We start from the raw sequence: 461,373 nt of genomic DNA on the forward strand, positions 1-461,373 counted from the left end.
CGTCACGCCGGCGCCGCCGCGTGCTCGCGTCCTCGTTCGTCGTCACGGTGGCTGGCGGCGCGGCGGCTTGCGCCTGGTGTCGCGCTTATCTGGAGCGCCACAGGCCGCGCATCCTCGGCGATCGGCCGGCGTGGCCGGTGCCTGGTTGAGCGCGCGTCGCTCAGCCGCCCTGTCGCGCTAACCCACCACCCGAGGCGGCCGCGGCGCGAGCATCGGATGCAGCTCGGCGATCCCCAGCCGCGCGCGCCCCGCGAACTCGTAGGCGTCGTCGGTCGCGGCGATGTGCTGCGTCGCCGCGTGGATGTCCCGGAAGCACCGCTGCAGGGGGCTCGCCGCGTAGAGCGCGCCCCCGCCGCCGGCCCGGTAGGCGAAGCCCGTGACCTCCGCGGCGACGTCGGTCACAACCGTCTGGATGAGCCGGATCGCCGCCCAGTCCTCGATCGAGAGCGCCTCTCCAGCGCGCGCCTGGTCCCACATCCGCCCGAGCACGTCGAACGCATAGGCCCGCGCCGCCGCGAGCTTCGCCTCCGCGCGCCCGAGGTCCATGTGGAAGGCCGCGTGGCTGCCCAGCGCGAGCTGCGGCCAGGCCTTCACGCGGCGCGGGGCGACCGCGGCGATCTCGTCGAGCGCGCGCCGCCCGACGCCGAGCGCGAAGCCGACGTGACCGGCCGCGAGCAGGGCAAGCAACGGCAGCGAAACCAGCGCGCCGCCGCGCCGCTGAGGCGCCGCGGGGAAGGGGCACGTCCGCGCCTCGGGCACGAGCGCGCCCTCGATCCGGTAGTGGTCGCTCCCCGTGCCGCGCAGGCCGGCGACGTCCCACGTGTCCTCGATCACCACCTGCTCGCGCGGGACCGCGAGGCTGATCATCTCGGGCGGCCCCGCCGGAGGGGCCCCGCCCTCCGGGGCCACGATGGCGCAGGTGAACACCCACGACGCGTGCCGCACGCCGCTGCCGAAGGCCCAGCGGCCCTCGAGCACGTACCCCCCGGAGACGCGCCGCGCGAGGCCGGTCGGGATCTGGAGCCCCGCGAACGTCGGGAACGGCCCTGCGAACACCTGGCGGGCCCCCTCGTCCGGCAGGGTGCCCCCGGCGAGCGCGGCGAGCAGCGCGCTGATCATCAGCGACCACCCCGCCGACGCGTCTGCGCGCGCCATCGCCTCGAAGACCTCGACCTGCGTCAGCGGGTCGCTCTCGACGCCGCCGAGCGCGCGCGGCGCGGCCACCGCGAGCAGACCGCTCGATTGCAGGGCATCGACGACCGCGGGCGCGAGCGTGCGCAGCCGCTCGGACGCCTCGGCGTGGGCGGTGGCGACGCCGCGGACGCGCTCCACGGCGGCGAGGAGGCGTTCGCGCTCGGGGGATCGACGGGGCTCGGACATGCGGGGGCTCCTTTCCTGGATCGGGTGCAGCGCGCCGGCCACCGGCCGCCCGCGCGCCCGATGATGACACTGACAACATGGGGAAAGTTTCCACTGCCTACATTTTTTTCGCGACGACCTTCGGCTCCTGAGCTCGCGGCCCTGCATCCGCGGCCCTGCGCCCCGCGGCTCGGTGGACCGCGGCCTTCGTGGTATCGTGCGCCTGCGCTGTGGCTTCCCCCGCAAGGCGCCGCCGTCCGAGCGCGCGCACCTCCCCCGCAACCTCGTCGCGCCCTTCACCCGCGCCCGGGTCGCGCCCTTCAGCCGCGCCGGCGTCGCGCCCCGTCGACCGGCCCTACCACCACGGCGGCCTCCGGCGCGCCGTGCTGGAGGAGGCGCTCTCGCTGATCGAGGAGCAAGGGAACGCGAGCTTCACGCTGCGCGAGGTCGCGCGGCGCATCGGCGTCTCGCACGCCGCGCCTTACCGCCACTTCGCGGACAAGCGCGCCTTGATGACCGAGCTCGCCGTCCAGGCGAGCGCGGCGCTCAGCGCGCGGATCTCGGCCGCCCTGGAGGGCGCCGGGGGCGACCTCCGGGCGCGCTTCCTGGCCGCCGGCTTCGCCTACGTCGCCTTCGCGCTGGAGCACCCCGCGCCCTTCCACGTGATGTACTCCGGCGAGGTGGACGTGGACGACCCGCGGGTCGCGGCGGCCACCTCGCACAACCTGGGGGTGCTGCTCGGGTTCATCGAGGAGGCGCAGCGCGCCGGCGCGTTCCCGCCCGGCGATCCGTGGGCGCTCGCGGTCCCGATCTGGGCGATGCACCACGGCCTCGCGACCCTCGCTGCGTCGGGCGCCCTCTCCAAGGCCGGGCCGGCGGCTCTCCGGAACCTGGTCGACGACGCCCACGCGCGCCTGCTCGACGGGCTGCTCCTCGCCACGCCGGGGCCGTCGCGCGCCTGACGCCCGTGACGGATTTCCGTGCCCCTCCGCTCCGGCTACGCTCGCGCCCCTCATGCGTGCTACCGCCGCGCTCGCGCTGTCCGCCTTCCTCGTCGCCGTCTCGTCCTCGCCGGCCGCTGCCGCCGACCCGTCCCCCGAGCTCACGTACCGGCCCGAGATCGATCTGCCCATCACCGTCGTCGGCGGCGCCGCATGGATCGCGTCCGAGCTCGCGAAGAAGGGCCTCGCCCCCGAATCGTGCCGCTGGTGCACGGCCAACGCCCTCGACACGTCGCTCCGCGACGCGCTGGTCTGGCGAGGCAACCCGAACACCGCTCACGATCTCAGCAACGTGACGGTCTTCGGCGTCGCGCCCGCCGCAGCGCTGGGCCTCACGGCGCTCGCCGCGTGGTACGACGGCCGCTCCGACAACATCTCCGCGGATCTCGTGATCGTCACCGAAGCGATGGTGGTGGCGATGAACATGAACCAGATCACCAAGTACATCGTCGGCCGCCAGCGGCCGTATGCCCATCACGACAACCTGGATGTGCTCCGCGCGGGCGAGGGCACCTCGGGCGCCCTCCCGCACGACGACGATCTCTCGTTCTTCTCCGGCCACTCCACGGCCGTCTTCTCGCTCGCCGCCGCGAGCGGCACCGTGGCGTCGATGCGCGGTTATCGCGCGGCGCCGTGGGTATGGGCGAACGGAATGGCGATCGCCGCGCTCTCCGGCTACCTGCGCATCGCCGGCGATCGCCATTATTTCACCGATGTGCTCACGGGCGCCGTATTCGGCGCCGCCTCCGGCGTGCTGATCCCGGCTCTGTTTCATGCCCCGCGCCCGGGCGTTGCCAGCGCTGGCGCCCGGCGTTTTCGCCTCTCGCTCGCGCCGGCGGGCGGCGGCGCGGGCGTGGGCGTCGCCGGCGCCTTCTGAGCCGAGTAGCGCGATTTCGACCATCGGCAAGCGGCAGCGCTGCTCTCGGACGACATAAGTAAGCAGTGTTGACAAACCGATAGTTCATTTTTACAATACGCCTGTCAGCTAGGAATGCTGGTGCTCGGGCCGTCGTTGCTGGAGCGCTAGCTCATTACGTCGAATACGCCGTGCCGCGCTGGCGGCCATGGCGACGGCGAGCTGTGGTCCCGCAATGGGCACGCGCGTTTTCGCGGGCCCGTCTCGGCGGGGTTCCGCCAGCTCCGCCTCATGAAGGAGTCGACGACATGCATGTCGTTCACCATTCGTCACACACCCGGTGGATCGCGGGAGGCCTCGCCGCCCCGCTCCTCGCCCTCCTCGCAGGTTGCAGCGATCAAGCGCTCGGGGCGCCCGTGCCGGCGCCCGGCGCCGAGCTGCCGCCTCGGTCCGCGCCCGGCGTGGGCCGGGAGCTGCCCCAGGGGAGCGCCGTTCAGGGCGAGCCCGCGCTTCGGCCCGCCGCGACAGTGGCCGCGCTGCTGGAGCGCAACGAGCTGCTCCGGGAGGCCGGGCGGCTCGCGGAGATCAGGGCGGTGCTCGCGCGATCGCCAGAGGCGCCGCTCGCCCTGCTCGACGAGCACCGGGCCGAGTTCCCGGAGGGGCGCCTCGCGGCCGACCGGGAGATCGTCGCGATCGACGCGCTGCTGCGCAGCGGGCGCGCCGACCAGGCGCGCGCCCGCGCCGGGGATTTCCTCTCGCATTTCCCGGCGAGCCCCCACGCGGACCGGGTTCGCCGCCTGACCGGCGCCGCGCCATGAGGCGATCTCGCCACCGCCGCGCGGCGCCCCCGTAGCGCCGGACGGGAGCGACGCGGCGGCCGCGGCTGTTCAGGCATCATTCGGGCTGCCCTCGGTGGCCCGTGCCCGCAGCGGTCACCTCGGGCAGCGACCCTGACCGCCCCGCGCGAAGCACGCGCAGGATCAGGCGAGGATCCAGGAGCGCCTCCGGCCCGTCGAGCATGTGCAACGCGCGCACGAAGCGCACGTAGACCTCGCGATCGACCTGCGCGGCCCGGTGCAGCATCCCGGTGTACCAGCGCATGATCGGCTGGAGGACCGGCCGCCGGCCCCTGGTCTCGGGGTAAGCGAGGTCTTCCCCCGTGGACATCCGCCACGGCAGGTCGACCGCCCTCGCCGCGGCCGCGTGGTAGCGGCGGGTGAGGCCCGCGATCGCGCAGCGCCCCGCGCGGCGGCGCTGCTCCTTGAGCGCGGCGTCGAGCGCCAGCGCCTGGAGGCAGGCCGACGTCATCCCCTGGCCGTAAACGGGGTTGAAGCTGGCGAGCGCGTCGCCCAGCACGGCGAGCCCCTCGGGCATCCGCGCCATCCGCTCGTAGTGCCGCCGGAGGTGCGCCGGGAACTTGGAGACGGCGACGTCCGTCACCGGCTCGGCCCCGAGCAGCGCCCGGTAGAGCGCGTCGTTGGGCAGGCCCCGGGCGAACTCCAGGAAGCCCTCGGGATCGGCGGGCGGGTGATCGCCGAACAGGCCCGCCAGCACCACGATCCAGCGCCCGCCCTCGATCGGCGCGATGCAGCCGAACCGCCGGCTGTCGGACGGCGAGCCGAGGACGTACAGCGACTTCCACGGGAGCTGCCCCGGATCCCGCGGCCGGTACTGCCGGCTGGCGTACCCCACCCGGACCTGGATGGTCGACTCGTCGGGCCGCCGGTAGCCGAGCGCCTCGAGCCACGCCGGCGCGCGCGAGCCGCGCCCGCTGGCGTCCACCACGAGCTCCGCCGGCAGCCGCTCGATCTGGCCGCCCTCGTCGCGTTGCCGGACCACGACGCCCGTGATCCGGGAGCGATCGCGAGACGCCGAGAGCTCCACCACCTCACGCTGGTCCAGGCGCCGCACCCTCGGCAGCGCGAACGCGCGGCGGCGCACGTGCGCCTCGAGCAGCGGACGGGTCATGCACACGGTCCGCACCCCCGTCTCGAAGCGCGGCTTCCAGGCGCCGTGGTGGTGCCACGCCAGGCCGAGCCCGAAGTCGTACGCGATGGCTCCGTCCTGGAGCAAATCCCCGGTGAAGCCGGGGAACAGGTCGTTCAGGATGCGCTCTCCCTGGGCGAGCAGCCCGTGGAGCTGGCGAGCCTGGGGCACGCCCTTGCGGGCCTCGCGGAGGTCATCCGGGATGGCGTCGCGCTCGATGACGGCCACCTCGCCGAAGTGGTCGGCGAGCACGCGGGCTGCGACCAGGCCCGCGATGCTCCCACCGATCACCACCGCCCTGCGGCCGGCGAACGGGCGATTGGAGCGGATGTCCTCCTGGGTGCAGGGCTTCATGAAGTCGCCAGGATTGCAATCCTCGGGCCGCCCCTGAGGACCGCAAGGCCGGCGCAATGCTCGCTTCGTGATGAGGCGCTCAACCCGCGTTGCGCGCGCCGCGCACATCGCGCGCTACGCGCCAGCGCCCGACTGAGCAGCTGCGCAACTACGCAACTCCACGCGCTCCGTCGAGATGAAAGCGACGATCACTCCCGCGCTCTTCGTCGCCATCGAAGATGGACCGCCGGCGCGACAGGCGCGGAGAGCCCGTATCGCGGCGCCGCGCCCCGCCGGCGGGTGGCCGCTCCGCGGAGGGTGTGAGAGCGCACCGCTCACGGTCCTCGCGTCTTCGTGAGAGACGCTCGACGTGGATTGCAATGCCGCGCGCCCGGAACCGCGCGACGTGACCCGTCGACCCTGCGATGGGCGCCGGGCTACTTCTTGCGGCAGCCGCAGTCGGACGTAGGCGCCTGCGGCGCCGCAGGCCGCTGGCACGTGGTGACGAGGGTGCTCAGGACAGCGAGGAGGATCGCGACGCGGAGCCGCATGCCGGTGATCCTCCCCCGCGCGCCGGGCGGCGTCAATCCGGGGCGCTCAGCCGAGCGGCATCTCGAGCGACACCTCGTCGAGCCCGACGCCCAGGAAGCGGCGCGGGCGCACCGTGACCGCGATCTGCGCGCCGCCCTCGCCGCGGCCCGCCTTGACGGCGAGCTCGACGCTGGCGGGCGGCGCGTTCTCGAACAGCGCCCAGAGGGCACCCTCGACGACCGGCTGGACCTCCGCCGGGTCGCTGTCCGGGGGCAGCTTCGAGCAGAGCGCGCGCAGGAACTGGACCACGCGCGCGACGAAGAGCTGATCGACGAGCGAGACGCGCTCGAGGCGCTCGTCCGGCTCGGCCGTCGGGCTGTCGTACGTGAGCTTCTCCGGCGGGACGTAGGCCGTCGGCGCGGCGAGGACGTACACCGCGTCGCTGTTCGGGGCCGACGCGAGCAGGAGCACGCCGCTCTTCGAGAGCTCGCGCTGGGTGTCCGTGGACACGAACGCCTCGGTCGGGATCGCGACGCCCTCGTCGCCCTCGTACGCGCCCTTGACCTCGTGCACCGGCAGGTCCCCGAGCGCGCCGCCGCCCTTCGCGCCCGTGACGCGGCAGGGCCACGCCGTCTCGCGGAAGCTCCCCGCGATCAGCGCGCCGACGACGTACGCCGGCGAGATCCAGACGCGGCCGCCCTCATCGCCGGGCTGCTCGGCGATCGTCGCCTCCCGGATCCGGGAGGTCGACCGGTCGTACGGCATCCGGCCGAGCACGCGGTTCATCGCGATCGCGACCCACCGCGCGCCATGCCGCGCTGCAGCGGAGCGCCACGGGGCGCGGTGCGGCGCACGGAACAGCGCGGCCTTGTTGTCGAGCCGCTCGACGCCGCCGAGATCGTCGACCCCGAGCAGGCGCGCGTCGCCGTTCACCACGGCGGGGAGCGCGTGCGCCTCGGCGACGCGCGCGATCTCCTCGAGCCGCGCGAGCGACGCGGCGCTGCCGTCGATCGCGACGTCCACGATGGCGACCGACGCCGGCGGCTCGGAGCTCGCCGTCTGCGCGAGCACCCGCGCGAGCGCGCCGGCCGCCTCGTCCGGGCGCGCGCTGACGACGTCGAACCGGACGCCCTCCGCCGCCTTCGCGCGCTCCACGAGCAGGCTCAGCCCGCGCCACGCCTCCTCGAGGCGCCGGACCTCGGGGTGCTGCAGGATCGCGCCGAGCTGCGCGCCGATCGCGCGCTCGATCTGCGCGATCGCCTCCGCTGGCCGAGCGGGCTGGCCCGCGCGCGGGCGGGCGCTCGCCGCCACGGTCGCGATGAGCTCCGAGAACCGCCCTGCCTCCGCCGGCTTCTGATCGAGGCCGCCCGGCGTCGCGGGTGGGGGCGCCGCCTCGGCGCCCTCGCCCCCGCCGAGGTCGACCATCGAGAGCAGCGCGTCCACGTCCGAGCCGGGCGCGGGCGCCGCGGGCCGCTCCGCGGCGGGCGCGGAGCGGCCGGGAGAGGCGTCCCGGCGCTCCGGGACGAGGCCCAGGATGTCGCGCACCAGCGGGGAGCCGCCCCAGAGCCGATCGAGCTCGGCGCGCGCCTGGTCGAGCGTGGCCGACCCGTCGCGCAGCCGATCCAGGACCCGGCGGCCGTCGAGCAGCGAGCGCAGCAGCGGCACCTCGGCGCACAGCGCGTCGGGCCGGAAGCTCTTCATCCCGGCGGGCGCGAGGTCGACGCGCACCGCCCGGCCCGCCGCGAGCACGCTCGGCACCTCGATCGCGAGCCGTGGCCGGAGCATCGTGAAGAGGTTATCGAAGCGGCTCGCGTCGACGCGGATCGCGCCCGCGGGCGGGCTCGCGCCGGCGTTGTGCGGATCGCGCGGGGTGAGATCGGCGACGACGACCACGCGCAGCGGGAGCAGCGGCCCTCGCTCCACGGCGCCCCCGTCCTCGCCCACGTGGAACCTGAACTCGTCGCCCAGAACGCCCTTTTCCGTCATGGCCAGCGCAGCATAGGCGTCACCTACCGGCGCGAGAAGCGCTAAGCTCCGCGCGCATGAAGACGGAAGGCGGTCCGCCCTTGAATTTGAACCCTGAACCTCACGCCGCCAGCGATCGCAGGCGCCTTCGCGGGGGCGCCCCGATCCAGATCGGGCTCCTCGGCTGCGGGACGGTCGGCGGCGGCGTCCTGCGCCTCCTGGCCGAGAACTCCGGTTACCTGGCGGAGCGCGCGGGCGTCCCCCTCGTCGTGAAGCGCGTGGTCGTGCGCGACCTCGAGAAGGAGCGCGTCGCCGCCCTGGATCGCGGCGTGCTCACCACGAACCCCGAGGAGGTCGTCGACGACCCCGCGATCGACGTCGTCGTCGAGGTGATGGGCGGCGAGACGCCCGCGCGCGCGCTGATCGAGCGCGCCATCGACCGCGGCAAGGGCGTGGTCACCGCGAACAAGCTGCTGCTCGCCGCCCACGGCCCCGCGCTCCTCGCGCGGGCCTCGGCGCGCCAGGTCGACCTCGCGTTCGAGGGGGCGGTCGGCGGCGGCATCCCGATCATCCGGACGCTCCGGGACGCGTTCGCGAGCGACTGGGTCGAGCGCGTCACCGCGATCCTGAACGGGACCTGCAATTACATCCTCACGCGCATGCGCGACACGGGCGCGTCGTTCGACGCCGCGCTGCGCGAGGCGCAGGCGCTCGGCTACGCCGAGGCCGACCCGTCGCTCGACGTCGACGGCCACGACGCCGCGCACAAGCTGATCGTGCTGGCGATGCTCGCCTTCGGGGCGCAGATCGACAGCGCCGACGTGCACACCTCCGGGATCCGGAGCATCGAGGAGGCCGACCACCGCTACGCCGATCGGTTCGGCTACACCATCAAGCACCTGGCGATCGGCCGAGACCTCGGCGATTCCATCGAGCTGCGCGTGCACCCGACGCTGATCCCGAAGCAGAGCGTGCTCGCCAACGTCTCCGGCGTGCTCAACGCCGTGCTGCTCGAGGGGCGCGCCGTCGGCCCGTCGCTCGTCTACGGCCGCGGCGCCGGCGACCTGCCGACCGCCGTCAGCGTCGTCTCCGACATCCTCGACGTCGCGCGCTCGATCGCGTCGGGCGTCGCGGGCATGCAGGGCCGCGGCATGTCGATCAAGCCCCGCGCGGTCCGCCCGCTCGGCGAGATCGTCTCCCGGTACTACCTGCGCTTCGCGGTCGAGGACCGGCCCGGCGTCATGGGGCGCCTCGCCGGCGCGCTCGGCGACGCGGGCGTCAGCATCGAGCAGATCGTGCAGCAGGGGCCGACGAGCTCGGGCGCCCCGCCCGCGGGCGGGGCGGCCGCTCGTCAACCCGCGGTGGACGTCGTGCTCATCACGCACGACGCGCGGGAGGGGCTCGTGCGGAGCGCGCTCGACGCGATCGCGCGCGAGCAGTTCCTCCGCGAGCCGGTGCATCTGTTCCGCATCGAGGAGCCGTGACGTCCCACGGCGACGCGCCGCTCGGCGTGTTCGACTCGGGCCTCGGCGGCCTCACGGTCGTGCGCGCGCTGCGCGGGCGCTGCCCGGCGGAGGACATCGTCTACCTGGGCGACACGGCGCGGGTCCCGTACGGCACGCGGTCGCCGGAGACGGTGGTCCGCTACGCGCTCGGCTGCGCGCGCGTGCTCATCGGCCGCGGCGTCAAGGCGATCGTGGTCGCGTGCAACACGGTGAGCGCCGTCGCGATCGACATGCTCCGGGTCGAGCTGGATCTGCCCGTCCTCGGGGTCATCCTGCCCGGCGCCCGCGCCGCCGTCGCCGCGTCGCGCGGCGCGACGATCGGCGTGCTCGGGACGGCCGGGACCATCGCGTCCGGCGCCTATCCCCGCGCCGTGGCGTCGCTCAGCACCCGCACCGAGGTCGCCGGCCAGGCGGCCCCGCTGCTCGTCTCGCTGGCGGAGGAGGGATGGATCGAGGGCGAGGTCCCGCGGCTCGTCGCGCGGCGGTACCTGGAGCCGCTCATCGGCGCGGGCGCCCGCTCGATCGTGCTCGGGTGCACGCACTTCCCGCTCCTCCGCGCCGCGATCGAGGCCGAGACGGCGTCGCTCGCCGGCGGCCCCCTCCCGATCGTGGACAGCGCGTCGGCGACCGCCGAGGAAGTGGCCTCGTTCCTCGCCGAGCGGGGGCTCGCGACCTCCCGGAGCACGCCGGGCGGCCTCTCGCTCCTCGTCACGGATCTACCGAAGAGCTTCGCCACCGTGGCAGCCAGGTTCCTCGGGGAGCCGGTCGTCGCGGACGGCGCCGTCCACGCCTCGACCCAGGCCGGCGCCGCTGTCCGCTCCCCGACCCAGGTTGGCGGAGACGCCGCTGGCCATTCTTCCCCTTTTTCCGCCCAAGGCGTCGACGTGGAGCAGATCGACCTGTAATACGCAGCAAGCTTCGCCCGGGGCTCCGGGCGCGGAGGAGGTTTTCCACACGATGACGCAGCTCAGGTGGCTTTCGGCCGGCGAGTCGCACGGGCCGGAGCTCGTGGCGACCGTCGAGGGCATTCCGGCGGGCATGCCGCTCCTCGCGGAGGACATCGACGAGGATCTGGCGCGTCGCCAGCGCGGCTACGGGCGCGGCGGGCGGATGAAGATCGAGACCGATCGCGTCCGCCTCGTCGCCGGCGTGCGCGGCGGCGAGACGCTCGGCGGCCCCATCGCCATGGTGATCGAGAACCGCGATCACGCGAGCTGGGCCGGGCGGATGGGCCCCGAGCCGTTCCCCGAGCCGCCCGAGGCGCTGACCCGCCCGCGCCCTGGCCACGCGGATCTGGCCGGCGGCCTGAAGTACGCCCGGCGGGACCTGCGCGACGTGCTCGAGCGGGCGAGCGCGCGCGAGACAGCGGCGCGGGTCGCGGTGGGCGGCGTTTGCCGCAAGCTCCTCCGGTCCGTCGGCGTCGAGGTCTTCGCCCACGTCCTGTCGATCGGCCCGGTGGCGTCGCCGACCTCCGCCGCCTCGGGCGGAGGTGAGCTCCCGCTCGCCGAGCTCCGGGAGCGCGCCCGCGCCTCGGATCTCGCGTGCGTCGACGCCGCTGCCGCGCAGGCGATGCGCGACGCCATCCGCGAGGCCGCGCACCGGGGCGACACGCTCGGCGGCGTCTTCGAGGTGATCGCCACGGGCCTGCCGCCCGGGCTCGGGAGCCACGTGCAGTGGGACCGCAAGCTCGACGGCCGCCTCGCGCAGGCGCTGATGAGCATCCAGGCGATCAAGGGCGTCGAGATCGGCATCGGCTTCGAGGCCGCGCGCATCTCGGGCTCCGAGGTGCACGACCCCATCGCCTACGATCAGGGGGCGCACGCGTTCACCCGCCCGTCGAACCGCGCCGGCGGCCTCGAGGGCGGCATCACGAACGGCATGCCGCTCATCTGCCGCGCCGCCATGAAGCCGATCGCGACGCTCAAGCGCGCGCTCCCGTCGGTCGACGTGCGCACCAAGGAGCAGTTCGACGCCGCCTTCGAGCGCAGCGACGTCTGCGCCGTCGCGGCCGCCTCGGTCGTCGGCGAGGCGATGGTGGCGATCACGCTCGCCGCCGCCCTGCTCGAGAAATTCGGCGGCGACAGCCTCACGGAGCTCTCGCGCAACGTCGACAGCTACCTCCAGCAGGTCCGCTCTTATTGAAGGCCATGCAACTCCCTCCCGACGCACCTCCGCTCCTGCTCACCGGCTTCATGGGGGCAGGCAAGTCCACCGTGGGCCGCCTCGCCGCCGCGCGCACGGGGCTCCCGTTCCTCGATCTCGACGACGCCATCGTCGAGGAGGCCGGCGAGAGCGTCCCGTCGCTCTTCGCCACGCGCGGCGAGGCTGGCTTCCGCGCGCTGGAGGCGGCGACCCTGCGCCGGCTCCTGGCGGCGCGCGGCCCCCGCATCATCGCCCTCGGCGGCGGCGCCCTCGTCGATCCCGCGCTCCGCGCCGAGGCGCTCGAGCGCGGCTGCGTCGTCGCGCTCACCGCCACCCCGCGCACGATCGCCGCGCGCACGCCGAACGGCAACCGCCCGCTCCTCGACGGCGCGCCGGATCGCGAGGCGCGCATCCGCGAGCTCCTGGCCGCGCGCGCCCCCGTCTATGCCGAGGCCCACGCGCGCGTCGTGACCGACGGCGTCTCCCCCGCCGACGTCGTGGCGCGGGTCCTCCGCGCCTACGCGGATCGCCCGCTCTTCGTGCCGCTCGGCGACAAGAGCTACGCGGTGCGCATCGCCTCCGACGGGGCGGCGTCCACGGCGGACGCCATCGGCGCGCTGGCGCCGACGTCCGTCTTCGTCGTCACGGACGAGAACGTGAGCCGCCTCTGGGGCGCGCCGCTGCTCGCCGCGCTCGCGGCGCAGGGGACGCCGGCCGCGGCCGTCACGGTGCTCACGCCCGGCGAGGAGCACAAGCGGCTCGCGGCCGTCGAGGCGGCGCTGACGGCGATGATCGACGCCGGCGCCGACCGCGGCGCGGTGGTGCTCGCGCACGGCGGGGGTGTGGTGACCGACATCGGCGGGTTCGCTGCGTCCACGCTGCTGCGGGGCGTCCGCTGGGTCGCGGCGCCGACCACGCTCCTCGCGATGGTCGACGCCTCGGTCGGCGGCAAGACCGGGGTCGACCTCGGGCCCGCGAAGAACGCCGTCGGAACGTTCCACCAGCCGTCCGCGGTCGTCGCGAGCCCGGCGGCGCTCGCCACCGAGACCGACCGCGCCTACCGGAGCGGGCTCGCGGAGGTGGTGAAGTCGGCCTGCATCGCCGATCCGGAGCTGCTCGCGCTGCTCGAGCGCGAGGCCGACCGCGTCCTCGCGCGCGACGCCGGCCTGCTCGCCGAGATCATCCGCCGCTCGATCGCCGTGAAGGCGGCCATCGTCGCCCGCGATGAGCGCGAGTCGGGCGACCGCGCCCTCCTGAACCTCGGCCACACGCTGGGGCATGCCCTCGAGGCCGAGGGGGGGTTCGTCCGGCTGGCGCACGGCGAGGCGGTGGCGCTCGGCATGGTCGCCATGTTCCGCGTCGGCTGCGCGCTCGGCGTGACCGACCGCGCGGCGGCCGACCGGGCGACCCGCCTGCTCGCGCGGCTCGGTCTGCCCACCCGGATCGAGGACGAGCCGGTCTCCGCCGCGCTGCGCTTCCTGTCGCTCGACAAGAAGCGCCGGGGCTCGTCGGTCCGGACGGTGCTGATGCGGGACATCGGCAGCACGTTCGTGGAGCCGATGCCGCTCGATCGCCTCGCCTCGCTCCTCGAGCGCGCGGCCGCCCGCGCGACCTGATCCTCGGACGCCGAGCGGTGTGCCTGAGACAGCCCTGCTCTGGGCGCAACCCCTGCGTCGGCGCCGCACGCGCTCCTCGCTGAGCGCCTCCGGCGCAGACGGCGCTTGCGCTGTCGGTGAATAAAATCGATGCGTTTCCAACGTTCTTCGGAAAAAAATCCCAGCACACCGCCCGCATCGTCCGCTCCGCGCTATCTTTCTCGGCGCCGATGGTGACCGCGACGAAGAAGAGAATCCTGGTGGTGGAGGACGAGCAGGACACCGCGGCGATGATCGCCCGGTTCCTCGGCGACGAGTTCGACACCGTGGTCGCGACGAACGGGGTCGATGGGCTCGCGCTGGCCCAGCAGGAGCCGTGGCCCGATCTGGTGATCGTGGACATCATGATGCCGAAGCTCGACGGGGTGAGCATGACGAAGCGGCTCCGCGAGCACGAGCCGATGCGCCGGGTGCCCATCATCTTCCTGACCGCCAAGTCGGACCCGATGGACGTCATCGCCGGCATCCAGGCGGGCGCACGCCATTACATCACGAAGCCCTTCGTGCTCGACGATCTCAAGAAAAAGGTCCGCAAGGCCGTCTACGGCCGCTAGAGCGGCGGTCACTCGCTTCGGATACGGGCCCACCTCGACGTTTTCGGTGCTCAGCGCACCGGAGTGCGCTTGCGCGCCGAAAACGCCGATCTGGGCCCGTCTCCTGTGCGAGAGACCGCCGCTCTGCCCCGGCGGACAGCGGGGCGGGCGGAAACCGCAGCAGGGGGCGGGCCTGGCTGGCACTTCGCGGTGGGGGCACCCGCTGGTCGATGAGTCGAACGGCGAAGGGGCCAAAAGAAGGCCGACTGGCGATCTTGGCATCTCCGAGGTTTCTCGCCTCGATCCGGTCCGTTTCTCGCGTGCCGCGTGGTGCCGCAGGGCAGGAATCCCGGCGGTTTCTACCGCCGTCACGCGCCGGCGCCGCAGGGCGCTCGCCTTGTGTTCTCTGAGGTTTCTTCGGAGATCTCGTGTCTCCGTCGGGGCTCGGCGCCGGTCGCGCGCGGCGCTGCCAGGAGGTGCCCGCGTCAGCTGCCGCGGCGGTGCGGGACGCTGCAGGCCCTGAACGCCTTCTCGAACAGCTCGAGCGAGCGGGAGATGCTCGAATGCACCCGGCGGATCTCCTCGGCGGAGGTGGTCGCGAGCTTCACGATCTCGAGCGCCTCGCGCGGGTGGGCATCATCGTAGTTCGCATGCGCGGCGAGCCACGTCAGCGACTTGCTCCCCTCGCCATAGAGCTTCGTAAAGCTCGGCAGCACCACGCGAGAACACTCGCCGATGACCCCCTCGATCGCATAGTTCACCGCGCCGACCGCCTCCGCGAGGGAGCCGCGGTAGGACACCGACCAGAGCCACTCGAAGAGCGACGCGATCTCCGGGCTCGGGCGGTGGCTCGTGATGTCCGAGGTGCTGTGCCCGTGCCACGCCGCCCAGTCGAGGTACCAGCGCACGTGCAGCGCCTCGACCCGGATGTTGCCGATGAGCCAGTCTCGCACCAGGGAGTCGCGCGGCGACTGGCCATAGGTCGTCTTGGCGAGGCTGAGCCCCATGTACTTCGGGAACGCCTCGACCACGCAGAAGAACTCCCGGAGGAGCCCCTTCCACATCTCCTGATCGACCGGCTCCGTCATCGTTTGCGCGATCGGCGGCGTGTAGACCGCGGCCTTCCACTGGTCGGCCAGAGATTCGAGCATGTCCTCGACCCAGACCGGGTGCGGCGTCGCCTGAAGGCTGTCCTTGACTTCCTTGTGCCGCTGCGAGCGAGGTGACAGCATGAAATTACCTGTAGGGTTGCTGGGTCAATCTGCCTCGCGGCTGCCCGCCGGATCTCTACCCCACCGAATCCCCGCAGGCTGACCGGTCAGCGGCCATCAGGAGACAATCCGCAGAGCAGGCACGATGCTGACCCCGAGCACGAAGGACGAGAGGGGCAGCGCGAGGACCTCACCATGGGAGGCTTCGTATACATGTGTCCCGCCTGCATCCAGTTTGGATCAAGGTGAAGGAGCAAGTCAATAGACAAACGAGGGCGCCGCCGCAACGACAAGAGGGCCGATCTCGCTCAGGTCGCTCACCATACGACCTCGGAGAGGCACTCCGTCGCGCCGCGGAACCGGCACCGCTGGTGGGTCACCTTGGGGGTGGATGCACCGCACAGGAGGAGCGCCTGCTCGACCCAGCCGCAGACGCCTTCTCCGCAGTTCATCGCGGAGGGCCCCTCGTCGTCCCCGGTCGGGCCTGTGATGGTCAGCACCCACTCCCGCGGCTTCACCATGCGCGGGAAGACCTTCCCGGAGTCGAAGTAGCGCGACCAGAACATTCCAGTCCGGGCGACGATCGTGTCGGGCATGGCGATCGAGAGCGCGAACTTCAACACCGTATTGAGGTCGCGATCCGCGACGTAGCGGGCAAACCGCTTGAGCTCAGCGGTTTGGTCGCTCGCAGTCCGCGCGTGCGTTCGCAAGGCGCGGTTCCAGACGCCGATCGGATACCAGCTGCTCGCGAGCAGCGGCTGAGAGAGTACGTCCCGGTCTGACTTGGGCAGCGACGTCACCAGGCGCTCCCATGCACCGGCGTCGCGGGTCGTCGTGACGAACGACCGGAGGTTGACCAGCAACGTTCCTTTGCATCTACCGGCGGGGATCGAGGTCTTGGTCTTCGTCTCGTGCGTCTTCATCGCGGCGAACCTACGGCGGGAAGGCCCCGGCGAAGCTGAGCCCGATCGGGGGCGCGGCGCACGTACCCTCGGGCGGGAAGGCCTGCCCGGGAGCACATCGTCGGGGCAACTCCAGGAGTCGTGGTTGTACCTTGCAGGGGAGCGTGAGTCGGGCTCGATGGCAAGAGATGATTACGTGGGAGCAGCCGTGCGACACGAGCCGACGTGGCCCTGCGCAAGATCACGCCGGTTGTCCAGCTCTCCTTTCGACCCGAGACGCCTGACCCCCGGCGACCGCCGCACGTCAGCGCGCGCAATGGTGTGATGCGCATTACGTGATTTCGCGCCGCGCTCGCCGGTCGTCGTGGCCGTCGACGGGCGCTCGTCCCGGTGACGGGGGCTCGCGGCCGCGACGAGCGCTCGCGGCGGGGGCTGCGCGTCGCCTGCGGCGGCGCTGCGCCTGGCAGTTGCCGTCCTCCCCGAACCTCGGTACCCCTACGCCCATGAGCGAACCCACCACGGGCCGGCCCGCCGCCGGCCACGCGGAGCCCGAGCTGCCGCACATCGACGTCGCCGAGCGCGGGGCGCCGCGCGACGGCCGGCCGCAGGTCATCGACGGCCGGCTGTTCATGCAGCTGCTCGTGTTCCGTTGTCCCGGCGACGCCGATCCGGCGGAGCTGACCCGCGCAGCCGGCCAGGCGCTCGCGTCGCAGCGCGTCGGCGCGGTCGTCTACGAGGACATCAACGATCCGCGCGGCATCGCCGTGCTCACGTGGGCCGAGGACCCCGCCGTCTTCGTCCAGACCGTCCGCCCGGCGCTCAACCGCAGCGAGCTCCGGGCCCTGGAGCTTCGCCCCGATTTCACGATGCTGGGGCGCACGTACTCGACCGGCTACGAGCAGGATCTCGACTTCTGGCTGCTCCGGCGCCCGGCGGAGACCGTCTTGAACCCCGCCTGGCCGTGGGCGGTGTGGTATCCGCTCCGCCGCAGCGGCACGTTCTCGAAGCTCGAGGGGCGCGAGCAAGGGAGCATCCTGCGCGAGCACGGCACCATCGGCAGGGCCTATGGCGCCCAGGACCTCGCCCACGACATCCGCCTCGCGTGCCACGGCCTCGACGCCCGCGACAACGAGTTCGTGATCGGGCTCGTCGGCAAGGAGCTCCACCCGCTCTCCCACATCGTGCAGACGATGCGGAAGACCCGCCAGACCTCGGAGTTCATCAGCCAGATGGGCCCGTTCTTCGTCGGCCGCGCCGCCTTCCGCAGCCCGGGCGGCTGACGGGGCCGCTCCCTCCCTCTCAGCCGATGCCGGCGAGGCCCGAGAACGCCAGGGCCAGGGCGTCGAGCCGCATCGCCGCGCGGGCCTCGGCGTCGCCCAGCGGCTCGTCCGCGGCGACCTCTTCGCGCACGTCGAAGTAGAACTTGATCTTCGGCTCCGTCCCGCTCGGGCGGGCGATGAGCCGGCTCCCGTCGTCGAGCTCGTACACGAGCACGTTGCTCGGAGGCAGCACGAGCGGCTCGACGAGACCGTCGCTCGTGGTGCGCGTGCGCGCCTCGAAATCGCGCCACGCCACCACGGGGACGCCGCCGATCGCGACCGGCGGCCTCTTCCTCAGCGCGTCCATGATCGCCGCGATCTTCTCGAGGCCGTCGACGCCGCGCAGGGTGTACGCGCGCTGCCCGCTCCTGTAGAGGCCGTACGTGCGGGTGATCGCCTGGAGCTCGTCGAGCAGGGTCCTGCCCTCGGCCTTGCGCACCGCCGCGAGCTCGGCGACCAGCGCCGCGGCGCTGATGCCGTCCTTGTCGCGCACGACCGGGCCGACGGTGTAGCCGAGCGCCTCCTCGAAGCCGAACACGAAGCGGGCGCCGGTCGAGCGCTCGATGTCCATCGCCCGGTTGGCGATCCACTTGAACCCGGTCAGGGTCTCCTCGTAGTGAACCCCGAGCGCCGCGGCGATGACGCCGAGCATCGGGGTCGAGACGCAGGAGGCCAGCACGAGCCGGCGCTCGTCCGCGCCCTGCGCGCGCCCCTCGGTGAGCAGGTAATGGCCGAGGAGCACGCCGACCTGGTTGCCCGTGAGCTGCACGTACTCGCCGTCAGGGCGCCTCACCGCCACGGCGAGCCGGTCGACGTCGGGATCGTTGGCGAGGACGAGGTCGGCGCCCTCCCGCTTCGCGAGGGCGAACGCCAGGTCCATGGCGCCCTTCTCCTCGGGGTTCGGGAACGCGACCGTGGGGAACGCGCCGTCCGGCTCGGCCTGCTCGGGCACGCTCGCCACGCGCGTGAAGCCGGCCTCGCCGAGCGCCTGGCGGACCAGGCGGTTGCCGACGCCGTGAAGAGGCGTGTACACGATGCAGAGGTCGCGATCCCCGTCGCTCCGCACCGCGAGGCCGCGGATCGCGTCGAGGTAGCTCCGCTCCAGCGCCTCGGGGAAGTCGCGCACCAGCCCGCGCCCCCTCGCCTCGTCGAGGGGCATGCGGGGGACCTGATCCGCCGGCGGCGAGGCGTCGATCGCCGTCGCGATGCCGGTGTCGTGGGGGGGGATGATCTGCGCGGCGTTGTCCCAGTACACCTTGAAGCCGTTGTACTCGGGCGGGTTGTGGCTCGCCGTCACCATCACGCCCGCGGCCGCGCCGAGGTGGCCGACCGCGAACGCCGCGATGGGCGTGGGGCAGGGGACGGGCGAGAGGTGGCTCGGGATGCCCGCGGCGGCGAGGGCGCAGGCGGTGTCCTCCGCGAACTCTCGGCTCATCCGGCGGCCGTCGTAGCCGATGACGACGCCGGCGCTCCGCGCCTTGTCGCCGATCGCTTCGAGGAGGTGACGGGCGAGCCCCGCGGTCGTGCGGACGACCACGGCGCGGTTCATCCGGCTCTCGCCGGCCCCGAGGACGCCGCGGATGCCCGCGGTGCCGAACTCCAGCGGGCCGGCGAAGCGCTCGGCGAGCTCGGCGCGGGCGCCGTCCTCGCCCGCCCTGGCCGCGTCGATGAGCCGGCGCAGCTCGCTCTGGGTCTCCGGATCGGGGTCGTGGGCAAACCAGCGTTCGGCGGGCTCGAGGACGAAGTCGTGGCTCACGCCTGGTATTTAGTTCATGCCGGCCGTGGTTTGCACCACGAGCGCGCGATTCAGCGCGGCGGCAGCGCGGGCGGCGACCGCCGCGCGCCGGCCCGCCCGGCCGGCGCCGACGTGGCCGGCGGCTCCCGGCCAGCTCGGCCCGCTCGGCCGAGCGTCATCCCGCCTTCTTGCCGGCGGCGAGCGCCTCGGCGAAGCGGGTGTCGTACTGCCCGCCACGGAAATCGCCGTCCCCCAGGATCTGGCGGAGGAACGCGAGGTTGGTCGCGGCGGGCCCGGCCGGACCGGTGAGCTCGAGCGTCGTCTCGGCGAGCGCCCGGTCGAGGCGAGCGATCGCCTCGTCGCGCGTCGGGCCGTGGGCGACGATCTTGGCGAGAAGCGGGTCGTAGAACGGCGTCACCTCGAGCCCCTCGGCGACGCCGGTCTCGATCCGCAGGTCGTCGCCCGCGGCCGGCCAGCGGAGCGCGGTGATGCGGCCGGGCTGGGGGGCGAAGTTCTTCGCCGGATCCTCGGCGCAGAGGCGCGCCTCGACGGAATGGCCGCGGTGGGTGTGGCCGAGGACCTCGGGCGCGAGCGGCTCGCCCGACGCGATGCGGATCTGGTGCTCGACGAGGTCGAGCCCTGTGCACATCTCGGTGACGCAGTGCTCGACCTGGAGCCGCGCGTTGACCTCGAGGAAGTAGAACTCGCCGCCCTCCGCCGCGACGAACTCGACCGTGCCGGCGCCGACGTAGCCGGCGGCGGTCACGACCCGGAGGGCGCTCTCGTGCAGCCCCGTGCGGCGGGACTCGCCCGCGTCGCCCTCGAAGAACGAGGCGGGCGATGGGCTCTCCTCGACGATCTTCTGGTGCCTGCGCTGCACGCTGCACTCGCGCTCGCCGAGCGCGACGGCGCCGCCCTGGCCGTCGCAGAGCACCTGCACCTCGATGTGGCGCGGGCGCTCGATGTAGCGCTCCATGTAGACGCGCGGGTCGCCGAACGCGGCGCGGCCGCGGTCGGAGCACGCGGTGAGGGCGCGCGCGAGCTTGAAGGGCTCGGTGACGATCTGCATGCCGATGCCGCCGCCGCCGCCCGCCGCCTTGACGAGCAGCGGGAAGCCGATGTTCGAGGCGGCGCGGTGGGCGGTCTCGAGGTCGGTGGTGTTGATCGGGTCGTTGGTGCCCGGCGGCGGGAAGGCGCCGGCCGCGCGCGCGTGCTCGCGCGCGAGGATCTTGTCGCCGAAGGCGCGGAGCACCGCGGGCGGCGGGCCGATGAACGTGATGCCGGCCGCGAGGACGGCCTCCGCGAACGCCTCGTTCTCGCTGAGCAGCCCGTAGCCGGGGTGGATGCCGTCGGCGCCCGTCGCCCGGGCGGCCTCGATGATGGCGTGGATGACGAGGTAGCTGTGCCGGACCGGCGGCGGGCCGATGCGCACGGCCTCGTCGGCCATCGCGACGTGCGGCGCGCCCGCGTCGGCGTCCGAGTAGACGGCGACGGTCGCGATCCCGAGCCGTTTGCAGGTACGGAGGACGCGGCAGGCGATCTCTCCACGGTTGGCGACGAGGATCTTTTTCAGCACGGCTGACAGCTACGCTCCCGCGCGGCAGGGCGTCAAGGTGGTCCGGTGTGGCAGTGCGCGCCCCCGCTCGCGGGCGCGCCCCGGCCGGGCGGCCTCCGGCGAGCTCCGCGCGCTCAGCTCACCGCCCGCCGCACCTTCGGCCTGGCCCCGAGCAGCACGAGCTGGCCGCACGCCGCCGAGACGTCGTCCCCGCGCCGGCGCCGCACGAAGCACGAGTACCCCGCCTGCGTGAGCACCTCCTGGAACGCGGCAACGCGCTCCTGGGCCGGCGGACCCAGCGAGGAGGCCTCGATCGGGTTCATCGGGATGAGGTTGATCTTCACCGGGAGCCCGCGCAGGAGCTTCGCCAGCCGGCGCGCCTCGGCCGGGTCGTCGTTCTGCCCGGCCACCAGCGTGTACTCGATGGTGATGCGCCGGCGCCGCGGCAGCGGGTAGGCGCGCAGCGCCGCGAGCAGCTCGTCGAGCGGGTACTTGCGGTTGATCGGCATCAGCGCCGAGCGGGTCGCGTCGTCCGCGGCGTGCAGCGAGATCGCCAGCGCGATCTGCCCGCCGAAATCCGCGCCGAGCCGCGCGATCTCGGGCACGAGGCCCGACGTGGACACCGTGACCCGCCGCGTCGAGAGGTTGATCCCTTCCGGGTGCGTGAGCAGGCGCAGCGAGCGAGCGGTCGCCTCGTAGTTGTGGAGCGGCTCGCCCATGCCCATGTACACGACGTTGCGGAGCTCCTCGCCCTCCTCGAGCATCGCCCGCCCGAGGAGCACCTGGCCCGCGATCTCCTCGGCCCCGAGGTGGCGCTTGAGCCCCGCCACGCCGCTCGCGCAGAAAGTGCACCCCATGGCGCAGCCGACCTGCGTCGAGATGCACTGGGTGACGCGGACGCGCGGCGCGGCGCCCGCCTCTGCGGCCGCATCGTCGTCCTCGTCGTCATCGAGCGCCGCCGCCGCGTCGGCGTCGAGCTGCGCCTGCGAGCCGGGGCCCGACACCGACGGGAGCAGGACCGTCTCGATGGTCGCGCCGTCGCGGAGGCGCAGGAGCAGCTTGCGCGTGCCGTCCTCGGAGCGATGAACCCGCTCGGGCGCCAGCACCTCGCCCAGCCCCTCCGCGGCGAGGTGCTCGCGCAGCCGCGCCGGGAGGTTCGTCATCGCGGCCGGATCGAGGACGCCGCGGCGATGGATCCACTGGAATACCTGCTTCGCCGTGAACGACCGCTCTCCGCGGGCAGCCAGCGAGGCCGACCACTCTTCAGGCAGCCGGGCGACGGGGTGAAGCGGCGTGGAGCGCACCTGCCTGGCCTACTGCGCGCCGCCCCCAGCGGCAAGGGGAGCACGCGGGCGGCCAGGCCAAAGCGTCAACCGCTCTGGCTCTCGACCTGTGGCGCCGTGAGCTGCCCGTCGCGCTCGCGGCGCGCGCGCGTCCGGCTGGCGGCCTCGAGCACCTCGCGGGTGTAGCGCTCGAACGCCTCGGCCCGGTGCATCGCGGTGTGCTCGGCGAAGACGCGCTGCCTCGCCCGCTGGCCCACCGTCAGGCGCTTGTCCTCCTTCATCTCCCTGAGCTTCCGGAGCACGTCCTCCGGCGAGCGCACGAGCAGGATCTCCTCGCCCGGCTGGAAGAACGTCTCGATACCCGGCCAGGTGTCGCTCAGGACAGGGGTCCCGCACGCGGCCGCCTCGAACAGGCGCGCGCTCGGCGACCACCCGGACTCCACCATCGCACGGCGGGTCAGGTTCAGCGTGAAGCGCTGGGAGTTGTAGAAGATGCGGTGCTCGTCCGGCGGGAGGTGCTCCGTCCGGGAGACGTTCTCCGGCCATGCGAGCGACGTCGGGTACTGCGCGCCCGCCACCGCGAAGCGCCCGCGGCGCATGCGCCGCGCCGGCTCGAGGAGGAGCCGCTCGACGGCCGCCTGCCGATCGTCGCTGTAGGTCCCGAGGTAGCCGAGATCCCAGCGCATCGGCGCCGGCTGGGGATGGTAGACGTCCGTGTCCGCCGAGCAGTAGAGCGCCCGCGGGCGCACCGCGCCGTGGCTGCGCTCCAGCCGCTCCAGCGTCGGCCCCCCCGTCGCCGACAGATAGAGATCATACCGCGGTATCAGCGCCGGCGTCAGGTACGCGTGATCCCCGTGCGCCAGCCGGCCCAGCGTGACGGGCGTGTCCAGATCGTAGAACGCGGCCTTCCCGCGGGCCTCTTCCGTGATCCATGCCCCGACCGTCGCCCCTTCCGGTACGAAGGAGCCGACGATCACGAGATCGGCTTCGCGCACGGCGCGTGAGAATCTATCGCGGAGCTCGGTAATGCTCGAGTACTGCTCGGTCGTGCCGTAAGGCGGGTTGGGCAGGTCACGGTGCTGATCGTAGATGGGGAGGTTCCGCTCCAGAAAGAGCACCCGGTGGCCGCGCGACGCGAGCGCCCGGAGGAGCGCTCTGTACGTCGTGGCGTGGCCGTTGCCCCACGAAGACGTGATGGAGAGCCCCAGGAAGACATAGCGGTAGGTAGTTGTCGTCATAGCGTGGTGGCGGCAAGGGTTGAGAGATCCCGGACGGCGTGCCGGCGCCGAATGCGCCGGTCCCGAGGTACACCGCGGCGGCCCCGGAGAGGCGAAAGACGCCTCGCGGGCAGATGCGTAACGTGCGTAACGTGCGTAACGTGCGTAACGTGCGTAGAACGAGCGGCACGCCGATCCAGTTGCCCTGGCGCCGCGCGAGAGGGCGCGGCGACGAGCGCACCCGGGATTAACATGCGTGCTCACCCTCTGCAATGCTGTGAGATGCAGTTTCTTGATCGAAGGTGCGTATTCCTCGTCAGACGCCAGGCGGTAAGGCCCGCCCTTTTCCCGTGACGACGAAGCGCGCGAAATCGCCGCTTGCTCCGGGATAACGCGGCTCGTTCGGGTAAAGCACCCGACGGCGACCGTCCTCGCATCGCAGAGGAACCGGCCTGTGCGGTAAACGCTGTTCGGAAGCGATGATGGTGAGAAAAAGAAGGACGTTGTCGCAATGGTCGGTGACGGCTGCTGGTCGAACGGAGCGGCGACGGGGGAGCCCTGCTCCGGAACGCCGGGGCAGCGCTGGCGAAGCGCCGCCCAGGCCGGCGCGCGCTGTCGGGCGCGTACGCCGCGGAGCGACGGGGCCTGCGGGCGCGGCCGGCGGCAGGGGATTCCGCCGTCCAGCTGCGCTCGCCGGCGAACCGGCGGCCTCGGCCGGGCAGGGGCGCCTGGCCTCGAGGAGAAATCGGCTGGGGAGGCAGGAAGGCAGGAGGCGCGCGGCGCTGTCCGGGTGCCTTCCTGTCGGCGCGGGGACGCTGCGGTGGAATCGGCAGGCCGGGTGTCCAGCCTTCAGCGGGGGTGGGGCCGCGCGAGGGCCGTCGAGACGTTCAGGTGGCGGGGCTCAGCGCCTGCCAGCCCTGGATCACCTCGGCGATGCTCGCGAAGCGGCGGTCCGGGCTGTGCGCCAGGCCCCTGTTCACGAACACCTCGATCTCCCGGTCGACCGGCGGAGGCATCAGGCTGCCCAGGCGGCGCGGCGGCGTCCTCGTCTTGAGATCGGCGAGCATCATCAGATTGCGTGCGGCGTAGGGGAGCTCGCCGGTGAGCGCGTGAAAGATCACCGTCATGGCCGCATAGAGATCGGCCCGGTGATCCACCGTCTTCCCCTTCGTGAGCTGCTCGGGCGGAGCGAACCTGAAATCGCCGAGACACCGGCTCGGTAACGTCGGCGCCGCGTCGGAGAGCCCGGGAGGGAGCTTGCACGAGCCGAGATCCAGGAGCGTCAGCCGCTCGCCGTCAGGACCCTGGTCGAGGAGCACGTTCGTGGAGCTGATGTCGCGGTGGATGATGCCAATCTCGTGCAGCTCGGCGACCGCCGACCAGAGCTGCTCGCCCAGCGGGTGAACGTCGCTGAACGGGAGCGGCCCCTGCCGGGAGATGCGCTCGCTGAGGAGCTCCCCCTCGCGCAGCTCGAACACGAGGAGAGGACCGTGCGCCGGGTCCTTGCCGCCGTCGAGCGAGGGCAGTGTGTGCGGGCCCCGCAGCCGCTCGCACGCCACCGCCTCTCGCCGGAAGCGCGCCTCGGCCTCGTGCTGGGGCATGCGCTCTGGCGTGTTGAACACGCCTCCCGGCTCCTGGCGCACCGGGGGCTCCCCGAGCACCTTGACCGCGACGCGCCTGCCGGTGCTCGCGTCCTCGGCGCTGAACACCTCACCGAGGCCTTCGCGGCGGAGATGATGTACCACGCGGTAGCGCTGGAGCAGAACGGTTCCGGGCACGATTGACAAGAGCGGCCTCCTTCGCTTGACAAAGGGGGTCCAGCGCGTTCCGGTCGCCTCCCCCCTCTCCCCAGACAAGCTCATTTATCACGCAGACGCGACAGAGGAAGCACCGCGCGCGGCGTCCCACGACGAAGGGCCCCCGCGCCTCGTTTTCCGGTTCCGGGGCGCGCCTTCCGGGGCGCGCCGCTTCACGTCGGCCGCCCGCCGCGCCCGAGGTCGCCTGGACGAAAGAGCCGCCGGGCACGGGGCGGGGAAAAATGGGGCGCGGCCCGCGGGACAACGGGGCGAAGGCGGTCCGGGGAGCCGGAGCGCTGGCCGCCCGCCGAGGCGCGTCGCGGCGGCGGGAGCGGCCAGCGCCTGGGCCACTGCGGCCGCGCCGGTGTCGACGGCTGGGCCGCGCCGGGGGCCGCCGGCGCTTCGACGCTGCAGAGTTGCCCCTGGCCGCGCTCTCTGGTGACGATGCGCACCTGAGCGCGGCAATCGGTGGTGATTGCATGACGGCGGCGGCGCCTCGCGACGCCCGCTCCCGGTGACACGCCCGTAACCCCGAACCGCTGGCCATTCAGGTGAACTTCGCGTAGCTCCCACACAGGGCGGACGATCCGGAGCGACGGCAGGCAATGCGAGCGGGAGACGTCATCGACGGCCGGTTCGAGATCATGGAGCTCGCGGGCGCCGGCGGCATGGGCCACGTCTTCCGCTCGCGCGACCTCAAGACCGGCGAGACCATCGCCCTCAAGGTCCTCCAGAACGCCGCCTCCCAGGACTCGAACCGCCTCGCGCGCGAGGCGCAGGCGCTCGCCACGCTGCGGGTGCCCGGGGTGGTCCGGTACATCTCGCACGGCCGCACGGAGCACGGCCACCCCTACCTCGCCATGGAGTGGCTCACCGGCGAGACCCTCTCGCAGCGCCTCGCCCGGCAGGCGTTCACCCTGGAGGAGAGCCTCAAGCTCGCCCGGCGCGTCGCGACCACCCTCGGCTCCGTGCACCGGCTCGGCGTCGTCCACCGCGATCTCAAGCCGAGCAACCTGCTCCTCGTCGGCGGCGCCATCGACCGCATCACGCTCATCGATTTCGGTGTCGTCCGGCTGTCCGGCATCGACCAGCAGCTCACCATGCCCGGCGCCATCCTCGGCACCCCCGGCTACATGGCGCCGGAGCAGGCCCGCGGCGAGGCGCACGTCGACGCGCGCGCCGACGTCTTCGCGCTCGGCTGCCTGCTCTACAAGTGCATCTCGGGGCGCGCCCCGTTCCGCGGCGCGCGCGGGCTCGCCGTGCTCGTCAAGGTGCTGATCGAGGAGCCGCCGTCGCTCCGGTGGCTCCGCGACGACGTGCCCGAGGCGCTCGACGCGCTGGTCCAGCGGATGCTGTCGAAGTCGCCCGAGGGGCGGCCGAGCGACGGCAACGCGGTCGCGATCGAGCTCGCCGGGCTCATGGATCCCGCGGCGATCTCCGTCCGCCCGCCCGCGATCTCCGTCCGCCCGCCGGAGCTCACGACCGGCGAGCGCAAGGTGATGTGCCTCGTCCTCGCGCGCGACGGCCTCTCCGCCGCCGAACCGTCCCTCCCCGAGGTCGACGAGCAGGCGCGCGCGCAGGCGCTCTCGACCACGGCGGCGCGCTACAAGGGCCGGCTCGAGCTCGTCGACGCGCGGCTGCCGCTCGTCGTGCTGTCCGGCGCCGGCGCGACGACCGACCTCGCGGCCCGGGCCGCCCGCTGCGCGCTCGCCGTCCAGGCGCTCCTCGGCGGCGCGCCGGTCGCGGTCGTCACGGGCAGGGCGGAGATCGCCTCGCGCATGCCGATCGGCGACCTCATCGACCGCGTGGTCCAGCTGCTCCCCGAGGGTCGAGCGACGTCCCGCGCGCCGGCGATCCGCATCGACGAGGTGACGGCGGGCCTGCTCGGCGCGCGGTTCGAGATCACGTCCGACGGGGGCGGCCCCTGGCTCCACGGCGCGCGCGAGGAGCCCGAGGCGGCGCCCCACGTGCTCGGCAAGCCGACGTCGTGCGTCGGGCGCGAGCGGGAGCTCGCGCTGATCCGGGACGAGCTCGCCCGTTGCATCGAGGAGTCGACCCCGAGCGTCGTGCTCGTCACGGGGCCGGCGGGCATCGGCAAGTCGCGGCTCCGCCACGAGCTCGTCCGCGCGATCCGGGAGGACGGCGAGCCGGTCGAGGTGTGGCTCGGCCAGGTGGATCCGATGAGCGCCGGGTCGGCCTTCGGCCTGCTCGCGCACGCGCTCCGTCGGGCGATCGGCCTCACGGACGCCGATCCCGTCGAGGAGCGGCGGCGCAAGGTGCGGGCGCGCGTCGAGCGGCACGCGGCGCTCGACGCCGCGCGGGTCGCGACGTTCCTCGGGGAGCTCGTCGGCGCGCCGTTCCCGGACGACGACGTGCAGCTCCGGGCGGCGCGGCGCAACCCGATGCTCATGGGCGATCAGCTGCGCCTCGCCTGGGAGGACTTCCTGCGCGCCGAGTGCGCGGTGCAGCCGGTCCTCCTCGTGCTCGAGGACCTGCACTGGGGCGACCTGCCCACGATCACGATGGTCGACGCCGCGCTCCGGAACCTGAAGGACCGGCCGTTCATGGTCATCGCGCTCGGCCGGCCCGAGGTGCACGAGCTCTTCCCGAAGCTGTGGGACGAGCGGCGCGGGCACAAGCTCCGCCTCGCGGGGATCTCGCGCCGGTCGAGCGAGCGGCTCGTGCGCCAGGTGCTCGGCGAGCGCGAGAGCCCGGCGCTCGTGGCGACGCTGGTCGAGCGCGCGGACGGCAACGCCTTCTACCTCGAGGAGCAGATCCGCGCGGCGGCGGCGGGCAAGGGCGTGGACCTGCCGGAGACGGTGCTGGCGATGGTGCAGGCGGAGCTCGACGCGCTCGACGTGGGCGCGCGGCGGGCGCTGCGGGCCGGGGCGATCTTCGGCGAGACCTTCTCGCGGAGCGGGGTCGCCGCGCTGGTCGGCCGGGCGGAGGTCGAGCCGCTGCTCGCCGAGCTCGAGGTGCGGGAGCTCATCGTCCGGCGTTCTGTGGAAGGCGCGCCGGAGGCGGCCGAGTACCGGTTCAGGCACGCGCTCGTGCGCGAGGCGGCGTACGGGATGCTGACCGATCACGATCGCCGCCTCGGCCACCGGCTCGCCGGCGAGTGGCTCGAGCGGACGGGCGTCGCGGATCCGATGGCCCTGGCCGAGCATTTCGAGCGCGGCGGCGAGCCGGCGCGGGCCGCGGCGGCGACCCTGCGCGCGGCCGAGCAGGCGCTGCTCGGGAGCGACCTGGGCGCGGCGATCGAGCGCGTCGAGCGCGGCATCGCGCGCGGCGCCTCGAAGGCGACGGCCGGGGCGCTGCGGCTCTGCCAGGCGGAGGCGCACCTCTGGCGGGGCGAGTTCGCGCTGGCGGAGCGGCGGGGGACCGAGGCCCTGGAGCGGCTCGCGCCCGGGTCGGCGCCGTGGTTCTCGGCGCTCACGCAGGTCATCCTCGCGGCCTCGAAGCGCGGCAACCACGACCAGGTCGAGGGCCTGCTGCGCCTGGCGCAGGGCACCGAGGCGCGGCGGTCGGCGCGCCCGGCGCGCAGCGTCTGCCTGTGCGCGGGCGCCGGGCGGCTCGTGTTCGGAGGGCGGTACCAGCTCGCGGACGAGCTGCTCGACGGGATCGAGCAGGACGCCGAGGAGACCGAGCAGGAGGTCGAGGTGCTGGCGCGGCTCCACGAGGCGCGCGCGTACAGGGCGATGGCGGTCGGCGATCCCGGCGCGTGTCTCGCGGGCTTCGAGGCGGCGCTCGCGGCGTTCGAGCACGCGGGCGATCGCCGCAACGCCTGCTGGGCGAGGAACAACCTGGGCTCCTGCTACGCGGAGCTCGGCGATTTCGAGGGCGCCGACGCGGCGCTGCGCGCGTCGCTCGCGGACGCGGAGCGGATGGGGCTGTCGGACGTCCGGCTCGGCGCGCTCCTCAACCTCGGTCCGGTGCTCGCGCAGCGGGGCCTCGTCGAGGAGGCGCGGCGGATGGCGGAGGAGGCGATCGCGACGTCCCAGCGCCTCGGCGACGCGCGCGGGGAGGGCGCCGGGCGGGCGTGCCTCGCGAGGATCGTGCTCCAGGCGGGCGATCTCGGGGGGGCCGAGCGCGAGGCGCGCGCTGCGGTCGCGATCCTGTACGGCGCGCCGCCCTTGCGGGCCTTCGCGTACGCGGTGCTCGGGCGGGCGCTGCTCGACGCGGGGCAGGCGGTGGACGCGCTCGCGGCGACGACCGAGGCGCTGTGCCTGCTGGAGTCGATGGGGGCCGAGGTGGGCGAGTCGCTGGTGCGCCTCTCGCACGCCGAGGCGCTCTCGGCCTGCGGCCACCGGCGGGAGGCGATGATGGCGATCTCCTCGGCGCGGGAGCGCCTGATCGAGCGGGCGCGGAAGATCGGCGATCCGGTGTGGCGCGGGAAGTTCCTCGGCAATGTGCCGGACAACGTGGCCACGCTCGAGCTGGAGCGGACGTGGCTGGAGGCGTAGGGGCCTAGGCCGCGCTCAGAGGAACTCGCAGAGGTAGCCGGTGGGCTGGGTGGCCCTGACGTCGAAGCCGCTCTTGCCTGCCACCTCGAACGACGTCCCTGCCGGATAGGCGCGCCACTCCGTGGAGCCGTCGACGCGGATCGCGAGCTCGCCGGCGACGACCGTCATCCGCTCCGGCGCGTCGGTCGAGAAGTGGAACTCGCCGGTGTCGATGACGCCCACCGTCTGCCGGCGCCCGTGGCGCTCGAAGCCGACGCTCTGGACGTTGCCGTTGAAGTAGCTGTTGTGCTTGAGCATGGCGCCCTCCTACCGCGTCCGGCCGAGAGAGACCAGCCTGGACTCGCCCGCTCGCCGCGGGGCGCGACAGGCCAGCTCGGCGTCTCCGTGTCTCCCGCCTTGCTCTCTTGCCGATCAGGGCAGCTCGCTCGCGCCGCCGCCCTCGCCTCCGTCCGGCTCTCCCGGCGCGGCTCCGCTCGGCTCGGTGGCGGGCACCTCCGCGCCGTCCGGCGGCGCCTGCCCGGGCTTCCCGCTCGCGTAGCGCTTGCCTGCGCGGTCCGAGGCCCGAAGCACGGGCCCGCGGATGATCTCGACGTCGCGCGCCGGCGCGCGGGACATCTCGAGGTTGGAGAGCACGAGCGACACGATCTTGAACCACTGGCTGCGCGCGGCCTGGATCGTGGTCTTGCTGGCGGGCGTGGTGGTCTCGGTCGCCTCGAGCTCCGTGCGGGCGCGCTCGAGCGCCTGGAGCTCCCGGCCCTTGGCGAGCCAGCGCTTCGTGACGTCGAGCAGCGACGCCTTGCCGCGGGCGGGGACGGACTTGAGGAAGTCGGCGATCGCGGGCTCGTCCTCGAGGAGGCGGGCGATGCGCGTGGTGTTGCCCGCCTCGGCGAGCGGCGAGGCGTTGAGGATGGAAAGGCCGCCCGGGAAGAGCTTCTTCTGGACGACATCGCACTGCGCGGCGCCGGCGGCGTCGGCCGCATCCTCGGCGAGGCAGAGCTCGCGGCGCGCGTCGATCCCGTAGGATACGGCCTTGGCGAGGCGGTCGTGGCACCGGTCGACCTCGCTGATCTCGTCGGTGAGCGCGCGCATCTTCGACGACGCGCCGCCGCTGCTCGGCTGGACCGCGACAACGCCCTCGTGGGCCTCCACGACCCGCGGGTGGAGCGGCGCGATCTCGGGGATCGACAGGAAGACCTTGCGATGCTTCGCGTCCTCGACCCACGGGGAGAGGAGCGCGACCATCTCGTCGAGATTCAGATGCTTCAGCATTGAGGAACACCTCCTGATGGGGTGATGCAAGCGATGCCTGAAGAAGCACCTCGGATGAGCAGCTAAGGGAAGTCCTGTTGTGACGTGCGTCAAGCGCGGCGCCGCGCGGGTTTCGTGCGGTGTTGGCGCATGTGTTGAACTATTGCAGGCACCTTGGAGCGTCCACGAGCGGCGGCGCGGGCATCGGGGATCTCGGCGTGGGCGCGGCGAGGTCGCGACGTGCTGGAACGGCCTCGGGAGGGGGGGCAGGTCGATCTGAAATCGAGAGAGGCGGTCCGGACGCTGGCACGGCGAGGTCGCGACGTGGCGGGGCGGCCTCGGGAGGGGGGGGTGGGTCGATCCGAGATCGAAACGGCGACTCCCGATGGCGGCGCGGAGAGGTCGCGACGTGGCGGGGCGGCCTCGGGAGGGGGGTGGGTCGATCCGAGACCGAGACGGGCGGCCTCGGAAGGCGGCGCGGAGAGGTCGCGACGTGGCGGGGCGGCCTCTGGAGGGGGGCGGGTCGATCCGAGATCGAGACGGGTGGCCTTTGGGAGGGGGCCGGGTCGATCGGAGATCGCCTTGGATGGGTGCGACCGGGATCAGGAGCGGCCAGGGATCCTGGCGCTCGTGTCGTCTCCCTCTTGCGCGGACGGCCGCGGAGCACCCAGCTCGGCGCCGGCGTCGTCCTTCAAGGCAGCGTCCGCGAAGACGGGCACCAGGCGGGCCTCAACCTCGCTCAGGAAGGCGGCGAGGCCGTTGTCTCTGCCTCGCTGCCGCAGATGACCGAGGTCCGGCTCGGTCCAGCACCGCGCCTCACGCTCGTGCTCGCCTCCGGTGAGGCGATCGAGAACACGCTTCGGGCTCTTCTTCGCCGTCTTGCTCGATGCGTCGAGCTCGTGCGATCTGGCGGTAGGGTCGAACCCGAGCTCCTTCATTCGTGCGCCCGAGGCACGGCGGCCCGCTGCGCGACCCAGTCCTCGCCGACGAAGCTCCAGAACTCGCCGGGGCGTGTCGTGTTCTTCCAGCGGTCGAAATCGGGGTGATCGGCGAGCGGGGCGCACGCGGTGGAACCATCGGGCAAGAGCGTCGTGAGGAGCACGTCCTCGGCATCGAAGTGATCCAGCAGGTACGGCGAGTGGCTTGTTGCGATCACCTGGAGCTCGGGCGACAGGTCCAGGATCCTCCGGATCTGCGCGACCAGCTCTTCCTGCGCGCGGGGGTGCAGCGCCTTGTCGATATCGTCGAGGAGCAGCAGCCTGGGTTTCGGGTCCATCCAGAGCGCGGTCAGCAGGCCGATGACGAGCAGGGTGCCCTCGCTCGCGAGCGGTGCCGGGACGTCGGGAGCACCCTTGAAGTCGAGCTGTCCTCGCACTCGACGACGATCCCGACCTTGGCGCTGACATCCTGAAAGCGGCCGGTGACCGCGAGCTTCATCGCGTCCGTGGAACCGCGGCTCTTCAGGTTGGGAGGGGCAAACGTCCCACGCATGATGGCCGCAAGCGGCGCTCGCGTTGCCTGCGCGAGGTAGTGCAGGCCGTCGAGGATGCTCGTCTTCCCTGAGCCGTTCGGCCCGACGATGACCATGAAGCGCCCGAGGCGAGCGTCGACCCGGCGCAGGGACTTGAAGTTGGTGAACGAGACCTGTTGGAGCATGGCTGTCGCCGCCTGCCGCGCGTCCGAGCCTCGGCGAGCGGACCGTCGAGCCTATATAGCCCGCCGCCGTCACCAGGGACGAGCAAGCGGCCTCCGGCCCGTCGATCCAGCCCGCCGGCCCCCCGCTCAGCCCCCCGCGCCGATCGGCAGCCGCAGCGCGACCTCGAGGCCGCCGCCGTCCGCGTTCCTCGCCTCGACCTCGCCGCCGTGGATCCGCACCGCGCGCTGCGTGATGGCCAGCCCGATCCCCGTGCCGCCCGCGCCGCGCGCCCTGTGGTCGTCGACCCGGTAGAACGGCTTCCAGAGGTCCCCGAGAGCGCCCTCCGGGACGCCCGGGCCGCGATCGCGGACGCGCACCTCGGCCGTCCCGCCGGAGCACTCGAGATCGACGCGGACCGCGGTGCCCGGCTCGGTGAAGCGCACCGCGTTGCGGACGACGTTCTCGATGGCGCGCCGGAGGAGCTCCTCGTTCCCGTCCAGCGAGCACGCGTCGCGCGCCCCGAGCTCGACCGAGCAACCCCGCTGCTCGGCCTCGAACGAGGCGTCCTCGACCAGCTGCTCCAGGAGCGCCGTCAGATCGACCCGCTCGGTGCGCTCCATGCCCCGGCCCGACTCCAGGCGGCTCAGCGTGAGCAGCTCGCCGATCATCCCGTTGAGCCGCTCCGTCTCCCGCTCGATCCGGTCGAACGCAGGCTCCACGTCCGGCGGCGAGCGCCGGCGGACGAGCTCGAGCGCGATGTTGAGCCGCGCGAGCGGCGACCGGAGCTCGTGCGAGACGTCGCGAAGGAGCCGGCGCTGCGTCTCCAGGAGCTCGTCGATGCGCTCGGCCATCCGGTCCATGTCGCGCCCGAGCGCCAGCGTCTCGCCGTCCGCGCCCGCGAGCTTCTGCGCGACGCGCACCGAGAGATCGCCCGCGGCCATCCGCTGCGTGGCGCCGCGCAGGATGCGGATCGGACGGGACAGGTACCGCGCGAGGAGCACCGCGACGAGCCCGGTGACGGCGACGATCGCGAGGAGCCGCTGCGGCAACGTCTCCGGCACGATGAAGAACATCCACGGCGACCGGACCGGACCGGCCGCGACCGCGGCGAGGGCAGGGTCGCGGCGCAGGACGACCGCGACGAGCTCCCGCGCCTCGCCGACCTCGATGGCGATGCCGTCGGCCGAGCGCCTCGCCCTGTCCTCGACGAGCGGCGCGCCCTCGATGGGCTCGCCCATCACGAGCGCGCCGGCCCGGTAGACCGCGACGCGCTGATCCCGCGGATCGAGCGGCGCGAGGCGCTGCTCGCAGCCGGGGAGCCCGTCCCGCGCGCAGGCGAGCGCGCCCTCCGCCCGGAGCTCGACGCTGCGCGTGTTCAGGCGGCGGCGCAGCCCGCTCGGCTCGGCGGAGAACGCCCAGCCGTGGATCACCGCGAGCAGGCCGGCGAGCAGCGCCATGGCGAGCCACAGCGAGACGAGGAGGCGCAAAAAGAGGCTCTTCACGGCCGCCCTCCGGGGAGGAAGCGCTTCACGCTCGCTCCCGCGCGAGGATGTAGCCCGCGTTGCGGACCGTCTTGATGCGCTCGCCGCCGCCCGGCCCAGGCCCGAGCTTGCGGCGGAGGTTCGAGACGTGCATGTCGATGCCGCGGTCGTACGCCGCGAGCCGGCGTCCGAGGACGCGCCGCGCGAGATCCTCGCGCGAGACCACCGTCCCCGCCTGCCGCGCCAGGACCTCGAGCAGGTCGAACTCGGCCGTGGTGAGCCGGACCTCCTCGCCGCGGACACGGACGCGCCGCGCGGCGGGGAGCACCTCGAGATCGTCGACCGCCAGCGCGCCCTGCGCCTCCGCGGCGGAAGCACCGGCCGCCGCGCCCGGCCCAGCCGCCGCGCCGGCGTGAGAGGCGCGCCGGTGGAGCGCCCGCACGCGGGCGACCAGCTCGCGCGGGTTGAACGGCTTGGGCAGGTAGTCGTCGGCGCCCATTTCGAGGCCGACGATGCGGTCGACGTCCTCGCCCCGCGCGGTGAGCATCAGGACGGGGACGCGCGAGCTCCGCCGCAGCCGCGTGAGGACCTCGAACCCGTTGAGCCCAGGCAGCATCACGTCGAGCACCACGAGCGTGAACGGCCTCTCCCTCTCCTCCTGCGCGCGCGCGAGGCCGGAGATCGCGTCGCGCGCGCTCTCCACGGCGTAACCCTCCTGACCGAGCAGCTCGGCCAGGAGCTCGCAGAGCTCGGCGTCGTCGTCGATGACCAGGATCTGGGGCGGATCCGCCATGTCGCGACTGTAGCGCGGCTGTCGCACCGCCGTGTAAGGCCTGGTCAAGAGGCGTCTTGACGAATCTTTACACGACCAGGACACCTCTTGAGACACTGCCCGTTAGCTTGCGGCGCATGACGTTCTCTCGCTCCGTTCCCTTGCCGTGGCTGGCGTCTCTCGCCCTCGCCGCCACGTGCTCGCTGAGCGTCGCGGCGCGCGCCGAGACGCTCACCGTCGAGGAGGCGGTCCGCCGCGCCGCCTCCCAGAACCCGTCCCTCCGCGCGGCGCTGCTCGAGGCCACCGCGGCGCGGCAGGCCGTCGCCGCCGAGGAAGGCGCCCGCAAGCCCACGCTCTCGGCCTCGGTGACCGGAGATTACAAGGAGCCGTTCCACAACGGAGCCGACCCCGTCGACGCTGACGGCGACGGAGTCCCCGACACCGATGCAAACGACAAACCACTCACCATTCCCATGCTCAAGCGCTCGAGCACCACGTCCGTCACGTCGGACGTGGCGCTCCGGTACACGACCGACGTCGGGACGAGCCTCGAGGTGGGCGCGTCGGCGCGCTCGGGGACCCCGGGCCCGAACTACGGCGCGCAGGCCTACGTCTCCGCGCGGCAGCCGCTCCTGCGGGGGGCCGGGACCGACGCGGTCCTCGCGCCGTACGCGCAGGCGCAGGCGTCGGCCGTCGCCGCGGAGCAGGAGCGCGAGCTCGCGGCGAGCCAGACCGCGCTCGACGTGCTCGGGGCGTACTGGGAGCTCTGGTACGCGGAGCAGGCGATCCTCGTGCAGGAGCAGGCGCTCGCGGCCGCGGAGCGGCTGCGCGCCGACGCGAAGGCGCGCGCCGAGACCCTCGGCACCGGCACGAAGGTGGACGTCCTGCGTTTCTCGACCTCGGCCGCGTCGATCGCGGACGCGCTGTCGCAGGCGCGGGCGACGCGGGCGGCGCGGGCCATCGCGCTCGGGCGCGCGCTCGGCATGGCCCCGGCGAGCGCGGCGTCGCTCGCCCCGACCGGCGCGCCGCCGTCGCTCGGGGCCCTGCCGTCGGCCGACGCGCTCGTGCGCGCGGCGAGCGAGCGATCCCTGGAGCTCGCGGCCCTGCGCGCCGACCTCGACGCGCAGCGCGCGCGGGTGAGCGCGGCGGAGGACGCGGACCAGATCCGCCTCGACCTGTTCGCGATGGCCTCGATGGACGGGCAGTGGGTGCGCGACGGCCTGCCGGGGCTCTCGCTGCCGGGCGGCCGGCCCGCGTTCGGGGTGCTGGGCGGGATCGAGGTCGAGCTGCCGCTCGGCGGCGGGCGGGCTTCCGCGGACGCGGCCCGCGCGCGCACGCAGCTCGCGGCCGCGGAGGCGCGGTACCAGGCGCGCGCCGAGGCGATCGCGGCCGACGTGAGCTCGCTGCGCGCGAGCCTCGAGGCCGCGGCCGAGCAGGTCGCGCTGGCCACCGAGACGGCGCGCATGGCGGGCGAGCTGGCCGAGGCCGAGCGCCAGCGGCTCTCGCTCGGGACCGCGACGTCGGCGGACGTGGTGCAGGCGGAGCAGACGCGGAGAGAGGCGGAGCTCCGCAGGCTGCGGGCGGCGGTGACGGAGCTGACGTCGCGCCTCCAGCTCGATCACGAGACGGGCGCGCTGCTCGTCCGCTTCGCGTCGGTGCTGCCCAGGAGGTCGTCATGAACAGGAACAAGAAGCGCTACCTGATGTCCGGCGTGGCCGCGGTGCTCGTGGCGAGCTTCGCGATCGGCGGGTACGCCTGGTACAAGCAGCCCGAGAAGACCCCCGCGGGCCCAACCGTCGAGATCCGCCGCGGGAGCCTGACCGAGACCGCGGCCGCGTCCGGGAAGATCGAGCCCGACGTGCAGGTCGAGGTGAAGTCGCGCGCCCCGGGTCAGGTCATCGAGGTGCTCGTGAAGGAGGGCGATACGGTCGAGGCGGGGCAGCTCCTCGTGCGCCTGGACCCGACGGACGCGGAGCGCGACCTCGCCGCGGCGCGCGTGGCGCGCGACCGCGTGAAGGCCGATCTCGCCGCGGCGAACGCGTCGGTCGCGGTCGCCGAGCTCGAGCGCAAGAACAGCCAGGCGAGCCAGGAGGTCGCCGAGAAGGGCGCGGAGATGGGCCTCGGGTCGACCGACGCGGCCCGCACGGCGGCGCACTCGACGAAGGTCGCGGGCGCCAACATCACGCTGCGGCGGGCGCAGCTGAGCTCGACGCAGGCGCAGCTCAAGACGGCCGAGCTGGCGGTGCAGGACGCCGAGACGCGGCTGAAGGAGACGCAGATCTACGCGCCGATCGCCGGGACGGTGCTCGACGTGGCCGTGGAGAAGGGGACGCTCGTGTCGTCGGCGCTCACCAACGTGAGCGGCGGCAGCGCCGTGATGACGCTCGCCGATCTGTCGAACCTGCGCATCGTCGGCGCGATCGACGAGGCGCAGATCGGGCGCGTCGCGCCGGGCCAGCGGGTCGACATCCGCGTCGACGCCTACGGGGACCGGGTGTTCCAGGGCGTTGTCGACCGCGTGAGCCCGCTCGGCAAGGAGGTGTCGAGCGTCGTGACGTTCGACGTCGAGATCGTCGTCAACGACAAGGACGCGTCGCTGCTCCGGTCGGGGATGAGCGCGGACGTGGAGATCGTGACCGCGGAGCAGAAGGACGTGCTGCTCGTGCCGCTCCTGGCCGTGCAGTCGCAGGGAAAGCGGCGGTTCGTGCGGCTCGCGAACGGCGAGGAGCGGCCGATCCAGACCGGCGCGACGGACGGCTCGCAGATGGTCGTCACCGCGGGGCTGAGCGAGGGCGACGACGTGCTCGCGAGCGCGCCCGCCGCGAGCGCGGCGGGGCCGCAGGGGCAGGGGCAGCGGCAGGGCGGCGGCCAGAACCCGATGCGCGGGATGGGCATGGGGATGGGCGCCGGCCGAGGGGGGCGCTGAGATGGACGTCCCGGTCCTCGTGAGCGGGCTCTCGAAGGTGTACCACGCCGATCGCGAGGATCTCGCGGTGCGGGCGGTCGACCGGATCGGCTTCGAGGTGCGCCGGGGCGAGTCGGTCGCGATCATCGGGCCCTCCGGCTGCGGGAAGTCGAGCCTGCTGAACATCCTCGGGTGCCTGGATCGGCCGACGGAGGGCACGTACCGGCTCGGGGGGCGCAACGTGGCGGAGCTCGACGACGACGAGCTCGCGGCGCTCAGGAACCGCCACATCGGGTTCGTGTTCCAGAGCTTCAACCTGCTGCCGCGGATGACGGCGGCGGAGAACGTCGAGCTGCCGCTGCTCTACGGCGCGGTGAAGAACAGCCGCGCGCTCGCGGAGGGCGCGCTCGATCGCGTGGGGCTCGCGGCGCGCGCGCGGCACCTGCCGTCGGAGCTCTCCGGCGGGCAGCGGCAGCGCGTGGCGATCGCGCGGGCGATCGTGACGCGGCCGTCGATCCTGCTGTGCGACGAGCCGACGGGCGCGCTCGACAGCAAGACGGGGCGCGACGTGCTGGAGCTGCTCCTGTCGCTGAACGCGGACGGGACGACGCTGATCATGGTGACCCACGACCTCGGCGTGGCGCGGTCGCTCTCGCGCGCCATCCACATGAGGGACGGGCACATCGTGGCCGACGGGCCCTCGGGCGACGTGGTGTCGGCGTTCCACGCGGGCGAGATGGAGGCGGCATGCTGATCAAGGAGACGGCGAAGAGCGCGTGGCGCTCGCTCGCCTCGAACCGCCTGCGGACGCTGCTGACGATGCTCGGCATGATCATCGGGACGGCGGCGGTCGTGGCGGTGCTCGGGATCGGGGAGGGCGCCCGCAGCAGCGTCGAGGGGCGGATCCGGTCGCTCGGCGCGAACCTGCTGATGGTGCGCCCGGGGTCCGCGTCGGCGAGCGGGGTCCGGTCGGGCACGGTGAAGACGCTGACCGAGGACGACGCCGAGGCGCTCAAGGGGCTCGACGGCGTGGCGGCGGTCGCGCCGGAGCGGAGCGGCAGCGCGCAGCTGCGGTACATGGCGAGCAACCTGAACGCGTCCGTGACGGGGATCACGCCGGCGTACCTCGAGGTCCGCTCGCTGTCGGTGGCGAGCGGCGTCTCGTTCTCCGATCTCGACCAGCAGCAGCGGGCGCGCGTTGTCGTGCTCGGGGCGAACGTGGCGCGTCAGCTCTATCCGGGGGGGTCTCCGCTCGGGACGCGGCTCCAGATCAACGGGAATGCGTTCCGGGTGGTCGGGGTGCTGACGGAGAAGGGGTCGGGCATGGGCTCGCCGGACGACGGGGTGTTCGTGCCGATGTCGACGCACCGGTCGGTGCTGTTCGGGCAGGATCACCTGTCGACGATCTCGCTCCAGCTGGCGAGCGAGGATCGGTCCGACATGGTGATCGCGCAGCTCGATCAGCTGCTGCGCCTGCGCCACCGGCTGCGCGCGGATCAGCCGAGCGATTTCGAGGTGCGGTCGCAGGCCGAGATGCTGGCGACGATGGGGCAGATCACGGGCACCTTCACGATGCTGCTCGGCAGCGTGGCGGCGGTGTCGCTCATCGTGGGGGGCATCGGCATCATGAACATCATGCTGGTCTCGGTGCGGGAGCGGACGCGCGAGATCGGCGTGCGGATGGCGGTGGGGGCGCGGCGCGGGGACATCCTGCGGCAGTTCCTTGTCGAGGCGGTCGTTGTGTCGCTCGCGGGCGGCGTGGCCGGGGTGGGCCTGGGGTACGGGGCGGCGGTGCTGCTGTCGCGGTTCGGGGAGTGGGCCACCATCGTGCCGACGTACGCGGTCGGGCTGGCGCTCGGGGTGTCGGTCCTCATCGGGATCACGTTCGGCGTAGGGCCGGCGAGGCGCGCGTCGAGGCTCGATCCGGTGGAGGCGCTGCGGTTCGAGTGAGCGGTAATGGGGGAGGCACCGGTTGAAGGTGCGTGTCTCGGGCGTGCGGGACGATCAACCAACATGACCAGGACACATGACCGCCGGTCGTCGTCCCGAGAACCGAGCTCGCTGGCCTGAAGGAGGCCCGTTCCCGCCGCCCGCGCCCATCGCGAGGGAATGCAGACATCGCTGGTTCTGGGCCGCTCATCGCTCCACGCACACCCGAACCCACGCCGCTGCGCGGCGGTCCGTTCCGGCCGATCACGCGGTGTTTGCCGGCGCAGCGCTGAGCTCGCCATTGCTTTTCAGTGCCGGCGCGCCGCCGGCTCGCTATCCTGTGGTGGGATGGATGTCCTGCTGCAGAACGACCACCTGACGGTCACCCTCGATCAGGAGATGTCGATCGTCCGCAGCACCCGCTCCGAGGTCCCCTATCCGTCTCCCGACGATTTCATCCGGGTCCACTCCGAGGCGCTCAAGGTCTACGAGTCGCTGGATCGCTGGTGCCTCGGCCACCTGCTCGACCTCCGCCGGGCTCCGATGAACAACGATCCGGCGTTCGAGGCGGCGACGATGCGGACGCGCAGCATGCTCGTCAGCGAGTTCGCGTGCGTCGCCATCGTCGTGCGGACGGCGGTCGGCGCCCTCCAGGTGAACCGGCTCCTGCGTGAGGAGAACAACGACCATGTCGTCGTGCTTCAGGACGACGACGCCGCCGTGGGAGTCCTCCTCGAGGAGCTCGGGAAACAGGTGCGCCGGTCCAGCGCGCCGCCGCACAGCCGCCCCCGGAGCTCCCATTCCCATCCCTTCATGCGCCCCGCCAGGCAGCGCTGAGCCCGAGACGCCCGGCGCTTTGAAGGTGGCGCCGGCGCCCGGAGCGAGGACGGCTGTCGCGGCGCTTCTCGTGAGCGCGCTGGGCGTCTAGACTCGCCGGGTGCACGCCGATCGCAGCACGTGCCCGCGGTGCGGCCTCCTGATCAACGCGGAGGGGCGCTGTTCCTCCGGGTGCCAGGGGCCGCTCGCCACCGTGCGCTGCGGCGGCTGCTACCAGCTGAACCTCCCCGACATGGAGCGCTGCGACGGGTGCGGGCACGAGCTCGGCCTGGAGCCCATCCCCGAGCCCGACGCGCTCCTCTGCGCAGAGTGCGGGGTGCCTTTCTCGGCGTTCCGCGCCGCGGCCGGCCTCCTGCGCGACTGCGGCCGGTGCGGCGGCCAGCTCGTCGACCACGCGCTCTTGCTGGACCTCCTGGAGCGCCGGGAGAGCTACGGGGCGAGCGCGCCGAGGCCGCCGCGGCGGCCGGAGCACGTCGACGTCCGCGTGCGCTACGTCCGGTGCCCGGCGTGCGGCCAGCGGATGAACCGCAAGAACTTCGCCGGCAAGAGCGGCATCATCGTCGACATCTGCAGGGAACACGGCACCTGGTTCGACCGGGGCGAGCTCCCGCAGCTCCTCGCCTTCGCCGCGTCGGGCGGCACCGCGAGGGCGCGGCAGCAGCAGATCGAGGAAGAGGCGCGGTCGCGCCGGGAGGCCGAGATCGCCAGGGAGGCGGCGCGTCGGGCGAGCGCCGTCGTGGCCGCCTCGTCCTGGGAATCCCGCTGGAACAATCGGCGGGCCGCCGTGCAGGAGCTGCTCGAGCTCTTATGGCAGATCACCCGCTGAGCGTCCGCGCGCGCCGGCCGCGCCGGTGAAGAGACGTTAAGGGGCGTGCAGGACGGACGGGGGCGTCGTATGACGTGCCGCCACGACATGACGTCCCTCGACCAGCGCCTGTCGGCGCTCGATCTGTCCGTCCTGCCGACCTGGGTTTACGACCATGGCCGGCACCGGTTCCCCTGGGTCAACGCGAAGGCCCTCCAGTTCTGGCACGCGACGGATCGCGCCGAGCTGCTCTCCCGCGACCTCTCGGACCTGTCGCCGGCCGTCCGCGCGCGGCTCGACGGCTACCTCCGCGTCCTCGCGGAAGGGGGCACGGTGCTGGAGGACTGGACGCTCTACCCGCGCGGGGCGCCCGCGACCGTGACGCTCCACGGGCAGCCGATCGACCTCGATGACGGGCGGCTCGCGATCCTGTTCCAGGCGCTCCCTCAGGCGGCCAGCGTCGGCGCCTCGATGGTGCGCGGCGTGGAAGCGGTCCGCCACTCGTCGGTGCTGGTCAGCCTCGTCGACCGGGAGGGGAAAGTGCTCTTCCACAACCCCGCGGCCCTGCGCGCCCTCGGCGACGCGCCGACGATCGACGCGGCGTTCCCGGACGAGGGCGTGAGCGCGGCGGTCCGCGGCGCGATCGACGCCGAGGCGGCGTGGGCAGGGGAAGTGCGGGTCGTCACGACCGACGGCGAGCGGTGGCACCAGGTGGAGGCGCGCCCCACGACCGATCCCGTGACCGGCGCGCGCGCGGTGCTCGTGCAGCAGCTCGACGTCACGGCGCAGCGGCGCGCCGAGGGGCAGGTCGAGGAGCAGGGCCGGCTCATCGACCAGCTGAACCGCTCGCTCGCCCTCGTGGAGGAGCAACGGCGGCAGATCCTGAACCTCTCCGCGCCGATCCTCGACGTCGGCCGGGGCACGCTCGCGGTGCCGCTCATCGGGCGCCTCGACGCGGAGCGCGGCGGCGAGCTCGGAGAGCGGCTCCTCCCCGCGATCGTGGCGCAGCGGGCGTCCCACGTCGTCCTCGACGTCACCGGCGCGGAGGCGCTCGATCCGGACGGCGCCGCGGCCCTGGAGCGGCTGGCGCACGCGATCCAGCTGCTCGGCTCCAGGCCGATCCTCACCGGCGTCCGCCCGGAGGTCGCGCGCGCGCTCGTCGACGTCGACCTCGGCGAGGAGCTGCTCGTCCTGCGCAGCCTCGGCCGCGGCCTGGAGGTCAGCCGGAGGCGCGCGCGTGGAGGCGCGCGGCGCCGGGCGTAGGCGCCGGCGCGCGCGGCGCCGCCCGGAGCGGCGTCCCGGCGGCGCCTGCGCCCGCCGCGGCGCTTTTCGAGCTGCCAGGCCGGACGGCCTCTGCCATAAGAGGCCGCCATGACGCTTGAAATTCGTGGAAAGTGGGCGCTGGTCACCGGCGCGAGCCGGGGTATCGGCAAGCGGATCGCGCGCGGCCTCGCGGACCTCGGCTGCAACGTCGTCCTGCACAGCCGCGACGCGGCGCACACGCGCGAGCTCGAAGGGGAGCTCGCCGGCAAGGGGATCCGGGTGAGCGCCGTCTCGGGCGAGCTGTCGGATCAGGCGGCGGTCGACCGCATGCTGGACGACGCCATCGCGGCGTCGGGCGGGATCGACCTCCTGTTCAACAACGCCGCCATCATGACGCCGTTCCGCGCCTCGCACCTGCAGACGCCGGCGGACGATTACCGGCTCAGCTTCGAGGTGAACGTCATCAGCCCGATACGGATCACGTACCGGCTGCTGCCGACGATGCTGGAGCGGCGCTTCGGGCGAATCGTGCAGGTGACCTCCGGGATCCAGGATCAGCCGGAGCTGATGGCCTACGCGGCGTCGAAGGCCGCGCTCGACAAGTTCGTGCGCGACATGGCGCCTTCGCTCCGTGGCACGGGTGTGCTGATGAACCTCCTCGACCCGGGGTGGCTGCGGACCGATCTCGGCGGGCCGAAGGCGCCGAACGACGTCGAGTCGGTGCTGCCTGGGGCGCTCGTGCCGGCGCTGGTCGACGGCGAGGTCCACGGGGTGCTCTTCCGCGCGCAGGACTACGCGCGTCCCGCCGCGCGCTGACACGCGCGTCCCGCCGCGCGCTGACACGCGCGGGGCGTGCTTCTGACGCGCGCCCCGCGTGAGTCGCGTGAGTCGCGCGAATCGCGCCGGCTCGACAAGTTGTGCCGCGCCGCCGGTGCGCGCCTTGCTAGCGTCGTGGGAGATGAACGAGAGCTCGGGACCTGGGGCGGACACGAGACCTCGCGCGGGCTGCGGCGCGGGGGAGGCTCCCACGGCGCGCGCGACGGCGGCCGTCGCGCGTGCAGCGCGATGGGGGCGCTGGGGGGCGCTCTTGCCAGTGCTGGTCTGCGCGTGCTCGCTGGAGGGGTTGTCCGCCGCGTGGGACGCCTCGTCGGCGCCCGCGGGAGGGGGGAGCAACTCGTTCAGGATCAGGATCGAGGCCGAGGACTGCGAGCTCTCCGGCCGCTTCGAGCGCGTGGACGACCCGCTCGCGAGCGGCGGGACGTACGTGGCGGTCCCCGAGGAGGCGAATTGCGAGAGCGACCGGGTCGACTGCTCGTTCGAGATCGGCGAGGCCGGCACGTACCAGATCAGGGCCAGGGTCGCCACGGGCCCCGACGAGAGCACGGACAACTCGTTCCTGGTCCGCGTGGACCATGAGCCGGAGCTCGGAACCAGGTACGACTTCAACGGGACCGAGTTCCACGAGGATTACGTTCACGACTCGAAGGACGCGACAGGGCTGCTGCTCAAGTTCGCGCTCGATCCCGGGATGCACATCGTCTCGTTCGGGTGCCGCGAGGACGCGGCGAGGCTCGACTGGGTCGAGCTCGTTCGAATCGGCCCCTGATCCCCGGGAGGAGCCGCCGAGCCGAGCACGGGACCACGTCGCGGCGCTCGACCTCGCGGGCATCGTACCGCGCCAGGGCTGATGACGCGGTGTTGCACGTGTCCACCGCGTCAACCGGTGGTTGACAGCCTCGGTCGCGGCGCCGTCCGGGGGGCCTCCAGAGGAGAGGTGCGGCGCTGCAGAGATTCCTGCGGGAAATGCGGTGGAACCGTGCGATCCAGACAGGGCTGGTTCGTCCTGAACTGATGGCATGTGCGTTGCTATGGAGCTCCAGCGAACGGCTTGTGTGCTGTCCGGCGTCTCTGCCCGCGTCGCGCGAGCTGCTTGGCCTTGGCTCATCACGGAGAGGTGACTTGCTCATGAAGTGCGAATCTCGAGTCGCTTGGGCTGCGCTGATCGCGCTCGGCATCCTCGGTGTTTCGGTGGTCGGGTGCGGCTCGGAGACGTCAGAGCCCGAAGACGACGCGGAGCAGCCGACGAGCAGCGGGAGCGCAGGCTCCACGGCGAGCGTCGGCGCCGCCGGGACCGGCGCGGGCAGCGGCGCTGGCAGCTCCAGCGGCGGGACCGGGGGCTCCGGCGGCGGCGAGGGCGGCTCCGGCAGCGGCGAGGGCGGCTCCGGCAGCGGCGAGGGCGGCTCCGGCAGCGGCGAGGGCGGCTCCGGCAGCGGGGAGGGCGGCTCGGACGAAGGCACCGGCGGCTCGAGCAGCGGTGCGGGCGGCTCTGGCAGCGGCGCCGGCGGCGGCGACCCCGGCGCGGTCGACTTCAGGCTCTACGGCTACGCCACGACCGGCGATGGCACCACCGGCGGCAAGGGCGGACAGGTCGTCTCCGTGAGCTCGCTCGACGCCCTGAGGAGGGAGGCCGCGAGGGACGGCGCCTTGATCATCCAGATCACCGGCAAGATCAGCGGTAGCGGCGACGACGTCGACGTCGGCTCCGACAAGACCCTCGTGGGGGTCGGGTCGAGCGGAGAGCTGGAGGGGATCGGGCTCAATCTGAGGAGGTCCTCCAACATCATCGTCCGCAACCTGAAGATCCACCACGTGCTGGCCAGCAGCGGCAACGGCGACGGCATCCACATGGACGAGAGCCACAACGTTTGGATCGACCACTGCGAGCTCTGGGCCGAGTCTCCCGCCGTGAACTCCGACAAGGACAAGTACGATGGCCTCATCGACGCGACCCACGAGTCCTCGAACATCACGATCTCGTGGAGCTACCTGCACGACCACTGGAAGGGCATGCTGGTCGGCTCGTCGGACAAGGACGACAGCGACCGCCGCATCACCTTCCATCACAACCGCTTCCGCAACGTGAACTCCCGCGTCCCGAGCTACCGCGGCGGCAACGGGCACGTCTTCAACAACTACTTCGAGGACGTCCCCACGTCGGGCGTGAACTCGCGGGTCGGCGCCTGCCTGAGGGTGGAGGGCAATCACTTCTACAAGGTGAAGAACCCCATCACCACCCTGGACAGCCCGGCCGGCGGTACGCACCGGATCGACAACATGTTCGAGGAGACCACCGGGACGCGCGAGTCGGGTGAGGACTGCTCCTGGACCGCGCCGTACGAGTACCCGCTCGACCGCGCGGCCGCCGTCAAGGCGCTCGTCCTGGAGCACGCAGGCGTCGGCAAGACGGACCCGCTGGCGAACCTGCCCTGAGCGCCGCCGCCGGCGCGCTCCTCGTCCCGGCGGCTCCAGGCGGGAGCGCGCCCGAGCGCGCGTCCGCCGGCTGAGCCATTCCCGGCCCGCCGGGGTACACGGTCAGCATGAACCCCGAGCCGCCCCTCGGCGCGTGGGTGCGTCGGTCGCGCATGCTCGGCGCATCGACGCGCTCCTGCGGGCTCTAGCGCGACGCAGGCAAAAGGAGCGTCGCACGGCGGAGCTGCCCGCGCGGGAGCCGGGTGTGGCGAGCGCCGACGATGTAGTCCGTCCAGCGCCGGAGGTCGTCTCGACGGTGTCTCGTGGCGTCCGGTGATCCCGTCGTCTCCTGATGTATAAGGGCCTATCGGGCTCCGCCGAACTGGGCGATGCGTCGCTCGGGGAGCTCGGCTCTCTCGAACGGCCCGGAACCTGGGGGAAGATCTCGTCATGTTGACCTTCGCGGCGCTTTGTGCTCAGAGCCGGGCGATTTCACGGATGGCGTTCGATCGGAAGTACCCGCACGCCTGGTTGCTCCGGGAGCTCGGCCCGGATGATCAACCTCCTCCGTCGTTCAAGACCCTCGTCGCCGGGACCGCGCCCGGCATGAGCGGCCAGCCGACCTCGTCCCGTTACCGGATCTCGTCGGGGATGATCGTCACGTCGCACGGCTGCGAGCTGCTGCCGGTGGCGAAGCGCCCCGAGAGCCCCTGGCAGGATCGCATCCTCATCGGGCGGGCGCTGAACAGTGACATCGTGCTCCGCGACGCGTCCGTCTCCAAGGTCCACGCCCACATCTCGGTGCTGGTCGCGGACACCCCGATGCTCCACGCGAGAAAGAGCACCAACGGGACCTTCCTGAACGACCGGCTCCTGGCGCCGTCCGGGGACGGCGTGCCTCTCCGCAGCGGCGACATGCTCCAGCTCGGCAACGTCCTCTGCGAGTTCATCGTGAACGCCGATCTCTACCGGCTCGTCGCTCGCTGAGGGCGGGGCTCCCCCGCTGCTGCGCTCGCCCGTCCGGTCGCCCGCGCCCTGACAGCTTCGCCGGCGCCGCCGCTGGGATCAGCTCCGCTCCGGGTGGGGAGCGCGGAAGAGCACCTCCACCGGGCCCGCGTGCGTCTCCACGACGTAGCTCGCGTCCACCGGGGCGCCGCCGCGGAACGCCTTCGTGACCTCCTTGCGCCGCTTCATCAGCTCGACCAGGCCGAGCGCGAGCGCCTCGGAGGCCGTGAGCTCCTTCGGCGTCGGCTTGCGGCCGATGAGGTCCTCGTCGACCATCGCGAGCGTGGGGTAGGCGTCCGGGTCGGCCAGCTCCCAGCGCTGCTCGGCGACCTCGGCGCGCAGCGCGGGGTGCAGGTCGCTCGCGCGATCGAAGCTCAGCGAGAAGAAGCTCGCCGGCAGCGACGCGGGCGGCGCGTCCGGGAGCTTGGCGGTCTCGGCCAGGTAGAGCTCGAACCCGCGCGCGCTCTCGAACAGGAGGACGCCGTGGCTCTGGCCAGCCTGGCCGACGACGCACAGCGCGAGGTCGCGCGCGCCGAGCGACGGGATCGACAGCGCCATGATGTCGGCGTCGCTGGGTACCGCCTTCCAGGGCGTCACGCGGTAGAGCGCGGCCGCCGCGCGGAAGAACGAGGCCATCGCCGGCGCCTCGATGCCGCCCCCGAGGAAGCTCGGCGTCAGGCGGCCGTCCCGCGCGCCGAGGTGCGCCTCCAGGTCCTCGGCCACGACGTCGATCTCCGGCGTGGGCGCGACGCGGACCTCGACCTCCGGGCCGAGCCGCGCCCGCAGCGCCTCCGCGAGCGCCGGCGAGGCGACGCGCACGCGCCCGGGCAGGCGCGGCTTGCCCTCCAGGGGACCTTTGGCGGCGGCCTCGAAGCTGTCGACCGCGCCCGTCACGACGTCGCCGGGGCGCAGCGCGGCGCAGCTCAGGACGAAGCCGCGCTCGGTCATCCAGACGACCGCCTCGGGGCGGTACGCGTCGTCGCCCTCGTGCACGAACGCGCGCAGGGAGAAGAAGCCGCCGATCCACTCCTCGTCCCTGCGAGGCAGCGAGCGCGCGCTCTTCTTGGACCGCTTCTTCTTGGGGGCTGGCACGGAGGACATCAGGGCACCTGTTCGCGAGGGCGCTCCAGCCGGTACGCTCGACGACCTGGGAGCGAGGGGCGAGACCGGAACCGAGAGGAACCGAGAGAAACGAGAGGAACCGCGGGGAGCCGCGGGGAGCCGCGGGGAACCACGGAGAACCGAGAGCGGAACGCTAGCGCAAAGGTCGCGTGCGTCGAAGCGCGAACACGGCGCAAGGAGCGCAAGGAGCGCAAGGAGCGCAAGGAGCGCGGCGTGGCGGCTGGCGCGGGGGTCTTTGGTCTGGCGCTCGTCGCGGTGCCCTGTTATCGGTCATCGTGGTCCAGCGCGGGGACCTGAAGCAGGTGTCGCTCGCCGGCCTTCCAGGGGACTCGATGCCTGAAGCGATCAGCAGAGGCTCCCGGCGCTCCGCAAAGGGTGTGGGGCGCGCGGGGCGAAGGGGGTTCGGTCGGCCCGCGGTCGGGCTCCTCGTGACGCTGGCCGCCTGGGCGCAGGCGGGCGTGGCCCGGGCCGAGCCCACCGCCGATCAGGTGAAGGCGCTCCCGGTGGCGCTCGACGGCGTGGCCGCGAAAGGGGCCGGCGCACCCCGCCCTGTCGAACCGGGGAAGCACAAGGTCATCGCGGCTGCGCCCGCGAGGTACGCCCTCGCGCGCGACGTCGAGGTGACGCGGCCGGGAGGGGTCGTCGAGGTCCCCCTGACGGCGCTCGCGCCCAGCGCGGCAGCGCAGGATCCCGCGCCTTCCACCGGCGACATCGAGCCGCGCAGGCCGACGCCTTACGGCGTCAGGCCGGATCCGATCCACCGGAACCTGATGTGGGTGACGGGCGGGCTCACGCTGGCGGGCATCGCGCTCGGAAGCACCTTCGGTGGCCTGGCGATCTCCACGTGGGACAAGGTCGACGACGCGGCGAAGACGGCGTGCGCGAATCCGAGGCGTTACCGGGACTGCGCGCAGCCGGTGCCCGATCTGGCCAGCAAGGCGATGTCCTATGCGACCGTGTCCGATTTCTCCTTCATCGCGTCGAGCGTGGCGCTCGCCGGCACGGCCGTCCTCTGGCTGACGCTGCCCTCGGACGGGCCGCGCGCGACCGCCCGCGTCCAGCTCGCTCCGGGCGTCGTCGGTGGCGCCGTCGTCGGGGTGTTCTGATGACGATGAGGCTCGAAAGGCGCGCTCGGCTGTGGCTGGCGAGCTCTCTCCTCGCGGCGAGCAGCGCGGGCTGCGCGGAGATCGTCGGCATTCAGCTCATCGACGAGCAGGGCGTCGGGGGCGGCTCGTTCAGCGAGCCCGGCTATACGTGCCAGTGGGTGATGTCTTTCGGCGACGCCGAGACCACGCTCGGCGGGATCGCGGCCGACGAGGACGGGACCCTGTGGGTGGCGGGCGGCTTCAAGGGGGACCTCACCGTTGCCGGCGGCGCCCCGCTCACGGCGGGAGGCGCCGGCAAGGACGTCTTCGTGGCGCACCTCGCGCGGGACGGGAACCACGTGTGGAGCGAGCGCTTCGGGAACGCGGAGAACGACACCGCGACGCACGTCCATCAGGCGACCGCGATCGCGCTGGACGGCGGCAGCGTCTATGTGGCGGGCGACTTCACGGGCAGCCTGTCGTTCGGCGCGGACTGCGGGCCGCCCGAGGGCGCCGGCGACGCGTTCGTGGCGCGGCTCGACAAGAGCGATCCCGACGGGGTCGCGGCGTGCGTGACGCACGGGTCGAGCGGCCTTGACGAGGCGAAGGCGGTCGCGGCGGAGGGCGACCGCGTCTTCGTCCTGACGTCGCTCCAGGGCGGGCTGGACATCGGGTTCTCCAGCTACGATGGACAGACCCTCCTGGACCCGTGCAGCGGCGTCTTTGCGGGCCGTGAGGGCGCGCGTTTCTGGCCTCGCGATCTCCGTGTGGCCTCCGGCGACGCCTTCGTGATCGCCGATTTCGAGGGCCGGGTGAACGTGGGCTTCCCCGGCTTCGAGAGCGCGCTGCCGCCCGGCGGCGCGGCCTCGGACGGGATCGACGCTCTCCTGGCGTCATTTCCGGCGTCGTGGATCTGCGATGGATGGAGCGCCGACGGGGCGGACGTCTGGTATCGACACCACTCCGCTCTCCCCGGCGATCAGCGCATGAGCGCCGTGGCGATGCACGAGGCGGGCGTCGTCCTGACCGGCTCGGTCGAGGGGCAGATCGATCTCGCCGGGGAGATCGTCTCCGCCGGAGAGGACGGCTTCGTCGCGCGCCTCGACCGGAGCGGCGCCGCCACGTGGGCCAAGCAGCTCGGGGGCAGCGGGGCTCAATCGGCGGAGGTCGTCGGCGTTGACGAGCTCGGAAACATCGTCGTGGCCGGGCATTTCGATCAGCAGATGAAGATCGATGACGTCGAGATCGGCGGGGAGGCCGGCGAGGGGGACGCCTTCCTCGCGCGGCTCCGGGCCACGGACGGCGAGGTCGAGTGGCTGGGCGCGCTCGGCGGCCCTGCGCTCCAGCGGATCCTCGCGCTCGCCGTCTCCGGAACGGACGTGTTCCTCGCAGGCACGTCCGGCGCCGACTTCGCGCTCCTGAACTGCCCTGTCGAGGCCGAGGGCGGTCAGCTGTTCGTCGCCAAGCTGTCGGTCTCCTCGCGCTGACGGCCGTCCGCCGGGCGCGGGCGGCTGCGCTCGATGCTGCCGCCGCCGCGCGAGAGCAGCGCCCGCGCGCAGGGCGCGATGACCTGAGCGAGCGCGCGCTCCCGGATCGTGCGCCGGTGCTGCGGGGAGAGCACGCCGAAGCCGAGCAGCGGGCCGCCATGGCTGGCCTCGCTCGGGGCGGGGAGCTCCAAGGAGGCCGCGGCGAGCTCGTCGACGACGGCGCTCGCGAGGGACGGTTCGCGGTCGAGGGCCCAGGCCGCGAACTGGAAGGCGAGCTCGGCGTGCCGCGTCTCGTCCTCGGCGATCTTCTCGAGCGCGCGCCGTACCGCGGGATCGGTCGCGTGGAGGGCGGCCTCTGCCGCCTCGATCGCGGCGATGGTCTCGCCGATGCACCCCTCGCGGAGGGTCGTCACGAGGATCTCGCGGGCGCCTTCGCCACCGAGGGCGCCGTCGATGGCGAGCGGCCCTGGGCCGACGCCGCGGCCGGCGAACGCGCTGGCCAGCTCGAAGCACGTGCGCGCGTGGTCGGCCTCGTCGCCCATGGCCGCCTGCGCGGCACCGACGAGCTCCGGCGGCGCGCCGAGCGACAGGAGCTGCAGCGCGAAGCGCGCGAACGCGGCGATCGACGCGTGCTCGAGGAGGGCGGCGCGGGTCCAGTGCTCGGCGAGGGCCGCCCGTTGCTCGATTGACAGCTCGTCCAGGCGAGGCGGCGCGTCCGGAGCGGCGGTCCGCCAGTCGCCGCGCGCGGCGGGCTGCGCGGTGCGCACGACGCCTTCCACGAGGAACGGCCGGCCGATCGCGCAGATCTGCTCCGTGCAGGCGCGCCGCAGGGCCTCGAGCGAGCATTGCTCGTCCCCTGAGCAGTCCTGATCGCTGGCGCACTCGTCGGCGGGCGTCTGGCATGCGAAGGCGGTCCCGCCGCATCCGGGGTGCAGGACGTAGCTGGAGCAGAGCAGCCTTCCACAGTCCTGGTCGCTGGTGCACCGCGAGCTCACGCACCGCCCGACCGGATCGCCGCACAGGCAGATCTGCCCCTCGCCGCAGTCGGCGTCGGTCGTGCACCCGTACTGACAGAAGCACCCTGGAGCCACCTCGCCTCCGGTCATGACGTCGCAGTAGCCGTGTGGCTGCTCGGTGCAGTCGGCGTCGGAGGTGCAGTTCCCCGTCGCGCCGCTCGGGTCCGCGCAGGCCTTGGCGCGCGGGAGTGGGCTGGGACAGGTGACGACCTCCGCGCGGTGGATCCAGCCGTCGGCGCAGCGCACGTACCCGGTGTTCTGGTCCGCGACGACGATGGGCTCCGGATCGTCGCAAGCGAACGGAAACCCTTCCGGTGGCAGGCCGCCGGTGCTGCTGGAGGTGCCTTCGCCTGTGCTGCTGGAGGCGCCTTCGCCTGTGCTGCTGGAGGCGCCTTCGCCTGTGCTGCTGGAGGCGCCTTCGCCTGTGCCGCCGCCCGAGCCTTCATCGGCCATGACGTGTCCACCGCAGCTCAGCGCAGGCGCGATCGCCAGCACCGAGAGCAGCCTCGCACCCCAAGAGTCCATCGAGACGAGCAATCGCATGATATGTCCCTCGTTCCAGGATCTTACCCGGGTTCGGCGCCGCGGTCGCGGGCGCCACGAGCGTCGTTGCCGCGTCCAGCGCGTCGTGCGAGCGTCGCGTGATGCGGGTGTTGATCGCGGGCGGGGGGATCGGCGGGCTGACGGCGGCCCTGAGCCTGCACGCGTCCGGCATCGATGCGTGTGTCGTTGAGGCCGCGCGAGAGATCAGGCCGCTCGGCGTCGGCATCAACCTCCTCCCTCACGCCGTGCGAGAGCTGACGGAGCTTGGCCTCGCCGATGCGCTGGTGGCGACAGGGATCCCGACCGCCGAGCTCGTGCACCACGATCGGTTCGGGGGTCGGATCTGGGGCCATCCGCGGGGGATCTCCGCCGGGTATCGCTGGCCGCAGGTGTCGATCCACCGTGGTGAGCTCCAGTTGACGTTGCTCGCGGCGGTGAAGCGGCGCCTGGGGGCCTCCAGCGTGCGCGTCGGGCTGGCGGTGGAGGGGTTCGAGCAGACGACGTCCGAGGTGCAGGTCACGGTGCGGGATCGGCGGACCGGTGAGCGCGACGTGGTCCCTGCGGACGTGCTTGTCGGGGCCGACGGCATCCACTCCGTGGTTCGCGCGCAGCTCCACCCGGCGGAGGGGCCGCCCAGGTGGAGCGGCATTCACATGTGGCGCGGCGTGACCGAGGGCGAGCCGTTCCTGGGGGGACGCAGCATGATCATGGCCGGCAGCAACCAGGCCGCCAAGTTCGTCGCTTATCCCGTCTCCCGCCGCGCGGAGCTCCGCGGCCGGGCCGCGATCAACTGGGTGGCGGAGGTGCGGCTGCACGAGGGGGCGGCGGTCGCGCCGGAGAGCTGGAACCGGCAAGGACGCCTGGAGGACGTGCTGCCCCACTTCGCGGCGTGGCGCTTCTCCTGGCTCGACATTCCGGCGCTCATCGCCGCGGCGCCCGTCATCTTCGAGTATCCCATGATCGATCGCGATCCGCTGCCGTGGTGGGGCGCTGGCCGGGTCACCCTGCTCGGCGACGCTGCTCATCCTATGTACCCTGTCGGTTCCAACGGGGCCTCCCAGGCGATCCTCGATGCTCGCGTGCTGGCCTGGCACCTCGCCCAGACGAGCGCCCCCGAAGAGGCGCTCGCCGCCTATGAAGCTGCGCGCCGTCCGCCGACGAGCTCCCTCGTCCTCGCGAACCGAGCGATGGGCGCCGACCGGGTCCTCTCGATGGTGGAGCAGCGAGCGCCTGCGGGATTCGCCCGGATCGAGGACGTGCTGAGCAGCGACGAGCTCGAGGAGATGGGTCGCAGCTACACGGAGATGATGGGAACCGACGTTGAGGAGCTCAACGCCCGGCCGTCGTGGGGCGTCGGCGGGGGAGGGGAGGCGCCCGGAGAGCGGAACGGCTCCAGCTGATCGGCGCGGTTCCGGCGAGCCGGTGGCCGAAGGCCGCCACGCTCCGCTCGCAGCGCTGCAAGCTACGATTCCATCGCCGCAAGGTGAACGTTTGTCGCTGTAGGAAAAGCACATCAAATCAGGCAGGGACGTCCTTGGCTCACCTCCTGCAAGAGAGGCGAGCAGAGCGCCCGTGACGGTTTCCCCCCACCGTCGAATGGGCGCTCTGTTTTTTTGTGCTTCTGCCATAGGCGCCGGCGCGGGGGCACGATGAGTGTCTGGCTCGGCGCATGGGGCCAGGTGACCGTCCATGGCGGACGCGTTCTCGCCTGCTGGCCGCTTCGGGCGCTTTCTCAAGGCAGGCGGTGGAATCTATCCGCCCTGTCGGTGACCGGCCCGACGACGGCCGGGCTTCGCTGCCATGATTGGGGCACGGCGCATCCGTCCGCGGTATCCGCTGCTGGCTGACCTCAACCCCGGTCGCCGCCGGTCGCCGCCTTCAACCCGGGTCGAGCAGAACTGGTCGAGCAGAACTTCCGAATTGAGCCGCTTTTCGTCGCCAGGGATTGGACGAACCACCATGGACGGATCTCGGCTCGGCCGCGGCGCGTCACCGACCTCTCGAGCGACAGCGACAGCGACACAACCACGGTGCGGGCGTGACCCAAGGCCAGGCGGGGGGCACCTACAGGGCCCGCACGCGAAGACAACGTAGGAGAAGCGTCCGCAATAACCGCTCGTCCACACCCACGTCCCAGTCGAAGTCATAGCAAAGCGGCTTGATTCGCGTTTCAAGATGGAATACTAAGATTTATGTATGCTGCCTCGTAAGAATCTATATTCTTTCACCTCGAAAGACCCTTCGGCGTTCGGGATCCATCTCGCCGCTGCGGCGAGGGAGCACTCCGTCTATTTCGACGAGGGACTCGGCGTGCCGGTCGTACTCCGCGGAGCCGATGTGACCGCGGTGCTGCGCGACAGCGAGACCTTCAGCACGCGGACCTACGACACCGGGATCATGAAAGGGGCGCTCGTGACGCTTGGCGGTGAGGCGCACACGCGCATGCGGCGGCTCTTCAACGCGGTCCTCTCCCCACGTGTGATCTCCCGCTACGAGGAGGCGACCGTGACCCCGGTGGCGCGCAGGGTCGTGGAACGGCTCGTGCGGAAAGAGCGGGCGGAGCTTTTCGATGATTTTGCGATCTCGATGCCCATGGGCGTGACGAGCGCCCTCTTCGGGCTCCCGGAGGAGCGGATCGCCGAGAATGACGCGCTGATTCGCAAGATGATCCGCAGCGTCGTGATGCCGCAGGATCCCGTCGTCGTGGCCGAAGGGCGGAGCGCCCACGCCGCGATGGAAGCGCAGCTCCGGGAGATCGCCGAGCGCGAGGTGGCGCACCCGAGCGATACGCTGCTCGGCGAGATCGCTCGGGCGATCGTCGCGGAGGGGCTGGGCGGTGTGGAGGCGTGTGAGGGGGTCGTGCTCACGTTGATCCTCGGCAGCTACGAGACGACCAGCTGGATGCTGGCCAACCTGCTCGTGGCGCTGCTCGCCCACCCGGACGCGATGAACCAGCTGCGTCAGCAACCTTCGCTCCTGCCGCAGGCCATCGAGGAGTCGACCCGCTGGTGCAGCAGCGCGGCGGGCATCGTGCGGTTCGTCGAGCGTGAGGCGACGATCGGCGGCGAGACGCTGGCTGCGGGGACGATCCTCTACCTGTCGCTGATCGCTCGCCATTACGACGAGGAGATCTACCCGCGACCGGAGACCTTCGACATCCATCGACGACCCGTGGGGATGCTGAACTTCGGCGGCGGTCTGCACTACTGTGTCGGGGCGCCGCTTGCGCGGATGGAGGCGAGGGTCGGCGTGTCGCTCCTGCTCGAGCGCTTTCCGGCGCTGCGGGCCGATCCGACCGTGCAACCGACGTTCTCAACGGCGCCGCGCGGCGCGGCCGCGTTCGGACCTGACCAGATTCCGGTGCTGCTCGGGTAATTTTCGCGACCCGACCCTGGTCGGCCGGCCGGCCCCGTCCCCCCCGTCCCGGCCCCGGCCCCGTCCCGACCCAGGTTGACGCCGACCCTAACCCAACCCACCCACCCGGCCAACCCTGGCCGACCCAGGTTGCGGTGCGGCGGCCCGACCCAGGTTGACGCCGACCCGGGACCCCGCCCCCGCTCCCGCCGCCGGCCGACCCAGGTTGGGTCCCGCGCAGGTTGGGTCCCGCCCCGCCGCCCCGCCCCGCCCTGCCCCCGCCCCGCCGGCCGACCCAGGTTGCGACCCGACCACCCGGCGCGGCGACCCGACCCGTTGTGGACTCTACCCGGGTAGGGCGATCCGAGTGGCATGGCGGCCGCCACCCCTGGCGTAGGAGCCGCCACCTGCGGGGCGCGGCAATTTCTTGAAATGATTGACCGCGATCTCTGGCACAGCGTTTGTTGATGTGGACGGGCCATGAGCCACCCCCGCGAGATCGCGCCCGGCGCTACCTATATGATCACCCGGCGCGTCTTGCGTCGGCACCTGCTGTTTCGCCCCGACGCAGCCATCTCCCAGCTCTTGGTCTACGCCCTCGTGGTCTCGGCCCGGCGCTTCGGGATCGAGGTTCACGCGTTCTGCGCGATGTCAACGCATCTGCACCTAGTCGTGACGGACGTGAATGGAGTCCTGCCGCGCTTCTTGCAGTTTTTTCATCGTATTGTGGCGCTCGGGACCAAGGTGCTTCGCGCGTGGGAAGGACCGGTATGGGACCACGAAGCCACGAGCGTCGTGCGACTCCTGACGCGGGCTGCCGTGGTGGAAAAAGTAGCCTACGTACTCGCAAACCCCGTAGCCGCTGGCCTCGTCCGGCATGCGTGTGAGTGGCCGGGGGCAAAAGTCGATGTGAGCGAGCTCGGCTGCGGCGTGCTGCGAGCGGCGCGTCCCGTGGCGTATCTTGACCCGGAAAATCCACAGTGGCCCGAGGAAGTGTCATTACCTCTCGCGTTGCCGCCGGCGGTAGCGCAGGACGGCGTCGATGACTTTCGCCACGAGGTTGCCGCCGAGCTCAACGTACGGGAGGCGCAGGCCCATTCTGCCCTGCAGCAGCAGGGGCGTCGTTTTCTTGGTGCTGAGCGAGTCTCCAAGATCTCCCCGTACGAGCGCGTAACGAGCTCTGAGGCGCTGGGTGAACGCAATCCGACCTTTGCAGTCGGCCGCGATCAGGGGGACGTACGACGAATCGCTGGCACCGCTGTGCGGGCGTTTCGCGCGTCGTACCGCGCGGCGCTCGAACGGTGGCGCGCCGGGGTACGCAGTGTGGTATTTCCGGCGGGGACCTGGTGGATGTGCACGTTCCACGGCGCCAGCGCGAGGGACTTCGGGCTCACCGTGTAGATATCGGGTGGCGAGCTTCACAGCGGCGCGGAATAGGAGCGGGCGGCTCCGACGGATCGTTGCCGTCTCATCGGAACACCCGTTTGGAGGAGCTGACGCGGGCAGGCGAAGTGTTCATAGGGCGCTGCGCGCACGCCTGCGAGTGCGGTGTCGATCGCGGATGGGTCGGCCCCGGGTGACGCTGACTGCGTTCCTCAGCGGACGCCGATAGTTCATCAGATCGTTGGATCTGGTGCGGTTCGCCGTGCAGAACGCATGCCTGGCATCCGTCGAGCCGGGTCGTCGTGGACAATATCGTTGCGGTCAACCCGGGTCGCGCATCCGACTTGTTCCGACTGTGAGCCCCGAGAAGGCCGCCGCGAAGCGGCGTCGGAAATCCGTGTCCACGATCAGCTTGTCGCGCAGCGTTCGGGACATTTCAACATGGTAGAACGGTGCGCTCATCTGACGCGACCAGCGTGCTTGCACGTTCGTGGCACCCCCCAACCTATTGATCTCGGTGGGGTAGGCGAGGACCTTTCCATCGTTGACGATCGCCCGTAGAGGGGCGAGCAGCCGGTCCAGCGCGGCGCCGTGCCCCACCGCGCTGGCGATAATGGCGGCATTCGGAGCCGAACGGTCTTGAAAGCCGTGCAGCTGCACGGTGGGCGTGCCGGGGAAGCTCTGGAGCAGCGCCCGGTGCACGGACAGGAAGAACGAACGCTCGGCGTGGGCTGCGTCTGCGAAGGCGAGCGACGCAATCAGCCGCTCTCGGGATGCACGGTCACCTCCACGAGCGCTGCCGCCGATGCCCTGGGCGCCGTCCTGCGTGGTGTGGCCGTCGACGGCTTCATCACCGCCGTCCTCACCACCAGCGCCTTCCGTGCTCTCGTCACTATCCGCGGTGTGACCCGGGTTGCGCCCGCCCCCGACAGCGACACCCGGGTTGGGGCGGGGGCGCCCCGCACCCAGGTTGGGTCGCCCGCCCCCCGCACCCAGGTTGGGGCGCCCGCCTTCTGCGCCGTCATCGTCCACGCTGGCGTTGCGTGGGTTGGGACCCCCGCCGTACCGGTGCGACGTATTCACGATCAGCGCGCGCGCCCGCTGCGCCTCGAAGATGGCCAGCGCGACGGGCAGCGTTCCCCGATCGAAGAACGTGTGCGGCGCCTCGACGATCAGCGGCACGGCCGCTCCTACGCGCAGCACGACCGCGGCTGCCCCGCGGCGACGTGTGCCGTCCTCGGACAACACCCACAGGTCGCGCCCGCGGACCGCCCGCAGCGCGAACCCCGGTGGCGCGGCCGGCGGCGGCTGCCGGTTCTGCGCGGCGAGCCCTGCCGCCGCGATCCATGCGGCGTACGTCACCTCCTCCGCGTCGTCCGGCGGCTCCGCGATGAGGTGGCGCCCGCCCTTGCGCAGCGGGGTGATCTCCTCGTCCAGCACCTCCTGCTCGCCGCTGTTGACCAGGACCGCCGTCACGGGCTCCTCCGCCGCTGCTCCCGGGTTCGGCGCCGCGCCCGGCGCGCTCCCGATGCTCCGACACCCCCCCTGCGAGCAGCCGGCGATCGCGAACAGCACCACACAGCCTGCGCTCTTCATGGTCGTCCTCGTCGTCGGAGCCTCGATGCCCTCCGTACTTTTCTCATGCTACGGCCTCGGAAGCCAGGATGACGCTCTGCGATAGCGCGCCCCGCATCGTCTCCTCGTCCTCTTCCTCTGCTTCCTCTGCCTTCCGGAGCGGGGGCGGTTTGCGCTAGTAGCACTGCATGCCTCGTTCCTTCGAGCCCGTGAAGGCACCGCCGCTCCCCGAGCAGGCCGGTCGTACGTTTCCGCGCATGGTCGAGCTGATGCAGCGGCTCCTCGCACCCGACGGATGTCCTTGGGATCGCGAGCAGAGCTTCGCGACGCTCAGGCGCTACGTGCTCGAGGAGGCGTGCGAGGTCATCGACGCCATCGACGGCGGCGACCGCAAGGAGCTGTGCGCCGAGCTCGGCGATCTCTTGCTCCAGGTCGTCTTCCAGGCCGAGCTCGCCCGGGCCGAGGGAGCGTTCGGGCCGGACGACGTGATCGCCGCGATCTGCGAGAAGCTCGTGCGGCGCCACCCCCACGTGTTCGCGAACGAGAGCGCCGAGAACGCCGACGAGGTGCTTCAGAACTGGGAGCGCATCAAGGCGGACGAGCGGGCGAGGCAGGGCAAGGACCGCGGCGTGCTCGGCGGCGTTCCCCGCAGCCTGCCGGCGCTGACCCGGGCGCAGCGGGTAGGCGAGAAGGTCGCGCGCGTGGGTTTCGATTGGCCGGACGCGCGGGGCTCGCGCGCGAAGGTGGACGAGGAGCTCGGGGAGCTCGATCGGGCCCTCGACGGCGGCGATTCCGCCGCGATCGAGGAGGAGCTCGGGGACGTCCTCTTCGCGCTCGGGAACCTGGCGCGCCACGCCGGCGTCGACGCAGAGGGGGCCCTGCGTCGGACGATCGACAAGTTCACCCGGCGCTTCGATCACGTCGAACGGCGGGTCATTGAGCGGCACGGCGGCTGGCCTGTGAAGGCGTCCCACGACACGCTCACCTTGGAGGAGCTCGACGGCTACTGGGACGAGGCCAAGCGCGCGGAGCGGCAGACCTGACCGCGGCGCGCGGACGGTCTTGGCGAGATGCGCGCCTGGGAGATGCCGGCAGCATCCGGCGTCACGCATGGGACCTCTCCAGGCGGCCAACCCGGGCGAGCGGCGCGCTCCGACGGCATAGCAAGCGGCCAACCCCGGGCGAGCGGCGCTCCGACGGCGTCGAGACCGACGCGACGCTGCTGGCCTTCGGAGCGGTCAAGTAGGCGCCATCGCATCAAAATACGGCCTGATCATGACGAGATTCACGTAATCATTTCGAATTTGTCGCGTCAATCTGTCGTTTTGTGCCGCCGCTCTCCGAAAGGGTCGTCGGCTCCTCCATCCCGATAGGCGCGTCCTCAAGGTTCTTGCGCCTTTCACGAGGCGGCCCACGGCTTGCTATACGCCCGGGCAGCCATGGCAAACCGCTCCTCCGCCAGGTCGCTCCACGTTGCCGTCGTCGCGGACAATCCCGAGACGATCGACGCGCTTCATGCCTACTTCAGCCAGGCCGGGGTCGCGTCGAACGGCAAAAGGACATTGAACGACGCGAACAGGATGGCGGCCGCGGCGACCGCCCTGGTTCTGTTTCCCGACGACTTCGATCCCGGCGACATCGTGACGTTCATCACGTCGCTGCGGAGCGCGCGACCGAAGCTCCTCATTCTCCTCGTGACAAGCACACCACAATCCTTTCGCTCCGCGCTGGGACCAGACGGCCACTCCTTGCCGCCCATGGTGCTGCCGAAGCCGGCGTTTGGCTGGACCATCCTCGACGCTCTTCGTGCGCGCGCTCATTCGGAGTCCATATGACTGCTTCGACGATTCGCCGGAATTCACCTCCTGATGGCGCAGCGCGACGCGCCAGCGGACGTCGCGGGAGGACAGCAAGGTGACGGGATCTCTGCTCCTCAGCGTGCCCGTGCTGCTCGTCGGGGCGGCGCTCTCGCTGGGCCTGCGCTCGAACGGCGCGCGAGGCGCGGCCGCGATCGCCTCGCAAGCGATGGCCGCCGCGCTCGTGCTCGCGACGGCCGTCCCCATCCTTCGAGGCGGCGAGGCTCTCGAGATCGTGTGGCGCTGGCCGACGCCCATCGACAGCATGGCGTTTCGCGTCGACGCGCTCGGAGCGTTCTTCCTCGCGTGGTCCCTTCCGATGACGCTGCTCGGCACGATCTACGCCGTCGGATACCTTCGCCCCTACTTCGATCGAGGGAGGAACGGCGGCCCACACTTCGCTCTCTTGAACATGGTCGCCCTGTCCTTCGTGCTGATCTACTCGGTGCAGAACGCCCTCGTGTTCTTGCTGGGATGGGAGATCGCCGCCCTCGCAGCGTGGCTGCTCGTCATCTGGGATTACCGCAACCAGAAGATCCGCTTTGCCGGCTTCAACTATCTCATTTCAACCCATGTCGGGCTCTTCGTCCTCGTCGCGGCGTTCATGCTGCTCCACAGCAAGACCGACTCCATGGACTTCGCCGTGTTCGGCGAATTCCTGTCGAGCCAGGACCCGACGCGGGGGACGCTCTTCCTGCTCCTCGGGGTGTCGTTCGCGCTGAAATCCGCGTTCTTTCCGTTTCACACGTGGCTTCCCCGAGCCCACTCCGCGGCGCCGGCGCACATCTCAGCGCTCATGTCAGGCGTGATTCACAAGGCCGGCCTCTTCGCCTTCCTCCGCTTCACGCTGCTCATGGGACGACCCGACGAGTGGATGGGATGGAGCGTGCTCGGCTTCGGCGCGCTCTCCGCGTTCTTCGGCGTCCTCTCCACGTCAGCCGAACGCGATCTGAAGCGCCTGCTCGGGTACTCGTCGACCGAGAACGTCGGCATCGCAGCGATGGGCATCGGGGTGGGATACCTGGGATGGACCTGGGGAGTCCCCGCGCTGACCCTGTGCGGCTTCGGCGGCGGCCTCCTGCACATCCTGAATCACGCGCTGTTCAAGTGCCTCCTGTTCTACGCCGCTGGAGCGATCTACCGCGCTGCGCACACCGTCGATCTCGAGCGGCTCGGCGGGCTCGCGAAGCGCCTCCCGCGGACGGCCATCCTCTTCCTCATCGGATGCCTGGCCATCTCCGCGCTCCCACCGCTCAACGGCTTCGTCAGCGAGTTCCTGATCTACGCAGGGCTCCTCGCGGGGCGCGCGCCTTCCAGTCAAGGCAGCGTGGTGACCATCGCAGCGGCGGCGGCGCTGGCCTTCGTCGGCGCGGTGAGCGCGCTGTCGATGACGCGGGCCTTCGGTCTCACGTTCCTCGGCACGCCTCGGGAGCCAGGGCTCCACGTCGGCGAGGACGCGCCGGGTTCGATGCTCTGGCCCATGGTGGTTCACGCCGCGTTCGTGGTCGCCATCGGCGTAGCTCCAGACCTGGGCATCGCGGCGATAGGCGCCGCGCTGAGGCTCTTTCCCATCGAGTCCAGCGCGAGCACGCTGCCAGCCCTGCTCACCCCGCTCGCATGGGCGAGCCGCGCGCTCGCCGGCGCCTTGATCGTCGCCGGCGTGATCGGCTGGCGTCGAGGTCTGGCGGCGCGGCGGAGCGTCACATGGGGGTGCGGAACCACCGCCACCTCCTCTCGCATGCAGTACACGGGGAGCTCATTCTCCGAGCAATTCACGCGCATCTTCGCATCATTCTTGCCGTCGCTTCGGAGGGAGCGGCTGCCCGAGGGGCCATTCCCGCAGCAGCCCGGCCATCTTTCAACACACCACGTCGACGCCGTCGAGCGACGCATGTTCGAGGTGCTCGGGCACGGAGAGAGCTTCATCGCTCAAGCTTTTGAGCGCATCCCGGAACAGCCGCGCTTCGCGTTCTCCGCAGGGTTCGTCGCGCTCGTCATCATCGGAGCGATGGTGATCGGAGGGGTCGGCCGATGATGATCACCCGCCTCGCGAACGTCGCCGCGCTCGTCGTCATGCCGTTCGTCCTCACCGGCGTGATCAACCGCGTGAAGTCGCTGTGGTCCGGACGCAAGGGACCGCCGGTCCTTCAGCTGGCCCATGACGTGAGGCGACTCTTCCGGAAATCGTCTGTCTACAGCACGACGACGACACCGCTATTCCGGATCGCGCCGTACGTGTTCCTCGCAACCGCGGTGGGCTCCGCCCTCATCGCGCCCCTTCTCGGTTCGACGCCCGTCGCGTCGTTCGAGCTCGATTTCGTGTGGTTCGCGTACGTGTGGGGGCTCGGCCGCGTCGCCGTCATGCTCGCCGCGCTCGACACGGGGAGCTCGTTCGAGGGGATGGGCGCAGCGCGGGAGGCCGTGTTCTCGTCGCTCCTCGAGCCTGCGCTGTTCCTCGTCACGGGCGCGCTCAGCTTCGTCGGGGGCCGACGAACCTTGCACGAGGCGCTGGCGCCGCACCTCCACGCCAGCGCGTCCGCGTTCGTCTGGGGCGCCGCGGTCGTGGCGATGTTCATCGTGCTTCAGGTCGAGACGGCGCGCATGCCCGTCGACGACCCGACGACCCATCTCGAGCTCACGATGGTGCATGAGGTCATGATCCTCGACCACAGCGGCCCGGATCTCGCGTGCATCCACCTCGGCTCCGCGATCAAGCTCTTCGTCGGCGCGTCGATCGTCGCGACGCTCCTCAACCCGTGGGCGGGCTCCGGCGGCGCGGCCTGCGCCGCCGCGAACCTCGCCCTGACCCTTGCGGCCGGCGTCGTGATTGGCACGATCGAATCCCTTGTCGCCCGGCTGAAGCTACGCGCTGTTCCCCAGTACATCGTCGTCGCGCTCGCCGCCGGCGTCGTCGCGCTCCTCGCGACCGTGTGGCGGGTGGGGGGGGCCGAATGAGCCCTCTCTTGAATACGCTGCTCGGCGTGCTGCTCATCCCCCTGTTCGTCGCGACCTGGCGGACGAGCCTGCTCGGCCTGTCCTGTCAAGGGTTCTTGATGGCGTGGGTGGCGTACCGCCTGAATCCAGAGCTCGACGCCGTGAGCGACTGGGTCACCCTGGGCGATTTGGTCCTCCTGCGCGGGCTCGCCGCGCCGATCGCGCTCTACCGCGTGCTTCGAGCGCAGAACGCGCCCAGGCGCAACGACGTCATCTCGCCGAACCTGCTCTCCTGGACGATCGCCCTCGGCATCGTCCTCCTCGCCTTCAACTTCTCCGAATCGCTCGTCCCCGAGCACGGGGAACGGCGAACACTCGTCGCGGTGGCTGCGGCTGGGGTGCTGCTCGGCTTCCTGGTGCTATCGACGCAATCCGGTCCGTTCAGCCAGATGGTGGGTGCTCTTCGCATCGAGAACGCGATCGCCCTGTTCGAGCTCAGCGGTGCGCATGAGCATGACATGCTCGCCATTCAGCTCGGTCAGGTCGCCGTCGTCGCGGTGACGATCGCACTCTATCGCTGGTATCTCAAGATGCTCGACGCGAGCACCGTCGCGCAGCCCGAGAGCCCCGTGGAGGGGCCCACGCTATGAGCTCGATCGCCCTCGTCCTGTTTCCTGCGCTGGCGTCCGTGGCGCTCATCGCGCGCGCCGCCCGCGAACGAGCCGCGCTGGTCCTGGTCGGCGCTTCTGCGATCACAACCGCCCTCGCGATCATGGGAGCCGCGACGCCCCCCGACGTCCCGGTCTCTCTCGGGGGGTTCTTTCGCATGGACGCGACTTCACGGCTCTTCATGGCCGTCGTGGACTCGATCTTCCTCGGCATCTCCTTTTACGTGATGCATCGGGTGTACACGACCCCGGCGCTCCGCCAGGACGTCGCGCGGTTCGCGCGGCTGGCTCTGTTGTTCCTGGCAGCAGCGAACACCGTGCTGCTCGCGAATCACCTCGTGTTGCTCTGGATCGCGCTCGAGGCGACTACCCTCGCGGCCGCGCCCCTCATCGTGCGACCCGGCATCCCCGCTTCTCATCGAGCGTCATGGCGCTATTTGCTCTTTTCGTCCGTCGGGCTCGGCGTGCTCCTCATCGGCCTCATCTGCCTCGGGCGCGGGCTCGAGTCCGGCGGCCAGGCTCCGACGTTCTTCCTCGATCGCCTCCTCGCGCCTTCCGCGATCCCGGTGAACAACTGGACGAAGCTCGGGGCCGCGCTGGCGCTCCTCGGGCTGGGCACCAAGCTCGGCCTCGCGCCGATGTACAGCTGGCTTCCGGAGGCCTACGACGAAGCCCCGCCGGCCGTCGCGGCGCTCCTCGGCGCCATCCAGTTCAACTGCGTCCTCGTCGCGCTCTTCCGCGTCGTTCAGGTGCTCCGACCGACCCACGCGGCGCTCTTGGAAGGCGAGCTCCTCACGATGGGCATCGCCTCGGTGGTCGTGTCGACGGTCGGCATCATCGCGACGCGCAACCTGAAGCGGCTCATCGCTTATGCGTCGATCAACCACGCCGGAGTGATCGCGATCGGCCTCGGCGTCGGCAAGTCGGCGTCCTACGGACTTTTGCTCTACGTCCTGAGCAACGCCTTCATCAAGGCGCTCCTCTTCCTCACGGCGGGCACGATCAAGGCTCACTATCACACCAAGGACACGCGCGCGATATCGGGCCTCATCGAGGACCTCCCGTACAGCGGCGGGTTCCTGATGGTCGGCACCTTCGCGCTGCTCGGCTTCCCCCCGTTCGGTAGCTTTCTCGGAGAGCTTCTGATCCTGTCGGCCCTTGTCGGCTCAGGGCAAATGCTCGTCTTCGCCGCTTTCTGCGTGCTGATCACGATGACGTTCGTGGCGACGGGACGAGCGGTGTTTCCGATGATCTGGGGTGAACCCACGAGGCCGCGCAGCTGGCCTCGGCAGACGCTGCCGGTCGCGCTGCCCAAGCTCGGGTTCCTCGTCGCGCTGGTCGTGCTGGGCGTCTACATCCCGCCGCCCATCAACTCGCTGCTCGCACAGGTGGCTGTGTGCTTGGAGGGGCCGTGAAGGCATCGATGACCGTCCACCAGGTCGCCGTCGGCGCGATCCCGAGCCTCGAGCCGGGACCGTGGCGCGACGAGCTCTTGAAGCAGCTCCGCGCGGACATGCGTGTGGTCACGCTGTATGGCAAGCGCGACGGCGACCGTGTCGCGGTCACGGCGGTTCTTCAGGCGTCAGACCGGTCCCTGCACGTCTCGAGGACCGAGGTGGCCGCGGAGCGCGGGTACCACGAGATGACGACGGAGCACGCCGCGCTCCACTGCTTCGAGCGCGAGCTCCACGAGCAGACCGGCGTGCGAATCGCCGGACATCCGTGGCTCAAGCCGATCCGCTACGAGGGGCAGGAGCAATCGGCGATGAACGCGCACCCGTTTTACAAGATTGAAGGGAAGGAGGTGCACGAGGTCGCCGTCGGCCCCATCCACGCCGGGGTGATTGAGCCCGGCTCCTTTCGCTTCATGTGCCTCGGGGAGCAGGTGCATCACTTGGAGATCCATCTCGGTTATCAGCACCGTGGCGTCGAACGCCGCCTTCTCGAGCGTGACCCGCGGAGCCTGACCCCGCTCATCGAGACCATCGCGGGAGATACCAGCGTCGCTCACGCATGGGCGCACTGCTCCGCCCTCGAGAGCCTCGCGGGATGCCGGCTGGACATCGAAATCGAGCTCGCCAGGGCGGTCGCCCTCGAGCTCGAGCGGGTCGCGATGCACCTGTCGACGCTCGCCGGGATGGCGGCGGACATCGGATTTCTGCAGGGAGCGACGACGTACGGCCGACTCCGAACCACGGCGATCAACACGATGATGCGGCTATGTGGCAGCCGCTTCGGCAAAGGAGCGCTCCGTCCAGGTGGAGTCCGGATGCGGCTGCCGCCGGAGACGCTGCCTGACATTCGGGCGAACCTCGACCTGCTTCAAGCAGATCTGCCGATCATCGACGATTGCTTTCTCATGGCACGAACGGTTCAGCACCGTCTGCGTTCCACGGGAACGTTGACGACCGCACAAGCGCGGGAGCTCGGGCTCGTCGGACTGGCCGCGCGCGCCTCGGGGATCGAGATCGACGCGCGCCACCTCACGGAGCAAGGGGCGTACAGCGTGGTGCCCATCCAGCCCGCCGTCTTGCCGGACGGCGACTGCTGGGCGCGTGCACGTGTCCGCATCGCGGAGATCGAAGCGTCTTTGTCGTGGATGTCGACCGTCATCGCGCTCTACGCGAGCTGGGAGCGCCCGCGGCTGTCGATCGGCGAGCTCGCGCCGGACCAGCTCGCCATTTCGCTCGTCGAGGGCTTTCGGGGGGAAGTCGTCCACTGCATCGAGACCGGCGCGCACGGTGAGGTGGTCCATTACAAAGTCCAGGATCCATCGTTCCGCAACTGGATGGGCCTCGCCCTCGCGGTGCGCGGCAACGAGATCTCGGATTTCCCGATCTGCAACAAGAGCTTCGACCTCTCCTACTGCGGGAACGATCTATGAGCATGTTCTTGTCGCTCCGTGTACGTGCCTCCCAGGGCACGCAGGCCATCGCGGATCTCCGCAAGGCAACGCCGACCGGGTTCCGCGGTCGCCCGAGGATCCGTCGCGACCCCTGCGCGGCCGGCTGCAGCGCGTGCCGTGACGCGTGCCCGACCCAGGCCATCCGGCTGGTTCCGGTGACGCTCGATCTGGGCCGCTGCGTCTTCTGCGACGCCTGCGTGGAGGGCTGCCCCGAGGCGAAGATCGAGTTCACGCCGGACCCAAGGATGGGCGGGAACGAGCCCCTTGATCTCACGGTTCGCGAGGGTGAAGAGGAGGTCGTGCGGGTCCGCGCCTCCGCGGCGTTCTCGAGGTTGTTCGGGCGGTCTCTGAAGATGCGCCAGGTCTCGGCCGGCGGCTGCAACGCCTGTGAGCTCGAGCTGAACGCCGTCACCAACGTCAACTTCGATGTGCAGCGGTTCGGGATCGAGTGGGTGGCTTCTCCGCGGCACGCCGATGCGCTCGTCCTGACAGGTCCGCTCACGCGCAACATGAAGGACGCGGTTCGACTGGCCTGGGATGCGATGCCCGAGCCGCGGTTCATCGTCGCCGTGGGGGCCTGCGCCATCTCCGGGGGGCTCTACGACGGCGCCGCGGGCGTCGACCGCGGCTTCCTGGAGAGCGTTGGCCCTTCACTCTACGTCCCTGGATGCCCGCCGCACCCGCTCACCTTCGTGAACGCGATACTCGATCTGCTCGGGATCGCGTGATGCGCAGCGGTGCGTCGCGCGCCGTCGTGGTGATCAGAGCTCGTCCGTACGTAGACCCGGACCGGCAGCCACGAGGCGCGCCTTTCGCCACATCCGCAGGACGTTCGGGAGCTCCCGATCGACGCGGACTTCGTCATAGCTGTCCGGTACCCGCCCGCCGAATCCGTTGTACGTCAGGAGATAGGTGCCGAGCGGCGCCTCGTCGAGGAGCTCTTCGGCGGCCGCAGTGTCGCGCTGGTATCGATCGACGCCCAGCTCGACGTCTTCATCGAGGTGGTCTTCTCGTCCGAAGAGATTCTCGCCGAACGGGTTGAAGAAGTAGTAGGCGTCCGCGCGAGGAACTTCCGCCCTCCCCAGGGCGGCCTCGACGAAACAAGCGCGGTCCTCGATCTCGAAGACCCGCGCGAGGCTGCGCGCCGCCACGACGAGCCGAGGCCGCTGCTCGATCCCCGTGAAGTGGCTGCGCCCCGCCAGCGCCGCCGCCACGCAGAACTTGCCGGCGCCCGACCCGACATCGACGACGGTGCGAACGTCGAGCTCGTCCAGCCACTGGGCCGCGCGGACAGCGACCTCGATCGGCGTCCAGAACTGAGCGGAGACGCGGCGTAGCTCGTCAGGAAGGAAGCGGTCGAAGTCGTGATTTCTGGGGCTGCGCCCCGCTCGCAGCGCCGCCGCGACGGCACCTGCCAGTGGTCCGGCCGCGCGGCCGTCTACGGAGGAATGGTTTCTGTCGCGGCAGACGTTCGCCGCCGATGGTTTGATATGGTCTTCCACGAGTTCTCCCAGTTCGGCTCAATGTAGCGAATCGTGCAGCCGCTTGACGAGCGATCGGTGCTCGGCCAGCAGCGCCGCGGGGAGTCGATCCGCGAACTTGCGAAGGAACTCGAGGACACCGTCGGCCTCCCTCAACCACGCGCCGCTGTCGACCGCGAGCAGCTGGAAGAGCGCGTCATTCGAGAGGTCCATCCCGGTCAGATCGATTCCCCGTTCATGCGGAAGCAGGCCAATTGCAGACTCGCGCGCGGTCGCCGTGCCCTCGACACGCTCGAGAATCCACTTGAGGACGCGGATATTGTCGCCGAACCCGGGCCACAGCATGCGCCCGTCGTCCCCCGTTCGGAACCAGTTGACATGAAAGATTTTCGGCGGACGACTGAGTCCCTTCCCAACGGCTATCCAGTGCGCAAAGTAGTCGCCCATATTGTACCCGCAGAAGGGGAGCATCGCCATGGGATCGTTTCTGAGGACGCCGACGGCGCCGGTCGCCGCGGCGGTCGTCTCGCTCGCCATGGTCGCGCCGACGTAGACGCCGTGACGAAAGCTCCGCGCTTCGTAGACGAGAGGGGCGAGCTTCGATCGGCGCCCCCCGAAGAGGATGGCCGAGATCGGCACCCCCGTGGCGAGATCGAAGGAGCCTGCCGCGCTGGGACACTGCCGCAGCGGGACGGTGAAGCGCGAATTGGGGTGCGCGGCAGGAGACGTCGCGGAGCCGTTCGTCCACTTCGCGCCGCGCCAATCTTCGATGACCTCCTGCTCGTCGAGCCGGGACATCCCCTCCCACCATACGCGACGGCCCGCGCGCAGCGCGACGTTCGTGAAGATCACATCGTGCGTGAGCGACTTCATCGCATTCGGGTTGGTCTTGAGGCTGGTCCCTGGTGCGACGCCGAACATGCCATTTTCCGGGTTGATGGCCCAGAGCCGTCCGTCGCTGCCAGGGTGCATCCAGCAGATATCGTCACCGACCGTCTCGACCTTCCACCCGGGGAGCGAGGGGACGAGCATCGCCAGGTTGGTCTTGCCGCACGCGCTCGGGAAGGCAGCCGTGACGTAGTGCGTGCGCCCCTGCGGGCTCGTCAAGCCGAGGATGAGCATGTGCTCGGCGAGCCAGCCTTCCGCGCGCGCTTGCGCGCTCGCAATGCGCAGCGCATGGCACTTCTTGCTGAGCAATGCGTTGCCGCCATACCCCGAGCCGATGCTCCAGATCTCGAGGGTCTCGGGAAAATGGACGACGAAGCGCCTGTCCGGCGAGAGGTCCCCGAGGCTGTGAATGCCACGAACGAAGCTCTCCGCAGCGCCGAGGGGACCGAGCGCCGCGCGGCCCATGCGCGTCATGATCCGGAGATTGAGAGCGACGTACGGGCTGTCGGTAAGCTCGACCCCGACGCGGCTGAAGGGCGACCCCGCGGGGCCCATCAGGTACGGCACCACGTACATGGTCCGGCCCTTCATCGCGCCTGCGAAGAGGGACCACACGCGCGTCTGCGCCTCCTCTCGGCTCATCCAGTGGTTCGTGGGCCCCGCGTCCTCCTGTCGTGGCGTGGAGATGAAGGTGAGGTGCTCCGTCCTCGCGACGTCCGTCGGATCCGAACGATGCAGGAATGAACGAGGGTGGGTTTGTGGATCCAGCTCGATGAACGAACCGGAGAGCGCCATGTCGCGCTCGAGGGTGGTCCGCTCCTCCTCGCTGCCGTCGCACCAGCGGATGCGTGCGGGTCGCGTGTGTTCGGCGATCGCCTGGACCCAGGCGCGGAGCGCGCGGTTCGTCGTGGGAGCTTCGTTCATGGTCCTGGCCACAGCAGAATCCGTGCCGGAGCGCGGGCTGGCCGTGAACCGCGCCAGGAGCGCTCGAAGCGGCGCGCCTTCTCGGCATTTCCAAGGCGAACAGCCGACGAATTTCGCCAGTCGAGCGGCGACGTGGATCGCCGGAGCCGATCTCGCGCTCGGGCTTGCAGGTTGCGACCAGATCGCGCAATATTTCTCGCGTGGGAGAGCGAAAACGACGACCTGACGTGGTGTTTGAGCCGATCATGCGCTCGCACGCCATGAAGAAGGCGGACCAGATCCTTCGCGCTGTCGCCGCGAAGGACGTCACCCTGACGCTGATCGGCGAGAGCGGCTCCGGCAAGGAGGTGCTCGCGAGGCGCGCGCACGAGCTTTCGGAGCGTCGGCGGGGGCCGTTCGTGCCCATCAATTGCGCGGCCATCCCCGACGCGCTCTTTGAAAGCGAGCTCTTCGGTCACGAGCGCGGCGCGTTCACCGGGGCAAGCGAGCGAGCGAAGGGCAAGGTCGAAGCGGCCGAGCGGGGCACGCTCTTGCTCGACGAGATCGGTGATATGCCGATGCCCATGCAGGCGAAGCTCCTGCGATTCCTCGAAAACCGCCGGTACATGCGCGTCGGCGGCGCGACGAAGATCGAGGCGGATGTGCGGTTGATGTTTGCCACGCTACGGCCCCTCGATCAGGAGGTGCGCGCGGGTCGTTTTCGCGCCGACCTGTTCTATCGAATCCAGGGCATCACGCTCAATGTCCCCGCTTTGCGTGAGCGGCGCGCTGATATCGCGCCCCTGCTGAATCAGTTCACCGCGCAGCACTCGGCGCGACACGGGGTTCGCCCGCCGAGGTTCAGCCGGCAGGCCAAGGCGCTGCTGCTCCGTTACGACTGGCCTGGCAACGTGCGCGAGCTCCGGAACGTCGTGGAGACGCTCTGCCTGCTCCGGGATGGGCGGCAGGTGCGCGTGGCCGATCTGCCCGAGAGCGTCCGTTCGCTGGTCGTGCCCGAAGAACCCGCCGCGGGCGTGTCGCGCGCCAGCACCTCGCCCGCGCTCGACCTGGACGACGGATTGGAGTCGCTCATCCAGCAGATCGTCGAGGCGGCGCTGGAGCGCGACGGGGGCGACAAGGTCAAGGCGGCGGCGCGACTTCGGATCAGCCTGAGGACGGTGCAACGCTACGTCGCAGCGGGGCGCGTGCGGGTGCCGAGCGGGCCTGTCCGCGGAGAGCAGAGGGCGGCGAAGAAATGAGCCGGCCGGCCGGGCCGACTACCTACGTTGGGGCTGCCCGCAGGTCGCGGTAACGACCGGAGCCACCCAGGTTGCGTTACCACCTCTCGCTGGGCTCACTCGCGTACAGCTATCAGAACGAAGCGCTCGCGCACGCGCGCCTCGTTCGACTCGTGACGGACGTGGATCTCATACCGGCCCGGATGGGCCACGGCCACGCCGAGCGGCGCGTCGCCGCGGTAGCGCGTCAGCCTGTGCGAGCAGCGCTCCTGCCGGCAGTGCTGCTCCAGCGACCCACCTTCGCCGTCAGGCAACCGCACGCGCACGTGCTCCGGCACCTCGATCTGGACCACCGCCGGCTCGTCCGCGTGGCCGTGGGTCAGCAGATCGAGGTGCGTCCACGCGTGCCCTTCGTCGGGCAAGGCGACGGCGCGCTCCTCGGATCGCTCGATCGCCGGAGAGCACGCGCCCCTGTCGCCCGCCACGAGGACGGCGGCCGTCAGCGCAGCGAGCGCCGGGGCCGCGATGAACGCCCTCCGCCCCCAGCGGCTGCTCGCCCGCTGCGAGCGCGCGCCGCGGGCCGCCGCCGGGCGCGCCGGTCGCTCGGGGAGCTTGCTCAGGGCGCGCTCGACGAGCGCATCGGAGGGGCTCATCGAGCGCAGCGCCCGCATGCTCGCGGCGAGATCCCGCGGGATCGGAGGCAGATCGTCGTCGCGCTCGCTCACGTCGAACCCTCCCGCTCCGCGACGACGCGCGGCGCGGCCAGACGCTCGTAGGCGTCGCGCAGCCGCGCGCGCCCGCGGGCGTGGCGGCTCTTCACCGTCCCCTTGGGGATCCCGAGGATCTCGGCCACGCTGTCATACCCGACTTCCTCGATGTCGCATAGCACCACCACGGTGCGGAATTCCTCCGGCAGCTGCTGGAGGCACGCAAGGAGCACCCCGGTGTCCTGGCTCAAGATCGCGGCCGCCTCCGGGCTCGAGAGCTCGGTGCGAGGGAGGATGCCGAGCGCGTCGGTGCACACCTCGACGAGCCGATCGAGCAGGCTGCGGCGCCGCGCCTCGGTCCGGTAAGCCTCCAAGTACTCGTGCCGAGCGATCCCGCAGAGCCAGACGCCGAGGTCGGAGCGTCCCTCGAAGGACGCCGCGTGCAGGTAGGCCTTGAGCAACGCGTTCTGGAACAGATCGTCCGCCTGATCTCGCGCGCCGCAGAGCGAGGCGCAGAATCGATAGAGCCGAGGGAGCACCGGGCGCACCGCCGACTCGAACTCCGCGCGCGATTCGCCGAGGGGGGGTTGCGATTCGGTCATGAGGGCCGCTCGAGCATCTAGAGCGTCGAAGGCCGGAACTCTAGCGTGGAATGGACGGAGGGGTAGCGCCCGCTGCTCGCGCCACGAGGGGGCGAGCGACGTCACCCCGAAGGAGGAAGAACTGTCCATCGGCCGCCCTGGGACGGAACGGATCCGCGCCGAGGTTCCTGGGGGCCGTACGAAATCGTCACCCCGAGCGGGAACCTCCGACCGACTGGTCCCGTCCTGGGCCGTGTTCTGACGAACAGCGGGCCCACATGGTGCCCCAACTCCAAGGCGAGCACCGCATGTCCAATCCGAACATTCCGAGGGCGTCGACGTCCTCGGCGTCCACATGGAGGAACGACCTGGTTTCAGGGTTCCTCGTTTTCTTGATCGCGCTGCCGCTCTGCCTGGGCATCGCCATGGCGAGCGGATTCCCCCCCATCGCGGGCGTGCTCACCGCCGTCGTCGGTGGCATGGTCGCCACCTGGCTCGGCAGCGCGCCGCTGACCATCAAGGGGCCCGCCGCGGGCCTCATCGTCATTGCGCTGGGCGCCGTTCAGGAGCTCGGCGGTGGGGACAACGCCGTGGGCTACCGCCGCGCGCTCGCCTGCATCGCCGTCGCCGCGGTGACACAGATCGTCTTCGCCCTGGCGCGCGCGGGCACGCTCGGCGACTTTTTCCCCTCCTCGGTGGTCCACGGCATGCTGGCGGCCATCGGGATCATCATCTGCTCGAAACAGGTCCACACGCTCGTCGGCGTCACGCCTGCGGCGAAAGACCCGCTCCACCTGATCCTGGAGATCCCGCGCAGCCTGCTGCGCCTGAACCCCGAGATCGCCTCGATCGGCATCCTCTCGATGATCCTCCTCTTCGGCTATCCCGTGGTCGCCAAGAGAGCTCGCTGGATGCAGAAGATCCCCGCGCCGATGCTGGTGCTGGCGCTGTCCGTGCCGCTCGCCTATCTCTTCGATCTCGAGCACGAGCACACCTACTCGCTCGCGGCGACCCACACGACGTACGCGATCGGGCCGAGCTTCCTCGTCAACCTGCCGGGCAACCTCATCCAGGCGATCGTCTTCCCGGACTTCAGCCACGTCGGCACGTCCGCGTCCATCAAATATATCGTCATGTTCTCGCTGGTGGGCAGCATCGAGTCGCTCCTGTCCGCGAAGGCCGTCGACGCGCTCGATCCCGCGAAGAGCCGCTCCGATCTCGACAAGGATCTGCTGGCCACGGGCGTGGGCAACCTCATCGCGGGCCTGCTCGGCGGGCTGCCGATGATCTCCGAGATCGTTCGCAGCTCCGCGAACATCGGCTACGGCGCGAAGAGCCGGTTGTCCAACTTCTTTCACGGGATCTTCCTCCTCCTCTTCGTGGCCTTCGCGCCGGGCCTCATCCACCGGATCCCCCTCGCCGCGCTCGCCGCCATGCTCACCTTCACGGGGGTCCGCCTCGCGTCGCCCAAGGAGTTCGCGAAGACGCTCCGCATCGGCAGGGAGCAGCTCGTCATCTTCGCCGCCACGGCCGCAATGTGCATCGTCTCCGATCTGCTCGTTGGCGTCGCGGCCGGCATCGCCGTGAAGCTGCTCATTCACCTCACGAACGGCGCGCCGCTGCGCGTCGTCTTCCGCCCCGATGTGGACGAGCGCGTCGAGGAGGGGCGGGTCGTGCTGCGCGTCAAGCACGCCGCGATCTTCAGCAATTACCTCAGCATCCAGCGGAAGATCGAGAGCCACGCGCACGCTTCGAGCATCGAGATCGACTTCGCGAATGCCCGCCTGGTCGATCACACGGTCATGTCCAACCTGCATGAGCTCCAGGGCGTGATGGAGCGAAATGGGCGGAAGTTGACCCTCGCCGGCCTCGGCGATCATTTCCAGATGTCATCCCACCCGCTCTCGGCGAGGAAGCGGCCTGTCATCAGCCCCGTCGCCGAGCGTTGAGTCGAGTCGAGACGCCATGGCGCGAAAGGGGGAAGCGCGCGTGGGGCTCTCCAGGAACAACCGTCATTCGGGAACCGCATGAACAGCGAGCCCTCTCAGGATCTTCGCGCGAGCGCCGCCCGGCAGAGGCGCCTGCGCGACGTGGTCGAGCACGCCGGACACCTCCTGCCGGCGCAGGGGCCGATCGGCGTGTTCGTCCACCACAACACGTTGCACGCGTTCCAGCACCTGCCATTTCATGACGCGCTCGCCGCGGCGAGCGCCGTCTTCGAGGCCGAGCCGTATCTCTCCGAGGCAGATTACCGCGCGCACATCGCGTCGGGTCGGATCGGCGACGAGGACCTCGAGGCCGCGCTCGCGGGGCGGTTCGCCGCGCAGCCGGACGAGCGGCGGGGCCCGCTGTCCCGGCGCGAGATCGAGCGGCTCGCGCTGCGCCATCCGATCGACGCCGAGACGGCAGCGGGCCTGCTGTGGCGCATCTCCGAGGCCGGGGAGACGCGCAAGCTCCGGGCCGACGTCCCCGACGAGCGACGCCGGCGTATCGTCCAGAGCACGGAGCGCTGGCTCGAGGCGCGCCCGGAGATCGCGGCGCGCCTCCTCGACCGGGGGGGCCGCGATCCGGAGTCGCGCGCCGCCCTCGCGCTCTGGGACGCGTGCCGCGCCGTGCCGCTGCCGCCCGCCCCGCCCCTGGAGCCGCCGCTCGTCGAGCGCGTGGGCGAAGGCCGGTCGCAGCGCGATCTGCTGGTCGAGCTGGCTGGCGAGGATCCGGCCGAGCTCATCGATCCGCTCATGATCCGGTTCCTCGGCGCTTACCTCGACGAGGGCATTGCCCACTGGACGATGCCCGATCGCGCGAACGGGCTCTGGCGCTGCTTTCGCGACATGGCGCTCGAGGGCTCCCGGCTCGCCGCCCCGGCCTTCGTCGGGCTCGACGCGGAGCTCCGCCGGTTCGACGCGGAGGCGCTGTCGCCGCCCGCGATCGCCGTCCGCGCCCTCGAGGAGCTCTCCGTCGCCGAGGATCACTGGGACGTGTACGTGACACGCGTGCTGCTCGAGCTGCCGGGCTGGGCCGGCATGATCCACCGCCTCGAGCACACGCCGAGCGACCGGCCTCCGGGATCGCCGCCCGTGTCGTTGGTCGAGTACCTCGCCGTGCGCTTGACGCTCGCCCGGTACGCGCTGCGCGACGTCGCGCGTCGGCGGCTGGGGTACCGAGGACCGCTCGCCGGCCTCGTCGAGCATGCCCGGCGCGCCGCGCGGCCGCCTGCGCCGCCGTCGAGCTCGCCCGATCACGCTCGGCCGTTCCGCCTGTTCCAACTCGCTCAGCTCGCCGGCCTCTCGGCCGCCGAGATCGAGCCGCTATCCAAGGCGGAGCGCGTCTGGGCGCTCGAGGCGCTCGAGGCGTTCGACGAGATCGCGCGGCGCCGCGTCCTGCACGAGGCCTACGAGCACCACCACCGGACCGAGGTCCTGCACGGGATCGCCGCGAACCTCGGCCGCCCGGAGGAGGAGCGCTCGGTGGAGGCGCCCCGCTTCCAGGTCGCGTTCTGCATCGACGACCGCTGCGAGGGCCTCCGGAGGCATTTCGAGGAGCTTTCGCCGCGGCACGAGACCTTCGGCGTGGCCGGGTTCTTCGGCGTGCCGATCCGCTACCGCGGGCTCGACGACGCCGGCCACGTGAGCCTCTGCCCGATCGGCGTGGAGCCGGCGCACGAGATCGTCGAGCGGCCGCACGAGGAGGAGGCGGGCTGGCGCCGAATGGCTCGCCGCAAGCGCTGGGCGCGGCTCCTGCACGCGCTGGGGCGCGGTACCCGCACCCTGGCGCGCGGCGTGCTGCTCACCCCGACCCTGGGCCTCCTGTCCACCGTCCCGCTCGTGGGACGCACCCTCTTTCCGCGGGCGGCGGCGAGGCTGCGCGGCGCCCTCGAGCGGCGCCTGCTCCCGCCGGTGCCGACGCGGCTCCACAGCCCGCGCGACGAGGGCTCCGCCGCGGGCGGCGAGGGGCAGCCGTTCACCGCCGCGGCCAAGGCGGCCCGCGTGGCCGCCACGCTGGAGAACATGGGGCTCACGCGCCGCTTCGCGCCGATCGTGGTCGTGCTCGGCCACGGGGCGACCAGCGTGAACAACCCGCACCAGTCGGCGTACGACTGCGGCGCGTGCGGCGGCCGCCACGGCGGCCCGAACGCGCGGCTGTTCGCGGCCATGGCGAACGATCCCGAGGTCCGCGTGCTGCTCGCCGCGCGCGGGATCGACATCCCGGACGGGACCGTCTTCCTCGGCGGCATGAACAACACGACGACGGACGAGATCGTCCTCTACGACCAGCACCTCGTGCCGGCGTCCCACCGCGGCGAGCTCTCGGCGCTGGTCGGTGCGCTCGACGCCGCGCGCCAGCAGCACGCGCACGAGCGCTGCCGGAGGTTCGCGTCGGCGCCGCGCGAGGGCGACGCCGCGCGGGCGCTGGCGCACGTCGAGGAGCGCGCCGCGGATCTCAGCGAGGCGCGGCCCGAGCTGGGGCACGTGACCAACGCGGTCTGCGTCGTCGGCCGCCGCTCGCTCACCCGCGGGCTGTTCCTCGACCGCAGGGCGTTCCTCGTCTCGTACGACCCGACCCAGGACGAGGGCGGAGCGATCCTCGAGCGCATCCTGCTCGCGGTCGGCCCGGTCGGGGCAGGGATCAACCTCGAGTACTACTTCTCCTGCGTCGACAACCGCCGTTACGGCGCCGGCACCAAGCTCCCTCACAACCTCGCCTCGCTGCTCGGGGTCATGGAGGGATCGCTGAGCGACCTGCGCACCGGCCTGCCGAAGCAGATGATCGAGATCCACGAGCCGGTGCGCCTGCTCGTCGTCGTCGACGCGAGCACGGACACGGCCGCCGCGCTCTGCGCGCGGCAGCCGGCCCTCCGCGAGCTCATCGGCAACGGCTGGATCCAGCTCGCCTGCGTCGATCCGGCGACGCGCCGGATCGCGTGCTTCACGGGCGACGGCTTCGCGCCGTTCTCTCCGCCGGATCAACCCCTGCCCGCGGTCCAGCGCTCCGCCGACTGGTACGCCGGGAGGTCCGGCTTCGTTCCGCCTGCGCTCATTCGAGCCGCGTCCACGCGGCCACGTGAGGTCGTCGACCATGCTGTCTGATGTGCTCCTCGGCAAGCTCGCCGCGCTCGCCGTGCTCTCTCCGGCGGCGGCGTTCGCCGCGCTCGGCGCCTACCTGCTGCTCCTTCGCACGCCGAGCGAGCGCGTCGTGTCGCGCGTCGTGCTCTCCGCGCTCGCGCTCTCGCTCGCGGCCTCGCTGGCGATATGGCTCTCGGCCGTCGCGGCGCCCCACGCGTTCGTCCCGGTGGCGCTCGGCCACTGGTTCGAGCTCGGCGAGTATGCGTTCGAGGTCGTCCTGCTCGTCGATCGGCTCTCGGCGACGATGATGCTCCTCGTCTCGCTGATCGCGCTCCTGGTCGGCAGGTTCTCGGTGGCGTACCTGCACCGCGAGCCGGGCTTCGCGCGCTTCTTCCTGCTCCTCGCGCTGTTCTCGACCGGGATGCTGGGGCTCGTGTCGGCGGGCACCGTCGACCTCCTCTTCGCCGGCTGGGAGCTCGTCGGCGCGACGAGCGTGCTGCTCGTGGCCTTCTTCCACGAGCGCGAGGCGCCGCCGCGGGCCGCGGTGCGGGTGTACATCACCTACCGGCTCTGCGACATCGGGCTGCTCGGGGGCGCGGTGCTCATGCACGACGTCGCCCGCTCCTCGCAGTGGGGCGAGGTGTTCGGCGGCTCGCCGTGGCCCGGGACCGCCGCGTCGCTCGGGCCCGGCGCGGCCACGGCGCTCGCGCTGTGCCTGTTCCTCGCCGCGATGGGCAAGAGCGCGCAGTTTCCTCTGGGCAGCTGGCTGCCGCGGGCGATGGAGGGGCCGACGCCATCGAGCGCGCTCTTCTACGGCGCCCTCTCGGTGCACGCCGGGGTGTACCTCATGCTCCGCGCGGCCCCGCTGCTCCAGCGCTCGCTCGCCGCGAGCGTGGTGATCGCGTGCGTCGGGGCGGCGACGGCCGTCTACGGCACGATGGTGGGGCGCGTGCAGGCGGACGTGAAGGGCGCGCTCGCGCACGCGACGATGACGCAGGTGGGGCTCATGTTCGTGGAGATCGGGCTCGGGCTCTACTGGCTCGCGCTCGTCCACCTGTTCGCCCACGCCTGCCTGCGCTGCCTCCAGCTGCTGCGCGCCCCCTCGGCGCTCCGCGACGCGCAGGACATCCGGGCCGCGCACGCCGGTGAACCGCTGCCGCACCTCGGGCTCGCTGGCCGGCTCCTGCCGGCGGCGCTCGTGCGGCGCGCGTACTGGCTGTCCCTCGAGCGCTTCCACCTCGAGGGGCTGCAGGAGCGGCTCGTCGCCGCGCCGCTGATGCGCCTCGGGCGCCTGCTCGACCGGAGCGAGCGCCGCTGGGTGGCGGCGCTGAGCGGCTGGCCTGAGCGCGCCCCCGCAGCGCCCGGCGACGAGGGCGAGCGCGAAGAGACAGAGATCGCGGCGGCCTTCCAGCCCCGCGCGCGCGATACGAAGAGGGCTCGCACGTGAACGCCTTTCCGCTCCTCGGGACGCTCATCGTCACGCCCGCGATCGCGGCGCTGTTCGCCGCCCGGGCGCGCAGCGACGAGCGCGCGCGCCGCGTCGCCCTCATCGGCGCGGCGCTCACCCTGCTCCTCTCGCTGCTGCCGCTCGCGCTCTCGTACGCCGGCGTCGCGCTCACCGCCGGGGGGCCCGCCCTGCCGCTCCTCGGGGCGCGCCTCCGCCTCGGCCTCGACGGCTTCACCGTCACGTTGCTCCCGCTGCTCGGCTTCGTCCTGCTCGCCCTGGTCGCCGCGAGCCCGCGCGCCGCGATCGATCCGCCCGGCGCCGCCGCGCTGCTCGCCACCGGCAGCGCCATCCTCGGCGTGTTCTGCGCCGTCGATCTCGCGGTGCTCGCGGCGGCGTGGGTCGCCGCGCTCGTGCCGGTGGATCGCCTGGTCGCAAGGGAGGGCGCCCAGGACCCGCTCCTCCGGCGCACCTGCCGCATCTTCCTGCTGGGGGGCACGGCGCCGCTCGTCGTGGCGATCGGCGCCATCGCCGTGCTCGCCGCGCGCCAGGGCGCCGCCCTGCCGTTCGACGTCGAGGAGATCGCCCGCGTCGGCGTCCCCGAAGCATGGCAGTCGCCGCTGTTCGCGCTCGTCGGCATCGCCGTGCTGATGCGCATGGCCGCCGTGCCGTTCCACGGCTGGCTGCCGGTGCTGCTGGAGCGGGGGCCGCTCGGCGTGACCCTCCTGCTCGCCCAGATGCAGGTCGGCGTCTGCGTGCTCGTTCGCGTCGGGGTGACGCTCCTGCCCGCGGGCTGCGCCGACGGCATGCCGATCCTCGCCGTGCTCGGCCTGATCAGCGCGCTGCACGGCGCGGTGCTCGCGCTGGTCCAGACCGATCTGCGCCGGCTGCTCGGCTACCTCGTGGCAAGCCAGAAGGGGCTCGTGCTCCTGGGGGTCGCCTCGCTGAGCTCGCAGAGCGTGAGCGGCGCGCTCCTGCAGAGCGTCGCCTTGTCGATCGCGATCACGGGCCTCGCGATGGTCGTCGGCGCGATCGAGGCGCGCGCCGGTACGGCGGACACGCGGGAGCTCGGCGGCCTCGTCGCCCGGACGCCCCGCATGGCCGCCTTTTTCTTCCTGCTCGCGTGCGCGATGATCGGGATGCCGGGGGCGCTCTCGTTCGTGAGCGAGGACCTGCTCCTGCACGGAATCTTGCGCGCCCACCCCGTGCTCGCGGTGCTGGCGCTGACGGCGGCGGCGCTCAACGGGATCACGCTGTTCCGGGCGTTCCAGCGGACCTTCCTGGGGCCGCTCCGGCGCCACCTGAAGGGCGCAGCGCTGGAGGCGCTCGTGCTCCGCGAGCGAGCGTTCCTGCTCGCGCTGGTCGCGCTCACCCTGGCCCTGGGGGTGGCCCCGGCGCGGCTGATCGCGATCCATGCGCCGGTGGTCGAGCGGGTCCTCCACGACGTGGCGCACGGCGCGCAGGCGCGCGTCGCGGCAGCGGCGCACCGCCGCTCCATCGCCGCGGGCGGCCGAGCGCCCGGTCGGGACGGCCGACCGCCGCCCTGAGCCGCGTCCGGCGGATGGCGCGCGCTGCGCTCGCCGCCGCCGGCCGTGGCTCAGAGCAGGTAGCGCTCTCCCGAGTCGGGCAGCACGGTCACGATCGTCCCGCGCAGCCTGCGCGCGATCTCCACGGCCGCGTGGACGTTGGCGCCGGAGCTCGGCCCGACGAGGAGCCCCTCCTCGCGGGCGAGCCGCCGCGCCATGCGCGAGGCGCCCGCTTCGGTCACCGTGAGGATCTCGTCGATGAGCGATCGCTCGAGGATCGCCGGGACGAAGCCGGGGCCGAGGCCCTGGATGCCGTGGGGGCCGGCGCCTCGTCCGGAGAGCACGGCGCTCTTCGTCGGCTCGACGGCGCAGATGCGGACCGCGCCGCCGAGCTGATCCCGGAGCACGCGCCCGCAGCCGGTCAGCGTGCCGCCGGTGCCCACGCCGGCGACGAAGGCCGCGATGTCGCCGCCGGTCTGCGCGAGGATCTCGAGGCCGGTGGCGCGCGCGTGGGCGCCGGGGTTCGCCGGGTTCTGGAACTGCTGGCTCATCCACCCGCCGGGGGTCGCCTCGCAGATCTCGTTCGCGCGGGCGACCGCGCCGGCCATGCCCTGGCCCTCGGGCGTGAGGACGATCTCGGCGCCGTACGCGCGGAGGACGTGCCGGCGCTCGACGCTCATGTCCTCGGGCATGACCACCACGCAGCGGTAGCCGCGCACGGCGGCGATCATCGCGAGGCTGATCCCCGTGTTGCCGCTCGTCGCCTCGACGATGGTCGACCCTCTCCTGAGGATCCCTTCGCGCTCGGCGCAGAGCACCATGCCGAGCGCCGCCCTGTCCTTGACGCTGCCGCCCGGGTTCATCGACTCGAGCTTGCCGTAGACGACGCCTCCGCCCTCGGGCGAGATCCGGGCAAGGCGGACGAGCGGCGTGCCGCCGATGAGCGACAGGGCGTCCGGCACGACCGGACCGACGCGGACCGCGCCAGCAGGCGGAGGAGCCGAGCTCTCACCAGGCGCGTCGGGCGGACTCGGCGGTCCGCCGCCCGGTGATCGAGGGGACGACATGCCGCCAGTGTACACGTGAACAGGGCATCCCCGGGCAACGTGCCGGAGCGCACGCCCCCGAGGGGCGCCGGCCCCCGCTTTACATCGAGATCTCCGAGAGAACCCCGTAATGATCCGAAGCGGCGACGCCGTTGCGGATCTCCTCGAAGACGACCCTCGACGAGAGCGGCTTGCCTCGCCCCTGCGCGTCCGGACCGCGGACGAAGACGTAATCGATGCGGCGCGGGTACTCGTTCGTGATGGCCGCGAACGGGTTCCGCACCGGATCGAAGGTGAATCCGGGGCCCTTGCCCGCCTGGTCGAAGGTGTCGGCGAAGTAAACGCTCTTCTGGTTCAGGGCGTGCAGCCCCTTCATGAACCGGATCTCCGTGGCCTCGGGCTGCGCGTTGAAGTCGCCGACGACGATGGGTGGCAGGCCCTCCATGGGCGCCTCGCGCATGACGATGTCGGCCACGGCCGCGACCTGCGCCTCGCGCACGGCGCCGTGGTGGAACTTCCAGTTGAGGTGGGTGACGAAGAACGGGATCGCGCCGTGGGGCGACCCGAGCTCGGCGAGCAGGATCGAGCGCTTCTCGTCGGTCTCCCCCGTGGGCAGGGGGAACGCCTGGCTCCGCGCGATCGGCCAGCGCGACAGCACGGCGTTGCCGAAGAGCACGCCGCCGCCGAGGTCGTGCGCGGCGCCGAACGCGACCTCGTAGCCGAGCCCGTCCGCGATGTCGTCGGCCAGCGAGCGGCCCTCGTGCGACAGCACCTCCTGGAGGCCGACCACGTCGGGATCGAGCTCGCGGAGACCCTCCCGGATGAGCTCGAGGCGCGCCTCCCACGGGTCGTGGCGGTTCCAGATGTTCAGGGTGAGCACCCGGAGGGAGCTGCGAACACGGATGCCGGATCCGCCGTGCGGGGAGCCGCTGATCCCGGAGCCTTCTCGAGGACGTTCCATGCCGACGGGCTACGCCAGCTGCGCGCCCGGATCCAGCCGTGATACGAAGGGCCCGGCGCAGGCCGCTGCCCCTCCGGCGCGGAAGGGCGGCCTTGACCGGGAGAACCTGAATGATCACGTGTGCTCGTCGACGCGGGCGGCCTGGATCGGCCTCCTTCCGACCTCGGACCTCGCTCCGCATGACCGCGAGCTTCCTCCTGCTGCTCGCGCTGGTCGCCGGTTGCGAGAGCAAGATGGATCCCAAGGAGTGCGACAAAGTCCGCGGCGACGCCTTCGAGATGGTGAACAAGGCGCAGCACTGCAACACGGACGCCGACTGCCGTCAGAGCGAGTGGCCGGGCTGTGCGAAGCCCATCAGCAACGCGACCTTCGACAAGATCAAGCCCCTCTCGGAGAGCTACAAGACGGGCAAGTGCGAGGAGCCCAAGGTGGACTGCAAGGCCCCGCCGGACTCCTACTGCAAGCAGGGGCTCTGCGTGCACCGCGAGATCGGCACGCCGGAGGGGGCGGGCAACACGCCCACCGACCAGATCCAGATCCAGTGATCCCCGCCACGCCGTCCGCCAGCGAGCCCCGCGGTTCGCTGCGCGGCGGCGCTGGCCGAGCGCGGCGCGCGCCGGCCAGCGCCGCGCTCGGGAGCGCGCTGCCGGGCGCAAACGGGCGCGCCGCCTCCGTACGCGCTTGACGCGCGAACCCGCAGGGGCCACGGACGCGGCCGTGAGCGAAGGCTTTTATCGCGGCAAGCGCGTCGTGGTGACCGGCGCCGGCGGGTTCATCGGCAGCCACCTCGTCGAGGCGCTGGTCCGGGAGGGCGCGCGCGTGAGGGCGCTCGTCCGTTACACCTCGGGCTCGCGGCGCGGGCACCTCGACCGGCTCCCCGAGGACGTCCTCGCGCAGGTCGAGGTCGTCCCCGGCAACGTGGAGGACGCGGGCGCGGTCCGGTCGCTCGTGCGCGGCGCCGACGTCGTGTTCCACCTCGCGGCCCTGATCGGGATCCCGTACTCGTACGTGGCCCCGCAGCAGTACGTGGCGACCAACGTTCAGGGCACGCTGAACGTCCTCGAGGCGGCGCGCGAGCACGGCGCGCGCGTGGTCCACACCTCGACGAGCGAGACCTACGGCACCGCGCGCTACACGCCGATCGACGAGGCGCACCCCCTGACCGGCCAGTCCCCGTACTCGGCCACGAAGATCGGCGCCGACAAGCTCGCCGAGAGCTATCACCTCTCGTTCGGCCTCGAGGTGGCGACCATCCGGCCGTTCAACACCTACGGCCCGCGGCAGTCGTCGCGCGCGATCATCCCGAGCGTGATGCAGCAGCTCGCCGCCGGCAGCGCCGCGCTCCGCATCGGCAGCACCGCGCCGGTGCGGGACCTCAACTTCGTGACCGACACCGTCGCCGGCTTCCTCCTCGTCGGATCGAGCGCGCGGGCCGTGGGGCAGACGCTCAACGTCGGGAGCGGGCGCGCCATCTCCATCGGCGATCTGGTCCGCCTCATCTTCGAGGTGACGGGCAAGCGCGCGGAGCTCGTGACGGACGAGGCCCGGGTGCGCCCCGACGCGAGCGAGGTCATGGTGCTGCTCGCCGACTTCCGTCGCGCCGCGGAGCTCGTCGGCTACGCGCCCCGCGTGCCGCTCGAGGAGGGGCTCGCGCGGACGTACGCCTATGTCGAGCGTCACCTCACCGATTACCGGCCGCGCGAGTACGCGATCTGACGCGCGCCGCCGCGCGGCCGGGCGCCAGCGCCTCGCGCGACCTCTCCGCGAGGCGCCGGCTGGATGGATGGAAGGCCATGTGGAAGATACCTCTCAGCGATCTCTCGTTCGGGCCTGAAGAAGCCGAGGCCGCGCGGCAGGTCGTCGCGTCGGGCTGGTTGACGATGGGGGAGCGGACGGCGCAGTTCGAGCGGGAGCTCGGCGAGGCGCTCGGCACCCCGAGGGTGCTCGCCGTGACGAACTGCACCGCCGCGCTGCACCTCGCGTACACCGCGCTCTCCGTGGGCCCCGGCGACGAGGTGATCTGCCCGAGCCTCACGTTCGTGGCGACCGCCAACGCCGCGCTCCTGTGCGGGGCCAACGTGGTGCTCGCCGACATCGTCGGCGGCGACGACCTCAGCATCGATCCCGCCGACATCGTCCGCAAGATCACCCCGAGGACGCGGGCGATCGCGGTCGTCCATTACGCCGGCTACCCTTGCGACATGGACGCGATCTGCGCGATCGCGGCCGAGCGGGGGCTCGCGGTGGTCGAGGACGCGGCGCACGCGCCGCTGGCGAGCTACCGGGGCAGGGCGCTCGGGACGCTGGGGGACGTCGGCTGCCTGAGCTTCTTCTCGAACAAGAACCTCGCGGTCGGCGAGGGGGGCGCCGTGATCGCGAGGGACGACGCGCTCCACGCGCGCATGCGGCTCCTCCGCGCGCACGGGATGACGACGCTCACCCTCGATCGGCACAAGGGGCACGCGTTCACCTACGACGTCGTGGACGCGGGCATGAACTACCGCATCGACGAGATCCGCAGCGCCATCGGCCTCGTGCAGCTCGGCCGGCTCGCGGCGGGCAACGCGCGCCGGCGCGCGCTCGCGGCGCGCTACCACGAGCGCCTCGCCGGGGCGCGGGGCCTCGGGCTGCCGTACCGCGACTTCTACGCGCGCGGGCTGGGGGAGAGCGCGCACCACCTCATGCCGGTGCTCCTGCCCGAGGGCACCTCGCGCGAGGCCGTGATGGAGGCCATGAAGGCGCGCGGGGTCCAGACGAGCGTGCACTACACGCCGATCCACCGCTTCTCGCACCACGGCGCCTCCGACCGGGTGCGCAAGGAGGGGCTCTCGCGGACGGACGCGATCGCGGGCCGCGAGCTCACGCTGCCGCTCCACCCGCGCATGGCCGACGCCGACGTCGACGCCGTGTGCGAGGCGCTCGCCGCGTCACTCCGGTAGGTACCGCTGCCGGTTCTTCTCGAACTCGTCCTGCGCCTCGGCGAAGTCGTCGCTCCTTCCGATGTCGAGCCAGTGGCCCCGGAAGGGGAAGGTGGCCACCGGCTCGCCGGCGCCGAGCAGCGCGTGCATCAGATCGTCGAACCCGAACGGCCGGCCCTCGGGGATGAAGCGCAGCACGCCGCGGCTCATCGCGTAGATGCCCATGCTGACCCAGAACGTGTACGTCGGCTTCTCGCGGAAGCTGACGACGCGCCCGTCGGCGCCGAGGTCGAGCACCCCCAGGTCGATCTTCGAGGCGCGCTCGCAGACGGCGACGGTGAGCGGCGATCCGGTCGACTCGCCCGTCCGGTGGAGCGCCGTGAAGTCGAGATCGCTGAGGATGTCGCCGTTCATCACGAGGAAGCGCTCCGGCAGGTCCCGCTCGATGACCCGGAGCGGACCCACGGTCCCGAGCGGCGTATCCTCGCGCTGGTAGGAGATGCGCAGCCCGTATCGGCTGCCCTCGCCGACGACCGCCTCGATGAGCGCGGCCTGGTGGCCGACGCACATCACGACGTCGGTGACCCCCGCCCGGGCCAGCTGCCGGAGGAGGATCTCGACGATCGTGTGATCCCCGATCGGCATGAGCGGCTTCGGGATAAGGGCGGTGTAGGGGCGGAGCCGGGAGCCTTTGCCGCCGGCAAGCACGACTGCCTTCATGCGATGACGTATACCCACGCGCTGCCCGGACGGGGGACGATTCCGCAGAATTTCACGCTCGCGCGGCCCGCGGCGTCCTCTCCGATTGACTCTCTTCGGGCTGCTCTATTACTGGTTGGAGAGCGTCCCGCGGCAGGTCAGCCCCGGCGTGGGGCGATTCACCCCTCACAGGCGACTTGGGCAGCAATCATGACGATGGTACCTCCGTCCCGTACCCCCGCCAGGAAGCGCCGGAAGCTCGGATATCGCGGCAGCGGCACCTTCGCCATGTGCAGCGCCGGCCCGCACCCGGGCGGTCCGCTCTTCCGGCAGCTGTGCACGCTCGCCGACCGCTTCAACGCGTGCGAGGGCGATCCGGCCGCGGCGCAGATCGGGAGCGTGCTCTCGCTGCTCGCCCTCTACGCGACCAAGCCGAACGATCGGGATTTCCGGTTGCCGTTCGGCTCCTTCGTCATGGATCTCGCCCTCGCCGACGAGGCGCGGGCCCGGGCGCCGGGCGCCGGGCCCGTCCCGTACGGGCGCCCGCTGCTCGCTCGCTGACCTGGGCTTCATGAGCACGCGAGAGCTACCGACGCGCCCAGCGGGGCGCAGCAAGCGGACGGCATCGGCCTCGGTGGTGCTCATCGTGAGCGCCAGCGAGCAGCTCGCGGAGCGTTGCCGGCGGCTGGTCTTCGTCGAAGGCGCCGACCTGCTCGCGTGCGATCTCGTGTCGCTGCGCGGCAGCGCGGCATGGCTGAACCCGCTGGCCATCGTGATGACGCAGGACGTGCGGGCGTTCGATCCGGAAGGGTTCATGGAGCTGTCGCGGCGCATCGGCGCCGAGCTCGTGGTGCTCCCCTCCGAGAACGTGTCGGACACACAGCTCGCCGCGATGATCACGGCGGCGCTGGACATCGCCCAGCGCCGCCGGACCGATTGACGGCGACGAGCCGCGGTCGAGGACGCGTCAGTCGCGCGGCGGGAGGACGTCGCCGGACCGGCTCGCCCGCAGGCACCCCTCGTCGAGGCCCAGCTTGCACGCCTTCGTGAACAGCTCGACCGCCTTCCGGTCGTCGCGCTTCACGCCCTCGCCCTCCGCGTGGAGATGTCCGAGCTCGACGCAGGCGGGGGCGTTCCCACGCTCGCAGACGCGCTGGAACAGCGCGGCCGCGCGCCCGGGATCGGCGCTCGCGCCCTGGCCGTGGAGGTAGGCCCTGCCTGCCGCGAGGCATCCGAGGTTCGCGCCCGCGTGGCATGCGCGCGCGTGCCAGTAGAGCGCCGCCTCGTCCGCCCCGCTCGCCCCGCCGGCGCCGTCGGCGCGCGCGAGCCGATCGTGGTAGGCGTCGCCGAGCCGCAAGCAGCCGCGCGCGCTTCCCTCCGCGCATGCCTTCTCGAACAGCGTCATCGCTCGCTCCACGTCGATCGAGACGATCGCGCCGCCCAGGTACATCGAGCCCAGCGTCACGCAGTCCTCGATCTGGTGGTCGGCGCAGCCGTTCGTACAGCCGACGAGATCGTCCGCCTCGCAGGGCAGCCGCAGCGGCGGCGGGGCCGCCTCGGCGCTCGCCGCGGCCTGCGGCGTCGCCGCGCGCCGCTCGGGGGCAGGTGGGCCCGGATCGGCAGGGCGCCGCGCCGCGGTCACGCTGCTGCAGCCGCAGAGGAAGAGCGCGCCGAGGAGCGACTGGGCGAGTTCGCGCACGTGCATGCTCGAACTCATGACACACAGGGAGCGCTCTCCCAATGCCGCCCCTCGGGCACATTCAACCCCGTCGCGTTTGCCCCGGGCGCGCACGTTTGCCCCGGGCGCGCGGGGTAAGGGGGACGCTCCAGGGCTGGTCCCGCGCCGGGCCTCGGTGTACACGGAGCCGATGCCCCAGATGAGCCCTCCTCCGCTGCAAACGCTTGATGAGCCGAACCTCGAGGCGCTCGTCGAGCTGATGTTCCTCGCGGCGTTCGCCGACGGCGAGTTCAGCCCGGAGGAGAAGATCCATTTCGCCCGGAGCGTAGAGTCGCTCACGGATCGACGGATCCCGCAGGGCACCATGGACACGCTGCTCCAGACCGTGGTGGAGCAGCTCCACAAGGAGGGCCGCGCGGCCCGGCTCGCGTCGCTCAAGGAACGGCTCGCCAGCCCGCAGGCCCGGAAGGTCGCCTTCTTCCTGGCCGCTCAGGTCGTGGTCGCCGACGGGATCGTCAGGAGCAGCGAGCGCGAGCTCTTGCTCGACGTCGCCGCGGCGCTCGAGCTCGATCAGGCCGAGGCCGCGGAGATCGTGCGGAAGCTCGCCGCTTCATGAGCGGCCGGCCGCCCTCGGCGCGCCGCGCGCGGGGGACATGGGCGCCCCCTGCGCCGCGCGCGCGGCGGGGTGAACGGGCGCCAGCGTTTTCGGTTACGATGGCCTCGCCGTGACCTGGTCTTCCACTGGTAGTTTCCTGATCCCGTTTCCGGTGCCGGGCTCAGCGCTGACCTCCACCCGGGGGACGTACGTGATCGGGGCGCTCATCGGCGACGGGCAGTATGGCTCGGTGTACGAGTGCAGCGGGCCGTTCGATCAGGTGTACGCCCTGAAGATGCTGCGGCCGGCGAACAAGCCCTACCAGGTCGTCAAGGAAGAGTGGTCGCGCGAGATGCTCCGCCTGGAGAGCTTCCGCCACCCGAACATCGTCTACATCCACGACGCGTTCGAGGTGAATTACCTGTTCTACCTGGCGCTCGAGCGGTGCGACACGAGCCTCCGGGCGCTGCTCGGCGCCCCGTTCCAGCCGCCGCTGCTCCTGGAGCTCTCGCGCCAGCTGCTGATGACGCTGCAGTACCTGCACGACAACGGCGTCGTGCACGCCGACCTGCACGCGGGCAACGTGCTCATCTCGCAGCTCGACCACAGGCCGCTCGTCAAGCTCACCGACTTCGGCGTGGCGCACCAGCTCGACGGCGTCACCCGCTGGTTCCGCCCGCAGGTCGCGAACCCGAAGATCCTCGTGCCAGAGCTCGTGACGGCGGGCTACACGACGACGCAGAGCGACCTCTACCAGCTCGGCCTGCTCATGTACCAGATGCACACCGGGCAGCCGGCCATCGACGTGAACGTCGCCTACGAGGAGATCACGCGGCAGATCGCCGAGGGCACCCCCCGGCAGAAGGCCGAGGCGCTCGGCACGCCGCTCAGCCAGGTGATCGCCAAGCTGCTGCGCCGCCGCGACGCCTACCGCTACCACTCCGCGCGCGATGTCTGGGACGATCTGCGCCAGCTCCGCTGGGCGTAGCGCAATCTCCGCTGCGTCCCGCGCGCGTTCCGGGCTAGATCTCGCGGCATGGTCGCCGCCGAAACGCCACGCGTCGTATCGCTCACGCCCGCGGTCTTCCACCTGCCGGACGCGGTGAACCAGGTCTCCCGCACCTACGGGGAGAGCCCGATCGTCCCGCGTGGCCCCCGGCTCCGGCCGCTGCTCGACCGGGCACGGCACGGCATCGTCGAGGCCCTCGGCGCGCCCAGCTACGAGGCCATCCTCCTCACGGGCTCGGGATCGACCTCCATGGCCGCCGTGCTCGGCTCCTGCTTGCGGCGCGACGAGCGGCTCCTCGTCGTCCGGAACGGCGCCTACGGCGACCGGATCTTCGAGTACGCCGCCACGCTCGGCCAGCCGGTGGTCGACATGTGCCTGCCCTACGGCGAGAGGCCGGACCTCGCGAAGATCGAGGCCATCCTGGCGGCGGACGGGGTCGACGCGGTGGCCATGGTCTACGGGGGCACGTCGACGTGCACGTTGAACCCCTTGCCCGAGGTGGGCGCGCTTGCCCGGAAGTACGGCAAGAAGCTCCTCGTCGACGGCATCAGCGCGCTCTTCGTCGAGCCGCTGGCCCTCGAGGGCTCGGGCGTCGCCGCCGTCATGGGCTCGTGCAACAAGGGCCTGCACAGCCACCCGAACCTGACGGTGGCGCTGGTCCGGAAGGACCTGCTCGCCGAGATGGAGCGGATCCCCGCCCGCATCCCGAGCCTGGAGCTCCACAAGACCTGGCGCGCCCAGCAGGGCGGCGCGCACCCCTACACGATCGATCCGATGAGCCTCTGCCAGGTGATCGCGGCGCTCGATCACCTCGCCGCCACTGGCGGCGTCGCCGGGCGTCACGCCGTGTACCAGGCGCGCTGCGCGATCCTGCGCCCCGGCTACGAGCGCCTGGGGCTGACGATCGCGCGCTGGGAGAACATGCCGCTCCAGTCGATCGGGACGGCGCTGCACATCCCGGCCGGGCGGACTTACGACGAGATGGCGAGCCGGCTCGCCAGCGAGCCGGTCGATGGGCACGTGTTCGAGATCTACGCCGCCCAGGGGAAGCTCTCGGACCGGCTGTTCCGGATCTTCCACATGGGCGAGTACCCGCTCGAGGCCTACGAGATCTTCCTCAAGGCGCTCGCGCGCGTCGTCTGAGCGCGGGGCTCCCGGCCCTCTTCGCGCGGCCGCCTGCGGCTCACTTCGCCTCCGTGGGCGCCTCCTTACTTCTCGGCCGGCGCGGCGGGCTTGTCGCCCTTGGCCGCCTTGTCGCCCGCGGGCTTGGCCGCCTTGTCGGTCTTGGTCTTCCCGGCCTTGTCGTCCCCGGCCGCGTCCGTCGCCGCGTCGCCGACGCCGAGCAGCTCGATGTCGAAGACCAGCGTCGCCTTGGCCGGGATCTTCGGCGGGCTGCCCGCGTCGCCGTAGGCGAGGCGGGAGGGGATCGTGAGCTTGCGCTTGCCGCCCACCCTCATCCCGGCCACGCCCTGGTCCCAGCCCTTGATGACCTCCGACGCGCCGAGCGTGAACTCGAACGGCTCGCGGCCGACGGAGGAGTCGAACTCGGCGTTGTTCTTCAGCAGGCGCCCCGCGTAGTGGACGCGGACTTTGTCGCCGTCCTTCGCCTCCGGGCCGGTGCCCACGACGGTGTCTTCCTTGATGAGATCGGCGGGCTCCGGCTCGGCGGGCTTCACCGCCGGCACGGCGCTGCCCGGCGGCAGATCCGGCTCGGGGACCTTCTCCTGGCAGCCCGCGACCGGGCCGAGGAGGACAGCGCAGGAGATGGCGACGACGATTTGGAGGGGCTTCATGGCGCCACGTCTTACGCACCCGGCGCTGGGCGATCAACGGTCACCCGACGCGCCCGGGGCGCCTCCCGGCCGTCCGGGTTTCCGTTGCAGCGCTCCGGCCCGCGCGGTTAGGGTGCCGCCACCTTGGCTCGCGCGTTCTCCGTCGCTGCCCTGGCGATCGCCGAGGGGGGCGCCAATGCCGTTGGCGCGGTGCGCTTCACCTGCGCCGAGGCGGAGCTCGAGGTCGAGCTGGTCCGGGTCGCCGGCTACGCCGAGGGGTTCGCCCTGGGCGCAGTGGCGTCGCCGGTCCGCTTCGGTGTGCCCTACACCGCGATCCGCGGCCTCTTCCGGCGCGGCAAGGCGCTCTGCGTGGCGCTCGATCCGTCCGCGTGCTCGCCGCACAACTGCTTCGTCCTCGCGCGCTTCGAGGGCGATCTGCCCGGCGTGCCCGGCGTGACCTCGCCGGCGGCGATGGAGGCGATGGAGAGCGCCTACCGCGCGCGCCTCCACGCCCGCATGGCGAGCTGGATCGCGCCGGCGCCGCTCGGCGTGCTCGCGGCCGCCCTGTCCCCCGACTATCTCGCGAGCGGCCCGCTCGGGACCGCGTCGCTCGCGTGCCTCGTCGCGCTCGCGACCTGGCTCGCGCTGCGCTTCGTCGCGCGGCTCGCGACCTGGGGAGGGCCGCCCTCGGACCGCCTGCGCGACGCGCTCGTGGCGGAGATGTCGAGCCGCATGGGCTTCGCGTCGGAGCGGCTCGCGGCCTCGTCCCCCGGCTCGCCGGCTGCGCCCGTGTTCGCGCCCCGGCCGACGCCGCTCGGCGAGCGGCCGGGGCGCGAACGCGGGCGCGGCGTCGAGGAGGGGATCGACGCGCTCCCGCTCCGGGCCCGCGTGCTCGTGCCCGCGGGGCTCGCGGTGATCGGCATCGTGGCGACGATGGCGTTCGTGCAGCGGTTCGCGGCCCCTCGCGATCAGCCGCCGGGCGAGCGGCAGGCGGCGCGCGGCGTCGGGCAGGCGACCCGCGGAGCCACCGCGGCGCTCCTCGCGAGCGAGGTCCGGGAGCGCGCCGAGCCGTCGTTCCCGCACTGCCTCTGCGATCGCGCCGACTCGCCGCTCTGGCGGGCGGGGGTGCCGATCCTCAGCCTGCTCGGATCGACCGGGCCCGACGACGGCGCCGGGGTGATCGCGCCGATTCTTCGGCGGGAGCGCGCGGACGACGACGCCGAGAGCGAGGCCGGCGCAGGGCAGGGCGGCGCCGCCGGGGAGCCGCGCGACGCCGGGGCGGAGCCGGGCGACGCGGGCCGGGCCGGCCGCGCGACGCGGCCGGCGCGCGGCCGTTACGATTTCGAGCTCGCGGTCGTGAACAACAGCGGCGCGCCCGTCAGCGACTTCCGCGTGCTGCTCACGTTCGCGCGGCGCGATCGCCGCGGCGAGCGCGCCGGCATCACCGAGCGCGGGCTGTTCTGGGAAGGCGCGCTTGGGCCGGGGCGCGCTGTGAAGTGGCACGTCGAAGCGCCCGGGACGGAGGTGAAGATCGAGCCGGGCGTGACGGGCATGCTCGACGGCGAGACCGGCGTGGCGTCTCCCGACGCCTTCTTCCAGCTGACGCGCGCGCGCTACCGCGTGGTGCGCATCCACGCGGCGATGATGCTCGCCTGGCTCCGCGACCCGCGCGCCCGCGACGCGCTCGTGGCGCTCCTGCCCGCCGCGCCCGCGGAGGAGGCGATGCTCGGCCGGATCCGGCGCGCGACGGCCGATGTCATCCCGTGCTCGGCCGCGGTCGTCGAGGGGCGGCTGCGCGCGTGCCTCTTCAACGGCGGCGTGAATCCGGTGCGCGGCGTGACGCTGCGCGAGGTCCCTGCGGGCGAGGGCAGCGCGCCGCGCTCCTGGCCGGTCGCGGCGACCCTGCCGGTGCACGAGGGGGTGGAGGTGACGCTGCCCCTCGAGGGGAGCGCGGCGCCCGAGGAGCTCGAGGTGGTCCCGCAGGACCGATGAGCCGATGATGGGGGGATGAAGAGAGGCTTCAGGGCCGCGGTCGCCCTGGGCACCCCGCTCGCCGCCGCGCTGGCGCTGCTCGCGGGGGCCCGCGAGGCCGTCGCGTGGGCGCCGCTCGATCTCGAGGTCGTCCCCCGCTGGCGCGCGCTGCCGGCCGGCTACCACATCAACGGGGGGACGATCCCGGGGCCGCTCTCCAGCTTCGCCGCCGCCAGCATCGAGGCTGGCTTCGCGGCCTGGTCGAGCCCCGGTTGCACGGCGTGGGAAGCCGAGCTCCTCGGCGACACGGGCGACGGCTACGACTTCGACGACGGCAAGAGCGTGTTCCTCTGGATCAGCGACGGCTGGCCTGGCGAGCTCGGGCAAGCCGACTCGGTGATCGCCGTCACGATGCCGGTCTGGGATGCCGACGGCGTCATCGGCGAGGCCGACATGATCTTCAACGACGTCGGCTTCTGCTGGAACGACACGGGCGAAGGAGACTGCATCGATGTGCGATCGATCGCCACGCACGAAGAAGGGCACTTCCTCGGCCTGGGTCACACGAACGAGCGCGGCGCGACGATGCTGGGGTTCTACCCGGGCGGCACGTCGGCGCGCACGCTCGAGGACGACGACATCGAAGGGGTCTGCGCCCTCTACCCGATCGCCGGGACGAGCGCTGCGAGCTCGGGCGGCGGCGGCTCCGGCGCGGGCGCGACGGCGGCCTCGGGCGGATCGGGCGGCGCGGCGTCGGGGAGCGAGGACAGGCCGAAGAGCGGCAATGTGGATGAGGCCGAGGGCGACGCAGGCTGCTCCTGCTCGGGCGCTGGCCAGCCGCCGATCGTTCCCGGCGCCCTGCCGATGACGGCGCTCGGCGCGCTGCTGGCCCTCTGGCGCCGGCTGCCGCGCCGGACCCTGCGCCAGCGGCAGCAATCGGGCGGGGCAGGAGCGTGCGCCCCCCGTGTTGTCGCGCGGACGGGTGCGCTTTACAACCCAGCGCAGCCGGGGCAAACGTGCCGCCATGCCCGAGCCGAGCACCGCAGCGTTCGAGGCGGAGGTCGCGCGTGCCCTCCGCTCCCTTGAGGCCGACAGCTCCGTTCCCGCCCTCGATCCGCTCGGCGATCCGGCCGGGGCGGCGCGCGCCCTCTCGGCGGAGGGCGGTGGCGCGCCGCTGATCCTCCGGGTGGCGCCCGAGCTTGGCGCGCTGCGGCGGGAGCAGGATACGGGCTTCGGCCCGGCGCCGCGGGACCCCGTGTGGCTCCGGATCGAGCGCGGCGCGAGCGTCCTCCGGCTGGCGCCGCTGAGGCTCGCGGGCGCCCGCCACGCGCGGCCCGAGGCAGGCGGCGCGGGCGGGGCCGGGGAGGGCACGGCCGAGCCTCGCGAGGCGGTGGACGTTCAGCTGATCTCGGAGCGGCGCCCATGCTGCGGCGCCCCCACGTGCGCGCGCGAGCGGACGTACGTCGCCGCCTGGCTCGCGCTCGCCACGGAGGAGCGACGCCTGCTCGTCGCCGAGGCTCAGGATCTCGAGGCCGCGCGGGCGGAGGCGCTCGTCGAGGCGGTGGCGGCGCCGCTCGCGGCCGCGCTGGGCGTCCCGCTGGAAACGGCGCGGGGTACCGAGCCGCCCGGCGCCATCGCGCCGCGGCCCTTCCCGGAGCCTGCGCCGACTCCGCCGCCAGCGCTGCCGGCCGCCGCGCTGTCGCGGTTCGCGATCCGGAGCGAGGGCGAGCTCCTCGTCTTGCGGGACCACGCGAGCCACGGCCCGCGCGGCTCGGCGGCCCGCAACGCGCTCATCGGGGCCGCGCTGCTGCTCGCCGCGCTCGCATTTTGGATCCAGGTCATGCGGAGCGTCTCCGCGGGGGACAGCGGCATCGCGATCGGCGTCGGCAGCGCCGCCGCGCTGCTCTCGCTCGCGGGCTACGCCTTCCTGGGCGTCGCCAGGTTCTCGTCCCGTTACGCGGCGCGCTCCGCCCCGGTCGTGTCGTTCGGCCCGGGCCGCTTCGTCGTCGCCCCCTGGGTGAGCCGCACCGGCGCGATCGACCTGCGCCCCGAGGGCCGGCTGGGGGCGGCCATCTCCGCCGGGGAGGTCCGCGACATCCGCGTGCTCCCGCGCGGCGACCGGTTCGCGGTCGAGATCGAGACCGACCACGGGCCCATCGACGCCCTCCTCACCGAGCGCGAGGACGTCGCGCGCTACTGGCGGGACGCGATGGATCGCGCCGTCGCCTCGGTGCGCCACGCCGGCGGCCCCTCGGCCAAGCAGCGCCTCCGGGCACGCGCCCAGGCGCAGCAGGCCCCCGCGGCGGGCTGAGCCGTACCGGACGCCCTCGGACGCCCTCAACCTGGGTCGGATGCTCCGGGCACCCTCAACCTGGGTCGGATGCCCCCCAGGCGGACGGCGGCCCTCAACCTGGGTCGGATGCCCAGGGTCGGATGCTCGGGGTCTGCCCAGGCGGGCGTCCTCGACGGGCGTCCCGACGGGCGTCCTCAACCTGGGTCGGATGTACGACGGGCGGGCGTCCTCAACCTGGGTCGGATGCCCGTCCTCAACCTGGGTCGGATGCCCGACTGGATGCCCTCAACCACGCTGCGCGCCGGCCCAATTCTCCTTGTGCGCCGCTCCTCGCCATGTAATGAACTCGTTCAGTGAACGAGTTCACTAAAAGAACCGGCCGGCGCGACGCCCAGAAGGACGCGACGCACGCCCGGATCCTCGAGGCCGCGCGCGACCACTTCGAGCGCCACGGCTTCGAGGCCGCCAACGTCCGCGCCATCGCCGCGGACGCCGGCGTGGCCGCCGGCACGGTCCTCCTCCACTTCGCCGACAAGCGCGACCTGCTCCACGCCGCGCTGTTCGACGACCTCGCTGCCACCGCGGCCGAGGCCGTCCGCGACGAGGAGCCCGGCTCCCTCGAGCAGCGGCTTCACCGGCTCGGGGCCGCCTTCTTCGCGTACTACGCCCGCCGGCCGGCCCTCTCGAAGACGCTGCTCCGCGACGCCCTGTTCGCCGACCCGCCCTGGCAGGCCCGCTTCACCGAGCAGGTCGCCGCCGTGCACGGCCGCGTCGTCGAGCTCTTCAACGCTGCCCGCGCGCAGGGGGAGGTCGCCGACGACGCCGACCCCGCGCTCTTCGGCGTCGCCTTCTTCTCCTTCTACTACTTCGCGCTGATCGCGTGGGCCCAGGGCGCGCACCCGTCCCCCATCGCCCTGCTCGATCGGCTCGTCGCTCAGCACCTCTGCGGCCTCCGCCCCGCAGCCAACGTCAGGAGGGCTCGATGACGTCATCCATCATGTTCCGCAGTCCAGAGGCGCGCGCGCGCATCGCGGCGTGGTTCGACAGGTTCCACGAGAAGCTCCCGGTCCCGGCCCGATCGCGCGAGGTCTCCACCCGCTTCGGCGCCACGCACGTCCTCATCGCCGGCCCCGAGAACGCCCCGCCGCTCGTCTGCCTCCACGGCGCGCTCGCCAGCTCCGCGCACCTCCTGCCCGAGCTCGCCCCGCTCCTCGCGCGCTACCGCGTCCACGTCGTCGACGTCATCGGCCAGTCCGTCAAGAGCGCCGACCTCCGCCTGCCGATCGACGGGCCCGCCTACGCCGAGTGGCTCACCGACGTTCTCGACGCGCTCGGCCTCGCGCGCGTCCACCTCCTCGGCGTGAGCTGGGGCGGCTTCGCGGCCCTGCGCATGGCCCAGGTCGCGCCCGCCCGCATCGACCGGCTCGTCCTGATCGTCCCGGCGGCCCTCGTGTCGGGCTCGGCGTGGCAAGGCCTCACCCGCATCGCGATCCCGATGGCCCTCTACCGCGCCTTCCCCTCGGAAGAGCGCCTCGCGCGCCTCGTCTCCGGCCTGTTCTCCACGCACGACGCCATGTGGTGCTCCTACTTCGGCGACGCCGTCCGCAGCTACCGGCTCGATTTCCGCCCGCCGCCCCTCGCCACCCCCGCGTCCCTCGCCGGCTTCACGCGGCCCGCGCTCGTGTTCGGCGCCGACGACGACGTGAGCTTCCCCGGCGCGAAGCTGCTCGCGCGCGCGAAGGAGCTCCTGCCGCACGCCGAGACCGAGCTGCTCGAGGGGTGCCGCCACTCGCCCCCCACCGACGACGCCTTCCGCGCGCGGCTCTGCGGGCGGATCTCGCGCTTCCTCGGCAGCGACGCCGCGCGCGACGCCGCCGACGTCGCGCCGCCCCCCGCGCCGCCCGGGCTCGCCGCGCCGGTCGCGTGACCCCGCGCCGCGCTCCCGCCGGCGAGCGCCCCTCAGTGCCCCGACACGTCGTCGACCTGCGCGAACGCCTCGACGAGGCGCTCGCGCGCCCGCGCCGACAGCGGCGGCGCCTCGATCGAGCGCCAGGTCGGCGAGCAGCTCCCGCAGCCGATCGGGCCGGCTCAGCGCGCGCCGGACCACGAACATGATCAGCGTCCCGATGTCCTTCGCCCGCGTCAGCGGGAACACCCGCGCTCGCGCCGACTGGTTCAGAAGGTTGAACCCGACCATCACGACGTCCCACACATCGTCGCGGAGCGCCTGCTCGAGCATCGCGTGCGTCGGCGGCGCCTCGAGGCGCGTCGTCTTCTTCGTCGAGAGCACCACGCGGTCGCGCGGCACCTCGCGGAGCGCCTTGCCGAGGAGCCCCTCGGTCCCGTACGCCTCCGCCGTGTCGATGAAGCTCACACCGCGCTCTATGGCCGCACGGACGAGCCGGAGCGACTCGGCCTCCGCGATGCGCCCGGACCCGAGCCGGCTGTCGCCGCCCGCGCCCAGGCCGAGCACGCCGACCTCGAGGCCGGTCCGGCCCAGGATGATTCGATTCACGATGGTCCTCTCCCTCGATGAACGGTGATCGTCACGGCGCCCACGCCGGGCGCGGGCTCACTCCTTCGGGGCGACCTTCCACGACGTGAACCGCCGCTCGACGCGCATGAGCAGGTGATTGAACGTCAGCCCGAGCGCCGTGATCGTCAAGATGCCGACATACATGCTCGGGATCTGGAAATTGTATTGCGCGTAGATGATCAGGTATCCGAGCCCCGCCTTGGCCCCGATCATCTCCGCCGCGACGAGGACGAGCAGCGAGTACGCGCCCGCCAGGCGGATACCCACGAAGATCGTCGGGACCGCGGCCGGCAGGATGACCTTGCGGAACAGCTGGAGCGGCGACAGCCCCATCGTGCGCGCCGACTTGATGAGCAGCGGATCGACCCCGCGCACCCCGCTGATCGTGTTGAGCAGGATCGGCCAGGTGCACGAGTAGATGACGAGCGCGATCTTCGAGGACTCCCCGATCCCGAGCAGCAGCAGGAACACGGGCAGGAGCGCGAGCGCCGCGGTGTTGCGCAGCACCTCGAGCAGCGGGTTCAGCGCGTCCGCCACGCCCTTGTACCACCCGATCGCGAGCCCGAGCGGCACGCCCACCGAGATCGCCAGCGTGAAGCCGACGAGAGAGCGCGACAGGCTCGCCTTGATGTGGCTCAGGAGCTGCCCGTTCTGGAGCAGCTGCCACCCCGTCGCCAGCACCTCGGACAGCGGCGGCAGGAACGCCCCCTCCACGAGGCCCACCCGCGGCGCCGTCTCCCACAGGGCGGCGACCGCGAGGAGGATCCCCGACCGCGCGACGGCGCGGCCGAGCCACCGCGCCGCGTCGCCCACGAGCTGCCCTTGCTGCGACTCCTCGGGCAGCAGAATCGATTGCTCCAGGCTAGCCATTGACCGCCACCACGCCCGCCACGGGGCGGCTCTCCGCCGCGCGCTTCTGCCGCTTGCTCCGCTCCTGCTCCTCGGCCTTCAGCACCTCCTCGCGCAGCAGCGTCCAGATCTCGTGCCGCAGCCTGCCGAACTCCGGCGTCGACCGCGCGTCCTCGTAGCCCCGGATCTCCTCCGGGATATCGATGACCCGCTTCACCCTTCCGGGCCGGGACGTCATGATCGCGACCCGCTGCCCGAGGAACACCGCCTCGTCGATGCTGTGCGTGATGAACAGGATCGTCTTGCGCGACTTCTCCCAGATCCGGAGCAGCTCCGCCTGCAGCGACTCGCGCGTCTGCGCGTCCAGCGCCGCGAACGGCTCGTCCATCATCAGCACCTCCGGGTCGTAGGCGAGGCTCCTCGCGATGGCCACCCGCTGCTTCATGCCGCCCGACAGCTCGTGCGGATACCGATCCTCGAAGCCGGAGAGGCTGACCAGATCCAGGTAATTCTGGGCGATCTCCTTGCGCCGGCTCTCCGGGATGCCCTTGGCCTCGAGCCCGAACTCGACGTTCTCGCGCGCCGTCCGCCACGGGAAGAGCGCATACTGCTGGAACACGATCCCTCGATCGAGGGCCGGGCCCGTGATCGGCTTGCCGTCGAGCAGGAGCCTGCCGCTGCACGGCTTCGACAGGCCGCCGAGCAGATCGACGAGCGTCGACTTGCCGCACCCGCTCGGCCCGACGAGGACCATCAGCTCGCCGGCCCTCACGTCGAGGTTGAGGTCCTCGATGGCCGTGAACCGCGCGCTCTCCTTGGCGCCCGCCGGCCCTTTGACGGCGAATGTCTTGCTCACATGGTGGAACTGGATCTTGTTGCTCATGGCTCCTCCTGCTCCCGAACCTCGACGAGGGGGCCCCTTCACGGACCGCCGTTGAGCACGCCTCGTACCAAGCGTGAGCCGGCTCCCTGGACGCAAATCCGCTATAACAGATGGCGGCGTGCTGCTGGAGCAGCAGGCGCTTGCTCACGGAGTGTTGCTACAGCAACAGTGGATTCGTCCTTACGAACCCAGGGCGGTCTGCGGGTGGTCCGACGAGGGCGAATGACAGTTATTTCGACGTGACCGAACGCCCAGGGTAAATTCCATCTATGACCGCCGCCACCACGTCATGGGGAGAAGTCGACGCCGAGAAACTCGCGGGCAAGCGCGCACGCCTCTTCGAGCGAGCGCCGGTCGCGATCGTCCAGTACGGCAAGGAGCTCATGATCGAGGACTGGAACGGCGCGGCCGAGCGCCTGCTCGGCCACACGCGGAAGGAGGCGCTCGGCCAGCGCGTGGACGAGCTCCTGCGGGCGCCCGGCAGCCCCGACGGGTGGCAGCTGCTCCTCGCGGAGGACGGGGCGGCCCCCCGGGTGTGGAGCCACGCCAGGAAGGACGGCGCCGTGCTGAGCGTCGAGTGGCGCCACGAGCGCATCCTCGACGAGCACGGAGAGGTCATCGGCGTCGGCGTGTTCGGGCAGGACGTGACGGAGCGGACCGATCAGGCTCGTCGCCACCATCAGAGAGAGGTGATCCTGCAGGCCATCACGCAGTCGCTCCCGATCATCGTCTGGGCCATCGACCGCGAGGGGATCTTCACGTGCCACGAGGGCAAGGCGCTCGAGGCCATCGGGCTCCAGCAGGGCGCGCACATCGGCAAGAACGTGTTCGACCTCTACGCGAGCAACCCGCAGGGGTGCGAGGTGCTGCGGCGGGCGCTCGCGGGCGAAGCGAGCCATTCGGAGTCCCTGACGCACGGGGTGTTCTGGGACAACTGGGAGGTCCCCATGCGCGACGAGCAGGGCGAGGTGTCCTCGGTCGTCGGCTTCACCCTCGACATCAGCAAGCCAAAGAACACCGAGCAGGAGCTCCGGGCCAGGCTGGACCTCATCGAGCGGCAACAGCGGGTCATCCGCGACCTGTCGACTCCCATCATCCAGGTGTGGGACGGCGTGCTGACCCTGCCGATGATCGGCGTGCTCGACAGCGCCCGGACAGCGGAGGTGATGGATACCCTGCTCGACGCCATCGTCCGCACGGGCTCGCGCTTCGCCATCCTCGACCTCACCGGCGTCGAGCTGGTCGACACGAAGACCGCGAGCTACCTCCTCGACCTCGTCGCCGCGATCCGGCTGCTCGGCGCCGAGGGCATCGTCGCGGGCATCCGCTCGAACGTCGCCCAGACCATCGTCAGCCTCGGGCTCGATCTGGCCAACATCACCACCCTCGGGAACCTCCGGGCGGCGCTCCAGCACTGCATCCGTCAGATGACCAAGGAGCGCGCGGCCGGCGCGGCGCACGCTTCGCTCCAGGGCGCTGCTCCGCGGCACCTGTGACAGCGCCGCGCGGACGACCGCTCCGGCGCGGCGCGCCCTCGGCTCCCCTGCGCTCCCTCACGATCGCCGCGCCGGCTCACGGCTTCCGCGCCGCCGGCTTCGCCGTCCCCGCTGCCCCCATCGCCCTGGCCAGCGCGTCGACGACGACGCGGACCGCAGCGCGCGCGGGCGCGGCGTAGACCGCGAAGCTGGCGCGCCTCGAGGCGCCGTACTCCGGCAGCACGCGCCGCAGCGCGCCGCTCTCGAGCTGATCCTGGACGACGTAATCGGGGAGGTTCGCCAGGCCGAGGCCGGCCACCGCGGCGTCGCGCAGCGTGATCGTGTCGCTGGAGCGGAATGTGCCGCTCACCGGGACGACGCGCTCGCCCTCGGGGCCCACGAGCGTCCACCGCGCGACAGGCTCGAGGTTGAGCGTGATGCAGTCGTGGGCGGCCAGGTCATCGAGGCAGCGCGGCGTCCCGTGGCGCCGCAGGTACCGCGGGCTCGCGCAGAGCACGCGCAGGTCGTCGGCGAGCCGCCGCGCGACGAGCGAAGCAGGGGAGATCTCGGCGGCCAGGCGCACCGCCACGTCGACGCGCTCGGCCACCAGATCGACGATGCGGTCGGTGAGGTCGAGATCGATGCGGAGCTCCGGGTACCTCGCGCGACAGGCCAGCACCGCGGGCGCGACGCGGATCGAGCCGAGGACCGTGGGCGCCGAGATGCGCAGCGTCCCGCGCGGCGTCCCGTCGAGATCCGCGACCGCCCGGCGCGCCTCCTCGATGTCCGAGAGGATCCGGTCTGCGCGCTCGGCGTACAGGTTCCCCGCCTCCGTGAGGCTCACGCGGCGCGTGGTGCGCCGGAGGAGCTGCGCGCCGAGGCGCTCCTCCAGCCGCGCGACCTGCTTGCTGACCGACGACGACGTGAGCCCGAGCGCCCTCGCCGCCGCCGAGAAGCTCTGCCGCCGCGCGACCTCGAGGAACGCCCTCATCTCGTCCAGGTGACCGCCCAGCGGATCCATTCGATTCGTTCCTTCCGCGACGCAATCCTCGTCGGACGACCAGGATTATCACGCGCCTGCTCCAGATCTAGCTTCCTGGAGCGCGAGGCGACCGCCTCGCCGTGGAGGAGGCATCCATGCTCACGCAAGCTCGCGGACGTACGGGCGTCGCGCTGCTGTTCTTCATCCTGGTTTCGGCCCTGACCGCGGAGCGGCTCGCGGCGTTGCCTCCGGCAGCGGGCGAGGCGACCACGCTGCGAAGGCTGTACGGCCTCGGGCAGGTCGACCGGCTCCACCGGGAGCGCACGGCGCTCGTGCTCGTCGACTTCCAGGAAGAGTTCTTCTCGGGCGGGCTCAAGCTGCCGGGCGCTCGCGCGGCGCTGGAGAACGCGGCCAGGCTCCTCCGCTGGGCCCGGGAGAGCGGGATCACGGTGGCGCACGTGCGGAACGTCGGGGCGAACGGCGCCCGGCTCTTCGCCGCGGACAGCCCGCGCGTCGACTTCGCGCCCGCGGCGCGGCCGCTCGACGGAGAGCTCGTGATCACGAAATCGATGGCCGGCGGCTTCACGAGGACCGATCTCGACGACCAGCTCCGCCGCCGCGGCGTGGACACGATCATCGTGAGCGGCCTCATGACCCACCTCGCGGTCGACTCGACGGTGCGGGACGGGCTCGTGCTCGGCTACCGCGTCCTGCTCCCGAGCGACGCGTCGGCGAGCCGCGATCTACCGGCCGTCGAGGGCGCACAGGGCGCGCGCGTGCTCGATCACCGGACCGTGCACGAGGTCTCCCTCGCCGCGCTCGCCGATCGCTTCGCCGACGTGCTGCCGACCGAGGGCGTCCTCGCGCTTCCGGTCCACGACGCCGCGAAGTGAACCCTCTCTGGCCGCATGGCGGGCGGGCTCACGCCACCCGATCGATCGCCCCCTGAACGCCCTCCTGCTTGGAACAGTGCGCACAGCAGTAGAACGCCCCGCCGGCCTCGATGCCGTGTCCCACGATGCGGCAGGCGCAGTGGGCGCACACGGGCGCGAGCTTGTGAATCGCGCACTCGAAGCAATCGAAGGTGTAGCTCGTGCCGCCCACCATGATTTGAAATGCCTTGTCGTAGCTGTTGCCGCAGCAGTCACACGTGTTCATGAGAACCTCTCGACGGTTAGGGGATGACGTTGCGCCGCGCGCCGAGGGCGGCCGGCCCTCGCGATCACCCCGGGCTCCTTGGGTGGCTGTCCCGGCGCCGGCGGGTCTTCGATCTCCGGAGAGCGCTCTCCGGGCGCTGGTGGAGGGGGCGGGGGATCCCGACGCGCCGGCTCGCCAGGATCGGGATCGCGCCGCGGCGGCTCGCGCGGCGCCGGATCCTGCGCCGGCGGACCCCGTCCTGGATCGCCGACGGGCTCGGGGTTGGGCGTTCCTCGGGAGGGGGGCGCATTCACCGGCATGGACGGTTCTTTCCTCGCGCGTCCTTGGCTGACCTCGTGTTGACGCGGTGCAAACAAGGCTGCATGAATCGCGCCACGAGCGCTTCCGAGCGGAGCGGCTCGACAGCGCGACGTGCTGCGCCCGCGCGGTCCTGGTACGCGCTCGCCGCGGCCCTCCAAGGCGCGCATTCCTGTCACAGTGAGGCGCGGCTGCATGGCTGAGGCCGGCTCGACGAGCCGCCAACGCACCTCCACATCCGCGCGCGCTCGAAGGGCGAGGCGCCGCGCCGAGCACACCCGTGCGCCGGGTCGGGCTCAGCAGGCGGCCGCGAGCGAGCCGGATGGGCCCGCCCGTCGACCGTCAGCGCTTCACTTCGGGAGGAAATGAAGGATCTGCCCGAGCGCCTTGGTGAGGCTCTCGGCCTCCAGCACGTCGGGCAGCACCAGCACGCCGAGCACGCTGAGGCCGATGCCCATCAGCGAGCCTCCGGCGATCACGCCCGCGCAGATGGCCTCGGTGTTCTCCGCGGCGAGCGCGTACCAGGGCCGCGCGGGCGGCGCGTCCGAGCGCCCGCCCGGCGCCGTCTCGCTGAGCCGCGTCTCCTGCTCGCGCTTCTTGTGCCAGAGCGCGGCGCGCCGATCGAGCAGCCAGAAGAGGAACGAGCCGAGGAACATCGACCAGATATCGGTGAAGTTGAGGATGAACGCGAGCCCCAGGGCGACCGCGGAGAGGGGGAATCGGTTCTTCGTGACCTGCCTCGTGACCTCGACGAGGATCCCGACGATCGCCCCGACCACCACCGCGGACTTGGCCGTCGGGTGGAGGAAATCGAGCCCCTTCATCAGCACCTCGGCGACGGCCTTCCACGTGAGCGCGCTCGGGACCGGCAGCTGCTCCGTCCCGTAGCGGCCGATGTCGCCCTGGATGAGCACGAGGTACCAGATGGGCACCGAGAGCACGAGCCCCGCGACCGTCCCGAGCACGTGCCCCATCGCCTGGTGGCGCGGCTTGCCGCCGAGCATGTAGCCCGGCTTGATATCCATCAGCAGGTTCGCCGTGTTGCTCGCGACCTCGGCGGTGATCCCGGCCGTCATCAGGTTCGTCGTGATGTTCTTCGGGGCGAGGGCGCCGTAGGTGAGCTGCGTCAGCTTGCCGAGCGCCCCGGTCGGGGTGATCGCCGTGATGGCCGTCGAGTTGACCGCGATGAGCGAGAAGATGAAGACGAGCGGTATCGCGAGCGCCCCGAGCCACCAGGAGATCCCGAACCAGAGCTGCCCGAGCACCACGATCACCGCGCCGACGACGGGTATGCCGATGATCGACAGCTTCACCGGGAGCTCGATGTCCGCGAGCACGTCGGTCGCTCCACCCTTCTTGGTGAGGCCCTTGAACGCGTCGAGGATCACCTTGGGCTTGGAGAAGAAGGCGTAGAGAGAGGACGTCGTCATGCACGCGACGCCGCCCCACAGCGCCCAGAGGGTGATCGCCCCGAACCCGAAATGCCCGTTCTTCGGCAGGATGATCCCGCGCTCGATCAGGATCGGCGCGAGGATCCAGTAGTTGAGGATCCCGCCGAGGAGGAGCGACACGCCGGTCCGGATGCCCATCAGGCCGCCCGTGGCGACGAAGATGATGCTCGTGTCGAACCGGATGGTGAGCTCGTTCAGGGGGGTGCCGCGGATGGCCGGCGAGAGGCCCGAGCGCTTGAGCAGATCGGCGAAGCGCCCGCCATAGAGGAGCTCGTCGTAGTAATGCGGGATGTTCTTCAGCGCGAAGAGCGCGCGCATCACCTTGTCGTCGCGGAGGAGCTCGAGCGCGGCGCTCAGGAGGCCGCCGCCGAGGAGGAGCTTCGCCTTGAAGAGGCCCTCCTTCTCGTCGCTCTCGTGCAGCGCGTCCATCACGATGCCGGCGGCCATCCCCTCGGGGAAGGGCTGCTGCTCGTCGTTGATGAAGCGCTTCTTCATCGGGAAGGCGAAGAGCACGCCCAGGATGGCGAGGACGAACATCCAGATCATCGCCTGGCCCATGGGGATGATCGTCGTCGTGACCATCGAGTAGGCCGCGAGGCTCGTGAAGAGCGGCGCGTTCATGTATCCGGCCGACGTCGCGATGGACTGCATCGCGTTGTTCTCGAGCACGGTCATGTCGCTGCCGAGGCCGAGCCTGGAGAGCACCTTGAAGAGCCCGAAGGCCAGGATCACGCTCGTGATCCCGACGCCGAGCGACCAGCCGGTGCGCGCGCCGATGTACAGGTTCGTGAGCGACAGGAACGCGCCGAGGAGCATGCCCGTGATCGCCGAGCGCCACGTGAGCTGGGGCATGTCGCCGCGGTAAACGTTCTTCAGCCACCATGCGTCCTTCTCTTCGAGCGACATGGTGTGAACCTGCTCTGGCGTGAGCTGTTTGATGGCCATTGCGCGGCGACCTCCTCGCACCTTGTACCATGGTGGACGACGCGCCGTGCATCTCTTCGGCGAGCGCCGGCGGCGCGGATCTCGCCGATTCCTCGTTCGCCGCAGCTCCCGCGCGCCCATCGCCGATCCCGGCGAAATGCATGATGCGACGGAATTGCTGGCCCCGTGTCACGAGGCTCTCCCCGCGAGCCGCGTGGCTTCCATGTTAGAGAAGGCTCATGGCGACCGCCGCGCTCGAGGCAAGTCGCAAGGCCGCCAAGGCGGCGGATCCGAGCGCGTCGCTCCCGCACAGCTTCACCTGATGCGAGGACGCCTCCCGTCCCGAAGGATGACGCTGGTTCGACAACCTATCTGGATGGATACGAAGAAGCCAGGGGATGCGGCCGACTGCCGATCGCGCCGAGCGGCGCTGTGGCTCTACTGCGGGAAGTTGCCCCGGAGCGGCAGAAAAGCCGCCAAGCCGCCAAGGGCAGAGGGGAAGGGGGCTGTCCGGGCATCCCCCCTATTCCCCGGTTCTCTTGGCGCCCTTGGCGGTTTGCTTCCCGGCCGACTTCCCGCAGCAGAGCTAGCGGCGTCGCCGCTGCTCGGCGACCGCCGCCGCGGCCTCCGCCTCCGCCTCCGCCTGGACGGCGGCGTCGTCCGGCAGCGGCAGCGCCTGAACCGCAGGGAACCGCACGCCGAACACGCCGGCGCCCGCGTCGACCGGCGCCACGCGCTCCCTCGTGGGCCGCGCGTCGAGCTCGACGATCCGGTTCACCGTGCGCTGCATGGCGATGGCGACGAACAGCCAGGTGATCGGGCCAGTCAGGAGCTGGATGTACGGGATGACGCTCGCCACACACGCCGCGATGACCAGGCCCCGCGGCACGCCGTCGGGCATGCCCCGCAGGCGGCACTGCAGGTTCACGCGATCACAGAGCCGGAGGCCGTTCCAGAAGATCCAGTAGTAGTTGAAGTACGGGGCGAAGTGCAGGCCGATGGCCTTCCCCACGGAGGGATCGTCGCGCTCTGCCTGCGGCAGCTGGGCGTGCATCGCGTTGAAGCGGATGAACGACACGATTCCGAACGTCACGACGTGCAGCAGCGCCGTGGCCCACACCGGAAACGCCTCGAGCTGATGCCGCGCGAGCGCGACCCGCTCGCCGGCACCCAGCCCTGCCACGCCGCCGCGATACGTGTTGGAGGCAACAGGCTGCCCGCCGACGCGCTGCGCCAGCAGGGCGTGACGCATGGCCTCGTTCTGTCGGCGCAGGCGCTCGTTCTCGGCCTGAACGTCGTCGAGCTTGCCCGCGAGCGCGTCTCGATCGGAACGGAACACGGGGCAAGTATAGCGCCGCGACCAGGGCCAGCAGGCCGAAGCGGCGGGCCGAGCGGGTGATCAGGCCCCCATGGCCCGCACGAGGCACGAGATGGAGAGCCGTGGCGCTCTCGGCGCAGGGCAGATGGGGTATCAGTCGCCGTCTCGGCCGGCGCCTGTGAATCCGTCTTCCCGGCGCGCGAAGAGGACGTTGAACGTCGTGAGCGTCCCGTAACAGCCCGTGATGTACGCCTGGAGCTGGACCTTCTCCGCGTCGCTCAGCCCCTCGTGCCCGTTGATCTTCTGCTCCAGCACGCGCAGCTTGTCGCGCAGCATCACGATCTTGTGGAAGAACACGTCGAGCGGGATGCGCTTCTCCGCCGTGCCCTCCTTGCCGGGCCGGAGCACGATCTCCCCGCCTTCCCAGCGGCCGCCCATCTCCGCGCGGCCGACGCCGAGCTCCTCGGACAGCACCTCGCGCAGCACACGGCGGAACTCGTCGATATCCATGTCGATGTCGATCTCCCTTGGCAGCGGCGAACGGAAGGGCTGCGGCGCCGTGCTCGGCCGGCGCTCCGGCGACGGGGCGCGCTCGGGCGCGCGCTGCCTGACGCTGGAGCCGCGCGGCTGGCCCGCCGCCCGGGGCGGCGGCGGCGGCGGCGGCGCGCCCTTGGCGCGGTAGCGGGCGCACGTCGCTGTCGCCTTGATCGGCGGCGGGTACACCTCGAGGGCGCACTCGCCGACGCGGCCGCGCGCTGGATCCTCGTGCACCCTGGTAAATGCCGCGCAGCTTCCACACCGGCCCGCGTAATCGTTCACCGCGGCGGGACTGTACCAGCTTTGCGGCTGTCGGGGAGCGCCTTGTGGACGCACGGAGGCGCCTGCCAGCGGCGCCGCGATCCGGTTCCGGTGCCGCGCTCGCCTGTCGCAGCGAGGGCGAGCCGACCGCGGTTCGGCTATCCTGTCTGGCCGTGCGTGCCCCGGCCCTGCTCCCCGCCCTCGTTTCCGCCGCCGCCCTCGCTGCCTGCGCCGCCCTCGCTGCCTGCGCCGCCGAGCCGCCGCCACGCGCGCCGGCGCCTCCGGCCGCCGCGCCGGCGCCTTTGGCCGCCCCGCCGTCGCCCGCTGCCGGGCCGGAGCCGGCGGCCGCGCGGCCGCCGCTCGAGTTCATCCACGACGACGTGCCGCGAGCGCGCGAGAAGGCCCGGACCGAGGGCAAGGCGCTGTTCGTCGATGCGTGGGCGCCGTGGTGCCACACCTGCCTGAGCATGAAGCACTACGTGCTGACCGATCCGTCGCTGCGCCCGTTCGCCGATCGGGTGGTGTTCGCGGACGTCGACACGGATCGACCGGAGAGCGCGCCGTTCCTGGAACGGCACGAGGTGACGGTGTGGCCGACGTTCTTCGTCCTCGAGCCGGCGGGCGGCGAGGTGATCGGGCTCTGGCGGGGCGCCGCCTCGGTCGAGGAGCTGCGCGAGCTGATCCGCGAGGCGCTGCTCGCGATGGATTCGCAGGCTGCGTCGGCGCTGCCCGTGGACGATCCGAACCGCCTGCTGGTCGAGGCGAAGCGGGCCCACAGCGCGGGTGACCACGCCGCGGCGGTGTCCGCCTACCGGCGCGCCCTGGCCCGGGGCGGAGAGGCCTGGCCGCGGCGCAGCGAGGCGCTGCTCGGCCTCCTTTCGGCGCTCTACCGCAAGAAGGACGCCGCGGCGTGCGCGGAGCTCGGCAGCGCGCACGTCGGCGAGGTGAAGGGCGCGGCGCTGCCCGCCGATTTCGCGAGCGTCCTGCTCTCCTGCGCGGCCGCGCTCCCCGGCGGCAAGGCCCAGCGGGCCGCGCGCGAGGCGGCGGTCGCCCGGCTTCGGTCGATCGTCGCGAGCCCGCCCGCGGACGCGAGCGCGGACGACAGGGCCGACGCGTGGGGCCTGCTCGCCGAGGGGCTCGAGGCGCTCGGCGACGCGGGCGGGGCCCGCGCTGCGAGCGAGTCGAAGCTCGCCGTGCTGGAGCGGGCCGCGAAGGAGGCGAAGACGCCCGAGGCGGCAGCCGCATACGACTACGGGCGCGCCATGGCGTATATCGCGCTCGGCCGCGGCGAGGAGGCGGTCGCGATGCTCTCCCAGCGCGAGGCGCAGATGCCCGCCTCGTACGAGCCGCCCGCGCGGCTCGCGCAGGTGCTCCACGCGATGGGCCGCGAGGCGGAGGCGCTCGCCGCGGTGGAGCGGGCCATCGGCCGCGCCTATGGCCCGCGCCGGCTGCGCTACCTGAAGCTCCGCGCGGAGATCCAGCAGCGGCTCGGGCGGGGCGCGGAGCAGATCGCCACGCTGCGCGAGGAGGTGGCCGGCTACGAGGCGCTTCCCAAGGGCCACGCCAGCCAGGCGGCCCTGGACGACGCGCGGCGGCGGCTCGCCGAGGCGGAGAAGGCCCAGCGCGGCGGCGGCGTGAAGAAGCGCTGACGGAGCCTCCCGGCGTCCGCTACGTCTCCCCGGTGCCCACGACCAGGCCCGTCACGCGGAGGCGGTCGAGACGCCAAGGTGGAATTCCAACATTGATGTCTTCCGGCGTTCTCACGGTTTCATCGACTTACCGTCCGTTTCACAGCGTCGGCAGCACGCCGCGATCCCGGCCGAGCGGGAAGGCCGTCTCGAGGCGGGCGATGTCCTCGCTGCTGAGGCGCAGATCGCCCGCGGCCGCGTTGTCGAGCGCGTGGGCGGCGTTCGCGGCCTTGGGGATCACGAAGGTCGGCTGGCGGCGGAGCAGGAAGCGCAGCGCGACCTGCCGCGGCGTCGCGCGGTGGGCGGCGGCGACGGACGCGAGCACCCTGCCCGCCGCGCTGTCCGGTGCCGGGAACCGGCCCGAGCCGAACGGGCTGTAGGCGACGACCGCGATGCCGTGCCGCTCGCAGAGCGGCAGCACCCGGTGCTCGATCGCCCGCTCGAGCAGGTGATAGAGCACCTGGTTGCAGGCGATCTCGCGCGCTCCGGCGATGGCGATCGCCTTCGACAGCTCCGCCTGGTCGAAGTTGCTGACACCGAAATACCGGATCTTGCCCTGGTCCCTCAGGTCCTTGAAGGCGCGGAACGTCTCCTCGAGCGGGTGCGACCCGGGCCAGTGGAGGAGGTAGAGGTCGAGCCTGTCGGTGCGGAGCTGCTCCAGGCTGCGCTCGCACGCCGCGATCGTGCCGGCGTAGCTCGCGTTGCTGGGCAGCACCTTGGAGGCAAGGAACACCTCGTCGCGGCGGCCGGCGATCGCCTTGCCGACGAGCGCCTCGACAGCGCCCGAGCCGTACATCTCCGCCGTGTCGATGTGCGTCATGCCCGCGTCGATCCCCCGCCGGATGGCGTCGATGCAGGCCGCCTCATCGTCCATCTCCATCTGCCAGGTGCCCTGTCCGACGACCGGGATCTTGACGCCAGTAGAACCGAGTGCGCGCTGCTCCATGATGATGAACCTCCGCTTTTGTCACCGGGGGCGGCACGCGCCGCCCCCGCCCGCCGGCAGCGCGGCGGGGCCCCACCCCCACGCGGCCCGTGCTGGCCGCCCTTCACGGAGAGCCGCATGGACACAGCGTTTTCTACCTGATCGGCGTTCCAGAGGCGCCCCTCCGCCCCGGGTGGGATCGCTGAATTCACCACGAAAAGCAAGCTCGAGCGCCTTCACCGGGCCGAGCCCGGCGGTTCGCGACGTCGGTCGCAGGCGCCTTGTCCATAGAAAATTCCTTGCTTGAGGACGTCGCAGACAGACGATGAGCCGCTGTGTAGATTGCGCTGCCCGCGGGCTCCGAGGAGGTGGATCGATGCGTTGCATGCTGATGGGAACGTTCGTACTGGCCGCCGTGATGTCGTTCGCTGGCGTGAGCCGCGCGCACATCGACCTCACGTCCCCCGCGCCGAGGCACGCGGACGACCAGCAGAAGGTGGCGCCTTGCGGTGCTCGCGGCGACGCGCGGGGCGAGACCGTCACCGTGTTCGAGCCGGGCGAGACCATCACGGTGACGTGGAACGAGACGATCGATCACCCCGGGCATTTCCGGATCATGTTCGACGACGACGGCTTCGACGATTTCCCGGAGCCGGCCAATGAGAACGATCTCTGCGAGCCGGGGGTGGACAAGGGCTGCCTGCTCGACGGCATCGCCGACAAGAAGGGAGGGTCGTATTCGGCGGAGGTCACGCTCCCGGACGTGGCGTGTGACAACTGCACGCTTCAGCTCATCCAGGTCATGACGGACAGGAGGCCGGCCACCCTGTACTACCGTTGTGCGGATCTGGTGCTCAAGTCCTCCGACCCTGGCGCCGCGACGAGCGCCGCGAGCTCCGGCGCCGGCACGGGCGGCGGCGCGGGCGGGGACGCGGCGACGAGCGCGAGCAGCAGCGCCACGGTGGGCGCAGGCGGAGACGCGACGACAGGGGCGGGCGCGGGCACGGGCGGGGGCGGCGGGGGCGCAACGACAGGGGCGGGCGCGGGCACGGGCGGGGGCGCAACGACGGGCGCTGGCGTTGACGAGGGCGCTGGCGCGGCGGAGGACGACGGCGGGTGCAGCTTCGGCGGCGCGGCGGGCGGGGCTCCGATCTCGGCGGGGCTCGGCGCGCTCGCCGCCCTCGCGCTCGCGGCGCGCGGGCGGAGGCGAGGCCGGCTGGCGCCGCGGCAGGACGCTGCCGGTCGCGGGCCGCGGCGCTCGTGATCGCGAGCCGGCGCGCCGTCAGGAGCGGCGCGTCGGCCCTTCGGAGAACCTGGCGATCTCGATGAGCTCCGCGGCGCGGTCGCTGGCCGGCGGGGCGAGCCAGGGGCCGTCGAACCGCGTGACCAGCGCGGTCACGTTGTCGCGGCCTCCGGCGGCGAGCGCGGCGTCGATCAGGGCGCTGGCGGCCGCCGCGGGGTCGGGGTGGGCGTCGAGCGCGGCGGCGATGTGCCGATCGTCGACGAGGTCGCTCAGCCCGTCGGTGCAGAGCAGCAGGGTGTCTTCGCGGCGGAGCTCGACGGCGGAGAGCGCGATCCTGAGGTGTTCGCGGAGCCCGAGCGCCTGGAGCATCACGCCCCTGTGCTCGAAGGTGGCGGCCTCTTCGGGCCGCAGCTTGCCGCTGTCGAGCAGCGACTGGAGGAGGGTCTGGTCGCGGGTGAGCTGGGTGAGGACGCCGCTGCGGAGGAGGTAGGCGCGGCTGTCGCCGACCTGCGCGAGCAGGAGGCGCTCATCGCAGAGCGCGGCCACGGTCGCCGTGGTGCCGCTGTTCCGGTGCTGTGAGCTCCGGCGGGCGTTGTCGCGGACGGCGCGCCCAGCCTCGCCGATCGCCTCGAGGAGGCTCCGCTCGAGGGCGTCGCTCGATCGGGGCGCGGCGCGGGTGAGGATGGCGTGGACCATGCGCGCCGCGAGCCGGCTCGCCGCGTCGGGGGACGACGCGCCGCCGGAGCCGTCGTAGACGCCGAGCGACAGGGCGAGCGGCGGCTCGACGGACGCCTGGGCGGCCGCGGGCCCGTGGGCGAGCCCGCGCGCGAGATCGCTGATCAGGAAGGTATCCTCGTTGTGCTCGCGGCTGAGGCCCACGTCGGTCCGGGCCGCCACGGCGACCGCCGCGGCGTGTTCGACGGCGGACGTGCGGTACACGGGCATGCGCGCATCGTACCGCGGGGGCGCTGTCCGAGGGAGGGCGCTCGACGCGCGGCGCGCCTCGTGCCTCAAATGAAGAGAGACCGCATGAGGCTGCTCCCCAACCCCGAGCGCGCGTGGGAGCGCGCCGCGCACGTCCAGACCCTCGCGCGCGCCGAGATCGAGCGGCGGATCGAGGGGTTCGAGCGCTGGGCCGCGGCGTTCGACCTGTTCAACCTGGTGGGGCTCCTCGACGGGGCGGAGCCTGGCTCGCGCCGGGCGGCCGATGTCTGTGGCCGCATCTTGGAAGTCGCCGAGCGTTGATCAGGGCTGCTCGCTCGATGCGAGAGAACATGTAGAACGGACGACTCCAGCGTGGCGCGTCCAGGCACGGGCCCACGAGGGCTGAGCCAGCAGCCCTCGTCGGCGAGCGTTGCCCACCCTCTCTGAATCACCCCCTTCTGTCGGGCAGACCGCTGCGGTAACTATGGATCGTGCAGCTTCGCCCCGGCGTCCGTGTCGACCGCTACACCTTGATGGAACCCCTCGGCCGGGGAGGGCAGGGGGCCGTGTGGAAGGTCCACGATCCGCTCGACGGGAGCGTGCGTGCCCTCAAGCTGTTCTTCTTGAGCGGCCTCGAGGGAGGAGCCGCGGAACGCGCCCGGCGCGAGGCAAGAGCCGTCGCCGGCGCCATCCATCCGGCCCTGGTCCCCTGCCGCGCCCTCTTCGAAGCGCCTGCGGACGGGGTCGTGGGGCTGGTCTTCGACTTCGTGCAAGGCCAGTCGCTCGCGGACGCGGCGACGCGTATGTCGCTAGCTCAGCGCGGCGCCGTGCTGGCTCAGATCGCGGCCGCGCTGGCCCATGTACATGGTCTTGGCCTCTTGCATCGCGATCTGAAGCCCGCCAACGTGCTCATCACAGACGCGTTCTGGGGCGCCGCGGATGCGCCCGGCAGCGTGCGGCTCATCGACTTCGGGATCGCCGCGCCCGCCGGGAACCCTAGGCCGCTGACGGCCACGGGCGCGGTCATCGGCACCGTTGCGTACATGGCGCCCGAACTGCTCGCGCCTGGGCGCTGGCTCCCGCTGCGTGAGGGGTTCACCCGCGACGTGTTCGCGTTCGGCGTTCTCGCGTGCGAGCTGCTCTGCGGAGCGCACCCGACTGGGCTCTCCGTCGATGCGTCGGTGGAGGCGTTCATCGACGCCTATGTCGCCGCGGAGGAAGGACATCGCCCCTGGCCGCCCCAGGTGCCGGACGCCTCCTGGGCCGAGACGATCTGTGCGTGCCTCGAGATCCAGCCGCGGCGGCGGTTAAGTCATGGCGCTGCGCTCTTGGAGCGGATCGAAACAGCGGCGCGGGCGAGCCCGGGGCAGCTGCGCGTCGCGTTGCCGCGCGCGAGCGCGACGGACCCGCATCTTGGCCCGACCGAGCTCCAGGTGCACGCAGGACGAACCTCCTGGCCCGGACCGCGCGCGAGCCACCCGCCCCGCACCACGCCGATGCCGTCACCGCCATCCGCGGCGCTGCGGCCCTCCCTCCCGACGCTCTCGCCGGCTGACGGGTCGCGGCGGTCTTCGGCGACGTCCGTCCCCGCGCGGAGCACGCATGCAGTGCGCGCGGAGCCGCCCTCCACGCCTGGCAAGGCGGGTCGAACGGCGCTCCTCCTAGCGGTGGGGTTGGCGCTCGGGGCCGCGGCCTCTGCGGGCGCATGGATGCTCGCGGGTCGACCGGAGCCCGACGCCGGCGAGGTGGCGTCGATGACGCTGCCCGCCGCGCCGGGCGTGGTGTCCGTGCGGCCCGATCCGCTCCAGGTTGCGCCGCCGAAGCAGCCCGAGGTGACGCCGTGCTGCAACAAGCAGGGAGAGTGCTTTTCCAAGGGCATGACCTGTCTGCAGGCCCCGTGCGAGGACGTCGCCTTGCCGGATCGTTCGTGGTTGCTGCGGCTCACGGGGGTTGCCCGGCGACCGGATGGCGAAACGAGGTTCACCGAGGACATGTCCAGGACTCACCCGGCCGCACAAGCATGTGTGCGCCGCCAGTCCACCGGCGAAGAGATCTGCATCCCGTTCACGCAGGACCCGGCAGCGCGAGGTGAGCCCGAACGACTGCAGATCACGACGGCCGAGCTGGCGCGTGGCGAGGTCGTGATCCGGGTGACGGAGGCGGGCGTGCCGCTCTCGGAGGGGCGTGTCGCGGCCAACTACGACTGGCTCAGGAGCGGCGTGCTGTGCCAGGGCTTGCTGCTCTTCGTGGGCGAGAGGGCCAGCGCCTCGGTGCGGGTCGCCGTCGCGTTGGACGCAGAATGAGGACGGGGTGCGGCAGGCTTGCGAGGGAGCCGCTCCGAGGGGGCCGATGATGAGGGCGCGATGACCACCCGACCGCCGCGCGATGCGCCCACCGACGAGCACCGGCCCCCGACCGGCACACGCCGCGATCGAGGAACGCCAGCGCTTCTCGCCGCCTTTCCTGCCAATATCGCCGTGCCTCTCCCGTCCCCCGGGGTTTACGTCGGACGGGCATGGCTTGCGGCGGCGGGCCTCAACGACACGAAGGTCTCGTCCAACCACCTTCGCCTGACGCGGGCGGGAGGGCGTCTGCAGATCGAGGATGTGGGCTCGCGCAACGGGACATGGCTCGACGGCCATCGGCTCCCAGCGGATGAGCCGGTGCCCATCGAGGATGGGTCCATCTTGCGCGTGGGCGAAACCCTGCTTGTCTATCGCGAGGCGTACGCGGGGCCAGCCGAACCGGAGCCGGCCGTTGGCGGTCTTGCGGGGCCGTGGGGGCTCCGCGCAGCCCGCGCGGAGCTAGACCGGCTGGCCACGCGGCCCGTGCGCAACGTCCTCATCACAGGGGAGAGCGGTACGGGCAAGGAGATGCTTGCCGAGGCGGTCGTGCGGGCCCTCAGGCGTTCGAACGGTCCTTTCACGCGCGTCAACGTGGCGGGCATCGCCGCGAGCGTGTTCGAGGGGCAGCTCTTCGGCTGGGAGCGCGGGGCGTTCTCGGGGAGCGGCGCGAGTAACCCTGGGCTGCTGCGAGCGAGCGCTGGAGGAGCGGTGTTCCTCGACGAGATCGGCGAGCTGCCGGTCGAGCTGCAACCCAAGCTGCTGCGCGTCCTCGAGAACCAGGAGGTGCTCGCAGTCGGCGCGAAGGAACCGGCGCACGTGGATATCGCCGTCATCGCGGCGACCAACCGTCCGCTCGAGGAGGCCGTCCAGCAGGGCAGGTTCCGCCTCGACCTGCTGGCGCGGTTTCCGGTGCGCATCTCGCTGCCGCCGCTGCGGGAGCGACCGGAGGATGTGTTCGCGATCCTGCGGGCGCTCTGGGAGCGCGCGTACGGCCCTCTGCAGCTCGGTCGCGTGAGGGTGGACGTGGAGGCCGTGGAGCTCATGATGCTCCATGACTGGCCGGCGAACGTGCGTGGCGTGAACCAGCTGGTCGCGGCGGCAGATCCGGCGGTGGGGCTCAAGCTCTCGATCGTGGAGCAGGTGCTCGCTGTACGCGCGTCGACGGCCGCGCCGCCACCGACGACGCGGGAGGCGATCCAGGAGGCGCTCGACGCCTGCGGCGGTAACCAGAGCCAGGCGGCGAAGCGTCTCGGGCTGTCCCGGGCTCAGCTGCTCCGGCGGCTCAAGGCCATTCAACACGAGGCCGGCGAGCGGCCATCGCGAAAGCGGTGAGCGGCGGGCTGGTCCCGAGAGCGGACGAACGCCGATGCATCGCCGTCACGCGCGCGGGCACCATCGAAGGCGTCGCGCGCGCCCGAGAGCTCCGGTGAGGCCCATCGGCATGCTCATGACCTCCTGCTGGGCGCCGCTCTGGAGCACCCGGCATGCCGAGGGCGCGCTGTGCGTTTCGAAGCGCGCAGCCTGCTCCTGGGACGCGAGCGCCCCAGCCCGTCGACTTCCCTCGCCCCTGATCGCGATCACCCGCGCGGCCGCGCACCCTGAACGCGATCACCTCGCGGCGCTGGAGCCTGGCTTCGGCAACACGCGCCATCGGGCGTCGCCCTGCTCCGTTCACGTGGCCGCGCGTGCGTGGGCTTTCCGCGAGACGCTGGCCGGCGACTTGCACCTTCGGCCGAAAGCACATGACGACGCCCACCTCGAACGCTTCCGCGTCCTCTTCTGTCTCGAGCCGTTGGCAGGTTGTGCTCGCGGCGATCGCGCTCGCCGTCTGGTCGCTCCTGATCGCCGCGCCGACCGCGCTGCTCTTCTTGGTCCTTTGGGCCGCTGTCCTGGTCGTCGCTGCCGCAGGCCTCCTCGACGCGACCGGGGGAATGGATCCGCAGGGCTTCGCCGCCGCTGTCGATCTGACCGGCAAAGTGATGGTCTTCGCATCCGGGGCGGCCTTTGCAGGCAAGCTCGTCGAATTCAGGCAACGCCGTTCGAACGCTGTCGCGATGTCGTCGGCTCCGCATGTTCCGTGGCTCTTCTGGCAATCCTTCGTCGGCCTGGGTTGCGCGTTGCTGATCGTTGATCTCGTCCTGTTGCCGCTCGCGTATGCGGGGGTCGTCGAGGTGCCGAGATCCATTCGCGGCGCAGGCGTCATCGGAGGGGCAGCGACGCTCCTTGTCCTCGCGTCCTGGGCGCTCTTCAACGCATGGTGGAGAGCGATGCGCGCGCTCTGGGCTGGCGCGCGTAGCTCGTCGTTCTTCGCAGGCATCCTGACGGCGTGTGGCCTCATCGCCGGTTTGAGCGCTTATGCTCTCGGGAGCGCTGTCGTGGTCCCTCTGCTCTTCCCCGCTGCGTGAAGGCGCATTGCCGGAAGTCGCCCCCTTATCAGGCTGCTGGCCAGCGGCGACGTCGTGGCGCTCTATGGGGGTCGAGCCTCTCGACGGCGACCGCAGCGCTCGAAACTCCTCGGCTCCGGGCGCGTGCTGCGCGAGGCGCTCGCCGATCTGGCGGCGATGCCGGAGGACGCCTGGGAGAGGAGCGTCGCCACGCCTCTCCTGGTACATTTCCAGCTCGGGCTCGATGAGCAGGCGACGAGCGAGGAGGACGACGTGAGCGCAGAGATCCGGGCGTGGTTCGAGGATTACCAGCAAAAGCTGCGCAACGAAGGGCTGAAGGAAGGGGGACGCAACCTCCTGCTGCGGCAGCTCCGGGCCCGCTTCGGCGAGCTGCCCGCCGCCGTCGTCGCTCGCGTCGATGCAGCCGACGTGGCCGAGCTCGAGCGGTGGGGCGAGCGGGTGCTCGGCGCGCGGACGCTCGACGAGGTGCTCGGCGCACCGAGCTGAAGGGCCGAGGAGGGGCCGCCGTGCTGCCCGGCCGCGCAGGGGCGGCAGCGTGCTCCGGCGTCCCCGGCGTCGCCGACCACCCCGTCGCTGTCTGCGCAGAAGACGGCCCGCGCAGGGCAGGCCGTCAGGCGTCAGGACGACACCTTCACCCAGGCGGGGCGCTCGCTGATCCGCTTCCACCACGCCGCGACGTTCGGCCGATCGGTGATGAGCTCCCCGAGCTTCGACACAACGAGACACTGGAGGTACGGCATCCACGAGATGTCGGCCAGCGAGTAGCTCGAGCCCGCGAGGTACTCGTGGCCGGCCAGCGCCTTCTCGACCACGTCGAGCGCCCTCACGACCTCGGCCTTGGCCGCATCGACGATCGCCTCGTCGCCCTGCTTGCCCTGCATCGGCAGGAAGACCCGCTGGAAGACGATCTTGACCGCCGGGGTGGCGAAGTACGACTGCTCCACGCTGAGCCACTGATCCATGAGCGCCCTCGCCCTGAGCTCGGTCGGCGTCAGCGGAGCTCCCGGAAGCTTGTGATCGAGGTAACGCATGATCGCCCTCGACTCGTAGAGCGTGAAGTCCTCGTCCTCGAGCACCGGGATCACGCCGAAGGGGTGGCGCGCGAGGTGCTCGGGCTGCTTGTGCGCGCCCTTCATCAGGTCGACGAGCACGAACTGCGCCTCCTGGCCCTTCTCGGCGAGCACCGTCAGGACCTTGCGCGTACACGTGCTCATGGGATGTCCGTAGATCTTCATCGCGTCTCCTTAGACCTGTATTCCGTCGCGAGGCGCCGACCGGCGGCGGCCTCCACGGCGCGCTAGCCTAAACGGATTTCTCGGACCGCGATCGCCCAGATGATGCGGGCCGATTGCGGCGCGCGATCAGCCCTCGCGCCGCCGATCCTCCTGCCACTCGGCGTCGCGGGCCGCGGCGAAGACCGGGAGGCGCGCGAGCCACCGCTCGCCGGCGTTCGGGCGCTCGAGCGCGATGCGCAGGGCTGCGATCAGCTCGAGCGGCGCGACGTCGAGGCCCTGCTCCTTCGCAGCCCAGCCCAGCCCGGCGAGGACGGCGTTGGCGACCTCGTAGCTCGGGCGGTGCATCGGCGCCGTGGGCACGGACGCTGGCGCGGCGAAGTGGCGCTCGCACGCGGCGGCGTCGAGGGAGCCCCAGGCCGCGCACACGATCGGGCGGACAGCGTGGATCGAGCAGGCGCCGCGCTCGTCGAGCAGCGGGCAGGGGACGCCGGCCTCGGCGCGCTCCAGGCGGGCGAGCCCGCGCGTCGCCGCGTCGGCGGCGCGGACGCGCTCCTCCAGCGCGGCGAGCTCCGCCTGGCTCCGCGTGGCGCGCAGGTGGGCCGCGATGCGGAGCACCTCCGGCGCCAGCACGAGCACCTTGCTGACGCAGCAGGTCGCGCAGCCGGCCCTGCAGGCGATGGGCCGATCGGGCGGCTCGGCGCCCACCGAGGCCGCCTGCAGCGCCTCGGCCCGCGCGAGCGCCGAGGCCGCGGCCGACACCGCGCCGGCCTCGGTGCACGCGGCGAGCAACGGCGCGAGCGCGGCGCGCTCCCCGTCGGCGATCCCCTCGAGGACGGCGGGGGTGTACCGCGTCCCGCGGGCGAGCGGCAGGGAGCGCTTCCGCCGGGTCATCGCGGCGCTACGCGGTCTCCGGGAGCCGCCAGTCGATCTCGTCGGCGCCGCGGGCGCGGAGGGCGCTGTTGATGGTCGAGAACGGCTTGCTGCCGAAGAAGCCGCTCCTCGCCGACAGCGGCGAGGGGTGAGCCGCCTTGATGACCGTGTGGCGTTTCTCGTTGATGAGCTTCGCCTTCTTCTGCGCGTGGCCGCCCCAGAGCACGAACACCACCCCGTCGGGCCTGTCGTTGACCTTCTTGATGACCGCGTCGGTGAACGACTCCCAGCCCTGGTTCTTGTGGGAGTTCGGCGTGTGCGCCCGGACGGTGAGCACGGTGTTCAGCAGCAGCACGCCCTGGGTGGCCCACGTGGTGAGGCAGCCGTGGCTCGGGATCGTGAAGCCCGGCAGATCCGAGACCGCCTCCTTGTACATGTTGGCCAGCGACGGCGGCGGCGTGACGCCCGGGCGCACGGAGAAGCACAGCCCGTGGGCCTGCCCGTCGTCGTGGTACGGGTCCTGGCCGAGGAGCAGCACGCGCACGCTCTCGTACGGCGTGAGCTTGAACGCGGCGAAGACGTCCTCCTCCGCCGGAAACACCTGGTGCGCCTTCCGCTCGTCCTCGACGAAGCGCGCCAGCTTCTTGAAGTACGGCTGCTCGAGCTCTCCGGCGAGCACGCGCTCCCACGAGGCAGGTAGATCGATCTTCATCTCTCGCTCAGACCCCTTCCTTCGGACAGAACTCGCTCATCCGGCACTCCCCGCACTTCGGCTTCCTGGCGACGCAGGTGTAGCGGCCGTGCAGCACCAGCGCAGGGCCGAAGAACGTCCATTGATCCTTCGGCACGATCTTCATCAGATCCTCCTCGATCTGCTCGGGCTTCTCGCGCTTCGAGAGGCCGATGCGCCCGCTGAGGCGGGCGACGTGGGTGTCGACGATGATCCCCGAGGGGATGTCGAACGCCGTGTTGAGCACGACGTTCGCCGTCTTCCTGGCCACGCCCGGCAGCGTGGTGAGCTCGGCCATGGTCGCGGGCACCTCGCCGCCGAAGCGCGCGACGAGCTCCTTGCACGCGGCCTGCACCGTCTTCGTCTTCTGCCGGTAGAAGCCGGTCGGCCTGAGCTCTTCCTCGAGCTCCGCCGTGGGCGCGTCGGCGTACGCCTGCGCCGTCGGGTACTTCGGGAAGAGCGTGGCGGTCACCCGGTTGACGCGCTCGTCCGTGCACTGCGCGGCCAGGATGGTCGCGACGAGCAGGTCGAGCGGCGTCTTCCAGTCGAGCTCGTAACGCGCGTCGGGGTACGCCTCGCGCAGCTGCTCGAGGAGGAGGGGGATGCGGTCTCGGGCGTTCATGGGGGGGTCATCGCAGCGTAACCCAGCCCCGGGCCGCCCGTCAGCGGGGCTCGGCCCCTCAGCGCCGCCGCGCGACGAGCCCCGGCCGCCTTCGGCCGAAGTAGATCTCGAGCAGCTCGCGCCCCACGAGGTTCGCCTTGGTGCGCCACGCGATGTCGTTGGCCAGCATCACGGAGACCGCGATCTCGGGGCGATCCGACGGCGCGAACGAGGCGAACCACGAGAACATCCGCGACGGCCTGCCGCCGATGAGCGTGCCGGTCTTGGCGGCGACGGGCATGGTGCCGAGGGCGCGGGTGCCGTCCGGCTTGCGGAACGCCTTGGCGCAGGTGCCCCGCCGCGTGGTGATCTCGAGCATCGACCGGAGGGTGCGCGCGACGTCGGCCCGGAGGCCGCGGCCGTCGGTGCTCCGCGGCGTGACGGCGCCCGCGTCCTCGCGGTCCTTCGCGTCGTGCGCGCCCGGCGGCGCGAGCAACGAGAGGCGGACGCGCTCGCCGTCGTTGGCGATCGTCTGCATGGCGAACAGGGCGCCGAGCGGGCTGAGCCGCCCGCTCCAGAAGCCCGCGGCGGCGCGGGCGAGGCCGAGCCCGCCGGCGGGGATGTTGGCGGTGCTCGGCGCGACGGGGATGTCGATGGGGACCTCGCCGTCGAAGCCGAGGTCACGGGCCTTGTTGCGCAGGTCGTCGGCCGTGAGGTGCCGGCCTGCGAGGCGCGCGAAGACGCCGTTGATGCTGCGGCCGAGCGCCTCGCCGAAGACGGTGCAGGTGGTGCCGCGGCCCTCCAGATCGGCCGCGGTGATCGCGCTCATGCCGCCCGTGTAGCAGACGGGCGTGGCGACGTTCACCTTGCGGCCCTCGAGCAGCGCCGCCGCGGTGACGATCTTGAAGAGGCTCGCGCTCGGGGCGAGCGGGGTGGCGACGTAGTCCCTGTCTCCGCGGCTCGCCCACACGAGGATGCGGCCGGTGCGGACGTCGGAGGCGACGATGGCGCCCTCGGGGGCGCCGGAGCGGGCGAGGAGGCGCTCGGCGGCGCGCTGGAGCTCGGGATCGAGCGTGAGGCGCACCTGCTTGCCCGACGCGCCGACCGTGGCGTGGACGGCGCCGGCCTCGACGTGGAGCTTTCGGACGCCCGGCGGCGCCGGGGATGCCGTCGCCGGCGCGATCCCGACGGCGATCGCGGCGGCGAGCGCGAGGAAGAGACGTGATCGCACCGCGCGGAGATGCCAGGAGGCGCGCGGGAGGGCCAAGTTCCGCGCGGCGTTCGCGACGGCGCCTCGTCGCCCGAGGAGGAGGGGGGAGCGGTCCATGAGGAGCACCGCCCGCTCCCCGGCTTTGCCCTGGAGGGGCTCAGCGTACTTGTTCCAGGGCGATCCGATGGCCATCGGGATCGATGACCGTCACGGGTGAGCTGCCCTCCGAGCCGGTGGCGCCGACCACCGCGCCCAGCGCTCTGAGCGACTCCAGGATCCGATCGAGGTCGGAAACGACGAGCCCCAGGCGGAGGCCGGACGTCGGCTTGTCGGAGAGCGGATAGAGCTCGAGGACCATGCCACCCACGTCGCACGCGTAGTGCTTCGGTCCGTTGCCGTGCTGTTCTGGAGACAAGCGCAGGCCAAGGCCTTCGTAGAACCGCCGCGAGCGCTCGAGGTCCGCGCACCGGAGGACCACGTAGGCAACACGTTGCACGCTCATTGGAGGGGAGCCGCGCGCGCTGACCGAGGTCAGCGCCGCCCTTCCGGCACGATGGTCTCACCGCGCGCCAGCATCTCCACCAGCGCCGCGATCTTCTTCGCGCGCCCGGCGGGCGTCTTCATGTTGTTCGTGCGAAACGCCAGCGCGAAGAGGTTCTGGCGCCCGAGGGTCTGGAACGTCTTGCGCGCCCGTGGGTTCGCCTCGATGGCCGCGCGAAGGTCCTCGGGAAGGGTGTCTTCGGTCGCGCTGCGGATGGGGGCGTAGGCGGCCTCCCAGCGACCATCCGCCTTCGCGGCGTCGACCTGCCGCTGGCCGTGCGGGGTCATGCGGCCGGCTGCCGTCAGCCGAGCGATGTGATCCCTGTTGATCTGGCTCCAGACGCTCCTCGCCCTGCGAGGGGTGTACCGCTGCAGAAACGAGACCTCGTCGAAGGATTTCCGGATGCCGTCGATCCACCCCCAGCACAGGGCCACGTCCAGCGCCTGCGCGGTGGTCACCGTCGGCACGCCCGAGTCCTTCTTGTGAACCTTCAGCCACAGCTCCGTCTCGCGGGCGTGGTTCGCGGCCATCCAGGCTTCGAAGGCCGCCTCGGTGGGAAAGCTCTTGATCTTGTCTGGATTGGGAATGATCGGCGCCATGAAAAAGGTCCCGGTTGAAGTCTATCGATCAAGGTGCCCAGGGAGCCGGCACGCCGGGTCCTCTGCACGTACCAGGGCTCTTCCTCGGGAGGGAGAACATCGAAGGTTGCCCATGGCGACCAAGTTGCGCCCGTGTCCACAACTCGCCTTTCTGTGTGTCTTTTTTTTACTGCCCAACGTGTCGTTAAGCCGCGGGCGGGCAACAAAGGCAACCGACCGACAGCTTCAACGGCATGTTGGAGCGCTGAACGATATTGAAACATCGGTGATGATGCCACGGCAGGGATTGGCAGCTCGTCCCGATTTGCCTCGGTTTAGCGATCCTGTGACCGAGTCACTCCGCCCCTGGTTTCAAGAGAACGTTGTCGGTTACCTCGCGTGCGCCTGGCAGGCGCAAAATGTCATTCATCCTATAGTTCTTGTTGAGCTGTGTGCCGGTCGTTCCGGCGAAGTGGCTCACCAGGTCGTTAAGGAGAGAATCGGCGGGCACAAGCACTGCCCGCACGATCGTGCCTCCCTCCCTCTTTGCACAAATCGCGGCAGTAACACCCACGAAGTGCCGTCTGACCTTCGACTCCGGTCGATCCACAGATTCTCGTGTGCCGAAGTGGAAGTTGAACTGGTCTGTAATGCTGACTTTGTACTCGAATTTCTCGCCGGTTGGCGCGACTCCGTCGGCACCCTTGTCCGAAACAGCGAGTAAGTGGCCCATGTGGTGTGCGAGCAGTATTTCGCCCACTCCACCCTTTGCCATCGCGTCCCGTAGACCCACGGCGACCGTCGCCGCGAAGGCGGCCCTAAGGTGCTCAACGATTTTATCGTAGGGATGGGGCACTGGCTGTTCTTCCGTTCAACGAGTAGTCGACTGGTCAACCGAAGCCGGCGGACGAGGTCCATGTATTGGGGCGCCTTTGGTGACCTCGCGCACGGAGTGTCTCATGCAGTGGCGCTGCGCCGCAAGCTCCGAGTGCGGTCCAGCGCCGTACGGTAGACCCGTCGAACACAGGCGCGGTCGCGGCCTTTCCGGGGTGCCACGAGGCGCTTGTGGGGGCGCGGTGGACCGCGCGGACGGGGACGGCGCCGCGCCTAGGCGACGCGCCGAGGTGGCCTCGTCCAAGCCAGCTCTTGCGGTCGACCTGTCAGGTCGACGTGCTCTTCTGTACTTGATGTGTGGCAGGAGGCGTCTTTCAGGTGCTGTGGCTGAGCCAGCGATGGCGAGGGAGATCCGCGCGCGGCTCGGGCTCCCGCTGGAAGCTCCGGAATGCCTAGCGCGCGAGCCCACGGAAGGGGTGGCCTGGTCCGAGGGATCCGCGTGCGGGAGGCCCGCCGCCGCGGCGGTCGTCGCCGCGCTCCGGGTCTGGTAGGGTGCGCGCAGAGGTGCATGTGCTCAAGCTGCCGAAAGATCTCGTCGCCGATCCGCGCCATGACGCGGTGTTCGAGCTCCTCACCAAGCATGCGGGTCTCTTGTGGGAGAGCGGCCGGAACCGGGTGGCGACGCTCCCGATGACCGACGCGCTGGCCGCGGAGCTCCGCGGCGCGCTCGCGGCCGAGCACGCCTGCCACGGCCTCGAGCTCATCGCCGACAAGCTCGCCAGGGAGCAGAAGGGGCTGGACGCCGCGGCCAGGAGGGCCCCGGAGAGCCCGCAGAACGCCCGCGCGTCGCGCATCCTCTTCCTCGCGAGCGACGGCAGCACCCGCTTCTATCGCGACTGCGACGCGCTCCTCTCCCGCTACCCGCAGCGCCTCCTGGCCTGTCGGCTCGAGATCGCCGGCGAGGCGCTGGGCGAGAAGCTCACGGGGAGCGCAAGGCTCATCCGGAGCGTGCTTGTCCTCGACAAGAAGGTTGCCGCCAGAGCGCTGCTCGCCCTGCTCCCGCCGGGCTGACGCCCGACGCCGCCACGGCGCGCTCCAGCACCGCGCGTCCTCCGTCTACGCTGCGCTCGCGCGCCGTCAGCACCGCCGGCGCGGCCTCCTGGAGAGGCACGCCTCTGCGCCTGGAGGTCTTGGCCTTCAGGCCACAGCCTCCACACCGGCGCCTGGAGCATTTTAACAGAGCTGTTGGCGTGCTCCCTTCCCGGCGCTCGGTCCACGAGCGCCCCCTCAAGATCACCGGAAATCCGCGCCCGCCGGACCGGCACGCTGCGTGCTCAGCGTGCTCGGGAGGAAGGACAGTCCGTCGATCAATCCATCCCCGGCCGGAGAGAACCCATCATGAAATCTACCACATTCATTCTCAGCAGCCTCGTTGTCCCCTTCGCCCTCGTCGGTTGCCTCTCGGACGCCGAACCTCACGACGAGGGGCTCATGGACGTCGAGGAGGCCGCGGCCTTCCCCGAGGCAGCCCGCGCCCCGGCGGAGGTGCAGCCGTTCGAAGGCATCGGCGCGCAGAACACAGCGCCGGCGGCGGACGCGCTCGCCCAGCAGACGCTGAGCCCCGCCGGGAAGTCCGGCGCAGAGATCGCGGTCAGCGTCGGCGGCAGCGCGCAGTCCCGCGTCCTCCTCCAGCTCCCGATCGTCAACCTGCTGTATAACCCCGGCTTCGAGAACGCGCAGGCCGGCATCCCGTCGGGCTTCATCGATCATGGCAACGCCAGCGCCTCTTGGTTCGCCGGCTGGGGCACCGCGGCGGACTCCTGGCCTGCAACGAGCAATGACCTGAACTACGGCGCCATCGCGACATGGCTCAAGACCGACGTCGTGCACACCGCCAACAAGCGCAGCCTCCTTGTGTCCGCGACGACGACCAACGGCGGCATCGCCCAGCAGTACTGGACATCCGCCAGCCCGCCGCCGAACAACCCCTACCTGCGGTTCAGCGTCTGGGTCTATACCGTGACCGGACAGGTGACGATAGGGCTCGGCAGCGGCGGGACGGGTTATAACACCAGGACCTCGACCCAGACCGGAAAGTGGGAGTACCTCCAGACCTGCGGCACGTCCTTCAACAACGAGGTCTACATCTACACGATCGGCGGGCCGGCCGTGTACTACGTGGACGACGCCAACGTGTCGGCGACGCCTTCGCCCCTCCTCGACCAGTATTGCTCGCCCGGCGCCGTCGTCTTCTGATCCACGCCGCTGCTCGGCGCGCAAGTCGGGAGAACCCGCGCCGGGCGCGCCGAACATGGGCTCCGCGCCCCATCGCTCAGTCGGTGCAGCACGGGGCCCCGCCGGGGGCGTCGCAGGTCGCCGGATCGTCGCTGCACGGCAGCCCCCAGGCCACGGTGGCGCCGAGGACGACCTCCAGCTGCGCGGTATGCTTCGTCGAGCCGTCGTCGTTGCGCGCCTCCGCCGCGAGGATCACGTGGGTCCCCTCCTTGAGCACGGCTTCCGGCTCCCACTGCCTTCCGGGGAGGAACGCGATGAGCCCGTACGCGTGCGGGAACTCCCCGGGGAGGAGCTCGATCATCCCCTCCTGCGGCACCCCCGGCGGGAACAGGTCGCCGGTCGCAGGGTCCTTGACGCTGTACCGCACGCGGACCCTCGTGCCGCAATCGCTGCAGCCGACGGCGAACCAGAGGTGATATCCCCCCTGCGGCCCGGCCATCACCGGGAGCGTGGCGCCCTCCTCGATGCTCTCGAAGCAGGTCTGGCCAGTCCCGATCTCGAACACAGCGGGGTTGTCCGGCAGGCGGCACCCGCCGCCGCCGCCCGCCCCGGTGGAGCTTCCGCCGCCGCCCGCCCCCGTGGAGCTTCCACCTTCGCCTGCGGAGCTTCCGCCGCCTTCCCCGGTGGAGCCGCCGGCGCCCGATCCATTCGAGCTTTCGCCGCCGCCCTCGCCGGTCGAGGTGCTGTCGACGCTCCCCTCGCTGGTGGAGCTACCGCCGCCGCCCTCGCCGGTGGAGCCGCCGCCGCCCATCGCGTCTGACTCGACGCTCGAGCTGCAGTGGAGGCACAGCAGCGCGAGGGTGAACACGGGAGTCGCTTGCCAGCGGGTCAATGCGCGAAGGAAAGATCTCATGGGGAGCACCTGGAACACGCGAGGGCGCTGTAAAGGGGAGAACCGGAGCGCTCCCTCCTTCAGGCGCGATGTCCCGGAGGGCCGCGGCGGGCTCGACGCGAGCCTCGGCCCTGGCCGACTTGGCAGCAACCGTTCCATCGCGCGCTCCGCCCGATCCGGGCGCTTTCCCGAGCGCGTTCGCCAGCGCGCTGCGCCACGTGTGCCAGGCGCAGGCAGCTCTGGCACAGGGACCAGGCGCCCGCGGCCCGGCCGGCGCGGCGTGCGCGCTGGAGAGGTGCATCGACGGCGCGCCCGGCCCCGGCGGGCGTCTTCGAGACCCACGCCATGCCTTGGCGCGCTATGGTGCTGTCTCCCGGCCTGGGGCCGGGGGTTCCTTGCCGCCCATGCCGACGACCCGCCTGTTGCATAGCGCCGAGATCCCCCAGGCCGACAACCTCGCGAACGTGCGGCGCGTGCTGGAGGCGCTCTCGGGCGGGGTGACCGAGAAGGAGCGGATCTCCGAGCAGACGGGCATCTCCTTGCGGCACGTCGGCTATGCGCTCGCCGCTGCCCGGGTCCTCGGCTGGCTCGTCGACGACGGCGCCTCGATCACGCCTGCGGCACGCGAGCTTCTCGCCACGTCGTCCGGCTCTGCCGACGAGCGGGCGCACCTGCGGCGCGCGATCTTCGCGTGCGAGGTCGTGAAGGAGGTCGCGCCGGATCTCTTCGAGCCCGCGGCGCCGACGCGGGAGGCGCTCGCGCGGCGCATCTTCCGCTCCACCGCGGGCATCGGGAAGGAGACGGCGCGCCGGCGCGCGCAGACCCTGCTCGCCTGGCGGAGCCAGGTGCTGGAGCGGCAGCTCCCGCTCTTTCCGAAGCGTCCGAGGAAGCGCGGCGCCGCGGCCGCAGCGAGCGCCGGCGAGGAGACAGCGCCGGGCGAGGGGACGGCCTCGGGCGAGGAGACAGCGCCGCGGCGCTGACCTCGCTGCTACTTCGCTGCCGGCGGCTTGCGCGCCGCGTGCGCCGCGCGCAGCTCGTCGGCGCTCACCTTGCCGTCGCGGTTCGCGTCCGCCGCCTTCATCCGCTCCCAGCGCTTGTCGCCCACCTCGTCCCTGGTGAGGAAGCCGTCGCCGTTCTTGTCCTTCTTGGCGAAGCGCGCCTTCTGCTTCGCCGCCCGGTCCTTCATGCGCAGCTCGGCGTGCGCCTTGAGCTCTTCTGCCGACAGGGTGCCGTCGTTGTTGGTGTCGGCCTTGCCGAGCCGCTTCTGCGCCTTCTCGGGGAGCTCAGCGACGGTCAGCTTGCCGTCGCCGTTCTTGTCGAAGCGCTTGATGAGGCTGGCCGGGTCCTTGGGGCCGTGATGGCGGCGGGCGTCCTTGCCCTGGCCTTGGTGCGGCGCCGGCTTGCCTCCCGTTCCGCCCGCGCCGTTCGCGGCGTAGGCCGCTCCGCCGCCGGCGAGGACGGCCGCGGCAAGGAAGCTGCCGAGGACGAGGCGACGGATCGCGCTGTGGGTCTTGCTGGAGAAGAGGGCGAGCTTCATCGGGGTCGTGCTCCTTGGTGCAAGGGCCAGCGTGTTCTTGCCGGCTTCTGTTCCTGGGACGCGCTCCGGGCCGCCCTCCCTACGCGCCCCTCGATCGTTTTTCAGCGGGCGCGACCCCCCGGCACCTCCGGTTCGCGGCGATGTCCTCCAGGCAGGGGAGCCCGGCGCGCGGATCCCGCTATTCCGGGTCGGGGAAGGTGCATAACCTGGGATCCTCGCCGCGCGGCGCCCAGCGAGACCGCGCTGGAACGCGCGCCGGGAAGGACGAACGCATGAACCCTTATGCACCTCCGACCGCATCCATCGAGCATCACGCCGCGGGCGTCGAGCAGATCAGCCCGGAGCGGCGCCTCGAGATCCAGAAGAAGCTGAGTCGCTACAGCACCTTCAGCTTCCTCTTCGGGTTGCCGGGGATCCTGCTGCAATCGGCGGGTCGCGCGACGGACAACGCTGCCATCACGCTCCTCGGCGTCGCCCTGTTCGTCACCGCCCTCGTGTATTACGCGAAGATGCGCGGCCGGAGCGGCGCGTGGGGGATCGTGGGGCTGGGCACCTGCATCGGCCTGGCGCTCCTCTACTTCCTGCCGAAGCACTGCCTGAACTGCGAGGCGAAGCACTCGTACCGATCGAAGGGTTGCGATCGCTGCGGCGCGCCGCTCGGCTCTTGAGCGCCGGCGCTCGACGACGTTCTGCGGAGCGCGGCGCCGCGGCAGGCGGACCGCGGGCCTCGATCTCGGGCCCCGCGCGGCGCTGCAAGGGGTAGGATGCCGCCATGAACCGCGTTTCCAGGAAGATGACGGTCACGGCGATCGCGCTCGCGGGGGTCGCAGCCGGCTACGGGCTCCTGAGCTCGCGCGTTTCCGACCCGAAGACGCTGGTGGGCCGCGTCTGGATCGAGCGGCTTCCGAGGGGCGACACGGACCTTGTCGAGCTCGTCGTGCTGCTCGCCGACGAGCCGATCGGCGTCTTCCGGCGTTCATCTCAGTACGAGGGCTCATTTGCCCTGTTTCGTTACGAGCTCCGCGGCAACGACAAGGTGCAGCTGCTCTTCCCGCAGGACAAATCGAGGCACGAGGTCGCCTTCGATGCGCGGCCGTGCGATGTGAAGGGCTTCGACTACTGCCTCGATCTGAGCGGCGCTCCACGGGGCGCGGCGAAGTACTACAGCCGGAAGGAATGGGAGATCGAGGGGAGCGACCTGCCGGCGCTGGAGAGCGCGCTGCGAGCGCTCGGTGATGAGCTGCTCCGGTCCGCGCCGGAGCCGTGAACGGAGCAGGCCGACCACGGCTCTTCGCGTCGCGCGCTCTCCTCGGAGCTACCGCGCTGCCGGCGGCTTGCGCGCGGAGCGCGCCGCGCGCAGCTCGTCGGCGCTCACCTTGCCGTCGCGGTTCGCGTCCGCCGCCTTCATCCGCTCCCAGCGCTTGTCGCCCACCTCGTCCTTGGTGAGGAAGCCGTCGCCGTTCTTGTCCTTCTTGGCGAAGCGCGCCTTGTGCTTCGCTTGCCGGTCCTTCATGCGCAGCTCGGCGTGCGCCTTGAGCTCCTCGGCCGACAGGGTGCCGTCGTTGTTGGTGTCGGCCTTTCCGAGCCGCTTCTGCGCCTTCTCGGGGAGCTCTGCGACGGTCAGCTTGCCGTCGCCGTTCTTGTCGAAGCGCTTGATGAGGCGGGCCGGGTCCTTCGGGCCGTGCTGGCGGTGGGCGTCCTTGCCCTGGCCCTGGTGCGGCGCCGGCTTGCCCCCCGTTCCGCCCGCGCCGTTCGCCGCGTAGGCCGCTCCGCCTCCGGCGAGGACGGCCGCGGCAAGGAAGCTGCCGAGGATGAAGCGACGGAGCGCGGTGTGGGTCTTGTTGGAGAAGAGGGCGAGGGTCATCGGGTCGTGCTCCTTGGTGCAAGGGCCAGCGTGTTCTTGCCGGCTTCTGTTCCTGGGACGCGCCCCGGGCCGCCCTCCCTACGCGTACCTCGATCTTTTTTCAGCGGGCGCGGCCGTGGCCCACGGCACCTCGCTCGGCCTCGGCCCGCCACCACCCGCCTGTGGGCAGGGGCCGCGCGCAGCCCGCTCGTGTGAGCCTCCGCGCAACGCATCGAGGTCGCAGCGCCGGCGCCGGCAGACGGACGCCGAGATCCACGTCCAGCGGGGGTATAATGGAAGCAGAGACGACGATGATCTTGTACCGCCCCGTGGGCCTCGCCGAGCTCCGGCTCATCGCAGAGGCCGGCTATCGAGCGTTCCCGCCGCGGCTGTCGCATCAGCCGATCTTCTATCCGGTGCTGACCGAAGAGTACGCGCGCAAGATCGCCCGCGACTGGAACACCGCCGATGAGACCTCCGGGTTCGCGGGGTGGGTGACGCGGTTCGAGGTCGAGGACGACTTTGCCCGCAGGTATCCTGTGCAGATCGCGGGCGGACGCTCCCACGAGGAGCTCTGGGTGCCCGCCGAGGAGCTGGAGGAGTTCAACCGGCATCTCGTCGGGACCATCGAGGTCACCGAGGTCTATTGCGGGCCGATGTTTCAGGGAGACATCGATCCTGCGACCCGCCTCCCCCTCGGTTGGCTCCGCAACCCGCCCACGAAGGTCGGTTGAGGCCGTGGAGCTCTCACCCCCGCAGCCAGCCCCCTCCCGGCGAGATGGACCTACTCGCCGGGGCAGGCGATGAACAGCGTGGCCCCCTGCTGGGCTTCACCCCTGCCGACGAACCGGATCTTGCGGCGCTCGTCTGCGGGGCAGTCGGCGACGATGGCCGTGTCGCCGCGGCCGTTCGCCGGGTCGACGTAGCACCACCCGTGTACCGGCTCGCCGCCCGCCTCGACACTGTCGCTCGCGTCGTGCCTGCACGCCTCGCCCTCTGCGCCTGTGAGCTGCTCGATCTCGCACACGCAATCCCAGCCGGCGGCCGCTGCGATCGGATCGGCGAGGACCTCTTCCTTCGCCGCCGCGTGCTCCTCCGTGACGTCGGCGCGCGCCGGGATGTCAGCGCAGCTGCATGCGCCCTGGGAGTTGCGCGCCTCGAGGATCAGACAGGCGACCTCCCCTCCAGCCTCGGGCGTCAGCGTGCGCTGCAGGCACCGGCTGTCGAGCCCCGTCTTCAGGCGGTCGATGATGGCGCCGATCGCCGGCCGGTAGCCGAAGTCGGCCGCGTTCGCGTCCGTGAGCTGGCGCGGGCACACCGAGCCGACGATGCCCTGGGGGCCGAGCTCCCGGATGAGCTGCAGCTCGCGGAGGCTCGGGTAGGCCTTCACCTTGATCTGCGTCGTCGACCTGGGCGCCGGATCCTCCTGGCCGTTCCCCGCTTCCGGCTCGCACAGCGGGTTGTCGATCGCCTGACCCCCCACCGCTCTGCAGTCGCAGCTCTGAGCCGCCCCGTCGCAGCGCTTCACCGCGTCGCTGGGGAGATCGAAGATGCAAGCGTACTGGAGGTCCCCCGTGCCATCCGCCGGGATCGTGTACTCGCGGCCGTTGATGGCGTTCCAGCCGGTCGCCTGCGGCGGGACGATCGTGTCGCCGGTGATCGGGTTCGCGCCGGAGCGAGGCTTCATCGACTCGACCATGAAGGGATCCTTCGGCGGCTGGTACTTCGCGGGATCGCCGAGGATGAGCTCCCAGGTGCTGCCGTAGTCGCCCACCGGAGCGCTGAGCTCGTCGGCGCTCTTGAGCCCGCCGACCGGCTCGCCTTCCTGGTTGCGGCCGTTCAGCAGGTCGGGCTGGCCTTGCGCGTTCTGGCGCGCGATGTCCTGCCATGGCACGCCGACGATGCCGGCGAAGAAGACGAGCCCGGGATCGCGGATGCCATAGTCGAGGTCGTCCGGGTTCGGATCGCTGAAGATCGGGTTCGGGACCAGCTCGCCCCTGCGGTTCGGGATCTGCGTCTCGGTGAAGGCGCGCCTGTAGCGGTCGATCGGATAGAGGAAGTTGAAGCCGAACCGGCGCTTCTGGTCCCAGCAGCGAGAGTTGATCGGGTCCTCCGCGGCGGTCAGCCTGGCCGCGTCGCCGTCCGGGCCTGTGCACGCCGGGTCCTCGGTGCAGCCCGTCTGATCCTGGCGGCACGACCTGCAGCACGTGTTGCCCGGGTCCTGGGCGCACTCGGCGCGCGGCCGCCACATCCGGAAGCCCGGCGCGGTCTCCGCGACGAGGTAGTCCATGCCCTCCTCGCGGATCGAGCAGTCGTTCTCGTCGGTGAGCATGAGGATCGCGAGGAGCGAGCTCGGCCGCAGGAAGTCGGCGCGCTGCGTCTTGACGACGGCATCCTCGCCGGTGACGACGATGTACTCGGTGGCCGGGTCGACGCTGATCGTCGCGTAGGGCTCCGGGTCGACGAGGAAGCGGTACACGCTCTCGAGCTGCGCCTCGAAGCCGCAGCCGGTCTGCCCCGTGCCCCTGACCATCGCGGTGAGCTGCCCGACCAGCGACGTGTCGTTGAGGTCGGCGCTCGAATCGGCGCTGATGTCCGCCTCGCCGTCGAGCGGATCCGGCCTCTCCGGCTCGCCATCGAGCTTCTGATCCGGATCCCAGGCCAGGAAGCCCCGGTCGAGGTAGGTCGGGAGGTCGTTTTCGGTGGAGCTCTCGTTGCTGCGCGCGAGGAGGTGCGCCATGTCCACGTTCGAGGCGCTCGTCGTCGCCTGGCAGGCGCCCGACCCGTGGCCGCCGAGGCTCGAGCTGATGATGCCGATGTGGAGGTCCTTGACCGGCGCGAACTCACGCCTGTAGTCCTGCGGACAGGGGTCGTTCGGCGAGCCGACCGTGGTCGGGGGCATCGCGCCGGTCTCGTGGATGCAGCGCGGGTTGACGAGACCGTGGACGAGGTCGGGGATCGCGATGGCGAGGACGTCCTGCTTGTCGGCCATCGAGCCCGAGTTGTCGATCGCCAGGAGGAGGTCGATCTTGTCGACCGAACCCTGCACCAGCCGCTCGGGGTGCACCGTCGCCGGTCCTGGCTCCGACATGCCCCCTGCGCCGCCCGTCCCTGGGCTCTGCCCATCGTCGCCCTGCTCCGCGCGGATATTCTGCGCGCAGCCGCCAGGCGCAACCGTGGCAACGGCCCAGAGCCAGACCGTCGCTGCTGCAGCCCTGCTCCTGCCCCTCATGGCGCAGAGCCTCTGGCGGTGTGCTTCGTGAGTCAAGCGCTCCGCGCTCCGGGCGCTCGTGCGCCGCCGCCGAGCGCGGCCCAGGAAAAAATCTTCCGGACGACCGATGAGTCGGGCACGGTCGCGCGGTCTTAGGGATCGAATCGGCCGCGCCGCGCCGCCATGACGCCGGGGCGGGAGGACCGATCTGTCCAGAGCGAGCCAGGAGGAGACGATGGAGACGAGCGCCTTGATGTCGCAGCAGGAGCCGGTGGTTGTGTCGAACAAGAAGGTCTGGGCCGGGCGGATCCTCAGCGGCCTCTCGGTGGCGTTCCTGCTCTTCGACAGCATCGGGAAGCTGATGAGGGTGCCCCAGGTGCTGGAGGGGTCGGAGCAGCTCGGCTATCCCGTGAGCTCGGTCCGCGGCATCGGGCTCGTCCTGCTGGCGAGCGTCGTCACCTACATGATCCCGCGCACCTCCGTGCTCGGCGCGATCCTGCTGACGGGCTTCCTGGGCGGCGCCGTCGCCACGCACGTGCGCGTCGACAACCCGCTGTTCAGCCACGTCCTGTTCCCTGTGTACGTCGCCGCGATGATCTGGGGCGGGCTGCTCCTGCGTGACGAGCGGCTGCGCGCGCTGCTCCCGTTCCGGAAGTAGCGGGGATCGAGAAATGCTCGCGCGACCGATGAGCTTGAGCGGGTCGCGCGGTCTGTGATGGAGGAGCGCCCGGGGTGCCGGGCGAGCACCCCGTCTTCATCTGAATTGTACAGTGTGACGGCTGTCTGAAGCCTCCGGCGAGAGTTTCATCTCTCCCGGGAGGGTGTCGACAGCCTCCGGCGAGAGTTTCAACTCTCCCGGGAGGGTGTCGACAGCCTCCGGCGAGAGTTTCAACTCTCCCGGGAGGGTGTCGACAGCCTCCGGCGAGAGTTTCATCTCTCCCGGGAGGGTGTCGACAGCCTCCGGCGAGAGTTTCATCTCTCCCGGGAAGGTGTCGACAGCCTCCGGCGAGAGTTTCATCTCTCCCGGGAGGGTGTCGACAGCCTCCGGCGAGAGTTTCATCTCTCCCGGGAGGGTGCCAGCACCCTCCAACCGGTCGCTCGAGGGGTCGAACCGCCCTTGACTCCGTGCGTGCGCTCACTTTTACGTTGGCGTCCGTCGCCGCGGCCTCTCCGTGGCGCCAAGGAGCCCCACCATGCACACCCGCAAGCTCGGAACTCTGCAGGTCTCCGCCCTCGGCCTCGGCTGCATGGGCATGAGTGATTTCTATGGTGAGCGCGACGAGACCGAGGCGATCGCCACGATCCACCGCGCCGTCGAGCTCGGCGTCACGCTGCTCGACACCGCGGACATGTATGGTCCCTTCACGAACGAGGAGCTCGTCGGCCGGGCCATCGCGGGCCGGCGCGATCGCGTCGTCCTCGCGACCAAGTGCGGCATCGTCCGCGACCCGAACGACGTCACGGTCCGCGGCATCAACGGCGCGCCGGCGTACATCCGCTCGGCGTGCGACGCGAGCCTGCGGCGCCTGCGCGTCGACGTGATCGATCTCTACCAGCTGCACCGCGTGGATCCGAAGACGCCCATCGAGGACAGCGTCGGCGCGATGGCGGACCTCGTGAAGGCCGGCAAGGTGCGCGCGATCGGCCTCTCCGAGGCGAGCTCGTCGACGCTCCGGCGCGCCCACGCGGTGCACCCGCTCGCGTCGGTGCAGACCGAGTACTCGCTCTGGTCGCGCGATCCCGAGGACGACGTGCTCGCCACGTGCCGCGAGCTAGGCATCGGCTTCCTCGCGTACAGCCCCCTCGGCCGCGGCTTCCTCACGGGGCAGATCCGGCGCTTCGAGGATCTCGCGCCGGACGACTACCGCCGCACCTCGCCGCGATTTCAGGGCGAGAACTTCCAGCGGAACCTCGATCTCGTCGCGAAGGTCGAGGGCGTCGCGCGGGAGAAGGGCGTGAAGGCGTCGCAGCTCGCGCTCGCCTGGGTGCTCGCGCAGGGGGACTTCATCGTCCCGATCCCCGGCACGAAGCGCCGCACCTACCTCGAGGAGAACGTCGCCGCGGCGGCGATCACGCTCGGCGAGGCCGAGCTGCGGCGCCTGGACGCGGTGGTGCCGAAGGGCGCGGCCGCCGGCCTCCGCTATCCGGAGCCCGGCATGCAGCTCGTGAACCGGTGAGCGAGGCGGCCTGAGGAGCACGCTTCGGCCACGGCCGCGAGCGCCGCGCGAGGGCTACTGGCACGCCGTGGGCACGCTGCCCCAGTGGCTCTTGGCGACGACGAACCCGTCCGGGCCGGACGTCGAGTGTGAGCCGCACAGCCCATCGGCGTCGGAGATCACGGAGTCGATGCCGATGCCGTACTCCCAGTATTTGACCTCGAGGCTCGAGTCGTGGGTCGTGCCGCTTCGCGCCGGGATGGAGGGGACGAGGATGCCGCTCGACTCGAAGAACTCGAAGCCCTCGATCGAGATCGAGAGCGTCACGTTGCGCACCTGGCCGACGCAGGTCGTCCTGCACGTGGGGTAGCCGGCGGTGCTCTCCACCGTGAAACCGGAAGGGCAGCCGGACGGATACGTGCAGTAGCCGGTGCATTTGACGGGCAGGGGCCCCGGCAGGTCCACGCACTCGTACTCTCCGCGGCCCTGGATCGTCTGGCGCCGGGTCTCGAACCCCCCTGACGTCACCGAGGTTCGGCTGCCGAGCTCTCGATACAACACGTAGTCGCTCTTGAACGACTCGTCATTCGTGCAGAGGCCGCCGTTGCAGTGGGCGACCGCGGCGAACAGCCCGGACTCCTGGTCTTCCAGGAGATAGCGCTCCCCCGCGATCTCGACCGCACGGTCCTCACCGCCCAGCTCGCCGATCAAGCCCGCCTTCGCCGCGGCGATCTCGTCGGGCGAGCCGATCGACACGCCGGCCACCTTGATGGGCCGGCCGCCCTCGTCTCGTTCGACCATCACCGGCCCCATCTCGAGCTCTTCGGCCCGCCTGGCGACCCACCCGAGCGCGTCGTGCTCGCTCGCGAAGCGCAGCCCGCCGTCGGCCGAGGGCTGGGCGAGAGGGGCGGCGTCGTCCGCCTCGGTCGACGCGGCGGCGCAGCCCATCATGAACGCCGCGGCGAGCAGAGGCGCGGCTCGGTACGTTCGACGAGGATTGCTGGCGAGAAGCCTGTGAGCTCTGTCGGTCATGGCGCGATCCTTTGTGGCCTTGGGTGTCTGAGGGAATTTCAGCTCGACGCTGGGCCCCCCGGGCGTGTCCCGGCGCGGGGCGACGTGGGTTGAAGCGATCTCGGGCACCCTGGAGGTCGCCGAGCGACGTCTCCCGCGGGTGTCCTCGTTCCCCACGGCTGGCCTCCTATCACGCTCCGTGCCACGCCCCGCGTCGAGGGCCCACGACCTGGCCAGGCGCTCCGGGGACGCGACGCCGCGCGGCGCTAGGGCGACAAACGGGTTGAAACTGCCTGAAAAGCGCAGAATTTCCAACCGCCAAGACGCCATAAGACGCCAAGATTTTTGTGTTTTTTTGGCGTCTTATGGCGTCTTGGCGGTTCATTCCTCGCTTGATCAACGTGATCGATGTTCTCGCGCGGGGTGGCCTGCGCTGGTTTGCGCAACTTGAGCAGGGACTCGCGCAATCGGAGCGGCGTTGCGCAGGGACGACCGCGAAGGTGGTGCGCGCCGAGCCCGCCGCGGTCAGCGACGCTCGCCAGGATGCGGGACGGACGCCCCGAGGGGCGCGCGGCCGGCGCGCTCCTTCAGGGGCGCAGCGAGCCACGCCTCTTCGGGCACCCCGGGCAGCCGGAGGACGCGCAGGGGACCCTCGGACGAGACCAGACCGGCGAGCGCCGGGTCGGTCATCACCTCGTGGAGATCGCGCTCCGCTTCGTCGACCGTGCAGCGCCGCCGCACGAGCCGGACGACCTGCGAGTAGTCCACGTGATCCGGATCGTGCGCGAGCCCGAGAGGTTGCCACAGCGTGTGCGGGCCGTACCTGTGGGCCGCGCCCGGGTCGAACCAGCCGTAGTTGGCGGCCCGGTCGGGGCGTTCCGCGAGGCGGTTCGTGAGTACCCAGTGCTTGCCCACGTTCTCGATGAGCCCGGCCCTCCCTGCGACCTGCTCCTCAAGGCGGCGGTGGTGCTCCAGCATGCGGGAGGTGTTCGCCATCGTGGCATCCGGGGCGCCGATGCACGGCGAGATCCGCACGGTGGCCTGCTCCCACACGAGGTCGCAGAGGCGCGTCGTCAGCATCGCGCACTCGAGCAGATCCGCGATTCGCTGGGTCGTCCGGGCGGAGGCGTTGACGCGGACGGAGTCCTCCGCGTCGCCGATGCGGAGCGCGTCGGCGCTCACCAGGAACGTCGCGCGGCGCTCGTCGAGCTGGCTGTACACCGGGACCCACGAGATCGGCGCCAGGTGACCGGCCTGCACCGCTTCGAGGATGGCCTCCTCGCGCGCGGCGCACGCGTTTTCCGGAAGGCCTGCGACGAAATCGGTGCCTCTCAGGACGTCTGTCATGCTCCCCCTCCCGCGAGCGCGACCGCGGCGCTCGAGGTGGAAGCGTGCGCGGAAGCGGACGCGGCAGGAAGACGTTTCGTTCTCTCGTCTGCAGCGTGTCCACGGCCGCGCGCTCCTGCGCCGCTTTGCGCTGTCCGTCCGCTCGCCCTAAGCTCCGCCCATGTCGCCCCCGGCGCGCCGTCTCTCCCTCCGTCCATCCCGCGCGTCCCGCCGTCCATCCCGCGCGTCCCGCTTCCTGCTCGCCGCGTGCGCCGCCGTCCTCGCCGCGCAGGCGGCCGGCTGCGGCTCGAGCGCCGCCCAGGGGCCCGAGGCGGGCGCTGCGATCTCGTCGATCGACGCGCGCCTGCGCGGCAGCTTCAGGCTTGTCCGGTTCGAGCCCGAGGTCCCGCTCGAGCCGATGCTCGCGTCGATGCTCGAGTTCCAGTACGCGCACCTGGTCGTTCGCTTCGATGGAAAGCGCATCCTCGCCGACTCACCCGGCCTCCACGTGGACCGCGCCTACGAGATCCGCGACCCCGCGTGGGATCGGTTCAAGATCGTCTCCTATGACGAGGCGGGGGTCGCCTACGAGGCGCTGTGCGAGTTCTCGGGCCAGGACGAGCTCGTCGTCCACGCGCAGACGCCGCCCTGGAAGGGCGTCGCCACGCTCCGGCGGGCGCAGTAACCCGACGGCGCAGATCAAGAGCCCACGGGGCAGGCGCGATCCCACGCGAAATAGCCCTGTGCTCGGTAAGTTGTCTTCAGCTGAGAAAATCGAACCGGTTCCGGCAATGCGCTGAATCCACTCACCGGATGAGAATTTGTGACCCGTTGGCGTAATGCTCCAGCGGCCGTTCCGCGCGCGCAATTCGGCGTTATTGACCTTGCGTCACCGCCCCGGCGGATCTAGTCCGTCGCGCACGGCCTGACTGTCGGCTCATGGCGAGTCGACTCCACAGGGGAGACCTCGTGTCGCAACGCGGTGAAGGCGTGTCGGGCGTTCCGCTCATCCGGCGCGCCCCAGGTGACGCCCAGGCGCTTCCGGTTCCGTCGCGCGACCGGGCACCGGTGGGCGGAGCAGCGCGAGCGCTCCCGGCAGCGAGCTCCTCCCTCGCCGAGCTCGCCCAGCTCGCGTTGCCCCAGCCTGCCTGGATGGGCCGGCGGTCGGCTCGTCCCTGGCTCGCCGAACCCTACCTCGGTGAGCCGTTCGGCGCGCCGCCTCCCGCCGTACCCGTCAACCAGGCCGGCGAGCGCCCCGCGCCGGCTCGCGGGCGAGCCCGTCGACGTCGCGCCGCAGGTGCTTGATCTGCCGCGCGAGGTGGCCGACGCGCTCCTCGACCTGGATCCCGAGCTGCGCGAACTGCTGCTCCAGGCTGCGGAGGCGGTCCTCGTGCGCGGCGAGCGTCGGCGGCGTCTCCGGGCCTCCGAGCTCGAAGACCGTGGTGCGTGACACCCGCATCGTCTCCGGCTCCTTCGCGGAGGAGCTCGGCTGCGTCACCTCGCCCCCCGACCAGAGCCTGGCGGACGCGCGGGGCGAGCGCCGGCGCCCGGGCGCGGTCACGTCGCCTTGAGGAACCTGCGGGCGCCTTCCCATACCGCACCTTCCAGCTCTGCTGCCATGTCCGGGCCCAGCGTCAGCGCGTGTCGCCCCGAGGCCACGAGGACGAGCTCCGTCGCGCGGAGGAGCGCGATGGACAGCCGCGCCACCGGTCCGCTCGGCGGATCGACGGACCACGCGACGGCCGTCTGGGTCAGCCGGTGCGAGCGCGCGATCGACGGCCTGGACTTGAGACTGAGCGCCGGGAGCGGCCTGTAGGCCCCTTCATCGATCACGAAGGTCGCCGTCACATCGACGCTCGCCGCCTCGCCCCCCGGCCAGTCCGCCGCGATGCGCTGAAGTACCTTCGGCCACCCTCCGACGACGCGGCTGGAGCTCTTGATCCGCTGCGGGATGGCCCCTTCCGGCATCATCTCCCAGCGCAGCTTGAGGTGGGCGCTCGTCTCCTCCCCGGGGACCGGGCGGAGATCTCCGTAGAGGTACAGGGGACCCCCCTCCGCGGTCGTGCCGGTCGGGAGCGCATAGAAGTAAGCGGAGTAGTCGAGCTTCGTCCCGCTCTTCCCCGCACCCGGGATCGCCGACATGGCCGTCGCCTTGACGAACCTGCCCCACTCCCGCGGCGAGGCGCTGGCGCGGAGCACCGCCTCCAGCGAGTCGAGCGTGACGCCGCGCCCGGGCTTCCTCGACTCCGGCGCCGACCCACCTCCGGCACTGCCCTTCACCCGCGCAGCACGTGCTGACACAGGCATGTGATACACGTCGCCATTGTATCCGAGGAGAAAAAATTATCACTTCACGGACGCGTTTCGTGAATTCGGTGGGTATGTGTGTGTTTTTGTGGCTGGCGCGACGGTGGGCGCTGCCCTCAGCGAGCGGCTCGCGCGCCATCGACCTTCGCTCATGCGGCGGGGCTCGCGGGGCTCTGTGGCCTTCCAGCGGGGTCCTTGCCGCGTCGCCGCGGAGTCGCCACGTCCACGTCAGCGGAGGCGCGCTGTGCGCCTATCCGATCGGGTGTTCGGTTCGCCGAGGAGCGTTACGCATCGAGTCATGACGCCCACGGCCCTGCCCGCGCGGCCCTGGGCGCCTGTCCTGCGACGAGGCGGCAGCTCGTCCGGTCCCATGGAGCGGTCGCATCCTGAAGCGTACGCTCGCACACGAGACGAACCACGAGATGCCCGCAGACAGCCGATCTGGTGCGTCACGATGCGCCGACCGGACAGGAGGACGTGCGCTGCCGGAGGCGCTGCGCGTGCGCGTGCCTTCCTCGTGCTCGAAGTTCACCCGGCGGGGTCGTCCTTTGATAAGATAGCTAGGACGGACGTAACTGTCCACACTGCGCGCCAAGGAAGCCCCAGATCATGAAAGACGGCGAAGCGGAGGTTCTCGCTACGATGCGAGCGGAATTGGAGGCGCTCCGCTTCCGCAACGCCGAGCTCGAGCGGGAGCTCACCGAGAAGCAGCGCGTCGAGAAGGACCTACGGGAGAGCGAGGCGCGCTACCGGGCCATCGTCGAGGACCAGACCGAGCTCATTTGCCGCTTCCGGATGGATGGCACGCTGACCTTCGTCAACGACATCTACTGCCGGTACTTCGAGAAGACGCAGGAGGAGCTGGTCGGCCACCGCTTCATGCCGATGGTCCCCGACGAGGACGGGCCGCTCCTCGCCCAGCAGTTCGCGAAGCTCGGCCCCGAGAACCCGATCGTCCACACCGAGCACCGCGTCATCCTCCCGAACGGCTCGATCCGCTGGTTGCACTGGACCAACCGCGCCCCGCTCGGCGAGGGGGGGCCGCTCGCCGAGTTCCAGGCGATCGGCGTCGACGTCACCGAGCGACGGCACGCGGAGGACGAGGTGAGGCGCCTCAACGCCGAGCTCGAGGCGCGCGTGGCGGACAAGACCCAGCGGCTCGAGCAGATGGTCCGCGAGCTGTCGACCCCGCTCATGCCGGTGGCGGATCAGGTCATCGCGGTGCCGCTGATCGGCTTCCTCGACAGCGACCGCGCCGCGGCGACGCTCGAGACCGTGCTCAACGGGGTCGTCACGCACAGCGCCAGGACGGTGGTCCTCGACATCACCGGCGTGGGGGTCATCGACTCGCAGGTAGCCGACTCGCTCATCCGGCTGGCCAAGGCGGTGAACCTCCTCGGCTCCCAGGTGGTGCTCACCGGCATCCAGCCGCGGATCGCGCAGACGCTGGTCGCGCAGGGCGTCGGCGTGGGCGGCGTCGTGACGCTCCGGACCCTGAAAGAGGGTATCGCGTTCGCCCTGCGCCGCGGGCTCACCGCCCCTCGACCTCCGGCCCCCCAGGGCAGCTAGCACCGCGTCTCGGCGTGCGCCGGAGAGGGCACGCCTGCCCACTATCCAGTCTCACGTGCGATCGTGTAGCCTCATCGACGATGGCGCACACGCAAACGACTGCTCAACCCGACGTGCATTCGGCTGCTCACGGCGCGAAGGCCAGCGAGGGCTTTCAGCAGACAGGAGGGGACATCGACTCGCGCTACATCAACGAAGATATCGCGCCCGTGCGCCTGGATCAGCGCAAATGGGGGATGAAGGACATCGCCGCGCTGTGGGTCTCCATGTGCGCCTGCACGCCGACGTACATGCTCGCCTCGGGCCTGATCGCCGAGGGGATGAGCTGGGGGCAGGCCGTCCTCACGATCCTCCTCGGCAACGTCATCGTGCTCATGCCGATGATCCTCAACGCGCACGCGGGCACGAAGTACGGCATCCCGTTCCCCGTCTACTGCCGGAGCGCCTTCGGCATCCGGGGGGCGAACGTGCCCGCGGTCCTGCGCGCCCTCGTGGCCTGCGGCTGGTTCGGGATCGGGACGTGGCTCGGCGGGTGGGCCATCTACAAGATCGTGGCTGTCTTCATCCCGTCGATAGAGCAGATGCCGCCGACGCCGCTGGGCATCAACGTCGCGCAGCTCGCCTGCTTCCTGTTCTTCTGGGGCATCAACATCTGGATCATTCGCATGGGCATCGAGTCGATCCGGATCCTGCTGAACATCAAGGCGCCTCTCCTGATCGGCCTCGGCCTGGCGCTGCTGCTCTGGGCCTATAGCCGCGCCGGGGGGTTCGGCCCGATGCTCGAGAAGCCCTCGTCCTTCGGGGTGGGGCAGCCCAAGGAGGGCCAGTTCTGGGTCTTCTTCTTCCCGGCGCTCACGGCGATGGTCGGCTTCTGGGCCACCCTGGCCCTCAACATCCCGGACTTCACTCGCTACGCGCATTCGCAGCGCGATCAGGTCATCGGGCAGGCGATCGGCCTGCCGCCCACGATGGCGTTCTTCTCGTTCATCGGCGTCGCCGTCACCTCCGCCACGGTCGTCATCTACGGCGAGACGCTCTGGGATCCGGTCGTCGTCATCACCCGCTTCGAGAACCCGGTCGTCCTGATCATCTCGCTCGCGGCCCTCTGCATCGCCAACCTGGCGACCAACATCGCCGCGAACGTCGTGAGCCCGGCGAACGATTTCTCGAACCTCTGGCCGTCGCGGATCTCCTTCCGCACCGGCGGCCTCATCACCGGCATCATCGGGATCCTGATGCAGCCGTGGCGGCTCGTCAGCGACCCGACGGGGTATATCTTCACCTGGCTTGTCGGCTACTCCGCGCTGCTCGGCCCCCTCGGCGCGATCCTGATCGCGGAGTACTACGTCGTCCGCAGGACCAACCTCGATGTCACCCAGCTCTACAAGCGGGAAGGGATCTACTGGTACGAGGGCGGGTGGAACCCCATCGCGATCGTCGCTCTCGCCGCCGGCATCTTGCCCAACTTGCCTGGCTTCTTCGGCACCATCAAGGTCGCGACGGTCTCCAAGGCATGGATGGATCTCTACAACTATGCCTGGTTCACGGGCTTCGCCATCTCGTTCGTCGTCTACGTCGCCCTCTCGCTGGCTCGCCGCCGGGCCAAGCTCGCCGCGGCCTGACCCTCATCGCCTCGCGCCGAGGCGCGCGACCCCACCGCCCATCCAACTCGGCATCAGCGCCGTCGGCCGCGAACGGCCGCATCTCCCCCGCGACGCGCGCCCCCGAGACGCCCTCTGCCTCGGGTGCGCCGCCGGCGCCTCGCCGGCGCGCGCCGCCCCGACGGACGGGTCGCTCTTTTTTTGTGCGCGGGCATTCATCTCGTGATCAACGGCGAGGCTCGCCGATGGCAACAACGTTGTTGTGGGTCGGGGCCCCACCGTGGGAGACCTGTGGCGTGTTGTGGAGCGCTCCCGCCGCCGAGGCGCTCCGCGCTTTAAAAGTGTCTTGCCAAACAACGTGTGTTGATTCCATTCGTCTGTCTCTTGCTCCGTGGGCGCCTTTCGATGGATCATGAAATGTCGCTCTTCTCCCGCCTTCGAGGTGCCCATGAACAAGCTCGTCCTCTGGTCGCTCCCGGCTCTCGCCCTGGCCGCATGCGCTGATAACGGCACGCCCGTCGACGAAACCCCGAACGTCGCGGGCGCCCCGATCACGGTCGCCGCCGCCCGGCCCTACTCCCTCTTCGAGAGCGGCCAGGTCCGCCCTCTCGCCCTCTCGCCCGACGGCTCGATGCTCTTCGCCGTCAACACGCCTGACAACCGGCTCGAGATCTTCAAGGTCAGGAGCGGCACGCTCGTGCACCGCGGCTCCGTCGCCGTGGGCATGGAGCCGGTCGCCGTCGCGGCCCGCAGCGACGACGAGGTCTGGGTCGTCAACCACCTCTCCGACAGTGTGAGCGTGGTCGACGTCTCGAGGCCGAGGAAGCCCCGCGTCGTGCGCACCCTGCTCGTCGGCGACGAGCCTCGCGATATCGTCTTTGCCGGCGCCGGCAAGGACCGCGCCTTCATCACCACGGCGCACCGCGGCCAGAACAGCCCTGTCGATCCGGCGCTCACCACGCCGGGCGTGGGCCGCGCCGACGTCTGGGTCTTCTCGGCGGGGAGCTCGAGCCCCGCGCCGCTCAACATCATCACCCTCTTCAGCGACACGCCGCGCGCGCTCGCCGCCACGCCCGACGGCTCACGCGTCTACGTGGCGGCCTTCCACTCCGGAAACCGCACCACGGTGATCGAGACCAACGTGGTCAACCTGGGCCTCGGCCTGCCCCCGCCGACCACCAACGCCGCCGGGGTCCCGCAGCCCTCGGCGCCCCTCATCGTCAAATTCAACGGGACGCACTGGGTGGACGAGCTGAATCGATCCTGGGACGACAAGGTGAACCTCTCGTTGCCCGACAAGGACGTCTTCGTCATCGACGCCCTGGCCAGCCCGCCCGCGCCCGTCGCGGGGGCCGGGGGCGTGTTCCGGGGAGTCGGCACGGTCCTCTACAACATGGCCGTCAACCCGGTGAGCGGGCGCGTCTACGTGGCCAACACGGAGGCGTTCAACGAGAATCGCTTCGAGGGCCCCGGCGTCTTCGCCGGCCACACCGTGCGCGGGCGGTTCAACCACAACAACATCACGGTGATCGATCCCGCGACGGGCGGCGTCGCCCCGCGGCACCTGAACAAACACATCGACTACAACACCTGCTGCGCCCCGGTCCCGAACGCCGAGAACCGGAAGAGCCTCGCGCTGCCCACGGGCATGGCCGTCTCCAGCAACGGGAAGAAGCTCTACGTCGCCGCGCTCGGCTCGGACAAGATCGGCGTCTTCAACACCGCCGCGCTCGAGGCGGACACCTTCGTGCCGAGGCGCGCGCGCCAGATCCCGGTCTCCGGCGGCGGGCCGACCGGCGTGGTGCTGGACGAGGCGCGCGGGCAGCTCTACGCCCTCACGCGCTTCGACAACTCCATCTCGATCATCGACGTCGGCGCCAAGGCCGAGATCGCGCACTTGCCCATGTACAGCCCCGAGCCGGAGAGCGTGGTCCGCGGCCGCCGCTTCCTCTACGACGCGTCGTTCACGTCGAGCCACGGCGACTCGGCGTGCGCGAGCTGCCATGTCTTCGGCGATCTCGACAGCCTGGCGTGGGACCTCGGCGACCCCGACGCGGTGAACACGCCGATGCCAGGCCCGTTCGCGCTCGATCCGGCGATCTTCGGCGCGCCCCGCGAGTTCGCCGCGCTCAAGGGGCCGATGACGACGCAGAGCCTGCGCGGGCTGGCCAACCACGGGCCGATGCACTGGCGCGGAGACCGCACAGGCGGGAACGACGCGCCGAGCGCGCAGCCGGACAGCGGCACCTTCGACGAGGACGCCGCGTTCAAGAAGTTCAGCGTCGCCTTCGTCGGCCTGCTCGGGCGGGACGCGCCCATCCCCGCGGCGGACATGCAGGCGTTCACCGACTTCACCATGCAGATGATGTATCCGCCCAACCCCATCCGTCAGCTGGACAACTCGCTCACCGCCGACCAGGCGGCGGGCAAGGCCTTCTTCACCCTGCCGGCCAGCGAGGGCGGCGCGTGCGCCTCGTGCCACGTGCTCGATCCCACGGCCAACGCCGAGCACGGGGTCGCGTTCCCCGGCTTCTTCGGGACCGACGGGCGCTACACGTTCGACTTCATCTTCCAGAGCTTCAAGGTCGCCCAGCTCCGCAACGTCTATCAGAAGGTGGGTATGTTCGGCATGGTGCAGAACCCGCGCTTCAACGACCGGAACTTCGAGTACCAGGGCGATCAGATCCGCGGGTTCGGCTTCGGCCACGACGGGACGATGGATACGATCTTCCGCTTCCACGACCAGAACGGCTTCAACGAGGCGCCGGGGATCGCCGGCTTCCCGCCTGGCGCGGCGGGCGACGTGCTGCGCCACCAGGTGACCGACTACCTGCACGCGTTCGACAGCAACCTGGCGCCCGTCGTGGGCCAGCAAGCGACGCTCGCCGGCGCGGGCGACACGGCCGCCGAGCTGCGGGTGGATCTCCTGATCGCACGCGCCGACGCGGGGGAGTGCGATCTGGTGGCGAAGGTCCGCAGGCACGGGAATGAGGAGGGCTTCCTCTATCAGCAGGGCGCTGGCACATTCCTGCGGGACAGGGCGGCGAGCGCGGCGATCAACGCGGCGGCGCTGCGCGCGATCGCGGCGCCGGGCAAGGCGCTGACCTTCACCTGCGCGCCGCCGGGCTCGGGGGTGCGGATGGCGCTCGATCGCGACGGCGATGGGGCGCTCGACGGCGACGAGGCGGACGCGGGGACCGACCCGGCCGATCCGGCGAGCGTGCCCTGAGCCCGGGGCCGCGGCGCGCTGCCTCGCGCGCGGTCATCCACGCCCGATGACCGCGCCGCTCGCCGCGGCTCGCCGCTCACCGCGCGTCGAGGAGGGCAGGGGGCTCGCCCTGCGCCCACCGGCGCTCGCCGCCCGAACGCCGGAGAGCCGGCCAGATCAGGTGACGGTGAGTCGGACGCTCCCTGCCTCATCCTCCGCTCGCTGGAGCTGATGGGCGAGCATGCGCCTCCAGGGGATCTCCCCGAGGAGGATGTCGTCGATCGCCCAGGTGAGGTGCTCCATGGCGGCTCCCAGGGCCTTCATCCCGTTCATGAAGATGAGCTCCGTGTCGGGCGTGGTGAACGGTCGTGGCTCCAGGGCCCCCGCGGCGGCGATCGCGGGCGTCATCAGGACCGGGCCCGCGGCGATCACATCGGGCAGGTGCTCGACACGGGTGCCGGCCCGCCGGACGGCGGCCACGCGCCGCTTCACCGCCTCCGCCGGGTTGCCCTCCAGGCCCTTGTCGACGCGGAGGTTCAGCGCCCAGATGGCCGCATACCAGGGGTTGCGGATCGCCGGAAAGCCCCTGTCCCGCTGGATGGCTCCGTCCTCGAGCGAGATCCTCGGCGCGATCATCTTCAGCGGTACGGGGGCGCGCGTCAGCCGCTTCACCGCCGCTACCTGGCGACACGCCTTGACGACGGACTGCCCCTGGCTCTTCGCGGGCACCTTCGCCTGCGCATACAGCGTGTGCTTGATCTCGATGTAAGCGAGGACAGCCTCGGCTGGCACGCGCTCCCGGATCGCGAGGTCGCCGCCCAGCCCGCGCAGCGTCGGGAAGCGCGCGGCGTCGTAGATGATGATGTCCTCGCCCTGCTTGTCCCCCGTGACGTCCACCACCCAGCCGCGACAGACGCCGGCGCGCTCGGGGAGGAACTTCCGGAGCGCATGGCACATCGCGATCTCCAGCTCGGGACCGAGCTCGAGGGTCGCGAGGGCGCGGAGCTTCCGGAACTCGTCTTCCAGGTGCTCGACGATCTCCTCGGACCAGCCGCCGTAGAACCCGCCGCGCGGCGGGGCCTCCGCGCGGCCGTCCGGCGCGCCCCCGCCGCCGCGCTTCGATGCGGCGATCCCTGGTCGCTTGGTCGTCTTCGCGCGCTTGCCCGCCATCTTCACGTCATCCCCGCCGAGGCTTCCTCGCGAGCCACGCCCGCTCCCCCCACGGGCACGCGAACTCCAGCGGCTTCGTCAGGACCCAGAGCACCGGCAGCGGCGGCGGCGCCGGGGGCGTGGGCCCCGCGCCGTCCGTGAAATAGATGACGCCGGAGACCTTCCGCGCCGCCAGGAACTCCGGGGCGAACACCGGCCGCAGATCGGTCCCGCCGCGGCCGCCGACCTCGTCGAGCCGCCCGTCGAACGCGTACACGCGCCCGATCTCCACGTCGCACTCGACGACGGTGATGCGCGCCGACTCGCTCATCACCTGCAGCTGCCGGGCGATCTCCGAGAGCTCCTCGCGCCGCATGCTCATCGACGTGTCGATGGCCACGAGCACCGACGGCTTCGTGATCGCGCGGGGCGCGTACGTCCTGCCGGGGACCTCGCCGACGCGGCCCGGGAAGCGCCGGTTCGGCCGCGCGTACGTGTGCACCGGCGCGCGCTCCCTCGCCACGAACATCCTGAGCGCGGTCTTCCAGTCGAGCGGGTGCGCGGGCGGGCCCAGCGCGTCCGTCAGCTCCTCGATGAGCCGCCCCGGCGTCTTGCCCGCGAGCAGCAGGCCGGGCACGGCCGCCGGATCGCCGTCGTCCGCGAGCGCGTCCGCCTCCTCGGCGGCGCGCAGCAGGAGCTGCCGCGTCTGCTCCACCGCGCCCGGCTCCCGCGAGGGGCGCCGGAGCACGCGGTGATCGTCGACGGCCTCTCCGCCGCGCTGCGGGAGCTTGCCCTCCCGCGCCGCGCTCACGAGCAGCTCGTAGCGCTCGAGCGTGCTCTGGCCGCCGCGCAGGCCGATCGGGGCGTAGGGCTGCCAGCGGATCGGATCGGGCAGCGGCTCCTCGATGTACTCGTTGGCCGACATCTCCAGGGCGAGGTCCATGAGCTCCGGCTCGTCGGCGCCCGCGAACTTGGGGTGGCACAGGTGCCCGAGCGCGACGTGGTGCACCTCGTGGAGGAGCACGCCCCGCAGGAACACGGGCTCGTTCATGAACGACTCGACGTTGACGTGGAGGAAGAAGCGGCCGTCGAACAGCGAGACGGCCATGCGCTTGACCGAGGGGTCCGCGACCGGCGCGAGCCGCGCGAGGATCGCCGCGTAGCAGGGGTACCGCTCCAGGAAGCCGGGATCGCGCACGAAGGCGTCGAGCCACGCGGCGAGCGCGTCCTCGGGCACCTCGCCGCGCCCGCCGCGCCCCGCCGCCTCGCTCATTGCGGCCGGACCGGCGTGACGCCGTGCTTCTTCAGCGCCCCCGCGAGCCGCAGGGCCCAGCGCTCCGGCAGCTGCGCGAGCAGCTGGCCCAGGCACACGCGCGCGACGTTGCTCCGCCGCACGTCGACGAGCTTCGCCTGCTGGGCGAGGTGCGCCGACAGCGCGGTCACGACGAGCCCCACGCGGTGCTGCCGCAGCGGATCGGCGCGCCACGCCAGCACCTTCTGCTCGGCGGCGCTGCCGGCGTAGTTCTGGAGCAGCTCCTCGGGGCGGACGTCGATGAGCTGCGTGGCCGTCGCGTTGCCGCCGAGCGCGTCCTGGAGGCGCTCGCGGTGGTCGCCCGGCAGGTCGGCGAGCAGCGCCTCGAACGCCCCCAGCGACAGCTTGCGCTGCGCCGCGAGCACGCCGACCTCCGGCCCCTCGAGCAGCGGCGCGAGCCGCGCCGTCACCTCGTCGAACCGGTCGGTCTCCCCGCGCTCGCGCGCCGCGCGCAGCACCTTGCCCGCCGGTGAGGTCGGCCCGTACTCGGCGAGCAGCGCGCGCAGATCGAACGGCAGCCGCGTCGACCAGGTGTCCTTCGACGCGAGCAGGAGCTCGACCCAGCTCGGGGGCAGGTACCCGCCCAGCGTGTCGCGCAGGAGCACGCCGTCCGCGAGCTCCTCGGGGCGGAGCGCGCTCAGCACGTGCGACGCATAGGTCCAGGTGCGCGGGGGGACGTCGTCGAGGACGCGCTCGTGCCCCTGCGCGAGGGCGATCACGCCCGGGTGGAGCCCGTTCACCTGCGCCCAGGCGAGCCAGGACGCCCGGTCCGCGCGGACGTTCAGGTGGAGGAACCGCGCGCGGAGCGCGCGATCGAGGGGGGTCACCTGGTAATCGGCCGACTCGGGGTTGACGGCGGCGAAGCACACCCAGCCCGCGGGCAGCTCGTACTCGTGCAGGCGCCGGGCGCTGAGCAGCTGGAGCGCCGGCTGCTGGATGTACCGCTCCGCCCGGTTGAGCTCTTCCAGCATCAGGATGCCGGCGCCGTCCTGGGGCAGCACCGACGGCGCCGCGTAGGTGGTCCGGCCGTCCCGGATGACCGGCAGGCCCACGAGGTCGGGCGGCTCGAGCAGGCTCAGATCGAGCACGACGGTGGCGATGCCGAGCCGCTCGGCGAGCTGCCGGACGAGCTCGCTCTTGCCGATCCCCGTCGGCCCCTCGAGCAGCACCGCGCGGCGCGCGCGGTAGGCGAGCTCGAGCACGGCCTCGAGGCGCGGCCCGACGGGGATGGGCGCGGAGCGTCCCTCGAGGAGGTTCGGTGAAGTCGCCGGGGCCGGCCTGCCCGGCGCGTTGCCATCGGATCTGGGCTTCGTCACGGATGAAGAGGGGGTGCCGCGCGAGGGCGAAGAAAGGACCGCCGGGGCCCGGGGCCCGGGAGGCTCGGCCCTTCCGTACCCGACGGGCTTCCGGCGCGCTTCGTCTTTCTTGCCGGGTCGCCCCGAGCTCTAGCAGCCGCTGCGCGGCCTGTCATTCACCACCGCCCACGCGACGGTGCGGGCCGCGGCGCGCTCAGGCGCCAAGGAGCAGCCCGAGGGCGGCCGCGAGCGCGGCGTCGCTCCACGAGGACAGCCCGCGGGGCAGGAGCACGGTCGCGCGATGAGGCTGGCCTTCGCAGCGCCGCGACCCCTCGTAGGTGCGCCCCGCCCGCGTGAGCTCGTAGCTGCAGCGCCCGATCGTGCCCGTGAGCTGCCGCTCGTCCAGCCGGTAGTCGGAGAGGGCGCCAGCCAGGAGGCCCTGCGCGCGGAGCCCTGCCTCCGCCCGGGTCACCGAGAGGTCCAGCGGCATGGCGCCGACGATGCCGGCCGCGCGCTGGCCCGTCGCGGTGACGTTCACGGCCCGGTTGAACGCCACGCCCCGGACTGTCTGCCCGCCGTGCCCTCTGTCGGCGGCGTACACGCCGAGGTTCACGTCCGGGCCGACGACGCGCCCCGGCTCGATGTCGGCGCTGACGAGCTCGCCCCGGGCGGTCAGCAGGATGAACTCGTTCGGCCCCGCGGCGCGGAAGATATCCTCGCGCGCAGGGGATTCCGCGCCCGGCGCCGTCCCGCACGCCGCGGTGAGCGCGAGCGCGAGTAGCCAGAGAGCGCGCCCCGGGAGAAGGTTCATCCGCATCGCAACACCTCGCCGCCCGATCGGGTGTGCCCCGATCGGCCACGCACAACGTGATGCCGGCGATGACGGACCGGTAGACGCCCGCACCGCCAGGAGCGCGCTTCGCGAATCCGTTCCTGATGCCATCGGGCCGACCCTGGCAAGTCCGTCCCAACAGCTCCTCCCCTTCCGCCCCTCAGCTACATGCCAAGCCGAGCGGCGGTCGCCCGCACAGGAGACGGGCCCAGATCGGCGTTTTCGGCGCGGAAGCGCACTCCGGTGCGCTGAGCACCGAAAACGTCGAGGTGGGCCCGTATCCGAAGCGGTCGACCGTCGCCCGCTTCAGCGAGGCAGCTCGAGGGGGGCGCAGGTCGAGACGCCGGCGCCGACGATGCGGAAGCCGATGTTCCTCATGTAGTCCGTGTCGATCGAGCCGTCCGACGGGCGATAGCGGCTCACGTTGGTGGTGCGCGACGGGGACCCGAGCTCGCTCGGGGCGGTGTAGAAATAGAAGTCGCCGCCCCAGAACGAGAACGCCCAGGCGCTGGGGGTCTCGATGCCCGGCAGGTCCGTGGCATCGATGATCTCGCCGGTCTCCTTGTCGATCTCGGCGAGCTGCACCGGGGTGGTCGTGAAGAAGCCGAAGAGGCGGCCATCCCCGGTGCCGGTGAGCTCCGCCGAGATGTCGCGCATCGAGCCGCTGAACTCGCCGACCGGCGTCACGGACACGCCGTCGAGCCTCCCCAGCCCGATGCCCGGCGTGCCCGTGGCGCCCGCCACGAACAGCTCCTCGGTGTCCGGGCGCGAGAGGTCGCTCGAGAAGCCCATGCCGAGCCGGGACCACCCGTCGGAGAGCGCGGCCCCCGAGGGCTCGCAGCTCGCGTCCTCGGTGCTGACCTTGAACAACGTCCCCTCGCTGTCGTCGGGCTCCACGTAGTTGACCCACGCCACCGCATTGCGATCGATCGCCATCGAGTTCGGATCCATGCCGGTCCGGCACCCCAGGACACCAATCTTCGTGAACTCCTTACGATCGGGCCTGAAGCTGTAGAGCTCGTTGTCCTGTGAGAGCACATACACGAGGGATGCTCGCTCGATGCACCCGCTGTCAGGGGCCCCACTCCCGTTGCCTCCATTCCCGATGTCTCCGCTGTTTCCGCCGATATCGGTGCCGGAGCCAAACGGGTCGTCCTGGCCGCCCGCGCCGCTCCCTTCACCGCTCTCTCCGGCGCCCGAGGTCGGGTCGGTCTCCGTCGCGGACGTGCCGCGGCTGGACGCGCTGCAACCGGCCGCGGCGAGCGCGAGCCAGAGGCACCATCGTGCGATTCGCATATCCGCTCTCCCTTTCGCGTGATTCGCTCTTATAGCCGCGAAGCGCGCGTACGGGTACACGAAGTCGCACCCTCGCTCGATGGGGCGTCCAGGTCGAACAGCCCTTGGCGGGCGGGGTCATCAGTAGATGGGGATGACCTCGTCTGACTGGCAGCAATAGTAGGTCGGGCTCTCCGGTGTCACCTGGCCCATGGCGACTCCTCCGGTCGGGGCGCACCGGCCTGGGTCGTCCCTGATCCATCGCGCCTCCATGCTCTCGAGCCGCAGATCCGGCCCCGCGACGCACTTCGGCCCGGCCATCGTCACCGTCTCTGCGCCGAGGAGCTCGCGACAGCCGCCGTCCTCGTAGACCGAGACGAGCGCGGCGCACGCGGCGTCCTCGAGCTGCTCGCACGCGCAAGGCGTGCAGCTGCGCGTGTCGTCGAAGCCCTGGGCGACCGCCAGCAGATCGGGATACGGCTCAGGGCACTCCGGCGTGCGCTGGCCGAGATAGCGGATGCACATCGTGAAGCCCCCGGACCGCCGCCTGGGGGCCGCGACACACATCATCGAGGGATCTCTGCACTTGTCCTTGTCGGCCGCGCCGGTGCACGCGCGCACCCGGGTGCTCGCGGGGGCGGCCAGCTCGGGCGGCGCTCCTCCGGGATCGTGCGTCGGGGCGCACGCGCTCACCGTCGGCGCCGGGATGAGCAGCGAGCCGAGCTCGCCCGAGGTCGTCACGGCCGGCGCCGTGCACGCGCCGCTCCAGCCCTCGGGGGCGGCGAACGACGTGGACGCCGTCCCGTCGCACGTGGCCGAGGCGCTCCCCAGAAGGCCTGAAGGCAGCTCGCAGGAGGGCTTCGTGCAAAGGCACGTCGGACACCTGTGCTCGCCGCCGAACCCGCTGTAACCGTCGAACAGGAGATCCGGCGCCTCCGCCGGGCACTCCGGTGGGGACGTCCCGCCGGTCGCGTCGCCCCTCCAGAGCAGGATGGGATCGTCGAACCCGAGGGACGGCGGCGGCACGCACGCGCCGTCGCACACGGGGCACGGATCATTGCACTCGTGAGCATCCAGGCTGAAGCACGGTTCGTTGCACGAATAGATCTGGACAGCGCCGCCTTCCCAGCAGCCTGCGAAGCTGCCGGCGCCGGCGAGCGCGAGCGCGACGCCGAACGGGTCCTTCCTTCTCCTCATCGTGATGGTCCTTCTCTCGCGTGTCGCGTTTCGGCTCTTCGGCAGGGGGCACCGCGACGATCGCTCGGCGCTGCCCCAGGCCTCTCTCTTCCCGCTCCTTCACGCCGGCGAGGCGACCCGACCGGGGGCGCGCGGCGCCCTTGTCACTTCGGAGCCAAGGAGAGCTCACACGCCTATTTCATACTTGGACAAGCGAGGACAAGGAAGCCGAATCTGCCGTGGAGGCGCGATGACTCGAGTGTATATCGAGTGTATTTCGATAGGCCCCGAGAAAATCTCAGCATTTGTTGGTCGTGCGCTTTTCGTGAGAATCTCACCGCGGAGGGTGGAAAGCACGGTGGCGCTGCGGCGCTGCCGGCGGGAATCGGGCCGCGCAGGGAGGTGCGGGCGGCGCGCGCGGCGGCGGGCGAGAGCAACATCACCGGCTGAACCGCCTCGTGTGCTCGCCGCTCTCGCTCCCCCTCGCGGCCGCTGTCGCGGGCGCCACGCTCGACTGACCCGCATGGCGCGCGAGCAGAAGCGGCAGCGGCTCTCCGCTGTCGTGCGCTCGCTCGACGGCCGGCTCGAGCTCGCCGTGCGGACGTGGGCGCTCCGAGCGAGCGCGCCGCGGGCTCGCTGGGGCTCGCGCTCGATCGCGCGCTCGAGCTCCTGGCCAAGGACGAGCGTGTCGCGCGTCCGCGGGGCGCGGCACGGAGGCGGCGAGCGACGTGAAGCCTGGCGGCCGCCGCGTCAGGAAAGTCGTTGCGGCAGGGAGGCCCTGGCAGGAGGCGCCGAGGCGCGGATCTCATGCCAGATGTGAAAGCAGAGATCTCAGAACCGAAATGCGTCGGGGGTGTCCTTAAGGGTAACCCCAGGAACAGAGAGGGGAGGAGCCTTGGCCCGTGTCCTGCTAGACACGGACGTCAGAGCGCCCGTGACGGCTTCCCCCCCCCGCCGTCGAATGGGCGCTCTGTTTTTTGTGCCCCCCGGATCGGGGAAGGGCACGCGCCGCCATCGTGGCCGGCGCCCTGCGAGCGCGGGGATGCACGTCCAGGGCGCGCAGGTGGCCGAGCATGGATGGACTCCCTGGCTTTCGCCGAGACGCTGGATTTGCTACTTCCGGGGCGCCACGGGGGAGGTTCTCCCGGCTGCCCGGCGGCGCATTTACGACATCCGCGTGAGATCTCCAGGCGCACTCTTCTCCCTCGCGCTCGCGGCCGCTGCCACCTTGCGTGCGGGCGAGGCGCGCCCTCAGCCAGCAGGCCGCCCGGCCGGTGAGCCGGCAGGAACCGAGGTGGCGCAGGCGCCCGGCGCGGCCCCGGCCGAGCCGTCGGCTCCCGTGGGCCCCGGCGGACAGGCCGCCGCGCCCGCCGGGATCGAGGTCACCGTCGAGGGCAGCCGGGCTCCGCCGGGCTCCGTCTCGCTCACGCGGCGCGACGTCCGCGAGCTGCCCGGCGCCCTCGGCGACCCCTACCGCGCGATCGAGATCCAGCCCGGCGTGACCGCCATCGCGAGCGGCATGCCGTACTACTACATCCGCGGCGCGCCGCCGGGGAACATCGGCTACTTCTTCAACGGCATCCAGGTCCCGCTGCTCTTTCACGTGGGCGCCGGACCCAGCGTCATCCCGGCCGCGATGGTCCAGCGCGTCGAGATGCACCTCGGCCCCTATCCCGCGGACATCGGGCGGCTCGCGGGCGCGGCGATCGAGGCCGAGAGCGCGCCGCCGTCCGACGTCTGGCGCGGGGAGGGGAGCCTCCGGTTCATCGACCTCGGGGGCGTCGTGGAGGGGCCGATGGACAGCGACACCCACGTCCTCGTGGGCGGGCGCTACGCCGCGGGCGCGGCGCTCACCTCGGCGCTCGTCCCGAGCGTCGACGTGGGCTACGCCGACTACCAGGGCCGGATGACCTACCGGCTCGGGCCGGAGGAGCGCTTCACCGTCTTCGCCTTCGGCGCGTACGACTACCTCGCCACCATCGGCGAGGAGGGCGGCGCCGAGGCGACCGACGTCCTCCTCGACAGCGACTTCCACCGCCTGGACCTGCGCTACGACCGCGACGAGGCCGCCTCCGGCGCGCGCGTCAGGGCGGCGCTCACCCTCGGGCTCGACCGGTCGCGCGGGGTGGGCGTGGAGAGCGCCGAGGCCTGGAAGCTCAACGCGCGGGTGAGCCTGTCCCGGCCCGTCCTGGCGGGGCGCGCGCTGCTGCGGGCCGGCGTCGACGCCGCGGTCGACCGTTACGACGTGACGCCGCACTCCAGCGCATCGGACAGCGAGCCCGCCGAGGGCGATTCCACCGCGGGGGACGAGCCCGCCGAGGGGACGGCCCAGCTCGACAAGCCCTTTTCGGAGCTCTTCCGCAGCCGGCTCGACCTCGCGCTGGGCGCGTGGGCCGACGCGCTGCTCGTGCTCGACGAGCGGTCGACCATCACGCCCGGCGTGCGCGTGGACCACTACACCTCGCTCGGCAAGAACGCGCTCGCCGTTGATCCGAAGATCGTCGGCCGCTTCGGCATCGGTGAGCACGTGCGGCTCATCCCGGCGATCGGCGTCGCCTCGCAGCTGCCCGGCCTCGCCCCGCTGCCGGCGCTCCAGATCGGCGGCATCCCAGGGGGGCTGCAGCGCAGCCTGCAGTCGAGCTTCGGCGTCGAGGCCGATGTGGGGCCGGTCAATTTCAGCGCCTCGGTGTTCCGACAGGTGACCTTCGGTCTGAGCGATCCGATCGGGACGGGTCGCGGCACGAACCTGAGCACCGAGCGCTTCCTCACGCGGAGCCTGGGCGACACGTACGGCCTGGAGCTCGGGGCGCGCGGGGCGCTCCGCCGCGACATGTTCTTCCTGGCGTCGTACACGCTGTCGCGCTCCACGCGTACGCGGGGCAAGGCGACGATCCCCTCGGCCTACGACCGGACGCACGTGGCGCACGTCGCGCTGCTCTACGATCTCGGCGGCGGCTGGCGCGCCGGGATCCGCCACGTCTTCTACACCGGCTTCCCCGCCGACGAGGCCGCCCCGGGCCGCCCCCCGCGCGAGCACCCGGATCGCATCGCGCCGTTCTACCGGCTCGACATGCGCCTGTCGAAGCGCTGGGCGCTGGGCGCGCGGGGCTATCTCGGGCTCGTGTTCGATGTGCAGAACGCGACGCTGGCGAAGGAGGTGTTCGACGTGAGCTGCGACGACGGCAGGTGCACGCCGCGGAAGCTCGGGCCGATCACCCTGCCGGGGCTCGCGATCGAGGGCGGGTTCTGAGGGGGAAGCGGCGGGCGCCTCGGCGGCAGGCTGGCTGAGCCGGCGGCTGCCCGCGTTACCCGTGGAGCACCTCGAAGAGCTGCTTCAACATGAGGTACGTGAGCCCCCAGACGACCCGCTCGTCCACCATCAGGCACGGGAGCTGGAGGACGTTTCCCTCGTGCGTGTAGGCATAACGCGAGGTGCGCTCGCCGCGCGCGAGCGGCCCGAGCGGCGTCCAGACTGTCTCTGCCACCTCGCCGCTCAGGGTGAGCTCCGGCGTGGCGTTCAGCGCGAAGACGAACGGGGCGACGATCATCCTGGCGCGCCGCCCGCGCGCGACCGTGGGGACCTCGGGCAGGCGCGCGAGCAAGGTCCCGTGCGCCGCGAGGTCGATCCCCACCTCCTCGCGCGTCTCGCGGATCGCCGTGGCGAGCAGGCTCTCGTCCGCCGGCTCGCGCCGCCCGCCCGGGAGCGCCATGTGCCCCGACCAGGGATCGGCCGGGTGCTCGGCCCGGCGGATCAGGAGGAGCTCGGCCTCCCCGGGCTCCCGGCCCCCCGCGAGAGGATCGAGCGCCGTGCCCAGGGGCCCCGCCGGCGCCCGCAAAATAGCGGCGACCGCGGCCTGGCGCTCCTGCGTGAGCAGGTCGAGCGCGGCCTCGCGCCCCTCGAGGCGGGCCATGATGGCGGCGAGGTCGTAGGAGGAGAGCACCGGGGTCAGGATAGCATAATATCTATCGCTATTTAGAGCGCGGCGGCGGCGCTCGGGGATCGCGCTCGCGGCGGGCCCGGACTCAAGACTCAAGCCGCGCAGGCCGCTCGCCGGGTCCCGGCCATGGCGCCATGGCGCGCCGCGCCGCGGCCCTCCGTGCGAGCACCGTCAGGGAGCCGCCGCGGCGAAGGTGTCCCACGCGTCGCAGAGCGCTCCCTTCAGGCCGGCCTGCGGCGCGATGTCGAGGCCCAGGGCGAGGCTCTCGTCCCCCTCCGCGTCATACCTCGGCCACGCGACGGCGCCCTCGCCGTTGGGGTCCCCGCTCGCCGCGTGGCGCGACCAGTACCCCATGATCTCCTGCGACATCCCGAGCTCACCCTCGGTCAGCGGGTCTGGCAACACCAGCGTCGGGTTGCCGAACACGAACTTGATCTCGGCAGCATGGAAGGAGCCGAGATCGCCGAGCAGCGAGCTCTCGGGCGCATAGGTGAAATGATAGAGATACGTCGCCGCGCCGCCGGCCGCGATCGCGCGCGCCGCCCGCCGCGTCGGGCACACGAACATCGCGTCGCCCAGCGCCGCGATCGCCGCCGCCTGCGCCGAGCCGTAGGTCTCGCTCGGGTAGAGCGCCACCACCTCCTCGCCGTGGCCTGGGGCGAGCGTCTCGGCGAACGCCTCGAACGCGGCGTCGTCGGCGACCGCCGCGGACTCGCCCCAGAGCGCGACGAAGAGCGTGCCCTCGTCCGCGTTGCTGCCGAGGATCGTCGGCACCTTCTCGAAGCTCCCGGCCTCGAGGAGCTTGCCGGGCGTGTCGGGGAGGTTCCATCCGTCGACGACAGGGAACCACGTCGGGCCGGCGCCCTCGAGGAAGGCCGGGCCCTGCGGCAGCGCGCTCATGATCTCCTCGTCCGATTTGCCGCGAAGGCACTCGAGGACGGAAGGCGCGTCGGTGCAGCCCAGCGCCTCGACGAACTCTTGCCCCTGCGCGCTGGCCGCCGCCTCGTCCGCGGCGGAGTCGCACGGTCCGCTCTCGATGATGGCGCGCTGGAACAGGCCTTTGCTCCTGGGCGACACCAGGTGCATGCAGACGCTGATGCCGCCCGCGGACTCGCCGAACAGGGTGACCCTGGAAGGATCCCCGCCGAACGCGGCGATGTTGGCCTTGACCCATTCGAGCGCGGCGCGCTGGTCCTCCAGGCCGTACGCGCCCGTCGACGGGTGATCGGGATCCTCCGACCTGAGCTCCGGGAGGGCCAGGAACCCGAGCGGGCCGAGGCGGTAGTTGAAGGTGACCACCACCGATCCGGTCGCCTCGGAGAGCGCCCGGCCGTCGTAATCCGCCTCCCCGCCGCTGCCGAGCTCGAAGCCGCCGCCGTGGATCCAGACGAGGACGGGTACGGACGAGGACGCCGGGCGCTCGGGCGTCCAGACGTTCAGGGTGAGGCAGTCCTCTCCCGAGCTCTCATTGTAGCCCGGGGTGAGCAGGTTCAGCTGCGAGCAGGGGATGCCCACCTCGACGGCGGCCCGCGGCTCGGTCCATGGCTCGTGCGGCGCGGGCGATCTCCAGCGCAGCTCCCCGACCGGCGGCGCGGCGTACGGGATGCCAAGGAAGGCGCGCGTCGCGCCGACGAGCGCGCCCTCCACCGGACCCGCCTCCGTCTCGACGAGCGGCGCAGCCACGTCGCCGCCGCCCGAGCCGCCGGCGCCGCCCGAGCCGCCCGAGCCGCCGGCGCCTTCCAGAGCCGGCTCGCTCGAGCTGCAGGCGGCAGCGAGCAAGCCAAGAAGAATGGTGTGCGACAATGAAGGTCGAATGGGCATGATCGTCTCCGTCAAGAGCAAATCGTGAATGCGGGACCGTGGGAAGCCGAGAGCGCGGCGCCGACGACGTAGGGGGCGATGAAGGCCGCCAGTCGGCGGAGCAGCGTTCGGTGCGTGCGGAATTCAACCATGAAGAGCGAGCGGTGATGCTGGAATTTGACGTTGTTGTCTGAAAAGCCCCGACTGTGTCAGCTTCGTGCCGTGAGGCCGGGCAACCTTGACATGGCGAAGGGCGCGAACTCCTCCTGTGCCCATGGCAACTCATCGAAAAGACGGGATCGCGGGCGGCGCCGGGCGTCGAGGGGATTCGGCGCGTGGGTACCGGGGCCGCGCGGCCCGCATCGGGAGATCAGGCTGGTCCGGGCTGCTGACGTGCATGGTGATGGCCGGCGCCCTGGCCGGGAGCGCGTGCAGCTCGGATCCGGACGCCGGGGGGACCGGCGGCACGGCCGCGTCCAGCGGGAGCGCGGGCGGCGAGGGCGCAACCACGGCGACCGGCGCGGGGGGAGAGGGGGGTGGAGGCGAGATCACGCCGGTCATGCCCGATATCCACCCGGAGGTGTTCGGCACGTTCGACACGTCGGAGCTGACGGTGTTCGCGTTCAGCCAGGTGGAGGTGGACGAGGCGGATCCCCAGGTGCTGGAGCTCGCCCCGGACATGGTGCCGAGAGCGTGGCAGCGCTGGCGCGACACCGGGATCCAGGCCGACGACTATGACGCCGAGTACCTGGCGAGCTGCCATGAGCGCGGCATCCGCTTCGTCGCGGGCAGCACCGCGTCCATCGTCTTCGAGGACGAGGTCGACAGCGAGGAGAAGTTTCTGGAGCAGACCACGCGCGACGCCGCGGGCGAGCTCGTCGCCCACGACCAGATCGTGCCAGGCGCCCACCGGTCGAGCATGGCGTCCCCGAGCTACCGCGCGCGGCTCGTCGAGATCGGCAAGCTCCAGATCGACCTCGGCGTCGACGGGCTGAACTTCGACGAGATCAACGGCGGCTACGGGGGCGCGGAGTACGACGGCAACGAGGGGTTCGACGACCACCATGTCGCGGACTTCGGCAACTACCTCTGTCGCAAGCACGGCGGCCGGCCGGCGGGCTGGCAGCAGGGGTTCGATCTCCTCCCGGAGGACGGGCTCGACTGCGGAGGAGCGCTCGAGACCGCCGGGAGAGGCTTCGATTTCCGCGGGTATCTCCGGCGCGTGAACGCCGTGGCGAAGCCCTTCGACAGCGGGAACGAGCTGCTCGTCGAGGAGTGGGGCCGGACGGTGGGGAACCGTCCAGACCCGCAGCTCGGGACCTTCGTCGAGGTCTATCCGGCGCTCGTCTACTGGCAGGAGGTCGTGCTCGAGCTCCGCCGCTATGCGCGCGAGCAGCACGGCCGCGAGATCTTCATCTCGTCGAACGGCATCGTGCCGTTCGTCGACCTGCAGAGCGTGGGCCTGTACGACTGGAACATCGACGGCGGCGGCCCGCGCGGCATGAACTGGGTGCCTGTCGTGGAGGGGCACCTCGACGGGACCGTGTCGTTCCAGACTGCTCTGCGGGGGCTCAAGGCGCGCTCGAAGCGCGTTCAAGAGCTCGTCGGCGGCAAGGAAGTCCCCCTGATGCTGTTCCTGGACTGGCCCAACGACATGATGAACCGCTACTACGGGCTCCCGCTGGAGGAGCGGAAGGACTATTTCCGCGTCTTCGCCGCGGAGGCCTACGCGAACGGCCTGTACTTCGCCCTGCCGCTGCACACGACGACGGACGAGAGCACGGCGACCGCGCTCGAGATGATGGAGTTCTTCGCGCGCTTCCGCGACTTCTACAAGTCCCACGAGGAGCTGTACCACGGAGCCACCGACGTCACGGGGCCCGTGACCCTCTCCTTCGAGGAGTGCGCGTCCGCCGAGCAGCCCGAGGCGTGCGCCGGCGAGAAGAAGATGAGCCACAACCTCGTGCGGCTCGCGGACGGCCGCACCGTGCTCCACGTGATCAACCACGAGTACAGCGCAGGCGTGGTGGAGCAGGTGGGAGTGACGGTGAGCTTCCCCGTGGACGCGAGCCCGACGCAGGTCACTGTCGCGTCGATCGACTTCGAGGAAGATCGCGTGGTGCCCTTCTCGTACGAGGATGGCGTGGTCACGGCGGAGATCGGGGCGCTGCCGGCCTCCGTCGCGATCGTCGTGGAGTGAGCGGGGCAGCGCCGCGAGCTCAGCTGTCCACCCGGGACGCGTCGCCGGCCTCTCCGGCTCAGGCCGGAAGCCCAGCGCGACGAGCCCGAGATGTGTCCGGCGGCGCGCCACCCCACGCAGCAGCGCTATTGCGCGAGCGGCGGCGCGTGCTCGTCTGCGCGGGTGTCGCCGGAGCGCGGCTCGACCGACATCTCGCCGGTGAGCACCGTCAGCGCGACCTTGATGGCGATCGTGAGCACCATGAACCCGACGGCCCAGATGCCCGCCGTGATCTTCCACTCGGCCATCGAGGGCACGTACTCGACGAGCTCGTGCAGGGTGCTCGGCACGAAGCCCGGGATGATGAGGCCCATGCCCTTCTCGATCCAGACGCCGGTGAAGGCGGCGACGCAGGCCGCGTTGAGGTAGGCGCGGCTCCCGCGGCTCGCCGGCAGGTGCAGGAGCGCCGCGGAGGCCACGTTCAGCGCGACGGCCGACCAGATCCACGGCACGAGCGCGCTCTTGCCGTGAAGGCCGAAGAACAGGTAGGTCACCGCGGTGCTGTGCGCGCCGCCGGTGTAGAGCGACGTGAAGAGCTCCGAGCCCAGCATGAACAGGTTGAGCAGGACGGTCACGCGGAGCACGGAGGTGAGCGTGCGGATCGGCCCGTCGCCCACGCGAAACCGGGTCAGCCGGGCGACGAGCTGGAGCAGCAGGATCACGAAGGCCGGGCCCGTGATGAAGGCAGAGGCGATGAAGCGGGGGGCGAGCAGCGCCGAGTTCCAGAAGGGGCGGCCGCCGAGGCCCGAGTAGAGGAACGCCGTCACCGTGTGGATCGACACCGCCCAGCCGATGGACAGGAACACGAACGGCAGATACCACTTCCTGTCCGGCTTCCTGCCCAGGTACCTCGTGTAGATGAGGTAGCCCGAGATGTGCAGGTTGATGAACAGGTACCCGTTCAGGACGATGACGTCCCAGGTCAGCATCGAGATAGGCCAGTTGAACCGCCCGAGCCCGGGCACGATGTGCCAGAACCTGTCCGGGCGCCCCATGTCGGCCACGATGAACAGGAGGCACACGACGATGGCGGCGATCGCGAGCAGCTCGCCGAGGATCACGACGTCGTGCATCTCGTGGTCGTCGTAGAGGTACGCCGGGATCACCATCATCACGGCGCCCGCCGCGAGCCCCACGCCGAAGGTGAAGTTCGCGATGTAAAGGCCCCACGAGACGTGGTCGCTCATGCCGGTGACCCGCATGCCCTCGGCGAGCTGGTGGGCCCAGGCGTTCGCGCCGACGAGCGCGATCGCCGTGAGCACCGTCATCCAGAGGTAGAAGCGCCACGAGCCCTCGAAGCTCTGGCCGACGACCCGGAGCAGGAAGCGCGGGTAGGTGATGGAGTGGGTGTCTTTGCCCATCGTGGCTCCGCTCGCTCAGACGTCGAAGAAGTAGAAGAAGCGCGGCCGCGTGCCGAGCTCCTCCTTGAGGATGAAGATCCGCTTGTTCTCGAGCACCCAGCGGATCTCGCTCTTCGGATCCAGGAGGTTGCCGAAGACGCGCGCGCCCGTGGGGCACGCCTCGAGGCAGGCGGGCATCCGGCCCTCGCGCGTCCGATGCAGGCAGAAGGTGCATTTCTCGACGACGCCCTGGGGCCGGATGCGGTTCGACAGGTAACCCTGGTCCGGGTTGATCTCGTCCGCGGGGATCTCGGGCTTCGTCCAGTTGAAGCGCCGCGCGTGGTAGGGGCAGGCGGCCTCGCAGTAGCGGCAGCCGATGCACCAGTTGTAATCGACGGCGACGATGCCGTCGGGCTCCTTCCAGGTCGCCTGGACGGGGCAGACCTTCACGCAAGGCGCGTTGTCGCACTGCTGGCACTGCACCGGCAGGTAGTACTTGCCCTTCGCGGGCACGGCGTGCTCGTACGTCGCGTCGCCCTTCTCCATGTCGAAGCTGCCCTGATCCATCTCGAGCACGCGAATGTAGGAGTTGTTCGTGCGCCGATCGTGGTTGTTCTCCACGTGGCACGCCTCCACGCACTTGCGGCAGCCGATGCACACGCTCAGGCTGAGCGCGTAGCCGAACTGCACCCCTTCCTGCGGGCGGACGTCGCGGATCGTGACCTCGCGGCCGTACTCCTCGCGCGTCTCTCGCTCGAGGCGGTCGATGACCTCGGCGAGCTCATCCCTCGTGAGCTCCTTGTAATGGCGCTGAAGGAACTGATCGAGCGAGAGGTCCTTGCTCCACGCGCGGAGCGGCTCCATCGCGCGGGCGAACGCGGAGGCGCCGAGCGTGGCTCCGAGCACCTTGAGCGCGACGCGCCTGGATGTCTGGGTCATCGGTGGGCTCCTTCTCCTGCGCCGCGCGCCTCCACGAAGCGGTCGCGCGGGGGCAGGACGGGCATCGACGGCTGGAACGCCGGCACGTGCGGATCGTGGCAGTCGACGCAGTGGTTGCGCACCCGCGCGCCGCCCGCGTAACTGCCGTTCATCCCGCCGTGCGCCCCGTTCGCGTAGTCGCGGAGCTGGGGGCCGTGGCACTGGGCGCAGAGCTGCATGGCGTCGCGCATCGCGAGGAGCGTGCCATCGGCCTTGCGCAGCGTGTCCTGCTCGCCGATCACATGGCACGAGGCGCAGCTCAGCCCGCCGTGCTCGAACCTCAGCCCGACGTGGAACTCGTCGAGCTCCGCCGTCGAGGTCGGCAGCGCACCGGGCCTGCGGAGCGAATGGCACGTCACGCACGCCGCGCGGATCGGCCGGCCCAGCGAGTCCCGCTTGTCCGTGGCGACACCGGAGAGCTTGTCAGGGTGGTGGATGCTCGCGGAGGCGATCGGCGTCGCCTCGAGCGCGGGGCGCAGCGCGAGCGGCTGGTCGCGATCCTGGCAGCCTGCCGCGTGCGCAACGCAAAGGAGTCCCAGGACCGCGGCGGCCCCGGGAAGACGAAGAGAGGAGTGCACGGCGCGATTCACATCGCACGCCACGTGCCATCGCGCGCGTCCGGGGCGGCGCCGCGGCCCGCGGCTCCGCGCGATGCAGGGCGCGCGTCCGGGACGCACCGTTTGCGCTGCCCCGCGGTCCGCGCGCGCCATGGATCTCCGGTGAGGCGCAGGACGCAGGCCGCGATGGACGGGCCTCCCGGCGACGATCTCGTGTGGCGTGGACCTTGCGATGTGGCGCTCGACCCGCTCGATCATATCCCCCGATCAACCCCAATCAGGCGTGCCGATGCCCATCAGTGCTCTTGTCATCACGCTCTCCGATGAGCCCAGCGCGCGAGCGCGGGCGCGTCGCTCGCTCGCCGCAGAGGCGGCGCTCTCGCTCGGTCCGCCGTGTGGTTCGAGGCTGCCCGCGATCGCCGAGACAGCGACCCTGCTCGCGGGGGAAGAGCTCGTGGAGCGGGTGCTCTGCACCGACGGGGTGGACTTCGTCGATGTGGTCTCGGTCGACTTCTCGGATCTGGAGCCATGATGGATCGCCGCGATTTTCTGAGGTGCTCCGCGATGGGCGCGGCGACCGTGGCCGCCAGTCGGCTCGCGCTGGGCAAGGACGGCATCGCCGCCGCCCAGGCGGCGCCCGGGGCGGGGACCGCCTCCGATGTGGTCTGGAACAAGGCGCCGTGCAGGTTCTGCGGCACCGGCTGCCACGTGCAGGTGGGCGTGAGAGGGGGCCGCGTGGTCGCGGTCGCGGGCGACCAGAGCGCGGACGTCAACAAGGGCCTGCTCTGCGTGAAGGGGTATCACGTCGGCCTCGCCCTCTACGGCAGAGACCGGCTCACGAAGCCGCTGCTCCGCAGGAACGGCAAGCTCGAGCCCATCGGCTGGGACGAGGCCATCGCGATCGTCGCGCGGCGCGCGATGCAGAACCCGGCGGGGTTCGCGCTCTACGGCAGCGGCCAGTGGACGATCCCCGAGGGGTACGCGGCGAACAAGCTCGTGAAGGCGGGGCTCGGGAACAACCAGATCGACCCGAACGCGCGCCTCTGCATGTCATCGGCGGTGACAGGCTTCCTCTCCACCTACGGCGTGGACGAGCCGGCCGGCTGCTACGAGGATCTCGACAGGTGCGATGTGCTCCTCATGTGGGGGAACAACCCGGCCGAGATGCACCCCGTGCTCTTCTCGCGCGTCGTCGACCGGCGATCGAGGGGCGAGCAGGTGCTCCTCATCGATCTCACGACGCGGCGCACCCGCACCTCGGCCTTCTGCCAGCACACGCTGTTTTTCAAGCCGAACACCGATCTTGCGATCGCGAACGGCATCGCGCACCTGCTCGTCGAGCGCGGGACGTTCGACCGGGCGTTCGTCGACAGGTTCTGCAACTTCCGCAAGCGGACGGAGCACCCCACCCTCGAGGGGCAGCCGATGAGCTTCGAGGAGTACAGGATGGCGCTCGCCGAGTACACGCCGGAGCGGGTGGAGGCGATCTCGGGCGTCGCCGCGAAGGACATCCGGATGCTGGCGGCTCTCTTCGGGCGCCGCGATCTGCGGATCACGAGCCTCTGGTGCATGGGGATGAACCAGCACACCCGCGGCACCGCGATCAACGATCTGGTGCACGGCGTGCACCTGCTCAGCGGCCATTTCGGCAAGCCCGGCGACGCCCCGACCAGCCTGACGGGCCAGCCGTCGGCCTGCGGCACGGTGCGCGAGGTCGGCACGCTCGCCCACGGGCTCCCCGGCGGCCTCGTCGTCACGAACGCAGAGCACCGGAAGGAGGCCGAGCACCTCTGGAACCTGCCCGAGGGGCGGATCAACCCGAAGCCCGGCTACCACACGGTCGAGCTCTGGAAGCGCTTCTCGACCCCGAAGGAGCAGGGGGGCGACATCGACACCATCTGGGTCATGGTGACCAATCCAGGCCAGTCGTTGCCGAACACGAACGAGCTCTTCGACGCGAGCCGCAAGATCCCGGGCAAGTTCCTGATCGTGTCCGACGTCTACCCGACGGCCACGGTGCGCGCCGCGGACCTCGTCCTGCCCTCGGCCATGTGGGTCGAGAAGAACGGGATGTTCGGCAACTCCGAGCGCCGCACGCAGCAGTGGTTCAAGATGGTCGAGCCGCCCGGCGAGGCGCGGGACGATGCATGGCAGATCATCGCCGTGGCGCGCAAGCTCCACGACATGGGCCTCGCCGGGATGAAGGACAAGGACGGCCGTTTCCTGTTCGACATCCGGAAGGACGGCAAGGAAGTGCCGGTCTGGGACTACAAGCACTACCACGACGTCAACGTCGACGAGCACCTCTTCGAGGAGTACCGCGAGTTCAGCCGGTTCAAGCACAAGGACCTGGCGCCGTACCGCGAGTACGTCAAGGCGCGGGGCCTGCGCTGGCCCGTCGTCGAGCAGCCCGACGGCTCGTGGCGGGAGACGCGGTTCCGCTTCGCGCGGTTCGACGACCCTTATGCCACGAAGGAGGAGATCCAGTTTTACCACTCGGTGACCAAGGACGACCGGGCGCTCATCTGGTTTCACCCCTACGAGCCGCCGCCCGAGTCGCCCGACGCGGAGTATCCCTTCTGGCTGTGCACGGGCCGCGTCCTCGAGCACTGGCACACGGGGTCGCTCACCATGAGGATACCCCAGCTACAGCGGGCGATGCCGCAATCGTACCTGGAGATGAACCGCGAGGACGCGCGGAGGCTCGGTGTCGGCGACGGCGAGGTCGTCATCCTGGAGAGCCGGCGCGGCGCGCTCGAGCTGCCTGTCTGGATCGAGGGCCGGGGCGCGCCGCCGGCTGGCACGGTGTTCGTGCCGTTCTTCGATGAGACCGTGATGGTGAACCGCGCGACGCTCGAGGCGTACGATCCGCTCTCGAAGCAGCCGGACTACAAGAAGTGCGCGGTCAGGATCCGCCGCAGGCCGCAGGGCAAGCGGGGAGAGGCGCGATGAAGGACGCCCGCGGCCTGCACGTCGGCCTCGCCGCGATCGTCGCTGTCGCGGCGGCGGGCTACTTCTCGGGAGTCCGCGGCACGGAGCAGGGGGTCGCCGAGCTGCGCGGCGATCCCGCTCCGCCCTCGGCGAGCGTCGAGGCGCGCAGCTACGCCGACATGCGCGAGCGCGCGCACGGCCCGAACGCCGGCATGTACGAGGGCGCATTCGCCCGGCTCGAGGCGGCGGACGCCGATCTCTACGCGCCTGTCGAGCAGTCGGAGGCCGATCGCGAGGCGGCGCTCGAGCGGCGCGCTTCCCGCCGCGCCTACGACGGCGCGCCGCCCACGATCCCGCATCGCATCGAGCAGCTCGGCGCCCCGGATTGCCTTGCGTGCCACGAGCGCGGGCTGCGCGTCGCGAACCTCACCGCGCCGAGGATGAGCCACCGTCGCTACGAGAGCTGCACGCAGTGCCATGTCGTCGGCGCCGACCCGAGGCCGCTCGCGGAGACGCCGCCTCCGCCCGACAACACCTTTGCTGGCATGCCGTCGCCGCGGCGAGGCGCCCGCGCCTACGAGGGCGCGCCGCCCACGATCCCGCACCCGACGCTGATGCGCTCGGAGTGCGCGAGCTGCCATGGCGTCCATGGCGCCCTGGGCATTCGCTCGACCCACCCTTACCGGCAGAGCTGCACCCAGTGCCACGCGCCTTCGGCCGAGCTGGATCAGCGCGCGCCGAGGCCCGTTTCGGCGTGGCCGCCGCCGAGCATGGGAGCGGACAGGCCATGAAGCTCCACACCGTGGATGAGACGGAGAGCGCGCCCGAGATCCGGCTGCCGCCGTTGCAGGAAGCGGTGCTCGACGAGGCGACCCTCGATCAGCTCTTCTTCGACCTCGCCGAGGCCGCGGAGCTCGTCTCGGTGTCGCTCAAGGGCGGTGCGACTGCCCGCGCCGGGGATCTGCCGCGGGCCGGAAGCGGGGGTGACGGGCTCGCCCTCGCCCGCCGCGCGCTCGGCGACGGGACGGCGCTCGGGGTGCAGATCCGTTATCGCTTCGCGGGCTCGGAGTGGTGGGATACGCTGCTCCGGACGCCGTCCGGCGTGCGCCTCGTGCGCGTCCGGCACGAGGACGCCCTGGGATAGCGCGATGCGCGCGCGTGGCGCTGTCGTTCGATGAGGAGAGAAAGAGGCCTCAGAGGCCGACGGTGGCCCGGAACAGCTGGCCGTGTCCCTCGATGGCGTAGCCTCCCGACGAGAACGGGACGAAGATCGAGCCACCCTGGCGGAGCTCGCGGGCAGCGCCGCGCGCGTCGACCAGCGAGGCCTGTCCCCGGGTGCAGAGGACGATCTCCGGGCCTCGGCGGTCATCGGTCCTCCAGGGGGCCGCGGCGTCGAGGTCGATGCGGGAGAGCCGGAACTCCGGCGCCGGGGTGTCATAGAAGGACTCCACGCCCACCTGGCGCGGCACGATGGGCTCGACACACCACGGCGCGAAATCGAGGACGCGAACGAGCTCGTCGACGTCGACGCGCTTCGGCGTGAGCCCGCCGCGCAGCACGTTGTCGGAGCTCGCCATGATCTCGATCCCGACCCCTTGCACATAGGCATGCAGACGGCGCGGCGGCAGGTACAGCGCCTCGCCCGGCTCGAGGTGCACGTCGTTGAGCAGGAGCGCGATCACGACGCCGACGTCGCCCGGGTAGAGCTCGTGCAGGCGGAGCGCCCAGCCGGCGGCCCGCGCGAGCCATCCGCCCGCCTGGGCGCGCGCGCGGCACGCCTCCACCACCGAGGACACGAGCCCGCGCCGGGCGGCCGGCTCGAGCGCGAGCAGGCCCTGGACGAGCCGCGCGACCGCGGCCGCGTCGATCACATCGGCGCCGCGCGGGACGAGCGCGTCCCCTGGGCCGCCGGCGAGGAGCTCGAAGACCTCCGGCAGGGCCGTGGCCGGCCGGAAACCGCAGAGGGCGTCGAACGGGGTGAGCGCGCAGATGAGCTCGGGCTTGTGGTGCGGGTCGCGGTAGGTGCGCTCGGGGGCGTCGACCGGGACGCCGGCGGCGTTCTCCGCGTCGAACCCGCGGCGCGCCTGCGCTTCGTCCGGGTGTGCCTGCAGCGACAGCGGCTGGTCGGCCGCGAGCACCTTGAGCAGAAAGGGGAGCCGAGCGCCGAAGCGTTCGCGCGTCGGTCCGCCGAGGAAGGCGTCTGCGTGCCTGGAGATGGCGTCGAACAGGCGCTCTCGGCTTCCGTCGAGCTCGATGCACGAGGAGGCCGCCGGGTGGGCTCCCATCCAGAGCTCGGCCTGCGGTTTGTCGGAGGGGCGCTGTCCGAGCAGCGTCGCGATGGCGTCCCGGGAGCCCCAGGCGTACTCCTGAACGCGGTTCTCGAGCGAAAACATTGGGATAGCGTGCTCCTGCAGGGCGCCACCCTACCTCATGACACCGGAGAAATCAGCTCTCGAGCGGGCTGTGAGCAGGCGCCGTTCCGGCTTTACGAGGTCGTGCGAGCGCTCTACGCTCGCCGGATGACGACGCGCCGGGACGACGCGAGGTTCACGCCCATCCTTGCGAGGCTGCGCGACGCCGCGCTGGCCTATCCCGGGGCCGTGGAGGAGTTCCCCTGGGGCGACCGTGTCGCCAAGGTGCGCGGGAAGATCTTCGTCTTCCTCAACACCCACGAAGGGAAGCTCCATGTCACGGCCAAGCTCCCGCAGTCGGGCGAGGCCGCGCTCATGCTGCCGTTCGCGGAGCCCACGGGGTACAACCTCGGCAAGAGCGGCTGGGTGACGGCGCGCTTCGGCCCGAAGGACCGCGTGCCCGAGGCGATGATGCTCGAGTGGATCGAGGAGAGCTACCGCGCGGTGGCGCCGAAGCGGGCTTTGCAGTCGCTGGATGGCGCGGCGCTGGTGCCGGAGGGGCCAGGGAAGCCGATGAAGACGAGCGCTCCAGCAGCGCGTGCGGCGGCGAGCCAGCGAGAGGCGCAGGCGACGGCCGCTGCGGCGGGGAAGGCCGCGGCGAAGAAGCGGATTCCCGCCAAGAAGGCCGCGGCGAAGAAGAGGACTCCCGTCAAGAAGGTGGCAGCGGCGAAGGAAACACCGCAGAAGAAGGCTGCGGCGAAGAAGAGGACTCCCGCCAAGAAGGCGGCGGAGAAGGAGAGCCGGCGAAGTCCATCACGCTTGTGAACGAGGCGGCGCCAGCGGACGCGGCCGGCGCGCCCGGCCGGTGAGGCTGAGTGCGTTCGTCGCCGCCCCCGCGCGTCGAGACAGACCCTACACGCCGACGGAGGAACATCGATGCGCCACCGCGAGCCATCCAGGGATGCGTCGTCCGAGCCGCAACCGCAATCCGCCAGGCGTCCTTCATCCCCACCACGCTGGCGCCGGCTCCGGTTCGTCGTGCTCGCCGTCGCCGTGCTCTACCTCCTCGCGGTCGCATCGATCTGGCTCGCCCTGCCGATCGTGGGCGACCGGTGGTGGCCAGGGACGCTCTTCCTCTTCGGCCCGCGCCAGATCGTCGCCGTCCCTCTGCTCGTGATCGTGCCCGCCGCGCTCCTCGTACAGCGCCGCGCTCTCCTCCCGGCGGCGCTGGCATCGGCGATCGTGGCCGGGCCGATCCTCGGTTTCACGCTCTCGCTCCGGGCCCTTACCGGAGGCGCCGACAGCCCCGATCTGCGCGTCGCCTCCTTCAACACGGGGAGCCGCGCCATGAACATCGATCGACTCAAGGGCTTCGTGGCCGAGACCCGGCCCGACGTGCTCGCGCTGCAGGAGTGCTCGGCGTCGGAGCCGGAGCTGAACGCAGCATTCCCAGGATGGTCCGTCCACGTCGATACCGGGATGTGCCTTGTGAGCCGGCACCCTCTCCTCAAGGTCGAGTCCAGGGATCGCCGCGACGTCTGGAATCAAGGCGGCCACGGCGCGATCCTGCGCTACGCGATCGCGCTGCCGGACGCGCTGCGGCCGAGCTCGGAAGAGCCGCGCGGGACCCGTGTCTTCAGCTTCCTCAACCTGCATCTGGAGACGCCCCGCGAGGCGATCGAGGCGCTGATCCACGGCCTGTGGAAGCAGGCAGCGGAGCACGACCGCGTCATCGCATTGCGTGTCTGGGAGTCCGAGCTCGCGCGGCAGTGGGTCGACGAGGCGCCCTATCCGGTCGTCGTCGCCGGCGACTTCAACATGCCGGTCGACAGCGCCATCTACCGGCGCTTCTGGGCAGGCTTCGAGAACGCGTTCTCGCGCGCCGGCCTGGGGTTCGGCGCGACGAAGCGCACGCGCTGGTTTGGCGTCCGGATCGACCACGTGCTCGCCGGGCCTGGCTGGACGACCGAGCGCGCGTGGCTCGGCCCGGATCTCGGCTCGGATCACCTCCCCATCGTCGCCGACCTGCGCTGGAGCGGTACCCCGCGCGAAGGGCGCGCGGAGCGCTAGCGCGGCGACGCCGCGAGGACGAGCGGGGGAAGTTCGAGCCGGCCCGTCACGCGCGCGCGGGGCGCGGGCCGCACAGCGGGCGCAGCGCCTCGCGCTCGGCCGCGGACAGCACCGTGATGGGGTACTTCGGATTGCCGCTCGCGCGATCGAAGAACGGATGCGGCCACGCCTTGCCGCGGAGCTTCCAGCCGAGCAGCTTCCGGGCCACGTGCGCGAGGAAGCGCACGCTCGGCCTCAGCGACCCGGGCGGCGGCTCGCCGATGGCGAACTTGCCCAGGATCCTGCCGCGCGGCGCGCCGAAGACCTCGTCGCACGGGCGCGCGCTCGGCGCTTGCTGGAACAGCTCGGTGACGATGCCGACGAACGGCAGCCGCGGCGTCAACGTGTTGCCGAGCGGCGTCTTGCAGCAGCTCGCGTACCAGCGATAGATGCCCTTGGGTGCCAGGCGCGCGGCGACGATGAGCTCGTCGCCGCGGTCGAACGAGACCGCCGAAGGAGCCACCTGCACGATGTCCGTGCCGCCCTGCTCATCGAGCAGGTCGGCGCGGCCGAGGTGGTGCAGGAACGCCTGACAGTCGTCGCAGTAGCAGACGGCGCGGTTCACAGCGTCCGGCGATGCACCGCGCAGCCATCCATGGACCTTTCCGCAGCGACACTGGAGCTCGACGTCTCTGGACATCCGGCTCGCATAGCACGGCTCGACGCGCGCCGCGCGCGCTAGAAGCCCGGGCGGATGTGTGGCCCGCGGCCCTCGCTCACCCCGCGGGGTGTGTCTCGGCGTCCGCGCAGCAGCGGAAGCCGACCTCGTAGCCGTAGTCGTCTTCCTTGTGAAAGGTCGTCATCGGGCGGCACTGGCTCCGGATCGGACCCCACCATCCGCCCTTGAGCCCGCTGCGGTAAGGGGCCTTCTGATCGGTGCGCACCACCCACTCGTTGACGTTGCCGTTCAGGTCGAAGACGCCCGCCCACGAGGCGCACTCCGCGCGCCCGCCGGCCGGCTCGCGGCCGTCCAGGCGCGCGAGCTCGGCGGCGCATCGCGCGTTCTGCTGGCACGCTGCGTAGTGGAGCAGCCGCTGCGAGTGGTCTGGAAAGCGGTAGTCCCGGTCCTGATTGCACGTCTCGGCATTCCGCTCGTAGCCGTAGACGTAGGGCAGCGATTCGGGGCCTTCGCAGGCGAAATTGAACTCGGCCTCGGTGCAGAGCCGCTTGCCCTGCTCCGCGCAGAGCTCGGCGGCTTGCTCCCACGAGGTCAGCGTGCGCGGCAGCGCGCCGGGGACATTCGGGTACTCGTACCGGTCCATGCAGAACGAGAGGTGCTCGGTCTTCTCGGCGACGCACCGCGACGGCTCGCGGAATCGCAAGCATCGGGCGGCGACCCCCGGCTCGCCGTGGCGCTTTGTCCATTCGGGATGGTACTCGAGGCATTCCTGCACCACGGCGCTGCAATACTCGCCCTCCACCCGCACCATCCCGTCGGGGCAGCCCTGGGTCGAGCCGGGCAGCGCGATCGGCACCTCGAGCATCGCCGGCTGCTCCAGCGGCTCGTCGTCCTCTGCGGCCGGAGGCTCGACCGGCAGCGGGTCCGAGTTCTCCGCCTCCGTCGCCGGCGTCTCGACAGGCAGCGGGTCGGACATCTCCGCCGGCTGCTCGGGAATCTCGACGTGCCGGGCGTCGCCTCCAGCTCCGCCCCCGCTCCCGCCGCTCCCGCCGCTCCCACCGCTGTCCGAGGGACCGGTGCAGCTCAAGGTCGCAACGCCGAGCAGTGTCAGTACCGTGAAACCCAGGATACGCACGTTGACCTCTTCCCACGTTTGGCTACATCAGCCTACAGACGTGGGCCAAAATTGATGCTGACCCGGGCTCGCCTCGATTTCTCGCGAGCGTCGGGAGCCATCCGGAGGCATTGCAAGATCTCGGCCTGCTCCCGTACCCCGGAAAAGCCGGGCTACAGGGCTGTTGGCCGTGGCTTTGTCCCGTGGCGTGGCCGCCCGGTGGTCCAGGATGGCCGGCCAGCGCGGCCACCCCGGCACATCGGCCAGCGCGCGAACTGCGCGCTCTGCGTCCTCTTGCGCGGCGGGTAGATCTCCCGCCGCCGTGGGCGCTCGGCGGGAGTCCGTTTGAATGCGACGTGATGGTGAATTACACGAGCTAATGAGTCGCCCATGGTGGGCGTCGAGGCCAGGGCCGCCGCTTCTACACGGGGTTCCCTTCGTCGTCCCACGTGGAGAAGCCCTGCGCGTCCGGATGATGGGTCTTCACCACGCAGAAGCGCTGGCCGGTCGGCGCCTCGAGCACCCACCACGTCGAGGCCTGCGTGACCCGCTTGGCGCCGAGCCGCTCGAGGCGGCGCACCTCGGCTTCGACGTTGTCGGTCTCGATGTCGAGGTGAACGCGGCTCCCGTGCTTCACGCTCTGCACCTCGACCGAAAGATCGCGCGCAGACGCGTCCAGGCGGACGTAGGCCTCGCCGTCCTGGCCGCGCGATCGCATTCCCAGCGCCGCGCTCCAGAAGCGGGCGGCGCCATCGAGATCGTCGGTTCGGCAGTCGATGATGAGCCCAGCCAGGCGACTCTTGTGCATGCGCTCTGTTAGCACGGCCACCACGGTGCGGCCGCGACCTGACGCGCCCTGGTGAGATTGCTGCCTACGCACCAGTTGATGTGGCGCGTCGCCGTGGTCAGAGGTCCAGCGTCGGCTCCTGGAGCATCAGGCTCACGTCCGCCACGCCGGGCAGCGCCTGCAGGCTCGTCACGAGGCCGGCCCGCATGTCGGGGTGGCGAATGCGGATCTGGTAGGCGTGCTCCATGACGGTGCCCTGCGCCGCCTCGCGCAGGGTCACGAGCGAGAAGGTGCCGCAGTGGTCGCGGAGGACGCCCGCGATCGGGCCGGCGATCTCCGCGCCGGCCTGGCCGGCCGGCGCCACGAACCGGAGCAGCCCGTCCGGCTGCCGGCGCGACCCGTAGCCGGTGACGTGGAGCAAGAGCGTCGCGACGCCGAACATCGCCGCCCCCGCGATCGCCGCGCCGTAGGCCCGCGCGCCGCTCGCCATGCCGATGGTGAGCGACGCGAAGACGAACACGACGTCGCGCGGGTCGCGCATCGTGGTGCGGAACCGGATCGCGGAGACACCCCCCGCGATCCCGATGCCGGCCGCGATGTTGTTGCCGACGGCGAGCATGAGCGTGCACGTGATGATGCTGCCGAGCGCCATGCTCTGGACGACCGTCCGGGAGTACGAGAGGCCGCGGAACGTCAGCATGTAAACGCCGGCGATCCCCTGCGTGAGCCCGAAGGCGACGAGCAGGGCGACGAGCGCGTCGCGCCACTCGACGGCCTCGCCGTGCGAGAGCGCGGCCAGCCAGTCCATCATCGCCACCCTGCGACCCGGGTCGCCCGCGCCTCCGGGAGCGTCAGCTGCGCGGTGACGCCGTAGCAGTACTTGGAGAACGAGTGCCGGACGAGGTCGAGGCGCCGCACGAGCGCCACCATCCACGCAGGCGGCCTGCGCTCGAACTTGAGCTCGAGGACGCAGACGGGCTCCGGCGTCTGCGTCTGGACGGGGTGGTCGACCGGGCGCCACCCCCCCTCGGAGGCGTCGAGATCCATCGTTTCCCTGCGCTGACAGACGATCTTCCGGTCAAACGTCAGGCGCGCGTAGCTGTCGAGGGTGCTCTCGTACGCCTCGCGCTCATAGTCGACCAGGAGCGTCGGCCTGAGGTCGTGGCGGTGGAACGCGCCGATGAACTTCTCCGCGCCCTTCCGCGCGCCCGGCGAGAGGCGATCGAGCGAGGGGGGGCGGCCGGGCGCGAGCAGATCGCACCACTCGCTCGCTGGCACCGCCGCGCGCGACTTGATGATCACATCCTGGACGCGCCGCTTCACCTCCAGGAAGGCCGGGCTGGTCTTCCCGGGATAGGTGCGCACCCGCAGCTTGAAGCGGTCGCGCTGCTCGCGGGCGTTGGCCCAGTAGAGGTCGAACCCGCGGGTGTCGAGGTAGAGCGACCGGATGCGGTACACGCCGCCCGGGCCGGCGTACCGGTCCAGCCGGCCGACCGCGCACGCGGTGGCCCGGATCGCCGGGACCAGACGCTCCGGTACCAGGTATTTGAACTCGTATCGTTCGATGACGTCCAGGACCCTCGCCTCCTCGGTCGTCAAGGGCAAGCGCAACGCGCTGCTGCGCGTCGCAAAGTTGTTACGGTAACCGCGCAATAATGACACAAATTTCGCCGGCGTCCGCAAGCGGAATCCATGGCCGCTCCGCGAGATCTTTGCGCTTTCCCTGCAACCTGCGCGCCTGCGGCAGCGCTGCTGGGGGAGCGCCCGGCGCGGCTCGGGGCCCGCGCGGGCGCCGCTCCTTGCCGTGGGCTGACAGGGGCTCGGAGCGGGGCGGGCCTTCGGCTGCCGGTGTGACGCGGGCCGGCGCGCTCCCCGCGGCGCGGGCGGAGGTCGCTGCCTGTTTGTGCCACGAGCGCCCAGCTCACGATCGCGCCGTCATGAGTCGATGCCGTGAGCGGTTCCTCGCCGGCGGCGACGCCGTCGCGACGCACCACGCTCGCGCCCATCGACGCGCGGTGTCGGCGCGTGTGCCCGGCAGCCAGCGCGTCGATGTCGCTCTCGGCTCGGCTGGCGCGATCGAGCGGTTCGGCGCGGCGGTATCGCCGTAACCGGCGCGAGCCGCGCCGCCTCCCGGCCGCGCCGCCTCTTCCCACCCCCGATTGACCCGATCGATCACGCGCGAATTTGTTGAAGGCCGCCTGGATCCAGGCGAGATCGTCGAACGATCCGCATGCGTCAGGCACCCGACCTCCTCGCCGTCCTCCAGCAGACCGTGCGGCGGGCCATGGCCGTCGTCCCGCACGCGCGGCGCGGCTGCCTGCTGCTCCGCGAGAGCGACCGCTTCGTGGCCCGAGCGCTGGTCGGGTTCGACGCGCCTCCTGGGGTTTCCTCGCGCGTTCCGGTCGGCGTGGAGGTCGAGGAGGGCGCGCTCGGCACGGCGGCGCCCTCTGACGGCGCGCACGCGAGCCGCATCGTCGACGCGCGGGCGTGGTACCGGACGTACCTGCCCTTCGCGATCGAGGCGGGCTGCGGCGTCCCCGAAGGCGCCGGGGTGCTGGTCGCGCCCATCCAGCTGTGCGGCGAGCCGGCCGGCTATCTCGCCCTCGAGCAGGCCACCATGGAGCCTCCGGGCGAGGAGCGCCGCGCCACGATCGAGGTCCTCGCGGGCACGGCCGGCGATGCGCTGGAGCGGCACAGGCTCTATGACGACAAGGCGAGCGCGGCGCAGGAGATCCGCCTGTTCGAGCGGCTGCTCCACGCGGTGGGCACGACGCTCGCGCTGCACGACCTCATCGAGACCATCGCTCACGGCATCAAGAGCGTGCAGCTCGATCCGAGCTGGAACACGGTGGAGATCTGGCTGCTTGAGGAGGACCGCGTCGGGGACGGCCCTGGGCTCGCGCGAGACGACCTCTGCGCCCGCGTCTACAGGGCTCCGGCGTCGGAGCCGACGACCTACTTCCAGAACGTCCGCGCCGGCGCCGACAGCGCCGCGCGGCCCCTCGGCGTCTCCATCGACTGGCGGACCGGCCACGGCGGCGACGGCGAGGGCTCTCAGCGCGTCCTGCTCGACGAGGCGATCGACCGGCGCATGTCCGGCATCATCGTCGCGCCCAGCAACCCCGTGAGCGCGGAGGAGGCGTTCCGGCGGGCGGCCGAGATGGACATCCCGGTCGTCGTGATCGACACGCCTCCGATCCCGGGCAGCCGGGCGCCGCTCTACATCGGGACGGACAACCTGGCGTCGGGCAGGCTGGCGGCCGAGGTGATGAAGCGGCTGCTCCCGGGCGGCGGCGTCGTCGCGTCCCTCGGCGCCGTGGGGCTCGCGCTGAACATCCGCGAGCGCGTCGATGGCTTTTGGGCGGCGGCGCTCGGGTCGACCCTCACGGTGCTGCCGACGATCCCGTGCGACTGGGATCAGGAGGCCGGGACGAGGCTCGCCATGGTGGCGCTCGAGGGGCGGTCCGACATCGCGGGCGCCTTCGGCGCCGCCGCGGACAACGGGCCTTCCTGGGGCCGCGCGGCGCGAGCCCTCGGCCGGGCCGGGGATCTCAAGGTCGTCGGCTTCGATCTCGTCGCCCGGACGGTCGCCCTGCTCCGGCAGGGGGCGATCCACGCGACGATCGTCCAGCGCGAGCACGACATGGGCTTCCGCGCCGTCGAGACGATCCACCGGATGATCACGCGCGGCGTCGGGCCGACCCTCGCCGAGCTGCCGCCTTCCCGTGTCGTCCACACCCGCGTCGATTGCGTCACCCTCGAGCAGACGCCGTGGTCGACGGCGCTGAGCGATTACCTCTCTCTCGAGGCCGCCCGCCGGGCCGCGGCCGGGAACGGCGTTCGGAGCGCGCCCGTCGCCCCTGGGATCGAGGTCATGATGATCGGGCTCTCGCCCCCCTCGAGCTCCGTCGTCGAGGACCAGGTCTCGATCCCGGCGCGCTCGCTCGTGCGCCGCGCGATCGCGTCGGGCCGCCCGGTCGTGATCGACCCCGCCGAGGGGGGCGCGGACGCCGCCCTGCCCGCCGCGCACGACGGCGCGCGCACGGCCATCGCGGTGCCGCTGCAAGGCCGCGGCAACGTCCTCGGCGCCCTCGTCCTGAGCAGCGCTCGCAGGGAGGCGTGCGACGCGTGCGACGTGGCGTTCCTGGTCCGCGTCGCCGGCACGGTGGCGATCGGCGTCGAGAACGCCCGGCTGCTCCGCCGCATCTCCGCGCGGAGCGAAGAGCTCGAGCGCGCCAACCTGCAGCAGGAGGCGATGCTCCAGACGATCCGCGAGCTCTCGAGCCCCGTGGTGCCCATCGCGGACGGCATCCTCGTGATGCCCATCGTGGGCGTCATGGATGCCCAGCGCTCCGGCGACTTCATCGCGTCGATGCTCCGCGAGATCGACGCGAAGCGCGCGCACGTCGTGCTGATCGACGTCACCGGCATGGCGTTCGTCGATGCGACGGCGGCGTCCCGGCTCGTCGAGGCGGCGCAGGCGGCCGCGCTGCTCGGCGCCGAGGCGGTGCTCGTCGGCATCCGGCCGGAGGTCGCGCAGATGATGGTCCGGCAAGGCCTGGACGTCGGCTCGATGGTGACGCACGCCAACCTGGCGAGCGGCTTCCGCCATGCCCTCTCGAGGGTGCGCCGCCGCGCGGCGAAGCGCCGCTGATCGCGCGGCGGCTGCTCCGCCCCGGCGGCCGGCGCCTCGACGGGGCGCGGCTCGGCGGATCACGTCGACGCCGGTGGCGGCCATCTTGTCCTTGGGGATGGCGGCCATGGCCGCGTCGCCCTTCGTCGCGAGCTCGTGCATCCACTTGCTCGACAGCTAGCCGAACTGGAGCGGCTGCTGCACGACGGTGCAGGCCACGGTGCCGTTCTCGATGCCGCTGAGCGTCGCGTCCTCCTCGTCGAACACGGCCGGGACGACCTTGCCCTTCTTTCCGAGCGCCTCGACGGCCGCGATGATGGCCGGCCCGTTGTACGACCAGAGGCCGGTCGCGATGTCGCGCCTCGCATGAACGACCCAAACGGAAAAATCAGGGAGGCCCTGTTGGAGATGGGCTCCCGGAGGCCGAGACGCCTCAGGGACGTCGCCGGGCGACGGCTATTGCGAGCAGCGCTGAGGATCCGATTGGCATTGGCACTGATCTCTACGCTCGGTTTCATTCCATTCGCAATAGCCGCACACTGCGTGCCTTTGGCTCTTGCAGTACTGGTCGCACGCCGCGCCCCCGAGGAAGCCGAAGTCGCAGACGTGAGGGAAATCAGACCAGGACACCGCCGTGGCGAGGTCCCCCTGCGGCGGGCGGCTGAGGGCGCCCTGGGCCGGGATAGCCTCTGACGAGGCTCCGTCCTGCGGCGTCTCTTGGTAAGATGAGCTGTCGACGACGCAACCGGTGAGCGAACGCGCGCCAAGTGCGGTGCATGTCCACAGCGCGGCATACTTGAAGATGATCTTGCTCGTCATTTTCGGTCCTGTCCTCCCGTGATGCTTCGCTGATTCCGTGTTTCCACACGAACGCCGTCATCGCCTGCACGAGGTGCTTGCGCGGGCGTTGGCCGTGTCCATGCGGCGCCGTGGTCGCGAGAGGCAAGCGGGAGCGCCCTGATCGACGGCGGCGCGTTCGTGGAGGGTGGCCGGCGTCTGGCCCGGACGAGGGGGACGGTGGTGTCTCCGGTGAACTCGTGTCGTCTGAGTCGTCGCGCTCGGCGGATGGCGCGGCGGTGGAGGCGCCCGTGGGATCCCGAGGGACTCAGGGATCAACGACGGTCAGGGAGATCGCGAGATGGAGAGCGTGAGAGCGCCGCCGTCCGAGCGGGGATCGACCCGCAGGCCGGCGCGATGAAGCAACTCGTCGACGAGCCTGGCGGCGAGGTCCTACCGGGCAGCGCGCTCTCCTGGAAGCTCACGGCCGTCGTCGGCCTCCTGCCCGCGGCGCGATCACCCGGGGCACGCCGCGGCGCAAGCCGCGCCGCCGCAGTCGACGCCGGCCTCGTCGCCGTTCTTCACGCCGTCGGTGCAGGTGGGCGCCTCGCAGGCGCCGCTCCAGCACACGCCGCTCAGGCAGTCTGCGCCGGTCTTGCAGCCCCCGCCCGGCGGGCAGCGCGGGCAATATTGCTTGCCGCAGTCGACGCCGGCCTCACGGCCGTTCTTCACGCCATCGCTGCACGTCGGGATCATGCAGCTTCCGTTCGTGCACACGCCGCTCTCACAGTCCGTGGCGGCCTCGCAGCGCTCGCTCGATGGGCAGGGACGGCATGAACCGCCGCAGTCCAATCCTGTCTCGCGGAGCCCCTCATCTCGCGCGCCGTTCACGCAGTGCTCCGGCACGCACCAGACACCATCACACGCGAGCCCGCCAGGGCACAGCGGCGTCGGGTCTGTGTCCACGCACTGCACGCACGCGCCCTCATGGCATCGTCCGGCGCCCGAGGCGGGACATGCGACACCATCCAACAGGAGATGTCGCGGTTCGTCGATGTCGCAGGCGTCGAGGGTGCACTGGTTGCCGTCGTCGTAGGGGTCGACGGCCGTCACGCTGACCACGCGGCCGTCGGCCGTGCACTCCTCGACCTTGCAGTCGCCGCGGATCTGCGAGGCGATCGGGCCCCGCTCGATCTCCACGACGCACGCGCCGTCCACGCACCTTCCCACGCCGCACCGCGGGTCCGGCGGGCCCGCGCAGTCCGCGTCGCCCTCGCAGCCCCCCGGCGGAACCGGCACCCCCGAGCACTCCTCCGTGCCCTCGGCGCACTCGTCGCAGGTCCGGCACTCCTCGAAGCAGTTCGGCTTGTCGTCGCCGCGCGCGCAGCAGATGACCTTCCCCGGCTCGCCACACTCGCAGCGCTCATCGATGCAGATCGTGCCCGGCACATTCTGCTGGTCCGACTGGCAGTGGTCCGTGGTCGCGCACCTTCCGCCCACGTAGGGCCCATCGCCACACGCAAGGAAGGTCGCCGAGATGAAGAGAAAAAGCAGCGCAGCAGCACAACGCGCGATGGGTCTACCCATGCGTCCAGTCCTCCGGCACGAGGCTGTGGCGCCGGCACCCAGGTGGCCCCAATCCGCCGGGGTGTCGTCTGCCAGGTCGTCTCGGGGCGCAGTATGCCGCGGTCAGGCGGCCGCCGTCACGCAAGTTTTCGCAAGATCGCGCAGCGTGCGGAGCGGCCTTCGATCAGAGCAAGGGCAAGGTCGAAGCGCACATCAAAACGTGCTCGTCAACGTAAGCCCCTTGGCCGACACCGTGATCTCTGCCGGCCCGCGCGGATAGAACGTGTAACCGAGCGTGGCGGCCAGGACGGCCCCTCCCGCGATGAGGCCGGCGAGGCCCACGCCCCGGTAGGCGATCGCGTCGTCGTAGGCCGACGCCGACTGCTGGCAAGCCGGCCGGGTCAGCCGGAAGCAACGGTTCGGCCCTGCGGAGAGCGCGGCGGTGTCGCCCGCGTCGTCCTTCTTCTCCGCGCCGACGAGCATCACGCCGCCGATCGCCGCCAGGGTGGCGGAGAGCCCGAAGCCGCCGGCGACGAGCTCCGGCCGCGGCCCGGGCCGGGGAGGCGGGGGGGCGAGGGGGGAGGCGCGGGGGCCGGGGGGCGGCGCCGGCGCGCCTGCGGGCGCGGCCGGGAGGCCTGGGAGCGGCGCAGGGACGCCGGCGGGCCGGGCAGCGAACGCGAGCACGACTTCCCGCGCCTCGCCGCGCGGCACGTCGATCTCGGCCGTCGCGACGTTGCCGTCCAGCACGGCGCGCACCACGTGGTGTCCGGGGGCGACGGGGATGGGCTTGTCGCCCTCGATCTCGGCGGGCGCGCCGTCGATCGTGATCTTCGAGCCCGCGGGGGCGACGACGTGGAGCTCGCCGGCGAGCTGCCGCGCGCGGGCCAGGTCGCTGAGCCGCGACGCGACGAGCGCGCGCTCCGCGGGCGTCCTGGGCGCGCGCATGATCTCCTGGCAGAGCGACAGCCAGCGCACGGCGGCCGGCGCGTCGCCGAGCCGGAGCGACAGCGCCCCGATGTTGCACGCGGCGACCTGGGCGGGCTCCAGCCGCCAGACGGCCATCCACAGGTCGCGCGAATCGGCGAGCCGATCTTCGCGAGCGGCCGCGTTCGCCTGCGCCATGAGCCGGGCGACCGCCTCCGGCGGGGCCTCGGCGCGACCCTCCGCCGCGCCGGCCAGCAGGGCGATGCACAGCGGGAGCGCGGCGACACGGCGTGTGTTCCTTAGCACGGGTGCGGATCTCCTTGGCCGAGCCTCGGTCTGAAGGGCCGCTCCGGAGCGAGGGCCCCGGGCGACGGCCCCACGTACCAGAAGGAGGCTGTCGGTGGAAGCCCTGGAGCGTGTGTCTCGTCCCTGTCGTCGTCGTACTCGGCGTGGACGTGGACCAGGAGCGTGCCGTAGGCCTCGTGCCATGCCTCCACGGCCTTGATCGCCGGGTCTGCGCTCTTCACCTCAGGGACGCCGAGCTTCTCGCCGTACAGCTCGGTCCAGCGCCGCAGGCGCCCTGCCTCGGCCGAGAGCCCGAGTCGCTCCACCGTCGCCTTCACGTAAATGCGGAGTTGGCCATCCAGCCGGGATATGAGGCGCCTCTACGAGCGACGCACAGAGGCCATTCGTGCGCTACGCGACACCATCAGACTTCGAGAAGCCAGGAAGCTCTCCCCCCGGAGAGCGCGGTTGCGATGAGTATCCCCGAAATCCGCGGCGTATCGGCGTACGACCTGCGTGCCCGGTCTCGCCCGCGCTCACCCCACCGCAGGCCCGGCCTTCCGCTGGGCGCTGTCGCAGACCCACCGGACCACCCCAGGAATGACCCCCTGCGCGATCGCGCTCACGCGCGAGCCCACGTCGGGGTAGATCTCGAACCGCCCGCGCGCCATGCCGTCGGCCATGCTGCGCGCCACGGCGTCCGGCTCGAGCGTCTTCACGTTGCCCGCGATGGCCTTCGTCTCCGCCGGCTTGTACTGGTTCTCGAACGCCAGCTGCGGAGTTTCGGTGTCGGGCGGCATGCACACGCTCACCCGCACGCCGTGAGGCCACATCTCCGCGCGCAGCGCCTGCGAGAAGCCGATCAGCGCGAACTTGCTCGCCGCGTACGGCGTGTACCCGTAGATGCCGATCACGCCCGCGAGCGACGAGACGTTGAGCACATGGCCGGCGCCGCGCGCCGCCATCGCCGGGAGCACCGCCTTGCACAGGTGCACGGCGCCAAAGAAGTTCACGTCCATCATGCCCCGGAACTGCTCCATCGGCAGCTCGAGGAAGCGCCCCGGCATCACCACGCCCGCGTTGTTCACGAGGTGATCGATCGGCCGCTCGGCGAGCCGCGACTCCATCGCCCGCGCCACGTCGTCCGCCCGGCTGATGTCGAGCTCCAGGACGTCGACCCGCGCGGAGGGGTGCTCGCGCCGGATGCCCACGGCGGCCTCGTCGAGGAGGGCGCGGCGGCGCGCCACCAGCGTGACCGCGGCGCCGTACCCCGCGACGAGCCTCGCGAACGACAGCCCGATGCCGCTCGAGCCGCCGGTGATGAGAACGCTCTTGCCCTGGAAATAAGTTCGGGTGTCCATCGGCGGCCGAACCTACCCCAGGACCGCCCGAGGCGCGAGGCGCTCGTGCGGGCCCGCGGCGGCGCGCCTCATCGGTCACGCCGCCGCTTCTTCAGCGCGTCCTTCAGGGTGAGCTCTCCCCGATACGCCACTGGCCCGCTTCAAACCGCCCAGCGCGCTCGCCCACGCCCTCACCTTCCGGCTCACGGCGGTCTTCGCGCTGCTCAGATAGTTTCTCGCCTCACCGCTGTACAGGCCGGCGGCGAACACCGCTGCGAGGCTCGCCGCCGCGGCCACCGGCCGGAGCGCTCTCCGGCCGAGCTTGTTGAGCTTCCTCTTTTGCTTCTTCGAGAGCTTCGCCTTCATGATCCCATCAGCTCAGCAGGGGTCGTGCCATGGCGAACAGGGCCGAAGCGCGGTGACGAGCGCAATGCGCCCCCGTGACGCGCGCCCCCGCAGACAGGACGTTTTGCCTCGGTAGGGTGAAAATGCCCCTTCCGGCGCCGGCGCTCACGGGGCACGCCACCCGCGCTACGACGAGTGATGTTGGGAATATCACAATCTGGGCGGGCTTGCGGCCGCCGGCGGGCGGCCTCGTCCGGCCGCTGCGGGCGGAGTCGCTGGCGATCGGGGCCGAGTTCGTTTACTCCGTTGTAAGCAGGCTCATGCGAGATCTCAGGTAAGACGGGGAGCCGGGATGCGCGTGGGAGACGTCATCGACCGTCGCTTCCTGATCGAGCGCCTCGCCAGCTCGGGCGGGATGGGGGACGTCTACCGCGCCTGCGATCTGGTCACGAACGAGCCGGTGGCGCTGAAGGTCTTGCAGCGGCGAGGGCTCCAGGACGCGATCCGGTTCGCGCGCGAGGTCGAGGCGCTCGAGGCGCTCACCGCGCTGCGGCACCCGGGCATCGTGCGCTACATCGCACACGGCGCGACCGACGCGGGACAGCCCTACCTCGCGATGGAGTGGCTCGCCGGCGAGACGCTGACCGAGCGGCTCACCCGCAGCTCGCTCACGATCGCCGAGAGCATCGCGCTCGCGTCGCGCATCGCGTCGACGCTCGGCGTCGTGCACCGCGCCGGCATCGTCCACCGCGACCTCAAGCCGAGCAACCTGCTCCTCGTGGGCGGCGCGATCGAGGGGGTCACGCTCATCGACTTCGGTGTGGTGCGCCTCGGCGCCATGGACCGGCACCTCACCATGCCCGGCACGATGCTCGGCACCCCGGGCTACATGGCGCCGGAGCAGGCCCGCAGCGAGCCGAACATCGACCCCCGCGCCGACGTCTTCTCGCTCGGCTGCGTGCTCTTCAAGTGCCTCACCGGGCGCTCGGCGTTCCAGGGCGCCGACGGGCTCTCGGTGCTCATCAAAGTCATCCTCGAGGAGCCGCCGCGGCTCCGGGAGCTGCGCGGGGACATCCCCGAGGCGCTCGACGATCTCGTCGCGCGCATGCTCGCGAAGCCGCCGAAGGACCGGCCCCGCGACGGCGACGCGGTCGCGGCGGAGCTGCTCGCGCTCGACGACGCGGGCGTCGGCGCCGCGAGCAGCCGCCCGTCGAACACCCTGCGCGGGGGCGAGATCACCACGAACGAGCGCAAGATGATGTGCCTCGTGCTCGCGCGCGACGCGAGCGGCGACGCCGAGGCGACGCGCTCCCAGGAGGAGGACCTGGAGCGCAGCAAGGCGCTCATCGCCGTCGCCGAGCGCTACCAGGGCGAGCTCGAGATCCTGGAGTCCCGCTCGCCGCTCATCGTGCTCACCGCCGGCGGCGCCCCGACCGACCTCGCGGCGCAGTCCGCCCGCTGCGCGCTCGCGCTGAATGCGCTGCTCGGCAGCGTGCCGGTCGCGCTCGTCACGGGCCGCGCGGAGATGTCCGCGCGGCTGCCGGTCGGCGAGCTCATCGACCGCGCGGTCCACCTGCTGCCGCCCGCGCACGCGCCCGCCCGCGCGGACGCCGTCTGCATGGACGAGGTGACCGCGGGGCTGCTCGGCGCCCGGTTCGACGTGACCCGCGACGCGGGCGGCCTCCGCCTGCACGGCGAGCGCGAGGAGCTCGCCTCCACGCCGCCCCTGCTCGGCAAGCCGACGCCGTGCGTCGGGCGCGACCGCGAGCTCGCGCTGCTGGAGGCGGCGTTCTCGCACTGCGTCGAGGAGTCGACGCCGGGCGCCGTGCTCGTGACCGCGCCCGCGGGCGCAGGGAAGTCCCGCCTGCGCTCCGAGCTGATCCGGCGGCTCCGCGACCGCGGCGAGGACCTGGAGGTGTGGATCGGGCGCGGCGACCCGATGAGCGCCGGCTCGGCCTTCGCGCTGCTCGCCCCGGCGCTGCGGCGCGCGATCGGCCTCTTCGAGGGCGAGCCCATCGAGGCGCGGCAGCGCAAGCTCCGCGCGCGCGTCGCGCGGTACGGCCACGCCGAATCGGCGCGCACCGCGGCGTTCCTCGGGGAGCTCGTCGGCGTGCCGTTCCCCGACGGCGACAGCGTGCAGCTGATGGCGGCGCGGCGCAGCCCCGTGCTGATGAGCGACCAGATCCGCGTCGCCTGGGAGGAGCTCCTCAGGGCCGAGTGCTCGGCGAGGCCCGTGCTGCTCGTGCTCGAGGACCTGCACTGGGGCGATCTGCCGAGCGTGCTGCTCGTCGACTCGGCGCTCCGCAACCTCGGCGATCAGCGGCTGATGGTGCTCGCGCTCGGCCGGCCGGAGGTGCGGGAGCTCTTCCCGAAGCTCTGGGCGGGGCGCGGCGTCCACGAGGTGCAGCTGTCGGGGCTGCCGCGGCGCGCGAGCGAGCGGCTGGTGCGCCAGGTGCTCGGCGAGGGCGTCGCGCCGGAGCTCCTCGCGATGATCGTCGACCGCGCCGACGGCAACGCGTTCTACCTGGAGGAGCAGCTCCGCGCGGTGGCCGACGGCAAGGGCGCCGATCTGCCCGAGACCGTGGTGGCGATGGTGCAGGCGCGCATCGAGGCGCTCGACATCGAGGCGCGGCGCGCGCTGCGGGCGGCGAGCGTCTTCGGGCAGACGTTCTGGCAGGGCGGGGTGTCGGCGCTCGTGGGCGGGGCGCAGGTCGCGCCGAAGCTGGTCGAGCTGGAGCAGCGCGAGGTGATCTCCCGGCGCGGCGAGGGCAGCCTCCCCGGCGAGGTGGAGTACGGCTTCCAGCACGCGATCGTGCGGGAGGCGGCCTACGGGATGCTGACGGACGGCGACCGGCGGCTCGGGCACCGGCTCGCCGGCGAGTGGCTGTCGCGCGCGGGCGCGGGCGCGGCGGACGCGATGGCGCTCGGCGAGCACTTCGAGCGCGGCGGCGAGCTGTCGCGGGCCGCGGCCGCGTACTGCCGCGCGGCGGAGCAGGCGCTGCGGGCGCAGGACCTCGCCGCGGCGATCGAGCGCGCCGAGCGCGGCGTCGCGTGCGGCCCGAGCGCGCAGGCGCTCGGCGCGCTGCGCCTCGTGGAGGCCGAGGCGCACGTCTGGCGCGGGGAGCTCGCGCTCGCGGAGCAGCGCGGGACCGAGGCGGTGGAGCGGCTGGCCGCCGGCTCCGCGGCGTGGTTCTCGGCGATCAAGCACGTCGCCATGGCGGCGGGCAAGCTGGGCGGCTTCGAGCGGGTGGAGCGCTGGATGAGCGCGGCGCAGGCCGCCGAGGCGGAGGCGGAGGGCGCGCTCGTGGCGAAGCACATGTGCCTCGGCGAGGGGGCGCTGCTGCTCGTGTTCGGGGGGCGCTACGCGTTCGCGGACGCGCTGATCGAGGCGATCGAGGGCGACGGGACGGACCTCGCGGAGCGGGAGGTCGAGGTCGTGGCGCGGCTGCACGCGGCGCGGTCCGCCCGGGCGCTCGTGAACGGCGATCCCAGCGCGTGCCTCGCGGGGCTGTCCGCGGCGCTCGCGGCGTACGAGCGCGCGGGCGACCGCGGCAACGCGTGCGCGTTCCGCATGAACGTCGGGTACATGCACGCGGAGCTCGGGGATTTCGCGGGCGCGGAGGAGGTGCTGCGCAGCGCGCTCTCGGGCGCGGAGCGGATGGGGCTGCACGATCTCGCGGTGGCGACGCTCAGCAACCTGGGGCACGTCCTCGGCTACCGGGGGAGGCTCGAGGAGGCGGAGCGGACCGAGCGCGAGGCGATCGCGCTGTCGCAGCGGCTCGGGGATCCGCGCACGGAGGGGAGCGCGCGGACGTACCTCGCGCGGATCGCGCTGCTTGCGCGGGACTTCGAGGGGGCGGAGCAGGAGGCGAGGGCGGCGGCGGAGATCCTGCAGAGCGCGCCGCCGCTGCGCGCGGCGGCGGTGGCGGCGAGGGCGAGGGCGCTGCTCGGGCTGGGGAGGTTCGACGAGGCGCTGTCGGCGGCGGGGGAGGCGTTCTCGATGCTGAACGCGCTCGGGGCGATCGAGGAGGGGGAGTCCGCGGTGAGGAACGTCTACGCGGAGGCGCTGGCGGCGAACGGGATGGAGGCGGACTGCGCGGCGGCGATCGCGGCGGCGAGGGAGCGGCTGATGGAGAGGGCGGGGAAGATCAGCGATCCGGTGTGGAGGGAGCGGTTCCTCACGATACCGGAGAACCAGCGGACGCTGGAGATGGCGGCGAGGTGGGGAGGGCCCTCGGCGTGAGCCAGGCTCGTTCGGTCACAAGACCTCCTCCACCCCACCATCGGTCACCAACGTAAACGTTCGGATGTAGCCGAACGCGGCGCGAAGCTTGGTTAGCTCCTCGGAGCACAAAGAGAGGTGAGACTCGATATGACGACGATCGCAAGGTCGACCCGCCCTCGCCACCTCGTGGCGAGGCTCCTCGAGCGGCCGGACCTCGTGCACCTGGTGCAGGGGCTCGCGGCCCCGGTCCTCACCCGGCTGATCCGCCACATCGGCCTCGAGGACGCGGGAGAGATCGTCGCGCTCGCGACGACCGAGCAGCTCAAGGGGATCTTCGACGAGGATCTGTGGCGCAGCGAGCGCCCGGGCAAGGACGAGACGTTCGATGCGGATCGATTCGCCCTCTGGCTCGAGGTCATGCTCGAGGCCGGCGAGGCGTTCGCTGCGCGGAAGATCGCCGAGCTCGACGAGGACTTCGTCACGATGGCCCTGTGCAAGCACGTCCTGGTGATCGACGTCGACGGGCTCAGCGTGCAGATGTCGAGCTCGGAGCACTCGGACGACGACGATCTCGTGGAGAAGGCGCTCGAGGGCTGCCAGTATCAAGAGTTCGAGGAGTTCCGCGTCATCGCGAGGGACAACCGGAGCTGGGATGCGCTCCTCCTGGTCCTGGTCGAGCTCGACAGGGAGCACCACGCGCTCCTGCGAGCGCTGCTCGAGCGCTGCTGCGCGATCTCGACCGAGTACATCGAGGACTCCGGCGGCCTCTACGACGTCCTCACCTCCGAGGAGATGCTGGACTCCGACGTGGCCGCGGAGCGGGAAGAGCGGCGCGAGCTCGAGGGGTTCGTCGCCCCGTCCGCGGCCCTGAGCTTCCTCGAGCTGTCGAAGGTCACGCCGCTCGAAGAGATCCTGAGCTCCCGGACGTACGACGCCGTCACGCGCGCGCATTTCCGGGCGGCGGCGAGGGCGCGACCCCCCGCCGCGCCGACCCGGCGGCCGACCTCCCGCGAGGACGAGGGCGCCCCGACCGCGGAGAGCCTCCAGAGCTTCCTCGAGGTGCTCCGCGAGGCGGACGTCCTGCCGCCCGCGACCGAGCCGCGGCTCCTCGAGGCCGGCGCGAAGCGCGGGGAAGAGCTGCTGTTCACGCAGGCGATCCGCGAGGTGATGGCGCGCGACGCGGAGCTCTACGGGAAGCGGCTGATGGAGCTGAGCTACCTCGTGAACGTGCTCATCTCCGGCTGCAGCCACGACGGCCGCGCGCTCCGGCCGTTCGAGGCGGTCGAGGCCGCGCTCTGCACCTGCAATCTCGGGTTCGAACGCCTCCTCGGAGAGCGCGCGGAGCGCAAGAGACCGGGGCCGGACGCGCTCGTCGCGTCGGTGGCCGAGCACGACGCGGTGAAGGCGTTCATGGTCGGGTGGAACCTCCTGCACCACGAGGTGGTGCTCTTCGCCGCCGGCGCGCTCCGGAAGGCGCTGGCCGAGCTGGCCGCGAGCCAGCCGGACGCGCAGGCGGCCCGTGAGATCGAGCGCGTGGCCGCCGGGCTCGGGGCGGACGCCGACGCGGGCAAGCCGTGGCGCTCGCGGGGCAAGCTCGATCGGATCGCGCGCGCGCTCGGGGCCGAGGCGACGTCGGCCTATCGCGCGCTCCTGGACGAGCTCCCGGCGCTGCCCCCGGGCATGGGCCGGGGGGCGCGGGGCTCGCGCTTCCTCTCGAGCGCCGCGCAGGTCCGGGCCCTCCAGGCGATGCTGGCGCGGCCGGAGGGGCGCGGGGCGAAGAGCACGGCGGCGCCGGCCGCGCCCGCTGCGCCCGCCAAGCCTCGGCGCAAGCGCTCTCCGACAGGTGCCGGCCCCCGGAAGTGACGCAGCGGTCGCGCCGCCACGCCGGCGGCGCCTCCCGGCAGGGGAGCGGGAGGCGGAGAGGGTCAGCCCTCGCGGGGCTCGGCCGGCAGGCCGGCGTTCTTGCGGAGGGCGGCGATCAGGCGGTCCATCGCCTCGCGGTAGGCCTTCTGGGCCGCGGCGATGCGCTCCTCCATCGTCTCGTCGATCTGCTTCGCCTGGGTCGCGGACGAGTCGAGCATCGCCTTGCTGCGCCCGAGCTCCTCGATGCGCTCCTCCGACGCCTTCTTCTCCTCGTCGGTGCGGCTGCCAGAGGACTGGAATGCTCGCTCCGCCTGGACCGCCTCGTCGATCGACTTCTTGATGGTCTCGATCTCCTCGAGCATCCGGCGGAGCCGGAGCTTGTGCTCGACCATGTCGATGTGGACGACGTAGCTCACGAAGCTCACGGCGTCGGCCTGCTTCTCGAGCGTCGCGGCGTTCTCCTTGCCGAGCGAGGCGCGGTAGCGCTCGATGCGGCGGTGCGCCTCGCTGCGCTCGCGGACGTACTTCTCGAGCTGGCGCTCGACGCCCTCCGCGAGCGCGTGCGCCGTGGCCCCGGTGACGTCGACGTCGCACCCCTTCTGCTTGACGACGTACTGCGCGGCGCCGCTCACCTTGCGGGTGAGGTCCTCCTTGTTGTCGTTGAAGAACGCCATCGCGCCGTCGACGGCGCGCACGCGCTCCACGTAGTCGTAGCCCCGGCCCGCCGCGTCCGCCTGCTCGATGACGTCGAGGACCTGCTTCCAGTCCGGCTTCTTGAGCTGGTCAGGATAGCCCGCGAACTGCGCTGTGGCGCGCTTCGCGAGGTCGTCGCGCTCGCCGAACGACGTGGCCGTCGCCTGCAGCTCGGCCGGGTAGCGCTCCGCATAGCCGCTCTGCGAGGCCGACGACGCGATCTCGGGCTCCGGCTTGGGGGCGCTGCAGCCGAGCGCGAAGAGCTGGCCGGCCAGGAAGAGCGCGCCGGCGACAAGGTACGGTCGGTTCATGGGCGCTGGCCTATAGCCCATCTCCGCCCTGGCCGCGCGCGCTCCGCGCCGACGCCACCTCGGTCAAGGGGGACGTGGCCCACATCCGCGCAGCCCGGCGCAACCAGGGCGACGCACGCACGACACCACGGCACAAGGCGCCATGTGGCGCGTCGTGTACGCGTCGTTTGAAATGCGCATAACTGTGGAATCGCTTCCCTTTTGTATGCGCCCTTGGCATCGTCACGGACCCGCTCTGCGCGTTCGGTTTGCGCTCCAGACGGCCGAAGACGGTTGTTCCTCGCTCGGCGTTTCGCTGGCGCCGGCGCCTGTCCTGGAGGCGCCGGCCATCCTTGAGGGATGTGACGCATGGGAGCTCTGAAAGACAAGGTCGTCATCGTCACGGGCGCGAGCTCGGGCATCGGCAGGGCGACGGCCGTCGCCCTGGCCGCCGAGGGCGCCAGGGTCGTCGCGAGCGCGCGGCGCGAGGCGCAGGGGCGCCAGCTCGTCGCGGCCGTCAAGGATCGCGGCGGGGAGATCACCTGGGTCACCGCCGACATGCGGGTCGAGGGCGACGTCGAGGCGCTCGTGAAGGCCGCGATGTCCACCTACGGGCGCCTCGACTGCAGCTTCAACAACGCCGGAGCCGGCTCGCTGGTGCCGCTCGCCGACATGTCCAACGCCGACTACGACCTGGTCATGGACACGAACCTCCGCGGCGTCTTCTGGTGCATGAAGTACCAGATCAAGGCCATGCTCGCGAGCGGCGGGGGCTCGATCGTCAACTGCGCCTCGGTGGCCGCGTCGCGCTTCTTCCCCGGGCTCGCGGTCTACGCTGCCTCCAAGGCCGGCCTCGTCGCGCTCACGCGCACCGCCGCGGTCGAGTACGCGCAGAAGGGGATCCGCATCAACGCGGTGAGCCCCGGCGTCGTCGAGTCGGAGATGGCGACGGCCGGCTGGCGCCTCGACGATCCCCAGGGCCGCGCCTTCGCCGCGTCGCTCCACGCCATGAACCGCGTCGGCGGGCCCGACGAGGTAACCGCGCTCGTCGCCTTCCTCTTCAGCGACAAGGCCTCGTTCATCACCGGCCAGGACGTCGCCGTCGATGGGGGCCTCCTCTCGGCGGCGTGGCCCGCCAACTACGCTGGCGGGGGCTGATCCGCGCGCCGCCGCAGAGCCCGGCCGGAGGCCACGCGCCTCACCCCGCCGCGCCCCGATCCTCCGAATCCCGGGTTCCCGGGCCTCCTGCGCCCCATACTGCGGCCATGGGTCAGCCTGAAGCGGAGCCGGCCCCCGCGGCGGGTCGTGGTGCGCGCCCGGCGGCCTCCGCCCCGTCGCTGTTGCGCGCGCTCCGCCACCGGAACTACCAGCTCTTCTTCGCCGGCCAGCTCGTCTCGCTGGTCGGCACCTGGATGCAGTCGGTCGCCCAGTCGTGGCTCGTCTACCGGCTGACGGGCTCGTCGCTGCTGCTCGGCAGCGTCGGGTTCGCGACGCAGATCCCCGTCTTCCTGCTCGCCCCGATCGGCGGCGCCGTGGCCGATCGGCGGAGCCGCCACCGCATCCTGCTCGTCACGCAGTCCGCCGCGATGGCGCTCGCCTTCGGGCTCGGCGCGCTCACCCTGAGCGGGCACGTCCAGGTCCCGCACATCCTCGGGTTCAGCGTGCTCCTCGGCGTGGTGAACGCGTTCGACATCCCGACGCGGCAGGCGTTCGTCGTCGAGATGGTGGGCAGGGAGGACCTCGCCAACGCCATCGCGCTCAACTCTTCGATGTTCAACGGGGCGCGGATCCTCGGCCCGGCGGTGGCGGGCATCCTCGTCGGCGCGATCGGCGAGGGGTGGTGCTTCGTCGCGAACGGGGTGAGCTTCCTTGCCGTGCTCGGGAGCCTCCTGGCGATGCGCGTCGCGCCCCGCCCGACCGCCGCCGGGCGCGGCTCCGCGTTCGCCCACACGGTCGAGGGCTTCCAGTTCGTCGCGCGCACCAGGGCCATCCGCGCGCTCCTCCTCCTGCTCGGGGTCGTGAGCGTCACCGCGATGCCGTACGCGGTGCTGATGCCGATCTTCGCCGATCGGATCCTGCGCGGGGGGGCGCAGGGGCTCGGCATCCTGATGGGCGCGTCGGGCGTCGGGGCGCTGCTCGGCGCGCTCGTCCTCGCCAGCCGGAGGCGGCTCGGGGGCCTCGGCCGCTGGGTCGCCGCGGCCTGCGCGGGGTTCGGGGTGGCGCTCGGGCTGTTCGCGCTGTCGCGGTCGTTCTGGCTCTCGGCGCTCCTGCTCGTGCCCGTCGGCTTCTCGATGATGGTGCAGATGGCGGGGTCGAATACGCTCGTGCAGGCGATGGTGCCGGACGCGCTCCGCGGGCGCGTCATGGCGGTCTACGCGATGATGTTCATGGGGATGGCTCCGCTCGGCGCGCTGCTCGCCGGCTGGCTCGCGGGCGAGATCGGCGCGCCCGCGACCGTCGCCTCGGGCGGCGCGTGCTGCGTCGCCGCGGCGGCGGTGTTCGCCGCGAGGCTCCCCGGGATGCGGCAGCAGGCGCGGGAGCTGATCATCGCCCAGCAGATGGCCGCCGGCACGCCCTCGGAGCAGCTCACCCAGCCGGTCGCGGTGGGGGCCGCCTCGGAGGAGCAGCGCGCGGCGCGGCCGGCGTGAGCGGGCGGGGCCGGCGCGGTCCGGCACCTCGCATGCACCCCGCGGGTCGAGGCGGGCGTGTGTGCGGTCGGCGCACTGCGCGCCGGGCGAGGGAGGGGATCATGGGGCAAGAGGCCAAGCAGCGGTCCGGGGCGCAGGGGCAAGAGAACGGGCGGTTCGACGAGGTCGATCAATCGAAGGGGATCTTCCGGCTCGACGGGCCGCACCCCAAGGACGCCGAGCTCCGCGCGCCGGGCTCGCTCGGCGGCGGGCCGTACGAGGAGTCGGGCCGCGGCGGCCCCGCGGGCTCGCTCGAGCTGCGGGAGACCGACCCCGAGGCCACGGCCGCGGGCGCGGCGGCCCCGCCCGAGGAGGAGCCGGCGCCGGAGAGCGGCGCGACCGAGCAGGCGCAACCGAAAGGCGCGTTGCCCCAGCACGAGGAGCCGGACGCGAAGGAGCGCAAGGCCGCCGGGCAGAAGTAGCGGGGCGCGGCGGCGCCCGCGCCGGCGCCTCGCGCGCTCACCGCGGGGCCACGGCGCTCGCGACCCCGAGGGCAACGTACCTGCCGGCAGTGCCGAGCACGCCCATCTTGTCGCGGAAGCCCTTCATGAGCCGGTCGGGCATGATCAGATCGTCGAGCAAGAAGCCGCCGAGCGCCGACAGCGTGCCCGTGAGCGCGCTGCTGCGCTGCCCTGCGGCGTGGAGCGCCGCCTCGTAGCCGATGCCCCACACGATCATGCCCGTGGCGAGCGCCGCGACTCCGGTGGGCGTGGCGACCGGATCGAACCGGTCCTTCGCGCGCCGACCCCCGAGGCCGACCGCCGCCGCCATGGCGTTCATGGCGGCCCAGGGCGATCCGCGCTTGAGGGTGGACGCTGCCATCATCGTGCACATCGTCGCTGCCGTCAGCACGGCGCCGGTCCGCAGCCCGCGCGTGACGATCTCGCTCATCCGGATCGCCTGCTGAGGGCGCTGCGCCGCTGCGCGAGGCGTCGCCCGGGGAGACCCGGGCGTCGCCTCGGGCGGCAGGGCGGTCGCCTCGGGCGACAGCGCCGTCGCCTCGGGCGGCGAGGCGATCGGCGCGGCGGCCACCGAGGCGGCTTCGGGCGGCGGGGACGCCGCCTGGGCAGGTGAAGTCACCCCCTCGGTGGGCGGGACCAGCGCCTCGGGCTGATCCGGCGCCGCGCCTTCCCGGCGGCCGACATGGAGGTAGTCCTCGCGGCCGTCATGGTACGTGTAGGGGACCGGCCTGGGACCCTGGTGCTCCGGCTCCGCCGTTCCTGCGGCGCGTTCCGGGTTCATTCGATTGTCCATCTGGCACCTTTCAGCGATTTCTGCGGATACGTGGGTTCCTCTCCCCGACATGTGCCAACTCCGTGCCAGGTCCGAGCTGGCCAGTCCATCGAGGCGGGGCGCCCTTGGTTCATGGCCGGCGAGCGCGCCGCGGTCCGGCGGCGGCGAACCGGTCGCTCCGCCGGCCCGACCGATCCGTCCTCCGCCGCCCGACGGCTGTGGTTTGCCGCTCGCATGGGGGCGCGCTCAGGAGGATTTCATGAGCACAGCCCGCCCGCTGGAGATCACCACCGCCTCGAGGACATCACGCGCCGTGAAGACGGCGGGTGTGATCTTCGGCCTGGGCGCAGGTGGCCTGATCGACGGCATCCTGTTTCATCAGCTCCTGCAGTGGCATCATCTGATCTGCTTCAGCTGCCATCCTGGCGCGACCATCGACGATGTGAGGCGGAACATCTTCGCCGACGGTCTGTTCGGCGCTGTCGCATTGAGCCTCACCGTGGCAGGGGTCATCAAGCTCTGGCGCGCCCTGCGCGCGGGCGGAGCTGAGCTCCCCGGACGGATGTTCCCGGGCGCCGCCGCCATCGGCTGGGGGCTGTTCAACCTGGTCGAGGGGGTGATCGATCATCACCTCTTGCAGATCCACCACGTCCGTCCAGGTCCGGGTCAGCTGGGCTGGGACCTGGCCTTCCTCGCGTCCGGCGTCCTGCTGATGCTGGTCGGCCGGCGCCTGACGCGCGAGGCGCCCGCGTCAGTGGCCGCGCTTGCTCGGGCCTGACTCGCCCCCGCGCCAGGCCAGCTGGACCAGGCGGTGCAGCAGCGACAGCGAGGGCGCCAGAGGGCCCGCCTCGGGCGACGGAAACGCGCTCGTCAGCTGGGCCGCGGCGTACGGCGTCCTCCTGGCGATGAGCAGCTCGCAGCGGCCGTCGAACACAGCGGGGTCCCGGGGCGAGGCGGGGGGATCCAGCGAGAGCCCTTCCGGGAGCTCTGCGACGGCACGCCTCAGGTCGTCGAGCTCGTCGAGCGCGAGGCGCCGCTCGTGCGGCGCTCCTGCGCCGTCGCCGCCCGCGCGCAGCAGCGCGTGCCCGCTGGCCTGCGAGCGGAACGGGCCGCCCGAGGAGGGGGACAGCGAGAGCTCGACCTTGACCCAGCGGCGCCCTCCGCCGGCCGGCGCGATGCCCTCGAGGACGAGCAGCCAGTCGGGGGCCGCGGGCCGGCGCGCCAGCGCGCGCCTCGCCCAGCGGCGCTGCGCTGCTGCCCCGACCCACGGCGAGAGCCCCGCGTGCCACGCGCGGAACGCGAGCTCATCGCGGTACGCCGCGCCCGGGAGCCACCCCCTGGCCACGCCGATCGACTCCCAGACCGCGAGCCCGGCCGCGAGCGCCGGACCCACGCTGATGCACTGGACCAGCCCCGGAATGCAGGCGCCGGCCGCCGCGAGCACGGCGCCACCGGCCGCCGCCGAGGCGGCCAGCTGGACCGCGCCGAGCCCGAGCTCCCACGGCTTGCAGCCCCGGCACCGCTGCCGCAGCTCGGCGGTGCTCAGCTCGCTCGGATCGCGCAGGTCGCAGGCCGCTCTGGTCATAGTCCTCGTTGCCATCCCGGGCACGGCCCGGAGCCGAACTCTGCCAGCATACCGCGATCCAGCGGCGGCGACCCGATCCAGGTTGCTCCGTCGATCTCGTACCGCGTCGCCGAAGGACGAATTGGGGGGGTGAAGCGGGGCGATCCGTCGGGTCGGGTTCGCGGTGCCCAACGTGAGCGAACCGTCGCATTCGCTTGGTCCTGGATCCGACGCGACCCGGGTACCGCCGACCCTGGCCGGGGCAGCGGGCCGACGACGCGCCGCGCTCCGGTCACGACCTGGCGACGTCGGAGAAGCCCCGCGACCGGGCGAAGGTCGCCCCAACGTCACCGTCCCGGCGAGGCATAACGTGCTCTTGATGGGTACGCTGGGCTCCGGTCCTCCGGTGTGCCGTCGCGAGCAGAGATAGCAGCGGCGCGTCGGGTGAAGGCTTCAGTTGCCGATCATGCGGTACCCCGTCGCGGCGCAAGCGGCCCAGGCGGCGAACGCCTACGTGCTCGTCGGCGGTCGGTTTCTGTTCCTCGCGAACTTGTCGGACAGAACGCGCCAGAGCCCGGACTCTGTCGGGTGGTCTGCGATGAGCTCCTCGGCGTCCTGGATGCCCGCCTGTATCGCAGCGCTGATGAACTGGGGCTCGAACAGTATGTAGCTCAGCACATCGGGGCGGCTGTATGGGCTCATAGATGTTAGCCAATACACAAGTCTGAGGTCGATGTGCTTGAGCTTTCGAGTGCCACGAAGGATATCTTCGATGGCTCTCGCTGCCACGGAACCGACGTCGTCTTGCCCTGACGGACCACCGAAGATGATCGGGATTGCACCCGCTGCCCGACTTTCCTCGCCCTGCTCGAGCAACACGCGAACCTCCTCGACCATGCGATCGGAGGTTATCATGCGCAGGACCTGCAGAATGTGATCTTGCAACGTCGGTATCCGGCGAATATTCATGGCTGCGGACGCGCCATACCACCGGGAGTCTGTCGAGATCACGACGAGGCCCTTGGCGCCGAACGCTCGCGCGGGCGCCAGCGGCGCGTTCAGGCGCAGCCCGCCGTCGACGAAGAAGGGGCCGCTATCCTGCGCGCCGATCCGAGTCGGACGGAACAGCACCGGGATCGATGCCGACGCCAGCACGTGCTCCGCCGACAGCCGGGTCTGGACGTAGTCGATGGCTCGCGCCTCGTCGGAGCCTATCGTCCTATCTTGGTGTGATTGGTAAAATACCTTGGTTCGGCCCGAGTTGCTCTCGGTCGTGGCGACCGCGAGCGTATCGACTATTCTGCTATTGATGTTGCTGTGGATGGAGTTCCAGTCGATCAGGGTGCTACTTTTGAGGCTGGCTAGCAGGGGCCGCGTGTCGAGCAGGCTCATGGGGGTGAGGTCAACTATGCCGAACAAGCCGGCGATGTATTGTGCGCCCGCGCGCAGCAAGGAGAGCGAGACGGGACCCAGGACCATCTCCTTGTGGATACGTTGCCAGCGTTCCACGAGCTCGCGGCTGGCGTCGTCCGCGGTCATGTGAGCCAGCGACGCGAGCAGGGCTGCATTGATGGCGCCAGCGCTGGTGCCAACGAGGATCGTCGGCCGACTTCGCCGGAGCCTGGGCAGCAGACTGGAAGCGAAGCCGGCCTCGTATGCGCCGCGAGCTCCCGCGCCGGTCAACACGATGGCGACCGGACCTTCAGGTACTGCGCCTACGCGCGCAGCTCGGACATCGTCGTCGTGATCTGACATGACGTTCTCCCTCCCCCTTTTGCGTCAACTGCAACCGCTCTAAACCGAGCGGCAACCAGAGGCCACGCGCGCCTTCGCGCCGTGATGCGCAATAGCGAAGCTGTACCACAACGAAGGCAGATGCGGGAGCAAAAGGGCGATTCCGTCGCGCCCGCATCTCTCGTCTGTGGCGGGCAGATTGTCTGGCGAGAGGCACGCGGGTGAGCCCGTAGGGATTTACAGTGAGCTGCGGAGGGAACGCGGTCCATCCGATGCATGGAGAAGTTGGTGAGCCTGGTCCTCGAGGGCGAGGGCGTGCCAGGCGCCTGGTGTCTCCCCGTGTCCCATGTTGATGATTATGACATCCGATGTTCGTGGCTTGTTATTGGCAATGGTGTCCGGGTAGCCATGTTCCCGAAGGCTGTAAATGATGTCTATTGTTGCACGGCATCTGCTGATTGTGTTCGGGTCAATTCGGGCCGCGGTCGATATGTCGCTTCGAGATCCTTCGTGAGTATCGCGGGTGGTGTATTTATCTATGTATCTCGGGTGGAGGTGCTGCGTGATTGGGTTCGTGGCAGGATTGTTCGATTTTCTTTGCTCAGTAATTTGTCCAGCCCTCTGCTGGTGCCGCCTCCCCTCGCATCAGAAATCAATGGACAATCTGAGATGGTCATGATCGGGCACACATTCCGTGCCTGACCATTTGTCCCGACCCCCCTCTGCTGGCGCTTCCGCCGCACGAACGCACGAGGTAGAGACGTCTGCTTGCGAAGGCAATTCGCCGGGAGACGAACGATGTGGAAGCTCTTTAGAACGCCATGGTTCAAGCTCGTGTGTGCGGCCGTCCTTGGGATCGGGTGTGATCATGGATATCTCGGAGACGATGTCCAAGCCGAGATTGCCAGCAGTGATTTTCGGCGCGGTACTGTCGATAATGTCGACATTGTCGACGGGGATCGCGGCGTCGGTAGCGGCAATAAGATGACGTTTCGAAAGGTCGCGCTGTCGCTGTCGGATGAGAAGTCCATGGCGGGCATTTACGACCTTGCCGTTGGCGGAAACGTGGTGTGGGCTTCTGCGTATACCTTCAACAGGACAACTAGAGATAAAGGCCCCATGGTCGTGTGGGAGAAGGTTGGCAGTAAAGACTTTGCCCGCGCTACCTTGCCGCCGACGCACGCCGTTCATTTCCCCGACGTCTGCGCTGTCTCGGCTGAGGAAGCCTATGTCTTGGCGCTCGACGGTCCGGACCGTAAAGCACGGCTCTTCGCGCGCAAGCCCGGTGATAAGCCGCTTTTCGAGGAGCAGCCCGCCGTAGAGCCGTCTGAAGGGAGGTACTTCAGCGTGATGCGCCTCGCTTGCTTCCCAGGAGGGAACCTCTGGGTATACGGCAGTATGCAGAAGGGAGACGACATCGGGAACAAAGTCCATGCCCTCTTCCACAGGCCGTCGACGCACGAGGCGTGGCAGGCGGTGCCGTTGCCTCACGATCTGCCGCCGCCGTCGTGGTCGAGCGGCGTTTCTCTCCTCCTGCTCCGCGCGGATGGGAGCGGATATGCGGGGTTCAGCCTTGGCGGAGAGGCCCGCATCTATGAGCGCACTCAGGACGGGATCTGGGAGAAGGTCTTCGCGATCGGGGATGAGGCCCTTCAGATCACGAGCGCGGTGGGTGATCCTTCGGGCAGAGCGGTCGCAATCGCGCAGCCGAAGGGGAATGAAGGGATTATCCTCAGCCTCGAGGATGCAGTATGGTCGACGAAGATCGTCCCGGAAGCTTCGGAGTTTCGGGCGACCGCCCAGACGCCCGAAGGGGAGCTGCTGATCGGTGGCGTCCGGTACAGCCGCAGCGGCGGTGTGGTCGACGCGGCAGAGGCTGTCCTCGTGAATAGTGATCTCCAGCGGCTCCCCGTGCCCGTTCGAGGTCGAGTCCATGCAATGGGATTCCTCTCGAAAACTGGATACGTCGCCATCAATTTTACTGAGAAGGTGGAAGATGCTGGTCTGTATGAAGTAAGATTCTAGAGAGTCAAGCAAGGCGTGTCGGCGGCGCATGCGCGGATGTCGAGCTCGCAGCGTCAGGTCACTTGTCATGCGCATCCTGGGCGAACTATGTTCCTGTCGAATAGCTGCCAAGGACCGTGGGGACACAGTGTTGACGGCGCGGTATAGCGGAGCAGTCATCGCTGTAAATGCTGGGAACACGAAGGTCTCATCCTCCTCGGGCTCTGCAGTTTGAAGGGGGGCATGATGTTACGCGTAACCGCTGATGTTTTCTCCGGACGTCCGAATCCATCTTGGATCATCAAGGGCGAGTCCACAGGGCGAGAGCTGCTGAAGACAGCGCACAACGTACTCGGCGGCCGCAGCGCAGTCGAAGGCGCAGCACCACCGAGACTCGGCTTCCGTGCGCTCATCCTCGAACCCCTGACAGGCGACTCGTCCCAGGGTCTCCATGTTCTCGCGGCGAGGCGCGGGAGGCTCGTGCTCCCGGTGGAGCTGGCCGAAGAAGCCGGGGGACGCGACCTGCTGACGCGACTGCTCCAGACCATGCCAACCACACACCATGATGCGAGGATGAGCCAACGGTTGAGCCCTGACGTGGCTTCGGCCGAGCGGATTCAGAAGTACATGCTCGACTACGTCGCCGGTCGCGCTCGCACGACAGCGCAGACGAAGCCGCGAGCCGCTGCTTCGCAGCAGCTGCGAGCCGCTGTGTGTCAGCATGAGGCAGCGCCTTACAATCCGGCCGTATGGAACAACAATTCTGATGTGGTCGAGCAAAACAACTGCTACAACTATGCTTGCAACGTGATCACTAATACGTTCGCTCAGCCAGGTCGTGGCTGCGGCCAATCACAGGACCAGTACGCCTGTAGAGAGCTCGGCGTGGCGGCGCTCTGCGACGGTCTGCACGGGCAGAATGACTGCGTGCCTGACTCCGAGGCGCCGCGTTATCTCGTCGCGCTGGTGATCTGGCCGGACGAGGACTTTCATTGGTATCGGCTGAATGAGGGGGGGACGTGGAGCCACAAGCGAGGTCATGATCCAGTAACCAACGTAGACAACGAAGGTGCCTTCATCAATGATCCGGCCGCGTGCGCGCGCGATCCATACGTCCAAATGTGTGGGTACTTCTACACAGGAAAGAACATTCGTGTCGCGTGACTTGGCGAGAGTGAAGAACAGCCGAGCGGAGATCGCGCGGCGGGCTGATCTGCGTGAGTGACATCGACGGATCTCATGCAGGGCGAGGGCTGGCCTCTCGCTGATCGTCGACCCGAGAGGGTTCCGGTTGCGTCCACATCAGGCTCTGTGCAGGTCGGAACCCTCTGTGGCGGCGACGCCCAGTGAGAAGCAGAGGTCGTCGTCGCGCGGGACGAGGCGCAGGACGACGCGCTCCAGCGCTTCGCTCCACGCGGGGCGCAGCTTGGCCGGGGTGTGGGCCAGCAGGTCGATGATATCTGGCGCGCGCGTCGCGAAGAGGCGCGGGCTCCACGCGCTCCGCCGTGGAGCGCGGAGCGTGTGCTCGCTGGAGTCTGCGTTCGGCCTCGCGTGGATATGCACCCATGGAGGTTATGCCGGCGAGGGCGCCGTGGTCACGGTGCCCGTCGAACCGCCGTCGATCCGGCGGCGCGCGCGTTCAGTCCGCGTCGCCGCCGGGCGAGCGTTCAGTCCGCGTCGCCGCCGGGCGAGCGTTCAGTCCGCGTCGCCGCCGGGCGAGCGTTCAGTCCGCGTCGCCGCCGGGCGACGCGATGGCGCCGACCTTCGCCCTGGTCGCGCGCAGATAATCGCCGGGAGCGACGAGGATCTGCGTGCCGCGTACGCCGGCCGAGATGGAGACGACCTCGAAGAGCTCGATCGTCTCGTCCGCATAGACGGGATAGGCCTTCTTCGCGCCGAGCGCCGTGACCCCGCCGCGCACGTAACCGGTGAGCGGCTGGACCTCCTTCAGCGGCACCGTGTCGACCTTCCGGTCGCCGGTGAGCCTGGCCATCGCCTTGAGATCGAGCTGGGCGTTGCCGGGTACCACCGCGAAGCAGACGCCGTGGCGATCGCCGCGCGCCACCAGCGTCTTCCACACCTGCTCCGGGGGCAGGCCGATCTTCCTGGCCACGGTGCCCGCGGTCAGGTCGCTCGGGTCGACCTCGTAGGTGCGCAGCTCGTAGGGGATGCCGAGGCTGTCGAGGATGCGCGCCGCGTTGGTCTTCATGGGGATGGGCCGGGCCATGCTATACGCGCCGGCTGCGCCGATGACGACCGAGAAGGAGCTCCCCGAGGCCGGCCGAACCGCTTCGTCCGCCTCGCGGGCCTTGCGAGGGCGCGCGGCGCCGGCTCAGCGCGGGCGCCGGTCGTGGAAGAGGAGCATCTCGATGGTGCCGGCCTCGCGGAGCCAGGGCTGGTCGTGCGGGCCCGGCAGGACGCGGAGGGTGCGGGGGATGGACCGCTTCGCGAGCTGCGAGGCGAGTGCGGTGTTCGCGTCGCGGAACGGGTCTCCCTCGCTGGTGAGCAGGTGGAGATCGCGCGGCCCGACCGCGGCGACGGCCCTGGCGAGCCGGTCGGCGTAGGACGCGGCGCGGTGGGCGCTGATGGCGGACTGCACGCCGCCGAGGGCGCCGAAGAGCTCGGGCCTGCGGAGGAACACCTCGACGCCGACGTAGCCGCCGAGGGAGCAGCCGTCGAGCGAGGTGCGGGCCGCGTCGTCGAACGCGGCCGCCTCGGCGCGGGCGCGGGGGAGGACCACCTCGGCGAGCCAGCGCGCGTAGCCGTCGAGCGCCGCGGACGGGTTCGGGGCCTTGTGGACGTTGGGCGTGAAGGGGCACGCGATGGCCAGGCCGCGGAACGGCCGCGCCGCGAGCGCAGCGTTGACCTCGGCGAGCCGCGCGTCGGTCCAGTCCATGCGGCGCGAGGTGCGCTCGAGCGGCGGGCGGCGCAGCCGCTCGTAGGCCGATCCAAGGCCGTACCGCGAGAGCCACGCGAAGGCGCCGAGGCGCTCGTCGCCGGTCTCGCCGAGGCCGTGGAGGAGCACGAGCAGCGGCACGCGCTCGCCCGGGGCGAGGTGCTTCGGGACGAGCAGCGTGAAGCGCCGGCCGAGGGCGCGCTCGCCGGGGACCTGGAGGTCGCGGACGTCGAAGGCGGGCGGGGAAGCGGCGGGGGGCGGCGAGGGCGGCGCGGCGCCGGCGCGGTCGGCGAGGGCGGCGCGCGGGGCAAGCGCAGCGGCGCAGAGGGCCAGGAAGGGGCGCCGGTGGAGGACCATGCGCGGAGTGTCGCAGATCGGCGGCCGTCAGCCAGCCCGCGCTCGCGCTCGCGCTCCGAGGCCCGCGGCGCGCGGCGTCTACGAGCGGCGTCCGGGAGCGGCGCTGCGCGGGCGGTGGCCTTTCGGGATCTGACGTCAGGTCATCGAGCCCCAGAGTTCCTGGGACGACGCTCTTCCAACGCACGTCCAAAACACCAAAGCACCGGAGTTGCCCCCTTCGCTGCTCGTGGCTTGACTCGGCTTTGTGCGGTCGTAGGCTCCCTGCGATGGTGTCGCGCCGCTGCGCGCTGTTCTGGGTGGATCGCGGCGGCGCGCGGATGGATCCGTATCGTGCTCGACAGAGCCGAACAGGGAAAACGAGCTATCGACATATTCTGACATGCGGTGTTGGCGACCGCGGGCGTCGCCGCCGGGGCTTGTCGAAGGGGGGACGGTCATGTGGATCCAGATGGGGGCGATCGCGCTCGCGGCGCTCGCGACGGTCGGCTGCGCGCACGCGAAGGGCGGCCGGGGCGCGGGCGATGTCGTATACCTCGACCAGGGATGGGGCGAAGCGGAGCGCCGGATCTTCTACCGTGCCTCCCAGGGCTCCAGGCTAGTCCCGCTCGGGTGGTTCCTTGCGCTCGAGCGGGAAGACAGCGCCGAGCGGTTCGCCGCGAGCGACTATGTGGCGCGCTATCGCTTCATCGAAGATCGGGACGCGAAGAACAACCCGGAGCGCCTCCCGGTGGGGTTCGCCAGGGACGTCGATCCCGCGACGGGCGAGGTGTACGTCGGGTTCACGTGCGGGACCTGCCACACTCGCCAGATCTCCTATCGCGGCGCGAGGATCCGGATCGACGGCGGCCCTGCGGCGATCGACGTGGTCGCCTTCACCGAGGCGCTCTTCGGCGCGCTCGACCGCACGCTGAAGACGCCGGAGAAGCTGGATCGCTTCGCCAGGGCGGTCCTCAAGGACCGTTACGGTGAGGACTCCACGCGCGCCTTGCGAGCGCAGATGGAGAAGATGCTGGAGGTTGTCCGGCTGCAAGCGTTCACCGGGGGCGCGGCGGGGCCCCACGCCGCCGTTGCAGGGTTTGGCAGGCTGGACGCGCTCGGGCGCGCCGGCAACCTGCTGTTCGGTCTTCTCGATCCGGAGAACCTCCGCGCGGCCAATGCGCCCGTCGACTATCCCCAGCTCTGGGATGCGCCGAGCTACGACTGGGTTCAATGGAACGGATCCATCACGCAGCCGATGGGGCGCAACATCGGGGAGGCCCTGGGGGTGGGCACGCACACGCGGCTCGACCCCGCGTCACAAGGGGCGGGGATGCAACTCCAGTCGAGCATCCGGGTGGACAACCTGCACCTGATCGAGCAGCAGGTCGAGAAGCTCCGCGCGCCGCGCTGGCCGGAGCACCTGCTCGGCAGCATCGACCGCGAGCGGGCGGCGCGCGGCGAGCGCCTTTACCGCGCGCACTGCGCGAGCTGCCACGACCCGGGGCTGACTCCCCCGGATGAGCACGGCAAGCGCCTCCGGCGAGCGATGATGTCCCCGCTCGAGCTGATCGGCACCGATCCGACCCACGCCGTGAATTTCAACGAGCGCACGGCGGATCTTGGGACGCTCGGGTTCGGGAAGATGGGGATGGCGCAGGCGCTGGAGCTCGGAACGTCGGCGATCCGCGAATTGAAGTACAAGGAGTACGCCCTGTCGTCGGAGCAACGGCTCGCGTGGGACGGGTATCGTCTGAACCGGTGGCGCGCGCCGCGGGCGTACAAGGCGCGCGAGCTCAACGGGATCTGGGCGACGGCGCCGTACCTGCACAATGGGTCCGTCCCGAGCCTGTACGAGCTCCTCCTGCCGGCGGAGCGACGCTCGCGGAGGTTCTATCTCGGCAGCACGGAGTTCGACCCGAAGCACGTCGGCCTCCAGGTGAAGCCCTTTCAGGGAGGGTTCGAGCTCGTGACGGAGATCCCCGGCAACTCGAACGCCGGGCACGAATACCGCGACGGGCCGCGCGGAAACGGCGTCATCGGGCCCGCGCTGACCGAGCAGGAGCGCTGGGATCTGGTCGAGTACCTGAAGACGCTCTGACGGGCGCGCGCCTGGCGAGGCGCGCCGAGCGATGGCGGCGCGGGGGGAGAGCCGCCTCTGGGCCTGCCGGAGGGGACTCTATGGTCGCCGCGGAGGAGGTCCAGAGCCGCCAGAGGCTGACAGGAAATGTCCGAGACGCGCGGGAGGGGTAGACGCGCCGGGCGCGCAGCGAGTACACCGAGGCGCCCATGGACACGACGCACGACGCGACGGACGCGACGGACGACGAGGTCGGGCAGACGCGCCCGATCCGCCCTGAAGATCAGGACCCGAAGCTGTGGAAGGGGAACGGGTGGACGGCGCGGGTCATCAAGAACGAGGACGACGATGGGTGGGCCGTCGAGATGACGTGCGACGGCCAGAGCGAGCCCTCGCTGGTGGGGCCGTGGACGATGGGGCGTGACAAGAAGAACCCGAAGCCGCTCGACGCGAGCGCCTTCGCCACCCTGGTGAAGACGGCGAACGAGATCCTTTCGCGGCACGACCAGCAACGCCGGGCGCAGCTGCACCGGAGCGTGACGACGGTGGTCGGGGGCGGCGCCCGGATGCGGGTGGACCTCGACATCGTGCCCGACGAGGACGATCCCCACGCCATCCTCACGGGGAGAGACGCGGCAGGGGAGACCGTCAGGCGGTCGAGGGTGCCCCCGGACTTCAAGCTCACCGCCGAGAGCGCGCGGGCGTGGCTCGACGAGGGCGTTCCCGAGCCGTGACGGGCGCGCGGCCGGCGATGGGTCCGGTGCTCTGGGGATGAGCGAGGCCGAGCTCCATGCCCCCGCGCTCAGCCGCGGTGGTCCGGCGGCCGGCCGGCGCGCTCGACGCTGGTGAGTGCGCCTGGGCCCGAGCTCCTCGCGCGTCAGCCCACTTCCAGCGGGAGCGCGGGATCCGCCGCCCACTCGGCCAGGGACCCGTCGTAGACGGCCACGTTCTCCGCGCCGAGCAGGCTCAGCACGAAGGCATCGCTGCACGCCGCGATCCCGCCGCCGCAATACGTGATGATGCGCTTGCGCCCCAGGGCTCCGGCTGCCTCGAAGCGGTCCCGCAGGATCGCCGGAGCCAGGTACGCGTGTGAGCTCGGATCGACCAGAGCGCCTGCGGGGACGTTGACGCTGCCCGGAATGCGCCCGGGCCGCGCGACGCGCGTCACCTCTCCGGCGTGCTCCTCGGCCGACAGCGCGTTGACGATGCACGTGTCCGTGTCGCCCATCGCGGCGAGCACCCCGCTCTTATCCACGATCCAGCCGGCGCGAGGCCGGGCCACGAACCGCGCCCGAGCATGCCTGACGGCGTCGGCCGATACGGGTCGGCCCTCCGCCGTCCACTTCCGCCACCCGCCGTCGAGCACGGCGGCGCGGTCGAAGCCGAACGCCCTCAGCATCCAGAAGACGCGCGCCGCCCACATGTTCATCGAAGCATCGTAGAGCACCACCCGGACGCCGTCGCCGACGCCGTAGCCGGACATCGCCGCCGCGAACTGCTCCGCAGGAGGCATCATCACCGGCGATGGATCTCCTCGGTCCGACAGATCCGCGAGGAGGTCGGCGAACGCGCTGCCCGGGATATGCGCCTCGGCCCACGCGGCGCGCCCGCTCTCGACGTGGACGCCGCCCGACGTCGGTGTCAGGAAGACCGTGCAGTCCAGGATGCGCAGATCGGGGTCGTCGAGGTGCTCCTGCAGCCAGCCGGTGTCGACGAGAGCCTGTGGGTTCGCGAACGTCATGGATGAAGACCTCGGTGACAGGTAGGTTGCCGAGGACGGCGGCAACACACATCGAGAGGCGCCGCGCGTCGGCCGCTGTCAGTCGTCGCGCCTGGTGCCCTTCAAGGAATCGTTGAACCGCTTGTTTTCCATTGTCAACGTGTAGACTCGCACGGCGGTCTCGATCGATGTCAAGATCCTGTTGATATCACCGTCCTTGATGACATAGGCGAACGGCCGATGCTCTCTGATGACCCTCGCGGGGTCCTTGATGTTCTGGTAGGCCGAATAGAAGATGATGGGGATATCGGGCTGCCTCTTCCGGAGCTGGTCGCACGCCCAGAAGCCGTCGTGCCCCTCCATCTTCACGTCGAGGACGACCGCGTAGACGCCGTCGCGCAAGGCGGCCAGCCCCTCCCTCGCCGACGCGCACAGCAGGACGTCGTACTTCTCGCTCAGGATGAAGTCGAGCGAGTCTCGCGCCGCGGCGTCATCGTCGATCACGAGGATCACGGGGCGTGGCGGCCCGTTCGCCGGTGGTTCGCTCTTCTTGCGCCATGAGTATCTCAGGTCGTTGAACGCCATTGCCCGCATCCTTGCAGCACGGGGCCACCCTCTCGCCGGTTCGTGCTCACCCCGGCTCTTCGCTCGCTCACGATGCCCATCACCTACGACACGCCCGCCGTCGGCAGGGTCACCGTGAACCGGGTGCCCTTGCCCCATTCGCTCTGCACCTCGATGGTCCCGCGACTGGCGTCGATGATCCGCTTGACGACGGCGAGACCCAGGCCGGTCCCGGTCGCGGGTTTCGTGGAATAGAACGACTCGAAGATGTTCGGTAGATCCGCTTCCCGGATGCCCACGCCGTCATCCGTCACCTGGAGCACGCACGCTCCGGCCTCCTCCCTCGCCGAGATCTCGATCAGGCCCGCGCCACCTCGCCCGCTCCTCTCGACGATGGCGTCGCGCGCGTTGTTCAGGAGGTTCTGCAGGACGGAGTAACACTGCGTCGGATCTGCCACGATGCTGATGGTCCCCGCGATGTCGGCCTGGACCGAGATGCTGGATCCTCCGGTCGTCTCCCTGAAATCGATGAGCGCGCTGTCGATCAGCTCGTTCAGGCTGATCCGTTCCCATGAGCGCTCGCCGCCCGTGATCCTGGAGAAATCAAGGATCGCCTTGGTGATGGTGAGCACCCGGGTGGTCGCCTTGAACACGAGGCTCAGGGCGGCGTCGAGCGCCTCCTGGTTCTCGAAGACGCGCTGGAGCCGCGCCGTGAGCGGACCCAGCGCCTCGCCCGGCAGATGCTCGGCGAGCTCCTCGTGCAGCTTGCCGAGCTCCACAGCCGAGTCGAAGGTGAGGCTGGGGCGCGAGGCCGTCTCATCCTGCCCGAGGACCCTCGCGAGCACCAGGCTCGCCCCCGCGAGCGCGTTCCGGATCTCGTGCGCGAACGCGCCCGCCATCCGCTTCTCCGTCGCCTCGCGCTCCAGGCGGATCAGCTTCGCCTGGGCCTCCTGGAGCTCGGCCGTGCGCTCTTTGACCTTCTCTTCGAGCCTGCCGTACAGGCGGCTGTTCTCGATCGAGATGGCGGCCTGCGCGGACAGGACCTGCAGGACCTTGATGCGCGCCGGCGTGAACGCGTCCTCGAGCAAGGTGTTTTCCAGATAGAGGACCCCGACCAGCTTGCCTTGCTGGACGATCGGCGCACACAGGATCGATTTCGGCTTCTTCCGCGCCATGTACGGGTCGGACAGGAATGTGCTCTCGCGCGCTGCGTTGGCGAGGACGACGCGCTCCTTCGTCTTCTGGACGTATCGCACGACCGCCCGCGAGAGGCCCTCCACCTCCTCGAGCGGCACCGACTGGAGGACGCTGCTGGGCGGCTCCTCGGCGTCCGCCGCCGCCTCGACGTACAGCTCGTCGTTGTTCGCGAGCAGCAGGTATCCCTTGTTGGCCCCCGCGTTCTCCATCGCGGTCCGCATCAGCCTCTCGAGGAGCTTGCCGAGCTCGATCTCTCCCGAGATCGCCTGGGAAGCCCGCACGACGGTCGCGAGATCCAGCATCTCGCCGGCCCCGACGATCGTCGCTATCTCCGTCGGTCCGGCAGCCCTCGCCGCCCCCGCGTCCCGCGGCAAGAGCTCCGCGTACCTCTCCTTGAGCTGCATGGCCTTGGCCGCCGCGCCCCAGCGCGTGTAGCCGTAGAGGGCGTCGGTCATGTAGACGCGCGCGATCTTCGCCCTGCCCCTCGCGAGGTGGAACCTCGCGGCGAGCTCGTTCGCCAGCGCCTCGTGGTGCGGGAACTCGTTCTCGTGCGCCGCCATGATCGCCCGCTCGTAGAGGTCCATCGCCGCCGCGTCGTCGCCGGCGATGCGCGCGCGCTCGGCGGACAGCAGGAGACGCCTGTGGTGGAAGTTCTCCGGGCAGCTGTCCGCCCACACCGCGATCTCGGCCGCGTACCGGTCGAGCTCTCTCTCGTAGCGCTCTCGCTCGGCGGGCGCCGCCGCCGGGTACAGCGCCAGCATGATCAGGCTCCCGTAGAACGGGATCTCGGTCGAGATCCACATGTGGCCCAGGTACGGGCGCAGCCGCTCCGCGAGGGCGACGAAGGACAGCGCGCGCTCGTGGTCCTCGTAGAGGAACGCGAGCTGCGCCTTGTGGACGTTGTAGTATGCCGCCATGTGCTCGAGGCCCGGGGCCGCCATCTCGGCGTCGAACGCCGCCTCGTCGAAGGCGCCATCGCTCAGGGTGTGGCGGCCGTGCGTGCGCCCTCGCAAGCTCGCGACCATCTGCTTCGCCGAGGTCACGATCAGGATGGCCACGACGTTCTTGGTGCGCTGGAGGAAAGGGGAGCCCCTCTCTATCTCCTCGGCGATCGCGGCGAGGTTGTTGCCGACGCCTATCCCGTTGACGATCCCGTGCATGACGGAGTAGCTGGCGAACTGGATGTCCCCCACATCCAGGCCGTCCTGGTACGCCTGTGAGAGATACGAGAACGACAGCCGGAGCGGCTCTCGGTAGTGGGCGATGAACACCGCGAAGCTGGACTTCACCTTGGACGCCGTGTCGGCACAGGCCATCTTCTCGTTGAGATCCATCGCGAGCTTGCCGAACTCGTAGGCTTCCGAGTACCGACCCAGGCCGATCAGGACGATCGCATAGACCAGGTAGCCGAAGGGGGAGCCCTCCGCGTGGCCGTGCTTCAGGGAGATGTTGGCCTGCTTGACGCTCGCGAGCGCGTGGAGGGAGGGATACCCGAGGAGGAGGGCCGCGCTCGCGTTCGTCAGGATCGTGAGCGCCGCGCTCTGCTCCGGGTCGGTGAGCGCCGGGGCGTCGAGCAGGTCCGTGATCCGGCGGCCCGCCAGGTTCGATGGCACCTCCGCGAGCTCCGCGGCGAAGGCCGCCTTGATCCGCTCCTCGTCCTCGGGCAGCTCGATCCCGAGCAGCGCGAGGGCTGCCCGCGCGCTGCTCACGGATTCGGCGAACTTCCCGGCGACGTTGAAGAGCGGGATGCGCAGGGCGTGAACGTGCACGCGATCGAGGCGGGTCTTGGCGCGGTCCAGGACGACGTTGAACAGCGATTCGGCCTGCGCGACATGGCCGCTCAGGAACGCGCAGCTGGCTCGCTCGGTGTGGAGCGCGAACGCGAGATCGTAGTCCTGCTCCCACCCGCGCTCGTCGAGCAGCGACGTCCCGGCACCGAGGTAGGTGGCGGCCACGTCGTAGGCCGCGGACGCCTTCGCCTTCCTGCCGGCGGTGAGGTTCAAGCGCGCGAGGCTCGTCCGCTCGCCCTGCGAGGAGATCCGCGAGGCGCCGAGGTTGAGGTGATTGACCGTGTCGAACAGGTTCTCTTCCGTGTCGCCGAGCTCCCGTTGCGCGAGCATCAGGCGCCCGATCCTGAGGTGCAGGTCCTCCTTGCGCTCGCCGTCGATCAGCGAGTAGGCCGCCTGCTGCACGCGATCGTGCAGGAACCTGTACGAGACGTTGATGTCCCAGGGGGCCGGCTCGCCATCTCCGGGCTGGTCGGGCGCGGCGTGGAGGAACCGGTACTCGGCGTCCAGGGGCAGGACGAGGTTCTCCGCGAGCGCCTCCCAGAGATCCGCGGCCGTGCTCCCGGGCGGCCGCTCGTCGATCATCGAGAGCGTCTTCAGATCGAACCGGTGGCCGATGCAGGCGGCGAGCGTGAGGATCCGCTGCGTGCTCGGCGCGAGCTGCCGGAGCTTCCTCGCCATGAACTCGGCCACGTTGTCCGTGATCGCCGCGCTCCGGATGCGATCGAGGTCCCAGGAGAACGAGCCCGATGGGACGTCGAAGGCGAGCAGCTGGTCCTTGTGCAGCGAGGTCAGGAATTGATTGATGAAGAACGGGTTCCCCTGGGTCTTTTCGAGGACGAGCGCCGCCAGCGGGGCGGAACGCCGCGGATCGCAGCCGAGCGCGTCGACGAGGAGCTGGCTGATGTCCGGCAGGCGCAGCGGATCGAGGGTGATCTCGGCCATGTCCGTCCCCGCCTTCCGGAGCTCTGCCCGGGCCGTCGAGAGCGGGTGCCCCGCGTCGATCTCGTCGTCGCGGTAGGCGCCGATCACGAGCAGGTGGCCGCGCTCCGGATCCGACAGGAGCTGCGTGAGGAGCCTGAGCGAGGCGAGATCGGCCCACTGCAGATCGTCGAGGAAGAGGACCAGCGGGTGGTCGGCCGTGGTGAAGACGCGGAGGAAGCGCTGAAAGACCAGGTTGAAACGGTTCTGGGACTCGGTCGGCCCGAGCTCGGGCACGGGCGGCTGGGGGCCGACGACGAGCTCCAGCTCCGGCATCAGGTCGACGAGGACCTGCCCGCTCTGGCGCAGGGCGGTCGCGAGCTTGCGCCGGAAGAGCGCGAGCGTCTCGGCGCGCTCGGTGAGCAGGTGCCGGATGAGATCCTGGAAGGCCTGCGCCAGCGAGGCGTACGGAACGCTCCGGTTGAGCTGGTCGAACTTGCCCGAGATGAAGTGGGCTCGCCGGCCGGCCATGACCTTGTACAGCTCGCTCACGACCGCCGATTTGCCGACGCCGGCGTGGCCGGAGATCAGCACGAGCTCGGCCGCGCCTCGGCTCGCGCGGTCCCATGCCGAGAGGAGCGCCGATATCTCCGCCTCGCGGCCGTAGAGCTTCTGCGGGATGAGCAGCCTGTGGTCGCGGTCGTACCGGCCGAGCGGGAAGGGGGCGATCTGGCCCGTCGCCTCCAGCTGCGCCAGGCACTCGCGCAGGTCGGCCTTGAGCCCGTGCGCGCTCTGGTACCGGTCCTCGGCCGCCTTGGACAGGAGCTTCATCACGATGTTCGACACCGCCTCGGGGACCGCGGGCGACCGTTCGCGCGGCGGCGTGGGCTTCTTGGCGATGTGGCTGTGCAGGAGCTCCAGGGGATCCGTCGCCTGGAAAGGCAGCGTGCCCGTCAGTAGCTCGTAGAGGGTGACGCCGAGGGAATACAGGTCCGTGCGGTGATCGAGGGTTCGATTCATCCGTCCGGTCTGCTCCGGTGACATGTAGGTCAGGGGCCCTTCCAGGGAGTCGGGGCTCTTCGCCTGCTGGATCTCCTGGGAGAGGCGCGTGGCGATGCCGAAGTCGATCAGCTTGACCTGACACGTATCCATGTGGACGAGGATGTTGTGCGGCTTGATGTCCTTGTGGATGATGTGACGCCGGTGGATCGCCTCCAGGGTGTCTGCGATGGATTCGGCGATCTGGAGGGAGGTCTTCAAGCTGAGCTCCTGCGTCCGGAGGACGTCGCCCAGCGACCGTTCCTCGAGGTTCTCCATGACGAGCGCCAGGTTCGTGCCGATCCGCTCCAGGCCGTACACCTTCACCACACCAGAGAGGTCGAGGCTCCTGGTGATCGCGACTTCGTGCCGTAGCTTCGCGATCTGACGGGAGCTAGGGTATTCGCTCTTGAAGAGCTTGATCGCGACCGGCGCCCGATCCACGTTCCGGTACCCACGATAGACGATGGTCTCGACGCCGCTGTGGATCTCGTCCGTGATGGTGTAATGGGGAAGGCTGATCATCGTGTCTCCTACACGGAATCGGTGCAATCGCTCTTGCTGGCGAGTCGATTCGCGGGTGGTCGAGGCCGAACAACGTCGATTGAGCTCTGGTCGGCGTGGGTGGAGAGAGCAGAGGGTGGAGCCCCGACGCGCCCTGGCGCAGCCGCGGGCGCGCGGGATGATGTCGCTCGGAGTCGTTTCGCTCGCTCTCCGACGGTCGTTGCGCGCATCGACGCGGGTCGAGGCGGGTCGAGGCGGGTCGACTGCCGGGTTGTTGCCTCGCTACTTCCGCCCTATCCACATTGCACGTATAGCATTCTCGCACCATGCGAGGAAACGGAATGCTACCAGAGACGTCCGGCGATCCAGGGCGACTCGACGGGGGCCCCGTCGAGTCGCGTGCGGACCGGTGATGATGGTCACATCACGGTCTCGGCTTCCGATCCAGGGGACTGTAAGAGCTTCGTGGACGGTGTGGGCGGGAAGCGCGGCGGGCTATCGCGTGACGTCGTCGATTTCTCGTCTGAATGTCATCGATGAAGGACCGGCTGCGTCACGAGGCCCGGCAGCGCCGCACCGCGCGGCCGATCATCCATCGACATCGAGCGCATCGAGCGGGCGCGCGTCGCGAACGCCGAGCGTCGGCCGCCGTCAACCATCGCGCTTGGTGCCCTGCAAGAGGTCGATGGACCTCTTGTTCTCCGTCATTGTCGTGTGGACTCGCACGGCTGTGTCGACCGTGGCCACAATCCTGTTGATGTCACCATCCTTGACGATGTAAGCGAATGGCCGGTGCTCCCGGACGACCCTGCTGGGATCCTTGATGTCCTGGTATGCCGAATAGAAGATGATGGGGATGTCGGGCTGCTTCCGGCGGAGCTCATCGCACGCCCAGAAGCCGTCCAGCGGCTCCATCTTCACGTCGAGGATGACCGCGCAGACATCGTCGCGAACGGCGGCCAATCCCTCCGTCGCCGATCCGCACAAAAGGACGTCGTACCTGTCCTGCAGGATGTAATGCACGGACTCTCTCGTCGCCGCGTCATCGTCGATCACCAGGACCACGGGGCGCGGCGCTTCGTCCTTCGGTGGCGCTCTTCTCTTGCGCCATGCGTCTTTCAGATCCTTGAACGCCATCGTAGGCACCCTTGCAGCGCGGGTCCAACCTGCCGCCGGTTCGCGCTCACCCCGGCGCTCCGGTCGAGAGTGACGATCGAGCGCCTGCTCCACCCGGCGGCGGCCTGCGCGAAATGGCCGCGCAGGACCTCGCATCCGGCGCGCTCGAGGCGGAGCGTGGACGCCAGGTCGTATGCCTGCTCCCACGCTGCATCATTCGCGCTTGACCGCAATTGGCCGCTGGATCGTTCTTCCCGCCCACACCATGTGAATAGCATTCTCGCATCTTGCAGGTAAACAGATTTTGACCGACGTGGTCGTGCGCCCCGCCGCCGACTCCGGGCGAACCGGGGCGGGTCGACGAGCAGCATCATGCAGTGCCGCTTGGATCCCTGTTGCGGTCCCAGGTCGAGGGGGGAGAGTTTTGCTGCCGGTGTAATCGACCCGTGAGGCGCGACGGGACGCCGCGTGGGGAGGGCGGAGCGAGCCAGGTGAGCGGCTCGCACGTCGCAGCTCCCCGCCTGGCGCACTGCGTTCAGCCCGGGTGGATCGGCGTCCATGCCGGCGGGTCGCTCGCGGGGAACGACTCGTCCGACGCCTCGTCCACCGGCTCCCACGCCTCGCGCTGCGAGAGCGCCCCGCCGCGATCGAGCGGTGTCTGCGGGCTCCGCTCCTCGCGCACCTTCGCCCTCGTCGCCTCGGGTCCGGCCGCGGCGCCTTCAGGCGATTCCGGCTGTCGCTCCGCTGCCTTCTTCTCGTTCATTCCCATGTGTCAACCTCCGACGCTCCCGTGCCCGACACGACTGGTGGAGCCGGCGAGGCGTGCGGCAAGGGGAGCCCGCGCTGGATCACGATCGCTCTCGCTCGCTCCTCCCCGCTCAGCGCTCCGGCTGATCCCCGACGAATCGCTCGAACACGGCCTTGCGCAGCAGCTCCGGCGGCAGGATCCCCTGGGCGAGCACGAAATCGTGAAATCGCTGCGCATCGAAGCGGGGGCCCATCATGGACTCGACCTCTGCCCGGAGCTCCATCAGCCGGGTGAACCCGTAGAAATACGATGTCGCCTGTCCCGGCGCGCGGAACGTGTAGCGCTCCACCTCGGACCGAGCGAACGGCGCCGACAGCACCACTTCCTGCTCCAGGAAGGCGCGCGCGGCCTCAGGCGTGATCTTGCCGGCCTGGAGCTCCGGGTCCAGGAAGGCGCGCGCGGCCCGCAGCAGGCGGTATTGCAGCGAGACGAGCTGACCCTCGGGCGGCATGAACGGGAACACGAGGGCCTCGGAGTACAGCCCCCACCCCTCGACGTTGGCGCTGTTCATCGCGAAGACCGCGCGGGCGATCGAGACGCCGCGCTCGACGAGCGAGGCGAACTGGAGCTCGTGTCCGGGGCGCGCCTCGTGGGCGGTGAGCGTCCACGACGCCGCTGCATGGGTGAAGTCGTCAACCTTCTGCAGCCCGTCCGCGGCGCCGGGCGGGCCCGGGAGGCTGAGCGGCAACACGAACTCCCCCACTTCCCCCTGGTTGCCGATCAGCCGCGGCGGCCGCATGTGCGGCGCTGGCGACTCGGCGCTCTCGGCGGCGGTGCCGAGCCGGATGCGCGCAGGCCGCTCGGGCAGCGTGACGAGGCGCTCTTTCCTGATGATGTCCTCTATCTGGGCCAGCCGCGCATTGTAATGCGGCAAGATGGCCTCGCCCACCAGCTGCTCTTTCTTCAGGGCGCGGATCACGTCGCGGTAATCCGCGCCTGGCAGCTTGCGCGCGCTGGCGACCGAGCTCGAGAGCTCCTGCATCTGCGCCGTCAGATCCTCGAAGGCGGCGTGGGCCAGGGGCGCGAGCTCGGCGGGCGGCAGAGCGACGCCGTACGACTCGAGCTGGAACGCATAGAGCGGCCGCGGCAACGCGAAGTCGGTCCGCGCCCGGGGGAGCACGTCGCTGCGCAGCGCCGCGTCGTACGCCTCGAGCTGGCGATTGAGCGCCGCGAGCGGCTCGTCATGGCCGCTGATGCCGTATTTCCTGAAGAGCTCGCCGATGCCCTCCCGCACGCGGGCGTTCGTGGCGAGGTGCCGCTCGATCTCCATCCTGGGCGGGGCGAGCAATCCGGGCTTCTCGAGGTCCTGGAGGAGCCTGGCCATGGCCTGCTCGGCGATGGGCACGTAGCCCGCCTCCATGCCGGCATAGCGCCGGAGGCGCGTGCGGGCCGCAGCCCGCCGCGCCGGCGGTACCCGGTCGTCCAGCAGGTTCGAGATGCCGTCGAACACGAGCCCCGTGACGTGCACGTAGGTGACGCTGTACCTCTCCTCGAGCTCCGAGCTGCGAACGGCCCGGTCCGCGGCGTCCAGCAAGATCCGCAGATCCTCGGCGACCGCCGGGTCCTTCTCGGTCTCTCGCCGTTTCTGGAGCTCCACGATGGCCGCGCGGTAGGCCGCGCGCTTCTGCGCCTCGACCCCGGGCGAGAGGTCCGAGATCTCCCGGTCCGCGCGCTCGATCCCCAGAGATCCGGCGCGCTCCGGCGAGAACCGGACGAGCACGTCGAGGAGGACCTTTGCGTGCTCGTTGCTGCGCTCGACCCAGGCCGGGAGTCGCCGGGCCGCGGCAGGCGCCGAGCGCGCGGCGGGCGCGGTGCTCGCGGCCGCCGAGGGCGCCGGCGAGGGCGGGGGAGCCGGCGCGGCGGCAGGAGGCGGGGCGCCTCGGGCGCACGCAGCGGCGACCAGGGGGACGAGGACGAAGGTGCGAAGTGCGCGCAGGGCCATGCCGCACATCTTGCGACGGCGCCGCCGCGCGCCAGCCGCAACGCGGGGCAAATGCGGCCGGCGTGAGCCCAGCTCAGCTGTGCTCGAGCGGCAGCCCCGCCTTCACCCAGCCGCTCGTGCCGCCATCCAGGTTGTAGAGCTGGTTCAGCCCGAGCCGCTCGGCGAGCTTCGCCGCCGTCAGGCTGCGGGCGCCCTTCGCGCACACGAACACCACCCGATCGCGCGGCAGGGCCCGCTGCGGATCCGCTCTCAGTTGATCGAGGGGCACCAGGCGCGCGTGCGGCACGTGTCCGACCGACCACTCGCGTGGCTCACGCACATCCACAACGTCCACCTCACCGCTCTTGATCAGCTCGTCCGCGTCCCTGGGCGATATCGTCTGGATCATTCGTCCATTATAACGGACGTGTGCGACCGTGGCAACCCGGGGGACACAAGTTCGCCGCCGAGACGAAAACCTTCGAAATACCGTGTGTTCAGCCTGTTTCGAAGACCCAACCAGGGGGTTGGACGGCGAGGGCGGCTGGCAGGGAGCCTGGCGGCGTCCGCCTCAGCGGACAGGCGCCGGGCGGCCAGTCAGCGCGCCCTTCCGATCTGGATCCGATGCAGCGCGTCAACCAGCGCGTCGATGTCCTCGCAGGTGTTGTAGGGGGCGAGCGACGCGCGCACGGTGCTCTCCAGGCCGAAGCGACGCAGGATGGGCTGCGCGCAGTGGTGGCCCGAGCGCACAGCGATGCCCTCCCGGTCGAGCGCCCCGCCCACGTCCTCGGTGCGCTGCCCATCGAGGACGAAGGAGAGCACGCCCGCCTTGTCGGCCGCGGTGCCGATGAGCCGCAGCCCGGGGACGGTCGCGAGGGCGTGGGTGGCGTAGTGCAGCAGCTCGTGCTCGTAGCGGCTGATGTTCTCGATCCCGAGCCGCGTCACGTAGTCGAGCGCGGCCCCGAGGCCGACCGCGTCCGCGATGTTGCCGGTGCCGGCCTCGAAGCGCGCGGGGGGCGGGTGGTAGATCGTCCGCTCGAAGGTGACGTCCGCGATCATGTTGCCGCCGCCCTGCCAGGGCGGCATCGCGTCGAGCACCTCGCTCTTGCCGAAGACGGCGCCGATGCCCGTGGGACCGAACACCTTGTGGCCCGAGAACACGTAGAAGTCGCAGCCGAGGAGCTGCACGTCCGCGCGCATGTGGGACACCGCTTGCGCGCCGTCCACGACGACGCGCGCGCCGTGCCGGTGCGCCATCGCCACCATCTCGCGGGCGGGCGTGATGGTGCCGAGCGCGTTCGACACCTGCGTGATCGAGACGAGGCGCGTCCGCGGGCCGAGCAGCTTCTCGTACTCCTCGAGGATCACCTGGCCCCGGTCGTCCACCGGAGCGACACGGAGCCTTGCGCCCTTCTCGGAGCAGAGCTGCTGCCACGGCACGATGTTGGCGTGGTGCTCGAGCCACGTGATGACGATCTCGTCGCCCGGGCCCACGTTCCTCCGGCCCCAGCTCTGGGCGATCAGGTTGATCCCCTCGGTGGTGCCGCGCACGAACACGATCTCGCGCGTGGACGGCGCGTTGATGAAGCGGCGCGTCGCCTCGCGCGCCGCCTCGTACGCGTCCGTCGCGCGGGCCGCGAGCGCGTGCGCCGCGCGGTGGATGTTCGAGTTCTCGTGCTCGTAGAAGTGCGAGAGACGATCGATGACGGCCCGGGGCTTCTGGGTCGTCGCCGCGTTGTCGAGCCAGACGAGCCGCTTGTCGTGGACCCGCTCCTCGAGGAGGGGGAAGTCGCGGCGGATCGCGTGGGGGTCCAGGATGCCGACCGAGCCACTCACGCCGCGGATCAGCGCCGGATCCACGGCGCGGATCTCGTGCGCTTCGACCTGGGGAGGGCCGACCGGCGACTCGATGCCCAGCGCGGGCGCGCCGGGCACGAAGTAGGGGTCGGCGTCGCGGTCCGCGAGATCGCCCAGCACCGGGATGCGGAGCACCTCGTCGGCGGCTCCCAGGCTCAGCGGATCGGAGCCCACGAGCGGCACGCGGGCGAACCCAGCGCGCACCGTCGCGTCCGGCAGCGACGCCTCGCCGGGGAAGGCGGGTACCGAGCCGGAATACGCGGGTACCGAGCCGGAATACGCGGGTACCGAGCCGGAATAGGCGGGTACCGAGCCGGGAACTACGGGGGCCGCCGCCGCGGACGGCCCCGGTACAGGTGACGGCGCCGCGCCAGCCGCCGCCAGGTGCGGGACGGGTGACTGCGACGGCGCGGCGCCAGGCAGCGGCGCCGTCTGCTCCGCCGCCCCCTGCTTCAACGGCGCGCCGAGCATCTCGTTCGCGAGCTGCGCGATCACCGCGGCCAGGGAGGCGGGGTCGAAGCCGGGGACGGCGGGCGCCGGCGCGGGCGCGCCGCCCGGCGCCGAGAGAGGCACGTTCAAGGGCGCGATCCCAGAGCTCCCTACGGCGCGGGTCACCTGCGGCAGAGCACCCTGGAGATCCGCTGTCAGGAACTCACTTGTACTCATAGTAGCTGTCCACCTGGACGCCCTCGAGCACGCCGAGCGCATCTTCGGTCAGAACCGCCGCCGAGCAGTACAGGGACGCGAGGTACGAGGCAGCCCCGAGCTGGTTGATGCCCATGAAGCGAATCGACAGGCTCGGGCTCACCTCGCCGGGGATCCCGGGCTGGAACAGGCCCACGACGCCGCGCTTCTTCTCGCCGGTGCGGACCAGGAGGATATCGGTCTTGTTGCCCGCGAGGTGCAGCTTGTCGGTAGGAATGAGCGGGAGGCCGCGCCACGTGAGGAACTGCGAGCCGAACAGGGTCACCGTCGGCGGCGGAACACCGCGCTTCGTGCATTCGCGACCGAACGCCGCGATGGCCCGCGGGTGCGCCAGGAAAAAGGCCGGCTCCTTCCACACGCGCGCGATGAGCTCGTCGAGATCGTCCGGCGTGGGGCCGGCGCCGCGCGGCTTGACCCGCATGCTCTCATGCACGCTGTTGAGCAGGCCGTAGTTGCCGTTGTTGATCAGCTCGTCCTCTTGCTTCTCCTTGAGCTTCTCGACGAGGACGGTGAGCTGCTCTTTCACCTGATCCATGGGGCTGCGGAACAGGTCGGAGATCCGGGTGTGCACCTGGATCGTCGTGGTCACCGTGTTGAGCACGAACTCGCGCGGCTGCTCTTCATAGTGGATGCGCGCCGTGGGCAGCTCGGCCGCGTCATCCGGGCTGCAATCGACCGCGAAATCGTTGCTGACGACCCGGTTGAGGCGGTACACGCCTGCTTCGACGGGCGTCCAGGGGAGCAGCTGCACGAGCCAACGCGGGGTGGCACCAGCCCACTGGGGCGGAGTCTTGCTCGTGTTGGCGTGTAGCCTCGCGGCGCGCTCGCCAAGCAAATGGCTTTCGTGGTTCGTCATGGCAGGGTTTTTCCTAGAGCTTTGACGAGTTGGGGGGATGTCTTCACCAAAGCTGAGCCAGTACTACAATTTCTTCCCAGGTTGCCGCAATGGCGCGCGTGCCGCCCTGGACGCTTTCCTCCTGTAAAGCAGATGTGTTTTCCATCATGCTGGACTCCTATATAACGGATTTTTCCTTCCGCGATGGTGGAGCGCAGCCGCGCGTGACGTGGCGGAGGGTGACACCGGCCGACGTTAGCTGAGGTGAAAGCCAAAATGGGTTGCGGCGTCGTTGCGGTGTCGTTGCGGCGTCGTTGCGGTCTCGTCCGAGATGAGGAGTCAGGTGATGGTGCGCCGGCCCCGAGCCACAGGCGCGCCACGACCACTGAGCGGCGACCGACCTCGGCGGGGCACAAAGTGGTTGGCGGATTATGTCCGTTATGTTAGACAAACATCCGTTGGTAATCAAGCGCGGCGTTCGCTGCCCGCTCGACGTCCTCCGACCTCGAGGACGCGGAGGCATGCGCGAAGGCGGAGGAGATCGTCGCGTCGAACCCGAGCCGGTACGTGCTCCTGCGGCGGCAACGTGTGGCCCACGCGCAGCGTCCCGCCGAACAGCCGTATCAGCCAGGCCCAGGTGCGGAGCGACGTCTTCGAGGACGGCGGCGGCATCCGAGAGGCCCGAGCGCGCCGTCGCGGCGCGCTCGGGGCGGGCGAGATCCCGCTAGTCCCCGGCGCCGGCGCGGTGTATGAGCGCGGGCCTTCCGCCGAGGCCGCCCCGCGATGATCCCCCGCCGCCGCCTGCACCGCGCCGTCTTCGCGCTGGCCGCCCTCTACAACGCTTGCTGGGGGCTCTACGCCGCCGTCGACCCGCAATGGCTCTTTCGCTTCGCGGGCATGGAACCCCTCAATCACCCGCCGATCTTCGCCTGTCTGGGGATGGTCGTCGGGGTGTATGCCCTCCTCTACGCGGAGGTCGCGCGCGCGCCCGAGCGCGGGTTCCTCCTTGCGGGCGTCGGTCTGCTCGGCAAGGTGCTCGGGCCGATCGGCCTCGCGGCGCTGCTCGTCACCGGGCAGTGGCCGCCTCGGTCCGCCGTGCTCTGCTTGACGAACGATCTCGTCTGGTGGATCCCCTTCGGCCTGTACCTCCACGACGCGTGGCCGTTCTTCGTGCGGCAGTGGAGGGACGCGCCGGGGAGCCCGTAGCGCTTCGGGGGGCTGACGTGCAGAGCGAGCCGGAGACGAGATCGGCCGGCGTGTGTCGTTCGCGCGGGTCAGGGCGCTACGCTACCGCGGTTCGCCGGCGCGAGGGCCGGCGGGAGGGTGTGCGTTCATGAGCTCGAACAAGGCAGCGGTCGTCGTCGGCGTCGGCCCCGGACTCGGGGCCGCGGTGTCGCGGCGCTTCGCGCGCGAGGGGTTCTCCGTCGGCCTCATGGCCCGGACGGCCGCCGCGTGCGAGGCGGTGCAGCGGGAGATCGAGGGAGCCGGAGGGCGCGCCTTGAGCGTCCCGGGGGACGCCACGGACGCGGCCTCCGTCGCGGCGGCCTTCGCGCGCGTGGAGGCGTCGCTCGGGCCGGTCGAGGTGCTGATCTACAACGCCAGCGTCTTCCGCGTGGCCGGCGCGCTGGAGCTCACGCCGCGAGAGCTCGAGGACGACTGGAAGATCAACTGCCTCGGCGGTTTCCTGAGCGCGCAGGCGGCGCTGCCCGGCATGCTCGAGCGCGGCCGGGGGACGATCCTCTTCACGGGCGCCACCGCCTCGCTCCGCGGCGGAGCCCGCTTCGCGTCCCTCGCCGTCGGCAAAGCCGGCCTGCGCGCCCTCGCGCAGTCGCTCGCGCGCGAGCTCGGTCCGCGCGGCATCCACGTGGCGCACGTCGTCATCGACGGGCTGATCGACACCCCGCGGGTGCGCGCGATGGTGCCCGGGAGGACGCCCGCCACCCTGCTATCGCCGGAGGCGCTGGCAGAGACCTACTTCCAGCTCCACGCCCAGGCGCCGAGCGCCTGGACCCTCGAGATCGACGTGCGCCCGTCGGTGGAGAAGTTCTGATCCTGCCCAGGGAGGCGCGGTCACCGATAGGCGCGGCCCGCTCGCAAGGAACGAAGGATGACAGAGAGAGATAGGCAATCGACCCCCGCGGCGATGGATCCGTGGGGAAACGGGCGCGGTTACGGCCCGATCTCGCCGCGGCACCCGCTCGGCGGGGAGATGACGGACGTGGTGCGCGGCATCTTCACGCGCCTCAGGCTCCCGTGGCTCCTCCAGCGCTACTCCAAGATACCGGTGCTCGCGGTCTTCAGCTGCGTGAACGGGTTCGTGAGCATCGGCCTGATGGCGGCCCTCGCCGTGGTGACGAAGTCGCCCTTCGTCTTTCCATCGCTCGGGCCAACGGCCTTCCTGTTCTTTTACACTCCCACGGCGGCGTCGGCCGCGCCGCGCACCACCATCCTCGGGCACAGCATCGGCATCGCGGTCGCGTACATGAGCCTGCTCATCACGGGGCTCACGCACGCAGGTCCGGCGACCGCGACCGGCGTGACCCTCCCGCGCGCCATCGCCGCGGCGCTCTCGCTGGGGCTCACGGCCGGTCTCATGGTGCTCGCCCGCGCGCCTCACCCTCCCGCGGGCGCGACGACGCTGATCGTCTCGCTGGGCATCCTGTCCCAGCCTCCGATGCTCCTCGTGCTCCTCGGCGGGGTCGTCCTGCTCACGCTCCAGGCCATCCTCATCAATCGCCTCGCCGGCGTCGACTACCCGCTGTGGGCCCCGCGGCAGGCGCGCTCCGAGCAGGATCCGCCGCCGCCTCCTTGATCCAGGGGCCTCCCGTTGCCGAGCGGTCGAGGACGGGCGACTCGCGTCGTCGCTCCATGCCATCTGGGCACCTCGTCGCGCGTTGCGCCGCGCCTGTCCGCGATGTCACGGTCGCGGCGTGACATGTCACGGTCATGGCGTGACATGTCACGGTCGCGGCGTGACATGTCACGGTCGCCCATCGGGGATGGGGTTGGGCTCCGAGCTCCACCGCGTCAGACGAATGGGCCCGATCCGGCAGGATCCGCCGCCTGCTCGGGCCGTCGAGCTCCACGTCGAGCGGCGGCGGCGGAGAGGCCGTGTTGTTCCGGGCGCTGGCGCACCGGTTGCTTGGCGACTCCGAGAGGGGCTCTGGGGCCAGGCCCGGCGGCGATCGTCGCCTTGGTCGTTGCTTCGGGGCCCCGCACGTCATGTGGGGAGTCCATCAACGGAGGTCTTGTGAAAGTTTCATGTGTGATGGTCGGAACGCTGCTGCTCGCAAGCCTGGGAACCGCGGGCTGCGTGGTGGAGAGCGTCGAGAACGGGGAAGGAGAAGACGCCCTCGGCGAGGCGGAGCAGGCGCTGGCGTCCAGCCCGGCGCTCCGGGACTTCGGGCAAGTTCCGGCGCAGACGACGGCCTGGCGTACGGTCACCGTGGACAGCCAAGGGGTGACGCTGACTGGTTGCCAGTGCAGCGTCTCGAGCCAGCACTTCGGCGTCTCGAGCTGCCCGGTCTCCTTCAAAGGCCAGCGGAACGTCAACGTGTCCTTCACCGCGCCAGGGTCGCCGGGGACCTATACCGCGACGTTCGGCATCACGTGCGCCGGGCCGTCCTCACCGTCGGCCACCAGCGATCTGAGCGCCGTCGCCCCCATCGGCGTGAACCACAACGGCACGCTCCTCCGGGCCGGCGGCGCGAAGCCGAAGGCCGGGCGCAAGGCGACGCGGCAGGCGCGGACGACCGGCGCCGCGCGCTCGACCCGGCGCGCGCGGTGACCCACGGCGCGCGGCGCCGCGGGCCAGAGCCAGCGACGCGCCGCGCTTCGATCCGCGGCGATCCCGCGGCGTGGTGGCTCGTCAGGCCTCGATCGCGCCGGCATGGCCCGCCTCTGCCAGGTTCTCCCGGCAGGCCGCGATCGTCGGGTGGCCCGGGCCGAGCGTCGCCGTGTAGATGGAGAGCGCCCGCTCCAGCAGCCGGCGCGCCGATGCCCGCTTGCCCTGCCGGAGGCGCAGCACACCGAGGTTGTTGAGCGCCATCGCCAGGTCGGGGTGAGTCGGGCCGAGGAGCCCCTCCATCGTCCCGATCGCCTTGCGGAACAGGCGCGCTGCGGCGTCGAGCTCGCCCTCGGCGTAGAGCAGGGCGGCGAGGTTGCTCGTGGTGAAGGCGACCTCGTGGTGCGCGGGGCCGTAGGCGCGCTCGAAGATCGCGAGCGCGCGCCTGTAGAGCGCCGCGGCCTCTTCGCGCTTGCCCTGCGCGTCGAGGATGGCCGCGAGCGCGGCCGCGTCCTCGGCGACGAGCGGGTGCTCGGGCCCGAGCGCCGCCTCCCGCAGCGCCACCGAGCGGCGCGCGAACGGCTCTCCACGGGCCGCGCGGCCGCGAGCGTGCTCGAGCCCGCCGAGGTTGTGGAGCAGGGGCGCGAGATCGGGGTGATCCGGTCCGTGGACCCGCTCGAGCACGCGGAGCGCCCGGCGGTAGAGCCGCGCCCCCTCGGCGAAGCGCGCGCGGTACTTGCAGCTCATCGCCAGCTCGTTGAGGCAGGCGGCGACCTCGACGTCGCGGGCGCCGAAGGCGGCCTCGGCCAGCCGGAGCGCGCGGCGGGCGCGCGCCGCCGCGTCTGCGTAGCGGCCCTGGAGCCGCGCGGTCGCGGCCAGGGCGAGCCATGCGTGGACGCGGAGCCGCTTGATCTCGCCGCCCCGCCGCGCCCGCGCGAGCACGAGGACGGCCCGGCGCGCGTGCGCCTCGGCGGCGGGAGGGTCGCCGGACGCCGTCGCGATCCGCCAGAGCACGAGCAGCGCGCCCGCTGCCTCCGGGTCGGCGGGCCCGAGCTCCCGCTCGACGAGCGCGAGCGCCTCGCCCGCATCCGAGCGAGCCTCGCCGAGCATGCCCATGGAGAGATGACGGAGGGCGCGCTCGCGGAGGGCGCGGGCGCCCGCAGCGGCCTGTCCCCGGGCCGGCCGCGCCGCGCGAGGGGCGGACGTGGAGAGGGTGGGGGCTGGCATGGCGCAGGGGAGGATCGGCGATCCGGCGGGCGCGCGCCAGGGGGCGGCGAGCGCGTGAGGGACGAGCGGATGGTCCTTGGTAACTCGGCGGTTCCCTCTAGCGCTCCGCCGGGCGGCGCGCCCGGCGCCCCGGCGTCACTCCGCGAGCGCCGCGTCACCCAGCGTGTTGACGTATCCCGACTCGATGATCCTCTTGAGGAGCATCAGGAACACGCCCGCGTCGCGCCAGCACTCCGCCGGCAAGCTCGCCACGCCGCCGCGCACGATGTCGACGAATCGCTCGACGACGCGGCCATCCCCGGCGCTGTCGTCGGCGGCGAGGTCGCGCAGCGTCGCCGCGATGACGTCCTCGTCATCGACGCCGACGAACCGCATCGTCGCCTCGACGAGCCGTCGGTTCGGATGGTTGAAGAGGTTGAGATCGAACCGGCCCCGGGGGCCCGAGCGCCGATCGACGTCCTGATCTCCCACGTCGTCGAAGATGCGCGAAGCAGCGTCGGCGAATCGCTCGCACACGCGCCTGACCGCCGGGGAGGCCAGCACCTGTCCGATCGTGGGGAGCTCGGGGCTCGCGCTCCGGTAGAGGCTGTAGACGACGGCGACCGTCCCGGCCGTCTGGATGCTCCCGATCGCATGGGCGACGAAATCGTCGGCGTGGTCGTCCCAGAACGCACCCTCTTCGCGCTCGAGAACTCGCTGGCTGAGCTGCCGCATGGCGGAGCCGTGGCTCAGAAAGCCGGCGACAGGCGACTCGATGAGCGTGCCCGCGTCCTCGGGAGAGCTCAGGCGACGCAGCAGGCGCGCCACCTCCGCCAGGGGTCGAGCGCGCGCCGCGACCAGGGCAGGATTGGGGCGCGGCGCCCTGGCCGCCTCGAGCTCGCTCCGGAGGACGGCGGACGCCAGCTGCTTCGTCTCGTTCGATGCAGCGATGTGCAGGCGCGGCGCGTGAACCTCGATGAACCGGTGCGTTGCGACGACCATCGCAAGGTCCCCGTCATCCATCAGGCCATCGAACAGGAACAGGAGTCCAAATACGATGGAGACCTCGGCGAGGCGCTCGACATCCTCGATTTCGATCGCGATCGCGGCGCAGAACGCGGTCGCCTTGGGGCCGATCTGGCGCACGACGCGCTCGATGTGCTCCGGATCGAGGTCGGGTAAGGCGCCCTGGACGATCGGGCGGAACCTCTCGAGAAAACACGCGTGGACACCTCGCATCCTCTCGGAGAGCGCGCGACGACCGACGGCGGTCGGGTAGGAATCGCCAAAGACATGGCTCTGCCACGTCCTCTCGATCAGATCGTCTAGCTTTCCCATGACGGCTGCGACACGAGGAGGGCGCCGAGGACCCACGCGCGGTCCACCCGCGCCGGGCAATACAGCTCCTTGCCGATCCAGCGGAGATCTTCCTGGCCGGCGCAGATGTCATGGTTCGCCATCAGCCAGTCGCGCCCCCGCCGCCAGGCGCTCCGCGCCATCGATTCGAGCTCGCGGTTCCTTCGGGCGGCGCGGAGCGCGAGCACGGCGTAGGCCGTCTCTGCCGCGGTGGGCGCGCCGCCGGCTCCCCAGCCGCCATCGCCGCGCTGCGCGCGCAGCAGCGCCTCCATGCCGCGCTTCACGGCGGGCACCTGCCCCGCGTGCGAGAGGGCCAGGATGACCTGGCTGGTCGTGTAGAGCCAGGAGCTGTGCCATTTGTCGCCAACCCACCGCCCGTCCGGCTGCTGGCGCTCGAGGAGGTACCGCGCCGGCTCCGACGCCTTCTCCCCGCGGGACGCCAGGGCGTGCATCGCATGTGCATTGGTCGTGAGCGAGGGTTGCAGCTCGTTCGCGTACGTGATGAACATCCCGCCGCGCTCGAAGCGCCGCAGCGTCTCGATGGCGCGGGGCGCAGCGAGCTCTCCCAAGGTGGCGATGACCGTCGAGGTGATGTCGCCGTCCTGCGTGAACGCGTCGCTCATGCCGATGCCCTCGGGGCGAAGCGCGGCGCCGAGGTCGAGCAGCTGCGGCCGCGCCACGTCGCCCAGCCGCGGATGGTCGAGGAGATCGAAGGCCCGCAGCGCGTACAGGACCCAGGTCTGCTCGAATCGGTGGATGGGCCACACCGTGGGGACGATGCCTGGAGTTCCGACCTCGGTAGCGCGGCTCGCTCGAACCAGGTACTCGCGCGCCGCCGCTCGTGCGCCCGCGAGGCCGGCCTTGTCCCGAGATGCGTGAAGCCAGGCCGCCGTGGCCGCGGGGCTGTGCCCGACGCCGCCGCTCCCGTCGAGGAGGTCGGGCGAGGGGCTGCTCCCCCAGCCCTCCCACGAGTGCGACGCCGCGCTGCCGGCCGCCGGCCGGGCCTTGCCGATCAAGGCCCGGCGCCGCTCGCCGAGCGCAATGAGCGCCCTGTACGGTCCCCAATCGACGCCGAGGCCGAGCGAGGAGGCCCGGTCGAGGAGCCTGGGCATGAGCAGCTCCAACCCGACAGGGATGTCGTCCGGCAGGGCCGTCCCCCAGTGCGCTGCCTGGTTGCGCAGGAACTCCAGGCCCCCCTCGCAGGCGCGGCGTACCTGCGGCATGAGCTCGCGGTAGGGATGGAGGGCCACGACCGACGCCAGCGTCGGGAGATCGCGCGCGCGTGGAACCGACGAGAGCCCCCAGCCCGCGTCCGGCCGCTGCTGATCCAGGAGCCACGGGATGATGCTCGCCCTGGCATCGGGAAAGACATCGAACATCAGCACGGTGGCGGTGTCGTAGACCGACGGGCTGACGAGACCCCCGCCTCGCCCGAGCTCCGCCACGAGCTCGCGAAGAACGGCCAGAGCGTGATCGGAAGGACTCGAATGCGGTGAGGTGTTCATGTGCTGTTCCACCCGGCGAGGGCCGGCTGACGCCGGCGACCGTGTTGATGGTGAGCAGCGTCGTCCCGTCGGCGACCGTGAGCGATGGCTCGATGCGCTGGGGCGCTGGAGCTCTGCCCGCTCAGCACGGGCGAAAGGCGACCCGTGTCGCGGCCGTCGGATGCCCGATCGGGAAGTACACGTGCTTCGGCGAAGCGCCCTCCAAGTGTGGAACGAGCCCGGCGCGGCGCAACGCCCCGACGAGCATGAACTGCAGCTGGAGCGCCTCCAGGCGAGCGACGTTGTATCCCAGACAGAAGTGCGGTCCGCCGCCGAACGCGGCCAGCTCCAGCGGGCCCGGCGGGCTCGAGCGATCTCTCCAGCGGCTCAGATCGAAGCGGTCGGGGTCCGGGAACAGCGATGGATCGTAGCCGAATTGCGCGGGGCTGAGGGCCAGCGGCGTATCTCGAGGGACGTGCCTGCCGCTCAGCGTGATCGTGTCGGTGACCGTCCGGAAGGTGAACCAGACCGGCGTGTACAGCCGCAATACCTCCCGGAAGACGGCGTTGGCGACGGGGAGCCGGTCCGCCTCTCTCGCGGACATGGGCACGGACGCGTCCGGCGCGGCCGCGTGCTCGTCGCAGAGCGCGCTCCACACCTCGCTCCGGCGCGTCAGGACGATGACGATCCAGGCCAGGATCGAGGCGCTTGTCTCGTGTCCGGCGAGCAATATCGCGCGAAGGTTGTCGACGATGCCTTGGTCGGACAGGGGCTCGCCTTCGTCGTCGCGAGCGTTCGAGAGCATCTCGACGAGGGAACCCGCGGCGCCGCCCCCGCGAGCGAGCGCGAGGAGCTTCCGCAGGCGGTCGTCTATCCAGGCGCGCGCGCGATCCGAGCGGTACGCGGGCATGCCTGGCAGACGACCCGGGATCGGGTAGACACCCAGGAACAGCTCGCGATAGGCCCGGCTCCAGGCGCGCACATCCCCTGTCGGGACGCCGCAGACGCGAAGGATGATCTCGAGGGTCAAATCCCGCATGGCGGGATAAACGGCGAAGCTCTCTTGCTGGAGCCAGGCATCCATCTTCGCGGCGATCGCGGAGGCGATGGTGGCGGCGGCCTCTTTCGCGAACCCCTGCGGGGAGAACGAGGGATTGATGGCCGAGCGCATGTGCCGGTGCAGCGACCCGTCCTGCCCAGCCATCGAGCTGCCCACGATCCCCCTGAGGTGCTCCGGATGGTCCATGACCACCTCGGGCGCGCGCAGGAGATCGAGGGCGTCGGCGCCGACATAGAAGAGCCGGCGTTGCGCGAACCCGAGGTTGACCCAGAAGAGCGGGCCCAGCGCGCTCCTGCTGCGGCGCAGCAGGCCGATGGCGTCCCGGTAGAGGACGGGCAGGTGACCGATCACCGGCAGCTCTCCGGCCGCGGTGGGGAAGCTGTCTTGGTCGGTTCGACCCAGGGAGAGCATGACGAACCTCGTTCTCGCGTAGGCCGCGCCTGCGGCGCCTGTCTCGTCGTCGTCACGAACTCGAACGCGCGCCGCCGGGGCTGCCGGCGGTGCTTCCCGGATTGACGATGCCGGACGCCGAGCCGCGCAAGCAGAAGGGGAGGGGCCGCGGGTCAGCGGCCCGACGGCCCCGTCGTCGCCGCCGCCGTCGTCGTCGTCGTCGCGGGCTGACGCATCTGGTTGATGCAGAACATGATTCCAGCCCTCAGGTTCGACCGCGTCACCATGCTGTTCAGATCGAGGCCCAGCTCGACGATCGTCTGCGCGACCGACGGCCTGATGCCGCAGATGATCCCGCCCGCGCCGAGGAGCCGGATGGCGTTCACGAGCTTGATCAGGTGATTCGCGACCTGCGTGTCCACCATCTCGACGCCCGTGAGATCCAGGATGGCATACCGCGCGCTGGTGCGGACGATCTCGTCGAGCAGGTTCTGCATGACGTCGGCGGTCCTCGCGCTGTCGACGACGCCGACCATCGGCAGCGCGACCACCCCGTCCCAGACCTGGATGATGGGCGTCGAGAGCTTGCCGATGACCTCCTGCTGCTTCTGGATCTGCAACAGCCGTAGCCGGAGCTCCTCTTCCGCTCTCTTCGCCTCGGAGACATCGAGCGAGAGCCCGATCACGGACTCGACGTTTCCGAGCGGACCCTGGATCGGCACCATCCAGTTCTCCCAGAACGAATTGTTGGTGGGGATGTGGCTCATGGAATGGGAGGGAGACCCGCGGAGCGCCCTCCTCACGTTCTCCGTGCCTTCGGGAGCGCTGGCAAAGACGTCGAAGAGGTTCGTCCCGACGAGCTGCCCCCGCTTGAGGCCGAGCCCCGCCAGGCCCCTCCCGTCGTGGCGGGTGATGACGCCCGCCGAATCGCACGACCAGACGATGAGAGGGAGGTTGTCGGAGAGGGCGCGGAGCATGTCCGCCTCCTCTCCCTTTCCGGGCTCGGCGGCGGGGTGATCGTCGGCGCCGGACGTCGCGTGCAGCGAGCCGTAGACCGCCTGGCCGTGCGGCGCTCTGCGCAGCACGCAGGAGAAGGACGCATACACGTTTCCCGCCGTCATCACCCGCCCGCGGAGCTCGACGGCCCCGGTCGCCTCCAGAAGCCCGGACCACTTCGCCCGGGCCGCCTCCCGATCGTCGTCGTGGAAGAGCTGGAAGAACGCCGTCCCCGGCGTGGCCGCGTGCCCGACCGTGTGGCCGAATGACTCGCTCCAGTGCGACAGCGTGCCGTCGACATTCGCTACGAACAGCGCCTCCGGGGAGTAGAGATAGGCTGCCTCCCACGTGTCGCGTGAACTCGTGTAATGCTGTGTCATGATGAATGTTGCCCTCCCCCAAGCCCGATTCAGGCCTCCTACCCGTGGTCATCTCGCTCGTAGGGGCCGTGGATCGCGCATGTATTTGACCAAGAATCGGCGTCAGCAGACTCACCCCTCTCAGGACCCGCGAGCGCGATGACGAGCGCCCGGAGATGTGCAAACGCTTCGATCGCAGCGAGGGTTCCAGCTTGCGTTGCGAGATTACAATCCGCCCATCGCCGGCTGAGGCCGGGTAGATCCGGAACTCGCGCTAAGGCCATTCCCGATGTGTGGTCGTGATCGGCGTCAGGATGCTGTTCAATCCGTTCGGCCCGGAAACGCCGCGAGGCGAGGGGGGCTCAGACGAGACGCGGAGACCGAGCTTCTCATGGGGCCGCCACGCCGCGAGGGCGCCGGCGACATCGCAGGAGCTCGGCGTGCTTGCCGGCCGCTCGCGAGCATCGCTCGCTCGGCGATGCCGTCAGGTGGCCGTCCCCGTGACGGTGCCTCATCACGGCGCCTCATGACGGTGCCTCATGACGGCGTCTCATCACGGCGCCTCATGACGGTGCCTCATGACGGCGTCTCATCACGGCGCCTCATGACGGCGCCTCATGACGGCGCCTCATAACGGCGCCTCATAACGGCGATCGAGCGGACGCCGCCCGGAGCTCCATGGAGTCACACATGTGCTGTCGTCCCGCCAGGGGAAAGGACTTGACTTCCACGAACCGCTTGGATGTGCTGTCCGGCAGCGCGGCTGCGCCGCTCTGAGCTTGACATGGAAACCGAGACCGCCCCGAGCCCCTCGCCCGAGCAGATCGACCTTTCCGCGCCTTCGGTGATAGCCGATCCTTACCCCGCGTACCACGCGCTGCGCGGGCGATCTCCGGTGCTCTATGCGCGCGTGCCCGCGGGCGGCGCCGCGGGGCTCGGCGAGCCAATCCGTGCCTACGCGCTGCTGCGCCGCGCGGAGGTGCTCGCCGTCCTGCGGGATCCCCAGACGTTCTCGTCGAACGTCACGGACAAGATCCGTGTCCTGCCGCGGATCACGCTGCTGCACGACGATCCGCCCCGGCACACCCACCTCCGCAGGCTCGTCAGCCGCTCGTTCACGCCGCGGCGCATCGCAGAGCTCGAGCCGTGGATTGGCCGCCTCGCCGCCTCGCTGCTCGAAGCGACGGGCGACGGGCCGTCAGACCTCATGGGCGCCTACGCGATGCCCCTGCCGATGATGGTGATCGCCACCCTGCTCGGTATCCCGGCGGAGCGCTATGTGCAATTTCGGAGCTGGTCCGAGTCCGTGATGTCCTACAGCAGTATCCCGGCGGAGGAGCGCGCGAGCCGCGGCAAGGCGATGGTCGACTTCTTCGCGGCGGAGCTCGAGGCGCGACGGCGCGCGCCGTCAGGCGATCTCATCTCGGCGCTCGTCGAGGCCGAGATCGACGGCACGCGCCTCGACACGCCCGAGGCGGTCGGCTTCTGCGTCGGCCTGCTCGTCGCCGGCAACGACACCACGACGAACCTCATCGGCAACATGGCGCACCTCCTGTCCGAGCGGCCCGAGCTCTACCGGCGCGCGCAGCAGGACCGGAGTCTGGTGGAGCCCATCATCGAGGAGACGCTGCGCCATTCGAGCCCGGTGCAGCGCCTCTTGCGCGTCGCCACGCGGCCGGTCGACGTGAGCGGCGTGATGATACCGGCCGGGCACCTCGTCGACGTCGTGTTCGGCGCGGCGAACCGGGATCCGGCCGTCTTCGAGGAGCCGGACGCGTTCCGGCTCGACCGGCCTCCGGTGGAGCACCTGGCGTTCGGGCAGGGGACCCATTTCTGCATCGGCGCGGCGCTGGCGCGGATGGAGGCGCGGATCGCCCTGAACGCGCTCCTCGACTGCTATGAGTCCATCACGCCCGGCGAGGCGCCTCCGCTGCGGCAGACGCGGGCGATGATGCCGCTCGGGTTCGAGTCGCTCCCGCTCGTCCTGCGCCGGAGGCGCGCCGACACGTAGCGCCGCATCGCTCGAGTTGATCCCTGGTTGGGCGGGAGGTGGTGCCGGGCTGCCCGGCCCCCTCCACGGGGGGTTACCGGAAGCGCAGAACCAGGGACGAGCTGGGCCTGTTCGCCGGCGCGGAGGAGCGGACGACGGAGAGGCCGGCAACCTCAATCGCTTCGCGGGACACGGGCGGCTGGATCCCCGTCCGGCGCGCCCCGGCGCGGGCCCGACCGGCCACCTTCGGGAGCGACATGTCGCCCAATGCATAGCGAAGCGACGAGGCGCGCCGGCCCGTCACGCGCGCGGGAGGAACGTCACCTTGCCGGTCTCGAGGGCGTACTCGGCGCCCACGATCAGCATGCCTTCCTCGGCGCACAGCCGCTCGAGAAGCCGGCTGCCGTGCCGGAGGTGATCGCACGAGTTGCGCACGTTGGCGCGCATCGCCTCGCGCAGGAGAAAGCTCCTGTCGGCGTGGCGGCCGGCGGCGCTCACCACCGTCTCGACGGGAGCTCGGCAGCGCTCGACGATATCGCGGATGTTGTCGGTGAGGTGGCCGCCGTGGTCCTCGTCGAGCAGCTCGCTCAGCGTCGCCTCGATGGCGCCGCAACGCGAGTGGCCCATCACCACGGCAAGGCGGGTCCCGAAGGCGGCGGCGGCGAACTCCACGCTGCCCACGAGCGAGGGCGCCACCACGTTGCCCGCGACCCGGATGACGAACAGGTCCCCGAGCCCCTGGTCGAAGAGGAGCTCCGCCGGCGCCCGCGAGTCCGAGCAGCTGAGGATGATGGCGAAGGGCTGCTGCCCCTCCACGAGGGCGGCCCGCGCCCGCGCTCCCATCACGACGTGCTCGCCGCGGATGTTGTCCATGAAGCGCCGGTTGCCCTCGATCAGGCGTTCCAGCGCCTGATCGGCCGGCACGACGGGAGAGGCGGGCGGCGCGTTGCTGGGTTCCATGGTGGCCGGCCACGGTGGTGGACCGGGCCGCGGGCGTCAATGGGTGAAACTTCCGCCTCACCTGTCAGCTGCCGGGCTCATCGCTCATCGCTCATGGCTCATCACTCACCCGGCGCCACCGCCGCGCCGCCGCCTCGCAAAGGCCGCGAGCGCCGCGGCGGCGCCGAGCACGGCCAGCGGCCCGCGCGGCGCGCCCCCCGGGATCGCGCACCCGCAGCCTTCAGCTGCCGGCTCCTTCTCCAGATCGACCACCACGCTGACCTGGTCGGTCGCCTCCAGGATCCCGTCGCTGACCGTCACCTCGAACGCCAGCATCGTCGTCGCGGCGACCTCGGGCGCCACGAAGGTCGCCCGCGCGCCCTCGCCGGTCAGCTCGACCGCGGGCCCCGCCGTCTGCACCCAGGAGAACGTCAGCGCGTCCTCCTCGGGGTCCGAGCTCCCCGAGGCGTCGAGCGTCACGACCTCGCCGATCGCGACCGCCTGGTCCGCCCCCGCGTCGGCCACGGGCCCGCCCTGGCAGGAGGCGGTGTCCTCGACCACCGTCGCGAACGGCCTGTTCTTCAGGCCCGCGAACCCGATGTCGTCGAGCTCCCAGCCGGCGTCGCCCGCGGCCGCGTCCGTGCCGACGCGGAACCGCACCTGCACCGTCTTCCCGGCGAACGCGGTCCCCAGGTCGATCGCCACGTGGTCGACCTCGGGCCACGAGGGGCTCTGGCCGACGAAGGCCCTCCGCCTGCCCAGCGGATTGCCCGACTCGACGGTGACCCTCCCGCTGTAGCCGGGCTGCGCGCGGCTCCCGATGTCCCGCCATGTCGCGCCGCCGTCGGCGCTGATCTCGACCACCGCGCCATCCCAGAACGTCTCGTCGCTCGCCTCGAACTGGTGCCGGTGCGCGAACGTCAGCACGAAGCGCTCGGTGTCGCTGACCTCCAGGGGCGGCGACACCAGCGCCGTGTCGGACACGCTCCCGAGGTTGACGCCGCGCCACACGCGGTTCCGCGCGGTCCCCTCGGCGCGCGACCAGACGAGCTCGCTGGAGAGCCCCTCGGCGCGCCAGGTCGTGCGCTGCGCCTCCACGTCGTCGACCGCCGAGGACGCCGGCAGCTCGTCGAAGTTCACGCGGCGCACCAGGGCCTCGACCCGCACCGGCGTGCACGCGGCCGCGCTCTTCAGCGTCAGGCTGAGCTCGAGGTCCTCGGCGGGCGCCACGGTCCGGTCGAGCTTCACCGCCACGGTCGCGGTCCCGGTCGCGAACGGCGCGACGTCGCCGAACGACGCGCGCGCGCCGTCCGGGAACGTCACCCCGGCGGAGGGCACCTCGATGGACGCCACCGCCCCGGTCAGGGGCGCCGCGCCGCGGTTGACGATCTCGATCGCGATCGTGCCGGACTCCTCCGCGTCGAGCAGCCCGTCGCGGTCGCAGGAGCCGGCGCTGTCGTCGAGCTCCGCCCGGACCAGCGAGATCTCGGGCTGGACGCCGAAGCTCTCCACGACGCCGGTGAAATCGTGCGAGTCGGCGCGCGGGGACACGGCGCACGTGCCGGCGCCGCGCCGGGCGAACGCCTCCGCCAGCGCGAGGAAGTCGCCCTGATCGCTGGCGAGCGCGGCGGCGAGGAGGGCGTCGCGCTGCTCGGTGTACGTCGGGCTCACCGGCGCGAGCTGCATGCCGGCCACCACGTAATCGCTCATCCGCCGCCGGGTCTGCTCGAACGCGCGCGGCGGGGTCAGGCCGCTGCCGTGCCGGATCAACCCGACGTAGGCCTCGAACAGCATGCTCGCCCAGACCTCTCCCGCGTTGTGCTCCTCGGAGTTGTCGGAGAACGAGGAGCTGAGCGGGTGATCGGGGAGGCGGGCGCCCTCCGAGATGTGCTTGAACGTCAGCCCGTTCCTGGTGAAGTCGACGGAGTAGGGGGCGCGGCGGATGCCGAAGTAGCTGTCGCCGAGCGCCGCGCTCCCGTAGCTCGAGAGCGGGAAGGCGCCGTCGAGGTCGTCGCCGTCGCGCAGCGCCATGTGCAGGGCGATGAAGTCGCCCCACCCCTCGCTCTGCGCGCCGCACATCTTCGTGCCGCACGCGACCAGACGGAGGTGGATGTAATGGCCCCACTCGTGCGCCACGATGCTGTTGTCGATCGTGCCGTCGCGCTCGACGCCGGGCTCGCGGGTCATGGTGACCGTGAGCGGCGCGTCCGCGGCGGCGAGCGCCGCCTTGAGCGCGCTGCCGTCCTCCTGCGAGATGCTCTGGGCGGGGGTCGTCACCTCGGGCGCCTCGCCCGACAGCCGCGGGGCCCCGTCGCTCTCGCGGTTGTTGGCGATGATCACGCCGATGGCGCCCGCCGCCTGCGCGCTCTTCGCCTTCTCGGCGAAGGTGCACCCGCCCCGGTCGACGAGGGCGATCTTGCCGGCCACGTCGCTCGTGATCGGCCCGCACGCGTCGCCGCGGGGCTCGGCGCCGTCCTGGGCGAGGGCGAGCTCGCCGGTGACCTCGTAGCGCCGGGGCCCGAACAGGGCGGTGTTCGACGCGTAGCTGGCGTTCTGCGGCGTGACGCTCAGCGAGCGCTGATCCGGCCCGGACCACAGGTACATCTGCATCCGGGGCGACGCGCCGTCGTACGTCGCGTCCATGTTCGCGTTGTCGCGGCTGCCGCCGAGCGCGTCGTCCTGCGCCTCCGCGAGGAGCGGATCGCCGTCGAGGCCGCCCCGGCCGAGGTTGTCGCGCTGGGCGTTGCCCGCGGCCTCGGTGAAGCCGGAGTCGTAGTACCAGTCATGGAGCCAGTTCGTGACGTAGAAGATCTGGGTGACGGCCGCCATGGTCTGCTCGGGCGTGGCGAGCGGCTCGGCGAGCGGGTCATAGATGTAGTCGAACGCGCCCGGCCCCGAGAGCTCCGCGCGCGTATCTCCGCTGGAGAACCCGTCGGGCGCGTTGTGGTCCGCGTAGGCGTCGACGTTGTTGCCGCGGGTCGAGGTCGCGCCGGCCGGCAGCCACGGATCGGCCCCGCCGTCGAGGTTCGTGTTGAAGCCATCGATGGAGATGAGGCTCGGCGCCACGAACCGAGGGATCTGGCCGTCGGGCCGCCCGGTCGGGTGCGGCGAGAGATCCGCGAGGGGGCCGTCGAGCGGCCTGTGATCGCCCCCTTGCTCCGCCCAGACCCGGTAATCGAACGCGGCGTGAGAGAGGTTCTCCCGGAAGAGCACCTGCCCGTCGCCGGCCCCGAACACCCAGGCGTACGCCGCGGAGCTCGTGCCGCCGGCGTCGCCCGAGACGAGCTCGACGAAGTAGCCGGCGACGAGCCGGTCGGGCAGCGGAAAGAGCACCTTCCTCACCCGCGCAGGCTGCGTGAAGCGCAGGTTCCCGGCGCGCTGGCGCGCGTGATCGGTGTCCGCGATGTCGAAGAGCCGATATCCGCCCTTCGCCTCGCCGAGCGCGCGGAGGTCGGCCGTCTTGATGTCGACGCGGTGCGCGTCGCGCAGGGCGCGGACGACCGCCTGCGCCGGCGAGCCGGAGAACGCCCGGCCGCGGAGCGAGCCGGCCGCCGGCGAGGCGGCGCCGGGCGGCAGGGGGACGGCCGACGCGTGGAGGTTGCCCGCGAGGGCGACGAGCCCGAGGTCGCGCTTCATGAGCACCTTGAGCCCGCTCCGGAAGACCGGGATCCCGCCGACGTCCTGGCCCAGCGTCACGACGATGCCGCCGCGCCCGGTGTCGTGGACGTGGCGCACCACGGCCGTATCGAGCGCCGCCTGCGGAAGACCGTAGAGGCGCGCGTACCGCTGCACGTACCACCGGGCCGCGGCCTCGGGCGTCGCGTGGGTCGCGGCCGGCGGGCGGTGGCCCGGGGACGTCGCCCATACGAAGGTCGGCACCCCGCGTTGCGGATCGGTCGACGCGACGACGGCGCGCGTCGTCGACGCGCGCTCGTCGACGTCGATGACGCGCGCGCGGCGCGCCGCGCGGACAGGCGGCGCGGGCGGGGCCTTGAAGTAGGCGTCGTAGTTCGGGCGCTCCCGCGCGTGGGCGATGGGGCCTGCGAGCAGCGCGAGCGATAGCGCGGTGTACCGAACTGAGACCTTCATGTTCCTCGATTCTCCGACTCCGAGGGGACGACGCATCACCGGCCGCGCGCGGATAGGCCGCGCGCTTCCTCCCCGGGCGCCTCGCGCCCACCCGTCGAACCCGCGGCGCGAGGCAACCTAGCCCCAGCGTGAGCGCAGGGAAAGCGCGGCGGCCCTCGCTCTGTTCGGCGTCGTAAGGCGCCTCTCATGCGATCTCGTCCGGGCGCTCCGCAGAGCGCGAGTCACGCGGCGCCGAGACCAGAATGGAATAGAGAAACAATCCTTGTGGGCGCATTGCATGAATCCATGAATTGCCGTGTCATGCGTCCTCGCGAGGCGAGCCGAGCGGTTGCCTCGGTCGCCGCGGGGTGGGCAGGAGGGCGGTTGTCGCGCCCGCGAGCTGCTCCGGGACCTGGACGGCGTCTGGTCGGCTCGCGCGGCGCGTCGCGCAGCGCCGGGCCCGCGGGGGGGCGGGCTCGCGCGGCGCGTCGTGCGGCGCCGGCTCGTGGGGGGCGAGCTCGTGTGGCGCGGGCTCATGCAGGGCTGGCGCCGCGAGCCAGCTCACGCGCGGGGTGCCGGTATGACGAAGCGCTGACATGGCGCCCGGCCCCCGGGGATTATCCTCGCAAAGCCAACGTGATCCACGCCTTGCACGTCGAGACCAAGCTCGTCTCCGAAGAGCTCTGCGTACTGCTGCGTCAGGTCGATCCCGCCGTCTTCGTCTTCCATGACGAACCCGAGGTTCGCGCCCGGGTCGAACGGGTGGCGTCGCGGCTCCGCGAGCTCGTCGTGGCGGCCGAGCGCGACGATGCCGGGGGCAGGATCGAGCGGCTCCGCGAGCGGCTCCGCGTGCTGCTCGCGGCGGTCGAGCGGGCGACCCCGACCGGCACACCCTCGCCCAAGGCGGCGTGGATTGCGTTCCAGCGAGAGGTGCAGCCTGCCTACGAGTCGCTGCTGCTGACGCTGCGCGGCGTGGTCGCCGCGCCGCCGAGCGTCAGGCCGACGAACCATGTGCGCAGCCTGTGGCACGTGGGCTCGGGGCTCTCGGTGCTCGGGCTGATCCAGCTCCTGCCGGAGCGCGGCTGGCTCGTGGCCGCGAGCGGCGCGTTCGTCGTGGCGGTGTGGTCGATGGAGATCGCCCGCCGGGTCAGCGAGCGGGTCAACGAGCGGCTGATGGGGGTCTTCCGGCTCGTGGCGCACCCGCACGAGCGCTACCGGGTGAACTCGTCGACCTGGTACGTGACAGCGCTCTTCTTGCTGGCGCTGTTCGGGACGCGGCTGAGCCAGTCGCTCGCCGTGGTGGTGCTGGCGGTGGCCGACCCGGCGGCGGCGCTCATCGGCCGCCGCTTCGGCCGCACGCGGCTGCGCGACGGCCGCTCGCTGGAGGGCACGCTCGCCTTCTTCGCGGCGGGCGCGCTGAGCGCCCTCGTCGTGATGTGGGCGCTCGGCCCGGCGTCGCTCTCCTCGCGGCTCCTCCTGGCCGCCGTCGCGGGCCTGGCCGGGGCGGCGACCGAGCTGTTCTCCACGCGGATGGACGACAACTTCACGATCCCGGTCGCCGTGGCGGCCGCGGTGACGGTCGCCGGCGCGGGCTGACGTTATCTGACGTTATCTGACGTTATCTGACGTCAGTTGACGTCAGTTGACATCAGTTGACATCAGATAACGTCAGATGCCATCTCGCCGCCGATCTCCAGCGCGAGGCGAGCGAGGTACTGTCTCATGAACTCCGCGCGTCGCGCGCCCTCGCGGCGCCCTGCGGCCGTCGTGAGGCTCTCGGCGGTCTTGAACAGCTTCACGTGGAAGTGGTCGATCGCGTTCACCCGGTCGTCCCACGGCCTCCGCTCGGCGAACGGATCCCCGGGATCGTAGAACCGCACGCCGAGCAGGCCGCCCACGGCGAAGCAGCGGGCGATCCCGATCGCGCCCAGGCCGTCGAGGCGGTCGGCGTCCTGGACCACCCTGGCCTCGAGGGTCGTCGGCTCGATCCCCGCGCTGTAGCTGTGGCTCTCGATGGCGTGGGCGATGTCGGGGAGGAACGCCTCGGGGTACTCCACGCTCCGCAGGAAGCAGAGCGCCTCCTCCGCGGAGAGCCGCGACGCCTGGGAGCGCCTGGGGTCGTTCTTGGGGACGTTGACGAGATCGTGCAGCCACGCCGCGGGGACGACGATCTCGAGCCTTGCCCCTTCGTCCGCCGCGAGCGCCTTGGCCGTGGCGACCACCCTCGCGAAGTGCGCCAGATCATGGGCCGGATCCTTGCCGAGGTCGGTCTCCTCGAGCTTCTTTGCGAAGAGCGCTTCCCAGTCCTTCATCTCCCGCCTCATAGACGCGGACCTCGACCCGCGCAACGGCGCTGCGCGGCGCCCGCACCCTCATGGGCACCTGCCCCTTCGCCCTCGACGGGTCACGTCACCGATAGGGATCGAGCTCCAGCTCCCTTTGCAGGGTGCGCGACACGACCCCCCAGTCGGCCTCGTCGCTCCCGGCGAGGCCGACGGAGAGATAGAACTCCGGCGCTTGCTTGGCGACAAGGATCAACGAGCCTCGCTTCGCCGCGAAGGTGTGGGCATTGGAGAACCAGTACGGCTCGAACCCGAACAGGCCGGCCAGCCAGCGGCAGCGTGCCAGCGTGTCCGGGCGCAGCTCCCGCTCGGTGTACATCGCCTGCAAAGGGAGCCGGGTGGCGAGGCGCGCGTTGAGGACGGGCAGGCAGATCAGCTCCGACAGCGAGCCCGCGACGGGCTCGGCCCGCGAGAGATCGAGCCGCCCCTCGTCGTCGAGGGGCGCGCCGTCGTGGCGCACGACCTCGGGATCGTCGCCGCCGAGCAGGAAGATGTCCTCCTCGTCGTCGCCGACGGGCACGGCGAACGGCTCCACGCCCTCCGGGATGTCCTCGAGCAGGTCCGGGCGCCGCTCGATCATCTCGCGCGGGGAGGTGGCGTAGAGGCCGAGCTTCAGTGCACCGGTGTCTTCCCCCATGCGCTCGAGGAAGGCGAGGTGCACCGCGCTCGGCGGCCGGCCCATCACCCGGGTGAGCTCGGCGATCTGATCCGGGGTCGAGCCGCGGAGGGCGCGGCTGAAATCGGGATCGAGCGAGGTGCAGAACTCGATGCAACGGTCGACGAGGTTCATGAACGTTCTCCGTGCCTGCGGGTCAGGCGCCCACCTCGCAGAGCAGCCGCCCCAGGCAGCGGCGGCACTGCTCGCAGGATCCGATCTCGTGCTGGTGCTGGAAGCCCGATGTGCCCAGATCCTTTTTGACGTCGAGCCACACCTCGGCGAGCTCGATGTCCTTGAGGCCGCGGCCGATGGCGTTCCTCAGAAGGACCTGCGCGGCGCACCGGCCGAGCTTTCCCCAGCCATCCGTCATCGCCTCGGTGTTGAACGGCACCTTGGTCTTCACGTAGGTCGTGGTGGTGCCGTCGAAGTTGCTGACGGTCCGCTGTTTCTTGATGTTGCCGCCGAGGCCGATGGGGCCGGACCAGCCGCCGTCGGCCGTCCAATCCCCGGAGAGCGCGTAGAGCCAGACGTCGCCACCCGTCCCGTCCTTGCCGACAAGGACCCCGAGCATCTTGCCCTTGTTGATCCGCTTCGTCGTACTACCCCTCTTCAGGGGCCGGACGTAGTCGAGCAGCGCGTCCGTGAGGAACCCAACGTAATCCGCGTCCTTGTCGTCCGTGTCGCGGGCGAAGCGGCGCACGGCGTCCGCGAGCGCGCGGGCCTTGGCGAGCGCGCGCGCGCTGCCGGGGACGTGGTGCCAGACATGGCGTGGCGAGGTGCTGGCGCTCTCGCTGGCGGCGCCGGAGCAGACGGGGCAGCGGCCTCCGTGCTGATGTCCTCCGGACGAGAGAATACCGATGCCCTCACCGCCGGGCGGCGCCACCCACCGATCCTCCCCGTCCCACTGGGGTGTGGCCCGGTGCTCGCAAATGGCGATCCGGTCGCTCTCATCGACGTTGTCCTTCCCCTTGCGGTGCCACTTGATCGCCGAGCACCCATGACGGTGGACCTCCACCACGAGCTTGTCCTTCGCGCCCTTGTCAGCGAGCGTGTATTTCGCGACGACCTCGTCGTCCTCGCGACCCGGGTCGGCCGGAGGGCCCGCGTTGCCGCCCTTGGGACGGGCCTTGACGAGCACCTTGCTCTTCTTCTCGCCGTGATCCCCGTCAGGCTGCACGTCGGCGATCTTCATGTAGCCGCCGCCCTTCGGCTTCCATGCGTGCTCGCCCTCGCCCGCGGGCAGGCCGGCGACGTCGAGCCGCGCGGGCGCGCCCTCGGCCTCGGCGACCACCCAGCCGACCTTCCACACGTCCGGATCGCTGTCCAGGCCGAGCAGCACCTTGGCCTTCTTCTCGTCCGCGCCGGCGTCCTCTGCCACAGCCGTCTCGGCGTCGATCTCGGCCGTGAAGCTCTTGATGCGCTCGCGCACGAACACCGCCACGCCCTTGGCCGTCAGGGCGTCGACGGCGAGCGCGTGGGTGTACGTGAGGCCGAGCTCGACCACGCCCGGCTTCTTGGCCTTGACCTTGATCTTCTTCTTCGTGCTCCCCCCATCGAAGCTGGCCTCGATGGGGTTGGAGCAGAAGTCCCACGCGTGACCGGGCTCGCCGGGCGTGTCCACGGCCTCGATCTCGGCGGTCCCACCGTCCTCTGGGTCCAGCGCGACGACGACCGGCGGCGCCGAGATGTCGGTGAACGCGATCCCCACCTGCCGCGTCATGGTCTGGCCATCGAGCGTGTACGCGACGGACAGAAGAGCCGTCTCGCCCTCTCCGGTCTTCTGCGTGCCGGCGATCTCCACGATGTCGGTCTGCTGGCCGCCGACGAGGGAGATCCCATCGACCCCGGTCCAGACGAAGGTGCCTTGGGCCGTCGCCGATCGGGGGACGGCCTTGTACTGCTGCTTGAAGTGTTTGAGCGCCGAGGCCCTGGGCTGCGCTAGCCCGTCGGCGTCCTTGATGTCGAGAGCGACCACGTTGAAGGTGTGCGTGGCAGGGATCTCCTGACCATCGACGCTGTATTTCACGCTGATCGTGGCGCGCCCGTCGCGCTGCGCGGCGGCCCTGACGATCGCGTCCGCGCGATCGGCGTCGAACTCGTAAAGGGACGGGCCTCCCGATTTCGCCCAGGCGTACTCCCCATCTTCCAGCGGCGGGGTGAGCACGGCCCGGAATGCGCGCTGCTGCCCGGTGAGGACATGGACGTTGGCCGGGCTCTCTCCGTCGCCGTCCTTGATGACGAGGTTGACGACGGTGACGTCGTGCCTGGCTCGCGCGGTTCTGCCGCCGAGCTTGAAGGCGACCTCGATCGTCTCGACATCGGCAGCCTCTCGCCCCGCGGTGATTGTTGCCGTCTCTTTGCTCGAGTGGAGGGTGAGCTTGCTCTCCGGGGTCACGCAATTCCACTCGAACGCCCCCCCTTTGACGTCGAGCGTCGGCACCGCCTTGTACTTCCGCTTCGCGCCGGCGAGCACGAAGTCCTTCGCCGCCGCCGCTCCGTCCTCGTGCTTGATGGCGACGCCGACGAAGACGATCTTCCCCGTGGCCGTGAGCGGCTGGATGGCGTTCTCGTGCGCGCAGGTGATCTCGACGTCGACCTCGCCGTGCTGGGTCGCCCGGATCGTGACCTTCTTCTGGTTGTCCGGGTGGACGATGGTGGCGCCGTTGCTCTCGGTCTCCCACGTGAACCGGCTCCCGTTCGGCGCGCCCTGCACCGTGAAAGAGGCCGTCGTGCCTCGCTCCGTGTCGACGGCGGCATGCGTCATCTCGGGTTCCACCCAGATGTCGGTCACAGCCATCTGGATCTGCCTGATCGTGGTCTGCTCGTCGAGCGTGGCGGCGAGCGTGAGCGACGCCGGCGCCTCCTTGGTGGTCTTCGCCGTCCCCGCGAGCTCGACGCTGGCCTCGCCGCCCGCTCCCACGACGACGAGCGGGCCGCCCGCAGTCCAGGCGTATCCCTCCAGCGCGACCGCCGACGTCGGGACGGCCTTGCATGTGTGCCTCATGTACCGCAGCACCGAGGCCGGCGGCGCGGCGCGACCGTCGCCGCGCTTGATGGCCACGTCCACGATCGTGAAATCGTGGTGGACGGTGGCCATCTGATCCCGGGGCTCGAGATCGAGCATGGCTGTCACCTGGATCTTCGCGACGCCCGCGTCGCCCGGATCGATCGTCGCCACGTCCGTGCGCACCGTGTGGTGGTCGAGCCCGTACCTCTTCGCCCCTGCCGATTTCCAGTGGAACTTCGTCCCCGTCCCGGCCGGCTCGAAGACGGCAGCGAACCGCCGCGGCGCGTCCACCTCGCCGAGGAGGGCGTGCTTCTTCGCGTCACCCTGCTTGTCGCCGTCCTTGATGCGGAGCTGGACGATGGTCACGTTGAGCTTCGTGTCGACGCTGCGGCCGCCGTCCGTGAAGCGCACGCGGAGCTTCACGACGCCGGCGCCGTCCCCCGCGGCCTTGACGGTGGCGGTGTCTCCGGCGCTGCGGATGTCGGCGAGCGCCGCCGGATCGTCTGCAGTCCAAACAAACTGGCCGCCGCCGATCGCCGGCGTCAGCACGGCCTTGTAGGTGCGCTTGTTCTGCGCGAGCACCCAGGGAACCGGATCCGAGCCGTCCTGGGCCTTGATCTCGATCTTTAACGGGACCACGTCCACGTCGCCGCTGACGGTGCCGGGCGCGTTGACGTAGTAGGTGCCGGTCGCCGCGAGCGAGAACGTCAGCGTGACCTTCCCGACGCCGAGCGGCTCCACGTAGAGGGGCACGTTGCCGTTCCAGTGCCTGGGGTGCACGGCCGCGCCGGACACGAGCTGGTTGCCGCCGGCCGGTGCGTCGTACACCTGCGCGAGGGCTGTGTTCCACGTGAGCGTCGCTTGCCCGTCGAAGCCCGCCGGATCGACCGAGAGGTCGACCTGCGCGCGCGCCGGCGTCGAGCCCCCGTCCCAGTAGACGAGCTGGGGGTGCTGGACCTGAATTTGCGGCGTCGCGTGCTGGGTGCAGCGGCGGTACGCCACCTGCGCGAGCCACCAGCCGTTCTCGACCGCCTGCCAGAGTTGATCGCGCGCGCCGCCGATCAGCTGGCTCACGGAGCGCCTCCGTCGAAGCGCCGGGACGCCTCGTTGCAGAGGGCGCTGATCCGCGTGCCCGGGTGCGCGAGCGCGGGATCACGCAGGATCGCCCCCGCCCACGGGTGGAGCGGATCGACGTCGAAGTCGCGGCCGAGCACGAGCATCAAGGTCACGAACTGGCCTGCGTGCGCCGGCTGCGAGAACCCGATCCGCCGGGCCTTGGCGAGGCCCTCGCGGACGAACCCGAGCAGGCCGCTGTCGCCGAGGGCGGCGCAGCGATCGGGGAAGAACCGGCGGAGGTGCTCGGCGACGCTGCGCTCGAACGTGGCCTCCGTCAGGACGTCGACTTGCGCGGCGCGGATCCGGAGCATCGAATAGACGATGGAAGCCGAGCGATGCGAGCCGGTCAAGCGCGCGCGGCCGTCCCCTGCGCGTCCAGCGCAGGATGAGGCCCGTCGATCGTCGGGGAGGGCGCGTCAGGACGCCGTCACCGGCGTACCTCGAATTGCCCCAGCGGGTGCGCCACGCCGTTGACCATCACATCGATGCTGTGGCGACCGGGATAGTGACGGCGGGTCGTCATCTCCTCGAAGGAGACCTTGCCGGCTATCTCGGCTCGACCCGACGGCGGCAGGACGAGCTTCCGCAGCTTGAAGACCTTTGGCCGCGTCGAGCCGTTCGCCTTCACGAAGTGCACGGCGCAGTCGACGATCAGCTCCTGGTCGCGCGGGGCCGTCGACGCGAGCTCGAACGAGAACCGGAGCTCTCCGCCGAGCTCCACCGATCGCGGGGACAGCGACGCCGAAGCGATCGCGACGCTCGGCGCCGCGCCGAAGCCGAGCGCGTCGAGCGCGCCGCGATCACCCTTCTTGACGAGCGAGCGCAGCGCGTGGCGCACGATCCATTGCCGCCCGGGCGGCGCGCCCTCGAGCCAGCGCCGGCAGAGGCTCGCCGCGATGTCCGGGTGGTCCTTGCCGATGTCATTGATGTTGTTCGCGACGGAGCGCTGCACGTAGCGCTCCGGATCGTCCTTCAGGAGCTCGAGCAGCTCGATGACCGGCCCTGGATCCTGCTGGAAAGCGCGGAGCCGCGGGGCCCACGGCAGCCGTGGGCGCGTCCCCTCGGAGACGAGCCGCCGGACATGGACGTTCGGGTCGGCGGCCCACGAGCGGAGCCGGCGGAGCGTCGCGTCGGGGTACCTCGTCAGGAACGCGCGGATGCTGAACTCGGCGGAGAACCGCTTCGTCAGCTCGACTTGCGCGGTCATCGCGTCCTCGAAGTGATCGAGACCGCGCTTCGCCACATAGAACACGTGAGGCATGTACTGCAGCGGCGCGAGGCCGAACGCGTCGCTCCGAGCGAGCTCGGGCCCGAGGGAGGCGACGATCACCCGAGCTGCCTCCGGAAAGGGCTGCGGCAGGTGGTGGTGCATGACGTCCGCGATCAGGGAGGCGCGGCCGGTGAGCTCCAGATCGGAGAGGCCCGCCAGGCAGTCGCGGGCGAAGCCGCGCTCGTCGAGACCAGGGTGCGCCGAGCGGAGGTTGCGGGCGATCGAGCGGACGCACCGCTCGTCGAAGAGGTCCTTCAGCCGGTCGGCCATGGGTACCTGCCGGTGAGGACGCCGAGGCCGATTGGCCAGGTGTTCGCCACGTTGGACATGGGCGTTGACTAGCGCGAGACCCTGACAGATTCTGTCACCATATGTCGCGCGCCGTCCGGGTCATGGAGCTCTCCGACCTGCTTCGCGCGCGGGGAGCGACGACCGTCGGCGAGCTGGCCGCGACGCTCGGGGTCAGCGCCCGCACCGTGCGCAGGGACCTCGCGACGCTGAGGGAGCGCGGCCTCCACATCGAGGGCGAGGCCGGCCCCGGCGGGGGGATCCGGCTCGATGCCGGCCGGGGCGTCACCGCCGTGCACCTCTCGGTCGCGGAGATCGTGACGCTCTGGCTCTCCGCGCGCCTCTCCCAGGCCGCGAGCGACCTTCCGTGGAGCGACGCCGCCAGCTCCGCGCTGGCCAAGCTGCTCGGCAGCCTTCCTCCTGAACGAGCGCGAGAGCTGCGCGCCCTCTGCCGCAGGGTCATCGTCGGCGAGCCTGCGAGCGGGCCAGTGCGCGCCGGCGCCGGGGCGCCCCCCGCAGAGCTGGTGAGGCTCTTCGAGGAGTCGTTCTCCTCCGGCGTCGGCCTCGGGTTCGACTACCAAGACCGTGAGGGGAGGGCGTCGAGGCGACGCGTGGAGCCGCACGGCCTCCTGATCCAGAGCCCTGTCTGGTACGTGCTCGCCCTGGACACGGGAAAGAACGAGCCGCGAATGTTCAGGATGGATCGCATCTCGACACCCCGCGTCCTGCGGGAGGTCACGTTTCGCCCGAACGCCCACGTCATCTGGGCGCTCTTGCCGGAGGAGTGCGCGTGGCGACCGCTCCTCGGCGAGCGACCGTGAATGTTGGCCAAGAACGGACGGACATCCGTCAGGCTCCGGTGCTGTGCCCACCACGGTTCGACCCGGCGGAGCCTGGGACGCACGGTGTCGTAGGGTTGCGCGCATCGGCTCTGCCTGATAGCTTAGGTTTGATACAACACACGACATCCTGGCGAGTGACCAGAACGAAGAGCGACGTCCGGTGTACGGGGTGAGTGCTCGATTCCGCTCGATTCCGGGCGATTGCAGAGAGAGTGCTCCTGCCGAGCACTGACCAGCGATCGATGGCGCACGGCCGACCTGCCCCCTGAGGCCGTGCTCGCCTGTGTGCGGTGGCCGGTGTCTCACGGGTAGATTCGGGCTCCGAGCTCGCCGAGGTTGTTGATGCATGCCTCTCGTCCATGGGTGGCCAACCATCCATTCGACGATCGAGGGGCCATTGTATGTGGTGGCCATTCTTGAGTGCTCGAACAAAGGAGCGTGAATGAACTGTTCAGCCGCGAGATGGGCGTCCATCTCCTTCGCTGCCCTGACTGCCTCTCTGCTGGGAGGCCCAGCGTCCGCGCACGTGCCTGAAACGCCGGGAGATCCGCCGGACAGGGACGCTGTCCTCGACTGGAACGCCGTCGCTCTGGACGCGGTCGCAGAGGACACCGCCCGCGCACGCGGGCGGGACCAGCGCGGGCCGACGCGCGTCTCACGGGCACTCGCGATCGTTCATGCGGCGATCTTCGACGCCGTGAACTCGATCGTCCCGAGGTACGAGCCGTACTCCAGCCTCCTCGACATGCCGGAGGCGTCCATCGATGCGGCGGTGGCCACGGCAGCTCACCGCACGCTGACGGCGTTGTTCCCGAGGCAGAGGGCGCTGCTCGACGGGAGGCTCGACGAGTACCTGGCCGAGATCCCCGAGGGCGACGCCAGGGAGGACGGTCGTGCGCTGGGCGGCGCTGTCGCCGACGAGATCCTCGCGGAGCGCGAGAACGACAGGTCAGACGCCCCGATGCCTTACACCCCGGACATCGCCCCCGGCCGGCATCGCGTCGATCCGCTCTATCCCGAACAGGGGTACTTGACCCCGAGATGGGGGAGGGTACGGCCGTTCGCCATCGAGAGCGGCGCCGAGTTCCGGTCGCCGCCGCCGCCGTCGCTGTGGAGCCTGGAGTATGCGTTGAGCTTCTATGAGGTCTTCCTGCTGGGTGGCGACGGCGTGCGCACCCCGACCGTGCGCACTCCGGAACAGACAGTCATCGGGATCTTCTGGTCGTACGACTCCGCCCCGCGCCTCGGGGAGCCGCCCCGGCTCTACAACCAGATCGCGCGGGTCCTCGCGGTCAAGGAGTGCAACTCGGAGATCGAGAACGCTCGTTACTTTGCGCTCGTCAACGTCGCGCTGGCCGACGCCGCCATCGCCACGTGGGAGACGAAATACCACTACGAATTCTGGCGGCCCATCGTCGCGATCCGTCGGGCCGACAGGGATCGCAACTCGCTCACGATAGCTGACAGGAGGTGGACGCCCCTCGGATCCCCCGGCAGCAACCAGGGCCCGCCGCGCATGACACCAGCGTTCCCGGCGTACACCTCCGGGCACGCGAGCTTCGGGGCTGCCATGTTCCAGGTGTTGACCCGTTATTATGGGACGGATCGTATCCCCTTCTGCTTCATGTCCGACGAGTACAACGGAGTAACGACGGACGAGCGGGGCAATGTCCGCCCCGAGATCACGCGCTGCTATTCCAGCTTCGAGGAGGCGTCCCGGGAGAACACGGTCAGCCGCATCTACCTGGGCGTCCACTGGAGGTTCGATGGAGTGCAGGGGATCCGTCAGGGCAAGCGCGTCGGAGACGCCGTCTTCGACAGGATCCTCCGGCCGCTTCCTTGACGAGTTCGTCAACGAGCCGCTCGATCCATCGAGCGGAGATCCGTCGCCTCATGGCGGGTCTCCCCGGCCTCGGCCAGCCCCTCAGTTCATGAGCCGGGAGCGAGCGGGCGCCCACCGCTCGGGGCGCGGCGCGGAGAGCGGACCCGCGTGGTGGTGGACCATCTTCCATTGCCCGTCTTCGAGGACGAACACGTTGGTTGCGCACAGGTGCGCGGGCTCGTCGCCGTTCGCCTCGTAGCAGGTGACGAAGGCGAAGTCCCCGAAGAGGTGCGCCGAGGCGCCCTGGCAGCGCATGCGCAGGGGCGAGGTCTGGCGCAAGAGCTGGCTCCAGCTCTCGAGCACGCTGGCGCGCCCCGAGAGCGCCTCCATGCCGGGATGGGCGCAGGCCACGGGCGCCCGCTCGGCCCACACCCGGCACATCGCCTGGTGATCCCCGGCGCGGAACGCCTCGTAAAAGGCCTCGTTCGCGGCCAGGACAAGCCGTTCCGCTGCGACGCGCTCCTCGACGCTCATGCAGCGACCATGCTCCCCGGCCAGCGCGGGCGCAAGGGCCTCGACGGCGTCGTCTCGGCGCCTCGCCCGCTCGGCCCCGCGCCTGGGCTCACTGGGACGGGCCCTTGCTCCGCTGGTGGAGGACGAGCTGTGCCCGGTTCATCCGCTTGATGCGGAGCATCCCGGCCGCGCGCGGGGGCAGGGAGCGCGCGGCCGGCAGGCGGAGCGTCTCAGGCCGTCGGGTGAATCTCCGCGCCCGTGGCGCGCTGGGGAGGCGCCGCCGCGAGCTGGTTGATGTGCACGTGCTGGCTCGGGACGGGGAGCCCCAGCTTGCCGAGCTCCTCGCGGATGATCTTGGTCGTGGCGAAGTAGACGTCCCAGTAGTGATCGGTATGGCAGAAGGGCCGCACCGCCAGCACGGGCCCGGCGAGCGTGAAGTCCAGGATCTCGACGGTGGGCGCAGGGGTCTTCGCGACGTTGGGGATGAGCGCGAGGTGCGCCTTGAGCCGCGTGATCGCCGCCTCGTGATCCGCGCCGTGGGCGAGCTGCGCGGTGCAGTCGACGCGGCGGACCGGGTTCGTGCTGAAGTTCTGGATCGTGTCGCTGAAGATCTTGTTGTTGCCCATGATGGTGCGGACGTTGTCGGGCGTGTCGAGGGTGGTCGCGAACAGGCCGATCGAGTGGACGGTGCCCGTCACGCCGCCGACCGTCACGAAATCCCCGGTCTTGAAGGGGCGCAGGAGGATCATGAAGATGCCGGCCGCGAGGTTCGACAGGAGGCCGGACCATGCCATGCCGACGGCGATGCCGATCGCGGCGAGCAGGCTGGCGAAGGTGGTGGTCTCGACGCCGAAGACGCTGAGTACGGCAATGACGAGCAGGATGTTCAGCAGCACGGACGCCGCCGACTCCAGGTAATGAGCCAGCGTCGAGTCGAGCTTCTTCAGCGCGGAGCTGCGCTGCATCATCGACAGGATCCCCCGGATGATCACGCGGCCGATGACCCAGACCAGGATCGCGCCCACGATCTTCCCGCCGACGCTCACCCCGAGCGCTACCCCCATGTCCATGTACCGCTGAACCCTCTCGTCCATCTCAATCCTCCTGGCGACGTGTGCGCCGCTCGCGGGGGCCCCCGTGCAAGGTGCATGCGCGACGCGCCTTGCTGGATTTGCCCCTTGGCGGCCAGCCTTATCACACCGGCGGGCCGCTCCGCGAGGGGCGTGACCGAGATTTTCGAGCCTCAGCGCTGCGGCCTGCGGACATCAGGTGGCCGCGGAGCGGATATCTCGTTGTAGCGAAGGAGCAACGGGCGGCGGGGCCGCGCGCGGCGTGCGGCCGCGATCGAGCGGCCGACGTGCAAGGGCACAGGAGCGAGCGAGCGCGCCAGGCAGGCGTGTCCAGCCAAGGCGATGGCCGAGGCGATCTCCGTCGCCGCCGAGGTGATGCTCGACGGCGGAAAGCGGACGCGGGCCAGCCGCGTGGGCGGCGTACGGGGCTGTGAACCGGCTCAATGAAGACTATGTCCGAAGGCTCTCGGGTTGATCGGGAATTTCAAGCCGATGACCAGCCCGTACTCCGTGCCGTAGGAAGGCCTGGTCGCGCCAACTCCCCCGTCGAACGGAAGGGCGAGTCGAAAGCCCGCGTAGGCGACGGGGATCGCGATGAAGGGGACGATCTGCGCCCCATACGTTCGGGCGTTCGACCGGCCCGCGCCCTCGGTGTACATCGAGAGCTCGGCGCCGACCGGGCCGAACCCACCCTGGAAACCGAGCGCCAACCTCTCGTGGACCGGTCGGTCGGCGACGAGCTGCGCCTGCGCAACGGCGCCTATCCAGGCGAACGAGCGTTGTCCGTACCACGCGAGGCTGCCCTCGACGCCGGCGCCCACGGCGTCATCGGCGTTCTCGCGGCCAGTATAGCTGAAGAGGCCGCCCACGCTCACGACCGGGTCGCCAGGGCGCCCCACATTGGGCCAGCCTTCCCGGGGAACCGCCGCGGGGGGAGGGCTCCCCGCGGGGGACACGCCGTCCGCCTGCGCCGATGCGGCGCCGACGAGAAGGCAAGCGCCGACGAGAACCGCTGTGACCGCCGAATGGCTCATGCGCCTGGGATCTAGCCCATGTGACTCGGCCAGTCACGATGCAGGCGCAGGCGAGCGGAAGACGCGCTCCGGGAGCGCTGCGCCAGGCTCCCCTGCGATGGTGCAGCTCTCGCGCGCGGAGCAGGTCGCGGCGCTCGCGCGCGTGATCGCCGCGCTCGACGCCCGGCCGGCGCCGCATTTCGACGCCTTCGCGGCCCTGTTTCACGGGCATGGCCGCCTCCGCGAGGACGACGGGCGCATGTTCAGTATCGACGCGCCACGCGCGCCGGGTTGCAATCGCGGCGAATTCACAGAGGGGTGACGAAGATGCTCATCGACGAGCGACCGAGCCATTATCAGGGCGACCTTTCGTGGAACAGCCTCAAGCAGCTCATTGAAGGTTACGACGACAACGAGTTCCAGGGGCTCGTGCAGGGGCCGGAGGGCTACGCTATCAAGGTCGTACGCGGAGCGCACAGCGGGAGTTTCTATCCGTATTACGGATCGAACTACTATTTCGATTTCACGGCCACCCACGCGCTTGGCGAGAGCGACACACATCACGCGATCCTGGACGAGAGCGGAACAAGGGTCCTGGGAATCGAGCCGCCGCTGTGACGGAACGATCTCTGCCGCACACCGAGGGTGCCCGTCCAGCCCGAGCCATCACGCGTCAACTGGGGTGACCTCAGCGTAGCAACCCCAGCTCTTTTCCAGACACCATGATGGGGGTGCGCAGGAGGGGAGCGGAGGCCGCGCAGCAGGGCTCCGAGGGCCGGGCAGCTCGGCAAGACCCCCGCGCAGCCGGGGACGTTCTCGGTCGACTCCAGCGCTACGTCGCGAGCGACAGCTCGCGCACGTACTCGGCGAGCGCCCGCTCCGCGCTGGCCACCGCCTCCCGCGCGCCCGGGAGCTTCGCCGACACCGCCGCGATCCGGTCTTCCTGCTCGCCCAGCGTCTTGAGGTAGCGCTCGTGGAGCCCGCTCCCCGGGGGCACGACCTTGAGGTTGTCGCGCACGCGGGCCTGCTCGGCGCGCAGCGTCTCGATCTCGGACTTGAGGGCCGAGAGCGCGCGCTGCCGCTCGGCGACCGCGGCCTTGAGCTCCGCGAGCCGCGCGAGCGCCGCGCGCAGCGCCTCGGGGATCTCGCGCGACGACAGGACCACCTCGATCTGCTCGCCGGAGAGGCCCGTGAGCGCCACCGTGTGGGAGATGGGCTGCTCCAGCGCCACGGTCACGCGCGCCGTCTCGCCCGCGGCGACCTCGCGCCGGACGCGGTAGCGATCGCGCGTCGCCTCGACGCCTTCCCTGGGCTCGGCGAGCTCCCAGCCGGCGATGCGCGGGTGCTCGATGAGCAGGACGCGCGGCTCGCGCGCCGCGCCCACGATCGTGTAGACCGTCACCTTGCGGGCGGTCCTGACGATCTCGAGCATGCCGCCCTGGATCTTGGCGCGCGAGAACACCTCCTCGCCCCGCTCCTCGCGGTCGATTCGCACCTTCCGGTCCACGGCGAAGCTCACGATCCGCGATTCTCCCGGCGGCAGCGGCGAGAGGCGCGCGTCGCCGACGTAGGTGACGACCCCCCGGCTCGATCGCTCGTAGACCGTGATCGCGCCGGCCGGGAGGGTCGTGTCGCCGTCGTTCCTCAGGCGGATCGAGGCGAGCGGGCTGCGCGCGCTCGCCTCCGGCTGATAGAGCCACAGCCGCTCTGCCGGGATCTCGCGCTGGACGATCGGCAGGAGCGCCGTCTGCCCGCTCGCGATCGTGAGCGGCGCCGGGAAGTGGAACACGACCTGCGTCGCCGCCTCCGCGGGCTCCGGCTCGACCTTCTCCGACGGCACGGTGACCGCCGCGGCGGGCGCGCGGGCCTCGTCGGCGCCCCCGCCGGCGCGGTAGCCCATGCGCCGCGCCGCCCTGGCCGCGAGCCCCGCGGCGCCCTCGTCGAGCCGCGGCAGCACGCGCTCGGCGACGTCGACGGGCACCTCCGGCCGGGCCACATAATAGATCTCGTAGAGCGCCTGGCGGAACGTCACCGGGTCTCCCGACACCAGGGTGAAATCCACGCTCTGCCAGTCGCTGCCGCTCTGGTTCTCGACGACGGCCCACCCGGCGAGCGCCCCGGTCTTCGTCTGCGCGTCCTCCGGCACCGTGAGCCGGTACGTCGTCTTCCAGAGCGGCACCTCGATGACGTAGGCCACGCGGACCACCCGCTCGCCCTCGCCGGCCGTGCGCACGACGAGCTCGCGGCGGTTGCGCTCCCGCCGGCTCGCGAGCCCGACCAGCGCCGCGCCGACCTGCTGCCGCAGCCGCTCCTCGACGAGCTCCACGCTCTCGAGCTCCTCCAGGACGACCTGCTTCAGCGCGCCCTCCGACATCAGCGCGAGCCGGTGCCGGTCCTCCGAGCCGCCGTGCGGCAGCGCCGCCTGCGCCGTGGTGACCGCGACGATCCGCCCGGCGATGGCCCCCTGCACCCCTCGCGTCCGCACCTCGGCGCCGCGGAGCGCGTTCAGCAGGGCGGCCTCGGACTCGAGCGCGCCCTCGTCGAACGGGAGCTCGCGGAACAGGTCGCGCAGCGGCTCCCTCCCGGGAAGCGTGATATTCCCCGTCACGCCGCGATCGTCATAGACCACGATGCTCTTCAATACATCGTCGACCTGATCGAGCCGCACCTCGAGCCGGAGCTCGGCGTCGCCGCGCACGCGCGCCTCGTGCTCGAAATATCCGACTCCGCCCGTCGAGAGCACCACCCGCCTTAGCAGCAGCGCGTCCGACGCGGCCCCCGATCGGGCCGGATCCATCGCGGCGGCCCGCAGCGTCGCCGTGGTCCTCAATCCATGGTTCATCGTCGCCTCCCCCGGCGGAGGCGTGCGATGGCCCCGCCCTGGGGGTGTCCATAACGCCCCTCCGGGGGGCGTCAACGACGGTGGCTGGCCGGGAGATCGGGCGCGGCGCCGCGCGTCAGCCGCGCCGCGAGGCCTCGAGCTGCTTCACGACCGCGAGCGCCTCGTCGACGTGGCGGGTCGCGCGGAGCTGGGAGGAGAATGCATGTCGAACGATGCCGTCGCGATCGATGACGAACGTCACGCGGCCCGGGAGGAGGCCGAAGAGCGACTTGACGCCGTAGCGCGCGGCGGTCTGCCCGCCAGGGTCGCTGAGCAGCGTCATGGGCAGGCGGTATTTGTCGGCGAATTGCTGGTGGGACCCGGCCGAGTCGGCGCTCACGCCGAGGACCTCGGCGCCCGCCTCCGCGAACGCATCGTAATGGTCGCGGAACGCGCACGACTCCGCCGTGCACCCAGGGGTGTCGTCCTTGGGATAGAAGAACAGGACAACGGTCTTCTTGCCCCGGAAGTCGGAGAGCTTGACCGTCTCCTGCTGCTGCGATTGCAGGCCGAAATCAGGGGCTGTCTCACCGACGGACAGGGTGGATTTGCCGAGCATGGTGCGTCTTCTACCCGATGCGCCGCGCCGCGTCCAAGGCCCCCAGCGGAGCGCGGCGGCTCGCCGGCAGGCGGGGGCGCGGCGAGCCGGGCTCTCCGCAGGTTCCTTCGCGATTTCCCGCCGTGGCGACGCCCGCGCGCCGGACCGAGGAGAACTTGAGTAAGCGGTTATGAAGGCGCGCTGCGCGCGTCGGACGCCGGCCGCGGGCCGGCGATCGGGTTACGATGAGCGCCCCATGGCCACCACGTTCGCCGCATTGATCTTTCGACCCGCCGAGATCCCGGACCGCGCGCTGTCCCAGGGCTTTGCCGTGGCGCTCGGTGGCTGGGACGTCGCCTCGCCGCGCCTGTTCATCGCGCCGCTCCCCGGCGTGCCCGGGTACTCGGCGGCGTTCTACGCGAGCGGCGAGCCGGCCGGCGGCGGCGACGAGCTCGACCACCTCTCCGAGCTCTTCGAGGACGAGCTCTCTCCGCCCGTCGCCGTGCTCGACGCTGCCGCCGAGCTCGGCCACCCGGGCGCGACGGTCTTCGCGCTCGTGTTCTCGGAGGACGTCGTCCACGACGACGGCTGGCGCTTCGAGGCGAGCGGGTTCGTCCGCCATTTCGTGAGGGAAGGGGAGGAGGGCGTCGAGGCCGGCGTGGAGGCGCCCGACCGCAGCGAACTCGTCGAGCTCGACGTCGATCTGCCGGAGGGCGCGACCGCGCAGGAGGACCGCGACGCCACGGATCGAGCGATCCGGCCGCACCGCGGCTCGACGTTCCTCGCCGCCGAGCTGGGCGCCCCGGTGCTGGGCGCGCTCATGGGTGCCCTCTTCGCGCCCGAGCGCCGCGTCGCCGTGCGCCTCGTCGAGCCGGGGCCGGGGTCGATCGCCGACGAGGTGGCGCGGCTCAACCGGGTGCTCCGGCGCGACAATGGCCGCGGCGCGCCCGCGTCGTCGCCGCCCGTCCGCGGCGTCGCCCCGCCGGCGACGTACGCGGCGTTCGCGCGCGCGTACGACTGGGCCGATCCGGCGGATCCGGAGGACCTCTACCGCGAGCTCGCGATCGGCGCCGTCGAGGGCACGCTGCGCTTCCTGCGCGAGGGCGAGCTCCTCGGCCACGACCGCGAGCCGGGCTGGGAGGCGGCGGCGGCGCGGCAGCTCTACCCGATCGCGCGGCTCTCGGGCTCCGCGCTCGGCGGCGGCGCGGCGGCTCGACCCGATCGCGCCATCGTCGCGCTCGGGGCCGACGGCGAGCAGCTCTGGGTCGTCCGCGGCGGCACGAGCGCGGCGCCGGCCGGGCCGACGTTCGGCGAGCTCCTGCGCTACCTCTCGCTGGGATGGTCGCGCCGGAGCGACGCGGAGGAAGACCTCATCGGGGCGCTGATGCTGCGCGCGCGGCTCAGGTCGCTCGGGGGTTGAGCCCGCGCCCCGGCGTGGGATCCGCCTGTCGGGGCGAGGCGCTTTGCCACGCGACGCGCGCGCCTCGGCTCAAAACGACGTGTCGTACGCGTGGTGCCGGTGGGCTTCCGTGTGGAACGACGTCATGTGCGGGTCGTCCAGGACCAGATGGAGCAGGCCGACGTCGCGCTCGCTGCGGGCGAACACGCTCACGAGGATCCCGCCCTGCCGGACGCCGGCCTCGTAGCGTTCCGCCCAGCGCCTCGGGACGCCCGCGGTGAGGAGGATCTCGCGCAGGCCGCCCGTGATCCCGGCGCCGACCGCGCTGGCCACGACCGCGGCCAGCGGCCCGGCGACCACGAACCCGAGGTCGGGGACCACGACGCTCATCGCGACCGCAGCGCCGAACGTGTTCGACGGCGGCGGTACGTCCGGGCTCGGAAAGCACCTGTCGCGCGTCGCCTCGGTCATCAGCAGGCTGACCTCCTGTCGTGTGTAGCCGCAGTCGATGATGCGTTCCGCCGCGGCTTCCGCCTCGTCGTGCGTCTGCACCAGGCCAATTACGAGCTTCTCCATGGAAGAGACCTCCTTCGCGTTGAGCGCGCCCTCGCTCTGGGCCCCGGCGACGGATACCGCACGCTCTGTGCCAATCCGAAATTCTCACGCCTCGATGCGTTCGCGCCGATTTCTGTGCCCCTTCCGCTGGAGGAGCGAGGCGGGATGTCGCAGTGCGCCCCGTGGGCCTCACCTTCCGATGTCGACATCGCCCGTGCCAGCGCGGTTGATTCCATATTTTGCCGTCGAGCGGCGCGAGCACCCCGTTTCAACGGGCTCCGTCTGACCAGGTCGCCCGAGGCCGTGGCCATGGGCGACCGAGGCGGCTGGAGCGCGACGAGGCCGGAGGCCGCGTCAGAAGCCGATGGTGTCCTCGACCGGCGCGGGCGGCTTCGTCCCGGTCGAGCGGCCGGTCGACGCCTCCCGCGGCGTGGCGCGGCCGCGCCCCTCCGAGGTGCCGCGCGGCGCCGCCGCCGCGCCCGGCCTCCCTGCCGCGCGCGGGCTCACCGTCGCCGCCGGCTGCGCGGTCGCCGCCGGCTGCGCGGTCGCCGCCGTGGCCGCCGGCTGCGCGGTATCGGCTGCGGGCGTCGCGCTCGCCGGCTCTGCCGACGCCGGCGCGGCGGCGCTCGATGGCGCCGGCACCACCGGCTCCGCCGGGACGGGCGCGGCCTGCCGGGCCGGCGCCTCCGACGAGGGGGTCACCTCGGCCGTGGGCGATGGCTTCGTTGCCAGGAAGACGACCGCCGCCACGAGCGCTCCGAACGCGAGCGCGGCCGCCAGGATGGCCGGCGCCCACCGCCGGGCCCCGTCCGTCCCCGAGGTCGCCATGCCGGCGAGCGTCCGCCCCGGCGCGCCGTCCGTCGAGAGCCGCGCGCCCGGCGCCGACGACGGCGGCGTGCCGGTCGTCGAGAGCCGCGCGCCCGGCGCCGGCGGCAGCGGCGTCGGCTCCCCGAACAGCACCGGCTGCGACGCGCTCCCGTGGAGGGCTCGCTCCCCCGCGGACGAGGGCTCGGTCGTGAACGCCGTGCGCGCGATCCCGAGGACCGCGCGCTCCAGCGCCTCCGCCATCTGCCGCGCCGACGCGAAGCGCGCCGCGGGATCGTGCGCCAGCGCCTTCTTCATCCAGGCGTCGATCGCCGGAGAGAGCTCCGGCTTCACCTCGCTCGGCGGCGTGAAGATCCCGGTGTGCAGCACCACCGACAGCGCGCCCAGCGTCTCGCCCCGGAACGGGACCTGCTCGGTGAGCGCGTGGTAGGCGACCACCGCGAGCCCCCAGAGATCCGCGCGGAAGTCGACGTGCTTCGCGCTGAGCAGCTGCTCGGGGCTCATGTAGAGCGGCGTGCCCAGCACGCTCCCGGTCGACGTCATGCCGAGCTCGCCCTGGACCCGCTTGGCCACCCCGAAATCGAGCACCTTCACGAACAGCTCGCCCTCGACGTCGAGCAGGAAGATGTTGTCCGGCTTGATGTCGCGGTGGACGATCCCGACCTGGTGCGCCCGGCCGAGCGCCTTGGCCGTCTGCGATACGATCGCCGCGACCTCGACGGGCGGCAGTGCGCCCAGCCGCTGCATGCGGCTCTTGAGGTCCTCGCCCTCGAGCAGCTCCATCACGATGAACGGCACCCCGTCCGGCGTGACGCCGTGGTCGAAGACCTGCGCGACGTGCGGGCTCTTGATCTGCGCGGCCGCCATCGCCTCCCGCCGGAAGCGCTCCACGAAGCCGCTCTGGTCCGCGTAGGCCGGCGCCATGAACTTCACCGCCACCTGCGTCCCGAGCGCGAGGTGATCGGCCACCCACACGCTCCCCATCGCCCCCTTCCCGAGCTCGCGCGCCAGCCTGAGCGTGCTCGTCACCTGCTGTCCGGGGTTCATCGGGGGTCCCTCTTCGCTCGGGCGAGCCGACGGTCCTGAGGGGGCGTCCTGTGCGGGCGGCGCGGCCCTCTGGGTGTTGGCGCGTGTTGGCGCGTGTTGGCGCGTGTCGGCGCGTGTCGGCGCGCACAGCGTACAACAAACACCCTGGACCGTCACCACCGAGCGCTCGCGCCGCGCACCTGACGGGAGGTCTCGGATAAGCTGGCACCATGCGCGAGGGCACGCTGGTCGCAGGCCGGTTCGAGGTGCGCCGCCTTGCCGGCGCCGGCGGGATGGGCACGGTCTACCGGGCGATCGACCAGCTGACCGGGCGCCCCGTCGCGCTCAAGGTCGCGCCCCCGGAGCTCGCCGCCCGCTTCCGGCGCGAGGCGCGCATGCTCGAGGCCGTGCAGCACCCGCTCATCGTGCAGCACATCGCGCACGGCACGGGCGACGACGGCGCCCTGTGGCTCGCGATGGAGTGGCTCGAGGGCGCCACGCTCGACGCGCGCCTCCAGGAGGGGGCGCTCCCCGTGGCCGACGCGCTGCTCGTCGCGCACCAGATCGCGGAGGCGCTCGCCGCCGTCCACGCGATCGGGATCACGCACCGCGATCTCAAGCCGAGCAACGTGCTCCTGCGCGACGGCAGGGTCGACGGCGTGGTCCTGCTCGACTTCGGCGTCGCCCGGGCGGCGGCGTCGACCTCGCTCGTCACGGAGGCCAGCTCGCTCGTCGGCTCGCTCGGCTACGTCGCGCCCGAGCAGGCGCGCGGCGACGTCGAGGTCGACGCGCGCGCCGACGTCTTCGGCCTCGGCGTCCTGCTCTTCGAGTGCCTCGCCGGGCAGCGCCCCTTCGCGGCCGACGACCCGCTCGCCGAGGTGTGCCGCATCCTCCTCGAGGAGGCGCCGCGCCTCGTCGAGCGGCGCCCGGACGTGCCGCCCTTCCTCGACGAGCTCGTCGCGCGCCTCCTGGCGAAGGACCCGGCGGCGCGCCCCGCGGACGGCCGCGCCGCGGCGGCCGCGCTCGCGGAGGCCCGCGCCCTGCTCGCGCGCGCGTCCAGCGCGGGCGCGGACGGCGCGCCGGCGTCGGTCACGGACGACGAGCGGCGGCTCGTCAGCGTCGTCCTCGTCGATCTGGGCGCCGCCGACCCGGAGCCGGCGAGCGATCGCGGCGCCGAGCGGATCGTCGCGGACCTCGCCGAGGCGTTCGGCGGCGAGCGCGTGCGGCTCCCGGGCGGCACGCGCATGGTGCTCCTCTCCTCGCAGACCGACGAGGTGTTCTCCGGCCGCGGCGGCGCCGGCACGATGGCCGCCTTCGACCTCGCGGCGCGCGCCGCGCAGTGCGCGCTCGCGCTGAAGGCGCGCCTGCCCGGGCGCCCTGTCGCGCTCGCCACGGGCCGCGCGCAGGTCGGCGAGCGCCTGCCCGCGGGCGACGTGATCGACCGCGCGGTCGCCCGCCTGCGCGAGGCCGAGGGCGACGTGCGCATCGACGAGGTCACCGCGGGGCTCGCGGCGCCGCGCTTCGAGGTGACCGGCGACGGCCCCTCGTTCCTGCTGATGGGCGAGCGCGACGGCACCGAGCCCGAGCGCACGCTCTTCGGCCGCGTCACCTCGTTCGTCGGGCGCGACCGCGAGCTCGCGACGCTGCGCGGCCTCTTCGAGCAGAGCGCCGACGAGCCCGTGGCGCGCGCCGCGCTGGTCCTCGGCGAGGCCGGCATCGGCAAGACGCGCCTCCGCTGCGAGCTCGTCCGCGCCGTGCGCGAGCGCGACGCGCGCGCGTCGGTCTACGTGGCGCGGGGCGATCCCCTCGGCGCGGGCGCGCCGTTCGGCATGCTGGGCGAGATCGTCCTCGCGGCCGCCGGCTGCCTGCCCGGCGAGGCGCTCGAGGCGCGCCGCGCCAAGATCCGCGAGCACGTCGCGCGGGCCCTGCCCGCGCCGGCCGACGACGCCCCGCGCGTCGCCTGGTACCTCGGCGAGATCGCGGGCACGCCGTTCGACGACCCCGACGCCGAGCTGCGCGCCGCCCGCGGGGACGCGGTCGCCGTGAGCGAGCAGGCCCGCCGCGCCGTGCTCGAGTGGCTCGCGGCGCGCTGCGGCGAGGGGCCGGTCGTGGTGGTGCTCGAGGACATGCACTGGAGCGATCACGCCTCGGTCTCGGTGCTCGACGAGGCGCTCCAGGCGCTCTCGGATCGCCCGCTCCTCGTGCTCGGCTTCGCGCGCCACAGCGTGATGGAGACGTTCCCCGGCCTCTGGGGCTCGCGCGGCGTGCAGCACGTCAAGCTCGGCGCGCTCAGCCAGCGCGCGGCCGAGCGGCTCGTCCGCAGCGTGTTCGGCGAGGAGCTCGCGCTGCCCGAGGTGGCGCGGCTCGTCGAGCACGCGGACGGCCACCCCTTCTTCCTCGAGGAGCTCATGCGCGCGCGCGCGGAGGGCCGGAGCGACATGCCGCCCACGGTCGTGGCCCTGATGCACGCGCGCATCGAGGCGCTGCCGGCCGAGGCGCGGCGCACGCTGCGGGCGGCGAGCCTGTTCGGCGGCAGCTTCTGGCCCGAGGGCGTGCGGCAGCTGCTCGGCGCCGGCACCTCGGCCGAGTCGCTCGACCGCTGGCTCAAGAGCCTGCTCTCGGAGGAGCTCGTCGCCCGGCGCGGCGTGTCGCGCTACCCCGGGCACGACGAGCTCACGTTCCGTCACGCCGTGGTGCGCGACGCCGCCTACGGGATGCTCACGGACGGCGATCGCACCGCCGGCCACCGGGCCGCGGCGCGCTGGCTGCGCTCGGTGGGCGAGACCGACGAGCGGGTGCTGGCCGAGCACGCCGAGCGCGGCGGCGACGCCCCCACGGACGGCGAGGGCCTCGTCGCCCGCGGCCCTGCGCAGGATCGCGGCGGCGGAGGGGCGGGAGGACCGGGGGCGCCCCCCGGAGCCCGAATCAGCGCGTGAACGGAACGAAGCGCGAGGGGGCCAAGGTTGATGAACAACCATTGACGTGATACCCCGCCGCCCGGAGCAGTGAGCATGGATTCTTCTGACCTGGGCGCCGTCGGTCCTTACGAGCTGCTGTTGCAGCTGGCCAGGGGCGGCTCGGCCGAGGTCTTCATCGCGCGTCGCGCCTGCGCGGCAGGCGGAGGGGACATGGGCGGCGCGGGTCCGGAGCGCGGGTCGCTCGTGGCGGTGAAGCGGATCCGGGCCGATCTGCGGTGCGAGTCGAGCTATGCGTGCATGCTCTTCGACGAGGCGGGCATCGCGTCGCGCGTCGCGAGCCCCCATTTCGTTCCCGTCCTCGATTACGGCCTCGACGAGGGCGCGCCGTACATCGTCATGGAGCTCGTCGTGGGGGTCACCCTCAAGCACCTCACCCGGGCTCCCGAGGCGCTCGGGGTCGGCGACGCGATCGAGCTCATCGCGCAGGCCGCCGAGGGGCTGCACGCGGCGCATGAGGCGCGCGACAGCTCGGGGGAGCTGCTCCAGGTGATCCACCGGGACATCTCGCCGTCCAACATCCTTGTCGGCGTCGACGGTCGGGCGTCCATCTGCGATCTCGGGCTCGCGTATGCCCTGCGCCGCACGACGCGGACGAAGACCGGGATGGTGAAGGGGAAGCTGAGCTATTTCTCGCCGGAGCAGGCGAACGCGAGGCCGCTGGATCGGCGCTCGGACGTGTTCTCGCTCGGGGTCGTGGCGTGGGAGGTGCTGGCGGGCAGGCGGCTGTTCGCCGGCAGCAGCATGGTCTCGACCCTCCACGCCGTCCTGGAGCGCGAGGTGCCGCCGCTCTCGAGCGAGCGCGAGGGCGTGAGCCAGGCCGTCACGGCCGCCGTCGCGCGGGCGATCGAGCGCGATCGCGACGCGCGCTGGCCCACGGCGGCCGATTTCGCGCAGGCGCTCCGGGCCGCGGCCGGGGAGGAGGGGCACGCGGCGTCGCGCGACGCCATCGGCGCGCGGGTCGCCGAGGTGCTGCCGCCGCCGCTGAGGCCGCTGGCGCCGTTTTACGCCTCGGGCGGGCCGTGCGTCACGGAGGAGATCATCGCTGCTTTGCAGTCGATGCGCGCGGCGGGGCCGGCGGGCGAGGGGGAATCGGGCGAGCTCCTGGAACAGGGGCGGCCCTCGCGCGGCTGAGCGCGCTGCTGCGGTGTCGGCCTCCGCGGGGGAGCCCGGAACCTGAGTATGTGCTCAACACCATAATCTCGTTCAGCTGCACGACCGCGCTACGGCGTCCGCTCCTCTTGACGCGGCGCTCCGGAGGCGCTCCGCCAGCCGCGTCGTCCCTCCGGCCGGCGGACGCGCGCGGGGCGGTCGATAGGCGTTGACATCCGAGATGTGAGCGTTCACATTGCGGAGGTATCCTTTCGCTTTGCTCCGGGTGGGTCGCTATGCGCATTGCGAGCCTCGTGGTCGGGCATCGGGTCGAGCCTGGTGCCGGTCACGTCCGGTCGTCGCGCAGACGATTGTCGAACGATGGTGATCGGCGCTTCGCCAGGAGTGAGCCACCGGAGACCGCGACAGACCTCGGTTGTTCCACGATTGTCGTGAAAAATCATGAATGCTGCTCATCGGTAGAGCCGGTGCGCAGGGTGTGGTCCGCGCGCGTAGCTACCTGGATGGTCGTGTCATCGCAGGCCACAGAGATCTCGTCATCGTCGTCGATGGTGCCTGCATTGTGAGTCGTTTCCTTACCATCCCGACAGGAGACCACATGGCTTTGATGACGAGGGACAGAGGCGGGTTGGGTGAGGGAATCGGGCCTCATCAAAAATGGCCAGCCACGCCCGGTCATGGAGTGGTTGATGGATTTTCTCGGCAGGTAGTCGAATATATTCAGGCCGAACCGGCCACGAGCTGTCACGACACGGGCGAGGGTGAAACACCAGATCCCGCCTGCGCTCCACTTTAGCGTGCCCACAGCGGGCGAGGAGAGAGAACCACATGGTTAGGCCCTCAGATCATGAGAAGGCGCGTCCTCTCCTGGGCTCTCGGTCAGCTGTCTCGATCGCGTTGATCGTGGCCAGCGGCTGCACGGGAGACCTGGGCGGGTTTCGCTCCGAGGATTCCACACCCACAGACCCGCCGCCCACCTCGACGGGCACGTCGACGGGCACGGGCCCGACGGACCCGGCCGCTTGCGAGGACGGCGCGGTGTACCCCGGGCGAGCGCCGCTGCGGCGGCTGACGCGCTTCGAGTACAACAAGACCGTCCGCGACCTCCTGGGCGACACGACAGAGCCAGCCATTTCACTGCCGAGCGAGGATGTCGGGAACGGCTTCGGCAACGACGCGGACACGCTGTCGGTCTCGAGCCTGCTCGCCGAGCAGCTGGGCACCGTCGCGGAGGGCGTCGCTCGGCGCGCGACCGCCACCCCGGAGGCGCTCGCCAAGCTCGACCCTTGCGCGAGCAGCGTGACGAGGGAGAGCGAGGAGGCGTGCGCGCGCACGATCATCGAGCGAATCGCGCCGCTCGCTTACCGAAGGCCGCTCGCCGCCGGTGAGGCGGACGAGCTCCTCGCGCTGTACAGCGCCGGCCGGACGGATGCGACGTTCGACGCCGGCATCGCGACGGTGATCGAGGGGCTGCTCCAATCGCCGGATTTTCTCTACCGCATCGAGTTCGGCGCACCCGACCCGGAGCGCCCCGAGCTCCGCCGGCCCACGGGCGACGAGATGGCGACGCGCCTATCGTACCTGCTCTGGGGCACGATGCCTGACGAGAAGCTGCGCACGGCGGCGCAAGCAGGTGAGCTCGCGACCAAGGAAGGCGTGCGCGTTCATGCCGAGCGCATGCTCGAGGATCCCCGGTCCCGGGCCACCGTCCGGTACTTCTTCGACAACCTGCTCCCCATCAGCAGCCTCGCGGATCTCGAGCGAAACCCGGCGTCGTTCCCGACCTTCTCGCGGACGATCGGCGCGCTCATGCACGAGGAGACGCAGCGGTTGATCGAGCACGAGATCTACGAGGAGAACGGCACCTGGGCGTCCATCTTGACGGCCCCGTACACGTTCATGAATGGACCTCTCGCGGCGTTCTACGGCGTCTCCGGCGTGACGGGCGACGAGTTCCAGCGGGTGCAGCTCGACACGACCCAGCGCCTCGGGCTCCTCACCCAGGCCGGTATGATGGCCGGGACGACGCACTCGAACAACACGAACCCCGTGGTCCGGGGCGCGTTCGTGCTCGACAAGCTGATGTGCCAGAAGATCCCGCTGCCCACCGGCGACATCCTGGAGAGGGTGAAGCCGCCGGATCCGTACACCGGCAAGACGGCGCGGGAGCGCTTCAGCCAGCACAGCAAGGATCCGGTCTGCGCGGGCTGCCACCAGTTCATGGATCCGGTCGGGTTCGCGCTCGAGAACTACGACGCGGTCGGGCTGTTCCGCACGACGGAGAACGACGTCCCGATCGACGCGAGCGGCGGGGTCCCGGGCACGGACATCAAGGTGAGCGGGCCGATCGAGCTGGTGCAGGGGCTCGCCCAGACCGAGGCGGTCCAGAGCTGCTTCGCGAGGCGCTGGGCCGAGTACGGCTATGGTCTCACGCTTCGCGCCGGGGACGCGTGCACCAAGAAGGCTGTCACGGACGCCTTCAAGGCGTCCGGATACAATGTGAAGCAGCTCCTGATCGAGCTCACGCAGACGGATGCTTTCCACTACATGGCTGCTCAGGAGGAGTGATGGTTATGTCGAACTTTCGTTTGAGCCGACGTGCCGTGCTGCGCGGCGCTGGCGCCATCGCCATCGCGCTCCCCTGGCTGGAGATCATGGGCACCGAACGCACGGCGAGCGCGCAATCCGCCCCCGCCAAGCGTTTCCTCGGCGTCTACACGCCGGGCGGGACCGTGCTCAACCGCTGGCGGCCGACCGGCAACGAGACGAACTTCACCCTGGGGCCCATCCTGTCGCCGCTCGCGCCGGTGCAGGACAAGCTGATCGTCGTCGACGGCCTCGACATGAAGAGCGCGGTCGGTGAGCAGCACCAGGCCGGGATCATCGCCTGGCTCTCGGGCACGACTCAAGCCCCGAACGGCGGCTACGGGGGCGGACCGTCCGTCGATCAGGTGATCGCCTCCCGGATCTCCGCCGGTCAGAAGGCGAAGGCGAGCATCGAGATCGCGGTGCGCTGGGCGACGGGCAAGTCCCACGGCCTGCTGTCACCGATGAACGCCGCGAATTTCGAGAGCGCCGCGCCGTTCAGGCCGATCTCGCCGCGCCTCGATCCGACGGAGATCTTCACCGACCTCTTCGGCACGCTGGACCCCAGCGCCGGCAACGACGCCGCCCGTCGACTCGCGCGAAAGAAATCGATCCTCGACTTCCTCGACGGGCGGTACTCCGCCCTGTCCGCGCGGCTCGGCGCCGCCGACGCGCAGAAGATCGACCAGCACCTGACGAAGATCCGCGAGATCGAGAAGAGCCTCGACAGCGCGCCGGCGGTCGAGACGAGCGCGTGCAAGGCGCCGGCGAAGGTCGACACGTCCGACTACAACCCGCGCACGGGGCTCAGCGCGGACAACGACGGCAAGGTCAAGGACACCTCGACCGACGCGGCGATCCCGAAGGTCGGCAAGCTGATGATGGACATGCTGGTGATGTCGCTCGCCTGCGACATCACCGCGGTCGGCACGCTGCAGTGGAGCGACACCGAGGCGAAGCACACCTTCCCCTGGCTCAACCTGAGCGAGCACCACCATTTCTACCAGCACGACGGCGGCTTCAGGGCAAACGAGTGCGAGCTCATTTGCAACTGGTATTCGAAGCAGCACCTCTATCTGCTGCAGGAGATGGCGAAGGTCGACATGGGTGGACACTCGCTGCTCGACGAGAGCGTCGTCTTCTTCGGGTCCGAGCTCCAGGATCCGCCGAGCCACAACAAGACGAACATGCCGTTCTTGCTGGCCGGCGGCGGCGGAGGCCTGCGCACTGGACGCTGGGTCCGGTACCCCAACCTCCCGCACAACAACCTGCTCGTCTCGATCTTGAACCTCTTCGGCGACAACCGGAACACGTTCGGCGACCCGAAATTCTGCACCGGGCCGCTCACGAACCTGACGTAGCCTTCGCGAATGCAACGACGCCGGCCGGCGCTCCTCGCGCTACAGGCCGGCGCCGTCACGCGACGCGGCGCGAGCAGGATGGTCGTGCGGGGGAGGCGCGACCGCGACGGCGCCTCACCGCAAGAGGTCGCCGATCGCCCCGTACCAGACGTTCGCCATGCGCACGTAGCCGGCCTCGTTCGGGTGTATCCTGTCCGGGAGCTCCGCTGTCGGAAACCCGGTGTGCATGTCCACCAGCACCACGTGCTTCCCTGCGGCTGCCCGGGTTCCCACGGTGTCCACCGGCGCGTTGTTGTAGGTGACCACCGTGGGATCGGCGAAGGTGATACAGCTCGATCCGGTAACCGCCGCCGCCCTGCACCCCGACCCCGTCCGTGATGGCGTCGCCGAGCGGCAGGATCTTGCAAGGCTCCCCGTTCGTCGGGCACGGCGTGAACCCGCCCGCGCCGCCATCGCCGTGGCCGCCCGCGCCGCCCGCGCCGCCATCGCCGTGGCCACCCGCGCCGCCGCCGCCCTGGCCACTGGTGCTGGAGGCGCCGCCGCCGTCGCCGCCGCTGCCCGAGCCTGTCGAGCCGCTCGTGCCGGCATCCTCTCCACCGGCCCCGCTGGTCACGCCGCCGCTCGTCGCTCCCCCGCTCATCGTGCTCGACGCAGCGCCCGTGCCGGTCCCGGCGCTGGTCGACATCGCTCCTTCCGGCTCATCGGAGCACGCGCTGAACATCGCCACCAGCGCGGCAGCCCCCGCCAGCATGGCTCACGTCGGGCGGCGCGGTCTCCGGGGCTCCGCGTCGTTCCGCTCGCGCGCCCCACACAGCAAACCCTTCTCTTGAACCACACTCATCACATTCCTCCGTACCACGCACATCGAAGCGGAGCGCCGCGGGGATGCGAGCTCCGCTGCGCCGGCGAGGTGATCGACCGAGAGCCTCCGACGAGACACGAGACCTCGCCCAGGCGCGCTGCAGCGCGAGCGAAGCCCTCGCGACCTCGTCGCCGCTCACGTCCGCGACGATCAGGCGAATGGAATCGGCGCAGAGAGCGAGTCCGATCCAAGGGACGAAGGGCCGGCGCGCGTGGCGGCCTGCTCAGGGGGAAAGCAAAAGGAGACCCCGAGGGGGACTCGGGAGCGTTCACATGATGGGTGTCAAAGAAAATGGACCGGCGCGCGCTCCGGCCTGGCTCGGGACTGGGGTCGTCAGGAGCACCGGGGGCGTCGCCATCGGGATCGACGTCGCCACCCCCGTCGTTCGCTCGGCCATCGAGGACGCGGGGAACGACCAGATCAAGGACCCTGCGGTCGCGCCTTCGCGCGTCGGGCCAGGGCCTCCGCGATCGTTCTCACTTCGGGGGCCAACTCCAGGGAAGGCACGCCGCCGGCGATGCCGCTCAGGCGAGCATGCCGTCGATGGGCCCGGAGCCCTTGCCCTCGCCGAAGTTCTCCGTCCACTGGGTCTTGTCCCGAACGGCGGCGGCGATGAGGCCGTTGAAGAGCCGGTTGTTCGTGACGCCTCCGGCGTCGATGTAAGCACCCTGCTTCAGGTAGCCGCCGCCGTCCCCGGCGATGATCGTCGGAACGTTCTGGAAGCTGTGCGACGGGCCGTCCGACACGTGGTTCGTCCACAGGATGATGGACTTGTCGAACAGGCCGCGCGCCTTGAACTGATCGAGGCCGTGGAGCAGCGTCTGCATGCGGAGCACGTCGATCTCGGCGTGCGCTTGCTCGGCCGTCGGGTTGCTGCCCGAAGAGGCGTCCGATTGCACACGATGGCTGATGTGGTGGAAGGGCCACCCGAGCTTCTCGTTCGACGGCACCGCATACTTCGTCTGATCCGTGCCGTCGCCGTGCTGCAGCGTCGCCACGCGGTTGAAGTTGCAGGCGAACGCCAGCGCCACGAGCTCGAGATGGAGCTTCGCGACGTCTTCTATCATGCCGTTCGTCTTGAACGCGAAGCCGCTCTTGAGCGCGTCGAGCTCCGACGTCGAGAGGCCCGCCTGGCTGCAGGCCCCGGCGGCCATCTCGCCCATCGTGACCTCGGCGTCGCGGATGGCGTCGAAATGCTGCTGGAGGCGGTGCTTGTCGGCCGAGCTCAGCGCCGACATGCGCATCAGGCTGTTCAGCTCCTCGCGCACGAAGTCGTTCGCGCTCTTGCGGCTGCGGATGAGCTCCTCGGCGACCTGCCCGCCGCTGCCGCCGCTGCTGCCACCGCCGCTGCTCGTCAGGCCGACGAGCTTGGAGTAGAGCGTGTACGGGTTGTCGTCCGCAGAACGCACCTGTCCGGAGCCGCCGCCCTTGAACGAGATGCGCTCGGCGATGTACCCGTTCCTGAGGTTGCCGGCGTAGAGCGTGAGCGGCTCGGCTCCGCCCTCGTTCACCAGCTTGGCGACGACGACGTCCGCGGACACGCCGCCCGAGGATGCGGTCTTGCCGCCGCCCTGCGCCGGGCGCGCGGTGAGCGACTGACACAGGCCCTGCGCGTGGCCGCAGTTGGTGGGCCCGTTCATCGGGAAGTTGATACCGCGGATGAACAGCAGGTTCGAGGCGTGAGGCGCGAGCACGTGCGTCGCCTTGTCCGTCATGGCGGCGAGCCCGTCGGTCGTGAGCTGGCCAGTCTGGTCCGGGAAGAACTTCTTACCCACCACGCCGCACGCCGCCACGATGTAGAGGCTGAACACGGGCGCGCTGTCCGCGGCCCAGGCGGAGCGCAACGGCAGACCCTCGAGGAACGGAAGGGCGATGGCGACGCCGCCCGCGCGCAGGAACGCGCGCCGATTCATGCCGCGCCGGTGCGCTGCGCTCGGAGGAGCGAGGTTCATTGCGATCTTGGGGTTCACAGCGTACCTCCCATGCGAGTCCGGAATGCTTCCTTCTTCACGAGCTCGAGCATCATCGCTTTCACCGAGCCGCTGGCGCCGCGGCTCACCTCGGCGAGCGTCTCGACGAGCGGCAAGTCCGACGGGACGACGTCGCGCTGGAGCGCGAAGCTCGCGAGCTTCTTCGCGTAGCAGAGGTGAGCCTGCTCGCCCTCCGCCATGTAGTGCATCAGCTCGCCGGCGTCGGCGAACGACTTGTCCCCTTCGGAGAACGTGTAGACACCGCTGCTGTCGACCGGCAAGCCTCCGTTCTCCTCGTCCCGATATTGCCCCATGCCGTCGAAGTGCTCGAAGGCGAAGCCGACGGGGTTGATGAGCTGGTTGTGGCACGCGCCGCCGCAGGCGGAGGTGAGCCGCGTGATGCGTTGACGGTTCGTCTGCCCGGGCTCGAGAGGCGGGACCGGCGGAATGTTGGGGGCCGGCGCGCCGAGCGGCGTGCACAGCACGTCGAGGTTGATGCTGACGCCGCGGTGGATCGAGTCCGACTCCTCGTTCAGAGCGTTCAGCGTCAGGTAAGGGAGCTGCGAGAAGAAGCCGACGCGATCGGGACCGAGGTCTCGCTCCACGACGCGGCTCCCGCTCGACGAAAGGCCGTAGAGGCTCGCCATCCCCGGCCCCACGAAGCCCTTGGTGGACGTGAGGATCTCCTTGACGCCGAGACCCTCGGTGAAGATCTTGTCGAAGAACAGGTACGCGCTCTCCTCGTACTCCGCGTTCAACGATTCGTTGTAGGTCGGCACGCCGAGCTTGCTGATCGTGGTGTAGCGATCGAAGTGGAGCAGCTCGCGATGGAAGTGCCGCATGCCCTCGGCCGCGGTGGGCTCCTCCAGCATGGTCTCCGCGACCGCGGCGATCGCCTCCGGCGTCGTGAGCGTGGGCGCCTTGTCGAGCAGCTCGTCGCTCGGCGCGGCGTCGCGCAGCCAGAGCGAGAGCTTCGCCGCGATCTCGTAGCCGTCGAGCGGCTTGCGAGCCTCGCCGAGCTCCGTGCGGTAGAGGAAGTGCGGCGACTGGAGCATCGTCCGGATCACGAGCTGCGCGCCCTTGGCGAACGCGCTCTTCGCGCCGGACATCGCCGTTCCGGTCTCGAAGAGATCCGTGTACCCGGCGATCTCATCGTCCGTCAGCGGACGGCGATACGCGCGGCGCCCCACGGTCTCGATGAAGCCGGCCTCGTCCGTGCCCGGGTAAACATCGGCGAGCGCCTCCGCCGAAGCCGTCACCTCCTCGGCGAGCGCCTCCGCCGCCGATTGGTAGTCGCTCCACGAGCGCTGGTTCACGCTCAGCAGGTGCTCGTTGTTCGTGAAGTCCGTCGTGCCGGCGACGGGCTTCTCGAACCCGTCGGACAGCGACGGAGGATCGGCGAGGTTCAGGACCACCTGAACGCTGCGCGCCCACTGCGAGTTCGTGAGCCGCACGAACCGGTGGTACTGCGGCCCACCCGGCATGTCGATGCCGCGCGCCACCCCGCCGGTGACTGGGCCGTTCACGTCCGGCGCCGGGCCGTCGCTTTCCTCCGACGGATCGCCCAAGGCGCCCGTGCATCCAGCGAGCAGCAGCGCTGTGACGCAGAGCCCCGCGCGCAGCGCCCGCCTGCCGCGTGGCAAGCCGGTCATTAAAAAAGACGGTGGGGTCATGATTGCCTCCTGACCAAGCACGGGTGACGAATCAGCTATTCCAGCGCAGTTGCAATGCAACCATCATTCAGCAACTGTCTTGTTCATCTGAGAATCGAGAATCCATGCATCGAAGAGATCACGTTCAGTCCACGGCCTGCGGGAGGCCGCGTTCACTCACGGCCTGCGCGGCTCACTTGAGCGACTGGAAGAAGCGCCAGGCTCGCCCGCCCGCGCCGGACGGTACGCTGTGACCGCCGGGGTGCGTGCAGTACACGACCGGCTGGCCCTCCTTGCAGCCCTGGTACTCGACGCACGAGTCGCCGAAGCTCGACCGCATCGTGGTCGCCTGGCAGCCGTTCCGGCCGCGCCAGAAGTCTCGGGTCGCCTGTCCCAGCTGGGGGGTCACGGTCCCGTCGGTGTCGCCTTGCGTTTGAATCAGCGCGTGCGCGGCGCTGGCGTCGCTGCACGTGGGCTGGGATCCGTTGGGGCCCCAGCCAGCGACCGGGGCGAGGCCGCGGAACACGGAAGAGCGCTGGCAGCCGAGCGTGTTCGTCATGAAACCACCTTGGCTGAACCCGACCGCGAAGACGCGCTTCGTATCCACGCAGTAGTTCGTCTTGGCATGCTCCAACATGGCATCGAAGAACGCCAGGTCGGCCGTCAGGCGCGCCTGATTGGCGTTGGGCGGCGGACCGCCCCAGTTGGAGTCTGCGGTGCCCCACTGCGATTCGGTGCTCGGAGGCGTGGATTGCCCGTTCGCCGGCAAGCCCTGCGGGTAGATGAGCAGCGCCTGGTTGTTGGTCTCCTGGATGAGCTGAAATCCGCTGCTGTCGTGCGCGGCCCACACGTTGTTCATGTTCAGGCCGTGGATACCGAACACCAGCGGCAGCGGCTTGCTCGGGTCGTAGTTCTCCGGCACGTGAATCAGGTAGTAGCGCGTCACCCCGCCGACCATCAGCGTCTGCTGCGTGCGAGGGTTGGGGCGCGTCACGGCCTTGCCGCAGCCCACCGAGCCGCCGTTGCCAGGGTCCATCGTTCCGCCGTCGCCGGCGCCCGTCGAGCCGCCGTCGCCGGCGCCCGTCGAGCCGCCGTCGCCGGCGCCCGTCGAGCCGCCGTCGCCGGCGCCCGTCGAGCCGCCGTCGCCGGCGCCCGTCGAGCCGCCGTCGCCGGCGCCCGTCGAGCCGCCGACACCGGTGCCGGCCGAGCCGCCGCCCGTACCGGCAGAGCTGCTCGTGCTCCCGACCGTGCTCGAGGCCGTGCCCGTGCCGCTGCTGGACGTTCCGCCCGACGTCGCTCCCGAGGTGGTCCCGCCGCTCGTGGATGCGCCAGAGGAGCCGGCAGCGCCGGGGTCGACGGGATCCGCCTCCGACCCGCATGCGGCCAGCGCCGCCGCCACGCCTACGGAGAAGAGAACGTTCCGTCCAAACACAGATCGACTCATAAGGACACCACCTCGATAGCTTCTGCTCGCCGGGGGCTCGGGCGATCGCGGGTCGTTCGCCACGCCCCCCTTCGGCCGGTTGACGCCGGCGTCATGCACCGGGCGCCGCCGGGCCAATCATGTCTCTCAATAGGTCGAGAACAGGCTCCAGAGGAACTTGGGCGCGAACGCGGGCCAGCCATGATTGGTGTTGCTGTAGTTCGGGTCTCCGTGCTGGCACCAGTAGACCGGATAGTCCTCGTCGCAGCCCTGAGCCAGGACGCAGTTCGAGAGATCGTCCGTGTACCCCTCGACCGGCGTCGTGCTCGCCTCGCAGTGGTTCAGCGCGGTATAGAAGTCGCGCGTCTTCGGGCCGTTGTCCGTCCCGACCACGGAGTCGCGCTTTCCGTGGATGACGACCGCCGTGACCTGCCCGGTACACTTCCGGGTGCCGGCGTTGAGCGGATAGTTGGGGACGTTCTTGGTGGCGCACGGGCCGATCGCGCGCAGCTTGTCCGCGTGCTCGCAGCCGAGGATGCTCGAGAAGTCGCCGCCCGAGCTCTCGCCCGCCGCGAACACGCGAGCCTTGTCGATGCAGAGGTTGCCCGTGATCTGATCGTAGAACGGCTGAAAGAAGGAGACGTCGTTCGCCCCCCAGCCCGAGCTGGAGTTGGCCGGGTGAGGGTAGACGCGGATCCAGGCTTCCTTGGGGCCGGTCGCCTCGAAGCCCGCGTTCTGCTCTGCCCAGCTGATCGGGTTGCCCGTCGGGTTGAACATGATCATCACCGGGTACGGCTTGCTGGCGTCGTAGTTGGTCGGCAGCTTCACGTAGTACTGGTGACCCGATACGGTGAGCGGGCTCTGCGCGCTGCCCGTCTGCGGATTGGCCTTGCCGCAACCCGTGCTCGGCTCCGGGGGGACCTTGCCTCCCATCGATCCGCCCGCTCCGCCCGCCCCCGGCGAACCGCCGCTTCCGCTCGTGCCCCCCTCACCGCCCGCTCCGCCTGCGGACGCGCTGCTGTCGCCGGTCGTGGCGCCGCCGCTGGTCGTGGCGCTGCTGGTCGTGGTGCTGGCGCTGCTGCCTGACACGGCGGCCCCGCCCGCCCCGGCGTGAGGATCGTCACCGGACGAGGTCGCGCCGTCATCGACGCCACCTCCGCAAGCCGAGAGAGCGAAAGAGCCGGCCAGCGCCGCGAACAATGTGGCTCGAACGAGTGTAGGTTGGTTCGTCATTCGAATACCCAGGCGCGATTTTTCCCTCACCGGCGGCGTTCCACGAGGCGCGCCCGCAGCGTGAGGTCGTTTCCAGTTGATTGAAGGATCCGAGTGCGACGGCTGAGCTGGGATTCAGCGGGCTTGTGCGACTTTGATGTAAACAGGCCGCCTCGCTGGATTTTCACTCGCCGCGCTCGCGGCAAGGTATTCATTGTGATCGTTCACATCGTCGATGTCAACTCCTGTCGACAAAACCGCGGAGTTCCTCGGGCCCGAGGAAGGACGGGGCTGGCGTGGCGCCTCCAACGAAGCAGCGCGTCAAGCGGGGCACCGGGCCGCGGGCCAGTGGAGCGCCTCATACAACGAGGGCGCCAATGGCATCGTAACAGTCGCCCCGCAGCGCAACAGAAGCGTCGGCGGCGGACGTCCTCCGCCAGGTCATCTCCGACCAACCGGTGGGCGCCGTGTCGAGAGGGGGCCGGTCGATTCGAACGCGGTGGTCGCCGTCGACCAGCACGGCGGTGAGGCGGTCGTGAGCCGCCATGTCCCCGATCCAGGGCATCGGACGGTGGGGCATCTCACCGGGGCTCGCGACTGGCTCGAAGCCGGCCAGAACACTCGGGATCGAGGAGAGCCGGGGCTGGTCAATTTTGTTTGACGCCCTGAATGTGATCGTTCACCGTGCGCCCTCGGGGGGCCTGCTGTTGACATCGTATTTGCGCAGGCCCACGAGCCGCGATGCGCGAATCGGTGGTCCAGTGGAACGGCTCAACGCACCGCGCTGGGGGCCGCCGGACGCTGCGGGCGCCAGCTGCTGGCTCGTGACGTGAACCTGGTTGGTGTCAGTGCATTTTTCTGCGAGCCGTGAACGAGCCATCGAGTCGCGCGCCAGGAGGCCTCGGAGAACCACGATCGCTCTGCAGCGCGCCCCGAACGGGCTGATCTCGTCCCTGGAGTGAGCATGACGACACGTCGATTCCTTTCGTCACTGGCCTGCATCGGCTGCGCGCTGTCGCTCGCCGCTTGCGGGAGCGATGATGCCGGCAGCGGCGCCGGCTCCAGCAGCCAAGGTGGGGGCGGCGCCGGCGCGCCGGGCGCCGCTTCCAGCGGCCCCGGCGGGGGCTCTCCTGGAGGCGCCTCGGCCAGCGCGGGAGGTCAAGCGGGCGCCGGCACGGGCGGCGAAGCGCCCAGCGGCGGGACGACGGCGGGCGGCGGCGAAGGCGGCGCCGCAGGGGCGGACGGGGCGGGTGGGGCGGGCGGTTCAGGCGAATTCGAGCCGGTGACCATCTCGTTCGGGACCACGCTCGATCCGCGCACCCAGGTGCTCGAGGCGCGGGCGCTCGCCGAGTCCGTCGCCGATCCCAGCTCTCCGCAGTGGCGCGCCAAAGGCGACCAGCGCAGGACGTATCGCTTTCCAGAAGCGGGCGCCGACGTCCCTTACCGCGTCTGCGTCCCGAATGGCTGGGACGGCACGTCGAAGCTGCCCCTCGTCATGTTCTTGCACGGCGCCTCGAACGACGAGAGCTCGTACCTGGATCAGAACAACAGGCAGATGGTGAATCTGGCCGACCAGCATGGCGTGCTCCTGGTCTCGCCGCTCGGCTATCAAGGCGCCTACGGCAACTTCCTGCGGCTGCCGGCCGTGTTCGGGCAACCCGGGGAGGCGGAGAAGCTCCTGGCCATGCGTACGCCCGAGCGAGAACGCGACCAGGAGCTCAGCGAGAAGGACGTCATCAACGTCCTGGAGCTGGTGCTGCACGAGTACCCGATCGATCGCAGCGCGATGTTCCTCACCGGACACTCGATGGGGAGCGGCGGCACCTGGTACATCGGCGGCAAATACGCCGACTACTGGGCGGCTCTGGCGCCCATGTCCGGCCCCTTCGTCCAGGAGTCGGGCTACCCATGGGGCCGGCTGCTCGGCATGCCCATCTTCGTGACGGAAGGGACCCGCGGCACGCCTTCCCTGACGGGCAGCCGGGCGCTGCGCGACTGGATGATGGCTGGCGGCTACACGATCACATACAAGGAAGTCGATGCGGACCATGCGGGCATGGTTCCGCTCGTCCTGCCCGACGTCTTCGGCTTCTTCGACCGCTGACGGCCTCCGCGCTCGTCGCGCGCCTTCACACTCGCTCGGCGCACGCAACGGCGCTCTCAGCATGCGTGTCGCTGGCGGAAAGTTCCAGTCCTCACGGTCCCACGGCCATGCCAGCGTCCTCGCTCGGGCCGGAGGAACCATGCGGGCGGGTCGATTGGGTTTGACATCGATCTTGTGATCGTTCACATTGCCCCGGAGCGATATCCTTCTTCTTCCTCTTGGGTGGGTCGTCATGCGGACCGAGACCTTCGTCCTTCGATGGATGCCGGCACCGGCACCGTTCGCTCGGTGGTGCGCGCCGCGGGCGGCGGAGCGGCGCCCTGCTGGCCGTCGGGGCCCCCTCGAGACCGTGCGATCCCTCGTGATCGCGCTCGTGCGCGAGCTCACGGATTCTGGTCGTGGTTGAATCGTCCAGTGTTGAACGGCTGCGGGGCCCATGCAACCGGCAAGATCGACGCCGCGCTCGATGACGGAGTGAACACCACGGCTTCTGTTGGATGGTCGTCGCGTTGAGAGCCACGCTGAACGGGTCGCTCGGTCGCCAGCGCTTCACCAGGAGAGAGAGACGATGACCCCACCGTCTATTTCGATGATCCTCCTGCCACGCTGGGAGCGGGCGCTGGGCGCGCCGCGCTGCGCTGCGGCGCTCTTGCTCGCGGGGTGCGCGGGCTCTCTGGGCGCCCACGATGACAGCGCCGACAAGCACCATGGGTTCCGGAAGGTCCCCTACGTCCTCGCCGGCGGCGCCGCGGGCTACCTGAAGACCGGCCAGCTCGTCGACGTCAAGATCACCGACAACAAGCTGCTCCACACGATCGACGCGGCGGTCGGATGCACCAACAGCCAGGGAGGGCCGCTCGACGACCTCGGCGACGAGAGCCTCGAAGGCGGGCTCGTCGACACGATCATCGCCTGAAGAAGCAAAGAATCCAGACGTTTCGGAGGTCGAGCCGCCGCCTGTCGGCTCGCCGCTCAAAGCATCGCGATCTTCAATCGCTCAACTTGCGGAAATCCAACATGAACAAGAACCGTTCTTCTCGATGGCTGCGCCGTACGACGTGGATCGCGCTCGGGGTCGCGACTCTCGCCGCATGCGGCGATGGGGGCGACAGCGATGGCACCGGTGGCTCGGGGGGAGCCGGCAGCGCCACGACGGGCGCCGGCACGACGAGCGCCGGCACGACGGGCGCTGGCACGACGGGCGCTGGCACGACGAGCGCCGGCACGACGAGCGCCGGCACGACCAGCGCCGGCACGACCAGCGCCAGCAGCGGCGGATCGAACGAGGGCGGCGGCGGGTCGGACGCCACGAGCAGCACGTCCGCGAGCAGCACGTCCACGAGCACCACGTCCGCCGGAGCCGGCGGCTCCGAGCCCACGGGGAAGTTTGTCGGCAACATCACGACGCGCGGCGCCGTGCGCGACGGCTTCGCGAAGTACTGGAACCAGATCACGCCCGAGAACGAGGGCAAGTGGGGCGAGGTCGAGAAGAGCCGCGGGAACAAGGACTGGAGCAAGCTCGACAGGATCTACAAGTACGCGCAGGACAACAACATCATCTTCAAGCACCACGTCTTCGTGTGGGGCTCCCAGCAGCCCAGCTGGGTCGGGAGCCTCTCCGGGCCGGACCAGCAGGCGGCCGTGCGGGATTGGATGAAGTCGTTCTGCGAGCGCTACCCCAATACGAAGTACATCGACGTGGTCAACGAGCCGCCGCCCCACACCACGCCCTCTTACAAGAACGGCATCGGCGGCGACGGCGCCAGCGGCTGGGACTGGATCGTCAACTCCTTCAAGTGGGCCCGCGAGTTCTGCCCGAACGCGAAGCTGATCCTCAACGACTACAACAACATCGAGTACCAGAACGACCACAACAACTTCATGAAGATCGCGCGGGCGGTGATCGCAGCGGGCGCCCCGGTCGACGCCATCGGCGCGCAGGCCCACGACGCGTACAAGATCAACACCAACACGGTCAAGGGCTTCGTTGACCAGCTCGCCTCGCTGGGCAAGCCTGTTTACATCACCGAGTACGACATCGGCGAGGCGAACGACAACAGGCAGAAGCAGATCATGGAGGAGCAGTTCACGATGTACTGGAACCACCCCTCGGTCCAGGGCATCACCTTGTGGGGCTACATCGTCGGCACCACCTGGCGGGACAACACCGGCATCCAGTATGACGACGGCAGGATGCGGCCGGCCATGCAGTGGCTGATGGACTTCCTGGATCGCCAGTGATCGATGTCGCGCTGAAGAACAACGGCCGGGCGGCGCACACCCCCTCGCCGAAGGACAACGGCCAGCCGTCGACCTAGCGCGCCGATCACGTTGAAACCCGGAGAATTTTCACAGGGAGGCGGGGAGGCGGGGAGGAAGAAGAAAATGAATTTCTCCCTCTCGCCGTCTCTCGCTCCCCGCCTCCCCGCCTCCCTGTGAAATTCCTGCTCTTTCTCGTGGTTTCAACCCGTCTGTCGCTCTAGGATCCTCGCGAGGTCCGGGGTTACTTCACGCAGCTCTGAGCTGAGGGTTGAGCGGCGGCGCTCGGCGCGCTCCGTCGGAGAGCCGCCGGGCCCGGGAGCTCGAACGTCGTCCGCCGCCGATGCCCACCTTCCGCACAAGGCGATGTCCGCGAGCTCGCCCGGCGGGCTGTCTTCACGGCGAACCACCCCGGCGAGAGGCGCCGGAGCGCCATGAGCCGAGCGACCCGCGACATGAACGATGCCTGACCGAGCTTCAGGAGAGCAGCAAGGATCCTAGAATGTCGACGAGCACGAACTCCCTCCAACGTGAGCTCCTCGGGGCGGCGCTGTTGCTCTGCGGCGTGACCGCGTTTCCGTCGGTCTCCCTGGCAGACAACCCCGTCGTACAGACCATTTATACACCCGATCCTGCGCCCATGGTCCACGATGACACGGTATACCTCTATACCGGGCATGACGAGGACAGCGCCACGGACTGGTTCACGATGAACGAATGGAGGGTGTATTCCTCCAAGGATATGGTGAACTGGACGGATCACGGGTCACCGCTGAAATTCAGCGATTTCAGCTGGGCAAAGGGCGACGCGTGGGCAGGCCAGGCCATCCCCAGGAACGGGAAATTCTACTATTACGTTCCTGTCACGAGCCGCTCGCTGAACAGGATGACCATCGGCGTCGCCGTGTCGGACAGCCCCACCGGTCCCTTCAAAGACGCCCTGGGAAAGCCGTTGATCACGGCCGATTGCGGAGACATCGATCCGACGCCGTTCATCGACGACGACGGCCAGGCTTATCTGTACTGGGGAAACCCGAGCGTGTGCTACGTGAAGCTGAACCAGGACATGATCTCCTACCAGGGAGACGTCGTGCGCGTGCCCATGACGGCGGAGAGCTTCGGACAGCGCACCGGGAATGACGATGGTCGCCACAAGACCAAGTACGAAGAAGGCCCGTGGCTCTACAAGCGCGATGGGCTGTACTACCTGGTGTACGCGGGTGGCCCTATCTCCGAATACATCGCCTACTCGACGAGCAGCAAGCCCACCGGCCCGTGGACGTACCGGGGGGTCATCATGCCCACGGAGGGCAGCAGCTTCACCAATCACGCGGGCGTCATCGACTTCAAGGGGAGCTCCTACTTCTTCTATCATAACGGCGCCTTGCCGGGCGGCGGCGGTTATCATCGCTCAACGGCCGTCGAGCGGTTCACGTTCAACGCCGACGGTACATTCCCGACGATCAAGATGACCAAGGAGGGCCCGCCTGGCGTCGGCAACCTGAATCCGTATGTCATGACGGAGGCCGAGACCATCGCCTGGGGATCCGGGGTCGAGACCGAGGTATGCGGGGAGGGGGGAATGAACGTCGGGTCGATCGAGAACGGGGACTACATCAAGGTGAAGGGCGTCGATTTTGGCACCGGCGCGGTGTCCTTCGACGCGAGAGTGGCCTCGGCGACCAGCGGCGGCAGCATCGAGCTGCGCCTCGACGGCGCGACGGGGACGCTGGTGGGAACCTGCATGGTTCAGGGGACCGGAGGCTGGCAGACCTGGGCCACCACGTCCTGCGCGGTCGACGGCGCGACAGGGATACACGATCTGTACCTGAAGTTCACCGGTGGGAGCGGTTTCCTGTTCAATGTCAACTGGTGGAAGTTCACTCCGCTCGACGCCCCGGATCCGACCGGCGCGGGGGGCGCTGGCGCGGGGGGCGCTCCGGACGTGGGTGAAGGGGGAGCGGCGGGCAGCGGCGGGTCGGGCGAGGGGGCGAGCAGCAGCAGCGCAGCGACGACCGGCAGCGGCGCGACGGCGGGCAGCGGAGCGACGGCGGGCAGCGGAGCGACGGCGGGGAGCGGCACGGGCAGCGCTGGCGGTACCCCCGCTGGCGGCGCCAGCGGCGACGAGGGCGGGTGCGCCTTCCGGGTCCGATCGGGGCCCAGCTCCCCCGCGGGCGCGCTCGCCGCCTTGATCGCGCTCGGCGCGGTCGCCGCGCGGCGGCGTCGTGCCCGAGGAGCCAGGCGGAGCGGATCCGCCACGAATTGACGGTCTGGTGCAATCATTGGAGGTTTGATCATGTTCACGAGAGTCCGCGCAGGTCTGATGCTCGCCACTGCCTCGCTGGCGCTGGCGGTCAGCTCGACCGTGGCAGCGAAGCCGTACAAGGGCGCAGAGCTTTACTCGGCCCAGAGCTATCTTCACGGTCGCATGGAGATGCGCATGCGCATGGCGCGCGGGAGCGGCATCCTGTCGACCTTCTTCACCTACAAGGACGGCTCCGAGATGTCCGGCGCGTTCTGGGAGGAGATCGACATCGAGGTCTTCGGGAAGGACAACGCCCGGATCTGGCAGTCCAACATCATCACCGGGACGGGCACGAGGACGACGTCGGAGGGGAAGCACGACGCGGGCGTCTCCCTCGCGGACGGCTATCACACCTACGCGCTGGAGTGGACGCCGGACTACGTGGCCTGGAGCATCGACGGGCGAGAGATCAAGAGGACGACGGGGGCGCAGGTGACCGCCCTGAAGAATCCCCAGTCTTTCCGCTTCAACACGTGGTCCTCGGATGCCACCGATTGGGTCGGACCGTTCGACGATTCCGTCCTCCCGCAGCACCAGTACGTCAACTGGATCAAGTACTATCGCTACAACAACGGGGCCTTCGAGCTCGCGTGGCAGGACGACTTCAACTCCCTGGACAGCGCGCGATGGGGCAAAGCGGACTGGACGTTCGACGGGAACCGCGTGGACTTCGACCCGCAGAACGTGACGGTGAAGGACGGCACGCTGGTGCTGTCGCTGACACGGGAGGGGCAGACCGGGTTCAACGGAAATGTGCCCCGCGATGAGGACACCGGGTCGGGCGCCGGCGCGGTCGGGGCGACGACGGCGGCCAGCACCTCCGCCAGCGGCGCGGGCGGGGCGGAGACGGCGGCCAGCTCCTCCGGCAGCGGCGAGGGCGGGGCGGCGACGGTGGCCAGCTCCTCCGGCAGCGGCGAGGGCGGGGCGGCGACGGCGGCCAGCTCCTCCGGCAACGGCGTGGCCGCGGCAGGGACGGCTGCCAGCTCCTCCGGCAGCGGCGACGCGTCGGGCGAGGGAGGTGGGGTCGGCGGAACCCCGCCGGACGAGGAATCCTCCGACGGAGGGTGCGGGTGCGTCGTCGCCGGAGCCAGCACCACGGGGAGCTCGTGGGCCGCGGCGCTCGCCATGGGGCTTTCCGCCCTGGCGATGCGGCGGCGCCGGCCCCGCGGCTGACCTCGTCAGGATACTCGAAGGCGCCACGGGGCGGGGGAGGGCGCCCTCGCCACCGCGGCCGCGACGGCACCGGGCGCCGGACCTCTGGCGCGCGGAACTAGAGCGGCGGTCACCCGCTTCGGATACGGGCCCATCTCGACGCTTTCGGTGCTCAGCGCACCGGAGTGCGCTTCCGCGCCGAAAACGCCGATCTGGACCCGTCTCCTGTGCGGGTGACCGCCGCTCTGCGACGCTCGTACCAGGGGCGGGTGGGAACCGCTCTAGATCTTCTCCCAGCGCCTGCTCTCGGCGGAACGGAACAGCGCGTCGATGACCCGCATGTTGCCGACCGCGACGTCGATCGAATTCTCGACCGGGCCGCCCGTGCGAATGGCGCGCGAGAACGCCTCGCTCTGCAGGTGGTACTGGTCGACGACCGGGAACGAGGTGACCTTGGCCGAGCTGCAGTTCAGCGTCGAGCCGTCATCGAGGAAGATCTTGCACGGCTGGTCGGCGGGGGCGTTGAACGGGATCTCGATCTCGATGCGTCCCTTGGTGCCGAGCGCGTTCACGCGCTGGTAGGCCACCGCCTGCGTGCTGCACGTGAACGTCAGGTGCGCGCCGCCGTAATCGAGCAGGCCCGAGGTCAATCGATCGGTGCCGAACTCGGGATCGCGCTCGACGAGCACCATCGCCCGCACGGGCTCGCGTCCGAACAGCAGGCGCGACGTGTTCACCGCGTAACAGCCGATGTCGTAGAGCGCGCCGCCCCCGACCTGTTCCCTGTTGCGGATGTTGGTCGCGTCGCGGTTGAAATACGAGAACGCCGCCTGGACGCTGACCAGCTCGCCGATCCGGCCGCTGCGCACCCAGTCCCTGGCCTGCTGCCACTGCGGGTGATAGCGGACCATGAACGCTTCGGCGATCCGCTTGCCCGTCTCGTGCTGGACGTCGACCAGCGCCGCGGCGTCCTTGGCGTTGAGCGCGATCGGCTTCTCGCACAGGACGTGCTTGCCGGCGCGGGCCGCGCGCGCCGACCACTTCACGTGCAGGTGGTTGGGCAGCGGGATGTAGACGGCCTCGATCTCCGGGTCGTCGAGCAGCTCATCGTAGCTTCCGTACGCCTTCGGGATCCCGAGCGCCCCCGCGGCGGCGCGCGCCTTGTCGATCTCGCGCGATGCCAGCGCGGCGATCTGGGTCAGGGGCCCCCGCCTCATGCTGGGCAGGCTGACCTTCAACGCGAAGTTGCTCGCCCCGAGGACACCCCAGCGCACGGGGGTGATGGATTCGCTCGACTTCGGATCTTGCGCGGATGTGGACATGGGCACCTTGCAGCGCGCGACGCTGGTGGCCGACGGCGCGTCTGAGAACGCTCGACGTGAATCGACCCGACGGGTCAGGCCAGGGGCTGGAGGGAGAGCGCCCGCCCTCCGCGAGGAGCGGAGAGGGCGAGAGCAGGGCGCGGCGCCTCAGAAGGCGTCGTCACGGCGCCTCGCCTCGCACTCCACCTTGTACAGAGCCGCCTTGTACAGAGCCGCCTCGACTCAGACCCTGTCTCGGACAGGCTCTCTGTCCTTTGTCGCCGCAGCTGAAATCCTTCACTGCGGCGACCGGTGCGGGGACGTCCGCCGTCCCGCCCGCGGCCCATGCTGCGCCCGCAAAGCCGCCGACAAACCCGAAGGCAAAGCCAGTGCCGATGCTCATCATCACGGCACCCATCAGCTTCACGCTCATCCACATCCGATGTCTCCTGATCAGGGAAGGGGCAAGCTCAGCCGCATGATCGCAGCTCGAAGCCGGATTGTGATCGTTCACATGGTGAGGGTCAATCAAAATTGACCGGTGCGCAGCCATCCTCGGCCGCAATCGACGCGTGGCGGAGGCCGGCGACGCATGGCGGCGGCCGTCCGTGGCGCCCGCGTGGGCTGTCACACGAGCTTGGCTTGTGCGAGATCGTAGGTCCCGGGGAGCCCGGAGGGTGCTCTTGCGCTGTACCGGCTTGCCCTCGACCAGGACGCGCGCGGCGCAGGAGGACCCCGCCAGCGTCCTCCTCGGGCTCGGGATCGAGGGGGCCCGCGCGCCGGTCGATTGGCGTTGACTCCCGCAATGTGATCGTTCACATTGCGGTCAGGGGCGTCCTTTTACTTTGCCCTCGGTGGGGCATCCTGCGCGCCGAGATCTTCGTCTTCTTGATCGGTCCCGGTGCCGATTCCGTTCGCTCGGCCGTCGCTGAAGCGATTGCCGATCGAGGGTGCTTGGTGTCTCGCCAGAGGTGATTCACCAGAGGCCATGACAAGCCTTGCTGATTCGACGGCTGTCGTGAACCCTGGGCGCTGTTCACTGGAATTTTCTTGGGAGTCCGGCGAAGCGGCCGGATGGCAGCTTCGGGGGCGGCGTGACCTATGTTGCGGCGGGCTATGCTCACCCCCTCTCGGACGCAGCAGTGTCATCACACCGGCCCGGTCCGGTCTCTGGTGCTCCAGGTTCCATCACGCCGGGCGAGATGGGCTCCGTGATGCGAGCGCCTGCTCTGAGGCATGGTCGCGAGTTGTGGGATCCCGCGCGTCGTCACCCCCTTGCATTATCGGAGAGCAAGATGAAGAAGCCGTCGTGGCACGAGCTCCGTTTCTCGAGAGAAGTCGCCGCCGTTTGCGCGCTCGCGTTCGTGGCCGCGTGCACGGGCGCGCTGGGTGACACGACGGAGGGCCCTGGGGCATCCTCTGCCGGGGGGGATGAACCGCCGGTCGGCTCGGACCCGCCGGCGTTCCAACCCGCGGCCGGGATGCTGCGCCGCCTGACGAGGACGCAGTTCCGCAACGCCGTGCGCGACATGTTGGGCGTCGAGGTCGATATCCATCAGCTCGACGCCGACAGCTGGAACGGGAACTTTGCGGTCATCGGCGCCGCGACCGTCGTGACCTCGGAGCGAGGCGTCGAGCAGTACCACGCGGCGATCGAGGGGGCCGTCGACGCGGTGTTCGCGGATCCCGCGAGGCGAGACCGGTTCATCGGCTGCGCGCCCAGCGGCGCGGAGGACGACGCTTGCGTGCGCGGCTTCATCGAGGCGCAGGGGCGCCGTGCGTGGCGGCGCCCGCTCGAGGCCGCCGAGGTCGACCGGCTGGCGGCCGTCGCCGCGAAGGCCGCGGCCGAGCTCGAGAGCGCCGTCGAGGGGGCCCGCTGGGCGACGGTGGCCCTCTTCACGTCTCCGAACTTCCTGTATCGCCCGGAGCTCGGCGCTCCGAGCGCCGACGGCTCGCTCCGCTTGACGGGCTACGAGACGGCGTCCCGGCTCGCGTTCCTTTTGTGGAACAGCCTGCCGGACCAGGAGCTGCTCGACGAGGCCGCGAGCGGGGCGCTCGGAACGGTGGAGGGGATCCGCGCGGCGGCGACACGGCTGCTCGAGGCGCCTGCCGGGCGCGAGGCGGTCGGCGCCTTCGCCGAGGAGTACATGCGGCTCGATCGGATCAGCACGCAGGCAAAAGACGCGGCGCTCTTTCCGGAGTACAGCCCCGCGCTGCAAGCGGCGATGGTCCGCGACATGCGAGGCACCTGGGAGGTCCTCGCGTTCGACGATCGCGCGAGCGCGCTCGACCTGTTCTCGACCACGAAGGTCGTCGTCAATAGCGAGCTCGCCCAGGTCTACGGTCTCGACACGGCCGGCCTCGGCTCGAGCGCCTTCGAGGTCCGCTCGCTGCCCGCGGACGGCCCGCGCGTCGGGATCCTCAGCAAAGCGGGCTTCCTCTCGCAGTTCGCGAACCAGAAGGAGGGCTCTCCCACCTTGCGCGGCAAGTTCATGCGCGACGCCCTCATGTGCACGCCCATCCCGCCGCCCCCCGGCAACGTCGCCCTCGAGCTGCCGGAGCCGCCCGCGGACAAGCCCCTGACGAAGCGTCAGCGCCTCGAGATCCACCGGACCGAGCCCGCCTGCGCCGGCTGCCACTCGTTCATGGACCCGCTGGGCCTGCCGCTCGAGAGCTTCGACGCGATTGGCCGCTTCCGCACGACCGACCACGGCCTGCCGATCGACCCGAGCGGCGAGTTCGACGGGGTGCCGGTCGCCGACGCGCGCGCGCTCGGTATGACCCTCAGCTCGGACGCCTCGGTCGCGGAGTGCCTCGTCCGCAAATACTACATGTACGCAGCGGGTCACGAGGAGAGAAAGGTGGACAAGCGCGTGCTGAACGCGCTGACCGCCTCGTTCGAAGGGTCGGGGTACCAGCTGCGCGAGCTGGTCCTCGACGTCGTGACCAACGACGCGTTCTCGTCCGTCGCCCCCCAACCCTGATCGCAGGTCCCCCCAATGACGAACAAAGCTTTGAGCCGACGAACTGTTCTCCGGGGCATTCTGGCGACAGGCGCCGCCGTCACCATCCCGCTCCCGCTGCTCGAGATCATGCTGAACGAGAGCGGCACGGCGCACGCTCAGACGAAGACCCCGGTGTCGCCGCTCTACGTCACGTGGTTCTTCGGGAACGGCACGCTGCCCGGTCGCTGGAAGCCGACGCGCACGGGCTCCGGTCAGGCCTGGGACCTCAGCCCCGAGCTCCAGCCGCTCGCGGACCTCAAGTCGTATCTCACGGTGATCAGCGGCCTCGAGAACAAGCTCGTGGTCTCCGGCTTCGAGCACCCCACGGGGTCGGCGGGGGCCACGACGGGCGCGCCGCTCAGCGGGAACGCCGTGCGGGCCGCGTCCATCGATCAGGTCGTCGCGAACGCCATCTCGGAGGGGGCGCCGTACCGCTCTCTCGAGGTGGGATTGACGCCGGCGACGCCGGGCGGCCCTCAGGACTCGCTGCACACGGTCTCGCACAGGGGGCCGAACGCGCGCAACAACCCGGAGTTCGATCCGAAGGCCGTGTTCAATCGATTGTTCATGGGCGGCTTGCCCGAGCCCAGCGATGACGGCGCGGCTCAGGCCACGAAGATCGCGAACGTCCGGAAGAGCGTGCTCGACTCCGTCCTGCAGGACGGCGCGAGCCTGAAGCAGCGGCTCGGGGCGGCCGACAGGCATCGTATCGAGCAGCACCTCGAGTCGATCCGCGCCATCGAGCAGCGCCTCGAGACCACGCCGTCCGGCGGCGGTCCGGCGGCGGCGTGCAAGAGCCCGACGGCCCCCACCGCCGGCAAGGACTCGCAGAGCGAGGCGCCCCCTGCGGTGAACGCCGCCATGGTCGAGCTCTCGGCGCTCGCGCTCGCCTGCGAGAGGACCCGCGTGCTCTCGTTCATGTTCTCGCTGCCCGCCGCGCACGTCTACTACCGGCACCTCGCGCAGGACATGAACGACGACTTCCACGACACCATCTGCCACGGAGATGCCGGAGATCAATCGAGTCAGCCTCGCGTCGACAAGGGCGTGATCTACACGATGCGCTGCCTGAACGAGTTCTTGACGAAGCTCAAGGACACGCCGCACGGCAGCTCGAACCTGCTCGACAGCTCGCTCGTGTACGTCACGTCCGACACCGCGTGGGGCAAGGTGCACACGAGGACGGAATGGCCGGTGCTCTTCGCCGGGAAGGCCGGAGGCCGGCTGCGCGGCGACGAGCACCGCAACTTCCCCGGCGACAACCTGAGCAAGGCGCTCCTGACGGTCGCTCAGGTCATGGGCGTCAACGTGACGGAGTTCGGCATCGACGCGGGGCGGGTCACGTCGCCGCTCGCGGGCATCCAGGTCTGAGCGCGGCGCCGCCGCGTCTGGAGGAGGCGCTCGGCAGGCGCTCGCCGGCCTGCCCGCGCTACCGCATCGTCCCCAACCTAGGATACTGGTTCTATGAACTCGATTTCATCGTTCGCTACAGCGCGGCTCGTCTGCGCGAACCGCACCGCCATCGATGACCCCGGTCCGAGCCCCGATACCGTGGGGATGCGGGGTATCTGCGCAACGCCGGCGATGGCTCTGCTTGCGCTGCTGCTTACGGTCGCCGGATGCAGCAGCACCGAGACGGGCGGCGCGGGGGGAGCCGGGGGAACCGGGGGAGCAGCGCCGGGCGATTCCGGTACGCATGACGCCGCGTCGGGCTCGGGCGGCGGCGGTGGCTCGGGTGGCGACGGCGGCTCGGGTGGCGGCGGCGGCTCGGGCGGCGGCGGCGGCTCGGGCGGCGGCGGTGGCTCGGGCGGCGGCGACGCCGCTCCAGATCTCGCAAGCTATGCGAGCGGGTTGGACAAGCTGTTCGTCGATGCCCCGTGCGCCCCGTCGACGCCCTTGCCGCTGGCCTCCATGGCGACGTGCAATCATCCGCCCAACACCCAGCGCATCGAGAAGCAGGTGATCTTCGGCGGCGATCCGGGCACGACGTACTCGGTCAAGCTGCGGGTGCGCGGGATCTGGGAGCCGACGGACATCGAGGGGGGCGAAATGCCCATGAAGCCGTTCATGATCGGCGGCAGCGTTGGCCCCAGCGACTCCATCAACTACCAGCAATATTCGATTGAGGTGAGCGAGCCGCGCCAGACGTACTGGCTGAACAATTATCAGTACCGCGCTCACGACATTCACAAGGAGGACTACGAGGCGACGATCCAGGTCAACGGCGGCGCCATGGTCAAGGTGGTGATGAACGACGGCAACGAGCGCCAGATCGCCAATTGGACCAAGGACTATTTCGAGGGGCTGCCGCCGTACGACACGGCGCCGACCACCGGCCAGATGCTGCGCCTGGACGTGGTGTCGGTGAGCAAGTAGGGCGCGCCGGGGCCCGACGGCCTCGCTCGGCCCATGATCTCGTCCGCGTCCGGAGGTGCAGTGCGGCCCGGGACGCGCCGTGCTCCGGCTGCGGACAGCTGTTGAGCACGCGCTCGCCCACACCGCGTCGCGGAGAGGGCACCGCGCGCACCATGGGCGCCAGGAGAGACCTGTTCGACGCCCGGCGCGCAGCGGCGAGCCAGAGCCTCGAGGCGGCCCAGCAAGCTGATCGAGGAGGCGGAGCAACCTGTTGGAGCTCGATGAACTCCAACAGGTTCGGCCCGCTAGCGAACTGCCTTCAACAGGCCGAGGCGGTACGGGAGCTGCGAGTATTCGCCGCCCGAGCTCGGGTTGCGTCCTTGATACAGGAACTGCAGATTGCAGGTGTCGAGCGTCGCGGTTTCGTCGTTGCCATCGCGCACCAGCTCGCCATGGCTGACGTCGTCGCTCCAGTCAGCCACGCCTGACGCGTAGGTCACGTTGTTTTGACCTGCGAACGGCGCATTCCAGGTATGCGCGAGCGGGGTCCACGCGCCGTCGAGGCGATCCGCGGTGAACGAGCGATAGAACCTGGCGCCCGTCGGGCCGATGGCCTCGATCACGGTCAAGTACTTGTTCATGCCCTTGATCTTGTACGTGGAGCTCCCCTCGAACAGATTGTTACGATTCGAGTCCTGAAGGGCGACGGAGACGGGGCCGAACCCGTTCGGGAAATTCTGCAGGGTGGTCTGGCTGCGGTACATCCGACCGTCGTCGCCGGTGAAGAAGAGGTAACAATTGGCGCTGTCGCAGATCGCCCAGTAATCGATGGGCAGGCTGGGCATGCCAGCGGGCGTGGACGCGAAGAAGTTCTGGGGTCTGGTCCAGGTGTCCGGGCGGCTCGGGTCGCTGGTCGTGGAGAACTGCGGCGGCTGCGATTGATAGATGAGGTACCACTTGTTCTGAGGCCTGAAGAAGAACATCTGCGGCGCGCACCGATAGCCGCTGAAGCCGGGCGTGCGATCCATGTAGTATTGCGGCGCGGACGCGGCCTGAGACCAATCGGTGAAGTTCAGGTAAGTCATCTGCCAGTTCCCGGCGGTGTTCGCCGTGGTGGCGTAGATGTGCCATCGGTCGTTGAAGAAGGAGACCGTCGGATCTTTGATGGACACGATATTGTGAGTCGAGTCGGACTTCGGGCTTACCAGCATGCCGCTCGACTGCCAGCGGAAGGTGGTGGGCAAGCCGCAACCTTCGCCGCCGCCGCCGCTGCCGCCGCTACCGCCGGTTCCGCCGCTGCCGCCGGCTCCGCCGGTGCCGGTGCTGCTGCTGCTGCTGCTGCCCGAGCTCACGGGTGTGATCCGGAACTGCTGGTTGGTCCCGCCGTTCGACGCCCATTGAACTAAGGCGGTGCCGTCGGCGGTGCCGCGTCCGTAGACGTCCAGGGACTTGCCGCTGTTGCGTGCGGTGAGGCGCACGACGCCGCTGGAGACGTCGGTGAACGACCACTGCTGGTTTTCGCCGGTCCAGCAGGAGTATTGCTGGATGCGGGCGCCATCGCTGGTGGAGGCGCCGGCGACGTCCATGCAACGGTTGCTGTTGACGTTGCGGATGCGATAGTAGCCGCCGCCTGCCGACTCCATGCGGAACTGCTGGCGCGTCGAGCCGTTGCAGCTGGCGATCTGCAGGGCCGCTGCGTCAGCGGTGCTGCCTCCAGCCACTTCGACGCATTTCCCGCTCTGGACGCCGACGATCGTGTAGGTCGCCGCGGTATCGATGGTGACGCCTTCGGCCAGCGCATCGAACTCGTGACCGTCTTCATCGAGCTGCTCGGCGGAGACGCACGCAGCCGTGGCGGCGAACGTCGCGAGCAGCGGCCATCGCCTGAATCGGATTCTCATCATCATCCCCTCTGTTCAAAGGTATACGAAGCGGGAGGTAAGGCACATTGGAAGGCGCCCGGGATCGGCTGCGCAAGCTCGGCCCTACGGGGAGACTCCGTGGAGCCGCGACCGAGCGGACGAGCCTGCGCAGCGATCAACTGACGCGCGGATCTCCGTGGACCGCGCGTCAGCGCGTTCAGCGTCCCAGGTAGTTCATCAGCCAGGACATGGCGGGCCGCATCTGGCCGCTGCTGCTCATGAGCCCTGAGTTGGTCACCCACGTCTGGCCGCTGATGTACCCCCACAGCGTGATGCCTTTCACGCTCGGATGGTCGTAGAACATGGGGAACTGGCTCTGCATCACGTTGAGCTGCTGCGTGTCGTTCGCCAGGTTGATGTCGTACTCGGTGATGTAGACCGGTAGACCGGTGCCGGCGAGCCGGTCGAGGAAGCCCTTGACGGTGCTGGTGTTGAGCTTGTACGCGTCGTGAGCTTGCGCTCCGATGCCATCGATGGGAGCCCCTGCCGACCGGATCCGATTGACGATGTTGATCGTGTTCTGATTGTCGCCGCTGTACTCGATGTTGTTGTAGTCGTTGAGCAGCAGCTTGGCGTTCGGGCAGTACTGCCGCGCCCACTTGAACGCTTGCACGATCCAGTCGTAGCCGCTCGAGCCCGCGCCGCCGAGGGCGTTCATGTACGCCGGGGTGGTGTGCGGGGGCGGCTCGTTCACGACGTCGATGATGGCGACGTCCGGGTAGCGCTGGCAGAACGCCTGGATCCACTCTTCCACCTCGGCGCGCTGCTCGCTCTGCGACAGACCGGCAATCCAGCCCGGCTGCTGGGCACCCCAGATCAGGGTGTGGCCCTTGTAGGGAATGCCCTTCTGGCGAGCGTAATCCCGGACTCGGTCCATGCCGGCCCAGTTCATGACGTCCCGCGTGGGCTCGACGGAGCCCCACTTGCCCTCGTTCTCCGGGCTGATCTGGTTCCAGTACCGGGACAGATCCGCTCGCACCTGCCCGCCGGTGGTGATGTTACCGACGAACTTGCCGCCGGTGCCGCCGCCCCCGCTGCCGCCGGTGCCGCCGGTGCCGCCGCTGCCACCGGTGCCACCGGTGCCGGTGCCGGTGCCCGAGCTCACGGGCGTGATCCGGAATTGCTGGTTGGTCCCGCCGTTCGATGCCCATTGAATCACGGCGGTGCCGTCCGCGGTGCCGCGGCCGTAGACGTCCAGGGACTTGCCGCTGTTGCGTGCGGTGAGGCGCACGACGCCGCTGGCGACGTCCGTGAAGGACCACTGCTGGTTCTCGCCGCTCCAGCAGGAGTATTGCTGGATGCGGGCGCCGTCGCTCGTGGAGGCGCCCGCGACGTCCATGCAGCGGTTGCTGTTGACGTTGCGGATGCGATAGTAGCCGCCGCCTGCGGATTCCATGCGGAACTGCTGCCGGGTCGAGCCGTTGCAGCTGGCGATCTGCAAGGCCGCTGCGTCCGCGGTGCTGCCCCCGGCCACCTCGACGCATTTTCCACTCTGGACGCCGACGATCGTGTAGGTCGCCGCGGTGTCGATGGTGACGCTCTCGGCCAGCTCTTCGAACTCGTGGCCGTCTTCATCGAGCGGCTCGGCGGAGATGCACGCGCTGAGCGCGATCGTCGTCAGCAGGGGCCATCGTTCAAATCGCATTTTCATGAAGGTCTCCTGTACCCAAGCGGGCATGTCGTAAGCTGCGGCGTGAAGCAGCCCCTTGGGCGCATAGATAAGTTGTTGATATGGCGTCGCTTCTTCATGGGGCGGGCGTGCGGTTCGCCGTGGAGACGAGCGGTCGCGCCCAGCGCTGCTGAGGCGCGACCGCAACGTTCGCGGGCTCACCGTTGCTCGCGTCCGTGACGACCGAGCGAAGGAACCGATGCCGAGATCGTTGGTGGTCTCGGTGCGCATGACCGCCCTTCCGAAGCGAAGCAAAAGAATACCGACGAGGCGCAATGTGAGCGCTCACATTGCGGATGTCAATCGCCGAAGGCGAATGAGTGAAGGCGGGCCCTTCGATTCATAGGTAAGTTGTCGATACGGTGTCGCTTTTTCAGAGAGGCCGGATCGCTTGGCAGCTTGGCAAAATGTTCTGTCAACCCAGGGCAGCTCTCGCAGTTGGGACTTGACATCTCCGAAGGGTTTGGACCCTCCTCTTCCCGCCCACACTGGGCTTCTTTGTCCCACGCCGGACTTCTCTCTTCCTCCCTACATTGAACTCCTTTCTCCCCCAACCAGCGCGAGCTGCACCGCGCGCTCGGGTGGGGGACGGCCGCGCTGCCGGCGGCTGTGCTCGCCGCCACGCCTGGGCGCGCCCGCGGCGGGGAGGGTAGGATCACGGAGGATGGAGCCCATCTTGATCATGTTGATCATCTCGGGAATCACGACGCTCGTGGGGGGCATCGCGGAGACGCGGCATCAGGCGAGGCGAGCCGCCGAGGCCCGCTGGCGGCTCGCCGGGCCGATCTGGCAGCGCGCCGCGGACCTGGTCGGCGGCAAGTTCAAGTCAGGGCCGGATCCGTGGGGAGACCGCCGAATGCAGATCTCTGTGGTGTGCGAGAACGTCTCGCTGCTCGTCGACCACGACATCGATCACGACGACGTGTCCGTCGCGCGTTACCACACCCGCATCACCGGTACGGCGCGGAACCCGTCGGGCCTCAGGCTCCGGGTCCACGAGCAGCGGCTGCGCCGGGCGCGCGGCGGGGCATTCCGGGCGCGGCAGGTGGACGTCGGCGATCCGGCGCTGGACGGCGCCTTCGTCGTCAAGGCCAGCATTCCGGCGCTCGCGCGCTGGTGGCTCACGCCGCCGCTGCGCGAGGCGCTCCGCGCGGCCGCCGACTACCAGCTCACGCTCGAGTCGCACCGGCTCACCGCCATCCGCGTCGGGCTGGAGGACGACGCCGAGAAGCTCGCGAGCGCCATCCGCGCCGCCGCGCTCGTCGCGGACCGCGGCCGCGCGTTCGCCAAGGAGCTGCGGGCGCTCTCGCAGGGGCTCGGCGGGCGCCTCCTGTCCGGCGCGGGCGCCGCCTCGTCCGAGGGCGGGATGACCATCGAGCTCGAGCACCGGAGCAGGCTCTTCACCGTGGAGGTCGGCCGGGAAGGGGGGAAGGGCGCGTTCGGCACCCGCGTCCGCGCGGCCCGCGCCGCGTCGCCCTCGGAACGATTCACCCTGAGGCGCCGGCCCAGGCGCGGCCCGCCCCGGGGCGCGCCCGATCCGTCCGGCGACGACGCCCTGCCCCGGGCCTACGAGCTCTCGGCGGAAGCGCCCGACCGGGTGGCTCCGCGCCTCGGCGAGGAGCTGGGGCGCGAGATCGCCGCGCTCCGGCCGGCGGCGATCGTGGGCGACGAGGCCGCGGTCACGCTCGTGTTCGGCCACCTCGAGACGGGGCGCGAGCGGATCGAGCGCGCGATCGCGATCGTCTCCGCGCTCGCGGCCCCCGAGCGGCGCGGGCCCTATCGCTGATCGCCGCGCGACGCGCTGCAGGTCGGGGCGGGGCTGCGCCGTATCACCCCTGTCACACCTGACACGTGCCACACCGGTCAGTGTGGCAGGCACCCGGCCGCCGCGCGTGTGCGCGCCGGCGCTCCAGGGAGAGGGGGTGTCCTCTGGGCGGGAGGGGACAGAGCGCGAGATTCATCGGACATGGCCGCGTGTCGCGCTAGTTCGCGGCCTGTCATCGCTGCTGGCCCCGCTCTTGCCATGTCCTGCGGTGAAGGCCGCCGCGACGCGCTGACGAGCCGACGAGCCCGCGGGGGGGCCCGCGGGCGCGCCGCATTCGTTGTGATCGAGGGTGTGTCGCGCGCCGGCCGCCGCGCGGGCGCGAGCCCGCGCTCAACCCACGTAGGACCGAGGAGAATGACCATGACCTTGAATTCGATGCTCCGTGATGTCTCGATGGCTCGCACCGCCCGCCGCGCCGCGGCCCTCGCGCTGGGGCTCTGCGCCCTCGGCGGCTGCGCCGCGGGGCAGGAGCCGGCGGACGCGGCGGTCGAGGAGGGGCTCGCCCCGATCACGAGCCTGCAGCTCTCGAGCGGCGCCGAGGTTCATTTCTACGAGCCGGAGGAGGGCCGCGTCCTGGCCTTCACCACCGGCGAGCTCGCCGAGTCCATGGAGCGGCTGCCCCCCGTCGCGCTCTACGAGGCGCTCTCGCGGCAGGTCGCGCCGCCGGCGCTGATCGCGGCGCAGGCGCGCATGGACGCGGCCCGGCTCGCGCGCGGCCCGCGCCGCGCCGCGATCGCGACCGACGTGGACGTGATCGAGGAGGCGACGCCGGCGCCGCGAGCGGGAGAGGAGCTCGGGACCGCCGCGCAAGCCCTGACGGCGAGCGATTTCGTGGCGAGTTATTGCAGCGCGAGCAACGTCGATTTCGATTATTGCTGGACCGACAGCACCGTCGGCCGCACGGTCAGGGTCAAGGGCACCAAGTGGTATCACGCCCACGCGGACTCCACCTCGGGCACCATCCAGATGGCTGTGTACTACGAGAACATGTGGGGCAACGATGTCCTGGTCTTCCTCCGGACCATCACGTCGACAGGGGGGGTGTTCTCCTACGAGACAGAAGACAATGATACGTACAAGGTCGTCATCTCGCAGGTGGACCCCGGCAACACCTATCATCTCTCGGTCCACGGCGATCAGTAGGCGGCGGCCCGTCGCGCCCTTCTGCGCGGCGAACCGCCCGGGCGAGATCGGCCGCCCTACCAGCCCGGGGCGCTGCGACAGGACGACCAGCGCGCGAGCTTCGCGCGCCTGAGCTTGCTCCACTGGCTGGCGGGGCGTGATAGATCGTGGGCCTGCGGCATGCAGCCTCGGGTCGATTCGCTGGCGCCTCCTCCGTGCGCGGCCTCCCAGGGGCGGAGAGGGGCAGGATGAGCGCGGGTCGGGACGAGCCGACGACGCTGGTCCGCACCCGGCGGCGCGCCGGCTGCGCCGCCGAGCCGCGGCCGTTCCTCTTCCTCGTCTTGCAGTGCCAGCGGCCGATGGATCCGCCCGCGCGGCTGGCGCTCGACGGGATCGACGAGGTGCGCTTCGGGCGAGGCCCGGTGCGCTCGATCGACCGGCGGACCGAGGCGGACCGGGCGCTGCTCGACGTGCGCCTCGAGGACGGCTGGGTGTCGTCCCGCCACGCGCGGATCACGCGCGACGGCGGCCAGCTCTGCCTGGAGGACCTCGGCTCGACGAACGGCACCTTCGTGAACGGCGTGCCACGGCGGAGCGCGACGCTCGCCGAGGGGGACCTGATCGAGCTCGGGCACACGTTCTTTCTGTTCCGCGAGGTCGCGGTGCCCGACGAGGCGGCGAGCGACGCGGCCCGGGCGGCGGATCAGCCGTTCGGCCTCGCCACCTTCTCGCCCGAGCTGGCCGAGCGCTTCGCCTCCCTCCGGGCCGTCGCGCCCGCGCCCATCCCCGTCGTCCTCCAGGGCGAGAGCGGCACCGGCAAGGAGGTCGTCGCGCGCGCCGTCCACGCGCTCTCGGGGCGGCCCGGCCCGTTCGTCGCCATCAACTGCGGCGCGCTGCCCGAGAGCCTCATCGAGTCCGAGCTGTTCGGCCACAAGAAGGGCGCCTTCTCCGGCGCCGCCGAGGACCGGCCCGGCCTCATCCGCGCGGCCGACCGCGGCACGCTCTTCCTCGACGAGATCGGGGATCTGCCCGCGGCGTCGCAGACCGCGTTCCTGCGCGCGCTGCAGGAGTCGGAGGTCGTCGCGGTGGGCGCGACGCGCCCCGTGAAGGTCGACCTCCGCGTGGTCGTGGCCACGCACCGCGACCTCCCGGCGATGGTCGAGCGCGGCGACTTCCGGGGCGATCTCTTCGCGCGACTCTCCGGCTTCGTGCTCGAGCTGCCGCCCCTGCGCAGGCGCCGGGAGGATCTCGGGCTGCTCATCGCCGCGCTGCTCCGCCGCGCCGCCCCGGACCGGGCCGCGTCGATCTCGCTCGGCTGCGAGGCGGCGCGCGCGCTCCTCCTGCGCGAGTGGCGGCTCAACGTCCGCGAGCTGGAGAAGTGCCTGGCGACCGCGATCGTGCTCGCCGGCGGCGGCCGGGTGGAGCTCGACCACCTGCCGCCGCCCGTCGTCGTGCCGCGGAGCGGCCAGCCGCCCGAGGCCTCGAAGCCCGAGGCCCAGCCCGCCGAGCGAAAGCGGCCCGCCGAGGAGGACCAGCAGCGGCGCGAGGCGCTCATCCGCCTCTTCCGCGAGCACCGCGGGAACGTCAGCGCCGTGGCGCGGGCGATGGGGAAGGGGAGAACGCAGATCCACCGGTGGATCGCGCGTTATGGCATCGAGCCAGGCGACTACAGGGACGGGTGAGCGCGCGGTTGGGCGACCGCGCGACCGCGCGACCGCGCGGCCGCCGGTCAGGGGCAGTACTGCGCGCCGGCGGACAGCAGGCCTCCGGGCAACAACGGCGCGAACGGGGAGAACGGGAAGTCCCGGACGACATCCGACGGGTGGTTGAGAAACACGGTGATCGGATGGCGCCATGTGCGCCCGCCGCCCTTGCACTGCTGGAAGTCCCTGTCGCCCTCCACGAGCCCCCCGTCGTCGACGGAGCACTGGTGGAGCGGCGGACACTCCGCGACGAGGAGCGATTCGTCGCAGGCCCCGACCGAGGTGGCGACGCAGTCCACCTCGCCCTCGGCGCCGGCGCAGAGGCGTTCTCCCACGTACGCGGCGTGATCGGTCCAGTATTCACCCGTGCAGGCGAAGGCGTGCTGATAGATGGCCTGCCCAGAGAACTCCGAATGGGTCGGAGCAGGGTGGAACTTGCCTTTCTCGTCCACTTCATTCATCCCCACCGCGAGCCGGGGGTGGAGGGGCTCATCGCCCCACAGGTTCCCGTAGAACGCGCCCTCGCGCCAGCCGAAGACATCGACCTCCGCCGCCGGATACACCGCGGGGCGGAACGTCGCCTCGTTGATGGAGACGGTGCCGGGCGGTGGCGGGGGGCTCGGCCGCGGGTGGCTCGAGACGCTGAAGCGGCGGTTCCTCTCGAGCGCCGCGGCGACGCCTCCGCCCGGCGCCAAGGGGCCGGCGCGGCCGCTCGTCCGCGGGCCGCTCATGAGGCTGAAGTAGCCGCTTTGAGGGCAGACGAAGCGGAGCGCGGGCTCGGTGCGGCCGTCGCAGCGCACCGCGCTCGGATCGATGTGATCGGATGAGCCGGCGTCGCAGCCCCGGATACCGCTGCAGACGCGAAGCACCGTGTCGCTTGCGGGCAGCCCAGCGGCGCTCGCTGGGTCGTCGGCGCAGTCGGTCAAGGGCGCTTCGCCGGTCGCGATGAACACGGTCGAGCCCGGGGTGCAGGAGCCGACGTGCTGGGCCGTCCACCCACAGCTGCGCGACGCGCCATGGGATTCGACCTCACACCGCCTGAAGCTCGGAATGGCGTCGCCGTCCTCCGTGGTCGTCACCACGCGGACGGAGGACGCCGGCGTGAGGAGCCCCGGCCGGTGCTCCGGGAACGCCTGGCCTCGCAGCGAGACGGTGATCGAGCGGCCCAGGGCGTTCACGAGCGAGAGCATGCACGCCGAGACGAGCTGCTGGCACTTCGGCCCCGCCTTGTCCACGGCCCAGACAGGGCAGATGCCGATCTTGCCGTCGAATGTGAATTCCTCGCCTGTCGACGTGTCGGTGTACGAGACGCTCTGGCCCTGCTCGAGGGCGCAGGCGACGAGGTAGTCCATCACCTCGCGCGTGGGCTCGTGGCGGAGCTGGTAGCGGAGCTCCAGGTGCTTGCTGTCGTCGGCGTAGCTCGCGGTCGCGAGCGGGACGGACACCATGACGGGATTGGCCCGCGGGTTCGCGATCAGCGCGTTGCGGGTGAGGGCCTCGGCGGAGAGGCCGTTGCCCCAGACGCCCTGCACCGCGTCCGCGATGGCCGCCACCAGCTCGCTGGCCGACCCGCCGCTGGCCGATCCACCGCTGGCCGGCCCGACGGCCGCCCCGGTCGTCGAGCCGCTCCCCGCCGGCGCCGCGCGCGGCGGCCCGTCGAGCGGGGAGGCGTCGCCGCCCGCGACGGCGCAGCCCGCGCCCACGAGCGAGAGCCCGAAACACAGCGCAATCAACCCTCGTGTCCGGTAGATCTTCACGCGGTCAGGTTCCTTTCTTGTCTCTGGTCCGGGCGATCCGACCGGTCGGTTCACGCGGCGCCGGTCGCCCCGGGCGTGAGCAGGGCGCGCTCGATCTCGTCGAACCGCCGCTGCCAGAAGCCCGCCGACATCGCCCTCGCCTCGGCGAGGAACAGGCGCGCTTCGCCGCCCTCGCCCGCGCGGAGCGCCGAGAGGGCCGCGCTGTGGAGCGCCTCGGCGTGCTCGTGAAGGATCGCGGTCTGCCGCGCCTCGTCCGCGAGCGCGCGCCATGCCGCAGCGTCGAACCGACCGGCTGCCCGGTCGTCCAGGGCCTGCTGCACCAGGCGTGCCAGCGTCCGGGCGCAGGGGGTAAGGTTGGGCTCGTGGAGGCTCGCGCGGGTCTCGGCCAGGTGGCGGGCTGCCTCGTCGTGCTCGCCCCGGGCGACGTGGATGCGGGCGAGGAGAAGGACGTCGTCCGGCGAAGGGCGCTTGTTGAAATAACGCCGCTGGAGGTCGAGGCTGCGGCGCGCGAGCGGGAGGGCCTCGTCCGGCGCACCCAGCCAGTACCGCAGCTCCGCCAGGTTCAGCGTGGCCCAGCGCTCGAGCTGGGCGTGGCCGAGCTCGCGGGCGAGGCGGACGGCCTCCCGCTGGTCCGCGACCGCGCGCCCTTCCTCCCGCCGCTTCACCCACATGAAGACGCGGTTGATGTAGGCGGTGCACAGGTGGAAGACGTCGCCGGCGCGCAGGCAGGCCTCGACGACGGCCTCGGCGTGGCGCTCGGCCTCGTCGAGCCGGAGGGCCACCGAGAGCGACGCGACGAGCACCAGCCGGGCGACGACGTGCGCCTCGTGGTCGCCGACGGCGAGCGCGCCGCGGGCGGCCCGCTCCAGCTTGGGGATCCCCTCGTCGACGCGCTGGTCGCGGCAGTCGGAGCGGCCGCCCGCGAGCAGGCAGCGCGCGTCGAGGCGGGCGTCGCCGAGGCCGGCGCAGAGCTCGGCGGCGCGCGCCGCGAGCGCCGCCGAGGCGGGGAAGTCCTCGAGCCAGTCGAGCACGGTCGCCTCCTCGAGGAGGAGCTCGGCCGCGCGGGCCCGGTCGCCCGCGGCCTCGGCCAGCGCCCGGGCGGCGCGCAGATCGGCGAGCGACTCCTCGAAGCGCTGCAGGCGGTAGCGCGCGCGGCCTCGGCCCGCGAGCGCGCGGGCGCGGGCGCGGGTCGAGGCGTCGTCGCGCTCGAGGAGGCCGGCGAGGCGCAGGGCCGCGGTGAAGCGCTGCTCGGCCTCGACGACGTCGTGCCGGGCGAGCGCCTCGTCCGCGAGCTCGGCGTGCGCCGCCGCCGCCGCGGCCAGGTCTCCCGCGGCGGCCGCGTGGCGGGCGATCCGGGCGCGCGCCCCCGCGGCGCGCGGCGCGCCAAGGAGGCCCTGGAGGACGGCGGCGTGCAGCGCGCGGCGGCGGGCGGGCGGGATGCGCGCCTCGACGGCCTCGCGCAGGAGCGGGTGCCGGAAGGCGTAGCGCGGCGGCGACGCCGAGCGCGTGACGAGCACGCCGGCCCGGGCGAGGCGCGCGAGGCCGACGCCGGGGTCCAGCGCGCCGGCCGGCGGCGGCGCGTCGGCGGCCCGCAGGACGGCCTCGAGCTCGGCCGGGGAGAGGTCGTCGCCGAGGATCGCCGCGCGCTCGAGCAGGTCCACGAGCGGCGGCGGCAGGGCGGCGAGCGCGCGCTCGGCGAGGCGCTCGCCGAGCGGCGCGGCCGACAGGGAGAGCAGATCGTCCGGCGCGAGCGTCCAGCCCTCGCCGCCCCGGGCGCGCTGGATCGCGCCGCCGACGCGCAGCGCGCACGCCACCTCCACGAGGTCGCGCGGGACGCCGCGCGCCAGCGCGTGGAGGCGATCGAGCACGGCGCGGGGGACGAACTCGACGGGGCGGAGGCGGTCCTGGAGCAGCGCGCCCGCGGCCTCGGCGTCGAGCGGGCCGAGGTCGAGCGCCACGCGGCGGGCGGCGCGCTCCCCGAGCGCCGGGCGGAGCGACGCGATCGAGGGCCGCGCGGCGAGCACGATCGCGAGGCGCGCCGCGCTGCCCTCGGCCGTGGCGAGCTCGATCGCGTCGAGCGCGGACGCGTCGGCGCGGTCGGCGTCGTCGAGCAGCAGCGCGAGCGGCGCGGCGGCCGCGAGGGCGGCCGCGAGCGCGCGGGCCTCGGCGTGGCGGCGCGCGCCCGGCGCCCCGAGCAGCGGCGCGGCGGCCGGGTCTCCCGGGGCGAGCTGCCCAAGGGCGAGCCCGACGGCCGGCCAGGCGCGCGCGGCCTCCGCCGCGCCGAGCCGCTGGACGAGCGCCTCCTGGGCATCCGCGTCGCGCTCGCCGCCGGCCGGCAGATCCAGGGCCGCGCGCAGGAGCGCGACGAGCGTCGCGCCGTGCTCGGCCGCCTCTGGCCGGAGGGCCGCCGCGGCGTGCACGGCCGCGCCGCCGGCGTGGAGCGCCGCCGCGAGCGCCCCGAGGAACCGGCTCTTTCCGTGCCCTTCCGCGCCGAGCGCGGTGACGAGCGCCGGCCCGCCGCCGGCGAGCGCCTCCTGCGCGGCGGCGAGGGCCGCGCAGAGCGCCGCATCGCGGCCGCGCAGGGCGGTCTCGCCGGGCTCGTCGGGAGGCGCGCCGCGCGGATCGAGGGGCCGGTCGGGCGGATCGGGGGCCACACCGCGCGGAGAGGGCGAGGCATCGTGCGGGCCGTCCGCGAGCGCGCGCCGCGCTTCGGCCGTGAGGATCGCCGGCGGCATGGCGTCCGCGTCCCCCGGGCCGGCCCCCCAGGTCTCCGCGTCCTCGAGCGCTGCGCCTGCGAGCGTGACGCCGCGCGTGCCCTCGCGCACCCGGAGCGGAGCCAGGTGGACCACGAGGTGCGGCTCGGTCGCGCCGGCCTCGGCGAGGCGCCGGGCCACCCGCGCCGCCGCGCGCACGCCGTCGCCTGGCGCGTCGGCGGCGGGGAAGGCGAGCACCATGCGCTCCCCGCGAAAGCGCGCCAGGACGCCGCCCTCGGCGCGGGCGATGTCGACGAGCGCGTCCGCGCGCTCGCGCGTGCGCAGGGCGAGCAGCGCCACCGAGCGGCGCGGGTCGATGGCGGGAGCTGGCGCGCCGGAGGAGGCCGCGCGCCCCCGGGACGGGGCCGCCCGCGCTTCCAGCGACGCCGCGAGCGCGCGCGCCACGTCGCTGGCGCGGGCCGGGCGGGCCTCGGGATCCTTCGCGAGGCAGCGGAGGACCGCCTCGTCGGCGCCCTCCGGCAGCGGCGCGAGCGAGGAGGGCGGGGCGGGGCGGCGCGCCACGTGGGCCTGCCGCACCTCGGCCGCCTCGCCGACGAACGGCGGCCGGCCGGTGAGCAGCTCGAAGATCATCGCGCCGAGCGCGTAGATGTCGGCGCGCGCGTCGACGGCGCCCGCGCCGAGGCACTGCTCCGGCGCCATGTACGCCGCCGTCCCAAGGATCGCCCCGGTCTGCGTCAGGTCGGGGCCGAGCGGCGCGCGCGCATCGCCGCCGGCGCGCGCCTGCGCGGCCAGGCCGAAGTCGATCAGCGCGACCTCCCCGCCCGGCCGCAGCCACACGTTCTCGGGCTTGAGATCGCGGTGCACCAGCCCGGCCTCGTGCGCCGCGTCCAGCGCGACCGAGAGCGCGCACGCGATCGCCGACGCCTGCTCGAACGGCATCGCGCCGGTGCCCGGCAGGTCCGCGAGGCAGCGCGCGAGCGAGCTGCCCTCGAGCCGCTCCAGCACGAGGAACGGGCCGAGCTCCCCCGAGCGCCCGCGGCCGAGCAGCGCGGGGACCAGCGGCGGCGCGAGGCGGGCGAGCGCCGCGGCCTCCCGCTCGATCCGGCCGTCGTCCTGCCGGCGCGCCACCTTGAGCGCCACGGCGTGGCCGTCGCCCTCGCGCGTCGCCGCGTAGACGCGCGCAAACCCCCCTTGCCCCAGCAGCCGCTCGACACGGAACCCTTCGACGCGGAGCCCGGGGACGAGCGGCGGCGGATCCCGCTCGAGCGCCTCGTGCTCGCGCTCGTCGGCGCTCGTTCCCGGCGATGGGGCCAGAGGGTGCGCCGGGCACGCGGCGCCGGCCTGCGCTGGGAGGCGGCGATGGCACTCGGAGCAGCGCATGGGGCGCGAGTATACTGGGGTAGGTGCCATGCGGACGCCTGCCGAGCCCAACCAGGACGAGACAGCCGTCATCTCGGGCCGACCGCTGGAGCTCGAGGCGAGCGCCGCCGGCGACGCGCTCCCCGCCGGCGCGGTGGTCGGGGGTTACGTGCTCGACGACGTGCGGCTCGGGGGTGGCTTCGGCGTCGTTCACCGCGCCGTCCCGGTCGGGGGCGGCGCGCCGGTCGCCCTGAAGGTCCTCCGTCGCGGCCTGTCGCTCCTGCCGGCGATCCTCCGGCGTTTCCAGCGGGAGGCGGAGGTGCTCGCGCGGCTCAAGCACCCGGCGATCGTCGAGGTCCGCGGCGTGGGCGCCCTGGACGACGGCCGGCCCTACATCGCGATGGAGTGGGTCGAGGGCCGGAGCCTCGCGGCGGAGCTGAGCGCGCGGGGCGCCTTCTCGCCGCCCGAGGCGGTCGCCCTGCTCGAGGAGGTCGGCGGCGCGCTCGCCGCCGCGCACGCGATCGGCGTCGTGCACCGCGACGTGAAGGCCCAGAACGTCATGGTCTGCCCTGGCGCGGGCGGGCTCGGCGCGCCGGGCGTGAAGCTCGTCGACTTCGGCATCGCCAAGCTCCTCCGCCCGCGCGACGTCGATCGCGCGCGCGGCGCCAAGAGCAGCAGCCTGATCCTCGGCACGCCGCTCACGATGGCCCCGGAGCAGATCCTCGGCGGCGCGGTGGACGCGCGCACGGACATCTACGCGGTGGGCCTGCTCGCCTACCAGCTCGTGACGGGCGAGCTGCCGTTCCAGGGCGCCGATGCGGTCGAGACCGAGGAGATGCACCTGCGCGCGCCGCCGCCCTGCCCGAGCGACCGCGCGCCCGTGTCGGCGGCGTTCGGCGCGGTGGTGCGCCGCTGCCTCGCCAAGGAGCCGGCGGACCGGTACGCGGGCGTGCCCGAGCTGCTCGCCGCGCTCCGCCAGGCGGTCGCCCGGGCGGTCGGCGCGCCGGGCCGCCAGACCGTGGCGCCCGCGGCGCGCTCGCCGGTCGGCGCTCCCCTCGTGGGCGCCGGCGCGCACGGGCAATGCGCGCCGCGGGGGCCGTGCGCCGCGCTGCTCGTCGAGGCCCGGCTCTCGGCGCCGGACGAGGCCGGCGACGAGGCGCTCGCCGACGTGGAGCGCCTGGTCCAGGCGGCGCGCGCGGCGCTCGTCCGGCTCGGGGCGACGCTCGTGGTCGAGAGCGCCGACGCGCTGCTGGCGGCGCTGCCCGCGCCGTACGATCGCGCGCCGGAGCTGGCGTTAGGCTGGGCCCTCGAGCTCTGGGCGGCGCTCGGCGCGCGGGCCGGCGCGAGCCCCGAGGTCCTCCCGCGCCTGGCGCTGCACGCGGCCGAGCCCGAGGCGCTTCGCGGCTGGGCGCCCGCCGCGACCGGGGCGGGCGTGTTCGTGACCGACGCGTTCGCCGAGGGGCTCACCGGGGATGCCGGGGAGGGGGATGCCGGGGAGATCGACCGCGCGCCGCTCCGGGGCGAGGGCGGCGCGCTGCGCAGGGTGGTGTCGTGAGCGCCGCGGCCTGACGCGGGCGGCGCGCTGACACGGCCGCTGCCACAGGGTGTCACAGGGGCGGTGTGACAGGGGCAGCCTGGCTGCGGCAGGCGGGGCGCTTGCGCGGCGCGGAGCCGTCCTGCAGCCGCGACGATCGCGCTTCACCTGATCGCTGACGGCGAACGTGAACGCCAGCCCCTCTCGCGGGCGACCTCGGCAATCTTTGCCGAGCTTCGCAGTCCTTGCTCGCGGGGAAGGGAACCGCCAAGGGCGCCAAGGGCGCCAAGAAAACCGAGGAATAGGGGGGGATGCCCGGACGGCCCCTTCCTCCTCTCCCCTTGGCGTCCTTGGCGTCCTTGGCGTCCTTGGCGTCCTTGGCGGCTTGGCGGTTTTTCTGCCGCTCCGGGGCAAGTTCCCGCGGTCGTGCAAGCTCCGATCGAAGCTCTGGGCGTTCAACGGCAGCAGCGCGGAGGCCAAGAACCTCGTTCCGTGTTGCTACACGGAGAACGTGCCAGGTGACACGATCGTCGTCATGCGGCATCACAACAAGGTCCACGGCTGCACGGTCACGAACAGTCCGCCCGTCAGCACCGCGTTCAACGGGATCCTCGTGTATGGCGGCTACGGCAACGTCGAGATCACCGGCAACGCCCGCGGCGTTCCGCGAAGCTGACGGGACACACGCTGACGACGACGTGGCGCGACCATCGCAGCCCTACATCACCAAGGTATTCCACGAGGGCCCCGGGGTTCCGTCGAAGGCGGCGCAGCCGGCGGCATTCACGACCGACGCCTTGGTCGACGTGTCAGAGTAATCCACGATACCGCACTTCGACGGAAACCACCGCCATGGACCCACGCGCCGTCGCCATTGCCGTCGGCAACGTGGCGGGCGCCGTCGATCGTAGGCGGAGCCAGAAGCCCGTGACGTAGACCGTCCTGCTGCCGGTCTCGAGATGTCGAAGGGCTTTTGGAACACACGGTCGATGCCCAGCTTGTGCAGCTGTCCCCTCTCGAAATCGCGTTCTTCTGCGCTGGTCATCTCGGCGTCGCTGGGATGGCACCGACGACGCTGCCGCTTGACGCGCTCGACGTCGCGCACAAGAGCGGATCCATGTTGGGTATTCGAACGGGACAATGGCTTGGTCGAACGAGACAATGGCTGGGTCGAACGGGACAATGGGTGGGCGTCGGCCTCCTCGCCGTGCTCATCGTCCTCGGCACACAGCTCCTCAAGCGGCGCGCAGGAGCGGGAGCCCGCTCCGTGGCCACGGTGACGTATGCCTGGATGCAGCGGCGGGGGCCTGATGGGCTGAACGTCAGCGTCGATCTCTACGCGCCGCCGCGCGCGAGCAAGCGCGGCCCGCTGGTCGTCCTCTTGCAGGGGAACGAGCCCTCGCAGCCCGACGAGCGACTCGCCTTCGCCGCGAATGTCGGCGACTCCCTACAGCGAAGCGGGGTCGCCGCCGCCGCCGTCTCGTTCAACATCCACACGGGCTACACGCTGCGCGCGTGCGCGGCGGACGTCGCCCGGGTCTTGCAAGAGGTGACCGACGCGCGCAACCCGACGCGCGTGGTCCTCGTCGGACGCGGCCTCGGCGCGTGGATGGCGTCCCTCCTTGCGCTCGATCGGCGGCTCCTCGAGGGGGCCGGCATGGATCCCAGGCGCGTCGATGGCGTCATCCTGTTGCGCGGCACCTACGACCTCGGCGAGGCGGCGCTCGAGGGGCACCCCGACGCGGCGTTCTTCGCGGGCTCGGTCGAAGATCGCAGGGAGTCCTCGCCCATCACGTACGCGCGGTCCGACGCGCCGCCGTTCTTGATGCTGTTCGGCGGGGAGGACGACATCGGCTGGGCGCGCCTCGCTCGCCCCTTCGCGCGCGCGCTCCAGGACGCGGGCGCGCGCGACATCGACTACTTTGTCGTCCCCAGGCGCGATGCGCACAGCATCGCGCACTGGGGCGGAAGGGGAGACATGGTCGGCGATCTGGTGTTCCCCTTCGTCGCCTCGGGCCTCAAGGACCTCCCCATCGACAACCCCTTCGGCGTGCTCCGCCGCTGGGGTGCACGGCCGCCGTTCGACCTGTCGGAGCTCCGCAAGGATCCGCGGGCCATCACCACCTACCCGGTCGACGCCGCGCTGCGGGAGACGATAAGCGGCCTCTTGGGCAAGGGGGGGCTCGAGCGCTACCCCTTGCCCGGCAAGACGTATCAGGCCATCGATCTGCTCGCCTACCTGGCCGGGCGGCCGAAGTCCGAGGTGGGCGAAGGGGACTGGCTGGTGGTCTCGAACCTTCGGGGCGAGCAGCAGTACTTCTCGCGCGAGGCGCTGAAGAAGGCGCAGGCGGTCATCGTGGTCGGGCTCGACGACGAGGACAATCTCTACCGCATCGTCGACTTCTACCGGCTGAAGCACGCCTACTCGTGGATCAAGGGCGAGGAGCCCATGCCCATGATGATCCGGCCGCTCGGCGCGTTCCTGCACTTCCGGACGCCGCTGCCCGCGGACCTGGGGAACAAGACCTACGCGGCATTCGGGCTCGGTGCGGCGAGCTTTCGCTGGGTAGAGAGCGATCCGCTCGCGCCGTTCCGCTCGCTCTCCGGCGGGGTGCGCGAGGCGCTGATCGGCGAACAAGGGTGCGTCAAGTGCCACAGCTTCCGTGGCGTCAACGCACGGGCGCACCACGCGCTGGCGCTCGACGGCACGCCGTACGGGGCGTACGCGCTGCCGCTCGAGGAGTATCCGAGCGAGGTGCTGCGGCGCTTCTTGTTCGAGCAGGACGCTGTGGCAGCGAGCTTCGGGGTCATGCCGCTCCGGGTGGACGAGACCGTCGCGGGGCAGCTCCTCGACATGGTGAACCACGAGAAGAACGAGACGAAGTAGCGGCCCGACGCCTCAGGGCTCCACTTGTTCGTGGAGCGCCGCCGCCCACTCGGCGTGCGCGCGCGCCGAGGGGTGCAGGCCGTCGCTGGCGAGCATCTTCGCCTCCGCCTGCTTGTGCATGAGCGGATAGAGGTCCACGTAGCGCGCGCCGGCGGCTCCTGCCTCGTCGCGCAGAACGGTGTTGAAGGCGACGATGTCCGCGCCGATCTGCCGCGGATCTCCGAACGAAGCGGCGGCCGGAGAGAGCGACCAATCGGGCTGCGGGAGCGCCACGATCCGATCCGGCGCGACGCCAGCGTCGATGATCGCTCGGAGGAGCACCCGCACGCGCGAACGGTAGGCGTCCGCGCTCCACCGACGCACGTAGTCGTTGGCGCCCACCGCGAGCGTCACCAGCGTGGGGCGAAATGGCGCCACCTCCGGGATCTCCCGCTCTTGCACGTCTTCGGTGGTGTAGCCGTTGACCGCGACGTTCTTGAGGGTCACCCGGCGGCCCTGGGCGCGCCAAAGCTCGGCGAGGCGCGAGGGGAACGCGTCGGACGGCGGGTTCCCGGTCCCTGCCGTGAAGGAGTCGCCGAGCGCCAGATAGCGGATCTCCTCGAGCCCGCGCGTGGGCGCGACATCCTCGCTGGTACCGGTGAACGCGCTCCGTGGAGAGCTGCCGAGCAGAAGCAAGGCGAGGAGAATCCCGCCGAGCAGGAGCAAAAAGGGCAGGAGAAGCGGGCGGAACGAGCGCATCAAGAAGGATAGCATCACTTCATCGACGATCTAGATATCCATCGAATCGCTCCTCGCGGTCTGACCACGGGACCAGCCAAGGGGCAGGGTGGCGTGGACGATCGTCGATTCGCATCGGGCTATCCGTCCGAACCTGGCTGCGGCGCCACCCGCGAGTGTATGGACCGGGAGCCTGGGTGACACATGGGGGAAGCCGTTTCCTCGTCCGTCAGGGCGCCTTCACCTCGACGGGGATCGCGGAGCTCGCCCCGGCGCCGTCGCCGAGCTGACCCAGGGTGCCTCTGCCCCAGCACAGGACCTGGCCAGGGCCCGTGGGGCCGCACGCCCCCTCGACGATCGCGCACGTGTGGAAGAAGCCGGCGCTCACCGCGACGACCTTGGCGAGGGCCGTGCCGTCGCCGAGCACGACGGGTTCCATTCGCGTGTTATCGGCCCTCGCCGGCGTGCTGCGACCGAGCTGCCCTTGCTCGTTGCTGCCACGGCAGCGGAGCTGCCTCTGGTCGTCGATCGCGCAGACGAAGACGTAGCCTGTGGACATCGGACCCCAGACACCCGGGATCGCGGCCGCCGTCCCGGCCGGGGGAGCCTCGGCGCCGTGCTGACCTGAGCTGTTGTTCGTCCCCCAGCAGAAGAGGCCTCCCACGTCGTCGCGCGCACAGCCGAAGTTCGTGCCGTAGGAGATCTCGGAGAAGGGCAGCGTCGCTCCCGCCGCGATGAGCGGCGTGTGCGCGCTGTAGTTCGCGCCGCCCTCGGAGCCGGCGGGCGTGTTCGTGAGGATATACCCGCCGCCCATCGCGCCCCAGCAACTCAGCCCGTCTTCCGCCGCCCCGGTCGAGAAGCAGCTGCCTATCGAGCCGATGCCCCGCGCGAGGATGGCCCTCGGACCGGCCGTCGCGGTGAAGTTGAACGCTTTCACCGGGACGAGGCTCTCCTCGCCGGTCGCCTCCGGCCCGAGGCTCGAGAACAGGTTGGACCCCCAGCAGTATATGCTGCTGGTCGAGGTGAGCGCGCACGCCGAGTACCACTCTGGCGCGATCTTGCGCACGAGCAACGGGGCCGTACCGTCATTGACGATCGCCGGGGCGTCGTGGGCCATCGAGTCCTTGGAGCCATTCGCGAGGAGGCCGGTCTCGTTGTTTCCCCAGGCCCAGAGTCGGAGCTGGCTGTCGATCGCGAAGGTCGCCTGCTCGGTCAGCGCGACTTGCGTGATCGTCGCCGCGCCGAGCGACGCGGGAAAAATCACTCTCACCGGCGTGCTCGAGGAGACCGCCATCGCCTGCGGAACACCCAGCTGGCCGAACGAGTTGTCCCCCCAGCAGGTGAGAGAGCCGTCATGCCGGATCGCGCACGTATGGCTGCCGCCCGCAGCCACCATGACGGCGTCGGCGAGCGTGGGGCTGTCTGGCGGGATCTGGCATCCAGGATCACCACCGCCGCCCCCGCTCCCACCGCCGGCCGCGCCCCCGCCGGCCGCGCCGTCGCCGCCCCCGCCGGCCGCGCCGTCGCCGCCCCCGCCGGCCGCGCCGTCGCCCCCGCCGCCCTGCGCATCGATCGGACCGCCGCCCGTTCCGCCACCCGCGCCGCTGTCCGAGAAACGCCGCTCGGGAGCGGTGCATCCTGCCCCCGCAGCGAGGGTGGCGGCGACGACGACGAGCAAGGAGCAGAAGTTCGGTCGCGTCTGGGTGTTCATCTTTATCTCAAGCATCCGGTTACACTCCCAGCGTCCTTTGCACAGCCTTACCGCACGGAGGACAAGATGTCCAGTTGGGCACCGATCACCGATGTCCCCGCTTTCCCGGAGGCCTCAGGGGGCGTTTTGGCATGCACCTGCTGAGCGTGGGCGATCTCAGCAGAGCCTGCGGGCGCCGTCGAACGGCAAGGTTCCGGCTGCGAGTCGACGCGAGCGGTGGGCTCGATCGTCCTTGGATGATGCGGTAGTGGCCCGGGGTACGGCGCGAGTTCCGCGCGTCCCGGCACGCCGGAGCCGCCCCTCAGCCCCTCCACGAGCGCTACCAGGCGTGTCCACCCCGGAGATGGGAGCGACCCGTCGTTTGTTGGAGGCGCGTCCACCGGGAGACAGGGGGCGCCATCTGTTGCTGGAGGCGTGTCCACCCCGGAGATGGGAGCGACCCGTCTTCTGTTGGAGGCGTGTTGACCGGGAGACGGCGCCACCCATCTTTTGCTGGAGGCGTGTCCACCTCGGAGATGAGGGGGACCCATCTTTTGTTGGAGGCGTGTCCACCGGGAGACGGCTGCCATTCATCTCCCGCGTGGACGAGTCAGCTCACCCGGATGGGTTCACGGCGTACCGGTCGCCCCGAACGGGGGCGCCGAGACGGCTTCGGGCTTCTTGGCTGGGGCTCTCCGGCGGGATCTCGCGAGGTCGTCGACCATCTCGACGTAGGGCGCCAGCAGGAACGCGGCGAGCGCCTCGCTCCCCGGGATCTCCGGGTCGGCGTGGCTCTCGATCTTCTGGATCAGGCTCCGCAGCGCGTCCCGGGCGGCGCTCCACTGCGGCCGGCCATCGGTCGGCCCGCCCTCCTTGGCGGTGGCCACGGTCGTGAAGCCGTACGCGTCGCCGAAGCGCGCGTGGGCGGCGACGAGCTGCCGGTGGTGCCGGATCCCGCCGAACCCCTCGAGCACCGCCTGCGCGCGTTCCTCCTCGAGCGTCTTCATCCGCTGCACCATCGCGGTCCACTGGAGCCTCGGCCGGCGCGTGATGAAGCGAAGCCCATCGGGCGCCGGGAAGAGCTGCGCGTAGAGCCAGCGCGCCTCGGACGGCGCCGGCGCCTCCCCGTCGTCGGAGAGGCCGGCCGCTCCCGCGTTCCACTGCTCGAACGCGCGCCACCGGTCGTCGCTGTCGCTGTTCGCCGCGCTCCGCTCGGCCTCGCTCGCCGCCGCGTGGCGCTGGTCGGCCTGCGCGCTCGCCCGCATGCTGCGGAACCCCTGAAGCTCTGTCGTGGCTGCGTCGAAGCGCCTCCACGGCCTGTCGATGTGCGGCGGCAGCGCCGCGAGGAGCTCGACCCCCCTGGGCAGCGGCGCGTCCCCCTCCTTGCGCTTGCCGCTCTTGGGCCGGAGCACCGCCGCGATCCGCGCGCTCACCTGATCTCGGACAGCGATGACGTCGTCGGCGACGAGATCCGGGGGGAGGGCGACGGTCGAAAACATCGGTGATTCACTCACGGGGAAAACCTCCTGTGATGTCTTGTGGGATCCGGCCTGCCGCTGCGGCGGCACGCCGTGGTTTCGTTGCGGCGTGGCGGCATGGCAACACGTGTGCCGGCGCGAGGTGAGCCCGCGGCCCGGCGCTGCCGCGCAGGACGGAGAGGAGGGGGAGAGTAGGGGAGCGCAACGCCCTGCCGTGAACCGCAACGGATTGCGCCGTTGCGCAAGGGTTCGCTGCTTGAGGAGCCGAAGACTTCTCGAGGAACGATCGCCCCCGTCGAGGAGCGGACTACCGAGGTAAGCGAGAGGAGCGCGGTGGATGCTTGTGCCGACGCAGCGATGCGTGGAGGGCGATTCGTGCGGCTCGCGTGCTCGCCGCGGCGAATGAGGGGAAGCTGGGGCCGTCGCGCCGGCCCGGCGGGGGGACGCGGGCGGTGGTGACGCTGCCGCGCGGCCAGGCATGTGGTAGCGTCCGCCCCGGAGCTCCTCTGCCATGTGCGACGGCGCGGGTCCGCTGGTGGTGCTCATCGACAACATGTCGCGGCGCTGGCGACAGGGGTCGTTCGGAGCGCGGGCCATCTCGTGCCGCTTTCGTGCTGGCGAGGCCCGGGCTGGGAGGGGTGATGTATACGCGAACGAGGCGCTGCGGCGAACGCTCCCTGAAGGCGCGGGACGCGCGGCCTTCTGCCGGAGGTGAAGCATGTCGATGCGCGCAAATGGAATGGTGCTTTTCATCATCGGTCTCGCCCTCGGCCTCGGTTGCGCGAGCTGTGCCAAGAGCGACGAGGAGATTCAGGAGGAGTTCGAGGTGATCGTCGCCGAGTCGAACGCGTGCAACGACCCCTCGGAGTGCGTCTATGCGTCGCCCGGCTGCCCGCTCGGGTGTTTCGTGCCCGTGAACAGCGCCAAGAAAGCGTATGTGGAAGAGGAGGCGCGCGCGCTCATCGAGGACAAGGAGCGCTGGGGGACGTACTGCCAGTACGAGTGCGCCGTGCCGGGCCCGCTCGAGTGCGCCGAGGGCCGCTGTCGGGAGGGCGCCTCGCCCTGACGCGCGGGTCGCTCGTCGCAGCACGATGGAGCGACAACGCAGCGCTGTGGCACGGCGAGCGCAGATGGCGCCTTGAAGACGTGCCCGCTGGCCGGATGCAGCAGACCGCGCGCCTGGGTTCCTGGACGGCGTGCCTGGGTTCCTGGACGGGGCGTCTGAGTTCCTGGACGGCGTGCCTGGGTTCCTGGACGGCCCCGCCCGCGTCCTGACGAGACGGACGCGGCGCGAGATCCGCGATCAGGGCGCTGTGCCCTGGCGTTCCAGCAGGCGCGCCGTCATCGCCTGCGCGGCGTCCGCGACCCGGGCGGCGGCGCGCGCCCCGTCGCGGACCACCTCGTCCACGCGGCGCGCGCCGTCGCTCCCGGCCTGCCCCCAGAGCAGCGCCGCGGGCAGCGCGATCCCGAGCGCCAGCGCCGCCCCGGCCGCCGCGACGCGCCAGCGCCGCCCCCGCGGCGCTGCCGGCGGCGCCACCGGCACCCCCGCCGCGGCCTCGAAGGCGGCGATCATCGCCTGGACGCTGGGGAACCGCTCCGACGGGCTGATGGCGAAGGCGCGCGCGAACCACGCCTCCAGGGCGGGCGGCGCTCCCGGGCACAACGTGGCCAGCGGGGGGCGCCCGCTGACCAGGATGGCCGCGAGCACCGCGGCCAGGTTGCGGCCCGGGAAGGGCTGCCGCCCGGTCAATGCCTCGTGCGCGACGACGGCGAGCGACCACATGTCGAGCTGCGGGCCGCCCAGGCCATCACACGTGTGCTCCGGGCTCAGGTACGCCGGCGTGCCCAGCACCACGCCGTCCGCGGTGCGGCGGCGGAAATCGGCCGGCCGATCCTGGCCGACCCACTTGGCGATCCCGAAGTCGGTGATCTTGGCGCAGAGATGGCCGTCGCTCCCCTCGACGAGCAGGATGTTCGACGGCTTGATGTCCCGGTGCACGACGCCGAGGCCGTGCGCCGCCGACAGCGCCTCTCCCAGCTGCCGCAGCAGCGACGCGAGCTCGACGGCGGAGAGCGTCCCTCGCTCCTCCAAGAGCTGACGCAGCGACCTGCCGCGCACGTGCTCCATCACGATGTACGGGCCCGCCGCCAGGTCCTCGCCGGCGTCGAGCACGGCGACGACGCCGCGGGTCTTCTGTCCGAGCTGCGCGGCGACCCGCGCCTCCAGGCGGAACCGCTCGATCGCGTCGACGTTCCGCCCGCCCCGGGCCACCGTGAGGAACTTCAGCGCGACATCGGCGCGCCGGACGCCGTCGTGCGCGCGCCAGACCTCGCCCATCGCGCCGCGCCCGAGCAGCTGATCGACCTGGTAACGCCCGTCGATGAGGCGGCCTCGCAGCCGTACGGAGCGGCGCGACGAGGCGGGGCGGGAGTCCGCCGGTCGATCGGCGAGCGCGACGGCAGCGCGCGCGCCGTCTCTCCTCTGGGAGTCAGGTTGTGAATCGAACGAGGAAGGATGGAACACGATCGAACACCTCCGTGCCGCCTCTGTGTCCCAGCCACGTCGGGGGCCCTTCCGGGCGACGCGCTGGGGTCAGGGACCGGGGCATACCGAGAGCGTATCGCGAACATGCGACCCTGGGAATCCCGGACAACGCACTTCCAGCAGCGTGCCAATCGCGGATACGCGCTCACAAGGTCGTACGGCCGCGCTGGATGTCGGGCCGGGCGCGCAGCGCTGCGCAGAGCCGGCGCGTCGCCTCGCGCAGCTCGCCTCGGTCGAGCCACATGAACCCGAGCCGCGCGGCGTCGCACCCGGCAGCGCGCTCGCTCCCGGGGGGCCAGCGCGCCGGAACCCCTTGAACCGGGCGCTCGCACCGACGACGTTACGCCGCCCGTCATGCCCGGCGACCCCCAGGCCGTCCCCCCCGTAGCCCCCGCGGCGCCCTTCGAGACCCGCGCGGCCCTCCTCGCCTGGCTCGCGCAGCACGGCGTCGCGCACCTGGCCCGGCTGAGCCTCGAGGCGGTGGCGCCGCGCGTCGACCCAACGCTCTGGCCCGAGCTGCAGCTCCTCGGCGCGCGGCGGCGCCTCATCGACCTCGCGAGCGCCGAGTCGCTCGCGGGCGCGCTCGCGTGGCTCGCGCCGTCGCGCCTCCGCGACGTCCTGCCGCCCCTCGTGGCTCGCTTCCTGGAGGACGAGCGCGACGACGCCGCGCTCGCGCGCGCGGCGGCGCCGTCGCTGCTGCGGGCGCCCGACGAGCCGCGGGCCCTGTCGGCGCACGAGCGGCTCTGCGCGCTGCGCGCGCGCGTGCCGGACGCGGCGGCCCCGCGCCCCGAGCGGGCGCTCCGGGCCGCCGCGCTGCGGTTCGACGCCGCGCTCCCCGGCTTCCGCCTCGACGACCCGCGGCCCTTCGAGGCGCACCGCGCGGGCGCCGGCTTCGTCAGGCCGGAGGCGCGGTTGACCCTCGCGCCCGGGGCCCTCCGCGCCGAGTGCGACTGCGGCGCGGCCGGCTGCGTCCACGTGCTCGCGGCCGTCGACGCCGCGCTGCTCTGGCTCCGCCAGCCCCCGAGCGAGGCCTTTTTCCAGGCGCTCGACGAGCTCGGCCGCCCCGCCTGGGAGCGCGCCTTGCTGGCGTTCGACAGGGCCCTCGACGAGGGCCCGGGGGCGCGCGGCGGCGTCGAGCTCTCCTTCCGGCTGGACGTCGTCGAGGCGGCCGGCGTCGTGGTCGCGCCCTGGATCCACCGGCCGGGCAAGAAGGCGCAGCGCGGCGCCGGGGCGCGGCTCGGCAAGAAGCGCCTCCTGCTGGAGCACGGCGGAAAGCTCTCCCCCGAGGACGCCCGCGCCGCGTCCCTCCTGCCCGAAGGCAACGCCTTCGCCTCGCGGGCGCTGCTCGACGCGCTCATCGGCCACCCGCGCCTCTTCCTCGACGAGGCGCCCGACGTGGCCGTGCGCATCGAGCGCGCGCCGGTGGGCGTCGTGGCCGAGGAGCGCCACGGCGCCGTGCGGGTGAGCGCCGGCGTCGAGGGCACGGCGCTGCCCCCCGCGCTGCTCGATCGCGCGCGCCGGGCCCGGCCCGAGGAGGTGCTGTTCCTCTGGGACTGGGACAAGGGCGCGCGGCGGCTCACGCTGCTCGACGTCAAGGCCGAGATCCGGGCGCTGCTCGACGTGCTCGCGCGCGAGGGCGACGTCTTCCCGCCCGAGAGCCACGGCGCGCTGCTCGCCGCGCTCTCGCGGTGGGCGCTGCGCGTGCCCGTGGCCATGCCGCGCAGCGTGATGGGCGAGTCGGTCCCGCCGGAGCTGCTGCCGGTGCTGCGGCTCACGGCCCAGCCCCGCGGCGCGGTGGAGGTCGAGCTGCGCGTGCGGCCGCTCGCCGACGCCCCGCCGCTCGTGCCGGGCGCGGGCGCGCGCGACGTCCACGTGCGGCGCGGCGACCGCGCGCTGCACGCGGTGCGCGACCTGCGCCGGGAAGAGGACTTCGCCGCCGCGCTCGCCGCCGAGCTCCCGCTCGCCGGGGCCGAGCCGTTCGAGGATCGCCCGTTCCACTATCGCTTCGCCAGCGCGCAGGGCGCGCTCGATCTGCTCGCGGCCTGCGCGCGGCGCGAGCCGCCCCCGGAGCTCGAGTGGGTCAGCGAGCCCCTGCGCGTCGTGGGCGACGGCGGCCCCCGCGCGCTCAAGGTCGTCCTCGAGAAGCGGCGCGAGTGGTTCGGCGTCCTCGGCGGCCTGAGCGTCGCGGGAGAGCGCGTGGAGCTGGCCCGGCTGCTCGATTCGGCGCGCCGCCACGAGCGCTACGTGCAGGTCGAGGCCACCACCTACGTGGAGCTGGGCGAGGCCCTGCGCGCCCACCTCGAGCGCCTGGCCGATCACGTCCACGACGCCCGGCACGGCCTGTCGGTGGGCCCCTCGGCCGCCGCGGTGCTGTGGGAGCTCGAGCGGGCCGGCGCCGCGCTCGAGGCGGACGGCGCGTTCCGGGGGCTCGTCGAGCGGGTCGTGGCCGCCGGCGAGCTCTGCCCCGCCGCGCCGGCGGCGCTCGCGGGCGAGCTCCGCCCTTACCAGCTCGACGGGTACCGCTGGCTCGTGCGCCTCGCGGCCTGGGGCGCGGGGGGCGTGCTCGCCGACGACATGGGCCTCGGCAAGACGGTGCAGGCGCTCGCCGTCCTGCTCGAGCGCGGCGAGCGCGGGCCGGCGCTCGTCGTCGCGCCCACCTCGGTGGCCTTCAACTGGCAGGACGAGGCGCGGCGCTTCGCGCCCTCCCTCCGCCTCACGCTCTACGCGGACGAGGCCGATCGCGACGACGCGCTCGCGCGGCTCGGCCCGGGCGACGTGCTGGTGCTCAGCTACGGCCTGCTCGTGCGCGACGCCGCGCGCCTCGCGGCGCGGCGCTTCGCCACCGTCGTCTTCGACGAGGCGCAGAGCCTGAAGAACGCGACCACCCAGCGCTTCCGCGCCGCGAGGGCGCTCCAGGCGGACTTCACGTTCGCGCTCTCGGGCACGCCGATCGAGAACCACCTCGGCGAGCTCTGGAGCCTCTTCGCGCTCGTCTTCCCCGGCCTCCTGGGCGGCTGGGACGCGTTCCGCGACCGCTACGCCATGCCGATCGAGCGGCAGATCGACCCTGCCGCGGGGCCCGCGCTCGCGCGCGTGCTCGCCCCGTTCCTCCTCCGGCGGACCAAGGCGCAGGTGGAGGCCGAGCTGCCGGCGCGCACCGAGGTGCGCGTGCCGGTCGTGCTCTCGGGCGCCGAGTGGCAGCTGTACGAGGACGCGCGCCTCGCGGCGCTGTCCGACCTCGAGACGCCCCGGGCGGTCCGGCGCGAGCAGGAGCGGCGCGTCGAGGTGCTGGCGGCGCTCACGCGCCTCCGGCTGCTCGCGTCGCACCCGCGCCTCTACGACGCGCGCTCGACGCTCGACTCGTCCAAGCTCGCGCGCCTCCTCGGGCTCGTCGAGGAGCTGCGCGCGGAGGGGCAGCGCGCGCTCGTGTTCAGCCAGTTCACGTCGCACCTCGCGCTGGTGCGCGAGGCGCTCGAGGCGCGCGGCGTCGCGTACGTCTACCTCGACGGCGAGACGCCCCGGAAGGCCCGGGCCGAGCGGGTGCGCGAGTTCCAGGAGGGGTCGGCGCCGCTCTTCTTGATCTCGCTGAAGGCGGGGGGGTTCGGCATCAACCTCACGGCGGCCACCAACGTGATCCACCTCGACCCCTGGTGGAACCCCGCGGTCGAGGATCAGGCCTCGGACCGGGCGCACCGCCTGGGCCAGCGGCGGCCGGTCACCATCTATCGCCTGGTGGCGCTCGGGACGATCGAGGAGAAGATGCTGTCGCTGCACGCGGAGAAGCGCTCGCTCGTGGCGCAGGTGCTCGGCGGCAAGGACACCGCCGGCAAGCTCTCGACGCAGGAGCTCGTCGGCCTGCTGTCAGCGCAGCTCCGGGGGCCGGACGGCGGCGAGGGCGGGGACGGCGAGCTCTCGGACTCAAGCCCTCCGAGTCGCGCTCTTTGACTCGGGATCTCTGACTCGTGCCGTCCGACTTCCGCTCTCCGTGGACCGAAGGTGGGCGCTACGTCGCCCAGAGAACGGCGAGATCGAGCTCGATGGCCTGGAAGGGCGTGGCGCGGACGCTCGCGGTGTCGCGGTGGGCGGCGATCGATGCCCAGCTGCGGTCCGCGGCGAGCGTGAAGATCTCCAGGGTCCGCTGGAGGGGCGCGATCAGCCAGACGTGCCGCACGCCCTCGCGCGCGTAGACGGGCATCTTCTCCTTGCGATCTCGCCTGGGAGCGGGTGGAGAGCGGCCTCGTGGTGGGCTGTTCAATCGCGGCGTAACGTGGCGAACGCGCCGCGACCGTCCACCGTCCGCCGCGCTGGCGCGCAGCTTGCAGTCGGCCGACGCCGCTGAGCGCTCCAGGCCTGTCGACGAGCGCCAGCGAGGAGAAACGACATGCCGAAAGCGAAGTCCGCGAGCGCTTCCTGGATCCCGGGAGCGCGGCCCGCGCCGTCCGAGCCTTCCGAGGCGTCCCTGCCGCTGGCGCTCACCGCCGCCGAGCAGGATCTCCTGGGTCGCGCTCTCCGGTTCCTCGTCAACGTCCAGGCCGCGCCCTTCATCGCGCGGGCGCGTCGCGAGGGCTACGCGGCGAACGAGCACCGCGAGGGGTGGCGGTTGTTGAAGCTCGCCTCGGGCGAGCAGCGCCCGCTCGAGCACCTCTTCGCGGAGGCCGCGGTGGAGGCCGCGGGCGGCGGAGGCGTCGAGGGCGTCGAGCGGATCCAGCTGCTCCGGGAGGTCGACGTCTTCGGGAACACGTGGTTCCCGCGCACGCGCGCGATCATCCGCCGCGTGGTGCCGCGCGAGCGGCGCGACGGCTTCGAGGCCGCGTTCTTCAAGCACCTGGAGCCGCAGCCGCTCGGGTCGCCGGTGACCATGTCGGTCGGGACGTACCTCCGCCGCCTCGAGGGGCTCGCCAGGAACAGCGATGGCGACGCGAAGAAGGTCCACAAGATGCTCGCAGCGCGCGGGCTGACCGAGGCGAAGGTGCAAGAGGTGCGCGATCTGCTGGCGAGGCTCGAGGCCGGCGCCGGGGCGCAGGCGCAGCCGCCCCGGGTGCCGGCGGCCGAGCTGGCGAGGGCCTGGCGGGAGCAACGGGAGGGGATCGAGGGCCTGCGGGGCTGGTTCAACGACTGGGCGACGACCCTGCGGCAGGTCTTCCCGGTGAAGGCGCAGATCCAGCTCGGCCTCACGGCCGTGAGGCGCACGGCGGCCGCCGGAGACGCGATCGAGGAGGACGTGCCGCTCGACGAGGACGAGGCTGGTGGCGGGTGACGGGAGCCCGCGCGGCGCCAGGCCGCGGCGGCGGTTACGCAACCGCTTGCTCTCTTCCGCAATGGCTTGCGGCATCCTGCAAAAGGTCGCGCTCGGGGGGGCCCGGCGGAACGTCCCGCACGGCACGTGCCCGGCTGCGTGCAGGCGGCCGCGCTGCAAGGGCGACTTGCCCCGCCGACTGGGCGGGGCCGTCCGCGCCACGACTCGGTTCTTCGTCTGAACCACGATTCGGGGGCGTCGCCTGGGCGATCCCTGTGTCCGTCGCCTGAGCCACAGCCCGTCTCCTCGCCCGAGCCACAGCCTGTCTCCTCGCCCGAGCCACAGCCCGTCTCCTCGCCTGGGCCACAGCCTGTCTCCTCGCCCGAGCCACAGCCTGTCTCCTCGCCTGGGCCACAGCCCGTCTCCTCGCCTGAGCCTGAGCGATGAGCGGGCTCGTCACCTGAGCCACAGCCCGTCTCCCCGCGTGGGCCACGGCTCGGCGTCTGGGAATTGCCGCAAGCCCGAGTGCCCTGAAATGGCGGAAGAATAGGAGGACAACGAAGGGAGCCCTGGTGTGAAGGAGAGAGGCTGACGCATCCGAGGCGCCGACACCGGACGATGTGGGGGGGCATGCTATAGACCCTTCCAACAGGCAGCGACGGTTGGCTGCTTGAGCATCGGTCCGGGTACGCCGTCGGGTTCTCTCGCCAGAGCGGCGCGACGAGCTCGACATTCGGGAGCGTTGCGTGTCGACAGGGGGTGGGGACGTTTCGCCCGGAGCCGCCGCGCGGGCATGGCAGCGATCGGAGGGGCCAGGATGAGCCGCGAGACCCTCGCGCCAGGGACGGTGTTCCAGGGTCGCTATGAGATCCTGTCCTGCTGCCGAGCGAGCGGCCGAACGGTCGTTTACAGGGGCCGGCGCATCGGAGGCGGTGGGCCGATCGTGCTCCAGATTCTCCGTCTGCCTCGCGATGGAGACGGCGGACACCATGCCCGGCGCTCCATCTCGCGGTTCCTGCGGGAGATGCGCTCTGGCACGCGGCTCCACCACGCTCCGATCGTCCGGCCCGTCGACTGGGGGCACGCCGGCGAGGGGTGGCTCTATACCGTCTTCGAGCTCATGCCGGGACACACCCTGCGGGAGGTGATGCCCTCGGAGGACGACCTGCAGCAGCACGCGCTCGGCGCGACCCTGCCGCAGGCGACGCTCGAGCTCAAGGAGACCCCGCGCCGCGACGCCGAGGCCCAGGAGCAGAGACAGCCGGACCGGCCGGGATCGGGCGGAATGCGCGGCGAGCGTGGCGAACCGGCCGAGACCACGCTCGCGCTCGCCGGCCTGGCGCCCACGGAGGCGTCGGCCGGCGTGACGCCCGAGGAGCGAGCGCGCGAGGCCGCAGCGCCGTCGGTACACGACGCGCACGGCGCGACCACGGTGGGGGGAGCGACGCCGACGGGGGGCGCGACGCCGACGGGGCGCGGTCCGGGCTCCGGGCTGCCGGACGTCGGCGGCACGATCAAGCATTACGAGATCATCCGCAAGCTGGGCCGGGGCGGCATGGGGATCGTGTACCTGGCCCGCGACACGAAGCTCGGGCGCCTCGTCGCGATCAAGCTGCTGCTCGAGTTCAGCGGACAAGGAAACGAGCGCTTCCTGGCCGAGGCGCGGGCCACGGCGCGCTGCCGTCACGAGAACATCGTGGTGATCCACGAGGTGGACGAGATCCGCGGCCACCCGTACCTGGTGCTCGAGTACATCAAGGGCCGCACCCTGAGCGAATGGCTGACCCAGCGCGAGCACCCGAGCGCGCCAGGGCCGCTCGCCGCGATAGGGCCGTCGGGCCCGATGTCGCCCGGCCAGGTGGTGGAGCTGATGATCCCCGTGGTCCGCGCGCTGGTCTGCGCGCACGAGCTCGGGATCGTGCACCGCGATCTGAAGCCGGAGAACATCCTCATCGACGACGCAGGGAGCATCAAGGTGCTCGACTTCGGGATCGCGAAGCAGCTCGACGCCAGGGTGATGTCGACGCTCACGGGCACGCAGGCGACGCTCGCGCGAGGCCACGGCGATGGCCACCGGAGCGGGCTCATCGGCACGCCGGCCTACATGTCGCCCGAGCAATTGCTGGGCGGGGACGTCGATCCTCGCAGCGACCTCTGGGCCGTGGGCATCCTCCTGTACACGCTGCTCGTGGGGACGCATCCGCTCGACCCGTTCTCGGTCGCGCGGCTCGCGGACATCGTGAAGCTCGACCTGCCCATGCCCTGCGTGAGCGCGCGGCGCCCGGACGTGGGCGCGCTCGGCGACCTTGTCGATCGCTGCCTGAAGAAGCGCAAGCACGAGCGCATCGGCTCGGCCAAGGAGCTGCTGGCCGAGCTGGAGGCGCTGCTGCCCGGTCGAAAGGCGCTCGAGCTGGGCGACGACGAGAGCCCGTTCGCCGGGCTGTCCGCGTTCCAGGAGTCGGACGCGGCGCGCTTCTTCGGCCGCGATCGCCAGATCGCCGCCACGACGACGCGGCTGCGCTACCAGCCGCTCCTCACGGTCGTCGGGCCGTCGGGGGCGGGCAAGTCGTCGTTCGTGCGCGCGGGGGTGATCCCTGCGTTGAAGCGCACCAGCGAGCGGTGGGAGACGTTCATCGTGCGGCCGGGGCGCCGGCCGCTGTCGGCGCTCGTCGATGTGCTCGTGCAGGTGGCCGAGTCCGAGGCGGCCAGCGCGGGGTCCGGGTCGGCCGAGCTCGCCGACCACGACGGGATCGTCGCCACGCTGCGCGCGCAGCCGGGGCACCTGGGCGCTCGGCTGCGCGCGCGCTGCCGCCGCGAGGGGACGAGGCACCATGTCCTGCTCTTCGTCGATCAGTTCGAGGAGCTGTACACGCTCGGCGCCAGCCGCGAGGAGCGGGCCGCGTTCGTGGCCTGCCTGGAAGGCGTGGCGGACGACGCGTCATCTCCCCTGCGTGTGCTGCTCGCCGTCCGCTCGGATTTCCTCGATCACATGGCCGATGATCACGATTTCGTGATCGACGTGACGCGCGGTCTGTCGCTGCTGCCGCCGATGGGGCGCGACGGCCTGCGCGACGCGCTGACGAGGCCGCTGGAGGCGGCCGGCCATCGCTTCGAGACGGCCGCGATGATCGAGGACATGCTGGGCACGCTGGAGAGCACGCGGAGCCCGCTGCCGCTCTTGCAGTTCACGGCCGCGAAGCTGTGGGAGGCGCGGGATCGCGAGCACCGGCTGCTGACGCGAGACAGCTACGAGCGGCTGGGCGGCGTGGCGGGCGCCCTGTCCGCGCACGCGGACGCGGTGCTCTCGGCGCTGCCGGCGCGCGAGCAGCGGCTGGCCCGCGCGGTGCTCGTGCGCCTGGTCACGCCGGAGCGCACGCGCGCGGTGGTCAGCCTGGAGGAGCTCCATGGGGTGGCGCAGACCCGCGGGGGGCCTGCGGGCGAGGCGATCGAGCAGGTGGTCCAGCACCTGGCGGGTGCGCGGCTGCTGCTGATCGAGACCGGGGGCGAGCGCGAGGGCACGACGGTGGAGCTGGTGCACGAGTCGCTGATCGAGCGGTGGCCCAAGCTCCGGCAGTGGCTCGCCGAGGGCGAGCAAGACGCGCAGTTCCTGGCCCGGCTGCGCGCCTCGGCGCAGCAGTGGGAGGCGAGCGGCTGGGCCGAGGGGCTGCTCTGGCGCGACCGTGCGGCCCAGGACGCGAGGGCGTGGTACGAGCGCCGGCGCGCAGCGCAGGGCGCCGACGGGCGAGCGGGGCTGAGCAAGCGCGAGGAGCGCTATCTCCTGGCCGTCGTGGAGCTCGCCGAGCGCGCGCGGCGCTTGCGACGGCAGTTCGCCGTGGGCGTGATCGCGACGCTCAGCGCGTTCGCGGTCATGGTGTCGTACCTGGCGATCCGCGCGCAGGCGGACGCGCTCCTGGCGCGCAATGCCACCCGGATGGCCGCGGCGCGCGAGCTGCAATCCGACCCCACGACGGTGCTGGCGCTCTTGCGGGAGGTCGAGCCGCCCGAGGTGCCGCGCGGGTGGGCCACCCTCGCGCGCTGGGCGCTGCACAGCTGGGTCGCGCGCGTGGTGCTCACCCACCCGGATTTCGTCATCCGCGCGGCGTTCAGCCCCGACGGCAGGCGCATCGCGACGATCTGCGCGGACAGGGCCGTGCGGGTGTGGAACGCGGATGGCACGGGCGAGCCGCTGGTCCTTCGTGGCCACGACGCGCCGATCAACTCGGTGGCGTTCAGTCCCGACGGCGAGCGCATCGTGACGGCGTCGGACGACAGGACCGCGCGGGTGTGGCGCACCGAGGGTGGGGGCGAGCCGCTCGTCCTCCGCGGTCACGAGGAGGGGGTCTATTCGGCGGCGTTCAGCCCGGATGGCGGGCGCATCGTGACGGCGTCGTTCGACCGGACGGCGCGGGTGTGGAAGGCGGACGGCACGGGCGAGCTCGTCGTCCTCCGGGGGCATGCGGAGCCGGTCTATTTCGCGGCGTTCAGCCTCGACGGCGGGCGCATCGTGACATCGTCGTTCGACCGGACGGCGCGGGTGTGGAACGCTGATGGGTCGGGCGAGCCGGTGATCCTGCCCGGTCACGAGGATGCCGTCTACTCGGCGGCGTTCAGCCCGGATGGCAAGCGCGTCGTCACGGCGTCATGGGACAAGACGGCGCGGGTGTGGAACGCCGATGGGTCGGGCGAGCCCCGGATCCTGCGCGGCCACGAGGATGTCGTCTACTCTGCGGCGTTCAGCCCGGATGGCGAGCGGATCGTCACGGCGTCGTGGGACAAGACGGCGCGGGTGTGGAACGCCGATGGGTCGGGGGAGCCCCGGATCCTGCGCGGGCACCAGGATCGGGTCTACTCTGCGGTGTTCAGCGCCGACGGCAGGCGCATCGTCACGGCGTCTTATGACAAGACGGCGCGGGTGTGGAACGCCGAGAGCACGGGTGAGCCCCTCAGCCTCCGTGGTCACGAGGATTCGGTCTCCTCGGCGGCGTTCAGCCCGGATGGCAAGCGCATCGTCACCGCGTCGTGGGACAGGACGGCGCGGGTGTGGAACGCCGAGGTCGCGGGCGCGCCCGTGATCCTCCGTGGCCACGAGGGGGAGGTGTTCTCGGCGGCGTTCAGCCCTGACGGCAAGCGCATCGTCACCGCGTCCGACGACAAGACGGCGCGTGTGTGGAACGCCGACGGCTCGGGGGAACCGCTGGTGATCCGTGGTCATGCGGACCGGGTTCGCTCGGCGGCGTTCAGCCCTGACGGCGAGCGCATCGTCACGGCGTCCTTCGACAAGACGGCGCGTGTGTGGAACGCCGACGGATCTGGCGAGCCCATGACGCTCCGTGGTCACGCGGACAGGGTGCGTTCGGCGGCGTTCAGCCCCGACGGCGAGCGCATCGTCACCGCCTCGTATGACAACACGGCGCGTGTGTGGAACGCCGATGGCACGGGTGAGCCCGTGGTCCTGCGAGGGCATGATCGTTGGGTGGTATCGGCGGCGTTCAGCCCCGACGGCAAGCGCATCGTGACGGCGTCGTGGGACAAGACGGTGCGTGTGTGGAACGCCGACGGCACAGGCAAGCCCGTGGTCCTGCGTGGTCATGAGCACCTGGTCAACGCTGCGGTGTTCAGCCCTGATGGCAAGTATGTCGTGACCGCGTCCGACGACAAGACGACGCGGATATGGAATGCCGACGGCACGGGCGAGCCCCTGGTGCTGCGCGGGTCCGATGCGTCCGCCAACGCGGTGGCGTACAGCCCCGATGGCAAGCGCATCGTCACCGGGTCCGACGACAAGGTCGCGCGGGTGTGGACCGACCTCGAGCCGCTCCGCGGCGTCGATGATCCGAAGCTGTGGACGGCGACGACCTACTGCATGCCCGTCGAGCGGAGGATCGAGCTCCTTCGTGTGCCCGAGTCGGCCGCCCGGGCGAGCCAGGAGGCCTGTCTGCGGCAGGTCGCCGCGGTCCGTGAGGCCGCGCCGGGGGGGCAGGCGGATTCGGGGGGCCGGCTGCGCGGCACGGCCGGCCGGTGACGAGCCTCCGTCCATCGATCGCCTGCTCACCTCCGCGAATCAGCGCGCCCTCACCCCGCCCGCAGCCTCCACACCGCGGGCCGCAGCAGCAGCAGCGGCGCGGCAAACCCCGCGATGACGAACGCCCAGACGGTCGCCTCCACGCCGATGCGCCCCGCGAGCCAGCCGGCCGCCAGGGTGCCCGCCGGCAGGAGCGCCCCGGTGAGCACATGGAGCGTGGCATCGACCCGGCCGAGCACGTGCAACGGCAGCATGGATTGCCGGGCGCTCACCGCGTGGATCATGAACGCCATGAGGAACGCGTCCCCCACGAGCTGGTGCACCACGAGGGCAGGGACCGCGAGCCGCCCGAGCTGCGCGGCCAGCGGGATGAGCGCGCAGCCGGCCTGGCTCATGAACAGGCTGAGGATCATCGCCGGCCCGGCGCCGAGGCGTCGGCCAAGCCAGCCCGCGAGGAAACTGCCGCCCAGCGCGCCGATGCCGCCCACGCTGATGATCAGCCCGACCGTGGTCGTGTCCAGCCGCAGATGCTCCAGGAGATAGAGCATGTACAGCGCGGAGAAGACCCCGCCGACCAGGAGGGCGTGGACGCCCATCGCCAGGAACGTCGCCCCGATCACGGGGTGGCCCACGCCGTGGCGCAGCCCCACCCGGAGATCCTCGACCAGCGAGGCGCCCCCATCGCCTCCGCCGCCCGCGGGGACGGCCGGCGCCTCCGTCGCCCGGATGCGCCCGAGGAGCGCCGCCGACACGAGATACGAAAGCGCGTCCACCACCATCGTCACCGGGGCCGTCAGCGCCTGGATCAGGATGCCCGCGGCGCCGGGACCGGCGATCTCCGCGGCGGCCTCGGTCCCCTCCAGCCTGGCGTTTGCCTTGACCAGGTGGTCCTGCCCCACGAGCGCCGGCAAGTAGGCGTTGTCGGCGATCTGGAACAGCGACGTGGCCATGCCCATCAGCGCGGCCACCACGGAGAGCTGGAGCAGGGTGAGCGTGCCGGTCCAGGCCGCGATCGGGACCGAGAGGATCAGCGCCGCGCGCACGAGATCCGCGCCGACGAGGAGCGGCCGCTTGCGCGAGCGATCGACGAGCCCGCCCGCGAAGAGCCCCACGAGGACGCCCGGCGCGGTGGACACGGCGGAGAGGACCGCCACGCCCGACGCGTCGGCCCCGAGGCTCACGATGGCGATCACGGGCAGCGCCGTCCGGCTGATGCGGCTGCCCACAGCGCTCACCGCCTGCGCCGCCCAGAGGCGCAGGAAGTCGGGATGGCGAGAGAGGCCGGCGGGGGGAGGGGACATCGTCTGGGGCGTGAGCAGAGCAGAAAAGAGGAGAGAAGGAGAAGCGCGCACTATCGAACGCGGCCGATCGGTGGCCATGCGATCACCGCTCACGGTTTCGTCGGGTTCTCGGAAGGCAGCGCCCTCCTCCCCGGACCGTCCATCGAGCGCGCAACCCGCTGGATTGCGCCGGGGCGCCCGCATCCCGCTCGCCTCTCCGGGCAGGCGCGGCTACGAAGGCAGCCCTGGAGTCCCACGCGACCATGCCCACGCTGCTGCGTTCACCGGCCACCAGGCTCGGCGCCGCGCTCGTCGCGATCGCGATGGCGCTCGTCGGCTTCCTGCCCCTCTTCGACGGCCCCGGCTACGAGAGCGCGCTCGCCGCCGGCCTGATCGTCCCGGGCGCCGCCGCGATCGTGACCGCCCTCGACGTCGCCGCGCATCGGCCGGCGCCTGTCGAGGCGTTCCGCCGCGGCGTCGCGTGCGGCGCCCTGCTCGCGGTCGTCGCGTACGCCACCACGCTGGCGCACGGCCTGCGCGCCGGCTTCTGCGATGTGCTCGGCGGCTCGGCGCACTTCGCCCTCGGGCCCGGGCTCGGCGCGGCGCTCGGCGGCGCCTGGGGCGCCGTCGCGGGCGAGCTCGCCGCCGGCATCCGGCGCGACGACGCCGCGCCTCCCCGCCCGGCGTGGCGGCGCCGGCTCATCGCCGTCCTCGCGGCGCTCGCCGCCCCCCTCGGCGCGATCGGCGTGAGCGCCGTCCGCTTCTACACGAGCCCGATCGTCTTCGCCTACGACCCCTTCGCCGGCTTCTTCAGCGGCACCCTCTACGACACGGTCGTCGACGCGTCCGGGCTGCTGACGTACCGCGCGGGGACGCTGGCCACCCTGTTCGCCGCGTCGGCGCTCGCGCAGCACCTCGTGCACGACGCGGGCGGGCGGGTGTCGTTCCAGCCGCAGGGCCGGCCCGGGCTGCTCCTGCTCGGCGGCGTGAGCGCCGCGCTGAGCGCCGCGACCGTCCTGGAGGGCGAGCGCCTCGGCCACTTCCAGACCTCCGAGAGCATCGCGGCCGAGCTCGGCGCGCTCTCGAAGGGCCAGCGCTGCGAGGTCGTCCACCCGCGCGGCATGCGCGAGGCCGACGTCCAGCGCTTCGTGCGCGAGTGCGACGCCCACGTCGAGGCCGGCGAGCGCTGGCTCGGGGCGCCCGCGGTGGTCGACGGCGCGCCGCTCCGGGTCCGCGCCTACCTGTTCGAGAGCGCGGCGCAGAAGGGCGCGCTGATGGGCGCGTCGCGCACGTACGTCGCGAAGCCGTGGCGCCGCGAGGTGTACCTGCAGGCCGCCGGCTACCCGCACCCGACGCTGGGGCACGAGATCATGCACGTGCTCGCCGGCGCCTTCGCCCGCGGCCCGTTCCAGGTCGCCGGGCGGCTCGGCGGGTGGCTCCCCGACCCGGGGCTCATCGAGGGGATCGCCGTCGCCGGCTCGCCCAGGGAGGGCGAGGACCTGAGCCCGCGCGCGTGGGCCAAGGCGATGAAAGATCTCGGGATCCTGCCGCCGCTCGCGCGCCTTTTCGCGCTCGGCTTCCTCGCCGAGAACTCGTCGACCGCCTACACCGTGAGCGGCGCGTTCGTCGGCCACGTGCGCGCGACGTACGGCGCGGACGCGGTGCGCGCCTGGTACGGCGGCAAGGCGCTGCCGGAGATCACCGGCGCCTCGTGGGAGCTGATGGAGCGCGCGTGGCACGCCGATCTCGACGCGCTCACGCTCCCCGACGCGGCGAAGGCGCAGGCGAAGGCCCGCTTCGATCGGCCGGCGCTCTTCGAGCGGCGCTGCCCGCACGTGGTCGACGCGTGCACCCACGAGGCGGAGGCGCTGCGCGCGCGCGGCGACAACGAGGGCGCGATCGCCGCGTACCGGCGCGTGCTGTCGCTCGACCGGAGCCCCGCGCCCCGCGTCGCCATCGCCGAGACGCGGCTCGCCAGCGACGCGCCCGCCGAGCGCGGCGAGGGGATCCGCGAGCTCGAGGGCATCGCCGGGGACGGGTCGATCCCGCGCCACCTGCGCGATCGCGCGGCCGAGCGCCTCGGCGACGTCGCGCTGGCGGCGGGCGACCGGGAGCGCGCGGCGGCGCGGTACAGCGAGGTCGCCGGCCGGCTCGTCGACGAGGATCGGCTCCGGACGCTCGACGTGAAGATCGCCGCCGCGAACGACGAACGCGCCCGCGCGGCCATCGTCGAGCTGCTGATCGGCACGCGCGGCGGCGCGCCCGACAGGCTCCGAGCGGCGGAGCTCCTCGGCGCGTGGGCCGCGCAGTCCCCCGGCGACGGCCTGCCGAACTACCTGCTCGGCCGCCATTACCTGAGCGACGGTCGCTTCGATGAGGCCGCCGATCGCCTGGATCGGGCGCTCGCGGCCCACCTGCCCGTCCAGCGGGTCTGGATCGAGGCCGAGCGGCTGCGGCTCGTGGTCGCGTGCGGCGTCGAGGACGTCGAGACCGCCCGCAGGATGTTCGCCCAGTACGCAGCGCACGACGGGGCCGTCGGCACGGGGCCGGCCGTGAGCGAGGAGCGCCGGGACGCGGCCCTTCGCCTGCTCGAGCGCTGCACCGGCGCGGCGGCCCGCCCTACGTCCCCGGCGACCGCGGGCGACCCGCCGGCCGGAGAAAAGTGAAGAATGCCTCTCGTCCCTGCGCGCTGACGTGGTGAGATGTCGTGGAGATGCACGCAGAGCCTGCGAGCGAGAGGGTTGGCCGCCTCGTCGCGCTGAACGCCGTCCTCACCGTCGTGGCCCGCCACTCGAACCTGCTCCTGCCGAGGCCGTTCGAGGAGCTCGCCGGGGCCGTCGGCCGGTTCGCCGCGTTCCAGCTCTTCGCCGTGGTGTTCCCGGAGCCGGAGGGCGGGCTCCGCGCGTACGCGGTCTTCCGCGGCGACGCGCTCGCAGCCGCGCCGTTCGGCGCGCGCCTGCCGGCGCCCGCGGCGCTCTTCCGGCGGGTGTTCGCCGAGGGCGAGCCGTTCTCCTGCGACGACGTCCGCGCGGGGAACGCGCTCGCCCAGATGGGGGCGGGCGAGGGGTGTCTCTCGTACGTCGCGCTCCCGGTGCGGGCCGCGCCTCCGGGCGCCGAGCCCGGCCACCCCGCCGCGCGCTCCGGGCCGGCCGGCGCCGGGGCCGGCGGCTTCGGCTGCCCGATCATCGCGGCGCTCGTCGTCGGCTACGGCGACGCCGGCGCGGCGGCCTCGGCGCCGTTCCCGCTCCTCGAGGAGATCGCCGGCGCGCTCGGCGCCGGCCTGGATCGCTCGCTGCGCGTCGTCGCCGGGGAGCGCGAGGCCGCCGAGCGGCTGCTCAGGATCCGCGAGCTCGAGGAGCAGCACCGGAACCTCCTCGACAACGCGCCGCTCATCATCTTCCGCCTCGATCCCGAGTCGGGCGAGCTCTCGTTCCTGAACCGGCACGCCGAGCGGCTCCTGGGCGTGCCGGTGGCCGAGGCGCTCAAGACGCCGGGCTTCCTCGGGGAGGCCCACGCCGACCCGGAGGGCGTGATGTGCTTCGAGGACGCGGTCGCGCGGGCCAAGCTCGGGGCCCCGTCGGCCTCCTACGAGGCGCGCCTGCGGCGGCGGGGCGGCGACGCGATCACCGCGCGCGGCACGGTGTACCCGCTCGTCTCGGATCGCGGCCGCGTGGTGGCGATCGAGGGCGTCCTCGCGGACGTGAGCACCGAGCACGCGGCGCGCACGCGGCTCATCCAGGTCGATCGCCTCTCGACGCTCGGCACGCTCGCGGCCGGCGTCGCGCACGAGATCAACAACCCCGCGGCGTTCATCCTGCTCGGCCTGGACATGCTCGACCGCCTCCTGCGCGGCCCGAACGTGCGCATGGAGGGCAGCGCCGCCTCCAGCGCGTCGGAGCTCGTGAAGGAGCTGCGCGACTCGATCAAGCGCATCGTCGACATCGTCCGCGATCTCAAGCTGTTCGCGAGCCCGCCGCAGCCCGAGGGCTCGCGGCGCACGCTGACGGACGCGAACCGCACGGTCGAGTCCGCGCTGAGCCTCACGCGCGGCCAGATCATCGAGCGGGCGCAGATCGTGAAGAACCTCTCCGAGGTGCCGCCGATCCTCATGGATGACGGCCGGCTCGGCCAGGTCATCGTGAACCTCCTCGTCAACGCGGCCCAGGCGATCGCGAAGCCGGGCTCGAAGCACGAGGCCCGCGACCAGACGGTGACGGTCGAGACGCGGAGCGACGGGGAGACGGTCGAGATCGTGGTGAGCGACACCGGCGCCGGCATCGCGGAGGAGAACCTGCCGCGCATCTGGGCGCCGTTCTTCACGACGAAGGGGCCGGAGGTCGGCACGGGGCTCGGGCTGTCGATCAGCCGCGAGATCATCGAGCGCGCGGGCGGGCAGATCACGGCGGAGAGCCCGGTCCCGGGGCGCGTCCCGCCCGGCGGCGCGCGGTTCATCATCTCGCTGCCCGCGGCGGGGCGGACGGACGAGGCGACGCCGAGCGTCTCGCCTGTGCCGCGGCTCGTCTCGAAGCGGGTGCGGGTGCTCGTGGTGGAGGACGAGGCGTCGCTCGCCCGCGCGCTGTCCGATCAGCTGGGCCGCGTCCACGAGGTGGCGCTCGCGCCGAGCGCCGACGCCGCGATGGGGATGCTCGCGGGCGGGCAGCGCTTCGACGTGGTGCTCTGCGATCTGCGCATGCCCGGCATGTCGGGCGACGTCTTCTACACGCGGATCCGCGAGAGCGATCCCGTGCTGGCCCAGGGGTTCATCTTCATGACCGGCGTGGGCTTCGGCGCGGACGTCGAGCGGTTCCTCGCCTCGTCGGGCCGCCCGCTCCTGGAGAAGCCGTTCTCCGCCGAGGACGCGCTCTCCGCGATCGCCGAGGTCGTCTCCGCGAACTCCGCGCCCCGCGCGGAGGCGCGCGACAGCAGCAGGTAGAGGCGCGCGCCGTCGCCCGCGGGACGCCGTCGTCCATCGAGCTAGGCGGTGCGCGCGATCAGCCGAGGAGCTGCGCGCAGAGCCGCTGGAGCTCGCTCAGCGTCTCCGGGGTCGCCTGGAGCGTGATGCGGGAGCGGAGGTCGCCCTCCTGGTAGCTCAGCGTGAGCACGACGACGGGGGCGGCGATCTTCGCGCCGCGGTTCGCGGTCGCGATCGTGTCGACGCGCCAGTCGATGGCGGTGAGCAGCTTGCCGTGATCGAGCAGCGCGCCGCGGACGATCTCCCGCCGCACGAGCGCCCTGGCCTGATCGTAGCCGGCGAGCAGGACGGCCTGGATCTCCTCGGCGTCCTGGCCGGGCGCGAGCGCGGCGATGTCGGCCGCGAGCGCGGCGCGGTCGAGGTCGACCTTGCTCGCCTCGCGGATCAGGAAGCGGCACGCCTTGAGCACCCGCGCGAGCGCGTCGGACGCGACCTCGTGCCGGCGGCAGAACGCGTCGAGGAGCCGCTCCACGGCGGCGGGCACCGGCTCGGCGAGGCTGGGCCCGAGCGCCTCCCAGAGGCGCTGCCGCGCGCCCTCGGGCAGCTCCAGGAGCCGGCGCAGGTCGACGGCGAGCTCCGGGGGCGGCGGCGCTCCGCCGAGGCAGCGGAGCTCGGCACCGCGCGGGCTCATCGGCTCAGCTGGATCGGGACGTAGAGCGCCCGCATCGTCGCCGCCGTGCCCGCGCGCGTGTACCCGGCGAGGCCGAACAGGACGTTCCACCAGTGGCCTTCCGGGGTCTCGCCGTACGAGAACAGGGGGACGAGGTGGAACTCCCACTCCTTGCCGTTCCGCACCCGGTGCTCCCGGTACACGGTGTTGAGCGCGACCTGCGTCACCGACGTCGGGTCCGCGAACCGGAAGAAGAACGGCAGGGCCACCGTGGTGCGCGACGTCGGCGACGCGAAGTCCCAGAGGAACGGCGCGACGACGAGGTGCGTCGTGTCGCGGTTCCTCCCCGAGTAGAAGAACGGATAGATGTCCGTCTCCCAGCCGGTGAGATCCCGCGTGTGCCGCACGAGCGGCGTGAGCCAGGTGGTGTCGCTCAACCCGTGGCGCTTGAAGCGGCCATAGAACGGGAAGAGGACGAGATCATCGCTGCGCGGCGAGGTGTTCCGGTAATAGAACGGGAGCAGGAACGTCCGCTCGAGATCGATGGCCGGATCCCGGTATTGCCAGAAGAGCGGCGTGATCATGTCGAGCTCCGTCCGCCCTCGGTAGCGAGCGTAGCCCCAGGTCGCGAAGGTGCTCTCCCCCTCCTCGCCGCGCGCCTTCAGGAAGAGCGGCGTGACGAGCAGGCTCTTGTTGCCCTCGTACCCGTAGTGGAAGAACGGGAACAGCGTCGTGCGATCGTGGTTCTTGCCCCAGCTGTGCCAGTAGAAGGGCATGATGTTGAACACGTCGCCCTTGCGGGAGTGCTGCCACATCAGCGGGCCCCACACGTTCGTGGAGCGGTCTCCGACGTCGCTGTAGTGGTAGTAGTGCAGGAGCGGCGGGATGACCTCGTACTCGCTGCTCTCGTCGTGGCCGTAGAAGTAGAGGGGGGCCAGGCCGAGATCGATCTTGTCGGCGGAGCGCGTGTCGCACGCGGGGCCGCCCTTCCAGCTGCAGAAGAGGGGGCCGACCAGGTTGAAGCCGCTCTGCGCCGTGTGATGCGTGAAGGTCAGCAGAGGAGGGATGTGGAAGTAGCCGCTCCCGTCGTCGCGCTTGCCCTCGAAGAAGAGCGGCGCGAGCCAGTTGTCGTGCCGGCCCGGCTCTGCCTTCCGCCCCGGGCTCGCGGGGCGACCCTCGGACTCGCGGTGCATGAACGGGCCGACGATCGTCGTGTACGTGTTCTCGTCGCGGAGCTTCCAGAAGAAGGGGAAGAGCACGTCGGCGTCGACGTCCTTGCTCCGGCGGTTGTAGTAGAGCGGCGTCACCATCGTGGCGCGGTCGCCGGGCATCCGGCGCTCCGCCCACAGGGGGAAGACCGTCCTGAACTGGTAGCTGCCGCTCCGCTCGCTGTAATAGGGGCCGTACCAGTCGCGCTGGATCTCCGCGGCGCGCCCGACCTCCCACTCGCCGACGTCGTTCGTGCCGATCTGCTTCTTGACCGCGGGCGGCACCGCCAGCGGGTCCTCCGGCAGGGTCGGCTCCTGGGTCTGGATCGGGCTCTCCTCGGACGTCGGCGCCGCGTGCGTCTCCGGCGTGCCGGGCGGCGGCTTCGGCGGCGCGCTCGCGGGCGGCGGCTGCGTCATGCCGGGCTGGCCGAAGCCGACCTGCGCCGCCGCGACGGACGGCGCGGCGAGCGCCGCCAGCGCCGCGGCGAGCGACAGCGCCGCTCCCGCGCGTCGAGCGCGGCCCCGCCCCTCGCCCGCCGGCGCGCCGCGCGCCCCTCGCGAGCAGCCCTGCGCTCCCATCGCTTCGGAGGTCAACGCGCTCCCCGCTGGCCGCCGGGCGACGCCTCGAGGGCCCGATCCGCGAGCACGCGCGCCGCACCCTCCAGCGGGATCTCCTCCTGCACGTGCGCCACGAGATCCTTGATCTGGAGCACGCCGCGCTCGATCTCCGCGTCGCCCAGGATCACGCAGAGCCGCGCGCCGAGGGAGTCCGCGCGCCGGAGCATCGCCTTGAGCCGCCCGCCGCGCCCGTCGAGCTCGACCGGGACGCCGAGCGCGCGCAGCTGCTTCGCCAGCACGAGCGCCTGATCCGCGCCGCTCTGGCCGAGCGGGGCGAGGAAGCAGCCAGGCCTCCGGCGGGGCGAGGCGCCGGGCATCATCGTGAGCAGCCGCTCCATCCCCATCGCGAAGCCGATCGCGGGCACGCTCGGCCCGCCGAGCCCCGCGACCATGGCGTCGTAGCGGCCGCCGCCCGCGAGCGTGCTCTGGGCGCCGAGATCGCCCGCGGTCGCCTTCACCTCGAAGAGCGTGCGCGTGTAGTAGTCGAGCCCCCGCACGAGCGACCGATCGACGACGTAGTTCACGCCGAGCACGTCGAGGCAGCGGCGCACGCCTTCCCAGTGCGCCCGGTCCGCGTCGTCGAGCAGATCGAGGATCGACGGCGCGTCGCGCGACACCTCGTGATCGCGCTGGTCCTTCGAGTCGAGGATGCGCAGGGGGTTCTTCTCGAGGCGGCGCTGCGAGTCCTCGCTGAGCTCGGCCTTGCGCGGCGTGTAGTGGGCGAGCAGCGCCTCGCGGTAGCGCTCGCGCGTGCCCGCGCTGCCGAGCGAGTTCACGTGAACCACGAACTCGGCGACGCCGATGCGCTGCAGGAAGCCGGCGACGAGGTCGATCGTCTCGGCGTCGCAGAGCGGCCCGGGATCGCCGAAGAGCTCGCAGCCGGCCTGGTAGAACTGGCGGTAGCGCCCCTTCGCCGGCCGCTCGCCGCGGAACATCGGGCCGAGGTAGTACCAGCGGGTGACCGGCTCCTTCGCGTGGACCGCGTGCTCGACGTAGGCGCGCGCGGCGCCCGCGGTGCCCTCGGGGCGGACGGTGAGGTGATCGCCGTGGCGTTCGAAGGAGTACATCTCCTTCTCGACCACGTCCGTCGTCTCCCCCATCTGGTGCCGGAAGAGCTCCGTCGGCTCGAGCAGCGGCGTGCGCACCTCGGCATAGCCGTGGAGCTCCGCGTGGAGGCGGAAGGCCCCCTCGAGCTTGTGCCAGCGCTCCACCTCTTCGGGGAGGATGTCGTTCATCCCCCGTACCGCGCGCAGTTCCATCGCGCGGCGCTTATGGTCGGTGCTGGCGAGCGGGTCAAGCTGGTCGGATGCTTCCGGGTTACGCTCGGGTCTCGCCGGCGCGTCGCCCGAGGGCTATGAGGTCTTTTCAGAGGCATGGCGAAGGCGAAGGCACGCGCTGCGGCGATCGATCTTGGGAAGGCCCGCGTGGGCGTGGCCGTGACCGACGAGCTCGGGCTCTACGCGCACCCGCGGCCGCTGCTCGACGGGCGAAACCGCAAGGCGCTCCTGGAAGCCCTTGCGGCGCTCGTTCGGGACGAAGGCATCACCCGGTTCCTGGTGGGGCTGCCGCTCGAGATGAACGGGGACGAGGGGCCCGCCGCGCGGCGGGCGGTGGCCTTCGCGCAGGCGCTGGCGGACGCGGCCGGCGTCGAGGTGGAGCTCGTCGACGAGCGGCTGACGACGGTCGAGGCGGCACGGCGGCTGCGCGACGGGGGCGTCTCGGGGCGGAAGAGCAAGGAGCGCGTCGACGGTGCGGCGGCGGCGCTGCTGCTCCAGGCGTGGCTCGACGGACGGCGCTAGACCGCTGCACCCCGCTCTGGCCTCGACCGGGAGGCGCGCGGCCAGGGATCGTCGAGGCTACCGGCTCTCGCTGCGGAGCAAGAGGTACGCGCCGGCGGCGCCGACCGCGCCGACCGCGAACAGCACGACGTCCCACATGGGCCATGCGACGCCGGCCGCGCGCCGGAGGACGACGGCCTCCACCACCCGCACGAGCAGCGACGCGAAGCCGTACGCACACAGGCCGACCACGATCGGCCGGCGCAGGTTGTCGGCCAGATCGACCGCCTTCATGCTGTTGTTCCAGACGGTCTTGCGCACGTGGCTCGCGCTGATCAGCGCAGGGGTGATCAGCGCGAAGCCGATCCCGGACGCGAGCAGGACGGCCTCGAGGCCCGTCAGGTTGTCGGTCACCTGGCCGCCGCGCGACAGGCGGATGATCGCGGTGACGAGCGTGATCAGGCTGCCGGCGACCCAGAAGAGGCCGAGCGCGAAGAGCAGCAGGATGAGCGGCCTCGCCATGCTCACCTGCTGCGCCTGGCGGAGCTGCATCGTCGGCGCCACGCGCGGCGCCGACGGCATCGACACGCGCGGCCCGGGCGACCCGGGGGCGTCGAGCTCCTTGGGCTCGGACTCGCTGGTGTCGTAGAGCGCGAGCTCCGCGTCGAGCTCCTCCATCGTCTGGTACCGATGGCCGGGCTCCTTCGCCATGGCCCGCTGGATGATCATCTCGAGCGGCTCGGGGATGCTCGGCTCGAGCGAGCGCGGGCGGGGCGGGTCCTCGGTCAGCACCGCGGTGAGCGTCGCGGTCGGATCGTTGCGGTCGAACGGGCGGCTGCCGGTGAGGGCGCAGTAGAGGATCGCGCCGACGGCGTAGATGTCCGCCCGGTGATCGACGCGCTCGCCGCGGGCCTGCTCCGGCGCCATGTACGAGGGCGTGCCCATGATCATGCCGGTCTGCGTGAGCGCGGCGCCGGGCGCGTCGTCGACCTTGGAGATGCCGAAGTCGATCACCTTGGCCGTCGGCATCGCGAGGTCGCCGGTGAGGAACACGTTCTCCGGCTTCATGTCGCGGTGCACCACGCCCTTCGCGTGGGCCGCGGCGAGCGCCTTGCAGATCTGCCGGACGATGCGCACGGCGGGGCCGGTCTTCATCTTGCCGGCCTCGTTGAGGTAGTCGGCGAGCTCCTTGCCTTCGAGGAACTCGTTCACGAGGAACGGACGGCCCTCCGCGGTGCGGTGGACGTCGAAGACGGTGACGACGTACGGGCTCTGCACCGCGGCCGCGGCCTCGGCCTCGCGCTGGAAGCGCGAGATCACCTGGGGCTGCCGCGCGAACTCCGGGTGCAGCATCTTGATGGCGAACCGCTTGCTGGCGATCCGCGTGTGGCGCGCCTCGTAGACGCGCCCCATGCCGCCCTCGCCGACGACGCGCATGACCGTGTACGTCTCGTTGAGCGTCTTGCCGACGAGATCGTCGCGGAGCGCGTCGTCCTCCGACTCATCGAGCGTCGCGGCGTCGCGCGGGCAAACCCTGAACTCGGCCGGGTACCTGACCCCGCAAGTGGGGCAGACCTTGGGGGTCGAGTTGTCGCTCCCGGGGGTCGGGAGCGCCGTGGCGGAGGAGGAGAGGCTCGTCATCGCGTTCGCGATATGAAGGTCCGACTGCGAGCCGCGCGCGTCCGACTGCGGTCGGGAGGCTTCGTCGGGGGGCCGGATGGTGCCGGGCATCGCCGACCGAGGGTAACCAATCGGCCGTTCTGGGGGTGACAAATCGCGCGGCCGTGTCGACCGCGTTGACGGACCGAGGCACCTGCGTATACTCGCGCGCTCCTCAGCTCACTGGCCTGAACTTCGTGGGCTCCCGCCACTACGGGCGTGGTGCTCACATTCAGGCGTCACTTGGCCAGCCGCCGGTCCCGTTCTTTCCGTTTTCGGAGAAGACGAGCCGGCCCGGACGCTCGGTAGCGCACCGGCAGGGCCATGGAGAGCCAGCCATGCTGCACTCGGTTCAGAAGACGGACATCATCCAGAAGTACGCGATCCACGACGGCGACACCGGGTCGCCGGAGGTCCAGATCGCCCTCCTCAGCGAGCGGATCAACCAGCTGCAGGAGCACTTCCGCACGCACCAGAAGGACCACCACTCCCGCCGCGGTCTGCTGAAGCTGGTGAGCCAGCGCCGCCGGCAGCTCGACTACCTGAAGCGCGTCGACATCGAGCGCTACCGCGGCCTCATCAGCCGCCTCAACCTCCGCAAGTAGCGCGATCCTCGGGCCGATCAGGCCCGAGGTCGCGGCGCGAGGCGTGCGCCGCACGCCCGCGCTGCGCGAGAGCAGGCGACCTCGCTTGCCGCCGGCCCGCTGGGCCTGTCTGTCCCACCTGCTGCTTCACCACCACCGGCGGTTCCCCCAGCGGCTCGCCCGCGTGTGCTCGGTCCTGCTCGCGGCCCGCACGCGCGCGGTCCGCCTCGTCCGCGGGTCCGCGCGCGCCTTTCTGCACAAGCACCCCTGCGCGCGCGGCCGTTCCGGTCCCTTCCGTTCGGGAGCTTTTGCGGGACGCACCCCTGAACGCCTGCGTTTTGCGCTGGCGAGAGTGGAGCGGACGCTCTAAGGAGGTCACTCATTGACCACGGACCGGCGGGGCGATCGGGCCTCGCCGTTCCCGAGCGCGGGCTCCGCGCGTCTTCGTCTTCGCTTCGTGCGCAGCAGGTCGGCTCCTGCGCAGGAACCGAGGAAGAAGAGCAGCCCCTCGCGCTCGGCGTAGCGCCGCACGCAGCGGCCCTCGCGATCGTGCGAGAGAGAGCTGAAATCCCAATGTTCGTTCGTGAATCCGTCATGGTGGGTGGCCGTGCCCTCACCCTCGAGACCGGCCGCCTGGCCAAGCAGGCTCACGGGGCCGTGCTCGTCACCTACGGCGATACCATGGTGCTCGTGACCGCCGTCTCGCAGGACGAGCGGCCGGGCCTCGACTTCTTCCCCCTCACCTGCGAGTTCGTCGAGAAGACGTACGCCGCCGGCAAGATCCCCGGCGGCTTCTTCAAACGCGAGGCGCGCCAGCGCGAGGAGGAGATCCTCTCGAGCCGCCTCATGGATCGCCCGCTCCGCCCCCTCTTCCCGGAGGGCTTCAAGCGGGACACGCAGATCATCGCGACCGTCCTCTCCAGCGACAAGCAGAACAAGGCGGACGTCCTCGCCCTGACGGGGGCGAGCGCCGCGCTGCACATCTCGGACATCCCCTGGCACGGGCCGGTCGTGGGCGTGCGCGTGGGCCGGCTCGACGGCGAGTTCGTGGCGTACCCCACGGTCGCCGACATCGAGCGCTGCGACATCGACCTCGTCGTCGCCTGCTCGCGCGACGCGATCGTGATGGTCGAGGGCGGCGCCGCGGAGGCGACGGAGGCGGAGATCATCGACGCGCTGATGTTCGCGCACGAGACCGCGCAGCCGGTGCTCGATCTGATCGAGAAGATGCGCGCCGCGGTGGGCAAGCCGAAGCGCGAGTTCGTCGCGCCGGCGCTGCCGGACGAGATCAAGCGGCGCGTCGCCCAGATCGTCGACGAGGACCTGAAGGCCGCGACGAAGGTGACCGACAAGAAGGCGCGCTACGACGGCTACAGCTCGCTCAAGAAGAAGCTGACCGAGACGCTGAGCGCCGAGCTCGGCGCCGACAAGCTCCTGCCCTTCCAGGGGCTCGTGAAGGCGGAGTTCGAGGAGCGCAAGGCGCACGTCGTCCGCACCTACGTGATCGAGGAGGGCAAGCGCATCGACGGCCGCGACGGCAGGAGCATCCGGCCCATCATGTGCGAGGTCGGCCTGCTCCCGCGCGTGCACGGCAGCGCCCTGTTCCAGCGCGGCGAGACCCAGGCGATCGTCACGACGACGCTCGGCACCTCGACCGACGAGCAGAAGATCGACGGCCTGATGGGGGAGACGTGGAAGCGCTTCTACCTCCACTACAACTTCCCCCCCTTCTCGACCGGCGAGACGAAGCCGCTCCGCGGCCCCGGCCGGCGCGAGATCGGCCACGGCGCGCTCGCCGAGCGCGCGCTCTCCCGGATGATCCCGGCGCCGGATCAGTTCCCGTACACGATCCGCATCGTGTCGGAGACGCTCGAGTCGAACGGCTCGTCGTCGATGGCGGCCGTCTGCGGCGGGTGCCTCTCGCTCATGGACGCGGGCGTGCCGATCAAGTCGCCCGTCGCGGGCATCGCGATGGGGCTCATCATGGAGGGCCAGCGCTACGCGGTGCTCTCGGACATCCTCGGCGACGAGGATCACCTCGGCGACATGGACTTCAAGGTCTGCGGCACGGCGCGCGGCGTGACCGCGATCCAGATGGACATCAAGATCGCGGGCCTGAGCCGGCAGATCCTGATGCAGGCGCTGGATCAGGCGCGCGAGGGGCGGCTCCACATCCTGGGCAAGATGCTCGAGACGCTGCCGACCACGCGGCCCGAGCTCAGCCAGTACGCGCCGCGCATCACCACGGTGCGCGTGAAGCCCGACCAGATCCGGCTGATCATCGGCCCCGGCGGCAAGACCATCAAGGGGATCGTCGACCAGACCGGGGTCGCGATCGACGTCGAGGACGACGGCACGGTGAACGTCGCGTCGGCCGACTCCGACGCCGTGAAGAGGGCGCTCGACATCATCAAGGGCCTGACGGCCGAGCCCGAGGTCGGCGCGACCTACAAGGGGACGGTCAAGCGCATCACCGACTTCGGCGCCTTCGTCGAGATCCTCCCGAACACCGACGGCCTGCTGCACATCTCGGAGATGGCCCACACGCGCGTCGAGCGCGTCGAGGACGTCCTCAAGGAGGGAGATTCGCTCGACGTGAAGGTGCTGAGCGTCGATCGCGAGGGGAAGATCCGGCTGAGCCGGCGCGAGCTGCTCCCGCTCCCGGAAGGCGAAGAGGGCGATCGGGCGCGCGAGCGCATGGCGCAGGCGCGCGACGCCGGGCCGCCGCCGCGGCGCGATGGGCCGGGCGGGCGCGGCGGCGATCGCGGCGGCGATCGCGGATCGCGGCCCGGCATGGATCGCGACCGAGGCGGACCGCCGCGCGAGCGCCGAGAGCGCCGCTCCTAGTCACAAGGCACCAGGCGGGACCTCATGCCGCGCTGCGGCGCGCGCCCGAGCCACCCCGCCGCTCACTCCCCCTCAGACAGCTCTCCGATTCGCAGCGATCCGCGGCCGCGCGCGCGGATCGCTGCCGCGCGCGGCTGGGCGCCGCGCTCCGCTGCTGCGTTGACGCGCGGGTGCGCCGCGCCGCGCAGCGGCTCATCCTCCAGCTGCTTTGTTGGAATCCGGTGAAGTCCGCATGGCCCGTTCACAATCGGGGTAGTGTCGCGACCCCTGCTCGTGGCATGCTCCGCCCGTGCTCGTACGCAGAGCGAAAATCGTCTGTACCATTGGCCCTTCGTGTGACTCTCAAACGACGCTGGAGCAGCTCATCCGCGCCGGTATGGATGTCGCTCGACTCAACTTCTCTCACGGCTCGCATGAGGATCATGGCAAAGCAATCGCCACGGTCCGTGCGGCTGCGGAGGCATGCGGGAAGCCTGTGGCGATCCTGCAGGACCTCTGCGGCCCGAAGATCCGAGCCGGTCGCTTCCCCGGCAACACCTTCGAGGTGGCTGACGGGGCTACCGTATGGCTGACCGAGGCGAACAGGGACAGCCCTGTCGCGACGCCCGGCGAGATCCCGATCCTCTACGAGGGGCTCGCGTCCGATCTGCAGCCGGGCGACGTCGTCCTGATCGACGACGGCCGCGTCGTCGTCACCGTGACCAAGGTCGAAGGGGACCGCGTCCAGGCCGGCGTGACGCAGGGCGGACGCCTTCGCGATCGCGTCGGCGTCCACCTGCCCGCCAGGCGTGTGCGCATCTCCGCGCTGACCGAGAAGGACAAGGCCGACCTCAGCTTCGGCCTCGCGCAGGGGGTCGACTATGTCGCCCTCTCGTTCGTCCGCAACGCGGACGAGGTCCGTCACGTTCGCGACATCTGCGAGGCCTGGGGTCGCCCGACGCCGATCGTCTCCAAGATCGAGACGCCAGGCGCCATCGACAACCTCGAGGCGATCATCCTCGCCTCGGACGGGGTGATGGTCGCGCGCGGCGATCTCGGCGTGGAGTTCAACCCGGAGCGGGTGCCGATCATCCAGCGCGAGATCCTCGGCCTCGCCCGCGTTCACCAGAAGCCGGTCATCGTCGCGACCGAGATGCTCCAGTCGATGGTGACCGCGACGCGCCCGACGCGCGCCGAGGCGAGCGACGTGGCGACGGCCGTCTTCGACGGCACCGACGCGGTCATGCTCTCGCAGGAGACCGCGACCGGCGCGCACCCGCCGCTCGTCGTGCGGATGATGGCCCGCATCGTGACGGAGGCCGAGCAGAGCTCGTTCTACCGTTATCTCTCGAGCGAGCAGCCCGGCCAGCGCGCCAACGTCCCCGAGGCGACCGCGCGCAACGCGTGCGACATCGCGCGGGACATCGGCGCGAAGCTGATCCTCGCGTTCACCGAGAGCGGCCTCACCGCGCGGTACGCGTCGAAGGCGCGCCCCGTCGTGCCGATCGTCGCCTTCTCGCCGAACGACACGACGCGCCGGCGCCTCGCGCTGCTCTGGGGCGTGGTGCCGTTGCCGATCGACGCGCTCCGGAACTCGGACGAGATGATCGAGCGCGCCACCGGGTACCTGCTTGCGAACGGCCTCGTCTCGCCGGGCGACAAGCTCGTCACCATCTTCGGCGCTCCTGTCGGCGTCTCGGGGTCGACCAACACGATTCGGGTGAAGGTCGTTGAATGAGCCTGCCCGCCCGCGATAGGGGCTCGTCGGGCGAGCAGGAATCCTTCTCCAGAAACGCGGGCGCAGAAGTCCTCCCGAAGCTCGAGAAATACGAGCTGATCGAGGAGCTAGGCCACGGCGGGATGGCCACGGTCTACCGCGCCCGCGACCCGCGGCTCCGCCGCGAGGTCGCCGTCAAGATCATCCACAAGCACCTCCGGGAGAACGCGGAGGTCGGCACCCGCTTCGTCGCCGAGGCGCGCGCGGCGGCGAAGCTGCGCCACCCCGGCATCGTCGAGGTGTACGACGTCTCCAGCGAGCAGGACCGCGAGCGCTACCTCGTCGTCGAGCTGCTCCGCGGCGCCACGCTGCGCAAGATCCTGGGCGCCCACCGCGAGATGCCGGCCGAGATCGGCGCCGCGGTGGTGCTCGAGCTCTGCGACGCGCTGGAGCACGCGCACGCGTCGGGGATCATCCACCGCGACGTGAAGCCGGAGAACGTGCTCGTCGAGCTGCCCTCCGACCGCGACGGTGAAAGCCGCCGGGACGGCGCGAGCGTGGTGATCAAACTCACCGACTTCGGCATCGCCAAGATCCTGGACGCTCAGGGCGTCACCTCGACGGGGCAGGTGCTCGGCTCTCCGGCGCACATGGCGCCGGAGCAGATCGAGGGCGGCGAGGTCGACGCGCGCACCGATGTGTTCGCGCTCGGGGTGCTCTTCTACGAGTGTCTCGTCGGGCACCTGCCGTTCGAGGGCAAGAACCCGGCGCAGGTGCTCCGCAAGGTGCTCGAGGGGATCTACCCGGAGGCCGAGCGCGAGCGGGCCACCGTGGGCGCGCGCTGGAGCCGGATCGTCGCGGGCGCCCTCGCGCACGACATCGCCGCCCGCCCGGCGAACCCTCGCGCGCTCGCGGATCAGATCAGGGCCGAGCTCACGGCGCTCGGGATCGCGGAGCCGCGCGCCGAGCTCGCCGCCTACTTCGCCGACCCGGCAGGCTACGCCGAGCGGCACGTCGCGCGGCTCGTCCCGTGCCTCGTGGCGCGCGCGGAGGCCGGCCGCAAGCGCGGCGACGTGCCCGGCGCGGCCGCGGACTACAACCGGGCGCTGGCCCTCGCGCCGAACGACCTCACCATCCTCAAGCGGCTCGCGAAGCTGAACGCGAGCCGCAACCGGCAGAAGCTCGCGCTGCGCGCGCTGCTCGTCGCGCTCGGGTCGGTGGCGCTCGGCCTCGCCGCGTTCACGATCGCCCGCGCGCTCCGCGACCTGCCGCCGGTGGACGGGGACGCGCTCGCGGCGGCCGAGCCGACGCCGACGCCGCCGACGCCGCCCATCGACGCCCTCATCCCGTCGCCGAACGTGCGCGCGGTCGCGCCGAGCGCCAGGGAGGTCGCGAGCGCGCCGCGGCCCCGCGCGCGGCCGCCGTTGCCGCACATCCCGCGCGTGGCCGCGCCGACGGAGGACGTTCCGGCGGTGCGCGACGTCGTCTTCCAGATCGTCCCGAGCGGCGCCAGGCTGGTGCTCGATGGCGTCGAGATCAGCTGGTTCGGCGCGAACAAGGTCACGCCCCTCAAGGTCGGCACACACACGGTTCACATCAGCGTGCCCGGCTCGCGGTGCTGCAAGCCGTACGCGGGCGTCATCTCGGTCGTGGCGCCGAAGCCCGGCGTCTCCGCGCCGCAGCGGATCGTCCACAAGCTGGAGATCCTGCCCAGCACGGTCGTCCTGAGCGGCGCGCCGCCGAGCGCGCAGGTCGCGTGCCCGCAGATCGGCCTGATCGGCTACGCGGGCACCCCGCAGGCCGTGACCTTGAACGACGTGTCCTGGAGCGGGAGCTGCCTCTTCACGCCCGCGTCGCCGGAGGCCGCGCCGCGCGTCGGCAACGTGACGCTGGTGGCCGGCGAGCCGAACACGGTTTCCTGGCCGTCCGGCTGACGGCATCGCCGTCATTGTGGCGTCCGCTCCGGAATTCTCAGCATCCCCGCCCAAACTCCGCTACATCACGGCGCACCCCTTCCGCATGGCTGCGCGAACTCCAGGCAGGAGATCTCCCGGCGCTCGCTTCCCATCGGTCGGGGGCTTCCGCGCCCTGCGCGCGCCGCGGCGCCTCGCGGCGGCGGCCGCCGCAGCCCTCGCGCTCTGCTTCGCGGCGCCGGCGCGCGCCGACGACGTGCAGCAGTTCGAGCTCGCCAAGACGCGCTTCGACGCCGGGCACTACGAGGAGGCCGTGAGCCGCTTCGCGGCGATGCTCGATCCCGCGAACGCGCCCTGCGAGCGCGGCCCGATCGAGGCGGAGGGCAAGCCGTGCAGGATCTCCGAGCCCGGCCTGGTCGAGCGGGCGCGCGGCCTCGCCGCCGCGGCGCTCGTGGCGCTGCGGCGCACGAGCGAGGCCGAGGCGTACATCGAGAAGATCCTCCTCGACAACCCGGTGTACTCGCCGAACCCGGCGGTGTTCCAGCCCGAGGTCATCGATCGGTTCACCGCGGTCCGGGCGCGCATCCGGGCGCGCATCGAGGAGGTGACGCGGCAGAAGGCCGAGGCGCAGCGCGCGGCGCGGCTGCGGATCGAGCGGGGCCGCGAGGACGAGCGCCGCTGGGTCGCCGAGCTCCACCGCCTCGCCGGGCGCGAGCGGGTCGTGGCGCAGAACTCCCGCTGGACCGCGATGCTGCCCTTCGGGGTGGGGCAGTTCCAGAACGGCGACGATGGGCTCGGCTGGTTCTTCCTGGTGAGCCAGGCCGTCGCCGGCGGGACCTCGATCGTCTCGGCGATCGCGCTGGCCAGCTACGAGAACGTCGACATCTCGCCGAGGTCCTCGGGGCAGGGGGGCGGCCCGGCGCAGAGCGTCGACATCGACGCGCTGAACAGCCGTATCGGGACCGCGTCCGCCGTCAACCGCGTGGCCTTCGGGGCGTTCGCGACGCTCGCCGCGGCCGGGATCGCCCACGCGCAGATCACGTTCGTCCCCGAGCGGGTCTCCTTCCGGACGCGCCCCGTGCCGCCGCCGCCGCCGAGCTTCACCGCCGCGCCGACGATGTCCGTGGTCCCCGGCGGCATGGTCGTGGGGCTCACCGGCCGGTTCTGACCGGGGTCGCCGCGCGGCTCACGCCTTCCGCGCGGCGGCGATCCAGAACCCGCCGAGCTGCGCGAGCGGCGTGTCGCACAGCGCCCACTCCGCCCCGCGCAGGAGGCGCCCGAGGCCCGGCACGCGCATCGCGGCCGCGAACGGCGTCACGATGCGCACCCCGCGCGAGGCGACGACGCGCACGCCGTCCGGCATCAGGGCGGCGGCGGCGCTCGGCGCGTCGAAGCGCGTGAAGACGGCGCTCTCCCGGGTCCTGTCGCTGATGGCGCCCGCCGGGCCGAGCCGCTTCACGAGCCCGCGCAGGCTGTAGGGGTTGTAAAACTCGGCGATCACGTGCCCGCCGGGCCGCACCACGCGCGCCATCTCCGACAGCGCTCGACGGACGTCCTCCACGTGGGCGAGCACCTTGAACGAGCACGCGACGTCGAAGCTCTCGTCGGCGAACGGCAGGTCGGTCGCGCTCCCCTCCACGACGTCGAGCCCGCGCCCCCGGGCGCGCTCGAGCATGCCGGGCGAGAGATCGACCCCGCGCGCGGCGCGCGCGAACGCGCCGATCCGCGCGAGCAGGAGCCCGGTCCCGCACCCCACCTCGAGCACGTCGCGGCCGTCGCCGAAGCGGCGCACGAAGTCGACCTCGAGCGCGTCGACGAGGTCGTGGTATCCTCCGGGATCGCGCCCTCCGCGCCGGGCCTCGTAGCGCGCTGAGAACTCGTCGTAGTACGCCCGCGTCGCGCGCAGGTGCTCGTCCGTGCCGGCCTCTACCGTCTGGGCTCCCATGGGCCCGCTATAGTACTCCGCGCCGCGGGCTGCCCGCGCTCCTTGCGCTCCTTGCGCTCCTTGCGCTCCTTGCGCTCCTTGCGATTCACCGCGCCGGGCCGCATCTCTCCTGCGAGGTGACCCATGAAACCCGGCGACCATCCCGATTTCTTCCGCTTCGCGCCGCCCCCAGGGACCTCCCGCGAGAGCTCGATCCGGCTCGATCGCGAGGGCCGCTTCTGGCACGACGGCGCCCGGGTCGACCATCCGGCGATCGAGCGCGGGCTCCGGTCCTGGATCGGGCGGCACCCGGACGACGGCCGGCCGATCCTCACGAACGGCTACGACTGGTGTTACTTCCAGGCCGACGACGCGCCGCTCTTCGTCGACGCGCTCCGGATCGGCGAGGGCGGCGCGGTCTCGCTGCTCCTGTTCGACGGCACGGAGGAGCCGCTCGATCCGGCGACGCTCTCGCTCGGCGAGGACGGCGTCGTGTACGCGCGCGCCCGGAGCGGCGCGCTCGAGGCGCGCTTCTCGCGCCACGCGCAGACGCAGCTCGCCCCGCTGCTCGTCGAGGCCGAGCCGCCCACGCTCTGCGTCGGCGGGCGCGAGGTCACGCTGCCCCCGCGGGCCGCGCGCTAGCCCCGCGCGCCGGAGATCCAGAGCGGGATCGCCGTGGCGCGGGGCCGAGGCGGCCGCGCTCGGCTCAGTACCGGTACTGCCAGAGCAGGTCGAGCATGCCCGAGGTCGCCTGGCGCGCGTCGACGCCCACCGTGCCGCGGAGCGTCCAGTGCTCGCTGAAGCGCCAGTCGATGGTGACCTCGGTCCGCGTGCCGCGCTCGCTCGCCGTCCCGCCGGGGGTCGGCCCGCTCGAGCCCGTCGCGGCGCTCTGCTGCGCGCCTTCCTGGAAGGTGGCCTGCGCCGTCAGGTTGTCGCTCAACCGGTAGACCACGCTCGTCCGCAGCGCGCCCTCGGACGTCGTCCCGAACCGCGTCGTCAGCCCGCGCAGCGGCGCGATGCCGCTCAGCAGCGCGTTGAACTGCGCCGACGCGATCTCGCTGCCGACCGACGCCGCGACGCCGCCGGCCGCGAGGCCCGCGGGCGTCTGGGAGCCCGCGGCCTGCGCGCCCTCCGAGAAATCGGCGCCGAACAGGAGCCGCGCGAGGATGTCCTGCTGCGAGCTCGGCGGGCTCGAGGTGAAGCGCAGCGTCCTGTCGGTGATGGGCCGGAGGTTGCCGTTGAAGGCGACGTGGATGCGCGTGCCGTCGGGGGCGTCCCAGTGCGCCGTGACGTTCAGGTGCGGGTTCGACGCGTCCTCCTCGCGCAGGCGCACGCGCCCGCCCTCGATCTCGAACACCTTGCCGTAGATCTCGAGCTCGCCCCGCGTGACCTCGATGCCGCCCGACACCCGCGTGTCCTCGCCGATCACGACGCGCGGCGGCGCGTCCTCGGCGCCCCTCAGGCGCAGCCGTAGCCCCGCGCCGCTGACGAACGCGTCGCGCACGTCGAACGTCACGGTGTAGCGGAGCGCGTCCGCCGCGCGCCGCTGCTTCTCCGGCCCGAGCGGGTGCGAGACGGAGATGTCGGGGTTGTCGTCGAGCGGCTGGACGTCGCGGCTGCTCGTCGCCGGCAGCGAGACGCGGAGCGTGGGGACTTCCGGGACCGTCACGTACAGCGCGAGCTCGCCCGGCTTCTTCTCCGCGATGAACGACAGCGCCCCGGAGGCGGTCCCGAGCGGCACCCCCTCGAGCGTGAGCGGGAGGGCCTGGTCCTCGGCGATGGTCAGCGCCCCGGCGCCGTCGCGCAGCGAAAGCCCGGCGAGCCGGAACAGGGCCCAGCCCTGCGCCATCCCGGTCGTGCCCGCCGCGCGGAAGCCCTCGATCCGGAGGACGCCGCCCTCGGCCGTGATGCGGGCGGCCACGTCGCGCAGCTCCTGCCCGAGCTCCGGGATGTGCACGACGCCGTCCGTGACCTGTAGCTGCGCGCGGAGGTTCCCGTCGGCGTCGGACGGGCCGCCGAGCTCGATGCGGAGGTCGCCGTCCAGCGTCCCGTCGACCTTGCTCAGCAGCCCGCCGACCAGCGGCTGGAGCGCCGCGAGCCGGAAGCGCTCCGCGGAGATGGCGAGGTCCGTGCGCTCGCCGTCGAGGACCGGGAGGAGCCCGCCGCGGAAGCGCACGCTGGCGAAGGCGTTCGCGCGGATCTTGCCGCCGCGTCGGCCCTCGAGGGCGAGCTCGGTGACGCGGAGGTGCCCGCGCCCGGCCTCGCGCATCGGGTCGATCCGCAGCGCGAGCACGCCGCGATCGAAGGCGAGGTCGTTCCCCAGCGTGACGCCCGGCACCGTGAGGCGCGCCTTCAGCGACGGCGCGATGTTGAGGCCGCGCATCTCGATCTCGCCGCTCACGCGCCCGGCGATGCCGCTGTCGGCGAGCAGGGGGATCTCGCCGAGCGGGACCTCGCGCAGCGTCGCGCGGAAGGAGCCGGTCCACGCCGGGGGCGGAGGCGCGCCCTTCCGCGCGCGCGCCGGGACGTCCGCGAGCAGGCGCTCGAGCGGCGCGAGCACCTCGGCGCTCACGGAAGCGATCTCGGCCGCGCCGCGCGTGACGTGCGCGTCCAGCGTGGCCTTCTCGCTGTCGTACGTGAGCCACGCGTCGAGATCGGTGGGGAAATGGAGATCCGTCGCGCTCGAGGCGCCCGGCGGCGCATAGGTCAAGCCCCACCAGAGGGTGCGCGCCGTCAGGAACGGACGCTCGATCGTGCCGCTTGCGTACGCGTCGATCCGCACCTCGCCGGCGAGCGGCGGGAGCGCCTCGCGCACGAACGAGGGCAGCGTGGTGAGCTGGTCCATCCCGCGCCGCGGGATGGATGCGTGCGCGGCGATGGGCGAGCGCAGGAGCGACGACCACCGGTCCGCGGGCGGCCCCGTGAGCGCCTCGAGATCGAGCTCGAGCGCGCCGGAGACGTCGGCGAGCAGCCCGCCGTCGTACAGGGTCAGCGCGGCGTCCGCCTTGCCGGTCGCGCCGCTGAACGAGCCCCTGAGCTGCGCGTCGACGAAGCGCGACTCCCAGGCCGGGCGCTCGGCGCCCAGCCGATGAGGACCGGCGAGCGCGAGGCCGTGCGTCCGCACGAGCACGTCGTGCAGCGAAGGCAACGGCTCGCCGGCCGCGCGCGACACCCCGAAGCTGGTCGTGAGCTTGCCGCGCACCTCGCTCACGATGTGCCCGATCGGCATGAGCTGCGCGAGGCAGCCGAGGTCCCAGTCGTTCGCGGCGACCTCGGCCTTCCCGACCAGGGTGGTCCAGGTCTCCGCGCGCAGCAGGGGCCCTTCCAGCGTGCCCTCGGCGCCGGACACACGCACGCTCGCGAGGGTGCCGGCGCACCGCGGCAGGGCGTCGTTCCACGCGCCGCTCGGCGGCTGCGGGCCCTTCCCGTTCGGTTGCGGCGATGGCGCGTCGATGCGCACGGACCCGTCGGCCTTGACCTGGTCGCGCTCGAAGGTCGCCGTGAGCTGCGCCGAGACGCCGGACAGGAACGCGACCTCGCCCCCCGTGAGGCCGAGCCGCACGTGGCCCGAGCGCCCTGTCTCGCGGTCCCGATCGAGCGCGACGTCGACCTCCGCGCGCCCGCGCACGCGGATCGGGATCCCGAGGAACCGGGCCACGCGGCCGACGTCGATGCCGTCGCCCTGGAGGCGTCCGGTCACGTCATCGCCCCGCACCGCGAGCCGGCCCTTCAGCGAGCCGAGCTCGGCCGAGGAGAGATCGAGCCCCTCGACGGCGAGCCCGCCGGCCGAGGAGGTGATCGCCGTGATTTTCCCCGCGATCGCGGCGCCGTCGCGCTTCAGCTGGAGCTCGACGTCGCGGAGGGCGAGGGGAGTGGAGGTCAGCCGCGCGGAGGCGCTCAGGGCGTCGTCGCCGTCGGTGAGCGTCGCGCGGAGCTTCGGCGAGGCGAGCGGGCCGGAGATCCGCGCGGTGACCTCGTCGAGCGTGTGGCCGCCGGCGAGCGCCTCCTTCCCGGAGAGCGAGGCGTCGATCGCGAGCGCGTCGATCGGCCCGGAGACCCGCCCCGCGACGCGCGCGCTGGCGAGCGCGACGTCCTGGCCGACCCGGAGCCCGGCGAACGCGCCTTCGACGCGCGCGTCGAGCGCTCCCCCGCGCAGGCTCCCCTCGACGCGCACGCGGCCGGCGCCGTCGACGGGCCCGGCGAGGCGCGGCGCCGCGGCGAGCGCCGGGATGTCGGCCGTCGCCGCGAAGCGGAGGCCCTGGCCCCCCGGCAGGAGCGAGACGGCGGCGTCGATCGGCGCGCCCGGCTCGTGGAGGTGCACGCGCGCGTGGAGCTCGCCGCGATCGAGCACGAGGTGGACGTCCGCCGCCGGCACGCGCTGCCCGAGCAGCGCGGTGGGCTCGGTCCGCGCCTCGACGGAGAGCCGGAGCAAGTCGCCGAGCTCGACGCGCACCCGGCCGTCCGCGGTGATCAAGGGCGCCGGCTCGGAGCCGCGCTCCGGCGCGGGCTTCGCCGCGGCAGCGCGGAGCCGGGCGGGCGCAACGCGGGGCAGGGCGGGCGCGGCGTGGGTCAGGGTGGGTGCGCCGCGGGGCAGGGCGGGCGCGGCCGGGACGGGCGCCGCGCCGGCCGGGACGGGCGCCGCGCCGCTCGCCGCATCGGGCGAGAGGCGCACGCCGAAGAGCCGCAGATCGACGTCGCGCGCCTGGACCTCCGCGTCGAGCCGCACGGGCCCCGCCACGTCGAGCCGCCCGGTGAGGGCGAGGCCGCCGCCCGCCCCGCCGGCAGGATCCGCCGAGGCCGAGGCCACCACGTCGAGCTGCGGGAGATGGCCGTCCACGGCCACGCGCGCGGAGATCGGCTCGGTGAGGGGGTGGTCCGGGAGGAGGCTCCGCAGCTGCTCCGGCGTGGCGCGCGGGACGCTCGCCTGCGCCTCGAGGTGCCCCTCATCGAGCACGGCCCGCGCGGTGATCTCGACGTCGGCGAGCCGACCGGCGAAGCTGCTCCACATCAGGACCTTGTCCCCGGCGCGGAGGTGGTAGTTCGCCGTGCCCGCCGTCCTGGCCGGCAGGAACGCGCGATCCACGAGGCCCGTCTGATCGACGTCGACCGCGACGCCCTCCGGGCCGACGTGCACCGACCCGAAGAGCCGGCTGACATCGGCGTCCAGCGCGCGCGGCGGAGCGACCTGCCCGTGGACCCACCCGCGCCCGATCTCGACGTGCGAGAGGGCGACGACGACGTCGCGCGGAGGCGCCTCGGGCCTGGACGAGGGCGGGCTTCGCGGCGGCAGCGGCGTGAACGTGTCGCCGAGGGTGACGCCCCCCGCGCCGTTGTCCTGGACCAGCACGTCGGCCTGCTCGACCCGGATGTACGGGACCTCGATGCGGAGCGCGCCCGCGCCGAAGAGCGCGCCGCGGAGCATCGCGAGCACGTCGGCGCGCGCCTCGAGGCCGCTCGCGCGGATGACCTTGTTCCCCCGTGGATCGAGCGCGACCGCCGATCGGATCCGCACGCCGCCCAGGCCGAGCGCGTCGATCTCGTCAGCGACGATCCGCCCCTGGAACAGCGAGCCGAGGAGCCGGTTCGTGGCGTCGCGGGCCACGCGGCGCGCGGCGGGCGTGTCGAGGTGGAGCGCGACGCCGACGGCCGCGGCGCCCGCGAACGTCAGCGTGAGCCCGAGCGCCGCCGCGACGGCGGACGCAGCGCGGCGCGCGCGTCCCGGCGCGCGCGGCGGGCGCGGTGCCGAGGAGCGCCGCGCCTCGGGTGCGGGGTCGGGCGTCACGGCGGGTAGCTTAGTACGCACGGGGCGCGGCGACCGTGCTGGCGCGCGGCGCGACGGCAGGCGGCGGAGGAACGCCGCGCCGCCGGATCGAGCGCCTGGGGGGCGCGCCCGGGCCGGCTCCACGCGCGCCGCAGGGAAGTCCTCGCCGGAGCGCCACGACCTGCGACACGCCGCCACGATGTGCGCCCGAGGCGCGCCGGAGCGGAGCGGTCAGCCGGCGAGCCGCTCGAGCTCCACGAAGAGCGTGCCGAGCTCCGGCTTCGATCGGAGCGGCGCGCAGAAGCGGCTGGCCAGGTGGAGCAGCTCGGCGTCGAGCTGATCGACCCTCCGCCCGATCTCGGCGATGCGCTCCTGGGACTCCCGGCGCCGCGCCTCGAGCTGCCGGTCGAGCTCTTCGAGGCGCTCGCGCAGCTTCTTGATCTGCGCGTCCACCTCGGCCACCTCGTGCTCGCGGGCGATCGCCTCGCTCTCCGCCTCGTAGTCCGCCTTGCGCGACGCATACCAGCCCTCGACGAGCTCGGCCAGCTTGCGGTAGCTGGCGGCGAGCTCGAGGTAGGGCTCGGCGAATCCGCTCCGGCCCTCCCAGCGCACGGCCTCCTTGTGCGCGATCAGCACCTCGGGGACGAACGCCTGCGTCGCCGCGCTGAGCGGCGCCACCCTGGCGCGGAACGACCGGGCCTCCTCGCGCGTGAGCGAGGCGTCGACCGTGAGCGCGTCCATCGCCCGCCCGATCTGCATCCGGCCGTCGCGCCACTCCTCGGCGACGCCCTCGAGGCGCCGCTGCTCGTCGAGGGCCCTCGATCGGAGCTCGGCGTGCTCCCGCACGACGCCGCGCAGCGCCTCGAGCTGCCGCTGGATGTCCCCCGGCGCCGACGCGCCGAACGCGCGGGCCGTCATCCGCTCGAACAGATCGAGCCGGCTGACCCAGGGATCGCGCCCGGCGCCCCTCGAGCGCACCGCCGAGTCGCGCGGCATCGCCTCCGGCGGCGGGGGGAGCGCGATCCGGCCCGCGGCCGCGATCTCCTCGAGCTCCGCGAGCACGCGGTACGCGTCGACGGGGCGCTCGGAGGGCTCCTTCGCCATCAGGGCGCTGACGAGGCGGTCGAGCGCGTCCGGCATCTCCGGGGCCAGCTCCTTGAGGTGCGGCGGCTGCTCGTTCATGTGCTTCAGGATCCAGCTCGCCGGATCCGGGGCGTCGAACGGCAGCCGCTGCGTGATCATCTCGAACATGATGACCCCGAGCGAGTAGAGGTCCGCCGGGGGGCCAGCGTCGATCGTCGTGCTGCGCTCTGGCGCCATGTACTGCGGTGTGCCGAAGATCTCGCCGAGGTTCGTGAGACGCGCGTCCTGCGCGCAGCGGGCGATGCCGAAGTCGAGGAGCTTCACCCAGTCGCCCTTCAGCAGGAACACGTTCTCCGGCTTGAGATCGCGGTGCACGACGTCGAAGTCGTGCGCTCGGCCGAGGGCGCGCGCCATCTGCACCCAGATGGGCAGGGCCCGCGCGAGCGGCACCCGGCTGCGCTCCACCACGTCGGCGAGGCTCGTCCCCTGGAGCAGCTCCATCACGAGGAAGGGCAGCCCGTCGTCGCTGTCGCCCTGGTCGAAGATCTCGATGATGTTCGGGTGCGCGAGCCGCTGCGCGTGCCGTGCCTCGCGCCGGAAGCGCTCCCGCGTCGTCGTGTCCTGCGCGAACTCGCGGTTCAGGATCTTGATGGCGCACGGGGTGCCGATCAGCTTGTTGTACGCCCTGTAGACCGTGGCCATCCCGCCGATCCCGAGGCCCTGCTCGATGACGTAGCGACCCGCGATCGACGTCCCGATGCGGGGATCCTTCTCGGAGACGAGCGACGAGCCGTCGATGAAGCAGAAGGCGCTGTCGGCCGGGTAACGCTGATGGCACTGCGGGCAGGTCTTCATAGCGGGCACGTCGGCTGCAAGGCTACACTCTACGGGGGGCCGCTCTCGAGGGTCAACGCTCGGCGCGCGCCTCGGCGCTTTGTCGAGCGCGGTGTGCTGCGCTGCCTTGCCCTGCGTGATTCCGCGTAGCCCGGTGTCTCCTCGCGCGGCTCCGCGTCGTCCCACGTGGCCGACGCGCCTCCTCGCATCCCGCGGCCTCCGCTCGCGTGGTCTCGTGTGGTCTCGCGTCTCCTGGGGTCTCTTGGCGTCTCCTAGCGTCTCTTGGCGTCTCTTGGCGTCTCCTAGCGTCTCCTAGCGTCTGCTGGCGTGATTCCAGCGCGGTTTCCGCGTGATTGCCGGCGGCGCGGCGCGCGCCGCGCGGGCTCTCCGCGGTATGTTCTCGTGACGTCATGGATGAGGCTCCCTTGCGCGCGGTGGTGATCGGCTCTGGCGTCGGCGGCGCTGCCGCGGCGCTCCTCCTTGCGCACGCCGGCATCCCGACCCTGCTCGTCGAGAAGGAGCGCCGCCTGGGCGGCTCCTCTGCCGCTTACGAGAGGGACGGGTTCCGTGTGGACACAGCCACGCACATGCTCGACTGCGGCGAGCAAGGCCCGGTCGGCGACGTGCTCCGCCGCGTGGGCCAGGGCGACGCGATCACCTTCCAGCAGAGCGACGAGCCGGCGGCGCTCTGCTTCACGGGCGCCCGCGCCGGGATCGCGCGCGCTCGCCGCGTCGTCCTGCGGGCAGATCTCCTCCGGCTCGCCGGGACCGCCCTGGATCTCGCGCGCGGCCTCGACCTCACGCCGCTGGAGGCCGCGGGCGCCGTGCGTCTCTTCGCGCACGCGGCGGCGATGCGCGACGTCGATCTGGCCGCGTGCGACGACGTGACGGCCGAGGCGTACGTGGCCCGCTTCATCCCGCGCGCCGCCGCCGCCGCTCGGCTCGGCGGGCTGCTTGGCCTGCCGCTGCTGCTGCCAGGAGCCGAGGCGTCTGCGGGCGAGGCGCTGTTCTCCTTGCGCCGGCTCGCCCGCGCCAGCCGGCAGCGTTATCCCGAGGGCGGCGCGTCGCGGATCCCCGAGGTCTTCTGCCGCCTGGCCCGGGAGCTCGGCGCCGCCGTGTGGACGGGCGCGACCGTGCGCCGCGTGCTGGTGCGCGATCGTCGCGTGCAGGGCGTCGAGCTCGAGGACGGGACGGCGCTCCCCGCGCGCGTCGTGGTGAGCGCGGCCGGGCTCCTGCGCACGGTGTCGGGCCTCGTTGGCGAGCCGCACTTCCCCGACGCCTACGTGGCGCGCGTCCGTGCGATCACGCCCCAGCCGAGGCGGGTCGAGGTCAAGATCGGGCTGCGCAGGCGGCTCGTCCCGGCGGGCGTGCTCGCCGGTCTCGCGGGCGGCGCCGGCGCGCCGGCGCTCCCGTTCTACTGCCTCGCGCCGACGCGCTTCGACCCGTCGCTCGCGCCGCCTGGACATGAGCTCCTCTGCGCGTGCGCCGTACCGGGTGGGAGCGGCGGCGCCTCGCACGGCGGACCCGGCGCGACGGTCGACGAGCTCCTGCGCGCGCTGTCGGCGGCGGTGCCCGGCGTGCTCTCCCAGGCGATCTTCGTCGACGGATCATCCCCGGACGGAGGCGGAGAGGCGTGCGCTCCGGGCGGCGAGCTCGCGTCGGGGACGGCGCAGACGCCAGGCCAGGTCGGCCGCGCGCGGCCGGCGGTGTACACGCCCGTGCGGGGGCTGTACCTCGCAGGGCGCGCGGCCGGCGGGCGCGGCGCGGGGATGGATCTCGCCGCCTCGAGCGCGATGGAGTGCGTCGACCGCATCCTCGTCGATCTCGGCCGCGATCTCGGCGCGCCCGCCCCGCCCGCGCTGATCGACATCGCGGGCGATCTGCTCGGGCGCGCCGCGGGCTCCACCGCATCGTGGCTCACGCGCCCCCGCTAGAGCGGCGGTCACCCGCTTCGGATACGGGCCCAGCTCGACGTTTTCGGTGCTCAGCGCACTGGAGTGCGCTTCCGCGCCGAAAACGCCGATCTGGGCCCGTCTCCTGTGCGGGAGACCGCCGCTCTGCTTGATGGGAGGGGCTGCCGCTCTGCTTGATGGGAGGCTGCCGCTCTGCTTGGTGCAGAGGGGGGCGGAGAACGCTCTGGCCCGCGCTTCAGCGCGTGGTCGTGGTGCCGCGGTTGGTCCGCGCGAGCGCGTCGAGCGGCAGCTTCTGATCCTCGAACACGGCATCCAGCTCCTCGCTGCCCCGCTCTCGCACGCCGGAGCGCGGCGACAGCTCGGGGCGCACCGAGGACGGCGGGGCCATCCGCGCCGACAGGGGCCCCATCGTCTTGATCGACGGCGAGGGCTCGGGGCTCGAGGGCGTGCCGGGCGGGGCGGAGCGCACGGAAGGGGGCGAGCTCGCCATCGTGCGCAAGGACGGCGGGCTCGGCAGGCTGCGCCTGGAGGAGGGCGGCCCTGCTTGCGCGCTCGACGGCGTCGGTGTGGGTCGACGCGCCGCAGGGCCCCCTGGCAGAGGGCGCGACGAGGGGACCGGCGGCACGCTCGGCTGCGCGCGCACCGACGGAGGTGGACCCGACAGGAGCTGGGAGCGCATCGACGGAGGCGGGCTCGACAGGGGCTCGGGGCGCGACGACGGGGGCAGGCTCGACAGGCTGCCGCTCGCCGCGGTCTCCGCGTACACATGCGCGGGGCTCGAGAGCGGGCGGGCGGAGGGCGGCGGTGCCGATGGCGACCCGCCAGGCGCGTACGCGCTCGGCTGCGTGCGCGCCAGCGGCGGCGCGGAGGGCGCCGACGGCGGGGAGCGGAACGAAGGCGGCGCGGTCGACGGGGGCACCGGCGTGAGCGCGTGGCTCGCGAGGGGCGCCCGGGCCGACGGCGGGGCGGCGGAGCGCGCCGACGGCGGCGGCAGCGTGCTCTGGCTCGTCGACCTCTCGCGGACCTGCGGCGCGAGGCGGGAATCCGCGCTCGCGCCCGCCCGCTGCGGCGCGCGGGCGTCCGCGCTCGAGGCCGCCTTGTGGCCGAAGGTCTCGCTGCGCTGCGCCCCGATCATCGTGTAGCGCCCGCTGCCCTCGTCGCGCCGGCCCGCGTCGCGCTGCGTGTTCATCTCGCGCGTCTCGCGCAGCGCGCCGTTCAGCATCGCCTCGAGCTCTCGCTCGCAGACCTCCTCATCGAGCCGCAGCAGCGTCGAGTGGACGTCCCGGGCGAGCGCCTCGAAATCTGCGGGATCCCTTGCGTAGATGCTGTTGGACAGGAGGATCGCGAGCGGTCGCCGCTCGGCGGCGATCGTCGCGGCGGTGGCCGCGTCGCAGCGGTGCAGGAGCACCCCGCAGCCCGGCGCCACCGCGAGGCACAGGCTGAAGAGCGCCGGCCACGCGGGATCAAGGACCACAAGAATGCTGGGCACATGAAGCGGGGTTGCGGTGATCTGCGCGCGGCGGTCCATGGCAGCCCGAGGATAAACGAAACTGCCCGAGCGATCGTAGTTCTCTTTCTCTGAATCGGTCATTTTTACTCTGCTTGTACGTTCCGCGTACGTTCCGCGTACGTTCTGCGATGAGGCCAGTGGCGTCGATCTCCTACAGCTCGATTGCGTGTGCGCCATTTATTGCGGCGTCGCGTCATCACGTCGTCACGTCGTCGCGTCGTCGCGTCGTCGCGTCGTCGCGTCATGGCGTCACGGCGTCACGGCGTCGTGACATCGACCTTTCGGCTCCCGTGTCCACCCGGTGCGCGTCCTGCTCCGCGCGGGGCGCGCGCGCCCCGCGCCCGCGCCGCGCGCCCCGCGCCCGCGCCGCGCGCCCCGCGCCCGGTCGAGCGGCGGAGGGCGCGCGGCGTGGCAACGCCGGTATCGCGGTGGGCGTCGCGGTGGGCGTCGTGGGCTCGGTGGACGCCGGGAGACGACGTGGTGTGATGTCCGCGCGGCGCCGCCTCGCCCGGCGGCGCCGCGATCACAGCCCGGTATAGATGGTGGCGAAGGAGGCCGCCTCGCCGCGGAGGAGCAGGCTGAGCCGCGGGTGCGGCACCTTGAAGGTGTGAATCTTGGCGTTCCGCACGTCGAGCACCGCGAAGGCGCCGCCCGGCGTGCTCTCCGCGAGCCCGTTCATGAGCAGGTTCAGCACGACCGAGATGCGCTTGGACGACAGGGGCTCCCCGCGGAAATACATCTTGATGACATGCGGCGTCCCATCGATGACGAGCCCGAGCTCCGGGTTGACGTTGATCTCGAGATCGCCGAGGCGGTACGTCGACGCCGGCGGCTCGAACCACGTCATCTTCGTCGACGCGAGGAACTTGCGATATCCGTTCACCACCGACGGGTAGATGCGACGGCGCCGCTCGTCGTGCTGCGCGGCGAGGAAGCCGTCGAGCACGCTGGTGGGCTTTCCGCTCCTGTGCATGTCGACGATCGCCTCTCGCACCTGCCTGTAAAAGTCCGTGTGGAGCTCGTCCTTCCGCTCCTTGAACTCCCTGACGCCCGTCAGCTTGGGCGTCCCGGCCTTGAGAACGAAGTCGACAAAGTACGTGAGCGAGATCTTTTCCATGAAGTCTCCTCCAAAACGAAGCATTCCGGCGCGCCATTTACACGCTCGTGCGAGAGACACGCCGTCGCGCCGCGTTCTTGATGTCTACCATGGATAGTCATCTTCGACCCGTCGGGAAAGGGATCGATCGGACGGACATTGTCCCAACCCGTCAGGGGCGGTCGGCGGTGCCTGTGGCCGTAAAAATATTTGTTATTACATATACTTGAGCGTGTCGCCGGGCGCCGGTTCACCTTGCGGCGCGGCGTTCCGCTAGGCTGTGCGAATGGCCATGACGAGGAGCGGCGCGCGCGGCGAGGGTAATCGACAGAATCCAGCTGTTGTCCAGGGGATGTCCTGTGGAGAACGCCTGTGGAGAACTGGAGAGCAAGGGGCGTTATCGAGGCGTCGACCCGGTGGGACATGGTCTGTCATAACCGCGCCCTCTTTGGCGCTTGACGCGGTCCGCGGGCGGGGGATCGCGCCGGACGCTGCCCCTCGCGCAGGTGGATCGGCCGACGGGCGCCGGGCCGGCGGGGGGCGTCGATGATGGACGTCAGGCCGGAGCGCGCGGGCGATGAAGCGGGGATCCGCGCCGTTCACCTCGCGGCGTTTCCCTCGGCGCTCGAGGCGGATCTCGTGGACAGGCTGCGGGACGCGGGGCGCGCGGCCGTCTCGCTGGTCGCGGAGACGGACACGGGCATCGTCGGACATGTCCTGTTCAGCCCCGTGACGATCGCCGGCGACAGCGTCCCCGGCAAAGGCGTCGGCCTCGCGCCGCTCGCGGTCTCGCCTGCGCTTGCGGGCCGCGGCATCGGCTCTGCGCTGGCGCGACGGGGGATCGCGGCGTGCAGGGACGCCGGCTTCGCGTTCGCCGTCGTCCTCGGATCGCCGGAGTACTACGCTCGGTTCGGGTTCGAGAAGGCCAGCCTGTACGGCCTCGGCAACGAGTACGCGGCGGACGAGGCGTTCCTGGCGATCGAGCTCGCGCAGGGGGCGCTGGAGCGCGCCCGAGGCGTGGTCATCTACAGCCCCGAGTTCGGCGTCTTCACGACCTGAGCCCGAGCTCGGCGTCTTCACGACCTGATCTCGCGTCCTCTCCGCCAGGTCGCCCGCCGCCGTCCGCTCAGGGGGGCGCGGCGGACCTGTCGGGCGCGGTCGCCGCGCGCCACGCGGCGATCGCATCGAGGCCGTGCTCGCCGAAGCGAGGCGCGTAGTCCCGCTCCACGGCGCGCTCGAGGATCTCGCCGTACCGCGCGGGCGGCATCAGGCCCCAGGCGCGGTCGTCGTCGGAGATCGCCGCGCGCCTCGCGCCGCCAGGGGGCATGTAGCTCCTGCGAAGCCGCGTGAACATGCCGTGGAGCTCGCGCTCGACCAGCTGTCGCACGGCCGGCGCGCACGGCTGCTCGAGCAGGTAACGGAGCAGCGTCCAGCCGAAGTCGCGGTGCCGCACCTCGTCGCGCAGGATGCGGTCGAGCGCCCGGCGCGCGACCGGCACGGTGCACCCCTCGCGGAGCACCTTGAAGAGCGGGACCGCGACCGTCTCCCCCAGGCAGAACACCTCCACGCCCGCCCGGGCGACGGCCATCTCGAGCGGCTCGTCTCCGCTGCTCTTGAGCCCGAGCGTCTCGCGGCGGAGCGCCGGCAAGGCGCCGCCGCCCGCGCGGGCGTGGACGCGATGGCTGAGGCGAGCGTGCGCGAGCTCGTCCTTGACGATGCGGAGGCCGTCGTCGATGAGATCCGGCGACGCGCCCATCTGGATCAGCCAGAGCGTGAGGTGCTGCGTGATCGCCGCCGAGCGGTACTCGGCCTCGACGCGCCGCCCCCACTCGGCGCGCACCGCGTCGCTCGCGGGAGGGAGGGGGGCGCGCTGCCCGCGCGGCGCCTCCGCGTCAGCGCCGCTGTCCTGCTCTGCGTCGGAGGCGTCCGTCATGAGATCACGGTAGGCGGGCAGTCAGAGGGCGGCAAGACGGGAGACGGGCGCTCGCCGCCCCTGGACGAGCTCACGGCGACGCGCTCGGGCTCCCGCCAGGCGGAGCGCACACCTTGATGGTCGAGCCGCACGCGTCACAGGCCTGCTTGTAACAGGGGTTGATGACGAGCTCCTGGCAGCGCATCCCGCCCGGACACGCCTCGTTTACCTCGCAACCCTGGCTCGGGAAGCAGCCCGCCTCGGCCAGCACGGGGGTCGTCGAGGCGTCGCCGCAGCCTGGCGTGAGCCAGCGACACGCCGGCCCGAGGTTTTCGCACGCGTCCTCGGTGGCGGCGTTGAGACAGACGTCGGGGGGCGGCGGGTTGCAGAAGATCTCCGCGACCTGCCAGCTCCAGGTGTCCTTTTGCTGAACGCACACGGCCTGGGTCGGCATCGGGCCGCAGCCGGTCATCATCTCGTAGGGGCAGGGCCCGCTCGCCGCCACGCAGGGATCCCCGTCGGTCGGCATCTCCTCCGGACACACCGGCGCCGGCGGGTTGCAGGCCGGTGAGATCGGTTCGGACCACGTGCCGTCGTCACCGCAGCTCACCACCGCGGGGCAGCCGGTAGCGTCATAGTTGCAGGTCTTCCCGGGCTCCGCGCAGGCGCCGCCGGCCTTCGGCACATCGACGGGGCACTCCGGCGGCGGCGGGTTGCATGCCGGCGAGATCGGTTCGGACCACGTGGCGTCGTCACCGCACGTCACCACCGCGGGGCAACCGGTGGTGTCGTAGTTGCAGCTCTTCCCGGGCTGCTCGCAGGCGCTGCCGGCCTCCGGCACCTCCTCGGGGCACTCCGGTGGCTCCGGCGGGTTGCAGGCCACCGTGGGTTCCTCGTACCACTCCCCGCGCACACACGTGCTGTCGATCGGGAGGCCGCACAACTCCTTACCGTAGTTGCACGAAAGGCCGTCGTCCTCGCAGCTCGAGCCGACCTCCGGCGCCGCCTCGGGGCAGCCGCCGCTCGTCACCGTGGGATTGCATCCCGGCAGGGCCACCGCGCCCGCGAGCGAGGCCGCCGCGGCGACGGTGACGATGAACGGCGCCTTCAGCACCTTTCGCTTCTTCTGCATGGGCATGGTTCGACAGGTCCTTTCTTTGGCACAGGTTGGCGCAAGGTTACGTCCTCGCGCGCTCCGAGGCTGGATCGAGCAAGCGAGGTGCCAGGGCGAGCCATGGCGGACCCGGGAGCGAAAATTGTCAGCAGGAAAGTAAAATGACGCCCTGGGTGTGGCTTTCACGGCGCTCGTGGGAGCCCGCGAGCGCTCTCGCGCTCGGGTCGTGAGCCGACGCAGCGGCAGGCGCTGATCTGCACGCCGTCGAGGTTCCAGCCCGACATGGGCGCGCCGCCGAAGGCGATGACGGCGCTGCGGCCGGACCGCGCGCGCAGGCTCGAGCTCTTGTAGGGCGTCAGATCGTAGGTGACGCGCTTCCAGCCGGACTCGGTGACATCGTCGTGCGGAGATTCATCGAGAGCACGGGTTTGTAGGCTCTAACCGGGGCGGCGGACAGCCCACGTGAGCGGCGCCCGATGCGGTGAGATCGGCGTCGCGCGCCCTCCGGCGACAGCCGAGCTCCTGCGTCGCCCCGACGCGCGACGCGCGACGACGGCACCCTACGCCCCGCGCCGGCGGGCGCGCTCGCGCGACGGACGGATCACCGGGAGGCGGTCGTCATCGGGGCGCGGCCGCGGGCGGCGGGGGCAGCGGGATCGGCCGCTGCAAGATCGCCTGGCGGGTCGTCACGTCGCTGAGCATCAGCGCGAGCATGAGGCCGACGAGGAGCGCCGCCACGATCATGGGGAGGGCGTTCGTGAAGCGCCGCTCGATGAGGTGCATGAAGAAGAGCAGCACGAGCAGCGTCTTCGCCGTGGCGATGAGCAGCGCCGCCACGACGTCGGCCTCGCCGAGGTGGGCCAGCGAGAGGAGGTACGACGCAAGCGTCAGCCCCATCAGGAGGAGCCAGACGATCACGTAGGTCCGCGAGGAGAGGTGCTTGACGGTCATGGGCGCAACGTGCCGTTAGCGGTGCATCAGTGCATCAGGTAGAGCATCGGCCAGAGGAATATCCAGATCACGTCGACCAGGTGCCAGTAGAGGCCGCCGAGCTCGATGTGGGTGTCGTTGCCCGCGCCGTACCGGCGCCGGAAGCACCCCCACGTGAGCCAGCCGAGGACCACGAGCCCCGCCGTGACGTGGATCGCGTGGAGCCCGGTCGTCAGGAAATAGAGCGTGAAGAACATCTTCGCGCCGGCCTGCGGGAGCTCCTCGAAGCGGTAGGCCGAGCCGGGGAAGATCCCCTCGTGGAAGTGCTGGGTGTACTCGACGCCCTTCAGCACGAGGAAGGCGACGCCGAGCGCGATGGCGCCGAGCAGGAGGCGGCCGGCCCTCGTGGGCCGGTCGAGGCGCACGGCGTAGACGCTCAGCGCGACGAGCAGGCTGCTCGTCAGGAGGATCGCGGTGTTCGCGGTCCCGATGACGGCGTTGTTGTGCGCGACGCCGGCGCTGAACTCGTGGCCGAAGACCGCGCGGTAGGAGGCGTACAGGGCGAAGAGCCCGGCGAAGAGCAGGATCTCGCTGGCGAGGAAGATCCACATGCCGAAATGCGCGGCGTGGGCCTGCTTCTCGAGATCCTCGAACTGCACGGCGAGCCGCGCCGGCGCGAGCTGCTCAGCGGGCGGTTGAGACTCGGGCATGGGCTTCCTCTTCGGTCAGGTGGTAATCGTACGGGCCGCGATCGATGACGGGCGTCACGGGGAAGTTGTGCTCCGGCGGGATGGGGGGCGTCATCCACTCGTAGCTCCGGGACCTCCATGGATTGGCGCTGGTGCGCGGCCCCCAGCGCAGGGCGATGAGGAGGTTCACCAGCGCGAGCACGAGCGCGCCCGCGAGCAGGTAGGCCCCGCCCGTCGAGAGGACGTTCAACCACTGGTACTGCGCCGGATAGCTGTAATAGCGGCGCGGCATCCCGGCGTTGCCCGCCAGGAACTGGGGGAGGAACGTCAGGACGAACCCAAGGAACACCCCGAACGACGTGAGCAGCCCCATCGGCTCCGAGTAGGCGCGGCCGAACATCTTGGGGAACCAGTAGTGCGCCGCCGCGAGGAACGCGGTGAGCGTGCCGCCCACCATGATGAAATGGAAGTGGGCGACGACGAAATAAGTGTCGTGCCAGTGGACGTCGAGCGACTGCGTGGCCACGGCGACGCCCGTCATGCCGCCGAAGACGAAGAGGAACAGGAACCAGAAGAAATAGAGCATCGGGGTGTTGAACTGGATGGACCCCCTGTGCAGCGTCGCCACCCAGGTGAAGACCTTGATGGCGGAGAAGATCGCGATGAACATCGAGAACGCGCCGAAGATCCCGGCGTTGAGCTCGCTCATCCCGGCCACGAACATGTGGTGCCCCCACCCCGCGAACCCGATCAACGCGATGCCGAACGACGAGAGGGCGATCGCCCAGTAGGACGCCGGCTGCCGCTGCGCGAAGGTGCAGACCACCTCGCTGATGACCCCGAGCGCCGGGAGCACCATGATGTAGACGGCAGGGTGGGAGTAGAACCAGAACAGGTGCTGGAACAGCACGGGATCGCCGCCGAGCGTCGGGTCGAAGATGCCGAAATGGTAGATGTGGTCCAGCCCGACGAGCAGGATCGTCAGGCCGAGGACGGGCGTCGCGAGCAGCATGATGATGCTCGTGCTGTAGATGGCCCAGACGAAGAGCGGAACTCGCCCCCAGCTGATCCCGCGGGCGCGCATCGTGTGCGTCGTGGCGATGAAGTTCAACGCCGTCATGATCGACGAGATGCCGAGGATGAAGATGCCGATCACGACCGGCAGGACGCCCGCGGGCGTGGTCGTGCTGTACGGCGGGTAAAACGTCCATCCGGTGTCGGCGCCCCCGGCGATCGTCGCCGCCAGCGTGACGATGGCGCCGATCACGTAGACGTAGAGGCTCGCCAGGTTGAGGCGCGGGAAGGCGAGATCCTTGGCGCCGATCATGAGCGGGAGCAGGAAGTTCCCGAAGATGTTCGGGATCGACGGGATCATGAAGAGCCAGACCATGACCACGCCGTGGAGCGTGAACATGCGGTTGTAGATCGCCGCGCTGATCACGGTGGGCCCGGGGGTCAGGAGCTCGGTCCGGAGGACCAGCGCGAAGACGCCGCCGAGCAGGAGCATCAGCACCACGAGCACGTAGAACATGAGCCCGATGCGCTTGTGATCGGTCGTGAGCAGCCACGATCGCACGCCGGCGCCGGCGCGGAGATAATCGACCTTGTGCGCGCCGTGGACGGGCGCTGTCCCCTCGACCTCGTGGGTCACCATGGAGTCACCCCTTCCGGCGTGGCGACGTTCCCGGGGACCCCGCCGTCCCAGGGCACGTCGGGGCCGTGAGGCACGTCGCGGATCGATTTCATGAGCTCGATGATCGCGGCGACGTCGGGCGGCGTGATCTGTCCGAGATAGGATGGCATGACCGGCGGGAACCCGCGGTGCAGCGCGGCGAGCGGATCCATGATCGACTCCGTGATGTAGGCCTCGTCGGCGACGCGCTCGCCGCCGGACTCGAGCGGTACGACAGCGCGGTAGAGCCCGGCCCAGCTCGGGCCGACGTGGGGCGTTCCGTCGAGGGTGTGGCAGCGGAGGCAGCCGTGCTTCGCCGCGGCGCGCTCGCCGCGGCTCGGCATCGTCGGCTCCGCCTCGGCGAGCTCGTTCTCCGACTCGGCGGCGGCCTCCTGCGCGAACGCCGGGGCGTTCGCCACGCCGCCCGCGAGCCAGCGCTCGTAGTCGGCCGGGTCGAGCGCGATCACCTGGCCGCGCATCTCGGAGTGGCTCGTCCCGCAGAACTCCGCGCAGAGGATGGGGTAAGCGCCGGGCTCGTTCGCCTCGAACCAGACGGTGGTGTACCGGCCAGGGATGACGTCCTGCTTGATGCGGAACGCGGGCACGTAGAAGCTGTGGATGACGTCGCGCGACGTCATGATGAGCCGGATCGGCCTGTGCGCGGGGACGTAGAGCGCCGAGATCTCGCTGTCTCCCCCCGGATAACCGAACTTCCACATCCACTGCTTGCCCGTGACATAGACGTCGAGCGCGTCGTCCGGCGCAGTGCGCAGGTCGGCGAACTGGCGCGTGCCGATGGTCCAGAACGTGAGGAAGAGGAAGCCCAGCGCGAAGAGCGACACCGTCTCGAGGAAGAGCGCCGGCCGGGCGAACGCCCCGGGGTGCGGCCGCACCGCGTCCTGGGGCCGCCGGCGATAGCGGATCAGGAAATACCCGCCGATGAGCGTGATGAGGGCGGCGCCGCCCATCGTCATCAGGATGACGAAGTAGTGCAGCCCGTCGATCTCGCGGGCCAGCGAGGAGCGCTGCTCGGGCAAGAAGAGCAGCTGGCGCAGCAGCTCGTTCATCGCGCGCGCTCCAGTCTCCTGCGCCGCCGCCCTTGCCAGCCGAAGAAGGCGACCACCGCGGCGACCCAGGCCAGGATGGCGGCCCCGCCGAGCCTCAGGAAGCCGGCCACATAAGGGCCGTATCGGCGGCTCGCGGGGTCGTAGCGGTAACACGTCATGAGCACGCGCTCGAGCGGGGTGCCTATCTGCCCCCGGCTCGCCTCGAGGAGCGAGAGGCGGAGATCGAGGGGGGAGAACTCGATGCCATAGAGGATCCGAGAGATGCGGCCCTGCGGCGTGAGGACGAAGACGGCGGCGGGGTGCGCGTACTGCTCCGTCTGCGGGTCGTACGCGAACCGGAAGCCGAGATCGCCGGCGAGCGCGCGGATCTCGGGCAGGGCGCCGGTCAGGAAGGGCCAGGCCTCCGGCGTCGGCGCGCCGGCCGGGCCGAGGGCCGACAGCGCGGCTGTCCGCTTCCGCGCGGCCGTGGCCGGGGTGTCCCGCGGATCGAAGCTCACCGTGAGCGCGCGGTAGTCCTCGCCCAGCCGGTAGTCGAGCTTCGACATGCCGGCGACCAGGCCGCGCAGCACGAGGCCGCAGAGCGTCGGGCAGCGGTAATAGGCGAGGACCAGGAGGACGGGCCGCCGCCCGTCGAAGTGCTCGGCGAGCGGGGCGCGCCGCCCGTCCATGTCAGTGAAGCGGAGCGCCGTGTCGATGGCGCTCCCGAGGCGCTCCTCGATGTCGGCCTCGCGCGCGGCGGGCGGGAGCGACGGCGGCTCGGCGGCGGCAGCGACCGGCGCGCGCGCGAGCACGAGCGCGAGAAACGCCGTGGTGGACAGGTGTTGCATCCTCATCAGCGGCTCTCCTCCACGACGAGATTCATCGCGTCCTCGATCGGGATCTGCACGAGCCCGCGGCTGCGGTCGACCCAGCCGAAGCGGCCGAGCTCCTCGCGTTTCCGGCGGTTCAGCGCCGTGCCGACGCCCTCTTCGCCCATCTCCTCGCGCCGGAAGATGCGCTGATCCACCCCGGCCACCTCGCCGCGCGGCAGGGAGATCTCACTGGCACCCTCGGCGCCCTTCCCCGCGGGGCGGAGCTCCGCCTCGCGCCCGCGCATGAGCAGCCAGGCCCACAGGCCCAGGATGATGAAGATCACGACGACGGCGAACGCGACGGCGAGGATCGTCTTCCACGGGACGACATCCTCTTCCTGGCGCACGTCGGGACGGCGGTAGTTGGATGTCATATGCTCTCGTAGCGGAGGGCGGCCGGCAGCGCCGGGTCGTTGACGGGGACGAGCGGCTTGCCGCGCACCCGCAGCACGGTGAACGCGACGCACGAGCCGACCACGGCGAGGAGCGCCGCCGCGTCGAGCCAGTGGAACGGCGCGCGCGCGCCGGGGGCCTCGGGCGCGACGAGCCAGTGCATGTCGAGGTAGTGGGCGACGAAGATCCAGGCGGCGACGGCCGACAGCCAGGCGGGGCGCCGCTTGATCCTGTAGTTGAGCAGGATCAGGAAGGGGATCACGAACCGCGTGAGCACGAGGACGAGGGACACGGCCGCCCACGGGCCGTGGGAGCGGAGGACGTAGAACTCCACCTCTTCGGGCCTGTTCGCGATCCATATCAGCAGGAGCTGGAAGAACGCGGCGTAGGCCCAGAAGACGGTGAACGCGAGCAGCAGACGGCCGAGCGCGTAGTAGTGCGACGCGTTCAGCCCGGGCAGGAGCCCGGCGCGCTCGGCGGCGAACGCGAGCACGGTGAGCAGCGCGATCGCCGCGACGAAGCCGCCGGCGAACACGTAGACGGGGAACATCGTCGACACCCACGTCGGCGCGAGGGACATGAGCCAGTCGAAGGCCGCGAACGAGAGCGTGAGCGCGACGGGCGGGAGGCCGGCGACGCTGATCACGCGGAGACGCCGGCTGTCCGCGAGCGCCGGGGTCGCGTCACCCTGCATCGAGCCGCGCCGGAGCAGGGCGCCGAAGACGAGCCACACCGTGAAGTAGATCCCCGTCCTCACGAGGAAGAAGGGGAGGTTCAGGTAAGGCGTCTTGTGGAGCACGATGGATCGGACGTGCTCGTCGAGGATCGACTCGGGGCGGAGCCACTTTCCGTACAGCGCGCCGAGGCCGAACAGGAGCGGGACGAACAGCGCGCAGAGGAGCGGCAGCGTCCCGACGATCGCCTCCGCGAGGCGGCGGACGGCCACCGGCCATGTCGCGGCCATGGCGTGGCAGATCATGAGAAACAGGAGCGCCCCGACCGCGGTGGTCACGGCGAAGGCGTAGGCCGCGAGGTACGCGTAGAAGAGCCGCTCCCGGTCCACGAACGCGCCGACGACGAGGAGCAGGGCGCCGAGGAGCGCGAGGCCGAGGGCCCTCGACACGATCGCGCGGCCGCCCCGGAAGATGGGGAATCGCAGGTTCACTGGAGCTCCTTCCAGGCGCGCTCGCGGAGGGGCGGGGGGAGCGCGTCGAGCGCGGTGTCGCGGCTCTTCCCGAGTGCCTTCACATAGGTCACGATCGCCCAGCGCTCCATCAGCGGGACCTGCGGCTCGTACGAGCGCATGAGGCCGTACCCCTCGACGATGACCCGGTAGATGCGGCCGGGCGGGAACGCCTGCACGCGCGGGTCGACGAGGGACGGCGGGCGCCGCAGCGTCATGTTGCGCGCGACCACCGACTCTCCATCTCCGGCGACCCCGTGGCAGGCGGCGCAGTGGATCTCGAAGCGCTCCTTCCCGTACTGGAGCAGCTCGATGGTCACCGGGACCGGGATGCGCGTCACGTACGTCTCGCCCGTGAACCCGCGGGTGAGCCCGGGATCGCCGGTCACGAGGTCGTTCGGCACGGCGCCCGCCGGGGGGTGGCGCATGACCGAGCCGTCGCTGAAGAGGTCTGTCGGCTGGTAGGGCGCGAAGCGCCGCTGGCGGAGCATGCGCTCCAGATCCAGCAGGTCAGCGTTGCCGGGCTCGGCGTCGGCCGTGGTCACCGGCGTGCACGAGAGGCAGAGCGCCGCGGCCAGGCAGGAGAGCGGGAGGAGCCGTCCGCGCGTCATGAGCGCTCCTTTCCGTTCTTTCCGGCCCAGGCCACGGTGACGGCGCCGAGATCGGTGAGATCTCGCTCCGTGATGGGGCTGATGAGCGCCGGATCGCGGGCGTCGATGCCGACCCAGAACCGATCGAGGGAGGCGCGCTCGAACCCGGGGACGTCGAACACCGGGTGCCAGAGCTCGGGCAGCCGGGCGAGGACGAGCAGCACGACGAACCCGGTGAGGGCGGCCGAGAGCACCATCATCTCGAAGGTGATCGGTATGAAGGCCAGGAGCGCGTGCGCCGGCCGCCCGCCCACGATGAGCGGGTAGTCGTACGCATTGCAAAACCACTGGACGAGGTAGCCGCCCGCGGTGCCCGCGAGCGCGAAGGGCAGGATGATCCAGTTGAGCGGCGAGCGCCGGAGCCCGAGCGCCTCGTCGATGCCGTGGATCGGGTACGGCGTGAAGGCGTCGAGCCGCCGGTATCCCCGGCTCCTGAGCTCCGCGATCGCCCGGAGCATCGCCTCGGGCGTCTCGAACTCGGCGAGCAGTCCTCTCCTCATCTCAGTGCTCCTCCTTGTGGCTGAGCTCGTGGTTCAGCTCCTTGACCTCGGCCACCGGGATGAACGGGAAGAGGCGGAGGAAGATCAGGACGAGCAGCAGGAAGAAGCAGATCGTCCCGATGAACATCGAGATATCGACGTACGTCGGGTGGTAGGCGTGCCACGCCGACGGGATGAACTCGCGCTGCAGCCCCATGACGATGATCACGAACCGCTCGGACCACATCCCGACGTTCAGGAGGATCGAGATGATCCAGAGCAAGGGCATGTTCCTCCGGACCCGCGGGAACCAGAGCAGCTGGGGGACGAGCACGTTGCAGATCATCTGCGCCCAGAAGATCGCGGCGTTCGGCCCGGCGGGGCGCGCGACGAAGAACTGGTAGATCTCGTATTCCGATCCGCTGTACCAGGCGGCGAAGAGCTCGATGATGTACGAGTAGATGACGATCCAGGCGGTGACGAGCGCGAGCTTGCTCAGGTTGTCGATGTGCCGCTGGGTGACGACGTTCCCCAGGTGGAAGATGCGGCGCGCCGGGATGAGCAGCGTCAGCACCATCGCGAACCCGGAGAAGATGGCCCCGGCGACGAAGAACGGGGGGAAGATGGTCGAGTGCCAGCCAGGGACGAGCGCCATCGCGAAATCGGTGCTCACGATCGAGTGCACCGAGAGCACGAGCGGCGTCGCGAGCCCGGCGAGCAGCCCGTAGAGGAGCCGGTAGTGACGAAAGGTGACAGCGGAGCCGCGCCAGCCGAGCGACAGGACGCCGTAGACGACCCGGCGGAGGCGGCTCGGGGCCCGGTCGCGGAGGGCCGCGAAGTCGGGGATGAGCCCGATGTACCAGAAGACGAGAGAGACCGTGAAGTACGTGAACACGGCCGCGGCGTCCCACGGCAGCGCGCTCTTGAACTGGGGCCATACCCTCAGGGTCGCGGGGTAGGGGACGAGCCAGTAGGCGAACCACGGCCGGCCGAGGTGCAGGAGCGGATAGATGCCCGCCTGGATGACGGCGAAGAGGGTCATCGCCTCGGCGAACCGGTTGATGCTCGTGCGCCAGCGCTGCTCCAGGAGGAGCAGGATCGCGGAGATGAACGTCCCCGCGTGGCCGATGCCGATCCAGAACACGAAGTTGATGATCCCGAACGCCCAGCCCACCGGGATGTTGTTTCCCCAGACCCCGATGCCGGTGGTGACGGTGTAGAGGATGGCGAGCGCGAGCACGACCGTCCCGGCGCCGGTCAGGGCGAACGCCGCCCACCACAGCCTGGACCGCGGCTTCCAGACGACCGACAGGAGCTCTTCGGAGAGCTCCTCGTCGGTTGGCCGGCCGAGGATGAGGGGCGCCGTCACGGCTCGTCGAGCTCCGGGTTCTTGTTGCCGACGCGCGCGAGGTACATGGTCCTCGGCCGGGTGCCCTGGTCGTGGAGCACCGCGTAGCTCCGCGGCTCGCCCCGCCACGCCACCATCGCTGTCTCCCCGTGCGCGAGGGAGCCGAACTGGATCGCCTGCGTCGGACAGGCCTGCTGGCACGCGGTGACGACCTCTCCGGGGCGGATCGCGCGGTCTTCCACCCGCGCGGCGATCTCCGCCCGGCGGATCCGCTGGACGCAATACGTGCACTTCTCCATGACGCCGCGCTCCCGCACCGTCACGTCGGGGTTGCGCTGGAGCTTCGTGAGCCCCGTGTTGTACGCGCGGAGCTCGCCGTAATCGAACCAGTTGAAGCGGCGGACCTTGTACGGGCAGTTGTTCGAGCAGAACCGCGTCCCGACGCAGCGGTTGTAGGTCATCTCGTTGAGCCCGTCGGGGCTGTGCGTCGTCGCGTTCACGGGACACACGTACTCGCACGGCGCCTTCTCGCAGTGCTGGCACAGCATGGGCTGGTGGACGACGGCCGGGTCGCTCGGGTCTCGCGGGTTGTCCACCACGTACGTGTCGATGCGGAGCCAGTGCATCTCGCGGCTGTTCAGGACCTCCTCCTTGCCCACCACGAGGACGTTGTTCTCGGCCTGGCACGCGGTGACGCACGCGCTGCAGCCGGTGCAGATCGTGAGATCGATCGTCATGGCCCACTGGTCCTTCGGCGCCCCGGGGGGAGGCGTCGGGGGCATGAGGGACGGCTGTGGCCCCTTGAGCGCCTCCGTGAAGTCGGGGCGCTCGCGGTAGACGGCGAGCGGGATCGAGAGCGCTATGGGGCGCCCCTCCAGGCTCCAGTGCCTCTGCGTCAGGGCGAGCTTGTGCTTCTGGTCCGGCCGCTTCGTCACCGAGGCGCCTGCCGCGAAGAAGGGCGCGGCCGTGGTGCGGAGCCGGTACGCGTCGGACCCCACCCCCGCGGCGACCGACTCGGCCCCGCTGCGCCCGTAACCGAGCGCCAGCGACACCGTGCCGTCGGCGTGCCCCGGCGCGACGAGGACCGGTATCGACATCGTTCGCCCCCCGAGATCGAGATCGACCACGTCCTCGCTCTCGACGCCGAGCGCCTTCGCCGTCGCCGGGCTGAGCAGCGCGGCGTTGTCCCAGGTGAGCTTCGTCATGGGATCGGGCAGCTCGAGGAGCCAGGGGTTGTTGGCGAACCGGCCGTCATAGACGCTCGCGCCGACCGAGAAGGCGACCTCGATGGCGTCCGCCTTCGGCGGGGCCGCCGCCGCGAGCTGCGCGAGCGCCGCGGCCACCCCGTCGAGCCGCAGCTTGACGTCCTCCCGCGGGGCCGCGGTGCCCTCGACGAGCCCGCGCCGGAGCGCGTCCTCCCAGAACGCGTCGAAATCGGCGCCGCCCCGGCGCGCGGCCCAGGCCTCGCGCAGGAGGTCGCGCGCGCTCTTCTGCGTCTCGCCCGCGAACGCCGCGAGCACCTCGGCGGCGGTCCTGCCCTGGAAGAGCGGCTCGATGAGCGGCTGGATCAGCGAGCTCGTGCCGTCGTACGCGCGCGCGTCTCCCCAGGCCTCGAGGTCGTGCGCGGCGGGCATGAACCAGTCGCAGCCCGCGGCGGTCTCGTCCTCGTAGAGCCCGAGGTAGACCCGGCTCGGGACGGAGCGGAGCAGCGCCGCGATCTCGAGATCCGCGGGCGCCGTGTAAACCAGGTTGTTCTCGAGGAGCACGAGGGTGTCGACGGCGCCGCGGCGGAGCTCCTCGGCGAGCGCCGTGAGGTCCTGCTCGGCGGCGCCTGCCGTGATCAAGGTCCCCGCGGTGGTCCACGCCGCGCGGTCGTTGCGGAGCGCCGCGTTCATGAGGTGCGCGAGCGCGTGCACCCCGGGAGGCTGCCGCTCCCCGGCGACGACGACGCTCGCCGCGCCCCCGCGCGCGAGGTCGCGCGCCACCGCCCGGGCGAAGCGCCTCTCCGCCTCGCTGACCCGCGCCCGGAGCGGATCGAGCGCGCCGAGCGCCTGGGGAGGGATGAGCCCCGGGCGCGCGCCCTCGGTCAGGAGCAGCTCGGCCGCGATCGCCGCGGCGATCGCCGGCACGTCGCTCGGCCGCTTGCGCAGGCGGTGATCGGCCATGCTCCCGGTCGGGGTCAGCCCGGGCTCGATCACATAGAGCCGGTTCATGGTGCCTGTCGGCGAGCCGATGCGCCTGCGCTCCGCGAACTGGCGCGAATACCGCACGCTGAACGGCATCGACGCGAGGAAGTCGGCGTCGAGCGCGAGGACGACGTCGGCTGTCCGGAAGTCGTACTGCGCCTGGAGCGGAGCGCCGAAGGCGAGCTCGGCCCCGCGCGCCGCGTCCGCCGAGCGCGCGGGCGCGTAGAACGTGAACCGGGCCGCCGGATAGCGCGCCTGGACGCGGCCGATGAGGTCGAGGAGGAGCGGAGAGCCGGTGGGCCGAAGGACGAACCGGAGCCCGGCGCCGCGATCGCTCCGGGCGCCCTCGAACTGCTGGACGAACGCGCGCCACGTCGCCGGGGCGGCGCCGCGGCGCGCCGCGCGCGCGCGGTGCTGATCGTAGAGGCCGAGCACCGACGCCTGCTCGTAGACGCCGGTCGAGCCGAGGCTCGCCGGGTGCTGCGGGTTGCCCTCGACCTTCGTCGGCCGCCCTTCGTGGCTCTCGACGAGGATGCCCGTCGCGAACCCGTCGAGATCCAGGCTGGTGGCGTAATACCGGAGCACGCCCGGCGTCACCTCGGGCGGCGTCGTCACGTAAGGGACGATGTTGTCCCCGGCCCTCGATCTGCACCCGGACACGCCGGCGAGCGCCATGCTCGCGCCGAGGAGCTCGAGCCAGCGCCGCCGGCTCATCACGGCCGGATTGCCCGCGCTCGCCGGGAGCTCCCGCGCCGCGGCCTCGAGGAGCTCTGGTGACTCGAGGAGCTCCGCGAGGCTGCGCCAGTACGCTTTACCCGTCTTGCCGTCGAGCGCGGCGCTCCACGGGATGTGTTTCTGATCAGCCATCGTCCCTCTTCAGGTCATCGTTGGATCCGCGCCGCCGCCCTGACGGCGCTCCGCTGCTGGCCGCCCATGGCCCCTCGTCCTCTCGCGCTCTCGTAGGTGTCCTGGTTGCTCGTCGATGATCCCCTGTGTGTCGCTCCGTTCGCGCCCGCGCGCGCTCACCTGTGGCAGGCCGAGCAGTGGACGAGGTGCTGCACGCCGAGCTGCTGCGCGATCTGCCGGCCGGTCCGGTCCGCGTCGGGGCCGGGGTCCCAGTCCATGTCCGTGATCGCGGAGAGCGGGCGGAGGTGGCGCTCCGGCGCCCTGTGGCACTCGAGGCACCAGCCCATCGTCATGGGCGTCACCTGCCGGACCTCGGGCATCTGATCCACGCGGCCGTGGCACGTCACGCAGCCGACGCCCTTGTTCACGTGGATCGCGTGGTTGAAATAGACGAAGTCGGGCACGTCGTTGACGCGGTTCCAGACGATCGGCGTGTCCGAGAAATAGCTGTTCCGGACGAGCTCGAGCTTGGGGCTCTGATTCCAGATCTGGCTGTGACAGCCCATGCAGTCCGCTGTCGATGGCATGCCCGCCGTGGCCGACCGTCCGACCGTGTAATGGCAGAACCGGCAATCGATGGCGTCGTCCTGCACGTGGTGCCTGTGGTCGAACTGCACGGGCTGCTGCACGGGCAGGTGCCGCCCGGTGTTCCAATCCGAGCGCACGTAGATCATCGGCGCTGCCACGGCCGCCGCGCCGCCGAGGATGACGGCGGCGATGGCGAGTCGGAAAGCGGTGTTGCTCCAGCGCGGAAAAACGGATGCCATGCTCTCGTGTGGTCGGCCTCGCTCGAAGTGCGGCGATGGGGCCGGTTCCATCGATATCGATGCGTGGATCGCGGGGCTCGTTTCGCGATATCGCCACGCCCCGAACGCCGGCACAGGCGCGTCAGGGGGGCCCGCAGCGGCGCCGTCCGGCGTGCGCGCGCGGCGTGCGCCCTCGATCGCGCGCGGGGCGCGCGGGGCGCGCGGGGCGCGCGGGGCGCGCGGGCGCCTCCAACACCGGATCTCCGCCGCCCTGGGGCTTCGATCTACGATATCGTCAAGCCATGAGGCCGTCGAGCTCAGCCCTGTCGCCCCTTCCGATCATCGCGCTTTCTCTGGCGGCCGAGCTCGCGTTCATCGCCTGCTCGCGCGAGGAGTCGCTCGCTCCGCTGCCGCCCGGCGCGACCTCGTCGGCCGCAGGCGGCGGAGCGGACGCGAGCGGGGGGGGCCGCAGCGAGACGGGCGGCAGCGGGGCTGGCGCGAGTGGGGGTGGCGGCAGCGGGGCTGCCGCGAGCGGCGCTGGCGGCAGCGGGGTTGGCGGCGGCGGCGGAGTCGGCGGCAGCGGCGGCAGCGGCAGCGGCAGCGGAGCCGGCGGCGGTGAGCCCGCGGCGGGGTTCAGCTGCGCGCCGCCGAGCGAGGACGAGGGCGCGCTGAAGCTCACCACGCTCGTCTCCGGCCTCGATCACCCGCTCCTCGTGAAATCCGCGCCGGGCGACCCCACGCGGCTCTTCATCCTGACGCAGCCTGGCCAGATCCTCGTCCTCGACGACGGAGCGGCGGAGCCCAAGGTGTTTCTCGATATCCGGGATCGCGTCTTGTTCAATGACAACGGCGAGCGCGGCCTCCTCGGGCTCGCCTTCCACCCCGATTACGAGGACGGCGGTCGCTTCTTCGTCCACTACACGGACAAGGCGACGGGCGGCAACGCGCGTGTGGTCGAGTTCGCACGGGGAGAGCGACCGGACGTGGCCAGTCCAGACCCGGTGGCCACGTACCTCGAGGTCGTGGATCTACATCGGAACCACAACGGCGGTTCGCTCGAGTTCAGCCCGATCGACGGCTTCCTCTATCTCGGGCTCGGCGACGGCGGGGACAACAACGACGCCGGCCCCAACCATGCCGACATCGGCAATGGCCAGGCGCTCACGACGCTGCTCGGGAAGATCCTTCGCCTCGACGTCTCGACACACCCGTACAGCATCCCGGAAGGGAACATGACGGGCGAAGGCGTCCTGCCCGAGATCTGGGACCATGGCTTGCGGAACCCGTACCGCTTCAGCTTCGACGCGTGCACGGGCGATCTCTACATCGCGGACGTCGGTCACCGCCTCTGGGAAGAGATCAACATCGAGCCGGCCGGGCAGGGACGGAAGAACTACGGCTGGCGCCGGATGGAGGGCGCGCACTGCTTCATCCCCGCGGAGAGCTGCGATCTCGAGGGGACCATCACGCTCCCTGCCGTCGAGTACGGCCACGCCGGGCGGGTCATCGAGGATTGCTCGGTCACCGGCGGCTACGTCTACCGGGGCAGCAGGATCCCGTGGCTCCGGGGGAGCTACTTCTACGGTGATTACTGCAGCGGCAGGGTCTGGACGCTCACCTACGAGGGCGGGGTGGCCTCCGCGCCCGTCGACCGGACGGACGAGCTCGGGTCGTTCGGCTACAGCATCGCCAGCTTCGGGCAGGACGGCGCCGGCGAGGTCTACGTGGTCGATCTCGGCGGCACCGTGTACCGCATCGATCCGGAATGAGCGCTCACGGTTCGCAGTGAGCCCTCAAGGCCCCCGTTCGCCGCGCCGACGCACGGCCGTGCGCGCCGCGCCAGCGCCGGCGCTTACATGGACCAGCGGAGCCCGGCGTAGCGCGGGCCGATGACGAGCTCGGGCGGCGGCGCCGGCGTGGAGGCAGCCTGCTTCTCGGGCTGCACCGGCACCTTGCGGCCGCCGATGATGGCGAGCGGGATGCCGACGCCGGCGAGGACGAGCCCGCCGACGACGAGCCCGACCCCGGCGCCATCCGCGTCGTCCTCCTCGTAGACCGTGTCGTCGGCGAACGGGTCGCTGGAGGTGTCGTACCCGCAGCTGTCGCCGGAGCACGAGGGGGTGGAGGCGATCACCAGGCCCCCGCCCAGGATGGCGATGGTGCCGAGGCTCGTCAGGACGATGCCGGTGACCATCATCCCCTTGCTGCGGCGCTTGGTCAGCGGCGCAGCCGGGGGCGCCGGCGCGTGCGCGGCGACCGGCGCGAGCGGGGCCCCGCTCGCTCGCGGCGCGGCGGGGCCGCCCGGAGGGGGCGCGGCGGCGCCCGCAGGCGCGGGGGGGCCGCTCGGCGGGAGCGCGGCGTCGCGCGCCGGTGCGCCCGCGGGCAGCGGCGGGATGGCCAGCGTCTCCGAGGCACCCGCCCGGGTGAGCTCCACGGATCTCGCGAACGGCGCTCGGCCGGCGGCGGAGGCCTCGACCGTGTGCTTCCCGGGATCCACGGGCACCGGCGTGCCCCACTGCGCGCGCCCGACGAGGGCGCCGTCGCGCTTCACCTGGAGGTCGGCCGGGGAGTCGGCCGGCGCCGTGATCGTCAGCCGGATGAGCCGCGGCTCGAGCGCGGCGGCGCGCTGCCGCGCGACCTTCTCGCGCTCCAGCTGGCCGGCGGCCCTCGACGCGCCGGCCACATCGAGGAACATCGACCAGGCGCTCGCCGTCCGGCCGAGCTGCTCGTAGCAGGCCGCGAGGTTGAACTGCGTGCCGATCCCCGGGTCGAGCCGCTGGCTCTCCTCGAGCTTGGGGCACGCGTCGGCGTATTTGCCCTGGGCCATCAGCTGCTTGGCTGCGTCGAACAGGGCCTGCGCGGCCGCCGTGTCGGCCCTCGCGTCGCGGCCGCCCGAGAGGAGGGCGGCAAGGAACATCGCGAGCGCCAGCAGGCGCCCGAGGTGCTTCACGGGCAGGCTCGTCATGGTGGTGTCCTCACTTGCGATCGTCGAACAGGTTGCCGCCGGGCGGCGCAGCGGCCGGGGCGGCGGGCGGCCGGGTGGCCGGCGCCTGCTGCGTGGCGTGCGTGGTGGCCGGGGGTCGCGGTGCGGCGCTCGGCCGGCGCGGCGCCGCGGGCTTGCCGCTGGCCGGCGTCGCGGGGGGCGCAGGGGCGATCTCGGCCGGGGCCGGCGCCGCCGTGCGGTCGTCCGTCGGCGCGGGGGCCTCGGTGCCGCCGGGCGTGACGGTCGGCGAGAGCGACGCGGGCGCGGTCGGCGGCTGTGCCGCGGCGTCCGCCGGCGACGGCGCGGCCGAGGCGCTGGCGGTCGGCTCGGTCGCTGCGCCGTCGCCGCGAGCGCGGGACGTCAGGAACGCGAAGACTGCGATCGCGGCGATCAGCGACACGAAGGCGCCGGCCGCGACGGCGAGCCCCACCGGCCGCTTTCGCGTCACGACCGTCCCGCTCCACGTCGGCGAGGTGTTCAGCGACGTGTTCACCACGGTCGGCGAGGTCACCCCGCTCGCCGAAGGGAGCTCCGGCCGCGGGGGCCCCGAGCTCCGCGAGATCCCGCTGATCCGGTCGATGGAGAGCCGGGCCCGCCCGGTCGCGAACGGCGCGAGCGCCTCGGCCAGCTCCCCGACGTGGCGGTACCGCTGCTCCGGCAGCTTCTCCAGGCACTTGCGGATCACCGCCTCGAGCGCCGGGGGTACGTCGGAGCGGAACGCGGCGAGGGGGCTCGGGATCCCTTGCATGATCGCCACGCAGAGCTGCGGCATCGTCGCGCCGTCGAACGGCGGCGCGCCGGTGAGCAGCTCGAACAGGATGACGCCGAGCGCCCAGATGTCGGTGCGCGCGTCGACGTCGCGCGAGGACTTGAGCTGCTCGGGCGACATGTAGAGCGGCGACCCCATGATGGCCTTCGTGTCGGTGATCCGCGGGTCGGAGCCGCCGGTCGCCACCTTCGAGATCCCGAAGTCGAGCACCTTCACGCACGGGGAGCTGTCCGCGCGCCGCGTGAGGAACAGGTTCGCCGGCTTGAGGTCGCGGTGGATGATGCCCGCGGCGTGCGCCTCGGCGAGCGCCTCGCAGGCCTGGAGGACGTACTCGACGGCCGCCTGCGGGGTCATCGGCCCGCCCGCGCGGAGCGCGTCGGCGAGGTCGCTGCCCGACAGGTACTCCATCACCATGTACGGCGTGCCGGAGTCGAGCGTCCCGACGTCGGTCACGCGCGCCACGTGCTCGCTCTTGACCTTCACCGCGGCGCGCGCCTCGCGCACGAAGCGCTCGGCGAGCGTGCGCGACTTCGCCGCCTCGGGCAGGAGCAGCTTGATCGCGACCCGCTCCTCCAGCTGGAGGTGGGTCGCGGCGACGACGACGCCCATCCCGCCGGCGCCGATCACCCGCTCGACGCGGTACTTCTCGGCGATGACCTGCCCCGGTCGCACCAGCCCTTCGGCTTCGTCGTGTGTCGGCCCGGTGCTCGTCATGGCTCGGTCCCCTCGCGCGCCGGACCGCGGATCCCGTGAACAGCGCGATCTTCGCGGAAAATCGGGTGCAAAGCCAGCCCACGATAGCCGCCGGGCGTACGGCGATCAATCTCGGGGCTGGGCTCCGTCGCGCCGGCGCGGCCCGCGCGCCGTCGGGTTCGTGCGCCATCGCCGGCGGCCAGCGCGCGGCCCCGCCCGTGCCCGCGCGCCGTGGCGTCCCCATGTCCCTGCCGGCCGCCGCCAGGACGCTTCCCCCGGCCGTGAATCCGGGAGAACATCGCTCACCTCATGGAGCACGGTTACCCCGGCGGCGCGAGCGAGCGGCGCCAGCGGATCCTCGAGGCGACAGAGCGGCTCCTCCGCCGGTACGGGCCTGCCAAGACGACCGTCGCCGACATCGCGCGCGAGGCCGAGATCGCGGTCGGCGCCGTGTACCTGGAGTTCGCCTCGAAGGACGCCATCGTCGAGGAGCTCTCCCAGGGCGAGCACCGCGCCGTCATGGCCGCGATGCGCGCCGCCGCGGTCCGGGACGACGTGCCCTTTTGCGACCGGCTGCGGGCGGTGTTCGACGCCCGCGCGCGCGCCTTCCTGGAGCTCGCCGGCTCGGGCGCGCACGCGTGCGATCTCGTGCATTGCCAGAGCCGCGCCGTGAAGGCCGCCCACGCCCGCTTCCTCGACGAGGAGCGCGCGCTCCTCCGCGATCTCGTCGCGCGCGGCGCCGGCGCCGGCGCGCTCGACGCCGCCGACCCCGAGCTCACCGCCCGCGCCCTCCTGCGCGCCTATGCGAGCTTCGCTCCTCCGTGGCTGTTCCAGGGCTCCCGCGAAGAGGTCGAGGCGATGCTGTCCGCGGTCCACCGGATCGTCCTTTACGGCCTCGTCGGCCGCGGGCCCGCCCGCGAGCCGGGGGGCTGACGCCGCGCCGTCAGCCTCCTGGCCTGCGCAGGCTCGCGGACTCGGATACGACCCAGTCCCTGAAGGCGGCAACCGGCTTTCGCCGCAGGCTCGCGCGCGTGCTCACGAGGTAGTAAGCGAGGCCCGTCGGCAGCGCCGGGAGCCTCGGAAAGAGCAGCACCAGGCGGCCGAGATCGAGCTCTGCGGCCGCGAGCGACCAGCGCGCGAGCGCCACCCCCTGACCGCGCACCGCCGCGTCCACCAGCATCGACGAGTCGGTGAGCTGGCTGTGGCGCACCCGGGCCGGCAGGCGGCGCGAGCGCTCGCGAAACCAGCGGCCCCAGGCGTCGGGGTGGTCGTCCCCGAGCAACACCTCGTGGCTCAGGTCCTCGACGCGCCAGCGCGCGCGCTTGCTCGCGACGCTCGGCGCGGCGGCCACGATCAGGGCGTCGTCCGCCAGCTTGACGGTCACCAGGCCCGGGTAGCTGCCGAGTCCGTAACGGATGCCGATGTCCACCGGCTCTCTCGCGAGATCGACGAGGCGCTCGGTGGCGGAGATGCGCACGTCCACCTCCGGGTGGCTCACAAGGAACTGCCCGAGCCGCGGCACGAGCCAGCGCGCCCCGAACGACGGCGTGACGCTGACCGACACGGCGGGCCGCACGTCCGCGGCGGGCCGCCGCAAGCGGGCGTTCGCCTCGCGCAGCCGGGCGAACACGACGCCCAGCTCCGCAGCCCAGCGCTCGCCGTCCTCCGTCAGGCTGATGCCGCGCGGCGAGCGCCGGAACAGCGCTGTCTCCAGCGTGTCCTCGAGGGCGCGGATCTGGTGGCTGATGGCCGTCTGGGTCACGCCCAGCTCGCGCGCCGCGTGGGTGACGCTCGAATGGCGCGCCGCGGCCTCGAACGCCTGAAGGGCGGTGAGCGACGGCAGCGGCGGAGGGCGATCCCCCGGGGCGGGGCTGGTCATGAGAATTTCTCATGTACCATGGAAAACATTCGTTCGCTCGTCCAGGCGCGCCGCGGTATCCCGGGAGTCATGAAGCTCTACCGACTCCGATATAGCCCCTTCGCCCGCAAAGTTCAGATGCTGCTCGACCTCCTGGGCCGCCCGTACGAGCTGGTCGAGGTGCCGTACGATGATCGCGACGAGCTGGCCCGCGTGACCGGCGGCTATATCTACGTGCCGGTGCTGGTCGGCGACGACGGCCGGGTGACGGTCGAGTCGCGGCGGATCTGCGAGCTCCTGCTCGAGGACCCTGCCGCCCGACGCTTGACGTTGGATGTCCTCGAGGGCCCGGTCTGGGCCTACGCGGACTTCTGCGACGGACCGCTGGAGGACGTGCTCTTTCGAATCGCGTCGCCGCGCATCCGCGACGCCTGGGAGCGGCCGGGTCAGCGCGCCCTGTACACGCTGATCAAGGAGCGCAAGTTCGGCGCTGGCTGTATCGAGCAGTGGGAGCGCGACACCCCGGCGCTGCTCGAGCGCGCGAGGACCCTGCTCGCGCCGACCGTCCGGACGCTGAAGCGATCGCCGTTCCTGTTCGGCGAGGCCCCGAGCCTCGCGGACGCGGCGCTTTACGGCAACCTGGCGATGTTGTTCGAAGCGGACCGGGCGCTGCCCGGAGCGCTGGCGGCGGAGCTGCCGGGGTACGTGTCCCGGCTCGAGCGGCTCATCCCGTCGCGGTGAGCCCGGGCTCCCCCGCCGCGCTGATTGCCCCGCGTCGCGGAGTTCACCCGTTCGGCGGTCAGGAGCGGGGCTGTGGGGATGAGAGCGCGCAACTTGACGAGGCGCACGATGCGGCGCGCTTCGAGCTCAGGGCTCTGTGCGCGCTCTGTGCGCCCGGGGAGCGCCTCGCGGCTCAGGTGCAGACGCCCTCGACGCACTCGCTGCCGCTCGGGCAATCGCACGACGCCTCGCAGGAGATGGCCGGCTCCGGCGGGGGCGCGCAATAGCCACCCTCGCACGACTCGCCCTCGGGGCACTCGCACGAGGCCGCGCACGGCGTCTTGCAGAGCCCCTCGACGCACACGTCGCCGCTCGGGCAGTCGCACGACGCCTGGCAGGCGCCCGGGGTTCCTGGTGAGCTCTCGCCGCCGCCGCTCGCGCTGCTTTCGCCGCCGCTGCTGCTCGCGCCGTCCTCACCATCGGGCTCCTGGGTGTCCTCCTCCGGGTCCGGGCGCTCGAAGTCGGGAGCGTCGTGGACCCTGGGCGCATCGACACAGTCGTCGTCCCAGTAGCAGTCGTCGCCAGTCTCAATGTAGCAACCGACCGCCGTCATCGAGAAGACGGACAAAGAGAGACCGAGACCCCACTCGAAGGCCGTGCGCATGTTCATCGTTCCTCACTCCTGATCAGCGATGGATCCAGGGCAGCGGCGCGGCTCGTCGGCGCGGCGCCCTCTGCCCACTCGGAGCTGCGTGCCCGCTGCCGCGCGCTCCGTTCAACGGGTCGCGCGCCTGCGCACGATCTCGACGGTCGCCGGTCCGGAGCTCCCGGGCGGCGGGATGGACCCCGGCGGTCGATCGCGCCCCCTGGCGTCGATTTCGGCCGTCCGGATCTCCGGCGGTCGATTTCGCCGACCGGGGTTGAACGTTCCCGACCCCTCCGGGCACGAAACCGACGCGCCGACCATGAACGCTCTCCTCCACGCCGGGCACGACGGGGTGTGCCTCACGCCGACCCGGGCTCTCCGACGCTTGTTGATGGCACACGGGCAACGCCGCCGAGCGCGTTCGGGTGTAACGATGATGGCGCAGGGATGGACGGAGATGGGACGGAGCGAGCAGCGGGTTTTCCGGGGGCACAGCCGTCCGGCGACGCCGAGCCCCCGCGCGCCGGGGAGAGGTGGCGCCCGATGAAGACCATGGCGCTCCTCATGCCGTTCTTCTTCTCCCGCGGCGCCGAGCGCGCGCAGGACGCGGAGGAGGAGCTCGTCGAGCGGCTGCGGCGCGGGGACGCCGCGGCGGTCGGCGAGGCGTACGACAGGCACTACGGCGCGGTGCGCGGGTTCGCTCGCCGCCTCACCGGCGACGACGCGTCCGCCGAGGACCTGGCCCACGACGTCTTCATCAGCCTGCCGCAGGCCGCGCAGCGGTTCCGCGGCGGCTCGTCGCTCAAGACGTTCCTCATCGCGATCGCGGTCAACCACGCCCGCCACCACCTCCGCGCGGCCGCGCGGCGCCGCGCCGCCATGGAGCGGCTCGCCCTGGAGCCGGACGAGGAGCACGCGTCGAGCCCCGAGCGGGAAGCCGGCCGCGCCGCGCTCGCCCAGGCCCTGAACCGCGCCCTCGACGCGCTGCCGACGGCGCAGCGCGTGGCGTTCGTGCTCTGCGAGGTCGAGGAGCGCAGCGCGCGAGAGGCGTCCGAGATCATGGGCGTGCCCGAGGCCACCGTGCGCACGCGGCTGTTCCACGCCAAGCAGAAGCTCCGTACGCTGCTGGAGGAGAGGGCCCCATGAAGGACGACGTGCTCCGCGAGGCCGCGCGCGCCCTGCGCGCGGAGGCAGACGCGTCGCGCGGCCGCCGCGACGAGACGCGCGCCCGCGTGATGAGGAGCCTGAAGGCCCAGCGGGCCCGCCGCCTCGCGATGGTCCGCGTGGTGGTCCCGCTGGCCGCCGTGCTCGTCGGATCGGTCGCGTGGGCCTCGGCCGCGCGCTGGTTCCCCGGCGGCTGGGACGACCTCGCGTCGCGGCTCGGGCTGCGCGTCTCCGAGGCGCCCGCCATGCCGCCCGCGCCGCCGCCGCAGCGCGCGCTGTCCGGGCCGCGGCACGCGGCCGAGGCGCCCGCGCCGCCTGCGGCCGAGGCGAGCGCGGAGGCGGTCGCGCCGGAGCCGCCGCCGCCTGCGCCGCTCGCGGAGCCCCCGATCGCCCCTGCGCCGCCGCGCGCGCCGGTGCTGGCGGTCGCGCCGGTCCGGTCGGCCTCGCGCCCGGTCGCGCCGAGCGCCGCGCGCCAGCCGACCGCGCCGCGGCCGGCTGCGGGGGATCCGCAGGCCATCGAGCGCCCGCCGGCCGGCCCCGACGCGGACGCGCTCTACCAGGCGGCGCACCGCGCGCACTTCGTCGAGCGCAACCCGGCGGCCGCGCTCGACGCGTGGAACGCGTACCTGGCCGCCGCCCCGCGCGGCCGCTTCGCGGTGGAGGCCCAGTACAACCGCGCCCTCTGCCTCGTTCGCCTCGGCCGCAAGGACGAGGCGCGGCGGGCGCTCGATCCATTCGCGCAGGGCGCCTTCGGCGGCTACCGGAAGGACGAGTCGCGCTCGCTGCTCGAGGCGATGCGCAGCGCGGACGAGTGAACGTCGCGGCGCGTGAACGAACGCGCCGCGAGCGGGCACAGCACGGTCGATGAACACACCCGCCCTCGCACCTCTCCCCGCGCCGCCGCGGGGCTCGCCGCGCCGTGACCGGAAGACGTCCGCGCGCGGCGCAGGCCTCCGCGCGGGCGTCCTCCTTCTGCACGCGCTCGCGGCCGCGGGCGCCGTCGCCGCGGTCACCGCGCCTCCCGCGCCCGCCCTCGCCGAGGAGCCGAGCGCCGCGGGCGTCGAGCTCGTCGTCGACGGCGCGCCGTGGACGCTCGATCCCGACGCGGTGCGCGCCGCCATCGGGCGCGAGCTCGGCGCCGACGTCACGCTGGCCCGCGCGGCGACCGCCGGGCGCTCCACGCTGGTCCTCCGCGGCGAGCCCGACGGCCGCGTCACGCTGAGCTACAGCGCCGCGGACGGCCGCCGCATCGAGCGCACCATCGACGTCCCGGAGGATCCCGATCGCGCCGCCGAGGCGATCGCCCTGCTCGCGGGCAACCTCGTCCGGGACGAGGCGGCGGAGCTCGCGGCGGCGCTCGGCAAGCGCCCGCCCGAGGCGCCGCCGGCGGCGCAGCCATCGCCTGCGGCGCCCCCCGCGCCTCCCGCCGCCGGCCGGCCGACGCCGCCTCCCCGCGCCGCGCGCCCCGCGAAGGCGACGCGCCCCGCCCCCGCGCCACCGGAGCCTCCTCGGTGCGTGCTCCCCGGCGCGAAGGTCGTCCGCCTCGGCGCCGACGTCTTGCCGTTCGTCGGCACCTCGACCTTCGACGGCACGAACGTCGTCCGCCGCTACTCGCTGAACCTCGTCGCCGGGTACACGGCGGGCGTCGCGGGCCTCGAGCTCGGCGTCGGGGTCAACATCGCGTCGTCGTTCCTGTGCGGCGCGCAGCTCTCGTCCGGCGCCAACCTCGTGCTCGGTCCGGCGCGCGGCGCGCAGATCACGATGGGGCTCAACGTCGCCGGACCGCTCTGGGGCGCGCAGGTCGGCTCGTTCAACGTCGCCGTCGGCCCGGTCACGGGCGCGCAGGGCGGCGCGATCAACGTCGCCGTCGGCGCCGTGGACGGGGCGCAGCTCGGCGCGGCCAACGTCGCGGCGGGCGCCTCGACGGACCTGCAGGTCGGCGTGGCCAACGTCGCCGTGAGCGACGCGACCGACGTGCAGGTCGGCGTGGCCAACGTCGCCACGGGCGCAGCGACCGACGTGCAGGTCGGCGTCGTCAACGTGGCCGCGGGCAAGTCGACAGGCACGCAGATCAGCGTGGCCAACGTGGCCGCGGGCGAGTCGACAGGCCTGCAGATCGGGCTCCTGAACGTCGCCACCGGCAAGGTGGGGGGCGCGCAGATCGGCCTCGTCAACTACGCCGACGACTCGCCGTTCTCGCTCGGGCTGTTCAACTTCATCCGCAAGGGCCGCCTGCACGTGGACGTCTGGGGGCTCGAGTCCGGCATCGTGGTGGCCGGCCTCAAGAACGGGAGCGACCACATCCACAACATCTACGGCGTCGGCCTTCGCACGATCGGCAACCGCCCTCTCCTGGTCTCCGCGCTCGGCCTGGGTGGCCGCATCTCCATCCACCAGCGCGCCTATATCGACCTCGACGTGCTCGGGTACACGCTCCACGAGCCCTCGACGCTCGAGCCCGCGGCCACCATCGCGCAGGCGCGCGCGCTCCTCGGCTTCCGCCTCTTCCCCGAGCTCGCGCTCTTCGGGGGTCCCAGCGTCAACGTCGCGTTCAGCGGCACCCCGAAGGACGCCCAGCTGAGCCCGTACGGCAGCGCCCCCCTCGGCTCCGACGCCAGCAGCACCGAGCGCGCCTGGCCCGGCCTCGTGCTCGGCGTACAGGCGTTCTGATCCAGCCGTCGCGCTCGTCAGCAGGGCGGGTTGACGGACGCGTGAACGAATTTACTTTTCGTTCATCGATTCATGGAGCTCGCCCGAGCGGTTGCTCGCGGCGGTCTACGTGAGCCCATCCGCGCGCTGCGCCGCCCTCACGGGCGGAGGGGCGGCGCGCTGTCCACGCAGTCCACCCGACCTTCGACCGATCCGGCAGGGATGGCGCGAGCCGACCGCTGCCACAGGAGTTCGCATGAGCCAGCTTCGCAGCGGCGCCAGCGCGCCTCGTTCGCCCTTTCCCCTGCTCCCGCTCCGCACCGGCGTCCTCTTTCCCGGCACCGTGCTCACGCTCCCGGTGGGGCGCCCCCGCTCGGTGGCGCTGCTCAACGCCGTCCACGCCGGCGACGTGATCGGCGTCATCGCCCAGCGCGATCCGAAGCGCGAGGATCCGCGGCGCGAGGACCTCCACGACATCGGCACGTTCGCGCGGGTCGTCGACATCTCGCGCGTCTCGAACGGCTACCGGCTGGTGATCGAGGGGCTCGATCGCTTCGCGCTCTCGGCCCTGGTCGAGACCGAGCCGACGTGGCGGGCCGAGGGCACCCTCGCGCCCGAGTTCCTCGGCGACGCCGAGGAGGCGCGCCTGCTCGCGGCGTCGCTGCGCGAGCGCGCCCGCGAGGTCGGCCCGAAGACGGGGACGAACCTCGCCGAGATCGCCGCCACGAGCCGGGCGGAGCCGGGCGTCTTCGCGGATCAGGTCGCCGGCGCGCTCGGCCTGCCCACCGAGAAGGAGATGGAGGTGCTCTCCGAGCTCCGCGTGGTCCCTCGGCTCCAGCGGGTCGCCGGCCTGCTCGCCGAGGCGTCCGCGCTGGCGGACCTCAAGAAGAAGATCGACGGCGACGTGCGGCGCGAGCTCGGCAAGGGCCAGCGCGAGGCGATCCTCCGCGAGCAGCTCCGGGCCATCCAGAAGGAGCTCGCGGGCGGCGAGGAGGGCGAGGACGAGCTGGCGGTCCTCCGGCGGCGCCTCGACGAGGCCGGGCTCCCCGAGGAGGCGCGCGCCGTCGCCGATCGGGAGCTCCGCCGGCTCGAGTCGGTCGGCCCGCAGAGCGCGGAGCACAACGTGATCCGCACGTACCTCGAGTGGATCGCGGACCTGCCGTGGAGCGCGAGGGCGGAGGTGAAGGACGACCTCGACGCGGTGAAGGCGAAGCTCGACGAGGATCACCGCGGCCTCGACGACGTGAAGCGCCGCATCCTGGAGCACATGGCGGTGATCAAGCTGACCGGGAAGGCGCGCGCGACGATCCTGTGCTTCGCGGGCCCGCCCGGCGTGGGCAAGACCTCGCTCGGCCAGTCGATCGCCGACGCCACGGGCCGCCCGTTCGTGCGCATCTCGCTCGGCGGCGTGCACGACGAGGCGGAGCTGCGCGGCCACCGGAGGACGTACGTCGGCGCGCTGCCCGGCCGGATCGTGCACGCGCTGAAGAAGGCCAAGGTGAAGAACCCGATCGTGCTCCTCGACGAGGTAGACAAGCTCGGCGCCGGGTGGCGGGGCTCGCCCGAGGCGGCGCTGCTGGAGGTGCTCGATCCGGAGCAGAACCGGACGTTCGTCGACCACTACCTGGAGCTCCCGTTCGATCTGTCGGAGGTCGTCTTCCTCTGCACGGTGAACGATCTCGGCGCGCTCTCGGCGCCGCTGCGGGACCGGCTCGAGGTCATCGAGCTGTCCGGCTACACGCCGGACGAGAAGATCGCGATCGCGCGGTCGCACCTCGTCCCGAAGCAGCTCAAGGAGCACGCGATCGACCCGGGGTCGCTCTCGATCACGGACGAGGCGCTCGCGGCGATCGTGCGCGACTACACGCGCGAGGCCGGGGTGCGGCAGCTCGGCCGGGAGATCAAGAAGCTCTGCCGGGCGGTCGCGCTGGAGATCGCCCGCGCGGCGGACGGCAAGGCGCCGCGCGTGGTGGTCGAGGCGAGCGATCTCGGGACGTACCTTGGCAAGGTCCGGTTCTTCAGCGACGTGGCGGAGCGGACGAGCGTCGCTGGCGTCGCGACCGGGCTCGCCTGGACGCCGGTGGGCGGGGACATCCTGTTCATCGAGACGTCGCGGATGCCGGGGAAGGGGAGGGTCGAGATCACGGGTCAGCTCGGCGACGTGATGAAGGAGTCGGCGAAGGCGGCGCTCACCTACGTGCGCAGCCACGCCGTCGAGCTCGGCGTCGACACGGCGAAGCTCGAGGCGGAGGACCTGCACATCCACGTCCCTGCGGGCGGCGTGCCCAAGGACGGGCCGTCCGCGGGCGTGACGATGTTCACGGCGCTGACGTCGCTCCTCTCCGCGCGGCGCGTGCGCTCGGACACGGCGATGACGGGCGAGTGCACGCTGCGCGGGCGGGTGCTGCCGGTCGGCGGGATCAAATCCAAGGTGCTCGCGGCGCACCGCGCCGGGATCAAGCGGGTCGTCCTGCCGCAGAAGAACGCGCGCGACGCCGAGGAGATCCCGAAGGAGGTGCGGGCCGAGCTGGAGCTCATCTTCGTCGAGGACATGAGCCAGGTGATCGCGGCGGCGCTGGAGGAGGCGCCGATCGAGGCCGCGGTTCCGGGCGGCGCGGCGGGGGCGGCGGCGGGGGAGCCGGCGGCGGCTGCGTAGCGGAGAGGGGCTGAGCCGAGCCGCCGCGCCGGCGGGGGGCTGTGCGCGGCGGCGCGCGGGCGGGCGCTCGGCCATCCGCCAAGACCGGGGCGGGAGAGCTTGCGCATGAGCCACCGCCCGGGCATGTCTCACTTCGGGCCATGCCTTCTGAGACGTTCCGTCGCGCGCCACACAAGGCGCGCCTGGGGCGTGGAGCCTCCTGGAACCTTATGGCACCTCGTTCGGTGCTCGCCGCGCCCACCCGCGCGCCGCCGCGCACAGCCCCCCGCCGGCGCTCCCATCGTCTCGGGGGTGCCGGTCGAAGGGCGCCGAGCTGCACGGCAGTGAGGCATGCGTACGCGATTCATGACGTCGGCGCGAGCGCGGCGAGGGCGGCCTCGACGGCGACCGACTTGACCTTCTCCATGGGCACGTCGGTGAACTCGATGACGCAGTCGGAGAGGCCGCCGATGGCGACGACGGCGCGGGCGCGGGCGGCGAGGGAGGGGCGCGGGCCGATGAGAAGGCGCATCAGGCGGCGGCGCCACTCGATCATGCGCATGCCCAGGTCGAGGTAGGCGAGCGTGGCGAGGTCGCGGACCACCATCGTGAGGGTGTCGCGGTGGCGGTGCAGGAGATCGAAGTAGTCGGCGAGCAGGACGCGCGAATCAGGCTGCGGGCCCCCCTCGCGCTCGGCGACGAACGCGTCCATTTCCGCGAGCAGCGGCTCGACGATGCTGGCGACCAGCGATTCGCGCGAGTCGAAGTGGTAGTAGAGCGCGGGCTTGGTGATGCCGAGGTGATCGGCGATCTCGCGCAGGCTGGTCCGCTGGACTCCCTGGCGCGCGAACAGCTCGCGCGCCACCGCCTGGATTCGCGCCTTGGTGTCGGAGGGCCGGGCTCGGGGCACCTGCGCAGCGTAGCCGCTTACTTACCGTTCGGTAAGCCTTGTGCAAGACGGGGCCGCATGATTACCTATCGGTAAGTAAGGAGGGGCCCATGGAGATCCTCATTTCGGGCGCCAGCATCGCCGGTCCGGTGCTGGCGTACTGGCTCGAGCGGCACGGGTTTCGGCCCACGGTGGTGGAGCGCGCGCCGACGCTGCGCAAGACGGGCGGCCACGCGGTCGACCTGTTTCGGCCGGCGATGGACATCGTCGAACGCATGGGCGTGCTGGCGCGGGTCGTGGCCAAGAAGACCGGCACCGAGCGCATGACGATGCTGCGCGAAGGGGTGCAAGGGCAGGTCGACATCGACGTCGGCCGGTTGATGCACGCGGTGTCCGACCGCCACGTCGAGATCATGCGCGACGATCTCAGCGAGATCTTCCACGACGCGACCCGGGGCGACGTCGAGTACGTGTTCGGCGACTCGATCGCCTCGCTCGCCGAGGACGAGGCCGGTGTCGACGTGACGTTCGAGCGCGGCGCGCCGCGGCGCTTCGATCTGGTGATCGGCGCCGACGGGCTGCACTCGAACGTGCGGCGGCTGGTGTTCGGCGAGGAGCGGCAGTTCGCCCGCTTCATCGGCGCCTACCTCGCGGTGATCTCGATCCCCAACTACTTGGGGCTGCACGACCACGCGATCGTGCTCGGCGGGGTCGGGCGGATGGCGGCGATCTACGGCTCGCACACGATCGACGACGCGCGCGCGGTGTTCCTGTTCCGCAGCCCGCGCGAGCTCGATGTCCACCACCGCGACGTCGCGCGGCAGAAGCAGTTGCTGCGCGAGGCGTTCGCCGGGGCCGGCTGGGAGGTGCCGCGGCTGATGGCCGAGCTCGATCGGACCCCGGCGTTCTACTTCGACTCGATCACGCAGCTGCGCATGGACTCGTGGTCACGCGGGCGCGTCACCCTGACCGGCGACGCCGGCTATTCGCCCGGGCCGGCCGTCGGCGGCAGCACCAGCCTCGCGGTGGTGGGCGCCTATATCCTCGCCGGCGAGCTGGCCGCGGCCGGCGGCGACCACGCGCGCGCGTTCCAGGCCTGCGAGCGCAAGCTGGCCGACTACGTGCGCCGCAGCAGGGTGTTCGCGCTGAACGCCGCCAGGCGCCTGGTCCCGGGCAGCCGGCTCGAGCTGTGGGCGCTGGCGCAGATAGGCCGCCTGGTCAGCGTGGCGCCGCGCGGGGTGTCGCGCGTGCTGGCCAAGCTGAGCAGCCACGGGGTCCGGCTGCACGACTCGATTGCTCTCAAGGAATACGCGCGGGCGCCGGCGGCGATCCGCCAGTCTGCTGTCCTCGCGGACGCGCCGTGACGCGGGTGGATCCTTGATGTGCCGCTCGGGTGACATCGGCCTGCGGCGCCGTAGCGCTCAGCGAGCGCGGTAGATGCGGAGCACGGTGATCGTCTGCGCCTCGCGCTCGATCGTGAGCACAACGTCGTGGAAGCCCGCGCTGAGGAGGTGGTAGGGCGCCTCCCACGCGAGCTCGCCTTCGCCCGTCTCCGCGAAGCGAACGACCGCCCGGTCGATCATGAAGGCCGAGTGCATCGGCAGACTGTAAAACGTGACCAGAGCAGGGAAGTTCCAGACGACGCGGAAGCTCATCCGCCTTGCTCGCGGGCCAGCTCCTCCAGGGCCCGCGGCAGATCCTCGTGAGCGACGAGGCGCGCCCGGCCCGCCGCGATGTCAGCGAGGTCCTGATCGAGCTCGGCGCGCTGCTCCGGCGTGAGCCTCTGGACACGCGGCGCGCGATCGAGGGCCGCCAGGATGGGGTCGCTCGGCAAGGAACCGGGCCGGGTAGGCATGAGTTCAGCGTGGATCAGGAGGGGGCAGGGATGCAAGCGTGCGCGCGTCTGGTGCGGAAAACCAGGAGGCCGGCGCCTCCACCCGACGTTTGCACATCGGGAATCGAGCACCAGACCGGCTGAATTTTCTGGATTTTCCCGCCGCCCTGTCGACAGCGCGGTCCTAGAACAGCTCCCCGATGCGCCGCAGGAAGCCGCCGCTCGAGAAGAGCGCGCGCATGCCCCGCTTGAACCAGCTGTACGACGCCGCCGTGTAGGGGAACCAGGTCGGGTCCTTCGACCCCAGCGCGATGCGGTCCGCGTTGATGTGCTTGACGTCGCACATCTGCCGGAGCCCGTCCTCGCCCATCACCCGGCCGAAGCCGCTCTGCTTGACGCCGCCGAACGGCGCGTCGGGGAGGGCGCCGTTCATGAGCACGTCGTTCACCAGCACGCTGCCGGCCTGCAGGCGCTCGGCGAGCCGGCGGGCGTGATCGGTGTCCTCCGAGAAGACATAGGCGTTGAGGCCGAGGTGCGACTCGTTCGCGAGGCGGATCGCCTCCTCCTCGGTCGCGACCTGCATGAACGGCACGACCGGCCCGAAGATCTCCTCGGTCATCACCGTCATCGCATGATCGCAGCCGGCGAGGACCGTCGGCTCGAAGAACTGGCCCTGCCCCGGCGCGCGCTTGCCGCCGGCCTTCACCGTCGCCCCCTTGTCGACAGCGTCCTTGATGTGCCGCTCGGCGACGTCGATCTGCGGCGGGAAGATGATCGCCCCCACGTCGACGAACTCCTTGCCCGGATCACCCTGGTTCAGCCCCTTCGTGATCTCGACGGTGCGCTCGAGCAGGCGATCGTGGATCTCGCGGTGCGCATAGACCCGCTCCACCGCGACGCACACCTGCCCCGCGTTCGCGAAGCCGCCGAAGACGATCGCCTGCGCCGTGCGCTCGATGTCCGCGTCCGCGCAGGCGATGAGCGGCGCCTTGCCGCCGAGCTCCATCACGCACGGGATGAGGCGCTCGCCGCAGGCGGCGGCGACCTTCCTCCCGGTGCCGACGCTGCCGGTGAACAGGAGCATCTGGATGCCGCTGTCGATGAGCGCCGCGCCGGTCGGCCCGTAGCCGGTGACGACCTGGAACAGATCCTCGGGCATGCCCGCGCCGTCCCAGATCTCCTTCTGCTTGAGCGCGATGAGCGGCGTCACCTCGCTCGGCTTGAGCACGGCGGCGTTGCCGGCGACGATCGCCGCGAGCACGTCGCGCAGCGCGAGCTGGAACGGGAAGTTCCACGGCGAGATCACGCCGACCACGCCGCGAGGGACGTAGTGGACCCAGCTGCGCCGGTGCTTGAAGAGGTGGAGCTTGATCTCGTGCGGCTCGAGCGCCTTCGGGGCGACCTGCGCGAAGTACGTCGCCATGTCGGCCGCGACCAGGACCTCGTGCAGCAGCGCCTCGTGGCGCGGCTTGCCGCACTCGCGCGAGAGCAGATCGACGATCTCGTCCGTGCGATCGACGAGGGCGTCGCGGAAGCGAAGGACGCGCTGGCAGCGCTCCTCCACGGGCAGCGCGCCCCACGCCTCCTGCGCGCGCCGCGCCCGGGCGACCGCGGCACGCACCTCCTCGGCGCTGGTGTTCGGAGCCTCTCCAAGGAGCTCCCCGGTCGCGGGCGCGTAGCTGCGGATCGCCGCGCCCCCGTGCCCGTTCATGCCAGGACCGCTGCCGTTGCCCCCGATCGGGCGCTCGCTCACCACCTGACCCATGTTCGATCCCTCCGCCTGTCGAGCCCGCGTCGCTTGCCGGATCGCCTCCGTGGCTCGCTGCTCGACGCCGGGACCCTACCCTTCCCGAGAAGGTACAGCAAATGAGCATTTGCGCTGTTTCCCGATGAATCCCGACGATTCTCCGCATGATCGCGGTCGATCCGGCCCACTGACATCCGCTGTTGCGCTGCGGACAAATGGTGAGCACACCCTGGTTGCGCCAGGGGGGACCGGCGCTGCAGGCCGCGCCGGTGTGCCCGGGTGAGCCTGGTCGGCGTCTCGGGCGGACTCTCGGCATGACGTCGGCGAGTGGAGCCGCTATAGGCGGACCCCGACATGTTGGAACAACGAGAACTCGATCTCATCGCGGCAGTCGAGCATCCGGATCCGCACCACGTGCTCGGCGCGCACGAAGACGAGGACGACCTGGTGGTCCGCGTCTTTCGGCCGGACGCCACCGAGATCGCGGTGGTCCCGGGCGACCCCAGGCTCCGGAGGCAGCCGATGGAGCGCGTCCACCCCGCGGGCCTCTTCGAGGCGCGCTTCCCCGGCGTGTCCTACCCCGCGGACGGACGCTTCCCGTACCAGCTCGAGCTGCGCTTCGCGGACGGCAACTCCTCGGTGGAGCTCGACCCGTACGCGATGCCGCCGACGCTCGGGGAGATCGACCGCCACCTCCTGGCCGAGGGGCGGCACTGGGAGCTCTACCGGGTCCTCGGCGCGCACGTGCGCGAGGTGGACGGGGTCTCCGGGACGTCGTTCGCGGTCTGGGCCCCGAACGCGCGGCGGGTGAGCGTCCTCGGCGACTTCAACCACTGGGACGGCCGCCGCCACGCGATGCGCCGGATGGGCGAGGGCTTCTGGGAGATCTTCATCCCGGGCCTCGGCGAGGGCGCGCTCTACAAGTACGAGATCAAGACGCCGGAGGGGCACATCACGGTGAAGACCGATCCCGTCGCCCAGGCGATGGAGCTCCGGCCGGCCACCGCCTCGCGGGTCTACACGAGCCGCTACGCGTTCCAGGACGGCGACTGGATGCAGGAGCGCGGCAAGATCGACTCCCGCAAGAAGCCGCTCACGATCTACGAGGTCCACGCCGGCTCGTGGCGGCGCGTGCCGGGCGAGGGCCCGCCGTACGAGGGCGGGATGCGCTGGATGACGTACCGCGAGCTCGCCGACCACCTCGTCGAGTACGTGGCCGAGCTCGGCTTCACGCACATCGAGCTCATGCCGGTCATGGAGCACCCCTTCGACGGGTCGTGGGGTTACCAGGTGGCGGGCTACTTCGCCCCGACCAGCCGCTTCGGCGATCCCGACGACCTCCGCTACTTCATCGACCGCTGCCACCAGCGGGGGATCGGCGTGATCCTCGACTGGACCCCCGCGCACTTCCCCAAGGACGCGTGGGCGCTCGGGCGGTTCGACGGCACGGCGCTCTACGAGCACCTCGACCCGCGCCTCGGCGAGCACCGCGAGTGGAACACGTACATCTTCAACTACGGCCGCCACGAGGTGCGGAACTTCCTTGTGGCCAACGCGCTCTACTGGCTCGACGAGTTCCACATCGACGGCCTGCGGGTCGACGCGGTCGCCTCGATGCTCTACCTCGACTACGCCGCGCAGGGCGGCGACTGGGTGCCGAACCGGTATGGCGGCCGCGAGAACATCGAGGCCATCGACTTCATCCGGGAGCTGTCGAACCGGGTGCACGAGCGCTGTCCGGGCGCGATCCTCTGCGCGGAGGAGTCCACCGCCTGGCCGTCGGTGACCCACGCGACGTACGTCGGCGGGCTCGGCTTCGACTTCAAGTGGAACATGGGGTGGATGCACGACACGCTCGACTTCTTCAAGCACGAGCCCATCCACCGCGCCTTCCACTACCACCAGCTCACGTTCGGGCTGATCTATGCCTTCTCCGAGAAGTTCCTCCTGCCGCTGAGCCACGACGAGGTCGTGCACCTCAAGCGGGCGCTGCTCTCGAAGATGCCCGGCGACTACTGGCAGATGCTGGCGAACCTGCGCGCGCTCTACGGCTACATGTGGGCGCACCCGGGCAAGAAGCTGCTCTTCATGGGCGGTGAGATCGGCCAGTTCGCCGAGTGGAGCGAGAAGACGGAGCTCGACTGGGGCCTGCTCTCGGTGCCCGAGCACGCGGGGCTCAAGCGGCTCGTGACGGAGCTCAACGCGCTCTACAAGAAGTATCCGGCGATGTACGAGCTCGACGACGAGCACCACGGCTTCCGGTGGATCGACTGCACGGACCACATGCAGACCGTGATCTCGTTCATCCGCTACGGCGACGGCGCGGGAGATCAGATGTCGCCCTCGGGCACGCACGTCGTGTTCATCGGCAATTTCACGCCGGTCCCGCGCCATCACTACCGGATCGGCGTCCCGCGGCGCGGCGCCTACCTGGAGGTGCTCAACACCGATGCGGTCCAGTACGGCGGCAGCGGCGTGGGCAACCTGGGTCGCGTCGAGGTCGAGGACGTCCCGAGCCACGGGTTCCCGCAATCCATCGTGCTCTCGCTCCCGCCGCTGGGGGTGCTCTGGCTCGTCCCCGAGCAGGACGCGCCGGGCTGAGGCCTCGTCCGGCGCGCTGGTAACCAGGTCCCCAGGGGCGCCTTCGCTCGTCGGGGCGAGCGCGCGCCGCGCGGGGCGCGCGCGGCGGGTTACTGGGCCTGGGCCTCGTCGGCCGGCGCTGCCTCGCCTCGCCGCGAGCGCCTCGGCAGCCACATGTCCACCGTCGAGACGACCGCCATGGCGCCGAGCGACAGCAGCATCGCCACGCCGGAGATGGGCATCAGCGCCGCGGCGCCGGGCGCGCTCCGGATGAGCCATGGCGCCGCGATGTGCAGCCCGCTCGTGACGACGGCCGCCGCGACGCCCGCGGTGTGGAGCCACGACGGCAGGCGCGCGAGCAGCCAGAGGTGCGCGAGGATCAGCACGTAGACCGGCACCGAGAAGAGGTGGAAATGCGTCACCTCGAGCAGCTTCCGCTCGGAGATCTGCTCGACGAGGACGCGCGGCGCCTCCGGCGTTCCGGGGAGCTCGAGCTCCGGGCCCAGATCGAGCGCGGGCCCCTCGGCCGCCGCGGGCGCCTGGGTCGGGGCAGGCGGCGGCGTGGCGACCGCCGCGCCCGCGTAGTACGCGGCGGCCCCCGCGTCCTGCACCATCGCCCCGTAGAGGCGCCACGACACGAGCAGCCCGAGGACCGACGCGAGCGCGAACGCCGAGTAGAGGAGCTTCGCGCCGAGCGAGAGCGACCTCAGCCGACCGGCTGAAGCTGTGAAATCCCTCACAGTCCGCCGCGCTTCAGCGCGAGCTGGAGGACGAGCGCGTCGCGCTTGACGCCGAGGGCCACGGAGCGGGACGAGATGGATGCGCCCGACACGATGTCGATGTCCTTGCCCGCGGTGATCGGGTCGCCCGCCGTCTTGCCGCGGAACTGGGCGCGGAACCGATCGCCGCGGACCTCGTCGCCGTACGCCTCGCGGTACTCGAGGATCTCGATGCGCTCCACCGCGCCGGCCGTCGAGAACTGCACGGCGAAGTCGATCGGCTCGTGCATCCCCTTCTCTTCGTCCTTGATCGCGTAGCCGTCGATCTTGCCGTCGGACTCCGCGACGTACACCACCCACTCGCGCTTGACCGGCGCCCCCAGCTTCTTGCCGAGCTCCTGCGCCTCCGCGTCGCCGAGGACGACCTTGCGATAACCGACCTTCTTCGAGCTCGCGAAGAAGCTCTTCAGGACAGCAGGGACCGTCCAGTACGTCGCGCCGTGGGCGGGCAGCGCCGCCAGGATGAACGTGAGCGCCGCTGCTGCAGCGAAGTGGGCGGCGCGGAGGTCACGAGAAGGACGCATCAAAGCTCCGACGAAGCTGTCATTCGTGAAAGTCAAAGTCAACGGCGTTTGGGGCGCGGATTTGCGGCGCGGGCGTCAGTTGCGTCAGTTGCGTCAGTCGCGCACCCGTACGTCCAGGTAGCGCTCGGCGTTCAGCGCCCATGCTTCCGGGCTGCGGCCGGCCTCGACGTGCGCCACCGCGTCGGCCGCGATCGCGGCGCAGTGATCGAGGTTGCAGTGCAGGAAGAGCGCCTGCCGCCCGAAGGGGACCACGCCGAGCGCGGCGGCGCGGCGCATCGCGGCCCGCCAGTCCCGCAGCCAGCCGCGCCGGTAGAGCGGGTACACGCGGGGCACGAAGCGCTGTCGGGCCTCGAGCGGCGCCACCCCGCGCGGGGCGATGCCCGCGCGCACGAGCTGGTCGAGCAGCGCCTCGAGCGGCGGGCCCGAGGCGAAGTCGCGCCCGCTCCCCCAGGCCCCCTCGGGGATCTCGACGCACAGCACCGTCTCGCCCGGGCGGCGGAGATCGGGCGCGTAGTTCTGCAGCTCGGAGACGCGGCCGAACCAGAAGCGCGGGTCGGGGCAGTAGTACGTCTCCGGGGCGCCGAGCCGCGCGCGCGGGTACGCCAGGTAGACCAGGTAGAGCCCGCGGTGCTCGAGCGGCGCGTCGGGCACGAGATCCGCGAGATCGCCGGCGAACAGGATCGGCGCCGCGCCGGCGCGCGCGCCCGCCCCGGCCAGGCCGAGGGCGGTCCCGCACTCGGCCTCGACGCCGGCCTCCGCGAGGCGCGCCTCGAGGTACGTGATGAGCGACGAGATGCCCGCCGGCGGGTAGATGAACCGCGCGAGATCCGCCGAGGCGCCGCCGCGGCCGCGGGCGAGCCCCTTGAACAGCGCGAGCGGGCTCGTCGTGCTGATCCGCTTCTTCGCGACGGTCTGGGAGAGCTCGGACGGCGGGAGGCCCCAGACCTTCTCGGCATAGGGCCGGTAGAACGACGCGTAGGCCGCCGCGCCGACGCGGTCGCGCACGAACCGCTCGAAGCCGACGTCCTCGCCGGCGAGGGCGCGGTCGTGCTCCCAGCGGGCGAAGGCCGCGCGGCGGCCGCGCTGCGCCACGAACCCGAGGCCCATGGCGGCGCCGGCGCGGAGGCCGAGCGCGCGGAGCATCGAGGGCGCGCTCGGCGGGTAGGGGACGTGGCGCTCGCCGAGCACGAGCACCCCGCGGCGCGGGCGGGAGAGGAACGGGGAGCGCGCGTGCACCTCGCGGAAGAGCGGCTGCTCGAGGGCGGCCGGGTGGAGCCGGTGCGAGCCGAGATCGCACGGCAGGCCGCGGAACGTCTCGGCGCCCGCGAGCCCGCCGGCCCGCGCCGCACGCTCGAGGAGGCGCACGCGCCGGCCGGCCCGCGCGAGCAGCAGCGCGGCGTAGAGGCCGGAGATGCCGGCGCCGACCACGAGGCGCTCGGGCCCGGCGTCGTCTGGACGGAGTGACATGGTGTGCCCGCGTCCGGCGCGCTCAGTACATGAAGCCGAGGCCCAAATTGAGCTGCGTCTGGTCGAACCCGAGGGTGCGGTCGCGCAGCTGGTAGTCGGCCTTCACGACGACCCCCTGGGTCGGCCGGTACGAGGCGCCGAGCGTGAGCTCGCGGACGCCGTACGAGGCGTTGGCCTTGTAGCCCTCGGGCACCGCGGACTGCGTGTCGTACGCCTCGACGCGCGCGAACGGCAGGAGCTCGTGGCCCACGCCGAGCGGGCGGAGCACGTCGAACGCGGCCTCGACATAGCCGCCGCGGATCCGGGTGGCCACGGGGCTCGTGGGATCGATGAAGTTCGGTGCGCCGCTCTCGTTGAACGAGACCATCAGGGCGCGCGCCTCGGGCAGGTGCCACTCGGCGAACAGGACCCGCGTCTCCAGGCCGCTCCTGCGCCAGCGCGCGTCGAGCGACCAGCCGAGGACCGGGATCGACAGATCCACCGGGGTGCCATCGCGAAGGAAGAATTTGCCCTCGCCGTTCGGGCCGGCGTCGCTCGCGTACACCGACGCGCCCGCGACGACCCCGAGCAGCGGCTCGGCCTCGACGCGCGCGACCGCCGCCCATGCGTTGGCGCGGGCGAGCCCGCCGTTCTGCCGCCCGCCGGCGAGGCCGCCCGCGCGGAAGCCGAGCGGATCGAGGCCGGTCATGGCGTAGGCCTCGAAGCGCAGCCAGTCGAGCGGCTGCCCGAACGCGCCGATCCCGATCTCGCGCCACGTCGAGGGGATGACGAGGGTGTCGACCTTGGGCCTGACCACGCCGTGGAACACCGGCGGCTCGTGCCACTGGTTGATGATCCCGATCGGGACGAGCACGAGGCCCGCGCGCAGCCCGAGGGCGCGGCCTGCCGCGTTCCACTCGATGTAGGCCTGCTCCAGCTCCGCGGCGCCCGGGCAGCTCGCGCAGGAGATCGAGTGTTCCACCTCGAGCTCGACGTAGGACCGGATGTCGGCCGTGAACTCGTGCGCCACGAAGAGCACGAGCCGGGGGATGTCGGCGACCCACGCGCGCTCGCCCTCGCGGCCGGTCGTCGTGCCGCGGACATGCACCTCGCCGTAGCCGCCGACGGAGGTGCTGCTGGCGCTCGCCCCGGCGCTGCGGAACCGCTGCTCGGTCAGGCCGCGGACGAGCTCGTGCTCGGGCGCCTCTCCGGCGCCGAGGCCGACGGCGGGCTTCCGGGGCTCCGGCGGCGGCGCGGCGTGCTCGGGCGCCAGGTCGAGGACCGGGCCTTCCGGCGCGGGCTGCGCGGCGGGGGCGGGCGCAGGCTGCATGGTGGGCGCAGGCTCCCCCGCAGGCGCAGGCTGCGTGGCGGGCGCGGGCTGCGTGGCGGGCGCGGGCTGCGCGGCGGCGGCGAAGGGCAGCAGCGCGCCGAGGACGGCGCCCGCGGAGCGAGGCCACAGGGACGTGATCGCTTTCATGACGAGGACCGGGAGCCCGGGGGGGCGGGAGTCTTCGCGCCCTTGAAAACGGAGGTCAACCTCGTTTTCAGCGAGGGGGCGCGCCGTGGGGCGCGCGCGAGAGCGCGCCGCCTGCCGGAGGTCCGGCGGGCAGCGCCTCGAGCAGGGCGAGGTCGCTCCAGAGCGCGTCGACGTAGCGCGAGCGCGGGCGCGCGAAGCGGAGCGCGATCACGTAACCGCGATCAGCGAGCGCGTCGCGCGCCTCCTGCGACAGCGCCTCGCTGGTGATGAGCGCGCCGCCAGGCCCGGCCTGCTCGACGCCGCGGACGAGCGCGGCGTCGTCGCGGACGCGCACGGGCAGCCGGCCCGGCGCGCCCTCCTGGATCATCCGGTCGAGGTCGCGCGTGAGCACCGGGCGCGGCGGCGCGGCATCGTCGCGGAGGAAGCGCACGATCGCGGCCGCCGGCGAGGGCGCCTCGTGCTGGCGAGCGAGCGAGATCGCGTCGGCGAGCCATTGCGCCGCGAGGGCCGCGACGAGGGCGAAGGGCGCGGTCGCGCGGAGCGCGCGGTGGCGCGGAGCGCCCTCCGCCACGGGGCGCGCCGCCGAGAGGGCCGCTGCGCCGGCGGCGATGGCGACGAGGAGGAGCGGGACGAGCGGGAGCCAGTGCCGCGGCTTGTAGGCGATGTTTTGCCCGAGGAGCGCCCAGAGGAAGTAAGCGAACGCGGCGGCCCAGAGCTCGGGCTGCTCGCGCAGCGCGCGCGCGGCCCGCTCTCGCGACGCGACCTGGAGCGCGCCCGCGGCGAGGAGCGCGATCAGGAGCGGCGCGCCGAGCCAGCGCGCCGCCGGCGCGTCGGGCCACGCTCCGCCGAGCCCGTTGGACCAGATCCCCCAGATCACGCCGCGGAGGCGATCGAGCGGCGACGAGACGGTGATCGCCGTCCCTCCCCAGCGGGTGAAGTGCCCGAGCCCCTGGACCCACGTCGTCGCGACGAGGTCGCGCGGCGTCGCGATCAGCACGAGCGGCACGAGCCACGCGAGCGCGCCGGCCGCGAGGTCGCGGCCGCGCGCGAGCCACGCGAGGCGGCCGCCCTCGCCGCGGGCGATGACGGCGAGGCAGGCGAGCGCGAACGGGAAGTAGGAGAGCCGCACGCCGAGCCCGACGCCGAGCAGCACGAGCGCCCAGGTGCGCGTGCGCGCCGCCGCGGCGGCGGCATCCAGCGGCGCGGCCGGAGCGGCCGCCTGCGCGCCGCGGGGGCGCCGCGCGCGGGCGCACAGCCAGAGCGCCGCGGTCACCACCGCGGTGCCGGCCATGTCGCTGAGGAGCTTCTCGGACGACAGCCAGAGGAACGGCGACGCGAGCGCGAGGACCCCGGCGAACACCGCGGCGCGCCGCCCGGCGACGTCGCGCGCGAGCAGGGCGGTGAACGCGACGGCGGCCGCGCCGGACGCGGCGCTGACGAGGGCGAGCGCCGCGCGCGGCGTCGCGCCGAGCAGCGCGAGCCCCTTCGCCGCCGCGACGAACACGGGGTAGTACGGCGCGTGCGGGCGGAGCGCCGCCACGTCGAACCGCTCCACGCCGAGCGCGAACCGGAGCGCGTCGATGTCCTCGTCGTGATCGATGCGGAAGAGCAGGCGCGAGGCGAGCGCGGCGGCGGTGAGCGCGGCGAGGGCGAGGAGATCGCGCCGCTCTTCCCTCACGAGCCCGAGCCGGATCCCGAGCCGGGCGCGTGCGTCGGCGCGCCGCAGTCCGGCTGATCCACGCTGGCCGTCCCGGCGCTCGTGGTGGCGCCCGAGCCGGACCCCGAGCCGGGGAGCGGCGCCGCCGGCGTGTCGCACTGATCGAACAGCTCCTCGCCCGCGTAGTCGAGGCACGCGGTCGCGAGCGACGCGACGACGAACGTGGCGCCCGCCACGACGAACACGGTGCGAAACGATGCCCAGGAGCCCAAGCCAGCCACGCAAGCACCGTGCCGCTGACCCAAATGACTGTCAAGCGCGCGTGTCCCCCCAGGTTGCGCCTGCGCGGCGGGCGGAGCGTCGCTCGTTTTTTGCTCGTTCCGGCGCCGCGCGCGTAGGGTCGCGCGCATGGAGTGGCTCGAGTCGATGCACCGCATCCGCGCGCTCAAGCTGGAGCTCGCGCGGATGGATCCACGGCGGGGAATGCCGATCGCACCGCCGGCCGGGGCTCCCGAGGAGGCGATCGCCGGCGTCGAGCGGCGCCTCGGGATGGCGCTGCCGCCGAGCTATCGGGAGCTGCTCTCGCGGCACGACGGCTGGCCGCAGCTGTTCGCCGGCGCCAGCCTGCTCGGGGTGCGCGCGCTCGCGCGCGGCTCGTACATGGACGTCGGGCGGATGGTGCTCGAGCACTGCGAGGGCGAGGAGGTGCGCGGCGCGGGCGAGCGCGGCGGCGGGTCGGCGACCGTGCGCGGCCGCTATGGTACCCGGAGCGCGCTCGTCCCGTTCGGCATCGACGCGGCGGCCGAGACGGTCTTCGCGTGGGATCCCGAGGCGAGGACGCCCGACGGAGAGCTCGAGATCATCCTCTGGACGAACGACGTCGGGCTGCGCCTGTCGGGCTTCCCGGAGCTCCTCGACATGGTGAAGGACATGCTCGCCGCGGAGCTCGACGATCGCCGGATGCGCGCCGCCGCGCAGGTCGCGCAGATCGAGCCCGCCGCGCTCGCGCGCGGCGCGGTCGCGTCGAGGAGCCGCGTGCGCGCGGTGGCGGTGCCGCTCACACCTGCACCTCGCCCGTTCATGCGGAGCGCGCTCACGGGCTGAGCGAGCCTCGCCTCCCGAGCCTGGCCCCTGCGATGCCCGCGTAAGGCTGCGTCCAGGGGACAGGGCGCGCGCTCGTGCGCGCTCGTGTGCGCTCGTTACAGGCCGCACTCTTTGCGCGCCTCGCCCGCGGGCTCCGATGAAGACGAGCCGGTTGTTTCCGCGCGCAGCGTGGGACGTGGTGTACTAGGCGGACCATGACGGATGCCCACCAGCAGCAGCGCTACCGGGTCATCGAGCGGCTAGCTTCGGGCGGCATGGCCGAGGTCTTCCTGGCGGAGAGCGCCGGGATCGAGGGGTTCAAGAAGCAGGTCGCGATTAAGCGCGTGCTCCCGCACCTCAGCGAGAAGAAGCGCTTCATCGCGATGTTCCTCGACGAAGCGCGGCTGTCGGCGCACCTCTCCCACTCCAACGTCGCGCAGGTGTTCGACATCGGCGTCGGCGACAACGCGTACTTCATCGTGATGGAGTACGTGGACGGCGCCGACCTGAAGGCGGTCCTCGAGTCGATGCGCAAGGCCGGCCGCACCCTCCCGGTCGAGTCCGCCGTGTTCATCACCGCGAAGCTCTGCGAGGGGCTCACGTACGCCCACGAGCTCAAGGCGGCCGACGGGCATCCGCTCAAGATCGTCCACCGGGACATGTCGCCTCCGAACGTGCTCATCACGAAGTACGGCGAGGTGAAGATCGTCGACTTCGGCCTCGCCAAGGCGACGAGCCAGCTCGAGAAGAGCGAGGCCGGGATCATCAAGGGCAAGTTCAGCTACCTCTCGCCCGAGGCCGCGCAGGGCCAGGAGGTCGATCACCGCACCGACATCTTCGCGCTCGGCGCGATCCTCTGGGAGATGCTCTCCGGGAAGCGGCTCTTCCTCGGCGACACCGACTACCAGACGGTGAAGCTCGTGCAGCAGGCGCAGATCCCGCCGCTCTCCGAGAGCAACAAGGCGGTCCCCCCCGAGCTCGATCGCATCATCGCCCGCTCGCTGGCCCGCGATCCCGGGGAGCGTTATGACTCGGCGCGCGAGCTCGGCCGGGATCTCACGACCTTCCTGTACAGGTTCGGCAGGCCCGTCAGCGCCTACGACATCGCCGAGCACGTCCGCAGCGCCATGGCGCTCCGGAAGCGGGCTCCCACGTCGGACAAGGCGTCGTTCATCGACCGGCTCATCGAGGAGACGCTGCTCGAGTTCACGTCGCTCCCGGACGACAAGGCGGCGCCGAGCACCACGCGCCTGAACGAGCCGCTCAAGATCTCGGCCTTCGAGGACATCGGCAAGTGGGCCGACGAGATCAAGCTCTCGGCGCCGGGGGACAAGCTCTCGGCGCCGGGGGAGGACGTCATGCGGCGGTCCCTCGCCACCGTGTCGGTCGAGGAGGGCAACCTCGCCGCGCTCGAGGAGACGGGGTTCGGCCTTCCGCTCGCCCCTTCCTCCGGCGTCCCCTCCTCCAGGCCAGCGGGTGCGCTGCTCGCGCCACCTGTGCCGGCGCATCCGCCGCTCGAGAGGCGAGCCGTGCCGACGCTGGCCTCCCCGCAGCCCGTACCCGAGATGCAGCGCCCTGCGCCGCCCACGCCGGCGCCTGTCGCGCCGCTCGTCCCGGCCGCGCCGCGCGACCTGGAGCCGGAGCTGGCCCCTCCAGCCAGGACCGGGGGCGACGCGGTGAAGGCCGTGCTGCTCGTCGCCGCGCTCGCCGCCCTCGCCGCAGGCGCGTGGTTCGGCGGCCTGATCCCGCACTGACCCGCCGGAGGGGGCGTGCTCCTTGCGGCGCCCACGGCCGGGCCATGGGTGCGCTGCGTGCTGCGCGGCGGCGAGGTGCCCAGCGCGCGAGCGCTCGGCGCATGTCAGCGCGCGTCAACACGCCGCCCTTGCGAGGCGCGCCGCACCGTGATCGGTGTCGTGGCGCGCTCTCTCGCCGGATGCGTTACTCGGTCCCCTCCGCCTCGTCGTCCTCCTCGTCGTCCTGCTCCTCGAGCTGCCTCTCGAGCTTCTCGATCTCCTCGTCCTCCGAGTCGTCCTGGGCAGGAGCGGCGCGCCCTTCCTGGAGCGCCTTCTGACGCGCCTTCTCCGCGGCGGCGCGGGCCTGGGCCACCTTCTGCAGGATCGCCGGCTTGGGCGCCATCATCAGCGTCATCGTGCGCTGCTCCATCATGGGGCGCACCTCGACGTTCGCGATCTCCTCGCAGTGCTGGACGATCCAGTCGAGCTGCTCCTGCGCCTTCTCCGGGTGGGTGATCTCGCGGCCGCGGAAGCGCACCGTGAACTTCACCTTGTGGCCTGCGCCGAGGAACCGGTGAGCAGCCCTGGTCTTGAACTCGAGATCGTGGTCGTCCGTCTTGGGACGGAGCTTGATCTCCTTGATCTCCACCACACTCTGCTTGCGCTTCGCCTCGCGGGCCTTCTTCTTCTCGTCGTACTTGTACTTGCCGAAGTCGAGGATCTTGCAGACCGGGGGATCCGCCTTCGGGTTGACCTCGACGAGGTCGAGCCCCTTCTCCTGTGCTCGGCGCAGCGCCTCGTGGGTCTGCATGATGCCGAGCATCTCGCCATCATCACCGATGACGCGGATCTCCGGGACGCGGATGCGCTGGTTGATGCGGATCTGCGGCCCCCGCTGGGCCTGCCGAGGGTCGAAGCGTCTCATCGCCATGTGATATTTCGCTGCCTCCTTGTGTTCTGTGCTCTTGAAAGCGACGGGCCGCCGCTTCGCGACCGAGCCCGGTCGTGGCGTCCATCACGACGACAATGTCGCCTGACTCTGCGCCGCAGGCAACGGCAGCAAGCAGGAGGAGCGCTGCGGCGCATCGGCGCTCCGGGCCATGGCGCGCCGGGCTCGACGGAAGTGGGGAAGGGACTGCCGGGCGAGAGAGGCCGGCCGGAGCGGCAGGTCACGAACCCGATGCGCTCACGGCGAGCCGGGAGAGCTTCCGCGCTGCGGCTCGCCGGTCGGCGAGCGCCGCGAGCGGCATCGCCCCGAGGGCCTCGTCGAGGTCGCGCGACCGGAGGGCGGCCGCGGCGTTCGCCGAAGGGCCATCCGGAGCGCTCGCCCGGACCAGCCCGATCCGGGCCGAGTCGTCGCAGTGGAAGGGGGGGTGAAGATCGACGAGGCGCCCGTTGACGTGGGCGCCGAGGATGGGGCGGTTCCTGGCGATGTCGTCGGCGAGAGCCTTGCGCACCGAGGTGCGGGCCGCCGGGGCGGCCAGGGCTGTCTGATCGAGGGCCATGAAACCTCGCAGGCTAGGTCTCCTGCTGATTTGTAGGCGCGGCCGGTTTCGAACCGGCGACCCCTACCGTGTCAAGGTAGTGCTCTACCACTGAGCTACGCGCCTATGTCCCGCCCGCTCGGCCAGAGGCCGACGAAACGGAGAGCGCCTCCTATCAAGGGGGGGGATGTCCGTCAAGCGATATGTTTTGTGGGGTCGCTTTTCTCGTGGCGGCCTGGTGCATGGCGACTGGTTCCTGGTGAAGGCTCCGGCGGCGGCCGTCCTCGCCCCGCCGCCTCGGTCGAGCGGCCGGTTCGCCGGACCGTCGATGCCGTCGATGAGTCGACGAGGCCCGTCGGCAGCCACAGGCCGGGCGCGGCAGGCTTCCACGACGCGCTCGACGCGCTCGACGCGCCGGGCGAGCGACCGTCGGCAGCCGCCGGCAGCCGCGCGCGGCGGAGACTCATTGCGCGGTAGGAGCGTGAATTCTCGGAGTTACGTCCGGACACTGACGAACACCGACGATCGCGATCGCCGCGCTACTCCAGGCCGTCCGCTGCGCGGAGGCCGATCGCGCTCGCGCTTGACCTCGCGTGCGGCTCGGGCGACGAACGATGGGATGGCAGGGCCTGACGGTCTAGGCTCGCCGCCGGATCCGGCGGCGGTGATCGCACATGTCGAGGTGGCCGCGGGGAGCGCGCTGTTCGCCGCGCACGCGGCCGTGCCCGGCAATCTGCCGATCGAGCGCGCCGGGTGCGCCACCGAGGCGATCCGCGGCGCCGCCGCGCGCACGCGCGCCGGGCAGCGCGCGAGCGTCGTGCTGGGCGCCCACGAGCTGGTCGGGGCGCTCGCCGCGCTCGGCGAGGCGGCGGCGGTGCGGACGCCGGTCACCGTGCACGTCATCGAGCGGCGCGGCGGGCTCGCCGTCGGGCGCGACGAGCTCGCCCCTGCGCTCGACGTCGGCGCGGGGGTGCTCGTGACCTGGAGCAGCCAGGAGGCGGCCGACATGACGCTCGTCGCGCGGCGCGCCGCCGAGGACAGCGAGACGCCGTTCCTGCACCTCGTCGACGCGCTGCCGTCGGACGTGTCGGCCCTCGGCGGGGCGCGCGAGCTCGCGGCGCGCTTCCTCGGCTCCGAGCGGAGCGCGCCGACCTTCACCGACGCGGCGCCGGGCGAGAGCGACGGCGACGGGGGGCCTCGCCCGCAGGGCCGCGGCGTCGTCCGGAAGCGGGCCGAGCGGGGCTTCTGCGCGCGCGTTCCGTTCGCGCTCGCCAGCGCGATGCGGGAGCTCTGCGAGCTGACCGGCAGGCCGCTCGGCGCGATCGAGCGCGTCGACACCGCGGACGCGGAGGAGATCCTGGTCGTCGTGGGCTGCGCGTTCCCGGCGGCCCGCGAGGTCGTGCGCAGCCTGCGGGCGCAGGGCCGCCGCGTCGGCCTCGTGGGCCTACGCGCGCTCCGCCCGTTCTTCGGCGCCGACGTGGTGAAGACGCTCGGGCGGGCCAGGGCCATCGTGGTCCTGGAGCCGCTCGACGTGCCGCTCGCGCCGTACGGGCCCGTCGCCGCCGGGGTGAAGGCGGCGTTCGCGGACGCGCTCACCTGGGCCCCGGGCTTCCCCAGCGTCGGGCGCATCCCGCCGATCCTCTCCGCGACGTTCGCGACGATCGACGGCACCATCACCGAGCGCGACGTGCGCCTCTCGCTCGCGGAGATCGCGAGCGGGGAGCGCGCTCGCCGGCACATCGTGTTCGGCAGCGACGGCTGACGCCGCGCGGCGGCGGAAGAGCGGCAGGGGACGCAAGCGCGGAAAGGGCCGCCAGGCTGCATTCCCCGGACGCCCGGGTGAGCCTGCCCGCCTAGCTCCTTGCGCGACCCCTGGATCCTGGGTATGGAGGCGGGCCCCGGGGGGTTGGGACAGGCCCGCAATTTGCGGGCGAGCCCGTCGGGGCCCGGAGACACGCGTCACCTTGGCAAGCTCAAACTGGTTCCAGCCGAACGCCGCCCCCGGGCGAGCGGGCAACGCGCCCGCGACGCCGGTCGAAGGTCAATCGCCGCCGTCCGGAGGGCAGGAGGCGCCGCCTTCTTCGCCGTTCGGCGGAGGGGCCTTCCAGTTCCTCATCCTGGCGCTGCCGCTGCTGCTCATCTTCGTGATGACGCGGAGCCAGAGCAAGAAGCAGAAGCAGATCGAGTCGAGCCTGAAGGCGGGCGACCGGGTCGTCACGCAGTCCGGGCTCCTCGGCAGGATCATCGACATCAGCCCGAACTCCCCCAGGGTCAAGCTGGAGATCGCCCCCGGCGTGAACGTGCAGGTCCTGAAGAGCGCGATCCAGGGCCCCGATCCGGGCGAGGTCGCGGCGGCTGACGCCAAGGTCGCCGACGCGGCGAAGGAAAAGAAGTCGTAGGCCGGCGCTCGGCCCAACAGGAAGCTTTTTTACCGCCCCCGCGGCGCGACACTCCATGCTCCTAAACATCTTCCAGTACGGGTTCGCCGGCGTCGCCGGCCTGTGCCTCCTCGGCGCGTGGCTCAGCCGAGCGAAGCGCAGCGTCTTCGCCTGGGCGGCGCTCTCCGCCGGCGCCGCCGCGATCGCGGCCCACTACCACGTGTTCTGGGCCCTCGCGACGTTCGGCCTGATGGTGCCGTGGGCGCTGCTCTGCGCCGGGCCGTGGATCGATTTCGCGTGGCGGGCAAAGACGGGCTTCGTGCTGTTCCTGGCGCTCGGCTCGGCGCTCGCCATCTACCCGACCTACCACGACGAGCGGTACGGCCGCCCCGTCCACACCGGCCTCTCGTCGGAGGAGGTCGCGGAGCAGGAGACCCAGGCGAGGGCCGGCGAGCTCGGGTTCAGCCGCTTCCTGACGTCGAACATCCCGTTCCGCCTGGTGCGCGGGCTCGATCTGAAGGGCGGCCTCCGCCTCGTCTACACGGTCGACGTCGACGAGGCGATCAGCGACAAGCGCGATCGGTACTACGACGACCTGCGCGCGGCGCTCGCGAAGTCGTTCGGGTTCCACGAGGGCGACAAGCCGCCGACGATCGAGGAGATGCAGAAGCTCCAGACGAAGCTCCGCATCGAGAAGTCCCGCGAGCAGGCGGACACGATCGTGATCACGTTCAACGACCCGGCGGACTCCGAGAAGATCAACGACGAGTTCCTGGCGAAGTTCCTGCACGAGCTGCAGCTCCAGCGCTCGGCGGATCGCCGCGTCGCGAAGTTCCGGATCCGCGACGAGGTCTCGAGCCACATCCGTGAGCGGGCGGTGACGCAGGCCAAGGAGACGGTGCTCCGCCGCGTCGACGGGCTCGGCCTCAAGGAGGCGAGCGTCTCCACGCGCGACGAGGACGTCATCATCGAGGTCCCCGGCGACGACGAGAGCGCGTTCACCACGATCCGCGAGATCATCAGCCAGACCGCGCGGCTCGAGTTCAAGATGGTCGACGACGACCAGGACTTCTTCGAGCCGATCGCGAGGAGCGCCAAGGAGGAGGACCTCCCGAAGGGGCTGACGTTCTCGATCGAGAACGCGCCGGTCGGCCCCGGGAAGACGAAGCCGGTCCACTTCGCCCGGATGGTGCGCGCCGAGCACGAGGAGATGCGCGACACGCTGAAGCGGCTGCGCGAGTGGGTCGGGACCCTCCAGGTCCCGGCGGACAACGAGGTCGGCTTCGGCAAGCTGTACGAGTTCAACGAGGAGAAGGACGCCATCGAGGAGATCGGCTGGCGGACGTACTTCCTCTTCAGCAAGGCCGAGATCACCGGTGACATGGTGCGCGACGCGCAGGCGCTCCCGGATCAGAGCGACGGCGGCCTCGGCGGCTGGTACGTGTCGATGGACTTCACCCCGACCGGCGCCGACCGGTTCGAGGACATCACCGGCAGGAACGTCAAGCGGCGGTTCGCCATCATCCTCGACGAGAAGGTCGAGAGCGCGCCGGTCATCCAGACCAAGATCGGCGGCGGCCGCGCGCAGATCACGATGGGCTCGCAGAACCCCGATCAGCAGCTCCAGGACGCGCGCAAGCTCGAGCTGGTGCTCCGGTCGGGCGCGCTGCCGGCCCCGATCTCCCCCTCGAACGAGCAGCGCATCGGCCCGTCGCTGGGCAAGGACGCGATCCAGCAGAGCATGAAGGGGGCCATCGCGAGCGGCGTGCTCGTCGTCGTGTTCATGGTGGTGATCTACAGCCGTGCCGGGCTCATCGCGGACGTCGCCGTCATCTTCAACCTCATCCTGCAGGTCGCCGTCCTCGCGATGTTCGGGGCGTCGATGACGCTGCCCGGCATCGCCGGCCTGGTGCTCACCATGGGCATCGCGGTCGACGCCAACGTGTTGATCAACGAGCGCATCCGGGAGGAGCTGAGGAACGGCAAGAGCCCGCGCGCCGCGGTCGACATCGGTTACGACAAGGCGTTCAGCGCCATCCTCGACGGCCACGTGACCACGCTGATCTCGGGGCTCATCCTCGCGCAGTACGGCACCGGCCCCATCAAGGGCTTCGCGATCACGCTGATCGTCGGCATCGCGATCAGCCTGTTCACCGGGGTCGTCTGCACCCGCCTGATGTTCGACTGGGCGGTCCGCGGCCGAAAGATCAAGACGCTCTCGCTCGGCTGAGAACGAGGGCGCGCGAGCCGATCTCCGACCTTATGAGGGAGAACGCGCGAGCGGCTCTCCGATTGAGACACGACGATGGAACTCATCAAACCTGGCCGTCAGTTCGACTTCATGAGCAAGCGCTGGCTCTTCATCGGGCTCAGCGCGGTGCTGCTCATCCTGTCGATCATCTCGTTCATCGTGCCGGGGCCGACGCTCGGGACCGATTTCAAGGGAGGCACCGAGGTCGAGGTCGCCTTCCGGGCTCCGGTCTCGAGCGCCGAGGTCCGCGAGGCCGTCACCAAGGCGGGCTTCGACGCCCCGGACGTCGTGTCCGTCGCGGACCAGGCCAACCCGAACCGCTACCTCATCCGGGTCCACGAGGTCTCCACCCTGTCGGAGCAGCAGAAGGCCGCGGTGCGCGATCGGATGTGCCTGCCGCCGGAGAACGGCTCCGTCCCCGAGGACCGCTGCCCGCCCGCCGTGCGCGCCACCGAGGTCAAGTTCAGCCCCGGCGGCGACAAGATCTCGACGCGCTACGACACCGCGCCCGACCTGGAGGGGATCAGGAAGCAGCTCGAGGGCATCGAGGGGGTCGAGCTCAGGGCCGGCGCGAACAACCCGCTCATCGTGAGCGAGCGCGACCACAAGGTCGAGCTCCACCTGAAGTCGAAGGGCGACCAGCTGATGGATGGCCTCCGGCAGCACCTCGGCGCGGACAAGGTGCCCGAGCAGGCGCTCCGGGTCGAGTGGATCGGCCCGAAGGCCGGCGCGCAGCTGCGCGACGCGGCCATCAAGAGCGTCGCCATCACGATCTTCTTCATCATGGCGTACATCGCGTTCCGGTTCGACATCCGGTTCGCGCCCGGCGGCATCGTCGCGCTCGTGCACGACGTCGGCATCGCGCTCGGCGCGATGGTGATCACGCAGCGGGAGATCACCCTCTCCACGGTCGCAGCGCTGCTCACGATCGTCGGCTACTCGATCACGGACACGGTCGTCGTCTACGACCGGATCCGCGAGAACCTGGGGAAGCACCGCGACATGAGCTTCGCCGCCGTCATCAACTTCTCGCTCTCCGAGATGCTCGGGCGCACGATCCTCGTGTCGATGACGACGCTGCTGTCGCTCGTCATGTTCCTCTTCTATGGCACGGGCGTCATCAAGGACTTCGCGTTCACGCTCGTCGTCGGGATCGCCGTCGGCACGTACTCGTCGATCTACGTCGCGGCGCCGCTCACCGAGTGGATCGACCGCCGGTTCTTCCGCGCGAACCCGGGCAAGCGCAGGAAGGTCAGCCGCGTCCGCACGCAGAAGCGCGCCGACGCGGTCGTCTGAGCGCCTCGCCGTGGCCGCGCGGCGTGAACCGCCCCAGGCCATGGACGCACCCACCCCGTCGGTGTACCCGCTTCTCTGATGAGCACCGCCACGGAGGCCTGGAGGGAGCTCCCCGAGCGCGAGGCGCCGGCCTCGCCCGCGGCGGGGGGCGCCGCGCCCGTCGCGGATCCGGGCGAGGCGCCCGCCGAGGCGCTCGTGATGGCGCGCCAGCTGGGGCTGTCGATCACGGTCGCGGACATCCTGCACCGGGCCGGCTGGGCGCCTGACGACGCGACCCGGCGCTTCCTCGACCCGCGGCTCTCGCACCTCACGTCGCCCGACGCGATGGCCGATCGCGAGGCGAGCGCGGAGCGGATCGCGCGCGCCGTGCGCGCCGGCGAGCGGATCGCCGTCTTCGGCGACTACGACTGCGACGGGATCACCGCGACCGCCATCATGACCGGCGGGCTGCGCGCCCTCTCGGGACAGGTCGTGCCGCTCCTCGCGACGCGCACCGAAGGCAGCTACGGCCTCTCGGCGCCCGCGCTGGAGCGCGTGATCCGCGCCGCTCCCACGCTGCTCATCACGTGCGACTGCGGATCCAGCGATCACGAGCGGCTGGCCGCGGCCCGCGCGGCCGGCATCGACTGCGTCGTCATCGATCACCACCTCGTGCCGGCCGAGCCGCTCCCCGCGATCGCCTTCCTGAACCCGCACCGCGCCGATTGCGGCTTCCCGTACAAGGGGCTCGCCTCCTGCGGGCTCGCGCTCTCGCTCCTGGCCGCCGTGCGCAAGAAGCTCGGCTCGTCGCTCGATCTCCGCCCCTACCTCGACCTCGTGGCGATCGGCACGGTCGCCGACGTCGCGCCGCTGACCGGCGACAACCGCGCGCTCGTGCGGGCCGGCCTTGGCGTGCTCCAGACCGGGCCCCGTCCAGGGCTCCGCGCGCTCGCGGCGCTCGCCAACCTCGATCTCGGGCGCGGCGCGTCCGCCGAGGACGTCGCCTTCCGGATCGCGCCCCGCCTCAACGCGCCCGGTCGGCTCGGCGATCCCGACATCTCCCTGGAGCTCCTGCTCGCGCACGACGGCGTGACCGCCTCCGCGCTCGCCGCCACGGTGGAGCAGGCGCAGATGAAGCGGCGCGCGATCCAGGACGAGATGCTGACCTCCGCGCTCGCCGAGATCGAGCGCGCCGGGTTCGATCGGGATCCTGCGATCGTCATCGCGCGGCAGGGCTTCCACCCCGGCGTGGTCGGCATCGTCGCCGGCAGGATCACGGGCCGCTACGGCAAGCCGACGATCGTGATCGCGCTCGAGGGCGCGAAGGGGCGCGGCTCGGTGCGCGGTCCAGCGGGCGCGCGGCTCCACGACGCGCTCACCCGGTGCCGCGCCGAGCTCGTCGGCTTCGGCGGCCACCAGGCCGCGGCCGGCGTCGAGGTGCGCGCCGATCGCGTCGAGGCGCTCCGGGCGGCGTGGTGCGACGCCTTCCGCGAGCAGGACCTCCCGGCCGCCGCGGCGGTCGCGGCCGCCCACGTCCGGCTCGACGATCGCGACGATCCGGCGGCCGTGGCGCGCGATCTCGAGCGGCTCGAGCCGTGCGGCGAGGGCAACCGCCCGTCGTACGTCCTCGTGGCGGGCGCGGCCGTGCGCTCCGCGAGGAACCTGAAGGGCCACCTCAAGCTGGAGCTCACGTTCGCCCGCCGCGAGATCTCGTGCTTCGGGTTCGAGCTGGGCGAGCTCGCGCCGCGGTTCACCGGCAAGCGCGTCGACGTGGTGGGCCGCCTCCGGCGCGACGCCTGGCGCGGCGGGGACGCCGTCGAGATCAGGATCGAGCACGTCGCCGCGTCCGACTGAGCGTTCGCGGCGGGCCTCCGCGGCGTGCTAGCGTGAACGCGTGGCTGAGCCGCTGATCCGGTTCTCGCGTGTGCGCAAGGCCTTCGGTCCGAAGGTCATCTACCGCGACCTGAACCTCGAAGTGTACCCGGGCGAGACGCTCACCATCATGGGCGGCTCGGGCGTCGGCAAGAGCGTCATGCTCAAGCTGCTCATCCGTCTGCTCGACGCTGATGGTGGATCTATCCAGTTTCACGGTGAGGAGATCACGCGCGTGAGCGAGTCGCGCATCGCCGGGGTGCGCCAGCGCATCGCGATGCTCTTCCAGGGCGGCGCCCTGTTCGACTCGATCTCGGTCGGTGAGAACGTCGCTTACGGCCTGCACGAGCACTACCGCAACGAGATGACCGAGGCGCAGATCGCGGATCGGGTCAACTGGGCGCTGTCGCTCGTCGGCCTGCCGGGCATCGAGCAGATGCGCCCGGGGGACCTGTCCGGCGGCATGAAGAAGCGCGTCGGCCTCGCGCGCGCCATCGCGGTGCAGCCCGAGGTGCTGCTCTACGACGAGCCGACGACCGGCCTCGATCCGATCAACACCGAGCGCATCAACCACCTCATCAAGGGGCTGAAACAGGCGCTCAACGTGACGAGCATCGTGGTGACACACGACATGAAGAGCGCGTTCTCGATCTCGGATCGGATGGCGATGATCTTCCGCGGCGAGGTCATCGCGACCGGCACCCCGGACGAGTTCCGGGCGTCCACCGATCCGCATGTCGCCGATTTCATTACCGGGACCGCTCCGGTGAATGAGGACGTCCAGACGCTTCTCGGTGCGTGACGATCCCCCCGAGATCGCGCAAGATGCCCTTCTGCATGGGCAGAGCGCGCGATCTGAAGGTCGGACTCTTTGTGCTGGCGGGCCTTGTGCTCTCCGCCGTCGTCATTTTCCTGATAGGCGACGAGCGGCGGCTCTTCGACTCCTCCGTCGGCTTCACGACGAACTTCGCCGACGTCCAGGGGCTGAAGCCGGGCGCGCCCATCCGCATGGGGGGCATCGACATCGGTCACGTCGCCGCGGTCGGTTACGGCCCTGATCCGAAGGACACCAAGATCTATGTGAAGCTCGAGATCGTCGAGAGCGAGGCGAGCCGGATCAAGACGGACAGCGTCGCCCAGATCGCGAACAAGGGCCTGCTCGGCGACAAGATGCTGGAGCTCACGAAGGGGCAGAGCCCGGACTCGGTGCCGCCCGGCGGCCACATCCCCGGCGAGGTGCCGACCGACGTGATGGGGAAGGTGACCGGAATGGCCGAGAAGGCCGAGGCGACGCTCGACAACATCCAGAAGGTCTCGGAGAACATCGCCGACGAGAAGCTGCAAAGGGACCTCCGCGAGACGGTCGCCTCGGCGAACACGCTGATGAAGCAGGTGACCGAGGGGGAAGGCTACCCGCACCGCTTCCTGACCGATCCCGAGGAGGCCGAGCGCATCTCGCGCACCGTGCAGAGCCTCGATCGTCTCAGCACGGAGCTCGCGAGCGCGGTGCGCGAGGTGCGGGGGGTCGTCTCGCGGGTCAAGGAGGGGCCGGGGTTCGCGCACGACGTCATCTACGGCGACGGCCCGCAGAAGCAGATTCAGCAGTTCGGGAGCGCGGCGGACGAGGTCGCCATGACGCTGCGGGGCATCCGCGAGAGCGACAGCCTCGCGCACGACGCGCTCTATGGCGGCAAGGGCGACGGCGCCGAGGCGCTCGCCAACGTGACGGCGATGACCGGCGATCTGCGGGCGATCGTGCACGACATGAGGGCGGGCAAGGGGACCCTCGGCGCCCTGCTGATCGATCCGTCAATCTACGAGGACATGAAGAGCCTCCTCGGAAACGTGCAGCGCAACGACGTGCTCCGCGCGCTCGTGCGCTACTCGATCAAGCAGGACGAGCAGAAGCCCGCGGTCCAGGTCGGCGGCGCCACGCCGTCGCCCTAGCGGCACATCCGAGCCGCCCGCGCAAGCGCCGGAGCGGTAGCGCCTTGCGTTATCTCGGGCCGCCCTTTATTCCTCAGTGTCTCGATGCCCAGGAAGCTCGCTGACCGTCTGTCGGCCGTCGCGCCCAGTGCAACGCTCGCCATGGCGGCGAGGGCCGCGCGCCTCCGCGCCGACGGGCACAACGTCTTCTCCTTCGGCGTGGGCGAGCCTGACTTCGACACGCCGGAGCACATCCGTATCGCGGCGAAGGCGGCGCTGGACGCCGGCGCCACCCACTACACGGCCGTGTCCGGCACCTCCGAGCTGAAGTCGGCGATCTGCGCCGCGACCGAGCAGCACCGCGGCTGGCGGCCGCTGCCGAGCCAGGTCACCGTGAGCTGCGGCGCGAAGCACGCGTTGTTCAACCTCGCGACCGCGCTCTTCGAGCCGGGAGACGAGGTCGTCATCCCCGCGCCCTACTGGGTGAGCTACCCGGAGCAGGTGCGCCTCGTCGGCGCCACGCCGGTCATCGTCGACACGACCGAGGAGATGGGGTTCCGCCTTACGGCGGACGCGCTTCAGGGCGCGCTCTCTCCGCGGGTGAAGGCGATCATCCTGTGCACGCCCTCCAACCCGACCGGCTCGGCGTATGCGGAAGAGCACCTGCTCCCGCTCTTGGGCGTGCTGCGGCGCCATGACTGCTGGATCGTCGTCGACGAGATCTATGCCGATCTCACCTACGACGGGTTCCAGCACGCGTCGCTCCCGGCGCTCGCGGAGGACCTCGCGCCGCGGGTGATCGTCGTCGACGGGGTCAGCAAGACCTTCGCCATGACGGGCTGGCGGATCGGCTGGAGCATCGCGCCGGCCGAGGTCGCGAGGGCGCTCGACGTGGTCCAGGGTCAGAGCACCACGAACGCGGCGGCCGTCTCCCAGGCGGCCGCTGTCGCCGCCCTGAACGGGCCCCGCGACGCGGTGTTCGCGATGCGCGCGGCGTTCGCCCGGCGGCGCGCGCTGATGGTCGAGGGGCTCAACGCCGTGCCGGGGGTGCGCTGCAGGATGCCGGAAGGCGCGTTTTACGCGTTCGCCGACGTGCGCGGGCTCTGCGGGCGCGCTTTCCAGGGGACGACGCTCGCGAGCGACGAGGACGTGGCGACGTGGATGCTCGAGCAGGCGCACGTCGCCGTGGTCGCCGGCACCCCCTTCGGCGCGCCTGGGTACCTTCGCTTCTCGTATGCCTGCGATGAGGACCACATCGAGGCAGGCCTCGCCGCGCTTCGGCGCGCCGTCGCGACGCTCGATTGACCGCGTCGCTGCGCCGGTGCCCACGCGCGCGCTCGAAGAGCAGCGGCGCCAGTCCCCGCTCGCCCGACCGCGACGCCGCGCGGACGCGGCGGCCCGCCTGGCTCCGTGCCCCGGTCGCTCACGGGCGCCGCGCAGCCGGCGCGCGGGCCCCGTGGCCGGCTCGCTGGCCGGAGCCGCCAGACGCGCCTTCACCGGCGACCCGTCGGTTCCGGGCCTGCCCCACGGGCCGCCGGCTCCGGGTTTGACCAAGCGCCGCGAAGAAGTTCGACATCGCCAGCGAGTTCTTCTTGTCGAACGCCGATGTTTGGGTTAAAAGCGCCACGTCTTTCCGAAACGGCCGGGTGACAACCGGCTGGTATCGGGCGCATAACTCAGCGGTAGAGTGCGTCCTTCACACGGACGAAGTCGCAGGTTCAAGTCCTGCTGCGCCCACCCCGATTCGCTCCCCTGGTGAGCTGGTTCCACGCGTCGAGCTGTCTGCGTGGCCGTGCCGCTCCCAGCGGATCGCGAGCGGCTGCTTCGGAGCATCGAGCCGCCCACGCGGCCGTGCTGAGATCCCGATGCGTGCCGGCAGCGCTGCGGGCATGGCATGGCAGGGCGGAAGGCCGGTCGCCGCCGTCACGTCGAGGCGCGACAGCGGCGATGCAAGGGAACAGGCCGCTCCGGGGCCGGCGAGACGAAGGCGGTCAGCGAGCAGCGCTCGCGGCGGGCGGCGCTGCCGCCGCCTTGTCGTTCTTGCGCTTCGCGATGACGCTGGCCGTCGCGCGAAGCTCCTTCTGGAGGGGGCCGCACCTGAGGCACTTGCGCGTCCGATGGCCCCGGCATGGCTGGGGGGTGCTCAGCGCCTTGATGTAATGGAGCGCGCGGACATCGCCCTCCTCGCGCGCCCTGGCGAGCATCGCCTTGGTGGGGCATTCCGTGAGGCGGCGCAGATCGTCGGCGACGAGCAGCGCCGGCGACGCGAGCTGCCGCACGCTGCTCTCCATCAGCCGTGTGCTCGCGTGGTCCCTGGGCCAATCGCCGAACTTCGGCGCGGTCACCACCTCGTAGAGCAGGTCGGGACCGCGGCTCCCCATGTGCTTGGCCATCAGATCGAACGCCGTGAGGGCGAGGTCCGGGATGCCGTTCGCTGCCCTCAGGATGATCTGCTTGAGCTCGTCGTTCCCGGCCTCCTCGGGAGCGACCTCGAACAGCCGCTGCGCCGTGAGCAGCGCGGCCGCCATCGCCTTCTCGCGCCCCTGCGCGACCGCGAGCGCCCGGAGGACCGCAGGGTCTTCCGGATACCGCTGCGCGAGCGAGCCGAGCGCTGCGCTCCCCGCGGCCTGGGCGCTCTCGAGCTCCGCGGGCTGAGCGCGGGCAGGCGGCGCCTTCGCCGGGGCCTCGGGCTCCGCGGGCGCGAGCGCCGGCGCCGGCTCGGGGGCCGGCGCGCTGCTGCTCTCGCGGCCGCTGCTGCTGGGCGCGACGGCCGGCGAAGGGCTCGGCGAGGCGCTGGCGCCCCCCTCGAGCGCCGCCACGGCCGTCGGATCGCGCAGCGCGACCGCGCCGCAGACGAGCCCGGTCGCTGCCAGCAGGCCCAGCGCGGCCAGCGTGGCGGCCGCCTTCGAGCGGCCCAGCCCTGATTCACCGACGTGACTCACCGAGCCGCTCATCGCAGCTGCCTCTCCCGCGGAGGACCCGCGGCCTGGTCATCAACCGTAGGGATCGTCGTTCTTCGGCGGCTTCGGCGCGGCCGGCCTGGGCCTGGGCGCCGCCGGCTTGGGCGCCGCGGGCGCCGCCGTCGCCTTGGGCGCCACGGGCTCTGGCGCCGGGGGGGTCGCAGCAGGCTCCGCCGTCGCCTTGGGCGCCGCGGGCTCGGCCGTCGCCGGGGCCGCAGGCTCGGCCGTCGCCGGGGCCGCAGGCTCCGCCGTCGCCCCGAGGGGCGCGGTGGCGCTCGCCGCCGGCGCCGCCGGCGCTTCGGCGGTCGTCGTGGGCGCCGCCGTCGCGGCGGGCGCAGCCTTGTCCGTCGCTGCGGGGACGACCTCCGTCGGCTGAGGCTTCTCCGCGGGAGCCGCAGGCTTCTCCGCCGGAGCTGCAGGCTTCGCCGCGGGCTGCTCCGGCGCGGCCGGCGGGGTCGCGGCGGGCTTGTCGCTCTGCCCGAAGACGAGCCAGAGCGCGCCGCAGAGCGCCGCCGCGACCAGCAGGATCGTGAGCAGCCGCCCGGTGCCGCTGCTCTCCTCTTCCTGTGCGAGCGGAGCCTGGGCCGCGGGGGCGCCCTTGGCCGTGGCCGCCTTCTCTTCCTTGGGCTTGGCGGCCGCTGGCTTCGCCTTCGCCTGATCGTCGGCCGCCTTTACGTCCTGGCGCGCAGGCTTGCCGTGCAGATCGTCCGCCGGCGCCCGGTCCGCGACCTCGGCCGGCCTCCTGGCTGCGGCCGCCTTCGCTGGTCTCGCCTCGGCCGCGGGCGCATCGTCCCGCGCCTCCCGCTCGTTCGCCAGCTGAGCGACCGCCGGGACCGGTATCGCCGCCGGCTCGGCCAGCGGCCTGACGTGCTCCTCTTTCGGCGCCGGAGCGGGCTCGGCCTTCTTCGGCGGGGCGGCCATGAGCGGCTCCTTGGACGGGCCGATCTCGTCCAGCGAGCCGCCGGCGTCGGCGAGCGCTTGCTTCAGCAGCTCGGCCGCCTGCTTCATCATCGTCCGCTCGTCGGGCGGCGGCATCTCCTTCTCGGGGTTCGTCTGCGGGAAGAAGCCGCCGCCCTCCGCGACGTCGGCCTTCTTCGCCTCGCCCTTGCCCGCGTCGCCCTTCGCCCCGATCGAGCCGAGCCCCAGCATCGTCGATGCCCGCTTCACCTGCGCCTGCGCTGCCTTGGCGGCCGCGGGCTCGGCCTGCGGCGCGCTCGCGGTCGCCGACGGGGCCGTGATCTCCTGCACGTCGTCGCCCAGATCCCCGCGGTCGGTGATGCCGGCCTCGAACGCCGACCCGGCGCCCGCTTGCGCGTCGACGAGCCGGGTGATCACGGCCTTGGATTTCTCGTCGATCTTGATGAACTTCACGCCCATGCCCGCCGGGTGCGCGTCGCTCCCCTGCGCGGGCTCGCGCTTCCACACGACGCGGCCGACGCCGGCGATCACGGCTTGCTCGTCCTGCAGACGGATCTCGAACTTGAGCAGCGTGCCAGCGGGGAAGGGCGACGGCGTCTTGATGAAGATGCCGCCACGGCTCACGTCATGCGAGTGGTGCTCGATGAACTCGTCGACCGTGGCGCTCTTGTAGCGGACGGTCATCTGCAGCACTCTTGCTCGCGGATCTTTGCGTGTGTCCTGGGCCATCAGGGTAGAACTCCCGTCTACTTCGCGACTCGCTCCAGCGGATGTGGTCCGCATGTTACCCAAGGTTCGCCGCGAAGCCCAAAGGCTAACACGTGACGGCCGCTTTACCGAACGCAGCCATGGGCGACCGGGCGAGCATGCTGTTCGCCCGGCGCGCGTCACCGCGCCCGCGCCCCTGCGCCGCAGGGCATGGCGAACCGAGCGTGTGCGCGCGTCTCTCGTGATATGTTCGCGTCGACTGGAGAATGCGCCAGGATGGCTGTCCGGGACCACTTTCGCGTTCACGCGAGGCGACGCGTCGATCTTGGGGCGACGCTGCGCGATCGCCAGTCGATCGAGGAGCACGGCGTTCGCATCCGCGATCTGGGGCTGGGTGGCGCCGGCATCGAGCTGTCCGAGGCCCAGCTCGCGTCGGAGCTCCTGGATCCCGAGGCGTCGGTGACGCTCGAGGTCACCGCCCCGAACCTGTGGGATCCGCTGAGCCTCCGCGGTCGTATCGCCTGGATCCGCCGTGGTGCGGCGGGCCGGCCGGCGCGAGCGGGCGTTCGCTTCGAGCACCACGACGCCGGGTCCCTCTACGGCCTCTACCAGCTGCTCGGCACCGAACACTTCGAGCTTTAGCGCGGGAGGCGCCCGCTTCGGATACGGGCCCATCTCGGCGCTTTCGATGCTCGGCGTGCGTGAGTACGCCTGCGCGCCGAAAACGCCGATCTGGGCCCGTCTCCTGTGCGGGCGCCCCCCGCGCTGCGGCGGGAACGGGGAGGAGGAGGGGCTCGGCTGTGCGGGAGAGGGCGCTAGAAGGCGAACACGGGGCTGATGGTGGGGGCCAGGACGAGGCCGAGCGTTGGCCACATCAGCATCACCTTCATCTCGGCAGACACTCCGAAGTTCTGGGTGATGCCATAGACCACACCGGCGCCCAGCGCCGAGAAGTTTCGCCCGGTGATCTGGTAGGCATCGAGATTCTCGACGTAGCGGGTGTTCGCCGGACACCGGTTGCTGCTGCTGGTGCGCAGAAGATCCCCATCCTCGGTGCGGCGATCGCACACATCCACGGGCACCGAGGCGTTCACCTGGGCCAGCCCGATCGGCGAGGCGAAGGCATAGGGGCGGAACCCGCCCTTCTCGACAATCCGATCCCCCAGGAGGAAATACGTGGCGCGGAGCTCCGCATGCAGAGGCAGGAAGCTGAGCGCCTGGAGATGCGGGTTCTGCAGGTCATTGCCCGCCTCGTCCGTCCACAGGTTCGGCCGGTTCTTGGAAGACGGCGAGCCGCCGAACGCGAATCCGACCCGCACGCCGAGGAGCAGCGACAGGTCCGAGAACAGCTGCCGATCGTACGACAGCATCACCCGCCACCCAGCGAGGCTCAGGCCGCCCTTGACCCCGTTCGTTCCCTCCAGAGCCACGGGCTCGCCGTAGAACTGCCGGCCGTCGCCGCCCGGATAGAAGCAGGCGTAGGCGGCGTCGCTGCCCGAGCAGACGAAATCCGTACTGCGCACCAGGAGCAGGTCGAGCTGGCCGGAGACGCCGACCACGTTGCGGTTGCCCTTGCCCTTGCCCTTGCCCTTCGACGCCCCGCCGCCCTCGTCGCTCCCCTGCTCGCAGGTCCCGTTCACGCAGGCGAGCCCCGACTGGCACTCCTCGGTCGCCTCGCAGGCCGAACCCCACGTCTTGTCCCCGCGCGTGCCGCCGGCCTCGGGGCAGCCAGGCAGGCCTGGCGGGCAATCCTCCTTCGCGGCGCACCGCTTCGGCGGCTCCTGGCCCGGCAGCGACGGCTCCTGCTCGATCTCGTTCTTGATCGGCACCCGGTGAGGCGCCTGCATCGAACCCGCGGTGCCCACCGGATCGCCCGCCTCGTCCCTCAGGATGACGAAATACCGGAGTTCGCCGGTCGTCGTGACATCCTCGCAGGGGATCTCCACCCCGAAGCCGCGCTCGATACGCCTCATCTCGAGCGACTTCCACTTGGGCGAGCCGAACGGCTTGTAGCGGACCGTCGCCTTGGACGCGTCGATCTCCTCCGGGATCTCGACATAGACGGGCACCGGCGTGTTCACCGCCTGCTCCGCCACCGGCGTGTGGGGAATGTCGCCCGCCGCGGCCTTCGTGGCCTTGCCGCCGCCGTCGCGAGGCGCCTTCCCGGCGGCCTGCGCCTCCTTCTGGGCCTCCTTGAACGCCTGGGCCAGCTCGGTCGTCGTCAGCGCGTCGATGAGCGCCGCCTTCGGGTCGGCCTGGAGCGCCAGCACGAACTCGGCCTTGGCCTGCTGGAGCTTGTTGCCGCCTCCGTACACCGTGCCGAGCGCGATGTGCAGCTTGCCGACCACCGGCTTCGAGCAGGCGTTCTTGTCGCACTTCTTCAGGGCGTCTTTGAGCTTCTTCTCCGCCTTGTCGAACTCGACAGAGAGGTAGTCATCGTCCATCGCCTGGTTGTGCAGCTTCATCGCCTCCGCGTCCTTTGCGCCGGCGGCGCCGGCGACCGCCGGCGCGCCGAGGACCCACAGCGAAGTCAGTGCAGACGCGAGACGAGCGCGGCGTGAACGACGGAAAAACACGGGTTCAGACCTCCAGGGTGTGCTGGGGAGGGGCTCTTGCTTTCAGGGGGAGGGGGCCGGGCCCGGCCCCCTGGACTGCGCGGTCGAGAGCGACCGTACCCCGATACGCCAGGCGGTGCTCCCGCGACGGCTGGACTACTGCGCGCCCTCCGTGCGGACGAACTGCACGCGCCGGTTCAGGGCACGGTTCTGGTCGGACGTGTTCGGCACGATCGGCTGCTCCATGCCGTACCCCTTCGATGTCAGCCGGGCCTCGTCGATGCCCTTGGCCACCAGGTACTTCTTCACCGAGGCCGCACGCCGATCCGACAGCTTCTTGTTGTAAGCCGCGGCGCCCTTGTTGTCCGTGTGCCCCTGGATCTCGATCTTGATCTTCGGGTTCTGCTGGAGGACCTCCACCACGGCGTCGAGGATCGGGAAGCTCTCGGGCCGGATCTTGTCCTTGTCGAACTCGAAGTGGATCTGCTGCGTGATCTTGATCTCCTTCTCGGTGACGATGACAAGGCTCGGCTTCTTCGGGCAGCCCGGCTTGTCGCCGCCGACCACGCCCGGCTCGTTCGGGCACTGGTCCTCGAGATCGACCACGGTGTCCTGATCGTTGTCCGGCTCGGGGCAGCCGTCGGCGTCCTCGTAGCCGTCCGGATCCTCCGGGTCGTTCGCGCAGCTCTTGCCCGTGCTGTCCTTGTCGTTCGCGTCGAGGATCGTGTCGAGGTCGTTGTCGAGCTCGGGGCAGCCGTCCTCGTCGAGGTAGCCGTCCTTGTCCTCGGGCAGGAGCACGCAGCTGTCCTTGCTGTCCGTCAGGCCGTCGCCGTCCGTGTCCGGATCGTCCGGGCAGCCGTCATCGTCCTGGAAGCCGTTCCAGGTCTCGGCGTCGCACGGGCACTTCTTGTCGTCCGGATCGAGCAGCCCGTCGCCGTCGCAGTCTCCGGGCTTGGGCGGCGGCGCCTCCTCGACGAACCCGCGCTCGGCGCACTTCTGCGGCGGCGAGAGGTCGTACGCGGCGTGCGTGTTCGCCTTCGCGATGTCGAGGTGCTCCTTGGCCCGGACGAAGAAGCCCTGATCGAGCTCGACCGAGGCGAACGACAGGTGCGACTTCGCCATCGCCAGCTCGCGCGGCGCGCAGCGGAGCGCGCCGTTGCGCTCCGCCTGCTTCGCGATGGTGGTCAGCGCCTCGATGTCGCCGCGCATGACCGGCACCTGCGTGCACGACAAGGCGGACCCGGCGATCGCCACGACAGCGACGGCGCCTGCGCGACGGGCGCGGCGGGAACTGCGGCGCGTCATTCCAATGCTCATCGACCCGCGCCCTCGTGCGCCTGTTTCGCTAGGGTGATCGCCTTGTCCGCGTACTCCTCTGCGACGTCGGCGAAGTCGATCGCGTCGCCGTAGTCGGCGGCCGCGGCCTCTTCCCGAGCCTTCCAGAGGTGCTCGCGCGCGGTGTAGTACTCGTACGGCGCGTACTTCTCTGCGCCGAGCGCCTCGGCCGTCTCGAGCTTGCTCGAGGCCGAGTTCGCGGTGAACGCGTAGAGGGTACCGCCGCAGCCGCCCGTGAGAGCCGCCGCGAGCACCATGCCCGCGCCTGAAATCCAAGTCCCGAATCGCCGCCCGTGCGTCGTCACGATCGCGTTCTTTCTGGAGCGGGCACCTAAGACCGTCTGCCCGGCCGTCGCGACGCTATCAAGGCCGCTCGGCGCGCGTCAACCGGCTCGGGCAAGGGAAAGGTCAGGTCAGAGCTTCCGGTAGACGCCGACGACCACGCCGAGGAGCATCGCGGGCTTGAAGTCGCTCGCCCGGACCAGGATCGGCGCCATCGCCGCGTTCGCCGGCTGGAAGCGCACGTAGTCCTTCTCGGGGAAGAAGTACTTCACGGTCGCCTCGTCGCCGATCAGCGCCACCACGATGTCGCCGCGCTGCGCGGTGAGCTGCCGGCGCACGAAGATGTAGTCGCCGCTGAAGATGCCCGCCTCGATCATCGAGTCGCCGGTGACGCGCAGGCCGAACACCTCGCGCCCGCCGCGCACGAGCGTGCGCTCGATCCGGACCGTATCGAGGACGTGCTCCTCGGCGAGGATCGGCAGGCCCGCAGCGATCCGGCCGACGACCGCGATCTCGACGAGGTCGTCCTCCTGGTCGTTCGCAGGGGCGTCGTTCCCACCGTTCACGAGCGCGCCGCGAAGATCGGCGCCGCCGCCGGCGCCCGCGCCGTCGAGATCGCGCGGGCGGAGCGCGCGCGACTTCATGTCCTCGCGCGTGAGGTAGCCCTTGCGTTCGAGCGCCCGGAGGTGATCGTTCACCCCGTTCGTCGAGCGAATCCCCATATGCGCGCCGATCTCGCGCAGCGTCGGCGGGTAGCCGCGCTCGCTGATCGACTGCCGGATATAGTGAAGCACCTGCTGTTGTCGCTCGGTGAGCCCCTGCATCGGGCGGAACCTACTGAACGGTTGGGTAGATGTCAAAAAAGTGTGGAGGCCCCTCTACAAGGCCTCGATTTTACTGCGATTTTCTGGATGCCAGCGGCGCTCGCACGTCCGCCCGCTTCCCGCCGCGCCGCGCCGTGAGCCGCGTCGAGCGTACAGGGTGAACCGAAGGGCAGGGCGCCGTTGTGGTCAGGGCTGCTTCGGGCCGCTGTTCCGTGAGCTCGCCGCCTGGCGGGGCTCGAGCATCGTCCGGATCTCTTCGCCGTCGGCGGCCGCCGCGAACGCCTCCTCCAGCGTGATCATCCGGCGCTGGTAGAGGGACACGAGCGACTGGGCCATCGTCTGCATGCCGCTGCCGGCCTGGCCCACCTGCATCTGCGAGTAGATCTGGTGGAGCTTGTCCTCGCGGATGAGGTTCCGGATCGCCGCGTTCGGGATCATGACCTCCATCGCCATGACGCGCCCCGGGCCGTTCGCGCGCGGCAGGAGGAGCTGCGTCATCACGGCGACGAGCGTGAACGAGAGCTGCTGGCGCACCTGCGACTGCTGGTGCGGCGGGAAGACGTCGATGATGCGGTTGATCGTCGAGATCGCCGAGTTCGTGTGGAGCGTGGCGAACACGAGGTGGCCGGTCTCGGCGATCGTCAGCGCCGACTCGACGGTCTCGAGATCGCGCATCTCACCGACGAGCACGACGTCCGGATCCTGGCGCAGGGCGTACCGCAAGGCGTCCTTGAACGACGCGGTGTCGGAGCCGATCTCGCGCTGGTTCACGAGCGACAGCTTGTGCGGGTGCAGGTACTCGATCGGATCCTCGATCGTGAGGATGTGCAGCCGCTGCTCCGAGTTGATCTTGTCGATGATGCTCGCGAGCGTGGTCGTCTTGCCCGAGCCCGTCGGGCCCGTCACGAGCACGAGGCCGCGGGGCTTGGCGGTGATGTCGAGCACCACCGGCGGCAGGCCCAGCTCGTCGAAGTTCATGATCCGGAAGGGGATCTGCCGGAACGCGGCCGCGACGGCGCCGCGCTGCATGTAGATGTTGGCGCGGAAGCGGGCGAGCCCCTTCATGCCGAACGAGAGATCGAGCTCGTTGCGCTGCTCGAACGTCGCCACCTGCTCCTCGCTCAGCACCGAGTAGCAGAGCTGCTTCGTGTCGCTCGGCATGAGCGGCGGGAGCTTCAGCGGCACCACCGTGCCGTCGATGCGCAGGAGCGGCGGCGTGCCGCTCGTGATGTGCATGTCGCTCGCGCCCTTCTCCACCATCGCGCGGAGGAGCTGCTGGAGCGTGTACCGGAGGCCTTCCTGCTGTCCGACGAGCTCGGTGCTCATGCGCTCAGTCCCCCATCGTCACGCGGCCGACCTCCTCGGTCGTGGTGACGCCCGCGAGCACCTTCTCGATCCCGCTCATCCGGAGGGTCAGCATCCCGCCCTTGATCGCGGCGGCCTTGAGCTCGGCCGTGGACGCGCCCTGGAGGACCATCTCCTTCAGCGCGTCGGTGAAGCGCATGACCTCGTAGAGCGCGACGCGGCCCTTGTAGCCCGAGCCGTTGCAGGTCTTGCAGCCCGCGCCGCGGACGAGCTCCGCGCGCGCCACCTGCTGCTCGGTGAAGCCGAAGTCGAGGAGCACCCTCGCGTCGACCTTCAGCGGGACGCGGCAGTCGGGGCAGATCTTGCGCGCGAGGCGCTGGGCCAGCACGAGGTTCACGCTGGCGGTGATGAGGAACGGCTCCACGCCCATGTTGAGGAGGCGCGAGATCGTCGACGGCGCGTCGTTCGTGTGCAGCGTCGAGAGCACGAGGTGGCCGGTGAGCGCGGCCTTGACGGCGATCTCGGCCGTCTCGAAGTCGCGGATCTCGCCGACCATGATGATGTCCGGGTCCTGCCGGAGGAACGACCGCAGCGACATCGCGAAGTTCAGCCCGATGTCGTCGTGCATCTGCACCTGGTTGATGCCGTGCAGGTTGTACTCGACGGGGTCCTCGGCGGTGCTGATGTTCGAGCCGATCTGGTTGAGCTCCGAGAGCGCCGAGTAGAGCGTCGTCGTCTTGCCGGAGCCGGTCGGGCCGGTGACGAGGACCATGCCCCACGGCTGGCCGATCGCCCACTTGAAGTCGGCGAGCGGCTTCGGATCGAAGCCGAGCTTCGCCATGTCGAGCTGCAGGTTCGACTTGTCGAGGAGGCGGAGGACGATCTTCTCGCCCCAGAGCGTCGGCAGCACCGAGACGCGGAAGTCCATCTCCCGGCCCCTGCCCATCTTCAGCTTGATGCGGCCGTCCTGCGGGAGCCTCCGCTCGGCGATGTCGAGCGAGCTCATGATCTTGAGGCGGCTCGAGATCGCGTTCTTCAGCTTGATCGGCGGCTGCATCTCCTCCATCAGCACGCCGTCGATGCGGTAGCGCACGCGGAGCTTCTTCTCGTAGGGCTCGACGTGGATGTCGCTCGCGCCCTTCTTGATGGCGTTCAGGAGGATCGCGTTGACGAGCCGGACCACGGGCGCGCCCTCGGCGGCCTTCTCCAGCTCGAGGACGTTCACGTCGTCGGCCTCGACCTGGAAGCCGACCTCCTCCTCCCCGAACTCGCTCAGCACCTCGTCGTAGGAGGGCCCGACGTTGTAGGCGCGCTCGATCGCCTCCGTGATGCCGGTCTCGGACGCGACGACGGGCTCCACGTTGAAGCCCGTGAGGAACTTGATGTCGTCGATCGCGTGGAGGTTCGTCGGATCGGCCATCGCCACGACGAGCGCCGTCCCCGACCTGGAGATGGGGATGATCTTGTGCTTCTCGCAGACGTCCCGCGAGACGAGGCGCGAGACCTCCGCGTCGATCTCGTACTCGTCGAGGGCGACGGCCGGGACGCGGTACTGCGTCGAGAGGAAGCTCGTGATCTCTCCGTCGGAGATGTACCCGAGCTTGGCGAGCGCGTACCCGAGGTTCTGACCTGTCTTGCGCTGCTCCTCTTGGGCTTGCCTGAGCTGCTGGAGGCTGATGAGCTTTTCGCGGACGAGCAGTTCGCCGAGGCGGTTCGTTGTCGACATCGAGGCCGCAAATCCTGCGGGTGACGAGGGAGGGAGTCAACGCTGGCGGTTGGGGCCGGCGCGCATCAAGGGTAGGATGTCGGATGGTGGCGAGGATGGCGCTGCGTGAGTCTCTTTGAGTGGTTCGGGCTCAGGCGGGGGGACAGCCGACGCAGGGCGGCCGAGGCCAAGGAGCTCGCCGGCGATCTCGCGGGGGCGGTCGAGCTGTACCTCGACGCCGGGATGCCGGACGACGCGGCCCGGGTCCTCCTCCTCCGGGCGGACGCCGAGCGGAGCGTCGAGAAGCGGATCGCCTTCTGCGCGTCGGCGTCCCGCATGGCGGAGAGCCCGGAGCTCAAGCGCGTGGCGCTCGGGCGCAAGGCGCTGCTCGCGTTCGACCTGGTGCGCGCGCGGGGCACGAGCGTGATGCGGAGCGAGGCGCTGGCCGTCGCGCGCGAGCTCGAGGAGGCGGGCGAGCTCGAGCGCGCGGCGGACGCGTACGCCCTGGTGGGCGACACCGAGTCGGAGACGCGGGTGCTGGCCGCCGCGGGCGCGATCGAGCGGCTCGAGGAGCGGCTCCGCTCCGCGATGACCGTCGAGAGAGACCAGCGAGAGCTCGCCGCGGTCCTTCGGTCGATCGCGGATCTCGACCGGATGGCGGAGCGCCGCGAGGCGATCGCGGTGGCCGAGGCCTGGATCGCGGGGAACCGCGGCGGCGAGCCGGTGGCCGACGCCCTGCGCGCGATCCGCGCGCGGCTCCTCTCGGGGCCGATCCTGTCGCTCGAGCTCGGCGGCGCCCTCCTGCGGTGCGCGCTCGGCGACGAGGTCACGATCGGTCGCGGCGAGGCGACCATCGTCGTCGCGTCCCGCGCCGTCAGCAGGACGCACGTGCGGATCCGGCGCGGCCCGTCCGGCGTCGAGGTCGAGGACCTCGGGACGCGCAACGGCACGACGCTGGCGGGCGCGCGGCTCACGGGGCCGCTGCCCGTCGGCCGCGGCGTGCAGCTCCTGCTCGGCGGGGAGGTGCCGTGCGCGATCACGCCGGCGGCCGGGGAGGGGTGCGTGGTGGAGATCGCGGGCGATCGCTTCACGGCGCCGCTCGGCGATCTGCCGGTCGGTCCCTGGCGGATCCGCGTCGATCGGGCGGGGGCCTCGGCGTTCGTCGCGCTGAAGACGCCGCCGGGGGCGCCGCCGCCGTTCCTCGGCGACTACCAGCTCGCGCCGTCGGTCGAGCTCTGCGTGGGCGACGCGATCGCCTCGGCGCGCGGGGGGACGGCGGTCTTCCGGCTACCCTCCGCGGGCGAGGCTCCGTCGATCCGGCGCGGCGGCGCCGAGGGCGGCCCGGCGTGAGCCTGTGGCGGCGGCTCAAGGAGCGCCTCGGCGGCGCCGCGGCGGACGGCGGCGCGCCGGCGGACGCGCGCGGCGGCGCCGGGCCGGGCGGGGCGGACGTCGGGGGCAGCGCGCGTCCTGCGCGGGCGGAGCGGCCCCAGGCGCACGCGCGCGCGTCGCGTGAAGGCGGAGGCGACGACATCGCGCGCCTGCGGAGCTCCGGCACGCGGGAGGGGCCCTCGACGGACGAGGTCATCGCCGTGCTCCGGCGGGCGCGCGGGACGCTCCGGGAGGCCGAGGCGGTGGCGCACCTCGTCGCGGCGATGGAGGAGCGGGTGCTGCCCGATCCGATCCGCGTGGCCTGCGCGGATCTGCTCGCGGCCCGGGGCGACGAGCGCGGCGCGCTCGCCGTGCTGGAGGGCGCCGCGTCGCGCGAGCGCGGGGGCGCGTCGCGCGCCCAGCCGGTGTCCTCGACCGATGGCCTCGTCCTCGCGGCCGATCTCTACGCCTCGCTGGGGCAGCTCCCGCGCGCGGTCGGCGCGATCGAGCGCGTGCTCGTCCGGGAGATCGGCGCGCCAGGCGCGCGCGAGCGCCACCAGCGCTGGCGGGCGGCGCTCGGCGCGGATCGGCCCGCCGCGGCCGCCCGTCTGGAGGACGCGACCGTGGTCGCGTCCTCGGCGGGCAAGAGCCCGTTCCGCCTGCTCCGGGAGGTGGCGCGCGGCGGCGCCGGCGCGGTTTACGAGGCCGAGGACGAGGTGCTCGGCCGGCGCATCGGGTTCAAGGTCTACCACGGGCGGGGCGGCGACCGGGCGCACCTCACCCGCGAGGTGCGGCTCGCCGTGGCGCTCGCGGGCCCCGGCGTCGTGCGGGTCTTCGACGCGGACCCCGAGGAGGGGTGGATCGCGCTCGAGTGGATCGCCCGGGGGTCGGTGAGAGACGTGCTCCGCGCCGGCGACGCGGCGGCGCTCGCGCCGATCGCGCGGTGGGCGCGTCCGCTCGCGCGCGCGCTCGCCCGAATCCATGACCGCGGCTACGTCCACGCGGACGTGAAGCCGGCCAACGTGCTCCTGCGCAACCTCGGCGAGCCCGTGCTCACCGACTTCGGGCTGGCCAGGCCGCGGGGCGCGCCGTCCGCCGGCGGCAGCCCAGGGTACGTCTCACCGGAGCGGCTCGCAGGGCGGGCGAGCGACCCGCGCGATGACATTTACGGCTTTGGCCGCGTGCTCGAGGACGTCCTCGTCCACCTCGAGCCGCTCGGTGGCGAGGGGCTCGCTCCCTGGAAGGAGCTCTCGCTGCTGTGCCTCGGCCCGGACGACGACCGGCCGCCGGACGGCGCCGCGCTCGTCCGGGCCGCCCGCTGAGCGCCGCGGCGGGCTCAGCAAGCGTCGAGGCAGCGCTGGTATCGATCGAGCGCGGCCGCGTCGGTGCCATCGAACGCGCCGCAGGGGGCCTCCGCCGCGCACGCCGACGCGCACCGGACGCGGCCGTCGCACGACGCCTCGGCGGAGATGCCGCTGCCGTGGAAGCCGCACTCCTCGGTGTGCTCCGTCGCCTCGTCGCACACGCTCCCGCAGCCGGACGAGAGGGCGGCCGCGAGCGCAATTGACGCGGCTGACGCGGCGCGAGCTGCTCGTGCGCTGCGGGGTGCTTCCGTCCACCAACGACGCCTACCTTCGCTCATGCCTGTTCTCTGGCGGCCGATCTCTCGTGCGGGGGACCTCACGTTGCGGCGTGGTGCGGCGCAGCGTGGCAACCCGCTTCGCTTCGGGCGCGGCCCTGGGTAGATTGCTCGCCTGCATGCGCGTACGCAACGAGAAGAGGGCGCCCTGATGCGCTTGGCCATCGTCGCCACGCCCAGCTTGCACCGCGATCAGCGGCCGGCGCCCGGCTCGCTCGACGGAGATCTCATCCGGGCCCGCCTCTCGCTGGACGACGCGGGCTTCCGGGTGATCGACGTCGATCCCGCCCGGGATCTCGCGGAGCAGCTCGACGCGCTGTTCGACGAGGTCGTCGCGACGCGGAGGACCCTGGTCGACGCGGAGGACGCCGCGCGCGACGATGCGTCCACCCTGTTCCTCTTCTACGCCTCCAGCGCGGTCGCGCTGTCGCCGGACGGGGAGCTCTTCCTCTGCCTCGACCCCGAGAACCCCGGCCTGGGCGACGCGCTGGGCGACATCGCCGCGGTGTTCCGCGATCGCGCGCGCGGCGAGGTGCTCTTCGTCCTCGAGTGCCATCACGGCCCCGGGGCGACCTCGCGCGCCGTCGTCGCCGCCGCGGAGCAGGCGGTGGCGTCCTCCGTGACGGGGGTCGAGCTCCTCGTCGCGGCCCACCCGATCGGCTCGCTCGACGCGGATCTGCCGTCGGTGCTCACCCGCGCCTTCGTCGAGCACCTCGACGAGGCCGAGCCGGAGCGCGGCCTCACCGCGGAGGCGATCTTCCGCCGCGTGGAGGAGAACGCCGAGCTCGCCAGCGCCATCCCGTGCTTCGCGCGGACGGGCGGGCAGGGCTCCTTCTCGGTGCTCGTCCCGCGCGGCGGCGCCCCGGGCGCGCCCCCGGCGGAGAGGCCCGAGGCAGCGCAGCTGGTCGTCGCGGACGAGCGGGACGCCGCCACCACGCCGGCGCCGGCGCCGGACGACCCGGTCGGGCAGTACCTCGCGGCTGGCGACATGCTCGCCGCCGCCGCGGACCTGGAGGGCGCGCTCACCGCGTACAAGAAGGCGCTCGCGCTCGTCGGCGTCGCGCACCGGGACGCCCGCGCGGAGGTGCATCTGCGCATCGCCCAGACCAGGTGGCGCCAGGAGCGGCACCGCGAGGCGATCGAGAGCTTCGACAAGGCGCTCGCGCTCGCGCCGGAGCACCGGCCCGCGCTCGAGGCCCTCGTCGAGCTCCACCTCGCCGGGCGCGATTTCGTCCGGCTGCGCATCGCGGAGGAGCGGCTGCTCACGCGCGTCGAGGGGGACGGCGATCGCTTCGGGCTCCTCGTCCAGTTCGCAGAGCGCTGGGAGAGCATCGCCGGGGAGCCGGCGCGCGCGCTGGAGCTCCTCGAGCGGGCGCGAGAGCTCCGCCCCGACGACCCCGCGGTCTTGCGCGGCCTGGGCCGGCTCTACCAGGCCGCGGGCGACGTCGAGGCGTCGATCGAGGCGCGCCGCTGCCTCATCGAGCGGATGGAGGAGCCCAGGGAGCGGGCGGTCGCGCTCCTGGAGCTCGCGCGCACCGCGATGCAGGGCGAGGCCCGCGCGACCTTGACCGAGGTCACGCGGGAGCGGGACGGGATCGAGCTGCTCGATCGCGCGCTGGACGCAGATCCCACGTTCCTCGATCCGCTCTCCCTCATCGCGATCCTCCTCTCGGCGCGGCAGGAATGGGGCGAGCTCGAGCTCGCGTACCGGCGGATGCTCGAGCGGGCGCAGCGCATCGCCGACCTGCGCGTCCGGAGCGACGTCACCTGGGAGCTCTGCCGCCGCCTCGGCATGCTCTTCCGCGATCACCTCGAGGATCCCAGCTCCGCGCTGGAGGCGTTCGAGGGCGCGGTGGACGAGCGACCGGACGACGTCCCGGGGCGGCTCAGCGCGGCGGCGCTCGCGCGGACCGCCGGCCGGCTCGAGCGCGCCGCCGCGCACCTCCAGGCCGCGGCGGTGCTCGATCCCGGCAACGTCCAGGTGTTTCACGACCTGTTCGACACGTTCCAGAAGCTGAGGCGGGTCGACCAGGCGTGGTCCGCGGCGAGCGTGGCTGTCTACCTCGGCGCGGCCGAGGCGCGGGAGCGCTTCATCTTCGAGGAGCACCGCCCGGCGGGCCTCGTCCAGCCTGCGCGCGGGCTGAGCGTCGCGACGTGGGACCTCCTGCGCGCGGGCGATCGCGATCGCGCGCTCGAGGAGGTCCTCGCGTCGGTCGCCGGCGCGGCGATCCGCGCGCGCTTCGCCCAGCGCGTGCGGGAGAAGCGGGCTCCCCAGCTCGATCCGGCCGCGCGCGCCGACGCGGAGCGGAACGCGGCGGGCGTGGTTCGCCTGTTCTCGTGGGCGAGCCGGTGTCTCGGGATCGCCGCGCCGGCGGTCTACCTCCGCAAGGACGCGCCGATCGCGGTCGCCGCGGTGGCGGTCCAGGAGTCGAGCGTCCTCGTCGGCGGCGAGGCGCTCCGCGGGAGGACGGCGGCCGAGCTCGCGTTCCTGGTGGGCAGCCACGTCGCGTACCACGTCGGCCCGCACCGGCTGCTGCTGCATTTCCCGTCGCTCGAGGAGCTCGGCGTCTGTCTGGCCGCAGCGGTGAAGGTGGCGCGGCCGTCGGAGCTCGTCCCCGCCGACCTCGAGGGCGCGGTGCTCGCGCTGGTGCCCCTCCTCGACGAGCACCTGACGGAGAGCGAGCGTGACGCCCTGGAGGCCGCGGTGTTCGAGCTCTACGAGATCCGCGCGCCGCTCGATCTCGCGCACTGGGTGGGATCGGTCGAGCGGTGCGCGGCCCGGGTCGGCTATCTGCTGACCGGCGATCTCTCGGTGGCGGCGTCGTCGCTCTCGCGGGGGGACGCGCCGGGCGTGCTGACGGCCGAGGAGAAGATCGGCGATCTCCTCTCGTTCACGGTCTCGGACGCCTACCACGCCCTGCGCGAGGAGCTCGGCGTCGCGATCGAGCCCTGAGCTTTCCCGTCAGGGGTCCGGCCAGGGATGGCCGGACCCTGCGCCGCCGCGCGGCCGAGCGCCCGGCGCAGGCCTTGCCGCCGCCGAGCGCTGCGTCCGCGTCGCGGCCGGCCCGTTCACTCCTTGCCCTGGAGGTAAGCGAGGTACGCGTCGTGGCTCGGCGGGCGGCCGAGGAAGCGGGTGACGAGCGCTCCCGCCTCGACGCCGCCGCCCTTCGCGAGCACCTCGTCGCGGAACGCGCGCGCGACGGCGGGGTTCAGCAGGCCTTCCTGCTTGAAGCGGGTGAGCACGTCGCGCGAGAGCGACAGCGCCCACTGGTAGCCGTAGTAGCCCGCGTCGTAGGTGATGAGGTGCCCGAAGCTCGACTGCAGGTGCGTCCCCTTCACGAAGGCGAAGGACTCGTTCGCGCGCTGCGCCTGCTCCACGACCACGGTCGCGTCGAAGCCCGGATCGCGGGTGTGGAGCTCCAGATCGATCGACGCGAGGGTGAGCTGCCGCTGCGTCGCGAGCGCTCGACCGAAGCTTCGCGCGCGGGTCATCGCCTGGAAGAGGGCGTCCGGGATCTTCTCGCCGGTCGCGTGGTGCTTCGCGAACAGATCGAGCACCTCGCGCGACCACGCCCACTCCTCGAACATCTGGCTCGGCGCCTCGACGAAGTCGCGCACCGTCGCGGTCCCTGAATAGGAGGCCAGCTCCGAGCGCGTCAGCAGGTGGTGCAGCACGTGCCCGAACTCGTGGAAGAACGTCACCACGTCCTCGTGGGACATCAGCGCCGGCTGCGCCCCCGGCTTCGGGAAGTTGCACTCGAGCGCCGCGACGGGGGTCTGCCACGATCCGTCGTCGAGCAGCTTCGCCGTCCGCACGGTGAACATCGCCGCGTGTTTGTACTTGTCGGGCCTGCTGTAGAGGTCGAGGTAGAACTTGCCGATCAGCTTGCCCTCGGAGCGCACCTCGTACGCGGTCACGTCGGGGTGCCACGCCTTCGCGGGGACCTCCTTGTACTCGAGGGCGTACATCTTCGCGGTGATGTCCATGAGCCCCTGCTTCACCGCGCCGAGCTCGAGGTAGTCCGAGAGCGCCTGCGAGTCGAACTGGTACGTGGACGCGCGGACCCGATCCTCGAGGAAGTAGCGATCGGAGGGGGGGAGCTTGTCGGTCGGCTTGCCTCCGAGCCGCACGTGCTCCTTCATCAGCGCGGAGAACTCGGCCTTGGCGGGCTCTCTCAGCGCGGTCCTGACCTGGTCGAGGAAGCCGCGCACGGCGCCGCTCGTCTTGGCCATCCGCGGCTCGATGGCGTAGTCCGCCCAGCTCTTGTAGCCGAGCATCTTCGCCTTTTCGGAGCGGAGCGCGAGGAGGCGATCGATCAGCTTCACGTTCTTCTCGCCGCCGCGGTTGGTGAACAGGACGTAGAGAGCGAGCGCAGCCTTGCGGTCCTTGGCGTAGGTGACGAACGGGAAGAAGTCGGGGTAGTCGGTGGTGATCTCGACCTTGCCGTTCGCCTTGGGCGCGTGCTTCGCCACGTACTCCTTGGGCAGCCCCTGGAGGGAGGCGGGCGCGATCTCGATCGATGCGGTCGACGCGGACAGGTTCGACATGAACTCCTGCCCGATGCGGGTGATCTGCTCGTTCACGTCGCGGAGGCGCTGCTGTCGGTCTACCGGCAGCGACAGCCCGTTGCGGCGGAAGTCGCGCAGGACGTCGGAGAGAAGCCGGGCGCGCTCACCGTTCAACGTCGCGCGCGCGTCGCCGTTCTCGGCGTACGCCCCGATGACGGCGGCGAGATCGGCGTCCAGCCACATCGCGGTCGTGAACCTGTCGACCTTCGGCTCGCAGAGCCTCGCGGCCTCCCGCACCGCCGCGTCGGGGTGCGCGACCCCCATCAAGTACGGGAACTCGCCCGCGCTGTTCACCTCGAGCGCGGCGTCGTCGAACCGCCCGAGCGTCGCGGCGTAGGTGAGCTGCTCCGGCGGCGCGCCTCGGAGCGCCTTGATCGCGTCGAGGTGCCCCTCCGCGGCGCGCAGGTGCTCGTCGCAGAGCTGCTTCACGCCCTCCACGGTGAGCCCCTGCGCCACGGGATCGAACTCGGCGCGCGGCGGCGTCTCGGACGGCGCTGTCGTCGCCGGCGTCGATGTCGCCCCCTGCGGCGCGGCGCTGCCGGCCGTGGCCGGCGAGGAGACCCCACCGGTCTGGGTGCCAGCGTTGCAGGCGACGAGCAGGAGAAGTGAGAGGAGCCCTGAGCGCGCGGGTGTGGTGCCGACCTTCATGTCGGTCGGGCTATACCACGGGGAGCGGGGAGGCCCGGGGAGAGCCGCCGGCGATCTGCGCGCCCGGTGTGCCGACGACGGCGCGCGCGGTGCCGGCCTTCGAGCGCGGTCCGGCGCCGCGTGCCCTGGAGCACCCGGCGGCGCGCGCCCGGGGGACGCGCGCTCACGCCATGACGTGCTTCAGACCCTCACTCGGTCTCCGGCGGCAGGTAGGCGAAGAGGCAGTTGTACCCTCGGCTCGTCACGTCGGCGGCGGGCGTCCCGGCCGATACCCTGACGAGCAGCCGGTTGTCCGCTGGAGCCTCCGGGATCGCGACCCGCTCGACGTACAGGTTTTCGTCCTCGGTCTCCGTGGCCGAGTAGGTGGCGGCGTCGATCGACGTGCCGTCTCCGTTCAGCACCTCGGCGCTGAGCTCGCGGACCCCGGACCCGTTGCGCTGCGCTTCGCAGATGACCGAGAACGTCCAGCCCTCTTCCACGTCGTCGAGGGGGACCGCATAGATGTCGACGTCGGCGGTCTCTCCGTCGGCGAGCTGGCCCTCGATCGCGTAGCTGACGCCGCCCCCCCCGTTGGGGAAGGAGACCAGGCCGCCTTCCGGCGTCTCCACGACACCGTTGGTCTCCTCCTCGGCCTCGAGGGGATCGGAGCCCATGCGGTTGTGCAGCAGGATGTAGAAGTCGTTCTTTCCTGCCTCTCCCGCAGGGCGCTTGACGAAGACGAAGTACTCTTGCCCGGCTTCCACGGGGAGGGCGATATCGCCGCCCTTCGTCGGGTCCACCTTCGCGTACGCGTTGGTCAGATCGGTCGAAGCGAACACGGCGATCTCGCTGACGTTCACCGTCGAGCCGTTGCCCTCGATCCCTGTCGGCTGGTCGACGATGAGCTGGGCGAGGATGACGTTGTCGACCGCGGGGGTCTCCGGCGGGGTGAACGAATACACATCGACGTCGGTCGCGCTCTCGAAATTGCCGAACGCGAAGGTGGTGAAGTAGCCCGACTCGTCGTTGTTCAGCTCATAATGCAGCTGCACGGCCTGCTCGGCGTCATTGTTGGGCTCGGCCTCACCGATGAGGCTGTCGGTATCGCTCTTCGCCGGATCGAGCGGGAGGAGCGCCACCCCGTAGTCGAAGCTCAGGACGTCGGCGGGGTTGAAGCAGCCGTTCGGGAAGGCGAACTGCGGGAAGGCGGCGTTGCAGTCCTGGATGACGATGACGTACTCGCCGTCTGCTGGCAGGACGGTGAGCAGCTCGCTGTCATTGGTGAAGCCCAGGGCCGGGTCGTCGTTCTGCGCGAGCTGGTTCCCGTCGGCGTCGAGCAGCGTGATGACGGTATCTGGGTATGTCGGATCCCTCTCGTCATCCGAAGGCTTCGCGTCGCTCAGGATGTACACCGGCTGCCCCTTGGCTCCGGTGAAGCTGTAGTAGTCAGCGTCCTCTTCCAGCGGCTCGAGCGTCCCCTCGAGCCAGCCGTCCTCGGGTTGGATCGGCTCCGCTTCTTCGGGGCTGTCGTTCCCGTCGTCCACCTCGCCCGAGCCCGTGGAGGAGGTGCTGCCGGCGACGGGGCCGGTGGTCGTGGAGGACGTCGTGGTGCTCCCGGCTCCTCCCTCGCCGCCGCCGCCGCCGTCGCCGTCGTTGTCTCCGCCGCAGCCTGCGGCGGTCGCCGCGATCGTGCCGAGCACGAAGAAACCCAGAAAATGCATCGACTTCATGGCACCTCCAACGTTTGCTATCCCACAGCGACTCCCGGTGTAGCGGCGTGGGAAATATACACCTACTCTTCTGCTCGTCCTGCGCGCCATGGGAACGCACGCTTTTGTCGGGCGGAGATCTGGAGCATACGTAATGGCCGGGTGCTGCTCCACAGCCGAATGGTCGAGGTCGGATCGGCCTGTAGAGCTCGGTGGTTGGCGCGTCGGATGGCAATGGTTCCGGGCATGACTCCCTGAGAAGAGAATCCAACCTCGTTGGAGCGCTCGACGACTCGGGCGGAACACCGAGTTCGCCGGTGGGCTCACCGGCTCGATTCGCCTCCGGTGGCGCGCACTTCCAGCAGCAGGGATCCGGGGCAGGGGCGAGCTTGCGCCGCGCGGCCGCCCCCAGCTCGCCTCTCGCCGCCGGCTCGGCCGCGTGCTCCGATGGCCGCTGGAGCTTTCGCCATGCCCCGTCCCGCGCTCGTCCTGGCCCTGCTGCTCTTCGTTCCCACCCCTGGCTGCTCGTCGGACATCGACGCGTGCGACATCGTCTGCACCAAGAACGCCGAGTGCCAGACCGACAGCCCTGGAAAGGACACGTGCGTCGCGCTGTGCCTCGAGCTGTCCGACCGCGCGTCGTATGCCACGGCCATCGAGCGCACGGCCGAGTGTTACGAGGAGGAGGACCGGTCCTGCGCCGACCTCGCGGGTGGCGTCTGCGACTACTCGCCGGAGGATTGAGCGACGAGGCCCGCCGCCTCTCCGGCGCGGGGCGCGCTTCCTACTCGGCCGCCATGAACGGATAGGCGACCGCGTGCGGCGGAGCGAACGTCTCCTTCACGACCCGGGGGGAGACCCAGCGGAGCAGGTTGAACAGGCTGCCCGCCTTGTCGTTCGTGCCGGACGCGCGCGCGCCGCCGAACGGCTGCTGCCCGACGACGGCGCCGGTCGGCTTGTCGTTGATGTAGAAATTGCCCGCGGCGAAGCGGAGCGCGTCGCTCGCCGCCTCGATGAACGCCCGATCCCGCGCGAACACGGCGCCGGTCAGGCCATACGGCGACGTCTCGTCGCAGAGCGCGAGCGCCCTGTGCTCCTCGCCGTCGGGGTAGACCCAGACCGTGAGCACCGGCCCGAACAGCTCCTCCGCCATCAGCGGGTGGCGCGGATCCGTGGTCTCGATCAGCGTGGGCTCGACGAACCAGCCGTCGCTCCCGTCGTGCGCGCGCGCGCCGCCGCCGCACACGATCGAGCACGCCGCGTCCGCCTTCGCCGCGGCGATCCGCCCCGTGAGCCGGGCGTGCGCTCGCTCGTCGATCACCGCGCCCATGAAGTTGCGGAAGTCGGCGACGTCCCCCACGCGGATCGCCCGGATGTGGCCCACGAGCCGGTCCTTGAGGGCCGGCCAGAGCGAGCGGGGGATGTACGCGCGCGACGCGGCCGAGCACTTCTGCCCCTGGAACTCGTAGGCGCCCCGGACGAGCGCCACGGCGAGCGCGTCGACGTCGGCGCTCGCGTGCGCGAAGACGAAGTCCTTCCCGCCGGTCTCGCCCACGATCCGCGGGTAGCTGCGGTAGCGCCCGATGTTCTCCCCGATGCGGCGCCAGATCGACTGGAAGACCGCGGTCGAGCCGGTGAAGTGGATGCCGGCGAAGTCCGGATGATCGACGCATGCGTTCGAGACGAGCTCGGGCGGGCCCATGACGAGGTTGATGACGCCGCGCGGGAGGCCCGCCTCGACCAGCAGCTCCATCACGAAGTGCGCGGAGTACAGCGCGTTCGCGGACGGCTTCCAGACCACGGTGTTGCCCATCAGCGCCGGGGCCGCGCACAGGTTGCCCGCGATCGCGGTGAAGTTGAACGGCGTCGCCGCGAAGACGAAGCCCTCCAGCGGGCGAGGCTCCGCGAGGTTCCAGATGCCGGGCGCGCTCGCCGGCTGCTCCGCCGCGATCCGGTGGGCGAAGTGGACGTTGAAGCGGAAGAAGTCGATGAGCTCGCAGGCCGAGTCGATCTCGGCCTGGTACGCCGTCTTGCTCTGCCCGAGCATCGTCGCCGCGTTGAGCGTGGGGCGGCGGCGGGTCGCGAGCAGCTCGGCCGCCTTGAGGAACACGGCGGCGCGCTCGGTCCACGGCGTCCTCGACCAGGCCGGGTGCGCCCGCCGGGCGGCCTCGATCGCGCGCGCGACGTGCTCGGCGCCGCCCTGGTGGGCGCGGGCGAGGAGGAGGTCGCGCCGGTGCGGCGCGCGGACCTCGTCGAGCGCTCCGGTCCGGATCGCCTCGCCGTCGATGACCATCGGGATCTCGATCGTCTCCCGCGCCCGGCGGTCGAGCTCCGCCTTGAGGGCCGCGCGCTCGGCGCTCCCTGGGGCGTAGGACAGGACCGGCTCGTTCTGCGGGCTGGGCGGCGTGGCGATGGTGTCGAGCATGGCGCGAGTCTAGCGGCGAGCTCTCGCGCGTGCAGCGCTCCGGCGCCGGTCTGCGTTGCGCGCCGTCCAGCCGCGCCGCCTTCTCCCGTTCACGGCCGTGAGCAAGGAGGCGATGCGGACAGGGGTGTCGTGGTTTCAGGCGCCGCCCTCCTTGGGCAGCGACCGCGTCGTCCGTCCTCTCGCGGACTGCGCGAGCGCCACACAGGGGCGCGTCCGCATGCGCGCGGGTCGCGTCCGCCTAGGCGCCGCGGCGCTCGGCGATGAGCTTGTCCAGATCGTCCTCGGTGATGAGCTTCGTACCGTACTTGCGCGCCTTCACCGCCTTGCTCGACGTGGACGCCACGTCGGCGATGACGAGGTAGTTGAGCTCCTTCGTGACGCTGTTCAGCACCCGGCCGCCGTTCGACTCGACGAGGTGGGTGAGCTCGCCGCGGGGACGCGCGCCCGCGCCGGTGAAGCAGAACGTCAGTCCGGCGAGCGGGCCTTCGGCCTCGGGCGCGACCGGCACGATGCCGGCGGCGATCAGCCGCCCGATCTCGTCGCTGCGGGCGCGCAGCCCTCGAACGATGCTCGCGGCCTTGATCGCGCCGAGGCCCGGGATGTCGGCGAGCTCGTCCTCGCCGGCGGCGAGCAGCTTCTCGATCGTCGTGTACCCCGCCGACACGAGCAGCCGCGCGGTCTGGATCGCGAACCCCTCGATGCCGAGCGCCGCGAGGAACACCGGCAGCGCGAGCGGGAGGCGGCTCTTCAGCTGCTCCAGGCACTTCGTCGCGCTCTTCTCGCCGCGCCGATCGAGGTCGGCGATGCTCTTGACCGTGAGCTTGTAGAGGTCGAGCGGCTCTCGCACGAGGCCCGCGGCCACCACCTGCTCGATCAGCTTGTCGCCCCACTCCAGCGCGCCGATGGCGTCGATCCAGTTGTGGATGCGCCCCTCGATGAGGGCGCGGCACGCGGCGTTCCGGCAGAGGAGGTACTCGCCCTCGACGACGAGCGGCGCGCTGCACACCGGGCAGACCGACGGAGGAACGGCGACGGGGCCGCGCTTCTCGACGACCTCCTCGACGTACGGGATCACGTCGTTGCGGCGCGAGACCAGCACCTCGTCGCCCACCCCGATGCCGAGGCTCCGCACGTTGGCCGAGTTGTGCAGGGAAGCGCGCCGGACGTTGGCGCCGGCGAGCTCCACCGGCTCGACGATCGCCACCGGGGTGACGCGGCCGCTCGGCCCGGTGTCCCACTGGATCGCCACGACCGTCGTCACCTTGGCGGGCGACGCGAACTTGAAGGCGACCGCGCCGCGCGGCCGGCGGTTGACGTCGCCGAGCAGGCCCTGGACGTGGAGCGAGTCCACGTAGACGACGAGCCCGTCGATCTCGTAGTCGAGGCTCGCGCGGAGCTCGCTCGAGTAGCGCCGGTAGAGCTTCACGACGTCCTCGACGCTGCCGTGCGCGGTCTGCGGCGTCGCGAAGCCGAGCTCGCGCAGCCAGGCGAAGCGCGCCCGGCACGTCGGGATCTCGAGGTGATCGGCGACATCGTAGAAGAGCACGGTGCAGTGCTCCGCCCCCTGGCCGTCGAACCGCTTGGCCGCGCCCGCGGCCATGTTGCGCGGGCTGGTGACGCCGGGGAAGTGGCGCTTCATGTCCGAGAGCCGAAGGATGATCTCGCCGCGCACGGACAGCCGGCCCTTCTCCCGGATCCGCGAGGGGATCCCCTTCATCCGCGCGACGTTCGCGGTGATCCGCTCGCCCCACTCGCCGTCGCCGCGCGTGATGGCGTCGACGAGCTTGCCGCCCTTGTAGATGACCTCGATGGAGATGCCGTCGAGCTTCTCCGCCACGAAGAGGTCCCCCGCGACGCTCGAGATGGAGCCCGGCGCCGGCGGCGCGGCGCCCGTGCCGCCGTCGCCGTGCCCGTCCTTCACGAGGATCTCGTCGCACCGGGCGACCCAGGCCAGGAGCTCGTCCTCGGAGACGACCTTGTTGAGCGAGCCCATCGGGATCTCGTGCCGCGCCTTCTCCCACTCGGTGATCAGCGAGGCCGAGCCGACCCGGGCGAGCACCGGGTGCGCCGGATCGAGGGCGCGGAGCTCGTCCTCGAGGGCGTCGAACGCCGCGTCCGAGATCTCGGGGTGCCCTGCGTAGTAGCTCGCCCTGTATTTCTCGATGCGCTCGGCGAGCTCCTCGATCCTCGCCTTGTGCTTCGGATCCGTCGCGAGCCCGCCCTGCAGCGCGTTGCGCGCTCCGGCGTCGTCGTGGTGTGCCTGCGTCATCGCTTGCCTCGGCTCACTCGAGCTCTGTGTCGCCGGCGCGCCGCGCGGCGGCGAAGAGATCCCCCATATCCATCGCGAGCTCGGACGGGAGCTCGTCCTCCCGGAACAGCCTGGCCTCGCGGATCTCGAGCGGGTTTTGCGGAGGTCGCGTCGGGGCGGCGATCCGGGCGGTGACGACGACCGTCACGGCGTGGAAGCGGATGTCGCGATCAGGCCGCGAGTACACGCCCACGACCCGACCGAGCTCGACCTCGGTGACGCCGGCCTCCTCGGCGAGCTCCCGCACGATGCTGTCGCGGAGCGTCTCTCCCCATTCCAGGGTGCCTCCCGGGAGCGCCCAGGTTCCGGTGTCGCTGCGGCGAACGAGCAGCCACCGGCCGTCGGCGGTCTGAGCGGCGGCGGCGATCCCGACGACAGGTCGCCGGAGCAGCGCGCGCGCGACCTCCTTGGCGAGGGCGAGCACGGAGCGCGGCAAAAGCGACAGGGGAGCGATTTCCATGAGAATTTTTGTGATGTGCGGGGAAAGCATAGGAGCGATCGGGCGCCGCCGGGAGAGGGTTCCGTGCGGCCTCGGCGGATCCTGCGGACGTCCGTGAGTTGTGCGGCTCAGGCTCGGTCGCGGGAGAGAGGCAGGCTACGCTCGTCCCCACCATGGCGATCGTGCGGAGGGCGATGCGCGCTCCTGTCGGGTTGTACGGCTGGGCTGTCCTCTGCGGCGTGATGGCCTCGGGGGCGGCGCTTGCGCTCGCGTCGCTCCCGAGCTGCACCGAGGAGCGGCTCCCGTCGCCGCGCCCTCAGGCGGGCAGCTCCACCAGCGCGGGCGCCTCCGGGGGAGCGCCGCCCGATGCGGGCGCCGACGAGGGGCCGGCGAACGTCTGCGAGTGCCTCGCGGCCTATGGCGGCGAAGCCGGGCGCTGCGGCGATTGCTTCAACGAGCATGCGTCCCGCGGTGGGCGCTGCGAGGCGGAGCTCGCGGCGTGCGACGGGGAGCCTGGGTGCAGGCCGATCAGCCTGTGCCTCAAGGGGTGCGGCCATAAAAAGGCCTGCCAGACGGCGTGTGTGTTCCCGGACGATGCGGGCGCCGCTCACCGGATGTTCCAGCGGGTGCTCGCCTGTGTGTGCGCCGCGTGCAGCGCCAGGTGCACCTACTCCGGCGCGCCGCTCGAGTGCGCCGCGCACGCCGACGTGGACGGCAGCGGTGGAGCCGCGGGCGCCGGCGGGGCAGGTGGCGCTGGCGCCGGCGGGGCAGCGGGTGCCGGCGGGGCAGCGGGCGCCGGCGGGGCAGGTGGCGCTGGCGCCGGCGGGGCAGCGGGTGCCGGCGGGGCAGGCGCCGCTGGTGCCAGTGGCGCTGCGGGAGCGTCCGGAGATCGAGGAACCTGACGAGCCCTGCGCTCCCGTCGGCGCGTGGTCCACGCACGGTCCCCGTGCGGTAGGCTTGCCGCATGGAAAAACCGGTGATCTGGGCGGCCCTTCAGCTCTCCAGCCAGGAGAACGTGAGCGAGAACCTGGCGCGGGTCGAGGTGCTCGTCGTGGAAGCGGCGCGCCGTGGGGCGACGACGGTCGTGCTGCCCGAGAACTTCGCGTACATGGGCAACGAGGAGGGGAAGCGCAACATCGCGGAGGACCTCGACGCTGGCGGCGGTCCGATCGCGCGTCGTCTCGCCGACGCGGCGCGCTCCGCCCGGGTGACGATCGTGGCCGGCGGCTTCCCCGAACGCGCGCACGATCCGGCGCGGCCGTACAACACCTGCGCGGTCTTCGGGGCCGACGGCCGGCTCACCGCGCGCTACCGGAAGATTCACCTCTTCGACGTCGAGATCGCCGACGGGACGAAGTACCGCGAGTCGGCGTCGACGACCGCCGGGGATCGCCCCGTCGTCACCGAGATCGACGGCGTGAAGCTCGGGCTGTCGATCTGCTACGACGTCCGGTTCCCGGAGCTCTACCGCGCGCTCTCGTCCGCGGGCGCAGAGGCGATCGTCGTCCCTGCGGCGTTCACCCTGCTCACCGGCAAGGACCACTGGCTGGTCCTGCTCCGCGCGCGGGCCATCGAGGCCCAGGCGTACGTCGTGGCCGCGGCACAGTGGGGCAAGCATCCTGGCGGGCGGGCGACGTTCGGGAAATCGTGCGTCATCGATCCGTGGGGTGAGGTGATCGCTCAGGCCTCGGAAGGGGAGGGGATCGCGATGGCGACGCTCGACCCCTCCTACCTCGATCGGGTCAGGGCGAACCTACCCTCGCTCACGCACAGGAGGCTCTGATCGTCGTGTCATGGGGGTAAGCACTTTGTCCTCGCACCGGAGGTGGCGGTGCCGGCGCTCCGCAGGCTTGATCTCCGCCGTCAGCTCACTCGGCAGAAGCGTCGCTCGGCTCCGTCTCTCCGGCCGAGGGCGGCGTGCTGCCGCGCTTGGACAGGAGGGCGCGCAGCTCTGCAGGCCTGCGGAAGCCGATGCGGCGGGCGACCTCTCCCTCGCTTAGCCCCCCATGCAGGAGCGCTCGCGCGCGCTCCGCACGCACCTCATCGTAATAGACGTGGGGCGATGCCCCGAAGGCGGCGCGGAAGAGTCGCGCGAAGTGAAACTCGGACAGATCGAGGTCCAGCGCGACCTCGTAGGAACGGATCCTCTGGCCTGCTTCCGCGGCGCTGCGGATGCGGTCGCGGCCGAGCAGGATCCGCTCCGAGGTACTGCGCGGCAGCGGGACTGCCGAGGGCGATGGTGGCGCGGATCGGGAGGCGCCGGTCGCTGCAGCGGGCTCGCGCGGCGGCTGCGCGCTGTGGCTCGGCGCAGCGACGCCAGGCGTGGGGAGCGACGCCGGCCGTGCGGTTGGCGCGCCGCTCGGAACCGACAGGGAACATGCGGCCGGCATGCTGTGGGACGAGGAGGGTGCGATCGGAGTCGAGATGGGAAGCGCAGTCGTCACGAGTACCTCTCCAGCGGTGAAAGGGCGGTGCCTCGCGGTCATCGCGGCCACCGGCGCGACGTATTGCAACCAGCAGGCCGCAAGCTGACGCATCGCTCTCGGCTCCCGTAGATCGGCATTCAGCAGCACAAAATATCGCGATTGCCCGGCAGCCTGCTCGCGATGTCCGACGGGGTGTGGCCTGCCGTTCACGTGGCACAGGCGCCAGAGATCACCCGCGGTTGGCACATTGTGTCTTCGCGATGTGCACGCCATGGCGGTCGCCTGCATCGCGACATCCTCGCGGCGAGCTCATGGCGGTCAGGGCAGATGAATGCTGGAGCGCGGCGCCGCATCCAACGACGTCCGCGCGAGGCGCGGAGTCGCCGCGACCTCTCGCGCGAGGGATCGATGTCAGACGTCGATCTCGGCGTTCGGCGCGCGCTCCATGATGAAGCGGAAGCGCGCCTGGGCGTCCTTGCCCATCAGCTCGTTCAGGATGCGATCGGTCTCGATCTCTCCCTCGATCACGATGCGCAGCGCGCGCCGGCGTCGGATGTCGAGCGTGGTCGCCTTGAGGTCCTCCGCGGGCATCTCGCCGAGCCCCTTGAACCGCGAGATATCCGCCTTGGCCGTCTTGGGGAGCTTCGCGAGGATCCGGTCGCGCTCCGCGTCGTCGAGCGCCCAGTGCGTCTCCTTGCCGACGTCGATCCTGTAGAGGGGCGGCTGGGCGAGGAACACGTGCCCGCCGCGGAGCAGGCCGGGCAGGTGCCGGTAGAAGAACGTCAGCAGCAGCGTCGCGATGTGCTGGCCGTCGCTGTCGGCGTCCATGAGCAGAAAAATCCTGCCGTAGCGCAACTTGGAGGCGTCGAAGTCCTTTCCAAAGCCGCAGCCCAGCGCGCTCACGATGTCCTGGAGCTCCTTGTTGCCGAGCACCTTCGAGGTCGAGGCCTGCTCCGCGTTGAGCACCTTGCCGCGGAGCGGGAGGATCGCCTGGGTCCGGCGGTCCCGGCCCTGCTTGGCCGAGCCGCCTGCGCTGTCGCCCTCGACGATGAAGAGCTCGCTCTCGCTCGGATCGGTCGAGGCGCAATCGGCGAGCTTCCCCGGCAGGTTGAGCCGGTGCGACACCGGCGTCTTGCGCAGGACCTGCTGGGTCGCCTCGCGCCGCGCCTCCCTGGCGCGCGCCGCCAGGATCGCGCGGGCCACGATCGACTCGCCGGCCGTGCCGTTGTGGAGCATCCACTGCTCGAGCGCCGGCCGGACCATGCCCTCGACCGCCGGCCCAGCCTCCGCGTTGTTGAGTCGATCCTTCGTCTGTCCCTGGAACTGCGGATCCTGGATGTAGATGGACAGGACACCCACGATCCCCTCGCGGATGTCGTCGGCCGTCAGCGTGACCCCCTTCGGCTGGACCTTCTTCGCGTCCATGAACGCGCGGACCGCCTTCACGATCGCGCCGCTGAAGCCGGACTCGTGCGCGCCGCCCGCGTGCGTCGGGATGCCGTTGACGTACGACTTCACGTACTCGTCGGTCGACTCGGTCCACTGGAGCGCGGCCTCCAGGCGGATCTCGCCCTCGCGCGCGACGTAGAAGATGGACGGGTGCGTCACCGGCTTGCCGCGCTGGGCGACCAGCTTCGGCAAGAAGTCCGCGATGCCGTTCGGGTGGAGGAGCTCGATCGACTCTCCGGACGAGAGATCGCGGAACGCGATCTCGAGCCCTCCGTGGAGGTACGCCTTGGCCTCCAGGCGCTCGCGGATGGTCTCGGGATCGAAGCGCCGGCCCTGTCCGAAGATCTCCGGATCGGGCCTGAAATGGATGGTCGTGCCGTGCTTGCGGGTGGGCGCGCCCTTCTTGAGCTTGCTGGTCGGCGCGCCGCGCGAGAACGTCTGCTGGTGCTCGGACCCGTCGCGCAGCACCCGGACCTCGACGAGCTCGGAGAGCGCGTTGACGACGCTCGAGCCGACGCCGTGGAGCCCGCCCGAGACCTTGTAGTTGTCGCTCGCGAACTTCCCGCCTGCGTGCAGCGTGCAGAAGATGAGCTCGAGCGCGGGGCGCTTGTATCTGGGATGGACGTCCACCGGGATGCCGCGCCCGTCGTCGGTCACGGTGGCGCCCTGGAGATCGGCGTCGAGCGTCACCTCGATCCGCTTCGCGTGCCCGTTGATGGCCTCGTCGACGGCGTTGTCGACGAGCTCCCAGAGCAGGTGGTGGTAGCCCCTGGCGTCGGTGCCGCCGATGTACATGGCGGGGCGCTTGCGGACGGGCTCCAGCCCCTCGAGCACCTCGATGTCAGCGGCCGTGTAACGTCCGCCGGAAGCAGCGCGGACGGGGGGATTCGTGGCGGCCATGTTCAGCTCACCTCCAGCGTCGGTACGACGACGGCCGGCGGCACCACGCGGGCGAAGCGGTCGCGTCGTGCGATCGGCTCGCCCTGGGTGCCGCGGTGGCCGGCGATCTTGCTCGCGGCGATCTCGAGCGTCTTGCCCTTCTCTGTCTCGACCGTGATCACGTCGCTCGGCCTGAGGGCGAGCGCGGCGCCGACCAGGCGCTCCCCGTCGGCGACCCGCATCACGACGGAGCCCTTGCCCGGGCCGGAGAGCAGCGCGAGCTCCTCCACGGCCACGCTGAGCGCCCAGGCGTCGCTCGAGGCGCAGAGCACCCGGTCGGCGCCGTCCACCGCGTGGACGAAGAGCACCTCGTCGCCCTCGTTCAGCTTGGCGAAGCGGCGCCCGGAGCGCGTCGATGGATCGCGGTGCGGCCGCAGCGAGAACCTGAAGCCGAGGCCTCCTCGGGTGATCGCCAGCGCGAAGGGCGGCTCCGGCTCGGCGGAGTCCGGGGTCTGCGCCGGGACGTCGAGCGCCCTCGGATCGAAGGACATCAGCGCGATCAGCCGCTCGCCGTCGGCCAGCTTGAACAGCTTCTGCACGGGATCGCCGTAGCCCGTCGACTGCGGCACGTCGTGGATGCGGCACACGTAGCACGCGCCGAGGTTCGAGAAGAACGCGACAGTCGACCGCGTCGAGCCGGCGACGGCCGCGAGGACGCTGTCTCCCTCGCGGATGCGCGTCGAGGCGAGATCCTTCACCTCGCGGACCCGCTTCACCCAGCCCTGCGCCGAGAGGATCACGTTCGCGTCCTCGGCCACGATGAAGTCCTCCGCCTGGTACTCGGGCTCGTCGATCGAGCCGACCACCTTCGTGCGGCGCTTCTCGCCGTAGGATCCCTTGATCTCGACGAGCTCGTCGCGGACGATCCCCCAGCGCTTCGCGTCGCTCCGGAGCAGCCCTTCGATCCGCTTGGCCTCGGCGCGCTTCTCGCCGAGATCCTTCTGCACGAGCAGGATCTCGAGCCGCGCCAGCCTGTAGAGCTTGAGCTCGAGGATCGCGTCCGTCTGCTCCTCGTTGAGGGTGAAGCGCTTCATCAGCTTCTCGGCCGCGTCGGCCTTGCCCTCGCTCTTGCGGATGATCCTGATCACCTCGTCGAGCGCGTCGAAGATCTTCTCGAACCCCTCGAGGATCGTGATCCGCCGCCTCAGCTCGCCGAGCTCGAACTCGAGCCGCCGCGTCACCGTCGCGTAGCGGAAGTCGAGGAACTTCGTCAGGATCTCGTGCAGACCGAGCCGCCGCGGTGCGGCGATCTCGGCGTTGTCGGTGGGCACGAGGCAGGTGAGGTTCACCTGCACGTTGATCGCGAGCGGCGTCTGTTTGTAGAGGTACGCCATCACGAGCTGCGCGTCGGCGCCGCGCTTGAGCTCCATCACGATGCGCACCTCGCCGGTCGACTCGTCGCGCACGTCCACGAGCGTCGGCAGCTTCTTGGAGAGGATCACCTCGGCGATCTTCTCGACGATCGCCTTCCGCTCGATGCCGTACGGGATCGAGGTGATCACGATCTGCGGAGCGGCGCCGCGCTTGCCGTCGCCCTCTTCCTGCTGCCACTCGCCGCGGAGCTTCAGCGAGCCCTGGCCTGCCGTGTAGACGGCCTCGAGCTCCTTCTTCGTCGCGTGCAGCTGGCCTCCGGTGGGGAAATCCGGCCCCTTCACGTACGACAGCAGCCGGTGCGTGGTGAGCTCGCGGTTCTCGATCAGCGCGACGCACGCGTCGATCACCTCGCCCAGGTTGTGCGGCGGGATGCTCGTCGCCATCCCGACCGCGATCCCCTGCGAGCCGTTCACGAGGAGGTTGGGGAAGCGCGACGGAAGGACGATCGGCTCGAAGCGGGTCCCGTCGTAGTTGGGACGAAAGTCCACGGTGCGCTGGCCGAGCTCGCTGAGCAGCTCCAGCGCCAGGGGCCGGAGCTTCGCCTCGGTGTAACGCATCGCGGCGGGCGCATCGCCGTCCACGGAGCCGAAGTTCCCGTGGCCCGCGATGAGCGGCGCCCGCATCACGAAGTCCTGCGCGAGCCGGACCATCGCGTCGTAAATCGCGACGTCGCCGTGCGGGTGGTACTTGCCCATCACGTCACCGACGACCGCGGCGCTCTTCCGGTACTTCGCGTCCGGCCCGAGGTGCAGGTCGTGCAGCATCGCGTAGAGGATGCGGCGCTGCACCGGCTTCAACCCGTCGCGGACGTCGGGCAGCGCGCGCGACGTGATGACGCTGAGCGCATAGTTCAGGTACCGGCGCTGCGCCTCGTCGGCGAGCGAGGTGTCGGGCGCCGGGGGCGGCGGCGGCTCGCTGTCACCGGGCCGGCCGCCACGGCGGCCCTTGCGGGACGCGTCACCGTCGGACGGAAGGGAGGGGGTTCGAGACACGCGATGCTCCAGGGAGTGCGCGGGCACCGGACGAACAGGTGCTCCGATGTTCAGGTGAACGCTGGCGAGCCTCGGCAATTACCCAGGGGTTCGCGCTCGGTCAAGGCTGCCTCGCGGGAATTTCTGGCAGCGCGTGCTCGCCTGCGCTCGTTCGGACCCTGGCATAGCGTCAGATGGCCGCGAGATCGACCCGAACACAGGCCAGCGCAGCGCTACCTGACGGCGGCACCTTGATTTCGGCGTCCGCCCTTGAGACTCACGGCGCGCTGGGCTACGGGGTGGCGCCTTGTACGCGACAGGCACCCGACCCATGCTTCGCCTTCTCGGCCGCTGGCTGCGGCTCGTCTGGCTCGGCCTCTTCCTGGTGTTCGTTGCAGTAGCGGCGATACGGCCCCGGCTCGCGGCAGCTCAGGTGCCCGGAGGTGCTCCGGGCGCGCAGCCACCCCGGGGCGGCGCCGCGCCTGCCGCCCCGGCCAGCGCTGCGCAGCCGCCCGCGCCGGCCGACGCGACCGTGGGAGCCCAGCCTGGCGCCGGTACACCTGCGCAGGTCGCCCCCGACGCCGTCGAGCCGACGATCCATCTGGCGCCCACGGAGGCCGAGCTCGCTCGGGGGCAGCCGGTCGTTCAGGTCGCCATCGCCGGCAACCGTCGGGTGTCGACCGAGGACGTGCTCGTCTACCTCGGGCAGACCCGGGTCGGCAGGCCGTTCACCCCCGAGGGGCTGGCGCGCGACGTGCGCGAGCTCTGGGACTCCGGCCTGTTCGACGACGTCGAGGTCGACCTCACGCGCCGCGACGACGGCGTGAGCCTGAGGGTGCTGGTCCGCGAGCGCCCGAACATCAAGGCCATCGAGTTCTCCGGCAACAAGGAGATCGACAGCGAGGACCTCACCGAGGCGCTCTCGGTCGAGCTCAAGACCGGCACGATCCTGAGCTACGCGGCGATCCGGCGCGGCGTGCAGAAGCTCCGCGACAAGTACGCCGAGGAGGGCTTCTTCCTCGCCGAGGTCAGCTACGAGGTCAAGCCGGAGCGGGAGAACCAGGTCACCGTCAAGTTCACGATCAAGGAGCACTCGCCGGTCACCGTCCGGCGCATCACGTTCATCGGCAACCAGAACATCTCGGACGAGGAGCTCCGGGAGGTCATGATCACGGGGCAGGGGGGCTTCTTCGCCTTCGGCACCGGCGGTCCGTTCCGCCAGGACGCGTTCGAGCGCGACGTCCTCGTGATCAACGCGCTCTACTACGATCGTGGCTTCCTCGCGGCGCAGGTCGCGACGCCGAGGGTGATGCTCACGCCCGACCGCACGGGCATCGAGGTCACGATCACGATCAACGAGGGGCCGCGCTTCCGCATCCGCTCGCTCCGCGTCTACGAGCGCGACGCCGACGGCCGCGAGATCGAGCCGCTCGGCGGGCGCCGCGCGCTGCGCGAGATGGTGCGGGCCAAGCCGGGCGACTGGTTCAACCGCGCCGAGCTGGCGAAGGATCTCGGCGCGATCCAGACGCTCTACCGGGACGCCGGCTACGCCAACGTCGAGGCGTCGCCTGACACCCAGCTCGACCCGGACAGGCGCGAGGTCGACATCACCGTCGGCATCCGGAGAAACCAGCTCGTCTACTTCGGGCGCATCGAGATCCGCGGCAACACGAAGACGCGGGACAAGGTGATCCGCCGCGAGATGGAGGTGGAGGAGCGGCGGCTGTTCAGCGAGACGAAGCTGGAGCGATCGAAGCAGCGGATCACGGCGCTCGGCTACTTCGAGCGGGTCGACATCTCCACCGAGCAGGGCGACGACCCCCAGCACATCAACGTCAACGTCGACATCGGCGAGAAGCCGACGGGCACCTTCCAGATCGGCGCGGGCTTCTCGAGCGTCGAGAACTTCATCGCGACGGCGCAGGTCCAGCAGGCGAACCTGCTCGGGAGCGGCCAGTCGCTGTCGCTCCAGGCGCAGATCTCCGGATCGCGGCGCCTCATCGACGTCCGCTTCTTCGAGCCGTACCTGTTCGACAGCCCGTTCTCCGCGTCGGTGAGCGTCTACAACCAGCTGCGGACCTACACGGAGTTCTCGCAGACCTCCACCGGCGGCTCGCTCACGCTCGGCTACCCGCTCATCGAGCCGGAGCTGCGCGCGCAGCTGACCTACACGCTGGAGAACGACGAGATCTCGTCGGCCACGAACACCGGCCTCGGAACGGCAGAGGAGCGCGCCTCGTTCCAGCGGCTCCCGCTCTACAACCTCTTCAACGCCGGGCTCACGTCGAGCATCCGCCCTGCGCTCACCTTCGACACGCGCAACAACCAGCTCTTCCCGACCTCGGGCATCTACCTGCAGGGCTCGGTGGAGCTCGCCCACAGCGCGTTCGGCAGCGAGAACGAGTTCCTGCGGTACCGCGCCACGGGGAGGTTCTACTACCCGATCACGGACAGCCTGGTCCTCAAGCTGAACACCGAGGCCGGCATGGTGACGAGCCCCAACCCCCAGGGCGTGCCGATCTTCGCCCGTTTCTTCCTGGGCGGCATCCTCGATGTGCGCGGCTTCGAGATCCGGGACATCGGCCCGCGCCTCCCGCTCCGCGAGTCGCTCGATCCGAACTCGCTGCCCATCGCGAACGGCGCGAACATCGGCGGCAACCTCATGTACTACCAGAACCTCGAGCTGGAGTTCCCGCTCCTCGAGGCCGTGCAGATCAAGGGCGTCGTCTTCACGGATCTGGGCAACGCCTGGAATCTCGAGAAGCTCTACTGCAACGCCGCCCCCGCATCGCCGCACGACGTCACGAACCCGTGCTTCTCGGTCGAGCGCCTCCTCGACGTCCGCACCTCGTGGGGATTCGGGCTCCGGTGGTTCTCCCCGCTCGGGCCGCTGCGCTTCGAGTGGGGCTTCCCGTTCAAGCGGCTGCCCTACGAAGAGACGTACAAGTTCGAGTTCAACATCGGTAACTTCTTCTGAGCCCCCGGCCAGCGGGCGCAGCAGGGACGTACGCGCTCCCCGGGGGGCTGCCAGGGGCAGGTTCGCGACCGGGCGGACCCTGCCCCAGAGCGTCCTGGATGGCGTGCCACGGGCGTCGTGGCCCCTGGAGGGCGGGTCGGCGCCGGGCGGATCGCCGTGGAGTCCGGGGGCAGCGGTTGCTCGTCGGGGGCGCCGCTGTTAGGTGGAGAGCCATGCGCCCGGAGCACAGCTCGATGGGGTTCCCCAAGCCAGGCAAGGCCCTGCTGGGGATGATGATCGCGATCGGCTGTATCTGGGTGATGTTCACCCTGGGCCTGAACTGGGGGGGCGCCGGCGAAGGCGTGCTCGAGCCGTTCCTCGGCATCAGCGAGAAGGTGCTCCACGGTCAGGTGTGGCGGCTGCTCACCGCGCCGCTCGTCCACAACCCGAGCGATCCGTGGCACTTCGTCACGACGCTGCTCGGCCTGTATTTCCTCGGTGCCTCGCTCGAAGAGCGCTGGGGAGCCAGACGCACGCTGGCGTTCCTGTTCGGCTCCGCCGCCTTCGCGTTCGCGCTCCAGGTGGCGGTGGGCGCGCTCCTCCCGAAGATGGCGCGGCCGGTCTTCTACGGCGGGCTCGGGATGATCGAGGCGGTCGCCGTCGCGTGGGCACTCGCGCACCGACACGCCACGGTCCGCCTCTTCTTCGTCCTCCCCGTGACGGGCACCATGCTGCTCGTCTTCATCTTCGGGATCTCGGTGCTCAACGTGATCGCCATGCGCGCGCCCCCCGAGGGGCTGATCACGCCGTTCGGGGGCATGCTCGCCGGGTATCTCTTCGGCGACTTCTCCCCGCTGCGCCGCTTCTATCTACGGATCCGCTTCCGTCAGCTGCAGGCGCAGTCCGCCGCGCTCCGCCGCGTCCCTGCGGCGCGCGGCCGCTCCGGGGGCGTCCCGCTGAGGGTCATCCCCGGCGGCCAGAAGGACCCCCCGAAGGACAAGCGCTATCTCAACTGAAAGGGTCGCAGGGCGCCCCGCCCCGGCCGCGCTCCCAGGTGGTCAAGGCGTGGCGCAGCGGCGGAGCTCTTCGAGCGTCTTCGCGCGGGTAAGGCAGCCGAGCTCGCCAGGGTCCACCTTGCTCCCGGCGAGCTCCCGCTTGCAGTCGGATGTCCACTCCGACGAGAGCCTCTCGCCCTCGCTGTCGATCACCACGGAGGCCTTCCCCGGGCCCCCTGGAGCGGCGGACCCCACCCGCTTTGCCTCCGCTGCCCACGCGGTGCGCATGCCCTCGCCGATCGTGCGGCAGTCTTCTTCCGACATCGTCTTCGTGCAGCCGCCGAGGACCGCGCTCGCGAGCACGAGGAGGGCCACGGCGGCGCGCCGCTCGCCGAGCGAACGGCTGCCTGCGCGAGCGCGTGCCTGGCCAGCGAGAGGCCAGCAGCGCGGCCTGCGCGGCAGAGCTGCCTTCGTTTGGCGAGCAGGCCAGCCCACGGACTAGCTGTCGATGAAGCTCTTGAGCTGCTTCGAGCGGCTGGGGTGCCGGAGCTTGCGGAGCGCCTTCGCCTCGATCTGCCGGATGCGCTCGCGCGTGACCTCGAAGTCCTGACCGACCTCTTCGAGCGTATGGTCGCTCTTCTCGCCGATGCCGAAGCGCATCCGGAGCACCTTCTCCTCGCGCGGCGTCAGCGTCTTCAGGACCTTACGGGTCTGCTCCGCGAGGTTCATGTTGATCACGGCCTCCGCGGGCGAGATCACGCTCTTGTCCTCGATGAAGTCGCCAAGGTGCGAGTCCTCTTCCTCGCCGATGGGGGTCTCGAGCGAGATCGGCTCCTTCGCGATCTTCAGGACCTTGCGCACCTTGTCGAGCGGGAGCTCCATCTTCTCGGCGATCTCCTCGGGGGTCGGCTCTCGGCCGTACTCCTGCACGAGGTAGCGCGAGGTGCGGATCAGCTTGTTGATCGTCTCGATCATGTGGACCGGGATGCGGATCGTCCGCGCCTGGTCCGCGATCGCGCGGGTGATCGCCTGCCGGATCCACCACGTCGCGTACGTCGAGAACTTGTAGCCGCGCTTGTACTCGAACTTGTCGACGGCCTTCATGAGGCCGATGTTCCCTTCCTGGATGAGGTCCAGGAACTGGAGGCCGCGGTTCGTGTACTTCTTCGCGATGGAGACCACGAGGCGGAGGTTCGCCTCGACCAGCTCCGCCTTGGCGCGCTCCGCCATCCGCTCCCCCTCGCGGATGTTCTCGTAGGTATCGCGGATCGCAGCGACGTCGATGTTGAGCTCTTCCTCGACCTTCTTCAGACCCTTCTGGGCGTTCTTGATGGTCGATTCGAAGTCGTTGAGCTCCTCGCGGTTGACGTTGAGCTTCTTGGCGAGCCGCCCCTCGAGGGCGCGGTTGCCCTTCACCTTGATGAGCTCGCGCTTGAGCTCGCCCTTCGAGAGCCCTGTGCGCCGCTCCAGCTCCGTCGCGCCCGCCTCGGCCTTCTCGACCTTCGAGATGAGGCTCTTCAGCTTCTGGACGATCTTGTCGATCGTCCGCTTGTTGAGGCGCATCTCCTCGAGCGTCGTCACGAGCTCGGCTGTCGCCTGCGTCACCTCGACGTCGATCTGCTTGCGGCGGACCTCCGTCTTCACCTCTTTGCGCTCCTCCAGGAGCTCCGCCTTCTTCTTGTCGACGCGCTTCACCTTGTCGATGAGGCGGATGATGCGCCGGTCGGCCTCCTCCTCGTCGAACTCCTGGTCGTCGTTCTCGGCGTCCTTGATGAGCTCCTTCACCCGGATCTTGTGCTTCCGGAGCTTCTCGCCGAGATCGATGATCTCGCGGACGGCGATGGGGGAGTCGAGGATGGCGGCGTTGACCTTCTGCTCGCCGATCTCGATCCGCTTCGCGATCTCGACCTCGCCCTCGCGGGTGAGCAGCGAGACGCTGCCCATCTTCCGGAGGTACATCCGGACGGGGTCGTTCGACTTCGAGTAGTAGTCGACGTCCTCTTCCTCGCGGTCGGGCGTCACGACGAGCTTCTTCTCGCCGGCCTCCTCGTCCGCGATGCGCTTCGGCGCGATCTTCACCTGGGTCGCGCCGTCGACGATCTCGATGTCCTCGTCGCCGAGGGCGCCCACCACGTCGTCGAGCTGATCGGGCGCGACGTCCGCAGGGAGCGCGTCGTTCACCTCGTCATAGGTGAGAAAGCCTTTGCTCTTGCCGGTTTCGACGAGCTTTTCGAGCGTCTTCCGGTCCTTCTCTGACCGCTCGGCCCGGATGCCCGCGTCTCCTTTGTTGCTAGGGCGCGCCCCCCCCTCGGCGTGCCCGCGTGTCGATGCGTGCCGCGCGCCGTTCAGCGCGCCGCCCCCCGCCGCCCTCGCGACCCCGCCTGTCCGACCGGAAGATTGCTTGGCCTTGCTCGCCATTACCTCATGCTCCACTTACGGCGATCAGCTCGCCGCGACCGACAAGACACCCAATGACTCCGATAAACTCTAGGGATCACGCACGTCGAGCCGCCACGGCGAGGCGGCCCGGAACGCATCAAGGAAGACCGAGACCCCCCGCTCTCCGCTGGAATAGCTCACGCAGCAAAGCGTTTTCAGCATCAGCGTCGACCGCGCTCTTCTGGAGCTGGCTCACGACGGCTGCTTTCTGTCGCGCCAGGGCTTGTCTGCTCAACTTTTGTGAATTCTCCAAGAGCGTCGCCTTGGCCGTTGAGGCCGCTTCGAAGACAGGCGAGACCAGCCGTCCAGCCGCGAATGAATGGATCGGAGCCGGGACTTGCGCAAGAAATTCGCTGGCGGCAAGACCCATTTCAAAAGTGAAATTTTGACGCGCTGCAACAATCGCCAGAGCGACGTCGCCTTCGAGGCACTCCAGCGCCGTCTGGAGATCGTCGTCGGCCAGCAGCTCGGGGAAATCGAGGATCGCGCCCAGGATCTCCAGGCTTACCTCCTGGATTTGCGTGCGTGAGCGAGCGCGCTCCCACGTCTCGGTCGTCTGTCCGGAGGGGATCACCTCGCGGGTAGGCTGGCTCCGCGGGCGGGAGAGGGACTCCTCGACGACGCGCTCCAGCTGCCGGAGGTCGTCCGGTGAGCGGCCGCCGATCACGAGCTTCGAGGAGAGGCGATCGGCGTAGAGCTTCGCCATCATCCTGAGGCTCGGGTCGTCTTCTTCGGCGAGCAGCGTCGTCACGGCGCGCACGCGGGCGAGCTGCTCGGGCAGCGACGAGCCTCCGAAGCTGTCGCCGTCGAGCGCCTGGTCGATCAGGTGCTCGAGCAGGCCGCGCGCCGCCTTGACGATGCGCGCGATCGCCTCTGGGCCGTGCTCGCGCGCGAGATCGTCCGGATCGACGCCGGAAGGCAGCACGGCGACGCGCGCGCTGAGGCCCGCCTCACGGCACGGGGCGCGCGCCGCGCGCGTTGCCTTCTTGCCGGCCGCGTCGCCGTCGAACAGCAGGATGACCGCGGGCGCGAAGCGCTTGATGAGCTTCGCCTGTCCGGTCGTGAAGGCGGTACCGAGCGGAGCGATCGCCTGGCCGATGCCGCGCGCGTGGAGCGCGACGACGTCGAAGTTGCCTTCCACGAGGATCGCCTCGCCGCGCTGGCGGATCGCCTGGCGCGCCTGGTGCAGCCCGAAGAGGTGCTCGCCCTTCGTGTAGATCGGCGACTCGGGGCTGTTGATGTACTTCGCCGGCGGGCCGTCGGCCTGCGGCGCAGGGCCGGTGAGGCCGAGCGACGAGAGCTCGGAAGGGCTGGGATCGGGCAACGCGCGTCCGCTGAACGCGATCACCCGGCCCATCACGTCGGTGACGGCGAACATGAGCCGGTGCCGGAAGCGGTCGTAGTGTCCGCTCCCCGACGAGCGCGGCACGAGGAGCCCGACGCGCTCCGCGAGGACCGGGGAGACGCCTTGCTGTCGCAGGTAGGTGGAGAGCCCGTCCCAGCCGAACGGGGCGTAGCCGATCCGGAACGCCTGGAGGGCGTCGGCGATCGGATCGACGGCTCCATCGCCGTCGCGGAGGGGCAGGCCGCGCCGCTCGAGCTCCTCGTGAGCGTGGCGCGCGAGCGGGTGAGGAGCGCTGCCCGGCCCCCCGCGGAGGCTGTGCTCGAAGAACGTCGCGGCGAGGTGGTTGACGGCGTAGAGATCGTCCTTCGACCTGCGCGCCGCCTGCGCCTCGCGCCGCTCGGCCTCGGTCAGCGACTCCGCCACCTCGATGCCGGCGCGCTCGGCGAGCGCGCGGACCGCCTCGGCGAACGTCCGGCCCTCGAGCTTCATCACGAAGTCGATGGCGCTGCCGGTCTCCTTGCAGCCGAAGCAGTGGTAGAACCCGCGGCTCGGGCTCACGTGGAAGCTGGGCGTCTTCTCCTTGTGAAACGGGCAGAGCCCGGTGAAGGAGTGCCCTCGGCGGGCGAGGCGCACGCTTTCGCCGATGAGCGCTACGAGATCCGTGCGCTCTTTCACGAGCGCGATCGTCTCCGGAGAGATCATGGGCTGCCTTGGGGGCTCCGTGCGTGCGGGGCCCGCGGATCATCACGGGTGGACTCAGACGGCGTGGCGGCGTCCGCGCCAGCGCCTCGGCGGTACGGGCGGCTCGCGAAGCGGGAGACCCCCCAGTCCCTCGCGGCCTGTGTGGAGACAAGTGTCCTGTGCGGCGGCCGCACGTGCAAGGCGGTAGCCGCCGGTGACGTCACTTCGGATCGGGGAACGGAGAGCCGGGCTTCTTGTGGTCCGTCAGGCTCTCGTCGGGCTGGGAAGCCTCGACCATCTCGTCGACCGGCGGCGCCTCGGCGTGCTCGGCCAGGAAGCGCGTGTCTTCGCGGACCATCGGAGGGGGCGGATCGCCGATGAGCTCGAGCTCGGTGGCGAGCCACTGCTCCTCTTCGATGAGCGCCCGGCGGCGCGGATCAGTCAGGTCGCCCTGCCAGTGGTCGAGCTCGGTGTCGACCTCCTTGAGCCGGCGGCGCACCCTCACGACGTCGACATCGTCCTTCACCGCGAAGCGCTCGGTGAGGAGCAGTGCGGTGTCGCCGGCGACCTCGACGAAGCCATGATGGACGGCCAGGCGGTGCTCCTGACCGTTCTGGTGGTAGGTCACGAGGCCGGTCCGGAGGGCGGCGAGCAGCGGGAGGTGACCCGGGAGCACACCGAACTCGCCGGCGACGCTCGGCGCGGTCACGTCCGTGACCTGCTCGCGCAGCGCGACGCCGGTCGGCGTCACGATCTCGAGGAGGATTGTGTCGGCCATGGCTGCGTCAGGACGCCCTCTGCGACGCCTTGGCCTTCACGTCCTCGATGCCGCCCACCAGGTAGAAGTCCTGCTCCGCGACATGGTCGAGCTTGCCGTCGAGGATCTCCTCGAAGCCCGCGATCGTGTCCTTGAGCGGCACGAGCTTGCCCTCGAGCCCGGTGAACTGGGCGGCCACGAAGAACGGCTGCGACAGGAACTTCTGGATCTTGCGGGCGCGCGCCACGACGAGCTTGTCGTCCTCGCTGAGCTCGTCCATGCCGAGGATGGCGATGATGTCCTGGAGGTCCTTGTAGCGCTGCAGCGTCTGCTGAACGCGCCGCGCGACGGAGTAGTGCTTCTCACCGACGATCTGGGGGTCGAGCATCGTCGAGTTCGAGTCGAGCGGATCGACGGCCGGGTAGATGCCGAGCTCCGAGATCGCGCGCGACAGCACGGTGGTCGCATCGAGGTGGGCGAAGGCCGTGGCCGGCGCGGGGTCGGTCAGGTCGTCCGCGGGGACGTAGATCGCCTGGACGCTGGTGACGGAGCCCTTGGTCGTCGAGGTGATGCGCTCCTGGAAGGCGCCCATCTCCGTCGAGAGGGTCGGCTGGTAACCGACGGCGCTCGGGATGCGTCCGAGGAGCGCGCTCACCTCGGAGCCGGCCTGGGTGAACCGGAAGATGTTGTCCACGAACAGGAGGACGTCCTGCCCCTCCTCGTCGCGGAAGTGCTCGGCCACGGCGAGCGCCGAGAGCGCGACGCGGGAGCGAGCGCCCGGGGGCTCGTTCATCTGGCCGTAGATCAGCGCGGCCTTCGAGATGACGGGGCTGCCGTCCGCGAGCTTCGACTCGCTCATCTCGAGGAAGAGGTCGTTGCCCTCGCGCGTCCGCTCGCCGACGCCGGCGAAGACGGACACGCCGCCGTGCGCCTTCGCGACGTTGTTGATGAGCTCCAGGATGAGCACCGTCTTGCCGACGCCGGCGCCGCCGAAGAGGCCGATCTTGCCGCCCTTGCGGTAGGGGGCGATCAGGTCGATGACCTTGATGCCCGTCTCGAAGACCTCGACCTTGGTCGACTGCTCGATGAACGGGGGCGGCTCCCGGTGGATCGGCGCCATCTTCTTGGCGTGCACGGGCCCGGCTTCATCGATCGGCACACCGACGAC

359 protein-coding genes, 2 tRNA genes and 3 pseudogenes (2 of these 364 only partly in view) are annotated in these 461,373 nt (G+C 71.4%); 173 read left to right on the forward strand and 191 right to left on the reverse strand.

Translation table 11 applies throughout. The features are described from left to right. Positions 1-149, forward strand: the 3' portion of a protein-coding gene (locus tag ACSRUE_RS24115) for a hypothetical protein (protein WP_441285644.1). Its footprint begins 10 nt before the window's first position; 149 of the gene's 159 nt are visible here — the last part of the coding sequence; the start codon falls outside the window, past its left edge; its stop codon occupies positions 147-149. A 28-nt stretch (positions 150-177) separates the two neighbouring features. Here ACSRUE_RS24115 and ACSRUE_RS24120 read toward each other — a convergent pair whose 3' ends face one another. Beyond that, a complete protein-coding gene (locus ACSRUE_RS24120; protein WP_441285645.1) occupies positions 178-1,380 on the reverse strand; it encodes an acyl-CoA dehydrogenase family protein in 1,203 nt (400 codons plus the stop codon). 362 nt (positions 1,381-1,742) lie between these two features. Here ACSRUE_RS24120 and ACSRUE_RS24125 point away from each other — a divergent pair, with 362 nt between their 5' ends. From ACSRUE_RS24125 to ACSRUE_RS24135, 3 genes are all read left to right on the forward strand, one after another. Further along, positions 1,743-2,321 carry a TetR/AcrR family transcriptional regulator gene (locus ACSRUE_RS24125; RefSeq protein ID WP_441285646.1) on the forward strand — a complete coding sequence of 193 codons (579 nt, stop codon included), beginning with the start codon at positions 1,743-1,745 and terminating at the stop codon, positions 2,319-2,321. A gap of 52 nt (positions 2,322-2,373) precedes the next feature. Continuing rightward, positions 2,374-3,237 carry a phosphatase PAP2 family protein gene (locus ACSRUE_RS24130; protein ID WP_441285647.1) on the forward strand — a complete coding sequence of 288 codons (864 nt, stop codon included), beginning with the start codon at positions 2,374-2,376 and terminating at the stop codon, positions 3,235-3,237. A gap of 287 nt (positions 3,238-3,524) precedes the next feature. After that, entirely contained in the window at positions 3,525-4,034 is a 510-nt protein-coding gene (locus tag ACSRUE_RS24135) for a hypothetical protein (RefSeq protein WP_441285648.1), read from the forward strand. Positions 4,035-4,110: 76 nt separating this feature from the next. On the opposite strand, the gene ACSRUE_RS24140 is transcribed toward ACSRUE_RS24135, so the two are convergent. Together ACSRUE_RS24140 and ACSRUE_RS24145 are read right to left on the reverse strand one after the other, a co-directional pair. After that, positions 4,111-5,556 carry an NAD(P)/FAD-dependent oxidoreductase gene (locus ACSRUE_RS24140; RefSeq protein WP_441285649.1) on the reverse strand — a complete coding sequence of 482 codons (1,446 nt, stop codon included), beginning with the start codon at positions 5,554-5,556 and terminating at the stop codon, positions 4,111-4,113. Positions 5,557-6,132: 576 nt separating this feature from the next. Next, on the reverse strand, positions 6,133-8,052 hold the full coding sequence (locus tag ACSRUE_RS24145; protein WP_441285650.1) for a type VI secretion system contractile sheath domain-containing protein: 1,920 nt from the start codon (positions 8,050-8,052) through the stop codon (positions 6,133-6,135). 56 nt (positions 8,053-8,108) lie between these two features. On the opposite strand from ACSRUE_RS24145, the gene ACSRUE_RS24150 reads away from it, so the two are divergent. The 5 genes from ACSRUE_RS24150 (at position 8,109) to ACSRUE_RS24170 (ending at position 13,887) form a co-directional block, all read left to right on the forward strand. Next, positions 8,109-9,515, forward strand: coding sequence for a homoserine dehydrogenase (locus ACSRUE_RS24150; RefSeq protein WP_441285651.1), 1,407 nt, complete (start codon positions 8,109-8,111; stop codon positions 9,513-9,515). Continuing rightward, positions 9,512-10,441, forward strand: a complete 930-nt coding sequence (murI, locus tag ACSRUE_RS24155; RefSeq protein WP_441285652.1) for a glutamate racemase — start codon at positions 9,512-9,514, stop codon at positions 10,439-10,441. The genes ACSRUE_RS24150 and murI overlap by 4 nt, the downstream gene beginning before the upstream one ends. A gap of 52 nt (positions 10,442-10,493) precedes the next feature. Next, positions 10,494-11,678, forward strand: coding sequence for a chorismate synthase (gene aroC / locus ACSRUE_RS24160; RefSeq protein WP_437292738.1), 1,185 nt, complete (start codon positions 10,494-10,496; stop codon positions 11,676-11,678). Between the two features lie 5 nt (positions 11,679-11,683). Next, the gene (aroB, locus tag ACSRUE_RS24165) at positions 11,684-13,294 is read left to right on the forward strand and encodes a 3-dehydroquinate synthase (RefSeq protein ID WP_441285653.1); all 1,611 of its coding nucleotides are present in this window, start codon (positions 11,684-11,686) and stop codon (positions 13,292-13,294) included. Between the two features lie 209 nt (positions 13,295-13,503). Continuing rightward, positions 13,504-13,887: a response regulator transcription factor gene (locus tag ACSRUE_RS24170; RefSeq protein ID WP_437766549.1), complete on the forward strand. Its 384-nt coding sequence runs from the start codon at positions 13,504-13,506 to the stop codon at positions 13,885-13,887. Positions 13,888-14,351: 464 nt separating this feature from the next. Here the strand turns inward: ACSRUE_RS24170 and ACSRUE_RS24175 are convergent, their stop codons facing one another. Together ACSRUE_RS24175 and ACSRUE_RS24180 are read right to left on the reverse strand one after the other, a co-directional pair. Next, the gene (locus ACSRUE_RS24175) at positions 14,352-15,098 is read right to left on the reverse strand and encodes a TenA family transcriptional regulator (protein WP_437766550.1); all 747 of its coding nucleotides are present in this window, start codon (positions 15,096-15,098) and stop codon (positions 14,352-14,354) included. A gap of 296 nt (positions 15,099-15,394) precedes the next feature. After that, positions 15,395-16,000 (reverse strand): hypothetical protein, encoded by a 606-nt coding sequence (locus tag ACSRUE_RS24180; RefSeq protein WP_012237471.1) that lies wholly within the window; start codon positions 15,998-16,000, stop codon positions 15,395-15,397. Positions 16,001-16,482: 482 nt separating this feature from the next. Here ACSRUE_RS24180 and ACSRUE_RS24185 point away from each other — a divergent pair, with 482 nt between their 5' ends. Further along, a complete protein-coding gene (locus tag ACSRUE_RS24185) occupies positions 16,483-17,259 on the forward strand; it encodes a chlorite dismutase family protein (protein WP_441285654.1) in 777 nt (258 codons plus the stop codon). A gap of 19 nt (positions 17,260-17,278) precedes the next feature. Here ACSRUE_RS24185 and ACSRUE_RS24190 read toward each other — a convergent pair whose 3' ends face one another. From ACSRUE_RS24190 to ACSRUE_RS24210, 5 genes are all read right to left on the reverse strand, one after another. Beyond that, the gene (locus ACSRUE_RS24190; RefSeq protein ID WP_441285655.1) at positions 17,279-19,054 is read right to left on the reverse strand and encodes a phospho-sugar mutase; all 1,776 of its coding nucleotides are present in this window, start codon (positions 19,052-19,054) and stop codon (positions 17,279-17,281) included. 154 nt (positions 19,055-19,208) lie between these two features. Beyond that, complete coding sequence (locus ACSRUE_RS24195; protein ID WP_441285656.1) at positions 19,209-20,609, reverse strand: acetyl-CoA carboxylase biotin carboxylase subunit; 1,401 nt, start codon at positions 20,607-20,609, stop codon at positions 19,209-19,211. Positions 20,610-20,722: 113 nt separating this feature from the next. Then, entirely contained in the window at positions 20,723-21,892 is a 1,170-nt protein-coding gene (rlmN, locus tag ACSRUE_RS24200; RefSeq protein WP_441285657.1) for a 23S rRNA (adenine(2503)-C(2))-methyltransferase RlmN, read from the reverse strand. A gap of 65 nt (positions 21,893-21,957) precedes the next feature. Beyond that, the gene (locus ACSRUE_RS24205; protein WP_441285658.1) at positions 21,958-23,109 is read right to left on the reverse strand and encodes a CgeB family protein; all 1,152 of its coding nucleotides are present in this window, start codon (positions 23,107-23,109) and stop codon (positions 21,958-21,960) included. 866 nt (positions 23,110-23,975) lie between these two features. After that, positions 23,976-24,866: a serine/threonine-protein kinase gene (locus tag ACSRUE_RS24210; protein ID WP_441293124.1), complete on the reverse strand. Its 891-nt coding sequence runs from the start codon at positions 24,864-24,866 to the stop codon at positions 23,976-23,978. 623 nt (positions 24,867-25,489) lie between these two features. On the opposite strand from ACSRUE_RS24210, the gene ACSRUE_RS24215 reads away from it, so the two are divergent. Next, positions 25,490-29,347: a serine/threonine-protein kinase gene (locus ACSRUE_RS24215; protein ID WP_441285659.1), complete on the forward strand. Its 3,858-nt coding sequence runs from the start codon at positions 25,490-25,492 to the stop codon at positions 29,345-29,347. A gap of 15 nt (positions 29,348-29,362) precedes the next feature. Here ACSRUE_RS24215 and ACSRUE_RS24220 read toward each other — a convergent pair whose 3' ends face one another. From ACSRUE_RS24220 to ACSRUE_RS24250, 7 genes are all read right to left on the reverse strand, one after another. Next, entirely contained in the window at positions 29,363-29,644 is a 282-nt protein-coding gene (locus tag ACSRUE_RS24220; RefSeq protein ID WP_437943002.1) for a pyrimidine/purine nucleoside phosphorylase, read from the reverse strand. Positions 29,645-29,758: 114 nt separating this feature from the next. After that, the gene (locus ACSRUE_RS24225; RefSeq protein WP_441285660.1) at positions 29,759-30,616 is read right to left on the reverse strand and encodes a hypothetical protein; all 858 of its coding nucleotides are present in this window, start codon (positions 30,614-30,616) and stop codon (positions 29,759-29,761) included. 581 nt (positions 30,617-31,197) lie between these two features. After that, positions 31,198-31,533, reverse strand: a complete 336-nt coding sequence (locus ACSRUE_RS24230; protein ID WP_437766560.1) for a hypothetical protein — start codon at positions 31,531-31,533, stop codon at positions 31,198-31,200. Continuing rightward, positions 31,530-31,970 (reverse strand): AAA family ATPase, encoded by a 441-nt coding sequence (locus ACSRUE_RS24235; protein WP_437766561.1) that lies wholly within the window; start codon positions 31,968-31,970, stop codon positions 31,530-31,532. The genes ACSRUE_RS24230 and ACSRUE_RS24235 overlap by 4 nt, the downstream gene beginning before the upstream one ends. Next, positions 31,883-32,251 carry an AAA family ATPase gene (locus ACSRUE_RS24240; RefSeq protein WP_437766562.1) on the reverse strand — a complete coding sequence of 123 codons (369 nt, stop codon included), beginning with the start codon at positions 32,249-32,251 and terminating at the stop codon, positions 31,883-31,885. Before ACSRUE_RS24240 ends, ACSRUE_RS24235 begins: the two co-directional genes overlap by 88 nt. A 126-nt stretch (positions 32,252-32,377) precedes the next feature. After that, complete coding sequence (locus tag ACSRUE_RS24245; RefSeq protein ID WP_441285661.1) at positions 32,378-33,733, reverse strand: ATP-binding protein; 1,356 nt, start codon at positions 33,731-33,733, stop codon at positions 32,378-32,380. Between the two features lie 25 nt (positions 33,734-33,758). Further along, positions 33,759-34,505 carry a response regulator transcription factor gene (locus ACSRUE_RS24250; RefSeq protein WP_441285662.1) on the reverse strand — a complete coding sequence of 249 codons (747 nt, stop codon included), beginning with the start codon at positions 34,503-34,505 and terminating at the stop codon, positions 33,759-33,761. A 116-nt stretch (positions 34,506-34,621) separates the two neighbouring features. On the opposite strand from ACSRUE_RS24250, the gene ACSRUE_RS24255 reads away from it, so the two are divergent. The 11 genes from ACSRUE_RS24255 (at position 34,622) to ACSRUE_RS24305 (ending at position 46,459) form a co-directional block, all read left to right on the forward strand. Then, positions 34,622-36,163 (forward strand): TolC family protein, encoded by a 1,542-nt coding sequence (locus ACSRUE_RS24255; RefSeq protein WP_441285663.1) that lies wholly within the window; start codon positions 34,622-34,624, stop codon positions 36,161-36,163. Then, on the forward strand, positions 36,160-37,410 hold the full coding sequence (locus tag ACSRUE_RS24260; RefSeq protein WP_441285664.1) for an efflux RND transporter periplasmic adaptor subunit: 1,251 nt from the start codon (positions 36,160-36,162) through the stop codon (positions 37,408-37,410). Before ACSRUE_RS24255 ends, ACSRUE_RS24260 begins: the two co-directional genes overlap by 4 nt. Position 37,411: 1 nt before the next feature. Then, positions 37,412-38,143 carry an ABC transporter ATP-binding protein gene (locus ACSRUE_RS24265; protein ID WP_437766567.1) on the forward strand — a complete coding sequence of 244 codons (732 nt, stop codon included), beginning with the start codon at positions 37,412-37,414 and terminating at the stop codon, positions 38,141-38,143. Then, entirely contained in the window at positions 38,137-39,339 is a 1,203-nt protein-coding gene (locus ACSRUE_RS24270; protein WP_441285665.1) for an ABC transporter permease, read from the forward strand. Before ACSRUE_RS24265 ends, ACSRUE_RS24270 begins: the two co-directional genes overlap by 7 nt. Positions 39,340-39,666: 327 nt before the next feature. Further along, positions 39,667-40,155, forward strand: a complete 489-nt coding sequence (locus tag ACSRUE_RS24275) for a hypothetical protein (RefSeq protein WP_437766569.1) — start codon at positions 39,667-39,669, stop codon at positions 40,153-40,155. Positions 40,156-40,255: 100 nt separating this feature from the next. Next, positions 40,256-40,981 carry a zf-TFIIB domain-containing protein gene (locus tag ACSRUE_RS24280; RefSeq protein ID WP_441285666.1) on the forward strand — a complete coding sequence of 242 codons (726 nt, stop codon included), beginning with the start codon at positions 40,256-40,258 and terminating at the stop codon, positions 40,979-40,981. 87 nt (positions 40,982-41,068) lie between these two features. Beyond that, positions 41,069-42,223: a PAS domain-containing protein gene (locus ACSRUE_RS24285; RefSeq protein WP_437766571.1), complete on the forward strand. Its 1,155-nt coding sequence runs from the start codon at positions 41,069-41,071 to the stop codon at positions 42,221-42,223. A gap of 108 nt (positions 42,224-42,331) precedes the next feature. Further along, positions 42,332-43,039, forward strand: a complete 708-nt coding sequence (locus ACSRUE_RS24290; RefSeq protein ID WP_437292714.1) for an SDR family NAD(P)-dependent oxidoreductase — start codon at positions 42,332-42,334, stop codon at positions 43,037-43,039. 142 nt (positions 43,040-43,181) lie between these two features. Next, positions 43,182-43,829, forward strand: coding sequence for a hypothetical protein (locus tag ACSRUE_RS24295; protein ID WP_441285667.1), 648 nt, complete (start codon positions 43,182-43,184; stop codon positions 43,827-43,829). A gap of 359 nt (positions 43,830-44,188) precedes the next feature. Beyond that, complete coding sequence (locus tag ACSRUE_RS24300) at positions 44,189-45,493, forward strand: pectate lyase family protein (RefSeq protein WP_441285668.1); 1,305 nt, start codon at positions 44,189-44,191, stop codon at positions 45,491-45,493. Between the two features lie 477 nt (positions 45,494-45,970). Then, positions 45,971-46,459, forward strand: coding sequence for an FHA domain-containing protein (locus ACSRUE_RS24305; RefSeq protein ID WP_437766575.1), 489 nt, complete (start codon positions 45,971-45,973; stop codon positions 46,457-46,459). Between the two features lie 78 nt (positions 46,460-46,537). On the opposite strand, the gene ACSRUE_RS24310 is transcribed toward ACSRUE_RS24305, so the two are convergent. Beyond that, the gene (locus tag ACSRUE_RS24310; RefSeq protein WP_441285669.1) at positions 46,538-47,578 is read right to left on the reverse strand and encodes a hypothetical protein; all 1,041 of its coding nucleotides are present in this window, start codon (positions 47,576-47,578) and stop codon (positions 46,538-46,540) included. 449 nt (positions 47,579-48,027) lie between these two features. Between ACSRUE_RS24310 and ACSRUE_RS24315 the strand changes: the two genes are divergently transcribed. Beyond that, a complete protein-coding gene (locus ACSRUE_RS24315; RefSeq protein WP_441285670.1) occupies positions 48,028-48,705 on the forward strand; it encodes a hypothetical protein in 678 nt (225 codons plus the stop codon). A gap of 5 nt (positions 48,706-48,710) precedes the next feature. Next, positions 48,711-50,171, forward strand: coding sequence for a hypothetical protein (locus ACSRUE_RS24320; RefSeq protein ID WP_441285671.1), 1,461 nt, complete (start codon positions 48,711-48,713; stop codon positions 50,169-50,171). Here the strand turns inward: ACSRUE_RS24320 and ACSRUE_RS24325 are convergent. Continuing rightward, positions 50,132-51,730, reverse strand: coding sequence for a ferritin-like domain-containing protein (locus ACSRUE_RS24325; RefSeq protein ID WP_441285672.1), 1,599 nt, complete (start codon positions 51,728-51,730; stop codon positions 50,132-50,134). The two genes, ACSRUE_RS24320 and ACSRUE_RS24325, sit on opposite strands and share 40 nt — an antisense overlap. Positions 51,731-51,831: 101 nt before the next feature. On the opposite strand from ACSRUE_RS24325, the gene ACSRUE_RS24330 reads away from it, so the two are divergent. The 3 genes from ACSRUE_RS24330 to ACSRUE_RS24340 all read left to right on the forward strand — a co-directional run bounded on the left by ACSRUE_RS24330 (position 51,832) and on the right by ACSRUE_RS24340 (position 56,485). Further along, positions 51,832-53,130, forward strand: a complete 1,299-nt coding sequence (locus ACSRUE_RS24330) for a flavin-dependent oxidoreductase (protein ID WP_441285673.1) — start codon at positions 51,832-51,834, stop codon at positions 53,128-53,130. A 796-nt stretch (positions 53,131-53,926) separates the two neighbouring features. Continuing rightward, positions 53,927-55,105, forward strand: coding sequence for a cytochrome P450 (locus tag ACSRUE_RS24335; RefSeq protein WP_441285674.1), 1,179 nt, complete (start codon positions 53,927-53,929; stop codon positions 55,103-55,105). Between the two features lie 459 nt (positions 55,106-55,564). Then, on the forward strand, positions 55,565-56,485 hold the full coding sequence (locus ACSRUE_RS24340; RefSeq protein WP_441285675.1) for a transposase: 921 nt from the start codon (positions 55,565-55,567) through the stop codon (positions 56,483-56,485). Between the two features lie 303 nt (positions 56,486-56,788). On the opposite strand, the gene ACSRUE_RS24345 is transcribed toward ACSRUE_RS24340, so the two are convergent. Beyond that, positions 56,789-58,063, reverse strand: a complete 1,275-nt coding sequence (locus ACSRUE_RS24345; protein ID WP_441285676.1) for a hypothetical protein — start codon at positions 58,061-58,063, stop codon at positions 56,789-56,791. Positions 58,064-58,230: 167 nt separating this feature from the next. Here ACSRUE_RS24345 and mazG point away from each other — a divergent pair, with 167 nt between their 5' ends. The 8 genes from mazG (at position 58,231) to ACSRUE_RS24385 (ending at position 67,133) form a co-directional block, all read left to right on the forward strand. Further along, complete coding sequence (gene mazG / locus ACSRUE_RS24350; RefSeq protein ID WP_437766584.1) at positions 58,231-59,085, forward strand: nucleoside triphosphate pyrophosphohydrolase; 855 nt, start codon at positions 58,231-58,233, stop codon at positions 59,083-59,085. Between the two features lie 396 nt (positions 59,086-59,481). Beyond that, on the forward strand, positions 59,482-59,877 hold the full coding sequence (locus tag ACSRUE_RS24355) for a hypothetical protein (protein WP_441285677.1): 396 nt from the start codon (positions 59,482-59,484) through the stop codon (positions 59,875-59,877). A gap of 79 nt (positions 59,878-59,956) precedes the next feature. After that, on the forward strand, positions 59,957-61,933 hold the full coding sequence (locus ACSRUE_RS24360; protein WP_441285678.1) for a proton-conducting transporter transmembrane domain-containing protein: 1,977 nt from the start codon (positions 59,957-59,959) through the stop codon (positions 61,931-61,933). After that, positions 61,930-62,853 (forward strand): respiratory chain complex I subunit 1 family protein, encoded by a 924-nt coding sequence (locus tag ACSRUE_RS24365; RefSeq protein WP_437766587.1) that lies wholly within the window; start codon positions 61,930-61,932, stop codon positions 62,851-62,853. The genes ACSRUE_RS24360 and ACSRUE_RS24365 overlap by 4 nt, the downstream gene beginning before the upstream one ends. Before the next feature lie 8 nt (positions 62,854-62,861). Then, positions 62,862-63,482 (forward strand): hypothetical protein, encoded by a 621-nt coding sequence (locus tag ACSRUE_RS24370; RefSeq protein WP_441285679.1) that lies wholly within the window; start codon positions 62,862-62,864, stop codon positions 63,480-63,482. Further along, positions 63,479-64,915: a proton-conducting transporter transmembrane domain-containing protein gene (locus ACSRUE_RS24375; RefSeq protein WP_441285680.1), complete on the forward strand. Its 1,437-nt coding sequence runs from the start codon at positions 63,479-63,481 to the stop codon at positions 64,913-64,915. Before ACSRUE_RS24370 ends, ACSRUE_RS24375 begins: the two co-directional genes overlap by 4 nt. Continuing rightward, positions 64,912-66,384: a hydrogenase large subunit gene (locus tag ACSRUE_RS24380; RefSeq protein WP_441285681.1), complete on the forward strand. Its 1,473-nt coding sequence runs from the start codon at positions 64,912-64,914 to the stop codon at positions 66,382-66,384. Before ACSRUE_RS24375 ends, ACSRUE_RS24380 begins: the two co-directional genes overlap by 4 nt. Further along, complete coding sequence (locus ACSRUE_RS24385; RefSeq protein WP_441285682.1) at positions 66,381-67,133, forward strand: NADH:ubiquinone oxidoreductase; 753 nt, start codon at positions 66,381-66,383, stop codon at positions 67,131-67,133. Before ACSRUE_RS24380 ends, ACSRUE_RS24385 begins: the two co-directional genes overlap by 4 nt. A gap of 33 nt (positions 67,134-67,166) precedes the next feature. Here ACSRUE_RS24385 and ACSRUE_RS24390 read toward each other — a convergent pair whose 3' ends face one another. Continuing rightward, positions 67,167-67,907, reverse strand: coding sequence for a hypothetical protein (locus ACSRUE_RS24390; protein ID WP_441285683.1), 741 nt, complete (start codon positions 67,905-67,907; stop codon positions 67,167-67,169). Positions 67,908-67,925: 18 nt separating this feature from the next. Then, positions 67,926-69,698, reverse strand: coding sequence for a phosphoenolpyruvate carboxykinase (GTP) (locus ACSRUE_RS24395; protein WP_441285684.1), 1,773 nt, complete (start codon positions 69,696-69,698; stop codon positions 67,926-67,928). A 164-nt stretch (positions 69,699-69,862) separates the two neighbouring features. Here ACSRUE_RS24395 and ACSRUE_RS24400 point away from each other — a divergent pair, with 164 nt between their 5' ends. Further along, on the forward strand, positions 69,863-70,936 hold the full coding sequence (locus tag ACSRUE_RS24400) for a sigma-54 interaction domain-containing protein (protein WP_441285685.1): 1,074 nt from the start codon (positions 69,863-69,865) through the stop codon (positions 70,934-70,936). A gap of 95 nt (positions 70,937-71,031) precedes the next feature. Here the strand turns inward: ACSRUE_RS24400 and ACSRUE_RS24405 are convergent, their stop codons facing one another. Both ACSRUE_RS24405 and ACSRUE_RS24410 read right to left on the reverse strand, forming a co-directional pair. Further along, positions 71,032-71,640 (reverse strand): hypothetical protein, encoded by a 609-nt coding sequence (locus tag ACSRUE_RS24405; protein ID WP_441285686.1) that lies wholly within the window; start codon positions 71,638-71,640, stop codon positions 71,032-71,034. Further along, positions 71,637-72,224 carry an RNA polymerase sigma factor gene (locus ACSRUE_RS24410; RefSeq protein WP_441285687.1) on the reverse strand — a complete coding sequence of 196 codons (588 nt, stop codon included), beginning with the start codon at positions 72,222-72,224 and terminating at the stop codon, positions 71,637-71,639. Before ACSRUE_RS24410 ends, ACSRUE_RS24405 begins: the two co-directional genes overlap by 4 nt. A 287-nt stretch (positions 72,225-72,511) precedes the next feature. On the opposite strand from ACSRUE_RS24410, the gene ACSRUE_RS24415 reads away from it, so the two are divergent. From ACSRUE_RS24415 to ACSRUE_RS24430, 4 genes are all read left to right on the forward strand, one after another. Continuing rightward, the gene (locus ACSRUE_RS24415; protein WP_441285688.1) at positions 72,512-74,152 is read left to right on the forward strand and encodes a SulP family inorganic anion transporter; all 1,641 of its coding nucleotides are present in this window, start codon (positions 72,512-72,514) and stop codon (positions 74,150-74,152) included. A gap of 78 nt (positions 74,153-74,230) precedes the next feature. Then, complete coding sequence (locus ACSRUE_RS24420; protein WP_441285689.1) at positions 74,231-77,290, forward strand: YbcC family protein; 3,060 nt, start codon at positions 74,231-74,233, stop codon at positions 77,288-77,290. Beyond that, positions 77,280-78,713, forward strand: a complete 1,434-nt coding sequence (locus tag ACSRUE_RS24425; protein ID WP_441285690.1) for a proton-conducting transporter transmembrane domain-containing protein — start codon at positions 77,280-77,282, stop codon at positions 78,711-78,713. Before ACSRUE_RS24420 ends, ACSRUE_RS24425 begins: the two co-directional genes overlap by 11 nt. Then, on the forward strand, positions 78,710-80,257 hold the full coding sequence (locus tag ACSRUE_RS24430) for a complex I subunit 4 family protein (protein WP_441285691.1): 1,548 nt from the start codon (positions 78,710-78,712) through the stop codon (positions 80,255-80,257). Before ACSRUE_RS24425 ends, ACSRUE_RS24430 begins: the two co-directional genes overlap by 4 nt. A 50-nt stretch (positions 80,258-80,307) precedes the next feature. Here ACSRUE_RS24430 and cysK read toward each other — a convergent pair whose 3' ends face one another. Beyond that, positions 80,308-81,198, reverse strand: coding sequence for a cysteine synthase A (gene cysK, locus ACSRUE_RS24435; protein WP_441285692.1), 891 nt, complete (start codon positions 81,196-81,198; stop codon positions 80,308-80,310). A 184-nt stretch (positions 81,199-81,382) separates the two neighbouring features. Next, a complete protein-coding gene (locus ACSRUE_RS24440; protein WP_441285693.1) occupies positions 81,383-82,243 on the reverse strand; it encodes an endonuclease/exonuclease/phosphatase family protein in 861 nt (286 codons plus the stop codon). A gap of 179 nt (positions 82,244-82,422) precedes the next feature. On the opposite strand from ACSRUE_RS24440, the gene ACSRUE_RS24445 reads away from it, so the two are divergent. The 3 genes from ACSRUE_RS24445 to ACSRUE_RS24455 all read left to right on the forward strand — a co-directional run bounded on the left by ACSRUE_RS24445 (position 82,423) and on the right by ACSRUE_RS24455 (position 85,182). Then, entirely contained in the window at positions 82,423-82,788 is a 366-nt protein-coding gene (locus ACSRUE_RS24445; protein WP_437766603.1) for a hypothetical protein, read from the forward strand. 172 nt (positions 82,789-82,960) lie between these two features. Further along, positions 82,961-83,959 carry an SDR family NAD(P)-dependent oxidoreductase gene (locus ACSRUE_RS24450; RefSeq protein ID WP_437766604.1) on the forward strand — a complete coding sequence of 333 codons (999 nt, stop codon included), beginning with the start codon at positions 82,961-82,963 and terminating at the stop codon, positions 83,957-83,959. Between the two features lie 77 nt (positions 83,960-84,036). Continuing rightward, positions 84,037-85,182, forward strand: coding sequence for a DegT/DnrJ/EryC1/StrS family aminotransferase (locus ACSRUE_RS24455; protein ID WP_441285694.1), 1,146 nt, complete (start codon positions 84,037-84,039; stop codon positions 85,180-85,182). Here the strand turns inward: ACSRUE_RS24455 and ACSRUE_RS24460 are convergent. Next, complete coding sequence (locus ACSRUE_RS24460; RefSeq protein WP_437766606.1) at positions 85,171-85,881, reverse strand: nucleotidyltransferase family protein; 711 nt, start codon at positions 85,879-85,881, stop codon at positions 85,171-85,173. The two genes, ACSRUE_RS24455 and ACSRUE_RS24460, sit on opposite strands and share 12 nt — an antisense overlap. A 189-nt stretch (positions 85,882-86,070) precedes the next feature. Between ACSRUE_RS24460 and ACSRUE_RS24465 the strand changes: the two genes are divergently transcribed. Beyond that, positions 86,071-86,421 (forward strand): hypothetical protein, encoded by a 351-nt coding sequence (locus ACSRUE_RS24465; RefSeq protein WP_437766607.1) that lies wholly within the window; start codon positions 86,071-86,073, stop codon positions 86,419-86,421. Between the two features lie 10 nt (positions 86,422-86,431). Beyond that, a complete protein-coding gene (locus tag ACSRUE_RS24470; RefSeq protein ID WP_437274480.1) occupies positions 86,432-86,800 on the forward strand; it encodes a hypothetical protein in 369 nt (122 codons plus the stop codon). Positions 86,801-86,827: 27 nt separating this feature from the next. Here ACSRUE_RS24470 and ACSRUE_RS24475 read toward each other — a convergent pair whose 3' ends face one another. Next, positions 86,828-87,565 carry a tetratricopeptide repeat protein gene (locus ACSRUE_RS24475; RefSeq protein WP_441285695.1) on the reverse strand — a complete coding sequence of 246 codons (738 nt, stop codon included), beginning with the start codon at positions 87,563-87,565 and terminating at the stop codon, positions 86,828-86,830. Positions 87,566-87,737: 172 nt separating this feature from the next. On the opposite strand from ACSRUE_RS24475, the gene ACSRUE_RS24480 reads away from it, so the two are divergent. The 3 genes from ACSRUE_RS24480 to ACSRUE_RS24490 all read left to right on the forward strand — a co-directional run bounded on the left by ACSRUE_RS24480 (position 87,738) and on the right by ACSRUE_RS24490 (position 90,285). Beyond that, entirely contained in the window at positions 87,738-88,154 is a 417-nt protein-coding gene (locus ACSRUE_RS24480; RefSeq protein ID WP_441285696.1) for a tellurite resistance TerB family protein, read from the forward strand. 151 nt (positions 88,155-88,305) lie between these two features. Beyond that, on the forward strand, positions 88,306-89,121 hold the full coding sequence (locus tag ACSRUE_RS24485) for a serine/threonine protein kinase (protein WP_441285697.1): 816 nt from the start codon (positions 88,306-88,308) through the stop codon (positions 89,119-89,121). Between the two features lie 48 nt (positions 89,122-89,169). Continuing rightward, entirely contained in the window at positions 89,170-90,285 is a 1,116-nt protein-coding gene (locus ACSRUE_RS24490; protein WP_441285698.1) for a pyridoxal-phosphate-dependent aminotransferase family protein, read from the forward strand. A gap of 65 nt (positions 90,286-90,350) precedes the next feature. On the opposite strand, the gene ACSRUE_RS24495 is transcribed toward ACSRUE_RS24490, so the two are convergent. After that, positions 90,351-90,935 (reverse strand): FKBP-type peptidyl-prolyl cis-trans isomerase, encoded by a 585-nt coding sequence (locus tag ACSRUE_RS24495; RefSeq protein WP_441285699.1) that lies wholly within the window; start codon positions 90,933-90,935, stop codon positions 90,351-90,353. Between the two features lie 123 nt (positions 90,936-91,058). Here ACSRUE_RS24495 and ACSRUE_RS24500 point away from each other — a divergent pair, with 123 nt between their 5' ends. The 5 genes from ACSRUE_RS24500 (at position 91,059) to ACSRUE_RS24520 (ending at position 97,105) form a co-directional block, all read left to right on the forward strand. Beyond that, positions 91,059-92,906: a hypothetical protein gene (locus ACSRUE_RS24500; RefSeq protein ID WP_441285700.1), complete on the forward strand. Its 1,848-nt coding sequence runs from the start codon at positions 91,059-91,061 to the stop codon at positions 92,904-92,906. A gap of 15 nt (positions 92,907-92,921) precedes the next feature. Beyond that, positions 92,922-93,971 carry a matrixin family metalloprotease gene (locus tag ACSRUE_RS24505; RefSeq protein ID WP_441285701.1) on the forward strand — a complete coding sequence of 350 codons (1,050 nt, stop codon included), beginning with the start codon at positions 92,922-92,924 and terminating at the stop codon, positions 93,969-93,971. Then, positions 93,910-95,196 carry a hypothetical protein gene (locus ACSRUE_RS24510; RefSeq protein WP_441285702.1) on the forward strand — a complete coding sequence of 429 codons (1,287 nt, stop codon included), beginning with the start codon at positions 93,910-93,912 and terminating at the stop codon, positions 95,194-95,196. Before ACSRUE_RS24505 ends, ACSRUE_RS24510 begins: the two co-directional genes overlap by 62 nt. A 335-nt stretch (positions 95,197-95,531) precedes the next feature. Next, positions 95,532-96,164, forward strand: a complete 633-nt coding sequence (locus tag ACSRUE_RS24515) for a TetR/AcrR family transcriptional regulator (protein WP_441285703.1) — start codon at positions 95,532-95,534, stop codon at positions 96,162-96,164. Continuing rightward, entirely contained in the window at positions 96,161-97,105 is a 945-nt protein-coding gene (locus ACSRUE_RS24520; protein WP_441285704.1) for an alpha/beta fold hydrolase, read from the forward strand. The genes ACSRUE_RS24515 and ACSRUE_RS24520 overlap by 4 nt, the downstream gene beginning before the upstream one ends. A gap of 405 nt (positions 97,106-97,510) precedes the next feature. Here the strand turns inward: ACSRUE_RS24520 and ACSRUE_RS24525 are convergent. The 3 genes and pseudogenes from ACSRUE_RS24525 to ACSRUE_RS24535 all read right to left on the reverse strand — a co-directional run. Beyond that, positions 97,511-97,693 (reverse strand): annotated as a pseudogene (locus ACSRUE_RS24525) (aldo/keto reductase); the annotation flags it as partial. A 57-nt stretch (positions 97,694-97,750) separates the two neighbouring features. Further along, positions 97,751-98,584 (reverse strand): ABC transporter permease, encoded by an 834-nt coding sequence (locus ACSRUE_RS24530; protein WP_441285705.1) that lies wholly within the window; start codon positions 98,582-98,584, stop codon positions 97,751-97,753. Then, on the reverse strand, positions 98,577-99,446 hold the full coding sequence (locus ACSRUE_RS24535; RefSeq protein ID WP_441285706.1) for an ABC transporter ATP-binding protein: 870 nt from the start codon (positions 99,444-99,446) through the stop codon (positions 98,577-98,579). The genes ACSRUE_RS24530 and ACSRUE_RS24535 overlap by 8 nt, the downstream gene beginning before the upstream one ends. Before the next feature lie 269 nt (positions 99,447-99,715). Here ACSRUE_RS24535 and ACSRUE_RS24540 point away from each other — a divergent pair, with 269 nt between their 5' ends. After that, positions 99,716-100,942 (forward strand): PAS domain S-box protein, encoded by a 1,227-nt coding sequence (locus ACSRUE_RS24540; RefSeq protein WP_441285707.1) that lies wholly within the window; start codon positions 99,716-99,718, stop codon positions 100,940-100,942. A gap of 76 nt (positions 100,943-101,018) precedes the next feature. On the opposite strand, the gene ACSRUE_RS24545 is transcribed toward ACSRUE_RS24540, so the two are convergent. Then, the gene (locus ACSRUE_RS24545) at positions 101,019-101,942 is read right to left on the reverse strand and encodes a LysR substrate-binding domain-containing protein (RefSeq protein WP_441285708.1); all 924 of its coding nucleotides are present in this window, start codon (positions 101,940-101,942) and stop codon (positions 101,019-101,021) included. 116 nt (positions 101,943-102,058) lie between these two features. Here ACSRUE_RS24545 and ACSRUE_RS24550 point away from each other — a divergent pair, with 116 nt between their 5' ends. After that, on the forward strand, positions 102,059-102,796 hold the full coding sequence (locus ACSRUE_RS24550) for a cysteine hydrolase family protein (protein ID WP_441285709.1): 738 nt from the start codon (positions 102,059-102,061) through the stop codon (positions 102,794-102,796). Positions 102,797-102,824: 28 nt separating this feature from the next. Here ACSRUE_RS24550 and ACSRUE_RS24555 read toward each other — a convergent pair whose 3' ends face one another. The 4 genes from ACSRUE_RS24555 to ACSRUE_RS24570 form a co-directional block, all read right to left on the reverse strand. After that, positions 102,825-103,061 carry a hypothetical protein gene (locus ACSRUE_RS24555; RefSeq protein WP_012237396.1) on the reverse strand — a complete coding sequence of 79 codons (237 nt, stop codon included), beginning with the start codon at positions 103,059-103,061 and terminating at the stop codon, positions 102,825-102,827. 647 nt (positions 103,062-103,708) lie between these two features. Next, positions 103,709-105,754, reverse strand: coding sequence for an OPT family oligopeptide transporter (locus ACSRUE_RS24560; protein ID WP_441285710.1), 2,046 nt, complete (start codon positions 105,752-105,754; stop codon positions 103,709-103,711). Between the two features lie 565 nt (positions 105,755-106,319). Continuing rightward, entirely contained in the window at positions 106,320-107,072 is a 753-nt protein-coding gene (locus ACSRUE_RS24565; protein WP_441285711.1) for a hypothetical protein, read from the reverse strand. 132 nt (positions 107,073-107,204) lie between these two features. Next, positions 107,205-107,822 (reverse strand): hypothetical protein, encoded by a 618-nt coding sequence (locus tag ACSRUE_RS24570; RefSeq protein WP_441285712.1) that lies wholly within the window; start codon positions 107,820-107,822, stop codon positions 107,205-107,207. Positions 107,823-108,022: 200 nt separating this feature from the next. Here ACSRUE_RS24570 and ACSRUE_RS24575 point away from each other — a divergent pair, with 200 nt between their 5' ends. Next, a complete protein-coding gene (locus ACSRUE_RS24575) occupies positions 108,023-109,498 on the forward strand; it encodes a thioredoxin family protein (protein ID WP_441285713.1) in 1,476 nt (491 codons plus the stop codon). Positions 109,499-109,637: 139 nt separating this feature from the next. On the opposite strand, the gene ACSRUE_RS24580 is transcribed toward ACSRUE_RS24575, so the two are convergent. Then, positions 109,638-110,483, reverse strand: coding sequence for an aldo/keto reductase (locus ACSRUE_RS24580; protein ID WP_437766625.1), 846 nt, complete (start codon positions 110,481-110,483; stop codon positions 109,638-109,640). Positions 110,484-110,838: 355 nt separating this feature from the next. Between ACSRUE_RS24580 and ACSRUE_RS24585 the strand changes: the two genes are divergently transcribed. Then, positions 110,839-111,726, forward strand: coding sequence for an SCE4755 family polysaccharide monooxygenase-like protein (locus ACSRUE_RS24585; RefSeq protein WP_441285714.1), 888 nt, complete (start codon positions 110,839-110,841; stop codon positions 111,724-111,726). 18 nt (positions 111,727-111,744) lie between these two features. Here ACSRUE_RS24585 and ACSRUE_RS24590 read toward each other — a convergent pair whose 3' ends face one another. After that, the gene (locus ACSRUE_RS24590) at positions 111,745-112,650 is read right to left on the reverse strand and encodes a PP2C family protein-serine/threonine phosphatase (RefSeq protein ID WP_441285715.1); all 906 of its coding nucleotides are present in this window, start codon (positions 112,648-112,650) and stop codon (positions 111,745-111,747) included. Positions 112,651-112,734: 84 nt separating this feature from the next. Here ACSRUE_RS24590 and ACSRUE_RS24595 point away from each other — a divergent pair, with 84 nt between their 5' ends. From ACSRUE_RS24595 to ACSRUE_RS24620, 6 genes and pseudogenes are all read left to right on the forward strand, one after another. Next, on the forward strand, positions 112,735-112,950 hold the full coding sequence (locus ACSRUE_RS24595; RefSeq protein WP_441285716.1) for a hypothetical protein: 216 nt from the start codon (positions 112,735-112,737) through the stop codon (positions 112,948-112,950). A gap of 245 nt (positions 112,951-113,195) precedes the next feature. Next, positions 113,196-114,932, forward strand: coding sequence for a protein kinase domain-containing protein (locus ACSRUE_RS24600; RefSeq protein WP_441285717.1), 1,737 nt, complete (start codon positions 113,196-113,198; stop codon positions 114,930-114,932). A gap of 60 nt (positions 114,933-114,992) precedes the next feature. Next, positions 114,993-115,283, forward strand: a pseudogene (locus ACSRUE_RS24605) (FHA domain-containing protein); the annotation flags it as partial. 174 nt (positions 115,284-115,457) lie between these two features. Beyond that, positions 115,458-116,306, forward strand: coding sequence for a sigma 54-interacting transcriptional regulator (locus ACSRUE_RS24610; RefSeq protein WP_441293125.1), 849 nt, complete (start codon positions 115,458-115,460; stop codon positions 116,304-116,306). A 410-nt stretch (positions 116,307-116,716) separates the two neighbouring features. Then, positions 116,717-117,379 carry a hypothetical protein gene (locus ACSRUE_RS24615; protein ID WP_441285718.1) on the forward strand — a complete coding sequence of 221 codons (663 nt, stop codon included), beginning with the start codon at positions 116,717-116,719 and terminating at the stop codon, positions 117,377-117,379. 123 nt (positions 117,380-117,502) lie between these two features. Next, positions 117,503-117,865, forward strand: a complete 363-nt coding sequence (locus ACSRUE_RS24620) for a DUF4351 domain-containing protein (protein ID WP_441285719.1) — start codon at positions 117,503-117,505, stop codon at positions 117,863-117,865. A 131-nt stretch (positions 117,866-117,996) separates the two neighbouring features. Here ACSRUE_RS24620 and ACSRUE_RS24625 read toward each other — a convergent pair whose 3' ends face one another. From ACSRUE_RS24625 to ACSRUE_RS24660, 8 genes are all read right to left on the reverse strand, one after another. Further along, positions 117,997-118,614, reverse strand: coding sequence for a glutathione S-transferase family protein (locus tag ACSRUE_RS24625; protein ID WP_441285720.1), 618 nt, complete (start codon positions 118,612-118,614; stop codon positions 117,997-117,999). 126 nt (positions 118,615-118,740) lie between these two features. Continuing rightward, the gene (locus ACSRUE_RS24630; protein ID WP_441285721.1) at positions 118,741-119,505 is read right to left on the reverse strand and encodes a YkgJ family cysteine cluster protein; all 765 of its coding nucleotides are present in this window, start codon (positions 119,503-119,505) and stop codon (positions 118,741-118,743) included. A gap of 7 nt (positions 119,506-119,512) precedes the next feature. Continuing rightward, positions 119,513-120,196 (reverse strand): uracil-DNA glycosylase, encoded by a 684-nt coding sequence (ung, locus tag ACSRUE_RS24635; RefSeq protein ID WP_441285722.1) that lies wholly within the window; start codon positions 120,194-120,196, stop codon positions 119,513-119,515. A gap of 7 nt (positions 120,197-120,203) precedes the next feature. After that, positions 120,204-120,836, reverse strand: coding sequence for an endonuclease III (gene nth / locus ACSRUE_RS24640; RefSeq protein ID WP_441285723.1), 633 nt, complete (start codon positions 120,834-120,836; stop codon positions 120,204-120,206). 58 nt (positions 120,837-120,894) lie between these two features. Further along, on the reverse strand, positions 120,895-122,217 hold the full coding sequence (locus ACSRUE_RS24645; protein WP_441285724.1) for a penicillin-binding transpeptidase domain-containing protein: 1,323 nt from the start codon (positions 122,215-122,217) through the stop codon (positions 120,895-120,897). Further along, positions 122,183-122,527 carry a VOC family protein gene (locus ACSRUE_RS24650; RefSeq protein WP_441285725.1) on the reverse strand — a complete coding sequence of 115 codons (345 nt, stop codon included), beginning with the start codon at positions 122,525-122,527 and terminating at the stop codon, positions 122,183-122,185. Before ACSRUE_RS24650 ends, ACSRUE_RS24645 begins: the two co-directional genes overlap by 35 nt. A 29-nt stretch (positions 122,528-122,556) precedes the next feature. Beyond that, positions 122,557-123,165: a YdeI/OmpD-associated family protein gene (locus tag ACSRUE_RS24655; protein ID WP_441285726.1), complete on the reverse strand. Its 609-nt coding sequence runs from the start codon at positions 123,163-123,165 to the stop codon at positions 122,557-122,559. A 334-nt stretch (positions 123,166-123,499) separates the two neighbouring features. After that, a complete protein-coding gene (locus ACSRUE_RS24660; protein WP_437766637.1) occupies positions 123,500-124,000 on the reverse strand; it encodes a hypothetical protein in 501 nt (166 codons plus the stop codon). Between the two features lie 542 nt (positions 124,001-124,542). Between ACSRUE_RS24660 and ACSRUE_RS24665 the strand changes: the two genes are divergently transcribed. Further along, on the forward strand, positions 124,543-125,049 hold the full coding sequence (locus ACSRUE_RS24665; RefSeq protein WP_437766638.1) for a hypothetical protein: 507 nt from the start codon (positions 124,543-124,545) through the stop codon (positions 125,047-125,049). A gap of 327 nt (positions 125,050-125,376) precedes the next feature. Beyond that, positions 125,377-126,234 carry a hypothetical protein gene (locus tag ACSRUE_RS24670; RefSeq protein WP_441285727.1) on the forward strand — a complete coding sequence of 286 codons (858 nt, stop codon included), beginning with the start codon at positions 125,377-125,379 and terminating at the stop codon, positions 126,232-126,234. Positions 126,235-126,310: 76 nt separating this feature from the next. Here the strand turns inward: ACSRUE_RS24670 and ACSRUE_RS24675 are convergent, their stop codons facing one another. Further along, the gene (locus tag ACSRUE_RS24675) at positions 126,311-127,126 is read right to left on the reverse strand and encodes a hypothetical protein (protein ID WP_441285728.1); all 816 of its coding nucleotides are present in this window, start codon (positions 127,124-127,126) and stop codon (positions 126,311-126,313) included. A 383-nt stretch (positions 127,127-127,509) separates the two neighbouring features. Between ACSRUE_RS24675 and ACSRUE_RS24680 the strand changes: the two genes are divergently transcribed. Continuing rightward, positions 127,510-128,085, forward strand: coding sequence for a hypothetical protein (locus ACSRUE_RS24680; RefSeq protein WP_441285729.1), 576 nt, complete (start codon positions 127,510-127,512; stop codon positions 128,083-128,085). A gap of 8 nt (positions 128,086-128,093) precedes the next feature. Here ACSRUE_RS24680 and ACSRUE_RS24685 read toward each other — a convergent pair whose 3' ends face one another. Continuing rightward, positions 128,094-128,642, reverse strand: coding sequence for an EF-hand domain-containing protein (locus ACSRUE_RS24685; RefSeq protein ID WP_441285730.1), 549 nt, complete (start codon positions 128,640-128,642; stop codon positions 128,094-128,096). A gap of 272 nt (positions 128,643-128,914) precedes the next feature. On the opposite strand from ACSRUE_RS24685, the gene ACSRUE_RS24690 reads away from it, so the two are divergent. Both ACSRUE_RS24690 and ACSRUE_RS24695 read left to right on the forward strand, forming a co-directional pair. Then, on the forward strand, positions 128,915-129,310 hold the full coding sequence (locus ACSRUE_RS24690) for a hypothetical protein (protein ID WP_441285731.1): 396 nt from the start codon (positions 128,915-128,917) through the stop codon (positions 129,308-129,310). A 104-nt stretch (positions 129,311-129,414) separates the two neighbouring features. Next, positions 129,415-129,909 (forward strand): hypothetical protein, encoded by a 495-nt coding sequence (locus ACSRUE_RS24695; protein ID WP_441285732.1) that lies wholly within the window; start codon positions 129,415-129,417, stop codon positions 129,907-129,909. Between the two features lie 48 nt (positions 129,910-129,957). On the opposite strand, the gene ACSRUE_RS24700 is transcribed toward ACSRUE_RS24695, so the two are convergent. Next, complete coding sequence (locus ACSRUE_RS24700; RefSeq protein WP_441285733.1) at positions 129,958-130,506, reverse strand: EF-hand domain-containing protein; 549 nt, start codon at positions 130,504-130,506, stop codon at positions 129,958-129,960. 290 nt (positions 130,507-130,796) lie between these two features. Here ACSRUE_RS24700 and ACSRUE_RS24705 point away from each other — a divergent pair, with 290 nt between their 5' ends. After that, complete coding sequence (locus ACSRUE_RS24705) at positions 130,797-131,219, forward strand: ADP-ribosylation/crystallin J1 (RefSeq protein ID WP_441285734.1); 423 nt, start codon at positions 130,797-130,799, stop codon at positions 131,217-131,219. 50 nt (positions 131,220-131,269) lie between these two features. Here ACSRUE_RS24705 and ACSRUE_RS24710 read toward each other — a convergent pair whose 3' ends face one another. Continuing rightward, positions 131,270-133,717 carry a hypothetical protein gene (locus ACSRUE_RS24710; RefSeq protein ID WP_441285735.1) on the reverse strand — a complete coding sequence of 816 codons (2,448 nt, stop codon included), beginning with the start codon at positions 133,715-133,717 and terminating at the stop codon, positions 131,270-131,272. A gap of 214 nt (positions 133,718-133,931) precedes the next feature. Between ACSRUE_RS24710 and ACSRUE_RS24715 the strand changes: the two genes are divergently transcribed. After that, positions 133,932-134,354, forward strand: a complete 423-nt coding sequence (locus ACSRUE_RS24715) for a DoxX family protein (RefSeq protein WP_441285736.1) — start codon at positions 133,932-133,934, stop codon at positions 134,352-134,354. 96 nt (positions 134,355-134,450) lie between these two features. Here ACSRUE_RS24715 and ACSRUE_RS24720 read toward each other — a convergent pair whose 3' ends face one another. Further along, complete coding sequence (locus tag ACSRUE_RS24720) at positions 134,451-134,756, reverse strand: hypothetical protein (RefSeq protein ID WP_441285737.1); 306 nt, start codon at positions 134,754-134,756, stop codon at positions 134,451-134,453. Between the two features lie 133 nt (positions 134,757-134,889). Here ACSRUE_RS24720 and ACSRUE_RS24725 point away from each other — a divergent pair, with 133 nt between their 5' ends. Continuing rightward, entirely contained in the window at positions 134,890-135,873 is a 984-nt protein-coding gene (locus tag ACSRUE_RS24725; RefSeq protein ID WP_441285738.1) for an aldo/keto reductase, read from the forward strand. A gap of 54 nt (positions 135,874-135,927) precedes the next feature. On the opposite strand, the gene ACSRUE_RS24730 is transcribed toward ACSRUE_RS24725, so the two are convergent. Then, positions 135,928-136,884 (reverse strand): hypothetical protein, encoded by a 957-nt coding sequence (locus ACSRUE_RS24730; protein WP_441285739.1) that lies wholly within the window; start codon positions 136,882-136,884, stop codon positions 135,928-135,930. A 504-nt stretch (positions 136,885-137,388) separates the two neighbouring features. Next, positions 137,389-138,210 (reverse strand): hypothetical protein, encoded by an 822-nt coding sequence (locus ACSRUE_RS24735; RefSeq protein ID WP_441285740.1) that lies wholly within the window; start codon positions 138,208-138,210, stop codon positions 137,389-137,391. Positions 138,211-138,370: 160 nt separating this feature from the next. On the opposite strand from ACSRUE_RS24735, the gene ACSRUE_RS24740 reads away from it, so the two are divergent. Beyond that, on the forward strand, positions 138,371-138,874 hold the full coding sequence (locus ACSRUE_RS24740) for a hypothetical protein (RefSeq protein ID WP_441285741.1): 504 nt from the start codon (positions 138,371-138,373) through the stop codon (positions 138,872-138,874). Positions 138,875-139,423: 549 nt separating this feature from the next. Here ACSRUE_RS24740 and ACSRUE_RS24745 read toward each other — a convergent pair. After that, positions 139,424-139,750: a hypothetical protein gene (locus ACSRUE_RS24745; RefSeq protein ID WP_441285742.1), complete on the reverse strand. Its 327-nt coding sequence runs from the start codon at positions 139,748-139,750 to the stop codon at positions 139,424-139,426. After that, a complete protein-coding gene (locus ACSRUE_RS24750) occupies positions 139,747-140,496 on the reverse strand; it encodes a hypothetical protein (protein WP_441285743.1) in 750 nt (249 codons plus the stop codon). Before ACSRUE_RS24750 ends, ACSRUE_RS24745 begins: the two co-directional genes overlap by 4 nt. Positions 140,497-141,138: 642 nt before the next feature. Here ACSRUE_RS24750 and ACSRUE_RS24755 point away from each other — a divergent pair. The 3 genes from ACSRUE_RS24755 to ACSRUE_RS24765 all read left to right on the forward strand — a co-directional run bounded on the left by ACSRUE_RS24755 (position 141,139) and on the right by ACSRUE_RS24765 (position 146,895). Beyond that, positions 141,139-142,065, forward strand: a complete 927-nt coding sequence (locus tag ACSRUE_RS24755; protein WP_441285744.1) for a PAS domain S-box protein — start codon at positions 141,139-141,141, stop codon at positions 142,063-142,065. An 80-nt stretch (positions 142,066-142,145) separates the two neighbouring features. Then, positions 142,146-143,687, forward strand: a complete 1,542-nt coding sequence (locus ACSRUE_RS24760; protein ID WP_441285745.1) for an NCS1 family nucleobase:cation symporter-1 — start codon at positions 142,146-142,148, stop codon at positions 143,685-143,687. Between the two features lie 427 nt (positions 143,688-144,114). Continuing rightward, a complete protein-coding gene (locus ACSRUE_RS24765; RefSeq protein WP_441285746.1) occupies positions 144,115-146,895 on the forward strand; it encodes a hypothetical protein in 2,781 nt (926 codons plus the stop codon). A 156-nt stretch (positions 146,896-147,051) separates the two neighbouring features. Here the strand turns inward: ACSRUE_RS24765 and ACSRUE_RS24770 are convergent, their stop codons facing one another. The 6 genes from ACSRUE_RS24770 to ACSRUE_RS24795 form a co-directional block, all read right to left on the reverse strand. Next, entirely contained in the window at positions 147,052-148,044 is a 993-nt protein-coding gene (locus tag ACSRUE_RS24770) for a DUF6602 domain-containing protein (RefSeq protein WP_441285747.1), read from the reverse strand. A gap of 7 nt (positions 148,045-148,051) precedes the next feature. Next, the gene (locus ACSRUE_RS24775) at positions 148,052-149,296 is read right to left on the reverse strand and encodes a vWA domain-containing protein (protein WP_441285748.1); all 1,245 of its coding nucleotides are present in this window, start codon (positions 149,294-149,296) and stop codon (positions 148,052-148,054) included. Continuing rightward, entirely contained in the window at positions 149,293-150,651 is a 1,359-nt protein-coding gene (locus ACSRUE_RS24780; RefSeq protein ID WP_441285749.1) for an AAA family ATPase, read from the reverse strand. Before ACSRUE_RS24780 ends, ACSRUE_RS24775 begins: the two co-directional genes overlap by 4 nt. Before the next feature lie 193 nt (positions 150,652-150,844). Next, positions 150,845-151,441, reverse strand: a complete 597-nt coding sequence (locus ACSRUE_RS24785; RefSeq protein ID WP_441285750.1) for a hypothetical protein — start codon at positions 151,439-151,441, stop codon at positions 150,845-150,847. A 327-nt stretch (positions 151,442-151,768) separates the two neighbouring features. Next, entirely contained in the window at positions 151,769-152,758 is a 990-nt protein-coding gene (locus ACSRUE_RS24790) for a hypothetical protein (RefSeq protein WP_441285751.1), read from the reverse strand. A gap of 120 nt (positions 152,759-152,878) precedes the next feature. After that, positions 152,879-153,934 carry a hypothetical protein gene (locus ACSRUE_RS24795; protein ID WP_441285752.1) on the reverse strand — a complete coding sequence of 352 codons (1,056 nt, stop codon included), beginning with the start codon at positions 153,932-153,934 and terminating at the stop codon, positions 152,879-152,881. Positions 153,935-155,207: 1,273 nt separating this feature from the next. Here ACSRUE_RS24795 and ACSRUE_RS24800 point away from each other — a divergent pair. After that, on the forward strand, positions 155,208-157,163 hold the full coding sequence (locus ACSRUE_RS24800; protein WP_441285753.1) for a TonB-dependent receptor plug domain-containing protein: 1,956 nt from the start codon (positions 155,208-155,210) through the stop codon (positions 157,161-157,163). Between the two features lie 55 nt (positions 157,164-157,218). Here ACSRUE_RS24800 and ACSRUE_RS24805 read toward each other — a convergent pair whose 3' ends face one another. Then, positions 157,219-157,854 (reverse strand): NUDIX hydrolase, encoded by a 636-nt coding sequence (locus tag ACSRUE_RS24805; RefSeq protein ID WP_437766664.1) that lies wholly within the window; start codon positions 157,852-157,854, stop codon positions 157,219-157,221. Positions 157,855-158,022: 168 nt separating this feature from the next. Then, positions 158,023-159,672, reverse strand: a complete 1,650-nt coding sequence (locus tag ACSRUE_RS24810; RefSeq protein WP_441285754.1) for a carboxylesterase/lipase family protein — start codon at positions 159,670-159,672, stop codon at positions 158,023-158,025. A gap of 38 nt (positions 159,673-159,710) precedes the next feature. Between ACSRUE_RS24810 and ACSRUE_RS24815 the strand changes: the two genes are divergently transcribed. Both ACSRUE_RS24815 and ACSRUE_RS24820 read left to right on the forward strand, forming a co-directional pair. Continuing rightward, the gene (locus tag ACSRUE_RS24815; RefSeq protein WP_437766666.1) at positions 159,711-159,845 is read left to right on the forward strand and encodes a hypothetical protein; all 135 of its coding nucleotides are present in this window, start codon (positions 159,711-159,713) and stop codon (positions 159,843-159,845) included. A 209-nt stretch (positions 159,846-160,054) separates the two neighbouring features. After that, positions 160,055-161,851: a hypothetical protein gene (locus tag ACSRUE_RS24820; RefSeq protein ID WP_441285755.1), complete on the forward strand. Its 1,797-nt coding sequence runs from the start codon at positions 160,055-160,057 to the stop codon at positions 161,849-161,851. A gap of 125 nt (positions 161,852-161,976) precedes the next feature. On the opposite strand, the gene dsrP is transcribed toward ACSRUE_RS24820, so the two are convergent. From dsrP to ACSRUE_RS24835, 3 genes are read right to left on the reverse strand one after another with little or no spacing between them, the layout of a single operon-like run. Continuing rightward, complete coding sequence (dsrP, locus tag ACSRUE_RS24825) at positions 161,977-163,251, reverse strand: sulfate reduction electron transfer complex DsrMKJOP subunit DsrP (protein WP_441285756.1); 1,275 nt, start codon at positions 163,249-163,251, stop codon at positions 161,977-161,979. Positions 163,252-163,266: 15 nt separating this feature from the next. Beyond that, the gene (locus ACSRUE_RS24830) at positions 163,267-164,169 is read right to left on the reverse strand and encodes a 4Fe-4S dicluster domain-containing protein (protein WP_437766669.1); all 903 of its coding nucleotides are present in this window, start codon (positions 164,167-164,169) and stop codon (positions 163,267-163,269) included. Beyond that, positions 164,166-164,786 carry a hypothetical protein gene (locus ACSRUE_RS24835; RefSeq protein ID WP_437766670.1) on the reverse strand — a complete coding sequence of 207 codons (621 nt, stop codon included), beginning with the start codon at positions 164,784-164,786 and terminating at the stop codon, positions 164,166-164,168. The genes ACSRUE_RS24830 and ACSRUE_RS24835 overlap by 4 nt, the downstream gene beginning before the upstream one ends. 268 nt (positions 164,787-165,054) lie before the next feature. On the opposite strand from ACSRUE_RS24835, the gene ACSRUE_RS24840 reads away from it, so the two are divergent. From ACSRUE_RS24840 to ACSRUE_RS24855, 4 genes are read left to right on the forward strand one after another with little or no spacing between them, the layout of a single operon-like run. Next, positions 165,055-165,297, forward strand: coding sequence for a hypothetical protein (locus tag ACSRUE_RS24840; protein ID WP_437766671.1), 243 nt, complete (start codon positions 165,055-165,057; stop codon positions 165,295-165,297). Then, complete coding sequence (locus tag ACSRUE_RS24845; protein ID WP_441285757.1) at positions 165,294-167,717, forward strand: molybdopterin-dependent oxidoreductase; 2,424 nt, start codon at positions 165,294-165,296, stop codon at positions 167,715-167,717. Before ACSRUE_RS24840 ends, ACSRUE_RS24845 begins: the two co-directional genes overlap by 4 nt. After that, positions 167,714-168,487, forward strand: a complete 774-nt coding sequence (locus tag ACSRUE_RS24850) for a nitrate reductase cytochrome c-type subunit (RefSeq protein WP_441285758.1) — start codon at positions 167,714-167,716, stop codon at positions 168,485-168,487. The genes ACSRUE_RS24845 and ACSRUE_RS24850 overlap by 4 nt, the downstream gene beginning before the upstream one ends. Further along, a complete protein-coding gene (locus tag ACSRUE_RS24855; protein WP_441285759.1) occupies positions 168,484-168,840 on the forward strand; it encodes a hypothetical protein in 357 nt (118 codons plus the stop codon). The genes ACSRUE_RS24850 and ACSRUE_RS24855 overlap by 4 nt, the downstream gene beginning before the upstream one ends. Positions 168,841-168,889: 49 nt before the next feature. Here ACSRUE_RS24855 and manA read toward each other — a convergent pair whose 3' ends face one another. Continuing rightward, positions 168,890-170,089, reverse strand: a complete 1,200-nt coding sequence (gene manA / locus ACSRUE_RS24860) for a mannose-6-phosphate isomerase, class I (protein ID WP_441285760.1) — start codon at positions 170,087-170,089, stop codon at positions 168,890-168,892. 126 nt (positions 170,090-170,215) lie between these two features. Between manA and ACSRUE_RS24865 the strand changes: the two genes are divergently transcribed. Both ACSRUE_RS24865 and ACSRUE_RS24870 read left to right on the forward strand, forming a co-directional pair. Next, positions 170,216-170,872, forward strand: a complete 657-nt coding sequence (locus tag ACSRUE_RS24865; protein WP_441285761.1) for an MmcQ/YjbR family DNA-binding protein — start codon at positions 170,216-170,218, stop codon at positions 170,870-170,872. A gap of 213 nt (positions 170,873-171,085) precedes the next feature. Then, positions 171,086-172,117, forward strand: a complete 1,032-nt coding sequence (locus tag ACSRUE_RS24870) for an endonuclease/exonuclease/phosphatase family protein (protein WP_441285762.1) — start codon at positions 171,086-171,088, stop codon at positions 172,115-172,117. A 46-nt stretch (positions 172,118-172,163) separates the two neighbouring features. On the opposite strand, the gene ACSRUE_RS24875 is transcribed toward ACSRUE_RS24870, so the two are convergent. The 5 genes from ACSRUE_RS24875 to ACSRUE_RS24895 form a co-directional block, all read right to left on the reverse strand. Further along, a complete protein-coding gene (locus ACSRUE_RS24875) occupies positions 172,164-172,796 on the reverse strand; it encodes a DUF6151 family protein (protein ID WP_437766678.1) in 633 nt (210 codons plus the stop codon). A 76-nt stretch (positions 172,797-172,872) separates the two neighbouring features. Beyond that, positions 172,873-173,751, reverse strand: coding sequence for an SUMF1/EgtB/PvdO family nonheme iron enzyme (locus ACSRUE_RS24880; RefSeq protein WP_441285763.1), 879 nt, complete (start codon positions 173,749-173,751; stop codon positions 172,873-172,875). Positions 173,752-174,310: 559 nt separating this feature from the next. Next, the gene (locus tag ACSRUE_RS24885; protein ID WP_437766681.1) at positions 174,311-174,697 is read right to left on the reverse strand and encodes a VOC family protein; all 387 of its coding nucleotides are present in this window, start codon (positions 174,695-174,697) and stop codon (positions 174,311-174,313) included. Between the two features lie 97 nt (positions 174,698-174,794). Further along, positions 174,795-175,487, reverse strand: coding sequence for a DUF4956 domain-containing protein (locus ACSRUE_RS24890; protein ID WP_441285764.1), 693 nt, complete (start codon positions 175,485-175,487; stop codon positions 174,795-174,797). Beyond that, positions 175,484-176,281: a polyphosphate polymerase domain-containing protein gene (locus tag ACSRUE_RS24895; protein ID WP_441285765.1), complete on the reverse strand. Its 798-nt coding sequence runs from the start codon at positions 176,279-176,281 to the stop codon at positions 175,484-175,486. Before ACSRUE_RS24895 ends, ACSRUE_RS24890 begins: the two co-directional genes overlap by 4 nt. A 332-nt stretch (positions 176,282-176,613) precedes the next feature. On the opposite strand from ACSRUE_RS24895, the gene ACSRUE_RS24900 reads away from it, so the two are divergent. After that, complete coding sequence (locus ACSRUE_RS24900) at positions 176,614-176,784, forward strand: hypothetical protein (RefSeq protein WP_441285766.1); 171 nt, start codon at positions 176,614-176,616, stop codon at positions 176,782-176,784. Positions 176,785-176,906: 122 nt separating this feature from the next. Further along, entirely contained in the window at positions 176,907-179,330 is a 2,424-nt protein-coding gene (locus ACSRUE_RS24905; RefSeq protein ID WP_441285767.1) for a substrate-binding domain-containing protein, read from the forward strand. Between the two features lie 1,272 nt (positions 179,331-180,602). Here ACSRUE_RS24905 and ACSRUE_RS24910 read toward each other — a convergent pair. The 5 genes from ACSRUE_RS24910 to ACSRUE_RS24930 all read right to left on the reverse strand — a co-directional run bounded on the left by ACSRUE_RS24910 (position 180,603) and on the right by ACSRUE_RS24930 (position 184,567). Next, positions 180,603-181,673: a hypothetical protein gene (locus ACSRUE_RS24910; protein WP_441285768.1), complete on the reverse strand. Its 1,071-nt coding sequence runs from the start codon at positions 181,671-181,673 to the stop codon at positions 180,603-180,605. A gap of 192 nt (positions 181,674-181,865) precedes the next feature. Continuing rightward, positions 181,866-182,882 (reverse strand): hypothetical protein, encoded by a 1,017-nt coding sequence (locus ACSRUE_RS24915; RefSeq protein WP_441285769.1) that lies wholly within the window; start codon positions 182,880-182,882, stop codon positions 181,866-181,868. Beyond that, positions 182,876-183,187, reverse strand: coding sequence for a hypothetical protein (locus ACSRUE_RS24920; protein WP_441285770.1), 312 nt, complete (start codon positions 183,185-183,187; stop codon positions 182,876-182,878). The genes ACSRUE_RS24915 and ACSRUE_RS24920 overlap by 7 nt, the downstream gene beginning before the upstream one ends. 210 nt (positions 183,188-183,397) lie before the next feature. Further along, the gene (locus ACSRUE_RS24925) at positions 183,398-184,222 is read right to left on the reverse strand and encodes an SDR family oxidoreductase (RefSeq protein ID WP_441285771.1); all 825 of its coding nucleotides are present in this window, start codon (positions 184,220-184,222) and stop codon (positions 183,398-183,400) included. A 75-nt stretch (positions 184,223-184,297) separates the two neighbouring features. Continuing rightward, entirely contained in the window at positions 184,298-184,567 is a 270-nt protein-coding gene (locus ACSRUE_RS24930) for a hypothetical protein (protein WP_437766688.1), read from the reverse strand. A 331-nt stretch (positions 184,568-184,898) separates the two neighbouring features. Here ACSRUE_RS24930 and ACSRUE_RS24935 point away from each other — a divergent pair, with 331 nt between their 5' ends. Next, positions 184,899-188,789, forward strand: coding sequence for a serine/threonine-protein kinase (locus ACSRUE_RS24935; RefSeq protein WP_441285772.1), 3,891 nt, complete (start codon positions 184,899-184,901; stop codon positions 188,787-188,789). 129 nt (positions 188,790-188,918) lie between these two features. Then, positions 188,919-190,634 (forward strand): DUF6178 family protein, encoded by a 1,716-nt coding sequence (locus ACSRUE_RS24940; RefSeq protein ID WP_441285773.1) that lies wholly within the window; start codon positions 188,919-188,921, stop codon positions 190,632-190,634. 62 nt (positions 190,635-190,696) lie between these two features. Here ACSRUE_RS24940 and ACSRUE_RS24945 read toward each other — a convergent pair whose 3' ends face one another. After that, positions 190,697-191,638, reverse strand: coding sequence for a hypothetical protein (locus ACSRUE_RS24945; RefSeq protein ID WP_441285774.1), 942 nt, complete (start codon positions 191,636-191,638; stop codon positions 190,697-190,699). Between the two features lie 348 nt (positions 191,639-191,986). On the opposite strand from ACSRUE_RS24945, the gene ACSRUE_RS24950 reads away from it, so the two are divergent. The 3 genes from ACSRUE_RS24950 (at position 191,987) to ACSRUE_RS24960 (ending at position 194,726) form a co-directional block, all read left to right on the forward strand. Then, positions 191,987-192,775, forward strand: coding sequence for an SDR family NAD(P)-dependent oxidoreductase (locus ACSRUE_RS24950; protein ID WP_441285775.1), 789 nt, complete (start codon positions 191,987-191,989; stop codon positions 192,773-192,775). A gap of 107 nt (positions 192,776-192,882) precedes the next feature. Then, positions 192,883-194,265 carry an MFS transporter gene (locus tag ACSRUE_RS24955; protein WP_441285776.1) on the forward strand — a complete coding sequence of 461 codons (1,383 nt, stop codon included), beginning with the start codon at positions 192,883-192,885 and terminating at the stop codon, positions 194,263-194,265. A 101-nt stretch (positions 194,266-194,366) separates the two neighbouring features. Next, positions 194,367-194,726 carry a hypothetical protein gene (locus ACSRUE_RS24960; protein ID WP_441285777.1) on the forward strand — a complete coding sequence of 120 codons (360 nt, stop codon included), beginning with the start codon at positions 194,367-194,369 and terminating at the stop codon, positions 194,724-194,726. 37 nt (positions 194,727-194,763) lie between these two features. On the opposite strand, the gene ACSRUE_RS24965 is transcribed toward ACSRUE_RS24960, so the two are convergent. Beyond that, positions 194,764-195,558: a hypothetical protein gene (locus ACSRUE_RS24965; protein ID WP_441285778.1), complete on the reverse strand. Its 795-nt coding sequence runs from the start codon at positions 195,556-195,558 to the stop codon at positions 194,764-194,766. A 292-nt stretch (positions 195,559-195,850) separates the two neighbouring features. Between ACSRUE_RS24965 and ACSRUE_RS24970 the strand changes: the two genes are divergently transcribed. Further along, on the forward strand, positions 195,851-196,315 hold the full coding sequence (locus tag ACSRUE_RS24970) for a DUF2243 domain-containing protein (protein WP_441285779.1): 465 nt from the start codon (positions 195,851-195,853) through the stop codon (positions 196,313-196,315). On the opposite strand, the gene ACSRUE_RS24975 is transcribed toward ACSRUE_RS24970, so the two are convergent. Together ACSRUE_RS24975 and ACSRUE_RS24980 are read right to left on the reverse strand one after the other, a co-directional pair. Next, positions 196,289-197,122, reverse strand: a complete 834-nt coding sequence (locus tag ACSRUE_RS24975) for a hypothetical protein (protein WP_441285780.1) — start codon at positions 197,120-197,122, stop codon at positions 196,289-196,291. The genes ACSRUE_RS24970 and ACSRUE_RS24975 overlap by 27 nt on opposite strands. A 489-nt stretch (positions 197,123-197,611) precedes the next feature. Next, entirely contained in the window at positions 197,612-198,856 is a 1,245-nt protein-coding gene (locus tag ACSRUE_RS24980; protein ID WP_441285781.1) for a patatin-like phospholipase family protein, read from the reverse strand. A 255-nt stretch (positions 198,857-199,111) separates the two neighbouring features. On the opposite strand from ACSRUE_RS24980, the gene ACSRUE_RS24985 reads away from it, so the two are divergent. The 3 genes from ACSRUE_RS24985 to ACSRUE_RS24995 all read left to right on the forward strand — a co-directional run bounded on the left by ACSRUE_RS24985 (position 199,112) and on the right by ACSRUE_RS24995 (position 202,003). Further along, positions 199,112-199,537 carry a hypothetical protein gene (locus ACSRUE_RS24985; RefSeq protein WP_441285782.1) on the forward strand — a complete coding sequence of 142 codons (426 nt, stop codon included), beginning with the start codon at positions 199,112-199,114 and terminating at the stop codon, positions 199,535-199,537. A 96-nt stretch (positions 199,538-199,633) separates the two neighbouring features. Further along, the gene (locus tag ACSRUE_RS24990; RefSeq protein WP_441285783.1) at positions 199,634-200,860 is read left to right on the forward strand and encodes a hypothetical protein; all 1,227 of its coding nucleotides are present in this window, start codon (positions 199,634-199,636) and stop codon (positions 200,858-200,860) included. A gap of 222 nt (positions 200,861-201,082) precedes the next feature. After that, positions 201,083-202,003: a hypothetical protein gene (locus tag ACSRUE_RS24995; RefSeq protein ID WP_441285784.1), complete on the forward strand. Its 921-nt coding sequence runs from the start codon at positions 201,083-201,085 to the stop codon at positions 202,001-202,003. 559 nt (positions 202,004-202,562) lie between these two features. Here the strand turns inward: ACSRUE_RS24995 and ybaK are convergent. Further along, positions 202,563-203,048: a Cys-tRNA(Pro) deacylase gene (gene ybaK, locus ACSRUE_RS25000; RefSeq protein WP_437322699.1), complete on the reverse strand. Its 486-nt coding sequence runs from the start codon at positions 203,046-203,048 to the stop codon at positions 202,563-202,565. Between the two features lie 123 nt (positions 203,049-203,171). Then, positions 203,172-204,092: a hypothetical protein gene (locus ACSRUE_RS25005; protein WP_441285785.1), complete on the reverse strand. Its 921-nt coding sequence runs from the start codon at positions 204,090-204,092 to the stop codon at positions 203,172-203,174. A gap of 436 nt (positions 204,093-204,528) precedes the next feature. Between ACSRUE_RS25005 and ACSRUE_RS25010 the strand changes: the two genes are divergently transcribed. Together ACSRUE_RS25010 and ACSRUE_RS25015 are read left to right on the forward strand one after the other, a co-directional pair. Further along, positions 204,529-206,169: a di-heme-cytochrome C peroxidase gene (locus tag ACSRUE_RS25010; protein WP_441285786.1), complete on the forward strand. Its 1,641-nt coding sequence runs from the start codon at positions 204,529-204,531 to the stop codon at positions 206,167-206,169. A gap of 188 nt (positions 206,170-206,357) precedes the next feature. Further along, positions 206,358-206,882, forward strand: a complete 525-nt coding sequence (locus ACSRUE_RS25015) for a hypothetical protein (protein ID WP_441285787.1) — start codon at positions 206,358-206,360, stop codon at positions 206,880-206,882. A gap of 143 nt (positions 206,883-207,025) precedes the next feature. On the opposite strand, the gene ACSRUE_RS25020 is transcribed toward ACSRUE_RS25015, so the two are convergent. The 9 genes from ACSRUE_RS25020 to ACSRUE_RS25060 form a co-directional block, all read right to left on the reverse strand. Beyond that, entirely contained in the window at positions 207,026-207,889 is an 864-nt protein-coding gene (locus ACSRUE_RS25020) for a sulfurtransferase (RefSeq protein WP_437766706.1), read from the reverse strand. Between the two features lie 78 nt (positions 207,890-207,967). Continuing rightward, complete coding sequence (locus ACSRUE_RS25025) at positions 207,968-208,453, reverse strand: response regulator (protein ID WP_437766707.1); 486 nt, start codon at positions 208,451-208,453, stop codon at positions 207,968-207,970. A gap of 83 nt (positions 208,454-208,536) precedes the next feature. After that, positions 208,537-213,900 carry a trifunctional serine/threonine-protein kinase/ATP-binding protein/sensor histidine kinase gene (locus ACSRUE_RS25030; RefSeq protein WP_441285788.1) on the reverse strand — a complete coding sequence of 1,788 codons (5,364 nt, stop codon included), beginning with the start codon at positions 213,898-213,900 and terminating at the stop codon, positions 208,537-208,539. A gap of 630 nt (positions 213,901-214,530) precedes the next feature. Then, positions 214,531-215,016: a response regulator gene (locus tag ACSRUE_RS25035; protein ID WP_437766709.1), complete on the reverse strand. Its 486-nt coding sequence runs from the start codon at positions 215,014-215,016 to the stop codon at positions 214,531-214,533. 514 nt (positions 215,017-215,530) lie between these two features. After that, on the reverse strand, positions 215,531-215,764 hold the full coding sequence (locus ACSRUE_RS25040) for a hypothetical protein (RefSeq protein ID WP_441285789.1): 234 nt from the start codon (positions 215,762-215,764) through the stop codon (positions 215,531-215,533). A gap of 109 nt (positions 215,765-215,873) precedes the next feature. Continuing rightward, complete coding sequence (locus ACSRUE_RS25045; protein WP_441285790.1) at positions 215,874-217,754, reverse strand: DUF885 domain-containing protein; 1,881 nt, start codon at positions 217,752-217,754, stop codon at positions 215,874-215,876. A gap of 64 nt (positions 217,755-217,818) precedes the next feature. Beyond that, positions 217,819-218,133: a rhodanese-like domain-containing protein gene (locus tag ACSRUE_RS25050; protein WP_012237276.1), complete on the reverse strand. Its 315-nt coding sequence runs from the start codon at positions 218,131-218,133 to the stop codon at positions 217,819-217,821. Positions 218,134-218,321: 188 nt separating this feature from the next. Continuing rightward, on the reverse strand, positions 218,322-220,247 hold the full coding sequence (locus tag ACSRUE_RS25055) for a family 2A encapsulin nanocompartment cargo protein cysteine desulfurase (RefSeq protein WP_441285791.1): 1,926 nt from the start codon (positions 220,245-220,247) through the stop codon (positions 218,322-218,324). Then, positions 220,234-221,142 (reverse strand): family 2A encapsulin nanocompartment shell protein, encoded by a 909-nt coding sequence (locus tag ACSRUE_RS25060; RefSeq protein ID WP_441285792.1) that lies wholly within the window; start codon positions 221,140-221,142, stop codon positions 220,234-220,236. The genes ACSRUE_RS25055 and ACSRUE_RS25060 overlap by 14 nt, the downstream gene beginning before the upstream one ends. A 556-nt stretch (positions 221,143-221,698) precedes the next feature. On the opposite strand from ACSRUE_RS25060, the pseudogene ACSRUE_RS25065 reads away from it, so the two are divergent. The 5 genes and pseudogenes from ACSRUE_RS25065 to ACSRUE_RS25085 all read left to right on the forward strand — a co-directional run. After that, positions 221,699-221,794 (forward strand): annotated as a pseudogene (locus ACSRUE_RS25065) (serine O-acetyltransferase EpsC); the annotation flags it as partial. Between the two features lie 110 nt (positions 221,795-221,904). Further along, positions 221,905-222,327, forward strand: a complete 423-nt coding sequence (locus tag ACSRUE_RS25070; RefSeq protein WP_441285793.1) for a hypothetical protein — start codon at positions 221,905-221,907, stop codon at positions 222,325-222,327. 127 nt (positions 222,328-222,454) lie between these two features. Then, on the forward strand, positions 222,455-223,171 hold the full coding sequence (locus tag ACSRUE_RS25075; RefSeq protein WP_441285794.1) for an SDR family NAD(P)-dependent oxidoreductase: 717 nt from the start codon (positions 222,455-222,457) through the stop codon (positions 223,169-223,171). Positions 223,172-223,228: 57 nt separating this feature from the next. Beyond that, positions 223,229-223,933: an HPP family protein gene (locus ACSRUE_RS25080; RefSeq protein WP_441285795.1), complete on the forward strand. Its 705-nt coding sequence runs from the start codon at positions 223,229-223,231 to the stop codon at positions 223,931-223,933. Between the two features lie 456 nt (positions 223,934-224,389). After that, entirely contained in the window at positions 224,390-224,908 is a 519-nt protein-coding gene (locus ACSRUE_RS25085; protein WP_437766717.1) for a hypothetical protein, read from the forward strand. 81 nt (positions 224,909-224,989) lie between these two features. On the opposite strand, the gene ACSRUE_RS25090 is transcribed toward ACSRUE_RS25085, so the two are convergent. The 5 genes from ACSRUE_RS25090 to ACSRUE_RS25110 form a co-directional block, all read right to left on the reverse strand. Next, the gene (locus tag ACSRUE_RS25090) at positions 224,990-226,132 is read right to left on the reverse strand and encodes a tetratricopeptide repeat protein (protein ID WP_441285796.1); all 1,143 of its coding nucleotides are present in this window, start codon (positions 226,130-226,132) and stop codon (positions 224,990-224,992) included. A 135-nt stretch (positions 226,133-226,267) separates the two neighbouring features. Beyond that, on the reverse strand, positions 226,268-227,449 hold the full coding sequence (locus tag ACSRUE_RS25095) for a hypothetical protein (RefSeq protein ID WP_441285797.1): 1,182 nt from the start codon (positions 227,447-227,449) through the stop codon (positions 226,268-226,270). Next, positions 227,437-228,972 (reverse strand): hypothetical protein, encoded by a 1,536-nt coding sequence (locus tag ACSRUE_RS25100; protein ID WP_441285798.1) that lies wholly within the window; start codon positions 228,970-228,972, stop codon positions 227,437-227,439. Before ACSRUE_RS25100 ends, ACSRUE_RS25095 begins: the two co-directional genes overlap by 13 nt. Before the next feature lie 121 nt (positions 228,973-229,093). Further along, the gene (locus tag ACSRUE_RS25105; protein WP_441285799.1) at positions 229,094-230,422 is read right to left on the reverse strand and encodes a cytochrome P450; all 1,329 of its coding nucleotides are present in this window, start codon (positions 230,420-230,422) and stop codon (positions 229,094-229,096) included. Between the two features lie 152 nt (positions 230,423-230,574). Beyond that, the gene (locus tag ACSRUE_RS25110) at positions 230,575-231,777 is read right to left on the reverse strand and encodes an STAS domain-containing protein (protein WP_441285800.1); all 1,203 of its coding nucleotides are present in this window, start codon (positions 231,775-231,777) and stop codon (positions 230,575-230,577) included. 763 nt (positions 231,778-232,540) lie between these two features. Here ACSRUE_RS25110 and ACSRUE_RS25115 point away from each other — a divergent pair. Next, positions 232,541-233,767, forward strand: coding sequence for a cytochrome P450 (locus ACSRUE_RS25115; protein WP_441285801.1), 1,227 nt, complete (start codon positions 232,541-232,543; stop codon positions 233,765-233,767). A 279-nt stretch (positions 233,768-234,046) separates the two neighbouring features. On the opposite strand, the gene ACSRUE_RS25120 is transcribed toward ACSRUE_RS25115, so the two are convergent. Both ACSRUE_RS25120 and ACSRUE_RS25125 read right to left on the reverse strand, forming a co-directional pair. Next, complete coding sequence (locus ACSRUE_RS25120) at positions 234,047-234,706, reverse strand: carbonic anhydrase (RefSeq protein WP_441285802.1); 660 nt, start codon at positions 234,704-234,706, stop codon at positions 234,047-234,049. A gap of 105 nt (positions 234,707-234,811) precedes the next feature. Beyond that, on the reverse strand, positions 234,812-238,774 hold the full coding sequence (locus ACSRUE_RS25125; RefSeq protein ID WP_441285803.1) for a M36 family metallopeptidase: 3,963 nt from the start codon (positions 238,772-238,774) through the stop codon (positions 234,812-234,814). A 615-nt stretch (positions 238,775-239,389) separates the two neighbouring features. Here ACSRUE_RS25125 and ACSRUE_RS25130 point away from each other — a divergent pair. Then, positions 239,390-240,349 (forward strand): diacylglycerol/polyprenol kinase family protein, encoded by a 960-nt coding sequence (locus ACSRUE_RS25130; protein WP_441285804.1) that lies wholly within the window; start codon positions 239,390-239,392, stop codon positions 240,347-240,349. A 62-nt stretch (positions 240,350-240,411) separates the two neighbouring features. Here ACSRUE_RS25130 and ACSRUE_RS25135 read toward each other — a convergent pair whose 3' ends face one another. From ACSRUE_RS25135 to ACSRUE_RS25155, 5 genes are all read right to left on the reverse strand, one after another. Beyond that, positions 240,412-241,065, reverse strand: a complete 654-nt coding sequence (locus tag ACSRUE_RS25135) for an HD domain-containing protein (RefSeq protein WP_441285805.1) — start codon at positions 241,063-241,065, stop codon at positions 240,412-240,414. A gap of 97 nt (positions 241,066-241,162) precedes the next feature. Further along, positions 241,163-241,885, reverse strand: a complete 723-nt coding sequence (locus ACSRUE_RS25140) for a hypothetical protein (RefSeq protein ID WP_441285806.1) — start codon at positions 241,883-241,885, stop codon at positions 241,163-241,165. A gap of 22 nt (positions 241,886-241,907) precedes the next feature. Beyond that, positions 241,908-245,834: a hypothetical protein gene (locus tag ACSRUE_RS25145; protein WP_441285807.1), complete on the reverse strand. Its 3,927-nt coding sequence runs from the start codon at positions 245,832-245,834 to the stop codon at positions 241,908-241,910. After that, on the reverse strand, positions 245,831-246,187 hold the full coding sequence (locus tag ACSRUE_RS25150; RefSeq protein WP_437849386.1) for a hypothetical protein: 357 nt from the start codon (positions 246,185-246,187) through the stop codon (positions 245,831-245,833). Before ACSRUE_RS25150 ends, ACSRUE_RS25145 begins: the two co-directional genes overlap by 4 nt. A 116-nt stretch (positions 246,188-246,303) precedes the next feature. Next, positions 246,304-247,416 (reverse strand): DNA alkylation repair protein, encoded by a 1,113-nt coding sequence (locus tag ACSRUE_RS25155; protein ID WP_441285808.1) that lies wholly within the window; start codon positions 247,414-247,416, stop codon positions 246,304-246,306. A gap of 101 nt (positions 247,417-247,517) precedes the next feature. Between ACSRUE_RS25155 and ACSRUE_RS25160 the strand changes: the two genes are divergently transcribed. Both ACSRUE_RS25160 and ACSRUE_RS25165 read left to right on the forward strand, forming a co-directional pair. Further along, on the forward strand, positions 247,518-248,255 hold the full coding sequence (locus tag ACSRUE_RS25160; protein ID WP_441285809.1) for a helix-turn-helix transcriptional regulator: 738 nt from the start codon (positions 247,518-247,520) through the stop codon (positions 248,253-248,255). Between the two features lie 718 nt (positions 248,256-248,973). Beyond that, positions 248,974-250,119 carry a vanadium-dependent haloperoxidase gene (locus ACSRUE_RS25165; protein ID WP_441285810.1) on the forward strand — a complete coding sequence of 382 codons (1,146 nt, stop codon included), beginning with the start codon at positions 248,974-248,976 and terminating at the stop codon, positions 250,117-250,119. A gap of 81 nt (positions 250,120-250,200) precedes the next feature. Here the strand turns inward: ACSRUE_RS25165 and ACSRUE_RS25170 are convergent, their stop codons facing one another. The 3 genes from ACSRUE_RS25170 to ACSRUE_RS25180 form a co-directional block, all read right to left on the reverse strand. Beyond that, positions 250,201-250,632 carry a nuclear transport factor 2 family protein gene (locus ACSRUE_RS25170; RefSeq protein ID WP_437739049.1) on the reverse strand — a complete coding sequence of 144 codons (432 nt, stop codon included), beginning with the start codon at positions 250,630-250,632 and terminating at the stop codon, positions 250,201-250,203. A gap of 209 nt (positions 250,633-250,841) precedes the next feature. Beyond that, on the reverse strand, positions 250,842-251,705 hold the full coding sequence (locus ACSRUE_RS25175; RefSeq protein WP_441285811.1) for a mechanosensitive ion channel family protein: 864 nt from the start codon (positions 251,703-251,705) through the stop codon (positions 250,842-250,844). A 416-nt stretch (positions 251,706-252,121) separates the two neighbouring features. Then, positions 252,122-252,550 (reverse strand): hypothetical protein, encoded by a 429-nt coding sequence (locus tag ACSRUE_RS25180; protein WP_437766733.1) that lies wholly within the window; start codon positions 252,548-252,550, stop codon positions 252,122-252,124. Positions 252,551-252,812: 262 nt separating this feature from the next. Here ACSRUE_RS25180 and ACSRUE_RS25185 point away from each other — a divergent pair, with 262 nt between their 5' ends. Together ACSRUE_RS25185 and ACSRUE_RS25190 are read left to right on the forward strand one after the other, a co-directional pair. Continuing rightward, positions 252,813-253,016: a hypothetical protein gene (locus ACSRUE_RS25185; RefSeq protein WP_437766734.1), complete on the forward strand. Its 204-nt coding sequence runs from the start codon at positions 252,813-252,815 to the stop codon at positions 253,014-253,016. Next, positions 253,013-253,312: a hypothetical protein gene (locus ACSRUE_RS25190; RefSeq protein WP_441285812.1), complete on the forward strand. Its 300-nt coding sequence runs from the start codon at positions 253,013-253,015 to the stop codon at positions 253,310-253,312. Before ACSRUE_RS25185 ends, ACSRUE_RS25190 begins: the two co-directional genes overlap by 4 nt. 214 nt (positions 253,313-253,526) lie before the next feature. Here the strand turns inward: ACSRUE_RS25190 and ACSRUE_RS25195 are convergent, their stop codons facing one another. Beyond that, on the reverse strand, positions 253,527-255,536 hold the full coding sequence (locus ACSRUE_RS25195; RefSeq protein ID WP_441285813.1) for a DUF4139 domain-containing protein: 2,010 nt from the start codon (positions 255,534-255,536) through the stop codon (positions 253,527-253,529). A 115-nt stretch (positions 255,537-255,651) separates the two neighbouring features. Continuing rightward, complete coding sequence (locus tag ACSRUE_RS25200; RefSeq protein WP_441285814.1) at positions 255,652-256,134, reverse strand: peroxiredoxin; 483 nt, start codon at positions 256,132-256,134, stop codon at positions 255,652-255,654. Positions 256,135-256,369: 235 nt separating this feature from the next. Between ACSRUE_RS25200 and ACSRUE_RS25205 the strand changes: the two genes are divergently transcribed. Next, positions 256,370-257,533: a hypothetical protein gene (locus ACSRUE_RS25205; protein WP_441285815.1), complete on the forward strand. Its 1,164-nt coding sequence runs from the start codon at positions 256,370-256,372 to the stop codon at positions 257,531-257,533. 69 nt (positions 257,534-257,602) lie between these two features. Here ACSRUE_RS25205 and ACSRUE_RS25210 read toward each other — a convergent pair whose 3' ends face one another. Both ACSRUE_RS25210 and ACSRUE_RS25215 read right to left on the reverse strand, forming a co-directional pair. Next, positions 257,603-258,088 carry a hypothetical protein gene (locus ACSRUE_RS25210; RefSeq protein ID WP_437766739.1) on the reverse strand — a complete coding sequence of 162 codons (486 nt, stop codon included), beginning with the start codon at positions 258,086-258,088 and terminating at the stop codon, positions 257,603-257,605. Positions 258,089-258,421: 333 nt separating this feature from the next. After that, positions 258,422-259,939 carry a serine/threonine-protein kinase gene (locus ACSRUE_RS25215; protein WP_441285816.1) on the reverse strand — a complete coding sequence of 506 codons (1,518 nt, stop codon included), beginning with the start codon at positions 259,937-259,939 and terminating at the stop codon, positions 258,422-258,424. A 209-nt stretch (positions 259,940-260,148) separates the two neighbouring features. On the opposite strand from ACSRUE_RS25215, the gene ACSRUE_RS25220 reads away from it, so the two are divergent. The 4 genes from ACSRUE_RS25220 (at position 260,149) to ACSRUE_RS25235 (ending at position 267,953) form a co-directional block, all read left to right on the forward strand. After that, positions 260,149-262,854: a protein kinase domain-containing protein gene (locus ACSRUE_RS25220; RefSeq protein ID WP_441285817.1), complete on the forward strand. Its 2,706-nt coding sequence runs from the start codon at positions 260,149-260,151 to the stop codon at positions 262,852-262,854. A 75-nt stretch (positions 262,855-262,929) separates the two neighbouring features. Further along, positions 262,930-264,027: a serine/threonine-protein kinase gene (locus ACSRUE_RS25225; RefSeq protein ID WP_441285818.1), complete on the forward strand. Its 1,098-nt coding sequence runs from the start codon at positions 262,930-262,932 to the stop codon at positions 264,025-264,027. 1,017 nt (positions 264,028-265,044) lie between these two features. Beyond that, positions 265,045-266,574 (forward strand): DUF1592 domain-containing protein, encoded by a 1,530-nt coding sequence (locus ACSRUE_RS25230; protein ID WP_441285819.1) that lies wholly within the window; start codon positions 265,045-265,047, stop codon positions 266,572-266,574. A 35-nt stretch (positions 266,575-266,609) separates the two neighbouring features. Then, the gene (locus tag ACSRUE_RS25235) at positions 266,610-267,953 is read left to right on the forward strand and encodes a DUF1552 domain-containing protein (protein WP_441293126.1); all 1,344 of its coding nucleotides are present in this window, start codon (positions 266,610-266,612) and stop codon (positions 267,951-267,953) included. Positions 267,954-268,067: 114 nt separating this feature from the next. Here the strand turns inward: ACSRUE_RS25235 and ACSRUE_RS25240 are convergent, their stop codons facing one another. Further along, positions 268,068-268,259, reverse strand: coding sequence for a hypothetical protein (locus ACSRUE_RS25240; RefSeq protein ID WP_441285820.1), 192 nt, complete (start codon positions 268,257-268,259; stop codon positions 268,068-268,070). 95 nt (positions 268,260-268,354) lie between these two features. Between ACSRUE_RS25240 and ACSRUE_RS25245 the strand changes: the two genes are divergently transcribed. Further along, entirely contained in the window at positions 268,355-268,783 is a 429-nt protein-coding gene (locus ACSRUE_RS25245; protein ID WP_441285821.1) for a hypothetical protein, read from the forward strand. 556 nt (positions 268,784-269,339) lie between these two features. On the opposite strand, the gene ACSRUE_RS25250 is transcribed toward ACSRUE_RS25245, so the two are convergent. From ACSRUE_RS25250 to ACSRUE_RS25265, 4 genes are all read right to left on the reverse strand, one after another. After that, complete coding sequence (locus ACSRUE_RS25250; RefSeq protein WP_441285822.1) at positions 269,340-270,785, reverse strand: DUF1552 domain-containing protein; 1,446 nt, start codon at positions 270,783-270,785, stop codon at positions 269,340-269,342. Continuing rightward, positions 270,782-272,353, reverse strand: coding sequence for a DUF1592 domain-containing protein (locus ACSRUE_RS25255; RefSeq protein ID WP_441285823.1), 1,572 nt, complete (start codon positions 272,351-272,353; stop codon positions 270,782-270,784). Before ACSRUE_RS25255 ends, ACSRUE_RS25250 begins: the two co-directional genes overlap by 4 nt. 277 nt (positions 272,354-272,630) lie before the next feature. Continuing rightward, on the reverse strand, positions 272,631-273,881 hold the full coding sequence (locus ACSRUE_RS25260; RefSeq protein ID WP_441285824.1) for an alpha/beta hydrolase family esterase: 1,251 nt from the start codon (positions 273,879-273,881) through the stop codon (positions 272,631-272,633). A 126-nt stretch (positions 273,882-274,007) separates the two neighbouring features. Beyond that, complete coding sequence (locus tag ACSRUE_RS25265) at positions 274,008-274,793, reverse strand: alpha/beta hydrolase family esterase (protein ID WP_441285825.1); 786 nt, start codon at positions 274,791-274,793, stop codon at positions 274,008-274,010. A 46-nt stretch (positions 274,794-274,839) separates the two neighbouring features. Between ACSRUE_RS25265 and ACSRUE_RS25270 the strand changes: the two genes are divergently transcribed. From ACSRUE_RS25270 to ACSRUE_RS25280, 3 genes are all read left to right on the forward strand, one after another. Further along, a complete protein-coding gene (locus ACSRUE_RS25270; RefSeq protein WP_437766752.1) occupies positions 274,840-274,974 on the forward strand; it encodes a hypothetical protein in 135 nt (44 codons plus the stop codon). A gap of 1,062 nt (positions 274,975-276,036) precedes the next feature. Further along, complete coding sequence (locus ACSRUE_RS25275) at positions 276,037-277,176, forward strand: hypothetical protein (protein WP_441285826.1); 1,140 nt, start codon at positions 276,037-276,039, stop codon at positions 277,174-277,176. A 568-nt stretch (positions 277,177-277,744) separates the two neighbouring features. Further along, entirely contained in the window at positions 277,745-278,092 is a 348-nt protein-coding gene (locus tag ACSRUE_RS25280) for a hypothetical protein (RefSeq protein ID WP_441285827.1), read from the forward strand. Between the two features lie 73 nt (positions 278,093-278,165). Here ACSRUE_RS25280 and ACSRUE_RS25285 read toward each other — a convergent pair whose 3' ends face one another. After that, the gene (locus ACSRUE_RS25285; protein WP_441285828.1) at positions 278,166-278,579 is read right to left on the reverse strand and encodes a hypothetical protein; all 414 of its coding nucleotides are present in this window, start codon (positions 278,577-278,579) and stop codon (positions 278,166-278,168) included. 13 nt (positions 278,580-278,592) lie between these two features. Here ACSRUE_RS25285 and ACSRUE_RS25290 point away from each other — a divergent pair, with 13 nt between their 5' ends. The 3 genes from ACSRUE_RS25290 to ACSRUE_RS25300 all read left to right on the forward strand — a co-directional run bounded on the left by ACSRUE_RS25290 (position 278,593) and on the right by ACSRUE_RS25300 (position 282,913). Next, the gene (locus ACSRUE_RS25290; RefSeq protein WP_441285829.1) at positions 278,593-279,417 is read left to right on the forward strand and encodes an endo-1,4-beta-xylanase; all 825 of its coding nucleotides are present in this window, start codon (positions 278,593-278,595) and stop codon (positions 279,415-279,417) included. A 520-nt stretch (positions 279,418-279,937) separates the two neighbouring features. Then, the gene (locus ACSRUE_RS25295) at positions 279,938-281,701 is read left to right on the forward strand and encodes a glycoside hydrolase family 43 protein (protein ID WP_441285830.1); all 1,764 of its coding nucleotides are present in this window, start codon (positions 279,938-279,940) and stop codon (positions 281,699-281,701) included. Between the two features lie 30 nt (positions 281,702-281,731). Continuing rightward, positions 281,732-282,913 carry a family 16 glycosylhydrolase gene (locus ACSRUE_RS25300; RefSeq protein WP_441285831.1) on the forward strand — a complete coding sequence of 394 codons (1,182 nt, stop codon included), beginning with the start codon at positions 281,732-281,734 and terminating at the stop codon, positions 282,911-282,913. 260 nt (positions 282,914-283,173) lie between these two features. On the opposite strand, the gene ACSRUE_RS25305 is transcribed toward ACSRUE_RS25300, so the two are convergent. Then, positions 283,174-284,214, reverse strand: coding sequence for a Gfo/Idh/MocA family protein (locus ACSRUE_RS25305; RefSeq protein WP_437766759.1), 1,041 nt, complete (start codon positions 284,212-284,214; stop codon positions 283,174-283,176). Positions 284,215-285,488: 1,274 nt separating this feature from the next. Between ACSRUE_RS25305 and ACSRUE_RS25310 the strand changes: the two genes are divergently transcribed. From ACSRUE_RS25310 to ACSRUE_RS25320, 3 genes are all read left to right on the forward strand, one after another. Continuing rightward, positions 285,489-287,177 carry a DUF1592 domain-containing protein gene (locus ACSRUE_RS25310; RefSeq protein WP_441285832.1) on the forward strand — a complete coding sequence of 563 codons (1,689 nt, stop codon included), beginning with the start codon at positions 285,489-285,491 and terminating at the stop codon, positions 287,175-287,177. Between the two features lie 30 nt (positions 287,178-287,207). Next, positions 287,208-288,569 carry a DUF1552 domain-containing protein gene (locus ACSRUE_RS25315; RefSeq protein ID WP_441285833.1) on the forward strand — a complete coding sequence of 454 codons (1,362 nt, stop codon included), beginning with the start codon at positions 287,208-287,210 and terminating at the stop codon, positions 288,567-288,569. Positions 288,570-288,662: 93 nt separating this feature from the next. Further along, positions 288,663-289,574 (forward strand): hypothetical protein, encoded by a 912-nt coding sequence (locus ACSRUE_RS25320; RefSeq protein ID WP_441285834.1) that lies wholly within the window; start codon positions 288,663-288,665, stop codon positions 289,572-289,574. Between the two features lie 284 nt (positions 289,575-289,858). Here the strand turns inward: ACSRUE_RS25320 and ACSRUE_RS25325 are convergent, their stop codons facing one another. Both ACSRUE_RS25325 and ACSRUE_RS25330 read right to left on the reverse strand, forming a co-directional pair. Further along, positions 289,859-291,460, reverse strand: a complete 1,602-nt coding sequence (locus ACSRUE_RS25325; RefSeq protein ID WP_441285835.1) for a non-reducing end alpha-L-arabinofuranosidase family hydrolase — start codon at positions 291,458-291,460, stop codon at positions 289,859-289,861. Positions 291,461-291,632: 172 nt separating this feature from the next. After that, positions 291,633-293,126 (reverse strand): endo-1,4-beta-xylanase, encoded by a 1,494-nt coding sequence (locus tag ACSRUE_RS25330; RefSeq protein ID WP_441293127.1) that lies wholly within the window; start codon positions 293,124-293,126, stop codon positions 291,633-291,635. 682 nt (positions 293,127-293,808) lie between these two features. Between ACSRUE_RS25330 and ACSRUE_RS25335 the strand changes: the two genes are divergently transcribed. The 3 genes from ACSRUE_RS25335 to ACSRUE_RS25345 all read left to right on the forward strand — a co-directional run bounded on the left by ACSRUE_RS25335 (position 293,809) and on the right by ACSRUE_RS25345 (position 297,773). After that, the gene (locus tag ACSRUE_RS25335; protein WP_437766765.1) at positions 293,809-294,930 is read left to right on the forward strand and encodes a hypothetical protein; all 1,122 of its coding nucleotides are present in this window, start codon (positions 293,809-293,811) and stop codon (positions 294,928-294,930) included. 399 nt (positions 294,931-295,329) lie between these two features. Then, entirely contained in the window at positions 295,330-296,112 is a 783-nt protein-coding gene (locus ACSRUE_RS25340) for a hypothetical protein (RefSeq protein WP_441285836.1), read from the forward strand. Between the two features lie 227 nt (positions 296,113-296,339). After that, positions 296,340-297,773 carry a sigma 54-interacting transcriptional regulator gene (locus tag ACSRUE_RS25345; RefSeq protein WP_441285837.1) on the forward strand — a complete coding sequence of 478 codons (1,434 nt, stop codon included), beginning with the start codon at positions 296,340-296,342 and terminating at the stop codon, positions 297,771-297,773. 47 nt (positions 297,774-297,820) lie between these two features. Here ACSRUE_RS25345 and ACSRUE_RS25350 read toward each other — a convergent pair whose 3' ends face one another. Continuing rightward, the gene (locus tag ACSRUE_RS25350; RefSeq protein WP_441285838.1) at positions 297,821-299,551 is read right to left on the reverse strand and encodes a hypothetical protein; all 1,731 of its coding nucleotides are present in this window, start codon (positions 299,549-299,551) and stop codon (positions 297,821-297,823) included. Positions 299,552-299,601: 50 nt separating this feature from the next. Further along, positions 299,602-303,645: a protein kinase domain-containing protein gene (locus ACSRUE_RS25355; RefSeq protein WP_441285839.1), complete on the reverse strand. Its 4,044-nt coding sequence runs from the start codon at positions 303,643-303,645 to the stop codon at positions 299,602-299,604. A gap of 28 nt (positions 303,646-303,673) precedes the next feature. On the opposite strand from ACSRUE_RS25355, the gene ACSRUE_RS25360 reads away from it, so the two are divergent. The 3 genes from ACSRUE_RS25360 to ACSRUE_RS25370 all read left to right on the forward strand — a co-directional run bounded on the left by ACSRUE_RS25360 (position 303,674) and on the right by ACSRUE_RS25370 (position 308,045). Next, a complete protein-coding gene (locus ACSRUE_RS25360; RefSeq protein WP_441285840.1) occupies positions 303,674-305,179 on the forward strand; it encodes a serine/threonine-protein kinase in 1,506 nt (501 codons plus the stop codon). Positions 305,180-305,543: 364 nt separating this feature from the next. Then, positions 305,544-305,834, forward strand: coding sequence for a hypothetical protein (locus ACSRUE_RS25365; RefSeq protein ID WP_441285841.1), 291 nt, complete (start codon positions 305,544-305,546; stop codon positions 305,832-305,834). 510 nt (positions 305,835-306,344) lie between these two features. Further along, the gene (locus ACSRUE_RS25370; protein ID WP_441285842.1) at positions 306,345-308,045 is read left to right on the forward strand and encodes an alpha/beta hydrolase family protein; all 1,701 of its coding nucleotides are present in this window, start codon (positions 306,345-306,347) and stop codon (positions 308,043-308,045) included. 12 nt (positions 308,046-308,057) lie between these two features. On the opposite strand, the gene ACSRUE_RS25375 is transcribed toward ACSRUE_RS25370, so the two are convergent. The 3 genes from ACSRUE_RS25375 to ACSRUE_RS25385 form a co-directional block, all read right to left on the reverse strand. Beyond that, positions 308,058-308,798 carry an SGNH/GDSL hydrolase family protein gene (locus tag ACSRUE_RS25375; RefSeq protein ID WP_441285843.1) on the reverse strand — a complete coding sequence of 247 codons (741 nt, stop codon included), beginning with the start codon at positions 308,796-308,798 and terminating at the stop codon, positions 308,058-308,060. Between the two features lie 193 nt (positions 308,799-308,991). Next, positions 308,992-310,488, reverse strand: a complete 1,497-nt coding sequence (locus ACSRUE_RS25380) for an RCC1 domain-containing protein (RefSeq protein ID WP_441285844.1) — start codon at positions 310,486-310,488, stop codon at positions 308,992-308,994. A 593-nt stretch (positions 310,489-311,081) separates the two neighbouring features. Further along, on the reverse strand, positions 311,082-311,951 hold the full coding sequence (locus ACSRUE_RS25385) for a hypothetical protein (RefSeq protein WP_441285845.1): 870 nt from the start codon (positions 311,949-311,951) through the stop codon (positions 311,082-311,084). A 718-nt stretch (positions 311,952-312,669) separates the two neighbouring features. On the opposite strand from ACSRUE_RS25385, the gene ACSRUE_RS25390 reads away from it, so the two are divergent. Then, the gene (locus ACSRUE_RS25390) at positions 312,670-312,996 is read left to right on the forward strand and encodes a hypothetical protein (protein WP_441285846.1); all 327 of its coding nucleotides are present in this window, start codon (positions 312,670-312,672) and stop codon (positions 312,994-312,996) included. A gap of 237 nt (positions 312,997-313,233) precedes the next feature. Here the strand turns inward: ACSRUE_RS25390 and ACSRUE_RS25395 are convergent, their stop codons facing one another. Beyond that, complete coding sequence (locus ACSRUE_RS25395; protein ID WP_441285847.1) at positions 313,234-314,454, reverse strand: serine/threonine-protein kinase; 1,221 nt, start codon at positions 314,452-314,454, stop codon at positions 313,234-313,236. Positions 314,455-314,829: 375 nt separating this feature from the next. Between ACSRUE_RS25395 and ACSRUE_RS25400 the strand changes: the two genes are divergently transcribed. Next, positions 314,830-318,420, forward strand: coding sequence for an SNF2-related protein (locus ACSRUE_RS25400; RefSeq protein WP_441285848.1), 3,591 nt, complete (start codon positions 314,830-314,832; stop codon positions 318,418-318,420). A gap of 58 nt (positions 318,421-318,478) precedes the next feature. Here ACSRUE_RS25400 and ACSRUE_RS25405 read toward each other — a convergent pair whose 3' ends face one another. Beyond that, positions 318,479-318,670, reverse strand: a complete 192-nt coding sequence (locus ACSRUE_RS25405; protein WP_441285849.1) for a Uma2 family endonuclease — start codon at positions 318,668-318,670, stop codon at positions 318,479-318,481. A gap of 186 nt (positions 318,671-318,856) precedes the next feature. Between ACSRUE_RS25405 and ACSRUE_RS25410 the strand changes: the two genes are divergently transcribed. Further along, complete coding sequence (locus ACSRUE_RS25410; protein WP_441285850.1) at positions 318,857-319,732, forward strand: hypothetical protein; 876 nt, start codon at positions 318,857-318,859, stop codon at positions 319,730-319,732. A gap of 1,003 nt (positions 319,733-320,735) precedes the next feature. After that, positions 320,736-325,733, forward strand: coding sequence for an nSTAND1 domain-containing NTPase (locus ACSRUE_RS25415; protein ID WP_441285851.1), 4,998 nt, complete (start codon positions 320,736-320,738; stop codon positions 325,731-325,733). Between the two features lie 50 nt (positions 325,734-325,783). On the opposite strand, the gene ACSRUE_RS25420 is transcribed toward ACSRUE_RS25415, so the two are convergent. Next, on the reverse strand, positions 325,784-327,034 hold the full coding sequence (locus ACSRUE_RS25420) for an MFS transporter (protein ID WP_441285852.1): 1,251 nt from the start codon (positions 327,032-327,034) through the stop codon (positions 325,784-325,786). Between the two features lie 242 nt (positions 327,035-327,276). On the opposite strand from ACSRUE_RS25420, the gene ACSRUE_RS25425 reads away from it, so the two are divergent. Both ACSRUE_RS25425 and ACSRUE_RS25430 read left to right on the forward strand, forming a co-directional pair. After that, the gene (locus ACSRUE_RS25425) at positions 327,277-329,679 is read left to right on the forward strand and encodes a hypothetical protein (protein WP_441285853.1); all 2,403 of its coding nucleotides are present in this window, start codon (positions 327,277-327,279) and stop codon (positions 329,677-329,679) included. A 47-nt stretch (positions 329,680-329,726) separates the two neighbouring features. Continuing rightward, positions 329,727-331,946 carry a hybrid sensor histidine kinase/response regulator gene (locus ACSRUE_RS25430; protein WP_441285854.1) on the forward strand — a complete coding sequence of 740 codons (2,220 nt, stop codon included), beginning with the start codon at positions 329,727-329,729 and terminating at the stop codon, positions 331,944-331,946. A 58-nt stretch (positions 331,947-332,004) separates the two neighbouring features. Here ACSRUE_RS25430 and ACSRUE_RS25435 read toward each other — a convergent pair whose 3' ends face one another. The 3 genes from ACSRUE_RS25435 to hisS are packed head-to-tail and all read right to left on the reverse strand — an operon-like array spanning position 332,005 to position 335,656. Next, positions 332,005-332,616: a COMM domain-containing protein gene (locus ACSRUE_RS25435; protein WP_441285855.1), complete on the reverse strand. Its 612-nt coding sequence runs from the start codon at positions 332,614-332,616 to the stop codon at positions 332,005-332,007. After that, on the reverse strand, positions 332,613-334,397 hold the full coding sequence (locus tag ACSRUE_RS25440) for a hypothetical protein (protein WP_441285856.1): 1,785 nt from the start codon (positions 334,395-334,397) through the stop codon (positions 332,613-332,615). Before ACSRUE_RS25440 ends, ACSRUE_RS25435 begins: the two co-directional genes overlap by 4 nt. After that, positions 334,394-335,656: a histidine--tRNA ligase gene (hisS, locus tag ACSRUE_RS25445; protein WP_441285857.1), complete on the reverse strand. Its 1,263-nt coding sequence runs from the start codon at positions 335,654-335,656 to the stop codon at positions 334,394-334,396. The genes ACSRUE_RS25440 and hisS overlap by 4 nt, the downstream gene beginning before the upstream one ends. Positions 335,657-335,794: 138 nt before the next feature. Between hisS and ruvX the strand changes: the two genes are divergently transcribed. Next, positions 335,795-336,220: a Holliday junction resolvase RuvX gene (gene ruvX / locus ACSRUE_RS25450; protein WP_437766791.1), complete on the forward strand. Its 426-nt coding sequence runs from the start codon at positions 335,795-335,797 to the stop codon at positions 336,218-336,220. A gap of 57 nt (positions 336,221-336,277) precedes the next feature. Here ruvX and ACSRUE_RS25455 read toward each other — a convergent pair whose 3' ends face one another. Next, positions 336,278-337,840 carry a serine/threonine-protein kinase gene (locus ACSRUE_RS25455; protein ID WP_441285858.1) on the reverse strand — a complete coding sequence of 521 codons (1,563 nt, stop codon included), beginning with the start codon at positions 337,838-337,840 and terminating at the stop codon, positions 336,278-336,280. Positions 337,841-338,196: 356 nt separating this feature from the next. Between ACSRUE_RS25455 and rpsO the strand changes: the two genes are divergently transcribed. From rpsO to ACSRUE_RS25480, 5 genes are all read left to right on the forward strand, one after another. Next, the gene (rpsO, locus tag ACSRUE_RS25460) at positions 338,197-338,463 is read left to right on the forward strand and encodes a 30S ribosomal protein S15 (RefSeq protein WP_272093461.1); all 267 of its coding nucleotides are present in this window, start codon (positions 338,197-338,199) and stop codon (positions 338,461-338,463) included. 552 nt (positions 338,464-339,015) lie between these two features. Beyond that, the gene (pnp, locus tag ACSRUE_RS25465) at positions 339,016-341,289 is read left to right on the forward strand and encodes a polyribonucleotide nucleotidyltransferase (RefSeq protein WP_441285859.1); all 2,274 of its coding nucleotides are present in this window, start codon (positions 339,016-339,018) and stop codon (positions 341,287-341,289) included. Positions 341,290-341,578: 289 nt separating this feature from the next. Beyond that, positions 341,579-343,006 (forward strand): pyruvate kinase, encoded by a 1,428-nt coding sequence (pyk, locus tag ACSRUE_RS25470; protein ID WP_437766795.1) that lies wholly within the window; start codon positions 341,579-341,581, stop codon positions 343,004-343,006. After that, positions 343,003-344,919 carry a serine/threonine-protein kinase gene (locus ACSRUE_RS25475; RefSeq protein WP_441285860.1) on the forward strand — a complete coding sequence of 639 codons (1,917 nt, stop codon included), beginning with the start codon at positions 343,003-343,005 and terminating at the stop codon, positions 344,917-344,919. Before pyk ends, ACSRUE_RS25475 begins: the two co-directional genes overlap by 4 nt. 85 nt (positions 344,920-345,004) lie before the next feature. After that, positions 345,005-346,066, forward strand: coding sequence for a hypothetical protein (locus ACSRUE_RS25480; protein ID WP_441285861.1), 1,062 nt, complete (start codon positions 345,005-345,007; stop codon positions 346,064-346,066). Between the two features lie 18 nt (positions 346,067-346,084). Here the strand turns inward: ACSRUE_RS25480 and ACSRUE_RS25485 are convergent, their stop codons facing one another. Continuing rightward, positions 346,085-346,843 (reverse strand): class I SAM-dependent methyltransferase, encoded by a 759-nt coding sequence (locus ACSRUE_RS25485; protein WP_441285862.1) that lies wholly within the window; start codon positions 346,841-346,843, stop codon positions 346,085-346,087. A 123-nt stretch (positions 346,844-346,966) separates the two neighbouring features. Between ACSRUE_RS25485 and ACSRUE_RS25490 the strand changes: the two genes are divergently transcribed. Next, positions 346,967-347,464, forward strand: a complete 498-nt coding sequence (locus tag ACSRUE_RS25490; protein WP_437519896.1) for a hypothetical protein — start codon at positions 346,967-346,969, stop codon at positions 347,462-347,464. Positions 347,465-347,528: 64 nt separating this feature from the next. Here ACSRUE_RS25490 and ACSRUE_RS25495 read toward each other — a convergent pair whose 3' ends face one another. Together ACSRUE_RS25495 and ACSRUE_RS25500 are read right to left on the reverse strand one after the other, a co-directional pair. Next, complete coding sequence (locus ACSRUE_RS25495) at positions 347,529-352,604, reverse strand: translocation/assembly module TamB domain-containing protein (protein WP_441285863.1); 5,076 nt, start codon at positions 352,602-352,604, stop codon at positions 347,529-347,531. A 210-nt stretch (positions 352,605-352,814) separates the two neighbouring features. Continuing rightward, positions 352,815-354,521: a protein kinase domain-containing protein gene (locus ACSRUE_RS25500; protein WP_441285864.1), complete on the reverse strand. Its 1,707-nt coding sequence runs from the start codon at positions 354,519-354,521 to the stop codon at positions 352,815-352,817. Between the two features lie 389 nt (positions 354,522-354,910). On the opposite strand from ACSRUE_RS25500, the gene ACSRUE_RS25505 reads away from it, so the two are divergent. Next, positions 354,911-356,434 carry a phytoene desaturase family protein gene (locus ACSRUE_RS25505; RefSeq protein ID WP_441285865.1) on the forward strand — a complete coding sequence of 508 codons (1,524 nt, stop codon included), beginning with the start codon at positions 354,911-354,913 and terminating at the stop codon, positions 356,432-356,434. Positions 356,435-356,648: 214 nt separating this feature from the next. Here ACSRUE_RS25505 and ACSRUE_RS25510 read toward each other — a convergent pair whose 3' ends face one another. Together ACSRUE_RS25510 and ACSRUE_RS25515 are read right to left on the reverse strand one after the other, a co-directional pair. After that, complete coding sequence (locus ACSRUE_RS25510; protein WP_441285866.1) at positions 356,649-358,004, reverse strand: hypothetical protein; 1,356 nt, start codon at positions 358,002-358,004, stop codon at positions 356,649-356,651. Between the two features lie 442 nt (positions 358,005-358,446). Beyond that, positions 358,447-359,040: a hypothetical protein gene (locus tag ACSRUE_RS25515; RefSeq protein WP_441285867.1), complete on the reverse strand. Its 594-nt coding sequence runs from the start codon at positions 359,038-359,040 to the stop codon at positions 358,447-358,449. A 525-nt stretch (positions 359,041-359,565) separates the two neighbouring features. On the opposite strand from ACSRUE_RS25515, the gene ACSRUE_RS25520 reads away from it, so the two are divergent. Further along, positions 359,566-360,078 (forward strand): GNAT family N-acetyltransferase, encoded by a 513-nt coding sequence (locus tag ACSRUE_RS25520; protein ID WP_441285868.1) that lies wholly within the window; start codon positions 359,566-359,568, stop codon positions 360,076-360,078. A gap of 67 nt (positions 360,079-360,145) precedes the next feature. Here the strand turns inward: ACSRUE_RS25520 and ACSRUE_RS25525 are convergent, their stop codons facing one another. The 14 genes from ACSRUE_RS25525 to ACSRUE_RS25590 form a co-directional block, all read right to left on the reverse strand. Further along, positions 360,146-360,952 carry a ferritin-like domain-containing protein gene (locus ACSRUE_RS25525; protein WP_441285869.1) on the reverse strand — a complete coding sequence of 269 codons (807 nt, stop codon included), beginning with the start codon at positions 360,950-360,952 and terminating at the stop codon, positions 360,146-360,148. 70 nt (positions 360,953-361,022) lie between these two features. Next, positions 361,023-362,063, reverse strand: coding sequence for a hypothetical protein (locus ACSRUE_RS25530; RefSeq protein ID WP_441285870.1), 1,041 nt, complete (start codon positions 362,061-362,063; stop codon positions 361,023-361,025). A 600-nt stretch (positions 362,064-362,663) separates the two neighbouring features. Then, a complete protein-coding gene (locus ACSRUE_RS25535) occupies positions 362,664-362,996 on the reverse strand; it encodes a cytochrome C oxidase subunit IV family protein (RefSeq protein WP_437766809.1) in 333 nt (110 codons plus the stop codon). 26 nt (positions 362,997-363,022) lie between these two features. Next, a complete protein-coding gene (locus tag ACSRUE_RS25540) occupies positions 363,023-363,685 on the reverse strand; it encodes a cytochrome c oxidase subunit 3 family protein (protein WP_437766810.1) in 663 nt (220 codons plus the stop codon). Next, positions 363,660-365,318, reverse strand: a complete 1,659-nt coding sequence (locus ACSRUE_RS25545) for a cytochrome c oxidase subunit I (protein ID WP_437766811.1) — start codon at positions 365,316-365,318, stop codon at positions 363,660-363,662. Before ACSRUE_RS25545 ends, ACSRUE_RS25540 begins: the two co-directional genes overlap by 26 nt. After that, positions 365,312-366,403 carry a cytochrome c oxidase subunit II gene (gene coxB / locus ACSRUE_RS25550; RefSeq protein ID WP_441285871.1) on the reverse strand — a complete coding sequence of 364 codons (1,092 nt, stop codon included), beginning with the start codon at positions 366,401-366,403 and terminating at the stop codon, positions 365,312-365,314. Before coxB ends, ACSRUE_RS25545 begins: the two co-directional genes overlap by 7 nt. Beyond that, positions 366,400-367,236 (reverse strand): SCO family protein, encoded by an 837-nt coding sequence (locus ACSRUE_RS25555; protein WP_441285872.1) that lies wholly within the window; start codon positions 367,234-367,236, stop codon positions 366,400-366,402. The genes coxB and ACSRUE_RS25555 overlap by 4 nt, the downstream gene beginning before the upstream one ends. Beyond that, the gene (locus ACSRUE_RS25560; RefSeq protein ID WP_437766814.1) at positions 367,236-367,628 is read right to left on the reverse strand and encodes a hypothetical protein; all 393 of its coding nucleotides are present in this window, start codon (positions 367,626-367,628) and stop codon (positions 367,236-367,238) included. The genes ACSRUE_RS25555 and ACSRUE_RS25560 overlap by 1 nt, the downstream gene beginning before the upstream one ends. Then, complete coding sequence (locus ACSRUE_RS25565) at positions 367,625-368,812, reverse strand: hypothetical protein (protein WP_441285873.1); 1,188 nt, start codon at positions 368,810-368,812, stop codon at positions 367,625-367,627. Before ACSRUE_RS25565 ends, ACSRUE_RS25560 begins: the two co-directional genes overlap by 4 nt. Then, the gene (locus ACSRUE_RS25570) at positions 368,809-369,441 is read right to left on the reverse strand and encodes a c-type cytochrome (RefSeq protein ID WP_441285874.1); all 633 of its coding nucleotides are present in this window, start codon (positions 369,439-369,441) and stop codon (positions 368,809-368,811) included. The genes ACSRUE_RS25565 and ACSRUE_RS25570 overlap by 4 nt, the downstream gene beginning before the upstream one ends. Next, positions 369,438-369,980, reverse strand: a complete 543-nt coding sequence (locus ACSRUE_RS25575; protein WP_441285875.1) for a DUF3341 domain-containing protein — start codon at positions 369,978-369,980, stop codon at positions 369,438-369,440. Before ACSRUE_RS25575 ends, ACSRUE_RS25570 begins: the two co-directional genes overlap by 4 nt. A gap of 1 nt (position 369,981) precedes the next feature. Continuing rightward, positions 369,982-371,328: an NrfD/PsrC family molybdoenzyme membrane anchor subunit gene (nrfD, locus tag ACSRUE_RS25580; RefSeq protein WP_437766818.1), complete on the reverse strand. Its 1,347-nt coding sequence runs from the start codon at positions 371,326-371,328 to the stop codon at positions 369,982-369,984. After that, positions 371,325-374,360 (reverse strand): TAT-variant-translocated molybdopterin oxidoreductase, encoded by a 3,036-nt coding sequence (locus ACSRUE_RS25585; protein WP_441285876.1) that lies wholly within the window; start codon positions 374,358-374,360, stop codon positions 371,325-371,327. The genes nrfD and ACSRUE_RS25585 overlap by 4 nt, the downstream gene beginning before the upstream one ends. Before the next feature lie 155 nt (positions 374,361-374,515). Beyond that, entirely contained in the window at positions 374,516-375,166 is a 651-nt protein-coding gene (locus ACSRUE_RS25590) for a cytochrome c3 family protein (RefSeq protein WP_441285877.1), read from the reverse strand. A 281-nt stretch (positions 375,167-375,447) separates the two neighbouring features. On the opposite strand from ACSRUE_RS25590, the gene ACSRUE_RS25595 reads away from it, so the two are divergent. Further along, positions 375,448-376,914: a PQQ-dependent sugar dehydrogenase gene (locus tag ACSRUE_RS25595; protein WP_441285878.1), complete on the forward strand. Its 1,467-nt coding sequence runs from the start codon at positions 375,448-375,450 to the stop codon at positions 376,912-376,914. 83 nt (positions 376,915-376,997) lie between these two features. Here ACSRUE_RS25595 and ACSRUE_RS25600 read toward each other — a convergent pair whose 3' ends face one another. Continuing rightward, the gene (locus ACSRUE_RS25600; protein WP_441285879.1) at positions 376,998-378,110 is read right to left on the reverse strand and encodes a hypothetical protein; all 1,113 of its coding nucleotides are present in this window, start codon (positions 378,108-378,110) and stop codon (positions 376,998-377,000) included. A 10-nt stretch (positions 378,111-378,120) separates the two neighbouring features. After that, positions 378,121-379,611 carry a serine/threonine-protein kinase gene (locus ACSRUE_RS25605; RefSeq protein WP_441285880.1) on the reverse strand — a complete coding sequence of 497 codons (1,491 nt, stop codon included), beginning with the start codon at positions 379,609-379,611 and terminating at the stop codon, positions 378,121-378,123. Positions 379,612-379,899: 288 nt separating this feature from the next. On the opposite strand from ACSRUE_RS25605, the gene ACSRUE_RS25610 reads away from it, so the two are divergent. Beyond that, positions 379,900-380,523, forward strand: a complete 624-nt coding sequence (locus ACSRUE_RS25610; protein WP_441285881.1) for a TetR/AcrR family transcriptional regulator — start codon at positions 379,900-379,902, stop codon at positions 380,521-380,523. Positions 380,524-380,533: 10 nt separating this feature from the next. On the opposite strand, the gene gcvA is transcribed toward ACSRUE_RS25610, so the two are convergent. Beyond that, the gene (gene gcvA, locus ACSRUE_RS25615; protein ID WP_441285882.1) at positions 380,534-381,469 is read right to left on the reverse strand and encodes a transcriptional regulator GcvA; all 936 of its coding nucleotides are present in this window, start codon (positions 381,467-381,469) and stop codon (positions 380,534-380,536) included. 18 nt (positions 381,470-381,487) lie between these two features. Here gcvA and ACSRUE_RS25620 point away from each other — a divergent pair, with 18 nt between their 5' ends. Then, entirely contained in the window at positions 381,488-382,189 is a 702-nt protein-coding gene (locus tag ACSRUE_RS25620) for a glutathione S-transferase family protein (RefSeq protein WP_441285883.1), read from the forward strand. A 172-nt stretch (positions 382,190-382,361) separates the two neighbouring features. Here the strand turns inward: ACSRUE_RS25620 and ACSRUE_RS25625 are convergent, their stop codons facing one another. Further along, on the reverse strand, positions 382,362-382,838 hold the full coding sequence (locus tag ACSRUE_RS25625; protein ID WP_441285884.1) for a hypothetical protein: 477 nt from the start codon (positions 382,836-382,838) through the stop codon (positions 382,362-382,364). Positions 382,839-383,357: 519 nt separating this feature from the next. Between ACSRUE_RS25625 and ACSRUE_RS25630 the strand changes: the two genes are divergently transcribed. The 4 genes from ACSRUE_RS25630 (at position 383,358) to lon (ending at position 389,283) form a co-directional block, all read left to right on the forward strand. Continuing rightward, positions 383,358-383,960 (forward strand): RNA polymerase sigma factor, encoded by a 603-nt coding sequence (locus tag ACSRUE_RS25630; protein ID WP_012237139.1) that lies wholly within the window; start codon positions 383,358-383,360, stop codon positions 383,958-383,960. Then, on the forward strand, positions 383,957-384,793 hold the full coding sequence (locus tag ACSRUE_RS25635; protein WP_441285885.1) for a tetratricopeptide repeat protein: 837 nt from the start codon (positions 383,957-383,959) through the stop codon (positions 384,791-384,793). The genes ACSRUE_RS25630 and ACSRUE_RS25635 overlap by 4 nt, the downstream gene beginning before the upstream one ends. Before the next feature lie 49 nt (positions 384,794-384,842). Beyond that, entirely contained in the window at positions 384,843-386,648 is a 1,806-nt protein-coding gene (locus ACSRUE_RS25640) for an LA_2272 family surface repeat-containing protein (RefSeq protein WP_441285886.1), read from the forward strand. Between the two features lie 235 nt (positions 386,649-386,883). Beyond that, on the forward strand, positions 386,884-389,283 hold the full coding sequence (gene lon, locus ACSRUE_RS25645) for an endopeptidase La (RefSeq protein ID WP_441285887.1): 2,400 nt from the start codon (positions 386,884-386,886) through the stop codon (positions 389,281-389,283). Positions 389,284-389,626: 343 nt separating this feature from the next. Here the strand turns inward: lon and ACSRUE_RS25650 are convergent, their stop codons facing one another. Further along, positions 389,627-390,172 (reverse strand): TetR/AcrR family transcriptional regulator, encoded by a 546-nt coding sequence (locus ACSRUE_RS25650; protein ID WP_441285888.1) that lies wholly within the window; start codon positions 390,170-390,172, stop codon positions 389,627-389,629. An 89-nt stretch (positions 390,173-390,261) separates the two neighbouring features. On the opposite strand from ACSRUE_RS25650, the gene ACSRUE_RS25655 reads away from it, so the two are divergent. Next, entirely contained in the window at positions 390,262-391,515 is a 1,254-nt protein-coding gene (locus tag ACSRUE_RS25655) for an FAD-dependent monooxygenase (RefSeq protein WP_441293128.1), read from the forward strand. Between the two features lie 57 nt (positions 391,516-391,572). Here the strand turns inward: ACSRUE_RS25655 and ACSRUE_RS25660 are convergent, their stop codons facing one another. From ACSRUE_RS25660 to ACSRUE_RS25670, 3 genes are all read right to left on the reverse strand, one after another. Beyond that, positions 391,573-391,806, reverse strand: a complete 234-nt coding sequence (locus ACSRUE_RS25660; protein ID WP_441285889.1) for a hypothetical protein — start codon at positions 391,804-391,806, stop codon at positions 391,573-391,575. Then, entirely contained in the window at positions 391,803-392,006 is a 204-nt protein-coding gene (locus ACSRUE_RS25665) for a hypothetical protein (RefSeq protein WP_441285890.1), read from the reverse strand. Before ACSRUE_RS25665 ends, ACSRUE_RS25660 begins: the two co-directional genes overlap by 4 nt. Positions 392,007-392,169: 163 nt before the next feature. Next, the gene (locus tag ACSRUE_RS25670) at positions 392,170-393,750 is read right to left on the reverse strand and encodes an aldehyde dehydrogenase family protein (RefSeq protein ID WP_441285891.1); all 1,581 of its coding nucleotides are present in this window, start codon (positions 393,748-393,750) and stop codon (positions 392,170-392,172) included. Positions 393,751-394,086: 336 nt separating this feature from the next. On the opposite strand from ACSRUE_RS25670, the gene glgB reads away from it, so the two are divergent. Further along, positions 394,087-396,333, forward strand: coding sequence for a 1,4-alpha-glucan branching protein GlgB (glgB, locus tag ACSRUE_RS25675; protein WP_441285892.1), 2,247 nt, complete (start codon positions 394,087-394,089; stop codon positions 396,331-396,333). Between the two features lie 89 nt (positions 396,334-396,422). On the opposite strand, the gene ACSRUE_RS25680 is transcribed toward glgB, so the two are convergent. The 6 genes from ACSRUE_RS25680 to ACSRUE_RS25705 form a co-directional block, all read right to left on the reverse strand. Continuing rightward, entirely contained in the window at positions 396,423-397,052 is a 630-nt protein-coding gene (locus ACSRUE_RS25680) for a hypothetical protein (protein WP_441285893.1), read from the reverse strand. Next, positions 397,049-397,615 carry an FMN-binding protein gene (locus ACSRUE_RS25685; RefSeq protein ID WP_441285894.1) on the reverse strand — a complete coding sequence of 189 codons (567 nt, stop codon included), beginning with the start codon at positions 397,613-397,615 and terminating at the stop codon, positions 397,049-397,051. Before ACSRUE_RS25685 ends, ACSRUE_RS25680 begins: the two co-directional genes overlap by 4 nt. 93 nt (positions 397,616-397,708) lie before the next feature. Then, positions 397,709-399,082, reverse strand: a complete 1,374-nt coding sequence (locus ACSRUE_RS25690; RefSeq protein ID WP_441285895.1) for an NAD(P)-binding protein — start codon at positions 399,080-399,082, stop codon at positions 397,709-397,711. Between the two features lie 22 nt (positions 399,083-399,104). After that, on the reverse strand, positions 399,105-400,538 hold the full coding sequence (locus tag ACSRUE_RS25695; protein WP_441285896.1) for a hypothetical protein: 1,434 nt from the start codon (positions 400,536-400,538) through the stop codon (positions 399,105-399,107). A gap of 67 nt (positions 400,539-400,605) precedes the next feature. After that, positions 400,606-402,216 (reverse strand): hypothetical protein, encoded by a 1,611-nt coding sequence (locus ACSRUE_RS25700; RefSeq protein ID WP_441285897.1) that lies wholly within the window; start codon positions 402,214-402,216, stop codon positions 400,606-400,608. After that, positions 402,213-402,440, reverse strand: coding sequence for a hypothetical protein (locus tag ACSRUE_RS25705; RefSeq protein ID WP_441285898.1), 228 nt, complete (start codon positions 402,438-402,440; stop codon positions 402,213-402,215). The genes ACSRUE_RS25700 and ACSRUE_RS25705 overlap by 4 nt, the downstream gene beginning before the upstream one ends. 163 nt (positions 402,441-402,603) lie before the next feature. On the opposite strand from ACSRUE_RS25705, the gene ACSRUE_RS25710 reads away from it, so the two are divergent. Both ACSRUE_RS25710 and ACSRUE_RS25715 read left to right on the forward strand, forming a co-directional pair. Then, positions 402,604-403,299: an SMI1/KNR4 family protein gene (locus ACSRUE_RS25710; protein WP_441285899.1), complete on the forward strand. Its 696-nt coding sequence runs from the start codon at positions 402,604-402,606 to the stop codon at positions 403,297-403,299. Positions 403,300-403,493: 194 nt separating this feature from the next. Continuing rightward, positions 403,494-405,032: a serine/threonine protein kinase gene (locus tag ACSRUE_RS25715; RefSeq protein ID WP_441285900.1), complete on the forward strand. Its 1,539-nt coding sequence runs from the start codon at positions 403,494-403,496 to the stop codon at positions 405,030-405,032. 184 nt (positions 405,033-405,216) lie between these two features. Here the strand turns inward: ACSRUE_RS25715 and infC are convergent, their stop codons facing one another. The 3 genes from infC to ACSRUE_RS25730 form a co-directional block, all read right to left on the reverse strand. Continuing rightward, complete coding sequence (gene infC, locus ACSRUE_RS25720) at positions 405,217-405,942, reverse strand: translation initiation factor IF-3 (protein WP_441285901.1); 726 nt, start codon at positions 405,940-405,942, stop codon at positions 405,217-405,219. Positions 405,943-406,180: 238 nt separating this feature from the next. Continuing rightward, positions 406,181-406,516, reverse strand: coding sequence for a hypothetical protein (locus ACSRUE_RS25725; RefSeq protein ID WP_441285902.1), 336 nt, complete (start codon positions 406,514-406,516; stop codon positions 406,181-406,183). A 33-nt stretch (positions 406,517-406,549) separates the two neighbouring features. After that, positions 406,550-406,621 (reverse strand) — tRNA-Val (locus ACSRUE_RS25730). Positions 406,622-407,114: 493 nt separating this feature from the next. Here ACSRUE_RS25730 and ACSRUE_RS25735 point away from each other — a divergent pair. The 9 genes from ACSRUE_RS25735 (at position 407,115) to ACSRUE_RS25775 (ending at position 417,934) form a co-directional block, all read left to right on the forward strand. After that, positions 407,115-408,257, forward strand: a complete 1,143-nt coding sequence (locus ACSRUE_RS25735; protein ID WP_441285903.1) for a transketolase — start codon at positions 407,115-407,117, stop codon at positions 408,255-408,257. A 202-nt stretch (positions 408,258-408,459) separates the two neighbouring features. After that, entirely contained in the window at positions 408,460-408,894 is a 435-nt protein-coding gene (yajC, locus tag ACSRUE_RS25740) for a preprotein translocase subunit YajC (protein ID WP_441285904.1), read from the forward strand. A 55-nt stretch (positions 408,895-408,949) separates the two neighbouring features. After that, complete coding sequence (gene secD / locus ACSRUE_RS25745; RefSeq protein WP_441285905.1) at positions 408,950-411,103, forward strand: protein translocase subunit SecD; 2,154 nt, start codon at positions 408,950-408,952, stop codon at positions 411,101-411,103. Between the two features lie 75 nt (positions 411,104-411,178). Beyond that, positions 411,179-412,420 (forward strand): protein translocase subunit SecF, encoded by a 1,242-nt coding sequence (secF, locus tag ACSRUE_RS25750; RefSeq protein WP_441285906.1) that lies wholly within the window; start codon positions 411,179-411,181, stop codon positions 412,418-412,420. Between the two features lie 78 nt (positions 412,421-412,498). Next, complete coding sequence (gene recJ, locus ACSRUE_RS25755) at positions 412,499-414,253, forward strand: single-stranded-DNA-specific exonuclease RecJ (RefSeq protein ID WP_441285907.1); 1,755 nt, start codon at positions 412,499-412,501, stop codon at positions 414,251-414,253. Positions 414,254-414,293: 40 nt separating this feature from the next. Then, positions 414,294-415,073: an ABC transporter ATP-binding protein gene (locus tag ACSRUE_RS25760; protein WP_441285908.1), complete on the forward strand. Its 780-nt coding sequence runs from the start codon at positions 414,294-414,296 to the stop codon at positions 415,071-415,073. A gap of 35 nt (positions 415,074-415,108) precedes the next feature. Further along, on the forward strand, positions 415,109-416,218 hold the full coding sequence (locus ACSRUE_RS25765) for an MlaD family protein (RefSeq protein WP_441285909.1): 1,110 nt from the start codon (positions 415,109-415,111) through the stop codon (positions 416,216-416,218). A 141-nt stretch (positions 416,219-416,359) separates the two neighbouring features. After that, positions 416,360-417,502 carry a pyridoxal phosphate-dependent aminotransferase gene (locus ACSRUE_RS25770; RefSeq protein WP_441285910.1) on the forward strand — a complete coding sequence of 381 codons (1,143 nt, stop codon included), beginning with the start codon at positions 416,360-416,362 and terminating at the stop codon, positions 417,500-417,502. Positions 417,503-417,862: 360 nt separating this feature from the next. Continuing rightward, positions 417,863-417,934, forward strand: a tRNA-Val gene (locus ACSRUE_RS25775). Between the two features lie 254 nt (positions 417,935-418,188). Here the strand turns inward: ACSRUE_RS25775 and ACSRUE_RS25780 are convergent. Together ACSRUE_RS25780 and ACSRUE_RS25785 are read right to left on the reverse strand one after the other, a co-directional pair. After that, the gene (locus tag ACSRUE_RS25780) at positions 418,189-419,151 is read right to left on the reverse strand and encodes a hypothetical protein (RefSeq protein ID WP_441285911.1); all 963 of its coding nucleotides are present in this window, start codon (positions 419,149-419,151) and stop codon (positions 418,189-418,191) included. Positions 419,152-419,190: 39 nt separating this feature from the next. After that, the gene (locus ACSRUE_RS25785) at positions 419,191-420,759 is read right to left on the reverse strand and encodes a TIGR02266 family protein (protein ID WP_441285912.1); all 1,569 of its coding nucleotides are present in this window, start codon (positions 420,757-420,759) and stop codon (positions 419,191-419,193) included. Between the two features lie 300 nt (positions 420,760-421,059). On the opposite strand from ACSRUE_RS25785, the gene ACSRUE_RS25790 reads away from it, so the two are divergent. Further along, positions 421,060-421,425: a PilZ domain-containing protein gene (locus ACSRUE_RS25790; RefSeq protein WP_437766855.1), complete on the forward strand. Its 366-nt coding sequence runs from the start codon at positions 421,060-421,062 to the stop codon at positions 421,423-421,425. A 173-nt stretch (positions 421,426-421,598) separates the two neighbouring features. Here the strand turns inward: ACSRUE_RS25790 and ACSRUE_RS25795 are convergent, their stop codons facing one another. The 6 genes from ACSRUE_RS25795 to pilB all read right to left on the reverse strand — a co-directional run bounded on the left by ACSRUE_RS25795 (position 421,599) and on the right by pilB (position 428,810). Continuing rightward, entirely contained in the window at positions 421,599-423,248 is a 1,650-nt protein-coding gene (locus ACSRUE_RS25795; protein ID WP_441285913.1) for a hypothetical protein, read from the reverse strand. Between the two features lie 246 nt (positions 423,249-423,494). Continuing rightward, entirely contained in the window at positions 423,495-424,643 is a 1,149-nt protein-coding gene (locus ACSRUE_RS25800; RefSeq protein ID WP_441285914.1) for an OmpA family protein, read from the reverse strand. An 8-nt stretch (positions 424,644-424,651) separates the two neighbouring features. Continuing rightward, a complete protein-coding gene (locus ACSRUE_RS25805; protein ID WP_012237102.1) occupies positions 424,652-424,978 on the reverse strand; it encodes a DUF4398 domain-containing protein in 327 nt (108 codons plus the stop codon). 108 nt (positions 424,979-425,086) lie between these two features. After that, entirely contained in the window at positions 425,087-425,779 is a 693-nt protein-coding gene (lexA, locus tag ACSRUE_RS25810) for a transcriptional repressor LexA (RefSeq protein WP_012237101.1), read from the reverse strand. Between the two features lie 186 nt (positions 425,780-425,965). Continuing rightward, complete coding sequence (locus tag ACSRUE_RS25815; protein WP_441285915.1) at positions 425,966-427,105, reverse strand: type IV pilus twitching motility protein PilT; 1,140 nt, start codon at positions 427,103-427,105, stop codon at positions 425,966-425,968. 4 nt (positions 427,106-427,109) lie between these two features. Further along, positions 427,110-428,810 carry a type IV-A pilus assembly ATPase PilB gene (gene pilB, locus ACSRUE_RS25820; protein ID WP_437747881.1) on the reverse strand — a complete coding sequence of 567 codons (1,701 nt, stop codon included), beginning with the start codon at positions 428,808-428,810 and terminating at the stop codon, positions 427,110-427,112. Between the two features lie 105 nt (positions 428,811-428,915). On the opposite strand from pilB, the gene ACSRUE_RS25825 reads away from it, so the two are divergent. Both ACSRUE_RS25825 and ACSRUE_RS25830 read left to right on the forward strand, forming a co-directional pair. Beyond that, positions 428,916-430,139 carry an FHA domain-containing protein gene (locus tag ACSRUE_RS25825; protein WP_441285916.1) on the forward strand — a complete coding sequence of 408 codons (1,224 nt, stop codon included), beginning with the start codon at positions 428,916-428,918 and terminating at the stop codon, positions 430,137-430,139. Continuing rightward, positions 430,136-431,479, forward strand: coding sequence for a protein kinase domain-containing protein (locus ACSRUE_RS25830; RefSeq protein WP_441285917.1), 1,344 nt, complete (start codon positions 430,136-430,138; stop codon positions 431,477-431,479). The genes ACSRUE_RS25825 and ACSRUE_RS25830 overlap by 4 nt, the downstream gene beginning before the upstream one ends. Positions 431,480-431,493: 14 nt before the next feature. On the opposite strand, the gene ACSRUE_RS25835 is transcribed toward ACSRUE_RS25830, so the two are convergent. Then, complete coding sequence (locus ACSRUE_RS25835) at positions 431,494-431,682, reverse strand: hypothetical protein (RefSeq protein WP_441285918.1); 189 nt, start codon at positions 431,680-431,682, stop codon at positions 431,494-431,496. 265 nt (positions 431,683-431,947) lie between these two features. Here ACSRUE_RS25835 and ACSRUE_RS25840 point away from each other — a divergent pair, with 265 nt between their 5' ends. After that, the gene (locus tag ACSRUE_RS25840; RefSeq protein WP_441285919.1) at positions 431,948-434,749 is read left to right on the forward strand and encodes a tetratricopeptide repeat protein; all 2,802 of its coding nucleotides are present in this window, start codon (positions 431,948-431,950) and stop codon (positions 434,747-434,749) included. Between the two features lie 116 nt (positions 434,750-434,865). Here ACSRUE_RS25840 and ACSRUE_RS25845 read toward each other — a convergent pair whose 3' ends face one another. Beyond that, the gene (locus tag ACSRUE_RS25845; RefSeq protein ID WP_441285920.1) at positions 434,866-437,013 is read right to left on the reverse strand and encodes a M3 family metallopeptidase; all 2,148 of its coding nucleotides are present in this window, start codon (positions 437,011-437,013) and stop codon (positions 434,866-434,868) included. 188 nt (positions 437,014-437,201) lie between these two features. Beyond that, positions 437,202-438,722, reverse strand: a complete 1,521-nt coding sequence (locus ACSRUE_RS25850) for a hypothetical protein (protein ID WP_441285921.1) — start codon at positions 438,720-438,722, stop codon at positions 437,202-437,204. A gap of 447 nt (positions 438,723-439,169) precedes the next feature. Between ACSRUE_RS25850 and ACSRUE_RS25855 the strand changes: the two genes are divergently transcribed. After that, positions 439,170-439,445, forward strand: a complete 276-nt coding sequence (locus ACSRUE_RS25855) for a hypothetical protein (RefSeq protein ID WP_437766865.1) — start codon at positions 439,170-439,172, stop codon at positions 439,443-439,445. Between the two features lie 40 nt (positions 439,446-439,485). Here the strand turns inward: ACSRUE_RS25855 and pruA are convergent, their stop codons facing one another. From pruA to ACSRUE_RS25870, 3 genes are all read right to left on the reverse strand, one after another. Continuing rightward, positions 439,486-441,126, reverse strand: a complete 1,641-nt coding sequence (gene pruA, locus ACSRUE_RS25860; protein WP_441285922.1) for an L-glutamate gamma-semialdehyde dehydrogenase — start codon at positions 441,124-441,126, stop codon at positions 439,486-439,488. A gap of 238 nt (positions 441,127-441,364) precedes the next feature. Next, the gene (gene ligA / locus ACSRUE_RS25865; RefSeq protein ID WP_441285923.1) at positions 441,365-443,395 is read right to left on the reverse strand and encodes an NAD-dependent DNA ligase LigA; all 2,031 of its coding nucleotides are present in this window, start codon (positions 443,393-443,395) and stop codon (positions 441,365-441,367) included. A gap of 13 nt (positions 443,396-443,408) precedes the next feature. Further along, a complete protein-coding gene (locus tag ACSRUE_RS25870; RefSeq protein ID WP_231865014.1) occupies positions 443,409-443,894 on the reverse strand; it encodes an NUDIX hydrolase in 486 nt (161 codons plus the stop codon). 152 nt (positions 443,895-444,046) lie between these two features. Between ACSRUE_RS25870 and ACSRUE_RS25875 the strand changes: the two genes are divergently transcribed. Both ACSRUE_RS25875 and ACSRUE_RS25880 read left to right on the forward strand, forming a co-directional pair. Next, complete coding sequence (locus ACSRUE_RS25875; protein WP_441285924.1) at positions 444,047-444,775, forward strand: hypothetical protein; 729 nt, start codon at positions 444,047-444,049, stop codon at positions 444,773-444,775. Positions 444,776-444,837: 62 nt separating this feature from the next. Then, positions 444,838-445,656 (forward strand): carbon-nitrogen hydrolase family protein, encoded by an 819-nt coding sequence (locus tag ACSRUE_RS25880; RefSeq protein ID WP_441285925.1) that lies wholly within the window; start codon positions 444,838-444,840, stop codon positions 445,654-445,656. 85 nt (positions 445,657-445,741) lie between these two features. Here the strand turns inward: ACSRUE_RS25880 and ACSRUE_RS25885 are convergent, their stop codons facing one another. From ACSRUE_RS25885 to ACSRUE_RS25895, 3 genes are all read right to left on the reverse strand, one after another. Further along, positions 445,742-446,587, reverse strand: a complete 846-nt coding sequence (locus ACSRUE_RS25885; RefSeq protein ID WP_441285926.1) for a helix-turn-helix domain-containing protein — start codon at positions 446,585-446,587, stop codon at positions 445,742-445,744. Positions 446,588-446,710: 123 nt separating this feature from the next. Then, a complete protein-coding gene (locus ACSRUE_RS25890; protein ID WP_441285927.1) occupies positions 446,711-448,648 on the reverse strand; it encodes a DNA gyrase/topoisomerase IV subunit B in 1,938 nt (645 codons plus the stop codon). A gap of 2 nt (positions 448,649-448,650) precedes the next feature. After that, the gene (locus tag ACSRUE_RS25895) at positions 448,651-451,053 is read right to left on the reverse strand and encodes a DNA gyrase/topoisomerase IV subunit A (RefSeq protein ID WP_441285928.1); all 2,403 of its coding nucleotides are present in this window, start codon (positions 451,051-451,053) and stop codon (positions 448,651-448,653) included. A 310-nt stretch (positions 451,054-451,363) separates the two neighbouring features. Between ACSRUE_RS25895 and bamA the strand changes: the two genes are divergently transcribed. After that, a complete protein-coding gene (bamA, locus tag ACSRUE_RS25900) occupies positions 451,364-454,009 on the forward strand; it encodes an outer membrane protein assembly factor BamA (RefSeq protein WP_441285929.1) in 2,646 nt (881 codons plus the stop codon). 212 nt (positions 454,010-454,221) lie between these two features. Further along, entirely contained in the window at positions 454,222-455,004 is a 783-nt protein-coding gene (locus ACSRUE_RS25905; protein WP_012237081.1) for a rhomboid family intramembrane serine protease, read from the forward strand. Positions 455,005-455,046: 42 nt separating this feature from the next. Here the strand turns inward: ACSRUE_RS25905 and ACSRUE_RS25910 are convergent, their stop codons facing one another. The 5 genes from ACSRUE_RS25910 to atpD form a co-directional block, all read right to left on the reverse strand. Further along, positions 455,047-455,358, reverse strand: coding sequence for a hypothetical protein (locus ACSRUE_RS25910; protein ID WP_441285930.1), 312 nt, complete (start codon positions 455,356-455,358; stop codon positions 455,047-455,049). Between the two features lie 123 nt (positions 455,359-455,481). Then, entirely contained in the window at positions 455,482-457,401 is a 1,920-nt protein-coding gene (gene rpoD, locus ACSRUE_RS25915; RefSeq protein ID WP_437766876.1) for an RNA polymerase sigma factor RpoD, read from the reverse strand. A gap of 118 nt (positions 457,402-457,519) precedes the next feature. After that, entirely contained in the window at positions 457,520-459,469 is a 1,950-nt protein-coding gene (dnaG, locus tag ACSRUE_RS25920; protein WP_441285931.1) for a DNA primase, read from the reverse strand. A 199-nt stretch (positions 459,470-459,668) separates the two neighbouring features. Then, positions 459,669-460,226 (reverse strand): ATP synthase F1 subunit epsilon, encoded by a 558-nt coding sequence (atpC, locus tag ACSRUE_RS25925; protein WP_012237077.1) that lies wholly within the window; start codon positions 460,224-460,226, stop codon positions 459,669-459,671. 7 nt (positions 460,227-460,233) lie between these two features. Further along, positions 460,234-461,373: the 3' portion of a F0F1 ATP synthase subunit beta gene (gene atpD, locus ACSRUE_RS25930; RefSeq protein WP_437747860.1), read on the reverse strand. The gene runs 285 nt beyond the window's last position; the window shows 1,140 of its 1,425 coding nt (coding positions 286-1,425); its start codon lies beyond the right edge, outside the window — the gene reads right to left on this strand; the stop codon is at positions 460,234-460,236.

Source organism: Sorangium sp. KYC3313, assembly GCF_052075895.1.
Lineage (GTDB): Bacteria > Myxococcota_A > Polyangia > Polyangiales > Polyangiaceae > Sorangium > Sorangium cellulosum_B.

Coding starts and splice junctions, on each gene's coding strand:
- ACSRUE_RS25510 (WP_441285866.1), bottom strand. CDS start 358,004: ATGACCGATTCAGAGAAAGAGAACTACGATCGCTCGGGCAGTTTCGTT.
- ligA (WP_441285923.1), bottom strand. CDS start 443,395: ATGACGCAGGCACACCACGACGACGCCGGAGCGCGCAACGCGCTGCAG.
- ACSRUE_RS24830 (WP_437766669.1), bottom strand. CDS start 164,169: ATGACCCAGACATCCAGGCGCGTCGCGCTCAAGGTGCTCGGAGCCACG.
- ACSRUE_RS25415 (WP_441285851.1), top strand. CDS start 320,736: ATGCGCTCTGGCACGCGGCTCCACCACGCTCCGATCGTCCGGCCCGTC.
- ACSRUE_RS25115 (WP_441285801.1), top strand. CDS start 232,541: ATGGAAACCGAGACCGCCCCGAGCCCCTCGCCCGAGCAGATCGACCTT.
- ACSRUE_RS24130 (WP_441285647.1), top strand. CDS start 2,374: ATGCGTGCTACCGCCGCGCTCGCGCTGTCCGCCTTCCTCGTCGCCGTC.
- ACSRUE_RS24205 (WP_441285658.1), bottom strand. CDS start 23,109: ATGACGACAACTACCTACCGCTATGTCTTCCTGGGGCTCTCCATCACG.
- ACSRUE_RS24820 (WP_441285755.1), top strand. CDS start 160,055: ATGGCCGGCGCCCTGGCCGGGAGCGCGTGCAGCTCGGATCCGGACGCC.
- ACSRUE_RS24655 (WP_441285726.1), bottom strand. CDS start 123,165: ATGGCGCCGATCATTCCCAATCCAGACAAGATCAAGAGCTTTCCCACC.
- ACSRUE_RS25595 (WP_441285878.1), top strand. CDS start 375,448: ATGAGGCCGTCGAGCTCAGCCCTGTCGCCCCTTCCGATCATCGCGCTT.
- ACSRUE_RS25035 (WP_437766709.1), bottom strand. CDS start 215,016: ATGGCGTTCAAGGATCTGAAAGACGCATGGCGCAAGAGAAGAGCGCCA.
- ACSRUE_RS24940 (WP_441285773.1), top strand. CDS start 188,919: ATGACGACGATCGCAAGGTCGACCCGCCCTCGCCACCTCGTGGCGAGG.
- ACSRUE_RS24650 (WP_441285725.1), bottom strand. CDS start 122,527: ATGAGCGTGCAACGTGTTGCCTACGTGGTCCTCCGGTGCGCGGACCTC.
- ACSRUE_RS25885 (WP_441285926.1), bottom strand. CDS start 446,587: ATGCAGGCGACCGCCATGGCGTGCACATCGCGAAGACACAATGTGCCA.
- ACSRUE_RS25110 (WP_441285800.1), bottom strand. CDS start 231,777: ATGACACAGCATTACACGAGTTCACGCGACACGTGGGAGGCAGCCTAT.
- aroB (WP_441285653.1), top strand. CDS start 11,684: ATGCAACTCCCTCCCGACGCACCTCCGCTCCTGCTCACCGGCTTCATG.
- manA (WP_441285760.1), bottom strand. CDS start 170,089: ATGTTTTCGCTCGAGAACCGCGTTCAGGAGTACGCCTGGGGCTCCCGG.
- ACSRUE_RS25715 (WP_441285900.1), top strand. CDS start 403,494: ATGACGGATGCCCACCAGCAGCAGCGCTACCGGGTCATCGAGCGGCTA.
- ACSRUE_RS24880 (WP_441285763.1), bottom strand. CDS start 173,751: ATGTCCGACCCGCTGCCTGTCGAGACGCCGGCGACGGAGGCGGAGAAC.
- ACSRUE_RS24140 (WP_441285649.1), bottom strand. CDS start 5,556: ATGAAGCCCTGCACCCAGGAGGACATCCGCTCCAATCGCCCGTTCGCC.
- ACSRUE_RS24310 (WP_441285669.1), bottom strand. CDS start 47,578: ATGTCCTCCGTGCCAGCCCCCAAGAAGAAGCGGTCCAAGAAGAGCGCG.
- ACSRUE_RS24120 (WP_441285645.1), bottom strand. CDS start 1,380: ATGTCCGAGCCCCGTCGATCCCCCGAGCGCGAACGCCTCCTCGCCGCC.
- ACSRUE_RS25455 (WP_441285858.1), bottom strand. CDS start 337,840: ATGACGAGCCTCTCCTCCTCCGCCACGGCGCTCCCGACCCCCGGGAGC.
- ACSRUE_RS25375 (WP_441285843.1), bottom strand. CDS start 308,798: ATGCTATCCTTCTTGATGCGCTCGTTCCGCCCGCTTCTCCTGCCCTTT.
- ACSRUE_RS24945 (WP_441285774.1), bottom strand. CDS start 191,638: ATGAACCGACCGTACCTTGTCGCCGGCGCGCTCTTCCTGGCCGGCCAG.
- ACSRUE_RS24255 (WP_441285663.1), top strand. CDS start 34,622: ATGACGTTCTCTCGCTCCGTTCCCTTGCCGTGGCTGGCGTCTCTCGCC.
- ung (WP_441285722.1), bottom strand. CDS start 120,196: ATGAAGATCGATCTACCTGCCTCGTGGGAGCGCGTGCTCGCCGGAGAG.
- ACSRUE_RS24680 (WP_441285729.1), top strand. CDS start 127,510: ATGCCGACGACCCGCCTGTTGCATAGCGCCGAGATCCCCCAGGCCGAC.
- ACSRUE_RS24225 (WP_441285660.1), bottom strand. CDS start 30,616: ATGCTGAAGCATCTGAATCTCGACGAGATGGTCGCGCTCCTCTCCCCG.
- ACSRUE_RS24460 (WP_437766606.1), bottom strand. CDS start 85,881: ATGAAGGCAGTCGTGCTTGCCGGCGGCAAAGGCTCCCGGCTCCGCCCC.
- ACSRUE_RS24260 (WP_441285664.1), top strand. CDS start 36,160: ATGAACAGGAACAAGAAGCGCTACCTGATGTCCGGCGTGGCCGCGGTG.
- ACSRUE_RS24545 (WP_441285708.1), bottom strand. CDS start 101,942: ATGGATCCGCTGGGCGGTCACCTGGACGAGATGAGGGCGTTCCTCGAG.
- glgB (WP_441285892.1), top strand. CDS start 394,087: ATGTTGGAACAACGAGAACTCGATCTCATCGCGGCAGTCGAGCATCCG.
- ACSRUE_RS24865 (WP_441285761.1), top strand. CDS start 170,216: ATGACGACGCGCCGGGACGACGCGAGGTTCACGCCCATCCTTGCGAGG.
- ACSRUE_RS24720 (WP_441285737.1), bottom strand. CDS start 134,756: ATGAAACTCTCGCCGGAGGCTGTCGACACCCTCCCGGGAGAGATGAAA.
- ACSRUE_RS25355 (WP_441285839.1), bottom strand. CDS start 303,645: ATGCGCTGCTCCGAGTGCCATCGCCGCCTCCCAGCGCAGGCCGGCGCC.
- ACSRUE_RS25215 (WP_441285816.1), bottom strand. CDS start 259,939: ATGAACCCCGGACAGCAGGTGACGAGCACGCTCAGGCTGGCGCGCGAG.
- ACSRUE_RS25045 (WP_441285790.1), bottom strand. CDS start 217,754: ATGTGCGGCATGGCCCTGCGCGCACTTCGCACCTTCGTCCTCGTCCCC.
- ACSRUE_RS25560 (WP_437766814.1), bottom strand. CDS start 367,628: ATGACATCCAACTACCGCCGTCCCGACGTGCGCCAGGAAGAGGATGTC.
- ACSRUE_RS25020 (WP_437766706.1), bottom strand. CDS start 207,889: ATGACGTTCGCGAACCCACAGGCTCTCGTCGACACCGGCTGGCTGCAG.
- ACSRUE_RS25025 (WP_437766707.1), bottom strand. CDS start 208,453: ATGGCGTTCAACGACCTGAGATACTCATGGCGCAAGAAGAGCGAACCA.
- ACSRUE_RS24725 (WP_441285738.1), top strand. CDS start 134,890: ATGCACACCCGCAAGCTCGGAACTCTGCAGGTCTCCGCCCTCGGCCTC.
- ACSRUE_RS24845 (WP_441285757.1), top strand. CDS start 165,294: ATGATGGATCGCCGCGATTTTCTGAGGTGCTCCGCGATGGGCGCGGCG.
- ACSRUE_RS25120 (WP_441285802.1), bottom strand. CDS start 234,706: ATGGAACCCAGCAACGCGCCGCCCGCCTCTCCCGTCGTGCCGGCCGAT.
- ACSRUE_RS25140 (WP_441285806.1), bottom strand. CDS start 241,885: ATGAACCTCGTCGACCGTTGCATCGAGTTCTGCACCTCGCTCGATCCC.
- ACSRUE_RS24230 (WP_437766560.1), bottom strand. CDS start 31,533: ATGAAGGAGCTCGGGTTCGACCCTACCGCCAGATCGCACGAGCTCGAC.
- ACSRUE_RS24785 (WP_441285750.1), bottom strand. CDS start 151,441: ATGAACCTTCTCCCGGGGCGCGCTCTCTGGCTACTCGCGCTCGCGCTC.
- ACSRUE_RS25685 (WP_441285894.1), bottom strand. CDS start 397,615: ATGCGTCCTTCTCGTGACCTCCGCGCCGCCCACTTCGCTGCAGCAGCG.
- ACSRUE_RS24520 (WP_441285704.1), top strand. CDS start 96,161: ATGACGTCATCCATCATGTTCCGCAGTCCAGAGGCGCGCGCGCGCATC.
- ACSRUE_RS24730 (WP_441285739.1), bottom strand. CDS start 136,884: ATGACCGACAGAGCTCACAGGCTTCTCGCCAGCAATCCTCGTCGAACG.
- ACSRUE_RS24850 (WP_441285758.1), top strand. CDS start 167,714: ATGAAGGACGCCCGCGGCCTGCACGTCGGCCTCGCCGCGATCGTCGCT.
- ACSRUE_RS24965 (WP_441285778.1), bottom strand. CDS start 195,558: ATGGACAATCGAATGAACCCGGAACGCGCCGCAGGAACGGCGGAGCCG.
- ACSRUE_RS25040 (WP_441285789.1), bottom strand. CDS start 215,764: ATGGGAATGAACGAGAAGAAGGCAGCGGAGCGACAGCCGGAATCGCCT.
- ACSRUE_RS24240 (WP_437766562.1), bottom strand. CDS start 32,251: ATGCTCCAACAGGTCTCGTTCACCAACTTCAAGTCCCTGCGCCGGGTC.
- pilB (WP_437747881.1), bottom strand. CDS start 428,810: ATGTCGACAACGAACCGCCTCGGCGAACTGCTCGTCCGCGAAAAGCTC.
- ACSRUE_RS24585 (WP_441285714.1), top strand. CDS start 110,839: ATGCGTTGCATGCTGATGGGAACGTTCGTACTGGCCGCCGTGATGTCG.
- ACSRUE_RS24455 (WP_441285694.1), top strand. CDS start 84,037: ATGTGGAAGATACCTCTCAGCGATCTCTCGTTCGGGCCTGAAGAAGCC.
- ACSRUE_RS24755 (WP_441285744.1), top strand. CDS start 141,139: ATGCGAGCGGAATTGGAGGCGCTCCGCTTCCGCAACGCCGAGCTCGAG.
- ACSRUE_RS24935 (WP_441285772.1), top strand. CDS start 184,899: ATGCGCGTGGGAGACGTCATCGACCGTCGCTTCCTGATCGAGCGCCTC.
- ACSRUE_RS25335 (WP_437766765.1), top strand. CDS start 293,809: ATGGAGCCCATCTTGATCATGTTGATCATCTCGGGAATCACGACGCTC.
- ACSRUE_RS25410 (WP_441285850.1), top strand. CDS start 318,857: ATGCCGAAAGCGAAGTCCGCGAGCGCTTCCTGGATCCCGGGAGCGCGG.
- ACSRUE_RS24955 (WP_441285776.1), top strand. CDS start 192,883: ATGGGTCAGCCTGAAGCGGAGCCGGCCCCCGCGGCGGGTCGTGGTGCG.
- ACSRUE_RS24750 (WP_441285743.1), bottom strand. CDS start 140,496: ATGCCTGTGTCAGCACGTGCTGCGCGGGTGAAGGGCAGTGCCGGAGGT.
- ACSRUE_RS25265 (WP_441285825.1), bottom strand. CDS start 274,793: ATGGGAGGCAAGGTCCCCCCGGAGCCGAGCACGGGTTGCGGCAAGGCC.
- ACSRUE_RS24510 (WP_441285702.1), top strand. CDS start 93,910: ATGCCCGAGCCGAGCACCGCAGCGTTCGAGGCGGAGGTCGCGCGTGCC.
- ACSRUE_RS25660 (WP_441285889.1), bottom strand. CDS start 391,806: ATGAGCTTCCGCGTCGTCTGGAACTTCCCTGCTCTGGTCACGTTTTAC.
- ACSRUE_RS24170 (WP_437766549.1), top strand. CDS start 13,504: ATGGTGACCGCGACGAAGAAGAGAATCCTGGTGGTGGAGGACGAGCAG.
- ACSRUE_RS24185 (WP_441285654.1), top strand. CDS start 16,483: ATGAGCGAACCCACCACGGGCCGGCCCGCCGCCGGCCACGCGGAGCCC.
- ACSRUE_RS25610 (WP_441285881.1), top strand. CDS start 379,900: ATGGAGCACGGTTACCCCGGCGGCGCGAGCGAGCGGCGCCAGCGGATC.
- ACSRUE_RS25725 (WP_441285902.1), bottom strand. CDS start 406,516: ATGGCCCTCGATCAGACAGCCCTGGCCGCCCCGGCGGCCCGCACCTCG.
- mazG (WP_437766584.1), top strand. CDS start 58,231: ATGCCTCGTTCCTTCGAGCCCGTGAAGGCACCGCCGCTCCCCGAGCAG.
- ACSRUE_RS25630 (WP_012237139.1), top strand. CDS start 383,358: ATGAAGACCATGGCGCTCCTCATGCCGTTCTTCTTCTCCCGCGGCGCC.
- ACSRUE_RS24675 (WP_441285728.1), bottom strand. CDS start 127,126: ATGAGATCTTTCCTTCGCGCATTGACCCGCTGGCAAGCGACTCCCGTG.
- ACSRUE_RS24595 (WP_441285716.1), top strand. CDS start 112,735: ATGAGGCTGCTCCCCAACCCCGAGCGCGCGTGGGAGCGCGCCGCGCAC.
- ACSRUE_RS25090 (WP_441285796.1), bottom strand. CDS start 226,132: ATGCCAGCCCCCACCCTCTCCACGTCCGCCCCTCGCGCGGCGCGGCCG.
- ACSRUE_RS24295 (WP_441285667.1), top strand. CDS start 43,182: ATGAACGAGAGCTCGGGACCTGGGGCGGACACGAGACCTCGCGCGGGC.
- ACSRUE_RS25010 (WP_441285786.1), top strand. CDS start 204,529: ATGTGGATCCAGATGGGGGCGATCGCGCTCGCGGCGCTCGCGACGGTC.
- ACSRUE_RS24990 (WP_441285783.1), top strand. CDS start 199,634: ATGTGGAAGCTCTTTAGAACGCCATGGTTCAAGCTCGTGTGTGCGGCC.
- ACSRUE_RS25150 (WP_437849386.1), bottom strand. CDS start 246,187: ATGCTCCGGATCCGCGCCGCGCAAGTCGACGTCCTGACGGAGGCCACG.
- ACSRUE_RS24420 (WP_441285689.1), top strand. CDS start 74,231: ATGAACAGCGAGCCCTCTCAGGATCTTCGCGCGAGCGCCGCCCGGCAG.
- aroC (WP_437292738.1), top strand. CDS start 10,494: ATGACGCAGCTCAGGTGGCTTTCGGCCGGCGAGTCGCACGGGCCGGAG.
- ACSRUE_RS25305 (WP_437766759.1), bottom strand. CDS start 284,214: ATGTCCACATCCGCGCAAGATCCGAAGTCGAGCGAATCCATCACCCCC.
- lon (WP_441285887.1), top strand. CDS start 386,884: ATGAGCCAGCTTCGCAGCGGCGCCAGCGCGCCTCGTTCGCCCTTTCCC.
- ACSRUE_RS24685 (WP_441285730.1), bottom strand. CDS start 128,642: ATGAAGCTCGCCCTCTTCTCCAGCAAGACCCACAGCGCGATCCGTCGC.
- ACSRUE_RS24265 (WP_437766567.1), top strand. CDS start 37,412: ATGGACGTCCCGGTCCTCGTGAGCGGGCTCTCGAAGGTGTACCACGCC.
- ACSRUE_RS24615 (WP_441285718.1), top strand. CDS start 116,717: ATGACGACGCCCACCTCGAACGCTTCCGCGTCCTCTTCTGTCTCGAGC.
- ACSRUE_RS24445 (WP_437766603.1), top strand. CDS start 82,423: ATGACCGCGAGCTTCCTCCTGCTGCTCGCGCTGGTCGCCGGTTGCGAG.
- ACSRUE_RS25295 (WP_441285830.1), top strand. CDS start 279,938: ATGTCGACGAGCACGAACTCCCTCCAACGTGAGCTCCTCGGGGCGGCG.
- ACSRUE_RS25060 (WP_441285792.1), bottom strand. CDS start 221,142: ATGACGAACCACGAAAGCCATTTGCTTGGCGAGCGCGCCGCGAGGCTA.
- ACSRUE_RS25345 (WP_441285837.1), top strand. CDS start 296,340: ATGAGCGCGGGTCGGGACGAGCCGACGACGCTGGTCCGCACCCGGCGG.
- ACSRUE_RS24700 (WP_441285733.1), bottom strand. CDS start 130,506: ATGACCCTCGCCCTCTTCTCCAACAAGACCCACACCGCGCTCCGTCGC.
- nth (WP_441285723.1), bottom strand. CDS start 120,836: ATGAACGCCCGAGACCGCATCCCCCTCCTCCTCGAGCAGCTGCGCGAG.
- ACSRUE_RS24900 (WP_441285766.1), top strand. CDS start 176,614: ATGAGTCGATGCCGTGAGCGGTTCCTCGCCGGCGGCGACGCCGTCGCG.
- ACSRUE_RS24470 (WP_437274480.1), top strand. CDS start 86,432: ATGAGCACGCGAGAGCTACCGACGCGCCCAGCGGGGCGCAGCAAGCGG.
- rpoD (WP_437766876.1), bottom strand. CDS start 457,401: ATGGCGAGCAAGGCCAAGCAATCTTCCGGTCGGACAGGCGGGGTCGCG.
- ACSRUE_RS25220 (WP_441285817.1), top strand. CDS start 260,149: ATGCGCGAGGGCACGCTGGTCGCAGGCCGGTTCGAGGTGCGCCGCCTT.
- ACSRUE_RS24355 (WP_441285677.1), top strand. CDS start 59,482: ATGGCAAACCGCTCCTCCGCCAGGTCGCTCCACGTTGCCGTCGTCGCG.
- ACSRUE_RS24980 (WP_441285781.1), bottom strand. CDS start 198,856: ATGTCAGATCACGACGACGATGTCCGAGCTGCGCGCGTAGGCGCAGTA.
- ACSRUE_RS24425 (WP_441285690.1), top strand. CDS start 77,280: ATGCTGTCTGATGTGCTCCTCGGCAAGCTCGCCGCGCTCGCCGTGCTC.
- ACSRUE_RS24995 (WP_441285784.1), top strand. CDS start 201,083: ATGATGTTACGCGTAACCGCTGATGTTTTCTCCGGACGTCCGAATCCA.
- atpC (WP_012237077.1), bottom strand. CDS start 460,226: ATGGCCGACACAATCCTCCTCGAGATCGTGACGCCGACCGGCGTCGCG.
- ACSRUE_RS24875 (WP_437766678.1), bottom strand. CDS start 172,796: ATGTCCAGAGACGTCGAGCTCCAGTGTCGCTGCGGAAAGGTCCATGGA.
- ACSRUE_RS25500 (WP_441285864.1), bottom strand. CDS start 354,521: ATGAAGACCTGCCCGCAGTGCCATCAGCGTTACCCGGCCGACAGCGCC.
- ACSRUE_RS24975 (WP_441285780.1), bottom strand. CDS start 197,122: ATGACCAGAGCGGCCTGCGACCTGCGCGATCCGAGCGAGCTGAGCACC.
- ACSRUE_RS25385 (WP_441285845.1), bottom strand. CDS start 311,951: ATGTTTTCGACCGTCGCCCTCCCCCCGGATCTCGTCGCCGACGACGTC.
- ACSRUE_RS25670 (WP_441285891.1), bottom strand. CDS start 393,750: ATGGGTCAGGTGGTGAGCGAGCGCCCGATCGGGGGCAACGGCAGCGGT.
- ACSRUE_RS25185 (WP_437766734.1), top strand. CDS start 252,813: ATGGTGCAGCTCTCGCGCGCGGAGCAGGTCGCGGCGCTCGCGCGCGTG.
- ACSRUE_RS25330 (WP_441293127.1), bottom strand. CDS start 293,126: ATGAAAATGCGATTTGAACGATGGCCCCTGCTGACGACGATCGCGCTC.
- ACSRUE_RS24775 (WP_441285748.1), bottom strand. CDS start 149,296: ATGAGCGAGGCGGCGGGGCGCGGCGGGCGCGGCGAGGTGCCCGAGGAC.
- ACSRUE_RS25175 (WP_441285811.1), bottom strand. CDS start 251,705: ATGGACGAGAGGGTTCAGCGGTACATGGACATGGGGGTAGCGCTCGGG.
- ACSRUE_RS24670 (WP_441285727.1), top strand. CDS start 125,377: ATGAAATCTACCACATTCATTCTCAGCAGCCTCGTTGTCCCCTTCGCC.
- ACSRUE_RS25555 (WP_441285872.1), bottom strand. CDS start 367,236: ATGAGGATGCAACACCTGTCCACCACGGCGTTTCTCGCGCTCGTGCTC.
- ACSRUE_RS24910 (WP_441285768.1), bottom strand. CDS start 181,673: ATGGGTAGACCCATCGCGCGTTGTGCTGCTGCGCTGCTTTTTCTCTTC.
- ACSRUE_RS24930 (WP_437766688.1), bottom strand. CDS start 184,567: ATGAAGGCGAAGCTCTCGAAGAAGCAAAAGAGGAAGCTCAACAAGCTC.
- ACSRUE_RS24535 (WP_441285706.1), bottom strand. CDS start 99,446: ATGAGCAACAAGATCCAGTTCCACCATGTGAGCAAGACATTCGCCGTC.
- ACSRUE_RS24215 (WP_441285659.1), top strand. CDS start 25,490: ATGCGAGCGGGAGACGTCATCGACGGCCGGTTCGAGATCATGGAGCTC.
- ACSRUE_RS24415 (WP_441285688.1), top strand. CDS start 72,512: ATGTCCAATCCGAACATTCCGAGGGCGTCGACGTCCTCGGCGTCCACA.
- ACSRUE_RS25785 (WP_441285912.1), bottom strand. CDS start 420,759: ATGACCGTCCGCTACAAGAGCGCCACGGTCGACGAGTTCATCGAGCAC.
- ACSRUE_RS25085 (WP_437766717.1), top strand. CDS start 224,390: ATGGTCGGAACGCTGCTGCTCGCAAGCCTGGGAACCGCGGGCTGCGTG.
- ACSRUE_RS24905 (WP_441285767.1), top strand. CDS start 176,907: ATGCGTCAGGCACCCGACCTCCTCGCCGTCCTCCAGCAGACCGTGCGG.
- coxB (WP_441285871.1), bottom strand. CDS start 366,403: ATGAACGAGCTGCTGCGCCAGCTGCTCTTCTTGCCCGAGCAGCGCTCC.
- ACSRUE_RS24765 (WP_441285746.1), top strand. CDS start 144,115: ATGAACAAGCTCGTCCTCTGGTCGCTCCCGGCTCTCGCCCTGGCCGCA.
- ACSRUE_RS25545 (WP_437766811.1), bottom strand. CDS start 365,318: ATGGTGACCCACGAGGTCGAGGGGACAGCGCCCGTCCACGGCGCGCAC.
- ACSRUE_RS24395 (WP_441285684.1), bottom strand. CDS start 69,698: ATGAACGAAGCTCCCACGACGAACCGCGCGCTCCGCGCCTGGGTCCAG.
- ACSRUE_RS25665 (WP_441285890.1), bottom strand. CDS start 392,006: ATGCCTACCCGGCCCGGTTCCTTGCCGAGCGACCCCATCCTGGCGGCC.
- ACSRUE_RS25850 (WP_441285921.1), bottom strand. CDS start 438,722: ATGAAGTCGATGCATTTTCTGGGTTTCTTCGTGCTCGGCACGATCGCG.
- ACSRUE_RS24375 (WP_441285680.1), top strand. CDS start 63,479: ATGAGCTCGATCGCCCTCGTCCTGTTTCCTGCGCTGGCGTCCGTGGCG.
- ACSRUE_RS25080 (WP_441285795.1), top strand. CDS start 223,229: ATGACAGAGAGAGATAGGCAATCGACCCCCGCGGCGATGGATCCGTGG.
- lexA (WP_012237101.1), bottom strand. CDS start 425,779: ATGCAGGGGCTCACCGAGCGACAACAGCAGGTGCTTCACTATATCCGG.
- ACSRUE_RS25320 (WP_441285834.1), top strand. CDS start 288,663: ATGAACTCGATTTCATCGTTCGCTACAGCGCGGCTCGTCTGCGCGAAC.
- ACSRUE_RS24325 (WP_441285672.1), bottom strand. CDS start 51,730: ATGCGATTGCTCGTCTCGATGGACTCTTGGGGTGCGAGGCTGCTCTCG.
- ACSRUE_RS24440 (WP_441285693.1), bottom strand. CDS start 82,243: ATGGAACGTCCTCGAGAAGGCTCCGGGATCAGCGGCTCCCCGCACGGC.
- ACSRUE_RS25195 (WP_441285813.1), bottom strand. CDS start 255,536: ATGAACCATGGATTGAGGACCACGGCGACGCTGCGGGCCGCCGCGATG.
- ACSRUE_RS25765 (WP_441285909.1), top strand. CDS start 415,109: ATGGGCAGAGCGCGCGATCTGAAGGTCGGACTCTTTGTGCTGGCGGGC.
- ACSRUE_RS24135 (WP_441285648.1), top strand. CDS start 3,525: ATGCATGTCGTTCACCATTCGTCACACACCCGGTGGATCGCGGGAGGC.
- gcvA (WP_441285882.1), bottom strand. CDS start 381,469: ATGACCAGCCCCGCCCCGGGGGATCGCCCTCCGCCGCTGCCGTCGCTC.
- ACSRUE_RS25030 (WP_441285788.1), bottom strand. CDS start 213,900: ATGATCAGCCTTCCCCATTACACCATCACGGACGAGATCCACAGCGGC.
- ACSRUE_RS24715 (WP_441285736.1), top strand. CDS start 133,932: ATGGAGACGAGCGCCTTGATGTCGCAGCAGGAGCCGGTGGTTGTGTCG.
- ACSRUE_RS25055 (WP_441285791.1), bottom strand. CDS start 220,247: ATGAGTACAAGTGAGTTCCTGACAGCGGATCTCCAGGGTGCTCTGCCG.
- ACSRUE_RS25655 (WP_441293128.1), top strand. CDS start 390,262: ATGGAGATCCTCATTTCGGGCGCCAGCATCGCCGGTCCGGTGCTGGCG.
- ACSRUE_RS24220 (WP_437943002.1), bottom strand. CDS start 29,644: ATGCTCAAGCACAACAGCTACTTCAACGGCAACGTCCAGAGCGTCGGC.
- rpsO (WP_272093461.1), top strand. CDS start 338,197: ATGCTGCACTCGGTTCAGAAGACGGACATCATCCAGAAGTACGCGATC.
- ACSRUE_RS25800 (WP_441285914.1), bottom strand. CDS start 424,643: ATGACGCGCCGCAGTTCCCGCCGCGCCCGTCGCGCAGGCGCCGTCGCT.
- ACSRUE_RS24480 (WP_441285696.1), top strand. CDS start 87,738: ATGAGCCCTCCTCCGCTGCAAACGCTTGATGAGCCGAACCTCGAGGCG.
- ACSRUE_RS24465 (WP_437766607.1), top strand. CDS start 86,071: ATGACGATGGTACCTCCGTCCCGTACCCCCGCCAGGAAGCGCCGGAAG.
- ACSRUE_RS25475 (WP_441285860.1), top strand. CDS start 343,003: ATGAGCCTGCCCGCCCGCGATAGGGGCTCGTCGGGCGAGCAGGAATCC.
- ACSRUE_RS24505 (WP_441285701.1), top strand. CDS start 92,922: ATGAAGAGAGGCTTCAGGGCCGCGGTCGCCCTGGGCACCCCGCTCGCC.
- ACSRUE_RS24625 (WP_441285720.1), bottom strand. CDS start 118,614: ATGAAGATCTACGGACATCCCATGAGCACGTGTACGCGCAAGGTCCTG.
- ACSRUE_RS25535 (WP_437766809.1), bottom strand. CDS start 362,996: ATGACCGTCAAGCACCTCTCCTCGCGGACCTACGTGATCGTCTGGCTC.
- ACSRUE_RS25360 (WP_441285840.1), top strand. CDS start 303,674: ATGCGGACGCCTGCCGAGCCCAACCAGGACGAGACAGCCGTCATCTCG.
- ACSRUE_RS24840 (WP_437766671.1), top strand. CDS start 165,055: ATGCCCATCAGTGCTCTTGTCATCACGCTCTCCGATGAGCCCAGCGCG.
- ACSRUE_RS24645 (WP_441285724.1), bottom strand. CDS start 122,217: ATGGCCATCGGATCGCCCTGGAACAAGTACGCTGAGCCCCTCCAGGGC.
- ACSRUE_RS24770 (WP_441285747.1), bottom strand. CDS start 148,044: ATGGCGGGCAAGCGCGCGAAGACGACCAAGCGACCAGGGATCGCCGCA.
- ACSRUE_RS24960 (WP_441285777.1), top strand. CDS start 194,367: ATGGGGCAAGAGGCCAAGCAGCGGTCCGGGGCGCAGGGGCAAGAGAAC.
- ACSRUE_RS24490 (WP_441285698.1), top strand. CDS start 89,170: ATGGTCGCCGCCGAAACGCCACGCGTCGTATCGCTCACGCCCGCGGTC.
- ACSRUE_RS25485 (WP_441285862.1), bottom strand. CDS start 346,843: ATGGGAGCCCAGACGGTAGAGGCCGGCACGGACGAGCACCTGCGCGCG.
- ACSRUE_RS25005 (WP_441285785.1), bottom strand. CDS start 204,092: ATGGTCCTCCACCGGCGCCCCTTCCTGGCCCTCTGCGCCGCTGCGCTT.
- ACSRUE_RS24150 (WP_441285651.1), top strand. CDS start 8,109: ATGAAGACGGAAGGCGGTCCGCCCTTGAATTTGAACCCTGAACCTCAC.
- ACSRUE_RS25525 (WP_441285869.1), bottom strand. CDS start 360,952: ATGACGGACGCCTCCGACGCAGAGCAGGACAGCGGCGCTGACGCGGAG.
- bamA (WP_441285929.1), top strand. CDS start 451,364: ATGCTTCGCCTTCTCGGCCGCTGGCTGCGGCTCGTCTGGCTCGGCCTC.
- ACSRUE_RS24275 (WP_437766569.1), top strand. CDS start 39,667: ATGGATGTCCTGCTGCAGAACGACCACCTGACGGTCACCCTCGATCAG.
- ACSRUE_RS24890 (WP_441285764.1), bottom strand. CDS start 175,487: ATGATGGACTGGCTGGCCGCGCTCTCGCACGGCGAGGCCGTCGAGTGG.
- ACSRUE_RS25310 (WP_441285832.1), top strand. CDS start 285,489: ATGAAGAAGCCGTCGTGGCACGAGCTCCGTTTCTCGAGAGAAGTCGCC.
- hisS (WP_441285857.1), bottom strand. CDS start 335,656: ATGAACGACATCCTCCCCGAAGAGGTGGAGCGCTGGCACAAGCTCGAG.
- ACSRUE_RS25340 (WP_441285836.1), top strand. CDS start 295,330: ATGACCTTGAATTCGATGCTCCGTGATGTCTCGATGGCTCGCACCGCC.
- ACSRUE_RS24530 (WP_441285705.1), bottom strand. CDS start 98,584: ATGGCTAGCCTGGAGCAATCGATTCTGCTGCCCGAGGAGTCGCAGCAA.
- ACSRUE_RS25880 (WP_441285925.1), top strand. CDS start 444,838: ATGGAAAAACCGGTGATCTGGGCGGCCCTTCAGCTCTCCAGCCAGGAG.
- ACSRUE_RS25275 (WP_441285826.1), top strand. CDS start 276,037: ATGACGACACGTCGATTCCTTTCGTCACTGGCCTGCATCGGCTGCGCG.
- ACSRUE_RS25570 (WP_441285874.1), bottom strand. CDS start 369,441: ATGACGCGCGGACGGCTCCTCCCGCTCTCCTGCCTGGCCGCGGCGCTC.
- ACSRUE_RS24365 (WP_437766587.1), top strand. CDS start 61,930: ATGATGATCACCCGCCTCGCGAACGTCGCCGCGCTCGTCGTCATGCCG.
- ACSRUE_RS24320 (WP_441285671.1), top strand. CDS start 48,711: ATGAGGCTCGAAAGGCGCGCTCGGCTGTGGCTGGCGAGCTCTCTCCTC.
- infC (WP_441285901.1), bottom strand. CDS start 405,942: ATGGCGATGAGACGCTTCGACCCTCGGCAGGCCCAGCGGGGGCCGCAG.
- ACSRUE_RS25770 (WP_441285910.1), top strand. CDS start 416,360: ATGGCGGCGAGGGCCGCGCGCCTCCGCGCCGACGGGCACAACGTCTTC.
- ACSRUE_RS24710 (WP_441285735.1), bottom strand. CDS start 133,717: ATGAGGGGCAGGAGCAGGGCTGCAGCAGCGACGGTCTGGCTCTGGGCC.
- ACSRUE_RS25515 (WP_441285867.1), bottom strand. CDS start 359,040: ATGGAAAAGATCTCGCTCACGTACTTTGTCGACTTCGTTCTCAAGGCC.
- ACSRUE_RS25690 (WP_441285895.1), bottom strand. CDS start 399,082: ATGTCACTCCGTCCAGACGACGCCGGGCCCGAGCGCCTCGTGGTCGGC.
- ACSRUE_RS25260 (WP_441285824.1), bottom strand. CDS start 273,881: ATGAGTCGATCTGTGTTTGGACGGAACGTTCTCTTCTCCGTAGGCGTG.
- ACSRUE_RS25225 (WP_441285818.1), top strand. CDS start 262,930: ATGGATTCTTCTGACCTGGGCGCCGTCGGTCCTTACGAGCTGCTGTTG.
- ACSRUE_RS25425 (WP_441285853.1), top strand. CDS start 327,277: ATGCCCACGCTGCTGCGTTCACCGGCCACCAGGCTCGGCGCCGCGCTC.
- ACSRUE_RS24735 (WP_441285740.1), bottom strand. CDS start 138,210: ATGACAGACGTCCTGAGAGGCACCGATTTCGTCGCAGGCCTTCCGGAA.
- ACSRUE_RS25695 (WP_441285896.1), bottom strand. CDS start 400,538: ATGAAAGCGATCACGTCCCTGTGGCCTCGCTCCGCGGGCGCCGTCCTC.
- ACSRUE_RS25735 (WP_441285903.1), top strand. CDS start 407,115: ATGGCAGGGCCTGACGGTCTAGGCTCGCCGCCGGATCCGGCGGCGGTG.
- secD (WP_441285905.1), top strand. CDS start 408,950: ATGCTCCTAAACATCTTCCAGTACGGGTTCGCCGGCGTCGCCGGCCTG.
- ACSRUE_RS25210 (WP_437766739.1), bottom strand. CDS start 258,088: ATGGAGAAGCTCGTAATTGGCCTGGTGCAGACGCACGACGAGGCGGAA.
- ACSRUE_RS24495 (WP_441285699.1), bottom strand. CDS start 90,935: ATGAAGCCCCTCCAAATCGTCGTCGCCATCTCCTGCGCTGTCCTCCTC.
- ACSRUE_RS24270 (WP_441285665.1), top strand. CDS start 38,137: ATGCTGATCAAGGAGACGGCGAAGAGCGCGTGGCGCTCGCTCGCCTCG.
- ACSRUE_RS25875 (WP_441285924.1), top strand. CDS start 444,047: ATGGCGATCGTGCGGAGGGCGATGCGCGCTCCTGTCGGGTTGTACGGC.
- ACSRUE_RS24795 (WP_441285752.1), bottom strand. CDS start 153,934: ATGAGGAGAAGGAAGGACCCGTTCGGCGTCGCGCTCGCGCTCGCCGGC.
- ACSRUE_RS25505 (WP_441285865.1), top strand. CDS start 354,911: ATGGATGAGGCTCCCTTGCGCGCGGTGGTGATCGGCTCTGGCGTCGGC.
- ACSRUE_RS25280 (WP_441285827.1), top strand. CDS start 277,745: ATGACCCCACCGTCTATTTCGATGATCCTCCTGCCACGCTGGGAGCGG.
- ACSRUE_RS24810 (WP_441285754.1), bottom strand. CDS start 159,672: ATGCCCATTCGACCTTCATTGTCGCACACCATTCTTCTTGGCTTGCTC.
- dsrP (WP_441285756.1), bottom strand. CDS start 163,251: ATGGGCAAAGACACCCACTCCATCACCTACCCGCGCTTCCTGCTCCGG.
- ACSRUE_RS24340 (WP_441285675.1), top strand. CDS start 55,565: ATGAGCCACCCCCGCGAGATCGCGCCCGGCGCTACCTATATGATCACC.
- ACSRUE_RS24695 (WP_441285732.1), top strand. CDS start 129,415: ATGAACCGCGTTTCCAGGAAGATGACGGTCACGGCGATCGCGCTCGCG.
- ACSRUE_RS25155 (WP_441285808.1), bottom strand. CDS start 247,416: ATGGCCGACCGGCTGAAGGACCTCTTCGACGAGCGGTGCGTCCGCTCG.
- ACSRUE_RS25380 (WP_441285844.1), bottom strand. CDS start 310,488: ATGCTTGAGATAAAGATGAACACCCAGACGCGACCGAACTTCTGCTCC.
- ACSRUE_RS24540 (WP_441285707.1), top strand. CDS start 99,716: ATGACCGCCGCCACCACGTCATGGGGAGAAGTCGACGCCGAGAAACTC.
- ACSRUE_RS25790 (WP_437766855.1), top strand. CDS start 421,060: ATGGCTGTCCGGGACCACTTTCGCGTTCACGCGAGGCGACGCGTCGAT.
- ACSRUE_RS24950 (WP_441285775.1), top strand. CDS start 191,987: ATGGGAGCTCTGAAAGACAAGGTCGTCATCGTCACGGGCGCGAGCTCG.
- ACSRUE_RS24345 (WP_441285676.1), bottom strand. CDS start 58,063: ATGAAGAGCGCAGGCTGTGTGGTGCTGTTCGCGATCGCCGGCTGCTCG.
- ACSRUE_RS25575 (WP_441285875.1), bottom strand. CDS start 369,980: ATGAGGAGAGGACTGCTCGCCGAGTTCGAGACGCCCGAGGCGATGCTC.
- ACSRUE_RS25095 (WP_441285797.1), bottom strand. CDS start 227,449: ATGGGAAAGCTAGACGATCTGATCGAGAGGACGTGGCAGAGCCATGTC.
- ACSRUE_RS24145 (WP_441285650.1), bottom strand. CDS start 8,052: ATGACGGAAAAGGGCGTTCTGGGCGACGAGTTCAGGTTCCACGTGGGC.
- ACSRUE_RS25840 (WP_441285919.1), top strand. CDS start 431,948: ATGCGCTTGGCCATCGTCGCCACGCCCAGCTTGCACCGCGATCAGCGG.
- ACSRUE_RS25590 (WP_441285877.1), bottom strand. CDS start 375,166: ATGGCATCCGTTTTTCCGCGCTGGAGCAACACCGCTTTCCGACTCGCC.
- ACSRUE_RS24740 (WP_441285741.1), top strand. CDS start 138,371: ATGTCGCCCCCGGCGCGCCGTCTCTCCCTCCGTCCATCCCGCGCGTCC.
- pnp (WP_441285859.1), top strand. CDS start 339,016: ATGTTCGTTCGTGAATCCGTCATGGTGGGTGGCCGTGCCCTCACCCTC.
- ACSRUE_RS25070 (WP_441285793.1), top strand. CDS start 221,905: ATGATCCCCCGCCGCCGCCTGCACCGCGCCGTCTTCGCGCTGGCCGCC.
- ACSRUE_RS25890 (WP_441285927.1), bottom strand. CDS start 448,648: ATGGCCGCCACGAATCCCCCCGTCCGCGCTGCTTCCGGCGGACGTTAC.
- ACSRUE_RS25075 (WP_441285794.1), top strand. CDS start 222,455: ATGAGCTCGAACAAGGCAGCGGTCGTCGTCGGCGTCGGCCCCGGACTC.
- secF (WP_441285906.1), top strand. CDS start 411,179: ATGGAACTCATCAAACCTGGCCGTCAGTTCGACTTCATGAGCAAGCGC.
- ACSRUE_RS25780 (WP_441285911.1), bottom strand. CDS start 419,151: ATGAGCGGCTCGGTGAGTCACGTCGGTGAATCAGGGCTGGGCCGCTCG.
- ACSRUE_RS25905 (WP_012237081.1), top strand. CDS start 454,222: ATGCGCCCGGAGCACAGCTCGATGGGGTTCCCCAAGCCAGGCAAGGCC.
- ACSRUE_RS24590 (WP_441285715.1), bottom strand. CDS start 112,650: ATGCCCGTGTACCGCACGTCCGCCGTCGAACACGCCGCGGCGGTCGCC.
- ACSRUE_RS25845 (WP_441285920.1), bottom strand. CDS start 437,013: ATGAAGGTCGGCACCACACCCGCGCGCTCAGGGCTCCTCTCACTTCTC.
- ACSRUE_RS25430 (WP_441285854.1), top strand. CDS start 329,727: ATGCACGCAGAGCCTGCGAGCGAGAGGGTTGGCCGCCTCGTCGCGCTG.
- ACSRUE_RS25325 (WP_441285835.1), bottom strand. CDS start 291,460: ATGATGATGAGAATCCGATTCAGGCGATGGCCGCTGCTCGCGACGTTC.
- ACSRUE_RS25135 (WP_441285805.1), bottom strand. CDS start 241,065: ATGAAGGACTGGGAAGCGCTCTTCGCAAAGAAGCTCGAGGAGACCGAC.
- ruvX (WP_437766791.1), top strand. CDS start 335,795: ATGGCGAAGGCGAAGGCACGCGCTGCGGCGATCGATCTTGGGAAGGCC.
- ACSRUE_RS25105 (WP_441285799.1), bottom strand. CDS start 230,422: ATGCTCTCCCTGGGTCGAACCGACCAAGACAGCTTCCCCACCGCGGCC.
- ACSRUE_RS24790 (WP_441285751.1), bottom strand. CDS start 152,758: ATGCGAATCGCACGATGGTGCCTCTGGCTCGCGCTCGCCGCGGCCGGT.
- ACSRUE_RS25855 (WP_437766865.1), top strand. CDS start 439,170: ATGCCCCGTCCCGCGCTCGTCCTGGCCCTGCTGCTCTTCGTTCCCACC.
- ACSRUE_RS24475 (WP_441285695.1), bottom strand. CDS start 87,565: ATGCACGTGCGCGAACTCGCCCAGTCGCTCCTCGGCGCGCTCTTCCTC.
- ACSRUE_RS25400 (WP_441285848.1), top strand. CDS start 314,830: ATGCCCGGCGACCCCCAGGCCGTCCCCCCCGTAGCCCCCGCGGCGCCC.
- recJ (WP_441285907.1), top strand. CDS start 412,499: ATGAGCACCGCCACGGAGGCCTGGAGGGAGCTCCCCGAGCGCGAGGCG.
- ACSRUE_RS25520 (WP_441285868.1), top strand. CDS start 359,566: ATGATGGACGTCAGGCCGGAGCGCGCGGGCGATGAAGCGGGGATCCGC.
- ACSRUE_RS25815 (WP_441285915.1), bottom strand. CDS start 427,105: ATGAGCACCGAGCTCGTCGGACAGCAGGAAGGCCTCCGGTACACGCTC.
- ACSRUE_RS24335 (WP_441285674.1), top strand. CDS start 53,927: ATGCTGCCTCGTAAGAATCTATATTCTTTCACCTCGAAAGACCCTTCG.
- ACSRUE_RS25390 (WP_441285846.1), top strand. CDS start 312,670: ATGGTGCTTTTCATCATCGGTCTCGCCCTCGGCCTCGGTTGCGCGAGC.
- ACSRUE_RS24580 (WP_437766625.1), bottom strand. CDS start 110,483: ATGGAGCAGCGCGCACTCGGTTCTACTGGCGTCAAGATCCCGGTCGTC.
- ACSRUE_RS25795 (WP_441285913.1), bottom strand. CDS start 423,248: ATGAAGCTGCACAACCAGGCGATGGACGATGACTACCTCTCTGTCGAG.
- ACSRUE_RS25050 (WP_012237276.1), bottom strand. CDS start 218,133: ATGATCCAGACGATATCGCCCAGGGACGCGGACGAGCTGATCAAGAGC.
- ACSRUE_RS25605 (WP_441285880.1), bottom strand. CDS start 379,611: ATGACGAGCACCGGGCCGACACACGACGAAGCCGAAGGGCTGGTGCGA.
- ACSRUE_RS25200 (WP_441285814.1), bottom strand. CDS start 256,134: ATGCTCGGCAAATCCACCCTGTCCGTCGGTGAGACAGCCCCTGATTTC.
- ACSRUE_RS25480 (WP_441285861.1), top strand. CDS start 345,005: ATGGCTGCGCGAACTCCAGGCAGGAGATCTCCCGGCGCTCGCTTCCCA.
- ACSRUE_RS24760 (WP_441285745.1), top strand. CDS start 142,146: ATGGCGCACACGCAAACGACTGCTCAACCCGACGTGCATTCGGCTGCT.
- ACSRUE_RS25490 (WP_437519896.1), top strand. CDS start 346,967: ATGAAACCCGGCGACCATCCCGATTTCTTCCGCTTCGCGCCGCCCCCA.
- ACSRUE_RS25170 (WP_437739049.1), bottom strand. CDS start 250,632: ATGAGCGTCGAGGAGCGCGTCGCAGCGGAACGGCTTGTCCTGGCCGCG.
- ACSRUE_RS25640 (WP_441285886.1), top strand. CDS start 384,843: ATGAACACACCCGCCCTCGCACCTCTCCCCGCGCCGCCGCGGGGCTCG.
- ACSRUE_RS25405 (WP_441285849.1), bottom strand. CDS start 318,670: ATGCCCGTCTACGCGCGCGAGGGCGTGCGGCACGTCTGGCTGATCGCG.
- ACSRUE_RS25600 (WP_441285879.1), bottom strand. CDS start 378,110: ATGACGAGCCTGCCCGTGAAGCACCTCGGGCGCCTGCTGGCGCTCGCG.
- ACSRUE_RS24555 (WP_012237396.1), bottom strand. CDS start 103,061: ATGAACACGTGTGACTGCTGCGGCAACAGCTACGACAAGGCATTTCAA.
- ACSRUE_RS24175 (WP_437766550.1), bottom strand. CDS start 15,098: ATGCTGTCACCTCGCTCGCAGCGGCACAAGGAAGTCAAGGACAGCCTT.
- ACSRUE_RS25015 (WP_441285787.1), top strand. CDS start 206,358: ATGGACACGACGCACGACGCGACGGACGCGACGGACGACGAGGTCGGG.
- ACSRUE_RS24690 (WP_441285731.1), top strand. CDS start 128,915: ATGAACCCTTATGCACCTCCGACCGCATCCATCGAGCATCACGCCGCG.
- ACSRUE_RS25420 (WP_441285852.1), bottom strand. CDS start 327,034: ATGTCCCCTCCCCCCGCCGGCCTCTCTCGCCATCCCGACTTCCTGCGC.
- ACSRUE_RS24180 (WP_012237471.1), bottom strand. CDS start 16,000: ATGAAGACGCACGAGACGAAGACCAAGACCTCGATCCCCGCCGGTAGA.
- ACSRUE_RS24250 (WP_441285662.1), bottom strand. CDS start 34,505: ATGGCGGATCCGCCCCAGATCCTGGTCATCGACGACGACGCCGAGCTC.
- dnaG (WP_441285931.1), bottom strand. CDS start 459,469: ATGATCTCTCCGGAGACGATCGCGCTCGTGAAAGAGCGCACGGATCTC.
- ACSRUE_RS24330 (WP_441285673.1), top strand. CDS start 51,832: ATGCGGGTGTTGATCGCGGGCGGGGGGATCGGCGGGCTGACGGCGGCC.
- ACSRUE_RS25100 (WP_441285798.1), bottom strand. CDS start 228,972: ATGAACACCTCACCGCATTCGAGTCCTTCCGATCACGCTCTGGCCGTT.
- ACSRUE_RS25435 (WP_441285855.1), bottom strand. CDS start 332,616: ATGAGCCCGCGCGGTGCCGAGCTCCGCTGCCTCGGCGGAGCGCCGCCG.
- ACSRUE_RS24885 (WP_437766681.1), bottom strand. CDS start 174,697: ATGCACAAGAGTCGCCTGGCTGGGCTCATCATCGACTGCCGAACCGAC.
- ACSRUE_RS25125 (WP_441285803.1), bottom strand. CDS start 238,774: ATGAAGGTCTCAGTTCGGTACACCGCGCTATCGCTCGCGCTGCTCGCA.
- ybaK (WP_437322699.1), bottom strand. CDS start 203,048: ATGAAGACCAACGCGGCGCGCATCCTCGACAGCCTCGGCATCCCCTAC.
- ACSRUE_RS24385 (WP_441285682.1), top strand. CDS start 66,381: ATGAGCATGTTCTTGTCGCTCCGTGTACGTGCCTCCCAGGGCACGCAG.
- ACSRUE_RS25540 (WP_437766810.1), bottom strand. CDS start 363,685: ATGCCCGAGTCTCAACCGCCCGCTGAGCAGCTCGCGCCGGCGCGGCTC.
- ACSRUE_RS24300 (WP_441285668.1), top strand. CDS start 44,189: ATGAAGTGCGAATCTCGAGTCGCTTGGGCTGCGCTGATCGCGCTCGGC.
- ACSRUE_RS24855 (WP_441285759.1), top strand. CDS start 168,484: ATGAAGCTCCACACCGTGGATGAGACGGAGAGCGCGCCCGAGATCCGG.
- ACSRUE_RS25160 (WP_441285809.1), top strand. CDS start 247,518: ATGTCGCGCGCCGTCCGGGTCATGGAGCTCTCCGACCTGCTTCGCGCG.
- ACSRUE_RS24560 (WP_441285710.1), bottom strand. CDS start 105,754: ATGGCCATCAAACAGCTCACGCCAGAGCAGGTTCACACCATGTCGCTC.
- ACSRUE_RS25585 (WP_441285876.1), bottom strand. CDS start 374,360: ATGGCTGATCAGAAACACATCCCGTGGAGCGCCGCGCTCGACGGCAAG.
- ACSRUE_RS25205 (WP_441285815.1), top strand. CDS start 256,370: ATGGCCACCACGTTCGCCGCATTGATCTTTCGACCCGCCGAGATCCCG.
- ACSRUE_RS24290 (WP_437292714.1), top strand. CDS start 42,332: ATGACGCTTGAAATTCGTGGAAAGTGGGCGCTGGTCACCGGCGCGAGC.
- ACSRUE_RS25620 (WP_441285883.1), top strand. CDS start 381,488: ATGGAAAACATTCGTTCGCTCGTCCAGGCGCGCCGCGGTATCCCGGGA.
- ACSRUE_RS24410 (WP_441285687.1), bottom strand. CDS start 72,224: ATGACCGAATCGCAACCCCCCCTCGGCGAATCGCGCGCGGAGTTCGAG.
- pruA (WP_441285922.1), bottom strand. CDS start 441,126: ATGCTCGACACCATCGCCACGCCGCCCAGCCCGCAGAACGAGCCGGTC.
- ACSRUE_RS24985 (WP_441285782.1), top strand. CDS start 199,112: ATGGAGAAGTTGGTGAGCCTGGTCCTCGAGGGCGAGGGCGTGCCAGGC.
- ACSRUE_RS24305 (WP_437766575.1), top strand. CDS start 45,971: ATGGCGTTCGATCGGAAGTACCCGCACGCCTGGTTGCTCCGGGAGCTC.
- ACSRUE_RS25710 (WP_441285899.1), top strand. CDS start 402,604: ATGGAGTGGCTCGAGTCGATGCACCGCATCCGCGCGCTCAAGCTGGAG.
- ACSRUE_RS24550 (WP_441285709.1), top strand. CDS start 102,059: ATGCTCACGCAAGCTCGCGGACGTACGGGCGTCGCGCTGCTGTTCTTC.
- ACSRUE_RS25625 (WP_441285884.1), bottom strand. CDS start 382,838: ATGAACATGCGCACGGCCTTCGAGTGGGGTCTCGGTCTCTCTTTGTCC.
- ACSRUE_RS24630 (WP_441285721.1), bottom strand. CDS start 119,505: ATGACCCGGCGGAAGCGCTCCCTGCCGCTCGCCCGCGGGACGCGGTAC.
- ACSRUE_RS24285 (WP_437766571.1), top strand. CDS start 41,069: ATGACGTCCCTCGACCAGCGCCTGTCGGCGCTCGATCTGTCCGTCCTG.
- ACSRUE_RS25530 (WP_441285870.1), bottom strand. CDS start 362,063: ATGCAGAAGAAGCGAAAGGTGCTGAAGGCGCCGTTCATCGTCACCGTC.
- ACSRUE_RS24925 (WP_441285771.1), bottom strand. CDS start 184,222: ATGGACACCCGAACTTATTTCCAGGGCAAGAGCGTTCTCATCACCGGC.
- ACSRUE_RS24705 (WP_441285734.1), top strand. CDS start 130,797: ATGATCTTGTACCGCCCCGTGGGCCTCGCCGAGCTCCGGCTCATCGCA.
- ACSRUE_RS25635 (WP_441285885.1), top strand. CDS start 383,957: ATGAAGGACGACGTGCTCCGCGAGGCCGCGCGCGCCCTGCGCGCGGAG.
- ACSRUE_RS25300 (WP_441285831.1), top strand. CDS start 281,732: ATGTTCACGAGAGTCCGCGCAGGTCTGATGCTCGCCACTGCCTCGCTG.
- ACSRUE_RS25870 (WP_231865014.1), bottom strand. CDS start 443,894: ATGGAAATCGCTCCCCTGTCGCTTTTGCCGCGCTCCGTGCTCGCCCTC.